The organism is Aestuariibius violaceus (assembly GCF_040779325.2).
GTDB classification, from domain to species: Bacteria; Pseudomonadota; Alphaproteobacteria; order Rhodobacterales; family Rhodobacteraceae; genus Aestuariibius; species Aestuariibius violaceus.
This window is the reverse complement of record NZ_JBFONT020000001.1, coordinates 435,597-884,828: the sequence shown is the minus strand read 5'-3', so window position 1 is coordinate 884,828 and position 449,232 is coordinate 435,597. Positions and strand designations below refer to the sequence as shown.

The following is a 449,232-nucleotide window of genomic DNA, read 5'->3' as shown; positions in this document are numbered from 1 at the left end:
TTCCGCGACGCCTTCCCCCAGCTCACCGCGCTGGTCGACAGCGCGGCCAAGGCCGTGATGGCCCTCGATGAACCAGACCACCTCAACCCCACCGCCGCCCGCGCCCGCGCAGAAGGCGCGCAACCCCGCATCTTCGGCGCCAAACCGGGCGCCTACGGCGCCGGCCTCCAGGCCCTCATCGACGAACGCCTCTGGACCGACCAGAAGGACCTCGCCGAGGCCTATCTCGACTGGGGCGGCTACGCCTACGAGGCCGGGCAGGAGGGCAAAAGAGACCGCGAAGGGTTTGAGGCCCGCCTCTCCCAGGCAGACGCCATCGTCCAGAACCAGGACAACCGCGAACACGACCTGCTCGATTCAGATGATTACTACCAGTTCGAAGGCGGCGCCGCCGCCGCCGTCACCCACCTGCAAGGCCAATCCCGGCCGATCTACCACAACGACCATTCCCGCCCCGAACGCCCCGTCATCCGCACCCTCGACGAGGAAATCGCCCGCGTCCTGCGCTCCCGCGTCGTGAACCCCAAATGGATCGACGGCGTCAAACGCCACGGCTACAAAGGCGCGTTCGAGATCGCAGCCACCGTCGACTACCTCTTCGCCTTCGCCGCCACGACCGGCGCTGTAAGAAACCACCACTTCGACCTCGTCGAAGCGGCCTTCCTAGAAGACGACGCCACCCGAGATTTCATCGAACAAGCCAACGCCCCGGCCCTGCGCGAAATCGCCGAACGCCTGCAGGAAGCCATCGACCGCAACCTCTGGACCCCCAGATCCAACTCCGCCCGCGCCCGCATCGACCGCTACGCGGCGGGAAAGAAATAGCGCCCTTCAACCTGCTCGCTTACACCTGCCCAAACGTACCGCCCGGCGGACACGCCGGGGGTGAGTGCCGACAAAGAAACCGTCCACCGGACGATGTCTAAGACACCGCTCACCCCAAAAGAAAAAACGCGCCGCCTCAGCCGCGCGCCTCTCACTCATCCGAATTCACAAACGATCCCGCCGCCGGGACCGGCATATCGCGGGGTCTCAGAAACCAGCCGCGAGCGCCGCAATACCAAAATACGAAAACAGCATCACCAAGCTGAACAGTCGCATCGTATCACCCTTCCTTATCCGGTCCCCGATCCGCAAACGCATCGAGATCCGCCTTTTGTTCCATCCGGCCGCAATATTGCCGGACAGGCCACCATTCGTCAGAAACCTCTCTCCCATCTCCCACCCCGAAACGCCGTCTCGATCAAGCCGCACCGCGCCGCGCCGGCCATAAGCACAAGCGCATAAGGCATTTCGGCAACAGCGCCGCGCAAAGATGCCACAGGCAGCGCGGCCCCAGTCGTCCATCGGCGCCGGACAAGCCAAGACCAGCCCGGGGCGCTCGCACGCCCAAACCAAGACCGCGATTTCAATAGGATCTTCCATGAAGCGACTTGTCATTTCCGCCCTTGCTCTCACGGCGCTTACCGCCTGCGAACAGGCCGATATCACCACGCCCCCCGTCCCCGTCACCGCCAAGAACACCAGCACGGCGCGCGGCCTCGACGTGTATGCGGGCCTGCGCCGCCCCGGCGCCGTCGTCCCGGATTTCCGCGGCCAGACCAGCGTCGAAATCCGCGCCTTCGACCGCACCGGCGGCGGCAATTCGGGCGAGCTCACGGGCATCCCCTGTACCATCGACAACACCCTCTACCAGGCCAGCATCACCACGCCTGCCACGATCGTCGTGCCGAATTACGGGCCGCAATCCCCCAGTTTCCGCGTCAGCTGCCGCTATGGCGACCGCGAGGAAACCGTGACAGCCGCGATCTTCAACCAGACCGCAGCCAACCGGCAGGCCGCCGGCGGTGCAATCGGCGGCTTCCTGGGATCCCTTGCCGCAAGCGGCATCCCCGACCAGGAGGGCGACGTCTACACCTACCCGGAGGTCACGGTTAACTACCGCTGACCGGCCCCGGCTGGGCCTCTATCCAGGGGCCGGCCGTTTCACGCGGCGCGACAATCCCCGCCCATAGCGGCAATCACGCCTCCCACCGGCGCCCCGGCACGGAAACGGCATGAGGCCGCCCAGCCCGGTCCTCACTCCCGCCCAATTCGTCTCAAAACTGATCTTACCCAACAGTTTCGGACGAGTGCCCATGATCCGCCTCCCCCAGACCCGCCGCCCGCACAGCGCCCGCTTCTGCCTCGCGAGGGTCCCCGGCCCGATCAAGCTTGCCGCACTCGCGGCCATCACGCTTGTCGCCGCGGCTCTCGGCGCGTTCGGGATCGTCTTGCAGATCACCGCGCTTTCCCTCGTCCTCGCCGCGCTCCTCGCCGTCGTCGCTCTCTTCGCAAGCGACGGGGCCTTCTGACCGTCCGAGACTCGCGAAAACAATGACCTCCTGAATGCGTGCTCTGTTTCCTTTTGAGCGTCAGAAAACGACCTAACCGTTGCACCTACCTCTGACCGTGCGGTCCGTTACCACGCGTCTCGCGGCCAAATGTCCGACAAGAGTCCGACGCGATGCTGACGGAAAGCCGCAGCCTGAAATCCCGATACAACCAGCATTAACAGCCGATTCGCGTTGCCCCGCCGAAATCCTTCGGCCCGGCCCCGTCACGATCCGGTAACGCTTTCACCCGGCGCAACACCGCCCTATCCTCCCCGGGGAACGGAGGACGCCGATGACCGATGACCCAGACCGCCACGCCGCCAAGATGGCCAAGAAGAAGGCCGCCCGCGACAAGATCATGGCCACCAAGACGGGCGAAAAGGGCCTGATCATCGTCCATACCGGCAAGGGCAAGGGGAAATCCTCCGCCGCCTTCGGCATGATCTTCCGCTGCATCGCCCACGGCATGCCCTGCGCCGTCGTCCAGTTCATCAAGGGCGGCATGTCCACGGGCGAGCGTGACCTGATTCTGGCCAAGTTTTCAGACGCTTGCCAGTTCCACACGATGGGCGAGGGCTTCACGTGGGAAACCCAGGACAAGACCCGCGACACCGAGATGGCGCAGGCCGCCTGGGCCAAGGCGAAGGAACTGATCGCGGACGAGACCAACCGCATGGTCCTCCTCGACGAGATCAACATCGCGCTGCGCTACGGATACCTCGACATTGCCGAGGTTCTGGCCTTCCTGCGCGATCACAAACCGCCCATGACCCATGTCGTCCTCACCGGTCGCAATGCCCATGAGGACCTGATCGAGGCCGCCGATCTCGTCACCGAGATGGAGCTTGTCAAACATCCCTTCCGCGCCGGCATCAAGGCCCAGCAGGGTGTTGAGTTCTAACGGTTTTCCGCGAACTGGGGCATCTCGTGCAGGCCAAGCGCCTGGATCAGCTCCACCGCGTCTTCCTCAGTTCCGTCACCCCAGACGGTCAGCAGATAGGTCTCGTTGAAGAAACCGATCAGCCGCACCGTCCGGCCTCGCACGGCCTGCTGCACGTTCCGCTTCGAAAAGTTGCGCTCGCGAAACTCGATCCCGTCGATCTCAACGGTCCGCTCCTGCGATTTATCGAGGGCGGACAGCATCTTGAACGTCGCCTCCATGTTCCGCTCCGCCTGCTCCACCTCATCGTTTAGCAGGATGCGAGCCAGCGGATGCACCGGCAGGTTCACCTCGCCGCCCTGTGCCTCCGGCTGCTCCTCGATGACCTTCTTCTCCAGCAGAACGTTGAACCGGCTGTCGTCGCGGGCATAATTGGCAGCCGCACGTAACTCGCCGTTATTCCTCAGCTTTTGATTGTCGCCATTCGCCCAGTTCATGTTGAGCTTCAGATTCAACTGGATCACGTCCCGCGATTCCGGCCGGGTCCCGGCCACGGCTTCCTGCAGGAACTCGTCGTCATTCGGGATCGACCCGTCCAGCCGGATCGTCCGCACCGTCCACGGGTTCTCGATCGGCGTCATGTCCCAGCCTGCAACCGCAGGCAGCGGTTCCATCAGCGCCTCTTCGGCCGAGGTCGTCCAAAGTCCCGACACCCGCGACCACAGCGATGGCCGCTCCTTCTCCGACCCATCATCTTCCCGCAGGCCGGCAGCGACCTGCACGCCCGTGATGACGTCGGTCTGTTGCTGCAGGTAGAAGTACCCACCGCCCGTTGCCGCAAGGATTAATATGAAAATGAGTGGTAGAGCCTTGTCCATGTCCGATGCTCCAAAGGAAACAACGATGCTGCTGTTAGGAGGATTGTCTGGCAAAACTGAGGCCGCAACGCGGAAAACCCGCGCCGATCAGGCCCCGCGCAACGCCTGCTCCCGCGCAGCGCTCAGGCTCTGACCTGTGGATAACGCCTCCGCGTCGACCTGCAGCTCGATCACCCGCAGACCCTCTGCCGCCTCGGCCTCTCGAAACGCATCGGCAAAGTCCGCGTCCCGCGTGACACTCCAGCCCGCCCCACCATAAGCCCTTGCCAGGGCGGCGAAATCCGGGTTCGCCAGATCCGTCCCGCTCACCCGTCCCGGATAGGTCTTCTCCTGATGCATCCGGATCGTTCCGTAGCGCCCATTGTTGACGACCAGCACGATGACCGAGGCGCCGTATTGCACCGCCGTCGACGCCTCGTTCAGCGTCATCTGGAAACACCCGTCCCCGGCAAGGCAAACCACTGTTTTCTCGGGGTATTCCAGCGACGCCGCAATCGCCGCCGGAAACCCGAATCCCATCGACCCGCTGGTCGGCGCCAGCTGCGTTCCGAACCGCTTGTAGACGAAATACCGATGCAGCCACGCCGCATAGTTCCCGGCCCCGTTCGTCAGGATCGCATCCTCCGGCAGGTGATCCGATAACCAGCTGATAACGTTTTCTAATTTCAGATCGCCCGGGGTCTCCTGCGGCGCAATCCACGCCTCGTAATCCGCCCGTGCCGCCGCCCTCCAAGCCTCCCAGGACCGACGCGGTGCCACCTGCACCAAAGCGCGAAGCGCGGGCTCCGCCCGAGCGACAAGCGCCATCTCCGCCGGATAGACCCGTCCGATCTCCTCGGCCCCGGCATGGATGTGGATGACTGCCGGCGCCTTTCCCGGCGCCGGCCGCAGATACCCGCCCGTCTCGATATCCCCCAGCCGGGACCCCAGAACCAGCAGCAGATCCGCTTCCTTCATTCGCGCCGCCAGCCGCGGATTGACCCCCACATTCAGGTCGCCCACGTAACAAGGATGCCGGTTGTCGATGTAATCCTGCCGCCGGAACCCCACCGCCACAGGCAGCTGCCAAGCCTCTGCAAAGGCTGCCAAATTCGCCGCCGCCTGCGCCGACCACAGCGGTCCGCCCGCCACGATCATTGGCCGCTCCGCCTTGGCCAGCCGCCCTGCGATCCGCTCCGCCGCAGCCTCCAGCCCAACCTCAGCATCCGGGGGCGGCACAGCCCGGTCCGGCACCTCCGCCATCCCGCTCAGCACATCCTCCGGCAATGCCAGCACCACCGGCCCCGGACGCCCCGCGACCGCCACCCGAAACGCCCGCGCCACGTATTCCGGCAGCCGTTCGGTCTCATCCACCTCCGCCACCCACTTGGCGAGCGGCCCGAACATCGCCCGGTAATCGACCTCCTGAAACGCCTCCCGGTCCCGGTCGCCGGTCGCAATCTGCCCCACGAACAGCACCATCGGCGTCGAATCCTGCCGCGCAACATGCACGCCCGCCGACGCATTGCACGCCCCGGGGCCCCTTGTCACAAAGGCCACACCCGGCGCTCCGGTCATCTTCCCCTGCGCCTCGGCCATCATCGCCGCCCCGCCCTCATGGCGGCAAACAACCGTCTCGATCCCGTTCTCGTAAAGCCCGTCGAGCGCCGCCAGAAAGCTTTCCCCCGGCACACAGAAGACACGGCTCACCCCGAATGCCGTCAGATGATCGACCAGGATCTGCCCACCATGCCGCATAACTGTCCTCCCTCGGCTCGCGCCGCACCATGACCCTGCCGCGCACCCTTGTCCAACCCCTTCCGGGCGCTAAAAAATTCCCGGTAAAGGAGCTTCCATGACCACACTCGTCACCATAGCCGGCGCGCTGCGCCAGGCCTCGACCAATCGCCTGCTCGCCGCCGAGGCCGCCCGCCTCTTCGCCCCCGATGAGCTGATCCAGGCTGACCTGCGCTTCCCCCTCTATGACGGCGATCTCGAAGAGGCCGAAGGCGTCCCCGACGCCGTCCAGACCCTCGCCGACCAGATCGCAGGGGCCGACGCGGTCGTGATCTCCACGCCCGAGTACAACAAGGCCCTGTCCGGCGTGCTGAAGAATGCGCTCGACTGGATCAGCCGCACCAAGGGCCGCCCCTTCGCCGGCAAGCCCACCGCCATCATGTCCGCCGCCGCAGGCCGCGCAGGCGGCGAACGCTCGCAATTCTCCCTCCGCCTCTGCCTCGTCCCCTTCGGCGCCGACGTCCTGACCGGACCCGAGGTCATGATCGCGAATTCCGGCAATGCCTTCGATGACACCGGCCGCCTCAAGGACGAAAACGCCGTCAAGTTCCTCGGCCAGCTGATGGAGAACCTGCGCGCCCGCATCTAGGGTCTAGACCCTAGTCGGCCGGCACCGACACCTCGATCAGGTTCCCATCCGGATCCCGCACATAGAGCGACAGGATCGGCCCTGCGGCTCCCGTCCGCCGTACAGGCCCCTCCTCGATCGCCACCCCGGCCGCATCGAAGGCCACACGCCACTCGTCCAGAGAAGTCTCTGTCAGAAAACACAAATCCGCGCTCCCCGCCGTCGCCTTCGCGGCCTTCGGCTCGAACTCCCGGCCCACCTCGTGCAGGTTGATCTTCTGCGCCCCGAAGGCCAACGCCACGCGGGTAGAGCCATCGGCCGGATAAAAGATCTCCGCCCGCATCCCCAGAAGATCCTCGTAGAACGCCACCGTCACGTCGATATCCGCGACCGTCAGCACCAGATGGTCAAGCCCCGTTACCTTCGGCATCATCCCCTCCTTCTATAGCGCACCGCCCGACGAAGGCCGGGCCGGGCGGGTGTCGTGACGCGCAGCGGCACGCAGTCGTCCGCCCGGCCTCACAGATTATCCTCGACCCGGAACCCTTCCGGGATCCGACTGGTCCCCTCCAGAACCAAATCCGCCATCACCTCCCCCACCAAAGGCGCCATCCCGAAGCCGATCTTGAACCCGCCATTGGCAATGAAAACCCCGTCCCTCTGCGGATGCCGCCCCAGCATCGGCGCCCGGCTCCGCGCCCGCGGCCGCACGCCCGCCCAGCGCGCGATCACCTCCGCCTCCCGCAAAACCGGAACCGCCGCCCGAACCCGCGCGATCACATCCTCGACGCTCGCATCGACCGACACATCCTCAAAGTCCCGTTCGCTCGTGGAGCCCACGGCAACCGTCCCATCCCCATGGGCCACCACATGCAACCCGTCTGCATAAAGCTGAGGCACCGCCCCCGCCTCATACCTCAGCAAGGCCGCCTGTCCCTTCACGCCGTTCCCGACCGGACGACCCAATTCCTCCGAAAGCTCAAGCAATCCTTGCCACCCGGTCGCCCAAACCTCGATACCGCCTCCCGGCGCCTCTTCCAGAATGTTCGCATCCAACGCCCGCAAAGCCCCGGCCAAAGCCTCCGTCGCTCGCCGGGGGTGGATCTGGGCCGAAAGCGTATCGCGCACCCAAAACCCGGTCGGCGACGGGGGGCCCCAATGGCCCGCTTCGGAAACCACCTCCCACGCCGCCTCGCCCCGCCACAGCTCCACCGCCCCCGCTTCCCGGCCCCGTGCCAGCTCAACCGCCCGGACATCCTCCAAGGGCTGAACCCGCCCCGTCCGCGCATACATCGGATCCTTGCCCGAGCGCTCCGCAACGCCCGCCCAGAACCCCTCCGCCATCAGCAGGCTCTCCAGCTGAAAGGCCTTCTTCGGGTTCCAGTTCTCCGGCACGTGCGGCGCCAATGCGCCCACGATCCCCCCGCTCGCCCCCGCAGCCACGCCACCCGGATCCACCACACGCACGAAGGCGCCTCGCAATGCACAGGCATAGGCAACCGACAGGCCAAAAATCCCCGCGCCCCGCACCGTCACATCCGCGATTGCCATCCCGGCCCTCCGCCGCCATTGTCCCGCCCAGCACCTAAGGTATCCCGCCATGACCGGCCAGATCGCTTGGAAGGACGGCATTCCCGTCTCGACCCGTTTCGACGACCCCTACTACTCGCTCGAAGACGGCCTGGCCGAGAGCATCCACGTCTTCCTGAGCGGCAACGACCTCCCGAACCGCCTGAACCAGCCGCTCCACATTGCAGAGCTCGGCTTCGGCACCGGTCTGAATCTGCTTGCCACGTGGCAGCTCTGGCGAACAGGCCCGCGCCACCCGCTCACCTTCACGACGTTCGAGGCCTATCCCCTCTCACGTGAGGCGACGGTGGAGGCCCTCGCCGCCTTTCCCTCCGTAAGCGATCTTGCCGACCAGCTTCTCGACGCTCTTCCCCTCGAAAGCCAGATCGAAATCGCCCGTGGCCTCACCCTCCACCTCATCGAAGGCGACGCCCGCCAGACTCTGCCAGACTGGCAGGGTAAGGCCGATGCCTGGTTCCTCGACGGCTTCTCCCCCGCCAAGAACCCGGAGCTCTGGGATCCCGCGCTCATGGCCGAGGTCGCCAGGCACACCGCCCCGAACGGAACCTTCGCCACCTATACCGCCGCAGGCCACGTCCGCCGCGCGCTCGCCCAGGCAGGCTTCGCCGTCGACCGCCGCCCCGGCTATGGCCGCAAGCGCCATATGAGCACCGGGCGGCTATGACCCGCACCAAGCTCGGCATCCTCCTGATGATCGCGACGACCTTCGTCTTCGCGGTGCAGGACGGGATTTCGCGCCATCTTGCCTCGGAATACAACGTCCTGATGGTGGTGATGATCCGCTACTGGTTCTTCGCGGCTTTCGTCATCGCCATCGCCGCCCGGCGCGAAGGCTCCATCCGCGCAGCCGCCCGGACGGACCAGCCGCTCCTGCAAACCTTCCGCGGCCTGCTGCTCGCCGCCGAGATCTGCGTGATGGTCCTCGCCTTCACCCGCCTCGGCCTTGTGGAAAGCCTCGTTATCTTCTCGTGCTACCCGCTCCTCATCGCAGCCCTCTCCGGCCCGATATTGGGGGAGCAGGTTGGCTGGCGCCGCTGGGCCGCCATCGCAGTCGGCTTCGTCGGCATCCTGATCATCCTGCAGCCGGGCCGGGGCGTTTTCTCTCCCAACGCGATCATCCCGCTCACGTCAGCGCTGATGTTCGCCCTCTACGGCCTGCTTACCCGCTATGCCGCGCGCCGGGACACGACCGCCACCAGCTTTTTCTGGACCGGCACGACCGGCGCTGTCGCAATGACCGCCATCGGTCTTTTCTACTGGGAGCCGATGACGGGGCCCGACTGGATCTGGATGGCCATCCTCTGCGTGACCGGGGCCTCCGGGCACTGGCTGCTCATCAAGACCTACGAACTGGCCGAAGCCAGCGCCGTCCAGCCCTTCGCCTATTTCCAATTGGTTTTCGGATCGGCGATCGGCGTGACCGTCTTCGGCGAGACGATCACTGCCAATATCGCGATCGGCGCCGCCATCGTCGTCGGCGCCGGGCTCTTCACGCTAATCAGGGCGCGGCAGGCCGCGCCTCGGGACGGACAGGCGCCGGACCGGTGAAGCCCTGGGTCGACACCGACCCGCGCCGTACGCGCACGGCCGCAGGGCTGTCTTCGGACGGCTCCCCCGCCATCAGGACCTCGGGCTCGTCGCTCGGGCGAGTCTGCGGCCGGATCAACGGCTTGATCCCCTTGATCAGCTGGTGGAAATCGGGCGGGTTCACCCGTCCCGTCAGCCGCGCCTTGTAGACCGGCATCGATTCCGTCACCCGCATCGCGTAATTCCGCGTCTCCCGGAACGGGATATGCTCGATATAGTCCACGGCATCGCCGTCAGTGCGGGGGTCACCCCAATCGTCGGTCCACATCAGCGGCCGTCCTGGCCCGGCATTGTAGCCTGCCGCGATCAGGGTCGGCGACGGGCCCATCCGGTCCTGCAGCCATTCCAGATACCGGATGCCCAGCTTCGAGTTGTATTCCGCATCCACTGTCAGGCTCGCCTTCGTATAGGGCAGCCCCAGCCAGCCCGAGACCTCGCGCGCCGTCGCCGGCATCAGCTGCATCAGGCCTTGTGCCCCCACGGGCGAGGACACGACAGGGTCGAACTCACTCTCCCGACGTGCGATGGCCAGCGCCAGTTCGGGCGGCACGTCCATCTCCATCTCGGCCAGCGGGTGCAGCGGGAAATACATCTCGGGGATCACGATGTTCCGTGCCGCCGCGGCCTTGCCCACGCGGACCGCGATATGCGACGCGCCGCGTTCGGTCAGCAGGTGCGACAGCTGCCCCAGCTCTTCCCGCGTTTCCATGTTCGAGGCGAGCTCAAGGAAGAAGATCTCGGCCATCGACCGACGCCCGGCCTCCTCCAGCCACATCGCGACCTTCGCCACATCCGTCTCGGCCCAATCCGCCGCGCGCCAGTCGCCAAATCTCTCGGTTCCCGACAGTGTCGGATCGGGCGGCAGGCCCGCCTTCTCGGCCGCGAGTAGCCCGTAGAACGACGTCTGGTAACGGCCACCCTGCGCATAAGCGGCGTTCGCCGCATTGACCGCGCCCATCTCTTCCAGCGCCCGGCCCTTCCAATACCCGGCCCGGCCGAGCGAAATCGGCGTCCGCGCAGCCTCGGCCATTGCAGCGAAGTGGCGGAACGCCTGCACCGGGTCATCAAGCTTGCGCAGCGCGATATAGCCCGACAGAAACTCCAGATCCGTGAAGCCGATCAGCGACCGCTCCGGCCCGTCGATGAAGTGGCCCGAGGCGATCCGGTAGGCCATCTCATCCTCACCGGCCCGCATTAGCTGGCGTGCGATGATCCGGCGGTGGTTCGCCCAGTAATAGGGCCGCCCGACCTCCTCGGCGCTGTCCGACTGCTCGGCCAGCAATTCAATCGCTTGATCCCGGCGCTGCTTCTCCAGCCGCCACTCGAAGCGATCGAAAGCAAGCCCCGGATCATCCTTCAGCCGCGCCGGAACAGTCTCAAGCCGGGCATCCACATCGCCCGCCTGCCGCTGCAGAGCGATGCGCGCATAGGCGAGTTTCTGCCACCCGTCATCCATCCGCGGCAGTAGCTTCTGCGCATCCGCGATCCGGTTCTCCCAAAGCAGCATGTCAACGCGCGCTTCATGATGCTCAGAGAGCAGCCCGGCATTCTCACGCAGCATCCGATCGTGAACCGCATCGGTCAGGCGCATGGTCCGCCAGGCCTCGACGATCATTGCATCTGCGGCATCGCCTTCGCCCGTCGCCCGCAAGGCATCGGACAGCCGCAGAACGCCAAGCCCGGTCTGCGGTTCATACCCGTTGAAGAAGGCCAGCACGCGTTGAGGTGCCATATCCCGCGGCATTTTCCCCTCGGCCGTGCGGCGCAGCCGTTCTTCCTGCGGCCAGTTCGGGTAAGCCTCTAGGAAATCTTCATAATTTGCGAACGTCCCGCCCCCGTCACGCAGGAACTGCCAGCTCACCAGCGTCGCGCCTTCCGGTCCTGCACCGGACGCAACCGCGCGTGCAGCCGTCCAATCGCCCGACGCGATTTCGCGGTAGGCCAGATCAATCAACTCGGCGGCGGTCGGTTCGACCACCTCTTCCTCGGTGGTCTCGGCATCCTGCGCATGTCCGAAAGAAGCGCTCAGAAGGCCTGCCGCGCAGACCGTCGCAAGTCGTCTCATTCGCGTCTGTCCTCTATATCGTGGCCACGCACTTTAGGCGGGGATCTTGCCTTAACAACTCACGATCTTGGCAATGGTTCGTATCCCGCCTAGGGTCCGCGCCGCACTGCTCATGCGAACACGCATACAGTTAAAAAAAGGCAAAGTCATGTTCTCAGGCTCCATCCCCGCTCTTGTCACGCCGTTCCGCGACGGCCAGCTGGACCTGGACGGCCTGAAGAAACTCGTCGACTGGCAAATCGCCGAAGGCAGCTCCGGCCTCGTCCCCGTGGGCACCACCGGGGAAAGCCCGACCCTCAGCCATGAGGAACATGACGAGGTCGTCGCCGCCACGGTCGAAGCCGCCGCAGGCCGCGTTCCGGTTATCGCAGGTGCGGGGTCGAACAACACGTCGGAAACCGTTCGCCTCGTCGAGGCCGCCAAGAACGCCGGTGCCGCCGCCGCCCTTGTCGTCACGCCCTATTACAACAAGCCCACCCAGCGCGGCCTGATCGCCCATTACGAGGCGGCAGCAGAGATCGGCCTGTCGATCATCATCTACAACATCCCGCCCCGCTCGGTGATCGACATGTCACCGCAAACGATGGGGACACTCGCCAAGATTCCCAACATCATCGGCGTCAAGGATGCGACGGGCGACGTCACCCGCGTCTCCAAACAGCGGGCGACCTGCGGCCCCGACTTTGTTCAACTGTCGGGAGAGGATCCATCAGCCCTCGGCTTCAACGCCCATGGCGGGATCGGCTGCATCTCTGTCACCGCCAATGTTGCGCCGGGCCTCTGTGCGGAGTTCCAGAAGGCGACGCTTGCCGGCGATTATAAAGCCGCGCTCGACCTGCAGGACCGCCTGATGCCTCTCCATACTGCGATCTTTATGGAGCCGGGCGTTTGCGGGGCGAAATACGGTCTCTCTCTTCTCGGACGGTGCAGCGAGGAGGTGCGCTCACCGCTCACCCGCCTCGACGACAGCACCCGCCTCGCGATCAAGGACGCGATGGCGGGGCTGGGGCTTATCCACTAGGGCGATCAAAGGAAGGGCGGCTGCCGCCCTTCGCTGTCCACCAGGCGCATCAGGCGACGGCGCTCTGCCCGCCGATCAAGGTGCGGCAGGGACGACCTCTTGTCGTTCAGATCCGGATACCGCTCCTGCCGAAGCGCCGTGCGAAATGTGTCTGCCATCAGTCTCAGCATGATAACTCTCCTTTTGTCTTGAGAACCAAACTATCTTGATCCCCTCGGCAAACCGAGTCAGGAATATCATCCCGATATAAGCTGAGCTTACGTCATGCCTGATTGGCGCCAGATCCCTTCCCTCTCCGCGCTTCGCGCGTTCGAGACCGCGATCCGCACCGGATCCCTGAAAGACGCAGCCGATGCGCTCAACGTCACCCATGCGGCGATCTCCCAGCATGTCCGCGCGCTTGAGGCCGACTTCGGCATCCCCCTCGTCGACCGGGGGCCCCGCGGCGTCACCCCGACGCCAGAGGGCCGCCTGCTGTCGGACGCACTCACCAGCGCCTTCACGCGCATCGAAATCGGCGTCACCCGCCTGCGGGAGGAAGTCGCAGGCCGCCCCCTGACCGTCGCCTGCACGCCGACCTTTGCGGAAAACTGGCTGATGCCCCGCCTCGGAGCCTTCTGGACCCTGCACCCGGACATCGAGATCACCCTGAAACCCTCAGCCGCGCTGGCCGATGTCGCGGGCGGCGAAGCCGACCTGGCAATCCGCTATGGCCAGGGCAACTGGCCCGGGCTCGACTCGGTCCAACTCACTAACGCCGACTTCGTGGTCGTCGCCGCGCCTTCGCTCGCTGAGACCAATCCCGACCTCTGCCGCACGCCCTGGTACTTCCAGGACTGGGACAACGAATTGCGCGGCTGGGCCAAGACCCACGGCCTGACAGACGATGAGACCCGCTTTCACTTCACCGAAACCAACGCGCTGACGCTCGCCGCCATCCGCGCAGGCCTCGGCCTTTCCGCGCAGACCCGCGTGAACGTCGAAGGCGATTTGGACCGCGGCACCCTCATCGCGCTGATGGAGATTGAGGAGCCTGAGGCGGGCTATCATATCGTCACCAAACCAGGTCATGATGCGCCCGGTCTGAAGCCCTTCGTCAAATGGCTCAGAGGGCTTTCCTGATCTTGCTGAAAGGTTAACAAACTCCGGCAGGAACGTTCGTTCCCCTCCGACCATATGCCGACCAATTGCCGCCCGGATGCAGCATGGCCAATTCGGCCGTCTGGACAGGCACTGACAGACCCCTTATCTCGCCCGGATGGCCAAGAAACCGGAGAACAAGAACTACAAGGTGATCGCCGAAAACCGGCGTGCCCGCTACGATTATGCGATCGAGGATGACATCGAATGCGGCATCGTACTGATGGGCTCCGAGGTGAAGGCGTTGCGCACCGGCCAGTCCAACATCGCCGACAGCTATGCCGCTGTGGACGAACATGAACTGTGGCTCGTCAACGCCTATATCGCCCCCTACGAACAGGCCGGAACCTGGGGTCACGACGAGGAACGCCGCAGGCGCAAGCTCCTGGTTTCAAAGAAGGAATTGTCGCGCCTCTGGAACGCGACCCAACGCCAGGGCATGACGCTTGTCCCGCTTGTGATGTATTTCAATGACCGCGGCCTCGTGAAGGTCAAGATCGGCGTCGCCAAGGGCAAGAAGACCCAGGACAAGCGCGAGACATCGGCCAAGCGCGACTGGCAGCGGCAGAAGCAGCGGCTCCTCAAGCAGGGCAGCTGAGGCGCGGCTGGACAGCCCCGCGCGCGGCCTTTACCACCGGGAAAGATTTCTGGGGGAGAAGCGCGATGTCCGCCGATGATCCAACGACACTCGTCTCAACCGGCTGGCTCGCCGACCACCTGAAGGACCCCGACCTTCGGATCCTCGACGCGAGCTGGCACATGCCTGACAGCGGACGCAACGCGAAAGAGGAGTACGACAGACAACACATCCCCGGCGCCCGCTTCTTCGACATTGATGAGATCAGCGATCACCGGTCCGAGCTGCCGCATATGGCCCCGCCGGTCGACAAATTCATGTCCCGGATGCGCGCCATGGGCGTGGGCGACGGGCACCAGGTCGTCGTCTATGACAGCACCGGCATCTTCTCCGCCCCCCGCGTGTGGTGGACATTCCGCCTGATGGGTAAACGCGACGTCGCCGTGCTCGACGGTGGGTTGCCGAAATGGCTGGCCGAGGATCGACCGATCGAGGATCTGCCGCCCATCATCCGCGACCGGCACATGACGGTCAGCCGCCAGAACCAGCTGGTTCGCTATGTGACGCAAGTCGCCCGCGCCTCGAAGCTAGGTGATCATGAGATCGTCGATGCCCGGTCACCCGATCGCTTCGCCGGCCGGGTCGAGGAAGCGCGCCCGGGCCTCAAGGCGGGTCACATCCCCGGCTCCAAGAACCTGTATTACAAGGATCTTTTACAGGATGATGGCACGATGAAGCCTGTTGCCGCGCTACGTGCGGAATTCGACCGGGCCGGCATCGACCTCGACAAACCTGCGATCACAACCTGCGGTTCGGGCATCACAGCCGCCATCCTCTCCCTCGCGATGGAGCGGATCGGGAAGGCGGACTATTCGCTTTACGATGGCTCATGGACCGAATGGGGGGCGTTCCCGGACCTCAAGGTGGAAACCTCCTGATGTTCGAGGCCCTGACGCCGGGCCGCGACGACCCGATCATCGCTCTGATGCTGGCCTTCCGCGAGGATGACCGGCCTGACAAAGTCGACCTCGGTGTGGGCATCTACCGCGATGCGGATGGCCACACACCCGTCATGGAGGCCATCCGCGAGGCCGAGCTTCGGCTGGCCGAGGACCAGAAAACAAAGGCCTACACGGCCCTCACCGGCGACCCCGCCTTCGCCACGGCAATCCGGGATCTGACCCTTGGCAACGCCGTTGCGCCCGAGCGGGTGGCCTTCGCCGGCACCCCAGGCGGCAGCGGTGCCCTGCGCCAGGCTTACGAGCTGATTGCAAGCCTCGCCCCCGATGCGACGATCTGGCTGCCGACCCCCTCCTGGCCCAACCACGCCGCCGTGCTGGCCTATCTGAAGCGGCCGGTGAGGCCCTATCGCTACTACGACGCCGCAACGGGCCTTCTCGACCGCGAGGGGATGCTCGCTGATCTGGCGAAGGTTCCGAAGGGCGATGTCGTCCTCCTCCACGGCTGCTGCCATAACCCGAGCGGCGCCGACCCGTCTCCTGATGACTGGATCGCCATTGCGGAAACGTTCAACGAAACCGGGGCCTTGCCACTGATCGACCTCGCCTATCAGGGTTTTGGCGACGGCATCGAGGCTGACGTTGCAGGGCTCCGAACCCTTGCAAGGAAGGTGCCGGAACTTCTTCTTTGCGTCAGCGGATCAAAGACCTTCGGCCTTTATCGCGACCGGGCTGGCGTCCTGCTGGCCGTGGCCCCGGATGCGAACCGCCAGAAGCTCTTGCAACAGGCGCTCACGACGCTGAACCGCAACAACTACTCTTTCCCACCGGACCATGCCGGTCGTCTCGTGACGAATGTGCTGACCGATGCGGGCCTGCGACAGGAATGGGCGAGCGAACTGGATCAGATGCGCAACCGGATCAACGGCTTACGCCGGTCGTTCGCCGAAGAACTCCGGCGGGCGACCAATTCCGACCGCTTCGACGGGATAGCCACACAGAAGGGGATGTTCTCCCTCCTTCCGCTCACGGCAGATCAGATCGACCGGCTGCGGCAGGACCATGGGATTTACATCCTCGGCGACGGACGCATCAACATCGCCGGACTGTCGGACGAAAGCATCCCGCGGGTCGCTTCGTCTATCACCCTCACATCGCGATGAAAAAAGGCCCGGGCGCGAACGCCCGGGCCAGAAATGCCTGACTGAGGGGGAGGATCCTCAGCCTTTGGCAAATTCCGGATAGGCTTCCATCCCCAGCTCGGCCGTGTCGAGACCGGTGACCTCGTGCTCCTCGCTGACGCGGATGCCCATCGTCACCTTCAGGATGAACCAGACGATCGCACTGACGACGACGACGAATGCCCCCACGATGATGATCGGCACGAGCTGACCCATGAAGGTCGCGTCGCTGTTGGTCAGCAGAACGGCCATGGTTCCCCAGATCCCCGCGAAGAGGTGAACCGGGATCGCACCGACCACATCGTCGATCTTCAGCTTGTCGAGCAGCGGAACCGTCAGCACGACGATCACACCACCGACCGCACCGATCAACGTGGCCGCGCCAAGCGTCGGCGTCAGGGGTTCTGCCGTGATCGAAACCAGACCAGCCAAGGCGCCATTCAGCACCATCGTCAGGTCGACCTTGCCGTACATCACCTGCGTCAGGATCAGCGCCGCGATGGCACCCCCTGCAGCAGCGGTGTTGGTATTGGCAAAGATCCGGCTGACATCAGCAACGTCACCGACAGTGCCCATCGCAAGCTGCGAGCCGCCGTTGAAGCCGAACCAGCCGAGCCACAGGATGAACGTGCCCAGCGTGGCCAGCGGCAAGTTGGCGCCAAGGATCGGGTTCACCTTGCCGTCCTTCGCATACTTGCCGATCCGCGGTCCCAATATGATTGCGCCCATAAGCGCCGCCCATCCGCCGACCGAGTGCACGACCGTCGAACCCGCGAAATCAAGGAAACCCCACTGGCTGTCCAGGAAGCCGCCGCCCCATTTCCAGGAGGCCTGGATCGGGTAGATGAATGCAGTCAGGACCACGACGAAAATCAGGAACGGCCAGAGCTTGATCCGCTCTGCCAGCGTGCCCGACACAATCGACGCCGTCGTCGCGCAGAACATCAGCTGGAAGAAGAAATCCGAGCCGGTCGAAGCATAGCCATAATCGTCGGCCGCATCAGCTGCGATGCCGACCGCCTCGAGCTTCGCCGTCGAGAACAGGATCCCGAGATAGCCGCCCGTCTCGTCCGACCCAACCGACCAATCTCCCAACGGATACATAAGATTATACCCGACAAGGTAGTAGGCGATCGCAGCGATGGAGAAGAGACCCATGTTCTTGGTCAGCTGCATCGTGGTGTTCTTGGTCCGAACGAGCCCGGCCTCGAGCATGGTAAAGCCCGCGGCCATCCAGAAGACGAGGAAGCCGCCGACCAGGAAGAGCAACGAGTTCAGGATAAAGACCGTGTCGGTCGAGGCGTTGACCCCGGCAACCGGCCCTTCGTCCTGCGCGAGGCCCAGCGTCGGCAGCGCAATCAGCGCTGCGGCGGGGGCCAGTGTTTTCAGCAATGTCATGTGTCTCATTTTCCTCACACCCCGAGCGCTCACAGCGCGTCCTCGTTGGTTTCGCCGGTCCGCACGCGCACCGCGCTTTCCACGTCGAGCACGAAGATCTTCCCGTCCCCGATCTTGTCCGTCTTGGCCGTCGCCGCGATGGTCGAGACGACCTGGTCGGCCATCGCCGCCGTCACCACGATCTCGAGCTTGACCTTGGGTACGAAGTTCACGGCGTATTCCGCACCGCGATAGATTTCGGTGTGGCCTGATTGGGCACCGAAGCCCTTTATCTCAGTCACCATCATGCCCTTCACCCCAATGCCCGTGAGCGCCTCGCGGACCTCCTCGAGCTTGAACGGCTTGATCGTCGCTATGATGAGTTTCACGATCTTCCCCTAGCAATTGCGCCTTGGGCGGACCTTTCAACGGGTCCGCTCGGCAGGCAGAAGGAAGATGTGACCCGGTTGCGGCAAGGGATCGCGCCCCGGCCGGAGCGCTCATTACGAACGCGAATGCACAATTTTTGCACAAACCGACCGGTCCGCCCTCAAAATAGGCAAAAGAGAAATTGGTCAAAGGGGCCGGATCGGCTCTCTACTTTTGAGGGCCAAGCGCCTATCTTGCGATCGAACAAGACCGCCCGAAGGCAGGCAGATCATGAGCAAGAGCGGAAAAAAATCTCTCGTCGCAGACAAGCGCTATTCGAAGGCGCCCTCGACGAAGACAGCACCGGTAAAGCGGAAGGCGGCGCCCAAACGCAAGCCGACCACCAGAAAAGCGCCCAGCGGCCCGATCGGGATGATCGCCGCTTTCTTGCGTTTCGTGGCACGTCTGATCTGGGGGCTGACCTGGCGCGGCGCGGCAGTTGTGGCGCTGATCATCGGCGGCGCCGTGATATATGTCGCGACGACGCTGCCGGAAGCGACCGATGTGACCGACGGGCGCGCGCGTGGCTCCGTGACCTTGCTCGACCGCAACGGAGACGTCTTCGCCTGGCGGGGGGATCAGTTCGGCGGGGTAATCACGTCCGACAGCGTCTCGCCGAACCTGCGCGACGCTGTAATCGCGACAGAGGACCGGCGCTTTCGCTGGCATCCGGGCATCGATCCGAAAGGGATCGCATCGGCCGTCCGGATCAACCTTCGCGAGGGGCGCGGGCCGTTGTCGGGCCATGGCGGGTCGACGATCACTCAGCAGACGGCAAAACTCCTCTGCCTTGGAGAGGAATATATCCCCTCCGAGTGGGAGAGCGAGGCGGCCTATGAGGCCGATTGCCGCCGCACGACCCTTTGGCGCAAGGCCAAGGAAGCCGTCTACGCTATGGCGATGGAGGTGCGCTACTCAAAGGAGGAAATCCTGACAATCTACCTCAACCGCGCTTATCTGGGCGCTGGGACACGCGGGTTTGAGGCTGCCGCTCAGCGGTATTTCGGCAAATCGGCGAGCGAGGTAAATGCATCAGAGGCCGCAATGCTCGCCGGGCTTCTCAAGGCGCCAACGACATTTGCACCGACGAACAATCTCCAGCGTTCGCAAGACCGGGCCAGCCTTATCCTAGGACTGATGGAGGAACAGGGATATCTGACCACTGCAGAGATGCGTGACGCCCGTGCGAACCCTGCCACTCTGTCGGAAGCGGCCGAGCGACGCGCAGGGGGCTACTTCGCCGACTGGGTGATGGAAAGCGGGCCGGAGTTCTTCACCCGTGACACGACCGAGGATGTCGTGATCCAGACGACACTCGATCAGCGGATGCAGCGCGCCGCCGAAGAAGCGATGCAGGAAATCTTTGCGACGAAGGTGAGCGAGGGGTCGGAAGCCCAGGCGGCCATCGTCGTGATGAGCGCCGATGGCGCCGTTCGTGCAATGGTCGGGGGCCGCGATACCAAGGTTTCGGGAGCATTCAACAGGGCGACCATGGCAAACCGTCAAACGGGATCAGCCTTCAAACCCTTTGTCTACGCCGCCGCCCTCGATCTTGGTTTACGCCCAAATGACATCGTCGATGACCGCCCCCTTCGCATCCCGATGCGGGGATCACCAGACTACGAGCCAAAGAACTACGACCGTCAGTTCAAAGGGCGTATGACTTTGACACAAGCTCTTGAGGAAAGCCGAAACATTCCGGCTGTAAAGATCTCAGAGCAGGTCGGTCGCGACATCGTCCGAACGGTCGCCAGCATGTTCGGTATCGAAAGCGATCTCGCGCTTGGTCCGGCCCTTGCGCTTGGTGCGTCCGAATCGACCCTCATCGAAATGACAGGCGCCTATGCAGGAATCTTGAACGGCGGATCTTCCGTGACGCCCTATGGCATCGTCACCTTACGCCTGAAGGGTGATAATGATCCGCTAATGGACAACACGTCCGGCGGTATCGGTGAGCGGGTGATCCAGCGTGATGCCGCGAGGCAACTCACTTGGATGATGCATCAGGTTGTCGAAAGCGGCACCGGCCAGCGGGCGAAGCTCCCGAACTGGCAGGTGGCTGGAAAGACTGGCACGACGCAGGCGGCGCGGGACGCTTGGTTTATCGGGTTCACCGGTGACTATGTCGCAGGGGTGTGGATGGGCTACGATGACAATACACCCCTACGCGGGGTGACCGGGGGCGGGCTCCCAGCCGATATCTGGCGTGAGACGATGATCCGCGTCCACGACGGTCTTGCTCCGACACAGCTTCCGATGGACGCGCCTGCCACCCCAGCGCCTCGCCCGTCTCAAAGTGCTCCGGCGCAGGCCACCAGTCGATCCGCTCAAAGCGACGGGCACTCCCGCCAGCCAAGTCGAACCGCCGAGGAAGAGGTCGAGAGGGTGCTGATTGACATATTCAGCAACATCTTACGCGGAAACTAACGCCAAACCAGAAGTCCGTAACAAACATCTCAGTTTTTAAGGGCTTTACCGCCTCAATTGCGAAGCCGTTAGAAACTCCGTCACGGGTAGGACATATCCCTACAAGGAAAAGGCAGTGATAAGGATCGCCGATGAGGTCTCATGCCAGAGTTTCGCAACGGCATTTCATCCGCGGCGTCATGATGCCTTTGCTGCAGCAGTCATCTACGCTCGATGAGTGATCGACACACCATAGACGCAGGCCTTACGGAACTTCGTACAGCACGCCGGGAAAGCAGGGCACTCTACTGGGCGGTCGGGCTTTTCAGCTTCTTTGCCAATCTCCTCATGTTGACCGGCCCTCTTTACATGCTGAACGTCTACGATCGTGTCCTCGGGTCGCGTTCTGTAGAAACGCTGATTGCCTTGTCGCTCTTGGTGGCATTCCTCTACGGGATCATGGGCATCCTCGACTATGTGCGTGGGCGAGTGATGGGCCGCGCCGGGGCGCGCTTTCAGTCACGCCTTGACCGCCGTGTTTTCGAAGCGACGATGCGGCAAGCCTCCCTCGGTGTGGAGGAGCAGCGGAATACTGGCCTTCGCGATCTGGAATCGGTGCAGCGCCTCATGACATCTCCTGTATTGATGGCCCTGTTTGATATTCCTTGGACTCCGATCTTCCTGGCCGGTATCGCGATCTTCCATCCTTGGCTCGGCATACTCGCCATTTCCGGCGGCGCTGCCCTGATCATCGTAACACTCCTCAATCAATGGCTGACCAGCCAGCCGGTCTCCAGCGCCAACGCTGCGCTTTATCACGCGGAAAACATGGGGGCGCAGTTTCGCGATGAAGCCGAGATGGTCAAAGCTATGGGCATGACGGAGGCAGCCTTCCGCCGCTGGCAGATCGCACGCGACAAAAGCCTGTCATCTACGATCGAAACGGCTGATCTGTCGGGGACGTTCACGGCCATGACGAAATCGTTCCGGCTGTTTCTGCAATCCGCAATGCTGGGACTTGGGGCCTATCTCGTCCTAAGGGGCGAGCTATCTGCTGGCGCGATGATTGCGGCATCAATCCTCCTCGGTCGGGCACTTGCGCCTGTGGAGCTTGCGATTGGGCAGTGGGCGGTTGTTCAACGTGCCGGCAAGGGCTGGAACTCGCTTGCCCAGCTTCTTGGGGCGAATGCGCCAGGCGCTGCCCGCACAGATCTCCCAAAGCCAAAGGCGCAGTTGGACGTCCAACAACTCACAGTTGTCCCTCCCGGCGAAAAGCAGGCCGCGCTGCGGATGCTCTCTTTCACCGTCGGTCCCGGCACGGCCGTTGGTGTTATCGGTATGTCGGGGGCCGGCAAGTCGACACTTGCTCGTGCGCTCACCGGGGTCTGGCGTCCTGCAGGCGGCAAGATCCGTCTCGATGGCGCATCGCTTGATCAGTACGATCCCGAAGTGCTGGGTCAGCACATCGGCTATCTGCCACAACGCATTCAGCTTTTCGACGGCACGATCACCGAAAACATCGCTCGGCTGTCCCTATCGCCCGATCCTAAGAAGGTGGTGGATGCGGCCAAACGAGCCGCGGCGCACGAGATGATTCTCCGTCTCCCCGATGGCTACGACACTCGGGTCAGCGCGACCGGTGGGCGTCTGTCTGGCGGGCAGATCCAGCGCATTGGCCTCGCCCGCGCAATGTATGGCGATCCGGTAATCCTTGTTTTGGACGAGCCGAACTCGAACCTCGACAACGAAGGCTCACTTGCACTCAACGCTGCGATTCGAAAAACCAAGGAAGAGGGACGTTCAGTTCTTATCATGGCGCATCGGCCAGCAGCGATCCAGGAATGCGAGCAACTTCTGGTGATCGAAAACGGCGCCCGGAAGGCCTTTGGACCGAAGGAGGAAGTCCTGCGGGAGATGGTGACCAACCATAAGGACATTTCCGCCGGTGGCATCCGCAAAGGAGGCGTGACATGAACGAGCAAACGGGTCGCGAAAAGTGGTCGGCCCGCAAGCCGCTTCTGGTCGGGTTCGTCGCTCTGGTTTTTCTGGTTGGCGGTTTCGGAAGCTGGTCGATCTTCTCCAACATCTCTGGAGCTGTGATCGCGACAGGCCAAGTCGAGGTCGATCAGAACCGGCAAGTCATTCAGCACCCAGATGGCGGGGTTGTACAAGCGGTCGCGATTGACGAAGGAGACCGTGTTGAAGAGGGCGATCTATTGATCCAGCTCGACCCCACCCTCCTACGATCTGAACTGGCCATTGTCGAAAACCAACTCTTTGAAATCGTCGCCCGCCGCGGCCGCCTTGAGGCAGAGAGAGACGATGCTGAGACGATCATATTCGATCCCCTTCTCGATGAAGCACCCGAGAAATCTAGACCACTGACCGACGGACAAATGCGCTTGTTCCAAGCCCGCCGCGATTCGATCGCACGGGAAGTGGAGCAGCTTGGAAAACGTCGCGATCAGATTGCCGACCAAATTCGCGGCATCGAAGCACAAGAAGAAGCGCTGCAGGCCCAACTTGCCCTGATCGAGGAAGAGCTTGTCGATCAGCAGAGCCTTCTTGACCGCGGCCTTGCGCAGGCAAGCCGCGTCCTCTCCTTACGACGGGAAAAGGCGAACCTCTCAGGACGCGCGGGCGAACTTGCCGCATCAAGGGCGCAGGCCGCAGGTCGCATCACCGAAACCGAGATTGAGATCCTCAAGCTGGGAACCTCCCGCCGGGAGGAAGCAATTACCCAACTGCGCGACCTGCAATATAACGAACTGGAACTGCTTGAACGGCGCCGGTCATTAGGAGAGCAGCTCTCGCGTCTCGACATCCGCGCACCCGTTTCTGGTATCGTCTATGGGCTCCAGGTCTTTGCACCACGGTCAGTCATCCGCCCTGCCGATCCACTTATGTATCTTGTGCCGCAGGACCGCCCCCTCGTCATTGCGGCCCAGGTAGAGCCGTTCCACGTCGATCAGGTCTTCGTCGGCCAGGAAGTCATTTTGCGGTTCTCAGCTTTCGATCAACGCAGGACACCGGAATTAAGAGGGCGAGTCGTACTGGTCTCGGCGGATGCGTTCGAGGATGATCGCTCACAGCTGACTTATTATCGCGCTGAAATTGTTCTGGAAGAAGAAGAGGCGCAAAAGCTACCAAGCGACGTCACGCTGATCCCAGGCATGCCGGTCGAAAGCTTCATCAGAACAGACGCGCGCAGCCCGTTGGCCTATCTCATCAAGCCGCTCAGCGACTATTTCGCCAAGGCCTTTCGCGAGAGCTGAAACCGGTCTAGCGTCCCCACAAGAATGGAGGATGTCATGACCGGAAAGATAGAATCCCGCCTCGCCGAACTCGGCGTGACGCTCACTGAAGCGCCAGCTCCTGCGGCGAACTACGTGCCCTACGTTCAAAGCGGCAATCTCGTTTTCATCTCAGGCCAGATCAGCCAGGGGCCTGACGGGCTTATCACAGGCAAGCTCGGGGCGGATGTCTCGTTAGATGATGGCGCAGCTGCTGCACGCAGTTGTGCGATAAGCCTTTTGGCGCAGCTCAAAGCCGCTTGTGGCGGTGACCTCGACCGTATGACCCGCGTGGTGAAGCTAACGGGCTTCGTCAACTCGACACCCGACTTCACCGATCAGCCCAAGGTAATCAACGGCGCCTCTGACTTCCTGGTCGAAGCACTTGGAGACGCAGGCCGCCACTCCCGCTCTGCCGTTTCTGCTGGCGCATTGCCATTCAACGTTGCCGTCGAGATCGAGGGTATCTTCGAAATCGCATGACGGCACTTTCACCGTTCTTCTCCCAAAGAGTATTCGCGCACAGAGGCCTGCACGATTGTGACGAGAAGAGACCCGAAAACTCGATAGCTGCAATCACAGCGGCTCGTGCGGCGGGGTATGGGGTTGAGATCGATGTTCAGCTCTCAGCTGACGGCGAGGCTATTGTCTTTCATGATTACGATCTCGCGCGCCTGACGGATGAAACAGGACCAATACGTCAGCGAAGCAGTGAAGAGCTCAAGCAAGTCCGATTGAAGGGCGATGATCCGGCATGGCCGCAATATGTACCGCGCTTGTCTGAGGTCATATCTGCCGGAAGCAGCCCTCTTCTTATCGAGCTGAAGGACCAGGACGGGGCTCTCGGCTCCAATGTTGGTAGGCTAGAAGAGGCAGTGGCACGCACCTTACATGACGATCGACTGGACTTGACCGAGGAAGAATGGAGCGATATCGCTGTGATGTCCTTCAATCCGCACTCGGTCGCAGCGATGAAGGAATTGGCACCTGAAGTCCCTCGCGGTATGACCACGTGCGCTTTCTCCGAAGAGGATTGGCCGCACATCCCAGCCGCAACGCGACTGCGCCTCGCTGAGATCCCCGACTACGACGACGTCGGTGCCTGCTTCATCAGCCACCAACACACCGATCTGGCAAGCCGGCGTGTCGGCAATCTAAAGGCAGAAGGCGCTGCCGTGCTCTGCTGGACAATCAGATCGGAAGCGGAGGAAATTGCTGCCCGAAAAGTCGCCGACACCATCACCTTCGAGGCATACAAGCCCCGCATCCCCGCCCTCAACCCATCCAAGGGTTGAACCAGAGGCATAGGACGCCAAGTCCCACTGCAATGACCGTTGCTCAGATCGAAATCGAGGTCTTAGAAGATCTCTCCAGCATTGCGCCGGCGCAGTGGGATGATTGCGCTTGCCCCGAAGCCTCAAACGGACGCCCGAATGATCCGTTTACCACTCATCGGTTCCTGAGAGCACTAGAAACATCAGGCTCTGTCGGAACCGGCAGCGGCTGGCAGCCGAGGCACCTGATTGCGCGTTCAGGAGACGAGATCCTCGCCGTTGCCCCGCTTTATGGCAAGACCCACAGCCAGGGCGAATATGTTTTCGATCACAACTGGGCCCATGCCTACGAGTCCGCAGGTGGCCGATACTATCCGAAGCTACAGATCGCCGTTCCCTTCACGCCCGCAACCGGCCGCCGTTTCCTGACGCACCCTGATCAACAGGACGCAGGCACTGCCGCGATCCTCGAAGGCGCGACACGGCTTGCGGATCAGAACGGTGTATCCTCACTTCACGTAACATTCTGCACCGAAAACGAGGCGCAGAGGGGGGAGCGGATGGGGCTCTTGCGGCGCACAACGCAGCAGTTTCACTGGCAGAACGACGACTATGAAGATTTCGATGCCTTCTTGGCGAGCCTGTCCTCACGCAAACGAAAGAACATCCGCAAAGAACGTCAGACCGCCAACTCATTTGGCGGAACCATCCATGTCTTGACCGGAGATCAGATCGAACCCCACCATTGGGATGCGTTTTGGGTCTTCTATCAGGATACCGGTGCTCGAAAATGGGGCTCTCCCTATCTGACCCGACGCTTCTTTGACGAGGCGCAAGCCTGTCTACGTGATGACATGCTGCTTATCCTCGCTGAGCGCGAAGGCCGCTACGTCGCCGGCGCATTGAACTTCATCGGACGCAAAAACCTCTATGGCCGCTATTGGGGATGCATCGAACACCATGCCTGTCTGCATTTCGAACTTTGCTATTATCGCGCCATCGACTACGCGATCGAACATGGGCTGGCGACGGTCGAGGCGGGTGCTCAAGGTTCTCACAAGCTGGCCCGCGGCTACCTCCCGGTTCAGACTCACTCGCTACACTGGTTTGCAGAGCCGCGCTTTAACGAGGCGGTGGCGCGCTATCTCGAGGCCGAGCGCGCGGCAACCGAAGAGGAGATCGAGGTGCTAACATCCTACGGCCCTTTTCGCCGCGCCCAACAGGAGGAACGCGAATGACAAAGAAACTGACCGACGACCAGCGGGCGGAAATGCTGCCGCCACTCAAGGAAACGGGCTGGTCTAAGGCCGATGGGCGGGATGCGATCAAGAAAACATATGAGTTCAGGAACTTCGTCGAGGCTTTTGGGTTCATGTCCAAAGCCGCGCTCTGGGCCGAAAAGATGAACCATCACCCCGAGTGGTCGAATGTCTACAAGACGGTTGAGGTCACCTTGACGACACATGACGCGGATGGTGTCAGCGAGTTGGATATAAAGCTCGCCAAGAAAATGGACGCGCTCGCGCAGTAATCGGTAACATGGAAAACCTACTGAACCTTGAAATCTGGCAGGGCCAGACCGTTGGCGATCTCCTGACCCTCGATTTCCTTGCCGAGATCTTTGGCAACGTCATCGCCGCCATCCTCATCCTGATCGTTGGCTTCTGGATCGCAGGGCTCATCTCCCGCCGCATCCGGCGCTTTGGCGAGACGAATACACGCGCCGACAAGACGCTTTTTGCTTTTCTCGGGAATATCGCCCGCTACGCGATCCTCGCACTAACATTCATCTTTGTCCTCAACACCTTTGGAGTGCAGACGACGTCGATCGTGGCGCTTGTGGGCGCCGCTGGTCTCGCAATCGGCCTCGCGCTTCAAGGCACTCTCTCCAATGTCGCTGCCGGGGTGATGCTTATCCTCTTTCGCCCAATCAGAATTGGCGATTTTATTGAGGTTAATAGCAAGATGGGTACGGTTCAGAGCCTATCGCTCAACTATCTGGAGCTTGCGAGTATCGCCAACGTGCAAGTCATGATCCCGAATTCGGAGGTCTGGGCAAATACGATCACCAACTATTCAACCTACGACAAGCGCCGGGCTGAATGGACCTTTGGCGTCGGCTATGATGCCGATCTGAAGATGGCTCAGAAAATCATCCTGGACACGATCATGGCTGATCCCCGGGCACATCTTGACCCGGAGCCGTGGATCCAGGTCAACGCGCTCAACTCAAGTTCGGTCGATTTCCTCGTCCGTGTGTGGTGCGACAACGCCGACTATTGGAACTTCCAAGCCGACGCGAAACGCAACGTGAAGGAAGCGCTCGACGCGAGCGGTATCACAATTCCCTTCCCGACGCGCACCATCTATCATGAAGGCGCGTCAGGTGAGGCTCAGGTGGCAGCCGCTGAGTAGCGCCGGCATGTCAGAGTTGGGAGAGTAGAGTCTCTCCGGCCGAGATCTCGCATTCACCTGGGTTTTCCTCAACATTGAGCAGGCGCACGACGCCATCATTGACAAGCATTGCGTACCGCTTCGACCGCCTTATCAGGCCAGCAGGTGGTGCATCGAAATCCATGCCGATCGCTTGTGTGAAAGCCGATTGCGCATCTGACAGCATATGGATTCCGGCCCGTGCTGCTCCAGTCGAGTCGCCCCAGGCAGCCATGACGAAGGGATCATTGACACTGACACAGATCACATCTTCAACACCCTTTTCCTTCAACTGATCAAAGACGCGCATGAAGCTGGGAACGTGCGCAGAATGACAGGTCGGCGTGAATGCCCCGGGCACGGCGAAGATCACAGTCTTTCGTCCATCCGTGAGAGACTTGACTGAGACAGCCTCCGGTCCGTCCGATCCAATACGGATCAGGTCAGCGTCGGGCAGGGTGTCGCCTACAGAGATGGTCATCGATCTTGTCCTCACAGGATTGTTGGTCAGGCCTTACCTCCGGTATAGGTTGCCGGTCGAAAGAGGCCAGCCCTCACCCCACGGAGATCGCCATGACCCACATCGTTATCATCGGCGCCGGACAGGCAGGAAGCGCGCTGGCAGCACGATTGCGATCCAAGGGGTTTGATGGCGACATCACCCTTGTCGGGCAGGAGACTGCACCGCCTTATCAACGCCCGCCGCTTTCGAAAGCCTACCTTTTGGGTGAGATGGACGAAGCACGGCTCTATCTCCGTCCGCCAGGCTGGTATTCTGACAACCGGATCGACCTGCGCACGGGCGTTACGGCGACAAAGATTGATCCCAACAGACAGAAGGTGACATTAGATACCGGCGAGACGCTTCGCTACGATGAATTGGCACTCACCACTGGCGCGCAGCCCATCCCGCTTCCCGAGTACATCGCAGGCGATCTGTGGGGGATCCTCACAATCCGGACCCTTGGTTGCGCCGACGGCATGGCACCGTATCTGAAGGAAGGTGATACGGCGCTCGTCGTTGGCGGCGGCTATATCGGCCTTGAGGCTGCGGCGGTGGCGGCAAAGAAGGGTCTAAACGTCACGCTGGTCGAACAGGCACCACGCATATTGCAGCGCGTAGCCGCGCGAGAGACGTCGGACTACTTTCGCGACCTTCACCGTTCCCACGGCGTGACAATTAAGGAGAACTGCGCGCTCACAGCACTCTCGGGAGATCGGTACGTCCGTCATGCCATTCTATCTGACGGTACCGAAATGGATATCGACTGCTGCATCGTAGGCATTGGCATTCAACCCGATACCGCTCTTGCCGAAGTGGGTGGCCTCCAGATCGATAAGGGCATCCTGACTGATGAGATGGGACGTACCTCCGCTCCTAACATCTGGGCGGCCGGGGATTGCGCTTCTCTGCCTTTCCGCGGGGAACGCATTCGCATCGAGAGCGTCCAAAACGCCATCGACCAGGCGGAAGCGGTCGCCGACAACATGCTGGGCGCAGACGAGCCCTACCGTCCGAAGCCATGGTTCTGGTCGGACCAATACGATGTGAAGCTGCAGATCGCGGGCCTCAACAACGGTTACGACGATGTCGTTGTTCGTAGAGGTGATAAGCCCGGTGCGGCCTCACACTGGTACTACGGCAAGGGCAAGCTCCTCGCTGTCGACGCGATGAACGACCCACGCGCTTATATGATCGGCAAGCGTCTGATCGAGGCGGGCCGCAGTCCAGCCCCAGAAGCGTTGGGTCAAGACGATCTTAGGAGCTTGCTGGCCGCGTGAGGATCATCGCCGGGCGACACAAGGGCTTGCGTCTGACGTCGGTTGGCAACGGCGATCCAGCGGCTCGTCTACGTCCCACACCAGACCGCGTACGAGAGAGCCTCTTCAGTATCCTTGCTGCGCGCAGCCTCCCGAACGAAAAGACGCGCGTTCTTGATCTCTTCGCCGGAACCGGAGCGCTTGGTTTGGAAGCCCTCTCCCGAGGTGCAGCTCATGTGACATTCGTCGAAGTTGGCCGTCCGGCACAAAAGCTGATTGCCGCCAACGTCGCTAAAGTGGGGCGGGAAGCGAACACGAACTTGCTGAAGCTCGATGCAACCCGGCTTCCCTCAGCCACTGCGGAACCTTTCGATCTTGTCTTCCTGGATCCACCTTACGGCAGTGACCTGGGTCAACGAGCGTTGCGAAGCGCAAGGGACTGGCTTGCCCCGGACGCGCTCGTAGTCTGGGAAGACGACTGCTCGCATGACCCGCCGGAAGGCTATGTTCCGGACAACGATCGTGGGTTCGGCACGACACACATCACCTTCCTGCGCCGTGCGTCACAGCGGCTACCTTAGCGGGACACAGACATTCTGTCAGAAGGTCCTCCGGTGCTATGTCCATTGGCGAATTCAGGTAGATCTCCAATGGTGGATGATCGCCCAGTTCTTCGCCCGACTGTGGCACCCAGTCACCGTAAAGATGCCGGTAAGCTGCCGCGAGCCCTGAATATGGGCCCTTGTAGCGCATGACAACGTAACGGCCCGGGGGTAACTGGCGCTCCTCCAGCGGCTCAGCCAGCACCGCATCACCGGTGACGATGGCACCAGCATCGCTGCGCAGTTCAGCGGCTGGCACGGCGTCGGGGTCGTCATAATAGACCCCGATCATGCCGCGGACGTAGGCCCACAAGCTCCGGCCCGTGAGGACAGCACCCAAGCTCTCGAACGCTTTGCCGACCTCGACGTAGGGCCCCTGATGAAGGATCGCTGCAAGGCGGCGAGCGGGATGGGTTTCAATCTCGATAGGATGCATAGGATAATCTCCTTTCCGAACGTGTAGATGCGGCGGGCAAAGCTCGCCCTTTCGGCGGAAGGCACCCGGAGTGATTCCATACCCAGCAAGAAACGCCCGCGTGAAGCTTTGCTGGCTCGGGTAGCCGATGGCGTTAGCGATCCCGGCAATAGGCCGATCAGTCTGCACCAGCCAAGCAGCCGCCCGGTGCAACCGCATTCGCCGCACGGCCTGAGCACAGGTCTCTCCCGTCATTGCGTGAAAGACCCGATGCCAGTGAAACCGTGACATCGCTGCGACATCCGACAATGCATCGAGCGACAGATCGCCTTCTGGATTATCGTAGATGTGCGCGAGTACGCGCAGCATGCGGTCTTCATATCGGGCAGTCATAGGTCTCTGTCTTCGTTTCCTTCCGAAGGCTGTTATGCCAGAACCGCCATTCACAAATCTTGCTGAGTTGCAAAACCGCTGTCACGCCGCGATATATGGCGCGCTTTGCCAATGAGAGAGAGCAATAGACGCATGACTCAGTATCTCGACTTCGAAAAATCCCTCGCTGAGATCGAAGGCAAGGCCGAAGAACTGCGTGCGCTGGCCGCAAGCGACCCTGAGATGGATGTCGAGAAAGAGGCCGCTGCCCTTGATGCCAAGGCCAAAAGCCAGCTCAAGGACCTTTACGGTAAGCTGACCCCTTGGCGAAAGTGCCAAGTTGCCCGGCATCCCGATCGACCCCACTGTAAAGACTACATTGCCGAGTTATTCACTGACTACACCCCACTCGCTGGCGATCGAGCTTTCGCAGACGATCATGCGGTAATGGGCGGCTTGGCAAGGCTGGACGACATGCCGGTCATCGTTATCGGCCACGAAAAGGGGAATGACACGCGCACCCGCCTCGAACGCAACTTCGGAATGGCGCGTCCCGAGGGATACAGAAAGGCAATCCGGCTGATGACCCTCGCCGACCGCTTCGGCCTTCCTGTAGTGACGCTTGTGGATACGCCGGGCGCTTATCCCGGCAAGGGAGCCGAAGAACGCGGCCAGTCTGAGGCGATTGCAAGATCGACCGAGGCGTGCCTTTCGCTTGGCGTACCCATGGTTTCGACGATCATCGGTGAGGGTGGTTCGGGAGGGGCCGTTGCCTTTGCGACCGCCAACCATGTCATCATGCTCGAACACGCGATCTACTCCGTCATTTCACCGGAAGGCTGCGCCTCGATCCTCTGGAAAGATGCGGAAAAGATGCGTGAAGCGGCCGAGGCGCTTAGGCTGACTGCGCAGGACCTCAAAGAACTCGGTGTTTGCGATCACATCGTTACAGAACCGCTTGGCGGCGCTCACCGGGATCCGAAAGCTGCGATCACTGCTATTGGCAATGCAGTTAAAGTCGCCCTTCATCGCATGTCAGGGCAGAGCGGTGACAAACTCCGCTCGGATCGCCGGAAGAAGTACCTTGAGATTGGCTCGAAAGGCCTTGCTGCGTAGAGCGCCCGGTACTTTTCTCTCCGAGAGTTTTGGTAGCTGAAGACCAGTTTCATTTAGTCCGAGCATGTTGGCTTAGATGATGATTTTCGGAAGATACCGAGCTTCATTAGAAAGGATCGCCGCTTAGCTGCTCAGTTTGACAGCGTGTCTACCTTGAAATTCGCCTCGGCCAGAAGTTTCTGGGAGGCCTCTTCGACCACCCGTTCCAGCTTTTCAAGAAATGCCACTCGACCTTGTCCAGGTGGAATCGCCGGCAGGAATTCAACCACGGCCAGACCAGGGCGACGCATGATACCTTTACGAGGCCAAAAGACACCCACATTCGTCGCGGCAGGAACACATGCCTGACCGGTTTCCTGGTACAGAACAGCCGTGCCAACTTTGTACGGCGCCGATACTCCAGGTGCGATGCGCGTTCCTTGCGGGTAGATAATCAACTGCCCCGCCTCCAATCGCCCTTTCTCGACATCCACCACCATCCTACGGATCGCTTCGGATCGCTTTCCACGATTCACCGGCACGCATCCAATTCTCAACGCATATTGGCCAATCACGGGCGCCCACATCAGCTCTCGCTTCATGATGAACTTGCCGGCAGGTACCGCGCCGAAGATCAGAATAATGTCGAGGAAGCTCTGGTGCTTCGCCGCGATCAGCACCTCTTCCGTAGGGATTGGCCCGCGCACCTCGGTCTCCAGTCCGACCATCCAGCGTGCCGTCCACCGCACCCAGCGACAATAAGTCTTACATGCAAACCGCGCCCCCTTGGGCGATGCAAGCGCGAGAGGAAGGAAGGCCAGACCCATCAACGCCATCATCAGATACATTTGCCCTACGAAGATGAGCGACCGTAGGTACTGGATCATGTCTGTTTCCTTAAACTCGTCATGGCCGCGGCACGGGTCGCAAAAAAGGACAACAGCGCGGCGAAAACTGGAACCAAAGGCGCAAGAAACCAACCGGCAGGCCCAAGCGAAAGCCGTGTTAGGACCCCGCCCGGCGCATCATCATTCGTTGGCAAGATCAGAAAGACTGCTATAGCTAAAGCCATTCCAACCGCGGCGCCACTCAGAGCACGCAAGGTGAACCGCCGCACGAAGGCGCGAGTAATGTAAGCATCCCGCGCGCCAACAAGCCGCAACACACCGATCACCTGCGCGTTTGCGCCAAGCGATGCTTGCGCCGCCAAGGTCACGACCGCACCCATTGTTACTGCAATCAGACCGAGCGCCGCCCAGCCGAGCCCACGCAAAGCCGATGCCGCACGTACTAACGGCGCGCGCCACGTACTGTGATCGTCAAGTCGCGCCTCGGGCAGATCACGCGCCAATTGGGCGGCCAGACCTGCAGCATCGAATCCCTGTCGCCGAGGCGTGACCGCGATCAAACGCGGCGTGGGCAAAATGTCGAGCGGTAACTCCTCGCCAAACCATGGTGCTAAGAGTGCCTTCTGCTCTTCGTCGCTCAACGCGCGAGCGGATGCGATGCCGGGTATCTCACCCAGGATCTCCAGCGCACGCTCGGTGAGTTCCGACAGATCCTCTTCAGGGGCGACGATGCGTAAGGTCGATCCCTGGGCCAGTTCCACCTGCCATAACGTTGCTAGCCTGCCAGCCGACAGCGCGAAGGCAAGGACAAAGACTGAAAGAAAGGACATCGCAGCCGCCGAGAGGATTGTGAGCCGTGCCGTCTGTCCGCTTTTCGGCACCACTCTGTCGGCGTCGGGGTCACCGCGCACCACCTCGATCAGCTGCTGTATGTATCCGGCAAAACTGCTCAAAGGTCCGCCCCTGCCATTTCCAGACGGCCTTTGGTCAGTCGCACGACGCGCGCAGCAACTTGCGCCTTCGTTCGCCTAATCAGACTCATGTCATGGGTCGCGATCAGCACCGCCCGTCCCATTCGGTTCAGTTCTACCAGCAGCGCAATCAGACGGTCCGACATTTCTGCATCGATGTTGCCCGTTGGTTCGTCTGCTAGGACCACCTCGGGAGACATGATGACGGCCCGCGCCAACGCAGCCCTTTGCCGTTCTCCTCCCGAGAGCTCGGGCGGACTCCGGTCGGCGGAGGTCGAAAGGCCCGTCCACGCTAGCAGATCGTCTATCTGCGCGGCAGCCTCGTCATCCATACGGTTGGAAACAGTAAGCGGAAGCGCCACGTTCTCCCGTACAGAAAGGTGGTCCAAAAACTGCCCATCCTGATGAACAATGCCGATGCGCCGCCGGGCCAATGCGACCTGATCTCGGTTCATCTCGGCAACATTCTTGCCGAAAAGGCGCACCGATCCAGTGTTTGCGGCTAGCGCGCCGTAGCACAACCGGATCAGCGTGGTCTTCCCGGACCCAGACGGGCCGGTCAGGAAATGAAAGGACCCCGGCGTCAGCGCAAGGGACACGCCCGAAAATAACGCCCGACCATCGTAAGCGTAGGCGATATCGTCCAGTTCGATCACAGGAGGAGAAGCCTTTCTTGCACTGCTGCCGTTGTGCCTCATGCCATCCGAGGTTTCAATCTGACCAACAGAGCGGCTTGGCGCTGGTTCATCCACTTGTTAACAAAGGACACCTACGGGAAGGAGACCGTGCGCGTTTCTGGCACGGCAAGCGGGGCAAGATGAGGCTGACCTGTCCGAATTGTGGCGCTGAGTATGAAGTCTCGGAAGATGCAATTCCGACGACAGGGCGGGACGTGCAGTGTTCCAATTGTGGGGATACCTGGTTTCAGGCGGGTCTTGACGCAGGTCCTCAAGCGCAGGCGGCTGCCGTTGCGGATGTACCCGAGGCGGCGCAGGATAGTACCCGAGATACCGGACCGGATCTGACGCCTCCACCGCTTGATCCAGCTGTCGCGGCTATTCTCAAAGAGGAACGAGAGTTCGAAGAGCGCGCGCGCGATAGCGATGCCCTCGAAAGCCAGCAGGAAATGGATCTGTCGGGACAACCAGCCAAAAGTCGCATCCGGCGGTCAATGGAGCGTGCGGAAGCGGCAGCGGCGGCCTCGGCAGGTGCGGCATCCCAGACAGGTAGTCGTCGTAAATCCCTTCCGGATATCGAAGAGATAAATTCGACCCTCGACACCGGAGAGGAAGTCGACACCACTATGCCCCCGCCGCCGGATCAGCTTCCTAAGAGTTCCGGCTTTTGGCTTGGCTTTGGGATCGCCGTTATCGTTGTTGGGTTACTTGCCGCGGTTTACTTCTACGACGATGAGGTTCTTGCAGCGATGCCCTCCATGGAAAACGCTGTAACAGTATATGTCGGGCTTGTGGATTCGGCTTTGCTCTGGATCGATGGGCAGATGCAGAACTTCATCGCCCAGGCTGATCCATCAGAGCCGAACCAGTAACCGGCAAGGCCCTGCCTCTACCTTAGAAGCGCTCGAGCAACCGACGCAGATATCGCCGTTCTTCTTCAGGACGCTCCTGTTCCGAGGACCGGCGCCGGATCTCGTCCATGATTTCACCGGCGCGTCTGCGAAGCTCTTCGCTGCCCAGCAGGCTTTCTGCCGTACCGAGCTGGCCGTTGCTGCCAGCCTCACGGCCCAGCGGATCGCGCCGGTCACCGCTTGGACGACCGGCCATGTCTGAGCCTTGTTCCTGACCTTGGCCTTCTTGTTGCTGCTGATTCTCCGCAAGTGCCCGGTTCAAGCTGCGGATCCCGTCGCGCAGGGCATCCATGGCCTCGGCCTGTCGATCGATCGCCTCAGCCAGATCGTCGCGCCGCAGTGCGTCTTCGGCATCATCCATTGCACGGCCTGCCCGGCCGAGCGATTCGCGCGCTGCATCCCCTTCGGGCGTTCCAGCGCCGGGAAGGTTGCCACGCTGACGCTCAAGTTCACGGCGCAAAGCGTCCTGACGGTCGGCAAGGCTGCCGTCGCCGTCCCCGGTACGGTCTTGACCGTCCGGGCCGGGCCGACCACCTGGCTGGTCTGCGCCGCCTTGGCCTTGGCCAGATTGCTGGCCTTGCCGCTGTCCCTGTTGGCCACCACCTTGCTGTGGTGCATTACCATCGCCTTGCTGTGGTGAGCCACCTTGATGCTCTTGTCCTTGCGGCGCTTCACCCAGACCGCCGCTCTGACCGCGATTTTCCTGGCTTTCGCCGCTATTGGCGTCAGGGTTGAACTGTTCCTGAAGATCGCGGAACGCCTGATCGGAAAGACCCTGCTGATCGCGCAGCGTCTCAGCCAGGTCCTCGATCGCCTGCTCCCCGGGCGTTTGCGGCCCGCCGGAGCCCTGTTGCCCCTGCGTGATCTGCAGGTTCTCCATTAGCCGGTTATACTGCTCCAAAAGCTCTTGGGCCTCGGCCATCCGGCCTTCTTCCATAAGCTCCTGGATCCGGTCCATGAGAGCCTGCAACTCATCTTGAGTGAACTGGAAGCTCTCGGCGTTCTGCGATGGCTGATCGGTACCATCCTGCGGTTCCATTTGATCGGCCAGCATCTGCATGTAGTCATCGGTCGCCTCGCGAAGCTCTTGCATCAGCTCCGCAATCTCCTCCTGGCTGGCGCCATTGCGGATCGCCTCGGACAGGCGTTCCTGTGCCCGGCGGAGGCGCTCGCGGGCATCCGCTAGAGTGCCCTCTTCAAGCTGAATGGCCAGTTCCCAAAGTGCATCCGCGATCTCTTGCTGTTCTTCGGCATTGAATTGATCAAAGCGAACCATGTTTTCCAAGCGCCGCAAAACGAACCGCAAACGCAGATAGGTCGTATCCGACCGGAAGAGATCCTCCGGTCGGTTCGAGACGGCTTTCAACACTTGCAAGACCCGCGTGGCGTTGTCTCGCGACCAAAGAAGATCACGGCGCTGCTCTACGACAGCTCTGGCGACCGGCTGAAAGAAACCGCGCCCAGGCAAAACCATCTCGACCGACTCGGATTGTCCGATCTGTCCCAGTGCGTCTTCTACTTCTAGGGTCAGTGTGACCGGCAATCTTGCGAACGGATGCTCGCTCAAGTTCTCGATCAGCGCTTCCTCAAATTCGGCACGGTCTCCCGTGAACGGCATCGGCAAGTCGAGGATGAGCGGCTCTCGCGGGTCGGGGTCGGTCGCCAAGCCATAGTTTCGATCCACCGCATCAAGGTTCAGAACGATCGTCGCCGTTCCCGCTACCACCTCGTAGTCGTCTGAGGCGGCGAAGGGCTGGCTCATCTCGCCCATGGCATCAGCTTCAACAGGTCCTGCCACCTCAACCGTTGGCGGCAGGTCGTCGATTAGCGCGACATTCCAGGCGGCACCGCCAGGACCGTCAATCGCAATCCGCCCCGCCTGAGTGACGTCGAAGCTTTGCGTCGGGTCGGCAACGCTGCCGACATCCTCCGTCCGCGCCGAGACAGTCTCCGTCACGGTCAGTGCGCCGACCTCGCCGTAGACACGCAAAGTGATCCGCGTATTGACGGGAACTTCGAGCGTCCCGGGCGGGATATCTGCCAGATAGAGTGTCGGCTTGCCGGTATAGGCCGGAGGTTCGACCCATCCTTCCCAGACCGGCCCTTCGGCCAGAGCGTCGGCGCCGCCGGGCACCCCAAGTGTGGAAACCGAGCCGACCCGCAGGAAAGACCCGAAAAGAAGGCCCACCACCAGAAACAGGAGTGCCAGATAACGCAATCCATAAGGATCGCGTCGTGACAGTCGCAAATCCGCAGGTGCCGGCTTTGCCATTCGCGCGCGCTCCGCCATGCGCCGCTGATGCGCATCCCAGACGGCGCGCGATGCGGGATCGGTCGCGCCGACGGCTTGGTTATCCCGCAGAGCAGCGATCGGACGCCCAGGCATTGTCGCATCTAGCCGTTCGATCGCTTCTTCCCGTGTCGGCCAATCAAACCGACGGATACCGATCATTCCGGTAAGAACCGCAGCAAGGACCAACAGGACCGCAGCGACCCAAACAACTTCTACCGGCAGCGTGTCCTGCCATCCCAAAAGCAAAGCGGCAAGGATAGAGGCAAGCACGATCCAAAGTGGCCAGAAAGCCCGAACAATCCGCTCGGCCGCAAATCCCAGCCGGGTCGCAAAGATCGGCCAGTGCAGGGCCTTGTCGGTCTTTGTGTCTGTTGCTGCCGGTGAGGTCAGTGCCTCTCTCCCTCGCGGGCTCCGTTGTTTGGCCAATATAGGCTATTTAGAGCCACTCGGGAACTGTATCGCGCGATATCATTTCCTCAAGGGTCGGTCGCGCGCGGATAACCGCGAAGTGATCGCCTTGCACAAGAACCTCGGGCACCAAAGGACGGCTGTTGTATTCGCTTGCCATAACCGCACCATAGGCGCCGGCCGAGCGGATTGCGACAAGGTCACCAGTTCCAACCGGTGGCATCTCCCGCGCCTTCGCAAAAGTGTCCCCGCTTTCGCAGACTGGGCCGACAATGTCATAGGGCCGCCGCTCGACGCCCGGCGTCGGCTCATTTACGGGCACGATATCGTGCCAAGCGCCATACATGGCAGGACGTGTAAGGTCGTTCATTGCACCGTCGAGGATCAGAAAGTCCCGCCCTTCGCCATGCTTTAGGTAGATCACCCGACTGACGAGGATGCCTGCATTCCCTGCGATAAGCCGCCCCGGCTCGATCTCAATCTCACACCCAAGGTGGCCAAGCTCCTCACGAACCAAAACGCCATAGTCCGACGGCAGAGGCGGCTGCTGGTTCGAGGTCTCATAGGGAATGCCGAGGCCACCGCCCAGATCCAGCCGTTCAATCCTATGGCCGTCGGCCCGCAGCGTCTCGGTCAGTGCTGCGACTTTGCGATAGGCCTGCCGATATGGCTCAAGATCCGTCACTTGAGAGCCGATATGGACATCGATCCCGACGACCTCTATCCCCGGCAAGCTCGCCGCCTCGACGTAGATCTCCCGCGCCCGCCCGATCGGAATGCCAAACTTGTCTTCTTTCCGTCCGGTCGAGATCTTCTCGTGCGTCATTGCATCTACGTCTGGATTCACCCGCAGGGTGATCGGCGCAGAAAGGTTCAGCGCCCTGGCCACTTCGCTAAGCGCCACCAGTTCAGGCTCGCTCTCAACGTTGAACTGCCGGATGCCTCCTTCCAGCGCCTGACGCATCTCTTCGCGAGTCTTCCCGACGCCGGAAAAAACGATTCTTTCTCCAGCAACGCCAGCCGCCTTTGCTCGCGCATACTCCCCGCCCGAAACCACATCCATCCCGGCACCGCGATCCGCGAGCAGCTTCAGGATCGCCACATTCGACGCCGCTTTCACTGCGTAGCAGACGAGATGTGGTCCCCAGTTCAACGCGTCTTCGAACAACCCGAAATGCCGCAGCAGCGTCGCCGACGAGTAGCAGTAAAATGGCGTACCAACGGTTGTGGCGATCTCTGCAATCGCCACATCCTCGGCGTGAAGACGCCCTTGACGGTAGAGAAAATGATCCATCCCACTTCTCCTTCGCGCCGCCCTTAGCCGAGCGCGATTGGGGAAGCGAGTCCCTACGAAAGGATCACACGGGGATCAGCCCGCCAAAGAGTCGTGCTGCGGGCAATCAACGACATGATCGTTCACCATCCCAACAGCTTGCATGAAGGCATAGACGGTGGTCGGGCCACAGAACTTGAACCCCTTCTTCTTCAGCGCCTTCGATAGGGTTTCCGAGACTTCAGCCTTGGCTGGGACGTCCGTGATGCTTTTCCGGGCGGGCTGCAGGGGCGTGCTATCAACGAAAGACCAGATGAAGTCCGCAAACGGCTCCTCCATCGCCAGATAGGCACGAGCATTGCCGATCGTTGCCTCGATCTTTCCACGGTGACGTACGATCCGCGCGTCTTCGACCAAGCGGGCCACCTCTGCCTCACCCCAGGAGGCGAGGACGGATGGATCAAAGCCTGCGAACGCATCGCGAAACCCCTCGCGCTTTCGCAGTATGGTTATCCAAGACAGGCCTGACTGAAATCCTTCTAGACACAAACACTCGAACAGTTTGACCGGATCCCGTTCGGGAATGCCCCACTCCTCATCATGGTAAGCGATGTATAGCGGATCCTCTCCGACCCAGGCACAGCGGGGCATTTAGAAACCTTTCTTAAAATACCGCATTTTACATCCTCTTAGGATCTTCGGAACGATAGTCTGACGCAAGCCGCCCCGCGGTAGAAAGGACTTGCCATGCGTCATACAGATTTCTCAGCCGTGGGGACCGATCCGCACGCCGATCCGCTCAGCTATGCCGTTGCCGCTCGCGACGCCGGCGTGCTCGACATGGTGTCAGAAGCGCTTGCTACGGGGCGCACGAAGCTCGCCTTCCAACCTATCGTCTACAACAAGGATCACAGTCGGGTTGCGTTTCATGAAGGGCTGATGAGGATTATTGACCGAACCGGCCGGATCATTCCCGCCCAGCAATTCATGCCTGCCGTGGAATCCACCCAGATCGGGCGAACGATCGATGTCCAGGCTCTCGACCTTGCACTCATCGCACTTTCCCGGGATCCCGAATTGCGCCTGTCCGTCAACATGTCTGCCCGCTCAATCGGATTCACCCGCTGGCGTCGCGTCCTAGACGCGGGCCTCACCCGGCATCCCCGGATCGGTGAGCGGCTGATTCTCGAGATCACCGAAAGCTCCGCCATGCTGATGCCGGAACTTGTGATCGCCTTCATGGAAGAGTTGCAGGATCTCGGTATCGCTTTCGCCCTGGACGATTTCGGCGCCGGCTACACCGCCTTTCGGTATCTTCGGGACTTCTATTTCGACATCCTCAAGATCGACGGCCAGTTCATCAAAGGCTTGGCCGGGCATTCGGACAATCAGGTACTAACCGAAGCTCTCGTCATGATCGGCAAGCATTTCGATATGTTCACTATTGCCGAGGGGGTGGAGGATGAGTTGGACGCGGACTTTCTGACCCAGATCGATCTAGACTGCGTTCAGGGCTACATCACCGGTGCGCCATCCCTGACGCCCCCGATAGAGCAGCGGCAGAAAAGCAGATTAGCCTGATCAACTTAAGTCTCACTCCAAATAGGCTCCCAAGGCGGATAGTGATTTGATCACAACCGTGGAGCGGCTTGCGCGTTGCGCCTCATGCCTGCAAGGCCTAAGTCTTGGGCGTGGGCCGCGCCGGTCCGTCCATGCCTGCAGCAAGGAGCCTTTCCATGACGCAAGTCGTTATCGCCTCAGCCGCCCGCACCCCTGTCGGGTCGTTCGGCGGATCCTTCGCGACCGTACCCGCCCATGATCTGGGCAAATTTGTTCTCGAAGAAGTCGTCTCTCGTGCGGGTGTCGACAAGGGCGAAGTAGATCAGACGATCCTAGGCCAAGTTCTGACGGCGGCGCAGGGCCAAAACCCGGCACGACAAGCACATGTGAATGCGGGGCTGCCGATCGAAAGTGCCGCCTGGGGGATCAATCAGGTCTGCGGCTCGGGCCTTAGAGCTGTCGCGCTTGGCGCGCAGCACGTCATGCTTGGCGATGCAAACGTCGTAATCGCGGGGGGTCAGGAATCGATGACGTTGTCCCCCCACGCCGCGCACCTGCGCGCGGGTCATAAGATGGGCGACATGAAGTATATCGACACGATGATCCGCGATGGTCTCTGGGACGCGTTCAACGGCTACCACATGGGGCAGACGGCCGAGAATGTCGCCGAAAAATACCAGATAACCCGGGAACAGCAGGATGAATTCGCCCTAGCCTCTCAGAACAAGGCCGAGGCTGCCCAGAAGGCCGGCAAATTCAAGGACGAGATCGTTCCGGTCACGGTCGCCCACCGCAAGGGCGAGACAGTCGTCGAAGATGACGAATACATCCGCCATGGCGCGACTATCGAGAGCATGCAAAAGCTGCGCCCTGCCTTCACCAAGGACGGCACTGTCACTGCCGCAAATGCCTCTGGCCTCAACGACGGTGCAGCGGCAGTCCTCCTCATGAGCGCTGAAGAGGCTGAAAAGCGGGGCGTCGAACCGCTCGCGCGAATTGTCAGCTTCGCCACAACCGGCGTTGATCCCTCGATTATGGGCACCGGGCCGATCCCGGCCAGCCGAATGGCGCTCGAAAAAGCGGGCTGGACCCATGAAGACCTCGATCTGGTCGAAGCGAACGAGGCCTTTGCAGCGCAAGCCTGCGCCGTGAACAAGGATATGGGCTGGGATCCTGACAAGGTGAACGTAAATGGCGGTGCGATCGCCATCGGCCACCCGATCGGCGCCTCAGGCGCCCGGGTCCTCAACACCCTCCTTTTTGAGATGAAGCGGCGTGACGCCAAAAAGGGCCTAACGACTCTCTGCATCGGTGGCGGGATGGGCGTCGCCATGTGTGTGGAACGCGACTGACCCATGCGAGCCCGGTGGGCTCTTTTCGTGGGCCTTCTTGGCGGTCAGGCGGCGGCTGAAACCGACCCGCTGACCGTTGAGGGCATCGCTTGGGATAACTGCCTCACACTGCTCGACGAGATGATCGTCGCCCACCAGACGGCCGGCGCCAGCCTTATGGACGCCATCGAGGACAGCGGAAGGCGCAGCGCTGCGCTGATCAGTGAGGACGAGATCATCGTGCTGAATTGCGCGCGCGACGGACGCCCGGCGACGTTTACATTGCGCGCCTCCCCCCTGTGAGATGAGCGAAGCAGCCCTGCCCTACGATCAGGTGGTCTTCTCGGGGGGGGGGATCCGCTGCTTCTGGCATGGTGGCTGGGTCACGACCGTCACGGAGCACCATCCGCTAAGGCCAGACCGCATAATCGGTGTCTCAGGCGGTGCCCTGTCTGCCGCGGCCTGGATCGCGGGGACCGAGCGCAGGCTCCTCGACGTGATGTGCGATGCGTTCGCCGATGAAGATGCTAATGTCAGCTGGCACGATTTGAACAAAGAAGACGGTCTTACTCCACATCAGCGCGTCTATTGCGAGGTTGTGGAGACCGTGATCGATGCTGAGGCGCAAGAGAGGATCTCAGGTGGTCCGGCCTTTCAGGTCTTTCTTGCTCGCCCACCAGACAATTTGTTGACCGACCTGCTGTCGTGGCTCGGCGGATCGGCCTACGAGCTTGAGAAGTCATTCGCGTCGCGCAGCCAGTCGCAGTGGTCGCCGAGATTCGGCCTCAAAGGAGAACACGTCGACGCCCGCGCTGCCGCGCGCGACGGCCGGTTGGCCGAACTGGTGACGATCGCCGCAACGATCCCGCCGGTCTTTCGTATCCAGGATTGGGACGGCGCCCCGGCGATCGACGGTGGCATGGTCGACCAAAGCCCGATGCCCGAACCGGATGAGGGGCCAACCCTAGTCCTGCTCACCCGAACCTACGACGATCTGCCCATTGCCGAAGCCCGTGATTTCGTAGAGCCGTCGGAACCGGTCGTGGATCACAAGATTGACTTCACGGAGCCCGCCAAACTGCATCAGGCTTGGCGGTTGGGAGAGAACGATGCCGCCGCGTGGCTAGAACAGCGGCGCGGACCAACTGGGGAGGAGACCTGACCATGGCACGCACAGCACTTGTTACCGGAGGATCGCGCGGGATCGGCGCGGCGATATCACAGGCGCTGAAGGACGCCGGCTGCCAGGTCGCCGCGACCTATGCAGGTAATGACGAGAAGGCCAAAGCCTTTACAGATGAGACTGGCATAAAGACCTACAAATGGAATGTCGGCGATTACGATGCCTGCAAGAACGGCGTCGCGCAAATCGAAAGCGACCTTGGCCCGGTCGATATTTTGGTCAACAACGCAGGGATCACTCGCGATGCGCCCTTCCACCGAATGACGCCCGAACAGTGGAACGAAGTGATCTCGACCAACCTGAGCGGCGTCTTCAATATGACCCATAACGTCTGGGGCGGCATGCGCGAGCGCAAGTTTGGCCGCGTGATCACGATCTCCTCGATCAACGGCCAAAAGGGCCAGTTCGCTCAAGCGAACTACGCGGCCTCCAAGGCCGGCGACCTCGGCTTCACCAAAGCGCTTGCACAAGAGGGCGCGCGGGCCGGGATAACTGTCAATGCCATCTGCCCCGGCTACATCAACACAGACATGATGGCGGGCATCAAACCCGAGGTGATGGAGAATAACATCCTTCCCCAGATCCCCGTTGGACGCCTCGGCGAGGCTGAGGAGATTGCCCGCTGCGTAGCCTTTCTCGCCTCAGACGACGCGGGCTTCATCACTGGATCGACGCTGTCGGCGAATGGTGGTCAGTACATGGCCTGATCCTAAGGGCGCCGTCGGTAGGCGGCGCCTTTCATCCGCTGGTGAGGCCACCCATCCGGCATATGTGCTTCCACTCTGCTTTAGTCACGGGCTGAACCGATAGGCGACTGTTTTTGACGAGCACCATGTCTGCCAGTGCCTCTTCCATCTTGATCTGATCGAGGTCGATTGGCTCCGGCAACGGCTCCAAGGCTTTGATATCCACACATTCCCAGCGCTCATCATCGGTCGTGCTATCTGGATGCGCCTCGGCAATCACCTCGACCGTTCCGACAATCTCCCGATCCTTCTGGGAGTGATAGAAGAAGCCCCGATCTCCCACCTGCATCTCGCGCATATGGTTGCGGGCCTGATAGTTTCGGACGCCATCCCATTCCTCGCCAGCGTCACCTTTCGCGACCTGCTGATCCCACGACCATGTCGATGGTTCCGATTTAAAAAGCCAGTAACGCATCTATTCCTCCTTCAGCGGACGGGCGAGCAGGCGGTCCGTGATCTCTGAAGCAGTCGCCCGCCCGGCGGCAAGATCGGCCGTCGCCTGCATCACAGGCAGATCGAGCGCATGGTCCGCAGCCAGACGGAGAGCCGCCTCTGCCGTATGTCGCCCCTCGACCGTGGTACTTTCATCGAATGTCTGGCCCCGGCCAAGCGCAATCCCGAACCGTGTATTGCGTGACTGCTCCGACATTGCGGTAAGTGTCAGATCCCCCAGCCCGCAAAGTCCAGTGAGCGTCTCCCGCTCTGCCCCCAAAGCCACCGCAAGGCGCGTCATCTCATCAAACCCGCGCGTCAGGATCGCTGCCCGGGCACTCTCCCCGTACTCGGCCCCAATCGCGGCGCCTGTTGCGATTGCAACGACGTTCTTCAGCGCGCCGCCCAGTTCGGCCCCGATTGTATCTGTGGTTCGGTAGAGCCGCAGCGTCCGCGTCGATAGCTGCTGCTGCAAAACTCGCGCTGCGCCGGCATCGCTGGAGGCGAGTGTCAGGGCAGTCGGAAGACCGCGAGCGATTTCGGTAGCAAAGCTTGGGCCGGTTAGAACAGCGGGTGTCGCGTTTGGACAAAGCCGCCTGATGATCTCGGTTGCTGTCTCGGCTGTCCGGGTGTCGATCCCCTTGCAGCAGGCGACAAGAGATTGACCATCAAGCGTCCTGCGATGCGTTTCCAGCAAACCTGCCAAGGCCTGCATGGGACAGGCCAAAAGAACCGGCCCGACTACCGCAGGGATTTCAGCTGCAACCGCCATACTTGGAGGAAATGAAACGTCCGGTAATCGCAACGCGTTCTTTCGCGTTGTCTGCAAACGATCCGCCTCGTCAGCTTTGTGCGACCACAGCGTCACGTCGTGGCCGCCCAGCGCATACATAACTGCCAGCGCGGTCCCAAAGGCGCCCGCGCCGAGAATGGTGATGGAAGTCATGTGCTTTCGGGCAAGCGATCCTTGGTGCCGATGCCGATGTAAGCCTCAAAACCCGCTGCAATTACGTCATCCGCAGGATAGACGTTGCGCAGATCGGCCATACGCGGCGTTGTCATTGACCCTGCCAGCCGCGACAAATCGAGCGCCCTGAACTCGTTCCACTCCGTCAACAGAACGATCATATCGGCCCCTTCCGCTGCCGAGTATGCATCCTCGTGCCACTCCACCGAGGGAAGTAACGCTTCCCCTTCGTGCCGCCCTTGCGGATCGACCACACGCACCTTCGCGCCTCGCCCGACAAGTGCTGGCACAATCGTCAACGATGGCGCTTCGCGCATATCATCGGTGTTCGGTTTGAACGTCACGCCAAGGACGGCAATCGTTTTGTCGGCCACGGATCCATCGGCAAGATCGAAGATCTTATCGGTCATTCTGGCTTTGATCCGTTCGTTCAGGTCGATCACCGTCTCAACGATCCGCATTGGCATCGAATGATCCTGCCCGATCCGCGCAAGTGCCGACGTATCTTTAGGGAAGCAGGACCCGCCATAGCCCGGGCCTGCATGGAGGAACTTGTTTCCGATCCGATTGTCGAGGCCGATACCCCGCGACACCTCTTTGACGTTCGCACCAGTCCGCTCGCACAGAGCCGCAACCTCGTTGATGAACGTGATTTTTGTCGCGAGGAAGGCGTTCGCCGCATATTTGATCATCTCGGCCGATTCCAGATCGGTCGTAACGATCGGAAAGTCGCGTAGGTAAAGCGGGCGATAAATCTCTGACATGATTTCTGTGGCCCGATCGCTCTCGACGCCCACGACTACCCGGTCGGGCCGCATGAAGTCATCGATCGCCGCACCTTCGCGCAGAAATTCCGGGTTCGACGCAACATCAAATTCAAGATCGGGATTGGCTTGCGCCACGATCTCTTTCACTTTGCGGTTGGTCCCGATCGGTACAGTCGACTTGGTAACGATGACGACGTAATCCTTGGCCGCTTTGGCGATCTCTTCGGCGGCAGCGAACACATAGGATAGGTCCGCATGACCATCCCCGCGCCGCGACGGCGTACCTACGGCGATGAAGATGGCCTGTGCCCCTTCCATCGCATCATGCAGATTCTCGGTAAATGATAGCCGTCCTGCATCTGTGTTTGTCGCCATCAGCCGCTCCAGCCCAGGCTCGTAGATGGGCACCTTACCCTTCTTCAGCTGCGCAATCTTGTCCGCATTTTTGTCTACGCAGACAACCTCATGGCCGAAGTCAGCCAGGCAAACGCCTGAAACCAAACCCACATATCCCGTTCCAATCATTGCGATCCGCATGGTCTGGTCCTCGTCTGTCCAATCCTCCTCCGGTATTTTACCAAGGGGCGTCCCGGTTCAACCCCCTCTTGCACCGGGTGGCGGAGCAGCGCAGATGAGGTGAGATGAAAGATGCCATAGACAGCGCCCGCCGGGTTCTCAGGATCGAAGCACGTGCTCTCGACCTTCTTGCCGAACACCTGCCGACGGATTTCGAGACAGCGGTCGAGGCGATCCTGAACGCCACAGGCCGTGTCATCGTTTCCGGCATAGGCAAGTCCGGTCATGTCGGTCGGAAGATTGCGGCGACACTTGCTTCGACCGGCACGCCCACCGCATTCGTCCACGCAGCAGAAGCATCGCACGGCGATCTCGGCATGATCTCTCAAGGCGATATCTGCCTCCTGATCTCCAATAGTGGCGAAACGCCAGAGCTTCGTGACATCGTCGCCCACGTCGCCCGCTTCTCGATCCCGATGATCGCGATCTCGTCCAAACCACATAGCGCCCTCATGCAGGCTGCCGACTATCGGCTGCTGCTCCCTGACGCGCGGGAGGCCTGCGCCATCGGCATGGCGCCGACAACATCCACGACGATGACCATGGCCCTAGGCGACGCGCTTGCCGTTGCGCTGATGGAGCGTAAAGGCTTCGCCGCCAACCAGTTCCGCGATCTCCATCCTGGTGGCAAGCTTGGCGCGCAGCTCGTGAAGGTCTCCCAGCTAATGCATGCCGATCCGCCACTCGTCGCCGGGGATGCATCCATGGAGGACGCGATCCTGGAGATGACGTCCAAAGGCTTCGGCATCACGGGCGTGACGGAAGGCGAGCACCTGACCGGCGTGATCACCGATGGCGACCTTCGCCGCAACATGGCGGGCCTGATGGACCGCCGGGCCGGGGAGGTCGCGACACGCGATCCTGCCGTCGTCGGCCCAGATATGCTCGCCGCCGAGGCGCTCGGCTTCATGAACGACCGCCCACGCCCGATCAGCGTCGTTCTGGTCGTTGACGGCGATGCGGTCGTCGGAGTCCTTCACATGCACGATTTGCTCAGAGCGGGGGTGGTCTGATGTTCGGCCAGATTATCGATGTCGCAGGGATCAAGGTTGGCGGAACCGAGCCCTTCTTCCTCATCACCGGCCCCTGCCAGCTCGAAAACCTTGACCACGCCCGGATGATGGCAGAACGGATCGCTGCCGCCTGCGCGCCTACCGGCACACGTTTCGTGTTCAAAGCGAGCTACGACAAGGCGAACCGCTCCTCCATCGACACGGAGCGCGGCCTCGGCATCGAGGAGGGGCTGACGATCCTTTCCAAGATCCGCGACGAATTCGGCTGCCCCGTCCTCACAGATGTCCACCTGCCCGATCAGTGCGCTCGGGCAGCCGAAGCGGTCGATGTTCTCCAGATCCCCGCTTTCCTCTCACGCCAGACCGACCTCCTGGTCGCGGCTGGAGAAACCGGGCGCGCGATCAACATCAAGAAAGGCCAGTTCCTTGCCCCCTGGGACATGGCGAATGTCGCCAAGAAGGTCGAAAGCACCGGAAACCGAACGATCCTTCTCTGCGAGCGAGGCACGTCGTTCGGCTACAATGCCCAAGTAAACGATTTCCGAGGCCTACCCGTCATGGCCCAGACGGGCTGGCCTGTCGTCTTCGATGCAACCCACTCCGTCCAGCAGCCGGGCGGCCAAGGCACCTCCTCCGGCGGCCAGCGCGAGTTCGCTCCCGTCCTTGCTCGTGCCGCTGTCGCGGTCGGTGTCTCGGGCTTGTTCATCGAGACCCACCAAGACCCCGACAACGCCCCCTCCGACGGACCCAACATGATTCCAGTCGATCAGATGGAGGCTTTGATCGGAGAACTCCGAGCGTTTGACGATCTACGTAAAGGACGCGAGACTTAACCGGCAAAGGAGCCCGCAATGGCAGCAACACCTCCTGTTTGCGATTTCGGCTGGCAAGCCCCCGACTTCACGCTTCCCGCCACCAATGGCCGAACCTACAGCCTGAGCGATATTGTGGGAGAGAACGGCACGCTCGTGATGTTCATCTGCAACCACTGCCCCTACGTCCTGGCTGTGATTGACCGGATCGTTCGTGACGCGTCTGATCTTCAGGCACTCGGCATTGGCGTCGCCGCCATCTGCTCGAACGACGCCAAGAACTACCCCGCTGACAGCCTCGACAATATGAAAGCGATGGCGGAGAAGATGGCGTTCCCCTTCCCTTACCTCCATGATGAAAACCAGTCGGTCGCGCGCGCTTACGACGCAGCCTGCACGCCTGACTTCTTCGGCTTTGATCGCGACTTGGGTCTGCAGTATCGCGGCCGCCTCGATGCCTCTCGCGCGCAGGCAGGTCCTGCAGACCTTCGTCGGGATCTCTATGAGGCGATGAAGCAGGTCGCCGAAACCGGTAAAGGCCCGAAAGATCAGATCCCGTCGATTGGGTGTTCGATCAAGTGGACGGCGGCTTAGGCAAAACCGCAGCACGGGATCTCTGGCGCCTTGTTTACTGAACTTTCATGTGGGAAGGTTTTCCTTAAACGAGCAGACAAGAAATAAACGAGCAGACAAGAAAACTGACAGGATCCCCGATGAGCGCTTCCACGCTTCTGCGCGAGGTATTCGGATTCGACGCCTTCCGCCCAGGGCAGGAAGAAATCGTGGCCGCCGTTGCCGCAGGCCGCAACACGCTGGCCATCATGCCGACCGGCGGCGGCAAGTCGCTCTGCTTCCAACTCCCCGCGCTGTGCCGGGATGGCGTCACTGTGGTCATCTCCCCACTCATTGCGCTGATGCGCGATCAGGTCCGCGCACTGAGGGCAACAGGTGTGTCTGCCGGCGCCCTGACTTCCGGCAACACCGAGGACGAGACTGACGCAGTCTGGCAAGCCCTCGAAGCCGGAGACCTCAAGCTTCTCTACATGGCGCCTGAACGCCTCGCCTCTGGTGGGGCAGAGCGGATGCTTCGCCGCATTGGCGTCTCGCTCATCGCGGTGGACGAGGCCCATTGCGTCAGCCAATGGGGGCATGACTTCCGCCCTGACTACCTTCGCATTGGGGCGCTTCGCCGGGCACTGGATGTGCCGCTCGCCGCGTTCACGGCCACTGCCGACGCGGAAACCCGGGCCGAGATCGTCGAAAAGCTGTTCGATGGTACGCCGCCCGAAACCTTTCTACGCGGCTTCGACCGACCCAATATCCACCTCGCCTTTCAGGCCAAGGACCGCCCCCGCCAGCAGATCCTGACCTTCGCCGAGGCGCGCCGAGGCCTGTCCGGCATTGTCTATTGCGGCACCCGCGCCAAGACCGAGACGCTTGCTCAGGCGCTGCGTGAGGAGGGGCACCCAGCTGTCGCCTATCATGGCGGGATGCAACCCGATGACCGCCGGCAGGTCGAGCATCGCTTCGCGACCGAAGACGGGCTGATCGTTGTCGCGACCGTGGCCTTCGGCATGGGCGTAGACAAGCCCGATATCCGTTGGGTCGCCCATGCGGATCTGCCGAAATCCATCGAAGCCTATTATCAGGAGATCGGGCGGGCGGGCCGGGACGGCGCGGCTGCCGAGACGTTGACGCTTTTTGGCGCCGAGGACATCAGGCTTCGCCGATCCCAGATCGACGAAGGGCTCGCCCCACCGGAACGCAGAATGGCCGATCACGGCCGCCTTAACGCCCTCCTTGGCCTGACAGAGGCGCTGTCCTGTCGTCGCCAGACGCTCCTTCAATACTTTGGGGAAGAGGCACAACCCTGCGGTCATTGCGATCTTTGCGATACGCCGCCTGAGACCTTCAACGGCACGACCCCCGTCAGGATGGCGCTCTCTGCGATCCTGCGCACCGGCAGTTCCTACGGTTCAGGACATCTGATCGACATCCTCCTCGGCATCCAGACCGACAAGGTCGCCGCCCGCGGCCACCACGACCTACCCACTTTCGGCGTCGGCAAAGACTACGACCGGAGACAATGGCAAGCGATCTTTCGGCAGATGATGGGCCACGATCTGATCCGCCCTGATCCAGAGAGACGCGGCGGCCTTTTCATGACCGACGCCGCGCGTCCGATCCTGAAGGGTGAAGCTCAGATCACCCTCCGCCGCGACACGATCCGCACCGCCAAGAGCGACCGCGCCCCAGCCCGTTCGCTCATCGCCGAGGAACACGCGCCGCTCCTCTCCGCCCTTAAGGCCAAGCGCCGCGCCTTGGCAGAGGCCCAGGGTGGCCCGGCCTATATTGTCTTCAACGATCGCACACTGATCGAGATGGCCGAGACCCGGCCTCAAACGCTTGATGAGATGGCTCGCATCGGCGGCGTTGGCGCCAAGAAACTTGCCCAGTATGGCACGGCTTTCATTGAAGTGATTACTGGCGCAACGCCTCCTGAACAGCACCCGGCTCGCCGCAAGCTCGCCGGCCGCCGGGAAGGCGCCGCCCTCGACCGCCTGACAGACGCGCAAACTCGGCTCGCTCGTGGCGAGGATGGGACCGGCAAATACCTCTCTTGCACAACTTCCACCTTACGCCACATTGCTGAGCGCAAGCCGTCGGATCTGTCCGAACTCGAACGCATCCCGGGAATGAGCCCCCTCAAGACGGAACGCTTCGGCGAAGCTTTCCTGGATGCCCTCTCCGAAACCTAGACGACCCGCGGCGTTGTCCTCTTTGACCACCCGCTTTACCCTCCGCTCATGCCCGGCGCCGACCGATTCTGGAGCGATTTCGCAGCCCTCGACTGGCAGGTCGAGCTTGGCGCTGATGAATCTATCGGCGACATCCCGGTCAACCGATACGACCTGCCCGCCGAAAAAACCCGAGAGATAAAGACCGCCAAGACTGCAGCGCCCGTTCCGGCGCCGTCACTCCTTGCCGATGTCGATCCGGTTGTCGTCGCTCGTGCCGCCGCTCAAGCTGCGTCTGATCTCGATGGACTTGCCGCCGCCATGGCCGCCTACGAGCATTGCGAACTCAAGAAAGGCGCGCGCAATTTCGTCTTCTGCGACGGCAATCCAAACGCCCGCGTGATGATCGTTGGCGAGGCTCCCGGCCGCGATGAGGACCTGCAGGGCCGGCCGTTTGTCGGTCGCGCAGGCCAATTGCTGGATCGGATGCTCGCCGCGATCGACATGGCCCGCGATCACCCCGACACCGAACATGCGGTCTACATCACCAACGTCCTGCCGTGGCGGCCACCCCAGAACCGAACGCCTGACAAGGCCGAGATCGCGATGCTTCTGCCGTTTCTTGAAAGGCACGTCGCGCTCGCTGATCCTTACGTTCTCGTCCTCATGGGCAACACACCGTGCCAGGCGGTGCTCGGCCGCACGGGCATCACCCGCCTGCGCGGCAACTGGACTGAGGCGATGAGCAAACCATTGCTGCCAATGTTCCACCCTGCCTACCTGCTGCGCCAACCGGCTGCAAAACGGGAAGCATGGGCCGATCTGCTGTCTCTCAAGGCAAAGCTGAGGGAGCTATGATCGACCCCAGCACCCTCGTCGCCTTCCTGCCTGCTGCACTGGCGCTGAACCTCTTGCCAGGGTCCGACATGATGTTCTGCCTCGCCCAAGGTCTACGCGGTGGGCCGCGCCCCACGATCGCCGCCTCTGCCGGCATTTCGGCCGGAGCCATGGTGCATGTCACCGCCGCGGGCCTCGGCCTTGGTGCGCTTGTCGCTGCATTTCCGGTGCTTTTTGGGCTTATTCGCTGGATCGGTGTCGCTTACCTGCTCTGGCTTGCGTGGCGGACACTGACCACTCCGATCACTGCCGCCGACAAGCCGCCCGTTGAGCCGCGGCGGGCCTTCCGAGACGGGCTAATCGTGAACCTGTCGAATCCGAAGGTCGTCCTGTTTATCTTGGCCTTCGTTCCGCAATTCGTGGACCCTTCGCTTTCGATCCTACCGCAATTCCTGGCCTTCGGCGCAATCCTCGCCATCGGGGGCTTCATCGTAAACGGCCTTGTTGGCATCTTCGCCGGCGGTCTCGGACGGCAACTTCTCACCAACGTCCGACTCGAACGCATTGTGCGCTTTGCAACGGCAACCGTCTTCGGTGCCCTAGCGCTGCGCCTCGCTCGGGAGAGCCGCACATGAAGATCCTCGCATTCTCTGATCTCCACCTCGATAAAGAGGCTGCCGAAGCGATTGTCGCCGCTGCCGAGGACGCCGATCTCGTCATTGGCGCCGGAGACTTCGCCCAGCGCCGCGACGGGCTGGCCGACTACATGGCAAAGCTCGAACCCTTCGGGAAAAAGGCGATCTATGTGGCCGGCAATAACGAGAGTTTCGACGAGCTGGTCGATGCGACCTCGGCCCTCTGCCTGCAAGGCGACGTCACCATGCGGGGCAACATTGCCATCGGCGGGATCGGCGGCGCAACACCGCCGCTTCCTCCAATCCCCTGGGAGTCCTGGGATCTGACCGAGGATGCCGCCGCAAACCTTCTTGACCGGATCGCCAAAGCCGACATCCTGATCTCCCATTCCCCACCCAAGGGAGCGGCAGACGAGCACTCCAGAACGGGACCAATAGGTTCCACGGCTGTCCGGGCCGCGGTCGAGCGTTTGCAGCCTCATTACCTTTTGTGCGGCCATGTTCACGATAGCTGGGGGCAAACGGCCCGCATCGGGAGGACCACGGTCATGAACCTTGGCCCCACACCTAATTGGATCGAGATATGAGCCGTATTGACGAAAGCCGCGACTTCATTCCCGTTCGCATCGCGGTGCTGACCGTCTCGGACACCCGCACCCCCGAGGACGATCGCTCAGGCAACACCCTCGTCGAGCGCCTTGAAGGCGCCGGCCACATCCTGACCGCCCGCGACATCGTCCGGGACGACCGCAAACAGATCGCCGACAAACTCCAGAGCTGGTGCGCGGATCCCAAGATTGATGTCGTCCTTTCGACCGGCGGCACAGGGCTGACCGGTCGAGACGTCACCGTCGAGGCCCACCGCGATGTCTACGAGAAGGAGATCGAAGCCTTCGGCACCGTCTTCACCCACATCTCGCTGGCCAAGATCGGCACGTCCGCTGTTCAGTCCCGCGCCACCGGAGGCGTCGCGAACGGCACCTACCTCTTCGCGCTCCCCGGCTCTCCCAGCGCGTGTCGGGACGCCTGGGACGAAATCCTCAAGCTCCAGCTCGACTATCGCCATCGTCCGTGTAACTTCGTCGAAATCTTTCCCCGCCTCACCGAACACCAGCGACGGAAATAACACCTTCGCGCGTATGATATTGCATGACTTGGTAATGATTCCTCACGCCTTACCTTAGAAGCAGTATAAAAACAGGGCGTATCATGCGGTTTCTTCGTCGCGGCCTCGTCGGCGTCTTCCTCCTCGGCCTGACCCTCGCGCTCTTCGCGCTTGCGGGGCGCACGGTCGTGGATGCGGTTCAGGAACGCATGGCCGATGACGGCCCTGGCAGACCTGCGCAAGAGCGTGTCTTCGCCGTCAATGTCACCACGGTCGAGCCGCAGACGATCACCCCAATCCTAACCGCGTTTGGCGAGGCGCAAAGCCGCCGCACGATCGACCTTCGCCTGCCTGTTGGCGGCACCATCGTGGAGATCGGTGAGAATACCGTCGATGGCGGCCGCGTCACCCAAGGCGAACTGATCTACCGCCTCGACGGGGCCGAAGCCGAAGCGGCACTCGCCCGGGTCCGTGCTGACGTGCAGGATGCCGAAGCGAACCTGCGCGATGCCGAAACCCGCCTTTTGCTGGCCGAGGACGAACGTGCTGCCGCCGAGCGCCAAGCCGATCTCCAGCGTCGCGCGCTCGACCGTCAGCAGGGCCTTGAAGAGCGTGGCGTGGGCACCGCCGCCGCAGTTGAAAGCGCCGAGCTGGCGGTTGCCAGCGCCGATCAGACCGTCCTTTCCCGCCGCCAATCCCTTGCCGAGGCCCAAGCCACACGCGACCAAGCGGTCACGCGGCTCGCGCGGGAGGAAGTGAACCTCTCCGAAGCCCAACGTACCGTCGGGGACACAACGCTCACTGCCGCTTTCGACGGCACTCTGTCGGATATCGACATCGTACCCGGCCTGCGCCTTACCGCGAACGAGCAGACCGGCCAGCTTATCGATCCAAGCCTGCTTGAGGTCGCCTTCCGCGTGTCGACCGCGCAATATACCCGCCTGCTTGACGATGAGGGCCGCCTCATCCGGCTTCCCGTCACTGTCCGCCTCGATGTCGGTGGCGTCGATCTGACCGCAAATGGAGAGATCACGCGGGAAAGTGCCGCCGTGGCAGAAGGCCAGACCGGCCGCCTGATCTTTGCCACCCTCGGCGCCGCGCCTGGCTTTCGTCCCGGCGACTTCGTGACCGTCCAGATCGAGGAGCCGCCACTTGATCGAGTGGCCCTTCTTCCCGCCTCTGCCCTTGGAGCTGACAGCACAGTGCTCGTCTTAGGCGAGGAGGAACGGCTAGAGGTTGCTCCTGTCACGCTGATGCGGCGGCAGGGCGATGACATTCTTGTCCGTGCCAGTGGCCTTGCTGGACGGGAGGTGGTCTCTGAACGCTCCCCCCTTCTCGGCGATGGCATCCGTGTTCGTCCGCTCCGCACCGGCACAGCCCCCGAGCAAGCTGCCATGATCACGCTTACCCCCGAGCGTCGCGCCCAGTTGATCGCTATTGTCGAGGCGAACACGAGAATGCCTGACGAGGCCAAGGCCCGCGTTCGCACCCAGCTCGAGGCGGATCAGGTTCCGGCCAGCATGGTGGCCCGCCTCGAATCCCGGATGGGGGGGTAAGGGGTGGTCCGCGACCTTCGCGCCGGTGGCATCTTGTCCTACTTTACCCGTCACAGGACGCTCGCCAACCTGCTGCTCGTCCTGATGGTCGCCTCCGGCCTCATCGCGTTTCCGCAGATGCGCGCCCAGTTCTTCCCCGATGTTGTGATTGACAACGTCACTGTCTCGGTCAGTTGGGACGGCGCCGGGGCCGAGGATGTGGATGCGGGCATCGTGCAGGTCCTTGAACCCGTCCTCCTCGCCGTCGAAGGCGTCGAAAGCTCCGAGGCGACTGCCCGAGAAGGCAGCGCGTCGATTACCCTGGACTTTGAGCCCAACTGGGACGTCGCCCGAGGCTTTGAAGACGTCTCGCAAGCCGTCGATGGCGTCACGACCCTCCCCGACGCGTCAGAGGAACCGACCGTCCGGCGCGGTGCCTGGCGGGACCGCGTTACAGATATCGTCATCACCGGCCCTGTCGGCACCGATCAGCTGGCCCGGTTCGCTGACGAGCTCACGACCCGGCTCTTTGCGGTCGGCGTCACCCGCACCTCGATCCGCGGCATTGCCGCGCCGGAAACCCTGGTGGAAGTCCCTTCCATCGCCCTCATTGAACACGACTTGACGCTGACGGAAATCGCCGAAGCGATCCGGGCCGAGGCCGACGCAGACCCAGCTGGCGATGTGCCTGGCGCCGAGCGCATCCGGACGGGCACCGCCAAACGTTCCGCCGACGAGATCGAGGCGATCACGTTGCGCACCAATGATGACGGCTCCTCCCTCTCCGTAGGCGACGTGGCCATTGTCACGATCCGCGGCATTGACCGCAACGCCGCCTATTTTGTGAGGGAAAACCCCGCAATCACGATGCGGGTTGACCGCTCCGCACAGGGCGACGCCATCGAAATCCAGCGCCTGGTTGAGGAGGTCGCGGCGGAGATGGTCACGACGCTTCCCGAGGGCGTCAGCATCGACCTGATCCGGGAGCGCGCCGAATACATCTCGGGCCGCCTCGATATCCTGATGGACAATGCCGTCGTCGGCCTCGCCCTTGTCCTATCGCTCCTCTTTTTCTTCCTCAATGCGCGCACAGCGTTCTGGGTCGCGGCAGGTATTCCCGTCGCGCTGTTCGCCGCGATCGGGCTGATGTGGCTCGCCGGGATCACGATCAACATGATCTCGCTTTTTGCGCTGATTATCACGCTTGGTATCGTGGTCGACGACGCCATTGTCGTGGGCGAACACGCTGATTTCCGGGTCCGCAATCTGGGCGAAGAACCCGTCATCGCCGCCGAAAACGCTGCCAAGCGCATGTTCACACCGGTCTTCTCGGCCACGCTGACTACTGTCATCGCCTTCTTTGGCCTCGTCGTCATCGGCGGGCGCTTCGGCGACCTGATCGCCGACATCCCCTTCACAGTGATCGTCGTGCTGATCGCGTCCCTGATCGAGTGCTTCCTGATCCTGCCGAACCACATGAGCCACGCGCTCAAGACACGTGATCAGAGGGGCAGCGCCTGGAACCTGCTGCTGGCGTTGATCCTCCTGCCCGTGATTGCTGGCGTGATCGCCGTGGCGCTCGTCTCTCTGACCGGTCTCGCTGGCCCCTTCTCAGGCTGGACCGCGCCAGAGACCCTTCGTACCGCTGCCATCGGTGGCGCCATCCCTCTCGCCGTATTCCTGCTCCTCCCGCGAGCCCGCAAAACCAAGATCGTCGCTGCGCTGCGCCGCGACTGGTACGATGCCCCATCCCGCAATGTCACGCGCGGCTTCAACTGGGTGCGCCAGAACCTTTTCAAGCCTCTGATCCGCACCGTCATTGTCCTACGCTACCCGGTCCTCGCCGCCACGGTCTTCATCCTCTCCACACAAGTCGCTCTCTTCGCCTCGGGTCAGGTCCAGTGGCGCTTCTTCAACTCGCCAGAAGAAAACTCCGTCACCGGCAACTTCATGATGACCAACGGGGCCACCCGCGAAGATACCCTTGTCATGATGCGCGAAATGCAGCGCGCCACCGAAGAGCTTGGGGCGGAGTACGAAGAGCGTTATGGCGCCAATCCCCTCGATTTCGTCATGGCCCAGATCGGTGGGAACGCGGGCCGGGGAATGGCGGGTGCCGAGAACAAGGATGACGACCTCCTCGGTGGCATCTCGATCGAGTTGATCGATGCCGACCTCCGCCCCTACTCCTCCTTCGCCTTTGTCGGAGAGCTGCAGGACCGCGTCACCCGCCTGCCGCTGGTCGAAGATGTCTCCTTCCGCTCCTGGCGCGGCGGACCGGGTGGCGATGCGATCGACGTCCAGCTTTATGGGGCGGACTCCGCCACTCTCAAAGCCGCCGCGGAAGAGTTGAAGACCCAGCTTGGTCAGTTCCCCGAAGTCTCAGCCCTCGAAGACAGTCTTGCCTATGACCGCGACGAGGTCATTCTCGACCTCACCCCGCAGGGTGAGGCGCTTGGCTTTACCATCGACGATCTAGGCCAGACCCTGCGCAACCGCCTCGAAGGGATCGAGGCGGCGACTTACCCTGACGGCCCCCGCTCGGCCGAGATCCGGGTCGAGATCCCCGACAGCGAACTGACCGCGGATTTCCTCGAACGGACCCAGCTTCGCACGCCGGATGGCGCCTATGTGCCGCTTGCCGATATCGTTTCGGTCGACCGCCGCACCGGCTTTTCCACGATTACCCGAGAAAACGGCCTTCAGGTCGTCTCGGTCAGCGGTGACATCAACGAAGACGACGCCAACCGTGCTGCCGTGATCTCCGAGCAGTTGGAGACAGAGATCCTGCCGGAGATCCGAACGCTCTTCAGCGTCGAAACCCAGCTTGCCGGTCTGGCAGAGCAGGAAGACGAGTTCCTCAATGACGCCCGCCTTGGCTTTATCCTGGTCCTTCTTGGCATCTACCTCGTTCTCTCGTGGATCTTCGCCTCGTGGAGCCGCCCCTTCGTCGTCATGGCGATCATCCCCTTCGGCCTTGTCGGGACAATCTTCGGGCACTGGCTGCATGACGTGCCGCTGTCGATGTTCACCGTCGTCGGCCTGATCGGCATGACCGGCATCGTCATCAACGATTCCATCGTGCTGGTCACGACCATCGACGAATATGCGAAGGAGCGCGGGCTGGTCCCCGCCATCATCGACGGCGCGGCGGACCGCTTGCGCCCGGTGCTGCTCACCACCCTGACGACGGTTCTGGGCCTCGCGCCGCTCCTCTTTGAGCGGTCATCGCAGGCACAGTTCCTGAAGCCCACCGTGATCACGCTGGTCTACGGGCTTGGCTTCGGGATGCTGATCGTGCTTCTTGTCGTGCCTGCGCTCATGGCGATGCAGCAGGATGTGGGGCGGGCTTTGACCGCGCTGCGCCGGGCCGGTCAGGCCGGAAGTCGGGCCGCGGGCCGCCCGGCTGCAACGGCCATCTTCGGCGCTCAGGTCGTCGCGCTCGTCCTCTTTGGGGTGATCCTGGCCCCGGTCATCTTCACAGGGGCGCCACTGGCCGCTTTCTTGCCGGCCACGGCAAGCGCTGCGGCGGGCGCATTTCTGGCCGCGCTGGCCCTGAGTCTGGTCGTCACCTACGTGCTGACGGCCAGTCTCGGTCGTCGCATGCGATAACGCCTCTTCTCAGATCTGCGGCAGGAGGCCCTTCTGGGCGGCGCGGACGGCGGCCGTCGTACGGCTGGAGGTTGCCATCTTGGCCATCAACCGGCGGCAGACCGTGTCGACCGTGTGGATCGAGATGCCGAGGATCTGGGCGATGACGGAGTTGCTCTTGCCGCGGGCGATGAGGGTCAGCACCTCCATCTCCCGGGGGGCGAGGCTTTTCGTGTCGGCATTGGCGGGCGGGACCTGGTCCATCTGGGTCTGACAGATCGTGACACGGCGGCGGGGCGCGGCGCGGAAATGGACGTTGCGGGCAGTTGGCGAGATCAAGGCTGTATGCATCGGGACGGCTCCTTTTGCGAGAATGGGTGCAGCTTGACCCAGCGGTAGCCATAATCGAAGTAACGTGCGTTACCTGAACGCCTGTAACGTGCTACGTCAGGTAGAGGCGTGTTGAAAATAAGGGGGTCGCGGCTGTTGGTTTTGTCCCCGGAGGATAAGCGTGCAGCGCTGGAGGACGTCCTGGCTGCCCCTGCAATCGCGCGGTCAGAGCGCAGCGCAGCGCTGTTACGCTACATCGGTGAGGCCGCGATCGACGGGCGGGAACTGACGCCCTACGCGATTGCCTTCGACATCTTCGACCGCGATGAAGACTTCGACCCGTCGACCGATCCCATCGTCCGGGTGGCCATGACGCGGCTGCGCAAGGCGCTGCAGGATCATGCAGAAGGCGATGGGGCCGGGAGCCCGGTGCAGGTCACGCTGCCGCAGCGCAGTTATGTGCCCGAGTTCTCGGGCGGCGCGGGCGAGGCTACCCCCCCTCCCCGGCGCTCGAGGCGGTTGCTGGCGGGCGGGATGGCCGGCCTCCTCCTGGTCGCCATTATCGGGGCGGGCGCCGTCCTGACCTTTACCGGACGGCAGGCCACGCTGGTCATCGACAACCGGCCTGTGGTTGGCGTGTTGCCGTTTTCAAACCTGACCGGGACGGAACGGCTCGATTTCCTGGGCGCCGGCATGCAGTACCAGATCGCCTCGGACCTGTGGCGGTTCGGGACGATGGACGTGCTGACGATCGACGATCCCGGGGCGCTGGGCGTTGCGCGGGGCGGGGTTGTCTATGGAACCGGGGGGATTGCCGTCGATTACCTGCTGGGCGGCTCGATCGTGAGCGACGAGGCGGCGATGACGGTGTCGACCTCCTTGCGCCATGCGGACAGCAATGTCGCGGTCTGGCGGGGCCGCACGGTCCGGGCGGTCGGCGCGGCGTCGTATGGAGAGCTTCTGGCCGATGTCTCTCACACGGTTTCTTCCGAGGTGGGGACGCCGCTTGGGGCGGTGGGGCGGGATGTTCTGGCGCATCTCGGCGATGGGATCAGCCTCAACACGGAACAGGGAATCGACAGCTATGTCTGCCTTCTGCGCTATGCGAGCTGGGTGCAGGAAGGTGCCAACCGGGGGCATGTGGCAGCGCGGGCCTGCCTGGAGCGGCTCGTCGCCGTGGACCCCGACAACAGCATGGCGCTGTCCGCTCTGGCCTGGATGATCGCCTTGTCAACCGACCCGTCCCGCGACCTTTACGAGCCGGGTGATCTGAATGACCGGCGACAGCGGGCCCTTGAGATGGCGCAGACCGCCGTGCGCCTGTCGCCGGGGAGCGACATCTCGCACGAGCATCTGGGACTTGTTCAGTGGGTCAACGGGCGGGAAGAGGCGGCGCTCGCCAGCTTTCGGCGCGCCTCGTCGCTGAACCCGAATGATCCGCGGCACAAGGCTGATATCGCCTTGTTTTCCTGCCTGCGTGCGAGTTGTGAGGACGAAGTCGCGCTGGCGGAAGAGGCGCTGAGGCTCGATCCGCTGCCGCCGGCCTGGTATTATGCCGCCCCGGCCGTCCGGGCGCTGATGGAGAGCGATTACGACGACGCGATGCGCTTTGCCGTGAACCTGGCGCGGGGGAGCGATTTCAACGATTGCGCCTATCTGGTGGCCGCGGCGGCCTTCGCGTCGCGGCTGGAGGAAGCGGAGTATTGCCGCGATGCGATCGAGCGGAACCGGGAGCTGTTCCGGGGCGATCCGCTGGGCGCGTCGCGGTTCTGGATCCGGCGGACGGATCTTCTGCGCAAGCTGGATGACGGGATCGCCCGGTCTGGGTTCTGAGGCTCAGGCGGTCTGCGGGCGCATGTCGGCGGGGTCGATTCCGGCCACCTCCACCGGGGCTTTCATGGCGTCGCGACGGAAGGGTTCGCCAAGCTCCTGATTGATAAGGGCTTCTATCAGCGTGGTTTTTCCGTGGTCCATCTGGTCGGTGATCGCCTGACGCAGCGCCTCGGTCAGCTCTTCCATGGTCCGGGCGACGGTCCCCTGCAGGCCACAGGCCTGGGCGATGGCGGCGTAGGAGACATCCTCGTCCAGCTCGGTTCCGATGAAGTTGTCGTCGAACCAGAGGGTGGAGTTCCGCTTTTCGGCCCCCCATTGGTAATTGCGGAAGACGACCATGGTGATGGCGGGCCATTCGGGGCGGCCGATCGCGGTGAGTTCGGGTACGGCGATGCCGAAGGCGCCGTCGCCCGCGAAGCCCACGACAGGGGTGTCGGGGCAACCGATCTTGGCACCGACGATCGAGGGCAGGCCATAGCCGCAGGGGCCGAAGAGGCCGGGGGCGAGGTATTTGCGGCCCTCGTCGAAACTGGGGTAAGCGTTTCCAATCGCACAATTATTTCCGATATCGGACGAGATGATCGCGTCCCGCGGCAGGGCGGCCTGGATCGCGCGCCAGGCCATGCGGGGGCTCATCCAGTCGGGCTTGGCGGCGCGGGCGCGTTCGTTCCAAGTGGTGCCGGGATCGTCCTCTTCATGGTCCATCGAGGAGAGTTCCTGCGCCCAGCGGGATTTCGTTTCTGAAATCAATACTTTACGGCCGGATCGGCCGCTGTCGCCAGCATAGTCGGGCAGGCGGTTGAGGATGCCCTCGGCCACCTTTTTCGCGTCACCGACGATCCCCACAGCGACGGGTTTCGTCAGGCCGATGCGGTCGGGGTTCAGGTCAACCTGAATCACCTGCGCCCATTTCGGCCAGTAATCGATTCCATATCCCGGTAAGGTTGAAAAAGGATTAAGCCGCGTGCCGAGGGCCAGAACCACGTCGGCTTTGGAGATCAGCTGCATCGCGGCCTTCGATCCGTTATAGCCGAGCGGCCCCGCGAAGAGGGGGTGGGTGCCTGGGAACGCATCGTTGTGCTGGTAGCCGACGCAGACCGGCGCATCGAGCCGTTCGGCGAGCTTGACCGTCGCCGGGATGGCGCCCGCGAGCACCACGCCCGCGCCGTTCAGGATGACGGGGAAGCGGGCCTGTCCGAGGAGCTTTGCCGCCTCTTCCAGCGCGTCCTCGCCGCCGGAGGGGCGTTCGAAGCCGCGCGGTTCGGGGATCTCGATATCCACCACCTGGGTCCAGTAATCGCGGGGCAGGTTGATCTGGGCGGGGGCGGAGGCGCGCTTGGCCTTGAGGATCACGCGGTTGAGGACTTCGGCGATGCGGGAGGGGTCGCGGACCTCTTCCTGATAGGCGACCATGTCCTTGAAAAGAGCCATTTGTTCGACTTCCTGGAAGCCGCCCTGGCCGAGCGTCTTGTTGGCCGCCTGGGGCGTGACGAGCAGCAGCGGCGTGTGGTTCCAGTAGGCGGTTTTGACGGCGGTGACGAAGTTCGTGATGCCCGGGCCGTTCTGGGCGATCATCATCGACATGCTTCCGGTGGCGCGGGTGTAGCCGTCGGCCATCATGCCGCCGGAGCCTTCGTGCGCGCAGTCCCAGAAGGTGATCCCGGCCTTTGGAAACAGGTCGGAAATCGGCATGAAGGCCGACCCGATGATGCCGAAGGCCTGATCGATTCCGTGCCGCTGGAGGGTTTTGACGAACGCCTCTTCCGTGGTCATCTGCATTACTCAATACCTCCCGCTGGTCCGGCGATCTGAGGGGGCAGGTAATCGCGTGTCAAGACTTGCCGCAGGCCTTAACGGGTTCTTGCCGGGTGCGGGCGGTGTTTTCGCCCGGCGCAACGCGAATCGGCCGATTTTACAGGGTTAACGGGCGTTTTCAGGGTGCGGCATCCGGTCGGCATCACGTCGGCATCCCGTCGGAGGGGGCGGCCGAAATTCGTGTCGTTAACGGTGCGCACGCAGGGTCGGCGCGCAACAGAATGTCTCTGCATGCGGAACAATACCGGGTGCCGGAGGTGGGATTGTTGATCCCGCCGAAAGCCCCGAAATCAGTGATCGGCGCGGATGAACGTGCCGTTTTGAAGGTCGCGCATGGCCTGCATCAGCTCTTCCTGCGTGTTCATCACGATGGGGCCGTGCCAGGCGACAGGCTCCTGGATCGGCTGGCCGCTGACCAGGAGGAAGCGGACGCCGTCGGGGCCGGAGCGCACGGCGATCTCGTTCCCCGTGTCGAAACGGACGAGCGTGCGGTTGCCGGTGAGATCGCGGATGTTGAGCTCCTGGCCTGCGACCTCTTTCTCGACCCGGATGCCGACCGGATCGGAGGCGTCGCGGAAGCTGCAGGCGCCCGCGAAGACATAGGCGAAGGTGTTGGCGTAGGTGTCGACCGGCAGCGTCTTGCGCGTGTCAGGCGGGATGGAGACGTCGAGGTAGAGCGGGTTTGCGGCGATGCCGTCAACGGGGCCTTTGGTGCCCCAGAACTGGCCGGTGATGATGCGGATGCGGGTGCCGTCATCGTCGGTGATCTCCGGGATATCCGTGCCCATGATGTCCTGATAGCGGGGCGTGGTCATCTTTTCCGACGACGGCAGGTTCGCCCAGAGCTGGAAGCCGTGCATCTGGCCCGCCGCGTTGCCGCGCGGCATCTCCTGATGGAGGATGCCGGACCCCGCAGTCATCCACTGAACCGACCCGGGGCCGAGGAGGCCCTGATTGCCGAGCGAATCGCCGTGTTCGACCTCACCTTCCAGCACGTAGGTGATGGTTTCGATCCCGCGGTGGGGGTGCCAGGGGAAGCCGCGTTCGTAGGCGCGGGGGTCGTCGTTGCGGAAATCGTCGAGGAGGAGGAAGGGGTCGCTTTCCGAGGGGTCGCCGAAGCCGAAGACCCGGTGCAGATGGACGCCTGCGCCTTCCATCGTGGGCTGGGCGGTGGCGGTGGATTTGACGGGTCGGAAGGTCATCGGGGCGCGCTCCTGTCGGGGTCCCGGTGGATATGGAGCGGGCGGAGGTGGCGGGGCAAGGGGTCCCTGCGCACAGGGATCGTGCGGAGAGGGTGGCTAGGGCGCGCCGGCCAGCGGCTTGTCGTTCGCGATGTGGCGGTCGATCAGCTTCCGGGCCTTCCGGCCTTTCGCGAAGAGATGCGCGGGTTGGGCGGCGGCGCTGGCTTCGGCGAGGACATGGTCGCCCAGCAGCAGGCGGATTTCGTCGAGCGCGTCTGGCGAGAGGGATTTCAGCGATTCCGGTCCGAGGAACAGGGTCTCGGCAGGGGCGCCTTCGGCGAAGAGAACCTCGTGCCGGGACATCAGGATGTGGAAATAGGTGATCGGCGGGCCGAGCGGGGAGAGCGCGACACCCGGAAGCGCCAGAAGATCCTTTGCGGGAACGAGCACCGCGCCGATGCCGAACATCCGGGTGACGATTTTCGAGGTCAGAAGCACGCGGTGCTGCCGGGAGAGCCGCAGGTCGCGCGACGGCAGGCCGTGCCCGAGGGCGCCCTTGCCGATGGTGATCGAGTTCAGCGCGGGATTGGCGGCGATGTCGGCGGGGGCATGTGTGCCCTTCCAGATCCAGACGATCTTTTGCGGGCCGTTGTCGCGGGTGAGCAGCTCGTCCCCCGGTTCGAGGTCGTCGATCAGCCGGGGACCGGTCGGGGTCTGCAGGCGCGTTCCATCGGTGAAGCAGAGATTGGCGGTGGCCGGGGTTGGCGTCTGGTCGTTGACGAAGGTATCTGACCCGTCCGGAAAGCGCTGGATCGAGAAGCCGTCGATGTCGTTGCCGAAATCCTCGCCATTGCCGATGCGGGTCGCGGTAGTGGAAAAGCCGTTATAGCCCGGGCTGTTCGTCGGATCGTCGAGGGCGTCGCCGTTATACCTCGCCGAGATATAGGTATCGGCAGCGGGGTCGTAGAGGACGATGTTCTCGCCACCGTTGTTGAGGATGGGACCGTTGCTGCCCGCGTCGAAGGCGAGGTCGTCTGGCCCGCCGGTGGGGAGCGATCCGCCGGCCTGGACGCCTACGACGACGACGGCCCGCGCCCCCGGCTGAAGGATTGTGCCCGCGGGAAAGGTGAACCAGTTGCCTTGCGCGGAATCCCAGAGCTCGATCCCCGAGATATCGATCGGCTGGTCTGACGCGTTGTAGAGCTCGACGAATTCGTCCGTGTTGTCGGCGGTTCCGTTGCCGTCGGTATCGAACTCGGGCCCGCCTCCCGGGCTGTTAGGATCGACCAGAACTTCATTGATGATCAGTCCACCGCGCAGGGCGTCCGCCATATCGCATCCTTCGAGCTGTTCTTCGGGTGTCGGATCTTCCTTCGCACTCACTTAAAACGGAGGGTGCGGCAGACCGAACAAGTGCCGCGGATCGTGACGGCCGGGGCCGTGCCTGATCGAATATGGGTGCAGGGTGCCCGAAGCCGGGGCGAAAGTCACCCTCTACTTGAGGGAGAATTCTGTCGCAGCTGATTTCCACCCAAGGTTCGGGCAGGGTGCCCAAGGAACGGGCGCCCACCATGCGGGCAGGCCGTTATCGGGCGGTCAGGCGGCGCGGGTCAGGGCGCCGTCGATGGCCGTCACGATCTCGTCGATGTCGTCCTTCGTCGCGATGAGCGCGGGCGAGAGGCAGAGCGTGTTGTTCTTGCCGGGGACAGAGCGGTTCGTGGCGCCGATGATCGCACCCTGAGCCATGCAGTCAGCGACGATGGCGCCGACCTGTTTTTCGGGCAGGGGTTCCCTGGTCTCGCGGTCGGTGACGAGTTCGGCGCCGCGGAAGAGGCCTTCGCCGCGGACGTCGCCGATCATCGAATGCTTGTCCATGAGGTCGGTCAGGCGCTCGTGCAGGTAGGCGCCCATGGTGGCGGAGTTGTCGAGGAGGTTTTCGTCCTCGATGATCGCCATGTTCTCCAGCGCGGCCGTCGGCCCCGCCGTGCAGCCACCGAAGGTCGAGATGTCGCGGAAATAGCCCAGGCGATCGGTGTCGTCCTTGAACTTTTCGAACACATCCTCAGTCGTCACGCAGCAGGAGATGGCCGCGTAGCCGGAGGCGACGCCCTTGGCCATCGTCACGATATCGGGCTGGACGCCGTATTTCTGGTAGCCGAACCACGTGCCGATCCGGCCGAGGCCGCAGACGACCTCGTCTATATGCAACAGGATGTCGTATTGGCGGCAGATCTCCTGCACGCGCTCCCAATACCCGTCCGGCGGCGTGATGAGGCCGCCGCCGGCTGTGACGGGTTCCAGGCAGAGGGCGCCGATCGTGTCGGGGCCTTCGCGGAGGATGACCTCTTCGATCTGGTTCGCGGCCGCCTCGCCGAAGCCGGGGCCGGGTTCCAGGCCAAGCTCGTGGGCGCGGTATTCGAGGCAATGGGGGACGCGGACGAAACCGGGGGTGAAGGGGCCGTATTCCGCGTTGCGTTCGTCCTGACCGCCGGCCGAGAGGCAGGCGATGGTGGTGCCGTGATAGTCGCGGTGACGGTAGAGGATCTTGCCCTTCTTGCCGCCATGGACCCGGTGGGAGATCTGGCGGACCATCTTGAACGCCTTCTCGTTCGCCTCGGACCCCGAATTGGCATAGTAGACGCGGGAGAGGCCCGGCATCTTTTCGATCAGGCGTTCGGCGAATTGGGCGCCGGGGATCGTGCCAAGGACGCCGCCGAAGAAGTTGAACTTCACCAGCTGGTCACGGACGGCATCGGCGATGCGTTCGCGCCCGTAGCCGACATTGACCGTCCAGACCCCGCCGGAGAGGGCATCGATATGCTCTTTCCCCGTGATGTCCCAGACGCGCATCCCCTTGCCTTCGACGAGGATCCGGGGATCGACCGTTTCGAACGGCTTGTGCTGGATCAGGTGGTGCCAGACATGGGCGCGGTCGGCCTCGACGATCTTGGAGGGGTCGTTGAAGGGCAGGTTCATGGCACGTCTCCCGGCGGTGGCCCGGCACGCGGCCGGGGCTGCCGGAAAGGATGCCCGAGGGAGCCTGCCCGCAGCAAGCCCGATCTGCTGGCGGCGGCGATGAATTCCGGCAGCGCAAAGATCCGCGGATCAAAACCGATGGTCGAGTTTTCTTGACGGGAGGGTGGTCGCGATGGCTCACTCCCCGGATCGGGTTCATGCGCCCGGAGTTGAGGAAGGCTCGCCAAGACGGGCCTCAAGAGTAAACGGGGAGTACTGACGCGATGAAGAGACTTATGGGAGCCGCCGCCGGTCTGGCGCTGGTTGCAGGCGGACAAGGCGCGATGGCCGCGGGCCATCTGGATGAGATCACGGTGGCCTATTTCCTCGAATGGCCGATGCCGTTCCAGTTCGCGAAGGTCAACGAGATCTACGAGCAGGAGATGGGCATCGACATCAACTGGGTCAGCTTCGACACCGGGACGGCGATGTCGGCGGCCATGGCCTCGGGCGATGTGCAGATCGCGGTGAGCCAGGGTGTGCCGCCTTTCGTGGTCGCGACGAGCGCCGGGCAGGACATCCAGATCGTGGACGTGGCAGTAAGCTATTCCGACAACGACAATTGCGTGGTGAGCACGGATCTTGAGATCGATCAGGACAGCGCGGGCGAGCTGGCCGGGAAGAAGGCCGCGGTGCCGCTGGGAACGGCCGCGCATTACGGATTCCTGAACCAGATGAACCATTTCGGCGTCGATGTGGGGTCGATGGAAGTGGTCGATATGGCCCCGGCCGAAGGCGCCGCGGCGCTGGCCCAGGGCTCGGTCGACATGGCCTGCGGCTGGGGCGGTGCGCTGCGCCGGATGACGGAAGAGGGCAACGTCCTTCTGACCGGCGCCGAGAAGGAAGAGCTGGGCATCCTCGTTTTCGACGTGACCTCGGCGCCGGCCGGGTTTGTCGCCGAGAACCCGGATGTGGTCTCGGCGTTCCTGAAGGTGACGGCGGACATGAACGACCGCTGGAATGCGGGCGGTCCCGAGGCCGAGGAGATGCTGCCGGTGATCGCGCGCGACGCGGGTATGGATCCGGACGCGACGCGCGAGACGATGGCGACCTTCGTCTTCCCGGGCGTCGATGAGCAGCTGTCCGAGAAGTGGCTGGGCGGCGGCGCGCAGGACTTCATGCTGGGCGTCGCGCAGGTCTTTGTCGAGGCGGGATCGATCGACAGCGCGCTCGACAGCTATGCCGATGCGGTGGACACCGGGCCGCTTGAGACGGTCGCAGCGAACTGACCGGGGTGCCGGCGGCGTCTTCGGGCGCCGCCCGTGCCAAAATTTTCTAGAAAATTTTGCTTCGGCAGAATTTTCTAGAAAATTCTGGGGATTGCGGAAATGTCGGGACTGATCATCGAGAACCTGTCGATGCGGTTCGAGCTGCCCGATGGCGGCGCGGTGCAGGCGCTGAAGGACGTGTCGCTCACCCTCAAGGAAGGAGAGCTGTTGAGCGTGCTGGGACCGTCTGGCTGCGGGAAAACGACGCTTCTGAACATCCTCGCTGGGTTTCTCGCCCCGACGGAGGGCACCGTGAAGCTGGGCGGACAGCCTGTCGAGGGGCCGGGGGCGGAACGCGGGATGGTGTTCCAGCAAGGCGCGCTCTTCGAGTGGATGAGCGTGCGGGAGAATGTCGGATTCGGGCCGTCGATGAAGGGGATGAAGCGCGCCGAGAAGCGAGAGATCGTGGATCATCTGCTCGATGTCGTGGGGCTGAGCGCCTTCAAGGAGAAGGCGGTTTATGAACTCTCGGGGGGTATGCAGCAGCGGGTGGCGCTGGCGCGGTGTCTGGCCAATGAGCCCGAGGTGATCCTGATGGACGAACCGCTCGGCGCGCTTGACGCGCTGACGCGGGAGAAGATGCAGGGGCTTGTCCTGAAGCTCTGGAAGGAGACGGGCAAGACGATCATCCTGATCACCCATTCGGTGGAGGAGGCGCTGTTGCTGGGCGAGCGGCTGCTGGTGATGGCGCCGCGGCCCGGTCGGATTCACAAGGAGTATCGCTTGCCCTTTGCGGAGCTGGGGGTGAACGCGGATCTGCGCGAGGTGAAGACGCATCCCGAGTTTGCGACGACGCGGGAAGAGATCCTTGGCATGATCTGGGACATGGAGGAAGAGATCATGGGCCGCGCTGAGGCGGCGCAATGATCATCTTGGCGATCTACGTCGCGATCTTTGTCGCGGCCTTCTTGATCGTTCGGGCGGTGACAGCGGGCGTCATCCGGTCGGATTACACGGCCCGCAAGACGGTGACCTTCGGGGACGAAAGCGCCGTGACGCCGAACCGGGCGGCCTCGGTCATCTCGATCCTGACGATCTTCGTGCTGTGGGGCGCGTTCACTGGATCAAACTGGGTGCCGGGCTTCCTGCATGCGCCGGGGCCGTTCACCGGGACGGGGACGTTCGAATACACAGCCCAGGGGCCCGACGGCGCGCGGGACGTGGCGACGGTGACGGTGCTGGTCCATGAGACGGGCGAAGACCCCGACGTGCCGGAGGTGCCGCTGGGCGAGGGGTTCGCCAAGGACGACGCGGCGGTCATTCCCGTCTACCGCTCGGACCTGATCCGCGTGGACCGCAACGACGAGCTGGGCCGCGAGGACGAGGTTCAGGTCACACAGGTCAACGGGCAAGACATCGCGCCGGGCGGCGAGGTGATGACCGACTTCGCCCGCGTCGCCATGACGCCGAAGGGCACGCTCAATGTCGAGCCGCGGACGGGCTGGCAGATGGAGGCGATCTGGCTGCCGCCGCCGGAGGCTGTCTGGGGCCGATTCATCGAGATCTCGACGGATGGCTACATGAACTCGAGCCTGGCGATGCATCTGGGTTATTCGCTGTTCCGGGTGGTGGTCGGATTCTTCCTTGGTTCACTGGTGGGCATCCCGCTGGGCTATGCGATGGGGTTGTCGGACTGGTTTCGGGGCTGGTTCGATCCGATCGTTGAGTTCATGCGCCCGGTGCCGCCGCTGGCGCTGATCCCACTGGTGATCATCTGGGCGGGGATCGGCGAGGCGGGGAAGATCATCCTGCTGTTCCTCGCCGCCCTGTGGATCATGGCGATCGCGGCGCGGTCGGGGGTGTCGGGGGTCGCGATCTCGAAGGTGCATGCGGCCTATTCGCTGGGCGCGTCGAAATGGCAGATCCTGCGGCACGTCATTATCCCCAATTCACTGCCCGAGATCTTTACCGGCGCGCGGGTGGCGATGGGCGTCTGCTGGGGGACTGTGGTTGCCGCGGAGCTTGTCGCCGCAGAGGTGGGTATCGGCATGATGATAATGGCAGCGTCGAAGTTTCAGCAGACCGATATCGTGATCATGGGGATCATCCTGATCGGCATCATCGGCTTCGGGATCGACATCCTGATGCGCCGGGCCGAGAAATGGCTGGTTCCTTGGAAGGGTCGGGTCTGAGGGGCAGAATTTTCTAGAAAATTCTGTCTTTTCAAAATCTTCTAGAAGATTTTGGCGCGGGACCCGTGCTAGATCGGGCTGTATGAGACCTCCCGCTGCAATACAAAACGGGTTCACCCCATGCTGAAGATCACCCCCGCGATCACGATTGAGGATTGGGAGATGACCGAGCAGTTCGTCCGCTCGGGCGGCCCGGGCGGGCAGAACGTGAACAAGGTCGCGACTGCCGTCGAGCTGCGGTTCGAGGCGGCGCGCTCACCCAATCTACCCGAGCCGGTGAAGAAGCGGCTGGAACGGCTCGCCGGGCGGCGCTGGACGCAGGACGGCGCGGTGGTGATCCAGGTCAGCGAGACGCGCAGCCAGGCCCGCAACCGCGACATCGCGCGGGAGAGGCTGGCCGATCTGATCCGGAAGGCCGCGGCGCGGCCGAAGAAACGGATTCCGACGCGGGTGTCCGCCAATCAGAAGCGCAAGCGAGTGGATGAGAAGAAGAAGCGGGGCGAGGTCAAATCGCTCCGCGGGCGGGTCGATCCGTGAGCGTTCAGGCCGACATGTCCGGGCGAGTCACCTGGTCTCCGGCGCTGCGCAGCGTGGTTTCCACCATCCGGCCGAGATAGCTTTGCGTTTCGGCAATCATCTCTTCCCGCTCTTTCGGGTTGGTGACGAGCCAGCTGGGGGCTAGGCGATACCAGCGCGACCGGGTGCGGGCCCAGCCTGCATCGGGCTCGAACGCGACGAGGGCCGATGTGGTGAGATAGGATTTCTTCTTGGCCTTGCCGCCGGAGACGCAGCCGTGCAGGCGCAGGTTGCGGCCATGGGCCTCGAGCCGCCAGTCGCTGAGTTCGGGCGCGTCGGCCAGATCCGTCGATGTGGGTCCGCGGCGCACTTCGGTTACCGCAATGAGGAGATCTTCGTCCTCGACCATCCTGCCTCTACCTCCTGGCTGTTGGCGCTGCTCCGGATCAACTTGAGCCGGACCGGAGCCTTCCTTTTAACCTGACCTCAAGCTTTGTGTCAGAAGTGTTAAGGAATTGATATGCGATTGGCGGAAAAGCGTTGCAGGAAATCGCAAGCCCGCCCGCCCCAGCAAGGGCCGAAGCGCGAAGTCTTTGAGAAATCTGAGAAATAAAAAGGGGTTAGAGGGCTCTCGTTATCGGCGCACCGTCGCTGGTGGCGCAATCTGCGGGAGACCTGGGCTGGACTTCGGCGCCGCTTCGTTTCCGATCGGGAAACAACTGTTTGAGTGGATGTTTTTTGTTTTGTTTTCGTTGGACTTCCTGCGGAGCGTCCCGGGCACGACCGAATCTTTCAAGGCGCCGGTTGGCGGCACGCCGACCTGTCGAGAGACCGGCTAGAACGGCGGGTCGGAGCGGACCTCGATCCAGGCACCGCCATCGGGGTGGCGCAGCCTCAACGCTTCGGCGTGGAGCATCAGGCGTTCGGCCGGGGGCCCGTCATAGAGCGGATCGCCGAGGATGGAGTGCCCGGCCTGGGCGAGGTGGACGCGCAGCTGGTGGGACCGGCCGGTGAGCGGTTTGAGGGCGACGCGGCTTTCCGTGTCAGTCGTTGAGAGCCGTTCCCAATCGGTGACGGCGGGCTTGCCGTCCGGCGCGACCATCTGCCTGGGCCGGTTGGGCCAGTCGGCGCGGAGGGGCCAGTCGAACCGGCCGCGTTCGCCGATCCGGCCTGCGACCCGGGCGATATAGCGCTTTTCGATGATCCGTTTTTCGAATTGCAGGCCGAGGTGGCGCTGGGCGGCGGGGTTCATCGCGAAGACCATGACACCGGAGGTGTCCCGGTCGAGCCGGTGGACGAGGAGCGTTCCGGGGTGCGTGGCCTTGAGCCGGGTGAGCAGGCAGTCTGCGAGGCTGGGCCCCTTGCCGGGGACGGAGAGGAGGCCGGGGGGCTTTTCGACAGCGAGAAGATCTTTGTCTTTCAGAAGGATAGGGATTGGCCCGGTCGGCGGGTCGTAGTCGTTCACTCGCCGAAGGTTGCCTTGAGGATGCGCTCCAGGCCGTTGGCGTCCGCCTGATCGAAGGCGTCGGGCCGGTTGCTGTCGATGTCGAAGACGGCGATCAGGCCGTCCGGGCCATGGACGGGAAGGACGATTTCCGACCGGGTGGAGGAGGCGCAGGCGATGTGGCCGGGGAAGGCGTCGACATCCGGGACGAGCTGGATCTCTCCGGTGCGGGCGGCGGCGCCGCAGACGCCTTTGGAGAAGGGGATCACGAGGCAGCCATGGCCGCCCTGATAGGGGCCGATCTTGAGGAGCTCGGGGGCGGTAACGCGGTAGAAGCCTGTCCAGTCGAAGCGGTCGTCGGACCAGTGCACCTCGCAGGCGACGGTCGCCATCTTGGCGATGGGGTCGTCTTCGCCGTCCACCAGTGCCGCGACGCGCTTGGCCAGTGCGTCGTAGTCGACGCGGGTTTCGGTGGGCTCGGCCAAGGTCATGGGCGTTCGATGGCGATGGCCGTGCCTTCGCCCCCGCCGATGCAGATCGCGGCGATGCCGCGCTTGAGGTCGCGTTTTTCAAGCGCGTTGAGGAGTGTAACCATGATCCGAGCGCCGGAGGCACCGATGGGGTGGCCGAGCGCGCAGGCGCCGCCATTGACGTTCACCTTGTCGCGGGGGAGGCCCATTTCGTGCATGAAGGCCATGGGGACGACGGCGAAGGCCTCGTTCACCTCCCAAAGATCGACGTCATCGGTGGACCAGCCGAGCCGGTCGAGGAGCTTTTGGGCCGCCGGAACGGGGGCCGTGGTGAACCAGCCGGGGGCCTGGGCGTGGGTCGCGTGACCCATAATGCGGGCGCGAACGGGCAGGCCGCTTTGTTCGGAGGCCAGCACGAGGGCGGCGGCGCCGTCGGAGATGGAGGAGGCGTTGGCGGCGGTGACGGTGCCGCCCTCGCGGAAGGCGGGTTTGAGCTGGGGGATCTTGTCGGGGCGGGCGTTTCCGGGCTGTTCATCCTCGGCGATGGTGGTGTCGCCCTTTCGGCCCTTTACGGTGACCGCGACGATTTCATCCGCGAAGGCGCCGCCTTTCTGGGCATCGAGGGCCCGTTCGAGGGAGCCGAGGGCATAGTCATCCTGCGCGTCGCGGGTGAACTGGTACTTCTCGGCGCAATCCTCGGCGAAGGTGCCCATGAGGCGGCCCTTGTCGTAGGCGTCCTCGAGCCCGTCGAGGAACATGGAATCGACGACCGCGCCGTGGCCCATCCGCGCGCCACCGCGCATCTTGGGCAGCAGGTAGGGGGCGTTCGTCATGCTCTCCATTCCGCCCGCGACCATGGTGTCGGCGTGGCCGAGCGCGATCCGGTCGAAGGCCATCATGGCGGCCTTCATGCCGGAGCCGCACATCTTGTTGAGGGTGGTGGCGGGGATATCGTCGCCCAACCCGGCCGCAAAGCCCGCCTGGCGCGCCGGGGCCTGGCCCTGGCCCGCGGGCAGGACGCAGCCCATCAGGACCTCGTCGACGCTATCCGCCCCGGCCTCATCGAGCGCGGCGCGGATCGCCGCGCCGCCGATTGCGGGGGCGTCGAGACCCGCCAAGGCCCCCTGAAACCCACCCATCGGCGTGCGTTTCGCGCCTGCGATGATGACCGATTCCATGGGATGCCCCTCCTCCGGCTGTGGATAAATGCCATGGTACTCATCCCGTCAGCAGTTTCCAGATGGCGCGGTGCCGGATCGCCAAGAAACGCTGGGGTTCGGACGACCGGCCCCCTTTGCGGGCAAAGACAGACTGTTTCCGATTAGAGGGAATAGCCGCAATGATGTCAGATTTAGTCCCAAGCCCCGCCTGAAAGCGACAGGATACAAAGAGGGTAGCTGCATGGCTTCCCTCGGCGTCGCGTTTCATAGCCCCCACCCAGTACGCGGCGCCGAGGTACTTCCAAAACATAGACGAGACAAGGGCGCCGTTTGGTGCCTTTTTCTTTTTGTCGGGCGTCGAGCGGCTGTGTCGCGCCGCTGGGGCCTGGATGGGTAAGGCTTTCGGGCGGCTCTTGCCAAGGCCGCGCCTGCACGCCACGGTCCCGCGACACAGCGGAGGACCCTATTCATGAGAGATTTTCACCTGCCCGGACGATCCCCGGTTCTGGCGAGCAATGGCATGTGTGCGACCTCTCATCCTTTGGCTGCCAAGGTGGCGATCGCGATCCTCGAGGATGGCGGCAATGCGGTCGATGCAGCGATTGCCGGGGCGGTTCTGCTGGGTCTGTGCGAGCCGCCGATGACCAGCATCGGGGGGGATGCCTTTGCCCTGCTGTCCTTGCCGGGCAGCGATGAGATCCTCGCGCTCAACGGGTCGGGGCGCGCGCCGGCGGGGTTCGATGCGGGCGCATTGCGCGCGCAGGGGCATCAGACCCTCCCGCTGAGAAGCGCCCATGCGGTGACCGTTCCCGGTGCGATCGATGCGTTCTGCGCGCTGTCGGCAACCCATGGCAGTGCGGGGCTTGCGGCCTCTCTCGCGCCCGCGATCCGTTATGCCGAAGAGGGGGTGCCGGTCGCGCCGCGGGTGGCGTTCGACTGGGCGGCGAGTGGCGGCGCACTGCAGGGCCATGCCCGGGGGTACTATCTTGCGGATGACGCGCCCTTGCGGACCGGCGATGTCTTTCGGGCGCCGGGACAGGCCGAGGTTTTGCGGCGGATCGCGGAGGACGGCAGGGCGGCGTTCTACGAAGGCGAGGTCGCGGAAGACATGGTCGCGACGCTGCGCGCCGCCGGTGGGGGCCATACGCTTGACGATTTCGCGGCGACCGCCTGTAGCTGGGGCGACCCGATCTCGGCCACGTATGGCGATACCGAGGTTGTCGAGCACCCGCCCAATGGCCAGGGTGCCACGGCGCTTTTGCTCCTCAACATCCTAAAGCATTTCGACCTGGCCGAAATGGATCCGTTCGGCGCCGAGCGCCTGCATATCGAAGCGGAGGCGACGAAGCTTGCCTATGACGCGCGCAACCGCTTCCTTGCCGATCCCGATCACATGAGCCGCCTGGCCCACATGCTTGCCCCCGAGACGGCGGAGCGTCTGGCCAAGCTGATCGATCCGGCGCGCGCCATGCCCGCGGCCGCCCCGCTGAGCGAGGCGGTGCACAAGGATACGATCTATATCACCGTGGTCGACAAGGACCGGATGGCGGTCAGCCTGATCTATTCGACCTTCCACAGCTTCGGGTCGGGCATCGCGTCGGAAAAGTTCGGCATCCTGTTCCAGAACCGCGGCGCCGGGTTCACGCTGGAGGAGGGGCATCCGAACGAGGCGGCCCCGGGCAAGCGGCCGATGCATACGATCATCCCGGGGATGCTGCGCCGGAGCGGCAAGGTGATGATGCCCTTCGGCGTGATGGGCGGCGCCTACCAGTCGACCGGCCACGCCCGCTTCGTCACCAACCTGACGGATTACGGCATGAACCCGCAGGCGGCGATCGAGGCGCCGCGGGCCTTTGTGGAGAACGGGATCCTGAAGGTCGAACGGGGCTATCCGGATGCGGTGCGCACGGCGCTTCTTGCGAAGGGCCACGCCGTCGTCATCCCCGAGACGGCGATCGGCGGGGCGCAAGCGATCAAGATCCACGACAGCGGGGTGCTGGAAGGCGGCTCGGATCCCAGGAAAGACGGCTGCGCGCTGGGCTACTAGTTCAGGTCGAAGTGCAGCGGGTAGTGCCCATCCTCGAACGGGCCGAAGAGGTCGTCGAGGTCCGGGTGATCCACCGGCTCTCCGCTATTGTCCTCGACCAGGTTCTGTTCCGAGACGTAGGCGACGTAATAGCTGTGCTCGTTCTCGGCGAGGAGATGATAGAACGGCTGGTTCTTGCGCGGACGGCTGTCTTCGGGAATCGCCTCGTACCATTCGTCGGTATTGGCGAAAATCGCATCGACATCGAAGACCACGCCCCGGAACGGATGCTTCCGATGCCGGACGACCTGGCCGAGATGGTACTTTGCACGCGTCTTCAACATAGCGAGCCCCTGCACTCTTCATACGCCCATATAGGCAAGAGTCCAAGGAAGGCCCACGATTCGCCGGGAAACAGAGTGTGAACCTCGGCCACACAGTGCCGGAATTCGCCTATGGAAACGGGTTCTTAACCGTCTTTGCCGTTCCCTGAGCGGCGAGAATCCGTTATCGTTTTTCCAAAACAAAAAACGAGAGGCAGAAAATGAGCAGATCCCTTCGCGCCCTGATGCTGTGCCTGATCGTGGCCGGCTGTGGCGGCGGTGGCAGCGACTACCGCAACTTTTCGGCGCCGCGCGACCTGGACAATGCGTGCAGCATCGTCGACCAGCGCCCCGATTACCTTCGTGCGTTCAAGCAGACCCAGCGCAAATGGGGCGTTCCGGTCGAGGTCCAGATGGCCACGATCTATCAGGAGAGCAAGTTCGTGGGCAACGCCCGCACCCCGTTCCGCTACACGCTGGGGGTGATCCCGGCGGGGCGCCAGAGCTCTGCCTTCGGGTATAGCCAGGCACTGGACGGCACGTGGGAAGAGTATCTGGCCGAGACGGGCAACCGCCGCGCCAAGCGGGACCGGATCGAGGATGCGACCGATTTCATGGGCTGGTACATGACGCTGACGCGCGAGCGGAACGGCATCCCGCTTTATGATACGCGCAATCAGTATCTGGCCTATCATGAGGGGCATTCGGGGTATCGCCGCGGCACCTACCGCCAGAAGGCCTGGCTGATGCGCGTCGCGGCAGAGCTTGATGACCGCGCGGTGCTTTACGGCACCCAGCTCAGGGCGTGTGGCAAGATCCGGTAGAACGCACTGGCCCGGTGCGCATGCCGGGCCGCTTCCGCTCCATCACTCCGGTAAGGTCCCGTCCAGGGCCGGTCGGTTGCTGCGCCTGATGCCGGGACATCTACGGCTGCGCATCGGCCAGATGCGTTTCGGCCCATCCGATGATGTAGTCATGATACTCTGCCCAATCTTCCCGGGTGGACGACGCCCAATTCCGGACCTGGTTCGGATGGTCGGACGTGCCTGCAAACCGAGCGATGTCGGAGACGGTCATCCTGAACCACGGCGGTGGCCGGAGCGGGATCAGCCCGGCCTTATGCCGTCCGAGGGAGAGCATGATGTCGTTGGCCTCTCTTGGGCTCCTGAGCTTGTTCAATTGCATGCCAAGGCGGGCAAGATGCAGACCGACGGACTGGATCGCCTGGCGGGAGACGCCGTCTCCCGGGTGCTGCAGGGCAAACGCATCGACCGTCAGGCGGTGGATCTCCATAAGTGTCAGGTCGCTGTATTCTGCGGCCAGAAGCCTGTTGTATTGTGCGAAGCAGGCCGGTGAGGACAGCATGTATCGATGGGTCGGACCATCGATATGCGGCAGGATTGCACCGCAGCCCACACATTTGTCGGAACGCTCTATGTTCGACATCGATACAGTCCGTTTCTGTCGCGCGAGGGTGAGGCCCTGCTTACGAGACAGGGCCTCAATCGACAGCGACGACCGCTGCCCTCATGCCTACCGGTTGATTTCGCGCTGGATGTTGAAGCGGCTGTCGGGGATCGATCCGCCTTTGGCGAGATCGCCCAAGATGACGGTCGTCTGTTCGCCCGTCTGATCGGTGACGATCCATTGGCGCAGTTCCGTCGGGCTGCCGGTGAATTTCATCTGGATGTTGCCAAGCTCCGGCCGCTCGGGGTCCTGGGCGCGAACCACGGTGGCCGTTCCGTCGAAGGAATGGCCGGTCACCATGCCGGACCGGGACAGATCCACGTTGCGTTCAAGGATGATCTTGAGCGGCGTCTGCGCCAGCGGATATTGCTCAGGCCCCGCGCGGGAGCGTCCGTCGAAGATTGCGACCTGTCCGCCGGACGCCATCACCAGCGACTGCTCGGGCGGGTTGTATTCGAACCGCACCCGGCCAGGCCGTTTGATGAAGACGGTGCCGGTCGAAATCGTGCCATCGGCGTTGATTTGGGTGAATTCGCCCGTCGCCGTCACGAGGCTGTTGAGATAGTTGGAGATCTCTCCCAGCGAGAGCTGCTGGGCGGCGGCCGGAAGCGACAGGGCAAGCCAGAGAAGCGGGGCGAGAAGATACTTGGTCATGGGGCGCGTCCCCTCCTGTTTCGGTCTGCATGACAGATAAGCGCTGATGCGGCCAACGCCCAATGATAAGCGATAACGTGCGCTTGCGGTTCGATATCGGGCGCCCGGGACGGTGGGCGGGCGATGCCGCGCCCGTGAGGGCGTCGGCGAGGGCGCCCGGCGGCCCGGTCAGGTCTCGGGGATCAGGATCTCGCGCTTGCCAACATGGTTGGCCGGGGTGACGACGCCCTGCTCTTCCATCTGTTCCACCAGCCGCGCGGCCTTGTTGTAGCCGATGGCGAGCTTGCGCTGGATATAAGAGGTCGAGCACTTCCGGTCCTTCGCGACAATCGCGACGGCCTGGTCGTAAAGCGCATCCTCGCCGCCCGTGTTGCCGCCGAGGCCGAGGACGAGGTCGATATCGCCCACATCGTCTCCATCCGGCCCCTCGACGACGCCGGACTGGTAATCGGGCGGGCCGAATTGCTTGAGGAAGGTCACGATCTCTTCCACCTCCTCGTCCGAACAGAAGGGCCCGTGGACACGGGTGATCTTGCCGCCACCGGCCATCCACAGCATGTCGCCCATGCCCAGGAGCTGTTCGGCCCCCTGTTCGCCCAGGATCGTGCGGGAATCGATCTTGCCGGTGACCTGGAAGGAGATCCGCGTCGGGAAGTTCGCCTTGATCGTGCCGGTAATGACGTCGACCGACGGGCGCTGGGTCGCCATGATGAGGTGAATGCCCGAGGCGCGCGCCATCTGCGCCAGCCGCTGGATGCAGGCCTCGATCTCCTTGCCCGCGACCATCATCAGGTCGGCCATCTCGTCGACGATGACGACGATATAGGGCAGGGTTTCCGGCTGGATCTCTTCGGTTTCCCAGATGGGTTCGCCCGTCTCGTCGTCGAAGCCTGTCTGGACGGTGCGCGAGAACATCTCGCCCTTGCCCAGCGCGTCCTTCACGCGGCCGTTATAGCCTTCGATGTTCCGCACGCCCATCTTGGACATCTTGCGGTAGCGTTCCTCCATCTCGCCCACGACCCATTTGAGCGCGACGACCGCCTTCTTGGGGTCGGTCACGACGGGCGAGAGCAGATGCGGGATGCCGTCATAGACGCTGAGTTCCAGCATCTTCGGGTCGATCATGATCAGGCGGCATTCCTCGGGGCTGAGGCGGTAGAGCAGCGACAGGATCATCGTGTTGATTGCCACCGACTTGCCCGATCCGGTCGTCCCCGCGATCAGCAGGTGGGGCATCTTGGCGAGGTTGGCGACGACGGGCGTACCGCCGATATCCTTGCCGAGCGCCAGGGGCAGCCCGGCATTGGTGTCGCCGAAGTCCCGGTCGCTCAGGATTTCGCGCAGCACGACCTTTTCGCGCTTTTCGTTGGGGAGTTCGATCCCGATCACGCTGCGCCCCGGCACGGTGGAGACGCGCGCCGAAAGGGCCGACATTGACCGGGCGATATCGTCGGACAGGCCGATCACGCGGCTCGCCTTGAGGCCGGGCGCGGGTTCCAGTTCGTACATGGTGACGACGGGGCCGGGGCGGACACTGACGATTTCGCCCTTCACGCCGTAATCGTCGAGCACGCTTTCGAGCATGCGGGCATTCTGCTCCAGCGCCTCCTCGCTGAGGTAGTGCCGTTCGACCGACGCCGGATCGGTGAGAAGCGAAAGCGGCGGGGACTCGTAGTCGACCTCCGCCTCATCGAAGCGCAAGCCGGGCTGTGCCTCGGCGACGGCGGCTTTCGAGGGCTGCGGGGCCTTCTTGACCTGCGGCTGGACCAGGCGGCGGGGCTCTTCTGGTTCCGTGACCCGCTGTGCGGTCAGGGTAGGCTCGACGCGGGGGCTTGGGGTTGGGCCAGCGGTGACGACCGGCTCCTGCCGGGGGGCGTCCTCCTGCTGGCGGCCGACGCGCGAGCGGATCACGTCGGAGATCTTGGCGCGGATGCGGGCATCGTCGCCTTCGGGGATATTCTGTCCGGTGAGCGGGGCGCGTTCGACCAGTTCCGGCTCGGGCAGTTCGTCGCGCGAGGCGCCGAGCAGCTTCGGCAGACGCAGCCTGCGGGGAGCCTCTTCTATCTCGCCGGGCTCTGCTTCTTCCGGATCCCGGGCCTGCCGCTCGCGCAATGTGCGCGCCGCGGATGCGGCGCCGGAGGCCCCACGGCCAAGGACGCGCAGGAGCGCATCGTAGAGCACGATCGTGCCGACCAGCAGGAACCGCCCGATCCGGCGCAGTTCGGCCATCGTGAAGCCGAGGACGAAGGCGCCGAAGGCGATCGTGGCAAGCGCTGCGAGGAGCGACAGCGCCTTGATGCCGAGCGCCGCCGTCACCGGTGCGACGGTCAGCAGGATGCTGAGCACGGTGTCTCCGAAGAGCCCGCCAAGGCCGAAGCTGTGCGTCCAGTCGGCCGATGGCGCAAGGGTCGAGGCATAGACGGCCAGAAGCGCGATCCAGATCGGTGCGAAGATCAGCCGCCCGATCGCCCGATCCTTGCCCATATGGGCCACGAACCGTAGCCCCCAGACCGCGAGGACGGCGGCGATGCCCCAAGTGCCCCAGCCGATGATCATGAAGAGCGGGGCCGCGACAGACGCGCCCATCCGGCCCAGCCAGTTCTGCACCGGCGCGTCGGTGGCGGACATCCAGCTGGGATCGTCGGGCGAGTAGGACCAGACCATCATGGCCACAAGGACGCCGAGGGCGATCAGCGCCAGGCCGATCAATTCCGTCCCACGCTTTTCGATCGCCGCCTGCATCTTGGTATCAAGAAGGGGGTCGCGTGCGCGTGTCTGATAGGAAGCCATCGAATATCCTCAATCGTATAGGCACTGGCGCAGGGCCGATAGGCCGCGCCGCGTGTCGTCTTCTGCCGCAACAAGCGCGACCCTGATATAGCCCCGTCCCGGATTGGCCGGCCCCGTTCCCTGGGCGAGGTAGCCGCCCGGCAGCACCTTTACGCCCGTCTCGCGCCATAGCCTGACGGTGGCGGCCTCGCCATCTTCGACCGGTAGCCAGAGGAAGAACCCCGCCTGCGGGCTGCGGTAGCCGGGGATGTCGCCGAGGATCTCGTCGGCCAGCGCGTATTTCACGGCATAGAGGGCGCGGTTCGCTTCCACATGCGCCTCGTCCCGCCAAGCCCGTTCGGCGACGGCCTGCAGGGGCAACGGCAAGGGGGCGCCCGCGTAGTTCCTGAGCTGGCCCATCCGTTTGATCGATTCCGGGCCACCTGCGACGAAGCCGGAGCGGAGACCGGGGAGGTTCGAGCGCTTGGAGAGGGAGTTGAAAAGCACGACCCGCTCGGGGTCCGCGCCGACCTCGTGCGCGACGGTCAGGACGCCGGTGGGGGCGTCGCCGCGGTAGATCTCGGAATAGCATTCGTCGGCGAAGATCTTGAAATCGTAGCGCTCGGCAAGGGCGAGAAGGGTTTTCCAGTAGTCCCGGTCGGCGACCGCGCCCTGGGGATTGGCAGGAGAGCAGATGTAGGCGACGGCGGCGCGGTTCAGGATGTCTTCGGGAAGCGATGCGTAGTCGGGCAGGTGGCCGGTCGCCTCGGTCGCGTCGACGAAGACCGGTTCGGCCCCGATCGAGAGGGCGGCGACCATGTAGACCTGATAGAACGGGTTCGGCGACAGGATGACCGGCTGCTGGCCGCCCTTGGTCTCGGGGCAGAGCGCCATGGCGGCGTTATAAAGCCCCTCGCGCGTACCGTTGAGCGCCATGGCGGCGGGTTCCGGCACGCTGTAGCGGCGGGCGATCCAACCGCGGATCGCGTCCAGAAGGCCGTCGGAGCCGGGATTGGGCGGGTAGCGGTTGAAGCCCGCGAGGTTGTCGGAAATCACCCCGCCCACCCATTGCGGGAATGGGTGCGTGGGCTCGCCGATGGTCATGGCGATTTCGTCCCCGCCCGGCGGGATGCCGTCGAGAAGGCTCCGCAGGCGCGGAAACGCGTAGTCCGGTAGGTTCGAAAACCGCTCGGGGAACATCCAAAACTGCCTCTGACGCGGGATCGTTGGCGTCCCGCTTTGGTGCCTAGCTTAGCGGGCTGGCGGTCTGTGTGTCCAGACGCGGGGTGAAGAAGGGCCGCTAGGCCTGTGTTATCTTGTGGTATTTAGGTCAGCGCAGCCTCGATCGCGGCCCCGAGCCTCAGAAGGCGGCCTTCGCCGCCCGGTGGGCCGTTCAAGAGGAGGCCTGCCGAGGGGATGCCGGTGGGGATGGTCAGGCCGCTGAGGCCCATGAGGTTGCCGATCCGGGTATTTCTCAGCGTCATGAGGTTTGCGCGTTTGAAATAGGCGTCTTCGGTGGTCAGCCGTTCGATATTGGGGGGCGCGATGGCGCAGGTGGGGCAGAGCACGGCGTCGTAGGGGGCGGTGAGCGTGGACCACTCCGCCCGGATCTCTCGGATGCGCGCCCAAGCTTGGAGGTAGGCAGCGGCAGTGACGCTTTTGCCGCCCATGATCCGCTCGACGATCTGGGCGAACATGAGATGGGCCTTGGTTTCGACGGCGTCCTGCCATTGGGCATAGGCCTCGGCAGTGTAGAGCGGACCGGCGAGGTCGAAGGCATCGTTCAGGGACGGCAGCGCGATGCGGTCGATCGTGGCCCCGGCGGCGCGGATCGCGTCGAGGGCTTGGTCGAAGCCCTTTTGGGGGGCGTCTTCCACATCGTCCATCGCGACCGTTTCGATGACCGCAAAGCGGGTGCCGGAGAGCGTCGCGTGGGCCAGATCGACCGTCGGGCCGCCGAGAGCGGCGAACATGAGGGCGGCATCCTCGACCGTCTGGGTCAGCGGGCCGACCGTGTCGAAGGATCGGCAGAGGGGGACGACGCCATCGTTCGAGAGGAGGCCGTGGGTCGTCTTGAGGCCGACGAGATCGTTCCAGGCGGCGGGGACACGGACCGAGCCGCCCGTATCCGAGCCGACCGCCGCGGCGGCGAGACCGAAGGCGACGGAGGCCGCGGCGCCGGAGGATGAGCCGCCGGGGGCGGCATGCGGGTCGTTCACGCAAGGCGGCGTGGCGGTCATCGGGTTCAGGCCGAGGCCCGAGAAGGCGAGTTCGGTCATGTGGGTCTTGCCGAGGCAGACGAGGCCTGCTGCCGTACCACGCCGCACGACCTCGGCATCGCTTTCGGGGATACGACCCGCGAGGACCCGGGACCCGGCCTCGGTCGCCGTTCCGGCGGTGTCGAACAGGTCTTTCCAGGAGACCGGCACGCCGTCGAGCGGGCCGAGGCGCCGACCGGTGTGCGCGCGGTCGCGGGCGGCTTCGGCTTCAGCGATGGCACGATCTGGGGTGAGACGGGCGTAGATGCGGTCGCCAGCCTCGTGCGCCTCGATCTTGGACAGGGTGGTCTCGGTCAGGTCGACCGGGTCGATCTGGCCCAGTTCGATCTCGCGGCCGATCTCGGCGGCGCTCATATCCTGCGATGCGTTCATTTGGCTGACGCTAGCGGCCTCTCGGCGCATGGACAATCCGGCGCGGAACCGCATATGCCCCTGACATGACTGACATCCTGATCATCGGTGGTGGACTGAACGGGACGGCGCTGGCGATCGCGCTGGCGCAGACGGGGCACAGCGTGAAGCTCCTGGATAATCGGCCGGACGAAGAGACGCCCGGGCCGTTCGACGGGCGGGCCTACGCGCTGGCACTGGCGTCAAAGCGGCTGCTGGAGGCGATCGGGCTTTGGCCGCATCTGGCAGCCGAAGCGCAGCCGATCAACGATATCAAGGTGACGGACGGGCGGCCCGGGCAGGGTGCAGCGCCATGGATGCTGCATTTCCCGTCGGACGATCTGGGCGACGAGCCGATGGGGTTCATGATCGAGGATCGGCATCTGCGCCATGCGGTGCGGAGTGTGATCGCGGAGCTTGACGGAATCGAGGTTTTGACGGGCGAGACCGTGGTGGATCAAAGCGTCGATCCGGGTGGGGTCACGGTCACGACCCAATCCGGCGAGACGCATACCGCGCGGCTGGTGATCGGCTGTGACGGGCGCGGGTCGGGCACGGGAAAGCGGGCCGGGCTCAAGCGGATGGAGTGGGGCTATGGCCAGACGGCGCTGGTGTGTGCCGTGTCGCACGAGGCGCCGCATCACGGCATCGCCCATCAAGTGTTCCTGCCGGGCGGGCCGCTGGCGATCCTGCCGCTGACCGGCAACCGCGCCTCGATCGTGTGGAGCGAAGCGGACGCGGTGGCGAAGCCGCTTGCCGCGGCGGATGACGAGACGTTCCTGCGAGCGTTCCGGCCGCGGTTCGGGGATTTTCTGGGCGAGATCGAGCTGGTTGGCGCGCGCCATGCCTTCCCTCTGGGCCTGTCGCTTGCGCTGTCGACCGTGGCCGAGCGGGTCGCGCTGGTCGGCGATGCGGCGCATGGGGTGCATCCGATTGCCGGGCAGGGTCTGAATGCCGGGTTCAAGGATATCGCGGCGCTGGTCGACGTGCTGGCCGAGGCGCGGCGGCGGGGGGAGGATATCGGATCGCTTGCGGTGCTGGAGCGCTATCAGCGGTGGCGCCGCTTTGACACAGCGTCGCTGGCGCTGGCGACGGATGCGTTCAACCATCTGTTTTCCAATGATAATCCAATCATCCGGGCGGCGCGCGATGCGGGGATGGCTGCCGTTGCGGCGCTGCCTGGTTTGCGGCGCGGGTTTGTTCGGGAGGCGGCGGGGCTGACCGGCGATCTGCCAACGCTGCTGTCGGGACGGCTGCCTTAGGCGTCTTCGACCGGGCGGGCCTCGTCAATCAGCATGACGGGGATGCCGTCGCGGATCGGGTAGGCGAGGTGGGCGGCCTTGGAGACCAGCTCGTTCCGGTCGACATCGTAGGTCAGAACGCCATGGGTCTGGGGACAGACCAGGAATTCCAGCATCCGGCGGTCGAACGGCTTTTCCGGGATCTCTTCGTCGGTCACTGCATCACCTCTTCTGCGGAACCGCCGCGGAGCGCGTATTCGATCAGCGTCACCAGCGTCTCGCGCCGGGTTTCCAAGGACGGTGCTTCGAGAAGCGCCTGCTTATCCTCCGGATCGAAGGGGCACAGCATCGAAAGGGAGTTGATGAGCAGCTCATCCTCGGCCTCTTTCAAGCTTTCCCAATCGGTTGAAAGCTGCTGATCCTCGAAGTACCGGCCCAGTAGATCCAGGAAGGCCTTCTTGTCGAAATCGCGATCATGCTCGACGGGGCCCATGTCGCGGTCGAACCCGTCCCAGGTGACATCGCAGCGGCGGTAGGGCGTGAAGCCTGCGACCTCTTGCTGGATGCGAAAGCGGGACATGCCGCTGAGCGTGACCATGTAGCGTCCGTCTTCAGTCTCCGAAAACGCGGTCAGGCGGCCGGCGCAGCCGATATGGTGAAGCTTGCTCTCTTTCGAGCCGGGGGCCTGATAGGGCTGCACCATGCCGATCAGGCGGTGCTGCGTCTTCAGCGTGTCGTCGAGCATGGCCAGATAGCGCGGCTCGAAGATGTGAAGGGGCAGCCGCGCACGCGGCAGCAGGAGCGCGCCCGGCAGGGGGAACACGGGAATCGTGTCCGGCAGATCGGTGACGGGCCTCATGAGACGGAGGTAGCCCGCCACCAGCCTCAGGCAAATATGAGTGACGACAGGCGGCGGCGGCCGTTGAGCGCGATCGGATCCTGCGGCGGCAGGGCGTCGAAGATCTTGAAGAGCTGGGTCTTCGCCGCGGCATCGTTCCACTCGCGGTCACGCCGGAAGAGTTCCAGCAATTCGTCGACGGCGCCTTGCACATCGCCGCTTGCGTGGAGCGCGGTTGCCAGATCGAAGCGGGCCTGGTGGTCAGCGGGCGATGCCTCGACGGCATTGCGGAGTTCAGCCACAGGGCCGGCGCTTTCGGCCTGACGGGCGAGTTCGAGCTGGGCGTGGACCGCTTCGATTTCAGGGGCCGACGAGATGGCAGCGGGCGCGCCATTCAGGATCGCCTCGGCCTGATCGGCGTCGTCGAGCGCGAGGTAGGACCGGGCGAGACCGGCATAGGCCGCCGCGTTCTCGGCATCTTCCTGAATGATCGCGGCGAAGGTCTGGGCGGCGTCGGCGGCGGCCCCTTCGGCCAGCATCTCTTCCGCGGCGGCGATGGCGTCGGCGAGGCCGCCTTCCTCTTCACCGCCCAGAGCGGCGACGCGTTCGACAAACGCGTCGACCTCGGACTGGGGCAAGGCGCCCTGGAAACCATCGACCGGCTGGCCCTGGAAGAAGGCATAGACGGTGGGGATCGACTGGATCCGCAGTTGAGCGGCGATCGCCTGGTTCTGGTCGACATCGACCTTCACCATCTTCACGCGCCCGCCCGCCTTTGTCACTGCCGCCTCGAGCGCGGGGCCAAGCGTCTTGCACGGCCCGCACCACGGCGCCCAGAAATCCACGATCACGGGGGTCGTCTGCGACACCTCGACCACGTCGGCCATGAAGGTGGCTTCGGTGCTATCCTTGATGAGGTCGCCCGCGGGCGCCTCTGGCGTCTGTCCTAGTTCCAGCATCGTCTCGCTCCTCGAGAGGTTGCCTGTCATATGTGCGGCCTTCCGCCGCTTGTCAAAGGAACTGGGTCAGAGATCGAAGGTCGAGATCACCGGCGCATGGTCGGAGGGCTTTTCCCATCCCCGGACGTGACGCAGGATGCGGGCCTCCTTGTGCGCACCGGCGATGTCTGGCGTGGCCCAGACGTGATCGAGCCTGCGGCCCTTGTCGGCGTTGTCCCAATCGGGGGAGCGGTAGGACCACCAGGAATAAAGGTTGCCCTCCGGAATGTGGTCGCGGACGACATCGACCCAGCCGCCGGCCTCTTGCGCTTCGCTCAGGTGGTCGACCTCGACCGGCGTGTGGCTGACGACCTTGAGGAGCTGCTTGTGGCTCCAGACGTCATCCTCGCGGGGGGCGATGTTCAGATCGCCGACGAGAATCGCGCGTTCGGGACGCGCGCTGCGGAATGCGCGGGTCATGTCGGTGAGATAGTCGAGCTTCTGGCCGAACTTCTCGTTCTTGTCACGGTCGGGGATGTCGCCACCGGCGGGAACGTAGTGATTGTGGAGGACCACGCCGTTGGGAAGGCGCGCCGCGATATGGCGGGCATGGCCGAGCCCGGCAAAATCCTCTGACCCCGCCTCTTCCAGGGGCAGTTTCGAGAGGATCGCGACGCCGTTATACCCCTTCTGCCCGCGCCCCACGAGGTGGGTGTAGCCGAGCGCCGCGAACCCCTCGCGCGGAATTTTTTCGAAGGGCGACTTGCATTCCTGCAGGCACAGAACGTCCGGTGTTTCGGCTTTCAGGAAATCAATCACGAGCTGCTCGCGCAGGCGGACGGAGTTGATGTTCCAGGTCGCGAGGGTGAGCGGCATCGCGGTTCCAGTTTTGTCTGTTGGTCCCCGGTCCTTAGCGCCACGGGGCGGCAATTGGAACGGGGATCAGCCGATCGATGCGGCCGCCCCGGCAATCCCACTGACAAAAAAACCCGGGCACATGGCCCGGGCAAGTCCAACAGGGAGGTGGTGCCGTATCCCCGACACCTGGGCTTCGATCCCCGAACGCGGCCTATAAGGCAACAGTTCCGCGTCCGGTTATCCTGCTCACGCAACCAATCTGTAGCCGCCAGATTCGGTCACAAGAAGGCGGGCATTGGACGGATCCGGTTCTATTTTCTGGCGAAGACGGTAAATGTGTGTCTCAAGCGTGTGAGTCGTGACCCCGGCATTGTAGCCCCAGACCTCGTGCAACAGAACGTCGCGGGGGACCACGCCCTCGCTCGACCGGTAGAGGAACTTGAGGATGTTCGTCTCTTTCTCGGTCAGGCGAACCTTCTTCTCGTCCTCGGTGAGCAGCAGCTTCTGGGCGGGCTTGAACGTGTAGGGCCCAAGCTGGAACACCGCATCTTCCGATTGTTCGTGCTGGCGCAGTTGAGCGCGGATCCGGGCCAGCAGCACCGGAAACTTGAACGGCTTGGTGATGTAGTCGTTCGCCCCGGCATCAAGGCCAAGGATCGTGTCGCTGTCGCTATCGTGGCCCGTCAGCATCACGATAGGGCATTTCACGTTCTGCTTGCGCATCAGCTTGCAGAGCTCGCGGCCATCCGTATCCGGCAGGCCCACATCGAGAATGACGAGATCATAGAGCTGCTCACGCGCCTTTTCCATCGCGCCCGAGCCCGATCCGGCCTCGAACACGTCGAAATCCTCGGTCATCACAAGCTGCTCGCTCAGCGCTTCGCGCAGATCATCGTCATCGTCGACGAGCAGGATTTTCTTCAATTGTGCCATCGCACCCTCCTCACAACGTCTTTACCGCCAGATGAGCGCGGGCCGCAGCGGCGACAAGCATTGCTGCAAAGTGCTCACGCCGACGTGTCGCTTTGGCGGGATATGTTTCAATTTATGGCATCGGGTCGTATGTCGATACGGTCATTTGCAGGGATCACCGCATGCTTTTCACCCCGACTCATGCCGAACAACGCAGTCGCGCGGCGCATGACCTGCGCCTCGGGCGGCCGGTGCGGGTCGACGGCCCGGAGGGGGGTGCAGCCGTCTTTGCCGCCGAGACGCTGACGGAGGAACGGCTGACGCAGGCCCGCGCGATCGGGCGGCCGGTTCTGGCCATTACCGCCTGGCGGGCGGAAACGCTGAAGGTTCAAGTCTATGATGGCGATCTGGCGCGGCTCGCCGTGCCGGAGACGGAGGGGCTGCGCTGGATCAGCGGCGTGATCGACCCGGCGCGCGATCTGTCGATGCCGATGAAGGGGCCGTTTAAGGCCGAGCGCGGCGGGTCGGCGGACGTCTCGCGCGCGGCGATTTCCTTGGCGAAGGGCGCGCATCTGCTGCCGGCGGCCTTGCTTGTGCCGCTTTCGGAACCGACGCCGGATCTGCTGTCTTTGACGGTCGAGGCGGCGCTTGACGATCAGTTGGTGGCCTTGTCCCCTGTCTCCTCGGCGCGTGTTCCGCTGGCCGCGGCCAAAGACGCGCGGCTGCACATCTTTCGCGAACCCGGCGGTGAGGAGCATTACGCGATCGAGATCGGGTCGCCCCGGCGGGATGCGCCTGTGCTGGCCCGCCTACACTCCGCCTGTTTCACCGGGGATCTGCTCGATTCGCTGAAATGCGATTGTGGCCCGCAATTGCGGGCGGCGCTGGCCCAGATGGGGGCGGAAGGCAGCGGTATCCTGCTCTATCTCAATCAGGAGGGACGCGGCATCGGGCTGGCCAACAAGATGCGGGCCTATGATCTGCAGGATCAGGGGTTCGATACGGTCGATGCGAACCACCGTCTGGGGTTCGAGGATGACGAACGTGATTTCCGGATCGGGGCGCAGCTGTTGCGGTCGCTGGGTGTCTCGCAGGTGCGGCTGATGACGAACAATCCGGCCAAGATTGCACGGATGGAAAGCTGTGACATCGCCGTTGCTGAGCGTGTGCCACTGCGTGTCGGGGAAACGCCGGAAAACAGCGGGTATCTGGCAACGAAAATCGCGAAGTCCGGCCATCTGACATGACGCCAGCCGACCTTGTGGTGTCTCCCTCGGGGCTGCGGTTTCGCGGGCGGCGCTTTCCCTGCACGATCGGGCGAGGCGGCGTGACGGATGCCAAGCGCGAAGGGGACGGGGCGACGCCGCGGGGGGTGCACCGTATCGTGGGCCTCCTTTACCGGCCCGACCGCCTGTCCCGGCCTGTGGATTGGGCCGTCCCGATCCGGCCCGGGGATCTTTGGTCGGACGATTCGGAGGATCCTGACTACAACCTGATGGTCCGCGCGCCGCATCCCTACTCTCACGAAAGGCTGCGCCGGTCTGATCCGCTCTATGATCTTGTCTTGATCACCGATTGGAACTGGCCGCAGGCGCGCAAGGGCGATGGGTCGGCAATCTTCGTGCATCGGTGGCGCAAGCCCGGCCACCCGACGGAGGGGTGTGTCGCATTGGCCCCCGACCACCTGCGCTGGATCGTGCCACGTATCGGGTACGAGACCCGGCTGATCGTGCTCTAGACGGGGCGCTCCCCGAACAGAGCGGATCCGATGCGGACGTGCGTCGCGCCCAGCACGATCGCGGTCTCGAAATCGGCGCTCATGCCCATGGAGAGCTGATCAAGCCCATTCCTTGCGGCGATCTTCGCGAGGAGCGCGAAGTGCAGTGCCGGTTCCTCCTCTGCCGGGGGGATGCACATGAGGCCCTTTACGGGAAGCCCCAGATCGCGGCAGAGCGTGAGCAGAGCGTCGGTTTCGTCGGGAGAGACACCGGCTTTCTGATCCTCCTCCCCGGTATTCACCTGCACGAAAAGGTCCGGGCACCGCCCCTCCTCTCCAGCGACCCGCGCGATCGCCCGGGCGAGCTTGGGGCGATCCACTGTCTGGATCACGTCGAAGAGGCCGATCGCCTGGCGGACCTTGTTGGTCTGAAGCGGCCCGATCATGTGCAGTTCGACATCCGGAAACCGCTCTCGAAAGGCTGGCCACTTGCCTTGCGCCTCCTGCACCCGATTCTCTCCGAATACGCGGTGGCCTGCTTTCAGGACGTCCTCGACCCGTTCATCGGGCTGCTTCTTGGAGACAGCAACGAGCATAACGGATCCTGTAGCACGTCCCGCTTTATCCTCCGCCGCCCTCACCCGCGCGGCAATCTCATCCAGCGCCATCATCCCTCCAAACGAAAAGAGCGGGCCGAAGCCCGCTCTTTAAGGTAACCGAATTTGGTATTCGATTAGAAGCTCATAGCCAAGCCGAGCGACCACTGCTCGATCTCGCCATCTTCGAAATCACCGTCCTGATCATCATCAATGATATCGTCAGCTTCGCTCACGCTGTAGCCGAACTGGGCTTCAAGTCCACCACCAAGATCGTAGTTGGCGATGAAGCCAAAGCCACGGGTATCAAGGAACACGTCGTTTTGGCCGAGGACCCATTCGTCATACTCACCGTAGTTCACAGCAAGCGTGAGGGCATCGATCGTGTAACCAATGGCAAGGCCGAAGTGGGTTGGATCGTAGTCCTCACCGAGCGCATCTTCAAACTCATCGCTCAGGTTAGCCTGAGAGTAGTTGAGAATGACGTCGATGTCGCCAAAGTTGAGGTCAGCGGAGATACCGATGATGTCTGCCGAAGCATCATCGCCAACACCAAGGTCGAGACCGCCAACGGTCTGGTAACCAAGACCAACCGTGTGCTCATCACCGAAGAGCGGGAAGGTGTAGTTAGCACCAATGCCGAACACCGGATCACCCTGATCGACGTCAATTACATCGTCGATATCACCGGTGTTGTCGTCGATCTCGAGAGACGCGGCAAAGTTGAAGTCACCGAAAGCGTAGTCATAACGGGCAACCTGACCATCATAGAACTCGCCATCGAAGCCGTTGTTACCGTTGTAGCCAAGATGCTCGTTGCTATCGATGATGTCAGCACCGATGATCGCTTCCTGGAGGACGCGGTCAAAAGCACCGTCGGTATCACCCATCGTCAGAGTGCCGAACGCGCCCGACACGAAGACCGAGAAGTCATCTTCCACGTCCGTCTCAACGCCGCCTTCAGCTTCTTCCAGGCCGATCTCGGCGCCGAAGGTGAGGCCAGCATCGCTCGTGCCGGAAAGCGTGAAGTCGACGTTGATGTCGGTGTGGAACTGGGTCTCGATGTCGTCCTCGACAAAGCGATCAACGACTTCATCAGCATCATCATCGACGCCAACAAATTGCGAACCACCGAAGATACCCATCTCGGCCGAGCCGGAGAGGCTAACTTCCGCAGCAGCGAAGCCGGCGGTCGCGAAGAGCGCGGTCGTCGCAAGCAGGATGTTTTTCATGGTTTCCCTCATTTCTTTTTACGGCCCACGCGCCAACACCGGCATTCGTTGGGTCGGCGCCTATTTCGCGCTATGGCCCGTGTGATTCAATGCTCTGAGGCCCAGAGGCTGGACATAGCTGATCGGATGATGCGCTGGTGCCACACTGCCTTTCGGGCCAGTGGATGCTGAAAACGCCTTGTCCGGCCCCAGTCGGGTCTGTAGGAGGTTGCGGCACGCCGGCGTAATCGGCAAAGCCAATGCAGGAAGGACCATGACGTTCGGCATTTTTCCGTTACGGTTTAGGGATCTGGCCGCGATCTTGGGCGTCTTGCTGCTGGCCGCTTGTGCGGCGGGCGACAATCCCGAACAGCGCGCCGAGCGGCGGGGTGCCGCAGACGCGCAATCGGTCAATATCGACCGACCGGATCCGAATCGGGAAACCATCTTCGATTTGTTCCGGCCAGGCGACGCCGACGACCAGTTCGCGGTAAACAAGTACATCTGGGCCGCGTCGCTCGAGGTGCTTTCCTTCTTGCCCGTGCAATCCGTCGATCCCTTCACGGGCGTGATCGTCACGGGCTTCGGAACTCCACCCGGCGGCGGCCGCGCCTATCGCGCGACGGTCTATATCACCGATCCGGCCCTTGACGCGCGTTCGCTCAACGTTGCGCTTCAGTCCCGCAACGGACCGGTCAGCGTCGAAACCCAGCGTGCTGTTGAGGATGCCATCCTATCGCGCGCGCGCCAACTGCGCATCGCCGACGAGAACCTCTGACCTGAGCGGACCCCTCCCCGGGGCGCCGCCGACCCCACGAGAGCCATGACCCGCTACGACCCCGCGACCACCGAGCCGAAATGGCAGAAAGCCTGGGACGAGGCGCAGACCTTCCGCGCCACGATGGAGGGTGATCGGCCCAAGTATTATGTGCTCGAGATGTTCCCCTATCCGTCGGGGCGCATCCATATCGGGCATGTCCGCAACTACACGATGGGCGACGTGATCGCGCGCTACAAGAAGGCGACCGGTCATAATGTCCTGCACCCGATGGGCTTCGATGCCTTCGGGATGCCTGCGGAGAATGCCGCCATGGCCTCGGGCGGGCATCCCAAGACCTGGACCTACGACAATATCGACACGATGGTCGCGCAGATGAAGCCGTTGGGTTTCGGGATCGACTGGTCGCGAATGTTTGCGACCTGCGACCCGGAATATTACGGCCAGCAACAGGCGCTGTTCCTCGACTTTCTCGAGGCGGGCCTCGTCACCCGGCGCGAGGCAGAGGTGAACTGGGATCCCGTCGATATGACGGTGCTCGCCAACGAGCAGGTGATCGATGGCAAGGGCTGGCGGTCCGGCGCGGAAGTGGAGCGCCGGGCACTGACCCAGTGGTTCTTCAAGATCTCGGCTTATTCGGAAGAGCTGCTGGACGCGCTCGACCAACTGGACGACTGGCCTGCACGGGTCAAGCTGATGCAGGCCAACTGGATCGGGAAGTCGCGCGGCCTGCAATTCTCTTTCCCCGTGATCGACGCGCCGGAGGGATTCGGAGAGATCGAGGTCTTCACGACCCGCCCCGATACCCTGATGGGCGCGTCTTTCGTCGCGATCTCGCCCGATCACCCGCTGGCCAAACACCTCGAAGCGGCCAAGCCCGCCGTCGCAGCCTTCAACGCCGAGTGCCGGAAGGGCGGGACCACGGCAGAAGCTATCGAAACGGCGGAAAAACTGGGCCTCGATACGGGGATTCGGGTGCGCCACCCGCTCGACCCGGATTGGGAGCTGCCGGTCTGGATCGCCAACTTCGTGCTGATGGAATACGGCACAGGCGCCCTCTTCGGGTGTCCGGCGCACGACCAGCGCGACTTGGACTTTGTGCGGAAATACGACCTGCCCGTCATCTCCACCTATGTCCCGATCGATGGCGAGATCACCCTGCCCGAGGATGGCGGTGATCCGTATGTCCCGCCGAAAACCGAACAAGTCCACTACACCAAGCTGGTCGCCGGAGATGCTTACCAGACTGGAGAGGAAGCCATCGACGCCGCCATCGCTCTCGCCGAGCAAAGGGGCATCGGCGAAGGTGTAACCAAGTTCCGCCTGCGCGACTGGGGCCTCTCGCGCCAGCGCTATTGGGGCTGCCCGATCCCGGTGGTCCATTGCGACGCCTGTGGCGTTGTCCCCGAGAAGAAAGAGAACTTGCCCGTCCGCCTGCCCGACGATGTCAGCTTTGACATCCCGGGCAATCCGCTTGACCGCCATCCAACCTGGCGCGACACCACCTGCCCTGCCTGTGGCAAACCGGCCAAGCGCGAGACGGATACGATGGACACCTTCGTCGATTCGTCCTGGTATTTCGCCCGTTTCACCGCGCCCCATGCCGAGACGCCCACGGATATGGAGGCCGCGCAGTACTGGATGAATGTCGACCAGTATATCGGCGGCATCGAGCATGCGATCCTGCACCTGCTCTACTCCCGGTTCTTCGCCCGCGGGATGATCAAGACCGGCCACCTGCCCGAGAAGGCGGCCGAACCCTTCGATGCGCTCTTCACGCAAGGGATGGTCACCCACGCGATCTATGTCACGCGCGACGAAAAGGACCGGCCCGTCTACCACTTCCCCGAAGACGTGGAGATCCACGAAAGTGGTGCCCGGCTGGGCGCGACGGGCGAAGAGGTGGAGATCATCCCGTCGGCCAAGATGTCGAAGTCGAAGAAGAACGTCATTGATCCGGTCAACATCATCGAACAGTTCGGCGCCGATACCGCCCGCTGGTTCGTCCTCTCCGACAGCCCCCCCGAGCGCGACGTCGAATGGACGGCCTCGGGCGCCGAAGCCGCCAACAAGTTCCTCGCCCGCATCCATCGCATGGCGACCGAAATCAGCGAGGAGCGCCCGCACGGGAGCGACGAGCGGCTGCTGAAAGAGCTGCACAAGACGATCGACGATGTGACCAAAGGCATCGAAAGCTTCGGCTTCAACGCCGCCATCGCCAAGATCTACGCTTTCGCCGGGACCCTCCAGAAAGCGCCCGCCAGCGGCACCAAGCACGACGGGCTCAAGACCCTGGCGCAGCTGATGGCACCGATGACCCCCCACCTTGCCGAAGAGGTCTGGCAGATGCTCGGCGGCGACGGTCTGATCGCCAACGCCCCTTGGCCAGAAGCCGACGAAAGCCTGCTGACCGAGGATACGGTGACCCTGCCGATCCAGGTCAACGGCAAGCGCCGGTCGGAAATCAGCGTGGCAAAGGACCTGCCGAAATCCGAGATCGAGGCGCTCGCTCTCGCAGACGATGCCGTGCAGCGCGCCCTCAACGGTGGCGCGCCGAAAAAGCTGATCGTCGTCCCCGGACGGATCGTCAATGTGGTCATTTGACATAAAGCCTCTTCTTGGCGCCATGCTGCTATCTTATTTGGGCGCCTGCGGTTTTCAGCCCGCCCTGGCCCCCGGCGCCCCTGCGACGACCCTTCAAAGCCGTATCCTCATTGAAGAACCGGACGATCGCGCGACATTCCTGATCGCCCAGCGCCTGGAAGAGCGTCTTGGCCAGCCGACGGCCCCCGACCTGTCCCTCGACGTCAGCCTCGCCATTGAGGAGCGCCCCGCCGCCTTCACCTCCGACCGAGAGATCACGCGCTACACGCTCGAAGGCGACCTGACCTACAGCGTTACGGACACAACCGGTCGGACCGTTGCAAACGGCACGGTCCGCAGCTTCACGGCTTACTCGGCCACCGGGACGACCGTCGCCACGCTCGCGGCAGAGGAAGACGCCGAAGATCGCCTGGCGATCGCTTTGGCCGACCTTCTCGTCGCCCGCCTGATCGCCGAAATACCGCCAGAGCCCACCATTGCGGTCTCTGGCAGCGCCTCGGCGGGCCTCACGCGCCGATGAAGCTCTCGGCCCGCGACGCCCGCGCCTATATCGCGAGGCCCGACCGATCCCGCGCCGGGATCCTGATCTACGGTCAGGATCCGATGCGCGTCGCCGATATGCGCAAGGCGATGACAGGCGCGCTGACGGGCCCCAACGCAGCCGAGGAAATGCGCCTGACCCGCATTCCCGCCGCCGATCTGCGCAAGGAACCGGCCCTCCTCCTCGATGCGGTCAAGGCGCAGGGCTTCTTTCCCGGCCCCCGGGTGGCTTTGGTCGAAGATGCGACCGAGACCGTAGCAAAGGCCATCGACGCCGCCCTCCAGGATTGGCGCGACGGCGATGCGCAGATCGTGGTGACAGCGGGCCAACTCCCCCCCAAGGGCGCACTCCGCAAGATGTTCGAAGGCCACCCAAACGCCTTCGCGATCCCGCTCTACGATGAGCCGCCCAGCGCCGACGACATCGCCGATGCGCTGACCGCGGCTGGTCTCGACCGACCCGGACCGGACGCAATGGCCGCGCTGACGGCCTTGTCCCGCAAGTTGGAGCCCGGAGATTTCCGCCAGACGGTCGAGAAGCTCGGCCTTTACAAGCGCGGCGATCCGGAACCGCTGAGTGCGGAGGATATCGCCGCCTGCGCGCCTCTTTCCGTCGAGGCGGCGTTGGACGATATCCTCAACATCGCGGCCGAGGGTGCGACGCACGAAATCGGGCCGCTCATGTCGCGCCTTGCCGCACAGGGTGTGACCCCCGTGACCTTGTGCATCGGCGCGACGCGCCATTTCCGCCAGCTTCACACCGCCGCCTCGGATCCCGGCGGCGTGGGGCAGGGCATGGGCCGCCTGCGCCCACCTGTCTTCGGGCCGCGACGCGACAGGATGGGCCGTCAGGCGAGCACATGGGGCCGTCCGCGCCTGGAAAAAGCGCTGCAAATCCTGATCGATACCGATCTCCAGCTGCGGTCGACCTCCCGCGCGCCGGCGGCGGCCTTGATGGAGCGGGCGCTGATCCGGATCGCAATGCTGAACCGGCCCTGACAGCAGCTTTAGCCGACGCGCCGCCCGCGAGACCACGTTCCAGTCGTCCGAACGACGCCTCCATCGGTCGAGACCCGCACCAGATCGGCCCGCAGACCGGGCTTTAGCGCTCCGCGATCGTCTAGCTCCAGCCGTTTTGCCGGGGTCGCCGTTACGGTGGCGATCGCGCGCGGCAGATCCTCCCAGATCTCGCCCAGGCGCATCGCGGATTGCAGGAGGGCCGCCGGCACGTAGTCGGACGAAACGATATCGATCAGCCCGTCTTCGGCCAGTTCCGCCGCCGAGACATTGCCGGAATGGGATCCGCCGCGGATCAGGTTTGGCGCGCCCATGATAACGGCAAGACCCGCCTTCTGCGATGCATGGGCGGCTTCCAGCGTGGTCGGAAACTCGGCCAGCGTCGCTCCGTGGCGGGCAGAGGCTGCGACATGCTCTTCCGTGGTATCGTCGTGGCTCGCCAGATGCGCGCCGACCCGCTGCACGAAAGCCACCGCCGCCGCCTCGTGACGGTCTCTGACCCGATCGCCAAGCTCCACCTGCTCCCTGATGTGGTCATGAAACTCGGCCTCGCTCAGTCCCTTGCCCATGACGTAGGCCTTCAACTTCTCCACGTCCCGGAACTGTCGCTGACCGGGCGTGTGGTCCATCAGGCTGACCAGCCCGACCCGATCCTCCGGGCCGAAATCATCCAGCTCTTCCGGCAGCGTCTCAGAACAGATCTCGGCCCGCAGGTGCAGGAAATGACTGATGCGCAGGGCGCCCTGGTCGCGCAGCGCAAATAGTTCGTTTGCGAGGTTACGGGCATAGGGCAGATACCGGCTCTTTCCTTCCACCACCGAGCCAAGCCGCATCGCGTCGAAAACGGTCGTGATCCCGGCCCCGGCCAGTTCCGCATCATGGGCGACGATCGCCGCCATGTGAGGCCAAGCGACACCCGGCCGCGGTTCGATATGCCGCTCGAGGTTGTCGGTGTGCACCTCGATGAGCCCCGGCATCACCAGATCGCCGCCGCAATCGATGGCCCCGGCGGGCACCCCGGACCCGCTGTCAACCGCCCGGATCTCGTCGCCCGAGATGACGAGGGAGCCGAGGACAACCTCGTCTTGCAGAACCAGCCGCGCGTTGGCTAGCACAGTCTCACCGGTGACGGTTTCAGGGGATTGCTGCAACATGACTTCTTTCCGAAGATTTGCCATCTACGTGGTGCCCGAGGGTGACCTTTACCGGTACGGCGCGGATTGGCTGGGATGGGATAGTGTAACAGGCGCTGAGGCCCTGCCGCCCGACATGCCGGGCCTGCCCGCTCCGGCAGCGGATCTGAAGGAGCGGCCCCGCAAGTACGGATTTCACGGGACGATCAAACCGCCGATGCGACTCGCCGACAGCAAGACACCTGCAGACCTGCAAACCGCCCTTGCCGCTTTCTGCGAGAGGCGAGCGCCGGTCAATTGCGGGCGGCTGACCGTCCGGCGCCTTGGCCGGTTCATCGCGATCGTTCCCGACGCGTCTGTCCCGGCGCTCAGCGATCTTGCGGCGCGAACGGTCGAAGCGCTCGATGACTTCCGCATGCCGCCCTCTGACACCGAACTCGCTCGCCGCCGGGGGAGCGGTCTGACCGCTCGGCAAGACGAGCTCCTCCTGACATGGGGCTACCCCTATGTGATGGAGGAGTTTCGCTTCCACCTGACCCTCACCGGCCCGCTCGTGCCCGATCAGGCCGAGAGCATCCGTGCGGTGCTTGCAGAGCACTTCGCGCCGGTTCTCTCTGATCCCTTTGTCATCAGATCGCTCGCGCTGATGGGGGAGGATGCGGAAGGGCGGTTTCATCTGATCTCCAGGGCCTCTCTCGACGGGTAGAGCGCCGCGCGGGCCGCAGCGACGGTCTGGTCCAGTGGCCCGCTATTGTCGAGATGTGTGACGGCCAAGCTGTTGGGCAAGCGGACCTCTGCCCGCGACAGCCGCTTGAGGATCTCCTCCGGCCGCTCCCGGCCGCGGTCAGCGAGGCGGGCCGCCAGGATCTCGGGCGCGGCGGAAACCGACAGGACCGCGAGGCGCCCGAAGACGCACTGCGCCTCTTCCAGCACGGTGCGCGAGAGATTGGCCAGTACCTCGGTGCCTGTCTGGACCCGGTCAAGATCGGTCGTCGCAATCCCATAGCGCAGCTCATGGGCGCCCCAGCTGAGCGCGAAGGCGCCGGCCGCCTCCTGATCCCGAAACTCCGCTTCGGTGGCCGAGAAGAAATCCTCGCTATCGGGGTCGAGCGGCCGGGTGATCGTCCGTTTGGCAACCCTCAGATGCGGCTCCGCCGCGGCAAGCGCCCGCATCAGGCTGTCCTTGCCGACGCCGGACGGCCCGACGATTGCGATAAGGCGCCCCTTGGTCACTGCATGACCGGCGTGAAGCGCGAGACGTCGATCTCGCGATCGGCCACGCGCGCCCGCGCCTCTGCGTCGTGGAAGATGCCGACGATTGCAGCGCGCCGCGCCTTCGCCTCTGCGATCATCTGCAGCACGGTTTCGCGGTTCACCGGGTCGAGGCTCGCGGTCGGCTCGTCCAACAGCAGGGCCGGATACTCCGCGGCAAAACCCCGCGCGATGTTCACGCGCTGCTGCTCTCCACCCGAAAACGTGGTCGGCGAGAGCGACCAGAGCGCGACCGGGATGCGTAGCCGCTCAAGCAGGCCCTCGGCCCGCGTCCGCGCGCTGTCTTCGTCGATGCCGCGCAGCAGAAGGGGCTCTGCCACCACCTCGACCGCGGGAACGCGGGGCACGACCCGCAGGAACTGGCTGACGAAACCCAGCGTCTCGCGGCGCAGGCGGATGATCTCCTGCGGGTCGGCCTGGGCGATATCGACGCAGCCGACGAGGATCCGCCCGCCGCTCGCGCGGTAATTGCCGTAGAGGATGCGCATCAGCGTCGACTTGCCGGCGCCTGACGCGCCCGTCAGGGCCACGCATTCGCCGGGCATAACCGTCATCTCCGCATCGGCGAGAACCGGGATCTCTACACCGCCCTGATTGTGCAGCGTGAAGGATTTGCGGACGTTTTCGATCTGGATCATCTGACGTGCCTCACACTTGCAGAACCGAACTGACCAGAAGCTGCGAATAGGGGTGCTGGGGATCGTCGAGCACCTGATCGGTCAGCCCTGCCTCGACGACACGGCCACCCTTCATCACCATCACACGATCGGCCAGCAGACGCACGACGGCCAGATCATGCGTGACGAGGATCACCGAAAGACCCATCCGCCGTACGAGCCCGCGCAACAGGTCGAGAAGCCGCGCCTGCACGCTGACGTCGAGCCCGCCCGTCGGTTCGTCCATGAAGACGAGCCGCGGCCCCGAGACGAGCGAGCGGGCGATCTGCAACCGCTGCTGCATCCCGCCGGAGAAGGCGGCGGGCCGATCGTCGATCCGGTGCGTGTCGATCTCCACCCGCTCTAGCCAGTCCGACGCCGCTTCGCGGATACCGCCGTAATGGCGTGCGCCGACGGCCATCAGACGTTCGCCCACATTGCCACCGGCGCTGACCCGAAGCCGCAGACCGTCGCGAGGGTTCTGGTGAACGAAGGCCCAGTCGGTGCGGGACAGCATCCGCCGCTCGGGCTCGGACATTGTCAGGGTGTCGCGCAGGCCCTCGGCGCGGGTGCTGTAGATGACCTCGCCCTCATCGGGGGCGAGATGCCCGAAGAGGCAATTGAGCAGCGTCGACTTGCCCGATCCGCTTTCACCGACGATCCCCATCACCTCGCCCTCGAACAGATCGAAAGAGACATCGGTGCAGCCGATATTGCCGCCGTAGCTTTTGCCGAGGTTTCGGACGGAGAGAAGGGGGGTCATGATTGTGCCTCTTGAAACTTGCGAATGCGGTCGCGCAAAGCATCTGGTTGCTCGATATGCAGGATATGCCCGCCCTTCATCAGCTCGAAAGGCGCATCCAATTCCTTCGCCATCAACCGGGCGCCGCGGTGGGTCTGCGGATTGCCGCGCCCCGCAATGACAAGCGCCGGGGCCGTGACGTCGGGCAGCCGTGGGCGCGCGTCATAGGAGAAGGCGGCGGTCAGGGCATCCTCCATACCGCCGCGATCCATCTGTGCGATCAGCGGCTTGATGTGACGCCCCACCGCCTTCGGTTGGCCAATACCTGACAGCGCGGCGACACCGCGCGGACCGATCAAACGGAACAGGCCCATCGCAATATGTGCGGCGAGTGTCGAAAATCGGGTCAGATGAACCGTTGGCACCGCCTCTACCGTGACGAGGGAGAGGACACGCCCTTTAAGCCGCGCCGCCAATTCAACGGCCACCATCCCGCCAAGAGAATGGCCAACGAGGTGCAGGCGGTCTGGTATTTTCGGCAAGAGAGCGTCTGCAAAGCTCTCAATCGTGGGGGTAACGGCGCGCGGCTCACTTCCGTGGCCGGGCAGGTCAGGCGTAAGACCGGCGACCCCCGCCCAGGACGCACCCGAAAGCCCGGCCCCGTGAAGCCAAACCGTCGTCATTTGGAAAGGCCCGGTATTTCTAGGAGATCAGAGAGAGAACAGGCGGTCATCCGGATACCTCGGCATAGCTCGCAAGCCGCTCGTCCAGCGTGCCGGTATGAAGCTCGAACAGGTGATTGTCGTGATCGTAGAAATAAAGCGACCGACCCTCCCCCGCAATCCGCGGACGCGGCGCGCGGATGTCGAGGCCGAGCGCCTTGGCCTTCTCGGTCGCGACATCGAGATCTTCCTCCGGGATCGCGAAGGCAATGTGATTGTAGGTCCGGTCGGGGAGGCTTTCGCCTTCCATCACCGCGACCCAAAGTCCGCCGGCGATGAAGAACTTCTCGCGGGATACAGAGAAGGTGTCGTGGCCAGAGGAATAGACCTCTTCCGCCCCCAGCAGCTCGGTCATCAGGCGGGTCATCCGGTCGAGGTCCCGGGTGATGAGCGTGATATGCGACAGGCCGGTGATCATATGCCCCCGTCTCCGATCGCGTCCGAGAAATCGGCTGGGGTCAGAACGATATCCTCGATCCCCAGAACGAAGTCGCCATGGCGCGCCGAGGTCTCGGCCTTGATCCGCGCCCATTCCTCGTCGGCCATGAAGCTCTGCCACGCGGTGCGCATCTCGTCCTCGTCCTGCCAGGCAAGCAGATAGACGAACCGCAGGCGGTGATCGTCATCGGCGACCCACATCGCCTGGATACGGAAGCCATGCTGTGCCATCAGCCGGGCGGCATGATCGCGGAACCGGTCGAGGAACGGGCCCTTATTGTCCCGCGGAATATCGTAGAGGCGAAGCTGGTTGATCATGCGGCATCCTCTCGCCGTTCGGCACAATAATCGGTGTCGGAGCAGACGAACATCCGGCTGCCGCTATCGTCGGTGATGACCTCGTCGAGGTAACTTTCGGTCGACCCGCAGAGCGCGCAGGGATGATCGGCCTTCGACGGATCGAACGGATAATCCTCGAAATCGAGGCTTACCACCTGTGTGTAAGGCGGGATCGCGTAGATCCGCTGCTCTCGCCCCGCGCCGAAAAGCTGGATCGCCGCGCTTTCAAGCTTGGGATTATCAAATTTCGGGATCGGGGAGGGATCCATCATGTACCGCTCTTCGACCCGCACCGGATACGCGTAAGCCGTCGAGATCTCGCCATTGTGCGAGATATCCTCGTAGAGCTTCACATGCATCAGTCCGTATTCCTCAAGCGCGTGCATCTTCCGCGTCTCGGTCTCCCGCGGCTCAAGAAACCGCAGCGGTTCGGGGATCGGGACCTGATAGACGAGGATCTGATCCTCGGTCAGCGGCGTCTCGGGGATCCGGTGCCGGGTCTGGATCACCGTCGCCTCGACCGTTCGCTCGGTCGTCTCGACGCCCGCGACCGCCTCGAAGAACTTGCGGATCGACACCGCGTTGGTCGTGTCGTCGCTGCCCTGGTCGATCACCTTGAACCGATCCTCCGGCGTCATCACGGCGGCGGAGACCTGCACGCCGCCCGTCCCCCAGCCATAGGGCATCGGCATCTCTCGGCTGGCGAACGGCACCTGATATCCCGGAATTGCGACGCCCTTGAGGATCGCCCGCCGGATCATCCGCTTGGTCTGCTCGTCGAGATAGGCGAAGTTGTAGTCGGTCATATGCGGCTCCAATCGCCGGGCGCGGGCCAGCCGCCTGTGCGTGTCTCAAACCAGGCGCCACCGCCCGGCGGCTGGTCTTCGGCCCGGGTGATCTCGCACCCCTTGAGATGGCAGCGCAGTAAAGCGCCGACCGCGCCATGGGCCAAGATCAGGATGTCGCCAGCGGCGTCGTCAAGCTCGGCCAACGTTGTCACCGCAGCGACGACCCGCGCCTGTGCCGCGCGCGCCCGCTCCCATCCGCGCACGGCGGTGTCGGGGTTTTCGAAGAAGGCGTCGGCTGTGCGCTCGAACTCGTCTGGCGGCAGGTAGCCCGTCGCGGACCGATCGTTTTCGCCCAGGGCGCTGATGGCCCGTATGGGCAGGGCAAGCCGGTCGGCCACGGGGGCCGCACCCTCGCGTGCCTTGGTCTCGGGGCTGCTGGCAAGCGTGGTGACGTGCGCCACTTCGGCACTGTCGGCAAAAGCCGCGTGGCGCGCGCGGCCAATATCGGACAATCCCCATTTGGGCACCGGGACCGCGGGGTCGATCACCACTTCAGCGTGGGTCAGGAAGATGAGCCGCCGCCCACTCATTCCGCAGCCTCCTGCCGCGCGCCCATTGCGTCGCGCCTCAGCTTACGGATCAGCTCCAGCTCCGATTGGAAATCGACGTAGTGCGGCAGTTTGATGTGCTCCAGAAAGCCCGTCGCCTGGATGTTGTCTGCATGGCTGAGCACGAATTCCTCGTCCTGCGCGGGGGCGTCGCCGCTGGCCTCGCCCAGCTCTTCCGCGCGCAAGGCCCGGTCGACCAACGCCATGGAGATCGCCTTGCGCTCGGAATGGCCGAAGACGAGGCCATAGCCACGGGTGAATTGGGCAGGCTCGGTCTTTGAGCCTGTGAACTGGTTCACCGTCTCGCATTCCGTCACCTCGATCTCGGCGATTTCGATGGCGAAACCAAGCTCGGGGATGTCCATCTCGACCGCGACCAGCCCCACCCGCAATTCGCCCACGAAGGGGTGGTTGCGGCCGTAGCCCCGCTGGGTCGAGTAGGCCATGCTGAGGATGAACCCCTCGTCCCCGCGCGCGAGCGACTGAAGGCGCAGCGGCCGGCCGGCCGGGAAGGCAAGCGGCGCGCGAGTCAGATCAGGCGGGACAGTTTCGCCGTCCGGTTCCGTTTGAAGAAGGTCCTCGCGTTCGAGGAAGCCCGAGACATGGGGGATGTCCTCTTCGGCCCCTTGAGGCTGAACGGCCGCGTCAGAAAGCTCGCCCCCCTCAGCCGCCAGCGCGAAGTCGATCAGGCGGTGGGTATAGTCGAAGGTCGGGCCAAGGATCTGTCCGCCCGGGAGATCCTTGAACGTCGCCGAGATCCGGCGGTCGCAGGTCATCCTTGCCGTATCGATCGGTGTGCTGGCGCCAAAGCGGGGAAGGGTCGTCCGGTAGGCGCGGATCAGGAAGATCGCCTCGATCAGGTCGCCGCGGGCCTGCTTGATCGCCAGCGCGGCAAGATCAGGATCGAAAAGCGATCCCTCCGCCATGACCCGGTTCACGGCCAGGCGAAGCTGCGACCGGATCTGAGCGATGGTCAGCTCGGCGATGCCAGGGTCCCCACGCCGTTCCTCGGCAAGCCAGGTATGGGCGTTCTCGATAGCCCGCTCACCGCCCTTGACCGCGACATACATCTAGGAATCCCCTCCGATCCGGGTGCTACGAGGCAAGGCGGCGAGCCGGTCGCCGCAGGTAAAGAAGCAGTCGAAACCCAGCGGAAAGCGGCGACGATTCCAGACGAACGCATCGTTCTCAGGCAAGGTCAGCCAGGCCTCATCCTTGATCCCGGGGCCTGTCAGACGGGCACCGTCCGCCTCGAGCCGATCCATCTCGACGATCAACGTTGCAGATTGGTCGGGGTATTCAGAGGTTCCGGCCTTGTAGGTCGTCACTGGCTGGAGATCGTTCCAGGTGCCCACGGCGAAATCCGCCTTTTCAGCCACACCGAATGGGGCGCTTGTGTGAAAGACCAACCAATCCCGAACGGCGGGGATATCGTGCGAGGGGGCAAGATGAACGACCGTCTCCAGATCCGCCAAGGTCAGCAGCATGGCGCCAGCGGCAGAGGAAAGCGGCGCGGGCGGCGCGATTCCCGACACCGTTTCGATCCGGCCAGGACGCGCCATCGCGTCCAGCGCGTGGCGGAAGATCCGCGCTGCCTCCGGCGCCGGGTTCTGAAAGCCGCCCGAGAAATCCGCATCGCGTGGGCGGTTCTGAAGGGTGGTCATGTGGCTTCCCCCCGCACCATGGTGAAGAAGTCGACCTTTGTGGCGGCTGCCTTTCTGGCCCGCGCCTTGCGCTTCGCGACCCGTTCTTCCTCCAGCGGTGCGACCAGCCCGGCCTCGATAAGGTCGTGCTGACCCGCCTCGGCGAGCGCATCGGCGAGTGCGACGATCCGGGCAGCGGCAGCGCTTCGCCCCTGCACGTAACCGTGTCCGACGGTCCCGTCCGCCAGCGCGACGGAACATCGGGTCACCGTGACTTCACCCAGATTGAAGGGCGCGCCGGTGCCACCGGCCCGCCCGCGTACCATGACCGACCCGAATTCGGGACCACGGATCAGGCGGTGCTCCGGCTCTTCCCCGATCTTCGACCACAGCGCCTGCAAACGGTCGGCAGGGGCCTTGGCAAGAGCGGACAGGCGGTTTCGGCGTTGTTCCTGGGCGGATGCGGCCATGGCGACTCGCTTCTATAAATATACAACTATACAAATCTTGTAGAAGAGGACAGGATGGTCATGCAACCCTTGCTTCGTGAATGTTTGGTGACATGGCCCGACCTGCCTTATGGACCGCGATCCGCGATCGCCTTGGGAAAGAAATCGCTGAAGGGCATTATGCCCCCGGCGAGCGGTTGCCGACCGAGGCAGAGCTGTCTGCACGCTTCAGCGTCAATCGCCACACGGTGCGCCGGGCGATTGCTGATCTGGCTTCCAGCGGGGTTCTTCGCAGCCGCCGCGGGGCGGGTGTCTTTGTGGCGAGCGCACCGCTTCTCTATCCGATCGGCGACCGCGTACGGTTTCGCAAGAACCTAGATGCGGCTGGGCGCATGCCGGGGCGGCGGATGGATTTCCTTGGCACACGCCGGCCAGACAGTGAGGAGCAGGCCGAGCTGCGCCTGCCGCCCGATGCCGAGGTGTATGTGTGCGAGGGAGTTTCCTTCGCCGACAACGTGCCGATCGCGCTTTTTCGCAGCATCTTTCCCGCGACGCTACCCGACCTTCTGGACCATCTCTCCGAGGAAAGCTCGGTGACCGAGGCGCTCCGCCGCAGCGGGGTGACCGACTACGTCAGGACCCGGACAGAGATCCACGCCCGGCGGGCCGATGCGGCGCAGGCGGTGAAACTCGGAATAGGGGAAGGCGACCCGTTGCTGGGAACGGTTTCACTCAACGCGACGCCCGAAGGCATTCCAGTGGAGTTTGGCAAGACCTGGTTTGCCGGTGACGCGGTGACGCTGTCAGTGGGGGGAGCGGGGTAGGGCCTGGGTTTCGAAAAATGGCCGACGGGAGTCCGACAAAAAGCCGACCACATGCCGATCCGAGAAATCGGGACTCAGAGCTGCTCCACGATGACGTGCCCGACCGAGAGACTAACGAACTGCCGGCTCTTCCGAACCACCCCGCCTTCGTCGATCCAGTAGACGTTGTCGAAGACCAGTTCGCCATCCGAACAGGTCTCGTCGATCCGCGCGGTGCCGTAGACGACTTCGAACACCGTGATCCGCTCCGGCTCGGGCGCGCTCAACAGACACGTCAGCCGCCGCCGGTCGATGCGGTCCTCTCCGGTCAGGTAATCATAGAACCGGATCGCGGTCCCCTCGGTGCCCAAAGCGGCGCGGATGGCGCGGCTGTCGCCCGCGACGATATCCCCGCCAAGCCCGCGTGACGCCTTGAGAAATCCCTGCTCGAAGGTCAGCGTGATCCCCTCTGGTGTCACATAAGTCGCGCCATTCGGCGTCTCGATAAGAAGCCCCATCAGGGCCTGCGCGTCGCGGTCGGGGATCTCGACGAAGATCACCTCGCCCGGCAATTGCTGGATCTGTGCCCGGGTCAGGCCGTCGCGCAGCGTCGGCCCGGGTTCGCCGGGCGTGAGCCTGTCGCGGACAATCTCTGTCGCCTGCTGGAACGGCGTTTCTTCACGATCGTCGTCGTTGGAGCAGGCGGCAAGCGCCAGAAAGCCGGCAAAGGCCAGCATGGCTGATCGAAGTCTCATCGCCAAAACCGTCCCCAACCTTCTTCCAGATCCGGGTTCTGTGCCCCGCTGACCGTCCCGTAAAGCCGTCCCGGCACGCTGACCCGCTGCCCGCCATCGCGCGTCAGAGAGTTCAACGACGTGCTGATCCGACGGCGCGATGGAGTTCCGAAGAACCAGTCGGTGGGAATGGAAACGCTAACACCCTTGTCGAAAGATCCTTCGCCGAAATCCTCTTCAGACGCATCGGTCAGGGTGAAGAAGCCGCCGACACGGAAGCCGTTATCGAACTCCCGGTCGAGCGCGAAGGTCGCGCCGCTGTCACCGGCGAGGTAGCGGCCTACATCGACCCGCCCGTAAAAGCCGTTGTCGAAATCGTAGTAGGCGCTCACATGGCCGGTGACGACGTCATAGTCCTGAAAGCCGAACCGCTGATCGAAGTCGCGCTGCTGCACGGCGTTAACCTCAGCCCCAAAGGCCCAGGGAGAATTGGCGGGAGACCACAGAAGCTCGGTCGATATGCCGCCGAACATCCGCTCGAGATAGCCGCCGGTGACACGCCCGTAGAGCTGGTCACCGGGTTTGAAGTAGTAGGCGAGGGTCAAATCCGGGATCGTGACACCGTCGGCTTCGTTGTAGAAACCGATATTGGTCCGCACGGGCTCGAGACCGGTGGGCTGGATCGGATCCCCTTCTTCCAGGTTTCCAGTTATGCGCTGCCGGAGCGCGCCCTGAAGGATCAGGTTTGGTCTGATATCGTAGCTTGCGGAAAGCTCCGCCCCGATCTCTCCCCGAACGGGTTCGGAGCTGTCGAAGGAACTGATCCGGAAGTAGGGTGCGAGGTTGTAGCGGAAGCGCTGGACGTCCGCGGGTTCGGGGGAAAGGCCGACCTCGGCGGGGGCGTCGGCGATGATGGCCCGATCGAAGGACAGTTCGGTACCGCCCGGCTGGTTTTCCAGCCGTTCCATATCGGTCCGGCGGATGGTGACGGCAGAGGCGGGCAGGCCAGTCCGCTGCGGGGTCAGGACGAAAGTCTCGACATTCGGCGGCATCGCATGGGTCAGAAGCCGCGCGATCCGGCCCATCGCCTGCGGTTCGGACCGGTAGCGGGGGTTCTCGTAGCGGACCCGTGCCACGGAGCCTCTGATGTCGAGATCGACAAGCACCAGCCCCTCGCCCTCTATCGCCTGCGCCAGCGAGCCTTCGATCGCCTCGAACCCCGCCGCTGTACTCGGATCATCCCAGGATTCGGCCGCGAGGACGTTCTGCGTCCGCACCAGAACCGGCAGCGGCGCTATGTCGAAGCCGCCGACCGTCGGCCGCTCCTTAGCGTTGATGACGATGGAGGCGCTCGCCGCGAGCTCTTCGCCGTAGAGGTAATGCAGCCCGAACTCGAAACCGGGCCTCGGGCGCCAGGAGAGGCCGACATTGACCGGTGAGGAGGCCTCGAACACCTCCGTTTCTTCCTCGAACGTGTAGGCGTCGCTGGAATACTCCGCCAGGAAGGTCAGCGTGTCCGTCACCTGATAGGACAAACCACCGAAAATCGCCGCGTCGCCGCGGAAAAGCTGGTCGGTATTCACCTCCCCGCCTTCCTCGATCTCAAGCTCAGGGCGCGTCTCGAAACCCTCGTCCAACACGCCGAGCGGATTTTCGAATCCGTCGCGGGACCCCAGCCGACCCCAGCCGAGGCCGCCGGTCACGGACAGGCGTTCGCCAATCCGCTTGGTCGCCACGAGGTATTCCGCGCTGAACCGGCCCGTGCCGAGGAAATCCCGCAAGCCCACGGCAACGGCGGGGCGGTAGACCCCCTCGTCGATAAAGCGGAAGCGCAGGTCGAAGCTTCTATCGAAGGTCTCGTCCTCGCCCGGACCGCCGAATTCATCGATGCGCGCATAACGGAAACTGCCGGACAGGCGCGGCGTGGCCTGAAAGGTGAAGGTGTTGCGGAACTGATTGACGGCGCTGCCGAAGGTCAGGGCGACCTCGCCCTCGGGCACGGTGTCGGCCGTGGGCATTTCGATCAGCCCGGGTTCACCATAGAGGTTGTAGGTATGGCCCTGCGCCGACGCCCCGGCCGCGATGAGCGAAATCGTAATGGCAAGCGCGGAGGTCGTGGCGCATGGCAGGGAGGTCTTCACGTCGCAAGCTCCGCAGGTCTATTCGCCCTACCTAGACCGATCCTGCTGCGCTTGGAAAGCCCCGTCCCGGCGGGCCTCCGCCCATTTAGCGCACGATACCTGCTTAAGGGGCGGCCCGGTCGAGCCATTGCAGCGCCCCCTGCCCTGCCCAACGGCCCGTTGCCAGACAGCCGGTGAGCAGATAACCCCCGGTCGGCGCCTCCCAATCAAGCATCTCGCCCGCGCAGAAAACCCCTGGCCGGATCCGGATCATAAGGTTCGCGTCGAGATCGGAAAAGCGAACGCCACCTGCTACCGATATGGCCTCGTCGATCGGGTGCGGGCCTTCATGGGGGACATGCAGTGCTTTGACGCTTTGCGCGGTCCAGCCCTCCGGCGGCCCGCCGAACTCCCGCAAGAGCGCGGCTTTCACCGGATCGAGGCGCAGCCGCTTGCGCAGCACCTGGCTCCAGCTGGCCTTTCCGCGCCGGACAAGGGCGGCAGAGACGCGGGTCGCGTCCCAGTCGGGCTTTAGGTCGACGTCCAGTCGCTCTCCGTCGCGCAGATGCGGAGAAAGCGGATAGATGCCGCCGCCCTCGATCCCGCGGGACGACACAATGCCTTCGCCGCGGGAAAGCTGCCCGCCTGCCGCCCACGTCACGGTCTTGATCGGCTGGCCGAAATGCCGCGCCATCTTAGCGGACCAAGTCAGCCGAAGCCCGACATTGGCGGGTTGAAACGGCGCGACGTCGAGACCGAGAGGGGCCACCCATGCGCCATCGGAGCCGAGGCGGGACCAGCTTGCCCCGCCCATGGCGAGAATAGTGACACTTGAAGCAACGGTGCGTCGGCCTTCCGGTGTCTCGAATATTTGCTCCTGGTCGGAGATGCCTGCCCAGCGCCAGCGGCGGCGGAGCGTCACGCCGCGCCCTTCGAGCCTCGCGAGCCAGGCCCTGAGCAGGGGGGAGGCCTTCATGGCGACGGGAAACACCCGACCTCCGGACCCGGTGAAGAGTGGCTGGCCCAGCCTTTCGGCCCAGCGGCAGACAGCCTGCGAGTCGAAGGCCCGCACCATCGGGGCAAGATCCGCACCACAGAGGCGGATCATCCTTTCTGCATCCGCGACATTGGTCAGGTTGAGCCCTGATTTCCCCGCCATCAGGAACTTCCGCGCAGGCGATGGCATGGCATCGCAGACCAGGACGTCCTTATACCGCTCCGACAAAACCTCGGCTGCGGCAAGGCCGGCCGGGCCCGCGCCGACGATCAAAGCGGTTCTTTCCTCTGGCGGGATGCGCGACATCTAGAGGCTATGTCCGATCATCCGATTTGCCCTCTTTGCCGGCGCCCGATCCCGCCTGACGCGCGATCCTCCCTCCATCACCTCGTTCCGAAACTCAAGGGCGGCAAGGGGGGACCGACGATCCTTGTCCATCACATCTGCCACGTCGAGATCCACAAGACCCTAAGCGAAGCTGAATTGGCGCGGGTCTACAACACGCCCGACGCGCTTCGGTCGCATCCCAAGTTGCGGCGCTTTTTCGACTGGGTGTCGAAACGGCCACCCACCTTCCACTCGAAATCGGTCGGCCCCAGACGCAAGCGATAAACCGGCCTGCCCGGACGCCATTTACATCACGCGCCCCGCTGATACTTTACGCGCCGACGTGTCGCGCTTCGCACACTCGATATACCACGAACCGGCATCGCGCTTTTTCTTCACGAGGCTTTCAAATGCGAAATCTACTTATCCTTAAGACGACGACTTGCGCGGCGGCGCTGCTTGTTCCCGCAGCGACGATGGCGGATGTGACCGCGGACGATGTGTGGGCCCGGATCTCTGAAGCGATGGCGGTCTACGGCAGCGAGAACATGACAATGGGCACGCCAGAGCGGTCCGGCTCGACCCTGACGATCCCCGATGTGGCCTTCGCGTTCGAGGATGAGACCACCGGCGGCGCCAGCGCCACCATCGGCACGATCGTTCTGGAGGAGCAGGGCGACGGCACGGTCAGCGTCATCTATCCCGAAACCATCCCAATGACGATCACGGGCGTCGATTCCTTCACCGATGTGGTGACCGAGGTCGAGATGGCTTTCCTGCTGGACGGGTCAGAAGTGATCGCCAGCGGTGATCCGGGCGCGATTACCTTCGATTTCACGGCTGACCTCTATGAAGTGGAGCTTCTCAGCATCGTCAGTGATGGCGAGGCGGTCGAGGGGGACTTTACGATGGCGGCGACCGGCGTGACGGGACGGTCGACCGTCACGGCAGATGGCGGCCAGCGCTTCGACTACGACGGCAACATCGATGCGGTCGCCTTCGAATTCCTGTTCCCCAACCCGGACAATCCCGGCCAGATCATCAGCGGATCCGGAACGATCGACGGGATGCAGGTGGTCTCGAACGGGGTCCTTCCGGACAATCTGGACGCCTCCGACCCCGAAGCCTTCCTTCAGGGGTTCTATGGCGCCGGAACCGATATGACGGGCCGCTATACGCTTGGCGCCGCGCGCTATGAGATGAGCGGGAACGGAAACATGGGCCCGTTCGATGCCGTTGTGACCTCGGCCAGTTCGGGGCTCGACATGGCGATCACGGGCGGCACGATCAGCTATTCCGGTGGCGCGGAGGATATCGCGATCAACGTCGAGGGGGATCAGATCCCGTTCCCGATCGATGTGTCGCTGGCTGAATACGATTACGGGATCGAGATGCCGGTCGCCGAGACAGAGGAGGCGACCGATCTGGGCCTGCGCCTGAACCTGTCGGAGCTGGTCCTGAGCGACCCGATCTGGAACATCTTCGATCCGGGCGAGGTTCTGCCGCGCGATCCCCTTTCGGTCCTGCTTGACCTCAGCGGTCAGGCACGGCTCGATGTGAGCTTCATGGATCCGGAGGCGATGGCCAATCTGGGCCCGGGCGAAGCCCCTGGCGAACTTGAAAGCCTCAGTCTCGACGCGTTGCGCATTGCTGGCGGCGGGGCAGAGATCACCGGTGAGGGCGCGTTCACGTTCGACAACGACAACCCGTCGCCCCAGTTCGGTGGCATGCCGCAGCCAGAAGGGCAGGTCAGCTTCGTTGCGACCGGTGTGAACACACTGATGGACAACCTCGTGCAGATGGGTCTGCTGCCGCCTGATCAGGTCATGGGTGCGCGGATGATGATGGGGATGTTTGCCACCGCGACCGGTGAAGACGAGCTGAGCTCGACCATCGAGATCAACGATCAGGGCCACGTGATCGCAAACGGACAGCGTATTCAGTGACCGCGAAATGGCCCGGGCCGCAGGATTTTACCCTTGCGGCCCGGCCAACGCAGCCCTAGCTGCGCCTACATGACAACCACACACCTTCCCGACCTGACCGACGCCCTGCTGAAAGCCGCACGGGCGGCCGGGGCCGATGATGCGGACGCGATGGCCGTCTCCAGCACCTCTGTCTCGGTCGATGTCCGGTCCGGCGCGCTTGAGCAGGCAGAGCGGAGCGAGGCGGTCGAGATTGGCCTGCGCGTGCTTCTGGGGCAGCGTCAGGCGATCGTGTCCGCTTCGGATGTGAAGCCCGAGACGATTACGGAAATGGCGGACCGCGCGGTCGCCATGGCCAGGGAAGCACCGGAGGATCCGCATCTGGGTCTTGCCGGACCGGACCTTTTGGCCGACGGAACGGGTATCGAAGCCCTGGAACTGGCTGACCCGTCGGAAGAGCCCGATCCCGAGGCGCTCAAGACAGCGGCCTTGACGGCAGAGGGGGCCGCCCTTGCCTATCCGGGGGTCGAGCAGACCCAGCAGGCCAGCGCGGGCTATTCCAATAGGCAGATCCATCTTGCGGCGACCAACGGGTTTTCAGCAGGATATGACCGGACCGACCACGGTCTGTCCTGCGTCGCGATCTCGGGCACCGGGCTGGGGATGGAGCGGGACTATGACGGCGATTACCGCATCTTCCGGTCGGATCTGCGCGACGCCGAAGAAATCGGGCGGAACGCGGCCGAGCGGGCCGTGTCCCGTGCCGGGGCCAGGAAGCCCAAGACCGGCACCTTTCCCGTCCTCTTCGACGAACGCATCGCGTCTTCGCTGATCGGCCACCTGCTGCAAGCCTCGAACGGCAGCCTGGTCGCGCGTGGCTCGTCCTGGCTGAAGGATCGCCTTGGCCAGCAGGTTTTGCCGAAAGGCGTTGATCTTATTGAAGATCCTCACCGTCCGCGTGTTCAGGGATCTCGCCCGTTCGATGCGGAGGGTCTGCCAACGCAGCGCCGGAAGATCGTCGACGATGGTGTTCTGAAGGGCTGGACACTGGACCTTGCCACGGCGCGCAAGCTGGGGATGGAAAGCACGGCAAATGCCGCCCGCGGCCCGTCGAGCGCGCCGTCGCCTGCAGCCTCAAATGTCAGCCTGACCCAGGGAACAGCGAGCCGGGACGACCTGATCCGCGACATGGGAACCGGGCTTCTGATTACCTCGATGATCGGGTCGACGATCAACCCCAACACGGGCGACTATTCCCGCGGCGCCTCTGGCTTCTGGATCCAGGATGGCGAGATTGCCTATCCGGTCAACGAATGCACCATCGCAGGCAACCTCATTGATATGCTGGCCAGGATCGTGCCCGCGAATGACGCCCGGCCGTGGCTCAGCCGTGTCGTGCCCTCGATCCTTATCGACGGATTGACCCTCGCCGGTGAGTGATCTTGACCTGATCGTCGGCGCGGCACGTGAGGCGGGCGGTATCGCGTTGCGCCATTTTCAGTCCGCAGATCTTGAGGTTACTCAGAAGCCGGGGGATGCAGGGCCGGTGACGGAGGCGGATCTCGCGGTCGACAGGTACCTGAGCGACCACCTGACGGGCGAGCGTCCGGATTACGGTTGGCTGAGCGAGGAAACCGAGGACGATCAAACGCGGCTGGAGACGGAGCGGCAGTTCATCGTCGATCCGATCGACGGAACGCGGGCCTTCATCGACGGGGCCAGGGACTGGGGCGTCTCGATCGGAATCGCGGACCGGGGCCGGATCACCGCGGCGGCGGTCTATCTTCCGGCGCGGGACCTTCTGTTCTCGGCTGCCCTGGGGTCGGGCGCCGCCAAGAACGGGGTATCGATCCAGTGTTCCCCAAGGGCCGAGATCGACGGGGCGACGATCCTTGCCGCAAAGCCGAACCTCGCGCCGGACAATTGGCGGGGCGGCACACCCCCGGTTGCGCGGCACTTTCGGTCGTCCCTGGCCTATCGCCTCTGCCTCGTCGCCGAGGGGCGGTTCGACGGGATGATGACGCTGCGCCCGTCCTGGGAATGGGACATCGCGGGGGGCAGCCTTATCGCGGCGGAGGCGGGGGCTGCCCTGACGGACCGCCGCGGGAAAACCCTTGTTTTCAACGGCGTACATCCAAAAACCGATGGGGTGCTTGCGGCCGGTCCGCCCTTGCATCAGCAGCTGGTCAGCCGGTTGCGGACGGAGTGATCCGTCGCGCCCAATCTTGACCCTCGGGCCGAGTTGAATAGGGTCGCGCCAAATGCCGATGCGGAGACTGCCATGACCCAACGCCTGCACCTCGTCTTCGGCGGGGAACTCGTCGATCCGACCAAGACGGCCTTCAAGGACACTGACGATATCCATATCGTCGGCATCTTTCCGAACTATGACACCGCCTACAATGCCTGGAAATCCGAGGCGCAGCGGACCGTGGACAACGCGCATATGCGGTACTTCATCGCCCATCTGCACCACCTGCGGGACGAGGAAACAGAGGCGTCGTCGACCGAGGAGCTGAACCCGTAGCGCCAAGACCGCGATCCCCATCGGGGCGCCCTGCCTCGGCACTGCGTCTTTACGAGGCGCTGCATCCCGGGCGCCGGCTTTTCGGGACGGAGCCCCCCCGGCCGTTCCGCCCGGATGGTCCGTTGATCTGGATCCATCCCGGCGTGTCGACCTGTTCGGCAGGCCTTCTGACCTTTGCCAAGCGGCTCCAGGAGGCGGAGCCCGATGTCGCCGTCCTGATGACAGGGGCGGTCGAGCCGCGGGCGGACGTGCCGGTTCTGTTCGAATACGCCCCCGAGGATACGGTGGTTTCCGCCGATCGCTTCCTGGATCACTGGCGGCCGGATGCCCTGATCTGGGGCGGTGGACGGGTCGCGCCGTCGATCGTGTCGCGGGCGGTGATACGTTCGATCCCGAAATTCCTGATCGAAGCCGATGCCGACCAGCTTGCGGTGGATGAACGGGGATGGATCCCCGGCCTTGCGAGGGCCACGTTGCGTGGCTTTGACAGGGTTTTCGCCCTGCAGGAGGATGATGCGCGGCGGCTGCGGCAGATCGGTGTGCCCGCGGAACGGGTGGAAACGGCGGGGCGGCTGGAACGGGGCGTGCCCGCCTTGCCGCATCAGCCATCGGAACATAGCGCGGTTAACATGATCCTGGCGGGCCGCCCGGTCTGGCTAGGGGCCGGGGTGCCGCAACGGGAGACGACGCTGTTTCTTGAGGCGCACAAGGCCGCCTTTGCCCATACGCATCGGCTGCTGCTGGTGATTGTGCCGGACCATCCGGAAAGCGGGGCGGCCTTCGAAGAGGAGGCGCGGCGGGCCGGTTTCACGACCGGATTGCGCAGCCGCGGCGACGATCCGGAGGCCGGGATGCAGGTCTATGTCGCTGATCTGGAAGGCGAATTGGGCCTGTGGATGCGTGTTGCGCCGATCACCGCGATGGGGGGATCGTTCTTGGGGCGGACCTCGATCAGCCCAATGGAGCCCGCCGCCTTGGGTTCGGCCGTGATCGCAGGACCGAAGGCGCGGGCGCAGCATCCGGAATATGACCGCATGGCCGTTCTGGGGGCGTTGCGGGCGCTCTTGGATCCGCAACAGCTGGGGCGGGCGGTTCAGACGTTGCTGGCGCCTGATGCGGCCGCGTCCCTGGCCGCGGCAGCGTGGAAGATGAGTTCGGAGGGAGCGGAGGCGACCGACCGGCTGATTTCCGATGTTCTTGAAGCGATTGGGCAATGAGAGCCCCGCGATACTGGTATGAACGCCCCGGTGTGATGTCGACGCTGATGGCGCCGGTGGGCGCGATGTATGCGGCGGCGACGGCGCGGCGGGTGGCGCGGCCGCCGGAGGTGGAGCCAGGGGTTCCAGTGATCTGCATCGGCAACCTGAATGCCGGGGGGACGGGGAAGACGCCGACGGCGATCTTTCTGGCGCAGAGGTTGGTGGACCGTGGGCTGGCGCCGCATGTGGTGACGCGGGGCTATGGCGGGGCGGAGGTTGGCCCCCACCGCGTTGATATCAAAACGGATTCAGCGGATCGGGTCGGCGACGAGGCACTGCTTCTGGCCGCCTTCGCGCCGACCTGGGTGGCCAAGGATCGGGCTGCCGGAGCGCGGGCGGCGGAGGGGGCGGGGGCGGAGGTTGTTCTGCTGGATGACGGATTTCAGAACCCGGCGGTCGCCAAGGCGCTGTCGGTTGTCGTCGTCGATGCGCAGAAGGGGTTCGGGAACGGGCTTTGCATTCCCGCAGGGCCCCTGCGGGAGCCGGTCGCTGCGGGGCTGAAGCGGGCGGATCTGCTGTTGTCGATCGGGAGCGACGGTGCGCAGGAGGCGTTCGCCACAAGGTGGGGCGAGGCGGTTTCGATCCCGCATCTGCGGGGCCGGCTGGAACCGCTGCCAACGGGGATGCCCTGGCGGGATCTGCCGGTTCTGGCCTTTGCGGGGATCGGGCATCCCGAGAAGTTTTTCGCCACTTTACAAGAGCTTGGCGCCAACGTGCTCCATGCCGAGCCATTGACCGACCATCAGCCGCTGACCAACGCCCTGATGACGCGACTGGCGGGGGATGCGAAGCGGCTGGGGGCGCAATTGGTGACGACGGAGAAGGATGCGGTGCGGCTGCCTGCGGCGTTCAAGCACGTGGTTCTGCCGGTGCCGGTGCGGCTGGTGGTGGACGATCCGGGGCCGCTGGAGGCCGCGTTGGATCGGATCTTGCCACAGGCGTAAACTGGATCTTGCGGGTCGCGAACGATGGTTTTGGCCGGATGCAACGCGAATCGGGGGTTAAGGCCAGTAAATCAGGGGAAATGCCGTGTCGGCCTTTGGTCGGCATCCTGTCGGACTTTCGTCGGACATTTGAGCGGAAAGAGCGGGATTAACGGAGCGTGCGGTTGGGGATCGCGCAACGGTATTGGATCGGAATTCGGAACAATGGACCTTTCTGATACCGCTTTGTTGATCTTGAAGTTCCGCGAAACGAGGGCCGGGCGGCAGCTTTCAGGTGTAAGCGATCCAGAGAAGGATCACGCCGAGGATCACGCGGTAGATGACGTAGGGGGTGAAGCTGACGGATTTCAGCAGGCGCATCATGAAGGCGAGCGCAGCGAGGGCGGCGAGGCAGGCCATCCCGGCGGCCAGCAGGATCTCGCGGAGCGCGCCCGCGTCAAGCTGGGGCGCAGCGGCAGCGCCGGCCACGACGCCGGAGGCGAGGATCGTCGGGATCGACATCAGCATGGCAAGGCGGGCTGCGCCTTCACGATCATAGCCCAGTTGGCGGGCGCCGGTGATCGTGATCCCTGAGCGGGACGTGCCGGGGATCAGCGCCAGCACCTGCCAGAGGCCCATGATGACGGCGTGTTTCAAGGTCCAGCTTTCGGCCACCCGCGTCTCTGGTCGGCGGTCGGCCCAGTAGAGGACGGCGCCGAAGATCAGCATCGTCCAGCCGATCACGGCCATGGAGCGCATCGCCTCGGCCAGGCCCGTCGCGGCGAGAATGAAGCCGACGATCACGATGGGCACTGTCGCGACGATCAGGCAAAGCGCGAGGAAGGCCGGCCAGCCGTCGATCCGGCCCCGGAGCAGGGGCGGAACGCCAGAGAGAGCGATAGCGACATCCCGGCGGAAGTAGAGGATGACGGCCACCAGGGTGCCGACATGGACGGCGACGTCGATGACAAGGCCCTGATCGTCATAGGAGGTAAGCTCGGGCAGCAGGATCAGGTGACCTGAGGAGGAGACCGGCAGAAACTCGGTAATCCCTTGGATGAGGGCGACCAGGATGAGCTGGAGAAGGGGCATGAGCGGGCAGTCCGAATCAGTTAAACTCTGTTTAGTCGGGAGGGATTCCGGGCGAAAACCGAAAAGAGGCTCCAAGCGGGAATTCGGGTATTAGGTCCGATTCGGACTGAAATATCCTCAGGAGCCCTTGGCTTGCCGTTCAGTGGGTATGCAAAACCCGCTTATAGGTCAGCATGACTGACTTTTCTTTCCGATTTGCTTTGTGTATGGGCAGGGCTCGCCCCCAGGGAGGTCTACAGTGGCTCAACAGAAAATGCTGAGATTTGTCGAGGTCGGTCGGGATATGCCCGAGAAGCGATCGGCCGAGGATCGGCGGGACGATTTCCAGGAGATCTATGCGGATTACGCGCTGGCCAAGGCCGAAGAACAGGCGGCGCGCTGTTCCCAATGCGGGGTGCCTTACTGCCAGTCGCATTGCCCGCTGCACAACAACATCCCCGACTGGCTGCGCCTGACCGCCGAGGGGCGGCTGCAGGAAGCCTATGAGCTGAGCCAGGCGACGAACACCTTCCCCGAGATCTGCGGGCGGATCTGTCCGCAGGACCGGCTGTGTGAAGGCAATTGCGTGATCGAGCAGTCCGGCCACGGGACGGTGACGATCGGCGCGGTGGAGCGGTTCATCACCGACACGGCCTGGGAGGAAGGCTGGGTGAAGCCGATCGCGCCGGCTGTAGAGCGCAGCGAGAGCGTGGGCATCATCGGCGCCGGGCCCGCCGGGCTGGCGGCGGCGGATATGCTGCGGCGCGCGGGCGTGCAGGTCACCGTCTATGACCGCTACGATCGGGGCGGCGGGCTGATGACCTACGGCATCCCCGGCTTCAAGCTGGAAAAAGACGTGGTGATGAAGCGGATGGCGCAGCTGGACGAGGGCGGCGTGACCTTCCGGCTGAACTGTGATGTGGGCGAGGATATCTCGTTCGCTGAAATCCGCGAGAGCCATGATGCGGTGCTGATCGGGACCGGCGTCTACAAGAGCCGGGAGTTGAATGCGCCGGGGGCGGGCGCCGACGGGATCGTGCGGGCGATCGATTACCTGACGGCGAGCAACCGGAAGTCGTTCGGCGACGATGTGCCGGAATTCGACAGCGGAGAGCTGAATGCCGAGGGCAAGCGCGTCGTCGTGATCGGCGGCGGCGACACGGCGATGGATTGCGTGCGGACCGCCGTGCGGCAGGGCGCGGAGAGCGTGAAGTGCCTGTACCGCCGAGACCGGGCGAACATGCCGGGATCCCAGCGCGAAGTCGCGAATGCCGAGGAAGAGGGGGTGGAGTTCGTGTGGCTCTCGGCCCCCAAGGGCTTTACCGGCGATGCGCGGGTGACGCAGCTGGACGATCCGTCGGCGATTGCGGGGCCGGTATCCGGCGTCGTGGTCGACAAGATGCGGCTGGGCGCCCCGGATGCGACGGGCCGGCAGGTGCCGGAGATCATCGACGGCGCGAGCTATGTGGAAGAGGCCGATCTGGTGGTCATGGCGTTGGGTTTCGAGCCGGAGCCGCTGCCCGCGCTCTGGGGGGTCGAGGAGCTGGGCGTGACCCGCTGGGGCACGATCAAGGCGGATTTCCGGACCCATGAGACCAACCTGCCCGGCGTCTATGCGGCGGGCGACATCGTGCGGGGCGCGAGCCTTGTCGTCTGGGCGATCCGGGACGGGCGCGAGGCGGCCGAGGCGATCCTGGAGCAATTTGCCGGATCGGTGGCGGTGGCTGCGGAATGAGGGCGTTGGTCTGTGTTCTGGCCGTGGCGGCGACGCCTGTGGCGGCCTTCGACCCGCCGGCGGGGTGCGAGCCGAAGCTGACAATCCAGTCGCGCAACTGCCTGATGACGAATATCTGGACCTGCGAGGGCGACGCGCCCGGCGAGCAGTGGATGGCTTTGTTCGATGAGAACGGGCCGCGGCGGGTGCGCAAGGTGGACGCGGATTTCCAGTGGCTGGAGACGTTTCGCTTCGATCCGATCCGGACGCAGACGATGGATATTCCCGCCGACGATCCGGGCAACCTGACCGAACTGTTCACGACGATGAACGACACCTACGATTTCATCGTCCGGGACGAGCAGGGGGTCGGGCTGCGCTATGTCGGCTACGACAAGCTGACGGGTGAGGAGACGGTGGTCGACGGCGAGGTGCTGAAGAACACCGAATATGCGTTCGACGTGCTGGACGAGAGCGGCCGGGTGCTGGACCAGCGCGAGGGGCGGCAATTCGTCAGCGAACAGCACCGGATCTTTACCTTCGGGCTAAGCTGGGATCGGGACGCGCCGGAGGCGGTGCGGGATTCCTCTCCGGTCGAGTTCGTCTATCCGGGAGAGCCGGGCTTCTTTCCGAACCGGCCGATTTACGACTGTGGGGCACTGATGTCCTCTTACGAGGTGGCAGAATGAAAAGACTGACGGCTGAGATTGCGGCATACTCCGAAGTGTATCGGAATGGCGTTTCGGTGGACTTGTGGCGCGCGCTGAGACATAGTTTTTGCCATGATATTCGATCAACTCGTAGAAATACTGATATTCGATCAGTTCATAATACCGCTCCTGACGCCGCTTCTCCTGATGTATGTGGCGACGGCTATGAAAACGCCGTTGGTGCGCCTCACTCTGATCGGTATCGGTATACTCTATCTGAGCGCATTTTCGGTAAGGTTGGCCTTGGAATTGGACTGCTCGCCGACGACACTTCAGAATCCGCAAGACTGCACTGTCATGCCGGTTGCCTTCTGGGAGGCACTCAACGGGCCAACCATACTCGCTTTGATGACATGGCCGTTTGTCGGAGTGTCGGCAGTTGCCATCGGAGTGTTTTCCGATCGTTTCCTTCGGCAGAGGCGCAAGGGCGCAGCCTGAACGCAGCACAACGCGGGAAGCTTCTGGCATCGGCCTTCGGGACCGCTGCATTGTTTGCTCTGATGGCAAGCCCGGCGGCGGCGAATTTTGACCCGCCGGCGGGCTGCGAGGCGCTGGTGACGATCCAGCAGAAGGATTGCACCGTGTCGAACCATTTCGTCTGCGAGGCCGATCCCGAGGGCTCGCGGCGGCGAGCGGATTTCAACGAGGACGGTCTGACCTATGCGGGGATGATCGATGACGAGACGCAATGGGTCGAAAGCTTCGATCCGTTCAGCGGCGCGGTCGACCGGCTGGTCGAGGCGGACGATCCGGCCTCGTTCAGCGACCTGCTGGAAGAGGGCGAGGATGCGTTCGATTTCGTGACGATGTCGAGCTATGGCGAGCGGGTCCGCTATGTCGGCAGCGACCGCCTGCTGGGCGAGGAGGTCGAGATCGACGGCGTGACGCTAGACCGGACGGCCTATGAGATCGAGGCGTTCGACGAGGATGGCGAACTTTTGTGGGAATCCGCGGGCGAGGAGTACATCCACCGCAACTGGCGCGCCTTCATCGCCGGGATGAGCACGTCGAGCGGGGGATCGGGCGATCCGATCACCGAAGACAGCTCTCCGGTCGAGTTCATCTTTCCGGGAGAGGTCGGGTTCTTTTCGTCTTCGCCGAAATACGGCTGCGGGGCGGAGTTGATCCGGTTCGAGCCATGAGCGGGGTGACCGAGGGCGGCTGCCTCTGCGGCGCGGTGCGGTACCGGCTGGCGGAGCCGCCGAAGACCTACGGGGCCTGCCATTGCGGGATGTGCCGGAAGTTCTCGGGCGGGATCGAGCTGGGCGTCGAGGTGCCGCCCGGCGGGATCGTCTGGGAGAAGGACGAGACGCTGAAGGTCTATCAATCCTCCGAATGGGCCGAGCGCGGGTTCTGCAGCAAGTGCGGGTCGAGCCTGTTCTGGCGGCTGACGGCCGAGGGGCCGATGCAGGGCCTTCTGTCACTGTCGGCCGGGTCGCTCGACAGCCTCGACGGGATGGAGTTCACGACCGAGGTCTATATCGACCACAAGCCGGACAGCCACGCCTTTGCGGGCGAGCGTAAGCGGATGACCGAGGCCGATGTGATGGCGATGGTCGGCGCCGCGAACTGAGGAGATGGTGATGAAGGGTGCTTTTTCGACGGCGTTTTTCCTGTGCGCGGCGTCCGTGCTGCAGGCTGACACGGCGCCCTATGCGGGCCTCGAGACGCGCGATATCGCGGCGCTGTCGGAGAGCGATATCGACGACCTTCTGGCCGGGCGGGGCTGGGGCTTTGCCTTGCCAGCCGAACTGAACGGCTATCCGGGGCCGGCGCATGTTCTGGAGATGTCCGACGCGCTGGACCTGTCGGAAGAGCAGCGGCAGACGATCGAAGTGGTCCGGGCCGTGATGGAAGCGGACGCGCAGGCGCTGGGCGCGCGGTATGTCGCGGCGGAGGCGAAGCTCGACAATGCGTTCGCGGCGGGCGATCTGACGCCCGAGGCACTGTCTGCGCTGACGCGGGATGCCGCGGCGATCGAGGCGGATCTGCGGGCGGTGCATCTTGCGGCGCATCTGGAGATCAAGCCGCTTTTGAGCGCGCATCAGGTCGCGACCTACAACCGCTTGCGCGGCTACGAAGGCGACGCGGGGTCGGGGCATTCCGGCCACGGCAACCATTGAGGGGGCTGGCGATGACGACGCTCAAGGATGTTCGGGCTGCCGGTCACGGAATGGCGTGTATGGCCGGCGCCGCGCCTGTCGCAGCGGCGCGGGGATGAGCGGGACCGACCGTGAAGCGCGGCTTGCGCCCTATCGCCGGACCGGGCAGCTGGACGGGCGGTGCCTGTGCGGCGCCGTGGAGCTGCGCGTTGACGGAGATTACCTCGCGGCGGTGGGCATCTGCCATTGCGGGATCTGCCAGCGGTGGAGCGGTCTGGTCTGGGGGGCGTTCGAGGCGAAGGCCGATGCCGTCACCGTCAGCGGCGATGTGGCGACCTATGCCTCGACCCCGTTTGCGGAGCGGGCATTCTGCCCGGCCTGCGGGACGCATCTCTGGCTGCGGAACACAGATCGCGACGACGCTGAATATGAACTTATGCCCGCGCTGTTCGCGCAGGCAGCGGAGTTTCCGCTGATTTCAGAGATCTACACCGATTGCGCCCCCGCCTATGCGCCCCTGACGGGCAGCCACCGGCGGGCGACACGCGCAGAGTACGAGGCGAAAAACGCCCATGTTGAGGGAGACGTACCATGATCCATGATGCGGGTTGGACCGTCCGGTCGTGGATGAATGAGCGCCACATGATCGCAGTGATCAGCCAGACGTTGGCGGAGGTCTGATGGACCCGGATGCGGATCTCAAGGCGCTGGACCGGGACGCTTTGGAGCGCGTGGCGCGTGATTTGCGGGCTGCCATCCGGCAGCATCGCGATTCCAGCGGGCATGGCCTTTGCTGGTATCACCCCGAGATGTGGGCGCTTTTACCGGATGGGTCGGCAGGCGCGCCGGACGTCCCCTCTTGGGACCAGTTTATGAAGGGATGTGTGGCCTATCGCGCCTCGCTGGATGCCCAAGGAGCGCATCTGCGGCGGGTGGACACACCGTTTGTCGAGGAGACCAATGATGACCAAGCTTGACGTAGACTGGGCCGAGGCCGAGACGCAAAAGCGGGCGTGGATGGCCGAGAACGGGCTTTATTCCGAGAGCGACGAGCATTCCTCCTGCGGGGTTGGGCTTGTGGTCGCCATCGACGGGTCGAAGTCGCGGCAGGTGGTCGAGAACGGGATCGGCGCGCTCAAGGCCGTGTGGCACCGCGGCGCTGTCGATGCGGACGGCAAGACGGGCGACGGGGCGGGGATCCACGTGCAGATCCCGGTGCCGTTCTTCTACGATCAGGTCGAGCGGACGGGCCACAAGCCGCGCAAGGGCGAGCTGATCGCGGTCGGGCAGATCTTCCTGCCGCGGACGGATTTCGGCGCGCAGGAGACCTGCCGGACCATCGTGGAAGCCGAGATCCTGCGGATGGGGTATTACATCTATGGCTGGCGGCATGTGCCGGTGAATATCGATGTGCTGGGCGAGAAGGCGAATGCGACCCGGCCAGAGATCGAGCAGATCCTGATCTCGAACGCCAAGGGCGTGGACGAAGAGACGTTCGAACGTGAGCTGTATGTCATCCGGCGCCGGATCGAGAAGCAGGCGCTGGCGGCACAGGTGCCGCAGCTTTACGTCTGTTCGCTGTCCTGCCGGTCGATCATCTACAAGGGGATGATGCTGGCCCAGGATGTGGCGGAGTTTTATCCCGACCTGCTGGACGAGCGGTTCGAGAGCGCGTTCGCGATCTATCACCAGCGCTATTCCACGAACACCTTCCCCCAGTGGTGGCTGGCCCAGCCGTTCCGGATGCTGGCCCATAACGGTGAGATCAACACGCTGAAGGGCAACCTGAACTGGATGAAGAGCCACGAGATCCGCATGGCCTCGGGCGCGTTCGGGGAGATGGCGGAGGATATCAAGCCGATCGTGGCCAACGGGTCTTCGGACTCGGCGGCGCTCGATGCGGTGTTCGAGGTGCTGGTGCGGGCGGGGCGGAATGCGCCGATGGCCAAGACGATGCTGGTGCCGGAAAGTTGGTCGAAGCAGGCGACCGAGCTGCCGAAGGCTTGGCGGGACATGTATTCCTACTGCAACGCCGTGATGGAGCCGTGGGACGGCCCGGCCGCTTTGGCGATGACCGATGGGCGCTGGGTCTGCGCGGGGCTCGACCGGAACGGTCTGCGGCCGATGCGCTACGTCGTCACCGGCGACGGGCTGCTGATCGCGGGGTCGGAGGCCGGGATGGTGCCGATCGACGAAGGCGTGGTGCGCGAGAAGGGCGCGCTGGGACCCGGGCAGATGATCGCCGTCGACATGGTCGAGGGCGCGCTGTTCCACGACACCGAGATCAAGGATGCGCTGGCCGGGACGCTGCCGTTCGGCGAGTGGGTCGGCAAGATCACCGAGATGGACGAGCGGCTGGCGGGTGTGACCGAAGCGGCGTTGTTCGAAGGCGGCGAGCTGCGCAAGCGGCAGATCGCGGCGGGCTATTCCATCGAGGAGCTGGAACAGATCCTCGCGCCGATGGCCGAGGACGGGAAAGAGACGCTGGCCTCGATGGGGGACGACACGCCCTCTGCCGTGCTGTCCGAGAAGTATCGGCCGCTGAGCCATTACTTCCGGCAGAACTTCAGCCAGGTGACGAACCCGCCGATCGACAGCCTGCGCGAATATCGGGTGATGAGCCTGAAGACGCGGTTCGGGAACCTGAAGAACGTGCTGGACCAGTCGTCGAGCCAGACCGAGATCATCGTGCTGGATTCGCCCTTTGTGGGGAATGCGCAGTTCGAGGAGCTGAAGAAGAGCTTCAATTCGGACGTGACCGAGATCGACTGTACGTTCGCGAAGGGGCCGAAGGCGCTGCTGGAGGGGCTTCAGCGGATCCGGGAAGAGGCCGAGGATGCGGTGCGGTCAGGCTCTGGTCATCTGGTGCTGACCGATCAGCATCAGGGGCCCGACAAGGTGGCGATGCCGATGATCCTGGCGACGAGCGCGGTGCATTCGTGGCTGACACGCAAGGGGCTGCGCACCTTCTGTTCGCTGAACGTGCGGTCGGCCGAGTGTATCGATCCGCATTACTTCGCCGTTCTGATCGGCTGCGGGGCGACGGTGGTGAACGCCTATCTGGCCGAGGATTCCATCGCCGACCGGATCCGGCGCGGTCTGATCGAGGGCACGCTGACCGAGGCGATGCTGCGGTATCGGAACGCCATCGATCAGGGGCTGCTCAAGATCATGTCGAAGATGGGGATCAGCGTGATCTCGTCTTACCGCGGAGGTCTGAACTTCGAGGCGGTCGGGCTGAGCCGGGCCATGGTGGCCGAGTATTTCCCCGGGATGCACAGCCGGATTTCCGGCATCGGCGTGTCGGGTCTGCAAAAGCAGGTCGAGGCGGTGCATGGGCGCGGCTGGCTGGGCGGGACGGACGTGCTGCCCATCGGCGGGTTCTACAAGGCGCGCCGGTCGGGCGAGACCCATGCCTGGGAAGCCCAGTCGATGCATATGCTGCAGGCGGCGTGCAACAAGGCGTCTTACGCGATGTGGCAGCAATATTCGGCCAAGATGCGGGCCAATCCGCCGATCCATCTGCGCGATCTGCTGGATGTGAAACCGCTGGGCAAGCCGGTGCCGATCGAGGAGGTGGAAAGCATCACCTCGATCCGCAAGCGGTTCGTGACGCCGGGCATGTCGCTGGGCGCGCTGAGCCCCGAGGCGCACAAGACGCTGAACGTGGCGATGAACCGGATCGGCGCGAAGTCGGATTCCGGCGAGGGCGGCGAGGATCCGGCGCATTTTGTGCCCGAGCCGAACGGCGACAATCCGTCGGCCAAGATCAAGCAGGTCGCCTCTGGCCGGTTCGGCGTGACGGCGGAATATCTGAATCAGTGCGAAGAGCTGGAGATCAAGGTGGCCCAAGGCGCCAAGCCCGGCGAAGGCGGGCAGCTGCCCGGCATGAAGGTGACCGAGCTGATCGCGCGGCTGCGGCATTCGACGCCAGGGGTGACGCTGATCAGCCCACCGCCGCATCACGACATCTACTCGATCGAGGATCTGGCGCAGCTGATCTACGACCTCAAGCAGATCAACCCGCGGGCCAAGGTCTGCGTGAAGCTGGTGGCGTCTTCGGGTGTCGGCACCATCGCGGCGGGCGTCGCGAAGGCGAAAGCGGATGTGATCCTGATCTCGGGCCATAATGGCGGAACGGGGGCGTCGCCCGCAACCTCGATCAAATATGCCGGCCTGCCGTGGGAGATGGGCCTGACCGAGGCGCATCAGGTTCTGTCGATGAACAACCTGCGCTCGCGCGTGACTTTGCGGACCGACGGCGGTCTGCGCACAGGCCGCGACATCGTCATGGCCGCGATGATGGGGGCCGAGGAATACGGCATCGGCACCGCCGCCCTGATCGCGATGGGCTGCATCATGGTGCGCCAGTGCCAGTCGAACACCTGCCCGGTGGGCGTCTGCACGCAGGATCCGGCCCTGCGGGAGAAGTTCACGGGGAATGCCGACAAGGTCGTGAACCTCATCACCTTTTACGCGCAGGAAGTGCGGGAGCTGCTGGCGAGCCTCGGTGCGCGGTCGATGGATGACATCATCGGCCGGGCCGATCTTCTGACGCAGGTCAGCCGCGGGTCGGCGCATCTGGACGATCTGGACCTGAACCCGCTGCTGATCACCGTCGATGGGGCGAAGGACATCGTCTATGACCGGCTGCGCCCGCGGAACGAGGTGGACGATACGCTCGACGCCGAGATCGTGGCGGATGCCCAGCGGTTCCTCGCCGAGGGTGAGAAGATGCAGCTGCATTACGCGGTGCAGAACACGCACCGCACCGTGGGGACGCGCACATCGAGCCATATCGTGCGGGCCTTCGGGATGCGGAACGCTTTGCAGCCCGACCACCTGACGGTGAAGCTGACGGGATCGGCCGGACAGTCCCTGGGTGCCTTCGCGGCGCCGGGTCTGAAGCTGGAAGTGTCGGGCGACGCCAACGACTATGTCGGCAAGGGCCTGTCGGGCGGGATGATCGTGGTGCGGCCGCCGATGGCGTCGCCGCTGGTTGCCGAAGACAACACGATCATCGGCAATACGGTTCTGTACGGTGCGACCGACGGCTATCTCTTCGCCGCGGGTCGGGCCGGAGAGCGCTTTGCGGTCCGAAACTCCGGCGCAAAGGTCGTGATCGAAGGCTGCGGGTCGAACGGGTGCGAATACATGACCGGCGGGGTCGCTGTGATCCTGGGCGGGATCGGCGCCAATTTCGGGGCCGGGATGACCGGCGGGATGGCGTATCTCTACGATCCAGATGGCGTGTCGGAGCCGCTGATGAACATGGAAACGCTCGTCACCTGCCCGGTGACGGTCGCCCATTGGGAGGATCAGCTGAAGGACCTGATCGAGCGCCACCTGGCCGAGACGGGCAGCCGCAAGGCAGGCGCGATCCTGCAGCATTGGGACGACGAGCTGGCCAATTTCGTGCAGGTCTGCCCGAAAGAGATGCTGGTGCACCTGCCCGCGCCCTTGAGCGAGGAAGACGTGGCGGTCCCGGCGGAGTAATCCGCCGGGGACGTGATGGAGAAAGCCCGCCGATATCGCGGCGGGCTTTTCTGTATCAGGCCGACCTGGTCTGCGGGATGCGGAGGTTCTGGCCGGGATAGATCTCGTCGGGGTTCTTCAGCATGGGTTTGTTGGCCTCGAAGATCTCGTGATAGCGATTGGGATCGTCAAAATGCTCTTTGGCGATGGCCGACAGCGTTTCACCCGACTTGACGGTGTGGAAGACCGGCTGAGCGTCCGAATCGTCTTCCACCTCGGCGACGCCTTCCACGTTGCCGACGGCAAGGATCACCTTTTCGCGCTGTTCTTCGGTGAGATTGCCGCCCTTGACCTTCACCTTGTCGCCTTCGACCTGAATATCGAGGCCGTCATCGTCGAGGCCGAGATCCTTGATCTCTTTCTTGAGGATCGCGGGGGTCGGTTCGTCATCCCGCCCGAGCAGGTCCTTTCCTGCGGATTTCACGAAGCTCCAGAGGCCCATTGTCTTTCCTTTCAGGTGATAGCGCCCGCGGCGGCATGTCGCGGATATCTGAGCGGTAACGTTCGGGTGGGAATATGTTTCCATTATCTTGACCGGGCAGCGTCCGGATGCTGATTGGGCGCGTGGCGAAAACATCGAGCACATCAAAGGCGAAGGCCAGCCCGCGCAAAGGCGGCAAGACCGCCCCACGCAAGACCCCGCGCCGGTCGTGGCGGGCGCGGCTGCGGCGGCGGATCCTGCAGCTGTGCCTGCTTGTCCTCTTGATCCCGGTGATCCTGATCGCGCTTTTCGCGGTCATACCGCCGCCGACGACGCCCTACATCGTCTCGGAAGGGGTGCGGTTGGGCAGCGTGGAGCGGCGCTGGGTACCGATGGAGGAGATCGCGCCGGTGATGGCGCGATCGGCCGTGGCGGCGGAGGATGCCAATTTCTGTCTGCATTGGGGGCTGGATCTGACGGCCATTCAGGAGGCGCTGGATGAGGGCGGCGCGCGGGGCGCGTCGACGATCAGCCAGCAGACGGTGAAGAACGTCTATCTCTGGCACGGGCGGTCCTGGGCGCGGAAGGCGCTGGAGGCTTTGCTGACGCCCGCGGTCGAGGCGGTGTGGTCGAAGCGGCGGATCCTCGAGGTGTATCTGAACATGGCGGAGTTCGATGAGGGGGTGTTCGGGGTCGAGGCGGCGGCGCAGCACTATTTCGGGGTGTCTGCGGCGCAGTTGAGCGCGGTTCAGGCGGCACGGCTGGCGGCGATCCTGCCGAACCCCAAGGGCCGGTCGGCCGCGCGCCCCTCGGAATTCGTGCGGCGGCGGGCGGCGGGGATCGTCGACGGGGCGGCAACGATACGCGCGGACGGGCGGGCTGCGTGCTTCGAGGATTGAAAGGCGCGCGGGCTTTGGGCATTCAAGGGGCAGAATGAACAGGTTGTACCATTTCCCGCTGTCGCCCTTCTGCCGCAAGGTGCGGCTGACGCTGGCCGAGAAGAAGATCGAGGTCGAGCTGGTCGAGGAGCGCTATTGGGAGGAGTCGCAGGACTTCATGCGGCGCAATCCGGCGGGCAAGGTGCCGGTTCTGCGGATGGGCAGCCGGTTCATGGCCGACAGCGCGGCGATTTGCGAATATCTGGAAGAGACGCAGCCGAGCCCGCCTTTGCTGCCCGGCTCGGCGGAGAAGCGTCACGAGGCACGGCGGCTGGTCGCCTGGTTCGACGACAAGTTCTACCGCGAGGTGACGGTGAAGCTGCTGGGCGAGCGGGTGTTCCGCAAGCTGATGGGCACCGGCTATCCCGACAGCACGCTGGTGAAGGAAGGCGCCAAGGCGATCAAGTTCCACCTCGACTACATGGCGTGGCTTCTGGAGCAGCGGCGGTGGCTGGCCGGGGATTCGATGACCTTGGCGGACTTTGCGGCGGCAGGGCATCTGAGCTGCCTCGATTACATCTCGGACGTGGACTGGGACCGGTCGGAGGCGGTGAAGGACTGGTATGCGAAGGTCAAGTCGCGGCCTGCTTTCCGGTCGATCCTGGCCGATCAGGTGCCGGGGTTTCCGCCGTCGCGGCAATATGCGGATCTGGATTTCTGAGGACAGGACCGGGGGGCCAGCCCCCCGGACCCCCCGGGAGTATTTCGGGCCAGATGAAGGGCGCGCGTTAACCTTAACATCGGGTAGGGTTAAGCGTGGATGATCTGACGGCACGGCTGAAAGTTTTCGCGCGGGAGGCGGGGTTTTCGGCCGTGGGCGTGTGCCGCCCGGAGGCGATCCCGGAAGCGGCCGGGCAGTTGAGTGCGTTTCTCGAGGCGGGACGGCACGGGCAGATGACCTGGATGGAAGAGCGGGCCGCGTGGCGGAGCGATCCGTCGGCGCTTTGGTCTGAGGCGCGGTCGGTCGTGATGCTGGCCGAGAGCTATGGTCCAGAACACGATCCGTTGGCGGTTCTGGAACAGCGGGACCGGGGGGCGATCAGCGTCTATGCGGGCGGGCGGGATTACCATGACGTCGTCAAGAAGCGGCTCAAGCGGGTCGGGCGGTGGTTGCTGGATCAGCGCCCGGGAGAGGCGATCAAGGTCTTCGTCGATACCGCCCCGGTGATGGAGAAGCCGTTGGCGGCGGCGGCGGGGCTTGGGTGGCAGGGCAAGCACACGAACCTCTTGAGCCGGGATCTCGGGAACTGGTTTTTCCTCGGGGCGATCTTCACCACCGTCGCGCTGGAGGTGGACGCGCCAGAGGCCGAGCATTGCGGGTCGTGCCGGGCGTGCCTCGACATCTGCCCGACGGAGGCGTTTCCGGCGCCCTTCCAGCTCGATGCGCGGCTGTGCATCTCCTACCTGACGATCGAGCATAAGGGGCCGGTCGACGAGGTGTTGCGGCCGAAGCTCGGCAACCGGATCTATGGCTGCGACGATTGTCTGGCGGTCTGTCCGTGGAACAAGTTTGCCGAGCGGGCGCGGGACCAGCGGCTGGCGATGCGGGACGATCTGCGGGCGCCGCGGCTGGCAGAGCTTGCCGCGCTGGATGACGGGGGGTTCCGCGCGCTCTTTTCGGGATCGCCGATCAAACGGATCGGGCGGTGCAGGTTCGTGCGGAACGTGTGTTATGCGATCGGCAATTCGGGGCAGGCGGAGCTGCGCCCGGCAGCAGCCGCGCTGGTGGACGACCCGGATCCGGCAGTGGCGGACGCGGCGCGCTGGGCGGTCAGCAGACTGGCGCGATTGGCGGAAACCGGGTAAGCCGCCAAAAAGGCCTTTCCCTCAACAAGATGCGGAGTGTCCCATGACGGATCCACTGACGCGGCTGGCGATCCAGTACGGAACGGACAAGTTCGGATACCACGACTACACGCCGGTTTACTTCCGGTTGCTGAACGAGCGGCGGGAGGCGCCGCTGAAGTTTCTCGAGATCGGTGTCGGGGGATACGGGGATGCGGATCGCGGCGGAGAATCGCTGATGTCCTGGCGGGATTTCTTTCCCAAGGGAGAGATCGTCGGCATCGACATCCAGAAAAAGACGCTTGATCTGGGAGAGCGCGTGACCGTGCTGCAGGGCAGTCAGGTCGATGCGGATTTCCTGTCGGAGACGGTGCGGGAACACGGGCCGTTCGATATCATTCTCGACGATGGCAGCCACCGGAACGAGCATGTCATCGAGAGCTTCAAGATCCTCTGGCCCGATCTGAAGCCTGACGGGATCTATATTGTCGAGGACTTGCAGACGGCGTTCTTTCCGCGCTTTGGCGGATCGCTGGAACTGGATGAGCCAAACAGCGTGGGATACTTTGCCGAGCTGTTCCAGACCTTCGACCTGCCGGATCTCGCAGGCATGGCCCGGTTTCATAACATCGTGGTGCTGTACAAGACCTCTGCCCCGCCGCTGATCCCGGGCCACGGGGAGGTTCAGACGGTTCACGCACCGGCCGCCGAACTGGGAGAGGCTGTTCGGGGTGCAGTCGGCACGGCGCCTGCCGATGGCATCGTTTGCGCGACATCAGCCGATGAAAGCCCCGCGCCCGAGATCTTCAGGACCTGGTTCGTTGATGTCGATCATCGCGAGAAGGCAGTCTTCTTCCCCGAGGCCGAGAGCGCTGCCGAGGCCGAGGGGATCCTCGGCCTGTTTCGTACATCGGAAGGATGGCGAGTGGAGAAGGGGGATAATACCTATCCGTCGAATTTCCGGTTCGAGTCGGATCACCCGCGGGTGATCGAGACGTTCGACGCGATGCGGGAGGTTCTTGCGGATAGCCAGATCGAGGGTGGATTGACGAATTTCGCCGACATGCTGGTGCGCGCAGACCGGCTAGATGAAGCGCGGCCCTACGTGGAGCGTCTGTTGAACGGAGAGGGAACGTCTCGAAAATTCTTCGCCCTGGGTGGACGGGTCTTGAAAGAGGACGAGAAGTGGGCTGAAGCCGCGAGCCTTTTGGAAAGGGCGGTTGAACGGTTTCCAGACGATCTTGGGTTCTGGATCAATTACGCATCTTCTCTTTCAAGAAGTGGCGATGAGTTCAAAGCAGTCGAAGCATTGGAGACTGCGGCAACTCATAATCCCAGAGCCGCCGCCGTGAGGCGATCTCTGGCAAGCGCAATGCTTCGTGTCCAGCGCGTTGACGAGGCCGTCGAACAAGCCGAGTTGGCCGTGAAACTTAATCCCAAGAATGCTGGTTTCAGGTTGTTTCTTGCAAATCTGAAGATGCGAGCGGGAGAAGACGAAGAGGCACTGGGTATAATTCAGGCCGCGATAAGCCTCGATCCGAATGATCCAAAACCACATGTGGCTCTGGTAGGCTGTTTGAGCAAACTTGGCCGCGATGCCGAGGCGGGAGAAGCGCGGCAGAAAGCAGAGGCGCTGTCGCAGATGTGAGGCTTGGCGGCGGAACCTGGGGCAGAGGTGGGGGTTCGCTTTTCAACCCCTCTGGTCCGAAGGAAGCTGCCATGCTGCGCCTTACCTCCATCCTTGCCGTCATTCTGATCCCCTCCTGCGCGCTGACGCAGACCTCTGGTGATCCCGTCACCCAGGGCGATCCGAACGTGCCGGAATTCGAGCCGGCGTTCGAGAACCAGACGCGGGCGCCGGCGATGAGCTCCGGGGAAGAGTTCGAGCAGAGCGTGCTGGCCGGGCCGCTGGAGCATCCCTGGGGGATCGCGGAACTGCCGGATGGCAGCTTTCTGGTGACGGAGCGGCCGGGGCGGATGCGGATGATCGCCGCGGATGGCAGCCTGTCGGAGCCGATTGCAGGGGTGCCGGAGGTGCTGAACCGCGGGCAGGGCGGGTTGCTTGATGTGAATATCAGTCCGGATTTCGCAAGCGACCGGATGGTCTACTGGACCTACGCCAAGCCGCTGGGCGGAGGCATGAGCGTGACGGCGGCGGCCCGCGGGGTGCTGAGCGAGGATGGGACGAGCCTGAGCGGGGTTGAGGATATCTTCGTGCAGGAGCCGCCCTCGCCTACGCCGATGCATTACGGCAGCCGGATCGTCTTCGACGGCGATGGCTTCGCCTTCATCACGACAGGCGAGCATTCGGCGCGGGAGGAGCGGACGCAGGCGCAGGATCTCAATACGACGTATGGAAAGGTGATCCGGGTGCGGCCGGACGGGTCGGTGCCTGACGACAACCCGTTCGTGGGCCAGGATGGCGCGATCGATACGATCTGGGCCTATGGCCTGCGCAATCCGCAGGGGGCTGATATCCATCCCCGGACCGGCGCGCTTTGGACGCTGGAGCACGGGCCGCGCGGCGGGGACGAGTTGAACCAGCCGGAGCCGGGGCGGAACTACGGCTGGCCCGTCATCACCTATGGCGAGGAGTATTCCGGCGCGGCCATCGGCGCATCGCAGACCCAGGCCGAGGGGATGGAGCAGCCGGTCTACTACTGGGATCCGGTGATCGCGCCGGGCGGGTTCATCTTCTACGACGGCGATGCCTTCCCGGAATGGCAGGGCGATGTTCTGGCCGGATCGCTTTATCCCGGCGGGCTGGTGCGGCTTGAGATGGACGGCGACCGCGTCGTGGGCGAGGAGCGGCTGGTGCGCGATATCGGCCGGGTGCGCGATGTGGAGCAGACCTCGGACGGGCGCGTGCTTCTGCTGACGGACGAGCCGAATGGCGAAGTGATCGTGCTGGCGCCGGCCGGGCCGTCCTGAAATGGCAGCCCTGAAGACACGGCTCGCGCCTGCCGCGGCGCGGGTCGAGCGGCTGTTTGACAGGCTGGGTCGGCGGCGGCCCCGCAAAGCCGGGACGATCGACGCCTATATCGGGTACAGCGAACCCGAGGCGCTGGTGGCGCGGGGGCGGGTGCTGGCCTCCGACCGGGACCGCGATCCGCAGGAGGGGCAGCGCTGGTACCGGAACCTTGCGCAGATGATCTCTCTCTTCCTGACCGACGAGGTGGCGGATGTGGAGGTCCGCGCCGAGGGCATGTCGACGCGGACGGATGAGGAAGGGTATTTTACGCTGCGCCTGCCCCGGCCCGAGGGCGCGCAGGGATGGGTCACGGTGACGGTCGACGCCCCTGTCGCGGCGGAGCTGCCCGTTCTGGTCAGCAACCCGGCGGCGGATTACGGCGTGATCTCGGATATCGACGATACGATGATGAAGACGGGCGCCTATTCGATCTGGCGGAATCTCTGGACGTCGATGACGGGCAATGCGCTGACGCGGCACGTCTTTCCCGATGCGGTAGACCTGATGGAGCGCCTGCAGGACGGGGTGAACCCGGTTTTCTATGTCAGCTCCTCGCCCTGGAACCTGCATGGGTTTCTGGAAGAGGTCTTCGCTCGGAACGAGCTGCTACGCGGGCCGAAGTTTCTGCGCGATCTGGGGATCAGCGAAACGCAGTTCGTGACCGGCACGCATGGGGATCACAAGGGTGCGGCGATCGACCGGATCATGGGGGCCAATCCGGGACTGGGTTTCGTGCTGGTCGGCGATACCGGGCAGCACGACGCGGAGGTCTATCTTGCGGCGGCGGAGCGGCATGAGGGCCGGGTGCGGCGCGTGATCCTGCGGGCGCCGGGCAGGGGCGCGGATGCCAAGGACATGGATTTCGTGCGCAAGATCGAGGCGCTGGGCATTCCCGTTCATGTGGATGCCGATTATCGCAAGGTCATCGCGGTGCTGGAGGACCAGCGCGCCGTCGCGTAGCGAAAGGGCATGACCGGTCCCGGACCTTGTTTCAGCACAGGGCTTGAGGGGTCACGTGGCTCACGACGGATCCGGTCCGTTCCGTCGTTCTCTTCCAGCCTGTCGGCGGCAATCTTCGCAGGCGGCATGGTGCAATCGGCCGGAGGAAGCGCAAGCGCCGAAGATGGATGATCGACCGGTTGTGCCGGGGCGCAGACGGTCCCAGCTCTGCCGGACGATCAAAAAGGAGATACGTCCATGTCCCGAACATCGGTTCGTCTGCTGCGCCCCCGTCCGACCGGCGGCAGCGTCGTTTTTTTCAAACCCGGTCTGGATCAGGCCACGCGCGAACGGGTTCTGGCCAATCTGGCCGGTTCCGAAATCCGATCCTTCGCCGCGACCGGCGCCCTGCCTTCGGAAACCCGCGACCTTGCCGGGATGCTGCTGGAGAAGACCCGCATCGGCTTTCTGAGCGAGCGCTTTGAAACGGACGAGGCCGAAACCCTGCGCGCCCGCCTGAGAGAGGACGACCACGTTCTGTCGGTCCGGCCGGAATACTACTATCGTGCGCTGGAGAGCTTCGACGACGATGACGACAGGACGTGGGGCATCGATGCCGTGGGCGCCTGGACCAGCCCGCTGACGGGCGCGGGCATCAAGGTGGCCATCCTCGATACCGGGCTCGATCTGAACCATCCCGACTTTGCCGGGCGCACCATCGTGGCGGAGAGCTTCGTGTCGGGCGAGGACGTACAGGACGGGCAGGGACATGGGACCCATTGTGCCGGCACGGCGGCGGGCAGCGTCGTGTCTGAGGACGGGATGCGGTACGGCGTGGCGACGGGTGCCGACATCTATGTCGGAAAGGTGCTGAACAATCGCGGGTCCGGCCGCGAACGCGACATCCTGACCGGCATGGCCTGGGCCATCGACCAGGGCTGCGAGGTCATCTCGATGTCGCTGGGCGCTGCCGTGCAGGAAGGCGAGACCTACGCCCCGGAATACGAGGATCTGGCCCGGCAGGCGCTGGAAGAGGGATCGCTGATCGTGGCCGCCGCCGGCAATGAAAGCACACGGACCACCGGCTATGTCGCGCCGGTCGGTAGCCCGGCGAACTGCCCGTCGATCATGGCGGTTGCCGCTGTCGACCAGACGCTGAATGTGGCGGAGTTTTCCAGCGGCGGGATAAATCCTGACGGGGGCGAGGTGAATATCGCGGGCCCCGGTGTCGGCGTCCTTTCTGCCGCCCCCGAACCGGAGCTTTACGCCACCTATTCGGGCACCAGCATGGCCTGCCCGCATGTGGCAGGGATCGCGGCCCTCATGGCGGGGGATGATACCAGGCTGCGCGGTCAGGCCCTGTGGGACAGATTGGTGAGCACCGCCCGGAGCCTTGACGGATCCCCGCAGGATGTAGGCGCCGGTCTGGTGCAGGCCCCGGGGCAGGCGGGATCTGGTATGGTCTAGGCCGCGTACCTACGTTGCTGTTGGAAGGAAGGATGCGATGCCCCGTATCGATGTGAAAGTGTTCGCGGATATCAAGGGCGGTGCCGATCTTGAGGACGTCACCGCCCGCGCGGCCGCAGAGGGGCTGAAGGTGGAGCAGGTGATTTCCCGGATCGGCGCCATCTTCGGGTCGTGCGATGAGGCCCGGATAGAACGCCTGCGCGCCCTGGACGGGGTCAGCCGAGTGGCCCCCGAAGGTCAGGTTCAGTTGCCGCCCCGCTCCCCCGACATTCCGCAATAGGGCTTTCGACAGGACGATTACCCTTTGGTCATCCAGGCACTGGAACAGCGCCGCGGGGTCGCGTAGCGAAGGAACATGACCAGCACCGTCCAGCCCGCCACCCCATCGCTTTACCGCGGCGTTTTTCTGATGATCGCGGCGGTGACGGTGTTCACCGTGATGTCGGCCTTCATCAAGGCGGCGGAACGGATTCCGCCCGGCGAGGCGGTGTTCTTCCGGTCGGTCTTTGCGATGCCGGTGATCTTCGTCTGGCTCTGGATGCAGGGGGACCTGAAGGACGGGATCAGGACGGCCGATTGGCGGCCCCATGCGGTGCGCGGAATCGCCGGGACTTGCGCGATGGGGCTGGGCTTTGCCGGGTTGAAATACCTGCCCTTGCCGGAGGTCACGGCGTTGCGCTTCGTGACACCTGTTCTGCTGTTGATCTTCGCCGCGATCTTTCTGGGAGAGCGGTTCCGGAAGGTGCGCCTGTTCGCGGTGCTGCTGGGGCTGGCGGGCGTCGTCATCATGACGGCGCCGCGGTTCAGCGCAGGCGGCACGGGGGCGGAGTTGTTCGGGGTGTGCGTCACGCTCGCCTCTGCCGGGATGGCCGCGCTGGCGCAGACCTTCGTCAAGGCGATGGCGGGGAAGGAGAAGACGGCGGCGATCGTCTTCTATTTCTCGCTGACGGCGGCGGGGCTGTCGTTGCTGACATTGCCTTTCGGCTGGGTGCTGCCGATGGGGTGGGAGTGGCTGTTCCTGATCGGTGCAGGCCTGATCGGTGGCTGCGGGCAGATCCTGCTGACGTCGAGCTACCGGTTCGCCGATGCGGGCGTTCTGGCGCCGTTTACTTACGTTTCCATGCTGTGGGCGCTGCTGATCGGGTACTTCGTGTTCCTGGAAGTGCCGACTTTGCCGATGATCCTGGGCTCGCTTCTGATCATCGTGGCCGGCGTGGTGATCGTCTGGCGGGAGCGCGCGTTGGGTCTGCGCGGGACAGCCGAAGGAAAGGTGCAGGCAAAAGGCCACATGTGACGGCCGAATCGGCTATAGTGCCCGGGCGACACGGGAGGAACGTCAGATGTCGAAGCACGTCATTGACCAGACCCCTGCGCCGAAATCCGAGGCCCAGGCGGTACATTTCCTGAAACAGGAGCGGCGGGCGCGGCCCCATCCGGTATGGAAAGAGCTGCGCCGAAAGGTCAGCGGTCGCGGGATGCGGCGGGTGCGGGAATTCCTGCGGATCGACCGTCGGGACGGCTAGCGCCGGGCGCACTCATCGCTCGGCCCGAAGGCCGCGCTCTTCGTTTTCATCCGGCGGTTTACGGTCGTGAGGTTCGGGCGTGCCAAAGCCATGCGCCGCTCTCCGACAGTTCACGCGTGACACGGCCCGTGGCGAGGAGGTGGTTCAGATGGGCAACAGCCTCGGCCAGGGCGAGGCCGTATTCCGCCGGTTTGATGTCGCGCTTGAAGAGAGTCGGAAAGCACTCCGCCGCCGTGTGGGGCGTTTCCAGAAGGAGCGCCAGCCGGTCGAGCGCGTGTTCGTGGTTGTCGATCAGCTGCCGCAGGCGCGCGGGCAGGCCGGTGAAGGGCAGCTTGTGGCCCGGCAGAACCAGATGATCCTCCCGCGCGAGCCCGGCGAAACGGTGGCAGGAAGCCAGCCATTCCGCCAGCGGATCGGCCTCGGGTTCGGTCGGGTGGACGCCGATATTGGGCGAGATCGACGGCAGCAGCTGATCGCCTCCAAGGATCAGATGATCGCTTTCGGAGACCAGGACGGCATGGTCCGGCGCGTGGCCATGGCCGATCTCAACCCGCCAGGTGCGGCCTGCCGCCTGTAACGCGTCGCCCTGCTGCAGACGCCGGAACCCCGGCGGCATCGGGGCCACCGCATCGGCGAAGTTGAAGGGGCGTGCTTCCGCCCGCTCTGCGATCAGCGCCTCGGGCATCCCAGCGCGGCGATAGAAGGTGATCGCCTCTTCCGTCGGGCGCTCCTGCACGTCGAGCGTCAGCATCCGGGCATAGATCCAGGCCGTTCGCGTCGTCCACAGCTCGGCCCCCGCCTCCTGAAACCAGCCGGCAAGGCCGATATGATCGGGGTGGTGATGGGTGACGATCAGCCGGGTAACGGGCCGTCCGCCCAGCGGGCCGGACAGAAGGCCCGCCCAGATCTCCCGCATCTTGGCAGAGGCGAACCCGGTATCGATCAGCGTCCAGCCGTCGCCATCGTCCAGCGCGAAGATGTTGACGTGATCGAGCGCCATCGGCAGCGGCAGGCGCATCCAGAGGATGCCGTCTGCCACCTCGATGGCCTCGCCCGGCCCCGGCGGGGCCTCCCACGGATAGACGATCTTTCCCGGTGTCGGGGCGGGGTCGGCGACCGCGCTCACCCCTGGCAGCGGGCGGTCGCGTCGTCCACGGCGGCGGTGAAGCCCAGAAGCGAGAAATCGTCGACCGTCGTGTTGCCGCGGCCCGATCGGCCGGTCAGAACAGCGGATGCCCCGCGCTTGAGCTCTGCCACGATGCGGGCATCCTCCTCAGGGGTCGGCGGCCAGGCCCATTCACCATCGGTGAAGAGCTCAAAGCTGTTCCCGCCAATCTCGAGCGAAACGGTCGAGCCGCCCGCGAAGGGGTAACCGCCGGTGAAGGCGACCTGCTGCGACACGCTTTCCCCCGGCCGGTTGAAGACCATCAGGAGGATGTCACCCCGGCGGCCCTGCGTCAGCTGGCCCTGAGGGTTCATGATCTTGCTTTCTTTCGGCGCCGATACGGCCCAGCATTCCCGTGGGTCGGTTTCTTCGTAAACGCTCCAGTCGGTATTCGCCGCGACCCGGTTTTCCGAAACATTCGCGTCGTCCTGTGCGGCAAGTGGCCCTGCTGCAAGTGCCAGAGCCAGTCCGAGGGGTGCTAATCGCATGGTCTTCAATCTCCCGCTGCCCAAATCCATCAGGCTCCGCCCACCTTTCCGGGTGTCTCATGCACTGGCGGAGCGCCGTTCTTCCGGATAGGCACGTCCTAGCAGGATTTGACGGCTGGCGAAAAGACCCGTCACACTGAAATGATGCGCAAAATGCTGCGCAAGGGAGGTCCGGATGGCGGAACCGGTGCGGATGGTCGAGGTTACGCGGGGCGGCCGGGTGGAAAGCGTGCATCTGGGCCACGCGGTGATCTGCCGGGCGGATGGGCGTATCGTCGAGGGCTGGGGCGATCCGGCGACGGTGATCTATCCCCGATCGAGCTGCAAGATGGTGCAGGCGCTGCCGATGGTCGAGGCGGGCGTGGCCAGTCTGACCGATCAGCGGCTGGCGCTCGCCTGTGCGTCCCATCAGGGGGCGGCGATCCATACCGGGCCGGTGGCGGACTGGCTGGCAGAGATCGGCGCGGACGAGGCGGCGCTGCGCTGCGGCGCGCATCGCCCGAAGGATCGCAAAACGCGCGACGCGCTGATCCGCGCCGGACGCGAGCCCGATCAGACGCATAACAATTGCTCGGGCAAGCATGCGGGCTTCGTCGCCTTTGCCCGGCACCTCGGGGCGGGGCCGGACTATATCGATATCGACCACCCGGTGCAGCGGCAGGTTCGCGAGGCGTTCGAGGATGTGACGGGCGAAGAAAGCCCCGGCTACGGGATCGACGGCTGTTCCGCGCCCAACTTCGCGACGACGATGCGGGGGCTGGCCCGCGGCATGGCGCAATTCGCCGACGCGGGGAACCGAAGCGGTGCGCGGGCCGAGGCCCAGACCCGCCTCGTCGAGGCGATGATGGCCTATCCGGAGCTTGTGGCCGGTAAGGGCCGCGCCTGCACCCGCCTGATGCGGGCGGCCAAGGGCAAGGCGGCCGTCAAGACGGGGGCCGAGGGGGTCTTTGTCGGGATCATCCCGGATCAGGGTCTGGGGATCGCCGTCAAGGCGGCCGACGGCGCCACCCGCGCGGCCGAGGCGGTGATCGCGGCATTGTTGGTGCGGCTCGGCGTGCTCGATGCGCAGGATCCGGCAGCGCTGGCCTACTTGGATGCACCGGTGACGAACTGGCGCGGGATCGAGGTGGGGCGGATCAAGTCGGTGGGCGAGCTGACTGGGTGACGTCCTGCATATAGCGCCGGCGACCACTGGTCTTTTGAGCGACCTCGCTCAAAATGCTCCGCCCGGCGGCGACGCCGGGCAGCGCCCGACCCGACGAGGCGGGCGCTACCCTCTTCGCTAGGTTCAAATCGTGGAGCGCCTACACCACCACAAACTCATCCCGCGCATATCCCTGCAGGAACAGAAGCGCCGTCAGATCACCGTGATCCACCCGTAGACCTGCCTGAGCGGCGACCGACGGCTTTGCGTGCAGCGCCACGCCCATTCCCGCCTTGCCCAGCATGCCGAGGTCATTCGCCCCGTCGCCCACGGCCAGCGTTTCCGCGTGGGACAGGCCCAGACGCGCCACCAGCTCGTCCAGCGCGGCCACCTTGGCCTCGCGCCCCAGAATCGGCTCTGCGACCTGTCCCGTCAGCTTGCCGTTCTCGCTCAGCAGAACATTGGCGCGGGCCTCGTGAAAGCCGATGCGCTGAGCCAGTGGCTCTGCAAACGCCGTGAAGCCGCCCGAGACCAGCATCGCATGGGCCCCGGCCGCGCGCATCGTCGCCAGAAGCACCCGGCCGCCCGGCATCTCTTCGATCCGTTGCGCCAGGACCCGGTCGATCACGCCCGTTTCGAGACCCTCCAGAAGACCTACCCGCTCGCGCAAGGCGCCCTCAAAATCGAGCTCTCCGTTCATCGCCCGCGCCGTGATCTCGCGCACACGGTCGCCGACGCCTGCGACCTCTGCCAGTTCGTCGATGCATTCCTGCCGGATCATCGTCGAATCCATATCCGCGAGGAGGAGCTTCTTGCGCCGTCCCCCCGCCGGGAGGACATTCAGATCGACGCCCAGCGCCGACAGCTCTGCCCGGATGTCGTCCTGGTGGCCCGGCACGGTCTCGACGGGAAACTCCGCCGCTTCGCCTTCCGACAGCCAGACGGCGTCACCGCCGCCCCACGCATTGCGCAGGCTCTCCGCCGTCTCGCGGGACAAGGCGCCAGGCGCGGCAATGAGGTTGACGATGGGCATGTGCGTCTCCCGGATCCATTCTTGCGCCTTGAAACAAGCGGAGCGCTTCAGCGCAAGATCCGTCCCGGAAGCGTGCCGAGGTTTCCTATCGTAGTCGCCGCGCCGCCGGAATCGGCCTTCACACCCGCAGTGGTACGAAAAACCGTCTTGTCCGGCGGCGCCGAACCCTCTAGCTCCGGCGGTGGGACACCCTTCCCCAACGAAGGGCGCATATCTGGAAGGATACCAGTCATGGTGATGCAACCGACCGCGCGGCCGGATAATCCGCGTTTTTCGTCTGGCCCCTGCGCCAAACCCCCAACATTCACGCTAGAGAGCCTGTCCGACGCCGCCCTCGGCCGGTCGCACCGGGCCGCCATCGGCAAGGCCAAGCTGAAAGAGGCGATCGAGACCACACGCGAGATCCTGGGCGTGCCCGCCGCGTACCGGATCGGGATCGTTCCGGCCTCGGACACCGGCGCCTATGAGATGGCGATGTGGACGATGCTGGGCGCGCGTCCGGTCGAGATGCTGGCCTGGGAGAGCTTTGGCGCGGGCTGGGTCACCGATGCCGTCAAGCAGCTCAAGCTCGATGGCGAGACCCGGACCGCCGAGTATGGCGAGATCGTTGATCTGACGGCGGTCGACTGGAACAAGGACGTCTGTTTCACCTGGAACGGCACGACCTCGGGCGTTCGCGTGCCCTCGGGCGACGTGATCCCGGCGGATCGCGAAGGGCTGACGCTCTGCGACGCGACCTCGGCTGCCTTCGCGCAGGACCTGCCGTGGGACAAGCTCGATGTGACGACCTTCTCCTGGCAGAAGGTGATGGGCGGTGAGGCCGCGCATGGAATGCTGATCCTCAGCCCCCGCGCAGTGGAGCGGCTGGAAAGCTATACACCGCCCTGGCCGCTGCCCAAGATCTTCCGCCTGACCAAGGGCGGCAAGCTGATCGAGGGCATCTTCGAAGGTGCGACGATCAACACGCCCTCGATGCTCTGCGTCGAGGACTACCTGCAGGCGTTGGGTTGGGCCAAGTCCATCGGCGGACTGCCAGAGCTGACCGCGCGGGCCGACCGCAATGCGCAGGCGATCTGGGAGTTTTGCGACAGCCGGGACTGGATTGCGAATCTCGCCGCCGATCCCGCGACGCGGTCGAATACGAGCGTGTGCCTCAAATTCACCGACCCGCGGATCACTGATGGCGCCACCTTCGCCAAGGCCATTGCCAAACGGCTCGAGGCGGAGGGTGTAGCCTATGATATCGGCGCCTATCGCGATGCCCCGCCGGGCCTTCGGATCTGGTGCGGCGCGACGGTCGAAACCGCCGATATCGAAGCGCTTCTGCCCTGGATTGACTGGGCCTTCGAGACCGAAATCACCGCCCAGGCGCAAGCCGCCTGACACCCGTTTCAACCAGATCCAAAGGGGCAAAATCTTCTAGAAGATTTTGCAAAGTCAGAATTTTCTAGAAAATTCTGCCCCCACGGATCCGTCCCGAACAAAGGATACCGCTTATGGCCCCCAAGGTTCTCGTCTCCGACAAGCTGTCGGAAACCGCCGTCCAGATCTTCCGCGACCGCGGGATCGATGTCGATTTCAGGCCCGATCTGGGTAAGGACAAGGAAAAGCTCGCCGAAATCATTGGCGACTATGACGGCCTCGCCATCCGCTCGGCCACCAAGGTGACGGCCAACCTGATCGAGAAGGCGAAGAACCTCAAGGTGATCGGCCGCGCCGGGATCGGGGTCGACAATGTCGACCGCGAGGCGGCCTCGAAGGCGGGCGTCATCGTCATGAACACCCCCTTCGGCAACATGATCACAACCGCCGAACACGCAATCTCGATGATGATGGCTGTGGCCCGCCAGATCCCCGAGGCCAACGCCTCAACCCATGCGGGCAAGTGGGAGAAGTCGCGCTTCATGGGCGTGGAACTGACCAGCAAGACGCTGGGCGTCGTCGGCGCGGGCAATATCGGCTCGATCGTCTGCGACCGGGCGAAGGGCCTGAAGATGAAGGTCATCGCCTATGACCCGTTCCTGAGCCAGGAGAAGGCCGACAAGATGGGCGTCGAGAAGGTAGATCTCGACGATCTGCTGGTGCGGGCCGATTTCATCACGCTCCACGTACCGCTGACCGACCAGACGAGGAACATCCTCAGCCGCGAGAATATCGCCAAGCTCAAAAAGGGCGTGCGGATCGTCAACTGCGCCCGCGGCGGGCTGGTCGACGAAGAGGCGCTGGCAGAGGCTCTCAAATCCGGCCATGTCGCCGGCGCCGCCTTCGACGTCTTCGCTGTCGAACCGGCGACCGCTTCCCCACTCTTCAATCTGCCCAACGTCGTCGTGACCCCGCATCTGGGTGCAGCGACCACCGAAGCGCAGGAGAACGTGGCGCTTCAGGTGGCCGAGCAGATGTCGGATTACCTGCTGACCGGAGCGGTGACCAATGCGCTCAACATGCCGTCCGTCACGGCGGAAGAGGCCAAGGTGATGGGTCCGTGGCTGAAGCTCGCGCAGCACCTCGGCAACTTCACCGGCCAGATGACCGACGAGCCGATCGAGGCGATCAACATCCTCTATGACGGCGAGGCGTCGACGATGAACCTCGAGGCGCTGACCTGCGCGGTGATCGCGGGCATCATGAAGCGGGTGAACCCGGACGTGAACATGGTTTCGGCGCCTGTGATCGCCAAGGAGCGGGGGATCGCGATTTCGACGACAACGCAGGACCAGTCCGGCGCGTTCGAGGGCTACATCAAGATCACCGTCGTGACAGCGGAGCGGGAGCGGAGCGTCGGCGGAACGGTCTTCTCGGACGGCAAACCGCGCTTCATCCAGATCAAGGGGATCAACATCGACGCCGAGATCGGGGAGCACATGGTCTACACCACGAACAACGACGAACCCGGCATCATCGGCGCACTGGGCAACACGATGGGGGAGAACGGCGTGAACATCGCGAACTTCACCCTGGGCCGGTCGGAACGGGGTGGTGAGGCGATCGCGCTCCTCTATGTCGACGATCCCGTACCCGCCGCGGTGATGGACAAGCTGGCCGAGACCAAGCTCTTCCGCCAGATCAAGCCGCTCTCCTTCGATGTGGCGTAACCGGCCCCTCATCCGCTCTCACGAGCGTCTTCGGTTCCATCAGCGAAGAGGTCCGTCAGGTCCGATGAGCGCATGATCTACGCGGTCGGCGACATCCATGGCTATGCCGATCAACTCGACCGCGCGCTTGCGCTGATCGAGGCGGATGGCGGCCCGGACGCAGAGATCGTCTTCCTCGGCGACTTTGTCGACCGCGGCCCCGACAGCAAGGGCGTGCTTGACCGCCTCGTGCGCGGGCAGGCCGAGAGCCGGAACTGGAGGTTCGTCCTCGGCAACCACGACCGCATGTTCCTGCGCTTCGTCACCGAGGGGCAGCAGCACGACGATCGCATTAAATCCGGCCTCAGCTGGATGAACCCGCGTCTTGGCGGGACGACCACGCTGCGCTCCTACGGTGTCGGCGGCCCTGACAGCCCGGCTTTCCAGCCGCCGCGCGGCAAGGTGGTGGAAACCCTCGTGTCTTGGTGGACCAATCAGGGCAATCTGTCGGATCAGGAGGTCATCATCGCCGCGCGGGAGGCTGTGCCCGATGCCCATCTCAACTTCCTCGCCACTCTGCCCCTCTGGCACGAAACCGACGACCTCCTCTTCGTCCATGCCGGCATCCGTCCGGGTATCCCGCTGGAGGAACAGGAGGAAGACGACCTGATCTGGATCCGCGACGGCTGGCTGGAGGACGACCGCGACCACGGCAAGCTCGTCGTCCACGGCCACACAGCGCTCGACACGCCCGAGCATCATGGTAACCGCGTGAACCTCGACGGCGGTGCGGGTTACGGCAATCGGCTGGTGCCAGCGGCGTTCGACGCCGGCGAGGTCTTCACCCTGTGGCCCGAGGGTCGGCGTCCGCTTGTACCGGCGTGATCCGCAATAAAGATCGTCATCCTCGGACCCTACCCGAAGATCCACCGATTAAAGAGATCCCCGGTTTCAACGGGATGACGTTTTTTGACCCTCTCGCGACACACCGCCCAAACCGACGGCCCGGCGTTCACGCCGGGCAGCGCCTAGCACAAGCCTCCGCTCCTACTCCCGCCGGATCACCCCCGTCACCGCCGCCGCGGCCAGCGCCGTCAGGATCCACCCAGCCCCCTTTGCGAACCACCTGAGCCACCAGCCGATCCGCCCCAGAGGCGAGCGGGAGGTCGAGGGCGCCCAGGCATCTTCCTGCCCAAACGCGACCAGCGGGATTACAAGATCGGCGGCATAGGCGAAGGGGCTGAAGCTCTCGTAATCCTGCCCGGCCTCCCCCGGCCGGGACCAGACCAGGGCCGGCCCCTCCGGATGCAGTTCCGTCGCCGCGATCCACGCCGACGAGGTCAGGATCGGCGCCGCATTCGGCGTCATGTCCCCCGCATACCAGGTGGCCCGGAAGAACAGGCCCAGTCCGAGGATCAGCAGAACCGCAAACAGGATCGACCGCCCCGGCCGGTAGCCATAGGCGACCGTCCAGTAGAGCACAGCATCCGACACAGCCGCCGCCATGTACCGCGGGCTCACCCCCTGCTCTTCGCGCAACTGCTCGCGGTCCTCGGCGCGCAAGAGCCGCTCCTTCCGCAACAGCACCGTACGCGCATCGTCCCGGTGGCCGAGCCGGGTCAGCACTTCGGCCAATTGTTCGTAGGGCTGGGCCACGAAGGGCAGATCGTCCGGCCGGCGTTCAAGCCAGTCCAGACGCGCCTTCAGCGAGACATCCGCACGGCGCGAGAAATCCTTGTACCGGAACCCGTCCAGCCGGATCGGATAGTTCGCCCCCGGGCCCGCCGGTTCGTCCTTCAGCCGGGCGACCTCGGCACCGGCCAGGTTCACCACCCCGCCGGATCCGATCTGATTGTCCTGAAAGAACAGGATCCCGCCGATCTGCGCCCGCGCGAGGCTGAGGGCGATGTTGCTCCCATGCTCCTCCGTCGGCGCAAAGACGCCCGTGTCCATCACGTCCGATTGCAGCGAGATCGACGTATTCGACACGAAGCAATCATGCGCGATCCGCGCCGAGGAAAAGAACAGCGTCCCCTCGGCGACCAACGTCGAAAGGCCCTCGGAATAGGGATAATTACCAAGGTAAACCGACCCCTCGACCTTCAGCGACGGGGCAAAGACGGCATCCTGCCCGCCCGGCCTCAGCACCGCGTCGCAGATCTGCAGATCCCCAGCGATCCGCGCCCCGGCCAGGCTCACCTCGCCGCCGATCTCGGTCCCCGACCGCAGGTAGAGCGACCCGCTGAACGTCGCGTTGTCCGCCGTCAGCCCGCCCAGCGACGAGCCCGAGAGGTGAAACCCCCGCAGATCCGCGTTGATCAGCGTCACGCCCTCGGTCAAGTGGCAGCAGGTCAGCGTCACATCGCGGCGGATATCGCAGCCCTGCAGGTCCAGCATCCCCTGGATCCAGCCACCGCGCAGCCGCAGCCCCTTGTCGTGCAGGTTGGCCCCGCCCAGCAGGATGAACCGCAGGAACTCCGCCCGCACGGTGGTCTCGGGCGTCGCTTTCGCCGGCGGCTCGCCATCGCCCAGCACCGTCCGGGCGGGCAGGGCGCAATCGGACAGAACCTTTTCCTCGGCCAGGCTGAGCGGCGCGAACTCGTCAAGCGTCATCATGGGGCGGACGGTGGCATGGGCATCGCCCGCCGGGCAAGCGCCACTAGGCGTTTCGCCTGAGAATGGAACGGGTTAGAGGGAAGGATGCCGCAGCGCTTCGCGACCCTCTCCCAACTCTACGATCACGGCTTCGACGCGGTGATCGACGTGCGTTCGCCGTCCGAGTTTGCCGAGGATCACATCCCCGGCGCGATCAACCTGCCCGCGCTGGACGACGACGAGCGGGCAAAGGTCGGCACGATCTACGTCCAGCAAAGCGCCTTCCTTGCCCGCAAGATCGGCGCGGCGCTCGTCGCCCGCAACGCCGCCCGACATATCGAAGAGCACCTAATGAACCATGACGGCGGCTGGCGCCCGCTTGTCTATTGCTGGCGCGGCGGGCAACGGTCGGGATCGTTCGCGTCGATCCTCGCCCAGATCGGCTGGCGGGTCGAAACGGTCGAGGGCGGATATCAGAGCTACCGTCGCCTTGTCAGTGCCGCGCTTTACGACCACCCGCTGGGCCGGCAAGTGATCCTGATCGACGGCAATACAGGGACGGCGAAGACCGACATCCTCCACCGCATGCGCAGCCGGGGCATTCAGGTCCTCGACCTCGAAGGGATGGCGCGGCACCGCGGCTCGGTCCTGGGCAGCCTTCCGGGTGGGCAGCCCGCGCAGAAGGCGTTCGAGAGTGCGCTGGCAAAGGCCCTCGCCGCAACGACCCCAGACGCGCCCCTTATCCTCGAGGCGGAATCGAGCAAGATCGGCAAGCTCACGCTCCCCCCGGCCCTCTGGTCCGCGATGAAGGACGCCCCGCGCATCGTGATCGACGCCCCGCTAGAGGCGCGGGCTGCTTACCTGACCGAGGCCTATGCCGACATGATGGCCGATCCTGACCGGCTGAAAGCCCGCCTGGCGGCGCTGAAGCCGTTCCGGGGGGCCGAGGCTGTCGCCCATTGGTCGGAACTCGCCGAGGCGGGCGATTTCCGACGCCTCGCCAGCGAGCTGATGGAGCAGCACTACGACCCCGCCTACCGCAAATCCCGCCGCCGGGCGGAGGGGGACGTTCTGGCGACGGTCACGGCGGAAACGCTTGACGCCGCCGGGCGCGACACCGCCGCGGATCAGATCGCAGCGATCCTGTCTCAGACGACGGTGATGTGAGGCGGACCTTCGCCGAACCGCCCGATCACCGCCGCATCGTATCCCGCCTCCCGCAGCTGGGCGACGATCCCCTCCGCCGCGTCCGGTGAGACTGCAGCCAAAAGCCCCCCCGCCGTCTGCGGATCGAAGAGGAGCGCCGTCTTCGCTGACTCATCGAATGTTATGTTCTTAGCCACCACTCGGTTCGCAGGCGCGAGCGTCGACGCGATCCCTTCGGCCGCCAACGCCTCGGCCCCCGACAGCAACGGCACATCGTCTATCGTAATCTCGGCCGACACGCCCGACGCCTGGCAAATTCCCCACAGATGCCCGGCCAGCCCGAACCCGGTCACGTCGGTCATCGCATGTGCCGCTGACAAGAGCCGCGCGGCTGGTCCTTGCGACTGCATCATATGGTCCAGCGCCGCCACCACATCGGCCCCGCGCGCCCGCAACCGCATCTCGGCGGCCAGCACCGTGCCGGTCCCGATGGCCTTGGTCAGCACGATCGCGTCCCCTGGCTTGGCACCGGCGAGCGTGATCGCCTCCCGCTCCAGCAGGCCGGTCACGGTGAAGCCGATCGTCAGTTCGGACCCCATCGAGCTATGGCCGCCCGCGATCTCCGCCCCCTCGGCGGAGAACACCTCCTGCGCCGCGGCCATCACCTCCGCGAGCGTCACGCGCTGCATGGGCTCCGCCATCCGGGGCAGGATCACCGTCGCCAAGGCCGCCTGCGGCGCCGCCCCCATGGCCCAGACGTCCCCCAGCGCGTGAACCGCCGCGATCCGCGCCATCGTGTAGGGGTCGTCCGTGACCGCCCGCAGGTGATCCGTCGTCACGACCTGCCGGGCTTTTCCCATCCGCAGAACGGCCGCATCATCACCCGGCAAGCGCTCGATATCCGCCCGCCCGATCGCGGGCAGACCGGCCAAAACGACGTCGAGCGCCCCCTTGCCCACCTTCGCGCCGCACCCACCGCAGAGCGGATCCGCCTTCGCGGCACCCATCGCCGCCCGCCGTGGCACCGCGACCGTCATCGGCTCCAGATCCTGAAACTTCCGCATGAAGGCGCGGTCGATCTGGTCCTTCCAGCGCCACAGCGCCTCTCCCTGAACGGCAAACCCGGCCTTCTCAGCCAAGGCCGCCTTCCCGCCCAGCGAGATCAGCTTGAGGTAGCTCTTCTGCGGCCGGTACTGGCGCAACGCGCCGCCCGACAGCCGCGCCTTGAGGTTATGGAAGAGGATCGGCGCCTCGCGCACCGCAAAGACCCCCGCCTTGGGTCGCGGCGCATGACGCAGATGGGCGCAATCGCCTGCCGCAAAGATCCCCCGCGCGCTGGTCTCGAGCGTTGGCCCGACGGACAGAAATCCGCCCTCATGTTCCAGCCCGGTCTGCGCCAGCCAGGGATAGGGCCGGGCCCCCGCCGCGCCGGTCGTGAAGGTGCTGGGGATCTCCCGCCCGTCCGCAAGCTCGACCGCTTTCGGCGTGATCTGCGCGACCTCGGCCCCTTCGATCAGGGTGATCCCGTGTCCCTTCAGCGCCGTCAGCAACCGATCCCGCGCCGGAACGCCGAGGCCGTTCAACGCCCGCTCAGCCTCGATCACGTGGCACGTCGGCGCCCGGCCTGCCGCCCGCGCCGCGTGGACCATGGCCATCGCCAGCTCGACCCCGGCGACACCACCGCCGATCACCGCGATATCCGCCGGCCCGTCGCTGGCAAGGAACCGCGCCCAGGCCCCCGCCAGTCGCCCCAGCGGCTTGGCCGGGATGGCGTGATCCGCGAACCCGGGGATCTCGGGCATCTCCGATGTGATGCCGATATCGACGGACGCCACATCGAACGGAAGCACCCTTTCGCCCACCGTCACCGTCCGCGCCTCGGGGTCGATCACACTCGCCGCACCCAGGATCAGCCGCGCCCCGGCGAATCGCGCGAGACGCACCAGATCGATATCCAGATCATCGCGCCCGTAATGCCCGGCCACGAACCCCGGCAGCATCCCCGTATAAGGCGCCGTCGGCCCGGGGTTGATCACTGTCACCCGCGCGCCGGGCAGCGGCCTCATCCCCCAGGATCGCAGGACCAGCGCATGGGCATGGCCGCCACCGATCAGGACAAGCTCGCGGGTCAGGGGGATCGTCTGCATCGCCACCTTCTACCGCGCAGGCGGCGCAGGGAAAATCACGAAGCGGTCAGGGCGCGAGCCATTCGCCAGCCCACCCGTCCTCTCGCCGGTAGAGCGCCCGCCGATGCACCTCTCCCAGATGCACCGCGTCGATCGACACCGCCCGGCACTGCAGAACGGCGAAGGCCGCTTGGTCCGAGGTCTTCTCGTAAGCCAAAGCCTCTCCGATCGGCGTCCCCGTGGGTGGCACGCAGCCATAGCTCGTCCGCCCCTCGGGCGTCAGGTGATCCCACCGCTCGGCCACCGCATCGCCTGACAGGATCTCGACCTCGGCCTGCACGCGGATCTGCAACCGAGGCGACGGCTCCCACACATGCAGCGCGGCCAAGGGCGCCGCCCTGAGGCTCGCGATCTTCCCCGACCCCAGATCGGTGAACACCTTCAGCACTGCTTCCGCCCGCTCCGCCCGCCGCAAGACAACCGTCCGCGCCTCGGGCCAACCGTGGGGAGAGATCGTCGCAAAGGTCGGCTGCCGGGCGGGCGCCCGCCGGTCGGCCACCCCGCGCGACAGGCGCGACCAGACCTGATCCAGCACGCCGTCGAGTGTTTCGAACCACTCACTCATACCCGGTCATCTCCAGATACCCGCGGCCCCCATGGCTGCCGCTGATCCGCACCGGCCCCTCCCAATAGGGAACGCTGACCCCCATCCAGGCCGCCCCATTCATCGCCTCCACGGTCACATCGACGCCGCGATCCGGCAGCGTCACCTGCCAGCGCGTCGGCACCTCGCGCCCCGCGACCTCGGTTAGGCCCAATGGCTCCGCATCGAAGGCGCCGTCGGGATAGGCCTCCGTCGTGCCATCTGGGCCGATCCAGGTGGCCGCCGTGAACTCCGTCCCATCGGTCTGGCGCAACTGAAACCCCATCAGCTTGTCGCCACTATCGAAGGACAGCGAGAACCAGTCCCACCCCGTCTGATCCTCGCTCAACGGCTGCGACGACCATTCCCGGTCGAGCCAGGCCGACCCGGTCACCGCGACCTCACCCTCCGGCAGGGTCAGCACGCCCTCGACCGCGTAGAACGGCTGTGAATAGTAGTAGCTCGCCTGCCCCGAGGCCGACTTGACCGAAAACCCGTCTGCCCCGTGAAAGACCAGCGGCCCCTGGGCGTCGAGCTGCATCTCATAGGCGAACTCGGCCCCCGTCGCCCGCATCTGCAGATCGCCGAAATCCGGCCCCCAGAGGCGCCAATCGTCGATCCACGCCTCGAACGGGTCGGCGGCCACGCCCGCCTGCCCGATCCCACCGCGCCCGAACCGCTCGGCCACGTAGTGATCGGTTGGCGTCGTCACCGCCGCATGGCCCATCCAGACCTGCGGCACGCTCCAGCCCTCCCCGGTTTCCGGCGCCAGAGCGAAGCGGAACAACGTCCATTGCAGCCCGTATTCCTGCCCGTCCGCCCCGTCGAGATTGGCCGTCAGATACCACCACTCGATCCGGTAGTCCGGATGCGCCCCGTGATCGGCGGGAAAGTCGAAGACCGGATCGGGGGCAGGCATCGCGAACCCCTCCGCCCCGGTTCCCATCCCGGCAAAGCCCTGCGCCAGCGCGGGAAGGGGCCAGATCACCAGAAGGGCGGCATACTTAGCGTTCATTGGAAAACACCTTCAGCAGATGGCTCGCCGGTGTCCGCGCCAGCTTGCGCGCGGGCCAAAGCGCGGCGAGCGCGGCGGCGAGACAGGCAAGCAGGGTCAAGCGCAGGTAATCCAGCGGGAAAAGGTACATCGGCAGCTTCCATCCGAACGCCTCGACATTCACGACCGCCAGCAGTGCCCAGGCGAGCGCCAGCCCCAGCGGCAGTGCGACAATGGCGGTCAACGCCGCCAGAAGCAGCGCCCGCACCAGCTCGAACCACCCCAGCCGCGCCCGCGTCAGCCCCAGTGCCCAGACCGGCGCCAGCTGCGGCAGGCGCATCCCGGCCAGCGTCAGAAGGCTCATCAGGATGGCGAAGGCGGCGACGATCAGGGTCAGGATGTTCAGCGCGGTCGTTACCGTGAACGTCCGCTCGAACACGTCCAGCGAGATCTGCTTGATCCCCGCCTGGTCGATGATGTTGGCGGGGGGCAGGCCGAACTCGTCGGTCAAGGCGGCGATCAGCGCGTCCGGATCCTCGGTCCGCAACCCGAAGCGCGTCGGCGCGATCTGGGGGTAAAGCGTGCGAAAGACGTCCTCCCCGATGATCGCCTGGGCGACGGGGTTGCCGTAATCGCTGTAGATGCCGACGACGGGAAAGACCTCCCCCGCGATGGTCAGCGGATCGCCCACCGCAACCTCCTGCCGCCGGGCGGTCTGCTCGTTCAGCAGCGCCCCTTCGCCGGCCGCGATCTGATCCCACGGCGCGTCCGTCGCACCGAGGAAAGTCCAGTTGTCGCGATAGGTCCCGTGATCCCGCGCGCCCAGCACCTGCCCAGGCAGGCCCGCCAGCTGCGCGTCGGCCACCAGCAGCGGCAGTACCGCGTCGGCGCGCTCCGCCCCGAACGCTTCCAGCCGGTCGCCCTCCGCCGCGTTGTCGACGGTCACGTAAACCTCAGAGGCGAGGCGTTGGTCGATGAACCCGATAAAGGTTAGCCTGAAGCTCGACACCATCGTCGACACGCCGATATTCGCGGCCATCGCCAGAAGCAGCGCCATCAGCGCCAGCGACAGGCCGGGAAGCTGCTGGCGCGTATCGGCCCAGAACCATTCCCCGATCGCTGACCGCGCCAGGCGCGCGCCGATGGCGAGGATCACCGATAGCACCACCGGCAGCCCCAAAGCGGCGCCCACCAGAAGCGTGCCGAGCAGGGAGAATCCGCCGACCAGCCCCTCGCCATAAAGCCCGAACGCCACCGCAGCGCCCAGCAGCACCACCGCGCCCACTGCCTGCAACCGCGCCGTGCTGACAGAGGCCAGTGCCCAGGCCCGCCGCTGCCCCGCGGCCAGGATCGGCAGCCGCCACAGCTTGTAGAGCGCGCCCGCCGCCGCCATCCCCGTGCCGATGAAGGCGATGGCGAGCCCCGACAGCATCCAGACCGGCCGCAAGGTCAGCGTCCCGGCGACCTCGGCCCCGTAAAGCCCGCGCAGAGTTGCGGCGACGTCGGGCAACAAGGCAGCGGCGATCAGATAGCCCAGCGCGACGCCGGTCAGGCCCGCGACCGTGGCAAACAGAAACAGCTCCACCCCCAGCAGCACCATCAGCCGCCTGAGCGGCATGCCGACCGCGCGCAAGGTGCGAAAGACCTGCCGCCGCTGCTCGAACGCCAGCCCGATGGCGCCATTCACGATAAAGATCCCGACGGCGAAGGACAAAAGGCCAAAGGCCGTCAGGTTCAGGTGAAAGCTGTCCGTCAGCTGCGCCACATCCGCCGTCTCTCCCGGTTGGCTCAGCACAAGATCCGGCGCGATCTCAGATAGCTCCGCCCGGCCCAGCGGCTGCTCCGGCAGGACGATCAGGCGGGTGACGGTGTCGCCCGCCTCCAGCAGCCGCCCGGCGACCGAGATATCCGTGACTGCGGTATCGGGTGCGATATCCGGTGCGGGCACGAAGTCGATATCGAAGGCTTCGCCGAAACTCTCGATCGTCTCGGGCGTCGCAAAAACCTGCCCCTCCCCGGTGACGAAGGGCGCCAGATCCCCCTCCTGCAACCCGACCGGGCCGATGCCGGGCGGCGCCGTCAGCGGATCGATCCCAACGATCCTGAGCGGTCTGTCCTCGACAAATACCCTGCCGTCGATCACCGGGCTGACGAGCCATCCGGCCCGCCTAAGCGCCACATATGCCTCCAGCGGGATCGCCTCACCATCGCGCCGCGCGATCTGGCCATAGCTGCCTTCGCCCAGCGTCCGTGCAGCGGCGTCATAGCTCGCCCGCGCCTCGGCATTGATCGCCTGCACGCCCGACCAGAGCGCCGTCGCTAGCGCCAACCCGGCGAACAGCGTCAGCGCCTGCAGCGGGTTGCGCCGCCAATAGGACAGAAGCGCCTGCAGGCCTGCCCCCATCATGCGGCGATCCGCCCATGGCTCAGATGCAGCCGCGCGCCCATCCGCGCCGCCAGATGCTGGGAATGGGTGACCATGAGCAGCGCCGCCCCGGCCTCGTCCACCAGCCGCAGCATCGCGTCCAGCACCGCCTCGGCCGTATCCTCATCCAGGTTCCCGGTCGGCTCGTCGGCCAGCACGATCTGCGGCCGCGCGGCGAGCGTTCGGGCGATAGCGACCCGCTGCTGCTGCCCGCCCGACAGCTGTTCGGGATACTTGCCCAGCTGCGCCTCCAGCCCCAGCTTCGCGGCCAGTTCCCGGTTCCAGCCATCGTCCGGCCGCCCGCCCAGCCGCGCCTGAAACGCGATGTTGTCGCCCACATTCAGGCTCGGGATCAGGTTGAACTGCTGGAACACCACGCCGACGACATCCCGCCTGAGCGCCGCCCGCGCCCCATCGTCGAATCCGGTGATGTCCCGCCCGTCGATCAGGATCTCCCCGCCATCAGGCTGGTCCAGCCCGCCTACGAGGTGCAAGAGCGTCGACTTGCCGCTGCCCGATTCACCGGTCAGCGCCAAAGTCTCGCCCGCACCCAGCGTGAAAGAGACACCGGCCAGAACGTCGATGGGGCCGTCCGCCCCGGGATAAGTCTTGGTGACGTTCCTGACGTCCAACAGCATCCGATACCCCTTATGCCCAAGCCGCCCCCGCTATCTAGGGCGCCGCCCCGTAAAAGCTCCCCGGAACCGAACCCGCAAGGACCGCGTTCTTGCCTCATGAAACGTCTCGCCTTTGCCCTCAGCCTTTTCGCCCTGCCCGCAACCGCCGAACAGGTCGGCGAGGTCGGCGTCGACTGGGTCGGCAACGATATCATCATCGAGGCGATCCAGGATCCTGACGTGCCCGGCGTCACCTGCCACATCGCCTATTTCGACCGCAGCGTGATCGACAGGCTGAGCCAGGGCAACTGGTTCGAGGATCCCTCCAACGCCTCGATCGCCTGCCGTCAGACCGGACCCATCGACATGGCTGATCTGGAAGAGATCAGCCACCGCGACAGCGGGGAAGAGGTCTTCCGCGAGCGCCGGTCGATCATCCTCAAATCGCTCCGCATCAAGCGGATCTACGACGAGGGCAACCAGACGCTGATCTACCTCGTCCATGCCCGCGAGCTGACCGAAGGGTCGGCGAAGATGGCCATTTCGACCGTACCCCTCTGGACGCCGGGCAGCTGAGCCACCCGCGCCGGATTTGATCCCCGTCAAGGCGGGCCCCACTTATATCGTTAAGCTTCAAGCGGATATGGGCCAGGGAGGTCGCCATGAGCTTGAAGACCATACTCGTCTATCTGCCCCGCGCCGATGACGCGCCGCAGACCATCGCCGCAGCGGCCCTTCTGGCCCGGCGCACCGGGGCCCACGTGATCGGGCTGCACGTGCTCGAAGCGATCATGGTCCACATGACCACCGACATCTACCTGCCCGGCGACGTGCTGACCCGGTTCAGCACCCAGCAGACCGAACAGGCCGAAAAGGTCGAGAGCGTGTTCCGCGAAACCTGCCGGATGGAGGATTTCGCAAGCGAATGGCGGCGGGTGGAATGCCAGGCCGCGGCGGCCTCCGACGTGGCCGTGCAGCACGCCCGCAGCGCCGATCTGATCATCCTGCCCCAAGGCCCCGCCGACGACACCCGCTTCAACGCGGCCCTGATACGGGAAAGCGGCCGCCCTTGCCTGGTGATCCCGCGCGACGGCACGGTCGAGGCGCTGGGCCGCAACGTTCTGGTCGGGTGGAGCGCGACGCGCGAAGCCGCCCGGGCCGCCCACGACGCGCTACCTCTGCTCGAGGAGGAGGCAGAGGTGCGCGTCGTGAAGGTGGGCGACACGCCCAGCGGCGAGCAGGAATTCGCGTCGAACGACATGGCCGTGATGTTCGACCGCCACGGGGCGAAGACGACAGTGGTCAACAGGGCCCCGGGCAGCGATGCGATCGGCGATGTGCTTATGCGCGAAGCATTCGAATCGGGCGCGGACCTGATCGTCACTGGCGCCTTCGGCCATTCCCGCGCCTACGATTTTGTCCTTGGGGCCGTGACGAGCCATCTGCTGGAAAAAGCGGAACTACCCGTCCTGTTCTCGAAGTAGGGACGGAGACGGCGCTCCCGCTGGCGCGGATCGCCCCGCCCACCGTCCCCGGCCGCTTTAGCCCCGGTCTCGCGCGGCATGGGTCAACCCCCATTGCCCCAGCGCATCGAGCGCCGGGATCAGGGTGCGCCCGTAGTCGGAATAGGCGTAGCTCACATGGACCACACCCGCCTCGCTGCGCTCGCGGCGCAGGATGACGCCTTCGGCTTCCAACGCCTTCAGGTGATCGGTCAGCACCTTGGCGGAGACGCCGCCAAGCGCCCGGCGGAGGGCACCGAAATCGCAGGACCCCTCGCGCAGGACCCACAGGATCCGCGTCGTCCATTTGCCCGAGATGACCGACAGCGCCGCAAGGGCGGGGCAATCGACGAGCTTGTCTGTCGGGGCCGTTACCATGCGGTAACCTCTTGCGGGTTCGATCCGTCAGACCAAGATCCTGCCCGAAGAGGAGACAGGACATGGTTCCAACACTCTACGACTGGATCGGCGGCGCTTCCACACTGAACACCCTGACCGAGCGGTTCTACGACCGGGTCCGGGCCGACGCCCTGATCGGGCCGGTCTTCGCAAAGATGGGGCCCGATCACCCGGCCCATGTCGCGGCCTTCCTGGGCGAGGTCCTCGGCGGCCCGCCCGTCTATTCCGACCAGCACGGCGGGCATCCCGAGATGATCCGGCACCATCTCGGCAAACACCTGACCGAGGCGCAGCGGCGGCGCTGGATCGCCCTGCTGCTTGACACCTATGAGGAGATGGAGGCGCCGCACGACCCCGAGTTCTCCTCCGCGCTCGTCGCCTATCTCGAATGGGGCTCCCGTCTGGCGGTGATGAATTCGCAACCCGGGGCCGTCGTCGACGAGACCGCGCCGATGCCCCATTGGGGCTGGGGCGAGACCGGCGGACCCTACCAGGAGGCAGGCGATGATCGTTGAATACCTCCGCTACCGGATCGATGCCGCCCGGCAAGACGCCTTTATCGCGGCCTACAAGGCAGCCACCGAGCCGCTTCTGGCGTCGCCCTACGCGACCGCCTTCGACATGGCCCGCTGCGTCGAGGATCCGTCGCAGTTCATTCTGCGGATCGAATGGACCTCGGCCGAGGACCACCTGCAGCGCTTCCGCGGCAGCGCCGAGTTTCGGGCGTTCTTTGCCCATGTGAAGCCGTATGTGGGCGACATCCTCGAGATGCGGCACTACGAGCGGCTCTAGCGGGACGGTGGGCGGGGCGATCCGCGCCAGCGGGAGCGCCGTCCCCGTCCGCTGTAGGATGGCGGGTCTCTGACCGTTCGCGAGCGAAACCGTCCACTGGACGGTTTCCGGGAAGCTCGCTCACACCATTCGGATCACGTCCTTGTCGATCGCCAGCATATATCCCTTCCGCGCGATGTTCCGCACCAGCAGCTCCGACACCATCTGGTTCCCGAGCGTATCGCGCAGCCGCTTGATCCGCGTCGCCCCCGCGGCCTCTTCGCAATCGGCGGCGGGCTTGCCCGAGATCATCCCTTCGATCTCGGCCCCCGAGAGGACCTCGTCATCCATCCGCGCCTCGGCCAGCACCGACAGCGTCTCGATCGCCGCCTCGGTCAGCTTGAACTCGAAATTGTTCAGATAGACCGCCTTCTGATCCCGGCTGATCAGCAGCGAGTTTACCTGGATCCCCGTCCGTTCGATCTGCGCCATCCGGCGGTTCAGCGCGATCAGCATCACCAAAAACACCAGCGCCGCGATCAGAAGCGCCGTCGCAAAGACGAGCAGCACGAAGATGATCTGCCGGTAACTCGTCAGGATGTCCGAAAACGACGTGCCCGACTGGGCCAGGATCTCCAACAGCTTGATCTCGGCGCTCGAGGTCAGGTCGTCGTTCTCGACGAACAGCCGCTCGACCCGCGCATTGAACGCATTCGCATCCGGCAGGTTCAGAAACAGCAGCACCGCCGTGATCAGCAGCGTCGCCACGATCCCGGCCATCCCAAGCGCGATGATCCGCGTTCCTGTCGCCCGCGCCTCAGAAGCGGAGGAAGAAGTCGCCCGCACTGTCCCGTCTCTCCCCCAAGCCACCATCGTCGAACACCGACACCACATTGAGCAACTGCCAGCCCGCGGCGTCAAGACGGCCGCGCAACTGCCGTTCGGCGCTGCCCCTGTCGCAGGGTTCGTTGATCTGCGCCACACCGTAATGCAGCCGCAGCGGATCGTCCCGCTTTGCCTTGTAATCGGCATAACAGGCCGCCTGTGCCGCGGCGGGCAACAGCAAGGCCAGGGAAAGGATCAGCGTTTTCATGGACCTGACTAAGGGGGCGTTCGATCAGGATATTCAATAACCGCTGGCGTTATTGCAGGACAATCCCGTCCGTCTGTGATGATATTGCCTGTCAGGTCCGGCCCGTCCCAGCCTTTGTTCTGCGGCACACCCGCGCCCCGGGACGCCGCGAACAATGGTGACGGAGGTTCGGACGATGACACGAGTTTTATCCATCTTTCTCTGCGCTGCACTGGCGCTGACCAGCCTGCCAGCGAACGCGCAGATCTATCGCGACCCGCGCAACCAGACGGGCGACGACCCGCTGGCCGAAGGGATCGTATCGCTCCTGCTGCTCGGCACGCTGCTCGCCAACGCGCGGGATGATGACGACGATGATGATGATGACGATCGCAGGCCCCGCGGGCGCTACGCCGACCCCTATGCAGGTGATCGCCACTATACGTACCGTCCGCGGCCAGGTCGTAACTACCACCTCCGGCCGGGCCGCGTGCTGCCGTCGGAATGCCTTCGGGTCTTCGACAACCGCAACTATCGCTACGTCTACATGGCGGGCTGCCTGCGGCGGAACGGCTACGACCTCGACCGTTTCCCGCGCCGCTGCCGGGTCGACGTGCGCACCCACCGGGGCGAACGCCGTGCCTATCGCGGCCGCTGCCTGCGCGAGGCGGGCTATCGCGGCGCCTTCCGCTAGAGGCCATTGCATCCGGGCCGTCCTTGGCGCCACATGCGCGCCATGGATGGCCCGGATCACAGTTTCGAAACACGCGCCGCCGCTGGCGGCGCGCAGTGCATCGCAGGCGTCGACGAAGTCGGGCGCGGCCCGCTCGCCGGGCCGGTGGTCGCGGCAGCCGTCGTGCTCGACCCCACCTGCATCCCCGAGGGCCTGAACGACAGCAAGGCGCTGACCGCCCGCCGGCGCGAGGCGCTCTGCGACGCGGTCCAGGCCGCCCATGCCGTCGGCATCGGACAGGCGAGCGTGGAGGAGATCGACGCGCTCAACATCCTCCAGGCCTCCCACCTCGCCATGGTCCGGGCCATCGCCGCCTTGCCCAGCGCGCCCGACCACCTACTGATCGACGGCAACCGCCTGCCCGCCGATCTGCCCTGTGCCGCCGAGACCATCGTCAAAGGCGATGCCCGCTCACTTTCGATCGCCGCCGCCTCCATCGTCGCGAAGGTGTGGCGCGATCGCCTCATGGTGGACCTCGCGCAACAGTGCCCCGGATACGGCTGGGAGCGGAATGCCGGATACGGGTCGAAAGAACACAGGGACGCGATTCAAAATCTCGGGATCACCCCATTCCATAGACGATCCTTCGCACCCGTCCGCAACATGTTGTGACAAGAATATTTCGTAACGCATTGATTCAATAAAGTTTTTGACAGCGAATCGCCTCTGACTCATGGTCTGGTCAACGAGCGGGACAACCCGCCGATTGCGAGGCAGACGATGATCAAGACCTGTTCCGGGAAGGCAGGGGCCCTTCCCATCAACACGATTTTGCCCGGTGATTGCATTGCCGAGATGGCAAAGCTGCCTGACGCGTCGGTCGATCTGATCTTTGCCGATCCGCCCTATAACCTGCAACTCAAGGGCGAACTGCACCGCCCCGACAATTCCCGCGTCGATGCCGTCGACGATGCCTGGGACCAGTTTGCCAGCTTCGAGGCCTACGACCGCTTCACCCGCCTCTGGCTGACCGAGGCGCGCCGCATCCTCAAGCCCGACGGCGCACTCTGGGTCATCGGCTCCTACCACAACGTCTTCCGCCTGGGCGCCGCGCTGCAGGATCTCGGCTTCTGGATCCTCAACGACGTGGTCTGGCGCAAGTCGAACCCGATGCCCAACTTCCGCGGCAAGCGCTTCACCAACGCGCATGAAACGCTGATCTGGGCCTCCCGCTCGGAAGAGGCGAAATACACCTTCAATTACGAGGCGCTGAAGGCGCTGAACGAAGGCATCCAGATGCGCTCCGACTGGGTTCTTCCGATCTGCACCGGGCATGAACGGCTGAAGGACGGAAACGGCGACAAGGCGCATCCGACCCAAAAGCCCGAAGCTTTGTTGCATCGCGTGATCTTGGCCACGACGTCGGTGGGGGATGTGGTGCTAGACCCGTTTTTCGGGACGGGCACGACCGGCGCCGTGGCCAAGATGCTGGGGCGCGACTGGATCGGCATCGAACGCGAAGCCGCCTATCGCGACGTGGCCGAGGCGCGGCTCGCGAAGGTGCGCAAGTTCGACCGCCAGGCGCTCGAGGTCAGCGCGTCCAAGCGCGCCGAACCGCGGGTGCCCTTCGGCCAGCTGATCGAACGCGGGATGCTGCGCCCGGGAGAAGAACTTTGGAGCCTGAACGGCCGCCACAAGGCGAAGGTTCGGGCCGATGGAACGCTGGTGGGTGACGACGTGCGGGGCTCCATCCATCAGGTCGGCGCCGCCCTCGAGGGGGCGCCGTCCTGCAATGGATGGACCTATTGGGCGTTCAAGCGGGACGGGAAGATGGTGCCGATAGACCTTCTGCGCCAACAGATCCGGGCCGAGATGAGCGCCCACTGAGTTACCGCCAGTGCGGTCGACCGTCCGAACGGCCGCACTACCTGACCCCGTCGTCCTCCTCGTGAGGCGACGGGGATTTTTTTGCCGGACAATCAGAACCCTTTCTTGACGCTACTCACACCGACAGAGCCAGACCAGCGCCAGACCGCCGGGCCGGTCGGGCGCTCGCTTGGGCAGTCGCGGTGCCGCTTGGTCCGGTCGGCGTGGCGCGTTTGGTGAAAGGGAGCCTGGGCCGCCAACCACCCTCACTCCACCACTTCAATCCCCTCGATCACCGGCCAGGCCCAACCAAACTTCGGCCGTCTCTCCTCTGTCTGAAGGCTCGCAACGATCTCAACCGACATCGCTTCCAGCGGCTTCACCGCAGTCAGATCCCAGACCACCCCGCCCGAGCCCGACCCCGTATCAACCACCTGATAAACCACATCACCCCGCCTCTCGACATCGCCTGTCAATACAGCCCCCGCCTCAACCGGCCGCACCCGAATACCACGCGGCGCCCGCAGATCGCCCGCCTCTGTCAGTTGCAATTCGTCGCCGACCACAACCGCCTCGAACCCGTCCGGACGCGGCACCGAATAGCCCGCCGCCTCCACAGCGATCTCCTCGACAAGGCGCACGTCCTCTTCAAAACACCCCGCCAGCGCCCCCACGCAGAAAAGCGCGACCAGCGCCCGACCCCGCCCCAATTCGCGGCAGAAGACCGCTCCGCCCAGTCGGGTATAAAGGACAATCCCACTCTCGCCGAAGATCGTCACCCATCGCTCCACACAGGCAAAGACATTTCCCAATGGACCGCAGGGTAGGCGTGGCGCCGATCTTGCTCAATCACGCAAACGCACCACCACCTCACGAACGGTTGAGGGGGATTTATGGCCCGATCGGCGGTCCCCGCCTCCAAATCGCCCGGCGAAGCGTTATGTTGGCACAAGCAAGCGAATTCGGTCCCACTGAACTGATCGAGCAACCCCCGGCCCGATAGGAGATGGTCTCATGACATCCGCAAAGCTCACTCGCCGAAGCCTTATCGCCACCACCGGCGCTGCCCTAACCACCGTAGGCTCCGGTCTGCTCGTCCCCGCCCGCGCGCAGGGCCTCGCCCCGACCTCCACGATGCGCGGCGGCGCCAACAACTACCGCCCCGGAGCGCCCATCGTCGACCGCATCGGTGGCGGCGGTTTCTGGATGACCGGCACCGTCCGCCGCGCCGGCGACGGCGCGCCGCTCGAGGGCCAGCGCATCCAGATCTGGGCGCACACGACCGAGGGCCACGAGCGTGACCCCCAAAGCCACGGCGCCACCCTCACCGACGCGAACGGCGAGTTCCGGCTCGAAATGCCGCAAATCGTCCCCGCCTTCGGCCAGCCACACGGCCACCTCGCCTATGACGATCCTGAGTTCGAAACGGTCTTCCTCCGCCCCATCATGCCCAGCGCGAGCGATACCAGCCTCAGCGCCCATTTCGTCCTGCAGCCCGCCTGACCGGACCGGCTTGACCAGAATGCCCCGACCCGGATCAGTTCTGATCTGGACGCTTCTCGCCGCCGCAATCGCCATCCCGGTCGCCGCCGCGGTGGCAAGCCCGCTGCTCGCCTGGCGCGAACCCATCTACATCGCGGCCGGCTTCGCCGGCGTCGTGGCGATGCCGCTTCTGCTCCTCCAGCCCCTGCTGGCGGGCCGCTACCTGCCCGGCCTTTCCGCCCTTCGCGCCCGGCGCGTTCACCGCGCCATCGGCATCCTTCTGGTCCTCGCGGTGGTGATCCATGTCGGCGCGCTCTGGATCACCAGCCCGCCCGACGTGGTCGACGTCCTGCTCTTCCGGTCACCCACCCCGTTCTCCGTCTGGGGCGTTGTCGCAATGTGGGCGATCTTTGCCGCCGCGCTCCTCGCGGCCTTCCGCAAGCGCCTGCGCCTGCGTCCCCGATCGTGGCGCCGCGCTCACATGACCCTCGCCATCGTGACGGTCACCGGAAGCGTGGTCCACGCGATGCTGATCGAAGGCACGATGGAGACCGTCTCCAAAGCCGCCCTCTGCGCCCTCGTCCTCGCCGCGACCGTCAAGCTTGCAGCCGACCTGCGGGCGCGCTCCGCCAATCCCCAATCCGATCCAGGATCGTGAGCAGCGCAGGGCGCGCTAGGTGGCGCGGTTTGCAGATCGGCCGCGGGAACCAGCGCACCTGTGCGCTGTCGTTCCGCAGGCGGGCGCCGACAGTCACCGCCCCCTGGCAGGCCGCGCGACCGCATCACGACGACAAGCCGGAGACCTCATGGAACTGGCTCTTCTCAATTACCGCAAGTCCGCCCTGGCAATGGCGCTCTCTTGGATCTGCGACGAGGCGTAGCTCAAGAAATCCGTCAGGCACATCGGTCGTCCGAAGAGGTATCCCTGCGCCTCGTCGCAGCCATGGGCCTGCAGATGGGCAAGATGGTCCTCGGTTTCCACGCCTTCGCACAGCAGCTTGATGCCCAGACCTCTGCACAGATCGCTCATCGCCGAAAGAATGGGGAGAGAGGCCCGGTCCACGCCCAGGGACATCGTGAAGGCCTTGTCGAGCTTTATCTTCTCAAGCGGCAGTTGCGAGAGATAGCCCATCGACGAATAACCGGTCCCGAAATCGTCAAGCGCCCAGCTCACCCCCAGGAACTGAACATCCTGCATCGTTTCAATGAGGCCGCCGGACCCGTCGAGCAGCACGGACTCCGTCAGTTCAAGGCACAGCCGGGAGGCCGGCAGCCCCGTGGTCTCGAGAACCCGCTTCACATCCCCAAGCACGTCTCCGGCGATCAATTGCACGCCCGAGACGTTCACGGCGATGCCAAGATCCGGCGGCATGGCCAACGCATCCTCCACCGATTGCTCGAGGACGAAGCGGCCCAGTTCCAGGATGAAACCCGTCGATTCCGCGATCGCGATGAACTCGTTCGGGGCGACCCGGCCAAGCGAGGCGTTGCTCCAGCGGACCAGCGCTTCCGATCCGATGAGCTTGCCGTCGGCGACCCGGTGCTGGGGCTGGTACCAGATCTGGAACTCGCCCCGATCCAGGGCGCGGCCCAGCGCACGCTCGATCTCGCGGGAGCGGAACTGTTGCTTGGAAAGCACCGGATCGTAGGGCTGAGGCGCAGTGCTGCCCGCGCTATGTGCCGCGTCAAGCGCCTCTTCCGCCTGCGACAGGGCTTCGGCGGCTGTCACTCCTGTCTCCGGTACGGCGATCGCAAATCCGATCTGTACGCCGACCTGGGCACTCGCATCCTTGAGGTCATAGGTCGCGGAAACCGTCTCGGCCAACCGGCGGGCCAGCCCCGCGGCCCCGTCATCCCCCACCGGCGCGGCCGAACAGCAGGCGAACGTGTCACCGCCGAGACGGGCGATCGCAGCGGCGCCAAGATCCGCCCGGGTGATCCGTTTCACGACATGGCGCAGAACATCGTCGCCGACATCGCGCCCGAGCACCACGTTGATGGTTTTGAACCGGATGAGGTCAAAGACAAAGATCGCGAACGGCTTCCCGGCCTGCATGCGCCGTTCGACCGATGTCAGAAAGCTGTTCCTCGTCAGGGCGCCGGTCAGGTCGTCGAAACTCGACAGATAGGCGATCCGCCGCTCCTGCTCTTTCAGCGTCGTCACGTCGCGCACAGACAGCGTGGCAATCCGCGTCGTGCGATCGTGCCCTCCGTCAAGCTCGAACGCCTGCGACGGCGTGACGGTATATTCCAGATGCCGCCGGGTGCCGGCGCAGGTCGCGTCGCAAGACCGCACTGACCGTTCCAGCTGGCCATCGATGGCGGCGCGGGCGTCGCGGCGCAACCTGCCGGGAAGGTCTATCGTGCCATCGGGGCCAAGACCGAAAAGGGATGCGGCGGACCGGCTGCACATCCGCGTCGCGCCAGACGCCTCCAGGACGACGATCGCGTCAGAGCTGTCCTCGAAGACCTGCCGTAGCAGCTTCGTCGTGTTCTCGACCTCGGTCCGCTGGCGCCTGATGATCCAGTGGTCGAGCGTCAGTTGCCGAATGAAGTATCCGCCGCAATAGGCGGCAAGCCCGGGATAGAGAACGGCGGTCGGAACGATGATCGATCCGTGCAGGAACGCTGCAAACGCGCCAGCCTCGCTTGTGATCAAAATGGCGCCGGCCCCGCCGATCGTCCGCCATGGCCGTTGCAGCGCGCGTGTCTGAAGCGCGAGCAGCACGGCGAAAAGCGCCGCGAGGATCCACGTTTGGCGAATTTCGACCGGCACGATCCCGGTTGAGATCGTTTCGGCGGCCAAGACATGGACAAGCGCACCGGGAAGGATACCGTGGACCGGAACGGCAAAGAGATCGCCCAGCTCGATCGCCGAGGCACCCACGATGACAGAGCGCCCGTCGAAAGCCTGTGCCGGAACCCGTCCAGCGGCCACATCGCCCGCCGAATAGGTCGGCACGGTGCCGGGACGGATCGAAAAGCTGATGCGAAAGCTCTCGGTGGTCCGGGCGAACGCGCCGGACAGCAGGGCAGCCGCAGAGGGCAGGACCTGCCCGTCGATCAGCTTCCCGTAAGGATAAAAGCGCACGACGCCCCGCCGGTCGCTGAAGACGTTGGCCAATGCCGGCCAGCTTTTCCCGGCAAACAGCTCCAGCGGGGTGTTGGTCTGCAGTACTGTCCCGGCCGCGCTCTCGGCCTGCTGGAACACGGCAAGATAGGCGTTGCCCGCGCGGTCCAAGGCCGCGGCAAAGGCGCGATCTCCGGACGCGTCCGACGGGAAGGCGAAATCGATGTCGAAGAAGACGTCGGCGGCCCCGGCTTGCACCAGCGCATCAAGGATGTCTGCGTGCACCTGCCGCGACCAGGGCCATTCCCCGACGCTCTGAAGGCTCTTCGCATCGATCGCGACGAAGACGAACTGGCCGCTTGCATCGCGCCCCGCATGGGCCGAACGCAGGTCTTCGAAACCTGCGTTCAAGCCGGACAGAAGACCGGAGCGCTCTGCCGCAAACGTCGCCGCCACGATCACGATCGCGGTCAGGACGCGTCGCAGGGCAGACATTGTCGACCTCAGTTTCCTTTGCCGCCGCCGTTCCCACCGCCAGTCCCGCTGCCGCCATCGTTCCCGCCGCCACCGTTACTGCTGCCGCCGTTACTGCTGCCGCCGTCATTCCGGCTATCACCGCCGCCGCCGTTCCCACCGCCAGTCCCGCTGCCGTTGCCGCTCCCGCCGGCACGATCGTTCCCATTACCGCCACCGGTCCCGTTGGACTGCCCCTGTCCAGAGGCATCAGCGGACCGGTTCGAGGGTCCCTGCCTACCGGCCTCGATGGGACGAGTGTCGAGGCCAAAGGCATTCGGATTGCCAGGGATCTGGCTGGTGACCCGGGCGTCAGAGACGGTCAGGGATCTGCCGGACGAGACGGCCTGACGACCTTCCGGAACGTCGGCCCGGCCGCTTTCATCGCGAACCTCAACCCGCCCTCTGTCGACACGCACTGTCGAGGCGGCCCGGTCGGTCGAAACCTCGAAGACCGTGCCTTTCACCACCGCAGCCAGATGGGGCGTCACGACGCTCGTGTGCTTGCGCCGACGCGTCTCTACCGACAGGAAGATGGATCCCCGCTGCTGGGTGACACGGGTCCTTTGGCCGGTCGGCTCCGACGTGGAAATCGCCGCCAATGTATCGGCGCGGTAGACGATCCGCTCGTCGCCGCGGGCGAGGATGACCCGGCTTCGCGGTCCGGTCCTGATCCAGCTTCCGTTCTCAAGGACGGCACCTGTGCTGATCTGGCTCCAGCTCCGCCCATCGGTCGAAATCCGCACGTCGCCCGCGGCCCGCTCAAGCGTCCAGTCCTGCGCCGCCGCAGCCAGCGTGCTGGCAATCAAAAACAGCGTCGCGACGAATGTTCGGAGAATCATGGCATACCTCTTGCTCCTGGCGCTCCGCAAACCTGCGGGACAGTTGCTAAGATTTCCCAAACAAGGCTCCCAAAGCCGTCATCTGCCACGCTCGGGCAGATCTTGCGGTGACGGCGCCGGGCCGCACGCCTATGGCGAGCAGCCGCGCAGAGCCCGACCGATCACCTCACCGATCTAGCGCTGATACTGCTCGATATGTTCGGATGCCCGCAACGCGGCGGCCTTCAGAGCCGGGACGAGGTGATCGTTCATGATCGATGCCGTCACGACGTCGTCGAAATGGACAAGGCTCAGCGCGCCGATCGCGTGCGGAACCGCGACCGAGAGGACCCGCATATTCGCCGCCAGTTCCGGAAACTGCCTGACGGCATAGCCCTGGGCGGCAACGGCCTCGATCTCGTCTTGCAGGGCCTTGGCGTCCGCTGCCGACAGCCCGGAGCGCATCAGCTTCGCATCCCGGTTCTCCGGGGACAGGTCCGCCAGATGGGCCAGACCGCTGGCGCTTTTCAGAAGCGGGAAGCGCCGCCGCTCGAACAGGCGCAGGCGGATCGGCGCACGGTCCCGGTTGCTCAGCCGGATCACCATGCTGTCGCCTTCCGGCACCATGAACTCGACAGGCCATTTCAGGGTGTCGGCCAGACCGTCCAGCTCGGCCTTGATCGCCTCGTCCACCTGATTGCGCCCGATCAGCGCGCGAGACAGCGACGACACCTTGGCGGTGACGCTGTAGGTCTGCGTCTCGGGCTCGTGAAAGGCGTATCCCTCCGCGACCAGGGTCTTGAGCAACCGGATCGTCGTCGGCTTGGCAAGGCCGGTCTCGGTCACCAGCGCGCTGATGGTCGCGGTTTCCAGATCGTTGAGGGCTGTCAGAAGGCGCAGTCCACGGCCAAGCGCCCCGCCGGTATCCCGATTGGGAACGTCAGCACGTGTGATATCTTCAGGCAGCGAAACTTTCATCAAACGACGTCACTCGAACCTTGGCTTTCAGATCAGCCTTACAGAAAGCATGAAGAAAACAGGTTTGCTCTGCCATATCAAGGGCTGTCTGGGCGAACGTATCGGCCTCGTCAGAGAACAGGTAGCAGTGGGTTTCCAGCGGATCGGCCCGGCCCGGCTGGCCCGTGCCGTCGCTGGCCCCGGCGAGCGAGAAGTGCGCGTCCTGCACGATCCGGTAATCGTGCAGCGGCGCCTTCGCGATCTTCGCGTAACGGCCGAACTGGGTCATGAAGCAAAAGCCGATTCCGGCGCAGATATAGGTCTCGGCATCGGGCGCGCGGCCCGCCTCATCCGACAGGAAGCGGAAGATCCGCCCATGGGGATTGTAGAGGTACTGCACGATCTCTTTCACGCCGTCGGGCCGCCGCGTGGCAAAGACCCGCAGATGCAGGATCCGGTCCTGAACGTCCTGAAGCGATCCGCCCGCAAAGGTCGCCGTGTTCTCGTTCTTCGGGGTCAATTCGCCGGTCCGCTGGATGATCCCGCTCCAGTCGCCCGGCGCGATCTCAGCCCCCTCGAAGCGGTCGCCCGGATCGGGCAGGGCCGGTCCGCCGACGGGCAGCGCCCGGGCATTGTCGATGGTCCGGCCGTTATGGGTCAGCGTGAAAAGGCTCTCCTTCGCCCCCCGCATCAGACCGTTCAGGGGCGAGGCCGCGACCGCATCGTAGACCAGCGCCTGCAGGGTGGCCTCATCCGCATCCGCCTCGATCTGGGCTTCCAGCCCGATATCCTTGGCGCCGCCGGTCATCGTGCCCTGCAGGGCCGAGCCCTTCATCGTATAGTAATTGTCCTGGATCAGCCGCAGGTTATGGATCGTGATCCCCCGCTGGGCCGCCAGCGCCTCGATCTCGTTCATGTAGCTCGACACCATGCCGGTCGACAGGAACGACAGCGGGCAGGGCGCGTAATCATGTCCGTCCAGATACACGCCCTCATCGGACGACAGACGCCACACCTGCCCGGTCCGGGACGAGGCGATCAGCGCCTCTTTCTGCATGACCGTCAGAGAGCGGACAGCGGCCCGGATGCTTGTCCCAAGCCGCGGATCGGGTGCGGACAGTCCAACGTCGCCGGGGTTCCCGACTTTGAAGAAGAGGGGTTTACCGCTTTCCTTCAACAGGTTGGCTCCAACGGGCATCACACACTCCACTATTTTTCGGACCAGTGGTCCATTTCATTGACAGGCGACATTCCGCCTGTCAAGGTTCACCTGTGGGATGAAAGCGGTGTTGATGGAACTATCGGAAGGAGCCGTCAGGCGACGCGCAGCCATGTCTGCGGGATCGCCGGACGCAAGACAGCAGTTTCCTGACCCCGAACCGGACGAAGCGTATGGGTCTTCGGTCCGGCAGCCCCAGCCATTCACCAGTGTTCGGATGCGGTCCCGGCGGCGTGGTGCCCGCATCATCATGCTCGCCTCATTTCACCGAACAACAAGAAGGAAGCCATCGACATGAAGTCCGCTGCCATCGCATTTCTGGGGATTTTCTTGGCGTCCACGGCCTTTGCGCAAAGCGATGAAATCCGCCTTGGGCATTTCATGTCGCCGCAGCATCCGATGGATCGCTTCGTCATGCGGCCATTGAGCGAAGAGTACAACGCGGCGATGGAAGGGCGCTCGGTCATCCAGATCTATCCGGCGGGCGAACTTGGAAAGGGGCCGAACCAGCAGTTCAAGCGGGCGGTGACAGGGGAAACCGACATCTCGTTCGGCCTGCCCGGATATACCCAGAACCTCTTCCCGATGACGACGATGTTCGAGCTTCCGGGCCTCTACCTCGATCCGGTGACGGCGACCGAGGCGATGTGGGACAGCATCGATCTGGTCCAGCAGGATTACGAGCGGGTCAAACTGCTCGCCACCTGGTCGAACAACCCCACGGTCATCATCAGCCGCGACCGGCCGGTGCGGAACTTTGACGATCTGCGCGGGATGAAGGTGCGCGTCGGCAACCCGACGACCGCCAAGATCATCGAGGATTGGGGCGGCGTCCCCGTCACGCTCCCCGCCAACCAAGTCTACCAGTCCATGAGCACCGGCGTCATCGACGCGGCCTATATCGGCGGCTCGGCGATCCTCGGCTTCAAGCTTTACGAGGTCGGCAACTTCGTGACGGTCAACATCCCCGGCGCGATCACGACCTTCTACCTCGTGATGAACAAGGAACGCTGGGAAGGGCTGACCGACGAAGAGAAACAGATGCTCGACAGCATGACCGGCCGCGAGCTCAGCATCGAGGCCGCTCAAGCCTATCAGCGGGTCGGGCAGCGCGCGATATCGACCGCGGCCGAGAACGGCGTGCAGGTCGTGACGCTGAACGAATACCAGCTGAGCGCCTTTCTCGAGCGATTTCCCTACAGCACTCAGGGACAGGCGGGGAATTGAGGGTATGAAACCGGCCCCGGACACTCTGTCATGATCCGCTACCTGACCATCGGTGTCGCCTCGCTCGCGTCGCTCATCGGTGGCCTGGCCCTCATCGCGATGATGGGGATCTCGATGGCGGATGCGACCATGCGCCAGTTCAACCAGTCGATCTTCGGCGCGAGCGAGATTTCCGAGGCGCTCATGGTCATCTGCGTGGCCTGCGCCGTGCCGATCTCGATCCTCAGCGGCAAGGCGGTGTCGATCGATCTGCTGACGCGGCAACTGGCGCCACGCCCGCGGGGCATTCTGGCTTTTGTCGCAGGAACCGTGTCGGTCGCCATGCTCGTCTACTATGCCTACCGGAACTACCTGTCGGCCCCCGAAGCGGCCGCCTTCGGCGAGGCTTCCCTGCTGCTCTCAATCCCCTACGGCCCGCTCTACTTCTGCCTGGCCATCGGCGGCGCGCTGGCGGCGCTCGCGCTGATCTACGAACAGGCCAGGGGCCCGATCAGCCTGTCGTCGGAGAATATCAACCCGCATCAGGCCGACGAAGAACAGCACGCCAAGGCTGACGTCGACCCGGAGCCTGCCGGAGCCCGCCATGACGTCTGAACTGATCGGTATCCTGGGCTTCGCCGGCCTCCTGCTACTGATCGGCCTGCGCTTCCCGGTCGGCATCGCGATGCTGCTTGTGGGCTTCATCGGCACCGGCGCGCTCAACTCGTTCTCAAGCGCCTCCTATTCGATGACCGGGCAAAGCTTCGAGATCATATCGAATTACGACCTGACCGTCCTGCCGCTCTTCATCCTGATGGGCACGCTCGCCGCCGCGGGCGGCCTCAGCCGCAACCTCTACGACGCCGCGCAGGCCTTCATCGGGCATTGGCGCGGCGGGCTTGCGGGGGCGACCGTCGTCGGTTGCGCCGGGTTCGCGGCGCTCAGCGGCTCCTCCATCGCGTCGGCCGTCACGATGGGCCGGGTCGCCTATCCGCAGATGCAGCGCTACGGCTACGGCCAGCGCTTGTCGACCGGCGCCATCGCGGCGGGCGGCACCCTGGGCATCCTGATCCCGCCCTCGACCGGCTTCGTCCTCTACGCTATCCTGACCGAGGAAAGCATCGGGCGGCTCTTCCTCGCCGGGATCATCCCCGGCCTCCTGCTGACCTGCCTCTTCCTTGTCGCGATCCGTGTGTTCGCCGCCTTCCGCCCCTCCGAAAGCCCCAAGGGCGAGCGCGTCAACTGGGCGGAAAGCTTCAAGGCCCTGCTCAAGGGCATGCCCATCGTGCTGATCATCCTGATCACGATCGGCGGCATCTATGCGGGCCTCTTCACCCCGGTCGAGGCCGCGGGGATCGGCGCCTTCCTTGCCCTCGTCATGGTCATCCTGCGCGGCCAGCTGACCCCCACCGTCACCAAGAACGTCATCGTCGACACGCTCCAAACGACCGGCCTGTGCTTCCTGATCCTGATCGGGGCCAGCGTGTTTGCCCCCTTCGTCGCCCTCTCCGGCCTGCCCGCCGCGATTTCCGAATGGGTCGCGGGCCTCGCGATCGGACCCTACGGGATCCTCGCCGTGATCCTCGTCATGTACCTACTGCTGGGCATGGTGATCGAGGGGCTGTCGCTCATGGTGATCACCCTTCCCGTCGTGTTCCCGCTGGTCCTGCAGCTGGGCTTCGATCCGATCTGGTTCGGCGTCATCATGGTGCTGGTGCTCGAAATGGGCCTGATCAGCCCGCCCGTCGGCGTCAATTGCTTCGTGGTCAAGACCGTCGCCACCGATGTCGAGCTCGAGACGATCTTCGCCGGCGTCTTCCCCTTCCTTATCGCGATGATCTGCTGCGTCGCACTGCTTGTCGCATTTCCCCAGATTGCCTTGTTCATCCCGGAGGCTGCGTTCTGATGAGCCGCCCTCCCGCATACCGAGTCCTCCTTTTCCAGGCCTCCCAGAAGGCCCAGCGACCCATTCCATCCAGGCAAGGGGCAGCCTGGAACCACCCGAGAAAAGACAGGAGAAACAAATGGTTTATTCACTGAAGTGCTCTCTGAAGGCGGCCGTCTGTTTATCTGCCTTGGCGACGGCAGCCACCGCCGATGTCGTGACGCTGAGATCCTTTGACGAGTCCATCACCATCAGCGGCGAGCTGCTCGATTTCGACGGCAGCAAATACGTCGTGCGCAGTCCGATCGGCGTGGTGCAGGTCGACGCGCTGTCGATGCGCTGCCTCGGCGATGCCTGCCCCGGACAGGACGCCACAGGCGGCGATGCCGAAATGGTGCGCGTCGCCGGATCGCAATCGGTCCCCGATGACCTCGTTCCCGCCCTGGTGCGCGGCTACGCGCAAACCGTCGATGCCGAGGTCGAAGGCGACGGCGTGACCGACGGCACGGGCGCGCTGTCCCTGCGCACGCCCGCGGGCGAGGCGGTGGTCGACGTGGCGCTCAACCTGACCAACAGTGCCGAGGGCCTGGGCGCCCTGGGCGCGGAAGAGGCCGATATCGCCATCTCGACCCGGGCCGCCAACGAAAGCGAAAGCTTCCGCATCGCGGGCGGCGGCGCGATCGAAGACCGCCAGAACGTGCTCGCGCTCGACGGCGTCGTGATCGTCAACCACCCGGCGAACCCGGTCCGTGCCATCTCGGCCCAGGATCTGCCGGCCGTCTTCTCGGGCCGGATCAGCAAGTGGTCCGACCTCGGCGGGTTCGGCGCGGATATCAAGATCTACGCCCGCGAATCCACCGTGGGCACGATGAATGTCTTCCAGCAGCAGGTGATGGGTCCCGCCGGTGCACGGCTGGCCCCCAACGTCACCATTCTGGACAGCGATGAAGAGATCTCGGCCGCCGTCGCGCGCGATCCGTTCGCGATCGGGGTCAGCAGCTTCTCGTCGCTGGGCGATGCCCGCGCGATGGCCATCCGCGGCACATGCGGCGTTCAGACCCCGGTCAACGCCTTCACCATCAAGACCGAGGAATACCCGCTCACACGGCGCATCTACGCCTATTCCAACTCCGACATCGCCGGCGGTCACGGCGAACGCATGCTGGACTTCGCCTTGTCGGATGACGGCCAGATCGTCGTCTCGCAATCCGGTCTCGTCGACCAGCGCATCACCGCCCGTCCGATCGACGCACAGGGGGTGCGCCTCGCCTCGGCCGTGATGGATAACGGCACGCAGGTCTCGTTCGCGGATCTCAGAGAGATGATGGGCGACCTCGTCACGGGCGACCGTCTGTCACTCACCTACCGCTTCGAATTCGGGTCAAGCCGTCTGGACAGCCGGGCGCTTGGCGATGTGGAACGCCTGGCAAGCCTTCTCTCGACCGGCGATTATGCGAACAAGGAGATCCTGTTGGTCGGCTTTACCGATGCGATCGGCGATCCGGAAAAGAACCGTCTCCTCAGCCAGTCCCGTGCCGCCGTCGTCCGCGATGCGCTCCTGCGCGCCGCCCCGCAGGGCAGCCTCGAAGACATCCGGATCCGCGCCGCCGGCTTCGGCGAGGCATCGCCGCTGGCCTGCAACGACACCGATACCGGCCGCCAGATCAACCGCCGGGTCGAAGTTTGGGTCACCGACCTGGAGCGGCAGGCGTCGAACTAGGGAAAGACGCTCCCGTTACAAACCGTGGCAGCCAATCTGGCCAGGCCGCCACGGGCCACAGGGACGTCAGGGCGTCCAATAAACCCGGTCGGGGGGTGCGATGCTGTTGCGCTCCCCTTCTCATATCCTTCCGCCGGTCATGAACGCGCACCGCCGCACGATGCGTATAGGGTGGCGCACAGCGACCCCGCGACCCAACCTCACCGCGGCATCGGATTGCTTGCCGTCTTGTACGGCCCCCAATCCTCGATCTCCGGATAATACCGCTGCCGCCAGTCCCGCACCCGCGGGTTCATGTAGCGCCGCCAAAGCGGCGGGATCATCGCCAGCATCGTCATCACCGGATAGCCATAGGGCAGCTGCGGCGCCTCATCCTGCTCATAGGTCTGCAGCAGGGGAAACCGGCGGTCGGGCTTGTAATGGTGATCGGAGTGGCGCTGCAGGTTGATCAGCAGCCAGTTCGACGCCTTGTGCGCCGAATTCCACGAGTGGCGCGGCTGGACATGCTCGTATTTGCCGTCGCCCAGATGCTTCCGGGTCAGTCCGTAATGCTCGACATAATTCACCAGCTCCAGCTGCCAGATCGCGACAAAGGCCTGGACGATAAAGAACAGAACGCCCAGCCAGCCCGCGATCAGGAAGGCAATCACCAGAAGGCCCAGCTGCAGCGCGCCATAGCGCCAGAACGGGTTCTTCAGGTCCCACCACGGCTTGTCCTTGCGCGCCAGCAGCCCCGTCTCGGCCTTCCACGCCGACAGAAGGCATCCCTTCAGAACCCGCGGAAAGAAGCGGTGGAACCCTTCGTTGTACCGCGCCGTGACCGGATCGCGCGGGGTGCCCACATAGCGGTGATGGACCAGCAGATGCTCCGACCGAAAATGGCCGTACATGGCCATCGCCATCAGGATGTCGCCCATCCAGCGTTCCAGCCGGTTCTTCTGGTGCATCAACTCGTGCGCATAGGTGATCCCGATCGTCCCCGACATGACGCCAAGGTTCGCCATCAGGAAAAACACCTCCCAGCCCGCCAGATGATCGGCGCGCGTCGCATAGGCCATGATCCCGAACAGCGTCAGGAACTGCACCGGCGCCCAGATCAGCGTGATCGCCTTGTACCAGCTGAGATCGGCGTCCGAGTTCGGGTCCGGATTTCCCTCTTCCAGCCCCAGCGCCGCATCGACCAGTGAAAACAGGTACCATGTCGAGATCGGCAGCAGGAACACCGTCCAGCTGCCGTAGAACGCCCCGATCCACGCGATCGGCACCAGGGCCAGCGACAGCCAGAACGGCAGGGCGTGCGACACGCGGTTCATCTCGGCCGTCGGGACACTGGTGATCATGGGCGCTTCCTCCTCGCGCAACCAGCTTACGCAGGGTTCACGGCTCAATCAAAGGTGTCGTAACGTCCCGTCGGCCAGCCGCCAGACCTTGCGCATGACGGTGGGCAGGGCGCCGGGATCGAAGACCTCCGCCGGAACGAACCGCCCGCGATCCGGTGAAAGGCCCTCTGGCACTTCGGCCACCTCGATCGCCAACCGCAGATGGAAATGCGTGAACGTATGCCGCGCCTCCCCCTCCAAGCGCCGCCACGCCGCGTCGACGGGCGGCGCCGCTTCCGGATCCACCCCCCACTCCGTCCCCGGCCAGCCCAGCATTCCGCCCAGCAGCCCCGTCTCGGGCCGGGTCTCGAGTAACAGCGCCCCATCCGTGCGCCGAACCACATAAGCGACGCCCGTCCGCACCGGCTTCTTGACCTTCGGCGCCTTCTTGGGGAGCTCCGCCGCCGTCCCGGCCAGACGCGCCGCACAGGGCTCCCGCCACGGGCAGATCCCGCAGGCGGGCGACCGGGGCGTGCAGATCGTCGCCCCCAGATCCATCACCGCCTGCGCATAATCCCCGGGCCGCTCCACCGGCGTCAGCCGCTCCGCATGGGCGTAAAGCACCGGCTTCACGCCCGGCAGCGCCGCACGCTCGTCATGCAGCCGGGCCATCACCCGCTCCACATTCCCGTCCATCACCGTTGCGGGCCGCCCAAAAGCGATCGCCGCGATCGCCGCCGCCGTGTAGGGCCCGATCCCGGGTAGCTCCAGCAGCCCCTCATAGGTGTCCGGAAACGCCCCGCGCGCCGCCACCGCCCGCGCGCATTTCAACAGATTCCGCGCCCGCGCGTAGTAGCCAAGCCCCGCCCAGGCCGCCATCACGTCGGCATCCTCGGCCGCCGCCAAGGCGCCCACATCGGGCCAGAAAGAAGTAAACCGCTCGTAATACCCCTTCACCGCCGCCACCGTCGTCTGCTGCAGCATCACCTCCGACAGCCAGACCCGATAGGGATCGGGCCGCGCCCCGCTCCCCGGCGGCACCCGCCAAGGCAGCGAACGCGCATGGCGGTCGTACCAGTCCAGCAGGACGGCAGAGAGGCCAGAGTAGGCTGTGTCACGCATTCTTTATGGCGCTCCGTCCGGTTTCGCTGGTGCGACGCACCAGGCCATCTAAAATGGCACCGATGGCAGGCAAACGGCAATCCATGACGCGGGGCTTCACCCGCGCGGCAGGGCTGGTGAGCGGACAGATCCGCTCCGCCGCCGAATCCCGTGGCTTCGCCGTCTCCCGCCTGCTGACCCACTGGCCCGAAATCGTCGGCCCCCGCATCGCCGGGATGGCCGAACCCGTCAAGATGACCTACGGCCGGGCCGAGGTCGGCGGCACGCTGACAATCCTCGTCAAGGGCAGCCTCGCCCCCATGGTCGAGATGGAGAAGGAAAAGATCCGCGACCGGGTCAATGCCTGCTACGGCTACGGGGCGATCCGCAAGATCAACATCACCCAGACCGCGCCGCACGGCTTCGCCGAGGCTGCCGCGCCGTTTCAGCGCGCACCCTTGACGCCCCCGGCGCCGGACCCGAAATCACAGGAAATCGCCGCGCCCGTCACCGATCCGGGACTGCGCGCGGCACTGGAAAAGCTCGGGGCGAACGTCCTCGCGAAAGGGAGTAAACGACGATGACCATGCAGCGCAGAGCGTTCCTCAGCCTCGCCGGGATCGGCGCCATCGGCGGCGGCGCCTACCTTCTGACCCGCCCTGCCGGGCCGGGCGAAACACTGATCCCCGCGGCACAGGCGCAATCAAGCAATGTCGACACCTCCGCGGTGCAGGAGATGGTGCAGGGCAACCCGGACGCCCCGGTCGAACTGATCGAATATGCCAGCTTCACCTGCCCCCACTGCGCGACGTTCCACGCCAACCAGTATCCGCAGCTGAAGGCGGAATTCATCGATCCGGGCCGCATCAAGTTCGTCTATCGCGAGGTCTATTTCGACCGCCCCGGCCTCTGGGCCTCGATGGTCGCCCGTTGCGATCCGATCCGCTTCTTCGGCATCTCCGAGATGCTCTATGCCCGCCAGCGCGAGTGGACAGAAGGCGACGGCGCCCAGATCGCCGCCAATCTCCGCCGCATCGGCATCGCCGCCGGTCTGGACGAGGCCGCCGTGGACGCCTGCATGAGCGACGCCGACATGGCCCAGACCCTCGTCGCCTGGTACGAAGAGAACGTCGAAGAGCACAACGTGCGCGCCACGCCGACCCTCGTCATCAATGGCGAGACCAAGTCGAACATGTCCTACCCGGAACTCAAGGCGCTCCTAGACGAGGCCCTCGCCAGCTGACCTCAAGCGCCTGACCCGACCACGGAGCGTAGGGTGGGTGATTCCACCCACCATGCGCGTCGGCCCAAACTGACACCGTAGGGCGGGGTTCACCCCGCCATGCCATCCCCAACGCCGTGCTTGCGCCACACCCAGCCGAACACCTGTGATGACGCGGCGCGTTGTGTCATTATCGAAGCGGTGGCATGATCAAAAAAGTGTACGGGCCGCGCGATCGACGTCCCTTCTTTGTCATTGAATTACGTTTTTCCTGAAGAGATTGAAGAGGCGCTGGCGTGAGGCCAGTCAAAAGATAGAGCATGCGCACAACGATAGCTTTTCTCGTCGGCTTCCTGCTTTTCTTGCCGGAACACTTACCGGCAGATGGCATCGAAATCGAGAACCCAGAGATGTTGGATGAGATTTCTGAATGGTCGGAGCTTTGTGAAATCACCGACTGCGATCAGTTTCCTGTCGGATACGAGACCTATGCGTTCGGACCCGAAGTCTACTACTTTCCGCACCACGACAAGCTGGCCGCTCTCAAACCACGCGGCGTAGCTGCTCGGGGGGTCCGAGCAGGGCGATTTGTGGATGGACCTGATGATGGAACGCACGCGCGATCGTTCAGCCAATCGCAAGGCCTTAGCATTTCCTGGTGCTGTGATGACCTACTGAACTACTATGGGTTGTCAGATGAAATGCCTTGGTTCAGGGATGAGCCGCCTGGTCTTTATTCAGAGATAGTCATAAATCTACGTATCTCGCCTTTCGATGATCGAGACCATAACAGCGTCCGCCGCCCGCGACCATTACAAGATCTCCCAGAGGACGCAACTCCTGAGCAAATTGAAGCAGCCGGCGCGCGCTCGTACAATGATGATTTTTGGGCACTCAGTGTCGAAGAGCCAAACTCGGTTGGTTTCCGGGCATTCCGGCTTTTGTCAAAAGATCCAATGCTGAATGGCCATCATATCCGCGTTTACTGCGACGGCTTGTGTCGCTTCCGCACACATGCATTTGAAGAGGATCCTGAAGAAACGCGCCCACATCTAATACTTATGTGGGTGAAGATTACGGGAGATAATCTGTTCCTTTGTTCTTGGGAAGAGGTCGAAAACGGTTGCGATCCGTCTCCGGACGTATTCGACAAGGTGCCTCAAATGCTTTCAGCCATCGAAGACATGTTTGAAGCCGCGCAAGTTTTTCCGGACGAGCAGGAATAGCGTCGTAAGGTGCGTGCTTGCACGCACCGCCCCCACGAAAAACACAGTCGTAGGGTGGGTGATTTCACCCACCAAGCCAACGTCGCGCACCTCCGAAAATCGCACTCTAAGGCGAGGAGAAGACGCCGCTTCGACCACCACCCATCCCGGAACCACTGGGTTCCGCCAAAAGGCAAGATCAACAAAGCGAAATAGAAGTCCAATATTGTCCCCAATATCGATCCAATACCGTTGCGCCAAACCCGACCGCACGCTCCGTTAACCCCGCGATTTCCGCGCGAGAGTCCGACCGAATGCCGACGTGATGCCGACCAAGTGCCGACACGGCATTTTCCATGATTTACTGGCGTTAACCCCCGATTCGCGTCGCGAGGCGCGATTTGCACCGCATGCACCGGGTCATATCCCGTTAAGACCTGTGTCTAGCGCAGGTTCCGGGCGCTTTCCTTGATCTCGTCGTACTGCCCCGACGGCCGGAACCGCCAGAGGTACTCCGGCAGCACCGCCTCCATCGCCGTGGGCTCGATCCCAAGCTCCGCAAAGCCCATGGCCCCTTCGGAAACCACGTTGTCCTGCGCCAGATTCCGCACCTGATCCCGGGTGATCGGCGCCTTCACGATCCCGAACGAAAGCTTCTCGGCCAGGCCAAACCCCCAGCCCATCAAGTGCCCGATTCCGAAGGGAATATTGGCCACGAGCCGCCGCCGGCGGATGATCTCCAGCATCTCGCCCATCAGCTCCCGGAAGGTCTGCACATCCGGTCCGCCCAGCTCGTAGATGCCCGGCTTGACCTCGCCTTCGATGGCCTTCGCCGCGGCCTTCGCCACGTCCTCCACATAGACCGGTTGAAACCGCGTCTCGGCGCCCACGACCGGCAGAACCGGCCCCAGCCGCGCCATTCCGGCGAAGCGGTTGAAGAACTGATCTTCCGGCCCGAAGACGATCGATGGCCGCAGGATCACCGCCTGCGGCATATGTTCCAGCACCGCCTTTTCTCCGGCGGCCTTGGTGCGGGCATATTCGCTGTCCGCCCCCTCGTCGGCGCCAATGGCCGACAGCTGAACGAACCGCTCAACCCCATGTTTCTGCGCGATTTTCGCGATCCGTTCGGCCCCGTCGGACTGCACCGCCTCGAAGGATTGGCGCCCCGTCTCGGCCAGGATGCCCACGCAGTTCACAACCGCGTCAGCCCCCCGCATGACGGCCTCGACGCTGGCATCGTCGCGGATATTGCAGAAAACAGGCTCCACCTGTCCGACGGCCCCGTAAGTCCTTACGAATCCAGCTTCATTCGGCCGCCGCACCGCGACCCGGATCCGCCACCCAAGCCGCGCCAGCTCCTCGGTGATATAGCGGCCGACAAACCCCGACCCGCCGAAAACCGTAACCAGCCCATCCATGCGGCACACTCCTTCAAGCAGTATCAGCGGTTTAGCCATGGGGTTTCGGGGCGGCAAGGCGCAAAGCGGCGGATCGCCCGTTGACAGCGCCCGCACCTCGGCCTAGAGGGCTGTCGCGCGACCTGCCCAGGTGGCGGAATTGGTAGACGCGCCAGCTTCAGGTGCTGGTGTCCGTATGGACGTGGAGGTTCGAGTCCTCTCCTGGGCACCATTTCACGGAAATCCCCTGTATTTCAGTGCAGTAGTCGGGCTTTGCTCCTATATCCGCCTGAGGTCGCCGCTGATAGCATGCTGCCGCATATCGGTGAGCTTAAGCGAACAGGGCGGGAACCTGGAACCACAAGTGGCGAACCAGAGGCCGAGGATCATGGACAAATTCCGCCCCGCCTTTACGCTGGTGGAAGAAACCCGATCAGGATGGACCACACCATGAAAACCGCGCCGCTTACCGCGTTTCTCCTCTGCGCCACCGCGACGGCCGCCTTGGCTGACGCCCACGGCCAATGCGCCGAAGGCAAGACCCTGGAGGACGGGGTCCTAACGATCGCGACGGGCAATCCCGCCTTTTATCCGTGGGTTCTGAACGATGCGCCGGAAAGCGGCGAAGGGTTCGAAGCTGCCGTCGCCTATGCGATCGCCGCCGAGATGGGGTTCGAGTCCGATGCCGTGCGTTGGGTCAGAACCTCGTTCGACGCCGCGATCCAGCCGGGAGCGAAGGACTTCGACTTCAATCTTCAGCAATACTCGATCACGCCAGAACGGGAAGAGATGGTCGACTTCTCAGAGCCCTACTATTCCGCCGCGATGGCGGTCCTGACGACGGAAGCGGTGGTCGAGGCGGGGGCGTCGCCCTCACTTGACAGCCTGCGCGGACTGCGCTGGGGCGCCGTGGCGACGACAACGGCACTGCCCATGTTGACCGAAACGGTGTCGCCCGATCGCGACCCGCTTCTTTATGGCGACAATACCGACGTGACCGCGGCAATGCAGGCCGGCCAGATCGATGCGGCCTTCTTCGATCTGCCGACCGCACTCTATCTCGCTGCCGTCGTGGTAGACGGCGGTGTGGTGCTGGGCCAGTTCCCTGTCGACCGGACGATAACGCCTGATCGCTTCGGCCTGCTGATGGAAGACGGCAGCGCGCTGCGCGAATGCGTCGACGCCGCCATCGGCGCGCTGACCGAAAACGGCCGCCTGGCCGAAATCGAGGCGGAGTGGCTACAAGAGGCCACCGGCGTTCCCGTGATCGAGTAAGATGGCTGACGCACCGATGGTGGGGGCGGGGCCACAGCGGCCTGCCCCGACACGCCGCCAGAGCTACGAGGCAAAGCTGAGGCGGCGCGGAATCCTGATCGCCGCGGGCTCTACCATCGCGGTCGTGCTGGCCATCGTGATCCTCGTGCCGCGCGCCCCGGGATGGGAGGCCGTCAGGCGCAGCTTCTTTAACGGCGAAGTGTTTGCGGAAACCTTCCCCGGCCTTCTTCGCGCCTTCATGCTGGATGTCGCGATCTTCCTCTGGTGCGCCCCTGCGATTGCCATTGTCGGCCTGATGATCGCGCTTTGCCGGGACGCCAGCGCGCCAGCGCTCTTCCCGCTGCGCGCCTTCGGGGCGCTCTACACTGATATCTTCCGCGGACTTCCAGTGATCCTCGTTGTCTATCTGATTGGATTCGGTGTGCCGGGGCTGGGCCTGCCACGGCCTTGGAACTCACCCTATATCTGGGGATCGCTGGCGCTGATCCTCGTCTACGCGGCTTATGTGGCCGAGGTCATCCGATCGGGCATCGAGTCAATCCACAAGAGCCAACGGGCCGCCGCCGCCTCTCTCGGTCTCTCGGAGGCCGATACGATGCGCTACGTGATCTTGCCGCAGGCGATCCGGAACGTGGCCCCCGCGAATATGAACCTCTTCATTGCGTTGCAGAAGGACGTCGCGCTCCTGAGCTTCATAGGTCCTGTAGAGATCTTCCGGCAGGCTGGCGTCTACAAGTCACTGATGGCGAATTTCACGCCCTATGTGGGCGCGGCGGTGATCTTCCTTGCCATCACGATCCCGGCCACGCGCTACGCCGATTATCTTCTCGCACGGCAAAGGCGGCGGCAGGGGTGATGGCGAAACTGGAACTAAGGGGCGTCGCAAAGGCCTTCGGGGACAATGCCGTCTGCCGGGGAATCGATCTGAGCGTTGAGGAGGGGCAGATGGTCTGCCTCATCGGTCCGTCCGGGTCGGGGAAGTCCACCCTCCTACGCTGCATCAACCTGCTAGAACCGATCGATGACGGCGAGATCATGCTCGACGGGGAAGATATCAGCGTGCCGGGACTCGATCCCCAGCCAGTGCGGGCGCGGATCGGGATCGTCTTTCAGTCCTTCAACCTCTTCCCCCACATGACAGCCGCCGAGAACGTGATGCTGGCCCCGCGCCGGGTGCATGGCAAAAGCCGAGAGGCCTTGGCTGCGCCTGTCCGCGCGCTGTTTCAGCGCTTCGGGCTGGGCGACAAGATGGGCCATTACCCTGATCAGCTGTCCGGCGGTCAGCAACAACGCGTCGCGATCATCCGCGCGCTGGCAATGTCGCCCGAGATCATGCTCTTCGACGAGATTACCTCGGCGCTTGATCCCGAGCTGGTGGGGGAGGTCCTCGACGTCCTCCGGCAGTTACGGGGCGAAGGGATGACGATGGTCTTGGCCACCCACGAGATGGCCTTCGCGCGAGAGGTCGCTGACAAGGTCTGTTTTCTGGACGGCGGCATGATCGTCGAGGAAGGCCCGCCTGCAACGATCTTTTCGACCCCGCAGGAGCCGCGCACAAAGGCGTTTCTGAAGCGCGTGGTTTGAGGATGCGCGGGTCTGACGCCACAGGTTCCCGTTCTGAGATTTGATCTCCAAAGCCTGCCTCGGGGATCTTTAGTCTTCGGTTCCGCCCCGCATTTCGCACCCGACGACCTGATGGTGTTGGTGAAACTCCGAAACGTTGGCAGAGCTGATGACGTCACCGCAGGTGAACATACCAGGACTCAAGTCGCGGGCGCGGCGCGTCTCGAAGCGTATCATCTGAACGCTCCCTCCGGCCTCTGCGGCAATCTGGCATGAGGGATCCACCATTGCCCGTTTCGATGGGCACCTTCCTCGGCTATCACTCGCCCATGCGATGCGCGGTTTTACGACCCCTCCTGGTTCTTTCCCTGGTCCTCGGCCTTCTGGTGCCGAAGATGGGGGTCGTGCTGGTCGAGCTCATTCCAGGCTGGCAGACGATGGTGATCTGCACAGGGGGTGAGATGGTTGTGATGACGATCTCACCCGAGGGAGAGCCTGTGGAAGTCGAACAGGACGGGGCAGAGCCATGTCCGCCGGCGAATGTCATCGCCGATGCAGAACAGGATATTCCGCGCTGGGTCTATCTTGCCCGGGACTATGGGGATCAAGCGATCCATCGCCCCAGCCTCCGGCGAGATCTGTCCGTCATCCTGATACGCGGGCCAACCCGCGCACCGCCGCTGCCGATCTGACCAAAGTCCTCAGATCGAAGCTAAATTCAGGATACTGCTACATGACCGATGTCACTGCATCGGCGCAGTCCGGCGCAACAGCGACCGGCGGCGCCTTCTACCGCCTCGTGTGGAAATGGCATTTCCTTGCCGCTCTCTACGTTCTGCCGTTCATGGCCTTGCTGGCCATCACGGGCGGCATCTACCTTTACAAACCTCAGATCGAAGCCTGGCTCTACGCGGATCGTCTGACCGTTCCCATCGGGGCCGAAGCGATGCCGCATGAAGCACAGGTCGATGCTGTCGCAGAGATAGCCGGGATAACCCGCCTGCGTGGTGTGACCGATCACGATGCCATCGACAGATCGACCGTGATCGAGTTTGACGATGCCGACGGTGTCCGCTCAATCGCTTGGGTCGATCCCTACACGGCTGAGGTTCTGGCCGTAACACCCCGAGACGAGATGGTCATGCAGATCGTCCGCAAACTCCATGGCGAGCTTCTTTTGGGCGATCTTGGTACCAAATTCGTTGAACTCGCAGCCCATTGGGCCATCGTGATGTTCATCACCGGGGCCTATCTCTGGTGGCCGCGTGGCTCCAGAAGCTGGGGGAAGGCGTTCCGTCTGCCGCGCGGCAAAAGCCGGAGCTGGTGGCGCGAAACCCATCTCTTCACCGGATTTCTAGCCACGATCCTTGTCGTTCCGATCATCATAACCGGTTTGCCCTGGACCGATGTCTGGGGCGGCGGCCTGTCCTACGTGCAGGAACGTACCGGGCAGGACAGTCGCAGCTTGCGCTTCGGCGGTGACGTTCCGGACTCGACCGAATCCGAGGGCGATCCGATCCCCTTTGCCGACGTCTTCGGCATCGCCAAAGCCGAGGGTCTGGTTGCACCTTATGAGATGCGTCCACCCACGGATACTGAGGGCGCCTTCTGGATCCGCTCGGCCAGTATCGACCGCTACAACCAGACCGAACTGATCATCGACCAGTATTCTGGCGCGGTTCTGATGCGGCATGACTTCTCTGATAACCCCGTGGTCGCCCAAGGCATCTCGCTGGGGATCTCATTCCACCAGGGTGAACTCTACGGATGGGTCAACCTTCTGCAAAACACAATTGCCGCGACCGCAGCGCTTGTTCTGGCGGTCTCCGGCTTCGCTGCCTGGTGGTTGCGCAGACCCAAGGGAAGCCTTGGCGTACCTGCCGCACCGGATGCAGCGCTTGGCACCGGAATGATCTTTCTCATCATCGGGCTCGCTCTGCTGTTCCCGCTGATGGGTGCCTCACTCATGCTCGCCCTGATCCTCGACTGGGTGCTCTTCCGCCGCCTCGGCTGGTTTCGGGCTCACACGGCGTGACGATCCCAGGCGGGCCAACAATCTGGCCCGTCCCCCTCAGATTTAGGAGACAAACCAATGATCGACAGACGAACCTTCGCTTTGATGGCGGCACTTGGCCTCATTAGCACCCCGGCACGATACGCAACGGGACAGCAAGCCATTCCGCCGGCGTCGCCTCGCGCCGACCTTGATGTGCCCTTGCATGATATGTCGGGCTGGCCCGAGGACTGGACCGGCGACGAACAAGTGCTGATGCTGGCTTATCCAGGCATGACCGCGCTTGATCTGGTCGGGCCGCAATACATGTTCGGCAGCCTTTGGGGCGCAACGGTCCAGGTCGTTGCCAAGACCCGTGAACCCGTGGTCAGTGACACAGGCCTCACCATCCTGCCCGACATCACGTTTGACGAGGCGACCGACGCACCCGATGTGATCTTTGCACCAGGCGCGATCAGCGGCTTGCTGAACGCCATGGAAGACGACGAAACCTTGGACTTTCTTGCCTCCCGCGGCGAACAGGCGCGATATGTCACGGCGGTCTGCACCGGGACCCTGCTCTTGGGACAGGCCGGTCTGCTGGAGGGCTATCGGGCGACCACGCACTGGCTGGCGATGGATGTGCTTGATGCCTTCGGCGCGATCGCCGTCGATGACCGCGTCGTGCGCGACGGCAACCGTATCACCGGCGGCGGCGTTACTGCTGGCATCGATTTTGGCCTGGCGATCATCGAGGAGTTGCGCGGCACCGAATATGCACAATCGGTGCAACTGCTTGCGGAATACGCTCCGGAGCCGCCCTTGAACGCTGGTTCACTCGAGACCGCCCCTCCCGCGGTGCGCGATCGCATGACGAACATGTTCGCAGGGTTCGAGGTCCATGCCAGGTCTGTCGCGTCGCTGCGACGGAAGGGAGGCTAGGGATCCGCGATCGGCGGTGCCCGTCTGATGCGATGTGCAACCTCTGATCGCTGTATTGACATTGCACGTCGGGGCGCGAAAGCTCGCCCCGATGGTTCCCAGACGCCAGCGGCCGACGGGATGAAAAAGGGAACATGGTGCGGTGTAGCCATCAGGCGCCAAATCCATGACTGCCCCCGCAACTGTAGGCGGTGAGCCAACCTGCAAACACCACTGGGCCAGACGGTCTGGGAAGGTGCAGGCAAGCGAAGACCCGCAAGTCAGGAGACCTGCCATCTGATTGCAACTCGAACCCAGGCGGGGTGTCCTGGATGGAGGCCGAAGATGGTTATCACGGGCTTGCCCGGCAACAGGATTGGTCCCCGCTTCCCCGCCAGCGCGCGGAGGGCGCCATGGATCACGAAAAGACATATCATCGCATCACGATCTGCACCTCATGCCGCCATAAGGGCGAGATCTGCCGCCCGGGCCATGCCCTGATCGAGAAGCTCCGAACCGCGATCGCAGCGGGCGGTGACAGCATTTCTGACCAGTTCGAGATCTCGGGCGTCGCCTGTATGGCGGGCTGCGACCGCCCTTGCACGGTGGCCTATCACGGTAGCCGGAAGGCAACTTATCTGTTCGGGGATATCGAGGCGGATGCGGATATCGGCGACTTGGTCGCCTTCGCTCGGCTATATGCCGACCTCCCGGATGGCTGGTATTCGTCGTTCGACCGTCCGGGTAAACTGCGCCATACGACACTTGCCCGCATCCCGGCGGCCGTCATCGCAATTGAAGCGGTTGGCGAACCGGTCTCATGAGCGCCGCTTCCCTCGCCGTCGAAGATGTCAGCTGGGCGCCGCGCCGGGATCGCACGCCGATCCTGCATCCCACAAGCTTTGCTCTGAATGCAGGCGATGTCCTCGGCATCGTTGGCGCGAACGGGGCGGGCAAATCAACGCTTCTGCGCCTGCTTTACCGCTACCACAAGCCGCTGACGGGCCGGATCCGCGTGGGCGTGGATGATATCTGGGCCCTGGCGCCGCGTGCCGTTGCACGCAGGATTGCGGCAGTCCTCCAGGAGCAGCCTACGGACTTCGCGCTGACAGTCCGCGATATCGTCTCGCTTGGACGGACACCCCATCGCGGCGGTTGGGCGGTCTCAGGCAAGCGCGATCAGACCATAGTCGAGGAGGCATTGACCCGCCTTGACTTAGGCGGCTTTGCCCATCGCCAACTGGGCACGCTTTCGGGCGGCGAACGCCAGCGTGTCATGGTGGCCCGCGCGCTTGCGCAGGAGCCGCAGGTGCTGGTTCTGGACGAACCGACCAATCACCTCGATATCCGCCACCAGCTTGAAATGGTGGCCCTGATCCGCAGTCTGGATCTGACCATCGTCACGGCGCTCCACGATCTGAACATGGCGGCCGGGGTCTGCGACAAAATCCTGCTGCTCAGGCACGGCCAGATGACAGGCTTCGGGCCGCCAGCGACCGTTCTAAGCGAGACCACCGTTTCAACGGCGTTCAATGTCGCCGCGCGGCGGGAAAGGCTGTCGCTGTCGCAAGATGATCATCTGACCTTTCATCTTCCCCATTGAAGGATATTCCATATGCGCAAGACGCTTCTTCTCTCATTTGTCATTCTCAGTATCGCGAGTGCCGCGACCGCACATGTCACGGTTCAGAGCTGCAATCGCGAGGTGACTTTCGACGCACCGCCCACAGCAGCCATTTCGAACGACGTGAATTTGACCGAGATGATGCTTGTCCTGGAGCTAACGGATCACATGATCGGTTACACCGGCATCTCGGGATGGAGGACGCTGGATGAGGAGATGCGCACAGGGGTCGAGGCGCTTCCGGAACTGTCCAAAAAGTATCCAAGCAAAGAGATCCTGATCGGAGCCGGGGCGGATTTCTTCTTTGCCGGATGGAATTACGGGTTGCGGGCCGGTGGCGAAGTCACGCCCGAGACGCTCGCCCCCTTCGGCATTCAGGTCTACGAGTTGACCGAAAGCTGCACCCATATCATGAACAAAGAGAAGGCCAGCATGGAGGACATGTATAACGACCTCCTGAACCTGGGCCGGATTTTTGGGGTGGAGGATCGCGCAGAGGCGCTGGTCGCAGGCTACCGGGCTGAGCTTGCAGCGTTCACGGACACGCTTGAAGCCGGCGAAATGCCTGTCCGCGTCTTCGTCTATGACAGCGGTGAGGATGCGCCATTCACGGCCGGGCGCTATGCGATGCCAACGGCAATGATCGAAGCAGCAGGCGGCATCAACGTGATGGAAGACTTCGAGAAGAGCTGGGCGACTGTTGCTTGGGAAGAGGTTATCGCGCGCGATCCCGAGGTCATCGTGATTGTGAATTACGGCGACGTCACCGCAGAGCAGAAGAGGGACTTCATGGTGTCGAACTCCGCCTTCGCCGGGATCGATGCTGTGCAGAACGACCGCTTCGTCACGCTCGACTACGTCAAGGCAACGCCCGGCCCGCGCAATATCGAAGCAATCAAGACGCTCGCCGCCGCGTTCTGGCGGGAGTGATAGGATGACCGACGCCGCCACGACGGCCTCGCGCCCGCCGAAACGGTTGACCGGTATCGGGGCGGTGGCGGCAATCGTCCTTGCGCTGTTGGCCTCGCTTTCCGCGGCAATCAGCATCGGCGCGGTCCCCGTGCCGACGGCGACCGTCTGGAGTGTGATCATCAACAGAGGTGTGCCCGGCGCGGTCGAGCCTGTTTGGTCGATCGGGCAGGAGGCCATCGTCTGGGAGCTGCGGCTGCCGCGCGCCCTTCTGGCAATGATGGTCGGGGCAGGGCTGGCCATGGTCGGCGCGAGCCTTCAAGCGGTCACCCGCAATCCGCTGGCCGATCCACACTTGTTGGGTATTTCGTCCGGCGGTGCCTTCGGCGCGATCCTCGCACTTCTGCACACGGGGCTGTTTCTCGGCCTGCTGACGGTTCCGGTGCTGGCTTTCCTTGGTGCGCTTGGCGCGACGATACTCGTTCTAGGCGTGGCGCGGCTGGCGGATGCCGCCAGTGCAGATCGGCTCGTTCTAACCGGTGTCGCGGTTTCGTTCATCATCATGGCAGGCGCGAACATCCTGATATTTCTGGGCGATCCGCGTGCGAGCCATACGGTGGTGTTCTGGATGCTTGGCGGCCTAGGTCTCGCCCAATGGGCACAGTTGGCGTATCCGCTCGCGATCCTCCTTGCCTGCGGCTTCTGGCTTTGGTGGCGGGCAGGCGATCTGAACGCCATGACAGTTGGCGACGAAACCGCAGCAAGTCTCGGTATCCCAGTTGGCCGCTTCCGGCTGGCTGTCTTTGCGACCGGGGCGCTGATCACTGGCGTGATGGTGGCGTTTTCCGGCATCATCGGCTTCGTCGGCCTGATGGTGCCGCATATCGCCCGCATGATCGTGGGAGGCGACAACCGGCGCGTCCTGCCAGCCTCTGCCTTTGGCGGTGCGATCTTCCTGCTCTGGGCGGATATCGCGGCAAGAACGATCCTGCGCCCCGAAGACATTCCCATCGGTATTGTCACCGGGCTGGTCGGCGGCGTGTTCTTTGTCTGGCTCCTGTGGCGCAGGCGAGGTTAGCAGCCTCCTCTGCGCATCCGACCCTGCAAACCGATGAGGAATCGCTTCCCGGTGAGGTTCAAGAACAACGTCACGCAACAAGATACCGCGATTATACCATGTCGGCGGCAAACGCCGTGATGGGCCGTGATCCAGCGCGGCCGCGCAAAGGCAGGGGTCAGCCCGAATACTCCATGACACTGATGCATGACACCGCTGCCACACAAGCAAAGTATGGTTTGCTATAACTCCGAAGTCATTGATTGCGCCGCGAAATTGCCATTTTGTTGGTCTTCGCTCGCCCCAGTTTGTCTCCAAGCAGGAAACGCACTTTTCTGGAGAGGTGGGAATGAACACCCTTGCATCCATGGCCGGTTTCGGTCCGTCGGAAGACGCGATCGGGCGACATCTCATCGTGGAGTTCCACGGTGCAACCAACCTCGAAGACGCCGATTCGATCGCTGAAGAGCTGGCCGCGGCGGCGCGGTCCAGTGGTGGTGCTCTGCTTGGCGTAAAGCTCCACAAACTCAACGATAATGGGGGCATCGTGGGGGTCGCGCTGTTGCCGGAAGCGCATATCAACATCCACACGTGGCCGGATCGTCGCTACGCAGCGATCGACGTTTTCATGTGTAGCGGCACCGAGCCACAGGTCTGCATCGACCACCTCCGCAGCTTCTTCGAGCCAGAGCAGGAAAGCATCTTTGAGGTTGAGCGCGGCGAGCGAATCGCCATGCCCGTCGTCCCGTCCTGAGACCGCTCCCAGCGATTGTTTTCCGCATCCCCGGACGTTAAGTGCAGCGGACGATGCGGAGGGCAGCATGACCAACCACCTCTACCAGCACGATCTGCCGGACGACCTCGACCTCGGTCCTATTGTCGCAATCGATTGCGAAACAATGGGTCTCATCCCCCACCGCGACCGCCTTTGCGTTATCCAGCTGTCATCGGGGGATGGGAACGCGCATCTGGTGCAGATCAAAAAGGATCAAACCGAGGCGCCCAACCTCGCCGAGCTATTGCAAGACCCAGCGATCCTTAAGCTTTTCCACTATGGCCGCTTCGACATCGCCGTACTGCTCCACACATTCGGGGTGCTAACCGCTCCGGTCTACTGTACCAAGATTGTTTCCAAGCTTATCCGCACCTACACCGATCGGCACGGGTTGAAGGTGCTTCTGCAGGAGATCCTCGGCGTCGACATCTCGAAACAGCAGCAAAGCTCCGATTGGGGGGCAGCCGATCTGTCCGAGGCGCAGGTCGCTTATGCCGCCTCCGACGTCCTCTATCTCCACCGTCTGAAGGATGAGTTGGACGAACGCCTCGCGCGGGAGGGGCGTGTTGAACTCGCCCAGGCCTGCTTCGAATTCCTTCCGACCCGGGCTCGCCTCGACCTCGACGGCTGGCCTGAGGTCGACATCTTTTCGCACTGACGTGGCCCGGCAGAAGGACAATCCCTATTCGCGCTTCGTAAACTGGGCAAAGGTCCTTCTCCCACTCGTGGCCCTTGGGCTGATGTCTACCATGTTCCTGATCGCGCGCTCTCCCAACACAACAAGCGAAATCCCCTTCGCGGATGTCGAACAGCTGGCTCGCGAGCAGCGGATATCGGAACCCTACTATTCCGGCCTGACCGAAACCGGCGCGCGCATCGCAATCTCGGCGACCTCTGCCAAACCGGTGGAGGACCGGCTTGATGCCGTCGATCTTCTGGCCCGGGTAGAGCGAACCGATGGGTTCATTTTCGCCCTCAGTGCAGAAACGGGCCTGATCGATCGGGGGGGAGACATTGCGCGGCTGGAAGGGAGCACCCGCATCGCGACATCCGACGGCTACAGAATGGAAACAGAGGCCCTGCGCGCCGATCTTGCCTCGGGCGCGGTGTTTTCTGACACGGAAGTTTTTGCGACCGGCCCCTTCGGCGAACTGCGCGCCGGAGCGATGGAGATAGAGCCTGAACGCCCGACAGGTGGCGGCCGGATCCTCTTCAAAGACGGCGTGAACCTGATATACCGCCCCTCGTCGTCTCAGGAGAACCGCCCATGACCCGCCACATCGCCTGGTTTCTGGCCGGTCTTGTCATGGCATCCTCCGTCACCGCGCAGTCAACCAATATCGAACTCGGCGGCCTTGAGGCCGACCCCGATGCGCCGGTCGAGATTAGCGCCGAAAACCTCGCCGTAGATCAGGAAAACGGCAATGCCGTCTTCACTGGCAATGTCGTGATCGGGCAGGGCAATCTGCGCATCGCCGCTGCCCGTGTCGAGGTTGAATACGGCGCCGATGGCGGCGATATCGAAACCCTCCGTGCCACCGGCGGCGTCACCTTCACCACCGACGAAACCGCAGCGGAAGCGCAAGAGGCGGATTACAACCTCGCCCGCGACTCGATCATCATGACCGGGGACGTCCTTGTCACCCAAGGACAAAGCGCGATCTCGGCAGCCCGCATGACCGTCGATCTGACGACAGGCAATGCGGTGATGGAAGGCAACGTCCGGACGATCCTGCAGCAGGGTGACCAATGACCCAGCCCGATCTGACAGTGACCGAAGGCGCCTTGGGGTTGCGGATCCGCAACCTGCGCAAGAGCTACCGCAAGCGACCCGTGATCCGCGATGTCAGCCTGGAACTCAACCGGGGGGAGGTCGTGGCGCTTCTCGGCCCGAACGGGTCCGGCAAGACCACCTGCTTCTACGCCATTGCCGGTCTGCTGACCCCAGAAGGCGGCTCGGTCACCATCGACGGGCGTGATGCGACGAACCTGCCGATGTATCGCCGCGCGAAGCTCGGTATCGGCTACCTGCCGCAGGAGATGTCGATCTTCCGCGGCATGACGGTCGAGGAAAACATCCTCGCCATTCTGGAAATCGCCGTCTCCGACAGAAGAGCGCAAAGAGAACGGCTGGAAGAGCTGCTGTCGGAGTTCTCCATCGAACATCTACGCCGCGCCCCGGCGCTGGCGCTTTCTGGCGGGGAGCGGCGGCGGGTCGAGATCGCGCGATGCCTTGCCGCGGATCCGAAATACCTTCTCCTCGACGAACCTTTCGCAGGCGTCGATCCGATCGCCGTCGGCGAGATTCGCACCCTGGTCGCCGACCTCAAGATGCGCGGCATCGGCGTTCTCATCACCGATCACAATGTCCGCGAGACGCTCGAAATCGTTGACCGCGCTTACATCCTACACGACGGACAGGTCCTGATGAGCGGCACCACGGACGAGGTTGTGCGCGACGAAAACGTGCGCCGCGTCTATCTGGGGCAGAGCTTCCGGATCGGCTGAGGGGTGGTCACGCTGCAACCAGCCGCGTGTTGACAGCGCCTTGTAACTCTGCGCCAAATAGTGGGGATGAGACCGTTTCAGACCCAGCTGCCGCCCTTGTTTCTTTGTCGGTTCGGCGCGCGCCAGGTCGGAAGTCTTGTCTTCCCCTGACCGACGCGCGGCGTGATCTGGGCACACGCCGGCGGGGACCGCATGCCCTGAGAGCACGGAGGAGCGATGCGCTATCAGATCAGCGGAAAACAGATCGATATCGGCGATGCACTGCAGGTCCATGTCAAAGACGAACTAAAAGGTATTATCGAAAAGTACGCAGGGCGTCCGACCGATTCGACAGTGACCTTTTCGAAGAGTGGCTTCGAACATGTCTGCGAAATTACCGTCCATCTTTCGACGGGCCTAACCTGCCAGGCCAAGGATTCGGCGCCTGAGATTTATGCCGCTTTCGATGGCTGCGCCGAGAAAATGGACAAACAGCTGCGTCGTTATAAGCGCCGCCTGAAGGACCACCATCGCGCACGATCACAGCCGGTTGAACTTTCGTCAGCCGACACCTATATCCTCGCCGCGCCGGAAGAATCGAACGGTTCGGAGCCTGAGAGCCTCAACTCCATGATTGTCGCCGAGATGGAGACGAAGATCCCGTCTTTGTCGGTTGGCGAAGCTGTTATGCAGATGGAATTGGCTGACAAGCCCCTGCTGGTCTTCCGTAATGAGGGACATAGCGGAGTGAACGTCGTGTACCGTCGAGATGACGGGAATATCGGCTGGATCGATCCGCGTAATTCGAGCAGCTAGGCCGCGTTCCCCGGCCGACACGGATCGGGAGCCGAGATGCGACTGTCTGAGATACTTGCGCCGGAAGGCGTAAAATACGTCTCTCACGTGACAAGCAAGAAGCGCTTGTTTCACGACTTGGGCGACCTTGCGGAGGATGCGCTGGGCATCCGTTGTCAGCTTGCCGTCGATGCGCTGATGGAACGCGAGGCGCTCGGTCCGACCGGCGTTGGGCATGGCGTCGCCCTGCCCCATGCCAGGCTCGATTGTATCGAAAGGGTCAGTGGTATCTTCGTCCGCGTCGAAAGGCCCATCGACTTCGATGCGGTCGACCGTCAGCCGGTCGATCTTGTCTTCACCCTTTTCGCACCTGCCGATGCAGGTGTCGAACACCTCAAGGCGCTGGCTCTCGTCTCGCGTACCATGCGGGATGCGGATGTCTGCACAAAGCTGCGGGCCAATATCGACACCGCCTCACTGCACGCGATCCTGACAGAGGGTCCGGCCAGCAAAGCGGCCTGACCTAGCGCCAGTCGCCAAAGCCAAACTCCAGGTAATCCCTAGCATAGGCCTTGCGCGCTGCCTGCTCGATCTCGTCGTCATAGATCTGATCGAGCGCGTCTTCGTATGGCGGAGCAACGTTCCTCGGTGCGGGCGCGTCCGTGATCCCAACATCCCGGGCAAGCCTCTGTAGCTGCTCCTCCAGTTCGTCCTCGCGGATCAGAACATCGGGGAAAAGGATATCGGCCATACCTCGCAGCGTCGCACCCTGCGACGCCCAGAAACCATCGACGCGGATGGCCGTCTGACCGGCGAGGTTGACCTCCAGAAACTCGAGAAACCGAAGGAAGAGCGGTTTATAGGCCTCAGGATCCTCGACCATCGCCTCCCCATCTTCCGGCAGCGCGAAGTCATAGCGCTTGATAAGGCTTTGCCGTATCCCGCGATAACACCCCGGCCCGGTCTGAAGGATCTTGTCCCGAAATGCGAGATGGGCCCGCACGACGGGGTGACGCAGAACAGCGAAGGATCGGCGGCCGGGAGACTCTGCTAGCCACGCATTCAGGGCCTCGCTTGTCATCCTCCGCCCCAAATCTTTGATCCTGACCCCATCGAGCGATGCCAACCAGTTTTCAACCGGGCCCCTCGGCCCCCCGATAATCGGTATGAACGCAAGAGGCGCCTTGGCAGCTGTTACCAGCGTATGGACAGTGGCGGCGCGGCGCGGTTCGTGAAACGGCACACGATGAGCACCAAAAGCATCCATTTCTGCCAATGTCGCGACCATCTCGTCGAAGTTCTCGACCGTCTCCGAAAGCGGTTTGGCGTTTTGCTTCTTGATCGCCTCGTCCACCTGCTCGACCCGCCCGTCGACACCCAGCCAGGAAAAGAGGCCGTTCAAGACCTCAACATCTTTGAGCTGCCCATAATCGACATAGAATGCGGTCTGACCTGTCTTTTGCAGCGCAGATCTTATCCGGCTCTGAAAAGTGGCAAGGTCAGTCAGATACCCTTCGAATTCCTCGCGATCGAAGACCGGAGAGGCGGTCTTCTTCTTGCTCGCGTCCCGCATCATCCATTGGCCCGTCGCAACGGCGATCTTGCGCGAGACGTAGCTTTCCAGCGGATCCCGATTCAGGCAGATCTTGGCGCAGGCCGGATCGGCAAGAACCGCATCGAGGATGCTTTCGTCATGTCCGTCGAAAAGGCGGAAGCCATTCATTCCCGGCTGAGACTTCATCGCTTCGAGCACGAAAAAAGGATCCGCATCCCGGGCCTCACGCGTGAAATCGAGATGGCTCTCGGCGTGAGGATAGGCGATGAAATTCGGGTTGAAGAGCTCGCCATGACAGGTCACGTCGGCAAGCCGGTTGAGGTTGTTTTCAAGCAGGTTCGACCCGGTCCGCATCCCGGCAAGCATCACAAAGTGGGAAAAGCGGTTCATCATTGACGCACCAGATAAGGCTTGCGGCGCAGGACAGTCCGGCCTTCCGGGTCCCGCACTTGCGGAAACTCACCCATAAGATACGGGTTCATCCCGTCGTTTCTGAGTTGTTGAAGAAAATCCGGAATCCGGGACAGATCCGCCATGTCGGGCATAGTCCGCACCTGCCGCGCTTCATGGCCGCCAATCTCGTCCAAGATCTCCTGCAAGGGGGTCATCGGGTTCTCCAGAAACTCGGCAAGGGTCCAGATCCGGACCCGAGCCTTCGTCGTAACTGATAGCAAAAGGTCCAGCCACTCACGCTCGATCTGCTGCAGCTTGGCTGCAGTCGCCCGGTGCGCCCCAAACTCTTCATCGGACTGAGACAGCGGGATAGCCCAGGCCCCCGAAATGACAGAGATCTGCGCGTTTGGATCCGGCGCGATGGTCCACATGATCTTTTGGCGATCGCGCGGGCTGAATTGAAAGCACTGTCGCGTGCCACGGGCATTCCAGATCAGGTTCAGTAGAAACTGCGTCGGGTCATAGTCGCGAACCGCAGGCGCCGCAGGCAGCAAGCCGTCGAACGCATCACCACCGGAGGCGAACTCGACACGATCGCGAGCAAAAAGGTGCCCGTGGACCTCGCAGTCGGTCATCTTCTTGAGCCAGGCGTCGAATCCGGGAAAAAGATCGGAAAACCCGTGAAAGAGAGAGTACTCCTCTGCAGTAATCCCGTTCTCCCAGCCGGAATTCGGGTACCGGCTTTGCATCACCAGTCCCGACCTCCCACCGGTCCGGCGCTTGATCGCTGCGGCAAACACTCTGTCGATCTTTGCCGGATTGGGCTCGGCCCCCAGAAGTTCAGCGTCGGGTGAAGACAGAAAGGTGCGATAGAGAAGATCCGCCTTGGGCCAGATCTTGCGGGCGACGAAGCAGTCGGACCGGCGCAGAAGGGGAAGGTGATCATCGTAAAAGATGTATGGCTTTCCCTGAAAATCGAACTTTGACAGCGTAAGCGACCTGCTCTCGATATCGCGAGAATGCAGCCGGGCAAGCGTCTGGAAATAGCTCTCATCCGGGATCCAGACCCCTTTGAAATAGCGGTCGTAGGTCGGTCGCTTCGGGTCGTTCAGGATGGCAGCGAGGGTCTGCCGAGTCAGGCACCACCACTGAGATCCAAGATGCGGCTCGACGCCCTTGGGACGCCGTCGCGTCAAGCCGAGGCGCCGTTGCAGGCGAACATACGCGTCAAACAGGCGACGTTGCCGCTTCCACGAGAACGGGAAATGGAGGGTGAACCGCTCCTCATCCAATCCACCGGTTGGCCAGGGCACGTCAGCCGCCGTGACGCTTTCGATGAAATCTGTCGATGGCCGCTTGCTCAGATGGGTTTGCAGTTCTTCGATCGGACGCAGCGGCAGGCAGGAGCCGGAGCTTAAGTAGACGTGACTGACATGAGGAAATCGGTCGAGCAGAAGCGATGCAGCGCTCTGCGTGCCTTGGATCAACCCCCAGCGCCCCCACTCACAGGTGAAGCGATCAGAGAATGCGACACCATCAAGAGCCGCCAGATCCTGCACGAGTGCGCTGTACTCGGCGTCAGGGACCCGCTTGTCGACGTGAATGGCAATGGGGCAGCCAGCCCGGTGCCAATGACGCGCAACCTCTTCAACCCGATCAAACGCCGTGTGGACCAGCATGACCAGCCCAACCGTCACACCCAGTTGCCTCGCGACATAAGCCCAAGGATCTCCAACTGACGCCAGTTCACATACCGCTCCGACATCGGCGACCAAAGGTCAGGATTGTGTTTCAGCCCCTCCTCGTAGGCAAGATACTCGCTGCTTCGAGCGTAGTGCTGGCCGCGCTGCAGCTCTTCCTCCGCCTTCGCCTCGAACGTATCGAGAAACTTGGTATGTAACAGCATCCCAGACGCCTTCTCTCCACCCCACTCGTCGTAGACAAGGTTCAATCCGCGCGGCAACAGCATATGGGTCGAGCTGACATAGGCGAAACGGCTGTTCCACCGAACAAGCGGGATTTTGTTCAGGGCAGGCGCACGCTCTGGCTTGTCGGCAAAAAACGCGCGCATCCGCGGGCCGCCTTGGATCCACAAGTTGCCGAAGCGCCGGTTACGCTTGGCGGTGTAGTTCCCGGCATCGAACCACTCCAGAAGGTCGAGGGGATTCTCGCCCTCGCGATAGGTGGTCTGAGTGATCGAGCCCTTCGGATAAAGATCCAGAAGCATCGCTCCGAAGGATCGGATCGAGGACGCATCGAGCCAATCGGTCAGCGCGCGAAGGGGCCGCGTTTCGCAGAAGGGGTAGATAAACAGCTCATCCGGGTCGACCGTCAGACACCAATGCCCGGACCCATATCGGCGAAGCAGCCAGTTCAGCCAGTCCATCCCGAACCGGGCCCGCTTGTAGCTCCCATCGGTCCGCCAGAGTGAGGCATCAGGCTGCCCGGCAACATATGTGTCGCTGCCGTCGTCACTGCCGTTGTCCACGATCAGAAAGTGATTGATGCCCTGCTTTCGGTAATAGTCGAACACGAAAGGCAGACGGATGCGTTCGTTGCGCAGCGTCATGAACAGAAGGATGTCATCTGGCCCGATCGTCGCGGTACGGTCCTGAACGGCAGAAAGCTCGCGGCTCTTTCGAAGCGCCCGAAGGCGCCACCGCTTTCGCTGCAACCTCAGCTTGTAGGATTGCCAGACACCCAAGCTGTCTTCCTCGCCATCACGGCGCCCCCGCCGCGCCAGCTACTAGGTATTGGTTAACGCTATCTTGAAATGGGCACTCCAGTCAGGCGTCTCGACCGGCCTCGGTCGATCGTCGCCGGTACGAGAGGCTAATTCCACGATTGCGGTCTGCCATCGCGACTTATCTGCGATGTCCGCGTAAATGGGAAGGCTGCCCAGATGCTCCTTCACCGCTGGCAGGGGACTGCACAGAACTGGCACCCCGCGCGCCGCTGCCTCGAAAGCCGGCAAGCCGAACCCTTCCGCCAGGCTGGGAAAGAGAAGCCCGCGAGACTTTTCCAAAAGAGCCGCAACTGCGCCGTCACTCAAACCCGGGCACTCGAAGACAGTGCGCCCCATGAAGGCGGCGTGATCAAGACGGGCAAACACATCTTCATTCAGCCAGCCGCGGTGCCCGCAGATGACAAGCGCCGGTGCATCGGCGCCCAGGTCCTCCCAAATGTCGAGCAACAGCGCATGGTTCTTCCGCGGCTCGATTGTGCCCAGAACAACGAAGAACGGGCGCCCCGTATCAAGCTCCGTCGGGATCTCATCCTCGTCCGGTTCAGCCAGATCCACACCGTTCGGAGCGACCAAGAGCCCATTCGCGATATCCACCTGCGCAGCATGGCGAATGACCGCCTGCCGCGTATCGTGAGAAATGCACAGGATATTGCCGGCCTTGTCCGTCACCGCATCAAACTTCCGACGAAAGCGTTCGGGAATGCCCGGGCGCTGCAGATCGGGCAGATCAAGCGGGATGGTATCGTGGATCAGCACCGTCACGCGATCCTTCGGAAAGGCGCCGAGCACCTGACGGGTCAGGTTACTATGCCCGACATTGAAATACCGGGTGCCCGCCGGCAGCCATCGCCGCACCATCCAGCCAAGACCCATCCTTGGCGCACGACGGAAGGCGACCTGGCGAAGAAACGGCAGGGCAGAGCTCCATGTCGACCAATCCGGTCCTTCAAGCGCATCGGCGAACGCACGCATGCCGCCCCTGTCGAGCAGAAGAAACCCCAGCGGCGTTCGCACGATTCCGAAGATGTCGTAATCGGTTTCGAGAAAGTGCCGCAGGTAAGCCCGTTCAACCCGGTCGACGCCTGTCAGGACACGCCCTGCCCGCGATGCCAGCCGGGTCAAATCAAGGCAAAGCGCACCGCTAACGGGTGTATCCGCCATTCTGATGCCAGCGCCATGCGTCGCTGATGATTGTCCGCAGATCGGATTTTTCCGGCCGCCAGCCCAGAAGCTGTTCTGCCTTTTCACTGCCGGAAACCAACTTGACGCAATCCCCGGGCCGGCGAGGTCCTTCCGTCATGGGAACGGCTTGGTTCGTCACGGCAGCCGAATGATCGACAACCTCCCGCACCGAAAACCCCGTGCCTGTCCCCAGATTGAACACCTCGCTGCTTTTCCCCGCCTCAAGCCATTTCAGCCCAAGAACATGGGCATCAACCAAGTCCATCACGTGAACATAGTCGCGGATACAGGTGCCATCCGGCGTGTCGTAATCTGTGCCGTGCAGGGTCAGCGCCGCCCGCCGCCCGCTGATTGCGTCCAGCATCAGGGGGACGAGGTGCGTCTCAGGCTGATGAAACTCCCCCACCTCACCGTCGGGGTCTGCACCGGCCACATTGAAATAGCGAAAGATGACGTGGCGCAGCCCATAAGCCACGCCGAAATCCTGCAGCATATCCTCGATCGCCCGCTTCGATCCGCCATAGGCGTTGATCGGCCGCTGATCGCTGCTCTCGTCAAGCACGACACCATCCTGATCGCCATAGGTCGCGCAGGTCGAGGAGAAGACGAAATCAAGGCAACCGGCGGCGACGGCGGCTTCAAGCAGGGTCAGCGAACTCAGGACATTGTGCTGCCAATACAGACCCGGATCGGCCATGCTTTCCCCGACCTGGCTCAACGCCGCAAAGTGGAAGATCGCGCTGGGTTGATGCTTTGCAAAGACCTCATCCAGCCGCGCCCGATCGCTCAGCTCACCTTCTTCGAGCGGTCCGAACTTGACCGCATCCCGCCAGCCGGTCGAAAGGTTGTCGAACGTGACCGGGGTATAGCCTTCACGCGCCAATGCCTTGCAGGCGTGGGAGCCGATATACCCCGCGCCCCCGGTAACGAGAACAGTCGTCACAGCGTTACTCCGCTGCATCCCGGAAAGAAATCGTCTCTTCAAGGAACTGCGCAAACTCGTCCCGCAGCTCGTCGCGGGCCAGTCCGAACGCGACTGTTGCCTGCAGGAAGCCCGCCTTGTTCCCGCAATCGAACCGCTGCCCCTGAAAACGGAACCCATAGACGCCATCGGTACCGCCGATCTCGGCTGCGATCGCGTCGGTCAGTTGTATCTCTCCACCCGCACCAGGGTCGATCGTCTCGAGATTGCGCATCACCGACGGCGTCAGAATATAGCGCCCGATCACCGCCAGGTTCGACGGGGCTTCCTCCGGCTTGGGTTTCTCGACCATTTCGCTCACCTCGAAGAGCGCACCACTTTCGGACTTCACGCCGAGGACGCCATAGGAAGAGGTCCTCTCAGGCCGAACCTCCATCGCGGCGACGACGCTGCCGCCGGTTTCCTCATAGGCTTCGGTCATCTGCTGAAGGCACGGCTTTTCCGCCGCGATTACGTCGTCGGTCAGGATCACCGCGAAAGGCTCGTCTCCTATCAGGCGGCGTGCGCACCAGACCGCATGCCCCAGACCCAGCGCCTTACGTTGACGGATATAGGCGATGGCGCCATCTTCCATGTTGGTGCTGTTGAGGATCTCAAGCAGCTCGGTCTTCCCCGACCGCTCAAGCGACGCCTGCAATTGCGGCGCAAGGTCGAAGTAATCCTCAAGCGCCCCTTTGCCGCGCGAGGTCACGAAGATGAACTCTTCGATACCCGCCGCGCGCGCCTCGTCGATCGCGTACTGGATCAATGGCCGATCGACCAACGTCATGATCTCTTTCGGGATCGACTTCGTTGCGGGAAGAAAACGGGTCCCGAGCCCAGCTACCGGAAAAACTGCCTTGGTCACGCGCCGCGCCATGATCTTTCCTTCCGAACTGCCCACTGTTTCTCCTCAGATAGCAGATTCTGCAGTTGCGAAAAGCATCCTTGATCAGCGCGTCCGCGTTTCACCGCCGATTGGGCCGTCCTTCGCCAACGCCCTCACATCCGCGACGCGGGCAATCTCTTCCCTGACCCGTCCTTCAAAGCTTTCCTTTCGGACAAGAGGATCCGACCGGTCCGAGCGGCCAAAGACGCCGCCTGTCTGCAGCCAATAGCCGCCCCCCGTAAAGCGGACACGGTGATAGAGGGTCGTTGGTGAAAGCGCAAAGACGGAAACAATGTCACCCCGCTTCACAGCCGCGGCAGCCTGCGCATGCAATTGCCGAGCGGACCGTCCCGCAAGAGCAACCGATCGCCCAGTTGCACCGGACCGCTCAAACGGAAGGAACGGAGCCTCGGGCGGGCCGAGCGCCGCCAAAGGGCATGATTCGCGTCGAAGACCCTCCGCCCATCCCGCGCCGAGCGTGCGCCAGATGCGGCGAAAACCCTCAGGTCCGATCGCGCCCGAAATGAGATGCCGCGAGAGGCGAACGTGCTGTTCTTCGAAAAACGAATCCATCCGCTCGCTCATGGCCGACGGATTATGCAGGCGAAGAAAGATCGCCTGGCTCGCCCCAATCTCAGACAGATCTGTGGGGACGCGATCTGCCCTACGCCGATCACTCGCCGCAAAGCCATGGTGCACCTGTGCCAAGGGAACGATGGCTGTCTTTGCCCCTCTCACAGCAAGCCGCAGGTTCAGATCGGCATCGTCAAGGAAGAAGCGATAAGCCTCATCGAACCCGCCCACCGCGGCGAGCTGCCCCCGAAGAAACGCCATGTTGCAGCCTTGCGTCTTGAGGGCGCGGCCAGTGTCCCCCTCTCGGATCAAGACATCATCCCCCGGCACCGCGAACGGATGGCTCACTCCGTCAGATGCAATCTCTTCAGCCCGCCACTGAAAGCTGATCCCGTTCCGGCCGCGCACGAAGCCGCCGGACACCTCCGCCTCGCCACGTGCCAAGGGCCCCGTCAGTGCGGCGAGCCAAGTTGGCTCTGGCACAGCGTCATCATCGATGAATGCAACGATCTCGCCCGCCGCTACCCGCAGCCCAGCATTCCGCGCGGCAGAGATGTTGGGAGTGTCGAACGGCACAACCTTGACGCGCCCGCTCAAGCCCAACCCGTCAACCGACTGTCGCCCGGCATCGTCCGCAACCACCACGATCTCGAACGGGCGGTAGAAGAGCTGGCAAATCCCCGTCAGCGCCAGCGCAAGCTCGGCCGGCCGATCTCGACTGACAACGATGACACTGACCGGCGGTCGCGTCACGCCATGTCCATCTCGCGCATCATCGCTTCGATCCGCGGGACGTCTTCGGGATTGTTCAGTTCCCAGAACCGCCGCCCCCGCGCCTCCACTTCGACGCACAGGATGCGGTGGCCATTCTCCAGAAACCGAAGCTGTTCAAGACCCTCTCGCGTCTCGAGTGGTCCCTGCGCCCAATCTGGATATTGCGCCAGAGCCTCCGCTCGATATGCGTACACGCCCACATGATGAAAGACCGGCGTCGGCTCGTCTGCGGCAAAAGCCTGTTCCGTGAAGGGGATGACCTCCTTGGAGAAGTAAAGCGCCTGCCGCTCCGCCCCGAACACAGCTGTCGTGCCGCCGACCCGACCTGCCCGCCGGTCCTCCTTCAGCGCGCTCAAGGTTGCCCCATCACATCTTAGGACCGGTGTCGCCAACCCCGCCGTCGGATCTCTCAGCAATCCTTCAACCAACGCCTCGACAAACCACGGCGGGGTAAGGGGGGCATCCCCTTGCAGGTTCACCACGACATCGAACCCGCCGCCCAGCGCAGCATGCGCCTCTGCACATCGCTCGGTTCCGTTCGCGCAATCCGGCGACGTCATCACGACCTCTGCCCCGAATTCCTGCGCCGCCACCTCGATCCGCGCATCATCCGTGGCCACGACAATCCGGTCGATCTTGTCCACTGAACGGGCTGCCTGCCAAGATCGCTCAAGCAAGGTTCGGCTTTCACCACCCGCACCTGTCAGCAAGGCCAGCGGCTTGCCCGGATACCGCTTGGATGCATAGCGCGCCGGAATGACAAGAAGTACCGACATCCTATCCGTCCTTCAGAACAATCCCGGGCGCATGGGCAATGAAGAACGGGTTCTCGAATCCCTGCTTCCCATAGCGCAAGGGCGTATGATCGTCGAACCGGACGACCGCGCCGCCTGCCCCCGACAAAACGGCGTGACCCGCCGCCGTGTCCCATTCCATTGTGCGGCCAAGCCGCGGGTAAAGATCTGCCTCTCCTGTCGCCACAAGGCAGAACTTCAGGGACGACCCAGCGCTCTTCATATCGGCGCTTCGATACTTCGACAGGTAGTCGTCTGTCGTCGCATCCCGATGAGATTTGGACGCCACGATGTTGAGCGCATCATTGTCCGGCACGCCTACACGGATTGGCTTGGTTTCTCCCGGCCGATCAGGATCGAACGGGCCTGTCTCCTCGACCGATCGGCCATCAGCGTCAGTATAGAACAGGCGGTCTCGGGCGGGCGCAAACACCACCCCGCGGACAGGCACGCCATCGGCAACATAGGCGATATTGACCGTGAAATCGCCACGCCGCTTGACGAACTCTTTTGTCCCATCGAGCGGATCGACAATCAGGAACGTCGATCCTCCGTCCCGATGAGTGTCGGCCTGTTCCTCTGTAACCAGAACAAGGTCCGGGAAGACCTCTGAAAGACCTGCAAAAATGATCCGGTCTGCGGCATGATCCGCAGCCGTGACCGGAGACTCATCGTCCTTGACCGAGACACCCAGGTCGCCGCTCTCGTAGATCGTCATGATCTCGCGCCCCGCAAGAAGCGCCAGGCGCCGGAACGTCTCTGTCAGAAGAACAAAGTCCAAAGCGGAAGCCCTCGCCGTCGATTGCCACGGAAAACACAGATCCTTATGATCGCGCAGCAACGCTTCGGCAACCAGTGCCAGCCTATCCTGCGACCCATACCGCCCAAACCGGACATCCGCGATGTTTGAACGCCTGCCCAGCTCCAACAGGATGACGGTCTTCACGCTGCTCGAGCTGATCTATCACTCGACCGTGCGAGAGATCCGGAAAACCCACAGCAATGCGTTGGTCGGGCTTCTGCTGAACATCTTGCAGACGGTGCTGCTAGTCATCGCCTTCTACTTTATGTTCGTCCTGATTGGGATCCGCACTAGCCCCGTGCGCGGTGACTTCCTGCTCTACATCATGAGCGGAATCTTCATCTTTGTCGTTCATATAAAGGCGATGGGCGCTGTCCTGAGCGCCGACGGACCCTCTTCGGCAATGATGAAACACGCGCCGATGAACACATTCGTCGCCATCGTCGCAGCCGCTCTGGGCTCGCTCTACATTCAGGTGCTGTCAGTCTTCATCGTTCTTCTGATCTATCATATCGTTTTCACACCGATCACAATCTATGATCCCGCTGGCGCGATGGGCATGCTTCTCTTGGCATGGTTCACCGGTTGCAGCATCGGGGTGCTTCTTCTGGCGCTCAAACCGTGGGCCCCGGATCTCGTTGGTATCGTCGCGGCAGTTTACATGCGCGTTAACATGATCGCGTCCGGGAAGATGTTCCTCGTCAACACGCTTCCTGCCAACATCATCGCGATGTTTGATTGGAACCCGCTCTTCCATACGATCGACCAGACGCGCGGATATGTCTTCATCAACTACAATCCGCATTTCACGAACATCGAGTATCCGATCTATTTCGGCATTGCGTTTCTGGTGTTGGGTCTGATGGGGGAATTCTATACTCGCAAAGCGGCCTCGCTCTCGTGGGAAGCCAAGCGATGAGGTTGATGATGATCATGCTGCTCCTCCTTCCGGGAGCGGTCTTTGCAACTCAGGACGCGTGGCCCGCGCTCTACGATGTTGTCGACGTCGCCAACGACGATGTCTTGAACATCCGTGCCGAACCCTCTGCGCGCAGCGAAATCATTGGCAGCTTCCCGCCGGACAGGACGGGGATCGAAGTGTTGCGCCCGTCGGACGATTACCGCTGGGGCCTCGTAAATGCCGGTGAACGGACAGGTTGGGTGTCCCTGACCTTCCTCGTCGCGCAGCCCGGGCAATGGTATGGCGCCTACCCGCGGATCAGCCAGTGCAGCGGAACCGAACCGTTCTGGTCGCTGACGATGGACGATCCGTCAAAGCTCGGCAATTTGCTCGGACCGGGGGGCGAGGGGACCGGCGTCTCCTTGTCAGACCCGTCTTCGCCGACGATCACCGCAACCATTACGCGGGAAGCTGTCGCAGCGAACCGCCGCGACCGGTATGCATTTCAGGCGGAAGGCCCTGAGACGGATATGAGCGTCGTCTTCTTCCTGCAAAGCTGCAACGACGGGATGTCCGACCGGGAATACGGCATCATGACCGATATCCTGCTCCGGAGAGACGGCGAGTTCTCCCATCTCAGTGGCTGCTGCAGCCTCTCCCGTTAGTCGACGACGCGCAGCGTCAGGTTCAAACGCCCGCCCTTCGGCAAAAGCTGCGAACTGCCGGCCCGTACCCGGTCGATCCCGTGATGGAGCAGCCTCGCCGTCCCACCGAGCACAGCAACGTCACCGGACCGCAACCAGACGCTTTCGGTCCTGCCACCCCGCTCGAGGTTGCCGATCCGGAACAGCGCGTCATCCCCCAGCGAGATCGACACGACCGGCCAGCCGAAGGCCGCCTCATCCCGATCCTGATGCATCCCCATGCGCGCCTCCCCGTCATAGAAATTCACCAGGCAGCAATCCGGCACCCGCTCCTTGCCGACGATCTCCTCCCAGACCGATAGCGCAACCGGCGGGATCTCTGGCCACGGCACGCCGCTTGGATGCAGATCCAAATACCGATACCCGGACCGGTCCGAAAACCAGCCATACCGTCCGGCCGACGTCATCCGAACCCGCATCGGCTTCCCGTAAGGCGTCATCGGCGAGAAAAGCGGCGCGGCCGCGACTACCGCCCGCACCTCCCCGACCAGCGCCTCCTGCGCCGCCTGGTCAAGATATCCCGGCCGTATCTCGACCCCGCGCACCCGCACAACCTCGTCCATTCTTCCTCCAAAAAGCCGCTACGGCAGACAACCGTCCTGTTGCAGGCCATTTTCGCGGCCCCTATATACCCGCCAGACCGCACGGTGCGAAAACCACTCAACCCGTGCGAGACCGAAGGTGCGGATGCCGGATTGGGTCCGCTCCGCTCACATCGCCTGACGTTAAGAGGGATATGAACATGGCCAAAGTAATCGGTATCGACCTGGGTACCACGAACTCCTGCGTGGCGATCATGGACGGCTCCCAGCCTCGCGTGATCGAGAACGCAGAAGGTGCCCGCACCACACCATCCATCGTTGCCTTCACCGATGAGGAACGCCTCGTCGGTCAGCCGGCCAAGCGGCAGGCGGTAACGAACCCCGACAATACGATCTTCGGCGTCAAGCGCCTGATCGGCCGCCGCTTCGACGACGAGGATGTGGCGAAGGACAAGAAGAACCTCCCCTTCAACGTGATCGATGGCGGCAACGGTGACGCCTGGGTCGAAGCCAAGGATGAGAAGTATTCCCCCTCCCAGATTTCCGCCTTCATCCTCGGCAAGATGAAGGAAACCGCCGAAAGCTATCTCGGCGAGGAGGTGACGCAAGCTGTCATCACCGTCCCGGCCTACTTCAACGACGCCCAGCGCCAGGCGACCAAGGACGCCGGCAAGATCGCGGGCCTCGAAGTGCTGCGCATCATCAACGAACCGACAGCCGCCGCGCTGGCCTACGGCCTCGACAAGAAAGAGACGCAGACGATCGCCGTCTACGACCTTGGCGGCGGGACGTTCGACGTCACGATCCTCGAAATCGACGATGGCCTCTTCGAGGTGAAGTCCACCAACGGCGACACGTTCCTCGGCGGTGAAGACTTCGACATGCGCATCGTCAACTACCTGGCCGACGAGTTCAAAAAGGAGAACGGCGTCGACCTGACGAAAGACAAGATGGCCCTCCAGCGCCTGAAAGAGGCGGCCGAGAAAGCCAAGATCGAACTGTCCAGCTCCTCCCAGACCGAGATCAACCAGCCGTTCATCTCGATGGATCCCAATGGCGGCCAGCCGCTCCACCTCGTGGTCAAGCTGACGCGCGCCAAGCTGGAAAGCCTCGTCGGGGACCTCATCAAGAAGTCGATCGCGCCGTGCAAGGCCGCGCTCAAGGATGCGGGCCTTTCGGTCGGTGACATCGACGAGGTCGTCCTCGTCGGCGGCATGACCCGGATGCCCAAGGTCATCGAGGAAGTGACGAAGTTCTTCGGCAAAGAGCCGAACAAGGGCGTGAACCCGGACGAAGTCGTCGCCATGGGCGCCGCGATCCAGGCCGGTGTCCTGCAAGGCGACGTCAAGGACGTGGTCCTGCTCGACGTCACGCCGCTCTCGCTCGGCATCGAAACCCTCGGCGGCGTCTTCACCCGCCTGATCGACCGCAACACCACAATCCCGACGAAGAAGTCGCAGATCTTCTCCACGGCCGAAGACAACCAGAATGCCGTGACGATCCGCGTCTTCCAGGGCGAACGGGAAATGGCGTCGGACAACAAGATGCTCGGCCAGTTCAATCTGGAAGACATCCCGCCCGCGCCGCGCGGTATGCCGCAGATCGAGGTGACGTTCGACATCGACGCCAACGGCATCGTGTCGGTCAGCGCCAAGGACAAAGGCACCGGCAAGGAACAGAAGATCACCATTCAGGCCTCGGGCGGATTGTCGGACGAGGACATCGAACAGATGGTCAAGGACGCCGAAGAGAACGCGGAAGCCGACAAGGAACGCCGCGACCTCGTCGAAGCGAAGAACCAGGCCGAAAGCCTCATCCACTCGACCGAAAAGTCGATGGAGGAACATGGCGACAAGGTCGATCCGACCACGATCGAGGCGATCGAACTGGCCATCGCCGCGCTCAAGGACGAGCTGGAGACCGAAGATGCGGGCAAGATCCGCTCGGGCATCCAGAACGTGACCGAGGCTGCGATGAAGCTGGGCGAGGCAATCTACAAGGCCAGCCAGGAAGAGGCCGGCGAAGAGGCAGAACCCGCCGATGGCCCGTCCGGTGTCGATGACGATATCGTCGATGCCGATTTCGAAGACCTTGGTGATAATGAGGACAAGCGCGCCTCCTGAAGCGCGCCACGACCATCGCTCAGACCGGCCCGCCGACCGGGCCGGTCTTTGCGTTCCGAGGTAAGGTGAACGACCGATGGCAAAACGTGACTATTACGAAACGCTTGGCGTCTCGAAGGGTGCTACAGCCGACGAGATCAAGAAGGCTTATCGCAAGAAGGCGAAAGAGCTTCACCCCGACCGTAACGCCGACAATCCCGACGCCGAGTCGCAGTTCAAAGAGGCGAACGAAGCCTACGAGGTCCTAAAGGACGCCGACAAGAAGGCCGCCTACGACCGTTTCGGCCACGCCGCCTTCGAAGGTGGCATGGGCGGCGGCCCGCGCGCCGGTGGTGGCTTTCAGTCCCAGGGTGATTTCGCCTCGGCCTTCTCAGACGTGTTCGACGACCTCTTCGGCGACATGATGGGTGGCCGCCGCGCCGGTGGCGGGCGCCGCGCCGCGCGCGGCTCCGACCTGCGCTACAACCTGCGCATTTCCCTGGAAGAGGCCTATTCCGGCCTGCAGAAGACGATCAACGTCCCCTCCGCCGTCTCCTGCGAGGCGTGCAACGGCAACGGGGCCGAAGGCGACAGCGAACCGACAACCTGTCCCACCTGTTCCGGCATGGGCAAGGTCCGTGCCCAGCAGGGCTTCTTCACGGTCGAACGCACCTGTCCGACCTGCAACGGCATGGGTCAGACAATCAAGGACCCCTGCCATGTCTGCGGCGGCTCCGGCCGGGTCGAGAAGGAACGCGCACTCAACGTCAATATCCCTGCCGGCGTCGAAACCGGCACCCGTATCCGCCTCGCCGGTGAGGGCGAGGCCGGGATGCGAGGCGGTCCCGGCGGCGACCTCTATATCTTCATCGAAGTGAAAGACCACACGCTCTTCCAGCGCGAGGGTCCGAACCTGTACTGTCGCGTCCCGGTCTCGATGGCGAGCGCGGCCCTCGGCGGTGATATCGAGGTCCCGACGATCGACGGCGGGCGCTCTCGCGTGAAGATCCCCGCCGGCAGTCAATCCGGCCGCCAGATGCGCCTGCGCAGCAAGGGGATGCCCGCCCTGCGCGGCGGCCAGACCGGCGACATGTTTATTGAGTTGGCCGTCGAAACCCCGGTCAACCTCACCTCCCGCCAGAAAGAACTCCTGCGGGAATTCGACAAGCTCTCGGAGGATAACAGTCCGGAAAGCTCCAGCTTCTTCCGGTCCGTGAAAGGGTTTTGGGACTCGATGAAGGGGTAAGCCCCGGCTCGAAAACGCTCCCTTGGAGCGTTTCAGGCGCGAACGGGCGGAGCTCCGACATTCAGACCCGACGGGTCCGGATCGTCCAGCGGACCATTCCGGCAATCACGGGCGAAGCCCTGGCCACCGAAGCCCATTTTCATCTGGCAACAAATACTCAAATCCTGCACTTGCCGCCCCTCCCAACACCCGCCACCTGAAAATCGCCGGGGACGGTGGGCGGGGCGATCCGCGCAAGCGGGAGCGCCGTTCCCGTCCCCACGTTAACCTTCTCCTAACCAACATCGGGCCATCCTCCCTCCGATGGCCAAAACACCCCACTTCGCCGAACCGCAGCTTCCGCTGGTCAACGCAGCACCCGCGCGCGCGCCCTCCTACCTCAAGGATCACCGCAAGCGCCTTCGCGAACGCTTCCTACAAGGTGGCGCCGACGCCATGCCGGACTACGAACTTCTCGAACTCACCCTCTTCCGTGCCATCCCCCGCCAGGACGTCAAACCGCTTGCCCGCGCCCTCATCGACACGTTCGGCAGCTACGATGCCGTCCTCACCGCCAGCCCCGCCCGCCTCCGCGAGGTTCCGGGCACCGGCGACGCCGTCATCACCGAACTCAAGATCGTCGAAGCCGCCGCCGCACGCCTCGCGCGCACAAAGATTCTCCGCAGGCAGGTCGTCTCCAGCTGGGATGCGCTCATCGACTACTGCCACACCGTCATGGCCCACCGCGAGACCGAGCAGTTCCGCATCCTCTATCTCGACCGAAAGAACGTCCTGATTGCCGACGAACTCCAGGCGAAGGGCACCGTCGACCACGTCCCCGTCTACCCACGCGAAGTCGTCCGCCGCGCCCTCGAACTCAACGCCTCCGCGCTGATCCTTGTCCACAACCACCCCTCCGGCGACCCCACCCCGTCAGAGGCCGATCTGACCGTCACACGCCAGATCGAGGATGGCGCACAGACCCTCGGCATCACGCTCCACGATCACCTCATCATCGGCAAGTCGCGCGAACTCAGCTTCCGGGCCGAGGGCCTACTCTAAGGGTGCCAGCCACACCTCGACCCGCCGATTCAGCCGCCGTCCCCAAGCGGCTTCAGGACAGGCCACCGACAAAGCATCCCCACCCGATGCGATCTCCAGTGCCACGTTTTCCGGCACCGCACCGTCCATCGCGCGGGCAACCCGGATCAGCGCTGCCTCGGCCCGCGCCGCTGCCAGGCGGTCCCGGTCCTCTGCCGCCTCCCGCCCATCGTGAAACCCGACAAACAACACCCGCGCCTGCGTGATCTCTCCCCCATCGATGGCGCGGGCAAGGCGCGATGCAATCTCCCGCCCCGCAGACCCAATATCCGCACTGCCGGTTTCGAAACGGAAGGTCGGCGTCATCCGCGCCGCGCCGTCAAGCTGGGTCAGCAACTCCTGCAGCAACCGGATCTCATCGGGCCCGGAGATCTCGCGCATGGCAAGGGCCAAACGCTCTCCCTGCTGTGCCATCGGAACGACATCGCGTCCCGCATCCGCAAAACCGGCGCGCCGCACCACCCGCTCGGCCGCCCGGCTATCGAGCCAGTCCACAAAGGCTGCCGCATCCGGTGCCAGGCGGCGCTGAGGCAAATAAAGCCGGTAGGGCACCGCCAGCGGATAATCCCCGCTTCGCAGCGCTGCAGGTGCAGCTGGAACCGAAAGCCCGCATTCGCCGCCAATCTCAAGCGCCTGCGCCGCACCTGCCTCGGACCAGCTCACAAGGCCCAGCGCCCCGGGGGCCGCGACAACTGCGCTTACCGCATCCCCGGCGGCCTGATGGCGCTCCACCGATACCGAATTGGCCTCTCCCGTAACTGACCTCAGCAGCAGATCGGCAAATTGCATCGGCCCCGTCGCGCTTCCCGCGACATGGACATCAATCCCACCACCAACCCCAGAAACCTCTTCCCACGATGTCACCTCGCCCGCCCGGATCGCCCCCAATTGACGAAAATCCAGCGTTGTCACACCCAAGGCAGGCGAAACGATCGGAACGACGCCACCCCAGGCGAGGGTCCGAAACCGTCCGACCTCGCTCAGATCGCCATGCCCGGCCTCCTCGATCGCAGCGACCTCAGCGGATAGCGGCGGCCGGGACGCCAGCACAAGGTCAGCCTCTTCGGTGAGCAGGGCCTCGAAGCCCTCTTGCGTCGTCATCGGCCGCAACGCGATGCGCAGGTGCCGTAGCCCGGCCCGTTCAAAGACATAGGTCAAGGCATCGCCACGCTCATCGCGAGACACCGACGATCCGTTCTCCCGCGCGTAGGATTCGATTAACGGGGGAAGCAGAACGGTCGCCATGTCGGCCGATCCCGCCAAGACGATTTCAGGAACAAAACCTGATCGATCCGGACAGGCCGCGCCGGTACAGGCCATCCCCTCCATTTTGACCGTCAGCACACCGTCTGCCGTCCGAAGCCTGAGGTAGGTGCCGTCAAAGCCCAAAGGCTCACCCGAAAGGGTCAGACCGCCATCGTCCGAATGCAGGGTGATCTTCTCAGCCAGACCCGAACCAGCGGAAAGAACGACAGCCGCAGCGCCCAAAAGCGTGCGGAAGAGCTTCATCCCCTGATCCGAAAGTCAGTTCGCGGCAAGCGCCAGGTCGGTCTCGAAAGATTTGAGGTGCAGCACCTGCCCCACGGCATCGCATCCGGGCGCTCCGGCGCGAACGGGCTGCATCTTGCTGTCGCCGGTCCGCCAGACCTGAAGGTCGATCGGACGGTCGCAATTAGCGGCAGAAACCTCGACCGCGACCGCGAGATCGGCAATGCCACCGGTTCCAGCCGGATAGCTCATGACCTGTGCAGCATGGGGGCCATAGGTGCCCAATGTCATCAGCGCACCTTCGGTTGCATCAGTTTCCGTCATCTGAAGACCGGAGCCATCGCCTTGCCATTGCAGAACCATCCGCTCCCAACCGTCAGCATCTGGAACATCGACTGCCACCATCTGACCTTCGCCGGTGTCGAACGCGATGATGAACAACGCATCCTGGGCTAGGGCTGGTACCGTCGTCTGCACAATGCCGTCGGCATCGGCAAGCACGGAATAGGTCAGGCCGCGATGGTAGATCTTGCCGGGAAGGTTGGCGCGGCAAGGTGCGTCAACGGTCAGGGCGACCAAAGCCCCTGGCAGGGTCTCGGCTGTCATGGAGATCTCGCAGCTCTCAGCGGACAGCCCCGCAACACCCTGTTGCACGGGCGCTACATGTCCAGCGCCAAGTCCATCGGCAGATGCACCGGTGAAAGATGTCAGAACCGGGGTCCCAGAAATCTGTGCGATCGGGTCATAGCTGCTGTCGCCACCGATTCGATGGGCAAGTGCATCTTCGTTCTGCATGATGAACCCAATACCGGCAGCGACGGCGAAGGTTCCTCCTACAGTCAGTATCTGCTGAAGACGCACCATGTTTTTGCCCCTTCCCCCCCTTGGGAACTGCGATGCTCTGGTTTGACCGGCAGCGGCCTGTACCATTAACAAAATGTTTCTGGCGCCAATGTGGCGGATTTACGCCAATCGGCCGTGACAATGTTTGAATTTTTTGCCGGAACCGCAAGGACAAGGATCATTTCGACCCGGATTCCCCCACGTCGCGGGGTCCGCTTCGTCGAATCCGTCGGCCGCAAGTTCGGGATTCGGCTGGGGTGATTCGCCCTCAGCCCCCGCCATCGCAGCCCGGGCGGCCTGCTCACGCTGCGCGGTAAGCTGGGCGATCAGCTTCTCCTGCTCCTCTTTTGACAGGGGCCGGATCTGCGACAGCTTCTGGGTCACCTCTTCCCGCAAACCGTCAAGCAGCCCCTCGAACAACTGGAAGCTCTCGGTCTTGTATTCGTTCAGCGGATCCCGCTGCGCATAGCCGCGGAAGTTTACCACCGACCGCAGATGTTCCAACGTCAGCAGATGCTCGCGCCACTTTGCGTCGATCGTCTGCAGAAGGATCTGCTTTTCGACCGACCGCATATTCTCGGGTCCGAACGCCTCTTCCTTCTCGGCCATGAACTCGTCGGTGGCCTTCTCCAGCCGCTCGCGGATGTCGTCATCGTCGACGCCCTCCTCGTCGGCCCAGGCGATCACCGGCACGTCGATACCGAGCTTTTCCATCACTTCGGCATAGAGCCCCTCGGTATCCCACTGATCCGCGTAGCTCTTGGGAGGCATATGGTGCAGCACCATATCCTCGATCACCTGATGGCGCATGTCGCGAACGATCTCGTTCAGGTCCTCCGCCTCCATGATCTGGCGGCGCTGCCCGAAGATGACCTTCCGCTGGTCGTTCATCACGTCGTCGAATTTCAGCAGCTGCTTGCGGATGTCGAAATTGCGCCCCTCGACCTTCGCCTGCGCCCGCTCAAGGCTCTTGTTCACCCACGGATGGACGATCGCCTCGCCGTCCTTCATGCCCAGCGTGCCCAGCATCTTGTCCAGCCGATCCGACCCGAAGATGCGCATCAGATCGTCCTCAAGGCTCAGAAAGAAGGCCGAGCGCCCCGGGTCACCCTGGCGGCCCGACCGGCCGCGCAGCTGATTGTCGATCCGCCGGCTCTCGTGCCGCTCCGTGGCAAGGACGAACAGGCCGCCCGCCTCAAGAACCTTCTGCTTCTCGTCGGCATGCTCCGCCTCGATCCGCTCGCGGATCGCCTCCGGATCCGCTTCCGGATCGTCCGCCAAGGCCTCCAGCACCCGCATCTCGACATTGCCACCCAGCTGAATGTCGGTGCCACGGCCCGCCATATTGGTGGCGATGGTGATCGCGCCCAGCTTGCCCGCCTCGGCGACGATCTGCGCCTCTTTCTCGTGCTGACGCGCGTTCAGCACGTTGTGCGTCAGCCCCTCGGCGGTCAGCAGCCCGGCCAGAACCTCCGACTTCTCGATCGACGTCGTCCCGACAAGGATCGGCTGGCCCTTCTCATGGGCCTCCTTGATCGCCTCGACGATGCCGTCGTACTTCTCGCGGCCCGTCCGATAGACCGCATCGTCCTCGTCCACACGGGCAATCGGTTTGTTCGTCGGCACTTCAACCACGCCCAGCCCGTAGATCTGCAGGAATTCTTCCTGCTCGGTCAGCGCCGTGCCCGTCATCCCGGCGAGCTTGTCGTAGAGGCGGAAGTAATTCTGGAACGTCACACTGGCGAGCGTCACGTTCTCGGGTTTGATCGACACGCCTTCCTTGGCCTCGATCGCCTGGTGCAGCCCTTCCGACAGGCGCCGCCCCGGCATCATCCGGCCGGTGAACTCATCGATCAGCACAACCTCGTCGTCGCGGACGATGTAATCCTTGTCCTTGGTAAACAGCGTATGCGCCCGCAGCCCCTGGTTCACGTGGTGAACTACCGTGGTGCTTTCGGGATCATACAGCGTCTGATCCTCCGGCAGGATCCCCCGCGCCTTCAGCTGCTCTTCGAGGAACTCGTTGCCCTCGTCGGTATAAGTCACCTGCCGCGTCTTCTCGTCGATCTCGTAATGCTCCTCGCTCAGGAGCGGGATAACCGTATCGATCTCCTGGTAGAGCGAAGAGCGGTCCTCGGCGGGCCCCGAGATGATCAGCGGCGTCCGCGCCTCGTCGATCAGGATCGAATCCACCTCGTCGACGATCGCGAAGTTGTGCCCGCGCTGATACATCTGCGTCAGGTCCGGCTTCATGTTGTCGCGCAGATAATCGAAGCCCAGCTCGTTATTCGTCGCATAGGTGATGTCGGCGGCATAAGCCGCCTGCTTTTCGACATCGTCCTGATTGGGCACGACGATCCCGGTGGTCAGCCCCAAGGCTGAATAGACCTTTCCCATCCACTCCGCATCGCGGCGGGCGAGGTAGTCGTTCACGGTGACGATATGCACGCCCTTCCCGGACAGCGCGTTCAGGTAGGCGGGGAAGGTCGCGACCAGTGTCTTGCCCTCGCCCGTCTTCATCTCGGCGATATTCCCCTGATGCAGGAAGATCCCGCCCATCAGCTGCACGTCGAACGCCCGCAGCCCCAGGGCCCGCTTCGCCGCCTCGCGGCAATTCGCGAATGCCTCGGGCAAAAGATCGTCCAGGCTCTCCCCGGCCATCGCCCGCTCGGCCAGGGCCTGCGTCCGCTCCTTCAGCTGCTCGTCGCTCAGCGCCTCGAATTCAGGCTCCAGGGCGTTGATCTTTTCGACGTAAGGCCGGGCTGCCTTGATCTTGCGGTCGTTCGCAGTGCCGAACACCTTTTTCGTGATCGTTCCAATACCCAGCATTTTTGTTCAGCTTTCCGCGCAGATTTTCACACAAGGGGGAGGTTGCTTGCCCGTCTTGGCTGGCTCGCCTAGATCAGGGACCAAGACCGGCCCTCCAAGGGACCATGGGGCGATGTAAGGGCCACCATCTTTACTGTCAACGCCGCGCTCCGAGCGCTGCCATCATAACGCTGCGACCCTGGTTCGCGACCTACGGAAGGACCTTCCCATATGACCAAACACGCTTCGCTTCTTGCAAGCGCCGCACTTGCGCTCGTCCTCACTCAACCGGTCTTCGCGCAGGACCAGACAGAGGCGACCGAAGCACCAGCTGAAGAAGAGGCAACCGCCCCGGCCGAGGCGCCGACCGCCGACACCGTCATCGCGACCGTCAACGGCACCGACATCACACTCGGTCATCTGGTCATCGCCCGCGCGCAGCTTCCGGCCCAGTATCAGCAGCTTCCGGCCGAGATCCTGTTCGACGGCGTCCTCGACCAGCTGATCCAGCAGACGCTCCTCGCCGACCAGCTGGAGGAAGAGACCGGGCGCCTGCAGCTCGCCCTCGATAACGAACGCCGCTCGCTCCGCGCAGGCGAAGTCATCACCGAGATCACCGAAAGCGCCGTCACCGAAGAGGCCCTGCAAGAAGCCTATGACACCCGCTTCGCCGATGTGGAGCCGACGCAGGAATACAACGCCTCCCACATCCTCGTGGAGACCGAGGAAGAGGCGCAGGAAGTCATCACCGAACTCGAAGGCGGTGCCGATTTTGCCGAGCTTGCCCAGGACCGTTCGACCGGCCCGTCCGGCCCCAATGGCGGCGAACTCGGCTGGTTCGGCCCCGGCATGATGGTCGCCCCGTTCGAGGAAGCGGTCGTGGCGCTTGAGGTCGGTGAGGTGTCCGGCCCGGTCGAAACCCAGTTCGGGTGGCACGTCATCATCCTCAACGACAGCCGCCAGCAGGAGGCTCCGCCGATCGAACAGCTCCGTCCAGAGCTTGAGGCAGAGCTTCAGCAGGCCGCCATCGAGGCCCGCGTCAACGAGCTGACCGAAGGCGCCGACATCACCCGCCCCGAGGCAGGTGACTTCGATCCGGCGATCCTGAACGATCTCTCCATCCTCGACCCGCAGTAAGGATGGCGAAGGACCTCCCGGTTTCCCCGCTCGCGCCAGAGCGGTTTCCGGACCTGCCCCCGGTCCGCGGCGTGCGCTTTGCGACCGCCGCGACCGGATCGCGTTATCAGGGGCGCGATGACGTGATGCTGGCGGTTCTCGCCGAAGGGACGACCGTCGCAGGCACATTCACCCGCTCCTCCACCCGCGCCGCGGCGGTCCTGGATTGCGAGGCCAAGATCAACGGCCCCTCCGTGGGAGAGGCCGCCATCCTCGTCAACGCCGGCAATTCCAACGCCTTCACCGGCCGCAACGGGGAAGAGGCCGTCGCCAGTATCGTCGACGCCTGCGCCGAGGCGACAGGCATCCGGCGCGACCGTGTCTTTACGGCGTCGACAGGCGTCATCGGCGAGCCGCTGGACCATAAAAAGATCACGTCCCACCTCGCTGATCTCAACGCCTCCCTTTCGGAGGACGGCATCGAAGCCGCAGCCAATGCCATCCGCACGACCGACACCTTCGCAAAAGGCGCCGTCCGCACGGTCGAAATCGAGGGCAAGACCGTCACGCTGACGGGCATCGCCAAAGGCTCGGGCATGATCGCCCCGGATATGGCGACGATGCTCGTCTACATCTTCACCGACGCGCGGATCGCCCGGCCGGATCTGCAAAGCCTCGTCTCGAGCCTCACCAACCGCACGTTCAATTGCATCACCGTCGACAGCGACACCTCGACCTCCGACACCCTGCTGGTCGCGGCGACCGGTGCGTCGGGCGTCAATGTCGGTGATAGCCTCGGCTTCGCTTCCGCGCTCCAGGACGTCATGCTCGACCTCGCCCACCAGGTCGTCCGCGACGGCGAAGGGGCGACGAAATTCGTCGAAATCCACGTCACGTCTGCCCATTCAGATGCCGAGGCGCGCCAGATCGGCCTTGCCATCGCCAATTCTCCGCTCGTCAAGACCGCCATCGCCGGTGAAGATCCCAATTGGGGCCGCATCGTCATGGCGATCGGCAAATCCGGCGCCCACGCCAACCGCGACCGCCTGACGATCCGCTTCGGGAACATCGTCGTCGCCGAAAACGGCTGGGTCGCCCCAACCTATAGGGAGGAAGACGGCGCTGCCTACATGAAGGCGCAGGACCTCCACATCGCCGTCGATCTCGGCCTCGGCGGCGGCCATGCCACTGTCTGGACCTGCGACCTGACCCACGGCTACATCACGATCAACGCCGACTACCGCTCGTGAAAACCATCCTGGTCTCTGCCGTTGCGCTGATCGATATCGACGGTCGCATCCTCCTGGCCCAACGCCCCGACGGCAAATCCATGGCCGGCCTCTGGGAGTTCCCCGGCGGCAAGGTCGAACCCGGCGAAACGCCCGAAGCCGCGCTGATCCGCGAACTGCACGAGGAGCTCGGTATCGACACCTGGCAAAGCTGCCTCGCCCCGCTCACCTTCGCCAGCCACGACTACGACGATTTTCACCTCCTCATGCCACTTTTCGCCTGCCGCAAATGGCAAGGCACCCCGGCTGCGAAGGAAGGTCAGACCCTCAAATGGGTTCGCCCGGCCGAGCTGCGCGACTACCCCATGCCCCCCGCCGATATCCCTCTGATACCGATCCTCCGCGACTGGCTGTAAAACAGGCATTGCTCAAATATCGCGCAATAATAGTGCGTGAGCGGACTTTTTCTTAGCAGAGTCGAAAAACGGTGCTATATTACGCCTACTTGGAAACGTGTTGTTCAAGGGGAAGAGAACGATGTTGCGCACCATAACGCTCGGCAGCTGCATCTCTGTCCAGGGGCTACTGGTCAAGACGCTTGCCAACGGAAACATGGTTGTCCGCGTGGGGAAAAAGACCTTCACGGGCAGACCGATCGCGAAAGCGGCATAAGAAAAGGGCCGGCGACACCGCCGACCCTTCCAATCATCCCAGCATTCCGGATCAGTCGAGCGTCCGCTCGACCTCTTCGCGTTCGAAGATCTCGATCACGTCGCCCTGACGGATATCGTCGTAGTTCTCGAACGCCATCCCGCATTCCTGACCCGACTGAACCTCGGCAACCTCGTCCTTGAAGCGCTTCAGCGTCTTCAGCGTGCCCTCATGGATCACGACGTTGTCACGCAGCAGGCGCACCCCGGCCGACCGGCGCGCGACGCCTTCGGTGACAAGACACCCGGCCACCTTACCGACACCCGACACCTTGAAGACTTCGCGGATCTCGGCATATCCGATGAAGTTCTCACGGATCTCGGCCGATAGCAGACCACTCGCCGCCGCCTTCACGTCGTCGACCAGATCGTAGATCACCGAATAGTACCGGATCTCCACGCCCTTCTGGTTCGCCACGCTCCGCGCCGTCGCATTGGCCCGAACGTTGAACCCAAAGACCGGCGCGCCCGACGCCTCGGCAAGGCCGACATCCGATTCGGTGATGGCACCGACGCCCGAATGCAGCACGCGCACGCGCACCTCTTCGTTGCCGATCTTCTCCATCGCCTGAACGATCGCTTCGGCAGACCCCTGAACGTCCGCCTTCACGAGGATCGGCATCTCGCTGACATTCTCGTCCGCCTTGGCATTCGCCATCAGCTGTTCCAGCGTCGTTGCCGCCCCTGCCGCCGCGCGCTTCTCCTTCGCGGCACTCTCGCGGTATGCTGCGATCTCCCGCGCCTGCGCTTCGGTATCGACGACGTTCAGAACGTCCCCCGCTTCCGGCGTGCCGTTCAGGCCCAGCACCTCGACGGGAACGGACGGACCCGCGTCTTTCACGCGCTTGCCCTGATCGTTCTCCATCGCGCGCACCTTGCCCCACTGTTCGCCCACGACGAAGATATCGCCCTGCTTGAGCGTGCCGTTCTGGACAAGCACCGTCGCGACGGGGCCGCGGCCCACATCCAGCTGCGCTTCGATGACGGCGCCAGAGGCCGCCCGGTCCGGGTTCGCCTTCAATTCAAGAAGTTCCGCCTGCAGCGCGATCGCCTCAAGAAGCTGATCAAGGCCCTGACCCGTCTGGGCAGAGACCTCGACATCCTGAACCTCGCCCGACATCTTCTCCACGATCACTTCGTGCTGAAGCAGATCAGTGCGAACCTTATCGGGGTTCGCAGCGGGCAGATCGATCTTGTTGATCGCCACGATCATCGGCACTTCGGCCGCCTTGGCGTGATTGATCGCCTCAACCGTCTGCGGCATCACCGCGTCATCGGCAGCGACGACCAGCACGACGATATCCGTGACCTGCGCGCCACGCGCCCGCATGGATGTAAACGCGGCATGGCCCGGCGTATCGAGGAAGGTCAGCTTCTTGCCGTTCTGCTCCACCTGATAGGCGCCGATATGCTGGGTGATGCCGCCAGCCTCGCCCTGCACGACCCGCGCATTGCGGATCGCATCGAGGAGAGAGGTCTTCCCGTGGTCGACATGCCCCATGATCGTAATGACCGGCGCGCGCGGCTTCAGGTCCTCGACCTTGTCCTCTTCCTGCTGGATGACGTCCTCGACATCCGCGTCAGAGACACGCACGACATTGTGCCCGAACTCTTCGATGATCAGCTCGGCGGTATCGGCATCGATCGTCTGCGTCTGCGTGGCCATGATGCCGTTCTGCATCAGTGACTTCACGACATCCGCAACCCGTTCCGACATCCGGTTGGCCAGTTCGCTGACCATGATCGCTTCGGGCAGCTGCACGTTGCGCACGACCTTCTCGCGCTCGACCGGGCCGCCCATCGCCTTCTGGCGGGCACGCTCCTGCTTGCGCTTCATCGCAGCCAGCGACTTCTGCCGCCCGCCTTCGCCCCCGCGCAGGGCCTGATTGACGGTCAGCTTGCCGGACCGGCGGCTGTCGTCACGGCCTTTGCCCTTCTGCTCCCGGCGCGGTTCTTCGCGCTGGGGCTGCTTGCGGGCCGGGGTCGCGCTCTTCGGACGCGCCGCTTCTTCGGCCACGGGGGCCGGGGCGGCGGCCTGACGCGCCGCTTCTTCGGCGGCCTTCTTCTGGCGGGCCTCTTCCTCGGCCTTGGCTTTCAGCGCCTCCTCGCGTTCGCGATCTTCGCGCTCTTTCGCCTCGGCCTCTTCGCGGCGCTTGGCACGCTCCTCGGCGCGGGCCTTTTCTTCGGCCTCGCGCTTGGCAGTTTCCTCGGCCTCGCGGGCCTTGGCGGCCTGCAGCGCCTTCAGGCGGCGATCCATCTCCGCATCGGTGATGCCATCGGGGCGCTTCTTCGGGTCGCCGCCCACCGGGCCAGCACCCTTGTTCGCGCCAGCGGCGCCCGCCTTCGGCACGACGACGCGCTTGCGTTTCGTTTCGACCACGACGTTCTTGGTCCGCCCATGGCTAAAGCTCTGCTTCACGTTTCCCGAACGGGGGCCGCGCAGACCAAGTGTTTTTTTGCCGTCACTGTCACTCATAGAGATCGTCTATCCTTTCGCGGCGGCCCCATTGCCACCAGCTTTTTGCCGCAAGCCGCGCAGTTTCGCGGCTTCCTCTACAACACGGTTCCCGAGTCCACCAGAGGAGAGCGCGGCATGTACCACAGTTTCACGCCCAAAGGCCAAGCCCAATTCAGCTTGGCTCAAACAGTCAAAATACCGTGCCCCTTCCGGCGTCCAGAGCTTTGCCTTGCCACGCTCGGACGCATCGCTTGCCTGTAGCAGAACACGCACCGAAGCGCCACCCGAGAGCCACCCTTTCACCTTCTCGAACCCGCAGACCGCCGCGCCCGACTTCCGCCCGAGCGAGATCAATTCCACGACCCGCCGGGCCAGTTGCCGCTCGACATCGTCGATCAGCCCGTCCGGCACCGCGACCTGCATCTTCGCCGCCCGCGAGAACAGCTTCTTTGTCACCGCGGCCTCAAGCGCATCCCGCTCGGCCGCAACCCAGATCCCGCGCCCGGGCAGTTTGCCCAGCAAGTCCGGCACGACCGTCCCATCCGGCCCGACCACGAAGCGGAGGAGCCGGGCCACAGGCTGGCTCTCCCCCGTCACGATGCAACGCCGCTGCGGTTCGCTTCGATCCTTCACGCGCCCGCCCCGGGTCATCGCTCCGCTCAGGCTTGCGCCTCCTCTTCGGTTGCAGCGGCTTCAGCCTCAGCCTCGGCCTGCTGCGCCACCAGATCCTCGGGATCGACCCAGCCCAGCATCACCCGTGCCGTCATCACCATGTCTTGCGCCTCTTCCAAAGACACGTCGAACGGCTCGAGAACCCCGTCATCCTTGACGCGTTCGCCGTCGACCGTCGTCCAGCCACCGGCCAGCTCCCAGTCGGCACAAGTCGCGAAATCTTCAAGGGTTTTCACGCCGTCCTCGGCAAGCGCCAGAACCATCTGGGGTGTCAGCCCCTCGAAATCAACCAGGCTGTCCTCGACACCCAGCGCCCGCGCCTTCTCCAGCGCCTCGCGGTTCAGGGCGTCCAGGTGATCGCGCGCCCGCGCCTGCAGCTCGGCCGCCGTATCTTCGTCGACGCCGTCGATGACCAGCAGCTCGTCGACCTCGACATAAGCCACTTCCTCGAGGTTCGTGAACCCTTCCGACACCAGCAGCTGGGCAAAGAACTCGTCCAGATCCAGCGTGTCCATGAACAGCTTCGTCCGCTCCTCGAACTCCGCCTGGCGCCGCTGGCTCTCCTGCTCTTCGGTCATGATGTCGATGTCGAGGCCCGTCAGCTGGCTCGCCAGCCGCACGTTCTGCCCCCGCCGCCCGATCGCTAGCGACAGCTGCTCTTCCGGCACGACGACCTCGATCCGCTCCGCATCCTCGTCCAGAACGACCTTGCTGACCTCGGCAGGCTGAAGCGCATTCACCAGGAACGTCGGCATATCCTCGTTCCACGGGATGATGTCGATCTTCTCGCCCTGCAGCTCGTTCACAACCGCTTGAACCCGGCTGCCGCGCATACCCACGCAGGCCCCCACCGGATCGATCGACGAATCGTACGAGATCACGGCGATCTTCGCCCGGCTCCCAGGATCGCGTGCCACCGCCTTGATCTCGATGACACCATCATAGATCTCCGGCACTTCCATCTCGAACAGCTTGGACATGAATTCCGGCGCCGTCCGCGACAGGAAGATCTGCGGCCCCCGCACCTCCCGCCGCACATCCTTGATGTAGCAGCGGATCCGATCGTTCGGCCGATAGCTCTCGCGCCCGATCTTCTCGGTCCGGCGCAGCACGGCCTCGCCCGCGCCCACATCAACGATGATGTTGCCGTATTCCTCGCGCTTGACCAGCGCGTTGATGATCGTCCCGGCGCGATCCTTGAACTCTTCGTACTGACGCTCGCGCTCGGCCTCGCGGACCTTCTGCAGGATCACCTGCTTGGCCGATTGCGCCGCGATCCGCCCCATCTCGACCGGCGGAACCTCCTCGACAAGCGTATCGCCCACCTTCGGGTCGTCCATGTACTGCTTGGCCTGCTCGACGGTGAACTCGGCCTGGTAATTCTCCAGCTCCTCGTCCTCGACGACCGTGCGCACCCGCGTGAAGGTCGCCTTCCCGGTCTTCCGGTCGATCGACACGCGAATGTCCATCTCGGCGCCGTAGCGGCTCTTGGCCGCCCGGGCGAGGCTCTCTTCCATCGCTTCCACGACAAGGCCCGGGTCGATCATCTTCTCCCGCGCCACCGCCTCGGCGGTCTGCAAAAGCTCCAGCTGGTTGGCCGACGTAATCGCCATTACTGCTTCTCCTTCTCGTGCCGGTCATCCTCCGGCGCGTCCTCATCATCCCCGACGATGGTCTGAACCTCGTCGAACTGCTTTTCATCCACCTGGCCCGCATCCTTGCGGGTCTTCAGAACATCCCGGATCAGCTCATCGGTCAGGACGAGCTTGGCGTCACTCAGCCACTCGAACTTCAGCCCGATCGTGACCGGCGCCCCATCCGCCTCGATGCTGACCAGAACCTCGTCATCCTCGACGCCTTCCAGCACCCCCTTGAAGCGCCGCCGCCCGTCGATCAGCTCCTCGGTCTCCAGCTTGGCGACATAGCCTTCCCATTGCTCGAAATCCTTCAGCCGCGTCAGCGGCCGGTCGATCCCGGGGGACGAGACCTCAAGCGTGTAGGCATCCAGGATAGGATCCTCGACATCCAGCAAGGCCGACACCGCCGTCGACACCTCGCCGCATTCATCGACCTCGATCTGCCCGTCCGGGCGCTGCACCATCAGCTGCAGGGTCGACGACTTGCCGGTCATCAGACGCACGCGCACCAGCTCGAACCCCATGCCGTAGATCATGGGCGTCACGATCTCGGCAATGCGCCGGTCCATGGCCGATTTGGCGATGAGGTCTGACATCAAAGGATCTCGCAAACAAAAAAGCGGGCCCGCGGCCCGCCCTGTTTCCGGTGGAGCTTCGGGAGTGGACCCCGACGCGCCGCTGTTGAGGGCGATATAGGCAAGCCGCCCCGGGGATGCAAGCGCTTCCTTCCCGTTCCGCCGATCTCAATCCGCGATCCTCCCGAACCGCTCGGGCTCACATCGCAGCCGATCCCGTAAAAAGCGTGACGCGCGGATGCGCGTCTCCGCCGGATCACTCCCCCTCGCGCCACTCCTCATTATAGTGGGTGCCATCGCAATAGGGCTTCATGCCCGACAGGCCGCATCGGCACAGGACGTATTTGTCCTTCGTCATCCCTTCGGCGGGCAAGGGCGCGTCGATCCAGGCGCCGGTAATCCAGTAGGGGCCGTCCTCCTGAACCATCACCGTCACCCGCTCGGGGATCAGCTGCCCGCCGCCCTCGATCTGCAAGGCCCCTGACGGGCAGGCCCGGATCACCGCAGGCAGCTTGTGGTCCTCTGCATCGTCCGGCGTGATCCAGGGCTGGGTGCCCGGGTGAAAGCTCTCGGGCGCCAGGGTCACACATTGCGCCGCGTGCGAACAGACCCTTGGATTATACAGCACCGTCTGCGTCTCGCCCTCGTAGCGGTGCCAGCGATCCTTGCCGGAGGGTTCGTTCTCCGTCCGGCTCTTGAACCCCGCCTTCTCATGGGTTCCGTCGCAGAACGGCTTGTCCGACGACCGCCCGCACCGGCAAAGCGCCATCACCGGCTTGACCTCGATCGGCTGCCCGTCCGGACCGATCATGCCCGTCGCATTCTTGACGACGAGCGGGCCGTCCTCCCGCTCCTCGATGATCGGGCTTTCGCGGTCCTGTCCGTCGGGCATCGGGTCTCTCCTCGTTGCGTGCGTCGCATCAGATAGTGCGCAGGGGTAACGAGGCACGTCGGGGATCGTTCAACGGCTGAACTACTCCGACCATATGCCGACCGAATTCCGACAGGATGCCGCATGGCCGGTTTCGGGAGGAATTTAGACAGTTAACGCCGAGGCCGGATCAGGCGGAAAAATTCAAAGCCCGACGGTCGTCACCTTCTTGGCCAGCGCATCCATGGCCGAAACCAGCTCCGCGCTGATGCCAGGCTCCGACAGCGCGTGCCCGGCCCGCGTCACCATCCGAAGCCGCGCCGCAGGCCAGGCTTGGGCGAGCTTGTAGGCTGATGTCGGCGGGCAGATCATGTCATACCGCCCCTGCACGATGACGCCGGGAATGTGCTCGATCAGCGGCATATCCCGCAGGATCTGCCCGTCATCGTCCAGGAAACCGCCATGGCGGAAGTAGTGATTTTCAAGTCGCGCGAACGCCCTGGCATAATCCGCCGGGCTTTCCGACGCGTTGCCCATGCTGTCGATCGAAGCCAGCGCATTCTCCCACGCCGCCCAGGCCCGCGCATAGCGCGTCTCCTGCATCAGATCGCCCGAGAACAGCCGGCGCGCATATGCATTGATCAGATCCCCCCGCTCGTCATCCGGGATAAGCGAGGTGAACCGCGCCCAAAGCTCCGGCCAGAACCGGCCCGCCCCGCCCCCGTAGAACCAGTCGAGCTCGGCCCGGGTCATCAGGAAAACGCCCCGCAAAATAAGGGCTTGCACGCGATCCGGATGCGTTTGTGTGTAGATCAACCCCAAGGTCGCGCCCCAACTTCCGCCAAAGACCATCCAATCGGTGATCCCCAGGGTCGTGCGGATCCGCTCGATATCGGCGACCAGATGCCAGGTCGTATTCTTCTCGACACTCGCATGGGGCCGCGACCGTCCGCAGCCCCGCTGATCGAACAGGATGACCCTGTAAACCGACGGGTCGAAGTAGCGCCGCATCGCCGGGCTGCACCCGCCGCCGGGGCCGCCATGCAGGACGATCACCGGCAGGCCGTCGCGCCGGCCGCATTGCTCAACGTAGACGCGGTGGCCGTCGCCCATATCCAGCATCCGCTGATCAAACGGATCGATCGGCGGATAAAGATACTGCCCGGTGCCTTTGTGCCCTGCGCTCTTGTCCATACGAATCCTATATAAGACAAGCGAAGCGCTCGCCACGGAGAAACCGATGTCATTGCAAACAACAATTGACCCTCAGGAGGTCGAAAAGTTCGCGGCCATGGCAGCGGAATGGTGGGACCCGGGCGGAAAATTCAAACCGCTGCACCTGATGAACCCCTGCCGGCTGGACTACATCACGTCCCAGATCGCCACCGAATTCGGCCGCGATCTAACCGATTCGGCCCCCTTCACCGACCTCCGCCTCCTAGACATAGGCTGCGGCGGCGGCCTCCTCTGCGAACCGATGGTGCGGCTGGGTGCGACGGTTGTAGGCGCCGACGCAGCCGAGAAAAACATCTCTGTGGCGCGGGTTCATGCAGAGCAGAGCGGGCTTGAGATCGACTATCGCCACTGCACCGCGGAAGACCTCGCGGCGGCTGGAGAGCTTTTCGACGTCCTGCTCAACATGGAGGTTATCGAACATGTCGCAGATTCCGCTGCCTTCCTTTCCGCTTGCAGTGCCCTTCTGAAACCAAGTGGTCTCCACATCTGCTCGACCCTGAACCGCAGCGCAAAAAGCTATGCGGCAGCGATCGTCGGTGCGGAGCAGATCATGCGATGGCTGCCCAAGGGGACCCACGATTGGTCGAAGTTCATCACGCCCGGAGAGCTTGAGACTCTTTTGACGGGGGCCGGGCTCGATCCCGTTGACAAGAAGGGTTTCGTCTTCAACCCGATCTCGTGGAGCTGGCGTATCTCCGACCGGGATCTGAGCGTCAATTACGTGACGAGCAGCCTCAAACCCTAATCATCGGCGAGCCGGATCCGCAGATCCCGCAGGATCGGTACCGCGACCCGCATCTTGTCCGCGCCCATGTCGGCTAGCGCCTCCTGAACAAGCGGAATGATCGCAGAAACCGCCTGATCGCGGGCGACACGTCCCGCCGGGCTGATTGCGACCAGTTTTCGCCGCGCATCGTCCCAGTCCGGGCGGACATGCACGTAGCCCTGCCGCTCCATCCGGGAAAGCGTGTTGCTCAACGCACCGCGGGTCAGATGAAAGGTCTTGGCCAACTGTGCGGGAGTACGTTCGTCACCAATATGGACGAGATGGTTGAGGAGCGTGAAATGAGACAGCTCCATCCCTTTCGGCAAAGCCTTCGAGATCCGGTTTCTCACAAGCTGATCGATCGTCAGAATCTCGCTGAACAGGGATATAGCGAGGCTGATGTCCGGCGCGTTGGTCATGGCGCACTGAAATAGCGGTCATGCTGCCAGGCTGGAACCCGCCTTCGCGCGTCGGCGACTTGCGATAGATCGAGGTCAACCACCGTCACGCCAGTCTCGATGCCGGCATTGGCTAAGACCTCGCCCCAAGGCGACACCACAAGGCTATGGCCATAGGTTTTGCGCGCACGTCCTTCGGTGGCTGGATGCGTTCCCGTCTGGGCCGCGGCAACGACAAACGCCCCGGTTTCGATGGCCCGGGCACGAAGAAGCGGTTCCCAATGGGCTGCGCCGGTGGTCGGCGAAAAAGCGGAGGGGACGAGGATGATGTCTGCGCCGGCCTGCGCCAGTGCCCGATACAGATAAGGAAAGCGCAGGTCATAGCAGATGGTCAAGCCAACCTTAGCTTCTTCGGCCTTTGCGATGACAGCGGCGTTGCCTGGCCGATAGCCGCTCGACTCGGCGTATTTTTCGTTCTTCGAAATGACGACATCGAACATGTGTATCTTGTCATAGCGCGCGACGATCTCTCCCCTCGGATCGATCAGAAAGGACCGGTTTGTAAAACGGCCCGCGGCGTCGTCCGTCTTGAGGGCAAGCGAGCCAAGGTTCAGGAACACGCCATTCGCAACGGCGAATTCCCGTCCGTAGGCCAAATGGCTATCAGCGTCTTCAGGCCGAAGGACTTCGTTTTGCCGGGTTCGGCTTTGCGACAGACAATTCGTCACCTCGGGCGTTGTGATCAACACCGCGCCGCGCTCCATCGCCTCCGACAGAAGAGGTTTCAGCTGCACGAGGTTGGCTTCGGGATCGTCGCCCGAGGTCAGTTGGACAAGCCCGACCTTCACGCGGCGAGCAGCGGGTCGAGCTTGCCAGCCCGCTCCAAGGCATAAAGATCATCGCACCCGCCCACATGGGTTTCGCCGATAAAGATTTGCGGCACCGTGCGGCGGCCACCTGCCCGGTCGATCATCTCCGGCTTGCGGTCAGGGTTAGCCAGAATGTCGATCTCTGAGAATGAAATCCCCTTTTCGGTCAGGAGCCTTTTCGCAGCATGGCAGAATCCGCAGAGCGGGGAGGTATAGATCTCGACGGGTTTCATCGCCGCACGTCTCCTTCATCGGCAAAGACACCCAGTATCTAAGGCGCCTTTGCCACGCGGGCCAGTGTCAGAACGGAAACCTCTGCCGCCCCCGCCTGGAAGAGTGCAACCGTGGCGGCAGCCAGCGTTGCCCCAGACGTCATAACGTCGTCGATCAAAACGGCCTTGCGACCCGCCACCTCTTTGCCGCGTGTCGGATGGGGTTCTATTGCGCCGAGAAGCGTCGCGAACCTGTTTTCGCGCGAATGACCGTCAAGCAGTGGCGTTTTGGACGGTCGGATCAACGTGCGAGGCAGGAAAGTGAAACCACCGCCGCGAGCAACCGCCTTCGCCAGAATAGCTGACTGGTTGTACCGACGGGCGATCCGGCGGCTCCAATGGTTTGGTACCGGGACAACACAGATATCTGGCGACAAAAGCGGTGCGCCGGCCGAAAGCATCCAAGTTGCCATTGGCTGAGCAAGGTCGGTGCGATCGCCGTGTTTTAGGCCAAGGACGAGCCGACGCGCATTGCCGCCGTAGAGAAGGGCAGAACGTCCCTGGCTCCAGGGCCGGGCGACGGTCATGCAATCATCGCAAAGCGAAGTCGGGTGCCCTTCCCCTACCAGAGGCAGCCCGCATGCATCGCAGACGAGCCCCGTGATGAATGGCGTCTCGCGCCAGCAATGCCCGCATAAAGCGAAATCGGCATCTGTCATGGCGTCGCAGGTCAGGCATTGCGGTGGATAAACAAGTCTGACGACGCTTTGCATTGCCTTTCGATCCTCCTAAGTGAGCAGTCATGCGTGAAACGCCAGAGCTGTTCGACCAATCCGCGCTTAAGCGGCAGCGCCGTCAGGCGCATGAGATGTTCCTCCAAAATCGCGCAGCGACTGAGGTCGAAGAAAGACTAAGTGAGATTAACAGGGCGTTTACGGCGCTGGCGGTGATCACGCCTTTCCCGTCCTTGTGGCAGGGTCGCCTGCCTGATGCGCGCATTTTGGCACCTGCGGCGACGCTTGCGTTGGGAGAATCGAGCGCGGATCTGGTGATCCATGGCCTCGCCCTCCATACCGCAGACGATCCGGTTGGCCAGCTGATCCAGGTCCGCCGGGCCCTGAGGCCGGACGGGTTGTTCGTCGGCACGCTTTTTGGAGGACAGACACTTTTCGAGCTTCGCGCATCTCTTGCGGAGGCCGAGGTCGCGCTGACAGGCGGCTTGTCCCAGCGCGTGTCGCCCATGGCCGATATCCGCGATCTGGGAGCGCTTTTGCAGCGCGCGGGCTTTGCTTTGCCTGTCGCCGACACCGATCGAGTGACCGTCGCCTATCGCGATCTGCGGCATCTTAGGAATGACCTGCGGGCGATGGGCGAAGGCAACGCACTGGCCGGACGCCGCAGGACGCCGCCGCCGCGTGATCTGTTCCCGCTGGCCGAGCGTATCTACCGAGAGAAGTTCTCTACCGAGGATGGCAAGCTTGCCGCGACATTCGAAATCGTGACATTGACCGGCTGGGCGCCGGCCCCCGAGCAGCCCCGGCCGCTGCGTCCGGGATCCGCGCAAGCCCGGCTTGCGGATGCGCTAAACACGATCGAAACGGCATTGCCCCGCGGCGAGGACACATGAAAGACGACAAAACGCCAGACGGCGCCCAAGCCGACAAGGGACAAGAGATGTTCGACGCGACACCACAGCAGGCCCAGGTTCCCATTCACGCAGAAGCGGACCATCCGAAGATCAAACCTGCACGGGTCGGGATCCTTCTGGCCAATCTTGGAACGCCGGATGCCACCGATTACTGGTCGATGCGGCGCTATCTGAACGAGTTTCTCTCGGACAAGCGGGTGATCGACTATTCACCGTGGATCTGGCAGCCGCTTCTTCAGCTGATCATCCTCTCGAAGCGGCCCTTCAGTTCAGGCGCCGCCTACAAGTCGATCTGGAATGAGGAGGCCAACGAAAGCCCCCTCATGACGATCACCAAGCAGCAGACCGAAGGTCTGCGTCAAAGGATGCACGAGCAGTACGGCGATCAGGTGCTGGTCGATTTCTGCATGCGCTACGGCAACCCTTCGACGAAGTCGAAGGTGCGCGAGATGGTCGAGGCGGGATGCCGGAAGATTTTGTTTTTTCCGCTTTATCCGCATTACGCTGGCGCGACCTCGGCCACGGCGAACGATCAGTTCTTTCGGGCCCTGATGGAAGAGAAGTGGCAGCCGGTCTCGCGCGTTGTGCAGCCCTATTTCGACCGGCCTTCCTACATTGAGGCGCTCGCGCAATCAATCGAGACAGCCTACGGCGCGCTGGAGAACCGGCCCGACATCCTTGTCTGCTCCTACCATGGGGTGCCCAAGCGCTATCTTCTGGAGGGCGATCCCTATCACTGCCAGTGCCAGAAGACGACGCGCCTGCTGCGCGAGCGGCTGGGCTGGGACGAGACGGAGATCACGACGACGTTCCAGTCCCGCTTCGGGCCGGAGGAGTGGTTGAAGCCCTATACTGTGGAAGAGGTGGCGCGGCTTGCCGAGGATGGAAAGAAGCGGATCGCGGTTTGCGCCCCGGCTTTCTCTGCCGATTGCATCGAAACGCTCGAGGAGATCAACGAAGAGATCCGGGAGAGCTTCGAGGAAGCGGGCGGCGAGGAGTTCACCTACATCCCCTGCCTGAACGACGACGCTGCGCATCTTGATGCGCTGGCCGAGACGATCTCGGACAATCTCAGGGGCTGGCTGGGGTGAGACGGGCAAATGGCGGCCGACGCGGCCGCCATCTCTAATCTAAAGAAAATCAGTCGCTTGCCGCGGCTGCGATGAGCAGGACGGCGAGGATGGGAATGATGATCCCGGGGCGCGAGGAACTGGGCGCGCTGTCGTCGACGATGACGACCGGCTCAGGCTCGATAACCGGCTGGGTCGGGCCACCGGCCGACGCCACGGATGCAGCGCCAGCAAGTACAGCTGCAAGGGCAAATTTCTTCATAGTCTTCTCCAACAAGTGCCTGCCCTCATTGTGAAAACCGAGGCAGAGGCAGGCATGATTCTTGATGCCTCGCCTCGCCGTATATCGCCAGATCGAACAGATTTACAACGTCACGCGCCCTGCTCAATCCCCCATTGAATCGTCAGATCAGCAGAACCTGGGTTCCGTTGTTCGATAGTGCGAAAAGTTCGGAGATATGCTCGTTATAAAGCCCGATGCAGCCGTTCGAGGACCGACGCCCGATCTTGCGCGTGTCGTGCGTGCCGTGGATCCGGTAGTAGGTCCAGCTGAGATAAAGCGCGTGTGTCCCAAGCGGGTTGTCGGGGCCGGGGCCGATGAAGTCGGGCCATTCCGGGTTCCGCCGCTTCATCGCGGGTGTCGGCGCCCAGGAGGGCCCTTCCACCTTGCGGATGACGGAAGTACGGCCGCGGCGCGTCAGATCCTCGGTCAGCGGGACCGAGGTCGGGTAGAGCTTGTAGATCGCCTGATCCTCGGACCAGTAGTGCAGCGCGCGCGACTGAATATCGACGAGAATCGCGCCGTTATTCAGGCTTCCGAAGTAAGGTCGCCAGTCCAGCGTCCGAAAGCTCGAGATGTTGCGGCGCTGCGTATTTGTGACAGCGCTTTCGAATTCCGTTGTCCCGGCAGTCTGCGCGGCAGCGCTGGTTCCGAGTGTGGCAGCTGTTGCGGCGAGAAAGCCGCGGCGGCTCAAAAGCCCGTTCTTGCGAGTATCCATAGGGTCGACCTCTGTCGAATCGGTAAATTCACCGTGCGAAGGTAGGGTCTTCATGCAACGGTCACAAATCAAAGACCTGTAATAGCCCTACGGTTCCGTGAAGCTGGGTTTGATGTGCAACGGGTAAGCGGATATGTGGGGCCTTGGCTGAAGCATCCTTGGGGTCCAGATGGTCCGTTTTCCTTTTCTTATCGCGGTCTTGGTGACATTTCTCGCGGCGTGCGCACCTCCATCGGGCGGTGTGGGCACGTCGGACGACGGGACCCGCGTTTACCGGATCAATACGCGGGACACCGCCGAAATCCAGTTTCGGATGCTTGATAGCGTCAATTCCCTGCGCGAGGCGCGCGGTCTGACCCAGCTTGAGTTGAGTTCCGAGCTGAACGCGGCTGCAGCGACCCATTCGCGGGACATGGCGGTGCAGAACAGGCCCTGGCATTTCGGATCCGATGGCTCTTCGCCCATCGACAGGGTCCGCCGGGTCGGGTTCAACGGCCTGCTGGTCGGCGAAAACATCTCGGAAACCTACGAAACGGAGCTTGAGACGCTGGCGGCCTGGATGGAACTGCGCGACACGCGCGACATCATCCTGGCGCGTGAGGCCCGCACGATGGGTTTTGCCTGGTTCCAGGAGCCCGCGGGCAAGATCTGGTGGACGTTGATCGTCGGCGGCGATCCGGGGCGGTCCTCCTAGGGGAAGATGTTCACCTGCGTGCCGTCCTGCACCATGGCGTAGATCTCTTCCATCTCGCGGTTCGTCACGGCGATGCAGCCCCAGGTCCAGTCATCCTGCTTGCGGAAGCGGCGCGGGGTGCCGTGGATGAAGATGTCTCCTCCGGGGTCGACGCCTAAAGCCTCTGCCTCGGCAAGATCTTCTTCGTTGGGATAGTTTATTCCGATCGAGAGGTGGAAATCGCTGTTCGGATTGCGCCTGTCGACGAAATAGGTGCCCTCGGGCGTCCGGCCGTCGCCTTCCTGATCCTTGTTGCCGATCGGGGCGAAGCCAAGCTCGAATTCGTAGCTGCGCAGGATCTGGTCGTGATGAAGGAGGTGCATCATCCGTTCTTCCTTGAAAACCAGAACGTTAGTGACGTCCGGCCCGTTGTAGGACTGGAACTTCGATCCGGCGCAACCGCTGAGAGCGGCCAGGGCGAGAAGGACAAAGACATAGCGGAACATGGGTAACGACTCGATTGCCTGTTTTTTCTGGTTGAGTGGGCGCTTGGGCGCCGGGGGTGCCTGCGACGCCACTATGCCGATCCGCTGGCCATCACGCTAGGGGGTGCGACGTCTTGAACGCCTTTTTTGCAAGGATTTGCGAGGGGCGCGTGGTCAGGCGCGGGTGAACCGGGCGGCGAGTTCCAGATGGGCGGACCAGCGGAACTGGTCGATCGGCTGCACCCAGTCGAGCTGGTAGCCTCCTTCGGTGAGGCGGCGCGCGTCGCGAGCGAAGGTCACTGGGTTGCAGGAGAGGCCGGCGATAACTGGAGGGCCGGCCTTGGCAATTTCCTCGGTCTGAGCGGCGGCGCCGGCGCGAGGCGGATCGATGACGATAGCGTCGAAGGGGCGGATTTCCATAGCGTCGAGGGGGCGGCGGAAGAGGTCTCGGGGTTCGGTCGTGACCCGTTTGAGACCGGGGGTGTTGCGCCAGCCGGCATCTAGGGCTTTGAGCATGGCGGCTTCGGCCTCGACCGCGTGGATCTCGGCGGTTTCCGCGAGGGGGAGGGTGAAGGTGCCGCAGCCGGAAAAGAGGTCGGCGATGCGGGTGGCGCCTGCGGTGATCTCTTGGGTCGCGGAGAGAAGGGCGGCTTCGCCTTCGCGGGTCGCCTGAAGGAAGGCCCCGGGGGGCGGGACGACACGGGCTTTCCCGAATTGCTGGTGGGCAGTGCCGGTATCGGCGATGGGTTCGTCATTCCAGACGAGGCGGGCCAGCGCGTGGTCTGCGACCAGTCTGGCGGCGGCTTCGCGGAGATCTCGGGTGAGGGATTTGGCCTTGGAAACAAGGATGTCCGGGCCGCCGAGGCTGTCGGTGACGGTCAGGTCGACCTCGGTCTTGCGGGAGGCGGCGAGGCGGGTCAGCGCCTCCAGCGCGGGGAGGGTCGCCTTGAGCGCTGGGCTGAGGATCTGGCAATCGGGAATCGCGACAATCTGGTCGGAGGCCTGACGGTGGAAGCCGACGAGGGCGCCGGACTTGGTGCGGATGCCCGAGAGCTTGGCGCGGCGGCGGCTTTGCGGTGGGGAGGTCTGGATCGGGCGCATGTCGGTCTCAAGACCTTGAGCTTGCAGGGCTTTGGTGACGATGCTGGTTTTCCATTCGGCGACGAAGTCGTCCGAGGCGTGCTGCATCGTGCAGCCGCCGCAGGTTTTGAAATGACGGCAGGACGGTTTAACCCGGTGGGGCGAGGGAGTGAGGATCCGGCCCTCCTCAACCACCTCGCCGGGAAGAGTGCGGGGGATAAGCGTGCCGTCTTCGGTTCGGCCGAGGCCGTGGTGGGTCAGGCTTTTGATTTCAGGCATTTATTCCGCGGCTTCGGTCGTCAGGAAACCACCAGACTGGCGCTGCCAGTAGCGGGCGTAAAGGCCGTTTCGCGCCAGCAGGTCGTCATGGCTACCCTGTTCGGCAATGCGCCCGTCGTCGAGGACGACGATCCGGTCCATCCGCGCGATGGTCGACAGGCGGTGGGCGATGGCGATGACGGTCTTGTCTTCCATCACCGTGTCGAGGGCGGTTTGGATCACCGCCTCGACCTCGCTATCGAGAGCGGAGGTCGCCTCATCCAGGACAAGGATAGGAGCATCCTTGAGAATCGCGCGGGCCAAGGCGATACGCTGGCGCTGGCCGCCGGAGAGCTTCACGCCCCGCTCGCCGAGGAAGGCGTCGTAGCCGGCGTTGTCGCGATGGTCGCGCAATCCGGTAATGAAATCATGGGCTTCAGCGCGCTCTGCAGCGGTGATGACCTCTGCATCAGTCGCATCGCGGCGGCCATAGCGGATGTTGTCGCGGGCGGTCCGGTTGAACATGGCCGTTTCCTGCGTGACCATCCCGATCGCTGCGCGCAGGCTGTCTTGGGTGACGTGCCGGATGTCCTGGCCGTCGATCTCGACCCTGCCTTCTTCGGGATCATAGAGGCGCAGGAGCAGGGAAACGAGCGTGGATTTCCCGGCCCCGGAGGCGCCGACGAGCCCGATTTTTTCGCCCGGTTCGATGGTCAGATCGATGTGTTCGATCCCGCCTTCTTCGCGCCCGTAGGTGAAGCGGAGGTTGCGGAAGGCAATGCGGGAGGCGTTTATTTCCAAGGGTTTGGCATCGTCCGCATCGGTAATCGACGGACGCGGGGTGAGGGTTTTCATCCCGTCTTCGGCCTCGCCCACATTGGCGTAGATCCCCATCAGCGCGAAGCTGACCCAGCCGGTCATCTGGCTGATCCGGAGCGAAACCGTACCAACCGCGGCGATGTCGCCCGGAGTGGCCATACCGGCCTGCCAAAGCAGCAGGACAGAACCCGTCAAGAGCACCGGAAGGAGGGAGGCGATGACGGTCAGGAGGACGCGGAAGAGGGTGGCCATCGTGCCGAATTCGATGATCCGGTCGCGGTAGGTGCGCATGGAGTTGATGGCCGCGGCATCCTCATGCTCGGCATTGGCGAAGAGCTTGACGGTGCGCATATTGGTAATCGTATCAACGACTTGACCCGAGACAGCCGCACGAGCCCCGGCGCGGGCGGCGGAGCGAACGCGGATGCGGGGCAGGAACCACGTGATGAACCACAGATAGCCCGCGAGCCAGATCGCGAGGATCAGGGCGACGCGCCAGTCGATGGTAATGAGGAGCAGCGTGGCCGACGTGAAGGCGGCAAGCGCGAAGATCACCGTGTTGATGCCTTCGACGGCGATTTCCGTCACCGCACGGGAGGTCTGCATCTGCTTTTGCGCGATGCGGCCGGCGAAGTCGTTGTCGAAGAACGTCACCGACTGGCCCAGCGTCCAGCGGTGCAGGCGGGAGAGGACGAGAGGGGTGAGATTGGCCTGCAGGACAATCGATTGGAGGATCGAGAATGTCCCGAAAACGAGCGGGCGGAGGATCAACAGGAAGGCCGCTATGCCTAAGAAAAGAAGAGCGTTTTCGGAGAAGACGGCCTCTGGCCCGCTGGCGAGCGAGGCGTCGATGACACGGCCCAGAAGGATCGCGGCGAGGATGTCGAACGTGCCCGAGATGACGGCGATGACGGTCGCGACGGCAAGGATCGGCCATGCCCCGGCGAGGCACCAGGCGAGGAAGGCGGTCAGGGTGCGCGGAGGTGGCCGTTCAGCCTGGGCGAACGGAGGGATGAGCGCGGCGGCACGGTCTATGATGGCGGGGCGTGTCATGGGCGATCCGGGGATACGCCCCAACCTATGGTCCTGTAGCGGGGTGTCAAAGGCCGTTTGTTAACGGAGGGTGACAGCGGCGGACGGGCGCTTTTTGCGCGGCAACGCGAATCAGGGCGGCTTTCGCAGTTAACACTGGGTTTTCCGGGAAATCGGCGGGTCGGCGATCCGTCGGCATTGCGTCGGACTTCTGTCGGACATGACGCCGTCAGAGGCGGGTGTAACGGACCGCGCGGTGGTTGAGACGCGCAACGCTTTGTAGCCCAGAAAGAAACAGAAGGTCAGATCTAAGTGTGATCGTTGATCCAGACGAAGCGCTGTTCAAGGACCTCTTCACCCCAGTTTGCCGCCCTCTTTTCTTCGGCGAGGCAAAACCCCGCGCGTTCGTAAAGGGCGCGGGCGGTGGTGAGGCCGTCGAAGGTCCAGAGATGCGCCTCTTTGAAGCCGCGGTCACGGAGGAAGGCCATGGCGGTGTCGATGAGGCTTTGCCCGAGACCAGCACCATGAAGGCTGGGGTCAAGGATGAACCAGCGCAGGTGCGCCGTGCCGGGGCCAAGGTCCTGGCCGTCGATACTGACGCCACCCATCACTCGGCGGTTCAGGTCGACATGCCAGGTGGCGTTGTCGGGATGGTTAAGCCGAGGGAGGAAGTCGGCCATATCTGCGGCGACGATGCTTTCGAACCGAGCGCCGAACCCCACGCTGGCGCTGTAATAGCAGGCGTGAAGTTCGGTGATGCGGGCAAGAAGGCCGGGTGTGTAGCCTTCGCGGACGGTCGCCTTCAACGGCATGCTGCCGGTGCGGGCCATATGGAGCGCGCTGGCATAGGCGGTGAGGCCGGTTTCGATGTCTTGAGCCAGCGCCGCGTCGCCGGTTGCGAGGGCGGTGTGGACCTGCCGGTCGCCGAAGGTTTCGATCTGGCTGAGGACTTTGGTGCCTTCGGCCGTGAGGCAAAGCTGTTTTTGCCGCTTGTCCGCGTCGCCGGCCGCCTCGGTGACAAGGGATTTATCGATCAGTGAGCGGACGAGGCGGCTGATCGTCGATTTTTCGAGCAGGAGCAGATCGGAGAGCTGCCTGGCGGTCAGGCCGGGGCTATGGCCGACCTCGATCAGCGCGTGAACGGCGGAGGGGGGCAGGTCGGTCCCGGCAAGCGCGCGGTCCATGAAGCCGAGTTCGCGGACGAGTTGGCGGGAGGCGGCGCGGATCGCTGGGACGAGATCATGCGGCATCGAAACTCCATCAGTTGTATGATACAACTAATGGGGGTGCGAATGTCAGTCAATCCGACCGACTATTCCTCGTCGTCGTCCTCGCCCGGGTCGTCGGTCACATCGCGGACGGTGTAGACGGCGGGGATATCCCAGACCTCGGCCACCTTGCCGTCAACGATCCGCCAGGTGGTGGCGGCGTCGTATTCGAAGAGGCGCCCGCCCCGTTCGAAGGTGACGACGGTTTGCGTGAAGAGAAGCTCGTCACCGATCGTCAGGCCGCCGATCGGATGCGTTTCCAGCGTGCCCTGGGACATCGTCTGCAGCTTTTCGTGCATTTCGCGCAGGCCGTCGAGCCCTTCGTAATCGCCGTGCATATCCGGGGAGGCCGGATTGAACACGTGCCACACGATACTGTCTGCGAAGAAGTGGGCGCAGCTGTCGAGGTCGCTAAGGTCGATCTCTCCCAAAATTTCGAGATTTTCGTCGGCGGAAGTCATCTGGGTACTCGTCCTTATCGTCGTGCAAATGCCGTTCGTGCGGCGTGAACGGATTCTTTGTAGCAAAAACGGGCGGTTCTATGTCGATGGCGTGGAGCGATTGGCCTTACATAGGCACCTTTCCGCGGTATTTCTGCGGCATATCCAACGGGAGGGCATCCGGATGCGGCGGATCATCGGGATCGGTGTGACTTTGTTGGTTCTGGTGGCAGCGGTGGTTGTCGGAATGCGGCATCTGGTACCGGAGCCGGATCTGGGCGCGCTGATCGGCGCCTATCGGACCAGGGACGGCGGGGTCGTGGTGCTGACAGATCTGGGGGACGGGTGCCTGGGCTACGACCTGCCTGATGGGGCGTATGGGTCGGCCTGCGGGAGCGACGGGGTATTTGCCGACGGGGAGGCGCGGGTCACGGCGGATGGGTCGGACGTGTCGATCAAGGCCGGTGGAGCGACCGTTTCGGCGACGCGGGTGGTGGCGGAAGCGGTTCCGGCGCGGTTCGCGTCGGGCGAGCTGGACCTGGCCGGGGAGTTGCTGGTGCCACCGGGAGAGGATGTGGTGCCGTTGGCGATCATGGTGCAGGGGTCATCGGCCAGCAGCGCGCTGCGGGTGAACTGGGAGCGGCATGTGCTGTCGGCGCAGGGGATCGCGACATTCGCCTATGACAAGCGCGGGACGGGGCTGTCCGACGGGCAGTATACGCAGGATTTCGATCTGCTGGCCGCGGATGCGGCAGCGGCGATGGCAGAGGCGCGGCGGTTGCTGGGGGACCGCACCGGAGCGGCGGGCTTCGTCGGGTTCAGCCAGGGGGGCTGGGTCGGGCCCTACGCGGCAACGATGGTCCCGGCGGATTTCGTCGTCGTGGCTTACGGGATGGCGGTGCCGCCCGCGGAGGAAGAGCGGGTGACGATCATGGAGCAGATGGCCGCGGCCGGTCACGGAGAGCCGGTGGTGGAGACTGCAGGCGAGTTAGCGTCGGAGGCGGTTGCGCTGGCTTCGCGTGGGTTCGGGGAGCCTTGGGATGGGTTCAGCGCGATCACCGAGGCCGCGGAGAAGGAGGGCTGGCTCGGCGACCTGCCGGAAGGGAGCCTGACGCAGGCGGTCAGCCGGTTTCCGATGTGGATCACAGCGATGATCTGGCCGTTCTTCGACGACCAGACGTCTTGGTATTACCCAGCGGAGGAGGTTCTGCGGTCGCTGGACCTCCCGCAGCTCTGGCTTCTGGGGGAACTGGACGAGTCGACGCCGATTGGCGGGACGGTCGAGATCCTGGAGGCGATGCAGGTGGAGGGGTTTCCGGTGACGCTGCAGATATTCCCGGGAGCCGGACACGGGATGGTCATGAAGGATGCCGAGGGCACCCGGCTGAACCGGGTGGCCGAGGGGTACATGGCGCGGATCGTGGACTTTGTGACGCTGCAGTAGGGGCGGCTATTCCGCCGCCTCGCCCAGCTTGAGGAAGCCGCCGGATTGGCGTTTCCAGAAGCTGGCATAGAGGCCGTCCTGCGCGAGGAGCGCCTCGTGCGTTCCGTCTTCGACGATGCGGCCGTCATCGATGACGAGGATGCGGTCCATGTGGGCGATGGTCGAGAGGCGGTGGGCGATGGCCAGCACCGTCTTGCCTTCCATCATCGTGGCCAGCGTGCGCTGGATGGACGCCTCGACCTCGCTGTCGAGGGCGGAGGTCGCCTCGTCCAGGATCAGGATCGGGGCGTCCTTGAGGATCACGCGGGCGAGCGCGATCCGCTGGCGCTGGCCGCCCGAGAGCTTGACGCCGCGCTCGCCGACCTTGGCGTCATAGGCGGGGCGGCCCTCGTTATCGGACAGCGTCAGGATGAAGTCGTGCGCCTCGGCCCGGCGGGCGGCGTCGATCATCGCGTCGTCGGAGGCGGACGGATCGCCGTAGAGGATGTTGTCGCGGATCGACCGGTGCAGCAGCGATGTGTCCTGCTGGACCATGCCGATGGCCTTGCGCAGGCTCTCTTGCGTGACGTCGGAGACGTTCTGGCCGTCGATCAGGATACGCCCGCCTTCGGCGTCGTAGAACCGCAGGAGCAGCTTGACGAGGGTCGACTTGCCTGCGCCGGAACGGCCGACAAGGCCGACCTTCTCACCCGGCGCGATGGTGAGCGTGATCCCGTCGAGACCGCCGGAGCCCTGGCCATAATGGTGGGTCAGGTTCTCGATCTCGATCTTGCCATTTGGGACCTCAAGCGGCTTGGCGCCCTTGCTGTCGGTCAGGGCGATGGGCTGGGCGATCGTTTCCATCCCCTCCTGCACGATGCCCATGTTCTGGAAGAAGGACGAGACGGCCCACATGATCCAGCCGGACATGCCGTTGAGCCGCAGGGTCAGCGCGGTTGCGGCGGCGACGACGCCGACGCTGGCGGTGCCGCCGATCCAGAGCGCGACGGCCCAGCCGACGACGCCGAGGATGAGGAAGCCGTTCAGGACCGTCAGAGTGACGTCCATGATCGTGTAGATCCGCATTTCCTTCTGGAAGGTCTCACGAGTCTTGGCGATGGCTTCCTTGGCGTAGTCCAGTTCGCGGTCGTGATGCGCGAAGAGCTTGACCGAATGGATGTTGGTGTAGCTGTCGACGACGCGGCCGGTGGTTTCGGACCGGGCGTCTGACGCCGCCTTGGAGGCCGGGGTGACGCGCTTGATCGTCCAGAGGACGAGGCAGACGTAGAGGCCCAGCCAGCCAATGAGCGGCAGCATCAGGCGCGGATCGGAATCGGCCAGCAGGACGGCGGCGCCGATGACATAGGCCAGCGCGAAGGTGAGCGCGTCGAAGATCTGGAACACGGCCTCGCCCGCCGCCGGCGGGGTTTGCATGATCCGGTTGGAGATGCGGCCGGCGAAATCGTTTTCGAACCAGCCAACGGATTGGCGCAGCACGTGGCGGTGAGCGCGCCAGCGGATCAGCGTGCCGAAGTTCGGCAGGATCGTGTTGTTCAGGATCAGGACGTCGATCGCCTGGATCGCAGGACGCAGGAGGAGGATGAAGAGCGCGATGAAGGCGAGCTCCCACCCGTGGTCGTCGAGCAACGTTTCGGGCGAGGCGCCGGTCAGGATGTCGACGATGCGGCCCATGTAGAAGATCAGCCCGACCTCGATCGCGGCGACCACGATGGACAGAAGCCCGGCAACCCACATGACACGCGTGAAGGGCTGCGCGTAATTGCGCATGAAGGGCCAGAGGCGGGTCGGGGGCCTGTCCGTTTCAGAATAGCTCTGGAACGGGTCGACCAGGTTTTCGAAGAACCGGAACATCAGAATCGCCGGGCTAACGCCCGTCCTTTCTTCGGTCCGGTTTTTCATTTTGCTGACCCAAGGGCAACCCCCGGGATCAGGGGTCTGAGAGGAGTTCCGCCTTTGTCAGCGTGAAACCGGAGGCGATCCAGTCGGCCTCGAGCTGTTTGAGCCTTTGGCCGAGCGCGGGGCCTTGCAGATTGGGGAGGTCGGCGGCCTTGACCGGGAAGATCTGGGCGGCGGCCTCGGGGAGCTTTGCCAGCGTTTGCGGGTCGGGCGGGGCGCCGGTGAGCGCGGCGTGAACGAGGTGGGCGTCGCGCGCGATGTCGGCACCGTGGCGGTAGGCGGTTTCGTTCGGGTCGTCGTTGAGGGCGGTGCGGGTCTGGGCGAGTTGCGCGGCCTCTTTTCGGGAGAGTCGCAGGCGGGCGGTGTCCCCGCCGATGAGCGCGAGGCGGCGGAGGGGCGCGGGCGGGAGGCCGTGGGTTTCTTCCGCCGCGATCAGGACGGGCATCGCGGTGGTGTCGGCGCCGGGCAGGAGGCGGGTCAGGAGGCCTGCCTGGGCCATCGCGGCGAGGGACGGCGCCGGGTCCGGGGCTGCGAGGAGTTTGAGGAGTTCCGCCGTGATCCGCTCCTGCGAGAGGGTATCGGTCAGGGGGGCCAGTTCGGCGCAGGCGGCGTAGCCGTCCGGGTCGAGACCCGCGGCGGGGTCGCCGTACCACGCGTGGAAGCGGAAGAAGCGGAGGATGCGGAGGGCGTCTTCTTTGATACGGGTCGCGGGGTCTTCGATGAAGCGGAGGATGCGGGCCTTGAGGTCGGGCAGGCCGCCCAACGGGTCGACGATATTGCCTTCGGGATCGGCGTAGAGCGCGTTCATGGTGAAGTCGCGGCGGCGGGCGTCTTCGGTGAGGGAGGTGCCGAAGGCGACGGTGGCGCGGCGGCCATCGGTGGCGACGTCCTGGCGGAAGGTCGTGATCTCGACCGGCAGGCCGTCGGTGATGATGGTGACGGTGCCGTGGTCGATGCCGGTGGGGACGGCTTTGAGGCCGTCGGCCTCGGCCGCTTCGGTGACCTCGTCGGGGTGCGCATTGGTGGCGATGTCGAGGTCAGCGACGGGCGCGCCGATCAGCGTGTTGCGGACACAGCCGCCGACGAAATAGGCCTGATGGCCGCGGCTGGTCAGCGCGGCACAGACGCGCTGGGCGCGGGGGTCGGTCAGCCAGTCGGCGGTGATGTTCTGTGACATGGCCTACGGTGTCCTATGGGTGCGGCGGGGTGTCCAGAGGGGGATGTGGGGATTGCCGGGATAGGCCTTGCCTTCATATCAAGGGGAGACAGCGGGGAGAGACGCATGAGGATCACACGACGGGCGTTCATGGGCAGTGCGGCGGCGGGGCTGGTGGCGCGGCCGGGCTGGGCGGACGGATTTGCGGAATTGCGGGCGGCGCCGGCAGCGGTTCAGATCGCACCACAGGAGTACGCGCCGACGCCGGTCTGGGCCTATGGCGGGCAGGTGCCGGGCGCGGCGATCCGGGTGCGGCAGGGGGACCGGGTGCAGCGGCGGCTGGTCAACGGGCTGGATCAGCCGACGACGGTCCATTGGCATGGGCTGCGGATCGCCAATGCGATGGACGGCGTGCCCGGGATGACCCAGGATGCGGTCCCGCCAGGGGGGACCTTCGATTACGACTTCGTCGCGCCGGATGCCGGGACCTACTGGTACCACCCCCATAACCGGACTTGGGAACAACTGGCCCGCGGTCTGGCCGGGCCGCTGATCGTGGAAGAGGCGGAAGCGCCGGAGGTGGACGGCGAGCATGTGCTGGTCTTCGATGATTGGCGGCTGGAGCCGGACGCCACGCTGAGCGAAAGCTTCGGGAACATGCATGATCTTTCCCATGGCGGGCGGATCGGGAACTGGGTGACGGTCAATGGCGTGGGTGAATGGGCCGGGACGGCGCAGCGGGGGGACCGGCTGCGGCTGCGGCTGATCAATGCGGCGACGGCGCGGATCTTTTCGCTGGGGCTGGAGGGGTTCGATGCCTGGGTGGTGGCTTTGGACGGGCAACCCTTGGAGGTGCCGCAGCGGGTGGAGCAGGTGGGGCTCGGGCCCGCCCAGCGCGTCGATCTGATCGCGGATGTGACCGGCACGGACGAGGCGATGATCATCAGCTACGAGGCGGATGGCGGCTATGCGGTGGCAGCCTTTGCGGTCTCGGGCGACGGGGCGGCACGGGACGCGGCGCCGGTAGCGTTACCGCCGAACCCGGTGCCGGCGCTGGGATCACTGGACAATGCGCCGGTGGCCGAGCTGCGCATGGAAGGCGGCGCGATGGGCCGGATGCGGGGCGCGATGCTGGGGGGCGAGCAGGTGCCGATGCGGGAGTTGGTCGGCGCAGGCAAGGCCTGGGCGCTGAACGGGATGGCGGATATGCCGGAGGAACCCTTGATCGAGGCGGCCTTGGGCGAGACGGTGCGGGTGCGGATGATCAACGACACCGCCTGGCCGCATGCGATGCATCTGCACGGGCACCACTTCCGGCAGCTGCGGGCCGATGGGCCGGGGCCGCTGCGCGACACGATCCTGATGCAGCGGGGGGAGACGGTTGAGGTCGCCTTCGTCGCCGACAATCCCGGGGACTGGCTGTTCCATTGCCATATGGTGGAGCACTCGGCCGCCGGGATGATGACGTGGATGCGGGTGGTTTGAGGGATGGCTGCTTCTGTGATGCGGGGCCTTCTGCTCGCAGGTACTCTCAGTTGGTTTGGCGGGGATGTGGCCGCGAACACCTGTGACCCTTGGCAATATACCGATGAAGGCGGGACCGCTGGCGGAAGCCACGAAGCTTACTTGAGATGTCACGGCGAGGTTCGGTTGATGCTCATCTGCCATCTAGGCGATACCGGCGTCATCTATGCCTCGGAAGGGGCAATGGACGAGACGGTGCCGTATGATGAGAAGAACAGACTCCGTTTCGATTTTTCGAGTGGCAGTTTTGAGGCTGACGCAAGCCTTGACGGATGGCTGGGCTGGTATTTCCCCTTGGGACATATTCGGGACGGTCTGCGGCCGTCACACCCGTTTGTCGCGGCTGTTCGGCAGAATGCCGAGGTGACGGTTTCCGGGTCACGGGGAGCCCCGCGGGAGACCTATCCGCTAAGGGGCTCGAGCGGGGCTATAGACCAGATGTTCGACCAGTGCAGACAGCATATGGAAGAGCTCAACTGAGCCGCTCCGCGAGCGCACGAAGGATGCGGGCGGTGGCGCCCCAGATGTAATAGGGGCCGTAAGGCACGGTGTAGAAGTGGCGGGGTTTGCCCTGCCATTGGCGCGCTTCGATGCGGAAATTGGCCGGGTCGGTGGCGTGGGTGAGGGGCACGCGGAAGATCTCGTCGACTTCGCCCGGTTCGGGGATCGGGTCGAAGGGCGCGGTGACGTGGCCGATGATGGGGGTCACGGTGAAGCCGGTGACGGTCTCGTGGGGCGGCATCTCTCCGATCAGGTCGACATGGGTCTCGGGCAGGCCGGTTTCCTCGCGCGCTTCGCGGAGGGCGGTGGCGGTGAGCGTCGGGTCGGTCGGGTCCTGCTTGCCGCCGGGGAAGGCGATCTGGCCCGGGTGCATCTTGAGCGCGTGGCTGCGTTTGGTCAGCAGGATCTGGAACCCTGACCCGGTTTCGATCAGGGGAACCAGGACCGCGGCGTGGCGCAGCTTGCGCGTGGGCGGAAGCTGGATATCGGCGTTGAGGTCGTAATCAGAGGAGGGGGGACCGGGCCGCCGGAGGGCGGCCGCGATCCGGGCGAGGTCATCCTTTGCCGTCACGGCGCCTCTCTTCCGCCTCGAAGCCCAGTGTCTCGGGCTGGAACTCGTAATGGGCGCCGCAGAACTGGCAATCGGCGGTGACGATGCCGTCATCCGTCGTCATGTGGCCGATATCGCGGTCGGAATAGATCGACAGGCTTTCGCGCACACGCTCGGCCGAGCAGGTGCAGCCGAAGCGCACCGGCTGGGGGTCGAAGACGCGCGGCGTTTCCTCGTGGAACAGCCGGACGAGCAGGTCGGTCGGCTGGACGGTCGGGCCGATCAGTTCAAGCTCGTCGACCGTATCGAGGAGAAGGTTGGCGCGCGACCAGTTCTCTTCATCCTCACCGTCCAGCATGTCGGAGGCGGTCAACAGCCCGCCATCGGCACTGCCGCCGTCGCCTTTGGCGAAAGGGCTGGCCTTGGGCATGTGCTGGAGCATGACACCACCGGCGCGCCACGTCTCGGGCCCACCGGGCTGCTGCGAGCGGCCGAAGGAGAGTTCGAACCGGGTGGGCAGCTGTTCGGACTGGGCAAAGTAGGTCTCGGCACATGACGCAAGAGAGCTGCCCGCGATCGGGGTGATGCCCTGATAGGGGGTCATGCCCTCGCCCTGGTCGATCAGGATCGCAAAGTATCCTTTGCCGATCAGCTCGAACGGGGGGACGGCGGCGTTCAGACGCTCTTCATCATAGCTGGCCCAGGCGCGGATCCGCGCGGGCCCGTCTTCGGTTTCGGGCGCGTAGTAATCCGTCGCGATCAGGCGCGCGGGGCCGTCGCCGCGGACCTGGAGCGACAGCTTCCAGCGGAGCTTGACGGTCTGGCCGATCAGCGCGGTAAGGAGCGCCATTTCGGCCACCAGCGCCTCGATCTGGGGCGGGTAATTGTGCTGGGCGAGGATCGCGTCCAGCGTGCCGTCGAGCCGCGCGGTGCGGCCACGGATATCGGATATGTCTAGCTGAAACGGCAACACGGTGTCGTCCCAGGCTATTTGGGAGCCAAGGGTCATTGGGCTTTCCTCACTGGCCGGGGATTGGCATACCGGCCCAATATAGGAGCGGCAAGCGGGCAACCAAGTGATCCGGCGATATGGAGAGATACCGCGGCGCGGGCAGCGCTATCGCACGCGGCCGGGGGTCTATGCGGTTCTGCCGATGCCGTCCGGGGTGCTTTTGACCGTGCAGGCGGGAGACGAGCCGGAGCTGCAATTGCCGGGCGGCGGGGTCGATCCGGGGGAGCAGCCGGTGCGGGCGCTGCACCGGGAGGTCTACGAGGAAACGGGCTGGCTGATTGCGCGGCCCCGGCGGCTGGGGGCGTTCCGGCGGTTCACCTGGATGCCGGAATATGAGCTGTGGGCCGAGAAGATCTGTGCCGTATATGTGGCCGACCCGGTTCGGGCGCTGGGCCCGCCGCTGGAGGCGGATCATGTGGCGGTGGTGTTGCCGGTGGAGGAAGCGGCTGTGCTGCTGGATGACGTTTGTGGCGGGGCTGCGGTGCGGGAGCTGGTGCGGACGCGGTTGGCTGTGTGAATGGTGGGGAAATCACCCATCCTACGCCGGCTTCACTTGTCGGACTGAGCGATGAGGGCAGCGGCCGACCCGACGGGGCGGGTCGGATGAGCGGCGTGTTCGCTTAAAGTCCTAGATCAGGAACTCGGCCAGCGTCGGGTCGTCGGTGATGTCGCGGTAGACGAAGCCCTGCGCGTCGAGGCGGCCGAAGAGGGTGGCGAAGTTCGCGGGATCCGTGGTTTCGATCCCGATCAGGACCGAGCCGTAATTGCGGGCGGATTTCTTGAGATATTCGAAGCGCGCGATGTCGTCGTGCGGGCCGAGGACTTCGAGGAAATCTCGGAGGGCGCCGGGGCGCTGGGGCAGGCGGAGGATGAAGTATTTCTTGAGGCCGAGGCTGCGCTGGGCGCGTTCGCGGACCTCTGGCAGACGCTCGAAATCGAAGTTGCCTCCGGTGGTGACGCAGACGACGCGGCGGCCCTTGATCCGGTCCGCCATGTCGCGAAGGGCATCGATCGAGAGCGCGCCTGCAGGTTCGAGGACGATGCCTTCGATATTCAGCATCTCTATGATGGTGGCGCAAAGCCGGTCTTCCGGGATTGCATGGAGCGCGCTCGGATCGACATCGGCGAGGCGGGCGAAGGGATGCGCCCCGATCCGGGCGACGGCGGCGCCGTCGACGAAGGTGTCGAGGGTGGGCAGCGTGACCGGCTGCCCGGCCTCAAGCGCAGCGCGCAGGCTTTGGCCGCCCTTCGGTTCGACATAGGCGAGCTCGGGCAGGGTGCCCTTGGCCTGCCAATAGGTGCGCATGCCGGAGGACAGGCCACCTCCGCCCACCGGAAGGACCACGAGATCGGGCCGGTCGGGAAGCTGGTCGTCGATCTCGATCGCGACGGAGGCCTGCCCCTCGATCACGTCATCATCGTCGAAGGGCGACAGGAAATGCGCGCCGGTCTGGTTGCAATGGGCCTTGGCAGCGGCGAGGCTATCGTCGAAATAGTCCCCCGTCAGTTCGATCGAGACATTGCCGCCGCCGAAGATGCGGGTCTTTTCGATCTTCTGGGCGGGGGTCGTGACGGGCATGAAGATCGTGCCCTCGGCCCCGAAGTGATTGCACATGTAGGCGACGCCCTGGGCATGGTTGCCCGCAGAGGCGCAGACGAAGCGGGTCTTGCCGTGGGCGATCTGCTTGCGCATCGCGTTGAAGGCGCCGCGGATCTTGTAGGAGCGGACGGGCGACAGATCCTCGCGCTTGAGCCAGATCTCGGCGCCGTATTTGGCCGAGAGGTGGGCGTTGGGCTGAAGCGGCGTTTCGGGGAAGACCGTGCGCATCGCCTTGGCGGCGGCCTGCCCCCCCGTCACGGGGTCGTCAGGCAAAATCGCGACCTTCGATGTAGTGGCCGTAGATCGTGGTCAGGATCGAGGCGTAGACCAGCGTGAAGAGGACGTTGGGGATCGCGAAGAGGACCGGTTGGATCACGGTCGGGAAGATCGAGAAGATGGCACCGAGGATCAGCGCGATCACGAAGGCCGCGACGGTCGAGATCAGGGCGAGGACGATCATGATGAGCGTCGTGCCTTCGGTCGCCTTCCAGACCGCGCCGAGCCCTTCGGCCTTGCCGATGGCAGCGGCGGGCAGGACGGCGGAGAGGCGGTAGGAGGCGGCGACGGCGGCAACGATCGCGACCATCACGAGCGGGATGCCGAGGGCCGGGACCACCGCGGCGAAGATGATCGGGATGAAGAGGACAAGGGCGAGGATCAGGCCGATCAGGACGCCCCAGCCGAGATAGGCCAGGACCCGGCCCGGCGGCGCGTCGGCTGCTTTCGCGTCACCGCCGGAGAGAACGTAGCGGTGCCATGCGACGGCGACCCAGAGTGTCGCGAGGAGTTGGGCAATGCCAACCAGCGCGTTGGGGCCGGAAAGCGCCGTCATGATCTCTCTCTGCTCGTCGCTCATCGCGTCGGGATCGAGCGATGGCATCATGGCGGGCTGGTTCAGCACCGTTTCGAGGGGCACGCCAGACATCGCGGAGATGATATAGGGCCCGGCAACGACCAGAATGATGAGCGGTGCGGCGATGCGCGGCAGCACGTTGAGGCTGCGGAAGACCATCCGCACCGCGTGGGAAAAGATCGCCCAGGCCTTGTCCATCACCGTTCCTCCGCTCGCGAGATGCTGGGCCGACCTGACATCGGCGCGACCGGAAGGTCAACCGGGCGTCAGGGCAGCGGCCGCCCCTCGATCAGGTGGCCGTAGAGCGTGGTGACGATGGAGACGCCGATGAAGATCATCAGCCAGTCGATCATCAGCCCCGCGAAGGCGCCGACGATCGTGGGGCCGAGCGTGCGGCCGACGAGGATCCAGCCGGCCACCTTGATGAGGATCAGAAGGCCGGAGAGGACAAGGATGGTCCGACATGCGGGGCGGGTCTCGGCCCAGGACTGGCGCAGGGAAACGGGCCGACCGACGGCAGCAGCCGGCAGGATCAGGGCCAGCCGCAGCCCGATCGCCAGCACGAGGGCGAAGCAAACCAGGCAGATGCCCCAGCCGATCACCATACCCATCGCGGTGTCGATCATCGCAAGCCGGATCAGCAGCAGTGCGGCCCACATCGCAGGGATCGTCAGAAGCATCGTCAGCCCGCCGAGGAGCAGCGTTCGCCAGAGATAGCCCCAGAGCGATGCGGCGGGGACCCGGGGCAGGAGCGCCGGATACTCCTCAAGCAGGATGAACCGGTGCCAGAGGACGGCGATCCAGGAGAAGACGAAGAGCAGAATCGCGAGCGTCGCCACGGTGGCTGCCACAACGGGCATCATCAGGTCGGGATCACTGGCCCAGCCACCATAGGCCGCGCCGATGCGACTTTCGGTCAATGGAATCGCGAGGATGAAATCGATGACGCCGTAAAGGGCCAGACCGAGGACGATGGGAGCGAGGGAGAGTTTGATGACTTCGATGAAATTACGGAACACCATCGCAATGGCGTGCCGGAAGATAGCCAATGCCATGCCAAAAATAGCCTTTACCAGTGCCCCCGAGGGCTTTTGACATTCGCGCGACGTGAACGTCAACGGCCTTTGGCACAAACAGAATGTTCACGTCAGGGGACGGTCTTCGACGATGTGGCCGTAGAGCGTTGTGAGAACGGAGACGTCAAAGAGGAGGGAGAGCCAGGACAGGGGCGTCGCGGCGACAATCAAGGCCGGATGGAGGCTTTCCAACAGGATCCCGACCCAGCCGACCAGGAGATAGACGCCGATGATCAAGGCAAGCACGCCGGCGATGACAGCGCGGTGCGGTCCGGTGAGGCTCCAGACCTCCGCAAGGCGGAGAGGACGGCCTACGGCGATCGAGGGAAGAACGAGCGAGAGTCTGAACCCGACATAGAGCCCGAATAGAACGAGGCCGAACGCGAGGATGCCGACAACAAACGGGAAACCCCCGCCGAGCCATCCGAACGGAGCGAGGGCGATAACCGGCAGAAATGCCCCAGCGATCAGGAGCACCGCCCAGAGCGCGTAGGACAGCGTGGCCCGGCCCGGTATCGATGCCCGCCATCCCTGGCGTTCGGACAGGAGAACGTAGCGATGCCATGGGACAGCGAGCCATGCGATGAACACCATTTCGATGCACACGGTGAGACCGACGTAGAAAACGGCCCGCGACCCGTCGAAGAGCGGAGAGGACCAGAGCGCAACTTCGAGGGCGACGACAGCGACGATGTAGATCAGGACGCGAACGGCCGAGATCCGCAGCATTTCGACCCAATTGCGTGAAATCAATGAAAGGGAATGGGTGGCAAAGTCAAAGACGGTCGGTCGCAAGCCGTTGAAATCCTTCCATTGATGTAACTCCCAGAAGGGGATCACGCGGCGGAATTGCAAGAGCTTCGTATTGTCTTGGCACCGGCAAGCCGCTAGGGACCGCGCGATTTACCTGCAGGAGGTCGCCCCATGTCCGCACCCAAGAAAGTTGTTCTGGCCTATTCGGGCGGGCTCGATACGTCGATCATCCTGAAATGGCTGAAGACGGAATATGATTGCGAGGTCGTGACCTTCACCGCCGATCTGGGTCAGGGGGAGGAGCTGGAGCCGGCGCGCAAGAAGGCCGAGATGATGGGCGCCTCGGCCATCTATATCGAGGATCTGCGGGAAGAGTTCGTGCGCGACTTCGTGTTTCCGATGTTCAGGGCAAATGCGGTCTATGAAGGGCTTTACCTGCTGGGGACGTCGATTGCGCGGCCGCTGATCTCGAAGCGGCTGGTGGAGATCGCCGAGAAAGAGGGCGCTGATGCGGTGGCGCATGGGGCGACGGGCAAGGGCAACGATCAGGTGCGGTTCGAACTGGCGGCCTATGCGCTGAACCCCGACATCAAGGTGATTGCGCCCTGGCGGGAATGGGATCTGACCAGCCGGACGAAGCTGATCGACTTTGCCGAAAAGCACCAGATCCCGATCGCGAAGGACAAGCGGGGGGAGGCACCGTTTTCGGTAGATGCGAACCTTCTGCATACGTCGAGCGAGGGGAAAGTGCTGGAGGATCCGGCTGTTGCCGCGCCCGACTACGTCTACCAGCGGACGGTCGACCCGCGGCAGGCGCCGGACGCGCCGGAGGTGATCGAGATCGGGTTCGAGCGGGGCGATGCGGTGTCGGTGAACGGGGAGGCGTTGTCTCCGGCGGCGTTGCTCACGCGGCTGAACGAGCTGGGTGGCAAGCATGGGGTCGGGCGGCTGGATCTGGTCGAGGGGCGGTTTGTCGGCATGAAATCCCGCGGGATCTACGAGACGCCGGGCGGGACGGTTCTGCTGGAGGCGCATCGCGGGATCGAGCAGATCACGCTGGACCGGGGGGCGGCGCATCTGAAAGACGAACTGATGCCGCGCTATGCGGAGCTGATCTATAACGGTTTCTGGTTCTCGCCCGAGCGGGAGATGCTGCAGGCGGCGATCGATGCGTCGCAGGGCCATGTGACGGGGACGGTGCGGATCGAGCTTTACAAGGGCTCGGCCCGGTGTGTTGGGCGCTGGTCGGAGCATTCGCTTTATTCCGAGGCGCATGTGACCTTCGAAGAGGATGCGGGGGCCTATGACCAGACAGATGCGAAAGGGTTCATCCAGCTGAACGCCCTGCGGCTGAAGCTGCTGGCGGCGCGAAACCGGCGGGTTGGGTAGGACCGGCGGCGCAGGGGATGGCGGGATACGACAGCTATATCCTCTGCACATCTCCGCGGAGCGGAAGCACCCTTCTTTGCAGGATGCTGGCGGATACCGGCGCTGCGGGCAATCCTGCCTCCTACTTTCATAGACCCTCTGTCGAGGCCTGGTTGCGGGCTGTCGATCTGGCGCCGGATCCAACGTGTTCTGAGCGGGAGAGCCTGGCCACCGTCTTTGCCGAGGTTATCCGGAGGGGAACTGGCGAGACCGGAATGTTCGGTCTTCGCCTGCAACGGCACAGCTTCGCGTTCTTCATGGAGAAGCTGGCGGTTCTTTACCCTGATAGGGTCAGCGATACAGACCAGTTGACGCAGGCCTTCGGGCAGGTGCGTTTCATTCACCTGACGCGGCAGGACAAGGTGGCGCAGGCTGCTTCATACGTCCGGGCGCAGCAGACCGGACTTTGGCACAAGGCGCCGGATGGGACGGAGCTGGAGCGCCTCTCGCCACATGAGGATCCGGTCTACGACGCTGTCGCGCTTCGCGAGAGTTTTGACACGATGACCGGCTATGACCGCGATTGGCAGGCGTGGTTCGAGCAGGAGCGGATCGAGCCGTTTCGCGTCACCTACGACGCGCTTTCTGCTGATCCTGTTGCGGTTCTGCGGGGCGTTCTGACTACCATCGGACGGGATCCGGATGCGGCCCGGGATATCAAACCACAGGTCGCGAAGCTTGCCGATGAGACCAGCGCTGACTGGGCGCGATGGCTTCGCGAAGAGCTGTAAATACTGACAAATCCTCTGTTCGACCTGTCCTTTTGGCTAGGGCCAGAGCGCAACAGCCCAGGCAAATGCGGGTCGGGTTATCCTGCCTTTTGTTGATGGGCGTGCATCCGCATGATGGAAGCGGCTTGGGGGTGTAACGGATATTTTCAAGGAGTTTTTGAAATGTCTTCTTTTTCAACGCGTGCCGGATCCGTGGAGGAGCCGGTGGAATTCAATGGCCGGGCCGGGGAATGGTTCGGGATCTGGATCATCAATCTGCTGCTGACGATCGTGACAATCGGGATCTACTCGGCCTGGGCGAAGGTCCGGCGCGAGCAATACTTCAAGCGCAACACCGTGATCGGCGGGCGCAGTTTCGACTACCACGCGACGGGGTGGCAGATCCTGAAGGGGCGGCTGATCCTGATCGGGGCCTATATTCTGCTTAATCTCGTTCTCGTCGCCTTCCCGCCGCTGGGGATCATCCTGCTGATCGGGCTGCTCGTTGCGATCCCGTGGCTGATCGTCAACGCGCTTAAGTTCAATGCACGGGTGACGAGCTGGGCGAATGTCCGGTTCGACTTCAACGGCAGCAAGATGGATGCGTTCATCACCTTCATGCTGCTGCCGATCGGGGTGATGCTGACGCTTTACACCACGCTGCCGTTCCTGAGCCGCCGGGCGAACCGGTTTGCCATCGGCGGCCATTCAATCGGGAACCACCGCTTTGATTTCTCGGCCTCCATCGGCTCGTACTACAAAGCGTTCGGGATCTCGGTTGCCTGGATTGTGATCGTGGGCGGCCTGATGATCGCCTCTGTCCTGCCTGCGCTGACGGTGATCTTCTCCGACCCGGCAGCGCTGGAGGATCCGGCGAATATCGGCATGATGGGTGCTTTCATCGGCGTGATCTACGGTGTGCTCTTCGTGGCCATCCTGCCGGCCGCTTTGATCTACCGCGCATTCCTGCGCAACACGATCATCAACGGCGTGTCGCTTGAGGGCGGGCACCGGATGTTCTCGGACATCTCGCCGATGAAGTTCATCTGGATTGCCCTGTCGAATGCGGTCGTCATCGTCCTGACCCTTGGCCTCATGCTGCCCTGGGCGCAGATCCGGATGACGACGTATCTGGCCTCCAAGACCTCGGTCCTGCCGAACGGGTCGCTTGACCAGTTGCATGGTCAGGTCCAGGCGGAAGGGACTGCAGCCGGCGATGCGTTCGGAGATTTCGAAGGCATCGACATGGGCCTGCCGGTCTGAACCGATGCGTCAGGAGCATCCCGGTGTTCGCGGTCGGGCACATCCGCCCGGCCGGTCCGTCTCCCTCCCCATGCGGCTGGAACGCCGCGGAGACCGGATTGTCCTGATCGAGGATGGACGGACCGTCTGGCGGGATGTCCTGGCCGACGATGTGAAACTGGACCCGCCGCTCGGACGGACCGCGCGGCGGGTTACTTTTGCCGATGGAACGCTGTTCGAAACCGAAGAAAGCGCGCGGGTCGAGGAGATCATCGGCGGGCGGCGCAGCTTCTGGAACCGGCTGCATGGGGCGGAGACGTTCTCTCCCCGGCTGGTCGGGGTGGTTCTGGCGGCATTCGTCGGGATCTACCTCGTCTACCGCTATGGGCTGGAGCTGGTCGTGGCGGTTGCGGTGTGGCTGACGCCGCCGATTCTGCTCCAGACCATCGACAGCGGCACGATGCAGACAATGGATGTCGTGCTGTTCGAGCCATCTGAGTTGTCGGCGGACGACCAGGCGCGGCTGACCGAAATGCATGGAGAACTGGTTGCACTGCTGCCCGAGGATGATGTGACGCCGTTCGAGCATCGGCTGCTGTTTCGCGATGCGCCCGGAATGGGGCCGAATGCGATGGCACTGCCCGGCGGGACGGTCGTCGTGACCGATGCGTTGGTCAAGGAGTTCGACGATCCGGACCTGCATGCGGGCGTGATCGGTCACGAGATCGCCCACGTGACCGAAAAGCACGGGCTGACCGCGCTTTATCGGTCGATTGGTATCTACGTCGCAGTTGCCCTGATCGCAGGCGATACGGGGCCAATCCTTGAGGATGTGCTGCTGGAGGGGAACGTCCTGCTGTCGCTGTCGCATTCCCGTGCGGCGGAACGGGAGGCGGATCAGGTCGGGGTCGAGCTGGCAATGGAGGCCGGATACGACCCGGAGGGGCTGATCCGGTTCTTTGAGTGGGTTGATGAATATGGCGGCGACGGCGGGTTCTATTCGACCCATCCGGGCGGGTTGGAACGGGCCGACGCGATCCGGGAGTTGCGCGACCAGCGTTGACACAAAGGTCAAAGCCCCGTGTTTCACGGGGCAGTGAGTTGAGCGCGAGCCCCGGATCGGAGACGATTTCTTCTGCAGAGCGGAGGAACCGTGCGATGAAAGCGATCGAAAACCTGAAAACGGGGCTTCTGGCCGTGGCGATCATCTTTGGGGTGGTCGTTCATGGGGCCAAGGGACATGCGCAGGAGAGCCGCGATCTTTACATCGCGGGCGGCTGTTTCTGGTGCGTCGAGGCGGATTTCGAGAAGGTGCGCGGTGTGAGCGAAGCCGTGTCGGGTTTTTCCGGCGGGACGGTCGCCAATCCGACCTACCGGCAGGTTGTCCGCGGCGGGACGGGGCATTACGAGGCGGTGCAGATCTCGTATGATCCGGGTGCGGTCAGCTATCGGCAGCTGCTGGATATGTTCTTCCGGTCGATCGATCCGACGGATGCGGGCGGACAGTTCTGCGACCGGGGGGAGACCTACCGCACGGCGATTTTCGTGCAGACGCCGGGCGAGCGGGCCGCCGCCGAGGCGGCAAAGGCAGAGGCCGAAGCGGCTTTGGGGCGGCAGATCGTGACGCCGATCCTCGATTTCGACACGTTCTATGCGGCGGAGGGGTATCATCAGGATTACTACAAGCAGACAGAGGTGATCCTGACGCGGCGGGGGCCGAAGAGCAAAGCGGCGGCATACGAGTTCTACCGCTCGGCCTGCGGGCGCGACGCTCGGGTGCGGGCGCTTTGGGGCGACGCGGCGCCGTTTGCGGGGAGCTGATCGGACGATCGGTCTGGCGGTACGCCTGGGTCTCCGACCCTTCGGGCCTGAAACGCTCCATTGGAGCGTTTACAGGACGGCCCTCAGCCTCCGGCGGGAGTATTTCTGGCAAGATGAGGATGAGGGTGCTCTGCTCAGAGCGCCATGTCCTGCACTTCCTTTAGATCGGGAATGACGTCGGCGGTGCCTTCGCGCTGGACCATGAGCGCGGCGGCGCGGGTGGCCTGGCCGATGGCCTGGGCAATGGGCAAGCCACGGTCGATGCCGGCGATGAGGTAGCCGGTAAAGGTGTCGCCCGCGCCGGTCGTGTCGACGGGCGTGACCTTGAGCGCGGGGTGGTTGGTTTCGGTTCCGGCGGTGAGGTGGGCGCAGCCGTCAGCACCCTTGGTGACCACGATGTCAGCGATGTTGAGGTCGGCGAGGGATCGGCCGAGCGCGTCGGTGAGTTGGGCCGCCTCGACTTCGTTCAGGATGAGCAGGTCGATGCGGTCGAGGGTGGCTTTCACCGCTTCAGCCTCGAACGGGGCGGCGGCATAGGCGAGGCGCAGACCCAGCGCCTCGGCCATGCGGGCGGCGGTGAGCTGGCCGTTCGTTTCGTTCTGCATCAGGAGGATATCGGCAGGAGACGCCTCGGCCAGGGCGCGGCCGATCAGGTCGTCGGGGATCGCCGCGTTGGCGCCGGGGTGGAGGACGATGGAATTCTCGCCATCGTCGGCGACGAGGATGATCGCATGGCCCGTCGCGGCATCGACGGTGTCGATGAAGCGAGTGTCGACACCGTATTCCATCAGGCGGTCGCGGGCCCAGATGCCGTCCTGACCGACGGCGCCGATATGGTGGATGCGCCCTGCCGCGCGAGCGGCGGCGACGGACATATTGGTGCCTTTGCCGCCGAGGCCGGTGGAAAAGCTTTTGGAGGCCAGCGTTTCGCCCGGTTCTGGCAGGCGATCCAAGCGATAGAAATGGTCGGCGTTGATCGAGCCGAGGTTCCAGATGCTCATGGCCCTGCAGGCTAGTTGCAGCCGCTGCTGCGGGCAACTAGGCAGGGGTCAGGAGGGACGCGTCTTGGCCAAGGATGACAGCGGCGTCACGCCGATGATGGCGCAATATCTGGAGATCAAGGCGGACCATCCAGACGCCCTGCTGTTCTACCGGATGGGCGATTTCTACGAGATGTTCTTTGACGATGCGGTCGCCGCGGCGGAGGCGCTGGATATCGCGCTGACCAAGCGGGGCAAGCATCAGGGCACCGATATCCCGATGTGCGGAGTGCCGGTGCATTCGGCGGAGAGTTACCTTCTGACCCTGATCCGCAAGGGGTTTCGCGTGGCCGTCTGCGAGCAGATGGAGGATCCGGCGGAGGCGAAGAAGCGCGGGTCGAAGGCGGTCGTGCGGCGGGAGGTCGTGCGGCTGGTCACGCCGGGAACGCTGACCGAAGAGAGCCTGCTGGAGGCGCGGCGACACAACTATCTGGCTGCTTTTGTTGAGATTCGTGGGGAAGGCGGGCTCGCCTGGTGTGATATCTCGACGGGGGCCTTGCGGGTGATGGCGTGCCCGTTTGTCCGGCTGGGGCCGGAACTGGCGCGGTTGTCGCCGCGGGAGGTGCTGGTGCCGGAGGGGGCGGAACTGGCGTTGCCCGAGGAGGTCGTGACGGAGCATAACCGGCTGGCTTTCGACAGCGAGGCGGCGCGGGGGCGGGTGGAACGGTTCTTCGATGTCGCCTCTCTGGACGCGTTTGGGCAGTTCTCGCGGGCAGAGGTGGCGGCGATGGGGGCGCTGATCGATTACCTCGACCTGACGCAGAAGGGGCGGCTACCGCTGCTGCGTCCGCCGGTGCAGGAGAGCGAGGCGCAGACGGTTCGGATCGATGCGGCGACGCGGCGGAATCTGGAGTTGAGTCAAGCACTTGCCGGGGGGCGAGCCGGGTCGCTTTTGGCGGTGATCGACCGGACGGTGACGGCCGGGGGCGGGCGGCTTTTGGAGCGGCGTTTGGGGGCGCCGTCGCGGCGGATCGAGGTGGTTACCGGGCGATTGGACGCGGTGAGTGACCTTGTTGCGGATGAGCTGTTACGCGTGGACCTGCGGGAGGCGTTGCGCCGGGCGCCGGATCTGGATCGGGCGCTGTCCCGGCTGGCTTTGGATCGCGGGGGGCCGCGGGATCTGGCGGCGGTCCGGACCGGGTTGGAGGTGGCCGCGCGGATCGAGGCGCGGATGGGATCTGAGCTGTCGGCGGGGCTGTTGGAGGCCCGGAGAAATCTGTGCGGGCTCAGCGGGTTGCGGGAAATGCTCGACGCGGCGCTGGTGGCGGAACCGCCTTTGCTGGCGCGCGACGGCGGGTTCGTGGCCGCGGGGCATCTGGCGGAGTTGGATGAGGCGCAAGCGCTGCGGGATGAGGGCCGGTCGGTCGTCGCCGGGATGCAGGTGGAGTTTGCGGAGGCGACGGGGATCGGGTCGCTGAAGGTGAAGCACAACAATGTGCTGGGCTACTTCATCGAAGTGACGGCGACCCATGCGGAAAAGATGCTGTCGCCGCCGCTGAGCGAGACGTTCATCCACCGGCAGACAACGGCGAATGCCGTGCGGTTCACCACGGTGGAATTGTCGTCGCTGGAGACGAAGATCCTGAATGCCGGAGCGCGGGCCATCGAGCTGGAGAAGGAGGTTTTTGCCGAGCTTCGTCAGCAGGTTATCGCAAAGGCAGCGGAGGTCGGGCAGGTCGCGCGGGCGCTGGCCGAGGTTGATCTGGCGGCGGCTTTGGCGGACCTTGCCGTGGGTGAAAACTGGGTCCGGCCGGTATTGGATGAAGGCCGTGCATTTACCGTAAAGGGCGGGCGGCACCCGGTGGTCGAGGCGGCGCTGAAGGGCGCGGGAGAACCCTTTGTCGCCAATGATTGCGATCTGACGGCGCATCGGCTGCAATTGCTGACCGGACCGAACATGGCGGGCAAGTCGACCTTTCTGCGGCAGAATGCTCTGATCGCGATCCTGGCGCAGATGGGGTCTTACGTCCCGGCACGGAAAGCCGAAATTGGGCTTGTTTCCCAGATCTTTAGCCGGGTCGGCGCCTCGGACGATCTGGCGCGGGGGCGGTCGACCTTCATGGTCGAGATGGTCGAGACGGCGGCGATCCTCAATCAGGCGGATGACCGGGCCCTGGTCATTCTGGACGAGATCGGGCGGGGGACGGCGACCTATGATGGCCTGTCCATCGCCTGGGCGACGCTGGAGCATCTGCATGATGTGAACCGCTGCCGGGCGATATTTGCCACGCATTATCATGAGCTTACGGCCTTGGCGGCGGAACTGGCGGAGGCCGAGAACCTGACCGTGGCGGTGAAGGAGTGGCAGGGGGACGTGGTGTTCCTGCACGAGGTGCGGAAGGGGGCAGCAGACCGGAGCTATGGCGTGCAGGTCGCGAAGCTCGCCGGGTTGCCGGAGGCGGTCGTGGCCCGGGCGCGGGCGGTTCTGGAGCGGCTGGAAGAAGGCGAACGGGGCAAGGACCGGCGGGTGCTGATCGACGATCTGCCCCTGTTTTCCGTACCTTCGGCGCCTGCGCCTACGGCACATTCAGAGGTCGAAGCCTTTTTGCAGGACGTGAACCCCGACGAGATGACGGCGCGGGAGGCGCTGGATCTGATTTATGAGTTGAAGGGGAGGCTGGGCGAGTAAGCCCGTCGCGCCACAAGTCTGACCGGGTTCGTTAACGCTGCGGTCGGCGGGTCTGACCCTATTTTCGACGCCAAGCCCGCGAATCAGATGTTAATGCAGGCTTTCCTCGGCAATCGGCGTGTCGGCATCCCGTCGGCACTCCGTCGGACATCTGTCGGACATTCTTGTGCAACACCGGCTGTTTAATGCACCGAGCGGTCCCGCTTCACGCAACGACCGAACCCACCCATAGGTGAGCATCTATGGGTTCGGGCGGGGCAAAATTTTCTAGAAAATTTTGCTGAGGAAGGAATTTCTAGAAATTCCTTCCCCCGCTTCAGGCGGGTGTGGAGCTGACACCGACCTGGGCGGGACGCAGCAGGCGGTCGTGCAGCATAAACCCTTCGGCGGCGACCTGGATGATGTCGCCCGCCTTGGTGTTGGGCACCGGTGCTTCGAACATCGCCTGATGCAGCTTGGGATCGAACCTGTCACCGGCCTCGGGGCTGATCAGTTCGATGCCGTGCTTCTTGAAGACATTCAGAAGCTCGCGCATCGTCAGTTCGATCCCTTCGAGAAACGCCGCCTCGACCCCGTCGGGGGCGGCCTCTAGCGCGCGCTTGAGGTTGTCGTAGACCGGCAGCATGTCGCGGGCGAGTTTCGAGCCGCCGTAATTCTCGGCCTCGCGCCGGTCGCGATCGGACCGCTTGCGGGCGTTTTCGGCGTCAGCCAGCGCCCGCATGAAGCGGTCGCGCAGATCGTCCCGTTCGGCCTTGAGCGCGGCCATCTCGGCCTCGGGATCGGCTTCGGTGTCGTGCGCCCCGAGATCGTACTCGATAGCGTCTTCGGCAAATTCCTCGGCCTCGGCGGCCTCGATATCGTCCAGGAAAGCGTCTTCTTTCTTGGCCTCGGTCATGGCGTCCCCTCAGGTGCGGTCCGACAGCAGCTTGCCCACAAGCTGCGCGGTGTAATCCACGATCGGGACGATCCGGCCGTAGTTGAGCCGGGTCGGGCCGATGACCCCGACAGCCCCGATGATCTTTCGATCCGCGTTCATATAGGGAGACACCACCAGAGAGGAACCCGAAAGTGAGAAAAGCTTGTTTTCGGATCCGATAAAAATGCGAACCCCTTCACCTTCCTGGGTTAATTCCAGGAACTCGGCGATGTCGCGCTTGCGTTCGAGGTCGTCGAAGAGGGAACGGACGAGGTCGATGTCGCCTGCATTCTCGGCCAGCAGATTCGCGCGGCCCCGGACGAGGAGGCGTTCGGTCTGTTCGCCCTCATTCTCCCACACGGCGATGCCCTGTTCGACGAGGGTCTGGGCGAGCGTGTCGAGTTCCTGGCGGCGCTTTGCGATCTCATCCGCGATGGTCCTGCCGAGGTCGGTGAGCGTGCGGCCTTCGGCGACGGCGTTGATGAAATTCGCGGCCTCGCGCATCGACGACGGCGTCTGGCCCGGCGGCGGGGTGAAGACCCGGTTTTCGACGCGGCCATCGGCGAAGACGAGCACGACGAGCGACCGGTCGGGGGCGAGCGAGACGAATTCGATATGGCGGACCGGTGCCTCGCTTTTCGGGGTCAGGACGAGGCTGGCCCCTTGGGTGATGCCGGAGAGAGCGGAGCCGACGCGGTCGAGCAGGGTCGCGGCGTCGGTGTGGTTGGTGCCGAGCGTCTGGTCGATCATCTCGCGGTCGTCGCCGGCGAGGTCGGACACCTCGAGCAGGCTATCGACGAACAGGCGCAGGCCCTGCTGGGTGGGGATGCGCCCGGCAGAGACGTGCGGGCTTTGCAGGAGGCCGAGATATTCGAGGTCCTGCATCACGTTGCGGATCGTCGCGGCCGAGACCTGTTCGGTCAGCTGACGGGTCAGCGTGCGGGAGCCGACGGGGTCGCCCGATTCGAGGTAGCTTTCGACGAGTTTGCGAAACACCTCGCGCGAGCGGGCGTCGAGTTCGGCGATCAGGGTGGCCGGTTGTTCGGTCATAGATCAGAGTCTGGTGCGGATTTCGGCAGATTTCCAGTGGGTCGGGTTGGAATGCCGCGGCGGCGCGCGTAAGGCAGGGGCGTTTATGGAGGAGATGTGTGATGCGGCCATCAGGGCGGGCTTTGGACCAGATGCGGGAGGTTTCGATCGAAACCGGGGTGACGAAGCACGCCGAGGGGTCATGTCTGATCCGGGTGGGCGACACGCATGTGCTGTGCACCGCATCGGTCGATGAACGCGTGCCGCCGTTTCTGCGGAATACCGGGCTGGGCTGGGTGACGGCGGAATACGGGATGCTGCCGCGAGCCACGACGACGCGGATGCGGCGCGAGGCAAAGGACGGGCAATCGGGCCGGACGCAGGAGATCCAGCGGCTGATCGGGAGGTCGCTGCGCGCGGGGATTGACCGGGTGGCGCTGGGCGAGCGGCAGATCGTGGTGGATTGCGATGTCATCCAGGCCGATGGCGGGACGCGCTGCGCGTCGATCTGCGGCGGATGGGTCGCCTTGCGGCTGGCGGTGAACGCGTTGATGAAGGCGGGCGACGTGATCTCTGACCCGCTGGGTGCCCCGGTGTCGGCGGTGAGCTGCGGGCTGTATGCCGGGCAGGCCGTTCTGGACCTGGATTATCCGGAGGACAGCGAGGCCGGGATGGACGGGAACTTCGTGATGACCGGGGACCGGCTGATCGAGGTTCAGTGCTCCGCCGAGGGGTCGACGTTTTCGCAGGATCAGTTCGGATCGCTCATGGGCTTGGCGATCAAAGGATGTGGGGAATTGATGAAAATGCAGAAAGGCGCGGTGTCTTGACGCGGAAATTTGAGGGCGGCCGGTTAGTGATCGCTACCCACAATCGCGGGAAGTTCGAGGAGATGGAGCATCTGCTGGAGCCCTACGGGGTGGAGTTGAGTTCGAACGCGGATCATGGTTTGCCGGAGCCGGAAGAGACGGAGAGCACCTTTATCGGCAATGCCAAGATCAAGGCCCATGCGGCGGCGCAGGCGACGGGGTTGCCTGCTTTGGCCGACGACAGCGGGATCGAGATCGACGGGCTGGGCGGGGCGCCCGGCGTGCATACGGCGGATTGGGCCGAGACGAGCGACGGGCGCGATTTCGTCATGGCGATGACGCGGGCGTGGGAGGAATTGCAGGCGGTGGACGCTCCCGAGCCGCGGACAGCGCGGTTCTGCTGCACGCTGGTGCTGGCGTGGCCGGACGGGCATGACGAGGTGTTTCCGGGACAGATGCCGGGGCGGATCGTCTGGCCGATGCGGGGGGATCAGGGGCATGGCTATGACCCGATCTTTCAGCCGGACGGCTACGACGTGACCTTCGGCGAGATGGACCGGTGGGAGAAGAACCGCATCAGCCACCGCGCGGATGCCTTCCGGAAACTGGTGGCGGGCTGCTTTGAGCGCTGATTGGCAGCAGGGCGGTTTCGGCATCTACGTGCATTGGCCGTTCTGCGCGGCGAAATGCCCCTATTGCGACTTCAACTCTCATGTCTGGGCTGAGGTGGATCAGGCCCGGTGGCGGGACGCTCTGGTCGGCGAGGTGGCGCGGGTCGCCGGGGAGGTGCCGGGGCGGGTCGTCTCGACGGTGTTCTTCGGGGGCGGCACGCCGAGCCTGATGCCGCCCGAGACGGTCGGCGCGGTGCTGGAGGCCGTGCGGACGGGCTGGCCGGTGGCGAACGATCTGGAGGTGACGCTGGAGGCGAACCCGACCTCGGTCGAGGCGGGACGGTTCCGGGGGTTCGCCGATGCGGGCGTGAACCGGGTGTCGGTCGGGTTGCAGGCGCTGAACGATGCGGATCTGGGGCGGCTGGGCCGGCTTCATTCGGCGGCGGAAGGACGCGCGGCCTATGAGTTGGCGCGGGAGGTGTTCCCGCGGGTGAGTTTCGATCTGATCTATGCGCGGCAGTTCCAGTCTCTGGCCGATTGGCGGGCGGAACTGCGGGAGGCGCTGGCGATGGAGCCGGAGCATCTATCGCTTTACCAATTAACCATTGAGGAGGGGACGGCGTTCGGGCGGCTGTTCGAGGCCGGACGGCTGAAGGGGCTGCCGGATGAGGATCTGGCGGCGGATCATTACGAGCTGACGCAGGAGATGTGCGAGGCGGCCGGGTTGCCCGCCTACGAGGTCTCGAATCATGCGGGCGACGGGGCGGAGGCGCGGCACAACCTGATTTACTGGCGCTCGGGCGATTGGGCCGGGATCGGGCCGGGGGCGCATGGGCGGCTGACGGTCAACGGGACGCGCTATGCGACGGAAGCGGCCCGGGCGCCCGGGGACTGGCTGAGGCGGGCCGAGGCGGGATCGGAGGAGACGGTGCGGACGGCGCTGAGTGATCGGGAGCGGTTCGTAGAGCTGCTGCTGATGGGTCTTCGGGTGTCGGATGGGGTTGATCTGGGACGCCTGCAAGGTTTTTCCGGCGACGTATTTCAAATCAACATCAAAGGGTTAGAGAGTATCGGCCTGATCAAGCGCCGTGATGGTCGCCTGCGGCTGACCCGGCAAGGGCGACCGGTGCTGAACGGCGTATTGCGGGAGCTGATCCCGGACGAGGCCGTTCAGGTCTGAGAGAGCAGGCGCAGCAGGTCGTCGAGCTGATCGAGGTTTTTATAGTTGAGCGTGACCTTGCCCTGCTCGGGGTTTTTCCCGGGCTGGATCTGGACGGGCATCTTCAGCTGGGCCGAAAGCTCTTTCTCGATCTGGCGGGTGTCGGCGTCTTTCGTCTGAACCTTCTGGACCGGCTTGCGGTCGGGCTTGCTGGCATTGGCCAGCGTTTCGGTCGCGCGGACGGAGAGGCCGTCGCGGATCACCCGGCGGGCGAGGGCTGAGGGATCATCCGCCGTGATCAGCGCACGGGCGTGGCCGGCGCTGAGGTCGCCGCGGGCGACAAGGGCCTGGATATCGTCCGGTAGGGTTAACAACCGCATGAGGTTGGCGATGTGGCTGCGGCTTTTGCCGAGAATCTTCGACAGTTCTTCCTGGGTATGGCCGAAGCGGTCGACCAGTTGCTTGTAGCCGGCGCCTTCGTCGATCGCGTTGAGGTCGGAGCGCTGGATGTTCTCGATGATCGCGAGTTCCAGCGTTTCGGTGTCGCCGAGTTCGCGGATGACGACCGGCACTTCGTGCAGCTGGGCGATCTGGGCGGCGCGCCAGCGGCGTTCACCCGCGACGATCTGGTAGCCGTCGCCGTAGGGACGGACGATGATGGGCTGGATGATGCCGCGTTCGCTGATCGAGGCGGCGAGGTCGTCCAGCGCCTCTTGGTCGAAGCGGCGGCGGGGCTGGTCGGGGTTCGGCGCGATCTGGTCGATCGGGAGCGTCGTGTCGGAGCGCGTGGGGGTTTGCGCGTCATCTTCGGGCAGTTCGGCCATCAAGGCGGACAGGCCGCGGCCGAGGCCGCGGGCTTTGCCGGGTTTCTTGCTCATGCGGGGGTCTTTTCAGCGTTGAGGTGTTCAGTGTGGCGCTTGACCAGTTCGGCGGCGAGCGCGCGGTAGGATTCGCTGCCCTTCGATTGGGGGTCGTATTGCAGGACCGGGAGCGAGAAGGACGGCGCCTCGGACAGGCGGACGTTGCGGGGGATTACGGTGTCGAAGACGAGATCGCCAAGGGTGTCGCGGGCGTCGGATTCGACCTGCTGGGCGAGGCGGTTGCGGCCGTCGAACATGGTCAGGACGACGCCTTCGATCCGGAGAGTGGGGTTTGCCGAGGCGCGGATTTCGCGGACGGTCAGCATGAGTTGGGAGAGGCCTTCGAGGGCGAAGAACTCGCTTTGGAGCGGCACGAGGACGCTGTGGGCGGCGACCATCGCGTTGAGCGTCAGCATGTTGAGCGAGGGCGGGCAGTCGATCAGGATGACGTCGTGCTTGTCGCGCCACTTGGGGTCTCGGTCGATGGCTTGTTTGAGGAGGACGAGCCTGTCTTTGCGGGTGCCGAAGTCGATGTCAGCAGAGCTGAGATCGGTCGTGGAGGGCAGGATCGAGAGGCCCTCGACGCTGCTTTGGACTACGGCCTCTGACAGGGGCGTGTCGCCGTTGAGGACGTCGTAGGTGGTGTGCTTGCGATCCGACGGCGCGATGCCAAGGCCGGTGGACGCGTTGCCCTGGGGGTCGATGTCGAGGATCAGGGTGGCGCGGTTCCGTTCGGCCAGCGCGGCGGCGAGGTTGACGGCAGTCGTGGTCTTGCCGACGCCGCCCTTCTGGTTGGCGATGGCGACGATGCGCGACTGGAGGCGGTCAACCGGTTTCGACACGTTTGAGGTCTCGGATCTTGAGGAGGGTGCCTTGGGGGTCCGTGGTACTTGGGTGCTGGTCCAGATGGAAGGTCCAAAATGCGCGCGCTTCGGCGAGTTCGTGCTGGGCGGTGCGGCCTTTGGGGAAGAGGAAGGTGGTGTCAGGGGTGGCGTGGGGGGCTGCGAGGGTGAGGAGGTTGGTTAATGGGGCAAGGGCGCGGGCGGTTATGAGGTCGGCTTTCAGGGGCGCGACATCCTCGATGCGTTTGGCGTGGATGGTGATGGGGAGGCTGAGGGTTTGGGCGGCGTGGCGTAGGAAGGCGGCCTTGCGCTGGTCGGATTCGATGAGATGGGTGGGGGCCTTGGTGAGGATGGCGAGGACGATGCCAGGGAGGCCAGCGCCGGAGCCCAAGTCGGCGTAGATGTTGGGTTTTATATCTAGATGTTGGGCTAGCTGGGCCGAATCCTCGATATGTCGTGTGTAGAGGTCGGCCTCGGTGGTGCGACCGATGAGGTTGATGCGCTTGTTCCATTTGAGAAGGAGGGCGGCGTAGGTCCTCAGCGCCTCCTCTGTTTCACGTGAAACATTCATCAGGAGGCGCGTTTCAGTCCTTGCTGGCGGACCTTTGCAAGGATCAGCGTGAGCGCGGCGGGAGTCATCCCGTCGATGCGGCTGGCTTGGGAGATGTCGGCGGGGCGCGCCAAGTTCAGCTTTTCGCGAAGCTCATTGGAGAGACCGTCGATGCCGGTGTAGGTGAAATCCGTGGGAATCTTGATCGCCTGGTCACGCTCGAGCGCGGCGAGATCCTTGGCCTGCCGATCGAGGTATGGCGCGTAAAGGGCGTCGCGTTCCAGCTGCTCGGCGGTGGCCGCGTCAATGGATGTTAGGTCCGGATCCAACGCGGTGAGCATGCCGAATGTGACCTTAGGGAGGCCAAGCGCCTCGAACGCAGAGCGCACTGGGCCATCTGGATTAAGGTCAGCGCCGGCTTTGGCCAAGGCGCGGGAGGTCAACGGTGTGTCTTCCAGTTGTGTGCGGCCTTTCGTGAGCCGCTGCATCTTGGTGTCGAAATGCTGGATGCGCTCGACCGACACCACGCCAATGGATTGGCCGAGGGGCGTTAGGCGTTGGTCGGCGTTGTCGGCGCGAAGATGGAGACGGTATTCTGCGCGAGAGGTGAACATGCGGTAGGGTTCGAGGACGCCCTGCAAGGTCAGGTCGTCGATCATGACGCCGATATAGGAAGTCTGACGTTCAAAGATGATCGGCTCGGCCCCTTGTAGACGGCGGGCGGCGTTGATCCCGGCGACGAGGCCTTGGGCGGCAGCCTCTTCGTATCCCGTGGTTCCGTTGATCTGGCCGGCGAAATAGAGGCCGGTGATTGCGTGCAGTTCGAGAGTGGCGTGCAGACCGCGAGGATCGAAGTAGTCGTATTCGATCGCGTAGCCGGGCTGTTCGATCACCGCGTTCTCGAGGCCGCGAATCGAGTGGATATAGGCGTGCTGCACATCTTCCGGCAGGGAGGTCGAGATGCCGTTGGGATAGATCGTATCCGTGTCGAGCCCCTCGGGTTCCAAGAAGATCTGGTGGGAGTCCTTGCCCGCGAACCGCACGATCTTGTCCTCGATGGACGGGCAATAGCGCGGGCCCTTGCCGTCGATATGGCCGCCATACATCGCGGAGCGGTGCAGATTGTCGCGGATGATCTGATGCGTCTGCGCGTTGGTTTCGGTGATGCCGCACTGGATCTGACGGCAAGCGAGCGCATCGGTGAGCGTCGAGAAGAAGACCGGATCTGCGTCGCCGTCTTGCATCGCAAGGCTGGACCAGTCGATGGTACGGCCGTCTAGGCGGGGTGGGGTGCCGGTTTTCAGGCGGCCCCTGCTGAGGTCGAGATCGGCGAGGCGTGCGGCGAGGCGGTTCGACGGATCGGCGTGCATCCGTCCGCCGCCGAAGGACCGGTCACCGATATGGATCTTGCCAGCAAGAAACGTGCCAGCGGTCAGGATCACGGCGTCGGCGGACAGGTCAGAGCCGTCGGCGAGGCTGATTCCCCGGATTAGGTCATTCTCGACGATAAGGTCCGTAACCTCGCCTTCGACGACATCGAGATTCTCCTGTCCATCGACCAGGGTCTGGATGGCCGCCGCATAACGGCTGCGGTCGGATTGGGCGCGGGGGCCCTGGACGGCGGGACCTTTCGATCGGTTCAGGAGGCGGAACTGGATGCCTGCGTAGTCCGCCGCGCGGCCCATCACCCCATCGAGCGCATCGATTTCCCGCACGAGATGGCCCTTGCCGATACCACCGATGGCCGGATTGCAGGACATTTTCCCCAGATCGGATCGGCGCAAGGTCACGAGCGTTGTCGCCACACCCATGCGGGCCGCGGCGCAGGCGGCCTCGACCCCGGCATGGCCGGCGCCGATGACGATGAGGGTCGGGCGATGTTTCACGTGAAACCTCTATTTGCCGATGCAGAAGCTCGAGAAGATATCGTCAAGAACGTCGTCCGGGACAACCCGCCCGATCAGCCGATCGAGTCTGAAGATCGCGGAGCGGATGCTTTCGGCGATAATCTCTTCACCGTCAAGGCCGTCACGTCCTGTGATGGCGTCGTCCAGATCCGCGGCGGCGGCGGCGATCGCATCCCTGTAGCGATCCCGCAGGAGCCAGGTCTGGCCGAGGTCGACGGGACGGAGGCGTTCGGCGACCACTGCGATCAGCTGCTCCACGCCTTCGCCGGTCAGCCCCGAGACGTTGAGGTCGCGCGACCCGCCGAGGTCGGCCTTTGGTCCGACGATCAGATCCTGGGGGCGGGGGGGAATTTGCGGGTCGGCGCCTTCGGGGAGGAGGTAGATCCTGAGGTCTGCCGTATCCGCCGCATTGCGGGCCCGGGCGACGCCGATGGATTCCACCTCGTCGTCCGTGTCGCGCAGGCCCGCCGTATCGCGCAGGATGATCGGCAGACCTTTCCAGTCGAGGAAGGTTTCGACGACGTCGCGGGTCGTCCCGGGGATGGCCGAGGTGATCGCCGTTTCCCGACCGGTCAGCGCGTTCAGAAGCGTCGACTTGCCGGCATTGGGTGGCCCGAGGATGACCACGGAATATCCGTGGCGCAGGCGGTCGGACGATTGGGCGGATTGCGCGATGGATTTGAGATCGTCGTGCGTCTTCGACAACAGCGCCTTGGCCTCAGACCAGGTATCCTCCGGCACGTCTTCTTCGGAGAAATCGATCACCGCTTCGATCAGCGAGAGCGCCTTGATCAGATCGGCCCGCCAGGTGGCGATCTTGTCGGAGAGCTGGCCGGACAGGACGCTCATCGCTTGACGGCGCTGGAGGTCGGTTTCGGCGTCGATCAGGTCTGACAGCGCCTCGACCTGAACCAGATCGAGGCGGTCGTTTTCGAGGGCCCGGCGGGTGAATTCCCCCGGCTCGGCGGCACGCAGATCCGGCATCCGATCCAGGGTGGCCAGCATTGCTTTGACCACTGCGATGCTGCCATGACATTGAAATTCAACGATATTTTCGCCTGTGAAGCTGCCCGGCGCCGGAAAGGACAACAGGAGCCCCTGATCGATGACTGATCCGTCCGGCACGCGGAACGTCCTGAGTGCCATGGACCGGTCCGACGGCCGATGCCCCGTGATGTGTTCCGCCGCAGCAAACGCAACGGGCCCCGACACGCGGATGACGGCGAGCCCTGCCTTGCCCGGCGCGGTCGAGAGGGCATAGATCGTGGACATGCGCCCGCCCCCTATCGCGTGGACGTCAGGTGTTCATCGAATCGAAGAACTCCGCATTCGTCTTGGTCTGCTTGAGCTTCGATATCAGGAATTCGATGGCATCGGTCGTGCCCATCGGGTTCAGGATGCGGCGGAGAACGTAGGTCTTCTGAAGGTCGATCTTGTCGACCAGCAGGTCCTCTTTCCGTGTGCCGGATTTGAGGATGTCCATCGCCGGGAAGACGCGCTTGTCGGCGACCTTGCGGTCGAGCACGATCTCGGAGTTGCCGGTGCCCTTGAACTCTTCGAAGATCACCTCGTCCATGCGACTGCCGGTATCGATCAGGGCGGTGGCGATGATGGTGAGCGAACCGCCTTCCTCGATATTCCGGGCGGCCCCGAAGAAGCGCTTGGGGCGCTGCAGGGCGTTGGCGTCGACACCGCCGGTCAGGACCTTGCCCGAGGACGGGACGGTCGTGTTGAACGCACGGCCGAGGCGGGTGATCGAGTCGAGCAGGATCACGACGTCGCGCTTGTGTTCGACCAGGCGCTTGGCCTTTTCGATCACCATCTCGGAGACGGCAACGTGGCGCGTTGCGGGTTCGTCGAAGGTGGAGCTGACGACCTCACCCTTGACCGAGCGCTGCATGTCGGTGACTTCTTCCGGCCGCTCGTCGATGAGTAGGACGATGAGGTAGCATTCCGGGTGGTTCGCCTCGATCGAGGAGGCGATGTTCTGGAGCAGCACCGTCTTACCTGTCCGCGGCGGGGCAACGATCAGAGAGCGCTGGCCTTTGCCGATGGGTGCGACGAGGTCGATGATGCGGGCGGAGCGGTCCTTGATCGTGGGATCGTCGATTTCCATCGTCAGCCGTTCATCGGGGTAGAGCGGGGTCAGGTTGTCGAAGGCGACTTTGTGCTTGGCTTTCTCCGGGTCTTCGAAATTGATCTTTTCGACGCCGACCAGGCAGAAATAGCGTTCGCTGTCGTTCGGTTCCCGGATGACGCCTTCGACCGTGTCGCCGGTGCGGAGGGAGAACTGGCGGATCATGTCGGGCGAGACATAGATGTCGTCGGGGCCCGGCAGGTAGTTCGCCTCGGGCGAGCGGAGGAAGCCGAAGCCGTCCTGCAGAACCTCGAGCACGCCGTCGCCGCCGATGATCCATTCCTCATCCGCGCGTTCGCGCAGGATCGAGAACATCATCTCGCCCTTGCGCATGGTCGAGGCATTCTCGATCTCGAGCTCTTCGGCCATGGCGAGGAGGTCTTTGGGGCTTTTCGCCTTGAGATCGGCGAGGTTCAGGCGGTTCTGGCTCATGGAAAATGGTCCTTGGGCGCCGGGTGGCGCAACGGGCAGGGAAAAATCTAAACGCGGTGAAGCGAGCGCCAGGACTGGCGTCGATCACGGCAGATAGGGGCTTACGGGATTTATGTCAATCGGTCGCAGGTCAGACCGGTTTGACGATGACCGAGATGACGATGACGATCATCAGAAGCGTCGGCACCTCGTTCGCGATCCGGTAGCTGCGGCCGGGCAGAGCCCCGTCGCCGCTTGCGATCTTCTTGCGGTGGGCCGCCAGCCAGCCGTGCATCCCCGACATCGCAATCACGGCCGCGGCCTTGACCCAGGGCCAGACAGAGCCCCAGTCGATCATGCCAGGCGTGGCGACCATCAGAAGGCCGAAGATCCAGCTGGCGATCATGGCCGGGTTCATGATGATCTTCAGGAGCTTGCGCTCCATGCGCTGGAACATCTCATCCGTTGGCGTGCCGCGTTCGACCTCTTCCATGTGATAGACGTAGAGCCTTGGCAGATAGAACATCGCGGCCATCCAGGCGATGATCGAGATAACGTGGAGCGCTTTGATCCAGGGATAGAGCGAGACGAGCATTCAGGTCCTCCTGGCCGCCTTAATCAATTATAAAGAAAGAGATGAAAAGATGGAGTGATAGTAGGTCGCCACTTTCCTGTGGAACCACGGATCGCCCACAAAGCTGTCCACGCCGGAGGATGTGTGCGTGAATTGCTCCAGATGGAATTCGGTATCCGCTAATACCTTGTTAACGAATATGAATTTACCTTCATCCCGGCGCTGGTTCTGTTGATAAGCTGTTGGTTTTCTCGCAACAGGCAGGGGTATTCAGGATTGCGCTTTATGCTTGTCCCTCTGTGGGGTTTCCCGCCGTGATTTGTGTAACAGGTGTGTGACAGCGGGTCGGCCGGTCAGTCAGGGCGATCGCCGACAGGCTATCGGTTGATCTCCCCCCGACTTTCCCACAGAGCTATGCCCATGACGCCGCCTCTTGTCCTTGCCTCCGGGTCCGCGATCCGCGCGCAGCTTTTGCGCAATGCGGGGCTTGAGTTCGAGGTGCTGCCGGTGCGGATCGACGAGGAGGCCGTGCGTGCGGCGATGGTCGCCGAAGGCGCGCCGGGGCGCGACATCGCGGATGCGCTGGCCGGGATGAAGGCGCGGAAGGCGGCGGAGAAGGCGCCGGGCGCGCTGGTTCTGGGATGCGATCAGGTTCTGGAAAGCGGCGGGCAGGTCTTCGGCAAGGCGGAGACGCGGGACGAGGGGCGCGATCAGCTGCGGCTTTTGCGGGGGCAGCGGCATTCTCTTCTGTCGGCGGCGGTTCTGGTCGAGGACGGGCGCGAGGTCTGGCGCCATGTGGGGGTGGCCCGGATGGCGATGCGGGATTTCTCGGATGCGTATCTGGATGCGTATCTGGACCGGACCTGGGAGGAGGTTCGGCACAGCGTCGGCTGTTATCAGATCGAAGGGGAAGGGGTGCGTCTAATGGGCCGGGTTGATGGCGATTACTTTTCCATTCTCGGGCTGCCCCTGGTGGAGTTGCTGAATTACCTGTCGGTGCGCGGGGTGATCGCGACATGAGTGCGCGGGTGCCTTTGGCGGGTGTTGTCGGTGCGCCAGTCGGGCATTCGCTGTCGCCACGGCTGCACGGGGCCTGGCTGTCGCGATACGGGATCGCCGGGCATTACGTGCCGTTCCATGTGGCGCCGTCGGATTTCGAAGAGGCGCTGCGTGCGATGCCCAAGATGGGAGTCGTGGGCGTCAACGTGACCATCCCCCACAAGGTTGCGGCGCTGGAGCTGGCGGATAAGGCCAGTGACGCCGCGCGGGCGATCGGGGCGGCGAATATGCTGACCTTCGGCGCCGATGGTTCGGTCGAGGCTGAAAACACCGATCATTACGGGTTCATGGCGAACCTGCGGGCCGGAGCACCCGATTGGCGGGCTGCGGGAACCCGGGCGTTGGTTCTGGGCGCGGGCGGTGCGGCGCGGGCGGTTCTTTATGCCCTGTGCGAGGCGGGGGTTGCGGAGATCTATCTGGTCAATCGGACGCGTGAGACCGCGGAACGATTGGCGGAGGTATTCGTCGATCCGGTGCGGGTCGCGCCGTGGGAGGATGCGAGCGATCTGTTGGGCGCGGTCGATCTGGTTGTCAATACGACGTCACTTGGGATGACGGGACAGCCGCCACTGACATTTCCGCTGGATGGATTGCGAGCGGGACAGGTCGTGACCGATCTGGTCTACGCGCCGTTGGAGACAGAGCTTTTGCGGGCCGCGCGGGCGGCCGGGGCGATGGCGGTCGACGGGTTGGGGATGCTATTGCATCAGGCTGTCCCGGCCTTCGAGCGGTGGTTCGGACAGAGACCGGACGTGGACGAGGATCTGCGCCGGACGGTTCTGGGATGACGGTCAAGCTGGGTCTGACCGGATCCATCGGGATGGGAAAGTCGACGACCGCGGCGATGTTCGCCGAGGCGGGCGTTCCTGTCTGGGATGCGGATGCGGCGGTGCATCGGCTTTATGCAGCAGGCGGGGCGGCGATTGGGCCGGTTGGCGAGGTCTTTCCCTCTGCGATCGAGGATGGGGCGGTCAGCCGGGAGCGGCTGAAGGAGATCATCGCGGGTGATCCGGGTGCGCTGGGCCGGATCGAGGCGATCGTGCATCCGCTGGTGGCGCAGGACCGGGCGCGGTTTCTGGCCGGGGCGGAGGCGCCGGTGGTGCTGTTCGATATCCCGCTTTTGTTTGAGACGGGGGCGGATGCGTGGCTGGACAAGGTGATCGTCGTCACCGCGTCGGCAGAGGAACAACGCCGCCGGGTTCTGGAGCGGGGCACCTTGAGCGCGGCGGAGTTCGATGCCATCCTCGCCAGGCAAATGCCCGACGCAGAGAAGCGGGCGCGCGCCGATTTCGTGATCGAGACGAAGAGCATGGATCACGCGCGGCGCCGGGTGGCGGAGATCCTTGAGGAGCTGGGCTGGAATGCGTGAGATCGTTCTGGATACGGAAACCACGGGGTTCGAGCCCGATGACGGCGACCGGATTGTCGAGATCGGCGCGGTCGAGTTGATTAACCACGTGCCGACGGGCGGGACGTTTCACAAATATATCAACCCCGAACGCGCGATGCCGCAGGAGGCGTTCGAGGTGCATGGGCTGGGGGACGAGTTCCTGGCCGACAAACCGAAATTCGCCGACGTGGCGGATGATTTTTTGGGGTTCATCGGTGACGCAAAACTCGTCATCCACAATGCTGCCTTCGACATGAAATTCCTGAATGCGGAGCTGGGCTGGGCGAAGCGGCGGCTTTTGCCGATGGATCAGGCCGTGGATACTCTGGCGATTGCGCGGAAGCGGTTTCCGGGGGCGCCGGCCTCGCTCGATGCGCTGTGCCGGCGGTTCGGGATCGACAATTCTGCGCGGACGCTGCACGGCGCGCTTCTCGACAGTGAGATCCTCGCGGATGTCTATCTGGAGCTGATCGGGGGGCGGCAGCCGGATTTCGGGTTGGCCGAAGCGGCGTCGAGCGGACCGGTTGCAGAGGGGTCGGCGTGGCGTCCCCCTCCGCGGGCAACGCCCTTGCCGTCGCGTCTGACGGAGGACGAGGCTGCCGCCCATACTGCTTTTGTCGAGCAGCTGGGCGACGAGGCCTTGTGGCGTAAGCTGGGTTAGGCGTCTGCCGTTTTCTGCTTTTTCTGATCGGCGACCCGGCGGGCGATTTCCTGGCGGTAGAGCGCGAGGAAGTCGATCGTTTCGAGGTTGAAGGGCGGGAAGCCGCCATCGCGGGTGATGTCGCTGATGATCCGGCGCAGGAACGGGAAGAGCAGGCGCGGGCATTCGATCAGCAGGTAGGGGTGCAGCTGTTCTTCCGGCAGGCCCTCGATCATGAAGACGCCGGCATATTCGATCTCGAGCAGGAAGAGCGTCTCCTCCGTGCCCTTCGACTTGGACGTGACGCTGAGCTTCATCACGACTTCGTACTGGTTGTCACCGCCCCGGCGGTGGGCGTCGAGCTTGACCTGGACGGTGACCTCGGGCTGGATTTCGCCCTGCAGGCTTTTCTGCGCCATTACGTTTTCAAACGAGAGGTCGCGGATATACTGCGCCAGGATCCGCTGGCGGACCTGCGGTTTGTCGCCGGTTTGGGCGGCGGCTTCGGTGTTAGGCGCGTCGGTGCCGTTTTCGGCCATGGGAAAGCTCCGGTTTCTGCGGTTCGCGCCCTGTTAGCAGAGCGGAGCGGGCTGCTTCAATGGCGTGTCCAGCCTGAAGGGCGGTGTGTCGGCTGTTGTTCCGGGGGAACTTCCGTGAAGTCACCGTCGATCACCTCGTCCCGGGGCTGGCGGGGCTGCGGGCTGCCAGCGACATAAACCCGCATCTTCTGGCGGAGGAGATCGAACGCTTTGCGCTGCACTGGCGGGGCCAGCAGAAGGAAGCCGACCGTATCCGTGAAGAACCCCGGGGTGAGGAGGAGCGCACCGGCGACAAGAACCATCGCCCCCCGGACAAGTGGTTGAGACGGATCGGAATAATCCGAGAAAGACCGGCGCAGATCGTTCAGCACCGCACGTCCCTGACTGCGGACGAGGTAGGTGCCCGCGATGGCGGTGAGAACGACGATCAGGAGCGTCGGCCAGGTGCCGATCCATCCGCCAACCTCAATGAACAGAAAGATTTCGACGATGGGGATGATGATGAAGAGAAGCAGCAGTGGCATGTCGTCGCTAACCGGTGATGATCGCGGCTGTGGACCTTGTACCGCGCAGGCCCTACATAAGTGTGTGGAGGCAGTGATGCCATATGTTGCCGTGAAAGAGCGCTGATGAACTCTCCGATCCTTCAACTTCTGGTTCTTGCCGGAATTGCCGTGTTCCTGATCCTGCGCCTGCGCAGCGTCCTTGGCACGCGTGAAGGATATGAAAAGCCGCCGGTTCCTGTGCAGCGGGAAAAGGCGCAGCGCCGCCGGGATTTCGAAGTGATCGAAGGCGGTCCGGACGAGGATATCACGGATCACGTCCCGGATGGGTCGGACAGTGCAAAGGCGCTGATGGCGATGAAGATGGCCGAGCCCGGGTTTTCGCTGACCGAGTTCCTTGGCGGGTCGCGGCAGGCCTACGAGATGATCCTGATGGCGTTCGAGCGCGGCGACCTCGCCGAAATCGAGGACCTGCTGTCGGAGGACGTTTATGCGTCGTTCGCCGAAGTCGTCGAACAGCGCGAGCGCGAAGGTCTGACGATCGAAGCGACATTTGTCGGCGTCGGTGATGTGACGGTGAAGGAAGCGACCTTCGACCGGGAGGCTGGCGTGGGCGAGATCACCGTGCGGTTCCTGGGCGAGCTGACGAGCGTCGTGCGGGATCGCGGTGGCGATATTATCGAGGGTGATCCCAACTCGATCAAGCGCCAGAAAGACGTTTGGACCTTCTCGCGCCGGATGGGCGCCGATGACCCCAACTGGACCCTCGTCGCCACCGGCGAATGAGGCTGGCGGCAGCGCTCGCGATCGGTCTGGGATCGTCGGTGATGGCGGATCCTGCCGTTACGGTGCTGCGATTTTCCGACCTGGAGGGATGGGCTGCCGACGATCACGAGGCGGCGCTTTCGGCGTTTCTTGAAACGTGCGGGGATCTGAACGATCCGGATTGGCTGCCGCTGTGTTCCCTGGCGCGGAGCGGGCCGGGGGCGCGGGCGTTTTTCGAACAGCTCTTTACGCCGGTGCTGGTCGAGGACGGGGTGCCGATGCTTTTCACCGGCTACTTCGAGCCGGAACTCGAGGGGTCGCTGACGCCGGACGAGACGTTCGCCTATCCGATCTATCGCAAACCGCCGGAGATACTCGACGGCGTGCCGTGGCTGACCCGGCAGGAGATCGAGGAGAGCGACGTTCTGGACGAGCGGGGGCTGGAGCTGTTCTGGCTGTCGGACCCGGTCGATCTGTTTTTCCTTCAGGTGCAGGGGTCGGGGCGCATCCGGCTGCCTGATGGGTCTTTGCGCCGAGTCGGGTATGGGGGGAAGAACGGGCGGGAGTACAGCTCGGTCGGGTTGGAGCTGGTGCGGCGTGGTCTGTTCGAGGCGCATGAGGTGTCGGCGGCCACGATCCGGAACTGGGTGCGGGATAACCCCGAGGAGGGGCGTGCCTTGCTGCAGGTAAACGAAAGCTACGTGTTCTTCCGGCCGGTCGATGACGTGCCGCCGGAGAAGGGGCCGCTGGGGGCGATGAACCGTTCGGTGACCGAGATGCGGTCGGTTGCCGTGGATCCGGAATACGTTCCGCTGGGCGCCCCGGTCTGGATCGAGAAGGAGGGGGCCGATCCGATGCGGCGTCTGATGATCGCCCAGGATACCGGATCGGCGATCAAGGGGGCGCAGCGCGCGGATATCTTCTTTGGCACAGGCGAAGAGGGGGGCCGCGCGGCTGGCCGGATCCGGGATGGCGGGCGGATGGTCGTTCTGCTGCCGATCCAGCGCGCCTATGCCATGGCGGATGCCGTCCGGCGATGAGGAAGCCGCGCAACCTCAGCCCCGAGGAGCGCGCGTTGTGGGAGAGTGTCGCGCGACGGGCGACTCCGCTGGAGAAGGCGCGGTCGGCGCTGCCTGAACCGAAGGCGGTTGCGGCGTCGGCCCGAACGCGGTCGGCGGAAGCTGCCACGGCGATTCCGCCGTTCGAGATCGGGTCGAAGACGAACGGAGCGACGGTGCGGACCGATCTGGCGCCAAGCGTTTCGGATCGGTTGGCGACGGCGCCGGTTCAGATGGATCGCAAGGCGTTCCGGAAGATGAGCCGGGGCAAGCTGGACCCGGATGCGCGGATCGATCTGCACGGGATGACGCTGGATGAGGCGCATCCCGCGCTGATCTCGTTCATCCTGTCAGAACAGGCGCGGGGGTCGCGGTTGGTGCTGGTGATTACCGGCAAGGGTCGCGCGCGCGCGCCCGAGCAACGTGGGGTTCTGCGGCGTCAGGTGCCGCACTGGCTGCGGATGGCGCCGGTCGGGCAGGCCGTGCTTGAGATCCGCGAGGCGCATTTGAAGCACGGCGGGAGCGGCGCGTTCTACGTGTATCTGCGCCGCTCCCGTTGATCAGAAGTCGAGGTTTTCGACGGACAGCGCGTTCTGCTGAATGAACTCTCGCCGGGGTTCGACCACGTCGCCCATGAGCTTGGTAAAGAGGTCGTCGGCCTCGGCCACGTCATCAACCTTCACCTGCAGGAGCGTACGCGCGTCGGGATCCAGCGTGGTCTCCCAGAGCTGATCCGGATTCATCTCTCCCAAACCTTTGTAGCGCTGCAGCGAGAGGCCCTTTTCGCCCTCTTCGAGGATCGCGTCGAGCAGGTCGAGCGGGCCGTGGATCAGCTGGCGCCGATCCTTGCGGTGGAGCGTGGCGGGCTTGCCGTAGATTTCCTGCAGCGATTCCGTGAAGGACCCGGTACGGCGCGCCTCGCCCGAACGGAGGACGGGGCCGTCGAGGGTGCGGATCTCTTCCACCCCGCGCAGGATACGGGCGAGGCGGATGCCGCGATCCTGGGTGATGCGGCCTTGCCAGCCGCGTTCGTATTCCAGCGCGATGAGGTCGAGGCGGCGCGCGACGCGGTCAGCGACGCCTTGCAGATCCCGATCAATGGCGCCGGGGACGAAGGCGCCCGCGATGGCGGCCTGTTCGAGGATATGGCGCGGGTAGTGCGTCGGGAAGGCGTCGAGGACGCGGCGAAGCTGGCGGGCCTCGTTCACAACGCGACGCAGGTCGGCGCCGGTGATCTCTTGCCCGTCGCCGAGTTGAAGCATCGCGCCGTCGACGCCCTGGTCGATGAGGTAATCCTGCATCTCGGCCTCGTCCTTGAGGTAGACCTCGGACTTGCCGCGCGAGACTTTGTAGAGCGGCGGCTGCGCGATGTAGAGGTAGCCGCCTTCGATCAGCTCGGGCATCTGACGGAAGAAGAACGTCAGAAGCAGCGTTCGGATATGGGCGCCGTCGACGTCCGCATCGGTCATGATGACGATCTTGTGGTAACGCAGCTTGGAAATGTCGAATTCGTCCCGGCCAATGCCCGTGCCGAGCGCCATGACCATGTTACCGATTTCCTGAGAGCCAAGCATCCGGTCAAACCGGGCGCGTTCGACGTTCAGGATCTTGCCCTTCAGCGGGAGGATCGCCTGTGTGCGCCGATCCCGGCCCGTCTGGGCGGAGCCGCCGGCGCTGTCGCCCTCGACCAGGAAGATTTCGGTATTCGCAGGATCCTTGTCGGAACAATCCTTCAGCTTCGAGCTGAGGAAGTTCATGTCCATCGGGTTCTTGCGGCGGGTCAACTCGCGCGCCTTGCGGGCGGCTTCCCGCGCGAGGGCGGCTTCGACGATCTTGCCGACGATCTGCCTGGCTTCGGTCGGGTTTTCTTCCAGCCATTCGGCGAGCTTTTCGTTCACCAGGTTTTCGACCGCCGGGCGCACCTCGGACGAGACGAGCTTGTCTTTCGTCTGGGAGCTGAACTTGGGGTCGGGCACCTTGACGGAGAGGACGCAGGTCAGACCTTCGCGTGCGTCGTCGCCGGTGAAGTTGACCTTTTCCTTCTTCGCGATGCCGCTGTCGGAGGCATAGCGGGTCAGCGTGCGGGTCAGCGCGCCGCGGAAGCCCGCCATATGGGTGCCGCCATCGCGCTGGGGGATGTTGTTGGTGAAAGGAAGGACGGTTTCGTGGTAGCTGTCGTTCCACCACATCGCGACCTCGACACCGATATCGTCGCGGGTGCCTTCGATGAAGATCGGTTCCGGGATCATCGGGTGCTTGTGCCGGTCGAGGTATTTGACGAATTCCCTGACACCGCCTTCGTAGAACAGTTCGCTCTCGAGCGGTTCCGCCGGGCGTTCGTCGCGCAGGAGGATGCGGACGCCGGAATTGAGAAAGGCCAGTTCGCGCAGGCGCTTTTCCAGCGTCTCGAACGAGTAGTTCAGGTCACTGAACGTGTCGGTCGAGGCGAGGAATCGGACCTCGGTTCCGGTGCGGTCGGTTTCGCCCAGCACTTCGAGGTGCTTGGTCGTGAAGCCGCCTTCGAACCGGGCGACGTGTTCCTTGCCCTCGCGCCAGATGCGCAGTTCCAACCAGTCGGAGAGCGCGTTGACGACCGAGACGCCGACGCCGTGGAGGCCGCCGGAGACCTTGTAGGAATTGCTGTCGAATTTCCCGCCCGCGTGGAGCTGGGTCATGATGACCTCGGCCGCGGAAACGCCCTCCTCCTCGTGGATGCCCACGGGGATGCCGCGACCGTTATCGGACACGGAAACCGAGCTGTCGGCGTGGATCGTGACGCTGACATGGGTGGCGTGGCCGGCGAGCGCTTCGTCGATACCGTTATCGACGACCTCGTAGACCATGTGGTGCAGGCCGGAGCCATCGTCGGTGTCGCCGATATACATACCGGGACGCTTTCGGACCGCTTCTAACCCTTTGAGAACTTTGATAGAATCTGCGCCGTACTCTTCTGGCGACGGGGTGGCTTCAGCCATACTCGACAATCCGTCCTGATTTTTTGAGTTTATACGATTTCTGGGGGAGGTTGTCACGCGAACGCCCCAGATTTTGTGGTGTCGGGTGCTGTCTGTGACCCTTTGGATATGGTTGTCCGGGGGGCGTGTCGCAAGGGGTGTCAGGCGGGGCGGATTTCGGAGGTTCCGGCGGTTTCGGTGACTTCCAGATGCTGGGCGCGGGGGCCCAGATCGGTGAAGAGTTCCGGGCCGGTGCCGGTCATCCAGGCCTGGGTGCCGAGGGCCGTGATTTCGTCATAGAGCGCGGCGCGGCGGCTGGCGTCGAGATGGGCGGCCACCTCATCGAGGAGGAGGATCGGCGGGGTGCCGAGGCGGGCGGTCAGCGCGCGGGCATTGGCGAGGATGAGCGAGAGGAGGAGGGCCTTTTGTTCGCCGGTGGAACAGTCGCGGGCGGGGATGCCTTTGGCGGCGAAGGTGGCGTCGAGATCGGCGCGGTGGGGGCCGACGAGGGTGCGGCCTGCAGCGAGGTCGCGGGGGCGGCTTTCGGCGAGGGCATGGCGCAACGCCTCTTCCCTCGCTTGCGCGCGCTCATCGTTGAGGGCGAGGTCGGCTGTCGGGAAGGCGGTTTCTGCATTCTGCTGGGCAGAGGCGAGTTCGGCGAGGGCGGCCTGGCGGTTTTCGGTGAGGGCGTGGCCAGCTTTGGCCATGCGCGCCTCGAGCGCGGCATACCAGGCGGGGTCATGGACCTGATCCTTGAGGAGGCGATTGCGTTCGCGCATCGCCTTTTCGTAGTCGAGGACGGCCTGCGCGTGGTCCGGTTCGAAGGACAGCGCGATGCGGTCGAGGAACCGGCGGCGGCCTTCGGCGCCTTCGATCCAGAGCCGGTCCATGGCCGGGATCAGCCAGAGGATGCGAGCGATGCGCCCGAGTGCCGTTTGCGGGGCGGTCTTGCCGTCGATCCTGGTCTGGCGGGCCGTGCTGTTTTCGGACCAGGTTTCGATTTCGTGTGGGTGGCCGCCGTCGATTGTCGCCGTGATTTTCCAGCCGAGCGCTTCGGGGCGGCGCGTCATCTCTTCCGCGGAGGCGCGGCGGAGGCCGCGGCCGGGGGAGAGGAGCGAGATCGCTTCGATGAGATTGGTCTTGCCCGCGCCGTTCGGACCGAAGATCGCGACGGGGCGATTGTCGACCTCGACCACGGCGCGCTTGTGCGAGCGGAAATGGCTGAGGGTGAGATGCTTGACAGTGGTCATGGGCGGCAAATTCCCTTGGCGGAATTTGCTGGAGAGGTCAGACCCGCATGGGCATGACGACGTAGATCGCGCTTTCGTCGCTGCCTTCGCGCATCAGGGCCGGGTCGCCCGAGCCGTTGAACAGGAAGATCGCGTTTTCGCGGTCGACCTGATCGGCGATGTCCTTGAGGTATTTGGCGTTGAAGCCGATCTCGATCTTCTCGTCGGCATAGGCCACCGCGAGTTCTTCTTCCGCGTTGCCGCTGTCGGGGGCGTTGACCGAGAGGATCAGCCGGTCTTCGTCGAGCTGCATCTTGACGGCGCGGGAGCGTTCGGAGCTGACGGTCGCGACGCGGTCGACGGCGCGGGCGAAATCGGCGGCGTCGACTTCGAGCTTGCGGGTGTTGCCCGTCGGGATGACCCGGCTGTAATCGGGGAAGGTGCCGTCGATCACCTTGGACGTCAGGGTGATATCCTGGGTCGCGAAGCGGATCTTGGTTTCCGAGACGGAGACGGCGATCTGGGTTTCGTCGTCGTCCAGAAGCTTGCGAAGCTCGGCGACCGTCTTGCGGGGGACGATGACGCCGGCCATGCCGTCGGCACCGTCGGGCAGAGCCGCGTCGATCCGGGCGAGGCGGTGGCCGTCGGTGGCGACGCAGCGCAGGACCTTGCTGCCGTCGCCGTCGGCCACGTGCATGTAGACGCCGTTGAGGTAATAGCGGGTTTCTTCCGTCGAGATCGCGAATTTGGACTTGTCGAAGAGGCGGCGGAGGACCGGTGCTTCGGCCGAGAAGTTCGTCTCGTAGTCGGACGACGCCATGACCGGGAAGTCTTCCTTGGGCAGGGTGGCCAGTTGGAAGTGGGAGCGGCCTGCCTCGATCGAGAGGCGGCCGGAGGCGCCGTCATCGGCGAGGGTGACGAGCGCCCCGTCGGGCAGTTTGCGCACGATCTCGTTCAGGGTGACGGCGTTGACAGTGGTCGCGCCGGGGCGTTCGACCTGGGCGGGGGCGCGATCCACCACTTCGATATCGAGGTCGGTGGCGCGGAAGGTGACGGTATCGCTGTCCGCTTCGATCAGAACGTTGGCGAGGATCGGGATCGTGTTTCGGCGTTCGACCACGGATTGCGCCTGAGCCACGGCCTTGAGCAAGGCGGCTCTTTCGATACTGATCTTCATGTCCCTGTTCCTATTCTTATGCGCGCCGTCGGCACCGAAGCGGCCGGGACCGCGACGGTAGCCGTTTCCGGCGAAGCCTCAAGGGATTTTTCTTGGGTCGGCGCGACGGCAGGTGGACCTGTTGCGTTCGGATTCTATTCCTCGAGCACGCGGCGCAGATTTTCCAGATCGTCGGCCAGCTGGCTGTCCTTGCTGCGCAGTTCGTCGATGCGCCGGACGCCGTGGATGACCGTGGTGTGGTCGCGTCCGCCGAAGCGCCGCCCGATCTCGGGCAGGGAGCGGGACGTCATCTGCTTGCAGAACCACATGGCGACCTGGCGCGGGCGGGCGTAGTCGCGCTTGCGCTTGGGGCCGATCATGTCGGAGAGGCGGATCGAGTAGTATTCGCTGACCTTGCGCTGGATCTCTTCCACCGTGACCTTGCGTTCGGAGACGCGCAGGATGTCGGCGAGGCAGTCCTGGGCGAGTTCCAGTGTGATCTCGCGGCCGACGAGAGAGGAGAAGGCGAAGAGACGGGTGAGCGCGCCTTCGAGGACGCGGACATTGGTCGAGATGCGGTGCGCCAAGAATTCGAGGACGCCTTCGGCGACGATGACGTCTGGATCGGTCTCGCGATGGACGGCCAGCTTGGACTGCAGGATGCCGAGGCGCAATTCGTAGTCGGTCGGATGGAGGTCGACGACGAGGCCGCATTGCAGGCGCGACTTGATGCGGTCTTCGAGATCCTTGATTTCGCCCGGGGCGCGGTCGCCGGAAATGATGATCTGCTTTCGCTCGTCGATGAGCGCGTTGAAGGTGTGGAAGAACTCCTCCTGGGTGGAGGATTTTCCGGCGATGAACTGCACGTCGTCGACCATCAGCACATCGACCGAGCGGAAGAGGTGCTTGAAGTCCATCATCGTGTTGTCGCGGATGGCGCGGACGAATTCGTACATGAACTTTTCGGCGGAAACGTAATGGACCGTCAGCTCGGGCTTTCGCTGGCGCAGCTCGTGGGCGATGGCGTGCATCAGGTGCGTTTTGCCGAGGCCGACGCCGCCGTAGAGGAAAAGCGGGTTGAAGCTGACCGGGCCGCCTTCGGCGACGCGCTTGGCGGCGGCGTAAGCCAGCTCGTTCGGTTTGCCGACGACGAAACGATCGAAGGTGAAGCGGCCTTCGAGCCCGATACCGTTGGGCGCCGGGTCGGCGGCGGGGGCCGCGGCGCGCTGTTGCGATGTCGCGGTGTTGGCGTTGGCGACGTCGAAGGCGAGGCGGGTGACGCGTTCGCCCGAGCGATTGAGCTGGTAGATGATCTGGTCGGCGAAGTTCTGTGAGACGTAGTTGCCGATGAAGGTGGTCGGCACCCCGAAGGTGCAGACGCCGTCGGTCAGGCCGCGGAATTCCAGAGGTTCGATCCAGTTGGCGAAATGTCCCTGCCCCAAAGTTTGCATAAGCTCATTCCGGACAACTCCCCACTGTTCTTGCGTCATTCCAAAGCCTGTTCCAACTCGTGTTCATTTCAGACAGCACGCTGCCTGTCGCAGCCTTTTGAGGGCCGCTTGCTCCCAACGATCCGGAAGTCCGACGGAAAAGAACAAAACATGCCGGCAGCCCATATGGCCTGCCGAGCGCATCCGAACTCTTAAAGAAGACCTTGCCCGCTTGCGTCCGATCATCTGGACCGCAACAGACATTGATCTTCCCGGACATGACTGCATTGTCGGGCTGCCGCAGCAGCAACCCGTCGCAGATGCGAAGCTGTGACAGTGAACAGGCCCCTAGACCCGCCCTGACCTTGCCTCACCGTGCCGAGAACGTCCTGACCACATTTGCCGGTCCTTTTGTCCCAACCAGCGGGACCAGCTTCAGTCCGCTCTCACCACCATGTCCCCCCAGGACGATGTGAATCGCAGGTGTGAAGCTAGCAATCGGGACAGACGCCTCGCAAGATGAACAACGCGCTTGACGCAAAGATTGGTGCGACGAATCTTAAACTTCGTTACCGATCAACAACTTGCTGCAGTGCCCACAAGAAGGCGCCCTATTACAAAAGAAAAACGCGCCCGCCGGGGCGCGTTCTTTGTGCAACGGTCATGTGACGGATCGTTTAGCCGATCGCCTTCACACGAGCGGAAAGCCGCGACATTTTCCGGGCGGCGGTATTCTTGTGGTAGACGCCTTTCGTGACGCCGCGCATCAGTTCGGGCTGGGCCTCGCGCAGGGCGGCGGTGGCGGCATCCTTGTCGCCGGAGGCGATCGCCTCTTCGACCTTGCGAAGGAATGTGCGGATCCGCGACCGGCGGGCCTTGTTGATCTGGAAACGCGTCTCGTTCTGACGGGCGCGTTTCTTGGACTGGGGTGTGTTTGCCATGTGAGTTCTGTCCCTATGCCGGGGTTGATCTAAAACGCACGTCTCCCCGCCATCCGGAATGCCGGTCGCCGGGACGAATCAAGCCTGGAAAGCGGGCTGCACGCGCATGTCTGGCGGCGGTATCTGGGGCAAAGCGATGTGGGCGTCAAGCCCCTGCGCTATTTATCCCGGAACTGCGCCTCGCGCTTTTCAAGGAAGGCGGCCATGCCTTCCTTCTGGTCCTCGGTCGCGAAGAGCGCGTGGAAGAGGCGGCGTTCGAACAGGATGCCCTCGGACAACGTCGTCTCGTAGCTGCGGTTGACCGCCTCTTTGACGGCCATCGTAGCGATCTGGCTTTTCTCGGCGATCTTGGCGGCGCAGGCGAGCGCCTCTTCCTTGAGCTTCTTGGCCGGGACGACGCGGCTGACGAGGCCGGAGCGTTCGGCCTCTTCGGCATCCATGAAACGGCCGGTCAGGTGCATGTCCATGCTCTTTGACTTGCCGACGAAGCGGGTCAGGCGCTGGCTGCCACCGATCCCCGCGACGACGCCAAGGTTGATTTCGGGCTGGCCGAACTTGGCAGTGTCGGCGGCGATGATGAAGTCGCACATCATCGCAAGCTCGCAACCGCCGCCCAGCGCATAGCCCGCGACCGCGGCGATGATCGGTTTGCGGCAGGCGAGCAGATTGCGGACCTGTTCGCCCATATAGTCATTGGAGAACATGTCGACGAAGGAGCGTTCGGACATCTCGCCGATGTCGGCGCCCGCGGCGAAGGCCTTGTCGGACCCGGTGATGACGATGCAGCGCACCTTGTCGTTCCGGCTGGCATCGCGGACCGCCTCGCCCAGTTCGCCGAGGAGCTTTGAATTGAGCGCATTGAGCGCGTCTGGCCTGTTCAGGGTGATGAGTGCGACGGAATCTTCGATGTCGACGATGATCGTTTCGAACGCCATATGCGCCTCGTTCCGGTTGTCACAAGGTTCGTGCTTAACAGGCGGGGGGGCCGTTTCAAGCTATCTTTGGCAAGTCGGGCAGTAGAAGCTGGACCGGCCGGACTGGACGATCCGCTTGATGGTGCCGGTACAGCCGTCCTTGCGGCAGGGGTCGCCTTCGCGGCCGTAGGCGCGGAAGGCATGCTGGAAATAGCCAAGCTCTCCGTTCGTTTGGCGATGGTCGCGGAGGGAGGATCCGCCGGCCTCGATCGCCTCGGTCAGGACATCGCGAATGATGGGGACAAGCGCCTCGGCCCGTGCGCGAGAGATGTTGCGCGCCAGGCGGCGGGGGCTGAGGCCGGCGCGATGGAGCACCTCGCAGACGTAGATATTGCCAAGGCCTGCGACGATTTTCTGGTCGAGCAGGGCGGATTTGAGTGGCGTGGCCCGGCGGGCGAGCGCGGCTGCGAGCGTTGGACCGTCGAAGGTGTTGCCGAGCGGTTCTGGACCGAGATTGGCGAGAAGGGGATGCGTGTCGATCTGTCTGGTCGGGGCGAGATCCATCATGCCGAAACGGCGGGCATCGTTGAAAGTGACGCGGGTGCCGCGGTCTGTCTCGAGGATGATGTGGTCGTGCTTTTCGGGCGTTGGCTGGTCGTGGACGAACTGGCCTGGCTGCCGTTCGTCGATGAGCATCCGGCCCGACATGCCGAGATGGATCAGAAGCGTTTCGCCGGTATCGAGATCGGCGAGGATGTATTTCGATCGGCGGCGCAGGGTGCGGACGGTGGCACCGGTGAGCCGGTCTGCCATCCTTTCGGGCAGCGGCCAGCGGAGATCGGGGCGCCGGACCTCCGCGCGGGCAATCCGGGCGCCTTCAAGGACGGGCGCGAGACCCCGCCTGACCGTTTCGACCTCGGGAAGTTCCGGCATTTCTGTCCCCGTTTTGCGCGGCCCGTGTCTCCAACGCTGCCCGCAGCTGGCTGGCGCCTGTGACGAATTGGAAGATCTCTGCCCGCCTGTGGGAGGCGAAGAAGAGGCGCAGGATATAGGCGCGGTCGCTTTCGACCGCAACGAGATCGTCCAAGGGCAAGATACGACTGCCGAAGAGGATGGTCGGGACCGAGACATCGTCACGCCCCAGCTTGATCTCGTAGGTCCAGACGAAGAGCAGATACCAGAGGACCACGAGGCCGAGCAGGGAGAGTTCGGTGGTCGACCAGCCGTCGAAGGAGATCTTGGGCGATCGTGCGTCGCCCATGGCGTTCATCTGTCCTGAGGAGCCCATGCTGAAGAGCGTCCAGAGGAGCAGCGTGACAAGAGCGGTCGCCGTCAGCTTGAGGCCGATCGTCGCGCGGTGGCGGTCGCCAAAGCCGGTTTGGACGACGTGGCCGTCACTGCCTGCCCGGGTGGCGAGGCGTGCAAGCTGGAGATCGGTGTTCAGGGTGTTCCTACGGTCGAGCCCGCGGCGCAGGCGGCCCATCTTCGGCAGGTTCACGATGGCCGCGACGATTGCGGCGGCACCAAACGTTATGAGGAAGGCGGTAAGGTCCGACATGGCTGCGCCATCAAGTCCTGCTTTGTGATTTCCCGCGCAAGCCTATATCGGCAGTGGGCGGGAGTAGGGCAGGACCATGGCAAGCGACGAGAAAACCACGCATTTCGGTAACGAGACCGTCCGGGAAAGCGAAAAGGCCGATCGGGTCAGGGGCGTCTTTACCTCGGTAGCATCGCGATACGATGTGATGAACGACGTCATGTCAGCGGGCATCCACCGACTTTGGAAAGACGCGATGATGGATTGGCTCGCGCCGCGGCCGGGGCAGCGTCTGCTGGATGTGGCGGGGGGCACGGGTGATATCGCGTTTCGGTTCCTGAAGCGGGCGAAGGGGGCGAGCGCTGTCGTCCTCGACCTGACCGAGGACATGCTGGCTGCCGGTCGCACGAGGGCGGAGGCGGAAGGCGCGCCGATCGAGTGGATCACCGGCGACGCGATGGCGCTGCCGTTCGAGGATGCGACCTTCGACGTCTACACGATCTCGTTCGGGATCCGGAACGTGACACGGCCCGAGATGGCCCTGTCGGAAGCTTACCGGGTGCTGAGGCCCGGCGGGCGGCTGATGGTTCTGGAGTTCTCGCAGCTACCCAATCCCGGTCTGCAGCGGCTTTATGATCTGTATTCCTTCAATGTCATTCCGCGGATGGGACAGGTCATCGCCAGGGACCGGGACAGCTATCAGTACCTGGTCGAGTCGATCCGTAAGTTCCCCGATCAGGAGCGCTTTCTAGCGATGATCCGCGAGGCCGGATTCGAGAACGCGCGCTACCGGAATCTGTCGATGGGGATCGCGGCCCTTCATTCCGGTTGGAAGCTCTGAATGCGGGGACCGCATAACATCTGGCGCCTGGTGCGGACGGGCGCGACGCTGGAGCGGACGGGTGCGATGAATGTGGTGCTTGATGCATTTCAGGCGCCTGCCTCACTTAGGATCGTGGCGAAGACGCTTGGCTGGCCGTTCAAGTGGGCCGGGCTGAAAGGTGATCCATCGATGCCGCCCGCAACACGGGCGCTGACGGCGCTGGGTCCGGCCTATATCAAGTTCGGTCAGATCCTGTCGACACGCCCCGATGTCGTGGGCGACGAACTGGCACTGCAATTGCGCGTGCTGCAGGACAAGCTGCCGCCGTTCACCCTGGAAGAAGCCCGGAAGACAATCGAAGCTGAGCTTGAGATCCCTGTGGATGAGCTGTTTTCTGAGCTTGGTCCGCCCGTTGCCGCGGCCTCAATCGCGCAGGTTCACAAGGGGCGCGTTGCGGGTGGCGATGGGGCGGTCGCCGTGAAGGTGCTGCGGCCGGGGATCGAGAAGGCGTTTCGCAAGGATATTGACGCGTTCTATCTGGCGGCGTGGATTGTCGAGATTTTCGCGCCCGGGTCGCGCCGGTTGCGCCCCCTTGACGTGATCGAGCATTTCGAGGGCGTCGTGCGGGGGGAACTGGACCTGAGGCTTGAAAGCGCCGCTGCGGCGGAGTTTGCCGCGAATACCGGCAAGGACGATGGGCTGCAGGTGCCGGATGTACGATGGCTTTTGTCGTCACGGCGCGTGATGACGCTGGACTGGGCGGACGGCATCCCTGCCGGCGATGTCGCGGCGATTGATGCCGCGGGACACGATCGGCGGCTTCTGGGCGAGCGGGTGCTGCGGCTGTTTCTGCAACACGCTTTGCGGGATGGCTACTTTCACGCCGATATGCATCAGGGGAACCTGAAGATTGCACCGAATGGCGATATCATATTGCTGGATTTCGGGATCATGGGGCGGATCGACCAGTATACCCGTCGGGTTTATGCCGAGATCCTCTTTGGGTTCATCCGGAAGGATTTTCGCCGTGTCGCAGAGGTGCATTTCGAGGCTGGGTATGTACCTGCGGACCGGGATGTGGACGAATTCGCGCGCGCTCTGCGTGCCGTTGGTGAGCCGATATTCGGAATGGACGCGTCCCGTATCTCGATGGGTCGGTTGTTGAACTACCTCTTCGAGGTGACCGAGCGCTTCGGGATGGAGACGCGGACCGAGCTGATCCTGCTGCAAAGGACAATGGTTGTGGTTGAAGGCGTGGCCCGATCGCTCAACCCGCACATTAACATTTGGGAGGTCGCGCGTCCGGTCGTCGAGGATTACATCAAGGAAAGCATCGGCCCGAAAGCTTTTCTGCGGGACATCGCCGATACGGCGCGTGTCGCCGCCCGTTTCGGCCCTCGCCTGCCGCAACTGGCCGAAGAACTGCTGATCCAGCAAAGCGACAGAGGCCCCGAGCGGCGGAGACTGGCCGGCGTGACGCCCCTGATCTGGATGGGGATCGGCGGCGGCCTCGTCGCTGTTGGCGTTGTCCTTGGCGCGCTGCTCTAGGTCATGATGGAACTCTGAGGGCTGTGATCTCTGTCGCGGGAACCGAGACCCCCCCCGCGAGGATCGCGACGTTCACGCCGCCTTCGACCCTGACTTCATTGACCCGGGTATAATGCGCGACGGCCTCGCGTTCGATGATCTCACCATTCGCCGTGCTTTCGATCCGGAACGTGTATTCGCCCGGAGGGAGCGGCCGACCGTCTTCGTCATAGCCGACCCAGTCGATTTCTCCGCCCCCAGATGGCAGCGGTTCGACGGCAACTTCCTGCCCGGCGCTGTTCGTCACGATCAGGACGGTGCTCTGCGCAAGCGGCGAGGGGTCGGGCACGAGCCGGACCGGAGCGCCGTTGAAGTGGGCTGCGCCAGTTGCCCGGGCCTCCATCCCGACCCATCCTGCCATGTCGCTAAGACCCGTGACTTGGCTTTGCTGTATCAGCGTTTCGAGGAGGTCGTTGGTCAAAACCTGCTGTTCGACGGCCGAGAACTGCGCAAGCTGCGCAGCATAATCGGCAGAATCGACCGGGTTGAGCGGGTCCTGATTTTCCAGCTGTGTGGTCAGCATGTTCAGAAACGTCTCGAAGTCGGAACTGATGACTGCACTGGTATCGGTGGCAACGTCCGCGCCCGTGGGTGTTGCGCTGTTGAAGGATTGAATTTCCATCTGATGAGTCCTCTAAAGTCTCAAATCGAGCCTATCCGCCATCGTCAAGACGGCCAGATCGTTTGGCAGGTCTTCGCCGGTTTCGAAATCCTCCGCTTCGAACGCGGTCATCGTTCCGGAGTCGCGGTCATTCCAGTCCTGCGGGCTATCGCGGAAATCGAAAGACAGGTTGGCATATCCTGCATCACTGAACTCCGCGGTCAGCTCATCCAGGTTTCGCCGCATCAGATCTATCGTTTCCGGCCGCTGCGCCTCGACGATCAGAACGGTACGCCCGTCAGTCTGGGTCAGGGTGAGGCGAACCTTCCCCAACTCCTCCGGATCGAGGACAATCTCCGCCATCCCGGTTTCTGAAACAGACAACGTCGCGGCAATCTGTCCAGGGATCGACGGGGCGGTTGGGGGTGTCGGCGGGCCTGCCGCGCCAAGCGGTCGGGAAGGCGCTGCCCCATCGATAGCAGTAGACGCCCGCACGATCGGTGGATCGAAGGCTTGCGGGTCGGGAAGGTCGCTCACCAACTTGGGCGAAACATCCATCTGACTGATGGGCGATGCTGTTCTTGGCTGCGGTCCGGTCGCCTCAATCGATGTGGCTTTCTTTGCGGGTTTGCTCGGAGTGGCGGTTTCGACACGCTCTTGTGACGGTGGGACTTCTGCGGTCCCTTTCCGAGCTTCTGGCGAGGGTTTCGGGATTATCGCTACATCTGCCCCTCTTTGGCGAGGATCGGCCGCAACCGCGCGCGCGCGCGAGATCACCTGATCTTTCTCTTGGTGAACCGCTGGTTTGGGATTGTCCCTTATGACGGGCACCAAACCCTCAGTCGATGCTTGTTCCAGTGCCACAGCACGCTTGTGCGTAGATTTCTCCTTTATGTCCTGTTGAACGAATGGTCCGTCGACCCCGCCTGCTCTGCGTTCGACCGCCGGCGCTTCACGGCCTTTGACTTGTACAACATCGGGTTCCGTTTGCGGCACAGTGCGAGCGTCGATCTCTACCTCCGGGACCGTCTTTTCCGAAGTCTTCTCGATATTTTGTACCGGTAGCCTCGGCTCGGTGACTTCGTGCATCCACCCGGAGGCAGGCGTTTGCAGGCCTGGCTCCTGGGCTGTTTCTTGTGTTCCGGAAGGCGTAGGAATGGGCGTGACAAGATCGACCATGACAGAAAAGTCATCGACCTCAATCGAGCCCTCTAACCGGATGGTTTTCACGGCAGAAAGGGGCGTATTGCCGTCCGAAGATCGATTCATGAGATAAAGGAGATCCAACTTCATTCCCGTTTTTGAAACTCTCACCAAGCTAAACTCGGAAAGATTTACGATTTCTTTATGATCCGCAGCCAAATTTGATCGCGAAAGGGGTATTTATGGAAATTCAGGTATATCAGTCGAAAACCGTCACCCCAGATTCTCGGGAAGATCTGCTAAAAGCGTCGCAAGCGCTTGAGGCTCAGTTCCTTGCAGAAATGCTGAAGACGGCGGACGTGGGATCCGTTCCGGATCTGTTCGGCGGCGGTTCCGGAGAGGAGCAGTTTTCGTCACTTCTTGTAGACGAGCAGGCTAAACGATTGGTCGACGCCGGTGGCATCGGCTTGGCTGAGCACCTCTTCAATTCGCTGATCCGGCGCGAGGCGAACGATGGCTAACTCCTTGATAAAGCGAGCGATATCGTGCTTTGAGGCAGAGAAAGACGCGCTACTAAACTCGGACTTCAAGCAACTCACACCAATTCGAACAGAGCTTGATTCGCTCCTGGAACTGCTGAGGAGAGCAACCTTGGAGGAGCGGCAGGCGGCTCACCTACGAGACCTGGCTGAGAGGAACCGGCGTTTGTTGGAGGCCGCAATGGACGGTATCCAGGACGCCCAGTCGAGGCTTTGGACGCTCAGACAAGTTCAGCGGTCGCTTCGCACGTATAGTGCGGATGGCAAACACTCTGATTTCTCTATGGAGAATCGTCGTTTAGAGAAAAAGGCATGAAAATTTGAATTAGATTCCTTCTACTATCCCTTCTTCGATTAATTCATTGTTAGTTACCCTGTACTCTATTGTTTGTGCGTCTCGAAATCGCGGGACGGCGTATCCTGAAAAGCCAGGACACACAGGTCAGAATGACACAGTAGCGCCTTCGCGGCGCGGCATGAAACGCGGTGTAAAGCACCGGCTAAAGGAGCTTGGAAATGTCCAGCATTCTGACGAACAACAGCGCAATGGTCGCATTGCAAACACTAAAAACCATCAACAACGATCTCGCAAAGACCCAGTCAATGATCTCGACCGGCAAGGAAGTCGCGAATGCACGCGACAATGCATCGGTCTGGGCGATCTCTAAGGTAATGGAAGCTGACGTGAAAGGCTTTCAGAGCATTTCGGACAGTCTTTCACTCGGTCAATCCACTGTCGCTGTTGCGCGAAATGCCTCTGAAACGGTTACGGATCTCCTGACCGACATCAAAGGCAAGATCGTCGCTGCACAGGAAGACAACGTCGATCGCGACAAGATCCAGACCGACATCGACGCGCTGACCAATCAGATCAAGTCTGTGACCAGCGCCGCGCAGTTCAACGGTCTCAATTTGGTTTCGGGAACCGACGACATGAAGATCCTGTCGTCTCTTGATCGCGGGTCCGATGGCTCCGTCGTCGCCAGCGACATCACGGTCAGTCGTCAGGACCTGACAACCGATGGCGGCGCCTATGGTGGCGGTGGCGTCAGCAAATCTGCCAATGGCACCGTCAGCGCCGCCACGGTTGGCGCGACCGGCAATACGGCAAGCTATGCGATCGTTTACAATGCCGACACCGACGTCTTCAGCTTCACGATCGAAGGCAACACCGTCAACGTGAACGGAAATACCGACACGACAACAACGATCGACAACATAGCGTCTGCGGTCAACGCGCTTGGTCTTGAGGGCATTAGCGCCTCAAATGATGGTTCAGGGAATCTGGACATTACGTCGACGCGCGCATTCGAGGACGTTGACGTTACGGCGTCTGTGACCGGCTCTGCCACAATTGACGGCGGTGCAAGTGATTCCGATACGATCGGTCAGCGAGCTGAGACAATCACGTTCGTAGGGACCAATGTGAACCAGGGTGACAGTTACCGGATCACGTATAACGGAGCTAACTACGACTACGTTGCCGGTAAGGGCGAGACATTTGAGGATGTCGCACGCGGCCTTCAAACTGCGCTGGACTCCGCGGGTCTCGGCGACGTTTCGACCCGCGTGAGCCAGAATGACAGCGGTCAATGGGTCCTGAACGTCGATAACGCCGGTACCGATGTTACCGATTTCGCTTTGACAGGCGAAAGCGGCGGGACCGCATCGGGCGGTCTCTTTGGTCTCGACTCCATCAATGTGTCGACATCCGACGGTGCTGATCGGGCGCTCGCAACGATTGAGACGCTTATTGGCAACTCGATTGATGCGGCGGCGAATTTCGGTTCTTCCCAGGGCCGGATCGACACTCAGCAGGAATTCATCGATAATCTCACCGATGCGCTGAAGTCTGGAATCGGTGCGATGGTGGATGCGGATATGGAGGCGGCCTCTGCTCGCCTTCAGGCCCTTCAGGTCCAACAGCAGCTTGGCGTTCAGTCGCTGTCGATCGCGAACCAGGCGCCTCAGTCGATCCTCTCGCTCTTCCGTTAAGCAAGTCAGCGAGGCCCTTCGGGGCCTCGCGCCACAAACTGGTCCCTGAAAGCGGGGAGTTCAGCAGCAGAAGGCGCACATCATGAATACGTTCCAACGGGCGCAACAAGCCTATGGTGCCGCAGAAAACGCGGTCCGGTCCGATCGAAGCCTTGAACACGCTGCGCTGGCAAAGGCGAGCCGCGACTTGAAGGCCGCGCATGATGCGGAACCCTTCACGTTTTCGGCCCTGGCCGAGGCCCTTCATGCCAATTCGCGGCTCTGGACCCTTCTCGCTGTCAACGTCGCCGATCCGGAAAACCAGCTAAGTCCGGACATCCGAGCCCGTATCTTCTACCTCGCCGAGTTCACGCTTCATCACACTCGGGCTGTCCTTGAGGGAACTGGGTCAATTGATCCGCTTCTCGACGTGAACACAACGGTTATGCGTGGTCTGCGCTCAACGCAGGAAGCGGCCTGATGCCTGGCCTTGTCCTCAAGCTCGCTCCGAAGGAGAGAGTTCTCGTGAATGGTGTCGTTCTGGAAAATGGCGACCGGCGTAGCAAGATTACCGTCATGACCCCCGCGGCCAGAATTCTTCGTCTGCGCGATGCAATCCATCCCGATGAGGCAACCACTCCGGTCCGGCGGGTCTGTTACATCCTTCAGCTCGCCTTGTCCGGAGATGTCGATGAACGGGCGGCACATGAGCAGGTCCTGGAAGGCATAGCGCAACTCGAAAGCGTCTTTTCCGATAGAGACAGCAAAGCCCACCTGTCTGCTGCTGCCCAAGCCATCGTTGATGGCATGAGTTATCGCGCCTTGAAGACTTTGCGGCTGCTGATCCCGCGCGAGGCCCGGCTTCTCGGGGGCCACTGATGTTCCAGCCTGTTCTGCCCTTGTCTGGATATGCCGGGTGGCGTTTCCTCGAACAAACGCTGGATGCGCAGAAGACGGCGCATGCGGAAAGCCCACTAATCGAGCGTCAGACGGATCGGTTTAGGGAGCGTATCGGCTCCATCGCTCGGCCAGCGGACCTTGTCGCCGACCGGCAGCTCCTGGAGGTGGCCCTCGGTGCGTTCGGTCTTGGTGACGACATCGACAACAAGTTTTTCATCCGCCGAATTCTTGAGGATGATCTGTCCGACCCCAAGGCCCTCGCCAACCGACTGAGCGATGCGCGATATGGGCAGTTCGCGGCGACTTTCGACTTCACGACAGATCAGACAGCATTCAGTGACCCAGCCTTCGCGGAAGACATCATCGCCCGCTTTGAGACTGCGAAGTTCGCGGAGGCCGTCGGTGATCAGAACGAGGATTTTCGGCTCGCCCTGAATGTTTCTGAAGGGATCGACGACGTACTGGCAGGAAGCAGCAATGACGAAGCGCGCTGGTTTTCCATCCTCGGCTCGCCGCCGCTGCGCTCGGTCTTCGAGACCGCGCTTGGCTTGCCGGCATCATTTTCGCAGATCAACCTCGATCAGCAGCTTGAAACGCTGCGCGATAAGAGCGAGCGTATCTTCGGCGCAGATAGCGTAGAGATCTTTGTGGATCCTGAGGCGCAGGATAAGTTGGTGCGCCTCTTTCTCGTTCGGAGTGAGGCGAGCGCATCGGCAGTGTCGGCAGGCCAGATTGCACTGTCACTCCTTTCTGGCGTTGCAAGCTAGATAGCTGGTGTCGTCGTGAGAGACGCATCTTGGATGAAATGAGGAGAAATGCAGCCCATGGCGCTGTCTTGACCCTCGCAGGTTTTGAGGTAGGGCGCTTGCGCGGGAAATCTCCCCTAGAAGATCCTTAACCTCCTCTTGGTCGGCTTAATTGGGCAGGCAGCAGCTCTACAAAGTCATTCCCTAGACTGGCGCATCATGTGATCGTTTTCGAAAGGCCGCCGGCGTGGTCCCGTGACGACCGCGAAACAGGCGATAGAAGTGTCCGATATTCTGGATGCCGCAAGCTTCCGACACCTCCCCGACAGAAAGCCGGTCATTTCCAAGAAGACGCGCTGCGTGATCCATGCGGACCTGATTGACCCAAACGGACGGAGACACCCCAAGAAATCTCTTCATTGCGCGACAGACATGTTCATGAGATCGCCCTGAAACCTGAACGAGACCGGCTGCACCTTGGACGAATACCGCTGGCTCCTTGGCGGCACGGCAGGCCGAAGCGAGCCATAGAGGAAGGTTGGCGCCCTCTGCATCGCCGGCGTCCAGGAGATCGGACAAGAGGTGCAGAAGAATGTTTTCCGCCCGGAGACGGGTGCGGCGGCCATCGCCGATCCGGTTGATGCGCTCCAAGACGTATTCTCGGCTTTGGTAGGGAAGGTACCGGATCTCCGGCAGGACCGCATCGGTCCAGAAGAAGCGTTTTCCTATGTCGCCCCCGAACAGATCGGAGAGATGATCGATCGATTCCAGGCGGAACATCAGATTTGCAATTGTCGCTTCAGTTCCCTTGTAAGCGTGAACGAGGTGAAGATCGTGAGGACGAAGAAACACAGCGCTTCCCCGCGTGAGTGTACCACTGACATCGTTGACCTCGTGGCGAATGTGACCATCAAGCACGATCATGAGTTCGTAGTAGTCGTGCTGGTGACGGTACTTTGGCCGACGCGTGTCGATCACTTTTCGGACTGCGTGGATGTGTTCGTCCTGCGAGAGGTAGTCCTTAATGCGAAAAATACGGTCATTCATGACAGCAGATTAGCGCAAAGATCACGGCGATATTCCAGTAGGCATGCTAAAATAGCATAAGACTAGCTCAATCCTGTCGCTCACCGATGCCTAAAAATGAGGCTAGAGTGAAACGGTTAGGGGAGGCAGACATGGTAACGGAAGCGCTTGATCTCCGGTTCAGGTCGGTGACCAATCCGGCACCGAACGCGCTGTCGGTCGCGCAGATCGACCACTACAATCGGCAGGGCTTTGTCCAGCCCTTCGATGTATTCACGGCCGAGGAAATGCTGACAGTTCGCGCCTACATCGATGATTTGATCACCGCGATGGGCGAAGCCGGTTCTTATGGGATCAATTGTTATCAAGCTCGCCTGGCAGGGCTTTATGATCTGTGCCGGGAACCGCGGATCCTTGACCTGGTAGAGGATCTGATCGGGCCTAACATCATTTGTTGGGCTACGGCGATCCTGTCAAAAGCGCCGGGCGAGGCGCGGTCGGTTCCTTGGCATCAGGATGCGTCGTTCTGGGCTCTATCGCCCGCCCGGACGGTGACGATTTGGCTGGCGATCGATGACGTCGATGAGGCGAACGCAGCGATGCAGTTCATTCCGGGCACCCATGATCGGGGAGCGATTGCGGTCCAACAGACAGGGGGCGAGGCGGTGTTCCATCAAGAGACGGTCGGCGCAGAGGAGATGGGCACACCCTTCACGAACACGCTTCGGGCAGGTCAGGTGTCGCTCCATGCCGATATGTTGGTGCATGGATCGGGGCCGAATACGTCGGCAAGGCGTCGCTGCGGGCTGACATTACGCTACTGCCCGCCGGAGGTCGAGATCACCAATCCGGATTGGGCGGTAGGAGTCGAAGCGATCCAGTGCCGTGGCAGTGATCCGACAGGGCGTTGGCATCTGCATCAGCGGCCCGAGAATGACGATATCCGCGCGACGTCGAGCCCGCGGGCGCTGGGGAACAACTGAGGCGGGGCATGGAGATCACTTGGTACGGACATGCGGCGTTTCGCATCGTGGCTTCTGACGGGAGGTCGGTGATCACGGATCCCTACACACCCGAGGGGGTGGGCTATCCCCCAATCCTCGATACGGCCGATCTTGTCATCATCTCTTCCCACGATGACAGCGCCCATTGCCGTGCGGATCTGATCCCGGGCCAGCCTGAGGTGGTGAACGCCTTGACCGTGGCCCAGGCGGCGGGAGAGGTTACGGCGCAGGGACTGACCGTTCGCGCGATCGAGGCGGCGGAATGGGATCATCATCCCGAACACGAGGTGCCGGGCCAGAACGGGATGTACCGGTTCGAGATCGACGGCTTGAAGATCGCGCATATGGGGGATGTGGGGAACCCGCTGACCGACGCCCAGATCGCGTTCTTCGAGGATGTCGATGTCTTGCTGGCGCTTGCAGGGGGTTATCTGACGATCGAGCTGCCGGACCTGATGCAGATGATCCATCGGGTGTCGCCAAAGCTGGTGATACCGATGCATTTCCGGACGCTGACCTACAGGCCGCGGAACACCATGTGGATCGAGAGCTTTCTGGCCCATTTCAAGGACGAGGCTGTCGATTTCGCTTGCGATCACACAGTCAAGCTTGGCCGCGGCGATATACCGGATCGGACGCGTGTTATGGTGATGGACTATAAACGTTAGGGATTTCGGATAGGCCGGAACAACCGGCAGGGGCTTCAAAGGGAGGATGCCTATGACGACTTGGAAGACACTGGCGGTTTCGACGGCTGTGGCGGCGGTTGCGCTGACCGGGCCTGGGCTGGCGCAGGACGTTGCGCGGGAAGACACAGTCATTTTCGACCTCGACCGGACGATCCGGGATCCGCAGAATTTCAATTGGTTCACGTCTGGCACGAAGCGGCAGCATGGTGCGCATCAGACGATGTGGGAGCCGCTGTTCATCCTGAACTACGAAAGTGGTGAGCTTGATCCGTGGCTTGCGACGGAGATCGAGGCGAATGACGATTTTACCGAATGGACCATGATGCTGCGCGAGGGCGTGACCTGGTCGGATGGTGAGGCATTCGACGCCGACGATGTGGTCTTCACGGTCGACATGGTGTTGGGCGATGAAGAGTTGTCTGAGCGTGAGGCGGCGACGATCCGGGCGCAGGTCGCAAGCGTCGAGAAGGTCGACGATCTAACTGTGCGGTTCACACTGAGCGAACCGAACCCACGGTTTCACGTAGAGAATTTCGGGGTACGGATCTTTGGGTCTTTCCTGATCATGCCCGAGCATGTCTGGGCGGGAGAGGACCCTGCGACCTTCGCGTTCTATCCGCCGATCGGGACCGGACCTTACACGTACACATCGGCGGACACGAACCGGGCGATCTGGGACCGCAACGACGATTGGTGGGGCGCGCAGACCGGGTTTCAGGATCTGCCTGCGCCGCAGCGGGTCGTCTTCCTTGAAACCGGCGGGGAGGAGAGCCGGGCACAACTGATGGCGGCGAACCAGCTCGACGCGGCCCATTCGGTGTCGATCGGGACCTTTGAGGCGATACAGGCGCAGAACCCGAACGTCATCGCCTGGTATTCGGACTACCCCTATGCGTGGCCCGATCCGTGCGCCCGGCAGCTTGAGATCAACACCACAATCGCCCCGTGGGACAATCCTGACATGCGGCGGGCCGTTGGGCTGATCATCGACCGAAATCAGATCGTCAATATCGCCTATGAGGGCACCACCGTGCCGTCGCAGACGATGTTCGTTCAGTATGGCTCGATGCAGCCGTTCATCGACGCGGTGGTCGAGGCTGGGCACGGGCTGACGCCGTCGGCGGATGTCGAGGCGGCGCAGGCGCTGATCGAAGGCGCGGGCTACACCATGGGCTCTGACGGGATCTACGAGAAGGACGGCGAGGACCTGTCGGTTGCGATCCATGTGAACTCCGCCTCGACGGAGTATACGCGGACCATCGACATGGTCGCGGAACAGTTGAACCGCGCGGGGATCGCGGCACGGACTGTACCGGTCGAGAACGGCGTGTTCTGGGGTGAGGTGCTGCCGTTCGGCGCCTACGAGATGTCATATAGTTGGTTGTCCTGTGGGTCGGTGAATGAGCCGTGGACGTCGATGACCCGCTACACGACGGACAGTGTCGTTCCGGTGGGTGAACGGAGCCCCGGCTTCAACAACACCTCGCGCTGGGACAGCGACGGGGCGGCGGCCTATACCGAGATTGTGGACGGAATGGCCAATATGGCGCTCGACGATCCCGCGATCCCAGGAATGGTGGCCGAAGCCTATGGCTACCTCGCCGAGGAGGTGCCGTTCATCCCGCTCGTCCAGGCGGCGAAGCTGTTGCCTTACAACACGACCTACTGGACGGGCTGGCCGACGGCCGAGAACAACTACAACCACCCGGCCTTCTGGTGGAACCACACGCACCAGATCATCCACAATCTGGAAAAGGTCGAGTGATCTTGACTGGCCGCTGCGCCTAGGGGCGCGGCGGCCTTTTGGAAAGGCGCCATGGGACGGATACCGCGCGCATATCTTATCAACCGGCTGATCACGCTGTTCCTGACGGTGTGGATCGCGGCGACGCTGATCTGGATCATCCCGCGCCTGTCGCCGGTCGACCCGGCAGAGATCATGCTGGGCCGGATGATGGCGGGGGCTGGTACAGTCGCTGGGTCGGACGAGATACTTGCCACACTTCAGGAGCGGTTCGGGCTGAACGATCCGCTGATTGTGCAATACGCCAAGTATCTGCGGAATGTGCTTCTGCTTGATTTTGGTCTCTCGACAGCGTCGTTTCCGGCCCCCGTTTCGGCACTGATCGCGCAGGCGCTGCCCTGGACGATCGGGCTGATGCTGATCTCGATCCTCATCACCTTCGTGATCGGAAACCTGCTGGGTGCGCTGATGGTCTGGGACCATTCACCCAGGCTGGTCCGCGTCGCGATCCCGGCGGCGATGGTGTTCACCTCGATCCCGCCGATCCTGTCTGGCTTGCTGCTGATGTGGATCTTCTCGGCGCAACTCAGATGGTTTCCGTTCACGGGGTCCTACGGGCTGACGGTGGAGCCGGGCTGGACCTGGGACTTCGCACAGTCGGTCCTTTACCACGGCTTCCTACCGGCGCTGTCGATTGTGGTCGTCACCTTCGGCTTTTGGGCGCTGGGAATGCGCGGGCTGATGATCACGGTGCAGGGGGAGGATTACACGACCCTTGCCAAGGCGAAGGGGCTGCGACCGCGATACATCCTTTACCGCTACATGATCCGCAACGCGATCCTGCCGCAGATCACGGCCTTCGCGCTGAAGATCGGCCTGCTTATCGCGGGGCAGGTCCTGGTGGAGCGCATCTTTGCCTATAACGGGATGGGCAAGCTTCTTTACGACGCGATCCTCGATCAGGACTTCCCGGTGATCCAGGGCGTCAGTTACGTCATCATCCTGATGACGGCGCTCGCGGTTTTCATTGTCGATCTGATCTATCCGTTCATCGATCCGCGGATCCGGCACGAGGCCAGGGCATGACGGCGGATCCGGCACAGCAGGTCATGGAGCCGGAGGACGATCGCGCGGCGCGGCGCCGTGCGCGCCGGATGAAGCGGTTCGACAATCCCTGGATCAATCCCAAGCTGATCTGGGGGTTGGCGATCCTTCTGGGGATCGTCGTCGTTGGCTTGGTCGGGCGGCTTTTCTGGAACCTGGATCTGGCGTTTACCGGAGCCTCGCTGCTGAGACTCCCGCCGGTCGGGTTCGAAAACCTGCGCGGACAGGCGGGGCAGTGGATGACGCCGCTTGGCACTGACGGCGCGGGGCGGGATATGCTTGCGCTGATCATCATCGGGGCGCCGAACACGCTCTATGTCGGCGCGGTCGCGTCGGTGATCGGGATGGGGCTTGGGATCTTCCTCGGTTTTACGGCGGGTTTCGTCGGGGGACGGACGGACGACGTGATCCGCGTTCTGAGCGACGTGATGATCACGATTCCGCCGCTTCTGATCCTTGTCGTCGTGCAGTCGGTCTTCGGGGATATCAGCCTGACAATGATGGCGCTGCTGATCGCCGGCTTCGTCTGGCAATCACCGACACGATTGATCCGGGCGCAGGTGCTGTCGATGCGAGAGGCGGGTTATGTTCAGATGGCCAAGCTGTCGGGCGCATCGACCTTCGACATTATGTTCAAGGAGATGATGCCGAACCTCGTCCCCTACCTTTTCGGGTCGTTCATTGCGTCGGTCACGACCTCGATCGTGACGGCAGTGGGGCTGGAGGTTCTGGGGCTTGGTCCACAGCGGGTGCCGACGCTGGGGCGCGTGATCTACGAGGCGATCAATGCGGGCGCGCTGATCCAGAACCTGTGGTGGTGGTGGGGCATTCCGACGATCCTGTTGGCGCTGATGTTCATCGGGCTTTTGCTGGTCAATCTCGGCCTCGATGAGGTTTCGAACCCGAGGCTGCGGAAGGCATGAGTGATCCCGTCCTCAAGGTCCGGAACCTGAGCGTGTTCTACGCCACCCCCACCGGCGACGTCCGGGCGACGGAGGAGGCGAGTTTCGATCTGCATCCCGGCGAAACACTGGGTCTGGTGGGCGAAAGCGGGTCGGGGAAGACGACGGCGACGTCCGGCATCCTGCGCATGGTGTCCTCTCCGGGGCGGATCGTGTCGGGGAGCGTGGAGCTTGACGGAGTCGATCTGCTGAAGCTGTCGGACGAAGAGATGCGGCGGATGCGGTGGACAAAGCTGGCCCTGATCCCGCAGGGGGCGATGAACTCTCTTAATCCGACGATGAAGATCAGCGCGCAGATCTCGGACGTCATCGAGACGCATACAGGCCAGCCTGCGACGCGGGAGCGGGTGCTGGAGCTATTCCAGATGGTCGGCCTGCCCGAGCGGATCTACGGGATGTATCCGCATGAACTGTCGGGCGGGATGAAGCAGCGGGTCTGCATCGCGATGGCGATTGCGCTGAACCCATCGGTCATCATCGCGGACGAAGCGACGAGCGCTTTGGACGTGGTCGTGCAGCGGGTGGTTGCGCAGACGATGGCCAAGGTGCGCGATGCGCTGGGTGTGTCGATGATCATGATCGGCCACGACATGGGACTGATGGCGCAGATGGTTGACCGGGTGGCGGTCATGTATGCGGGCCGGATCGTGGAGATCGCGACGGTTGCGGACATGTTTGCGCGGCCGGCGCATCCCTATTCGCAGATCCTGATCGATTCAGTGCCATCGCTGACCGAGCGCCAGCCCTTGAGGATCACCGGGGGGATTACCCATGATCCGCGCAACCCACCTGAGGGCTGCATCTTCCAGCTGCGCTGCCCCTATGCGCAGGAGGTCTGTCGTCAGCCGCAGGAGATGCGCGAGATCCGGCCCGGTCAGGAGGTCGCGTGTATCCGCGCCGAGGAACTGGAGCGCGAAGATGCTTGACGTGGCTCAGAGCGACGCGCTGCTCGACATTCGAAACGTCTCGAAGATCTATGGCGATCCGGAGGCGGGTCTGGTCGCGCTGAACGATTTCTCGCTACAGATCCCTCGCGATCGGGCCGAGATCGTGACGATCGCGGGTGAGAGCGGATCGGGGAAGTCGACGCTGGCCAATCTGGTGCTGGGCTTTACCAGGCCGACGAAAGGGACCATTACGTTCGACGGGCTTGATGTCGGGAGCGCAGGCGCGGCGCAGATGCGCAGCTATCATCGGCAGGTGCAGGCGGTCTTTCAGGATCCGTTCGGCAGCTACAACCCGTTCTACCGTGTGCAGCATGTCTTTGACATGGTGACGAAGAACTTCGGGTTGGCAGAGAACAAGGTGCAGGCCCGCGAGATGATGGAGGACGCGCTGAACGCTGTCGGGCTGACCGGTGATGATGTTCTGCGCAAGTATCCACACCAACTGTCCGGAGGACAGCGGCAAAGGATCATGATGGCGCGCGCCTATATGGTGAAGCCGAAGCTGATCGTCGCGGATGAACCCGTCAGTATGGTAGATGCGTCGCTGCGCGCCTCGATCCTCGACGTGATGATGAAGCTGCGGGACGAGGCCGGGATCAGCTTCCTCTACATCACCCATGACCTTTCGACGGCCTACCAGATCGGGGACAAGATCCTGCTGTTTTATCAGGGGACGTTGGCGGAGGAAGGCAACGCGACGGACGTGATCGCGAACCCCAAACACCCCTACGTTCAGCTCTTGATCGACAGTGTGCCAAAGCCAGATCCGGCGGACCGCTGGAAGGGAGAGATCGAGCTGCCGGCGGAAGAAGAGTTGCGGACCGCGCGCGCAAAGGGCTGCCGATTTGTACCGCGCTGCCCTCATGCAAGGCCCGCCTGTTCCGACGCGCTACCGCCACTCTACCCTGTTGGACCGAACGGCCACCGGGCCTCCTGTATCCTTTACGCCCCCGAATGAGCCACGCGCGCCGCTTCACTGCCCGGAAAATCGCCAAACGGATCGACCTGATCCGGCGAATGCAGGTCCGGCAAAGAAAGCCGATCCAGCCTTTCCGGTGGATTGCGCTGGAGGATGCCGACGAGGAACCGCCCATTGGCGCGGATCCCTCCGGCTGGCAAACCATCCCCTGGAATTCGTATTGGGGCGGCCAGGATACGAACTTCTTCTTGTCATCCGAGATGACGATCCCGGCGGGTTGGGCGGACGGGCCTATCGCGCTTCATCTGCCGATGGGGGAAGCCGGGGATATCTTCACCCACCCCGAGGCGCTTCTCTATATCGACGGCGCCCCCTACGCATCGGCCGACCGCTATCACCACACCATTTATCTTCCCGACGGCCTCGCCGACGGACGCCGCCACCGGATCGAGCTGCATGGCTGGACCGGCCTCACCGGGTGGCCGCCCAACCCGGCCGACCAGACACGGCTTTTCATGGGCGAATGCTCGACCGTTGAAATCGATCTGCCGACCCGCGATTTCGTCTCACTCGCAGAGGTCGTGCTCGAGCTCGCCGAAACGATGGATCACGACCGTCCGGAGCGCCACGACATCCTCACGGCCCTCGACATCGCCTTCCTCGCCCTCGACACCCGCGATCCGTTGGGCGACGCGTTCTGGCGCAGTGTCGTTCCTGCGACGGCTGCCCTCGAAGGCTGTCTCGAAAAGGCGGGCAAGCCGCTTGACGTCGTCCTCCACGCGATCGGCCATGCCCATATGGACATCGCCTATCTTTGGCCGATCTCCCAGATCCGGCGAAAGAACGCGCGGAGCTATTCCAACGTCCTGCGCATGATGGACAAATATCCCGAATACCTCTTTAGCCATTCGCAGCCCCAGCTCTATGCCTATACCGAGGAAGACTACCCCGAGATCTTCGATGCGATCCGCGCCCGTGTGGCCGAAGGCCGGTGGGAGATCATGGGTGGTATGTGGGTCGAGCCGGATACGAACATTCCGGGAGGTGAGGCGCTTGTCCGCCAGTTCCTGCTTGGCCGCCGCTACTTTCGGGAGCGGTTTGGTGATGTGGAGACGCCGGTTCTGTGGCTGCCTGACACGTTCGGGCTGAGTTGGTGCCTGCCGCAACTCATCAAGCAGGCCGGGCTCAAATGGATGGTCACCAGCAAGACCAGCTGGAACCAGTACAACCAGATCCCGGCCTCGACCACATGGTGGCAGGGCATCGACGGGACTCGAGTTCTGACGCATTTCCTGACGACGCCTCGCGAGGTCCAGCACCTTCCGTTTCCGACCAACTACAAATCGGATCTGACCGCGGACGAGGTCGTGGGGACCTGGCAGGCCTCGACTATGAAGGAAAGCGTCCGGCATCTGCCGATCTGCTACGGGTATGGTGATGGCGGTGGCGGCCCGACGGGAGAGCTGATCCGGCGGGCACGCGCATGGGCGGGTTTGCCCGGGGCACCTGAAGTACGTTTCTCGAGCATCCGCGCCTGTCTACAGGCGATTGAGGAGGCTAAGCCAAAACTGCCCGTTTGGTGGGACGAGCTTTATCTTGAAGGACATCGCGGGGTTCTGACCTCGCAAGGTTGGATCAAGCGGGCAAACCGCAAAGCTGAAGTGGCGCTGCATGAAGTAGAGTTTCTTCTCGCCGTTTCGGGCGCCGAGACGCCGGATGGAGCGCTCAGGCAGGCATGGGAGAAGCTGTGCCTCAACCAGTTCCATGACATCTTGCCGGGGACGTCGGTTGGCGAGGTTTTCGATGACGCGCGTCGCGATTACCACGAGATATCCCGGGTATCCGACGACTTGAGGCAGGCAGCTCTCGACAGGATGGAGCAAGGGGGAGTGTCGATCGTGAATCCGTCGCCATTCGAGGGCGGTCGCGTTGTTTCCCTTGATGACAAACCCGCCGGGGTCCCTGCGCAGGGTGCGGATGGTTCTTGGTTGATCTGGATGCCGGACGTCGCGCCTTATTCTGTCACGCCACTTGATCGTGCGGAGGAACCGCCAGCGGGGCTTTGTATCTTTCGGGATGACAAAGACCTCATCCTAGAAAATGCGTTAATCCGGATCGTCATAGATGGTGATGGAGATCTGATCTCCATCTTCGACAAGGAAGTCGGGCGAGAAGTCATCCCTGTCGGCGAGCGTGGCAACAGGTTGCAGGTCTTCGAGGACCGGCCATTGAGTTGGGACGCGTGGGACATCGATTCCTTTTTCGAGGATCGAGGCGAGATCATCCGTGGCCTGACTCGCCTCGAGATCATCACGGAAGGTCCAATTCAGGTCAGCGCACTGATCGAACGGAGCTACCGCAGCTCCACGATCCGACAGAAGATCTGTCTTCATGCCCATTCGAAGCGATTGGATTTTGAGACCGAGGTTGACTGGCACGAAACCCATCACCTGTTGAAAGCGGCCTTTCCCGTCGCAGTGTTCGCTCGTCAGGCGACCTATGAGATCCAGTGGGGATCCATCCAGCGGCCGACGCATCGGAATACGTCTTGGGACTATGCGAAATTCGAAGTTCCGGCCCAGAAGTGGGCGGATCTAAGCGAGGGGCATTATGGTGTCGCGCTGCTCAACGATTGCAAGTACGGCTATGATGTCACCGATAATGTTCTGCGGCTGACGTTGATCAAGTCTGCAACCATGCCCGATCCCAAGGCGGATCAGGGGCGGCATGTCTTCACCTACGCGCTGCTTCCGCACAAAGGTGACTGGCGCGGGGAAGTCCTTCGAGAAGCCTATGACCTCAACCTCCCCGCGCGGGTTGTTCCCGTTCAGGGCGACGGTCTGGCACTGGCGAGAACGAATGCAGAGAACATCATCGTCGAAACGGTCAAACCTTCGGAGGATGGTGACGGCGTCATCCTTCGATTGTTCGAGGCACATGGTGCCCGCGGCGCCACGCGCGTCACCTTCGGAAAGCCGGTCGCATCTGCAGCGATTTCCGACCTTCTTGAGCTTAAGGAGCTGGGGGCGCTTGACCTTATCGACAACTCGGTTGCCCTCTATTTCACGCCCTTTCAGATCTTGACGCTTCGGGTCCGGTTTCACTGACCCGTGGACGGGCATTTCGTTGGGTAAGCCTGGCTCTCGGTTAAGTAAGCCTTGGCGTTCGCGACCGTTCCCGCAACAGTGATGCGCAACGAGACGACAGGGAAAACCAGTTGAATGCTTCTCGATCTCTTTTTGCCACTCTCGCTTGCTTTCATCATGTTTTCCTTGGGGCTCGGTCTGACCGTTAATGACTTTGCCCGGGTCCTCTCGCGCCCCCGCGCTTTTGTTGCTGGATTTCTCGCACAGGTCGTCGCGCTGCCCCTGGTGGCTTATGCACTCTGTCTGCTCTTCGGACTTACAGGTGAGATCGCACTTGGTGTAATGATCCTCTCGGTCTGTCCCGGCGGTGTGACGTCGAACATGATGACGCGTCTCGCCAGTGGGTCCGTCGCCCTTTCCGTTTCCCTGACCGGAGTTGTCAGCCTGCTCACCGTCGTGACGGCGCCGCCGCTTGTTGCGCTCTGGGCCAAGGTGTTTCTGGGAGAGGCCGCACCACCGATCGATGTGAGCGCGCTGGCGCTTGCCATGGCGGCGATCACCGCTGTGCCCGTGCTGATCGGGATGGTTCTGCGCCACGTCCTTTCGAGATCCGCCAACGCGCTTGAGACGATCTGCTATCGGATTGCGGCATTCCTCTTCATCGCGATTGTCGTCATCGCCCTTGCCGTGAACTGGGGGACCTTTCTTGAGAACTTGCCAAGGCTTGGTCCGCTACTTGCCGGGATGGTGGCTCTGCTCTTTGCGATCGGATGGTTGTCCGGTTCCCTCTTGGCGGTCGACCGTCGGGAGAGGGCCGCCATCTCTGTTGAGGCGGCCATCCAAAACGGCACGCTTGGGATCACGATCGCCGCGCTTATCACGGCGACAGGCGAGGCGTTGCCGCCGCTCGCCATACCGTCGGCGGTCTACGGTATCCTGATGTACGCGGTGGGACTGCCCATCGTCTACGGCTTGCGGCGCTATGTGAGGGGGGAGACATGAAGGATGCGGACGTTATCGTCATCGGGGCAGGCCTTGCCGGGATCGTCGCGAGTTGCGAGTTGGCGGGCCGGGGAAAGAAGGTGCTCCTTCTGGACCAGGAAGGTCCGCAGAATCTAGGCGGTCAGGCGTTCTGGTCGCTTGGCGGTCTCTTCATGGTGAACACGCCGGAGCAGCGGCGGCTTGGGATCAAGGACAGCAAGGCTTTGGCGCGATCTGATTGGCTGGGATCCGCCCAGTTTGATCGGGATGAGGATCATTGGCCGCGCGTCTGGGCGGATGCCTATCTCGACTTCGCGACAGGTGAGATGCGGCGCTGGCTTTATGCCCTTGGAATGCGGTGGTTTCCCGTGGTCGGATGGGCCGAGCGTGGCGGCAGCTTTGCGACGGGCCACGGTAACTCGGTGCCACGGTTTCATATCACGTGGGGGACCGGGCCGGGTGTTCTGGAGCCATTCGTCGCCCGGCTGACGGACCACGAGGCGTCTGGTGCGGTGTCCATCGCGTATCGCCATCGCGTATCAACCCTTGATATCTCGAACGGCCAGGTTGCGGGCGTGTCGGGCGAGGTCCTTCGGGAGGATAGCTTGCCGCGAGGGGGCGCGACAAACCGGGATGTGGTTGGCGACTTCTCGTTCAAAGCGGATTGCGTTGTCGTTACATCGGGTGGCATCGGCGGAAACTTCGAGATGGTGCGGCGCAATTGGCCTGTCGAACGGCTTGGCCAACCGCCGAAAACGCTGATCTCTGGCGTGCCGGAACATGTCGACGGACGGATGATAGACATCGCCGAGAGGGCAGGCGCGCAGCTGATCAATACCGACCGGATGTGGCACTATACAGAAGGGGTGCGAAACTGGGATCCCATTTGGCCGCATCACGGAATTCGGATTCTTCCGGGACCCTCTTCCCTATGGCTGGACGCAGACGGCGAGCGTTTGCCTGCCCCCTGCTTGCCCGGGTTCGATACGCTGTCGACGCTTCGGGAAATCTGCAAACGGGGCCACGACCATTCCTGGTTCATTCTGACCCAAGCGATCATTGAGAAGGAGTTTGCGCTTTCGGGATCAGAGCAGAATCCCGACCTCACATCGAAGAGCGTCCTGTCGGTGCTGAAGTCGCGTCTTGGAAAGGGTGCGACCCCGCCGGTTGAGGCCTTCAAGGAGCATGGGCAGGACTTCGTCGTCGAAACCGATCTCAATGCCCTGGTCGCCGGAATGAACAAGATCGGCAGAGGCAAGCTTGATGCGGTGAAGATCCGTGAAGAGGTCGAGGCCCGAGATGCCCAGATCACCAACACCTTCTCAAAAGACGCCCAGGTCGTCGCTATCAGAGGCGCGCGGAATTACCTCGGCGATCGGTTGATCCGGACTGCGAAGCCCCATCGCCTGCTCGACAAATCCAAGGGACCGCTGATTGCCGTGAAGCTCCATGTGCTGACGCGCAAATCCCTGGGTGGCATCCACACTGATTTGAGCGGCCAGGTGATCGGCCAGGATGGAAGCGCCATCGGCGGGCTTTTTGCAGCAGGAGAGGCCGCCGGGTTCGGCGGAGGCGGCTACCATGGCTATAATGCCCTTGAGGGGACTTTCTTGGGTGGCTGCATCTTCTCGGGGCGAACCGTCGGTCGATCAGCCGGATGATCGTTGTTGCTGGACCGGGGTCTGTCGGCGGCTTTGTTGGTGCCATGCTGGCGGCAAATGGCGAGCGGGTCGCGTTTGTTGGCCGTGGGGAGGATCCGCCATTTCCGGATGGACTGAGCGCTGTCGCTATGGGACGCCCCCCAGTTCGGGTTGAGGTGTTCGAGGATCCGGAACACCTTGTCGAGGCCGATCTGGTGATCGTCGCGGTCAAGTCGAAGGATACGGCGGCAGCGGCGCGGCGGATTGCCGAGACGGCGCCAGCCGACGCGCGGGTTGTCAATCTGCAGAACGGTGTGACGAACGGCGACGTTCTTCGGGCGCATCTTGGAGACCGCGTTTGCGAGGGGATGTTCGGTTTCAATCTCGTTCGGACGCGCGCAGGAGAGATCGTCCAGATGACTGACGGGGAAATTGTTCTGGACCAGCGTGCGGCTGACACCGCGCAACAGCTGAGAGGAGCAGGCCTACAGGTCAGAACACATAGCAATATGAAGGGTATCCTTTGGGCAAAGCTGCTTATGAACCTCAACAACCCGCTTAACGCTCTCTCTGGAAAGGCGCTGAAGCAGGAGCTTTCGGACAGGCGCTGGCGCCGGGTCTTCGCGACATGCATGAGGGAGGGCATTGCCGTGTCGCATGCCGAAGGCATCGTACTGGAAAGGGTGGCAAAGCTGCCATCGCGCTTGATACCGCCTATTTTGTCCTTGCCGAATAGCCTGTTTCTCAGAATCGCGTCGAGCCTCGTGAATATCGATCCTGAGGCGAGAAGCTCAATGGCGGACGATTACACGCTTGGTCGTCCGTCCGAGGTCAATTGGCTGAATGGTCATGTGGTCAAGCGCGCGAAGGCGCTGGGATTGATTGCTCCGATGAACGAGAAGGTCACGGCTGCGGTGATGGATGCGTTCGCGATGTCCCCGCGCCCACCACTGTCATTTGATCCCGAACACTTTCTGTCCGGCGGCTAAGCTCAGAAGCCCTGATCGGCGATCAAGCGGGCCAGATCGCGAAGCACGACGGCACGCGCGTTGGCGATGGACGGGATGCCGAGATCGGATTGGTAAGGCGCTGTCAGTGAGAAGACGCCTGACCGCTCCGCCACGCGTTCTGTCGGGCTGCCGATGAAGTACTGGCCCGAAAACCGGAAGAGCCCGTCTGCACCGGCGACCATCTCGTCCACCCGAACCTCGATCCGCGCGTCGGGAATGCTTTCGAAAGGCCAAGGTTCAGGTGCCGTACGCGCACCGGTGATTTCGCCCATCAGCCGGGAGAGAGAGAGCGTCATTGCGCGGCTTGGCTGGTCGGCCCAGAGAAGCGAAGGATCCGACGAGATGAAGCCACCAGGGCTTTCGACGAAGATCTCCTCGCTGTCGGCGTAAGTCGGCAGGGTGACCTCGCGGATCTCGACCGTTCGCGCGGCGATCCGAATGGGGTCCCCCGCTGCGGGCTGAGGCACGGCGAACCGAAGGGAGGGGTCGCCAGCGCATCCGGCAAGCGCAATGGTCAACAGAAGGGCCACTCGCATGTCTTATCGTCCTGTGAGGAGGGAATTCGGTCGCCGTTCGATGGCTCGGGCGAGCGACGCGACCGCGTCGGCAGCTTGCTGGATATCACGCAGGGCGGCCCGAAGCTCTGAATTGGCGGGAGAGTTGTCGCCATAGGCCGCGAGGGTCGATCCCGTCTGGTTCAGGACGACGTCCAACCTACGCAATAGAGCTGGCAGGTCGTCGGCAGCGGCTTCGATTGATCTTGCCGCGCTGGATGCGGAGGCGACGGCAGCGTTGACGTTGGCCACGACATCGCCCTGCCGCAACTCCTGCAAAACCAACTCGATCTCTCCCAGAACGTCATTGATCGCACCCGGCATTGCGACCGCGTCTTCCGTGCCGAGGACATCTGCCGCGCTGTCCAGAAAGGCTGTTGCTTCCTCGATCGCCTGGTCCAAGGGCAGATCGCGCAGCCTTTCGGATAGCTGGGTCAGGTTGTCGACCAGCACGGGCAGCTGCTCTGTCGAAGTTTCGACGGATTGCGCCGCGGCGCCCGCGCTTTCGATTGCCGCGATCAGTGTCTGCACGCCTTGCTCTTCACGGAAACCGGACAGGATCGCGTCAACTTCTTCAAGGGCCGCATTCAGGTTGGCGGGGAGTTCGACGGTTTCGGGGTTGCCGAGGAGCGTTTCCGTCGTGGATACCAACTCTGTCGCTTCGGCGAGCAAAGTCTCGAAATCGAGGCCTTCGACGGTATCTGCTAGCGCCGTGATCTCTTCGATCAGTGCTGGTACTCCGCTGGTCGCGCTGGTGACGGCATTGGCCGCATCGGTCGCCGCTTGCAGCGCCTGGTTCGTATTGTCGATCGTCCCGCTTTCCGAGATCTCACCGATCAGCGCATCGGCTTGCTCAGCCGCGCTGGCGGCGCTGTTGATTGCAGCCGTAAGACGACCCGCAAGTTCTTCGGTTTGCAGTTCCTGAAGCGTCGTTTCGATCTGGTCGAGGATGTCGTTTACGTTGCCGGGGATTGCGGAAACTTCTTCAGACGAGACAAGCGTGTTGGCTGAGGTCAACACGTCGTTCGTGCGGTTGATGAGCCCGGCGAGGTCGAGCGAGTCGATATCGGCCGCCAAGTCCGCGACCGCATCGATCAGATCGGGGATCCCTTCCGTCCGGGCGGTAATGGCATCAGCGGTGGCCGCGGCGCTGTCGACTGCTGCGAGCAGTCTCTCGACACCTTGCTGTTCTTCGAACTGGGCGATGATGCGCCGCAGGTCTTCGCTGGCTTCTGTGATCGCAGCAGCCGTCGCACCGATCTGGTCTGGAAGTCCTTGAACAGCCTCAGAGCCGACCAGTGCCCGTGTGTCCCGTAGCAGTTCGTTGACCTCGACGGGGATCGACCGGATCTCTTCGCTCGCGATCAGAACGCTTGCGTTGTCCATGAGGTTGATGGCCGAGGCGAGCACCTCTTCCACGGGCAAGTTGTTGATACGCTGCAGCACGCCTTCCGCCGTGGCCGTCGCATCGCGGATTTCTGCCTCGACAGTAGGGACGAGCGGGAACGGAATGGCGGCGCGATCAAGCTCTGCTGGGGGTGAATCAGGGCGGATGACAAACTCAACTTTCAGGCCACCGGTCAGGATGCTGGCGGAGGCAAGACGGGCCCGCAAGCCTTGAGCGATCTGGGCTTCCAGAAGGGCAAGGACCGCCTCGTCATCGACCGTATCGTCAAAGCCCAGCCGGGTGGGGCGAAGGGCCATCGTCGCCAGAAGCCGCACGTCGAGGTCGCCGAAGGAGCGTTCGTCGATGATGCCGGTCAAACCGATGACTTCGCCCACGTTGATGCCGCTCAACTGAACGGGGGCGCCGACGGTCAGGCCACTCGCGTTCTGATCGAAGATCGCCATGATCTGAACCTGGGCGTCGCTGTCGGGGTCTGCGAAGACACTGCTGCGAGCCGTGCTTTCGTCGGGATAAAGGCGATAAACTGCGCCTTCCTCCACCGGCTCTCCGCCCGAGACGACGGTGTCAAAGCTGACGCCGCCGCCCAGAAGGGCCGCTATTGACTGAAAGTCGATTTCTGCACCGTCGGGCCCGAGCGAGAAGGTAAAACCGGACGTGTCCCAGAAGCGGGTCGATGTGTTGACCAAGCGATCATGCGGTGCGTCGATGAAGGCGTCTGCGATCGTGGTAAGCCCGTCGTCGGAGATGACAGGCGTTCCGATCCGGCCAACCTCGATGCCGCGGTAAAGGATCGGCGTCCCCTCTGGCAGCCCTTCGCCGGCAGTCGTGCTGAGCCGGAACCTCAGCCCCTGTGACCCCGGGCGCACGAGCGGTGCCCGCGCGTCGCCGGTAAACTCGGTCAGCAGGCCTTCCGGTTCATCATCCCACAGCGCTTCGATATAGACGCCTGACAGAACGGTTTCGAGGCCGGTCACCCCGCGTGCGCTGACTTCTGGCGTTACGATCCAGAACCGGGCGTCGTCGTCCACGAACTCCGCGATTTCCGGGTCGAGCCGGATGCCCACACGCACCCGCGTGATGTCTTCTGAGAACCCAACATCCTCGACGAGGCCGACAGTCACGTCACGATAGTGTAGCTGCGTTTCCCCTGCTGTGATCCCGGTGGCTTCGGGGAAGAAAACCTCGATGTAGGGCCCTTGTTCGGCGTAATTCTGATAGGCGAGGCCTAGGGCCACGACGACAGCAAAAAGCGGGATCAGCCAAACGAGCGAGACGCGCTGAAAAAGGCTCTGGCGAACCGGTTCGATCTCGACCTCTGGGGGCGTCTCGGTCACCGTCTCTCGTCCTCTTCGATTTGATCCCAGATCATGCGGCTGTCGAAGCTCTGGGCCGACAACATCGTAAAGATCACCGAGAGCGCAAAGGCAATGGCCGCGGGGCCGGGCGTCACGGATGCCACGACATTGAGTTGCACGAGCGCCGACGTGATCGCAACCACGAACACGTCGATCATGGACCACCGCCCGATAAACTCGACGACTTCATAAAGCAGATGACGCTGGTGGCCGGGCACGGCCGTGCCTCGCCGTGTGCTGATGGCCAGGAAGGCGATCGCGATGAACTTGGCGACTGGGATGACCACGCTGGCGAAGAGGATGATGGCCGCCACGGGGATGTCACCGCTCAAGGCGACGTCGATCGCCCCGCCGACGATCGTGCTCTGGTATTCGTTTGTCAGGGTCTGCGTGACGAGCATCGGATAAGTATTTGCGGGGATGTAGCAGATCACCCCGGCCCACCACCACGCCCAGACCCGGCTGAGGCTTTTGGTGTCGCGCGATGTAAGGGGGGCATTGCACCGTCCGCAGCGCTTTGTTCCCATCGGCCAGACGCGGGTGCAGCGCTGGCAGCCGACCAGCCCGGCATCTCGCGCCGTGAGCGCGATCATTTCCGTTCGAGAGACTGCCATATCGACCAACGGTTTAGCACGCCGTCCTGAAAGACGGTGACGATGACGAGGATAACGAAAAGCCAGAAGGCCGGACCGAACACCACCTGCGCAAGTTCGGTTACCTTCACCAGAGCGACGGCGCATCCAAGGATGAAGATCTCGGCCATCGACCAGGGCTTCAGGTCTTCCGCCCAGCGGAATGCGGTTCCCGCGCTGCGGAACGGTTTGCGGCCGGCGGCTATGGGGGCCACGACGTAGAGAAGAAGAAGGACACGACAGAGCGGCAGGAAGACGACCATCGCCGCCGTGGCGACAACGAGGGGCGTCGTGAGGCCGGCCGAGAAGGCGAGGGCTGCGTCAAGGATTGAGCTGTCGTTCGACAGGCCGCGGACGGAGATCCGCAGGAAGGGCAGAAATGTCGTTCCGATCAGCAAGACCGCGACCGTCAGGGACAGTGCGGCAACAACACTGAGATTGCTGCTCTTTGGCGCGAGAAGAACCGTATGACACCGTCCGCAGACGGCACGCTCCCCCTCTTGCGGCATCGTCTTGCGCCACAGGGCATCGCAGGTCGGGCAGGCAATGAGGTCTGGCGTCGCTTCCATTCGGCAGGTCCGCTTTGTCGCAAGCCGCACTGTGTCACCGATTTCCCACCGGCACCAGCCGAGAGCAGTTAACGAAAGGTTAACGTCACGCTTCGGCTAAAAAGCAGGCGACACGGCTTTCCCCCTTCCACTCAAGCTTGGGGCGTTCCTTCGAGCACCGGTCGATCGCGATTGGGCAACGCGGGTGGTAGGCGCATCCCGAAGGCGGCGAGATCGGGTCGGGGATTTCGCCTTCGGGCGGGGTGATCTCGCGGCCGAAGCCGTCCATGCGAGGGGCGGCTTCGATGAGCATCTTCGTGTAGGGGTGTTTCGGATCGGTGAAGAGTGCGTCCGGGGCGGCCTCTTCGACCAATCGTCCGAGGTAGAGAACGCCGATCCGGTCGGCCATGTGGCGCACGACGGTGAGGTCGTGGGAGATCAAGATGTAGGTCAGCCCGAATTCGTCCTTGAGGTCGCTCATCAGGTTGAGGACCTGCGCCTGGACCGAGACGTCGAGGGCCGAGGTCGGCTCGTCCGCGACGATCAGCTTGGGATCGGAGGCGAGCGCGCGGGCAACGCAGATGCGCTGTCGCTGGCCACCGGAAAACTCGTGCGGGTACTTGATGGCGTCTTCGGCGGAGAGGCCCACCTGCTCCAAGAGCTTCTCGGCCAAGCCGTTGGTATCGCCGCCTTTTATGCGCACCGGTTCGGTTATGATATCGCGCACCCGCCAGCGCGGATTGAGCGAGGCATAGGGGTCCTGAAAAATCATCTGGATGTCGGAGCGGACCTGTTCGATCTTGTCGGGATCGGTTTCGGTGTCGAGGTTGATGCCTTCGATCTCGACCTCTCCGTCAGACGGCGGGAGGAGGCCGACGACCATCTTGCCGATGGTGGACTTGCCTGATCCGCTTTCCCCGACAAGGGCATATGTTGTGCGTTCCGGCACCTCGAACGACACGTCGGAAACGGCAGTCAGCTTGCGTTTGGGCAGGCGCTCGACGACCCGGTTGAGCCAGGGTTTGGAGACATCGAAGATCCGCGTCAGGTGGCGGATCGAGACGAGGGAGGGTGCATTTTCGGCGTGCGGCATCCGGTCGGTATCCAGTCGGCATTTGGTCGGAGGGGAACGAACGTTCCCGTCACTCGACGTTAACTCTTTAGGCGGGCACGGCTTCCTCTGTCAGAGGGAACCAGCAGGCCGCGCGGCCGCCGGTGGCATCACGGGTGGGTGGCGGATCTTGGCGGCATTTGTCCTGCACCTTCGGGCAGCGCGGATGGAAGGCGCAGCCGGTCGGCAGGCGGCCGAGGCGGGGCATGGCGCCGGGGATCTGGCGCAGGCGGGTCGCGCCTTCGGAGGCATCGGGCGTGGCCCGCATCAGACCTTCGGTGTAGGGGTGCATCGGCCGGGTGATGACCTCGCGAACAGGGCCGAGTTCGGCCAAGCGGCCGGCATACATGACCGCGACGCGATCGGCGGTTTCGGCGATGACGCCCATGTCGTGGGTGACAAGCATGACGGCCATCCCACGCTCCCGGCAGAGGCGTTTTAAGAGCGCCGTGATCTGGGCCTGGACGGAGACGTCTAGGGCCGTGGTCGGCTCGTCCGCAATCACCAGAGAGGGTTCGGCGCAGAGGGCGAGCGCGATGACAACGCGCTGGCGCATCCCGCCTGAGAATTGATGGGGGTAGGCGTCGATCCGGTCCTTCGCGGCGGGAATGCCGACCTCGTCCAGCGCACGGATAGCGCGGAGCTTGGCCTCGCCGTCCGAAACTTTGAGGTGTTCCTGGATCGTCTCGGTCAGCTGGTCGCCGATGGTGAGCAGGGGGTTGAGCGAGGTCAGGGGATCCTGGAAGATCATGCCGATCTCTTTGCCGCGGATCTTGCGCAGGTCCTTGCGGGAGAGGCCGTCGATCCGCCTGCCGTTCACGTGGATCTCGCCCGAGGCGATCCGCGCGGGCCGGTCGAGGAGGCCGATCACCGCGTTACCCGTCATCGACTTGCCCGCGCCGGATTCGCCGACGACGCCCAGGATCTCTCCCGCCGCGATGTCGTAGGAAACGCCGTCGACGGGTTTGAGGAGGCCCGCGCGGGTCGGGATCTCGACAGTGAGGTTGCGGACGGAGAGGACGGGGGTGGTCATGCGGTGGTCCTTGCAGGCGCCGGAGCGCTGGCTGGGGTCATTCGAAACTGTAGGTGACGATCTGGCCGTTTTCGCGGGTGACCGTCATGGTGTCAGAAGTGAGGAAGAGGGACTGGCATTCGCGGCCCGCGAGCAGGTCGGGTTCGATCACGTTGCGGCACCAGGCGCCGTTCTCGATGGTCCAGGTGGCGAAGACCGCCAGCCCGTCGGAGGTGCCGCTGAGGATCCCGTCCTCTCCGATCTCGTAGCGAGTGTTTTCCGAGACGATGGTGCGGCCTGCGAGGGTCTGGGTGAGCTCGATGTCGTTGGCGCGGGCGGCGAGGTCGAGGGTGTCTTCGGCAGAGGGGGTGGGGGCGCAGGCGGTGAGCAAAGCAAGAGATGCCCCGCCAAGGACATTCGAGACAGGACGCGAGGCCATCATCGCAGCCTCGGGTTCAGGGCGTCGCGGAGCCAGTCTCCGAGCAGGTTCACGGCGAGCGCGAGCGTAAGAAGGGTCATGGCGGGGAAGAAGAGGATCCACCATTCGCCAGAGAACAGGAAGCCCTGGCCGATGCGGATGAGGGTGCCGAGGGAGGGTTGCGTGGGGGGCGCGCCGACGCCGAGGAAGCTGAGGGTGGCTTCGGCGATGATGGCGAGCGCGAGCGAGATCGTGGCGATTACGAGGACCGGGGACAGGACGTTGGGTAGGATATGGCGGAGCATGATGCCGCCGCCCGAGCGGCCGATGAGGCGGGCGGCCTGGACGTATTCCTTGTTCTTCTCGACCAGGGTGGCCCCCCGGACCACGCGGGCGAATTGCACCCAGTCGGACAGGCCGATGGCAAGGATTAGGACGAGGATCGCGACTTCGTCCCGGTATTCGGGTGGGGTCACGCCGCGCGAGACGCCGGTGATCAGCATCGCGACGAGGATTGACGGGAAGGTCAGCTGGACGTCGGCGATGCGCATGATGATCGTCTCGGTCCAGCCGCCGACATAGCCCGCCAGAAGGCCGAGCGTCACGCCGAGGATCATGGCGAAGAGGACCGCCGAGACCCCCACGAAGAGCGAGATGCGCATCCCGTAGAGGATCGTCGAGAAGACGTCGCGGCCCTGGTCATCGGTGCCCATCAGGAAGCTTTCACCGGTGAAGGCATTGGCCGCTCCCGGTGGGGTGAAGCCGTTCATGAGGTTGAGCGAGGCGGGGTCGTAGGGGTTCGTCGTGGCGATCAGCGGAGCGAAGACCGCCGCGAGGATCAGGATCAGCGTGATGATGAGTGAAAGGATGGCCACCGGGGAGTGGCGCAGGCTGTAGGCGAGATCGCTCTCCCACGCGTTTTTCAGGCGTGAGGGGCGCCTGGCCGCTTCGGGCTGGGGAAGGTCGGCTGTCTTGTGGGTGGCATCGGTCATCAGTGGCGCCCCTCGATCCGCAGGCGGGGATCGACCGCGAAGTAGAGGAGGTCGACGATCAGGTTGATGCCGACGAACATCACCGAGATCAGCATCAGGTAGGCGGCCATGACGGGAATATCGACGAACTGGATTGCGTTGATGAAGAGCAGGCCGACGCCGGGCCATTGGAAGACCGTTTCGGTGATGATGGCGAAGGCGATGATCGCACCGAGCTGGAGGCCGGTGACGGTAATGACGGGCACGAGCGTGTTCTTCAGCGCATGGCGGAAGTTGACGGCCCGCTCGCGCAGGCCGCGAGCGCGGGCGAAGCGGATGTAGTCCTGGCGCAGAACCTCAAGCATCTCGGATCGGACGAGGCGCATGATGAGCGTCATCTGGTAGAGGCCGAGGGTGATCGCTGGCAGGATGATGGCCTGTCGTCCCGATGGCGTCAGGAGCCCGGTTGTCCACCATCCGAGATCGACCACCTGGCCGCGACCGAAGGACGGAAGCCAGCCGAGCTCGACCGAGAAGACGTAGATCAGGAGGATGCCGATCAGGAAGGTGGGGAGCGAGACGCCGATCAGCGAGGTCGACATGATGATGTTGGCGGCGACGCCGCTTTTGCGGATTGCCGTATAGACGCCGAGCGCAATGCCGAAGCCGATGGCGAAGAGGGCCGAGAGGGCAGCAAGCTCCAGCGTGGCGGGGGCGCGTTCGGCGATGATGTCCGCCACCGGGCGGCCCTGACGGTAGGAAATCCCGAAATTGCCCTGCGCTGCATCCCAAAGGAAATTGACGTATTGGACAAGAAACGGATCGTTCAGGCCAAGCTGGTCGCGCAGCCGTTCGATATCGGCCAGCGTCGCCTCCTGCCCCAGCAGGTTGGTGATCGGATCGCCGACAAACCGGAACAGCGAGAAGGCCACGAGCCCCACGACGAGGAGGACGAGGACCGACTGAAACACGCGACGGATGATGTAGGCGAGCATTTGCCGGTTGTGCGGCGGGAACGGTTCCGGGTCAAGCGTCCGGGGTTCGGTGCCGGACCCGCGCGTGGCGGATCCGGCTGGATTTCAGGCGCTTAGCGCGCCCGTGGTCAGGCCCCAGGCAAAGGCGAAAAGGCTCGCCAGCCCCGCCGCCCAGACCAGCGTACGGACCGGGACGAGGTCGAAGGCATAGCTTGGGACGTAGGCCGCGCGGGAGCCAGCGTAGGTCAGCGCCGCAGTCTCGGTCCAGCCGTTGCTGATCCCGGAGGTCGCCGAGATCAGGACGAGCGGCAGGAACAGCGCCAGCCCCTCGACCTGATTGCGGACGTTCCGGTCAAGCCGGGCGCCGAGGGGGCCGTGGTTCGGTGGCGGCTCGGCCCGGCTGGAAAGGACATAGGGGATCCCGGCACGCAGATCGAGGTAAGTCCCTTGCGCCAGAACCGAAAAGAGCATGACGCCGAAGACGGCGAAGAGCGACCAGAGCTCGATGCTCATCCGACGACCTGGCCGCCCATGGCGTAGCCGCCCTCAGCCGTTTCTTCGATATGGACGTTGACGTATTGGGTGATGTCGCCCTTGCCGGATGTCTTGGCCACGTCGGCGAGGGAGGTGGTGAGGTTTGAGACGATCTTGGCCTTCTCTTCGATGGACCAGGCGGATTTCGGGACGGTGACGCGGATCGTGGGCATGGGAGCCTCCTTGGTTTTCGATCATTTCGAGTTATATTGCATCGCGCGATGCAATATCCGTAGCCGCCAGGAAATTGTTTTGCAACATATGATGCAAAAAGGAGTTCACGATGCCGCGACCGCGCGGGTTTGACGAAACTGAGGTTTTGCGCGCCGCGATGATGGTGTTTTGGCGCGACGGATACGACGCAACGACCTATCGCGCGCTGGAGGCGGAGACGGGCGTGGGCGTCCGGTCGATGCACAACACGTTCGGCGAAAAGGACCGGTTGTTCGTGCGTGTGCTGCAGCTTTATCGCGGACAGGCTGAAGAAGTCGTAAACGGTGCGTTTGCAACGCCCGGGCTGGCGGCGATCGCCGGGTTCTTCGACGCGATGGCGACGGCGCAATCCGACGCGGGCGACGTGAGCGCGGCGGGCTGTCTGATGGTCAACACGGTGTTCGAACTGGGGGAGATGCCCGAGGAGATCGCGGCGGAGGTGGCCGCTTATCGCGCGATGTGGCGGGATGCCTTCGCGCGGTCACTGGAGGCGGATGGTGTGGACAGGCAGGAAGAGCGGGCGGAGTTCCTGCTGGGGTCGCTCTGGGGGATGCTGAGCCAGATCAGGCTGGCCCGAGACGTCGCGGCCGCCGCGCCGATGGCCCGGATCGTCAGCGACACGGTGCGGGGCTGGCAGGCGGGATAGGATCAGGTATCAGGCGGCCGCTCTGGAAGGGAGGGACGAGCGGCCGCCCGGGCAGCCCCTGTGGTCAGGCTGCCTCGTGTTGCTCGTGGGCCTTGCGTGCACGCTCTTTCGCTTCCTTGGCCTTCGACCGCATCTCGGCGGGGAGGAGATCGAAGATCATGTGGATGCGATCCTCGTCGCCATCGTTGAAGGCTTCGTGCATCTGGTCGTTGTCGAACCACCAGAGTTCGCCTTCCTGCATCCGGATTTCCTCGTCCCCGGCCTTGAGCCAGGATCCGGCGGAGGATTTCAGGACGAAGTGGTAGCGGCCCCGGAAGCGGTAGTATTCGCCGCGGTCGATATGGGGATAGACGCGCTTGCCGGCGGGCAGGCAGACGATCTTGCCCCGGCTGAGATCGGCGTCGAGTTCGGCGGCAACCTCTTCGAGGAAGGCGCGGGCCTTCGGGAACTTGGCCGATCCGGTCGTCCAGCGGCTTTCGTGGACATCGCGCCGCTCGCGCCCCAGGATCATCGACTTGCGCAGACCGCGCAGCGGGATGGCCAGCGCCTCTCGCTGGACCGGGATCTTGTCCTGCCGGCCCGTGGCGATGGCCCAGGCATCGCCGACGCTTGCGATTTCATCGAGAAAGGGCTTGGTGGGCACGTCTGAGCGGATGCGCTTGAAGTATTTCATGTCGTCTCTCCTTTGTCTGCTGGGGTCGTTCCCTTCGAGAGACATATGGAGCTTCAACCTGATCGGGGCGTATCATCCAGATTAACAGCGGATGAATGCGGGCGCTGCGGCTGCCGGGAGAGACAGAGATGAGACGACTGACCTTGATCGTGTGTTTCCTGGCGGGGACGGCAAGCGGACAGACGGCGATCGATACGGTGCGCCCCGATGCGCCGGAGATGGCCGCCCAGGGGCCCTTCGCCACGGGCGTGCGGACGGTCGAGTTCGTGCATGAGGACCGGATCGACGTCACGGCGATCGAGCGGGACGCGCCTGTGCCCGATCCATTGCCGCGGGCGGATCGGCGGCTGGTCGTCGAGATCTGGTATCCGGCGGAGGAGAGCGACGGGGACCGGATGTTGGACGCGTATCTGCGGGACGGGGAGACGGTTGTCGAGTTGACCGGGCGGGCCGTGCGGGACGCGCCGCCGCTGGCTGAGGCGGGGCCGTTTCCGTTGGTCATCGTCAGCCACGGCTATCCGGGGAACCGGTTCCTGATGTCCCATCTGGCCGACAATCTGGCGACGAAGGGGTATGTCGTCGCCTCGATCGATCATCAGGACAGTACGTATGGCGATCAGGCGGCGTTCGGATCGACATTGGTGCACCGGCCGGTCGATCAGCTTTTCGTGCTGGAAGAGATCGCCCGGATGGGATCGGGCCCGGGCTTTTTGGACGGGTTGGTCGAGGCAGAGCAGGTCGCCATCGTCGGATATTCGATGGGGGGTTACGGCGCGGTGATCGCGGCGGGCGGCGGTGTCGCGCAGGCCGGGGTCGATCTGTCTTTCGGGGCGCCGCACGGGTTGCTTGGTGTGCATCTGGCGGGAAGCGAGAGCCACGCCGCGCTGCTCGATCCACGGGTGAAGACGGTGATCGCCATCGGCCCCTGGGGTCGTGCGCGGGGGATGTGGGATGCGGAGGGGATGGCGGGGCTGTCAGTGCCGGCGCTGTTCATCGCCGGGTCGGTGGATGACGTGTCCGGCTACGAGGAGGGCGTGCGGCTGATGTGGGACGAGGCGACAGGCGTGGACCGGGCGCTGCTGACCTTCGAACATGCGAACCACAACGCGGCCGCGCCTTATCCCGCGCCGCCCGAGAGCTATGCGTTCAACGAGGATCTGGGGTTCGCGCCATTCGAGCATTATGCAGACCCGGTTTGGGACACGGTGCGGATGAATAACGTCACGCAGCATTTCGTGACGGTGTGGCTGGATACCTATCTGAAGGGCCGTGCGGAGGCGGTTGGGTATCTCGACTTGGTGCCGGTGGCGGCGGATGGGCTGTGGTCGGTGGATGAGGACGGGTCGCCGACCGAAGAGCATACCTATTGGCGGGGATTTGCGAACCGGACGGCAGCGGGCCTGCGGTTCGAATGGCTCCGGGCGGAATGAACCACCCGGAGCCGTCCGGTCAGTTCAGGCGCGCGAGAAGCGGGGTGATCCGCCGCACGGTGGCGCGGCGGTTCTCGCGGTTGGCGTCTTCCGTGACGACCTTGAGATTGGCCTCTCCGTAGCCCTGCACGATGAGGTTTTCCGGCGGCACGTCGAAATATTCGGCGAGCGCCAGTGCCACGGATTCCGCCCGGCGATCCGACAGGGCAAGGTTGAGGCTGGCGGAACCGACGGCGTCGGTGTGGCCTTCGACGAGGAAGACCTCGTTCGGGCTTTCCTCGATCACGTCGCGCATCGCCTGCCCGATCGCGATCAGCGCGTCGGCCTGGCTGGCGCGGATTGCGGACGACCCTGTATCGAAGGTGACGGCATCGAGTTCGATCACCGGCACAAGCTCCCGCACGGCGCGGATCTGGCGGATCTGCTGCAGCGTGAAGCTGCGGTCGAACGTATCGAGTTCGCGCTGGCGGAGGGCGGCGCGCAGCTCGTCCTCGGTTGCGGTGTCGAGTGAGATCGATCGCTGCTGCGGCTCGGGCAGTTCGGTGACCTCGACCGGTGCGGCCTCGACCGTGTCGTCGAAGAGGAGCACTTCGGTGCCGTCGGGCAGGATACGCGAACGGCGCAGGACCTGGCCATTGGCGGCGCGGATCGTGATGACCTCTGACCCGTCCTCGCGGAGGACGCGCTGGAGCGTCGAGCCGTCGTCGAAGGTGCGTGTGGAGATCTGTGCACCGGGCTGGCGAAGCAGTGCGTTGTCATCCTTGAGGACGTAGTAGTCGCCGTCGTCGCGCTGGACCACGACGCGGTCGCCGGAATTGGTGACGACCTGTTCGTTCCGACCGATGATCTGGTCGAGGACGATAAGACCGGCGGCGCCAAGCGCGAAGGTTTCGAGGGCGGAGAGGCCGTCGTCGTCATCGTTCTCGTCCGCGCTGCGGCTGGCGGAGGTGGTGAATTCCTCGTCGGAAGAGCGCGACGTTTCCTCGGTCACCGTTTCCGTCACGACTTCTGCCTCGGCGTCCGCTTCGCCTTCGACGGCTGCGGTCGCGGCGGCCTCGGGCGTTTCGTTGGCGGCGGCGGTGCTGGTTTCGGTATCGTCCTGGGTGACCTCCGGCTCGGTTCCGGCGACGTCGGCTTCGGACTGTTCGCCCTCTGCCGGAGGGGCGATCACGGCGATACCGTCCTCTTCCGTGGTCTCAGAGGGGGCCGCCTCGGTTTCGACGGCTACGTCGGCCTCGCCTTCCGCTTCAACCTCTGCCGGTGCGGTCTCTGCCGTGTCGGTTTCGGCAGGGTCCACCACGGTTTCCTCGGCGGTCTCAGCTGGCGGTTCCTCGGTCGGCGAAACCTCGGGTTCGGCGGTTTCGACAGGCGTGCCTTCGGTAGGCTCGGCCTCTTCGCCTTCGGCGGTGTCGGGGGCCGGGATGACCTCGGGATCGGCCACAGGCGGAGTTTCGGCCGTCTCGGCGGGTGCGCTTTCTTCGACGGCGGGAAGCTCGCTCTCAGCTGTCGATTCAGGGTCGATAGTGGTGCCGCCGGGGGCCGGGTCTGCGTTCATGTCCGCCGATTCAGGATCCGCGGGCGTGCCGCCTGGGGCCGGTTCTGCACCGTCGGCCGTGGTCTCCACTTCGCCGGAGCCCTCGGTTTCCGGCACGGCGTCCGTGATCTGGGGCAGGCCGTCATCCACTTCTTCGGTGGCGTCCTCGCCGGTATCGGGGGTCGTCTCGGTGACTTGGGGAAGCGCATCCCCGCCCTCTTCGGTGGTGGTGTCCCCGGCTTCCGGAGCCGTGTCGGTGATCTGCGGCAAACCCTCTTGGGTGACGGTGCCTTCGGCCTCGGCGGCGGGCGGGCAGGTCTCGGAGACGGCACCTTCTGGGCAGGTTTCGACCACGGCGTCTTGCGCGGCGAGCGGCAGGGGCGCGGCGAGTGTGAGGGACAGGATCAGGGCGGTCGTCGACCGCAGGGTGCGGCGGGTCATAGCGTTTCCTTTGTTTTTCAGGCGTTTGCGCCATATGGGAAGGAAACAAGAACGGGCGGCACAGGGTTCCGTGCCGCCCGTCTGCATTGTCAGCGGGCCGCCGCCCGCCGGATCACATTCTGTAACCTAGCCGCCGACCGTCACCCAGCGCAGGATGAAAAAATCGTCGGGGCGCTGGGTCATCTCGATCCCGTCGCGGACGCCCCAGAGCAGTGGCTGGACGTAGAGCGGGACATAAGCCGTCTGTTCCTGCAGGATGCCGGTCACCTCGTCGAGCATGGCCTGGCGGGTGGCCTCGTCGAGTTCGGACTGGATCTGCGGAAGGAGTTCATCAACGCGATCATTTGAAAAGTCACCGAAATTCCAGCTGCCGAGGCGCGCCTCTTCGTTGGGGGTCGCGGCGAGGAAGCGGATCGGGTGTTCGGCGTCGAAGGTGCCGGGCGACCAGCCGAGGAGGTACATGTCGAAATTGTCCTCGCGCAGCTCGGGCCAGTAGTTGCGGACCGGCATCGTCTCGAGCTGGGCGTTGAGGCCCACCTGGGCGAGCATCCCGGTGACCGCCTGGCAGACGGCTTCGTCATTCAGGTAGCGGTCGTTCGGGCATTTGAGCGCGAAGGAAAACCCATCGGGATATCCGGCATTTGCAAGGAGTTCGCGGGCGGCTGCCTGGTCGTATTCGGGCCGCGCGGCGAGGGCCTCGCTATAGCCGCGCATGGCGGGCGAAACGAGCTGGGAGGCCGGTTCTGCGTTGCCGCGCATGATCGTCTGCAGGATCGCCGGGACGTTGATCGCATGGGCGACGGCCTGGCGGACCCGTTCGTTGGTGAAGGGGTTGGCGTCGCCTTCGTTGTCGCCGCCGGTCAGGACGGGGGCTTCGTGCGGGAAGCCCAGCATGATGACACGCGCCTCTATCCCCTTGATAACGTTGACGCCGTCGGCTTGTTCGAGGCGGGCGGCATCCTGGATGGGGACGGGGTTGATGAAGTCGACATCGCCCGCGAGCAGGGCGGCCACGGCGGTGGCCGGGTTCTGGATCGGGGTGAAGGTGGCGCTGGTGATGTTGTGTTCGGGCTCGCCCCACCAATCCGCGAAGGGCTCTAGCGTCGTTTGCAGGCCCGGCTGGCGGTCGGTCACCTGAAAGGCGCCGGTGCCGTTGGCGTTGAGCGTGGCGAAGGTTTCACCTTCCTTGTTGGGGCGGGTCGTCTCGTTCGCTTCGGCCCAGCCGCTGTCCATGATCATCCAGTTGGCGATGCTGTCGGGGAAGATCGGGTTGGGGGCGGTGGTGTAGATCTCGACGGTGTAGTCGTCCGGCGCCTCGACGCGGGAGACGGGGGCGAACCAGCTGGAGGTATCGGCCTCGTCCGAGCTGGCACGCTCGAATGAGAAGACGACGTCTTCGGAGGTAAAGTCTTCTCCGCCATGGAATTTTACGCCTTCGCGGAGGGTGAAGCGCCAGCCTTCGCCGTCGCCGATCGGCTCCCACGCCGTCGCCAGAGCGGGCTCGATCGTCATGTCCTTGCCGCGGCGGACGAGGCCTTCGTAGACGTTGTTGAGAAAGCCCAGGACGGGGGCGGCGTTGACGGCGTGGGGGTCCATCGTCTGGGGGTCGGTGGTGCCGGCCCAGCGGAACTCCTCGGCGGAGGCGGTGGTGGCCAGGAGAATGGCGGTGAGGGTGAGGATTGGGCGCATTTGGGCCTCCGGTACTTGTCTTTCTTCGATGGAGGATGTGATGCGCGGCAAGGTCAAATCAAATCGTGCGGAAAGGCAGAGATTAACCGGATATTGCCGGGCTGGACGGTGCGATTTCCGCGCGGCAACGCGAATCGGGGTTAATCTCAGGAAAAACAGGGAGATCGGCGTGTCGGCATATGGTCGGCATCCTGTCGGCTTTCTGTCGGACATTTGGGGCGCGATTGGCGGGGTAATGGAGCGTCCTGCTGCAGTGCAGCGCAACAGTTGCGACAAACCGGGAGATTGCCGAGTTCTGTTGATGTGGCGACGGGAGGCGCGGCCCGGCCCCCCGAGGCCGCGCGACGGTTTAGACGGCGCAGAGGTCCTTCCAGAAGGTGACCTTGTCGTCTCCTTCTGCCCAGAAGTGGGGGAGGCGCGCGGCCTCCCGATAGGACTGGCGGGCGTAGAAGGCGCGGGCGATGGCGAAATCGTCGGTGCTGGACGTGTCGACGATCAGGATCCGCTGGCCCCGGTCGCGCAGGGCGCTTTCCAGCGCGGCGGTCAGGGTTGCGCCGACGCCTTTGCGCTGGTCGCCGGGGCGGATGCCGAGGGCGCGCATGTTCCAGGTGCCCTCGGTCATCGTTTCATGGGCCGCGTAGCAGAGGCCTGCGGGCCGTCCACCCGCCTCGGCCACCAGCCAGAGGGTGTCTCTGGCTGGGTCGTCGAGGAAGGGCGCGATCATGTCGGCCAGCAATTCGGACGGGAAGAGGCCGATCTCTTCGACGATCCGCCTCAAGGCGGGGACGTCGGAGGCCCGCGCCGGGCGGGTCGTGGTGTGCGTCGTCATGGGTCTTGTCCTTCAGCGGTTGTCGAGTTGGGCGCGGACGGCGCCGAGGCCGCGCTGGGTCACGCGGTAGGGCTGACCACCCGTGGAGCGGATGAAGCGGCGCTTCTTGAGCCGGTCGAAGACTGCGAATGTGCAGTCGGTCAGGATGTGACCGTCGCGGCTGATGCAGGTGATGTCAGATACCTTGCCATTGGCGCCGCGCTCGTAATGGATGGCGCCGCCTTGGGCGAGCACGTGCAGGACACGCTGCTCGTGTTTCGAGATATTCATGGAAGTGGGTCCGGAGATAGATCAGACAAAACAGCCCGCCCGGCGTCACGCGCGGGGGGTCGTTAGGTTGGTCGTTCCAGCGGGTGGAACTTAGCGGTTGCCCGCAAGCTCTGACATAAACTCTCCATTGCCCGCTCTGGCGGGTGAGGCTGAGATAAGGCGGGGAGCGTTTTGGGTCAAGCGCAGAGGCCAGGCGGAGAGAAGTGGTTGGTCAGACGCCGTCGGTCAAGTCGCGGAGGACCTGGGCCACTGTCATGACGTCGTCGCGGGTGCAGTCGAACTGGCCGACCTGGACGCGGATGACGAAGCGGCCCTCGTGCCGGGTCTGGGTGAGGTAGATGCGGCCGTCGTCATTGATGCGGGTGAGGAGCGCTTCGGTTGCCGCGTCGTCGCGGTAGCGGAAGGTGAAGAGGGAGAGGGCGGGGGGCGTGGTGATCTGGATGCCGGGGATCGTGGCGATGTCTTCGGCCAGCTCGGCGGCCCAGGCGACATGGTTGCGGATGCGGGTGCGCAGGCCCTCGAGCCCGTAGGCACGGAGGGTGAACCAGAGCTTGAGCGCGCGGAAGCGGCGGCCGAGCGGGACGGTCCATTCGTTGAAATTGACGATCTCGTCCTGACCGAGGGTCTGCAGGTAATCGGGGCGCAGGCCGAGGGAGCGGATCTGCGGGGCCGGGTCGGCGAGGAACTGGACGGCGCAGTCGAATTGCGCGCCGAGCCATTTGTGCGGGTTGAAGACGATGCTGTCAGCCTGGTCGACGCCCTGCCAGAGCTCGCGGAATTCGGGGCAGATCATGGCGGAGCCTGCCCAGGCGGCGTCGACATGGGTGTAGAGGTCGTGGGTTTTGGCCACGGTGAGGCAGGCGGCGATGGGATCGCAGGCGCCGATGGAGGTGCCGCCGGTGCAGAGGATGACACCCGCCGGTTTGTGGCCTGCGGCGAGGTCGGCGCGGATGGCGGCGTCGAGTGCTTGGGGGTCCATGGCGTGCTGCGCGTCGGTCGGGATCTTGACGAGGTTGGCTTGCCCGATGCCGGAGAGGCGGGCGGCCTTGTCGACCGAGGAATGGGTCTGGGCGGAGGCGTAGAGGCGGAGGCGGGGGCCTCCTGAGAGGCCCTCGGTCACGCTGTCCCAGCCGGTGGCGCGGTCGCGCATGGTCAGGACGGCGGAGAGGGTCGCCGTTGTCGCGCTGTCGTGGATGGTGCCGGTGAAGTGGGGGGCAAGGCCGAGGGCCTGGCGGAGCCAGCCGATCATCACCTGCTCGATCTCTGTCGCCGCGGGAGAGGTTTGCCAGAGCATCCCCTGGGCGGCGATGGCATTGGCGAGCTGTTCGGCCAGCATCGACGCAGGCGAGGCGTTGGCGGGGAAGTAGGCGAAGAAGCGGGGGTGCTGCCAGTGGGTGGTGGCGCCGGGGACGATGGTTTTGAAATCGGCGAAGATGTCCTTGATGGGTTCCGGCGCCTCGGGGGGCGTATCGGGGAGCTGGGCGGCGGTGGCGCCGTAGCTTGCCCGCGGGCGGACGGGGCGGTCGCGAAGCGTGCTGTGATAGGCATGGGCCCAGTCGGCGGCGCGCTTGGACCAGTGGCGGAGGTCGTCGTGGTTCATGTCCCCGAGAGGGGCATGCCGCTGTCGCGGAGGCAAGCCCCGTTCAGTGGGGGCGGGCGCCCTGTTCCGGCTGGGGGAGCTGGATCGGCGGCGTATCCGGTGGCGCCGGTGGCTGCCGGTCGCCAGTGATCAGGCGGGCGCCCTTGGAATAGGTGATGTAGGACCAGAGCCAGCTGAGGCCCACGAAGATCGGCTGGCGGACACCGATCAGGAAGTAGATGTGGGCGATGCCCCAGAGCCACCAGGCGAGGAAGCCCGAGAGGCGGAAGCGGCCGAAGTCGATCACTGCGGCGTGGCGGCCGATCGTGGCGAGGTTGCCGGCGTGGCGGTAGCGGAAGGGTTTGGTCGTCTCCCCGGCGAGGCGGTTTGCAATCACTTGCGCGGCGTGGCGGCCCTGCTGCTTGGCGGCCGGCGCGATGCCGGGGACGTCCTGGCCGTCTTTCCACGGGACCTTGGCGGCGTCGCCGGTGACGAAGACCTCAGGATGGTCCGGCAGGGTCAGATCGGGGGCGACGGCGATGCGGCCGCTGCGGTCGGTTTCGATGTCGAGCCAGCTGGCGGTGTTCTTCACCTTGACGCCTGCGCCCCAGATCGTGGTGGCGGCGGGGATGGCGCCGGCCGATGTGGCGACGCCGTCGGGCGAGATGTCCTCGACCCGCGTATCGCACCAGACCTCGACCCCGAGCTTTTCGAGGGAGGTCCTGGCCTTGTCCGACAGCTCTTCCGGGAAAGCGGGGAGGAGGCGGGGGCCGGCCTCGACCAGGATCACGCGGGCATCGGCAGGGCGGATGCGGCGGAAATCGCGGGCCAGCGTGAAGCGCGCCAGTTCGGCGATGGCGCCGGCCATCTCGACCCCCGTCGGGCCACCGCCGACCACGACGAAGTTGAGCTGGCGGCGCTGTTCCTCGGGGGTCGCCGCGACCTCGGCCCGTTCGAAGGCGAGGAGGATGCGGCGGCGGATGCTGGTCGCGTCGCGCAGGTTCTTGAGGCCCGGCGCCCGATCGGCCCAGTCGTTGCCGAAATAGAAGTTATGGGCGCCGCTGGCGACGATGAGGAAATCGTAGGGGATGGTGCCGGTGTCGGTGACGATCCGGCGCGCTGCGAGGTCGATATCCTGCACCTCGGAGAGGGTGACGGTGACGTTCTTCTGCCGCGAGAAGATGCTGCGGATCGGCCAGGCGATATCAGCGGGCGAGAGGTCGGCGGTGGCGACCTGATAGAGCAGCGGCTGGAAGAGGTGGTAGTTCCGGCGGTCCACGATCTCGATATCCACATCGGCCTTGCGCAGCGCCTTGGCGGCGGAGAGACCGGCGAAGCCGGCGCCGATGATGACGACGCGGGGGCGGGGGGTGTTCTGTGGCTGCTCCATCGTCCGGATTCCTGACTTTGTCAGATCCGATGTGGGGATCGGGTCGGCCGGTTTTCAGAGGCGGATTGCCGCTTTCCGCGAAGTGACGCCGGGGTGCCACAGCGCAGGGCGCGCTAGGCCCCGGCCTGCAAGTAGTGATGGGCAAAGTCGAGGACGTTGGCCCGGACGTTTTCGTGGAAAGTGGCGTCGAATTCGGCTTCGACCTTCCGGAATTCTGCAGCGAGAGCGGGCAGGTCTTCGGAGATCTGTGCGCAGTCGTAGAGCGTTGCCGTGAGGATCAAGCGCTCTGCCCGGTGGCGGGTGGGGCTGCCGTTCATGAGGGCGATCATATCTGCGGTGAAGAGCGCAGCCGCGACAGGCCAGACGCGGAGCGGGTCTTGCAGCGCATCCGCCGCCGAAACGTCCCCCTCCTGCGCGACGGTGAGGTCTGGGGAGAGGTCAAGCAGGCGCGTGAGCGCATCGTGGCAACCGGGCGCGGCCTGTGCGTTGCGCGTTTCGGGGAAAAGTGGCGGGCACGCGGACTGAGCGCCGATGCAGGCGCCGAAGAAGCGTTCCCGCAGGTCATCATCTGTCGGATCCCTGCGGACGGCCTTGACGAGATACGCGGCTGCCTTGGGGTAGTTCTCGGCATCGAAATAAGCGTTTCCCAGGCGGGCGGAGGCCCAGGTCGCTTCCGGGTCTTCGGCGAGGAGGCTGGCCTCGAAGTCCTCCGCCTCGGCAAAGCGATCGGCCTGGATCATCAGGCTGACGATCCGCTTCTGTGTCCAGCTGTCGGCCGGGCGGAGGTCGTGAGCTTGCAGGAGGAATTCGAGCGCATCGTCCCCGCGTCCGTCGGTGTCGAGGAGGTAGCCCTTCCAGCGGAGGATCCAGGCGCTGTCCGGATCAAGCGCGAGGGCGCGGGCGTTGTCGGCGAGGGCGGTTTCGAGATCCCCAAGCTCGTAATTGGCGATGGCACGTTCGTTCAGCAGGAGCGCGTCGTCGGGGGCGAGGTTGAGGCCGGCTTGCGCGTCTGCGAGGGCGGCATCGAAGTCATCTGTGCTGCGATGGGCTGCGGCGCGGTGGGAATAGGTCTGGGCACGGGCGTCATCGACGAGCCGGGACCAGGAAAGCATCGTCGTGCAGGCATCGATCGCGGCCTCTGCATCCGCGCTGTAGGCCCGGCAGGTGTCTGCGACAGCCTGCCGCGTATCACCTCGGCGATCCGCAATCAGGACGACAGCCAGCGTGGCGAGGGCGATCAGGGCGACGTAGCGGGTGCGGCGTGAGAGTTCCATGGGGCGGTGATAGCTTGGGGGTGGGTTGGGGGGCCACCCCTTTTCGTTTGGCGGTCGCGGCCTGGCCGGGGAGGTGGGTGGCTCAGACCCGTCGTGTGGAAAGCTGTTTGGAGGACAGGGTATGGGCGCGGCGGACACCATGTTCGGAGTGGTTCTGACAGGGCATGGCGGGCCCGAGATGCTGGAATGGCGCGAGGATCTGCCGGTGCCTGTGGAGCGATCTCAGCAGAGCTCTTGGACGAATGACGGGCACCTTGCCATAGGTAGGGTCTCGTTGCCTCTCCCTTTCCAAAAGAGCGAAACGGGAGCCGGGCCAGCGTCGGCCCGTGGGATGGCGCTGCAACGGTTGAGCGGCGCGCTTTTATGGTGCCGTGTTCATCTTCCCTCTGAGTTCAGCGCGCGGGTGGCAAAGCGCCAGCCCGCGGGACGGGCCGGCGCTGGCCCGGCGCCTTCGGCTTGATTCCGGGCCTTTTGGAGCGTCGGAACCGAGGTCAATCTGTTGGGCGTGGAAGTCAGATCATTCAGCGCATCTTGGGCAGCTGAAGGATGCGGCCCCTCCCCGTCGAAGAGGGGCCGCTTGTCAGGCTCTTACGAGCTTTGCATCGTGAAGTGCTTGAACTTCGGGTCATCTTCCGGCGACACCTCGGTGCCGACGCGGTTGGTCATGCCCCAGTTCAGCACCTGGTGGTGGATCGGCAGGTAGAGCACCTCGCTCTGCACCGTGTCCCAGATCTCGGCGATGGTCGCGTTGCGCGCGTCGAGATCGGTCTCGGACGCAAGCGAGACGATCTTTGCGTCGATCTCAGGATCCGAGAAGCCGGTCGGGTTCCAGCTGCCGCGCTCTTCGCCCCGCGTGTGGACGAGGAAGTTGAAGATGTATTCCGAATCGTAGGTCGGCACCCCCCAGCCGAGCATGTAGAAGTCCGTCTCGGCGTTCTGGATCAGCGGGAAGTGCTGCGCCTTGGGCTTGGCGTCGAGGTTCACGGTGATGCCGATCTGGCCCAACATCCCGACCGCCGCCTGGCAGATGCCTTCATCGTTGATGTAGCGGTCGTTCGGGCAATCGAGCGTGACCGAGAAGCCGTCGCCGTAGCCGGCCTCTTCCATCAGGGCGCGGGCCGCATCCATGTCGCCCTCGGGCACCTCGTCGAGCGCTTCGGTCCAGCCGTTGACGAAGGGCGGCATGATGACGCCTGCGGGCGCGGACTGGTCACGCATTACCACCTGGCGGATCGCGTCACGGTTCAGCGCCATGTTCATCGCCTGCCGCACGCGGACGTCGCCGAAGGGGTTGGCGCCGTCCACATCGTCGGCCGCGATATCCTCGGCGCCCATGTTCATGCCGAAGAAGATCGTCCGGTTCTGCGGCGCGGTCTTGACGACGAGGCCATCCGCGTCGTTCACGCGGCTGATGTCCTGAACCGGCACATCCTGGATGAAGTCGACCTCACCCGACAGAAGGGCTGCGACCCGGGTCGCGGCGTTCTGGATCGGGGTGTAGTCGATCCGCGTGATCTCCATCGGGAAGTCGTCTATGCCCCAGTAATTCTCGTTCTGGTCGAGGATGGTGCGGACATCGGGTTCGCGGCTTGTCAGGACAAAGGGGCCGGTGCCGTTGGCGTTGGTCGCGGCATAGGTCGTCTCGCCATTGGCGATGTCCTGCACGGCGGTGACGCCGTTTGCCTCGGCCCAGCCCTGGTCCATCATGAACAGGTTGGTGAAGTTGTTGGGCAGGATCGGGTTCGGGCCGGCGGTTTCGATCTCGATCGTGTAGTCATCCACCGCGCGGACCTCGACGATGGAGGTCAGCAGTTCCTTCATCGCCGACGTCTCGGTCTTCGCCCGCTCGAACGAGAAGACGACGTCTTCCGCGGTGAAGTCGGCGCCGTCATGGAAGGTGACACCCTGGCGCAGGTTGAAGACCCAGACATTCGGGTCGTCTTCGCTCACCGCCCAATCGGTCGCGAGCGCCGGTTCGAAGGCGCCGGTCTGGTCGCGGATGATGAGCGGTTCGTAGATCTGGTGGGCCAGTGTATGCGTCGGCCCTTCGTTCTGGGCGTGCGGATCGAGCGTCAGGCTGTCGCCGGCGCGCGCCCAGCGCAGGGTTTCGGCCGAGGCGCCCAGGGCCGTCGTTGCGGCGAGGGCGGTGGCCAAGGTCATCGTACGGTACATCATGTGAATCTCCCCTTGGATTTGTGGCCGCTAGCATGACCCTTCCGCGCGCCGATGCAAGGGAGGGCAGATGATGAGGATTTTAGCTGTTAAGAGACGGTTCACGTCCGCCTGATATTGCATCGCCTGAGGTGTCAGGAGCGGCAACGTGACAGCGACGGCGGACAACAATCAGCGGCCGATCATCATCAAGCGGAAGAAGGTGGTTGCCGCTGACGGCCACCATGGCGGCGCCTGGAAGGTGGCCTATGCGGACTTCGTGACCGCGATGATGGCGTTCTTCATGCTGATGTGGCTGCTCAACGCAACGACGGAAAAGCAGCGCAAAGGCATTGCCGATTACTTCGCTCCGACAATCCCGATCAACCGGGTTTCCGGCGGGGGGGCGGATGCGCTTTCGGGCGACAGCGTGATGACCGAGACCAAGCTGGCCGCCAATGGCGATGCCCAGAAGGCGACGGATGGCGCGGTGGATGAAGGCGCGGCCGAGGCGGCAGCATTCGCCATGATCGAGGAGATCCTGAACGGCAGTGGCGGCGAAAGCCGGGTGGCGGACGAATTGCTGGCCCATATCGTCACGAAAGTGACCGATGAGGGCCTGATCGTAGAGCTGTTCGCCCTTCCCGGAGCCCCCCTGTTCCAGCCCGGCACGGCCGAGCCCACCCAGCTGCTGATCGATCTGTCAGAGATGATCGCCGAGGTCTTCAACTTCGTGCGCAATGACGTCTCGATCACCGGGCATGTGGCATCCGAACCGATCGTGATCGCCCGGCCCCAGATCTGGCCGCTCTCCCTCGACCGGGCGACGACGATGCGGCTGCTGGTCGAAGGCGACGGGATCGCCTCTGCGCGCATCCGGCGGGTTGCCGGAAAAGCGGACCGGGAGCCGGTCACGCACAACCGCTTCGGGCTTCGCAACAACCGGCTGGAGCTTGTTCTGATGCGATCGGCGAAATGAAGTTGGCCGCCGTTAGGGCGCCGTTAAGGCGCGGGCGGTTAGCTGAACAGGATCCGCGTGGCGGACCATGGTTGATGAAAGGTAACGGCTTATGACGATTTCTTCCTCTCTCAATGCGGGCGTGTCGGGCCTTGCCTCGAATGCGAGCCGGCTCGCCACGATCTCGGACAACATCGCGAATTCGTCCACCTATGGGTACAAGCGCGCGACGGCGGATTTCCACTCGATGGTCATCGAAAGCGGCCAGGGCACCTATTCGGCGGGCGGCGTTCGGACGACGACGACCCGGCTGATCGACGAACGCGGATCGCTGGTGACGACGTCGAACGCAACCGATCTGGCCGTGCGCGGCCGCGGCATGCTGCCGGTCACCACGGAGGTGGCCGTGGGCGTTCAGAACGGCGATGTGCCGCTTCTGCTGACGACCACCGGGTCGTTCCGGACGGATTCCGATGGCTACCTGAAAACGACTGACGGGTTGGTCCTGCTGGGCTGGCCGGCGGAGCCGGATGGGACGGTGCCCAACTTCTCGCGCGACACCAAGGTCGGGCTGGAGCCGATCCAGATCGCCGTGAACCAGTTTGCGGGGGAACCGACGACGCGGATGACGCTGGGCATCAACCTGCCCGCGACCGAGACGGAGGCGGGCGCACCCGGCGACAGTGAAGTGCTGGCGATCGAATACTACGACAACCTCGGCACGTCCGAGAGCCTCGAGGTCGAATTCGTCCCGAGTGTTCCGGCGACCGGATCCTCGAACCAATGGACGATGATCCTGCGCGATTCCGCCTCCGGCGGGGGTGTCGTAGGGGAATACACCCTGACCTTCGATGACAGCCGCGCGCAGGGCGGGACCCTTGATGGCGTCGCCGCGGTGACGGGCGGTGCTTACGATGCCGCGACGGGAGAAATCACGGTGACCGTCAATGGCGGGCCGATCGCCATCGATATCGGGCGGATCGGCGATGCGGACGGGCTGACCCAGCTATCCGATGCCTTCGCCCCGGTGTCGATCATCAAGGACGGGTCGCCGGTCGGGAACATGACCTCGATCGAGGTCGATCCGAATGGGTTCGTCTACGCCAATTTCGACAATGGGATCACCCGGACGATCTATCAGATCCCGCTGGTCGACGTGCCCAACACCAACGGGCTGATGGCGCTGGACCAGCAGACCTATACGACGACCGAAGACAGCGGTTCGATCTTTCTCTGGGATGCCGGCGACGGCCCAACCGGGGATATCGTGAGCTACGCGCGTGAGGAATCGACGACGGATGTCGCGGGGGAACTGACCAACCTGATCCAGACCCAGCGGGCCTATTCCTCGAACGCCAAGGTGATCCAGACGGTCGACGAGATGCTGCAGGAAACCACCAACATCAAACGCTGACCCCTAGGCGGAGGACCCGGCGATGAGTATCACCCAATCCATGGCGAACGCGCTAAGCGGCCTCAATGCCGCCTCGCGCGCGGCCGAGATCGTCTCGGCCAATGTCGCCAATGCGACGACCGAAGGCTATGGCCGCCGGTCGCTGGAACTGGCGGCCGACGATATCGGTGGCGTTGGTGCCGGCGTGCGCGTCGTGGGCGTCCGCCGCGAGGTTGATACGGCAATCCTCGCCGACCGGCGCCTCGCCGATGCGGATCTGGCGGGCGCCGAAACCCGCTCGGGCGCCCTTTCGCGCATCGAGGGGCTGGCAGGGCAACCGGGTTCCGGCGGCAGTCTGAGCGACCGGATCGCGGCACTTGAGACCGCGCTGACCGATGCGGCGGGCGATCCGTCCTCGACCCTGCGCCTGTCATCCGTCGTCAGTGCTTTGGACGGCGTCGTCTCGGAGTTTCACCGCCTGGATGACGGCCTGCAGCAGATCCGCCTGGACGCCGAGAAATCCGTCGCGGGGGAGGTTGATCAGCTCAACACCACGCTTTCCAAGCTGGAAGGACTCAATGCCGATATTGTGCGTGTCCGCACATCGGGCGGAGATTCCAGCGCGCTCGAGGATCAGCGGCAGATACTGATCGATCAGGTCAATCAGATCGTCCCGGTGCGCGAGTTGCCGCGCGAAAACGGACGAGTCGCGCTGATGTCGACCTCCGGCGCACTGCTGTTGGACGGCCCGCCTGCCGAGTTCAGCTTTTCGCCGGTCGCAACGATGACGGCGGACCTTTCCGTCACCACCGGAACGCTGGGCCAGGTTCAGATGAACGGGCGGGCACAGGATTTTGCAGGCGGGTCGAGCCTGTTGCGCGGCGGATCGCTCGAAGCGGCATTCGACTTGCGCGACGCCACGATCCCCGCCTTGCAGCAGAGCCTCGATAGGACTGCCGCCGACCTCGCTGACCGCCTGTCCGGGGCAGCTGCAACCCCGCCGGATCCCGCCGGCACACATGATATCCTTCTTGACGGTGGCGACGCGGTCGATCCCGTGGACATCACCGGTCTTTCGGGGCGCTTGACGCTCAACAGCGCCCTGGCGACCGATCCGACCTTGCTGCGGGATGGGCTTGGCGCGGCCGGACCTGTCGCCGAAGGCGATGGCCGCGCGCTGAACGATCTGATCGATGCATTGTCTGAGCCGCGAACCCGCGCGGATGGCGGTGTCGGAACGGCCTATGATGCGGCCACGGCCTTCCAGTCAGCTGTCGCCACGCAGCGCCTCGATGCAGAGACCGATATGACCATTGCCGGGTCGAGCGCGGCTCTCTTCAAGGAGGCGGAACTGGCCGGCGGCGTCGATACGGACGCGGAGATGCAAAGACTTCTGCTGATTGAACAGGCCTACGCGGCCAATGCCCGCGTCATCCAGACCATCGATCAACTGATCCAGACGCTCATCGAACTCTAGGACGTGACCATGCAAACAATCGGCGACCTCTCACGGCATTTCACGATGCAGCGGCAGACCGCGCAACTCAAGACGGACATGACACGCCTGACCAACGAGTTGTCCAGCGGTCGCGTTGCCGATCCCGCTGCGCGAGTAGGAGGTGACCTACAGCAGATCGGCCATCTCGAAGCGACGCTGACCCGCAATGCCGCCTACGACCGAAGCGGCCGTGAAACGGCGACCCGGCTTGCCCACGCCTCAGAGACGTTCTCGCTGATCGGTGACCTGACCGGCGATCTCGGACGAGAGCTGCTCCAGACGTCGACCACTGATCTCAGCGGGCGATACGACGCGTTTCCGCAGGACGCAAAGCGCGATTTCGCGGGCGTCGTCTCGGCCATCAATGCCAGCCATGCCGGGCGGTCCGCCTTTTCTGGAACGGCAACGACCGGCACAGCCCTGCTCGATGCAGAGGCGATGCTTGCTGCGCTTGCCACTGATGTCGCGGGGGCGACGTCAGCCGCCGACCTGCAGCAGGCCGTGGAGGACTGGTTCGCGCCTGGCGGTGGCTTCGACACCGTGGGGTATCTGGGCGCCGCACAGGATCTGGCGCCGGTCAAACTGGGAGATCACGGTGAGATCGCTCAAGGATGGCGTGGCGATGACCTGGCCGTCCGCTCTGCACTTTCGGCCCTCGCCTTGGCCGCCGTCACGGACGACCATCCAGCAACCACCGATCCGGCCGCACGTCAGGCGGTTCTCGTCGCGGCGGGCGAGGCCCTTCTGGATGCGGAACATGCGAGCGTTGCCGCCGAGGCTGAGGTTGGGCGGGAACAGGCCCGCCTTGATACCGTGATGACCCGTATCAGCGCCGAGACCGCGTCGCTGGAGATGGCCAAAACCGACCTTCTTGCCGCTGATCCCTACCGGACGGCCACTGCGCTGGAACAGGTGCAGCAGCAACTCGAGATGAGCTATATCCTGACGTCGCGCATGTCCGATCTGACCTTGACGCGTTACCTGAGATGATTGTGCTGCGGGGCGCGCTCTTTGCCATCATGGCCATCCTGCTTGCTGGATTGGCCGTGGCCAATCCAGTCCGGCTCAAGGATCTGGTGGAATTCGACGGGGTTCGTGGCAACGATCTGGTTGGCTACGGTCTGATTGTCGGACTGAACGGAACCGGCGACGGCCTGCGGAACGCACCATTTACCGAAGAGATCATGACGAACATGCTCGAGCGGCTGGGCGTGAATGTTACCGGAGAGCAGTTTCGCCCGAAGAATGTGGCTGCCGTCCTTGTGACGGCGACACTTCCGCCATTTGCGCGGGCTGGCAGCCAGATCGATGTGACGGTCTCGGCCATCGGTGACGCAAAGAGTCTTCTTGGCGGGACGTTGGTCATGACACCGCTGAACGCGGCGGATGGTGAGATTTACGCGGTTGCCCAGGGCTCTGTGATTGCCGGAGGCGCTTCGGCTGAGGGCGACGGCGCGCGGGTGGTGCGAGGCGTGCCGACCGCGGGCGTCATTCCCGGTGGCGCGCGGATCGAGAGGGAGATCGACTTTGCGCTCTCTTCGCTGGATGAGATCCGTCTGGCGCTTAGGACTGCCGATTTCACGACGGCGGCGCGGATCGAGCGGGCGATCAACGGAGAGTTCGGACGGGAGGTGGCGATAATGCTGGATCCTGGCACGGTGGCGTTCGATATCAGCCGCACGGGAATGCGCTCTCCCGCGCACGCGATCGGGCGTGTCGAGAACCTGTTGATCGAACCAGAGCGCCGGGCCCGCGTCGTGATTGACCAGAAGTCGGGCACGATCGTGATCGGGTCCGACGTGCGCATCTCTCGCGTTGCCGTCAGCCAAAGCGGCCTGACGCTGAGGATTGAGGAGGCGCCCGAGGTGGTGCAGCCCAACCCCTTCTCACCCGGCGAGACCGTCGTCGTACCGCGGAGCCGCGCGGCAATCGAAGAGGATGCAGGCACCGGGCTTGCCGAGATCCCCGAAGGGACATCGCTGTCGGAGGTGATCGCCGGTTTGAATGCGCTGGGTGTGGCGCCGCGGGATATGATCGACATCTTGAAGGCGATGAAGGCCGCCGGGGCGCTCCATGCTGATTTCGTGCTGAACTAGGATCGCCGGTCGGGTCTCAGGGTGGAAGTGCTCGAGGAGCGAAGCGACGCCTTGGGGTCAATGAGGGACCGGCCGTCGATGGCTTCTGATCGTGGTGTTGCCGAACAGCTGTGTCGTCGTCAATCGGCGGAGTGAAAGCCCCAGATCGCACAAGCGTCGGACATTTCTGAATCCTGGCGCAAGCAATACCTTATGTTTAGGCGATCTTGTCAGAGGACCCCCTCTTGGCGCTTGCCGATCGCCAGCGGGTTACTCTGGCATCCAACCTGCCAACAGGAGGAGACGGTCGTCGTCTAACCGGTTTGCGATGGCATTGGGGAAAAGCCGTCACACGTCAAGTCCGGGAGGCGGTGAATTGGGTCAGGGCGCCTCGTCGTGAGACGCTCTGGGACGACGTTCTGAACATGGAGTCTCAGAAATAGCTCCGGACGAGGCTTTGGGCGAGAAGGCTCCAGCCGTCGGCGACGACGAAGAAGGCGAGTTTGAAGGGCAGCGAAACGATGGCGGGCGGGACCATCATCATCCCCATCGACATCAGGATCGCGGCTACGACCAGATCGATGATCAGAAACGGCAGGAAGATGAGGAAGCCGACCTCGAACGCGCGCGCGATTTCGCTGAGGAGGAAGGAGGGGATGAGGATCGAGAGGCTCGCCTCTTCGGCCGGGGCGCTTGCGGTGATGTCGGGCCGCAGGTCGCTCATCGCGGCGAAGGTGTCCGGGTCGAGGCGGGCGGCCATGAAGGTCCGAAATGGGGCGATGCTGTCCGAGAACGCGGCTTCGAGATCCGTCTGACCGTCGATGAGGGGCTGTATGCCGATCGCCCAGGCCTCGACAAAGACGGGTTCCATCACGAAGTAGGTAAGGAAGAGGGCGAGGCTGACGAGCAGCATGTTGGGCGGTGATTGCTGCAGGCCGAGGCCCTGGCGGAGGATCGCGAAGACCGTCACCAGGAACGGGAAGCAGGTGATCATGATCGCGAGGCCCGGCACGAGGCTGAGCACGGTGATCAGAACGAGAAGCTGGATCGATCGGGTGGCGAGCGAGCCGTCTTCCCCGAGGGAGATCGTGACCTCCTGCGCCATGGCCGGGCCTGCGGCGACAAGGAGGAGGAGGGCGAGGAGCGGCGCGGCGTGGCGCCGAATGTCACGTGAGTGGGCCATCGAGATCTGCAACGTCGGTGAGGCGGACGGCGAGCTGACCGGCATTTTCGCCGTCGAGTTCCTGCAGCTCGCCGCGGGCGATCAGGCGGTCGCCGACATAGAGCTCGACCGGGTCGTCGATCTTGCGGTCGAGGGGCAGAACGGCGTTTTCGCCGAGCGACAGAAGCTCGGAGATGCGCGGGCGCGCGCGGCCGACCGAGATCGTGACCTCGACGGGAATATTGGAGAAGGGCGAGCTGTCAGCCATTGGCGGCTTTCCTTTGCTGTTCATGAAGAAGGCCAGTCACGGTGTCCCTCAGGCGGCCGCAGAGCGCGTCGAGATCGACGAGTGTCTCCGTTGCGCCGCGGCTGAGGATGGCCTGGCCCGTGGTCAGATCGGGGTCGGCGATGAGGTCAACCGGGCAGCGCACCGGGTCGGTGAGGAGCTGCCTGACGCCTGCCAGCTGCGCCTCGGACACGCGGAGGGTCAGCGGAGAGGCGGCTGCGCGCTGCGCCTCCTCCCCCAGCAGGGCCGCGATCTGGGGATGGAGGGCTGTGGCGGCGAAGTCGGGCAGGAGGTGGCTGACCAGCGTCACGAGAAATGGCGAGAGCTCGGCCAGCACGTGGTCGACAGCTTCGTGGTATCCGAACGCCATTTCCTGCAGGTGCTGGAGCAGCGCAGCGGCGTCGCCTGCGCGATCCTCTTCCATCGCGGCGCGGGCGGCGGCTGCACCTTCCTCGAACCCTTCGGCGTAGGCGGCGGCGTGGATGTCGGCCTCGCGCGTGCTGGTGGATCCGGGTGTCCCGTGATCGTCTGCGAAATCTTCGTAGATGGACAGATGCGCGGTCATGCGGTTTCATCCGATTTGGCCGTGTCGATCCAGTTGCGCAGGACCTCGACCGTGTCGTCCTGCCGTTCGCCGATCATTGTCTTCAGGCGTTCGACCGGATCGGCGGGGGGCAAGGCGGGGGGTGCAGGCGTCTTGGTGCCTGAGACAATGCGGAGATCGTCATTCTCACCCGATGCGGTATCGATCTCGCCGGTCAGTGCGGTGCCGGGATTGGTGCGTGGCAGTCGGGCTGGAGGCGGCAGTTCCGGTGGCGCCTTCCCGCCGGCAAGGATCGGGCGCAACACGAAGAGGCCGAGAACCAGAGCCACGAGAGCGAGGACGCCGAGCTGGATCAACTGCATGATGTTGAGCTGCGCAAAAAGCCCCGGCCCGCCGGAGCCAGGTTCAGAACCAAGCGGAACGACGGGCTGGAAGGCCATCGATTTGATTGTGATGACGTCGCCGCGCGCCTCGTCGTAGCCGACAGCGGAGGCTACAAGCTCCCGCAACGCGTCAAGCTCGGCATCTGGGCGGGGCGTGCCGTCTGCCCCGCTTGCATCCGGCAAACCGTTGACGAGGACGGCGACGGTCAACCGCTTGACCGCGCCGGGCACGCGCAGGACCTCACGCTGGGTTTCGGAGATCTCGAAATTCACCCGCTCGCGGGTTTCGGTGTCGTTGTTGCTTGAGCTGCGTTCGGATCCTCCGGCCTCTCCGTCGGGCAGGTTGGAGGCGACCGTCACGCTGCCGGCCCCCGAGTTCTGGGCGGTTGCGGCCCGTTCCTCGGTATCGGTGCTGATCGCGACGCGGCTTGCCGGGTCGACGATGCGTTCGGTGATCGATTCGGTTTCGGTCACCGTGTCGAGGCTGACTTCGACGACCGCATTGCCGTAGCCGACCCGCGCTTCGAGAAGGCGGGTGACCTGATCACGCAACCGGGCTGCGCGGTCGCCGCTGCCCGCCCCGCCCGGTTCGTCGGCCCGCGCGATCAGGCCGCCTTCGCTGTCGATGACCGCGACATCTTCGGGCGAGAGGCCGGAGACGGCCGAGGCCACGAGGTAGCGCAGCGCGTTCGCCTGCCCTGCGGCAATGGTTCCCGCAGCGGTCGTGACCGTGACGGCTGCGGTCGGCCGCGAAGACCGGTCGAAGGGGCGCTGGGACGGATTGGAGATATGGACACGGGCGGTCTGGACTATCGAGCTGGCCACGATCGTGCGCGCAAGCTCCCCCTCTTTCGCGCGCCAGTAGGCGGCGTCGAACATCTGTGACGTGGTGCCGAAACCGGAGAGGGAATCGAGAAGTTCGTAGCCTTGCGCTGAATTCGCGGGCAGCCCTTCGCCCGCGAGTGTCATGCGGAGCGAATCGCGCTGCGTCTGGTCGACGAAGATACTGTCGCCCCGCACTTCGTAGGTGACCCCGCGCTGGTCGAGCGCGGTGATGATCTGACCTGCGGAACTGCCGTCCAGACCTGCATAAAGCAAAGCGAAATCCGGTCGGGACGCCCCGCGGCCCAGCATGACGACGATCGCGAAGACGGCAAGCGTCGCGACGATGACGACGATCCGGCGGCGTGGGTCGAGGGCCTGCCATGTGGCGGCGATGTTCTGCACCAGATCAGTCTCCTGGGGCTGCATTTTTTTCGTCAATGACGCATCAGGCTTAACAATCGGTTAGTTCTCACCGGGCTATCACTGCTGCGACCGAACAAAATGGACGTGCAGGATGTCAGACGAAGCCGCCGAGCCGGAGCCGCAGAAGAAATCCAAGATGCCGCTGGTGCTGGGCGTCGTCGCCGGGCTCGCCGGGGCCGGTGGGGGATTCTATGCGGCGTGGTCCGGCCTCCTGATGGGGCCGGAGATGGAGGAGAAGGTCGAGGATCACGGGGCGCCGATGCCCGATATGCCGGCCTTTGTCGCGCTTGATCCGCTGATCATCTCGCTGCCGCCGCAGAGCCCGCACAAGCATCTGCGGTTCCGCGCCCATCTGGAGGTTGCGCCCGATTATCAGGCAGAGGTGGCGGCCCTGTCGCCGCGCGTGATCGACGTTCTGCACGATTATCTGTCGGCGCTCGAACCCGCGGAGCTGCAGGAGCCGGCCGCCTTGACCACCCTGCGCGGCCAGATGCTGCGGCGTCTGCGGGTCGTCGCCGGGGAAGGGCGGATCCGCGATGTTCTGATCGCGGAATTCGTGCTGGATTAAGGAGGGCCCGCCATGACCGTTATTGCCGATATCCTTCTCGTCGCCGGATCGCTTGGCGCGGCGTTCTACTGCCTTGTGCTGTCGCGCCGATTGACGAAGTTCAACGATCTGCGCGGCGGGGTCGGTGGCGCCGTGTCCGCCCTGTCGGCGCAGGTCGACGACATGACCCGCACCCTGGGCGAGGCGCGCAGGACGGCGGAGGACTCCTCTGCCACCCTGTCCGAACTCACCGAACGGGCGGATGGCGTGGCCCAGCGGCTTGAGCTGATGCTGGCCGCCTTGCACGATCTGCCCGACATCACACGCGACAAACCCGATCGCGGGCGGCGGTCCCTGTGAGCCGCCGGAACGGAACCCTGGGCACGCTTGCCTTGTTGCTTGCCCTGTCGGCGGTCGTTCGCCTGGGCGGAGATACGGGGGCAGCGATCGCGAAAGGCCTCGACGCGCCCGCCCCGGGGGAGGCGATGGTCTGCGATCCGGACGGAGAGCTGACGGTGATCTTGGCGGAGCTGCGTGCACGAGAGGATGCCGTGGCGGCCCGCGAAGCCGAGGTCGAACGGCGCGCGGTGGAGCTGCAGACGGCGCGCGACGAGATTGCGGCAGAGCTCGTGCGCCTGGAAGAGGCCGAAACCTCGCTGGCCGCGATGATCGCGCTGGCCGAAGACGCGGCGCAGGACGATCTGACGGTGCTGACAAGCGTCTACGAGAACATGAAACCAAAGGATGCGGCGGCGCTTTTCGAGGAGATGGCCCCCGATTTCTCGGCTGGATTTCTCGGACGGATGCGCCCCGAGGCTGCGGCCGAGATCATGGCGCGCCTGACGCCGCAAAGCGCCTATTCGATCAGCGTCATCATGGCGGGGCGAAACGCAAATGTTCCAACGGAATAGCCGTTGGAGAGGGTTTGTTAACGCCCGTCTGCGAAGCTCGCTTCGAGTCAGCCTTTGGGGGTTCTTGTGCCATGATCGGCATGATCGGCATCGTGATCGTCTTTGTGATGGTGTTCGGCGGCTATCTGCTGGCCGGCGGTAAGCTGGGGATCATCCTGAAATCCCTGCCCTTCGAGATGATCATGATCGGCGGGGCCGCGACCGGGGCCTTTGTCCTCAGCAACGATGCGGCCGGGATCAAGCACACGGCCAAGGACATCCTGAAGGTCTTCAAGGGCCCGCGTTGGAAGCCTGAGGATTACCGGGATCTGCTTTGCCTTCTCTTCGAACTGATCCGACTGGCCCGGTCCAATGCGATCGCGCTGGAAGAACATATCGAGACACCCGACACGTCCGACGTTTTCGGGCGCTATCCCCGTATTCTGGCCGACGACGAGGCCGTAGCGATGATCTGCGACACCTTGCGGTCGGCCTCGATGAACTACGACGATCCTCACCAGGTAGAGGAAATCCTCGAGAACCGGTTGGAAGCGGGTCTGCATCACCGGCTGCATTCCAGCCATGCGCTTCAGACGATTGCTGACGGGCTGCCCGCGTTGGGGATCGTCGCCGCCGTGCTTGGCGTGATCAAGACTATGGGGTCCATCGACCAGCCGCCGGAAATCCTCGGCAAGATGATCGGCGGCGCCTTGGTCGGTACCTTTCTGGGGGTGTTCCTCGCCTACGGGTTCTTCGGGCCTTTCGCGACAAAGGTGAAGATGATCGTCGAGGAAGACGCGCATTTCTATCAGCTGATCCGCGAGGTGCTGATCGCCAACCTGCACGAGCATCCGACGAATATCTGCATCGAAGTCGGGCGCCAAAACACGCCAAGCCATAAGCGCCCGAGCTATGGCGAACTTGAGGATGCGCTGAAATCCGTGCGGAAGGAGGCCGCGTGATACGAGTTTTCCTCGTGCTTTGCCTGTCGCTTTGGGGTGTGACGCTTTCCGCGCAGACGATTGATGCGCGCGCGGGTGAACATATCGGGTTCACCCGGCTGGTCTTCGATCTTCCCGACGGGACCGATTGGCTTTTTGAACCCACGGAGAGGGGCTATGCGCTCGACTATGGCTCGGGTGCGGTGTTCGACCTCGACGGCTTGTTCGAGCGTATCCCGCGGGAACGGCTGACTGACGTGGTCGATGCGGGCAACGGCCGGATCGAGCTTGTCCTGGCCTGTGACTGTCCTGCAGAGGCAGAGACGTTTCAGGGGCGCTCGCTCGTCGTCGACATTCGCGACCGGGAAACCGGGCGGCGGCGCCCGGCCGGGACCCCGGCCGCTAGGACTGCCGAGGGATCGGTGGCGCTGCCTCTTCTCAGTGACGATCGGCTAACGCCGTTGCCCCAGCGCCCTTCCATTTCTTCTCCGGAGGGTGATGTTGCCGAGGGTGATGTGGCGGAGGTGATGGCTCCTCCGCCGGACCGGGTGACGGCGGCGCGGGAGGCGTTGCTCGACAGCTTGTCCCGGGCCGCGTCCGAAGGCCTCTTGGATCTCGCCAATCCGGAGGACATGCAGCCTCCGCAGGACGACGATCCCGCGCTCGTCGCAGAGCTTCCGCCCGATCCCCTGGATCCGCTATCCGGGCTTGGGTCGGACCATATCCTTCTTCGATCGCAGACGGCTATCGAGAAGGCGCGGCCGCATCGCGGCCCCAACGCGGCGGCCGAGTCGGGCTGCTTTGATGCCGCTCTGTTTGATCTTGCCGCCTGGACAACAGATGCCCCGCTTCACGAACGCCTCGCCAACGAGCGCGCGAAGTTGTTTGGAGAGTTCGACAGGCTGGATACAGGGGCCGCTCTGGATCTGGCGCGCGCCTACCTCTCCTTCGGTTTCGGCCACGAGGCGCGAGCGGTTGCGCGCGATTATGGCGATGGCGCGGATGGCTGGCGCGCGGTTGAAGCGATCGCGGCAATCCTGGATGAAGAGCGCCTTACGGTGCCGCGGGATGGCTTTGCCGGATGCGATGGTCCGCTGGCGGTTTGGGCGGTGCTCGCCGGAGCGACGGCCCCGGGGCGGCCGGGGTTCGATGTCGAGGCGGTCCAGGCCAGCCTTTTGGCGATCCCAGAGGGTCTGCGGCCGCGGATCGGCGCATTGCTTGCCCAACGCATACTCGATGGCGGGGACCCGGAACTCGCCGATATCATTCTGCGCTTTTCCCAATCCGTGCTGCATGACGAGACGATCCTTCAGGCGCGGATCGATAGCGCCTCGGGTCAGGAAGCTGCCGGCCGCGCTGCATTGGAAGACCTGGCGGATACGAGCGTACGGGTGACGCCGGAGGCGCTGACATCGCTTATCGCCCTTGAGATCTCGGGCGGAAGCGAGGTGGCGGAAGACCTCGTGACCCTGGCCGAAGCGCTCTACCGTGAACACCGGGGCGGGCCGGACGGCCTTGCGCTGGCCGAGGCACTTGTCGACGCACGGATCTCTCGCCGGGAATACCGCGCCGCAGTCGATACCGCGGAAGATCGCGTGACCGGCATCAACCGGCGACGGGACCTGACCTCTCGCGCGGTCTTGGCGGCAACAGAAGTTGCGTCTGACGGCACCTTCCTGCGTCTGGTCTCCGAGATCGATGCGCGGGCCCTGTCCGTTCCGGCCAAGACGGCGGCTGCCGACCGGCTGGATAACATGCGCCTGCCCGACATGGCTCAAAGCCTGCGAGGATCCGAGCCGTTTGCGGCCGCATCGAAAGAGCTTCCGCAGGCTCGGGTCATCGAAGAGACGCCGGTTGTCATACTGTCCAACGCGCCGATGCCACCATCGTCCGCCGGCCCGCTGGCGGAACGGCGAGAGATGATCGATCGGTCAACCGAGCTGCGCGGCGCGATCGGCGCCCTTCTTGCCGACGAGGCCGAGCTGGACGGCGAAGGATCGCTGTCGCGCTAACCATTTGCAAACCACCACCCGCTAGACCGGGAGGCGCATGTCGCAGAAAACGGGTGTCAGAATGGCCAAACGCCCTGCAAGGGGAAGCCTTAGTTGCCTGCTTTGGTTGGCGGTGTTTCAGGCCATCTGTTTCTTCACCGGTACTTCAGCAAGTGCGGCCCCGTTCGAGCCAAGCGGCGTCTGCGAGGTGGCCGCAGCAACCGCCTCCCGGACAGAGAATGTGCCTTTGCCTGTTTTGCTCGCCGTCGCTCTGACAGAGACGGGACGAACCCAGGACGGGCGGTTCGCGCCGTGGCCCTGGACCGTGAATACGGGGGATCGCGGCCACTGGTTCTCGACGCGTGCAGAGGCGGCCAGCTTTGCCAACCGCACCCTCGCCGAAGGGCAACAGAGCTTCGATACCGGCTGTTTCCAGATCAACTACCGCTGGCACGGCCGCCATTTCACCTCAATCGACGAGATGTTCGATCCTGCCAGGAATGCGGCCTATGCCGCCCGATTTCTGCGCGACCTCTATGTGGAGACCGGCAGCTGGTCGAAAGCGGCCGGCGCCTATCATTCGAGAACCGACCGCATCGCGAATGCCTATCGCGCCAGATTTGATAGTCACTACGCCCGCCTTGCGCAGAGGGTGGATGAGCCGCCGCCGAGTCCGGTCCGGCCCCAGCGCACAAACACCTTTCCGCTGCTCAGGGGCGGCGGGCGCCCTGCCTCGCCCGGGTCGCTATTCCATATCGGGCGCGATCGCGGATGACCCCGACATGGTCTGCAACCTTGTTCCGCCCGACGACGCTTCTGGCGCTCGCGCTTATGGCGGTGATCGCCATGATGATCCTGCCGATGCCGGCATGGATTCTCGATATCGGGCTCGCGGCCAGCTTTGCCCTCGCGATCCTGATCTTCACGGTCACGCTTTTTATCGAACGGCCCCTCGATTTCTCGGCCTTTCCGACAATTCTGCTTGCCTCGCTGATGCTTCGGCTGTCGCTGAACGTCTCGTCAACGAAGCTCATCATCGGCGAGGGACATACGGGCACCCAGGCGGCGGGCAATGTGATCGAAGGGTTCGCGATGTTCGTGATCAGCGGTTCGGTCTTCATGGGGCTCGTGATCTTCGGCGTCCTGCTGATCGTGAACTTCGTCGTGATCAACAAGGGTGCAACGCGGATGGCCGAGGTCGGCGCCCGCTTTGCCCTAGATGGCATGCCCGGGCGCCAGCTTGCCATCGACAGCGACATGTCGGCCGGTGCCATCACCCACGAGGAAGCCCGCGAGCGTCGGGAGCGCGAACTGGCCGAGACGACCTTCTTCGGTTCGCTCGATGGTGCATCGAAATTCGTGAAGGGCGACGCGATTGCGGGGCTCCTCATCACGCTTCTCAACCTTGTTGTCGGGCTTCTGATCGGCACGCTGGTCCACCAGATGCCGATCGGCCGGGCGTTCGAAACCTACACGATCCTTACCATCGGCGATGGCCTGGTGTCACAGATCCCCGCCGTGATCATCTCGATCGCGTCGGCTCTGCTACTTGCGCGCGGCGGGGCCAGCGGTGCGACGGATCTTGCCATCGTCTCTCAGCTTGGCCGTCATCCCGCCGCCCTTGCGACGGTGGCGGTCTTGATGGCGTTGTTCGGTTTTGTGCCCGGCCTGCCCGTCGGGCCGTTTCTGCTGGGCGCTGTCGTCCTCGGCGTTTGCGCATTCCTTGCTGCGCGGCGGGACACGGCCGAAGCCGAACCTAAGGCGCAGGACGAGGCGGAACTGACGGCGGCCAAACCCCGGATGGCCGATGTGCTCGACATCGACGATATCCATGTGGAGTTCGCGCCTGACCTTGTCAGCATGGTACTTGACCCCGGGACCGGGCTTGACGCGCGGATCGCCAATATGCGCACCCATGTGGCGACGCGATACGGCATGCTTCTGCCTGAGATCCGGCTGACGGATGAGCCGTCGCTGCCACCACGCCATTACATCATTCGCATTCAGGGGGTGGAGCAGGCCCGAGCGGAGCTGCGACCCGACCGCGTTCTGGCACTGGCATCGGCAGCGGAAGAGGTGCCCGCCCCGGGCGAGGACACGAAGGAGCCGGTCTATGGGGCGCCTGCCCGATGGATCGCGGCGGATGACCAGGAGATCGTGGAGATTGCCGGGCTCACCACGGTTCTGCCACCGGAAATCCTTGCGACGCACCTTCTTGAGGTGATCAAGCAGAACTTCGCCCGGCTTCTGACGCTAAAATCCTTGCGCCGCCTGCTTGATGAGATGACGCGCCTCACCGACGGTGAGCGAGCAGAGGCCAACCAGCGGATGCTTGACGAGGTGATCCCTGACCGGCTGAGCGTCGATATTCTGCTGTCGGTCCTGCGTCTTCTGCTGGAAGAGAAGGTGTCGATCCGCAACCTCCCTCTCATCATAGAGGCGGCGGCGGAGGGGCGGCTTCTGCACAGCTCGGCCGAGGGCGTTGCCGAACATGTGCGGCAACGGATGGGGTTTCAGCTTGTCGCCGAGATGCGCCGGGCCGATGGGACAATCCCGCTGGTTCAGCTGGCGCCCGAATGGGAAGACACGTTCGCCACCTATCAGGTCACGAGCGATCGCGGCGCCACCGATATCGCCCTGCCACCCGATGACTTCAACCGTCTGGCCAGTGCGATTGCGGAGCGGATCGCCGAGGCGTCGGAGGCAGGGATTTTCCCTGCCATCGTGACCTCCAGCCGCCGCCGACGGTTCCTGCGTGCCGTCATGACGGCAAAGGGCATCCCCAATCCCGTTCTCTCGTTCGAGGAAATCGGGGTCGATGCCCGTCCGTCGCTCGTCGGTCTGGTACCTGCGTGATCGCAGATCTGACGCCGCTGATCGAGGATATCCGCGCCATGATCGTGGCGGGCTTCGCCGTCTTTCTGCGGATTGGGGCGATGATGGCGATGCTCCCGGTCTTCGGCGAACGGTCTGTGCCTGTTCGGGTCCGCCTGGTGCTAACACTCGCTTTCACTTTGGTCGTAGCGCCGGCGGTCGTGTCCCAACCCCCCCCGCTTGTAGCGGGGGCGGCCGCGGCTTTGGGCGCAGAGGTCGTCATCGGCCTCTTCTGGGGTATCCTGATCCGCCTGTTCGTTCATGCGCTTGCCATGGCTGGAGCGATCGCGGCCCAGTCGACATCGCTGTCGCAGATCTTCGGCGGATCCGCGGGGATGGAGCCCCAGCCCGCGATCTCCAGCGTGATGGTCGTCGCGGGCCTGGCTCTGGCGGCCATTATGGATCTGCATGTCGCGTTGGCGACGACTATGATCAGCACCTATGACCTGATGCCCGCCGGGCAGCTTCCCGACCCGCGAACTGTCTCGTTAGTGGGCGTCGCCCATGTGGCGGAAAGCTTCGCGCTCGCCTTCTCGCTCGCCGCGCCGTTCCTTATTGTGTCGACGCTCTACAACGTGGCGCTTGGCGTCATCAATCGCGCGATGCCACAGCTGATGGTGACGTTTGTGGGCGCCCCGGCAATCACCGCTGGCGGGCTCTTTCTCCTCTTCTTGACGCTGCCGTTCGGACTGGCCTTGTGGAGTGACGCGCTGATGCGGTTTCTTTCGGAGCCTGGGGCGATGCCGCGATGAGTGGTCAGGACGAGGGCGAAAAGGAACACGAACCGTCCCAGAAGAAGCTCGACGATGCGCGCAGGAAGGGGGAAGTGCCGCGATCGAATGATCTGATCACGGCTGCCGCCTATGGCGGGCTTTTGCTCGCGGCCCTTGCGATGGGCGGCGGTGCGACAATACAGCTGGGCACCGCGCTCGCCATTCCGCTCGATCAGGCGGATGCGTTGCCGCGGCTGTTCTTCGATGGCGCAGGCACAGCGATCGCGGGCGGGCTGATCTGGGCTGCCTTTATCGGCACGGCGCCATGGGTTTTGATCCCGGCGATTTGCGCGCTGCTTTGTGTGATCGGGCAGCGCGCGCTGATCTTTGCACCGACGAAGCTCACGCCCAAGCTGTCGCGGATCTCTCCGATCCAGAATGCGAAGAACAAGTTCGGGCGGTCCGGTCTTTTCGAGTTTTTGAAGAGCTTTCTGAAACTTGTTCTCATATCAGGTGTCCTGGCTGCCGTGTTCATTCGGTACAGGGCCGAGCTTCTGTCGGTTGCGACACTCGATCCGCCGCTCGCCGCCGCGTTTCTCGGGACGATGCTGATCCGGTTTCTGGTCGTGGTTCTTGTGATTGCGGCCGTTTTTGGCGCTCTTGATCTGCTGTTTCAGCGGGCGGAGCATCTGCGCAAGCACCGGATGACGCGGAAGGAGTTGATGGACGAGTTCAAGACGACCGAGGGTGATCCCGCGATGAAGCAGAAACGCCGCCAGAAGGCGCAGGAGATCGCGGCACGGAACATTCGGGCGGAGGTGCCGAAAGCCGATGTCATCGTTGTGAACCCGACGCATTTTGCCGTCGCCCTGGGATGGGACCGCAACCCTGGCAGCGCGCCGGTTTGCCTGGCCAAAGGTGTTGATGAGATCGCGCTGCAGATCCGCCAGATCGCTGCAGAGGCCGGAGTGCCGATCCATAGTGATCCGCCGACCGCCCGTGCACTTCACGCAAGCGTCGAGGTGGGAGATCAGATCCACCCGGATCACTACAGGGCTGTGGCGGCGGCGATCCGGTTTGCCGACCGGCTAAGCAAGAAGAAGCTGAAATGAAACGGCCCGCGCCCGCCCGCCTCGCCGGGCTCTCAGAGGTCAGCGAGGCGATGTGGCAGGCTGAACAGGCCCGCTTTCGGGAGGTACTGGAGCGTCAGCGCGCCATCGAAGCTGCGATCAGCCGTCTCGATACCCTTCTGAAGCGACGTTTCGATCCCGAGGCGGCCGAAGGCGATCCCGCGATTCTCGCCAGCGCGGAGATCGCGTGGCGCCGATGGGGCAATGCGGAGAGGGACAAGCTGCTTCGCGATCTGGCACGGATTCGGGCGGAGAGCGCTGATCAGCGCGATCGCATGAAGCGGACATTCGGCCGATATGATGTGCTGCGTCAGCTTACCGGGAAGCGGTGAGAATTGTTGAGATCGGGGTCAGACTTCCTGCCGAACGACTTCGATTATCAGGACGTCGATGACAGTGTCGCCGACGACTGCGATAGCGGCGACCCGAAGATGTTCCCGCAAAACATCCAGAAGCTGCGTTTCGGTGAAATCACCGCCAAACCCGCCCGCATTGGCGTGTTCGAAGAGAACCCTCAGAAACGCATCGCGGAGCTTGGGCTCTCGCGTATAGACGAGATCTTCGGAGCCCTCCGTAACTTCGACGCTTAGGGTGATGACGACCAGATCGCTGACTTCGCCGTTGTCCAGGACGGGCACAACGAACTGATTGCCGAGCCGGGCGAAGGCCGATGGGCCTTTCTCCTCCTCAACCTCTTTCATTTCCCCCTCCTTCTCCGCTTCGGGGTCGGGTGCCGGCCGCAAGGCAAGGCCCGCACCGACGCCCGCGCCAGTCAGAAGAAGGAAAAGAACAAGGGGGGCAATCAGGCGCATGGTGGATCAGAACGGCAGGAGGATATCGGTGATCTGCTGGCCGTAGCGGGGCTGCTGTACGTCAGTAATCTGGCCGCGTCCGCCGTAGGACACACGGGCCGACGCGATCTTGTCATAGGTGATCTCGTTCTGGCGGGTAATGTCCTCCGGTCGGACGAATCCGCTGACGAGAAGCTCGCGCACCTCGAAGTTCACGCGCACCTCCTGACTGCCCGATATAGCGAGGACGCCGTTCGGCATCACGTCGGTGATCGTCGCGGCGATCCGCAGCGTGAGTTTTTCGTTGCGACGCACCGAACCGTCCCCACTGGAGTTGCTGGAGGAGTCGAGCTGCACGGCATCTGCGAGCGACGCACCTTCCGGAAGCCGCGGGTCGACCCGTTGTGGAATCCCGAGGAGCGAGGGAACGGACAGATCCTCAGATGCACCGCGCGACCGTTCGGTCGAGTTTGAGATCTCGGCCTTGTCGTCGATTTCCACAACGACGGTCAGGATGTCGCCACGGGTCATGGCGCGGCGGTCGCCGAGAAGCGACCGGGGGCCACTTTCCCAGAGCGAGGCGTTGTCGGTCGGCGTGTCCGGGACGAGGTCGAAAGGCAGGCTGGGCGTCAGCATTGCCGCATGTTCCGGCGTTGCGGTGGCCGGGGTCAGGTCAGGCGCCTGACCGATATCCTTCACGCGGGCGCATCCCGCCAATGCGGCAAGGCATAGCCCGGCAAGGATGATGACGGTTCTAGTTTGAGACATAGGCGGTTCCATCCTGTCCGATCAGTGCCGTGACGGTGTTTCGGGAGGCGAGGTTCATCACGCGGATCTTCTCTCCCGCAGCACCTCGGCCCAATGCCCGGCCCTCCGTCGAAATCGTCAGCGCGCCCTCCTGGAAAACGAGCGTCAGGATCTGATTGCGCTCGACGATGGCGGGCGGGCCGATTTGCGCGAAGAGGATGGGACGGCCCGGGTAGAGAGCTGACCGTGCCTCCATTCCGACGACGAGATCAACGTTGTCGATTGCGCCGGAGACGACGCCATCGCGGCGTTCGATATCGCCTGAGGTGATGATGCTTTGCGGACGGATCGTGCGGGTCGCGACGATCGTGTCGGCAACAGCCGGACCGCCGAGTAGGAATAGAACGAAGGCGGTGCGGATCATCTGATCTGGACCGTGGCGCCAAGCATCTGATCGGCGGCGCTGATGACCTTGGAGTTCATCTCGTACCCGCGCTGGGCTTCGATCAGATCCGTGATTTCTTTCACCGAATCAACCGAGCTGTCTTCGAGATATCCTTGGCGCACGACACCAAGTCCGTCCCGGCCTGGTTCGGCAATCGCTGCGGGGCCCGATGCACTGGTTTCGAGAAAAAGGTTGCTACCGATCGCTTCAAGGCCACGTGGGTTGGTGAAGCCGGCCAGTGTGAACTGACCGAGAAGCTCTGGTTCGACCCGGTCGTTGAAATAGGCGTAGACCTCTCCTTCGGCGTTGATCGAGATCGAGCGTGCATCCCGCGGGATGGTGATTTCCGGCGCGACCGGAAAGCCGTCGGACGTCACGATCAGGCCATCGCCCGTGCGCTTGAGGCCCCCGTCGCGGGTATAGGCCTGGCGCCCGTCAGGCAGAGTGACCTCGAGATAGCCTTCGCCTTCGATTGCGAGGTCGAGATCGCCGTTGGTCGCGGACAGTGATCCTTGGGAGAGGATCATCGAAACCGACGCGGTTCGCACGCCCAGACCCGCCTGGACACCCGTGGGCAGGACCGTCCCGTCGGTGGCGTTGATCGTTCCGGGGCGGGAGATCTGCTGGTAATGGAGGTCGGCGAATTCCGCGCGACGGGCGTTGTAGCCCGTCGTGCTCATATTCGCGAGATTGTTCGATATGACTTCGACCCGCATCTGCTGTGCGGTCATGCCGGTGGCTGCGATCTTGAGTGCGCGCATCGCGATCTTCTCCTTAACGGCCGAGCAGACGGAAGACGGAGCGCATCCGCTCGTCTTCGTTTTCGAGGAAGGACTGGCCAAGTTCGTAGGCCCGTTGAACCTCGATCATCCGAGAGATTTGCAGGACGGGGGACACATTTGATTCCTCCAGAAATCCTTGAAGGATGCGGCCATTTTCGACGGGGAGGACCTCGCCTTCGGGCACGAAGAGGGTTCCTTGCTCGCGCATCAGGGCAGTGGGATCAGAGGGCTGGACCACTCCGATCTGGGCTAGAGGCGTGCCGCCGGCGCTGACGGTACCGTCCGCCGCGATGCCCACCGTGCCGAGATCCGTCGGAACGAAGACGGGCGCCCCGCCAGCGTCAAGAACGCGATGACCGTCGGGGGTCACTAGATCGCCCTCTGCATTCGGGGTGAAGTGCCCAGCGCGGGTCAGGCGAAGTCCCTCAGTGGTTTCGATCTGAAAGTAGCCGTCCCCTTCGATCGCCAGATCGAAGGGGTTTCCTGTCTGGGTCAGGGCGCCCTGGCTTTGCGACGTCATCTTGACGCGGCCCGTTGCCATGGAAAGCGATGGCGCCTCACCGATATCGGCGACGTATTCGGAGAAGATGATCCCCTCTTGACGGTAGCCGGTCGTCGAGGTGTTGGCGATGTTGTTTGCGATCAGCCGCATCTCGTTCATCAGCCCGCTCTGGCGGGTCAGGGCGGCATATCCGGCGTTATCCATCTTTCATCCTCCCGCGATGAGGGGCACGAGCCGATCGGTGAAGAAGGCCACCAGCGTTTCGGTCATGAAGTTCATCGTGACCCAGAAGACGGCGACGATCGCGCCGAGCTTCGGCACGAAGGTCAGCGTCATCTCCTGGACCGAGGTCAGCGCCTGAAAGAGTCCCACAGTGACGCCCGCGATAAGCGCGACGCTCAGGATCGGCAGAGAGATGATGGCCGAGATCCAAAGGCCTTGCCTCAGCACGTCGTAAAAAAGCGGCTCTGTCATCTGGATCAGACCGGCATCCGCAGAATTTCCTGATAGGCTTCGACGACCCGATCGCGGATCGTGACTGCCGTTTCGATCGCCAGCTCCGTCTGGGCGAGGGCCTGGACGAGCGAATGCGGGTCAGCGCCGGATGTCAGGGCCGCTGTGGCTGTTGCCTCGCTCTCCTGAAGGGTGGCGGCGAAGCTTTGTGCGGCGGAGGCCAGCCCGCCCGGTTCGGGCGCCGTGGCGGGACGTGTGTCGAGGTAGGAGCGGGCGGCAAGCGCGCTGGTCAGTTCCATGGGGCAGGTTCCTTACCGTCTGAGGAGGTCCATTAGGGCCGAGGACATCTGGCGGGTCTGATCGAAGATCTTGAGATTGGCCTCGTAGCTGCGTTGCGCCTCACGGGCGTCGGCGATTTCGATCAAGAGATTGACGTTTGATCCATCGTAGTATCCCGCCTCGTCGGCCATCGGATGGGCGGGGTCGTGAATTCGGGCAAGGGCGGACGGATCGAGCCGCATCGGTCCGGAGGACACCGTCCCGTCCGGACGCCCTTTTTCAACATGAGCCTCGAAGCTCGTAATCTTTCGGCGGTAGCCCGGGGTGTCAGTATTGGCGATGTTTTCGGACGTGTAGCGCAGCCGCGTCGCCTGCGCGCGCAAGCCGCTGGCCGATATCCCGAGAGCGTCACTGAATTCGTTCATCGATCTGACCTCTATCTGCCGAGGCTCGTCCGCAGGACGGTCATCGCGTGCCTGTAGACCGCCAATGCCCGGTTGTGCTGGCGGTCGGCGTCGATTGCCCGCAGCATTTCCGTTTCGAGGGAAACGTCATTTCCATTCGGCGACATTGACCCCGGTTCGGCCACGTTTGAGACGGACCAGAGGCGCGCGGGTTCGGTCGCGCTGAGATGACCCTGACGGGTCGATTTCGGCGCGAAGCTGTCTTTCGTGGCCGAGAGCGAGAACGGTTCGATGTCCTGGCTGCGGTATCCGGGTGTGTCCGCGTTGGCCACGTTGCGGGCCACGACGGCCTGACGCTGGCCGGCGTGTCGGGCGGCATCGAATGCGATGCGAAACACGGAAAGATCTTCGTACATCGGGGTTACCCCTCGGCTTTCAACCAAGGCTTAACCCCGATTCCCTAAGAAACCGTTGTTAACGAAGAGCGGAGAAATTGATGGCCAAGGCGGTATTCAAAGAGATGCAGGATCGACTGGGTCCGGGAGCCCGCCCGCAGCCGGTCGGGCGCATCGTGGCGATCGACCCGGCGACGATCACTCTTGAGGGTATTGGGAGCGTCGGGCGTATCGGCGATCGGCTGCGGCTGCTTTCACCACTTTCGGACGGCTTCTTTGCACAGATTGTCCGCATCTCCGGTGATCGTACCATCGCTTTGCCCGACGGGCCGTCCACAGGGCTGCGGACGGGTCAGAGGATGTTGCTTGAGGGGCGGGCGGGCATCGCGCCGAGCGCCGCTTGGCTGGGCCGGGTTGTCGATCCGTTTGGTGCGCCGCTAGATGGGAAGCCGCTGGCCCCGGGGGCGGTGCCCCTTGCGATCGAGGGACCGCCTCCTCCGCCTGTTGCCCGGCGGGCCTTTGGCGACCGCCTGTCGACGGGGTTGCGGGCGTTCAATACCTTCCTTCCCCTTGTGCGAGGTCAGCGCGTTGGGCTTTTTGCCGGGTCTGGCGTGGGCAAGTCGACGCTTCTTGGACAGTTCTGCCGCGGTGTTTCGGCTGACGTAGTCGTCGTCGGGCTGATCGGCGAGCGCGGGCGCGAGGTGCGGCATTTTGCTGAGGAGGTTCTCGGTGCAGAGGGACTTGCGCGAACTGTCATTGTTGCGGCGACGTCCGACCGCCCCGCGCAGGAGCGTCGGCGGTGTGCGTTCTCGGCGATGGCGGTTGCAGAGTACTTTCGGGATCAGGGGAACAATGTCCTTCTGATCGTCGACTCGATCACTCGGCTCGCGGAGGCGCATCGGGAGATCGCGACCGCCGCGGGTGAGAGCGCCGCACTTCGCGGGTTTCCCCCGTCGACGGCGCATACGCTTACGTCCCTTTGCGAACGTGCTGGAACCGGAGCCGGCGCGTCGGGGGATATCACGGCGGTCTTCAGCGTGCTTGTCGCTGGATCGGATATGGAGGAGCCGGTCGCCGATATGCTGCGCGGGGTGCTCGACGGGCACGTCGTTCTGGATCGGTCGATTGCGGAGCGCGGGCGATTTCCGGCGGTCGATCTGTCGCGCTCTGTCTCTCGCGCGCTTCCGGGGGCCGCGAGCGATGACGAGAACGCGCGCTTGATGGAGGCGCGGCGCAGGCTGGCGCTGTATGAAAAGTCCGAGATGATGGTTCAGGCTGGGCTTTATACGACCGGGACGGATGCCGTGATCGATGAGGCGATCGCGAGCTTCCCCCTTATCGACGCGTTTCTGGCCGAAGACGAACCGGACGGGATCGAGGAGAGTTTTACTCGCCTGGGATCTGTTCTGAGCCTCGGCGCCAGAAAAGCGTGGGCGTCTTTGGGGAAATCTGCCGGCTGATCCATTTGCCCAACGGAGCTATCCCGTCTTCGAACCGATCGGCTCTCTGGATTGGCGACCCTGATGCTTGAGATAGCTCAGTCTCTCAAAGTATCGCCGGGGGCTAGTCTTGGCTGAAGCTCGATCAGGATCTCGCCTTCGGACACTTCACCGCTGTACTGGGCAAGTACGATCTCGGCTGCTTTCTCTCCGATCTCTCGGCGGCAAGCGTCCATCGTCGCCAGCCTGATCGGAAGACCATCGAGCAGTTCCACTCCATTGAAACCAGCGAGGCCGATATCGTCTGGTATCCGGCGCCCGCTCTCTAGAAGGTAGAGCAGGCCCCCTGCCCCGATCATGTCGTTGGAGTAGTAGAGAAAATCCAGCTTGGGTGAGCGCGAGAGGATCGTCGCCGTCATCTCCCTGCCCTTTGCCAATGCGGATCCTCCGGAATAGAATTCCTGATCCGCGACCTCGACACCGCCTTTGGCAAGCCGCTCGGTGAAGCCCTCGAACCGTTTCCGCGCCCGATGGTCGAGCGGCATCTTGGTGCCGAGGAAACCGATTTTCCGGTATCCTGCATCGAGGATCCGTTCGGCCATCAGGCGACCGGCGCGGCGATGCGAGATGCCAACGCAGGCATCGATGGCTTCCCCGTCGACATCCATAATCTCAACAACGGGCACACCCGAGGCGCGCAGCATGGCTCGAGAACCTTCCGAGTGTTCGAGGCCTGCGATGATGATCCCGGCGGGGCGCCAGGAGAGCATCTCGTAAAGAACCTTCTCCTCTTTCTCGGGGAGATAGTCGGTAACGCCGATGACGGGTTGATAAGAGGTCTCTTCAAGCGCTTTGGAGATCCCGCGCAGGACTTCGGGGAATACCATGTTGGCGAGAGACGGGATGATGACCGCGATGAGGTTGACGCGTTGCGACGCGAGTGCGCCTGCGATCTGATTGGGCACGTAGCCGAGCCGTTTCGCTGCCTCGCGAACCTTGAGCCGGGTTGCCTCGGATACATCGCCCTTGCCGCGGAGGACGCGGCTCACCGTCATCTCTGAGACGCCGGAGGCTTCGGACACGTCACGGAGCGTCAGGCTTCGTTTGCGCATTGTCTATTTTCACACATCGTCATGGAGACAAGTCCTTAGCGGCGCCTCAAGCGAAGGCCAAGACTTGCCTCGTGCAATCAGGAGAGACAAAAGGAGAGAACGGCCCCGTAGCTCAGCAGGATAGAGCGACCGCCTCCTAAGCGGTAGGTCACAGGTTCGAATCCTGTCGGGGTCGCCATTCGAATTGACACCTCACACTCTTGCGGATGCTTGAGGTCGGTACTGGAACTGGCGGAAATGGAACTCGGAGATGTTTAAGTCGAGCTTTCTGGCCCGTTGGTCATCCGCCTGTGTCAGCTCGGAAGGAGCCACGACACCGGTCGGAAGCGAAATCGTGTAGAGCCCTGCGGCTTTTGCAGCCCTCAAACCATCACGCGTGGTTTCAAGAGCGATGGCATTCTTCGCCCCAACGTGTAGCTCGTCCAGCGCAAACCGATAGATATGGGGCGAAGGCTTCTGCCCTGCGTCATCTTCAGCCGCTGTGATGATGTCAAAGACGCGCGATGCGCATGACGGGAAAAGGCTTGCAAGGACCCGCAGCGTCGTTTGACGCGAGGCCCCTGTAACAAGGGCGAGTTTAACCGCCTTACGCTGCAACATCGCGGCAGCTTCGACAAACCATGGGTCGGGCGTGATCTCGGTCTCGTCGATTAGATCTCGGAAATGCATCTCGACATCGGAATAGACCGTCGCTGGATCGCATTGGCCGAGCCGGGGGATAAGACTGTCGAGCCCGGAGAAACGACCGTACCGCCTGATCGCTGCATGGTATTGGTCACGAGACCAACGCAGGGCCAATCCGTGATCCGCGAATGCTCGATTGAAGGCCTGACGCTCCAGATCCGTCAGGTCAGTCATGGAGCCGAGCGATCCGAACAACACAGCTTTGATCATCACCTGCGCCTCCTATTCCGCGGCAACCTTGAGTTGGTCCGGGGATTCTGCTGAAGTCTCCCGCTCATGATGATGCTGAGTTGCGGCTTCCGTCTTGGCTTTCATTTCGGCCCGCCGTTCTTTTCGGAGATAGGTGTGATAGATGGCCGGTACGCCGATGAGTGTCAGGATGGAGGCGAAGCCGAGCCCGGCCATGATCGTCACCGCCATGGATGCGAAGAATGCGTCCGACAGAAGCGGCACCATGCCCAGGATGGTCGTTCCAGCAGCCAGGATCACCGGGCGCAGACGGCTGACCGAGGCGGTCACGATCGCGTCGGTTTGCGAGAGCCCTTCTTCCTGCTTCTGGGCGTCGATTTCCTCGACAAGAACGATGGCGTTCTTGATAAGCATACCGGACAGGCTCAGCAGGCCGAGAAGAGCCGTAAAGCTGAAAGGCAGCCCGGTGTAGAGAAGGCCAAGACCCACGCCGGTCACGGCCATGGGGACGACAGTCCAGATCACGAGCGTTTGGCGCAGCTTGCCAAAGAGGAGCAGTGTGATCAGGAACATCGATCCAAAGGCAAGCGGCATCTGCCGCCCCAAGCTTGCCTGAGCGGTCGAGGCGCTTTCAAACTCGCCGCCCCACTCCATCCGATAGCCTGGCGGAAGCTCCATCGCTTCGATGGCGCTGCGCACCTCGACAAAGGCCTGTGGCGGCAACACGTCGGGCACGGTAAAGGCCTGGACGCTGATGGTTGGAACGCGGTCACGGCGTTGGATGAGCGTGTCGCGGGCAATGACGTTGAACCCGTCGACGACTTGGCTGAGGCTGTAGAACCGCTCGGTCGAGGGGGCATAGATCGGCTGATCGTACAGTTCTGCCCCGGCGATCTGTTCCTCACGCGGCGTGCGGATGACGATCGGAATGAGCCTGTCCGTCTCTCTCAGGATACCCGCTTGGACACCATCGCTGGCCAGCGCAATGGCTTGCGCCACGTCGGCCCGTGTGATGCCGAGTGCCTGAGCGCGGTCAGAGGCGAAGATCGGTCGGGTGACCAGTTCGGGCTCGCGCCAATCAGTCCGCTCGACCATGAGAAGATCGGTTTCGGTCTCGAAAATCGTCTGAGCCTGGGCTGCGAGCTGGCGCAGCACGTCGCTATCTGGCCCGCTTAGCCGGACTTCCACATCTGCTCCCACAGGCGGACCGTAGATGATCTGTTGAACGCGTGTCTCTGCCCAGGGAACTGTTTCGACGGCATATGTCGCAAGCTCATCTCGAAGCACCGGGATCTGAGTGTGATCGGCGACACGAACAATGATCTGCCCATAGGCGGGGTTGGGATCCTCTGGCGTATAGGTCAGCAGGAATCGGGTCATAGCTCCGCCGACGGTTGTCGTGACAGCCTCGACATCCTCTCGGTCAAGCAACCACGTCTCCAGCAGGGCTAGATCATCCGCCGCTGCGTTGATGGTGGTTCCCTGGGCGGCCATGTAATTGAGGTAGACCAGCGGCGTTGTAGCTGGCGGAAAGAACTGCTGCTTCACCAGCCCCATCGCACTGCCGCCAGCCATGAAGGCGCCGACCAGCCCGATGACGACCAGCACCCGCAAGCGAAGCGCCCCGCGAACAAGCTTGCCGTAGGCGCGGAAAAACAGAGTGTCATAGGGGTCTTTGACACCGGTTTGAGGTTGGGTTCGGAAGAAGTAGCTCGCCAGCAGCGGTGTCACTGTGACGGCCAAGAGCCATGACAACAGAAGCGAGATGCCGATCACGGCAAAGAGTGTGAACAGAAACTCGCCGGAGCTGTCGGGGCTCAGGCCGATCCCTGCAAAGGCCAGAATCCCTATCACCGTAGCGCCAAGTAGCGGCACTTGCGTGCGCCGGGCAACCTCGGCGGCTGCGTCTTTGGCGCTGCGCCCGCGGCGCATCTGAACCTGCATGCCCTCGGCCACCACGATGGCGTTGTCCACGAGCATCCCCATGGCAATGATGAGCGCGCCGAGGCTGATCCGCTCGACCTTGATATCGAAGATGTTCATGAAGAAGAACGTGAAGCTGACCGTCAAAAGCAGCGATCCGCCAACAACGATCGCCGCGCGCCAGCCCATGAAAAGAGCAAGGACGCCAATCACCACGCTGACTGACATGGCAAGGCTTACGAGAAAGGCATCGTTTGCCTCTGCCACGACCCGGTGCTGTTCATAGACCGGCTCGACGGTAACACCGGCGGGCAAAAGCGGCGCGACTTCGGCCAAGCGGGCTTCGATAGCAGCTCCGACCGTTACGATGTTTTCAGAGGTCAAACCGGCGACGCCGAGTGTAAACGCTTCGGTCCCATTGTGCCTTATGATCTGACTGGGATGGTCGACGCGGCCACGGCTCACTTCGGCCACATCGAGGAGATTTAGCACCTCGCCCGCAAATCCGAAGGTTAGTGCGCCGATCTCTGTCACGCTATCATCGGTGGCGGGTGCTTCCGTGCGTAAATCTATGCGGCCGACATCCAACGCTCCGGTTGGACTGACATCGTCGGCAGATGAAACGGCACCCAGAAGCGCGCTGGGCGGTATGCCCAACTCGGTCAGGGTGGCACTAGAAGGTTCAACGAAGATTGCTTCCTCGGGCAGGCCGAGCGCCTCTGCATTAGCTACCCCAGGCACTGTGAGCAGCTCTCGCCGAAGGAACGTCGCGATGTCCCAGATATCCGCATCCGAGTAACCCGTGGCGCTCACCGCGTAGAGCAGACCATACACATCCCCGAAGCTGTCGTTCACCGTCGGCGGCAAAGCGCCTGGCGGCAGGTCCGGTAGGGCGTCGGCGACCCGATCACGCATGTCGTCCCAGATCTGTGGCAGTTCGGTGCCGTCGAATGTATCGCGTACCTCAATCTCGATGACCGAGATCCCGGGCCGATTGGACGACGTGATGGTGTCGACCTCGTCCATTTGCTGCAATTCAGCTTCCAGAACTTCGGAGACCTCAATCGCGACCTCATCGGCGGTTGCGCCGGGATAGGGGGTAATGACCAAAGCAGATTTGAGTGTGAAAACTGGGTCTTCCAGTTTGCCCACGCTCAGGTATCCGGCAGCACCGCCGAAGATGCAAAACAGGATCAGAAGCCATGTATAGAGCGGCTTTTCGATAGAGAGACGGGCGATCTGCATGGCTTACTCCGTCCCTTGAACAAGCCCGGGGTAGCGCACCAAGCGCGCTCCATCTGGAACTGCATGAGCGCCGACCGCGACGATCTCGGTGTCGGGCTCAAGCCCGGCGACAAGCAACACGCTGCCGCGCGGCGCTTCGACGTCGACTTCGATATGGCGGGCAACCAGACCGTTGCCGTCTGCCTCGACCGCCACGACGATCTGGCGTCCATCGGGTGACGTTGCAATTGCACTCGCAGGTAGAGCGGGACGCGGATCTGGATTGGGCACAGCGGCGCGAACGATCATCGTCTGGCCCGGAAGGAGCCTGGGGAGGTTGTCGCCCGTAATGGCCAGTGACAACGTATAGCTTTGCCCGATCGGGCCTGTCTCGACCCGGAACTCTCGAAATTCCAGGGAAAGCTCGGCATCATCGCCTGGGCGCAGGCCGACAAAGCTGACGCGCTCAGGGTCACCGACCTGTCGCAGCAACCGTTCGGGAAGATCGAACTCGACGCGGATCTCGGACATGTCGTGCAGGCGTAGGATCGGCTGGCCCGGCTCGACGATTGTGTAGGCACTTGCAATACGGTCTGCGATCAAACCGTCGAAAGGCGCGACGATACGTGCATCTGCCAAGGCGGCCCGCGCATCGCGCAAGGCGACCTCTGCCAAGTCTCGGGCCGTTTCTGCGTTCTCGGCGCCAACTTCTGAGGCCACATTTCGCTCAGCGAGTATGAGGGTCCGCTCCACGTCGCGAGTTGCCTGTGCAAGTTGAAGTTCGGCTCGCTCCACTGCCCGCTCGAATGGGTCGACGTCTAGTTCGGCCAGGATCGTTCCTGCTGAGACCGACGTTCCCTCAAGCGCGTTGAGCTTGGTGAGCTCTCCACCGACCTCGAACGCAAGCGACACAGTGTCCTGCGCTGCGACCCGACCGAAGAACTGGCGTTCAACGCTTTCGCCTGGAGCGCTCACCAATTCGGTTCGAACATAGATTGGCGCGGCAACCTCCTGCTCATTTGCCGATACGGCCAGTCCGGAAGCCAAAGCAGCTAGAAGACCTCCGACGGAGACGACCCATTGTTGCATGTTCATCCTCAAACCTTATCTGACCCGAGAGCAGTCAACCGACCATTCGGTTGGGCAGATAGATGTAGGGACGGATAGGTCAATGCCGGGAACGAAAGAAAGTACGAGTACGGCGCGGCGGATCGAGATCGTCGAGATCGCCACGTCCCTGTTTCTAGAGAACGGCTTCGCAGGTACCTCGATGAGCGCGGTCGCGAATGCCTGCGGAGTCACAAAGGCGAGCCTTTACCATCACTTTCCGGGAAAGGACGATCTCTTCGCCGCTTGCATCACGCGCGGCTATGCGTCGGCTCTCGATGATCTCGAGGCCCTCGTCGAGACCAGTGAACTCAAACCGATTGAGAAACTGGAGCGTGCGATTTCTACGCTTTACGACAGCATCGTCGCTTCGCCGGTTGGTCGTATGTCGCCATTGATCGCTGAAGTTTCCCGCACATTTCCCAGCGTGGCGCAGGCTTTCCACCAAGACTATCTCATCCCCCAGCAGGCTCTATTGGGCCGCATTCTCGATGAGGGTACAGACACTGGGCAGCTGCGTCATCTGGATCGTGAGGTCTTTTTCCATATCGTTTTCGGCCCGATCGTCACCCTGTCATTATCCCGCGAGATGTTCGCGACTTTTGACGATCTCGATGAACACTTTCCAGTCGAGCGACTGAAAGAGGGGCATTCGGAACTGATTGCGACGTGGCTAAGAGGGGTCGAATGAGTGTACGGAGTTGCTCCGTCAGCTTGTACAGCGGTGCAGATAAGAGAGCGGACCGGGACCGTCCTCCGAAGTCTCCTTCGATCCGGAGCGCCATCTTGCCGAGCCACGAGAGGCTCCGCTCAAGCGTCTCGACTGTGAGAGCGTAGAGTTTGAAGCAGTCGAAGAGGTCCACTTAGATACTGCTTCGCTTTTCCTGACATGAGGCACGAAGGAGCAGCGCGAGAAGTCGGAGGTCTTGCCGCGCCGGATCGGTCGGCGCGACAAGTCTTTTCCGTTATCGACCGGATTGCCGGATCATGGCCGAGGCCGTCGAGGCCATGATCTTGAGATCATTCAGGAAACTGCGATTTTGCAGGTATTCCATGTCAAGCGCGACCCGAGTCTCGTACGAGATATCGTTTCTGCCAGACACCTGCCACAGGCCCGTCACGCCCGGCACTGCTGCAAGATAGGCGTCCCTTTGGTTGCCGTATTTCTCGAGCTCTGCTTCGACAATGGGCCGTGGGCCGACAAAGCTCATCTCGCCGGTGATAACGTTCCAGATCTGGGGCAGCTCATCCAAGCTGCTTTTGCGCAGGAAATTCCCAAGCGGCGTGATCCGCGGATCGTTAAGCAGTTTGAAATCCCTAGCCCACTCTTCCGCGGCTTCCGGGTTTTCGCGAAGATGCTCTTCAAGACGCCTGTCCGCGTCGACGACCATCGATCTGATCTTCCAGCAGCGAAACTTGCGACCCGACTGCCCGACACGAACGTGGCCGAAGAGGGCTGGACCACCATCTCTGCTTACAATCCAGCATGCGATCGCGATCGGCAGCAAGAAGACGGGCAGCAAGATCACGGCCAGAAGAATATCGAGCAGCCGCTTTCCATAAGCCGCGTAGAAACCAACACCTGGTTCGATCCGCTCGGCAAGAATTTCGGGTTGAGCGTCACGATTCGCGTAAATGTTCACATCACTCATCGGTCGGTCCCACCATATATGGGTTAAGATGACGGGATCGCCCGGATGACGTCCCATTTCTTGGATGTGTCTTGCGCCATCGCTAGCCGCTTTGATCCGACCTAGCAAATGCACCTGTCCCGATGGCGGCACGATTCCGCCATTTTGGCTAGAAGCTCAATTTGTCGTCGCTCGGGAAACCGGCATGCCGATTAATGTGCCGTTGCCGTTAACTAAGACTGAGTGGCGCTGATACGCTGTCGAGAGTTCGACCGAGCCGGAGTTTGGTTGCGCGATGGCAGGCTGCCCAGTCGAGTGGGCGCCTGTATCTATCGGGATTCTTTGTTGAGATATAATTGGTTGATTGATGACTGTGTGGCCGTGAGTGATCCATACTTTGCCCATGCGCGGGCGTCTCTTTGACGTCCTTGAAGTAGGCGCTCACGGGGGTCTTTATTCTCTTTGCGGGGGCCAGTCTTGGCGATGCCCTGCTCGAGGGCGCTGACGGCTCTCCGCTCCTAACCGGAGATGTGTCCGAAATTTGTGGCGTGCGAGAGGTTGAGGATCCGCGCGGACTGGGGGGGACGTCTCGAGGAGGCAGGATGTTCGAAACACAGCCAAACTGAAACTGGCTGCAGGTTTCGAATTGCGCCCGTATGACGTGACCGTCTTGACCACCTCAGGTGGCCAAGACCGAGCCCTCAGCTTCTGACGAGCTTTTCGTAGCCTTCCGAGATATCCTTCGTAAGCTGACCGACTTCAAAGGCGTAATCACCGATCTGGCCCACCGGTGTCACCTCTGCGGCCGTTCCCGTCAGCCAGCACTGCTGGAAGCCTTCCAGTTCTTCGGGCAGAATATGGCGCTCGTGCACCTTGACCTGCCGCTCCTCCAGCATGCCGATGACCGTTTGCCGGGTGATCCCGTTTAGGAAGCAGTCGGGCTTTGGGGTGTGCACCTCGCCGTCGCGGACGAAGAAGATGTTCGCACCTGTCGCCTCGGCCACATAGCCGCGGTAGTCGAACATCATCGCGTCCGAACATCCCTTTGCTTCTGCTGTGTGCTTGGACATCGTGCAGATCATATAAAGCCCGGCCGCCTTCGCGTGACTGGGGATCGTCTCGGGCGACGGGCGCTTCCATTTCGAGATGTCGAGCTTAGCGCCCTTGAGCTTGGCGTCGCCATAATAGGCGCCCCATTCCCAAGCCGCGATGGCAAGGCGAACCGGGTTCCGCGCCGAAGCAACGCCCATATCCTCTCCGGCGCCGCGCCAGGCGATTGCCCTGACATAGGCATCAGTCAGATTGTTAGCCGCGAGCACTGCCTGCTTTGCAGCTTCTATTTCATCGACCGTCCAAGGGATCTCGAAATCGATCATCCGGGCCGAGGCGTGAAGACGTTCGCTATGCTTGCGGCTTTCGAAGATCTTGCCGCCATAGGCGCGCTCGCCTTCAAACACCGACGAGGCATAATGCATTGCGTGGGTCAGAATATGGACGTTTGCCTGTCTCCAATCGACCAGATCACCGTCGAGCCATATCTTCCCGTCGCGATCATTGTAGGCTGTCATCGAAGCTCTCCATTGTCTGACATTGCGCTGGAAGGTCCGTATCGGACACAAAATTGCGCAAAATGTGCTTTCGGCTATCAGCGCGCTCTTGGAATGTCAATAAGGCTGACGTATTCTCTGGCAAACGGTGAACAGGAAATGAGTGATGAGGGACCACGGCAGTTCTCCTAACAGTCCGAACCTTCTGTTTCTGACGGACGAGCAGTTGCGGCAGGGTATTGAAGCGATGTTCTTTGCCTATCGCGGGTTCACCGCAGACCCGGACCGGATCCTCGCGGAGAAGTCTTATGGGCGGGCCCATCATCGTGCGCTTCACTTCATCCACCGCTCGCCCGGGACGACGGTCAATAACCTCCTTGGCATTCTCGGCGTAACGAAGCAGTCGCTTAACCGGGTCTTGAGAACGCTTGTCGCCGATGGTCTCGTCGACAGCCGGATCGGGCGACGCGATAAGCGCGAGCGGCACCTTTACCTTACGGAGGCCGGCCAACTCCTTGAGCAGGAGTTAAGTGACGCGCAAAGAAACCGCATGAGAAGTGCATACCGCGCGGCGGGACCTGAGGCGGTTGCTGGCTTTCGTCGCGTTCTTGAGGCGATGATGGATCAGGATCTCAAGCATCGTTATGATGCCTTGAGTGAGGAGGAGTGAGTTATGGAAGAGGCGCATCTGCTAATCGTCGACGACGACGAGCGTATCAGGGGGCTTCTTCAGAAATTCCTCATGCGCAATAGCTTTTTGGTCACGTCAGCACGAGATGCCGCGCATGCGCGCCGCGTGCTTTCGGGTTTGGAATTCGATCTGATCGTTCTTGATGTCATGATGCCCGGTGAAGATGGCCTGACGCTCTGCCGGTCACTACGTGAGACGATGCAGACGCCCATCCTTCTTCTGACCGCGAAGGGAGAGACGGAGGAGCGGATCAGCGGGTTGGAGGCAGGTGCAGACGATTATCTGGCAAAGCCTTTCGAGCCGAAGGAGCTGTTGCTTCGGATCAACGCGATCCTGCGCCGTGTCCCGGCGACAGAGCCTGAGCAAAGCGTGCCGAAGGTGATCCACCTGGGCCAGATCCGCTATGACATCGAGCGCGGGGAGATGTGGCAAGGCAGCGATCCAGTCCGGCTGACGGCTACGGAAAGCCAGCTTATGCGCATCTTTTCCGGAAGTCCCGGCGAGCCGCTTAGCCGAACGCGCCTGGTCGAGGAGCTGGGGCGTGATGATGGTCAGGCACAAGAGCGGGCTGTTGATGTGCAGATCACCCGTTTGCGACGCAAGATCGAGGCGGACCCGAAGCAACCGCGCTATCTTCAGACTGTGCGTGGGGCGGGCTATATGCTCGCACCCGACTGAGACGGGTCAATATCATAACATAATGAGCGAGGACGGTTTGTGGCCACAGCGCTGATTTCGCACAAGGCCTGCCTTGGCCATGTGACCCCGCCAGGACATCCCGAACGGGTTGCTCGTCTGGAAACTGTTCTGGCTGCGCTGGAGCTGATGGATCTTGTGCGAGTTGACGCCCCATTTGCGGCGGAAGACGACGTATTGCGGGCTCACCCAAAGAGCTACCTCGACCATCTGGCCGGGTCGGTTCCAGAGAACGGTTTGGTTGCACTCGACCCAGACACGTTCCTCTCTCCTCAGTCTTTGGAGGCTGGGTGGCGTGCCGCGGGTGCGGTTGTGAAGGGCGTCGATATGGTCATGGGCGGGGAGGTCGCCAATGCGTTTTGTGCCGTCCGCCCGCCCGGACACCATGCGGAGCAGGCAACGGCGATGGGCTTTTGCCTTTTGGGATCGGTCGCCATCGCGTCCAAGCACGCCCTTGATCATCATGGTGCGAACCGTGTCGCGGTGATCGACTTTGATGTTCATCATGGTAACGGAACCCAAGCGTTGCTGGAAGACGATCCGCGCATCCTGTTCTGTTCCACGCACCAGGTGCCGCTCTTCCCGGGAACCGGCGAAGCTGCGGATGACGGGCCGCATGGCACGGTCTTGAACCTTCCGCTTCGCCGGGGATGCTCTAGCGGCGACTTTCGCGCGATCGTATCAAATCATGTCGTCCCGCGGGTCGAGGCATTTTCACCGGACCTTATTCTTGTCTCCGCTGGGTTTGACGCGCATCAAAATGATCCGCTTGCCGAAACGGATCTAGATACCGAAGATTTCCGGTGGATCACCGGCGTCATCTGCGATCTTGCCGAGAAGCTTTGTGGCGGCCGCGTAGTTTCCTCCTTGGAAGGCGGATATGATCTGGATGCTCTCGCCGCATCGGTGAGAGCGCATGTCGAAGTCTTGGAGGAGCGTGGGAGATGAGCGACCAAAACGTTGAAGAGATGACCTTCGAAGAAGCCATGCGGGCTCTGGAGGAGGTTGTCGGTAAGCTCGAGCGGGGCGACGTTCCGCTGAACGACTCCATAGCGCTCTATGAGCGGGGGGCTGCGCTGAAGGCACGCTGCGAGGCTAAGCTGAAGGAAGCAGAAGAGAAGGTCGCCAAGATAACACTGAATGATGCAGGGCAGCCCAGCGGAACCGCGCCGCTCGACGGCCAGTAGGGGATTGATGCGAAGGGATCTGAGTAGTGCCATGGCGGATGCTGGCGCCATGGCACGGCGGGCTATCGGAATAGCGCTTGCCGATATCGACGGAGAGGTTGCGGAGGCCATGCGCTATTCCACGGCCGGAGGTAAGGGGTTTCGCGCCTTCCTTGTATCTGAAGGCGCAAGACTGCACGGGATCTCAAACGATGCCATCGCGCCGGTTGCAGGGGCCATCGAGGCGATCCATGCCTATAGCTTGGTGCACGATGATCTGCCGTGCATGGACGATGACGACATGAGGCGAGGGCAGCTCACGGTTCACCGCAAATGGGACGAGGCTATCGCCGTTCTTGCGGGAGACGGATTGCAGACGATTGCCTACCAACTCATCGCAGATGCAGATGACCTGATTGCGGATCAGAAAACCGACCTCATCGGCAGCCTTGCAAGGGCGTCCGGGATCCACGGCATGGTCGGAGGTCAGGAGATGGACATTGTCGCGGAGAAGCGTGCCGAGCCAATGTCGATCGATGAGATCACAAAGCTGCAGGCGGGAAAGACCGGCGCGCTGATAACGTGGTCGGCCACTGCTGGCCCCGTCTTGATGTCGTCAGACATAGCTCCTCTGAAGACCTACGGAGATGCACTGGGTCTCGCTTTTCAGATCGCTGATGATGTGCTCGATATCGAAGGCGATCCATCCGCGACAGGCAAGGCGGTCGGAAAGGACGAAGGGCGGGGGAAAGCGACATTCGTTTCGCTTCTTGGTCTGGATGGGGCAAAGCGCCGCGCGACCGAGCTAGTCGACACCGCCATTGATGCGCTACACTCTTACGACGAAAATGCAGATCTTCTGCGTGAGCTCGCCCGGTTCGCGGTCGAGCGTGACAGATAGGATAGCCGCCATGTCAGAGCGCCCCGCCACTCCGCTTCTTGATCGCGTCCATGTTCCTGCGGACATGAAGGGGCTCAATGACAGCGAGTTGAAGCAGCTCGCGCAGGAACTTCGAGTCGAGACGATCAGCGCCGTAAGTGTGACGGGTGGCCATCTCGGCGCGGGGCTTGGCGTTGTTGAATTGACCGTCGCGCTTCATGCGGTCTTCGATGCTCCGCGGGACAAGATCATCTGGGACGTGTCGCATCAGTGCTACCCCCACAAGATCCTGACGGGGCGTCGGGACCGGATCAGGACGCTTCGCCAGAAAGACGGGCTAAGCGGTTTCACGAAGCGGACGGAAAGCCCGTACGATCCGTTCGGCGCAGCGCATAGTTCGACATCGATCAGTGCCGCGCTTGGCTTTGCGGTAGCGCGGGATCTCGGAGGGCGGATCGAGCATGGTATCGGCGATTGCGTCGCGGTGATCGGCGACGGCGCGATGAGCGCTGGCATGGCCTACGAGGCGATGAACAACGCCGGACACCTTGGCAAGCGTCTGATTGTCATCCTGAACGACAACGAGATGAGCATCGCCCCTCCGGTCGGAGCGATGTCATCCTATCTCTCACGCCTCTATGCCGGGGCGCCCTTCCAGGAACTGAAGGCGGCGGCAAAGGGAGCGATCTCATTTCTGCCCCAACCTTTTCAAGAAGGCGCGAAGCGCGCCAAGGAGATGGTCAAGGGCTTCGCCTTCGGTGGGACTCTCTTCGAGGAACTCGGCTTTTCCTATCTTGGCCCCATCGACGGGCATGACATGGATCAGCTCTTAGCCGTTTTGCGCACCGTCAAGGTCCGCGCCGACGGCCCGATTCTGATCCATGCCATCACGCAGAAAGGCAAGGGCTTCAAGCCGGCCGAGGACGCTCGGGATCGCGGTCATGGAGTCAGCAAGTTCGACGTCGTGACGGGCGAGCAAAAGAAGGCGAAGTCGAACGCCCCGTCCTATACCTCCGTTTTTGCGAACACGCTGATCGACCTCGCCGCGGAAGACGCTAAGATCTGCGCTGTCACCGCAGCGATGCCGGACGGGACTGGGCTCAACAAGTTCATGGACCGTTTTGGATCGCGCTGTTTCGACGTGGGTATTGCGGAGCAGCACGCCGTAACCTTCTCGGCCGGTCTTGCTGCTGGCGGGATGAAGCCATTCTGCGCGATTTATTCAACGTTCCTTCAACGTGGATATGATCAGGTCGTTCACGATGTCGCCCTGCAACGTCTTCCCGTGCGCTTTCCGATCGACCGTGCCGGTCTTGTCGGAGCCGACGGCGCGACCCATGCTGGCGCTTTCGACACGGCTTATCTGTCGTGCTTGCCAGGTTTTGTCGTCATGGCCGCTGCGGACGAGGCGGAGCTTGCCAGGATGGTGGCGACCGCGTCGAACTACGAGGACGGCCCCATAGCATTCCGGTTCCCTCGCGGCGAAGGTATCGGTGTAGAGATACCGGAGAAGCCTGAGCCTTTGGAGATCGGGAAAGGGCGGATCATTCGCGAAGGTTCGCGCGTTGCCTTGCTCAACTTCGGTGCCCGCCTGAAGGAGATCAACGAAGCTTGCGAGGCGCTTTTGCAGAAGGGCATCACGCCGACCATCGCAGATGCGCGTTTCGCCAAACCTCTCGATAAGGAACTGATCGTTGGTTTGGCGGAAAACCATGAGGCCCTCATCACAATCGAAGAAGGATCGGTTGGTGGGTTCGGCAGTCACGTCGCGCATCTTCTTGCCGAAGAAGGCGTTTTCGATCGCGGCCTGATGTTCCGGTCGATGGTCTTGCCTGATGACTTCATCGATCAAGCCGGTCCGCGTGAGATGTACGAGAAAGCCGGACTGAATTCTGAAGATATCGAACGAAAGGTGCTTGATGTCTTGGGCGTGATCGCGCTGGAGAAGCGGGCTTGACCGGCCACTAGACCTCGTTCTGTCTTCCGTCTGCGAGGCGCCGTTCGATTGCTTCGAGTCTGGCAAGCACCTCATCACGATAGGCATCGGTCTTAACCGTATCCTCGGCGTGATGGGCATCCTGCATCGAGTTCACGATGAGACCCACGATCAGGTTCACGACGGCGAAGGTCGTGACCATGATAAAGGGTACGAAGAAAGCCCAAGCGCCGGGATGAACCTCCATCACCGGGCGTACGATCCCCATCGACCAGCTTTCGAGCGTCATGATCTGGAAGAGCGAATAGGCGGAAAGGCCGAGCGTTCCAAACCAGTCCGGGAAGGTATCGCCGTACAGCTTTGTCGACATCACGGCAGCGATATAGAAGATCATTCCCATCAGCAGAAAGACTGACGCCATGCCGGGAAGCGCCGAGAGAAACCCTTCGATGACCCGGCGCAGGCGCGGTGCGGCCGAAATAATGCGCAGGATCCGCAGTACGCGAAGGGCTCGCAGGATCGAAACATTCTCCGCGAAGGGCAGCAGCGCGATGCCGACGATGAAAAAGTCGAACACGTTCCATGCGGATCGGAAAAAGGTGATAATCCCTCGGGCATACATCTTTGCCAAAATCTCGAGCGTGAAGATCGCGAGGCAGATCCGATCGAGCATCATGATAAGCGGCCCGGCCGCGCCCATCACCGTATCCGAGGTCTCGAGACCCAAGAGGACCGAGTTGAAAAGGATGATGCCGATGATCGTATTTCGCACATCGGCACGATCAAGAAAGGCTGCGAGGCGGTCGCGGTGAGACATCGGCTGCGGTCCTTAGGTTTCAACGCGATATGGGGGAGATCTGGTGGTGCGGCAAGCCGAGACGCAAGGTTCGGCTGGACGGATCCCTTTCTACAAGTGAAGGGTTTGGGCCATGGGCGCTGCGCTTCTGACCTATCGCTGGATCGTGTTTCTTCTGGCTGCCGGATATGTAGTCCGTCTGATCCTGTTTTCCGACTACAACAGCGGTGTCGGCCCGTTCCGCTATCTGACCTTCTGGGCGCTCATCCTGTCATTCTTCTGTGCGAGCAGAATGATTGCCATCATGGAGAACCGAAGTGAGCGGCGGTGGGGTGGTGCAGTTGCCGCAACCTCTGTGATCAACGCGATGGTCGTGATCCTTTACTGGCGCCTTTACTTCGATGATCCCACATCGGTTACTGCGAATGGGATACGCGCGGCTTGGCATCTCGACCTTTATCTTCACGGGCTCGGACCCGCGCTTCAAGTCATAGATGCCCTCTTCCTGCATCGAAGCTTCCGGACAATCAGATACGGCCTGATATGGCTCCTTGGCATCGTTGGCGGATATGTTCTATGGGCCGAACTGATTGTGCAAAGGCTGCACGATCGTCCGAGTGGGGAGGTTACAAGCGGCCTGCCCTATCCGTTTCTGAACGACCTCGATCTCGGCGATCGGATAGTCTTCTACGCCAGTAATCTCGGGGCCGCGCTCTTGCTCTTCTTTGTCTTCACCGGCCTTGCGTTGGTGATCAGGCGTCTTCTTGGTCGTGGGCAAGCAGCGCGGGTAACCCATCACGATAGCTCGGGTAGAGAAGCTTGATGCCAAGATCGGTCTTGATCCGGTCGTTCCGGACTTTCTTAGATTCTGCATAAAAGCTTCTTGCCATGGGGCTGAGAGCAGCGTCCTCGAACGGGATGGCAGGTGGAACGGGTTGCCCCAGAAGCTCGGCCGCATGGGCGATCACGTCCTGCGGTGGTGCAGGATCATCATCGCAGACGTTATAGATCGCCCCGGGATCTGGGTCGGCGATCGAGGCAGCAAGGATCTGGGCGATGTCATCTACATGAATGCGCGAAAACACCTGGCCCTTCTTGATGATCCGGCGTGCTGTTCCGCTGCGCACTTTCGCGAAGGGTCCGCGGCCCGGGCCGTAGATCCCGGCCAAGCGGAAGATGTGAAGCGGCAGTTTGGGGATCGACGCCCAAGCTGCTTCTGCCGCTACGCGCCTTTTACCCCGCTCTGTGGCGGGAGAGAGAGGGGTCATTTCGTCGATCCAGTCACCTTCATGGTCGCCATAGACCCCTGTCGTCGACAAGTAGCCGACCCATTGAAAGTGGGACGCCCTACCTGCGATTTCGGCCCGCAACTCCTGCAGGATCGGATCGCCTTTTTCATCAGGGCCAGCTGAGATCAGGAGATGGGTTGCGCGTTCCAGCGCAGAGACTGGGCTGTTTCCCGGCCAGATCAGTGGCTCGACACCACGGTCTGTTAGGTTCTGTGCCTTGTCAGGAGACCGTGTGGTTCCAATGACGGTCCAGCCCTGCGGGATCAGTAGGCGATCGAGTGCCCGCGCTGAGTAGCCATGGCCGAAAGATAACAAAGTAGAGTTCATTTGCGAGACTATGGCGCAGCCAGGCCATAGAACAAGGGCCGCTCCGCCCGTGGTGGTTCGGGCGGGGCGGCCGCTGTGCCTGCGGTTCCGTGAGGGAGAACCGCAGGCAGGATCCTCTGGATGGCGCGGGTGTGGAGACCCGACTTGGGAAGGTATGCCCTTCAATTCTTAACAAAGTCTTTCCAGACGCATCACTGCGGCACTTTTTGTCAGCGAGTGAGCGAAGTCCGCCTGCGGCAGAGCGTGATTGAGAACGGGCAGATGATACGTTGCAAACCCGTTGGCCTGAGAGGATGCTGCTGCAATGACACACAAGATGAAGAGCTGGCAGGACTCGGCCGCCCAGTTGATCGCTGTTGCTGCCGGACGGGCAGCAGCCGATCTGGTCTTCCGCGGTGGACGCGTCGTGATTGTTCAGACCCGCGAGATCCTCGATTGGGAAATCGCGATCGTTGACGGGCGCTTTGCCTATGTCGGACCCGATGCTTCGCATTGCACTGGGGAAGGAACCGAGATCGTCGATGCCCAAGGGAGATATCTGATCCCGGGCCTTTGCGACGGCCATATGCACATCGAGTCAGGCATGCTGACACCAGCGGAGTTCGCGCGTGCTGTGATCCCGCATGGGACCACGACGATGTTTGCCGACCCCCATGAGATTGCGAATGTCTTGGGGCTAAACGGTGTCCGGTTGATGCATGACGAGGCTTTGATGCAGGCCGTTTCGATTTACATGCAGATGCCGTCCTGCGCACCTTCGGCGCCCGGCCTTGAGACGACGGGGCGAGAGATTGGGCCGGATGATGTCGCTGAAGCGATGGCCTGGCCCGGCATCATTGGCTTGGGCGAAATGATGAATTTTCCGGGCGTGATCGCTGGCAACGACAAGATGCTGGCAGAGATCGCAGCGACTCAGCAGGCGGGAAAGACGGTCGGCGGGCATTATGCGTCGCCTGATCTAGGTCCGTCATTTCATGCTTACGCGGCTGGGGGACCGGCTGATGATCATGAGGGAACGCGCGAAGAGGATGCCATAGCCCGGATGCGGGCCGGAATGCGGGCAATGCTGCGCCTCGGTTCGGCTTGGTATGATGTTGAAAGCCAAATCACCGCAGTGACTGAGCGCGGACTTGATCCGCGAAACATGGTACTTTGCACCGATGATTGCTTTGCCAAGACGCTTGTCGACGATGGTCACATGGATCGGGTCGTGCGGCATGCGATAGCCTGCGGGTGCGATCCGCTGATCGCGCTCCAGATGGCGACGGTGAATACGGCGAGCCATTTCGGGCTTGAGCGTGAGCTTGGGAGTATCGCGCCTGGGCGACGGGCGGATGTGATCCTGACCGGCGATTTGAGCGAGTTGCCGATTGAAAAAGTCTGGGCGCGGGGTGTGTTGGTGGCTGAGGGTGGGGAATGTTTGGTTGATTGTCCGCATCTGGATTGGCCCGACCATGCCCGAACGACGGTGCATCTGGGGCGAAGTCTGGTTGCTGAGGATTTCGGCATACCGGCTCCTGAGGGGGCCAATCGTGTGACTGCGAAAGTGATCGGAGTCGTTGAAAATCAAGCGCCTACAAAGGCTCTGACAGCTGATTTGCCGGTTGCCGATGGCGTTGTTCTGCCTGAGGGAGATGTCTGCCGGATCGCCTTGGTGGAGCGGCACCGCGGGACAGGCGGTGTGGTCAATGGATTCGTGTCCGGCTTCGGCTATGAGGGACGGATGGCGATCGCCTCTACCGTCGCTCATGACAGCCATCATATGATCGTGGTGGGGACGGATCCTGCCTTGATGGCCGCCGCATCAAACCGTCTGGGTGAGGTCGGAGGTGGCGTAAGTGTCTGGAAAGACGGTGAAGAATTGGCCTTGGTTGAGCTGCCTGTGGCGGGGCTGATGTCGGATCGGCCCGCCAAAGAAGTTGCGGCAGCAGTGGATCGGATGGTGAGCGTGATGCAGGCCTGTGGGTGCACACTCAACAACGCATTCATGCAGCATTCCTTGCTGGCGCTGGTGGTTATTCCTGAACTCAGGATCAGCGATCTGGGTCTTGTCGACGTGACGCGGTTCGAGTTGACGGATGTGCTGGAATAGGGGTGCTGCACACTGTCGGACTTTTGTCGGACTCCTGTCAGCGCCGCAGTGCAGAAAATCTCTTGAGAGGGCCGGGCCGCCCAGCACAGCGATCCGGGATTGGACGTGATGGGCGGCAGTGATATGCGCTGGCCCAACGGGGCCATGATGGACAATGCGATGAAGGATGTGGGGCCGAACCTGCCGATCGAAACTCCGGACCAGGGGGATCACCTGCCCTTTACCGATGCGGCAGAGGCGGTCGACCACCTGCTTCGGCTTTATGAAGATGCCACCGCCTTTGTCCGCGACCGGTTCGTTGCCACCATTACCCATGGGGAGCCGGACCGCCGGTATCGCGCCTTTTATCCGGAGATACGGCTGACGACGACGACATTCGCCAAGACGGATAGCCGGTTGAGTTTCGGCCATGTCGCGGAGCCCGGCACCTATGCGACGACCGTGACGCGTCCCGACCTTTTCCGGAATTACCTGACCCAGCAGATCAGATTGCTGATCGAAAACCACAGTGTCCCGGTTGAGATCGGCCCCTCACTGACGCCAATCCCGGTTCATTTCGCAGTGACAAATGATGCGGGTGTCACGATCCCGCAGGAAGGGGCGCTGGACTTTCCGTTGCGAGACGTCTTCGACGTGCCGGACCTGACGACGACGAACGACGATATCGTCAACGGGATGGGCTACCTGAACGAGGATGGATCCGGACCGCTGGCCCCGTTCACGGCGCAGCGGATCGATTACTCTCTCGCGCGACTTGCCCATTACACCGCGACTGCGCCTGAGCACTTTCAGAACCATGTCCTCTTCACGAACTATCAGTTCTATGTCGATGAGTTCGAAAGCTATGCGCGCCGGATGCTGGCCGATCCTGAGAGCGGCTATACGAGCTTCGTCTCGACCGGGAATACGGAGATCACAGATTCCGAGGCGTCGATTGCGCCGCTTGCAAAGATGCCCCAGATGCCGGCCTATCACCTCAAGCGTGAAGGTCAGGGAGGCATCACGCTTGTTAATATCGGGGTCGGGCCGTCCAATGCGAAGACGGCGACGGACCATATCGCGGTACTGCGACCCCATGCCTGGATCATGGTGGGGCATTGCGCGGGGCTGCGAAATTCCCAAAGCCTTGGCGACTTCGTTTTGGCGCACGCATATCTGCGCGAGGATAAGGTGCTGGACGACGATTTGCCTGTCTGGGTGCCGATCCCGCCGCTGGCTGAGATTCAGGTGGCGCTGGAGCGCGCCGTTGCCGAAGCGACCGAGCTGCAGGGTTATGAACTCAAGCGGATCATGCGGACGGGCACGGTCGCCTCTGTCGACAACCGGAACTGGGAGCTTCGGGATCAGCGCGGGCCGGTCCAGCGGCTGTCGCAGAGCCGGGCGGTTGCGCTGGATATGGAAAGCGCGACCATTGCCGCGAACGGGTTCCGGTTCCGGGTTCCCTACGGCACGCTTCTTTGCGTGTCTGACAAGCCCCTTCATGGAGAGCTTAAGCTGCCCGGCATGGCCTCGGACTTCTATAAGACGCAGGTCGCGCGGCATCTTCTGATCGGGATCCGGGCGATGGAACTCTTGCGCGAGATGCCTCTGGAGCGCATCCACAGCCGGAAACTACGCTCTTTCGAGGAGACGGCCTTCCTCTGAGTGGCCGAAAAGCCTCAGAAGCCCCTTAATATATAGGGTCTTCTCCCCTGTTCGCCCTTACTACTTGTTGTGTGGCGCCTCTAGATACCCTTAGAAAAGGCCATCCGAGGCCCAGCAGGGCAGTACCAAAGGGAGACCATGTAAATGGCAGCCAAACCGATGACCAAGACCCAACTCGTCGCCGCTCTGGCAGAAGAGATGGAAACGGACAAGAAATCCGCGGGCGCTGCGCTCGACGCGATCACCGACATCATCACCAAGGAAGTGTCCGGCGGCGGTGCCGTCACCCTGCCCGGCGTTGGCAAGATCTATTGCCGTGAGCGCCCCGAGCGCATGGTCCGCAACCCCGCGACGGGCGAGCAGATCAAAAAGGACGCCGACAAGGTCGTGAAGATGACGATCGCGAAGGCGCTGAAGGACAGCGTCAACAGCTGATTTCCGGTTTTAGTGCGTTAGGAGGGTCGCCAAGGGCGGCCCTTTTTCTTTGGCCAAAGGGATTGTGGCGCCGGCGGGAGCCTCCGGCGGGGATATTTGTGGAGGCAAAGATCGGTTGAGCCTCTCTATCGCACGGGCGTTAAGGTTAACCGCAGCCTTGGTTAAGGGGCGATCTTGCCGCGCTCGCCACCCGTCTGGCCACGGTCGAGAAGAAGATGGTCAAGCAGGACGCAAGCCGCCATCGCCTCGGCCACTGGAACGGCACGGATGCCGACGCAGGGGTCATGACGGCCTTTGGTTATGATCTCGGTCTCTTTGCCTGTCTCGGTGATCGTCTTGCGGGGCGTGAGGATGGACGAGGTGGGTTTGACTGCGAAACGCAGGACAATGGGTTGGCCGGTAGAGATGCCTCCGAGGATGCCGCCTGCGTGGTTGGAGTTGTAGATCGGGCCGCCTTGGCTCATCCGGATCTCGTCGGCGTTTTCAGACCCCTTGAGGCGGGCGGCGGCCATGCCTTCACCGATCTCGACGCCTTTGACGGCGTTGATCGACATCATCGCGGCGGCGAGGTCGGTGTCGAGTTTGGCATAGACCGGGGCGCCGAGGCCGGGTGGCGTGCCGGTGGCGGTCAGTTCGATCTCGGCGCCGACGGAATCCTTTGATTTGCGGATTTCGTCCAGGTAGCGCTCCCATTCCTGTGCTGCCTTTGCGTCGGGGCAGAAGAGGGGATTCTGGTCGATCTCGCCGAAATTGATGGTGTTGATGGTCTTCTGTCCGATCCGGGTGAGGTAGGCGCGGATCGTGAGATCGGGCACGAGCGAGGCAAGGACAGCGCGGGCGACGCCGCCGGCAGCGACACGGGCAGCGGTTTCCCGGGCGGAGGAGCGGCCGCCGCCGCGGTAATCGCGCAGGCCATATTTCAGGTGGTACGTGATGTCAGCATGGCCGGGCCGGAAGGTCGTCGCGATCTCTCCGTAATCCTTGGAGCGCTGGTCGGTGTTCTCGATCATCAGCTGGATCGGGGTGCCGGTTGTGCGCCCCTCGAAGGTGCCGGAGAGGATGCGCACCTGATCGGCCTCGCGCCGCTGGGTGGTATGGCGGGACTGACCGGGTTTGCGGCGGTCGAGCCAGGGCTGGATGTCGTCTTCGGTCAGGGGGATGCCAGGCGGGCAGCCATCGACGGTGGCGCCGAGGGCGGGACCGTGGCTTTCGCCCCAGGTGGTGACGCGGAAGAGGTGACCGAAGGTGTTGTAGGACATGGATCTTCTCGTAAGCGCCGGGGTTGCGGGCGGCAAGGGGGCGGATTAGGTATCGGCTTACCTCGGGGTGCCCGGACGGGCTGAGATGCGACACGTGAACCCGTTGAACCTGAACCGGCTAGGACCGGCGGAGGGAAGGTGAGAGGCATATCCCACATGCCCCCTTTCGTCCGGGCGTTATGGAGGAAGATATGCGTCTGGCTTTACCTTTTGTCTTTTGTGCGAGTGCTGCGGCGGCGGAGCCGCTGACGGTGTATGTGCCGGAGTATTTCGGTACAGAATGGGGCCCGACCCCGGCGATCAAGGCGGCGTTCGAAGAAACCTGCGGCTGCGGCGAGGTCGAGTTCGTCGCCGCCGAGGTGCTGACCCGGCTGCGTCTGGAAGGCGGACGGACCGCGGCAGACGTGGTGATGGGGCTGAATACCGATGTGGCCGCGCAAGCGCGGGAGCTTGGGATCTTTGCACCGCATGGTCTGGATACCAGCGATATGAGCCTGCCCATCGAGTGGACCGATGAGGTCTTTTTTCCATTCAACTGGGGGTACACGGCGTTCGTTTACGATACCGATGTCGTCAGCGATCCGCCGGAGAGTTTTGCAGAGCTGCTGGAGGTGGAGGATCTGCGGATCGTGATCCAGGATCCACGCTCTTCGATTTCGGGTCTTGCCCTGGCCTATTGGGTCAACGCGGTGTTCGGCGACGAGGCGGCCGACGCTTGGGCGGCGTTGGAACCGAACATCCTGACCGTGACGAAGGGCTGGTCGGAGAGCTATGGGCTGTTCACCAGTGGCGAGGCCGACATGGTGATGAGCTACACCACCTCGCCCGCCTACCACATCTCGGAGGAGGGGGACGATACCAAGGTCGCCGCGATCTTCGACGAGGGGCACTACTTCATGGCCGAACTTGTGGCCAAGGTGGCTGGTACCGACCAGCCGGAATTGGCTGATGCCTTCCTGGAATTCGTTCTGAGCCCGGCCTTTCAGGAGATCATTCCGGAAGGCAACTGGTCCTACCCCGCGAAGCTGCCGAAGGACGACTGGCCGGAAGTGTTCCGCAACTTGCCAGAGCCGGAGACCGCGCTGTTCTACACCGAAGAAGAAGCCGCAGCCCTGCGGGATGAGGTGATCGAAACCTGGCGGTCGGCGCTGACGCGGTGACGCGCCTTTTCGGCTGGGGCGCGGCGGCGCTTGTCATCGCGCTTGTTTTCGGGCCGCTCGCCGCTGTCGTCTGGCGGGCGGACTGGGACGGCGGCCTTGTCCGTGCCGACTGGCTCGCCGTGCGGTTCACGGTCTGGCAGGCTGTGGTTTCCGCCGCGGTTTCGGTTGGGCTGGCGGTGCCGGTCGCGCGGGCGTTGTCACGGCAGACCTTCCCCGGCCGCGGGCTGTACATCGCGCTTCTGGGCGCGCCGTTCATTTTGCCGACGATCGTCGCGATTCTGGGGCTTCTTGCTGTCTTTGGACGACAGGGATGGCTCAATGACGGTTTGGGCCTCTTCGGTGTGGAGATCGGCATCTACGGATGGCACGGCGTGATCCTGGCGCATGTCTTTTTCAACCTGCCGCTTGCCGTCCGGTTTCTGTTGCAGGGGTGGCAGGCGATCCCGGCGGAGCGCTTTCGGCTGGTGGAAAGCCTGGGGGGATCGGTCTGGCAGCTTCTCGAACGGCCCATGCTTGTCAGGGTCGTGCCCGGCGCGGCCGTTGTGATCTTTCTGATTTGCCTCACGACCTTTGCCGTTGCGCTGACGTTGGGGGGCGGACCGAGAGCCACGACTGTCGAGCTCGCGATTTATCAGGCGTTCCGGTTCGAATTCGATCTCGGGCGGGTTTCGCTTTTGGCGCTGGTGCAGATCGCGCTGTGCATTGCGGCCCTGATCGTTGCGGGCCGGGTTCCTTTGGGGGATGGCGTGGGGATCGGGCGCGGCCGGGACGTTTTGCGACGGGATGCACGCTGGTGGGACTATGCCTGGATCGTGTTCGCTGCGATCTTTCTTGGTGCGCCACTTCTTGCCATCGTTGCGACGGGTGTGCCGGGCCTGGCCGAGCTGCCCGGCCGCGTGTGGGAGGCCGCCCTGCGCTCTGTCATTGTCGCGCTGGCGGCGACGGCCTTGGCGCTGGGCGTTGCCGTCGCGTTGATTGTCTGGGCGCGGGGGGCGCGCTGGGTCGAGGCGTTGGGTGCCTTGCCGCTTGCCGTGTCGGGCCTGGTCGTCGGGGCCGGGCTTTTCCTTTGGCTGGCGCCGCTTGCGACGCCGAGCGCCCTAGCGCTGCCACTGACGACTATCGTCAACGCGATGATGGTTCTGCCCTTTGCGGTCCGGCTTCTTGCACCGGCTTATCGTGACATCGAAAAAGGCTATGGGCCGCTGGCCGATGCCCTGGGGATGACGGGTTGGGCGCGGCTAAGGTGGCTGACCTTTCCGCGGCTGCGGCGCCCGCTGGGCTTTTGCGCAGGATTGGCGGCGGCGTTGTCGATGGGGGATCTGGGAGTGATCGCGCTTTTCGCAGGGACGGAGAATGCAACACTGCCGCTCACGGTTTACCAGCTCATGGGCAGCTACCGGACAGAGGCTGCGGGGGGCGCGGCCCTGCTCCTTCTTACACTGAGCGTCGCGCTTTTCTGGTTGTTCGATCGGGGTGGACGCCTTGATGCTGACGTTTGACGCGGTTGAGATCGCATTCCCGTCGTTCCGCCTGACGGCATCGCTAGACATTCAGGCGGGCCGTCGCGTGGCGGTGATCGGGCCATCCGGTGCGGGAAAGTCAACACTGCTTGGCGCCATCGCCGGTTTCGTCCAGCACGAGGGCGCCATACTTTGGCAGGGAGAGCGGATTGATGGTTTGCCACCTGCCAAGCGGCCTGTGGCGATGCTGTTTCAGGACAACAATCTTTTTACACACCTCACCTTGGGGCAGAATGTCGGGCTTGGGCTGCGCCCGGATTTGCGTTTGGCGCCTGATGACAAGGCGGCTGCCGATGCGGCGCTTGATCGTGTGGGGCTGGGTCGCTTTGGATCACGCAAGCCGGGGTCGCTTTCTGGCGGGCAGCAAAGCCGGGCCGCCCTGGCGCGGGTGCTTGTCATGCGGCGGCCGCTTCTTTTGCTGGACGAGCCCTTTGCGGCGCTCGGCCCAGCGCTGAAGGATGAGATGTTGGATCTGGTTGCGGAGCTCGCCGAAGAAACAGGCGCGACAGTGCTCATGGTGACGCACGACCCTCGCGATGCCGTGAGGCTGTCAGAGGAGGCGGTTTTCGTCGCCGATGGCGTTGCGGCGCCGCCGGTGCCAACGCCGCAGTTGCTGGAGGATCCGCCGCCTAAGCTGGCGGCGTATCTGGGGAGGCGATGAGGAGGTCGGGTTAGCTTCGGATGCGTACCCTTGGACGCAAAAGGCGCGCCGTTCGGCGCGCCTTGTCACGTTATGAATGGCCGGATCACTCTCCGTTCTTGGTGCGCGCCTTGACGGGCGCCCAGAGACGCTTGTTGGTCAGGTAGAGCAGGACCGAGAGGATCGACAGGAAGATGACGCCTGTCAGGCCAGCCTGCTTGCGCTGATTGAGCTTGGGCTCTGCCGTCCACATCAGGAAGGCAGCCACGTCTTTCGAAACCGATTCGAGGTCCGCGGGCGAGCCATCCTCATAGACGACATCATCGCCATAAAGCGGGGGCGCCATCGAGATCCAGCCGCCCGGAAAGGCGGTGTTCTCGTAGAGGATCACGCCAGCTTCTTCCTTGTCTTCGCCGGTATAGCCGGTGAGGAGCGAGGCGATGTATTCCGGGCCCCCCATCCCCTTGAAGAACTGGTTTATCCCGGTGCCGTAGGGGCCGTGGAAACCGGCGCGGGCCTTGGCCATCAGGCTGAGGTCGGGCGCGTTGGAAAGGGCCGATTCCGGGAACCGGTCGTTCGGCGTTGCGGGGCGGAAATCCCCTTCGCCGTCGAAGAGCGCCGGGTCCCAGACCTCGTAGAAATCGGCGTAGGCCGCGACCTGGTCTTCGGGAAGTCCCGGCCCGCCTTCGTCGTGAAGGTTCCGGAAGGCCACGTATCTCAGGCCGTGGCAAGCAGCGCAGACCTCTGTGTAGACCTGCAGGCCGCGTTGGAGCTGCATCTGGTCGTAGCTGCCAAAGGGCCCTTCGAAGGGGAACTCGTAATTGATGACTTCCCCGTCACTACCGGCCGCCTGAACGGCGCCGGTCAGGCCAAGGGCGAGCAGCGCCGCGGTAAGTGTCGTGCGGATCATGATCGTCCTCTCTTATTCGGCGGGGGTTGGCTGAGCGGCGGCTTTGTCGCCCGGCCCGTAATGTGCCCGGAAGTCATCCTCGATGGTGCGCGGCTGAGCGATCGGTTTCTCGATAACGCCAAGCAGCGGAAGGATGATCAGGAAGTAGGCGAACCAGTAAGCGGCGCCGACAAGGGCAATGATCGGGTAGATGCCTTCGGCCGGCATGGCGCCCGCCCACATCAGGACGAAGAAGTCGACGACCAGCAAGGCGAACCACCACTTGAACATCGGTCGGTAGCGGCCCGAGCGGACCGACGAGGTGTCGAGCCACGGTGCGAGCGCGAGCACGACCAGCGAGCCGAACATCGCGAGCACGCCGAAGAAGGCCGCGTCGACGACGCCGAACGTGATCCAGTCGACGAACATCACCAGCCAGACGTCCGGCGTGAAGGCCCGCAGGATCGCGTAGAAGGGCAGGAAGTACCATTCGGGTACGATATGTGACGGCGTGACCAGCGGGTTGGCCTCCACATAGTTGTCGGGGTGGCCAAGGTAGTTCGGCATGAACCCGACGATCGCCATGAACACGGCCATGATAACCGCAAGTGCGAAGAGGTCCTTGATGACGAAATAGGGCCAAAACGGCAGCGTATCGCGCTCTGCCTCTTCTTTCGACGTGCGGCGCACTTCGACACCGGTCGGGTTGTTGTTGCCGGTCGAGTGGAAGGCCCAGATGTGGACGATCGTCAGACCGAGCAGCAACATCGGCAGCAGGTAGTGCAACGAGAAGAAGCGGTTGAGCGCAGGCTGGCCGACCGACGATGCGCCGAGGAGCCAGGTCTGAACGGCCTCGCCCACAAAGGGGATCGCGCCGAAGAGGCCGGTGATCACCGCGGTGCCGTGGAACGACATCTGACCCCATGGCAGAACGTAGCCCATGAAGGCGGAGGCCATCATGAGAAGGAACATCAGGTTGCCGATGATCCACGTCACCTCACGCGGGGCCTTGTAGGAGCCGTAGTAGAGCGACCGGAAGATATGGGCGTAGACCGCTACGAAGAACAGCGATGCGCCGTTCATGTGGAAGTAGCGGATCATGTGACCGCCCTGCACGTCGCGCATGATATGCTCGACCGAGGCGAACGCCATGTCGACATGCGGCACGTAGTGCATCACCAGCACAATCCCGGTGACGATCTGCAGAACCAGCGCAAACGTCAGGACGATGCCCCAGATCCACATCCAGTTGAGGTTCTTGGGGGTCGGGATCATCAGGGTGTTGTAGATCAGCCCGATGATGGGCAGGCGGGACTCAACCCACTTTTCGCCGCGTGTCTTGGGTTCGTAGTGATCGTGTGGAATTCCGGCCATTGGATCGTCTCCTTTAACCGAGTTGAATCGTTGACTCGTCGAGTATCGTCGCGACGGGAACAGGGAGGTTTTCGGGTGCGGGCCCGCGGCGAATCCGGCCTGCCAAGTCGTAGTGCGATCCGTGGCATGGGCAGAACCAGCCGCCGAAATCGCCGGCATTGTCGAGCGGGACACAGCCGAGGTGGGTGCAGACACCCATCATCACGAGCCACTCACCGTTTTCGCCGATGACCCGGTTTTCGGTCGTCGCAGGGGTGCCCGCCTCAAGATTGTCGTTACGCGCATCGGGGTCGGGCAGGCTTGAGACGTCGACGTCATCAGCGGCCGCGATCTCTTCCTCTGAGCGGAGGCGGATGAAGACGGGCTTACCCTGCCAGAGGACCGTGATCTGCGTGCCAGGCGCGACGCCCGACACATCGACGGGAATCGATGCCTGCGCGAGCACATCGGCCGATGGGTTCATCTGGTTGATCAGCGGCCAGACGGCAGCGCCCGTAACAACTGCCCCAGCGCCAGCCGTGGCGTAATAGATAAAGTCGCGGCGCGTGGCCTGCGTGTCGTCGGTATGTGACATGGGCGGTATTTGCTCCTACACTCGTCGGGCAGGCGTCATGGGCAAAGAGTCGCGCACGACGCGATTTGAGCGGCTATTTAGAACGGTGGCCTTGTAAGGTCCAGACGACAATGGCGCGCAGCCGCCGAAGCTGAGCGCTGATTGCAAAACGAGTGTGGTGCAGGTTGCCGGTGGAGATCCTTCTGCCTACATCAAAAAGATATGCTCAGATTCGGAGAAACGCCATGCGCGCGCCCCTCATCGCCCTCTCATGTCTCGTGGCCCTGCCGGCCTCTGCCGAGTTCGAGTTGAGCGTCTATCTCGGGACGCAAAGCGCGCCACATAGCCGGATCGAGGGCGAGAACGCGAATGGCGAGTTCGACCAGCTGATCGAATGGGAAGGAAAGCCGTTCGAGGCGCCGCCCTATTACGGCATCCGCGCAATGTGGTGGACGAGCGACACGTTGGGTTTCGGTGTCGAGCTTAACCATACGAAGGTCTATGGCGACGAAGACGACCTTCGCGACGCCGGGTTCGAGACGCTGGAGCTGACGGACGGCCTGAACATCATCACGGCAAACGTCTTTCGCCGTTTTCCCGATGCGTGGGGACCGTTCACGCCTTACATCGGTGGCGGTCTGGGTGTGGCAGTGCCGCATGTGGACGCCGAGGACGGCGAGAACGATACATTCGAGTATCAGCTGACAGGCCCCGCGGCGATGGTTCTGGCGGGCGTCTCCTACGACATCAACGAAACCTGGGGCGTCTTCGGCGAGTACAAAGCGACCTATTCGTCAAACGAGGCGGATCTGGACGGTGGCGGAACGCTTGAGACCGATATCGTGACCAACGCGCTGAATTTCGGGATCAGCTACAGCTTCTGACTTTGCCCTCGCTTGTCGGGGCGGGCTCGGTGCGACTCACGATGGCTGGGTCGCGTCCATCGCTTCGCGCTCCGCAAAGCTTGCGGCCCAGGCGGCAAGGGTCGGGTTCGACCCCCGCCAGTCTTCATCGGGGAAGCGCAGGTCGAGATAACCGAGCGCGCATCCGACCGCGATCTGGCCCATATGCAAGGGACCTTCCATCAAGGACATCCAGCGCGCCTCGATGACCGATAGTGCACGGTCGGCTTTGCCCTTTTGCGCCTCAAGCCAATCCTCAGACCGCATCCCTTCAGGGCGGACACGGCCTTCATAGACGCGCAGGACGCTTGCCTCCATCATCGCATCCGCCGTCGCTTCGAGCGTCAGGACATCCCAGAGGCGATTCGCCGGATAGAAACCCGTGGCCGCATGGTCGTTGAGAAAACGGGTAATGACCCGGCTGTCATAGATTGCGGGCCCGTCCGACCGCAGGAGCGTCGGGATCTTTCCCAGAGGGTTGGCCGCGACGACCGTCGGGTCTGGCGCGGTTGGCCCGGTCATGACCGGCACCTCCTCGACCGCATCGAGGAGGTTGGCCTCCCGGATCAGAACGCGGACTTTGCGGGCAAACGGTGACGCGTCGGCGGTCAAGAGCTGCATCGAATCCTCCCTCAGCTGCCGCGACGCTAGGGAAAGCCGCTGGGGCTGTCTATGCGGGCGGGTCCCTCATGAGTCCGGCCAGGGCATCGAGCTCCGATCCGATGCTGCTGTCGGTCAGGTGGCCTGCCGCGGCGCCCCGAACCTCGTCCGGTTTGTTCTGGCCCAGCTTCCAGGTGCCGTCGATCTTCTCGATCGCCATCCGGCAGGGTACGATCTGGCGCATCATCCGGTTCAGGACGTCCGGCGTCATCTTGCCGGTGGTCCAGGGATGCTTGGGTAGCCGGTCTTCGTAGGCGGCGGACTGACGGTCGAGCATGTCGCGCATGTCGCCGGCATCGAGTGTCGAAAGCTGACCGCGAAGATGGACTGCAATGTAGTTCCAGGTCGGTACCTGGTCGTCCACGCCGTACCAGTCGGGAGAGATGTATCCATCCGGTCCTGTCACAGCGATGACGGCAGGTTGGGGCGCGGCAAGCTGGCGGAGGATCGGGTTGGAGCGGACGAGGTGCAGGTCCGCCGACCGGCCGTCCGGAGCGATCAGGAACGGAACGTGGGAGATCAGCGGTCCGCCCTCGGCGTTGATCGCAAGGGTGCCGAAGGCGCGGCTGCGGGCGAAGGCCAAGTTCTGGCCGGTCTCGGCTTTGCGGAAGGCGGGATTGGGGTGCATGGGTCGGGTCTTTGTGCTGGCGGAGGCGGTGGACGCCTCCGGCGGAGGTATCTGCGGGCAAGATGAGGACCGGCTTTGGGGAAGGTCAAGCGGTGAGGCGATTGCGGTCGTGGCCTGCGATCCGGGCGGTGATGATTTGGCCCGCCGGTTGGTCGGAGGCAAACGCGACCTCGGTGAATTGCTCGGTTCGGCCCATGCGCGCGTTCTCGGTGAGGATGCGATGGATTTGGCCTGCCTGCGCGATGAGGTGCCGCTGGACGGCCGCGTCGCCAGCCGCCCGAAGGCGCGCGGCCCGGTCCTTGATCCGGCGCCCATCCACCTGCGGCATCCGCGCGGCGGGTGTGCCGCGGCGCGGCGAATAGGGAAAGACGTGGAGCCAGGTGAGGTCACACTCCTCGACCAGCCTAAGCGAGTTCTCGAACGCCGCGTCCGTCTCGGTCGGGAAACCGGCGATGATATCCGCGCCGAAGGTCATATCCGGGCGAAACCGCCGTGCCTCTTCGCAAAAGCGGATCGCGTCGTCGCGCAAATGGCGGCGCTTCATGCGTTTGAGGATCAGGTCGTCCCCGTGCTGAAGCGAGAGGTGCAGATGCGGCATCAGGCGGGGTTCGGTTGCGACGGCCTCCATCAGCGCCGGGTCTGCCTCGATCGAATCGATGGAGGAGATGCGCAGGCGCGGTAGGTCTGGGACCAGCTTCAAGATGCGTCGCACGAGATCGCCGAGAGGTGGCTGGCCCGGCAAGTCGGCACCCCATGAGGTGAGGTCGACGCCTGTCAGCACGACCTCGTTGTAGCCCCGGTCCACGAGGCGCTTGATCTGGTCGACCACGACGCCCGCCGGAACAGAGCGGGAATTGCCGCGGCCATAGGGAATAATACAGAACGTGCACCGGTGGTCACAGCCGTTCTGGACCTGGACATAGGCGCGGGAACGGGTGCCGAAACCGTCGATCAGATGACCGGCCGTTTCCGTCACCGACATGATGTCGTTAACTTGAACACGCTCGGTCTGATCGAGATCGGCCCAGGTCTTGGCCTGCATCTTTTCGGTGTTGCCGACGATGTGGTCGACTTCCTCCATCGCCGCAAAGGTTTCCGGTTCCGTCTGGGCGGCGCAGCCCGTGACGACGATGCGGGCGCCTGGAGCCTCCCGCCGGATGCGGCGGATTTCCTGGCGGGCCTTCCGAACGGCCTCTGCCGTGACGGCGCAGGTGTTGACGATGTGGACGTCTTCCAGGCCGGCCTGCACGGCGAGATCGGCCATCGCCTCTGTCTCGTAGGCGTTGAGGCGGCAGCCGAAAGTGGTGAACCGAGGTGCGGTCATGGCAGCCTCCACTGACCGTCCTCGAGCACTGCGCCGTGCCACGTGCCTGTGAAGACATGCGCCGTTGGGCCGGTCATCCAGACCCCATCCTCGCGCCAATCAACGTGGAGCGTGCCGCCATCAAGATCGACCTGTACCGCTCTGTCGGTCAGCCCGCGGCGATGCGCGGCAACCGTTACAGCACAGGAGGACGAGCCGGAGGCCAGTGTGAGACCGGTGCCCCGTTCCCAGACACGCACCCGCAGCCGGTCAGGGCCGGTAAGGCTGACCATCTGAACATTGGTCCGTTCCGGGAAAAGAGGATCGCGTTCGATCTCGGGGCCTGTCACACCGATTGGGGCCGCCTCTGCGTCATCGACGAAGAACGTACAATGAGGATTGCCCATCGATGTGGCGACCGGATCGCCCGGGAGCGGTAGATGAAGAGTGTCGGCCTCTTTCGCGATCGGGATGTCGCGCCAAGCGGTCATGGGCTGGCCCATGTTGATCCAGACGGTGCCCTCCCGGCGTTGCGCCGCAAGCGCACCACGCCCTGTTCGGATGGCAAGTGTGTCTTGCTCGGTCGCATCCATGACATGCCGTGCGATGCAGCGGGTCGCATTGCCGCAGGCCGCGGAGGCGGAACCATCGGCGTTGAGGAAGGCCAGCTTGAGCTCGGCATTCACGGAAGGCTCGATGATCGCGAGCTGATCGAATCCCACGCCAAAATGGCGGTCGGCCATCGCGCGGCACAGATCGGAAGAGACGCCTTCACCGCCAAGGCGGGCGTCGATCACGACAAAGTCGTTGCCCGCCCCGTGCATCTTCATGAAAGGCAGGCCGGTTTCGGAATCTGCGACCATGGCATGTCCCTTAAACGCTGGGTCATAGCGGGTCCAGTAGGGGCGAATTATGGGTTGACCACGGAACGCCAGGTTTCTAGGTAGCGCCGCAGTGAGCCGATAGCTCAGTTGGTAGAGCAACTGACTTTTAATCAGTAGGTCCAGGGTTCGAGCCCCTGTCGGCTCACCACCTCACTCCTTCAGGTCCTCTTGGGTCCGATCGCACGGCGCGTTTCAGATCACATGGATCGTGATCGAGATGCGTAGTGCCTGAATTCTTCTGGAACATTTTTTGCTTACGGCATCGGTTGAGGAATGCCAGTGAGGTCAGGACGATACCTGACTTGGCTGAAGATGCTCGATCCTGAAACCATTCTCAACGCTGCGCCTGTCGCCGACAGCTTTTTCGGCGGGTTCGAGGAGCACATTGTCCGGGTCCCGGACGGTCATGTCTTTTGTCGGATCGGTGGGAATGGTCCAGCATTGTTGCTGCTCCATGGCTACCCGCAGACGTCGGCGATGTGGCATAAGGTGGCGCCGGAGCTTGCCCGATCTCATACCGTTATCTGTGCCGATCTGCGGGGGTATGGCCGGTCGGCCAAACCGTCGTCGGATGATCGGCACCTGCCCTATTCAAAGCGCTCTATGGCGGGCGATCTGATCGCATTGATGGATAGCCTTGGGCACGAGCGGTTCCTGATCGGTGCGCATGATCGCGGTGCGCGGGTGGCGCATCGGCTCTGTGCCGATCATCCGGAGCGGGCGATTGCGCTGGCGACCCTCGATATCGCGCCCACGCGTGAAATGTATCGGGAAGCCGACAGTGCCTTTGCGGCCACCTACTGGCATTGGTACTGGTTGATCCAGAAGGCGCCGTTTCCGGAGCGGATGATCGGTCACGATCCGCGTGCGTTTCTGGTCAGGAAGTGCTGTTCCGGATCTGCAGGAGCGTCGCCCTTTGTCCGGCAGGCTCTCGAGGAATATCTGGACGCATTCGAGCGACCGGAGACGATCCATGCCTCTTGCGAGGATTATCGGGCAGCCTACGGTGTGGACATCGCCCATGACGATGCCGACACGGGGAAGCTGCAGATGCCGGTTCTCGCACTTTGGGGCGCGCATGGGGCGATCGAGGCGCATTTCGATTGCCTCGCCTTGTGGCGGGAGCGAGCGGAGCAGGTCGAGGGCTTTGCCGTGACGGGCGGGCACTATCTGGCTGAGGAGTGTCCGGATGCGGTGTTGGAGGCCTGGAGGGGTTTCTTTGCTCAATCCCTAGCGGCAATCTGAGGCGATTGTCCCGTGAATCGATCTGAACTTGGGTTTATCCGACAGCACCAAGAGGCGTTCCGGCAAAGGCCGTCCGGCCTGCAACGATCGTCTGGCGAACCGCAGGTGTCGCGCCATCGGGCCAGTCGAGGAGGGTCAGATCCGCACGCTTGTCCGGCGAGATTGATCCGCGATCGTTGAGGCGCATCGCCCGGGCCGGCCCCGAGGAGACGAGGGACCAGAGGGCCGGGCGTTCCGCGCGACGCTCTGCATCCAGACGTGCGATGGCGCCAAGGAGCGACGGATAGAAGTAATCCGAAGCGAGCGCGTCGCACATGCCGGCCTCGACCATATCGGCGGCGGCCAAGGATCCGATATGGGATCCGCCGCGCATTGCGTTCGGCGCGCCGAAGATGATGGGCTCGTCTGCATCCTTGGCGGCAGTCGCCGCCTCCGTCACCATTGGAAACTCAGCGACGTCAACACCGAGCGCGCGGTAGTATTCCCGCGTCTCGGTACGGGTATCGTCGTGGCTGAGCATTGGCGCCCCCGCCTTGCGGCCCATCCCGGCAACTTTGCTGATGGTGGCATCGACTTCGCCGCGGCGGCCCCAAATCTGGCCGAGCAAGGCGCGATACTCGTCATCCGACATATTGGCGCGCTCTGCCTTCTTCGTCGTGCGCTGGACCATCCGCGCATCGTCCAGAGCAGCGATCGTGAAATCCGGGGACAACTCAAATTCGCGGTCCTGGATGGCGACGTCAAAGGCGCGCATCGTCATCGATGTGTGGTCGTTGAAGGCGATGGAGGGCAGGAGGGGGCCTGCCAGCGCTTCCTCGATCAGATCGAGCGCTTCGAAGGCGAATGTCTCCCACCTGAGCTGAATGCGATTTTCGACCATGAAACGGGGGGCGAGCGCCGTGAGGCCGCGGATGACTTCGGCTGCCCTGTCAACAGAGCGCAACCCCGGCTCCCAGCTGAGCGTGAGTGCGTGATAGGCGGTGGCAATACCGTTCGCGGCAAGCTGACGATCGGTGTCGAGAAGCGCGATGTCGAGCGGAGCAAACACGCCAGCCCGCGGCATGATCTGACGCTCGAACGCATCGCCATGCACGTCGATGATTGCAGGGGCGAGGATCAGGCCACGCGCATCGAGTGTATTGTCGGCAGCTTCCTCCCGCCCGATGCTCTGGATAACACCATCTGCGATCACCACGTCGGTTTCGACGATCTCTTCGGGCAGGATGACACTCGCTCCGGTGATCGCGAGGCTGGGGGCGCTTGTATCCTTCATTGCAATCTCCTGCGCAGGCGGTCGGTGATCCACTCCATCGCCAGCACGATGATGAAGATCGCGATCATGATCGTGGCGGCCTTCTGGTACTGGAACAGATCAAAGGCCGACTTCAACTCCTGACCGACTCCACCCGCCCCCACGAGGCCGAGGACGACCGACGATCGGATTGCTTTCTCCAAGGCGAACAAAGCGGTGCCGGTCATCGACGGCAGGGCGTCCGGGATGACCGCAGCGAGGAGGACGCCTGCGCGCGGTGCGCCGAGGGCTTGCAGGGCCTCCTGCGGGTCTTCTTCTGCGTCTTCCATCGCCTCGGCGAAGAAGCGGCCACAAAATCCGATCGTATCGACGAGGATGGTCATGGTCCCGGCAACCGCGCCGAGGCCCACGGTGACAACGAAGATGAGCGCCCAGACAAGATCGGGCACTGTCCGGAAGAGCGAGATCAGCGCCTTGAAGAGGAAAGCCGCCGCAGGAACGGGGGTTAGCCGCCGCGAGGCGAGCCAGGCGATGGGAAGCGACAAGACGACGCCGATGAGCGTTCCCGCCAAAGCGATTTGCAGCGTTTCAAGAAGCCGCCATCCCATCCTCACAAGGAAATCGGGCTCCATGTCGGGCGGCCACATCCGGCCTAGAAGGCCAAAGAGCCGTGGCGTACCTTCGGCCAGCCGCTCGGGAGAGGGGGTGACCGGAGCGATAAACGCGATGACGGCCGCCGCCCCGCCAACGATGAGAGCGAAGTGGACAGCCGACAACCTGTCGAACCGGCCGGGGGCGATGGTCATGCCGCGCGGTCCGGGAAGAGGCCGCGCAGATCAGACAGGTCGAGTTGCGAGGCGGGCCGGTCGAACACGACGCGGCCCGCAACCAGGGCCACGATCCGCGTGGCGTAGGTGCGGGCGTGGTCAAGGTCGTGAGACGTGAAAAGGAGAGTGCGATTGCCGCTCGTATCCGCCAGCCGTGCCATCACGTCATGGCCCGCCGCCGGATCGAGACTTGCCGCAGGCTCGTCGGCGATCAGGAGGCGTGGGCCCCGGACGAGAGCGCGAGCGATGGCGACACGCTGGGCCTGGCCGCCGGACAGGTTGTCGACGCGGACCGGCGCTTTCTCGGTTAGATCGACGAGCGCGAGGGCCTCCATCGCGGCTTCCCGGAATGCAGCCGGCGCGACCGCCTGATGCCAGGCGCGCCAGCCACCCGGGCGGTGCATCAGGCCATGGACGACATTTGACAACGCTGTGAGACGGCGGACCAGGGCATGATGCTGGAAGACGAAACCGACCTCCTGCCGGAGCGTCCGAATCTCGCAGGGCCGACCGAATGCGTCGATCCGGCCGGTCGATGGAACAAGGCCCACCAGGGCCCGCAGAAGCGTGGACTTGCCCGCGCCGTTCGGGCCGATGAGGGCGACCCGCTCGCCATTGTTTAGGTCCAATGAGATGTCGCGCAAAATCTTTGCCGCACCGAAGGAAACGCATAGGCCCCGCGCGGTCAGCACGGGGTCTGCCGCAGCTCTTACTGCGTCGAGCGCCATGTCAGTCGCCGACGAAGGCGCCGAAGCTGTCCACCCCGATCGTGCGGTACATGGCGCGCACGTAATCGTAATCGGAATCGTCGATCGAGCCGAGGAAGAAGCCGCCTTCGTATTTGTCGTTGTCTTCACCTTCCAGAACGGCGCGCATGATGGCCTCACCATCGTCGAGGAAGGCCGCTCGAACGGCCTCGAAAACCTCCACGTCAACGTCTGATGCCGCCACCAGGATATCATTCGGCAGGTCGGGGCCACGGGCGACGACCTTGAAGGCGACATCGGGATAGGCCTCGCGGACGCCTTCCAAGTGGCCGCGGTTCATGCCGACTGCGTCAATATCACCGCGGATCAGCGCCTCGACCGCGACGTTGCGGCGGATGATCTGAGCGTCGTAATCGCTTCCGTAGGACAGGCCGAGATCAGAGAGCGCCTGGGCCGGTCCAAGGTGCTGCGATGTCGAGCCGACGGAACCGAAGGAAACAGTTCCACCTTCCAGATCGGCGGCGCTGCCAACCTCGCTATCCGCGAGCGTTACGATCTGTGCGTAGTAGTCGGGCCGCTGCCAGGCGACGACGATCTGAGGATCCAGGATCTCTTTCATCACGACGTATTCGGCAGGCCCGGTCAGGACAAAGTTGACCTGCCCGGCACGCATCGCTTCGACCGCGGCAGTGCGGGAGGAGACGGGGAACAGGTCCACCTCAAGCCCGGTCGATGCTTCTAGCGCGGTTTCCACGGCGCCGAATTCCTGCTGCAGTTGCTCAAGGCCTTCGACGTCAGTGACGGCGAGGACGACATCTTGGGCGAGCGCAGGCAGGGGAAGGATACAGGCGGCAAGGATCAGGTGGCGGATCGACATGAAAAGCTCCTCGGTCTTCAGATCGCATCGTTCTCGACCCTTCGTCGCAATGGGCGGATGACGCTTTTGCGAAGGTTTTGAGACATCCCGGCCCGGTAGCAGAGAAGCCAGATCGCCCGATGCAACCGGGAATTGGCGGCGCTTGGCGTGTGGCGCGAAAGCAAGATTCAGGCTTGCCTCTACCGCCGGATGGGATAACTGATAAAAACCGTAAGAATTAATCCAACAGGGAGACCCTCCATGTCAGCTATCTCGAAGCCGCTCACTTTGACGGTGGGCGCCGTGCTTTTTGCGAGTGCCGCGCTGCCCGTCACTGCAGAGGGGGAGCTGAACCTTTATTCCTCACGCCATTACGACACCGATGAGCGTCTCTATTCCGATTTCGAGGATATGACGGGCATCACGATCAACCGGATCGAAGGGAATGCCGATGAACTGATCGCGCGAATGGGGGCCGAGGGCGCGAACTCTCCGGCCGATATCCTGCTGACGGTCGACACGTCGCGGCTGGAGCGGGCGAAGGATGCGGGACTTCTTCAATCGGTCGAGTCCGAGGTGCTGGAGGCGCGGATCCCCGACTACCTTCAGGACGCCGACAACCAGTGGTTCGGCTTCTCGCAACGTGCGCGGATCCTGTTCTATGACCGGGAAGACGTGACGAACCCGCCGCAGACCTATCAGGAGCTTGCGAATGACGAATACGAGGGGATGGTCTGCATCCGCTCGGGCACGAACGTCTATTCGCAAACGATCCTCGCCGCGCTGATCGAGCATCTGGGCGAGGACGAGGCGCAGGATTGGGCCGCGGCGGTGCGCGAAAACTTCGCCCGCGATCCGCAGGGCGGCGATACCGACCAGCTGCGCGGCATCGTGTCGGGCGAGTGCGATATCGCCATGTCGAACACCTATTACTTCGGCCGCGCGATCCGCACCGATGTTGAAGGCGTCTCGGACAGCCTGGAGCAGATCGGCTGGGTCTTCCCGAACCAGAACGATATCGGCGCCCATATGAATCTCTCGGGTGGCGGCGTTGCAGCCAATGCGCCGAATCTCGAGAATGCGGTGCGGTTCCTGGAATATCTCGCCTCGGATCAGGCGCAGGAATACTTCTCAGCCGGGAATGACGAATATCCTGCGGTACCGGGCGTTGCGCTCAGCCCGTCGGTCGCGCAGCTCGGGTTCTTCAAGCCCGACGATGTGGATCTGAGTGCCGTGGCGAAGAACGTGCCGGCCGCGCAGCGGATCTTCAACGAGGTTGGTTGGGAGTAATCGTCCCTTCCGAAAGCAAAACGGCGCCCCGATGGGGCGCCGTACTTCGTCTGGTGGCAGAGATTATTCCGCCGCGTCGATCATCGGGGGGTGCTTCGGCGCCTCGTCTTCCTTGCCAGGTTCGTCGACATTGGCGATCGCGCTTGCCGCAACTCCGGCCAGCCCGTCCTCCATCGACACGCCCAGCTCTTCGCCCAGCTTCTTCATCGCGGGCAGTTGGATGGCCATGCCGAGGATCGAGTCGAGCGCCTGATTGACCGGCGCCTTGTCACTTGCGCCGACCCCACCCGAAGCCCCGCCAGCACCATTCATGCCGGTGACCTGGTGGATCTTGATCGAGTCGATCTTCTCCGCCGGCTTGACCATCTCGGCGATCACCCGCGGCAGAGCTTCCAGCCGGGCCATGTCGACCTTCATGCCGATGATTGCCGCATCGGTCGCGTTCTCGGCATCGACGATGGCGCGGCGGCCTTCGGCTTCGGCCAGAAGATCGCTCTTCTTGGCTTCCGCCCGGATGGAGATCGCATCGGCATCGGCCTGCGCCTCTTCCCGGCGGGCCATCGCGCGGTCTTCGGCGGCGTCCTTTTCGGCCTGCGCGGCGAGGCGGATCTTGGTCGCCTCACGCTCGGCCTCCTGGGCGGCCGCGATCAGCGCGATCTGCTTCTCCCGCTCGGCGGCGGCGACAGAGCGGGCGGTTTCGATCGCTTCAGATGCCTTGATCGCTTCGGCGCGGGCCGTGTCGGCAGAGGCGCGGGCGCGGCTTTCTTCCTCCGACTTTTCGGCGATGGCGATCTGGCGGTCCTGATCGGCGACCTCAAGCTCGCGATCGCGGGTGATCTCTGCCTCGCGGATAGTCCGCTCGCGCGCGATATCGGCGGCGCGGATCGTCTGCTCCCGGGCGATGCGGGCGCTTTCCTTCTCTTTCTCGGCCTCTTCCTGCTGGCGCGCGATCTCGGCCTCTTGCGCCGCGCGCAAGGTCGCGACCTGCTGGGCCTGTGCGATCGCTGCCTCTTGCTCGTCCCGCTCGATCTCGAGCCGCTGACGTTCGGCTTCCATCGCCGCGCGGCGCACAGCAACGCTCGCCTCCGCATCAATCTGCGCGCGCTCTTTCTTCGAGGTTGCAATGACCTCGGCCAGCTTGCGCATCCCGACGGCGTTGAAGGCGTTGTTCTCGTCCAGGGCTTCGAACGGCGTCTGGTCGAGCGCGGTCAGCGAGACCGATTCCAGCTCGAGCCCGTTCTTCAGAAGGTCGGCGGAAACGGCGTTCTGCACTTCTTGGACAAAGTCCGACCGGTTCTCGTGTAGTTCGTCCATCGTCATCTGGGCCGCCACGGCGCGCAGGCCGTCAACGAGCTTGCCTTCGATCATCTCGCGCAACTGGTCGACATAGAAGGTCCGGTCGCCCAGCGTCTGGGCCGCGCGGCTGATCCCCTCTTCAGTCGCGTTCACGGATACGTAGAACTCGACGCCCACATCGACGCGCATCCGGTCCTTGGTGATGAGTGCGCCGTCGCCGTTGCGTTGCACTTCCAGCCGCAGGGTCTTCATGTTGACCGGGCTGATCTCGTGCAGGAGCGGGATCACAACCGTCCCGCCATCCATAATGACTTTTTTGCCGCCCGAGCCTGTCTTGACGAGGCTGATCTCGCGGGTGGCCCGCCGGTAGAGCCGCGCCATGACGAGGCCTCCGAGCAGCAGGAACCCGAGGACCGCACCGACGGTAACCAAGAGCATAGTCAAATCCATATTCATCTCCTTCCAGTGACTTTGTTGAAATCAGGGGGAGTCGAGCCGGACCAGCCGATACCCCTCTCCCCCGCGGTTGCGCAGCACGAGGACCCGCGCGCCCTGTGGAATGGTCTCTGCATCGTCGAGCGGTTCGGCGCGCAGGTGATGCAGATTGCCGTGCCGGTCGGTGACGCGCACCTCGGCGCCCGACCCGCGCCGCGCGGTGCCTTGCGTCACCACGCCCATCCGCCGCCCGAGGCTACGCTCGGACATGGCGGACGTTTCGGTCTTGGGAACGAGCCGGGCGAGCGTGCCGCTGAAGCCGCGGGCGAACCAGAGGCCTGCCGCCCCGGCGGGCAGTGCCGCGATCCAGGCATTCAGCGGGGTGCCGAGAATGCCCGAGAGTACGGATTGCCCAGCCAGCCCGGTGATGCCGAAGCCCAGAAGCAGGGCGGCGAACCAGATCACGATCGGCACCTTGCCGAGGCCCAGCCAGGCCATGGGGCTTGTCGATGCCTCGGCTGCAGCTTCGGGCGCCTCGATCCCGTCGAGCTCTGCCAGGTCGAGTTCGCCGACCTCCACGTCCAGCTCGATATCGAGGTCCAGATCGGCATCGAAATCGGCCATATCGGCGTCGGCTCCAAGGATCGACCCGCCGACCAGGCCAAACACGAGTTCCATCGCGAGAAGCCCCATCAACAGGGCGAGCGCAAGTGTGAACGGCACGAACGGCGCCGTCAAAAGAAGGTCGAACATCGGCCTCCATCCTCAACAGTATTCTTTGGTATACTTTCTATATGGGAAGCTCACGCTTCCGTTACAAGTCTGCTTTCCCAGACTTATCAGTCAGATGGGACAGCTTCACCAAGCTCAGGCGCGCTGGGCCGCGACCCGCCGGCAGAGCAGGATCACCGGCACCAGCCCGATCGCCGCGATAACGAGGCTGGGCACGGCCGCGCCTTCAAGCCGCTCGTCCGAGGCCAGCCGGTAGGCCTGAACGGCCAGCGTGTCGTAGTTGAAGGGGCGCATGATGAGCGTTGCCGGAAGCTCTTTCATCACGTCGACAAAAACGATGAGCGCACCGGTCAGCAGGCTGGGCCTGAGAATGGGAACGTGGACCCGGCGCATCGTGCCCCAGACGCCCGACCCAAGGACGCGCGCGGCGGCGTCCACGTTCGGGCTGACATTGGCGATGCCGCCCTCGTAGGCGCCGATGGCGGCGGCGAGGAAGCGGATCATGTAGGCCATCAGGAGCGCGGCGATGGAGCCTGTTAGAACGAGGCCGGTCGAGACATCGAAGGTCTGGCGCATCCAGGCATCGAGGCCATTGTCCAGCATGGCGAAGGGGACGAGCAGGCCGACGGCAATGACGCCCCCCGGAACGGCATAGCCCAGCCTTGCGACGTGGAGCGCGCCGAGCGACAGCCTGCCGGGCCGGAAGCGGTGCAGCGTGCCGAGGATGATCGCAGCGCCGATCGTCAGGACTGCGGCTATCAGAGCCAGCGTGATCGAGTTGCGGATGAAGCCGAGATAGCGGTCGCTCAGCAGGTCCTGACCGGATCCGATGGCCATGACGGTCAGGGCAATGGCTGGGATCAAGGCTCCGAATAGCACTGGGAACGTGCAGATCGCGGTGGCGGTATAGCGGGCTGTCCCTTTCAACTCTCTCCGAGCTGCGGGTTGGGCGCGATTGGCGTGGGTGCGGCCGTCGCCGCGGCTGACCCGCTCGATCAGGACGAGGAGGAGCGCGAAGGCCAGAAGGCCCAAGGAAAGTTGGGCCGCGGCGGCGCGGTCGGCCATGGTAAACCAGCTTGTGTAGATGCCGGTCGAGAAGGTCTGGACACCGAAATAGGCGACGGTGCCGAAATCGGCGATCGTCTCCATCGCCACCAGCATCGCGCCCGACGCGATGGCGGGCCGGGCAAGGGGAAGAGAGACGGTGAGGAAGGCCAAAAGCGGGGTTCGGCCCAGGGCGCGGGCGGCGGTGTAGGTGGTGGCGCTTTGGGTGAGAAACGCAGCCCGGGCGAGGAGATAGACATACGGATAGAGGACGAGCGTCAGAACGAAGGCCGCGCCGCCGAGCGACCGGATCTCGGGGAACCAATAGTCTCGCGGGCCCCAGCCGGTCAGATCCCTGAGCAGGGTCTGAACGATGCCGGGATGGTCGAGGACGTGGGTGTAGGCATAGGCCAGCACATAAGCCGGGAAGGCGAAGGGCAGGACGAGCGCGATTTCGAGGATCTTGCGGCCCGGAAACTCGGACGAGACAACCAGCCAGGCAGTTGAGACGCCGATGACGATCGCACCCGTTCCGACCAGGAAAACAAGGGCGAGCGTGGATCGGATGTAGCGGGGTAAGACCGTGTCGGCGAGGTGAGACAGGGTCTCGGCAGAGCCCGATAGTGCCGCGATCAGAACGGCGATCCCGGGCAGAAGGCACAGCAAAGCGATGGCGGTCGCCGCGGCCGTCAGCGCGCGGAACGGGATGCGGCGGCGTCGGCCTGGCTGGGGCACGGTGCTGCGGGGGGAAAGGTCTGCTGTCATCACGCTCTGATCGGGGCTCGGTCGGGTGTATCGTCTTTGCCGCACGAAAGAAAAGGGTGCCGCAGGTGACACTAAGGTCGCCTTTGCCTATCTCTTAGTAATATGATCGGATTTAGAGGAAGGCGACTCGCCGCAAGCGGGCGGGAAGGAGAGCAGGATATGGGCGCCGTCAGTTATCTTACCGCGTTTCCGTCCGAGGAGGCCCGGGGGCCATCCCTGGTTCCCCCTGTTTTTCTTGATGAAATCCGGCAGGTTGCGCTGGATTGCCGGTCGGCGGCGCGGACCGATCTGTTTCGCGCCTGTGCCGTGCTGTCAACGCAGCCCGAGGTTGCCCGGACGGCCTATGTCGAGACGTTGATGCGCGGGCTGGCGCAGGCCTTGGGCAAGGCGCCGGTCACCTACAGGCCCGGTGTCGCGCAGATGTCGTTTGATGAGGCCTGGATTTCCCGGATGGTCCTTGCGGCGCGGGATGGCGACGACGACAGCCTGAGTTTTCTGCTGCGCTCCCGCCTGCCGAAAACCGCGTGGCGGAACGTGGCTTCGCTGGTTCGGGCGATCGCCGGGACCGCAGATTAGAATAATTCTAAAAAAGGCTTTGGCTTCTGCGGCGAATGACTTATCTCTGTCTCGCAAGCCAGCTTTAGCCAGCCAGCAGGACCTATAGAAGGAGAGGGCATATCATGACACAGACCGCCGTTGCGCTGGAAAAAGATGCGAAAGAGGCAATTTGCGAGGCGCTGAACCAATGCGTCGCCGAAACCAAGGTGACGACGATGCTGGCGCAGAATTTTCACTGGAACGTCAAGGGCATGGCCTTTGGCCCGTTGCATGAGCTGTTCCAGACGATTTATGAGGATCACTTCGTTGCCGAGGATGATCTGGCCGAGCGGGTGCGCGCGTTGCAGGGCCACGCCGAAGGCACGCTGGCAGGAATGCTCGACCGGTCGAAAGTGACCGAGCATGACGGGCATGCCACCGACAAGGAAATGATCGCGAAGCTGATGGAGGCCGAGGAAACGCTCGCCCTGACGCTGGCCGGATCAGGCGAACTGGCCGCCAAGCATGGCGACACGCTGACCGAAGACCTGTGCATCGAGCGGGGGCGCCTGCACGAGAAGTTCGCCTGGATGCTGCGGGCGCATCTCGGCTAGGGTCGCGACCCTAGGCGGCGAGGTCGTTCTGTAAGGGCCGGATTTTCTTGCCCTTTTTCGCACATTTCCGCAGATAGGCGGGCGCCCAGGCTTTGTATTTGCCCATGGCGGCCTGCTGCAGGACGAGCATCTCGAGGAAAGCCTCGCGGTGCTTGTCCTTTTTCAGCGCCTTGAACATCGATTTCTGGTCCTTCGTCATCGAACAGCCGATGCAGTGACCGGCGCGCTTGAACTTGCAGACGTCGATGCAGGGGCTTGGGATCTTGCTCATTTCGCTTTCTCGCCAGGACGCAACACCTTAATAGTTGAGTGAAATACTCTGGTAGGTCAACGCGGCATTCTGGCCGTCGGCGCCGCTCAGGCCGATTCGTTCGGGAATCGCTTTGTTAACATGAGGTCCGGGGCGAAAATCGGCATGTCGGCACTACGTCGGAGGTTTGTCGGCATCTCGTCGGAGGGCAAGCGCCTGAAATGCCCGGATTAACCGAGCGTGCGGCGAGATTTCCGGCGCAACGTATGGAGACAATCCGGGGCCTCAGCCGGTGATTGTCGATACTGCGGAGAGCCCGATTTTCGCTCTCCAAGCTGCCGCCGCGTCAACGCCTGTCAACCCTCAGTGGTGAGGGACGCTCACCCTGGGTAGTGCGCCTGTGCGACTATCGGGGCGCGATCCCGTTTGAGACCATCCTGTCATGAATGTGCGGCGGCGCCGGTCCTCCGCCACAGCAAGCAGGAGAGCTGCGATGAAAGATGGTTTCGACTACGACGACTTCGAGGAGGACGAGTTCGCCGCTGAAGGGTTCGACTACGATCCCGAGGATGAGTTCGGAGAGTCCGACGACCTCCTGATGGAGGATTACGAGGACGATTGGGACGGCGACGGGGAAGATTTCGAACTGAGCGATGCGATAGACGGCATCGACGAGTTCGGCTTTCTCAAGAAGGCGTGGCGCAAGATCAAGCGCGTGGCCAAGAAGGTCGCCCCGATCGCCAAGAAGCTGGCCCCCTGGGCGGGCCGCGCCATCGGGATGGCGCTGGGCGGTCCGGCGGGGGCGGCCGTTGGCGGCAAGCTGGGCAGCTTTGTCGGCAACCTGGAGGACGAGGAAGACTTCTACGGCTACGAGGAGGCCGAGGACGAGATCGACAGCGAAGACGAGATGGATGCCATCGCCGATTTCCCGCCCGATGCCGAGGACGAGGAAGCGGCCGAGAACATGGCCCATGTCGCGTCGAAGACGAAGAAGCCGGCCGAGGCCGGGGCGCTGGCCGCCGCCTCTGCCGCAACGCTTGCGTCGAAGGCGCCGCCGAAGGTCAAGAAGGTGATGCCGGTCGTCAGTGCGGCCTCGTCTAACGTGGCGCAGGTGATGACGAAGGCACCGAATGCCAACGTGCTGAAGAAGACGCTGCCGACGATCCAGAAGCGGACCATCGCGACGCTGACCAAGAAGGCCGCGAAGGGCAAGACCGTGACGCCGGCGACGGCCAAGCGGGTGATGGCGAAGCAGGCGATGAAGGTTCTGAAATCGCCCAAGCAAATCGCCAAGGCGCTGGCCAAGAACGAGACCAAGCGCCGGTCGCTGAACAAGAAGGCCGTGATGCGCGCCGAGCGCTTCTATTGAGCCGTTGCCGGGGCGGCGCCTGGCCGCCCCGCCCCTTTCCCCCGCGATCGAGGAGCTGTGAGCGATGCTGGACCTGCTGGATGACGACGAGATGAGCTACGAGGGGCTCGACGGTGAGATCCTCGATTTCGAAGACGACGATCCGTTTAGCGATGATGAGGATTGGGAGGACGACGAGGATTGGGAAGATGACGAGGACGAGTGGTTTGGGGCGATCGTCTCAGGTCTGAGCGGAGCCGCGGACGCTGGCTATCGTAAGCTGGTCAAGTCCAATCGCTTCAAGAAATGGGCGAAGGAACGCAAATATCAGGACGATTCAGGCAAGTTTACTGGAGGAGCACGCCTTGTAGACGCCGCTATTCGCGGTGGATTGGGCGGCCTTCGGATTGCCGCGAATACGCTCATCAGCGAAGACGCTGATCCTTTCGAGCCCGAATACGAGGCCGACCAGATCGACCTTATGGAGGCGCTGGTCGAGGACGCGCTTGACGAAGAAGGCGATGCCACGGATGCGGCTTTGGCCGCCGATGAGATGGTTGCGCGGAGCTTTGGCGTCATGCGGGGCTCGCGCGCGCTGCGGCCGATCATGGCGCGGCTGGCCCGTGAGATGCGGATGCTGATGTTGCGCGCCCGGCGGGATCCGCGGCTTCGGCCGGTGGCCCGTCTGGCGCCGCTGGCGATGCGCCGGACGGCGGTGATCCTGATGCGGATGGCCGCTGCGCGGAAGCGGGTGACGCTACCTCTCGCGATCCGGATCTTCCGGGCGATCCTGGGCCGGCTTGCGCGGTCGAGCCGCTATCGCCAGGCCGGGCTGCAGCGGGCGCGGATGCGGGCCAACCGCCATCGCGCGCGCCGCGGATATGCCCGCCCGCAGATGCGCCGGGCGCCGCGGCGCCGGCCCTCCTCCCGCCGGGCCTATTACTGATGGCGCGCCGGCGCAGCATACGCCGCCGGGTCCGCCGTGCGCCTGCGCCCAAGCGCGTGGTGCGGCGGGTCCGGCCCGCTGCGCCCCGGCAACGGCGGCGCGGGTTCCTCCCACCGCGCCGCCACCGGGCGGTTCGGGTGCGGCGACCCCTGGCCGCGCGGCGGGTGCGGATCGTCCGGCCTGTGGTGACCGTCGCCCCGGCGCCGCGCCCGGCGGTCCGGCCCGCGCCGCTGACGGCCTCGCCCGAGGTCTCGCGCCGCTGGGTCCGCTCGCAGGTCGTCAATGCGCGGCGGCATCTGGAGCGGCTGCGCCCCTTCAAGCGGGAATGGTTCGGCGATGGGCTGGCGCGCCCGCGCGAGGCGAATATCCGGGCCGCGAATGCCCTGGTTGCGCGCGAACGGGCCAAGCAACAGCGCCGGATCGAGCGGCTGGAGGCGGCGGCGAAGACGGCGCTTGCCGATCCGCGGCCCGCGCGGTTGATGCCATTTGTCACCCTGAAGGACCGCGTTGCGTCCGGCACGCGGCAGACCGAGGGGATCTGGTATTTCTACGACGCGATCTTCGCCCAGCGCAAAGGCGTCTTCGCCAACGAGTTGGCGGCGATGGATCGCATCGCGCTCGATTGCTATCAGAGCTGCTATATGGGCCTGGGCCGTCCGCGGTCGCTGCCCACGCCGCCGCCGATGGCGTTCACCGAACCGGCAAGCGGGCCAGCCACCTACCGACGCGGCGTGCGGGTGCCGAAGCTGGCGCGGCGGGCCAATCCGTTTCCGCTGGTCCGGCTGCCGTTTCACCGGATGATGAACCCCTGGTCGCTGGGGGCTGTGCCGCACGAGATCGGGCACAACATCCACGCCGATCTGGGGCTGTGGAGTGTCACACCGCGTCTGTTGCGTGACCGGCTGGCGCGGCTAGGGATGCCTGGGCGGGTGCAGGCGACCTGGGCGCGCTGGCACAAGGAAATCTATGCCGATCTGATCGGGATCCTGCTGATCGGGCCGGCCTATGTGGAAAGCCTGATGGATGTGGTGGGCAAGTCGCCGTCGCGGGCCGTCGCGTTCCGCGACGGGGCAGTGCATCCGACGTCGTATCTGCGGCCCTTCATCTCGACCGAGCTTTTGCGGCGCACGGGGTTCGCGGCGCAGGCCGATGCGCTGGATGACGGATGGCGGCGGATCTACGGGCCGGGGATCGTGCGGCGGCTGCCGGCTGACATCCACCGGACGTTTGCGGCGGCAAACCGGGCGGTGGTGGCGGAACTGACGCAGAAGCCGATGCGCGCCTATGGCGGCAAGAGCCTGGTGCAGGTCGTCCGCTTCCGGCCGGAGGATCTGGCGATCCAGCGCGAGGCGGCGGAGCGACTGGCGCAGGGGACGAACCCCGGGATCGCGCCGGCGCGGTTCTTCATCGGGGCGGCGCGAGAGGCGCTCGACCGGAAGCTGGCGCCGCCCGAGACGATCGTTCGGAACTTCTACACGGCGCTGACGGGGAAATAGCCATGGTGCGCGAGATCGACATTACCGACCTGACGGCGGCCGCGAAGGCGGCGCGCGACGCGATCCGGGACTTCGCGGATCTGACGCGGGCGCTGTTCGAACAGTCCGGCGACCCGGAGGACGGGCCCTATCTGGCCAAGGTCCTGCGCCGGGAAGAGGACGACGTGCGGACGCTCGTCAAGGAGCTGGATTACCTGGCCGATATGCCTGCCGAGAAGGCGCGGGCCCTGCCGCTCGACCTGGCGCGGAAGCGGGCGTTGGCGCGGCGCAGTTCGGTGCCGAGCGAGGAGGCGCGGATCTTCGATCCCGACGAGATGCACGCCGCCGAGGTGCTGTCGGGCCTCGAGGAGGCGGTGGCGAGTGGTGATCTGACCGCCGCCGAGGCCGACCGGTTCCGCGCCGCGCAGAGGCGGATCATGGCGGCACATCCGGCGCTGAAGCGCGAGATCGAAGCCACCATCCTACGGCTCGACGAGCCGCCAGACAGCGGGCCTGCGCCCCCTGAACCCCACACGGTCTCTGCCACGGCGGAGATGTCCAACCCCAAGGAGCCCCCAATGCCCCAAGACAGCAATGACAACGGCACCCTGCAGGACCTGGTCGACAGCGTCTCGCGCCTGCAGGGCAGCATCGGCGGGACCGGGACCGGGACCGGTTTCGAAAGCAGCGCGACCGGTGCCTTTTCGGCCTTTGATAGGGCGCTTGGACAACGGCTCTCTGTCGTTCTGGGCGTACCGGATCTGGCGAGCGACAGCGCCCGGTCGCTGGAACCCGACGACTTACTGACCAAGCTGGAAACCGGACTGAACCGCAGTGTCATTTCCGAGATCGAGGGCGGAGAGACACGGTTCCGGTTCAACCCGGTGAGGGCGCAGGGGAGTTTCCTGGGCGGAAGCAGCGTGGCGTTGGGCAGCCAGCGGATTATCCAGCAGACGCTGCGCGACCTGCGCGGGCCGTTCCTGAGTGCCGTGCGCAGCATGGAGAACGAGACGGCCCTGCCCGAACAGGACGAGGCCGACGATCTGCGCCTTGCGGTGGAACGCGCCTATGACGAACTGATCGGCGAGGCGGGAGCGGCGACGGGGGTGTATCTGCCCCGGGTCGATATGCTGATCCGCCAGATGGTCTTTGACGTGATCCGACTGGCGATCCTTTATGACGTGAAGGACGAGTTCAGGCATCTCTACTATCTGATCGACAGGATCGATGCCGTTTTCGTCAGCAGCGGCGAGAACCAGCTGGCCATCTGGTACGAGCAGTCTTTCCTGGCAAAGCCGGCGGACGAGGCGGTCGATGATCTTCGAGATATGCGGGAGCCGCCGAAGCGGCTGAGGAGCCAGGACATCTCTATCCTCGTGCCGGAGGCGAACGATGCCGCGCTCGTCATCGCGATCGGGTTTCTGCAGCAGGTGCAGGAGCTGATGTCCGGCGATAGCGGGCTGAGCGGGATGATCGGTCAGATCCGGGCGCTCAACGATGCGCTCGCCTCGAACCTCGTGCGGATCCGCCCGGCGCTGGATGCGGCCGGGCTGTCCGGTCCGGACAGCGCGACCGTCTTCCTCAATCCGGGAGAGGATTATCCCAACGGGATCGACCTTGGGCGGCTTCTGTCCTGGATCGAGGCGTCCTGCATCTCGGACCGGACGACGCTGACGCGGCCCGATCTCAACCGGTCGGATATCGGCCGGATGTATGCGGCACGCCGCAGCCAGCTGGATGCGATCAGTGCGATCCGCGACGAGGCGTTCGCCACGATCCCGTCAAACGAGTTTTCGCTCGGGCGTCGCGAGATCCGCGAGATCAGACGGCAGCTGGACCAGATCGTGACCCAGCTCGAAGCCATCCTCGACCTGTCCGGACGGACGGGACGTACAGTTCAAGGAGACTGACACATGTCCGACGACTATCGCACAGTGGCGGAGATCGAGGCGCTTCTCGGGAAGCTCGCCGCGACCAAGGAGAGTTTCGTGGCCGATGCGCGGGCGGCTCTTCTCAAGGATCCGAAGCTGGCCGAGGCGCTGAACCAGCGGTTCCGCGACCTGGCTTCGCTGATCGACGAGGCCGAGCGTGACAAGGAGGCGCCGGTGGATCAGGGGCTGACCAAGCTCGTCGGGCTTGGGGAGGATGCGCCGGATCATTTCGAGGACACCCGCTATATCCCGTCGGTGCCGGTCTATGACGACCAGGTCAGCCGCGAGCGGCTGCTGGCGACGGCGGACCTCTACTACCTCTTCCAGATGGAGCAGAGTTCGGTCTTCCGGGCGGTGCTGAAGCTGCAGGAGCTGTTCCGGGCGGGCTCCGTCCGCCTGAGCGATGGGGAGGGCGCGGTGCGGCTGTTCCGGTTCGACCGGCATTCGACGCTGCGCTACACCCTGCGCGAGCGGCGGGCGGCCTACCGGAAGGTGTTCAACTACACCGATGCGACGCCGCCGAAGGGATCACGGCCGAACACGCCGTTCCACAAGCTCTTCACCAGCTTCAACCTGAGGGTCAGCCAGTTCTTCCAGGACAAGCGGGTCAGCGACGTCATCCGGCCCGATGGCAGCCGCGAGAGCTTTGGCTCGATGGCGGTTGTCCGCCGAGCGGGGCTCGACCTGCGGTCGAACCTGCGGCACGTCTCTTACGGCCATGTCGCGGTGATGCGGACCGAGGTGATGGGGCTTCTGGAGGCGGCGTTCGCCATCCTCGACAGCGACGATGTGAAGAATCTCTTTGGATCGCCAACGGCTTGGGACACGCTGGAGGAAATCCAGTCGCGGTATCTCGACGAGGCGCCGGTGGCGTCGCAGCGGTCGCGGATGGCGGTGGCGGGCCGCGATGTCTTGAGATGGCTGGCGGAGCCCTACCTTCTGTCGAACATACGCGTGGATTTCGAGACCTATTTGGAGGATATTGTAGATCAGTGTGACGACTGGCTGACGAGCGCGGAATCACTCGGCCTGCAGAAGTCCTCGGGCCTCCGTTCCTCTGCCAAGGTCGTTCCGCTGCGGGTCGGGGCGCGGCGCTGATGCGCCCCCGCCCGGATGCCGTTGGGCACAGAGTTTGGTGCGAGTGTATTGATGGAGTACTGGCATGATTTTGCCGCGTTCAGGGGGCTGCCCTCCGGGCCCCGGAAGCTGTTCGGAGGGTGACTTACGCGACAGGCTGACCCCGAGGGAGCTCGAGATCGCCCGGCTTGTGGCGAACGGGCTGACCAACAAGGAGATCGCGCGAGCGTTGGATATCAGCCACTGGACGGTGGCGACGCATCTGCGGCGCATCTACTCGAAGCTGGAAGTCAAACGCCGGACAGAGCTTGGCGTGTCGGTGCTGATGCTGGCCGGGCCCTGGTCAGGCGACCCGGTTCCACCGGCCCGGCAGGCCGCGCCCCAGAAGGCCCGGAAAGCGGGCTGAGACTGGGCACCGCTGACGCTGCGCCAGAAATCCGTTGCTCTTTTTGGTCCTTGGGGCAATCCTAAGGATCGGGAGGAGTTCGATGTGATAGCGGTAACAGCCTGCGGGACAAGCTGGCGTTGCTGCACGGTTCCGCCATGGCGGCCTCCCCGGATATGCGGATGAAAGGTCAAATCCGCACATCTGTTCGAGAGGAACAGGGAGGACCCGTATGACCTTGCACATGATCAAGCAGACTGGCGGATTGATGGCGGCGACAGCGATGGCGCTGGTCTTCGGCGCGACGGCGGCGATGGCCGATATCAGGTTCTGGACGACGGAAGAGCAGCCCGAGCGGCTGGCGCGCCAGCAGGAGATGGCGGGCGCGTTCGAGGCCGAGACGGGGATCGCCGTCGAGGTCATCCCGGTGACGGAAAGCGAGCTGGGCACGCGGGCGACGGCGGCCTTCGCCGCGGGCGATCTGCCCGACGTGATCTACCACCCGCTGCAATATGCGCTGCCCTGGGTCGAGGCCGGCATCCTCGACGCGGAGTTGGCGACGGAGGTGATCGAGGATCTGGGTGCGGACACCTTTGCCCCGGGGGCGCTGGCCATGGCGGCGACCGAGGATGGCTATGCCAGCGTGCCGGTCGACGGCTGGACGCAGATGATCGTCTATCGCAAGGACCTCTTCGAGGAGAACGGGCTGGAGCCGCCCACGACCTTCGAGAACGTCCTGGCCGCGGTCGAGGCACTGCACAACCCGCCCGAGATGTTCGGCTTCGTCGCCGCGACCAAGGTGGACGAGAACTTCATGAGCCAGGTGCTGGAACATGTCTTCCTTGCCAACGGCGCGACGCCGGTGGGCGCGGACGGCTTCACCGGGTTCGAGACGGGCCCGACCGTCGAGGTGCTGGAATTCTACAAGGCGATCGCCGAGGCCAGCCCGCCGGGCGAGCTGTACTGGGACCAGTCGCGGACGCTTTATTTCGCGGGCGACGCGGCGATGATCATCTGGTCGCCCTTCATCCTGGATGAACTTGCCGGTCTGCGCGACAGCGCGCCACCGACGATCAATGACGATCCGACCTCACCCGAGCTGGCCTCGCGCACCGGGATCGTCACGAACTTTGCCGGGCCGTCGAACCCGGACGGCGCGGCTTGGGCCGACATCCGGTATTTCGGGATCACGGCGGATGCGGATATCGAGGCGGCGCAGGATTTCGTGCGCTTCTCGATGGACGAGGGCTATACCTCGACGTTGGCCATCGCGCCTGAGGGCAAGTTCCCGGTCCGGCGCGGCAATGCGGACGATCCGGAAGCCTTCGTGAATGCCTGGGCGGAGTTGCCCGTGGGTGTCGACCGCAAGGCGCCGCTGGGCGACCTCTATGAGGCTGCGATGATCGACGAGATCGTCGGCGGGCTGAACGTGGCCCAGCGCTGGGGTGTCGAGGACGGGCAACTCGCGCTCGCCTCGAAGATCGTCAACAGCCAGGTCATCAACCGCGTCGTGCGGGAGTTCATCGACGGCCAGATCAGCGCCGAGGATGCGGTGACCGAGATGAACGAGGAGCTTGCCGCGATCGAGTAGGCCCTTGTTTCCCGGGCGGCGGACGGGAGGCCGCCGCCCGATGACCTAGCCGGGGAGGCTGGCGATGACATCGGTGGATCCACCTAAAGGCACAGGGCCCTTGGCGCGGCGTGAGGCGCGGCTCGCCTGGGGCATGCTGTTTCCGACGATCGCGATCGTGTCGCTGGTCGTGATCCTGCCGCTTCTGTCGATCTTCTGGATCAGCTTCAAACCGGTGGGCCTGGCCGATCTGCGGGCGCCCGCGCCGGTCGTGCGGGAGGCGCTGCGGGGGCGGCCAGAGGCGCCCGGCGATGCGGGCGAGATCCAGTACCGGCTGCGCAATTCCAGCCAGGACAGCCCGATCCTGGGCGTGACGCTGACCGATGTGATCCCCGAGGGGCTGGAGATCGGGGAGGTTCCCGCGCCGTGCCAGTTGGACGGGCGGCGGCTGACCTGCGACTTCGGCGATCTGGAAGGCGGCCAGCGGGACGAGGTCGAGATCCCGGTGACGGTCACGCAGGCCTTCCTGGATGCCGGGATCGACCCCGACGACACGCCGCCCGAAATGACCGGGCGGAGCGAGAACGTGCTGACGAGCAGCGAGTTCACGCTGGAGAATTTCGCCCGCGTCTTCGACAGCGACGAGTTCGTCGAGGTGATGTGGGTCACGATCTTCTACACCGTCTTCGGCACGATCGGTGCGCTGGTCATGGGGCTGTTCGCCGCGATGCTTCTGAACAAGTCGTTCAAGGGGCAGGGGATTTTGCGGGGGCTTTACCTCTTCCCCTATGTGGCGCCCGTGATCGCGGTGGCCTTCACCTGGGTGACGCTGTTCGATCCGTTTTCGGGCTCGGCCAATGCGCTGCTGATCCAGATGGGCGTAACGGACGGCGCGATCAATTTCTTTGGCGAGCGGCCGCTGGCGCTGATCATGGTCACGGTGTTTGAGATCTGGCGCTATTTCCCGCTGTCGTTCCTGTTCATCCTCGCGCGGATGCAGTCGATCGACACCGATATGTACGAGGCGGCGGATATGGACGGGGCCAGCCCGTTCCAGAAGTTCTGGTATCTGTCGCTGCCGCAGCTTCTGGGGATCCTGAGCGTCCTGTTCCTGCTGCGCTTCATCTGGACCTTTAACAAGTTCGACGACATCTTCCTGCTGACCGGTGGCAATGCGGGCACGCGGACGCTGACCGTGAACGTCTATGAGCAGGCCTTTGCGGTGTCGAATATCGGGGCGGGGGCGGCCGTGGCGGTGGTCATCTTCTGCTGCCTGCTGGCGTTCTCGTTCGCCTTCTTCAAATACGTCAGCCGGGAGGAAGGGCTATGAGCGCGCCGGAGGCGGTCGGGCCGGTTTCGGCGGCCGAACGGCACGGGGGCTGGGCGACGTTTCTGCAGTTCGGCTATGTCGCGGGGCCGCTGATCGGGGCGCTTTGGGCGCTGACGATGGCGGTGGTCACCTGCACGGTCGTGTCCTTTGCCACGGGCGAAGGCGTGGCGCCGAAGGTGCTGCCGTCTTTGGCCTTCGGCGCGTGGCTGGGCTTTGTCTGGTTGCCCGACGGGGGGCGGAGCGCTGTGGCGCGGATCGTGCCGGGGGTTGTGCTGGCGGTGCTGCTGATCGGGGTGTTCTGGCTGCTGCAGCCCGCGATCGTGGGCGCCGAGGGGACGGGGCTCACGACCGTTATCGCGGCCTGGGTGATCTTTGGCGTGGCGACCGCCTGGCCGCTGGAGCGGATCCTGCGCGACATGCCCTTCGGCGCGGCGACGCGGCACGAATTCGAAGAGGCGGTGATCCGGTTTTTGACCGGGTTCGGCTACATCTTCTTCACCGCCATCGTCGCGATCCCCTTCTACGTGATGGTGATGACGAGCCTGAAGAACCAGCAACAGCTGCTTCAGAACCCGCTCGACTTCACGATCGACCTGAGCCAGGGCTGGGCGCTGTTCCGCAGCTATTCCGAGCTCTTCACCGATTTCAACTTCGGAAGCTACCTGATGACGAGCTTCGTCGTCTCGGTGGCGACGGTGGTGCTGACGCTGCTCTTCAGCGTGCCGGGGGCCTATGCGGTGGCGCGTCTGCGGTTCAGGGGGCGGACGGCGTTTTCCCGCTCGATCCTGCTGATCTATATGGTGCCGATGATCGTGCTGGCCCTGCCCATCTACATCGCGTTTTCGATGACGGGGCTGCGGAATTCGATCATCGGGATCGTGATGATCTATCCCGTCACGACGATCCCGGTCGCTTTGTACATGCTGCAGGGCTACTTCCGCGGACTGCCAGCGGAGATCGAAGAGGCGGGCCTTATGGACGGCCTGTCCCGGCTGGCGGTGATCTGGAAGATCACCTTGCCGCTGTCGCTGCCCGCGATGGCGTCGGTGTCGCTTTACGTGTTCATGATCGCGTGGAACGAGTTCCTGCTGGCCTTCATGCTGCTCGACGATCCGTCGAAATTCACGCTGACCCGCGGGGTGGCGATGCTGAATTCGTCCGAGGTGCCGCGCCAGCACCTGATGGCGGGCGCGGTGATCGCGACGGTGCCGGTGATGGTGCTGTTTTTGGGGCTGGAGCGGTTCATGACCAAGGGGCTGACGGCGGGGTCGGTGAAGGGATGACGTTCCTTAGTGGCACAATGCAGCTGCCCCGCCCGGCGGCACCGCCGGGCAGCGCCCGCCCCGTGGGGCGCGGGTCGGGCGCTGCCCTTTCCGCAAAGTACCAAAGCTGGATGACCAACCATGTCTGAACCGCTCGATTCCGCCGCGAAGGCGATCCTCCATGGCAATGACAAGGGCGGCTACACGGTGCCGACCGCAGGGCTTTATCCCTACCAGTGGAACTGGGACAGCATGTTCGCCGCCTGGGGCTTTTCGACCTTCGACATCCCGCGTGCGTGGGAGGAGGTCGAGACGCTGTTCACCGGCCAGTGGCCGTCGGGGATGGTGCCGCACATCCTGTTTCACCGGCCCGATCCGGGATACTTTCCCGGCCCCGATGTCTGGGGCTGCGACGGGCCGGTGCCGTCCTCCGGCATCAGCCAGCCACCCGTCGCCGCGACCTTCATCCGCAAGATCTGGGAACAGGACCCCGAGGCCGGGCGCGCCCATATCGAGCGGCTGGTCCCCCAACTTGCCGACTGGCATCGCTGGTTCATGGCGTGGCGCACCGATCGGGGCGCCGTCTTCATCACCCATCCGTGGGAGGCGGGACGGGACAACGCGCCTGATTGGGACAACGCGATGGCGCGGATCGATCCCGTCGGCGTGGGCGAATACCAGCGGCGGGACACGGCGCATGTGGATGCCTCCATGCGGCCCACCAAGGAAGATTACGACCGCTATATCTGGCTGGTCCAGCGGGGGCGGAGGCTGGGTTGGGACGATGCGAAGATGGCCGAGGATCCGCCGTTCCGCGTCGCCGATCCGGGGATGACCTTCATCCTGCTGCGCGCCAATCGCGATCTGGAAGCGCTGGCGGCGGAGGTCGGGCATCCGACCGACGAGATCGCGGACTGGACCAGGGTTCTGGAAGATGGGGCAGAGACGCTCTGGAACGAGGAGCTTGGCTGCTACGATTCGCGCGACGCGGTGCATGGCGGCTGGGGCGAGAGCCTGTCGAACGCGTCGTTCCTGTGCTGGTATGGCGGTGTCGACCGGCCCGAGATGCTGCGCCAGCTTGACCGGGTGATGAGCAAGGCGCGCTACGGCGTGGCAAGCTACGATCCGGACGGAGCGAAGTTCGATTCCAAGCGGTATTGGCGCGGGCCCATCTGGGGAATCATGAACACGCTGATCGGCCTGGGCCTGTCGCAATGCGGGCACGAGGAGCAGGCGCGGCGGGTCAAGGCGACCACCCGCGCCCTGATCGAGGACCACGGCTTTGCCGAATATTTCGACCCGCTTAACGGGGCGCCGGCGGGCGGCGGGCGGTTCACGTGGACGGCGGCGATCTGGCTGGCCTGGGCAGGGAGGGAGTGATGGGCGCGATCACGCTCGACAGTGTCGAGAAATGGTTTGGCGATGTGCAGGTGATCAAGGGGGTCGACCTGGAGATTGCAGATGGGGAATTCGTCGTGTTCGTCGGGCCGTCGGGCTGCGGGAAGTCGACACTTCTGCGCATGATCGGCGGGCTGGAAGAGACCTCGCGCGGGCGGATGCTGATCGACGGGCGCGACGTGACGCCCGACCCGCCGTCCAAGCGCGGGCTGACGATGGTGTTTCAGAGCTACGCGCTCTACCCCCATATGTCGGTGCGCGACAATATGGGGTTCTCGCTGAAGACCGCCGGTGCGCCGAAGGCCGAGATCGACGCCAAGGTGGACGAGGCCGCGCGGATCCTGAAGCTGGATGCGCTGCTCGACCGGCGGCCCAAGGCCCTGTCGGGCGGTCAGCGGCAGCGGGTGGCGATCGGGCGGTCGATCGTGCGCGATCCGACGGCGTTCCTGTTCGATGAGCCGTTGTCGAACCTCGACGCGGCGCTGCGGGTCGAGATGCGCTACGAGATCGCCAAGCTGCACCAGACGCTGCAGGCCACGATGATCTATGTGACGCATGACCAGGTGGAGGCGATGACGCTGGCCGACCGGATCGTCGTGCTTGAGGCGGGGCGGATTGCGCAGGTGGGCACGCCGCGGGACCTGTATGAGAACCCGGCGAACCTGTTCGTCGCGCAGTTCATCGGCAGCCCGAAAATGAACGTGATGCCGTGCCGGACCTCGGGCGGGGAGTTCTCGCTCGACGGCGGGCGCACGGGGCCGTTTCCCGGCGACCACGAGGCGGTGCGGGTCGGCATCCGGCCCGAGCATATCGAGGTGCTGCCCGAGGGGCAGGGGCAATGCGACGCGACGATTGACGTGCTGGAATATCTGGGCGCCGATACCTTCGTGATTGCCGATGCGGGGCCTCTGGGGCAGGTGACGGTGCGGCTGCTGGGGGATACGGACCTGTCGCCCGGGCAGCGGATCGGGATGGGGTTCGCGCCCGCCGACACGCATTTCTTCGACGCGGCGGAACAGGCCGTCGTCTGAGCGCGGAGCTACCCGCCATCGCAGATCCCGCTATGTGCTGAGGCGTGATGTCAGGCCCTGCGGGGCGCCCTACATCCAGACAATCGCACTTGACGGAGATGGACATGCGCGCCGCCGGGCTGAAACTCACGCTGCTGTTCGGCGCCTCTCTGACGGTGATGTCGGCGGCAACGATTTCTCCGTCTCTGCCCGCCATTCGGGATCAGTTCGCGGATGTCGAGAATATCGAGGTTCTGGCGCGCCTGCTCCTGACTTTGCCTGCGCTTTTCATCGCGATCACCGCGCCGCTTTCGGGCTGGGTGATCGACCGGTTCGGACGGCTCAGGGTTCTGCTGACGGGGGCGGTCCTATTCGCGCTGTCGGGCATGTCGGGGCTGATCCTCGACAGCATCCCGGCGCTTTTGGTCGGGCGGGCCTTCCTCGGCATCTCGGTCGGGCTGATGATGCCGACGGTGACGACGCTGGCCGGAGACTACTTCGCGGGGGCAGAGCGGGCGCGGTATCTCGGGCAGCAGGCGGCGTTCATGGGCCTGGGCGGGCTGGTCTTCGTGTCGAGCGGCGGATTTCTGGCCGATCTCGACTGGCGGGCACCGTTTGCGATCTATGGCGCCTCGCTGATCATGATCCCCATGGTGCTGGCCTTCCTGACGGAGCCGGTGCGGGAACGACTTTCGGCCCCTACCGACGGGTCCGGGCGCATTCCGCTGATCGTGCCGGTGATCTACGGCGCGGCCTTCTTCGCCATGGTCGCCTTCTACATGGTGCCGACGCAGCTGCCGTTCCTGCTGCAGACGGCGCTGGGCATCCCGGAGGCAAGCCGGGCTGGGCTGGCGATCGGGATGGCGATGCTCTTCAGTTCAGTCGCATCGCTCGCCTATGGCCGCTTCGCCGGGCGGTTGCCGTTTGCGGGGTTCATGGGGGTGAGCTTTGGGCTGATGGCTGTGTCCTACGCCGTGATCTGGGTCAGTACGTCCTACGGGATGGTCATGGCGGCGATGATCGGCATCGGCATCGGGATGGGCCTGATCTTTCCGACGCTGACGACGACGCTTCTGGGCGCGGCGCCGGAGCATATCCGCGGGCGGCTGTCGGGCGGGCTGACGGCGTCGGTCTTTTCGGGGCAGTTTGTCTCGCCCATCCTCAGCCAGTCGCTGGTGCCGGTGGCGGGCGGGCTGCCGGCGGTCTTTGGCCTGTTCGCGGTGATGCTGGCCGTCGTGGCCCTGTTGGCGGCCCTTCTGGCGATCCGACCCGCGGGCGGGGTGTGGAACAGGGCCCGCGCGAGGCGTATGTAGAGCGGGACTCAGCCAGAAGGAGCAAGGGCTATGGCGCTGCGCATCAACGATACCGTTCCCGATTTCACCGCGATGACCGATCAGGGCGAGATCCGGTTCCACGATTGGATCGGCGACAGCTGGGCGATCCTGTTTTCGCATCCCAAGGACTTTACCCCCGTCTGCACGACCGAGTTCGGTGCGGTCGCGCAGCTGAAGGACGAGTGGGAGAAGCGCGGGACAAAGGTCATCGGCATCAGCGTGGACAGCGCCGAGGATCACACGCGCTGGAAGGAAGACATCAAGACCTATGGCGGGGCCGAGCCGGGCTTTCCGATCATTGCCGACGACAAGCTGGAAGTGTCCAAGATGTTTGACATGCTGCCCGCCGAATACGTGCTGCCCGATGGCCGGACGCCTGCGGACAGCGCGACGGTGCGGGCGGTCTACATCATCGGGCCGGACAAGCAGCTGAAGCTGACGATGACCTATCCGATGACCGTGGGGCGCAACTTTGCCGAGGTGCTGCGCGCGCTCGACGGGCTGCAGACCAGCAGCCGCGAAGGTGTGGCGACGCCCGCCAACTGGGAGGTCGGGCAGGATGTGATCATCCCGGCGACGGTCAGCGACGAAGACGCCAAGGCCAAGTTCGGCGCGTTCGAGACGAAGCTGCCCTATCTGCGCACGACCAAGCTTTGAGGAAGGCGGGCCCTGCGGGGCCCGTTTTCACTGCAGGTGATCCTCGAAGAAGGCGAGCGTGCGGTCCCAGGCCAGCATCGCCGCCGCTTCGTCGTAGCGCGGCGTCGTGTCGTTGTGGAAACCGTGGTTCACGTCCGGATAGAAGTGGACGCTGAATTCCTTGTGATTGGCGCGCAGGGCGTCGGAATAGGCCTGCCACCCTTCGTTGATGCGGTCGTCGAGGCCTGCATAGTGGATCATCAGCGGGGCCTCGATCTGCGGCACATCCTCTGCCGCGGGCTGGCGGCCGTAGAAGGGAACCGACGCGCCCAGTTCGGGATAGGCGACGGCCAGCGCGTTGCAGACGCCGCCGCCATAGCAGAACCCGACGCAGCCGACCCGGCCGGTGCTGTCGTCGTGATCGCGCAGGAATTCGTAAGCGGCGAAGAAATCCTCCATCAGCATTGCGCTGTCGAGCTGGCGCTGCATCTCGCGCCCCTCCTCATCCGTGCCGGGATAACCGCCGAGCGGGGTGAGCCCGTCCGGCCCGAAGGCGAGGTAGCCCGCCTTGGCGGTGCGGCGGACGACATCCTCGATATACGGGTTCAGGCCGCGGTTCTCGTGGATGACGAGGACGGCGGGCAAGGGGCCGGAGGCGCCGGCGGGGCGGGCCATGAGGCCGCGGATCGTGCCGTGTCCCTCGGGGCTTTCATATTCGGCACTCTCTGTGTCGATTGCCGGATCGTCGGGCGCGACCTGCTGGGCGAGCGCGTAGTTGGGCGAGAGCTGTTCCAGCAGCATCGCACCGGTCACGCCAGCAGCGGCGTATCTTCCTGCGGATGACATGAATTCGCGTTTCGAGATCCTGCCATGGACGTAGCCGTCGAAGATTTCGAGGATTCGCTGATCGAAGTCGGAGGCTTTCTTGCGCTGCATGTGCCCTGTCTCCCCTTTTGCGTAGGAAACAGGTAGCCCGGTCCTCAGCTCCGGGAAGTGAAGACCCGCGTGCCGATGGGTGCCCGCTTGTAGAGGTCGGCGGCGTGACTGTTGACCATGCGGATGCACCCGGAGGAAACGGCGTGACCGATGCTCCAGGGTTCGGGGGTTCCGTGGATGCGGTAGAGCGTGTCGCGACCGTTCCGGTAGAGGTAGAGCGCGCGGGCGCCCAGCGGGTTGGCCGGGCCGCCGGGCATTCCGGCGGCAAACTGTGCGTATTTTTCGGGTTCGCGGGCGATCATGTTGGCGGTCGGCGTCCAGCTGGGCCATTCTACCTTACGGCCGACATAGGCGCTGCCGCGGAACTGGCGACCGTCCTCACCCACCGCGATGCCGTAGCGGACGGCGCGGTCGCCCGGCAGGATGTAGTAGAGGAAGAAGTCGCTCTGGACGATGTGGATTTCGCCCGGGCGCAGCCCGAAATTGGAGCGGACGGGCACGATCTGGGCCCGGTAGAGCTCGGGCAGTTGCCACGCCGCCTCGGCCGCGCGCGGGATGACAAAGGTGGAGGCCGCCGCAGCGGCCCCGGTCAGGAAGGTACGGCGAGACAGCATCGGTTCGTCCTTTAGCCTGGCAGCGATTCCATTCTATCGCTGCCAGAACGCCGAACCAGTCGTTTAAGTTGCCTTCAGACCTGGATGCTGATCCGCGTGCCCACCGGGACACGCCGGTAAAGATCGTCCATGTCGTCATTGCGAAGTTTGACGCAGCCCGACGACCAGCCTTGGCCGATCATTTGCGGGAAGGGCGTGCCGTGGACGCGGTAGAAGGTATCCCGCCCGTTCACGTACATATAGAGCGCGGCCGAGCCCATCGGGTTCATCGGATGGCCACCGGGCAGGCCGTCCCTGTAAGGGCCGTAAAGGTTGGGTTCGAGCCGGATCATGTTCTGGGTCGGCCTCCAGCTGGGCCATTCCGCCTTGCGCGCGATCACGGCATCGCCGAAGAAATTGCGCCCCTCGGCCCCCAGCGCGATGCCGTAGCGCAAGGCGCGGCCGTCGCCGAGCGTCCAGTAGAGGTGAAACTCTGATTGTTTGACGATCAGGACGCCCGCCGGAAGGGCCGGGTTCACGTCGACTTCGCGCATGCGAAAGCGGCGGGGCAGACGGTTGGCGGGGGCCGGATTGGCGGTGACGATGGAGGGGGCGCAAAGCAGTGCAGACGCGCCTGCAAGGACGCTGCGACGGTCGATCATGGTTGCCTCAATAACGTACTTATCCTGGCTCATTGATGGCCGGGTTTTTCTGACGTTCAGGTTAACACACGGAAGATTTCAGCGAAATCCTGCCCGTTTCCGCGGTGCGCGGTCTGTTGCGCCCTTACGTCAATCGGCGTCGAGGATCTCAAGGAGGGACGACAGCGCATAAAGCCCCGGCGCCCGGCCCGAGGGTTTGACCAGCGTCGTGAGAAGCCCGTCCTCCACCAGGCGCGGCGTGAAATTCCTGAGCGTCGAGGCCGGGCCGTCTGCGCTTTCCACGAAGTGGTTGTTCCAGAAGACCGGGTTCGCGAACATGTAGTCGAGCGCGGCGCTGTAGTATTGCGACCGCAGAGCGTCGCGAAACCTCTGCTTCATTTCTTCGTAGTGGGCCTGCACCTGCAGGACCACGTCGATATTCGTCTGCGCCTGCGCCTCGAGCGCCGTCAGGAAGAAGACGCACCAGCCTGCCCAGTCGCCGGAGGCAGAGACCTCGCGCAACCGGTCGATGTAGCTGTCCTTCTCGCGTTCGAAGTAGTCGCTGACGAAGAAATGCGGTGCACTGAGGACGCCGCCTTCCCACAGCATCAGCGGGATCAGCATCCGCCCGATCCGCCCGTTGCCGTCCTCGAATGGGTGCAGCGCCTCGAACTCAGCATGGGCGATGGCGGTTTTCAGAAGAGGATGGCGGGTATCGTCGCGGATGAAGGAGGTCAACGCGGCCATCCCCGTGCCGAGATGTGCGGGCGAAATCGGTATGAAATCGACCCGCTTCTGGCGCCGGTCGCCGATGTAGTTCTGCTGGGTCTTGTAGTCGCCAGGATGCTTTTCGGCACCGCGGCCGTAGCTGAGCATGGTTCGGTGGGCAGAACGGATCAGGTGTTCAGACAGGTGGTACCCCTCCGAAATGGCGCCTTCGGCCTGGCGCAGCGCGCGCGCATAAAGTGCGACCTCCAACGTGTCGTCACGGGCGGTGCCTTCGGTCCGCCGGGCGCTTTCGCTGGCTTCGAGGCGCAGAACCTCTTCCAGCGTAGAGATCGTGCCTTCCATCCGGGACGAGACGACCGCGTCGCGCTGGCGGAGGGGCGCGAGCAGCAGTTCGGAGTTAGGAATGTATTGGAGCTTTTCGTCGTATCGCGTGAGCTGTTGCAGCGCGGCTGTGAGGGGCGGAAGAATGGTATCGAGAGGAATATCTGACGGCGGAAATGCCCCGTAGTGGTAGGTGGCTGCATTGCTGCAGTCATATGTTGTGTTGTTGATAGTAATTATCTGCTCGTGTGACATAAACAACCTTGTATCAAGCGGGTTCACAACAAACAAGTTTGTTGCGAGTGAAGTGCAGATCTGTAGCGACAAACCGCTTTGATGCGGGCCGGCTCGCATCAAGATGGCTTGTCTCCAGTGAGATGATCGTCTGCTGGAGACAAAAAAGGCCCCGCCGAATGACGGGGCCTTCCGAAACGAATAGTGAAAAGCGTCCTTACTCGGCCGTCTCTTCCTCTTTCTTCGCTTCCTCGCCGGTCTCCTGATCGACGACCTTCATCGACAGGCGAACCTTGCCACGGTCGTCGAAGCCGAGGAGCTTGACGTAGACCTCCTGGCCTTCCTTCAGAACATCCGACGGATGGTTCAGGCGGCGGTTCTCGATCTGGCTGACATGGACCAGGCCGTCGCGCTTTCCGAAGAAGTTCACGAAGGCGCCGAAATCGACGATCTTGACGACCGTGCCCTTGTAGACCTGACCCTCTTCCGGCTCGGCCACGATCGAATAGATCATGTCGTGTGCCTTCTTGATGGCCTCGGCATCGGACGAGGCGATCTTGATGATGCCGTCGTCGTTAATGTCGACCTTGGCACCCGACGTCTCCACGATTTCGCGGATGACCTTGCCGCCCGATCCGATGACTTCGCGGATCTTGTCGGTCGGGACCTGCATCGTCTCGATCCGGGGGGCGTGTTCGGAGAAGCCCTTGGTCTCGCTCAGCGCCTTGTTCATCTCGCCGAGGATGTGCATCCGGCCTTCCTTGGCCTGGGCCAGCGCCTTTTCCATGATCTCGGGCGTGATCCCGGCGACCTTGATGTCCATCTGGAGCGAGGTGATGCCGTTTTCGGTGCCCGCGACCTTGAAGTCCATGTCGCCGAGGTGATCCTCGTCGCCGAGGATGTCGGTCAGGACCGCGTAGGAGCCGTCATCTTCGAGGATCAGGCCCATCGCGACACCGGCGACGGCCGATTTCAGCGGGACGCCCGCATCCATCATCGACAGCGACCCGCCACAGACGGAGGCCATTGAGGAGGAGCCGTTCGATTCCGTGATCTCGGAGACGATTCGGATGGTGTAGGGGAAGTCGGTCTGGGCGGGCAGGACAGCCTGCAGCGCGCGCCAGGCGAGCTTGCCGTGGCCGATCTCGCGCCGTCCCGGAGGGCCGAAGCGGCCGACTTCGCCGACCGAGTAAGGCGGGAAGTTGTAGTGCAGCAGGAAGTTCGACCGGTAGGTCCCTTCCAGCGCGTCGATCATCTGCTCGTCGTCGCCGGTGCCGAGCGTCGTGACGACAAGGCCCTGCGTCTCGCCGCGGGTAAAAAGCGCCGAGCCGTGGGTCCGCGGCAGCAGGCCGGTTTCGGCGACGATGGGCCGGACCTGATCCAGTGCACGTCCATCCAGGCGCTTGCCGGTCTTGACGACATCACCGCGCAGGACCGACGCCTCGAGCTTTTTGATCGCGGAGACGAGGTTGGGGTCTTCGCGCTGCTCTTCAGTCAGGCTTTCGATGATGTGGTCGCGGGCGGCGTTTTGGGCGGCCACACGTTCCTGCTTGTCCTGGATCGTGTAGGCGGCGCGGACCTTGTCTTCGCCCGCCGCCTTGATCGCGGCGTAGAGGTCGGAATAGTCGGGCGCCTGGAAGTCGAACGGTTCGTTCGCGGCGTCTTCGGCCAGGTCGATGATCAGGTCGATCACCGGCTGGATCTGTTCGTGCGCGAAGGTGACGGCGCCGAGCATCTCTTCCTCGGTCAGCTCATAGGCCTCGGATTCGACCATCATGACCGCGTCCTTGGTCCCCGCCACGACGAGGTCGAGCCGTTGGTCCGGTTTGGTGCGGAGCTGGGACATATCGTCAAGCTCTGGGTTCAGGATGTAGTCGCCATCCTCGTAGCCCACGCGGCACCCGGCGATCGGGCCCATGAAGGGCGCGCCAGAGATCGTCAGCGCGGCAGAGGCCGCGATCATCGCCACGATATCGGGATCGTTGACGAGGTCGTGGGACAGAACGGTGCAGATCACCAGCACCTCGTTCTTGAACCCGTCGACGAAGAGCGGACGGATCGGCCGGTCGATCAGGCGGGAGGTCAGCGTTTCCTTTTCGGTCGGCCGCGCCTCGCGCTTGAAGAAGCCGCCCGGGATCTTACCGGCGGCATAGTATTTCTCGTTGTAGTGCACGGTCAGCGGGAAAAAGTCCTGCCCCGGCTTCATCTCCTTGGCGAAGGTCACGTTGGCCATGACGGAGGTTTCGCCATAGGTGGCGATGACCGATCCGTCAGCCTGACGGGCAACCTTGCCGGTTTCCAGTGTCAGCGTTTCCTCGCCCCACTGGATGGATTTCTTAACTTCGTTGAACATGTATCGTTTCCTATCTCGGAAGCACTCCCGGGCGGTCCCGGGTCTTCCGTTTTGCATGGCGGCCCCATTGCCGCCGGCCCCTATCCTTTGCGTTCACGCCGGGGCCATGGCGTCACGTCTCAGATTCTGCGCGCATACATGACTTTGCCTGCCATGGGAACCGGCAAAGGGTCGCGGGGTCAGGCGGGTTTCAGGCGCCGCGGCCAGCCCCACCCCGCCACATAGGCAAGGAAGAGCGCGGCGGCGGCGTTGATGGCGGCGGCCAGCGCGAAGGCGGCGATCAGCCAGCCGGTGTCGGAGAGGATGCCGGCCAGGATGATGACCGGCGGCATCCCGATCTTGAAGATCGCCCCGGTGATGCCCGCGACCCGGCCCATATGCGCGGCCTCGACCGTTTCCTGCCGGTAGGACCAGATGCCCACGTTGAAGAAAAGCGCGAGCGCTCCTTCGACAAAGCTGAGCAGGCAGAGGAGCAGGTAGGCATCGGTTCCCGCGACCGCAAGATAGGTCAACGCCAGCATCCAGATCGGCCAGAAGAATGCGGTGCGATAGCCCAGCTTTCTGCGGATCTTTGCCGCGTAGAGGGACGCGACGACCGACCCGGCCCCGGCGCAGGCAAGGACGATGCCGATGCGGAACGGGTCGATCAGAAGGTCCGCCTTCAGCTTGAGGAGGAGCGCGACGGCAAACGCCCCGTCGGCGGCGTTGGTCATGACGACGACGATGGTCATCATCACAAGCTCCCGGTTCGCGCGGAAGACCTGCCAGCCTTCGGCGAGCGACGGCCAGAACCGGGCAGGCTGCGGCAGAGTTTCCTCGGGCGCGACGGCGGCGGCGCCGAAGCAGGCGAGCGCCATCAGAAGGCAAAGCCCGCCGATCACCCCCTCGTGCCCCAGCCAGAGCAGGGCCAGGCCGCCGATCGCCGGGCCGACGGTCGTGATCGTGGCATGCACGCCGCTGACCAGCGCGGTCGCATCCGACAGCCGGTCATGGCTCACGGTCAGGCGGATCAGCGTCATGTGCGCGTTGCCCAGCGCATAGCCGACGCCGTTGAACACGATCATGAAGACCATCAGCGCAGGGACAGAGATGTGGTCTGTCCGCACGCCCACCCAAAGGGCCAGCAGCGAGAGGAGCAGAAGCGCCGTGTAGGCCCTGAAGCTGACGCGCTTGCGGATCCGGTCGTTGATGACGCCGATGAAGACGGCGAAGAGGATGTTCGGGATGAACGCCGCGCCACGGATCAGCGACAGATCGGTGCCCGCCTCGTTCAGGTCGAACGCCAAGAGCGGCAGGGTGAAGGACAGGATCGTCTGCGCCATGACCAAGATGCCAACCACGACGAGGGAGAGGACGAAGGGGCGGCTATAGGCGCTCATGGCTGCCTAGATGCCCAAGACCCCGGCGAAAGGAAACCGGCTCCGCGCTGATCGGCGACAGCGGGCTTGTGGCCGACCGGGCTTTGAAGGACGGTGGCGCGACGACAATCCGGTGAGGCTGAAAGGAAGACCATGGATCTGATCGCCGAATTCCTGTTGCGTGTCCTTGGTCAGTTCCAGTCGCCTTCCCTCGCGTTTCTCATCGGCGGGATGCTGATCGCGGCGATGGGATCACGGCTGACGATCCCCGACGCTGTCTATCAGTTTGCGGTCTTCATGCTGCTGATGCGGATCGGGCTGAACGGCGGGATGACGATCCGCGAAAGCGACCCGGCGGATATGATCCTGCCCGCGCTTGCCGCGATGGGGATCGGTGTGGGGATCGTGCTGCTGGGGCTGATAACCCTCGCCCGGTTGCCCAAGATCGCGCGGGCCGATGCGATCGCCACGGCGGGTCTGTTCGGCGCGGTCAGCGCTTCGACCCTCGGTGCGGCGATGGTCGCGCTTGAGGCGGACGGGATCGCGTATGAGGCGTGGGTGCCCGCGCTTTATCCCTTCATGGACATCCCCGCGCTGATCCTCGCCATCGTGCTGGCCGGGATGGGCAAGGCGAAGTCCGACGGCAACACCGTCACGCCGTGGTTCATCGTCAAGGACAGCCTGCGCGGGTCGGCCCTGTCGGCGCTGCTTCTGGGGCTGCTCCTGGGCCTGCTGACCCGGCCCGAACGGGTGTTCGAGACGTTCTACGATCCGCTCTTCCGGGGCTTACTGTCCGTCCTGATGCTGGTGATGGGAATCGAGGCGTGGCAGCGCCTGTCAGAGCTGCGGCGCGTCGCCCATTGGTACGCCGTCTACGCGTTCATCGCGCCGATCACCCACGGCCTGATCGCGTTCGGGGTCGGTTATCTGTTGCATCAGGCGACCGGGTTCAGCCCCGGCGGCGTGGTGTTGCTGGCGCTGCTCGCCGCATCGTCGTCCGACATCTCGGGCCCGCCAACGCTGCGTGCGGGCATCCCTGAGGCCAATCCCTCGGCCTATATCGGGGCGTCGACCAGCGTCGGCACACCGATCGCCATTGGGGTGTGTATCCCGCTGTTCATCGCGCTGGCGGAGGTCGTCTTTACTCTACCCTGAACTTGGCGGGTCGGAGGATCTCGACAGCCTCCACATAGACGATACCGGAATAATGCTCGAAGAACCGCGCGGCGAGCGCTTCGGCGATCTTTTCGGCCACATCATGACCCGAGACGACGACCTCGATCTTCACGTTGGCCTGCAATCCCGACACATGGGCCCGCGACTGGGTCCGCTTGCCGCGGCTGCCCTTTCCGCCGACGGCGGAATAGGTATAGCCGGTCGCCCCCATCTCCTCGACCAGCGCGGTGATCTTGTCGAGCAGGATACGCTCGGTGATGATGATGAGCTTTGTGGCAGCGAACATCTGGGGCCCTCCTTCGCGTCGACCATCGCCGGGGCGGCTGGGGGGTGCAAGGGCGGAAAGCTGAGAGCCTGCTTGCCTCAGCTTGATATACTCCCTAGTGCACGATTAGGAGTCGCAGGACGGATAGATCGTCAGGTTGGCGGCGGCAGGAAGGGTCGGTTCGAACTCGGTGAGGGCTGTGCGAAACGCTTGTTCTTCGGTCATATCAATAAGATAAAACACAACGCTTCCAATCGCGACCGATACTCTTGAAGTCTCAAGAATTGCTAATCGACACCAACTCTCTGGAAGTGATCCAGAAAACCATTCCTCATAGACCATGGCATAAGCGATGCCATTCTTAATAGTGATCTGACCAATTTCCTCACTAGTCATATCTCCATCAGCGCGCATTTGACGAGCTTGCTCAGAGCCCAGACCCCAAAGGTCTAGAAGATAGACGTCATTCTGATAAGATAGGTATCCGATATCGTTCGCGGCGACTGGGCGATCATAGAATTCGGTCGAAAATCGATGCATCTGATACTGCTGATTAAAAATGTTATGCGATGCTGCTGGTGTTTGGAAAAGATATATTATATTGCTAAACCCAACTGTTAGAATTATCAAACAGGTTGCGGTGGTTTTCAATATAGGAAATCTCGTATTTTGCTTAAAGAAGTCCCTGTAGAGAATGAAAAGTATTGAGATCAAGCTGGCAAAAATGTAGATCTCATACCGCCCGCGCCAGCCATAATCACCGAATAGAAAGTGAGCCGCCGCAGCTATAGAAATCGCAAAAGTGGTGCCGCGTTCAGTTTTTGAGTGTTTTTTTGTTCTGGTGATTGCAAGGACGAGTAGACAAATAGCAATCAATAGATGGGTGGGTTGAGGTTCCTGCAGATCAACGAACAACTGAAGAAAAAGCGGTAGCAATGGACTTACTGATCCGTCACCGAGTATAGCAGCAGCAGTCTCATGCTTAGTCAGCACGCTGCTTGGCAACGGTGGTAGGCCGAGTGCCCACATCGACACCACATAGCTCGCGATGCATACGATAACCACTACAGCAGCTGTCGCGGCCGCGGAAAATCGCCGCTGCCAGGTGAGAACGGCGATCGCGGCAAAGGCCAGGGCCGCGCCTTCGAAGCGTAGAAGGGGCGCCGCGATGATCGCAACGACAAGGGCCAGTGGCACGCCGTCCCGCCGGTCCAGCGCCAGAAGACCCGCGACGATGGCCAGGCTCACCCAGACGTGCAAAGTGTGCTCCATCCCGTTGAGCGGCAGGCCGAAGGCGTGGATCGCGAGAAACGAGAACGGAAGAAGGACGATCGGGTCCGGCCGTGTCAGTTGCCCCCCCTCGTCCGCGAAGGCGTCGAAGAGGAGGCCCGCGAAGACCCAGGCCAGACCCGCTGCGCCGATAAGGTTCAGGATCAGCGGCCCCCAGCTGCCCGCGCCGAGGAACATCAGGCCGGCCAAGAGGAACGGATAGAGGATCGAAGAGGAGGGCGAGGCGACCTCACCCACATTGATCCCGTAATGGCCCGCGCGGATGTTTTCGGCGAGCGACAGGTGAATGTAGGGATCGTCGAGCGTGTAGAAGAAGGTACCGCCGGTGGCGGCGAGCGCCTTCTGAAAGAAATAGGCGACCCCCGCGAGAACGAGGATCACCCCATAGATCTGGAAGTATCGCCTTCCTGTCACCGGAGACCGGGTTCGGCGGACGTCAGCGACGCAGGCCGAGACGTTTGATCAGGTCCTGGTAGCGGGCTTCGTCCTTGTCCTTGACGTAGTCCAGCAGCTTGCGGCGCTGAGCAACCATCTTGAGCAGGCCGCGGCGGCCGTGGTTGTCTTTCTTGTGGATCTTGAAGTGCTCGGTCAGCGTCGCGATGCGCGACGACAGGATGGCGACCTGGACTTCGGGCGACCCGGTGTCACCGTCCTTGGTCGCGTATTCCTTCATGACGCGTTCTTTTTCTTCAGCAGTAATCGACATCGGGGGCTCCTTTGGGTTCAGGGTTATGGCGCAAGCCGGGATGTCGTCCAGCAGGGCCCATGGAGAACGCCCCGGAGGGCCGGGGCGGTGTGCGAAGCGCGCATATAGGAGGATTCCCAACCGATGGGAAGGGGGATCAGGCGGCGGGCAGGGTTTCCGACGTGACGAACTCGATCTCGTCGGGATCCATGGCGATGGCATCGACGATGCGGGCCGCGAGTTGGCCGTCAAGATGCAGGTCGGTTCCCGTCTCGGAGGGGTGCAGTTCCACCACCGGCGGTACGCTGCCGGGATCGAGCATGATCACGATCCGGTCGATCTCCCCATCGTAGTCGGAGATCGTCGTGGGTGCCGGGGTGTCGGGCAAATCCGCCTCGTCGCCTGCCAGAACGAAGGTATCCGCACCGGCGCCGCCATGGAGCATGTCGCCAGCGTCGCCGATCAAGGTGTCGTCGCCATCGCCGCCATTGAGGAAGTCATCCTCCCCATCGCGGCCATCCAGGATGTCCGCGCCGGTCCCGCCGAAGAGGGTATCCAGGCCAGCGCCGCCGGTCAGCCGGTCATTCCCGCCCTTGCCTTCCAACCGGTCGTGGCCCGTACCGCCGTCCAGCGTGTCGTTGCCGCCGCCGCCGGTCAGCCGGTCATTGCCTGCTTCGCCGCTGATCGTGTCGTCGTCGTTATGGCCGAAGAGGGCGTCGTCGCCGTCGCCGCCCACCAGCACGTCGTCGCCGTCTTTGCCGTGGAGCGCGTCGTCACCCATCCCGCCAAGGATCCGGTCGTCGCCACCTTCGCCTTCGATATGATCGTCGCCGCCGAGGCCATGGATGATCTCGCCGTGATCCTCGCCGAAATGGATGTCGCGCTCCTCTGTCAGCTCCGTGATGGCGGGGTCGTCGTCCGGCACCTCCTCGTCGGCGACGTCAATGATCTGGACCGGCGCGTGCTCATCGTCCGTCTGCGCCTTGTCCTCAGGCTGCGTATCCGCTGCCTCCTCTTCGCTGTCGGAAGAGAAGTTGTCGGATATGAACACACCGGCGACCAGCGCGCCGGTGACGCCTAGCAGCATGGCAAGCATGACACCGCTCCATCATTGTCTGGAGCACGAACATAACACGAACATGTCCGCTATCGGTCTGAATTCGTTCAGGAAGGTTAACGGGCGCGGAAGAAAGGGAGGAAGGTGCGGGTCACGGCCTCCGGGTTCTCCTCCATCGCGAAATGGCCCGAGCGGCAGGAGGCGGTCTGCAGGTCTGCGCACCAGCGGGACCAGAGCGCCGCGGGGTCACCGGAGCGGGCGGGGAAGCCCGCCTCGGCATAGAGGAACATGGTGGGGGCGGCGATCTGGGCCGTCTCGGCCTCGTCGATGCGGCGGTCGGTCGTGGCGCCGGCGCGGTAATCGGCGCACATGGCGTGGAGCCGGGCCGGATCGGCCGCCTGGGCGCGGTAGCTGGCCAGCGCCTCGGGCCGGAACGCGGAGAGGTCCTTGGCAAGCGTCCAGCTTTTCAGCGTGTGGTCGATATAGCCTTCCGGGTCGGCGGCGATCAGCGTTTCAGGGAGCGGATGCGGCTGGGCGAGGAAGGTCCAGTGATAGGCGGCCATGGCGAGGTCCGCATTCCAGGCGGCCCAGAAGTCGCCGGTGGGCACGATCTCGATGATGCCCATGTGGGCGATCCGGCGGGGGTGGTCGAGGGCGAGGCGGTAGGTGACGCGCGCGCCACGGTCGTGGCCGAGGATATGGGCGCGGTCGAGGTTCAGCGTGTCCATCAGGCCGATGATGTCCTCGGCCATTCGTCTTTTGAAATAGACGGTGTGATCGGGATCGTCCGGTGGGGCATCGGAGGCGCCATAGCCGCGGAGATCGGGGATGATGGTATCGAAATGCTCGGCGAAGGCGGGCGCGACCCTGGCCCAGCAATGGTGGTTTTGCGGGTAGCCGTGGAGGAGGATGAGGGGATGGCCCTGCCCCGCACGGTGAACCGAAAGCGTGACGTCGCCGGTGTCGATGCGGGTTTCGGTGAAGCCGTCGATCATGGGAGCCAAGGCTCGGGCTGCTGGGCGTAGGAGATGTAAAGCGGGTGCTTGGGATGGCCTGCCTTGCTGAGGCCGAGATGGGTGAGGGTGTGGCCCGCGGCGCGGAGGAGCGTTTCGACCTGCGGGCCGCGGTTCAGGTGGGCACCATGGGTGCCCCAGGCGGCGACGATGCTGTCGGCCCAGGCGGCGCCGTCGAGGATGGCAGTGTCGTTGAGGGGACCGACGGGATCCTCCGTCCGGTAGAGCGCCTTGGGATCGGTGCTGCGCCAGGCGAAGATGTTGCAGACCCGGAAGGCGCCGAAGCCGAGGGCTCTGGCCCGACGCTCGCAGCGCTCGACCGTGGGGTCATTCTGGACTTCGGTCGCGGTCGAGGGGTTCAACATGACGAAGAGCACCTTGGTGCCGCCCGGGTCCCAGATGCGGGTGAGCGCGTAGCGGTAGCGTTCGCAGGGGGAATAGGTGGCCTCCGACGGGGCGTCGTCCTTGACGTGGGTGCGGGTGATCATGGGGGTGTTGTCAAACGGCGCCGCTGGCGCGGCAAGTCCTTTTTGGGACGGGTGGAGCGGTGAGCCCCTTTGGTCTGGGGTCTGGGACGGCGGCGCCGTCGGATTTGAGTATTTAGGGCCAGATGAAGCGGGCAGGTCAGAGATTGAGGACGCGGGCGGGGTGGAGGCTGCCGGCGCGATAGGTGCCGATGGCGATGGGCGTGCCCTTGTGGGAGGCCCAGGCGGTGTCGCCGAACTCTGCGGTGGAGGAGAGGACCTCGGCCGGGTTGCCGTTGCGCAGGCGGGCAGCGGCGAGCTCGGAACAGGGGAGTTCGGGCAGGTCGGCGAGCGCGGTCGCGACCGGGAGGAGGCGGGAATCGAGGGCCTCTGTGCGGGCCTCGTCCTCGATGGTGGTGAAAGGGACTGCGTCCTCAAGGTCGAAGGGGCCGGACCAGAGGCGGCGGAGCTCTGTGACGTGGCCGAGGCAGCCGAGGGTTTCTCCCAGATCGCGGGCGATGGAGCGGACATAGCCGCCCTTGCCGCAGGTCATCTCGAGCACGGCGTGGTCGGGATCGGGGCGGTCGATCAGCTGGAGAGCGGCGACGTGGAGCGGGCGGGCAGCGATCTCGAACTTTTCGTCGTCGCGGGCCAGCGCATAGGCGCGCTCGCCGTCGATCTTCACGGCGGAGAATTTCGGCGGCACCTGCAGGATGTCGCCGGTGAAGGATGGAAGGGCCGCGCGGATCTGATCGTCGGTCGGGCGTGTGTCGGCGGTGGCGATGACCTCTCCCTCGGCATCGTCGGTATTGGTGGCGGCGCCCCAGCGGATCGTGAATCGGTAGGCCTTGTCGGCATCGGTGACATAGGGGATCGTCTTGGTCGCCTCCCCCAGCGCCACGGCCAGCAGCCCCGTCGCCGCCGGGTCGAGCGTGCCCGCATGGCCTGCCTTCTTCGCGTCAAACGCCCAGCGCACCTTGTTGACGACGGCCGTCGAGGTCGGCCCCGCGGGCTTGTCCACGATCAGCCAGCCGGAAATGTCGCGTCCCTTGCGGCGCTTGGCCATCCTTGCCTCCTTCGGTGAGGGGCGCGGCTTAGCCTCTGACGGGGCGCGCCGTCAATCGGTGACGGCGATGATCGGTCCCATCGGGCGGCCGAAATCCGACCGCTCCAGCTGCGGCGCGTGGAGCCGCGAGATGTTGCCATCGAAATAGAGCGCCTGGGGCAGCTCTAGCACGTCACGGAAGAAGCGGCCGAAGGTGTGGAAGTTGACCGGATCGTTGGAGATCACGAAGACGGCCCGATCGCCGTTTTCGGTCGTGCCGACACCGTTGCGGATATAGAGGCTGTCGGAGGCCGGCAGGAAACGCGGATGCAGGGCGCCGTCGATCACCAGCATAGGCCCCGACTGGGTGGCGCTGTGGCAGGCGGGCGCCTCTGTCACGTAGCGCGCGGTCTCGTAGACGCGGGCCGCGCCGCCCGACAGGCAGAGGATGCCGTTCGGCAGAAGGCCGAAATTGCCGGGGCCGTCCGTGGTGATGACCCGCATCACCTCTTCGCCATCTTCGACATAGTGGCCCACGGGGGCGCGGTCGGCGTGATACATGCCGGCATTCATCGCAAACGGGATCTCTTGCGCCAGCGCTTCGGCCAGGGTGCCGAAATGGCCAAACGGCTGGCCCTCGCCGTCATAGAGGAAAAGCTGCAGGCGGTCCGCCGCCGGATCAACCTCGCAGAGCGTCATCGAGACGCCTTCGAACGTCGTATCGCGGCAGTCGACCGCCGCCGCCGGCAGGGCCAGGCAGCAGAGCACCACGGCCAGGCGGATCATTCGTCCGGCGCCTCCACGTCGCGGCGCACTTTTTCTTCCGAGAACAGGCGGCGCGTGTCGTCGAGGCGGTCGAAGGTTTCGTCGATGCGGAACCGCAGTTCGGGCGAGTATTTCAGCGTCACCGCTTTCGACACGGCGCGCCGCAGCTCGTGCTTGTTCCGCCGCAGCGCCTCCAGCGCTTCCTCCCGGCCCTGACCGCCGAGGGGCAGGACATAGGCCACCGCCACCTTCAGGTCGGGCGACGTCTGGACCTCGCCCACGGTGATCGACATTGCGTTCAGCTCGGGGTCGTGGATATCGCCGCGGTTCAGGACGTCGGACAGGGTCCGCCGGATCAGTTCGCCCACGCGAAGCTGCCGTTGGGAAGGGCCTGCGCCCTCGTGATGCCGGTGTCGTGCCACGGCCCCGGTCTAGACCCATTCGGGCCGGATTGCCAAGCCGGGGCTTGGCCTTCGCCCGCCCGCCGGTCTAAAGCCGCCGGAAAGGAGGGCCCGGTGATGGTCAATATCGTGGTGGCTGGCGGCGCGGGCCGGATGGGCCGGATGCTGATCCGGGAGGTTGCGGCAGCCGAGGGAGTGGCCCTGTCTGCGGTGCTGGTCCGGCCGGGGCACGACTGGGTCGGCCGTGACGCGGGCGCGGCGATGGGCGGCGCGGATCTGGGCGTGACTGTCACCGACGATGCGGTCGAGGCCTTCGCTACGGCGCAGGCGGTGATCGACTTCACCACGCCCGAGGCGACGGTGGATTATGCGGGGCTCGCCGCCCAGGCGCGTGCCGTCCATGTAATCGGGACGACGGGGTTCGCACCGGAGGACCTGCAAAAGCTCTCTGCCGCCGCGCGGCACGCGCCGATCGTGCGGGCGGGGAACATGTCGCTCGGGGTTAATCTGCTCACGCAACTGGTCCGTCAGGTCGCCGCGGCGCTGGACGAGGACTACGATATCGAGGTGGTCGAGGCGCATCACAACCGCAAGGTCGACGCGCCCTCCGGCACCGCGCTGATGCTGGGCGAGGCCGCGGCGGCGGGGCGCGGCGTGGCGCTGCATGACGTATCCGACCGGGGGCGCGACGGGATGACCGGGGCGCGGCGGCGTGGAGCCATCGGGTTTTCCGCCATCCGCGGCGGCGACATCATCGGCGAACACGACGTCGTCTTCGCAGGTCCCGGAGAGCGCGTCATCCTGCGCCACAAGGCCGATGACCGGGGTATTTTCGCCCGTGGTGCCGTCAAGGCCGCGCTTTGGGGGCAAACCCAGCCGCCGGGCGAGTATGATATGATCGATGTGCTGGGTCTGCGCTGATGCGATAGGCAAGCGTGCATTTTTGTTGATTAATTTCTGCAGAGGCTCTATCGGAAACCTCATTGAAGCAAACTATATTACCTTTTGCGAATGATTGGAGATGACCATGATACGGTCTGTCCTTGCTGGACTCCTCACGATGGCCATGGCGGCACCCGCGATGGCCGAACAGATCATATCCGACCGCGCAGCGTTTGTGAGCGCCGTGGGCGACCGTACGCTGTCGCGTCAGCTGCAGCGCTTTACCGTCCGGTCCGATGGCAGCGTCAGCGGCACCGCCTCCGGGCGCGAGCTGACCGGCAACTGGGACTGGCAGGACGGCATGCTCTGCTGGAACCTGCGCTGGGGTGGCCGCCTGCTGCAGCAGGACTGCCAGTCTGTCGCGGTCGAGGGCGGGACAGTCCTGCTGACCGCGCGCAGCGGCGCTGGCCAGACAGCGGCCTACCGGATCGAGTAACGCGGCGCGCCGGTCAGAAGTCGACGGCGATCCCCTTGCGCTCCCAATCTCCGTAACGAACGGGTTCCGGTCCGTCGCGCCCGCCAAGTTCTGGCGGCAGCTCAAGCGCGGCCTGCTTGCGCCGGCGTTCCTCGGCTTCGGCCAAGGCGCGTTGTGCGGCGGGGGGCAGGTCCTTGCGGTCGGTTTCGGTCATCGGTCACTCCTGTCGTTATCCATATAGGCCAAGTGGCGGCGGGCAGCAAAGCGGCGGTTTGACCGCCCTTTCCCTTGCTCGCCTGGGTCCCTAGAAGGCGCCGATGACCGGCAAACCGCAAAAACCGGGGCTCGCTGCCCGTTCCGCTGCGATGCGGCTTCTGAACGGCGTGACCGCGGATGGGCGCCTTCTTTCCGAACTGATCGGTGCCGGGGCACTTGCCGCGCTCCCGCCGGAGGACCGGGCGCGGGCTCAGCGGCTGGCCACCGCCACGCTTCGCCATCTGGAAAAGGCCGACCGGGCGCTGAAACCGTTCCTGCGCAAGGCCCCGCCGCCCGAGATTCGCAACATCCTGCGCCTCGGCCTTGTCGAAATCTGCGAAGAGGGTGCCGCCTCCCACGCTGTCGTCGATGCCTGCGTCGAGATCGCGAACCGGGGCCGCCGCACCCGGCCCGCCAAGGGGCTGGTCAATGCCGTGCTGCGCAAGGCCGATCCGGAGGCATGGCGAACGCGGCCCCCCGCCCGCCTGCCCCGCTGGCTGCGCGACCCGCTGGTCGCCGCCTATGGCAAGCGCGGCGTCGCAGCGATGGAGGCGGCCCACGCCGCTGGCGCGCCGCTCGACCTGACCGCCAAGGGTGATCCGGCACTGCTGGCCCAGAAACTCGGCGGAACGCTCCTGCCCACCGGCTCCGTCCGCCTGACCGACCCCGGGCAGGTCAGCACGCTTCCCGGCTTTGTCGAGGGCGAGTGGTGGGTGCAAGATGCCGCCGCTGCGCTGCCGGCTCGCATCCTCGCCCCCGCGACGGGCGAGAAGGTCATCGACCTGTGCGCCGCGCCGGGGGGCAAGACGCTGCAACTCGCCGCCGCGGGGGCCGATGTGCTGGCCGTCGACAAATCCGCCGACCGCCTGACCCGGCTGACCGAAAACCTGGCCCGTACCGGCCTCTCCGCCCGCATCCTGACCGCCGACGCGCTGGAGGTCACGGAAACCGCCCCGGCGATCCTCCTCGACGCGCCCTGTTCGGCGACCGGCACGATCCGGCGCCATCCCGACCTGCCCTATGCCAAGGACGGTTCCGATTTCGCGGGCCTCATCGCGCTGCAAGCGCAGCTTATCGACCACGCCGTCACCCTGCTGGATCCCGGCGGGCGGCTGGTCTTCTGCACCTGCTCTCTCCTGCCCGACGAGGGCGAGGTCCAGATCGAAGAGGCGCTGGCCCGCCACCCGGCCCTGAGGGCCGACCGCGACGCCCTGACGCTTCCCGGCATCTACCCCAACTGGATCACCGAGGAAGGCGGCCTGCGCCTGCGCCCTGACCGCGCTCCGATGGAAGGCGGCTGGGACGGGTTCTACATCGCCTGCCTGCGCCGCACCGATTAGGCATCTTCCGGTGACAGCAGCGCGCCCCACGGCTATCATCCATCGCAACAACACCAAGGACGAGGCGGCGACCACGCCGCCCGGGCGAGGCGCGACAGTGGCAGCTCCCCATCGCAACGGCTGGCGGGCGCGGCAGGACAAGTGGCTCAACCGGGCCAATGCCCGGCTGTCCGGCCTGTCGCACACAGCCCGGCGCTTCGTCTCCCAGCCCGAGCCGCGGGCCATCGGCGACGTCGCACGAGGGCGGCAGTTCGTGGCGGGCAATGTCCTCTATGCGGGCCACCTGGTGGAACTCGGAGCCCAATCGCCCTGGAACATCACGCCCCCCACCGACGCCTTCGAGGATGCGTTGCACAGCTTCTTCTGGCTCGACGATCTCGCGGCCCTGGGCGATGCGCCCGCGCGCAAGACGGCGCAGGCCTGGACCGCCGACTGGGCCGAGCGCTTCGGCAACGGCACCGGCCCCGGCTGGACGCCTGCTTTGGCGGGGCGGCGGCTGATCCGGCTGACCCAGCACGCGCCGCTCCTCTTGCGGAAGCAGACCAAGGAGGGATCCGACGCGCTTTTCGCCACCCTGTCCCGCCAGACGGCCTTCGTCGCCCGCCGCTGGCGTGCCGCCCCGCCGGGCCTGCCCCGGTTCGAAGCGCTGACGGGCCTGCTCTACGCCTCACTCTCCCTCGACGGGATGGACCGGCACCGCGCCGCCGCCTCCGCCGGTCTCGACCGGGAATGCGCCGCCCGGATCGACAGCGAAGGCGGCCTGCCCTCCCGCAATCCCGAAGAGTTGCTCGACGTCTTCAGCCTGCTCAGCTGGGCCGCCGCCGCGCTGGCCGATTGCGAGGCCAAGCCGGGCCCGGAACACCAGGCGGCCCTCGAACGTATCGCGCCGACGCTCCGCGCGCTGCGCCATCCTGACGGCAGCCTCGCCCGGTTCCACGGCGGCGATGCGGGCCCCGAAGGACGGCTGGACGAGGTGCTGGCCGCGTCCGGCATCCGCACCCGGCCGGGCGAGGGGCTTCATATGGGCTATGGTCACCTGAGCGCGGGCCGCACCCATGTCATCGTCGATGCCGCCCCACCGCCGATGGGCGCGGTTTCCCCCGACGCCCACGCCTCCAGCTGCGCGATCGAGGTCATGTCGGGTCGTCGTCCGCTGATCGTCAATTGCGGCCCCGGGCGCACCTTCGGCGCCACCTGGCATCGGGCCGGGCGCGCCACGCCGTCGCATTCGACGCTCTGTCTCGAAGGTCTCTCCTCCGGCCGTCTTGCCCGCCGCGGCGGGGCCGAGCTGATGGTCGACGGCCCGCGCGACGTGCCGACCGACCGCGCCCGCATCCGCGACGGTCACCGGTTCGAGGTCGCCCATGACGGCTATCGCGCAAGCCACGGACTGATCCACGCCCGCACGTTGGAGCTGACCATCGACGGCCGCGGCCTGGCGGGCGAAGACCTGCTGACCACCCTCGATCCGGCCGACGAGAAACGCTTTGAACGGGTGATCGCCGGCCAAGACCTCAACGGCATCGCCTTCACCATCCGCTTCCACCTCCACCCCGATGCCCGCGTCGCCGCCGACCCCGGCGGGGCCAGCGCCTCGATCGCGCTGAAAAGCGGTGAGGTCTGGATCCTCCGCGCCGATGGCTTCACCGATCTGACCATCGAACCCTCCGCCTATCTGCAAAAAACCCGCCTGAAGCCGCGTTCTGCGCAACAGGTGGTTTTGTCCGGCCGCGCGATGTCCTATGCGACCCGCGTCCGGTGGTCGCTTGCCAAGGCGCAGCAGACGCCGGATGCGATCCGGGATCTGGCCATCGAGGCGGAGGACGACGAAGATCATGAGTGACACGACCCCAATCCGCCGCGCGCTGCTGTCGGTGTCCGACAAGACGGGCCTCAAAGGTCTTGGCCGGGCGTTGGCCGAGCATGGGGTCGAGCTGGTCTCGACCGGCGGGACGGCCGCCGCGTTGCGGGACGCAGGGCTGGACGTGCGGGACGTGTCCGATCTGACGGGCTTCCCCGAGATGATGGATGGCCGGGTCAAGACGCTGCATCCCGGGGTGCATGGCGGGCTTCTGGCCTTGCGCGACAACGCCGACCACCAGAAGGCGATGGAGGATCACGGCATCGCGCCGATCGATCTGCTTGTCGTAAACCTCTACCCGTTTGAGCAGACGGTGGCCTCGGGCGCCGATTGGGACGAGTGCATCGAGAATATCGATATCGGCGGCCCCGCGATGATCCGCGCGGCGTCCAAGAACCACGATCACGTCGCCGTCGTCACCGATGTCGAGGATTACGAGGCGCTGCTGACCGAACTGCGCGAAAATGGCGGCACCACGCAGGCCTTCCGCCGCCGCCTCGCCGCCAATGCCTATGCCCGCACGGCGGCCTATGACGCCGCGATTTCTGCCTGGATGGCCGACGCGCTGGGCGATGAGGCGCCGCGCCGCCGCGCCTTCGCCGGAACGCTGTCGGCCGAAATGCGCTATGGCGAGAACCCGCACCAGAAGGCCGCCTTCTACACCGACGGCGCTGCCCGCCCCGGCGTCGCCACGGCCCGCCAGCACCAGGGCAAGGCGCTGAGCTACAACAACGTGGCCGATACCGATGCCGCGTTCGAGCTGGTCTCGGAATTCGACACCCCGGCCTGCGCCATCATCAAGCACGCGAACCCCTGCGGCGTCGCGACGGGCGAGACGATCTTTGAGGCCTACCGCGCGGCCTTCGACTGCGACCGCACCAGCGCCTTCGGCGGCATCATCGCCGTCAACCGCCCGCTCGACCCCGAGACGGCGCAGGCAATGACCGAGATCTTTACCGAGGTCGTCGTGGCCCCCGATCTGACCCCCGGCACGGCCGAGATCTTTGCCGCCAAGAAGAACCTCCGCCTGCTGACGACCGGCGCCATGGCCGACCCCGCCGCGCCCGGGCGGCTCGTCAAACCGGTCGCGGGCGGCTTCCTCGTCCAGGACCGCGATACCGGGCGGATCACCCAGGCCGACCTCAAGACGGTCACCAAACGCGCACCGACTGAAGCCGAGCTCGCCGATCTGCTCTTCGCGTGGCGCGTCGCCAAGCACGTCAAGTCGAACGCCATCGTCTACGCCAAGGGCGGCGCGACCGTCGGCATCGGCGCGGGCCAGATGAGCCGCGTCGACAGCTCCCGCATCGCCGCCCGCAAGGCCGCCGACATGGCCGAGGCGCTGGGCCTCGCGGACAGTCCTGCCAAAGGCGCCGTCCTCGCCTCAGACGCGTTCTTTCCCTTCGCCGACGGCCTTCTGACCGCGGCCGAGGCCGGGGCGACCGCGATCATCCAGCCCGGCGGCTCCATGCGCGACGACGAGGTCATCGCCGCCGCTGACGAGGCCGGGCTTGCCATGGTTTTCACCGGCATGCGCCACTTCCGGCACTGAGAGATGATGCGCCCCTTCCTCCTCAGCGCCGTGCTTGCTTTCATCGCCGACCAGGCGAGCAAGTATTACGTCATCCACCTGATGAACCTGCCGCTGGTCAACACGATCCCGGTCCTGCCGCCGCTGCTGACCTTCCGGTACGGCGAAAACAGGGGAATCAATTTCGGCCTGGGCGACGGCCTGGGCCCATGGTTCCTGATCGCGGTCGCGGTGATCATCTGCGTCGCCGTCACGATCTGGCTGATCCGCCGGCCGCAACCGCTGCTCATCCGGATCAGCGCCGGGCTGCTCGTCGGCGGTGCGCTCGGCAACGTGCTCGACCGGGTGCTCTACGGTTACGTGCTCGACTTCCTGAATATGTCCTGCTGCGGCATCAACAACCCGTTCGTCTTCAATGTCGCCGATATCGCGATCTTCGCGGGCGCCATCGGGATCGCCTTCCTGGCGGGCGACGATACGAAAAAGAAGCCCGCCAAGGGCGAGAACGATGCGTGACGCCGGGCGCGCGCGTTGCTAGAAGGTGGCCGATGATGACGATGCGCCCATTCCGCTTCACGGTCCTCGCGGGCCTGATCGCCACCCTCGCCGCCTGCGGCGGGGGCAATCGCGGCCTGCACGAGGCCTATACCCGCACCGAAGGCCCCGATGAATTCGCGGTTCTGCCGTCGAAGCCGCTCGTCATCCCGGACCAGCTTGCCGCCCTGCCGCCACCGCGCCCCGGCGCGCCCAACCGCACCGACCCGACGCCGCGCGCCGATGCCGTCGCTGCGCTTGGCGGCGTGCCGAATGCAGGCCGTGGCGCCCCGATCCCGTCTGCCGACGCCGCGCTGATCTCAGGCACCGGCCGTTTCGGCGTCAACCCCAACATCCGCGCCGAGCTTGCCCAGGCCGATGCCGACTTCCGCACCCGCCGTCCCGGCCTCCGCCTCCTGTCGCGCAACCGCTACTACACGCTCTACGAAACCTTCACGCTCGACGCCTATGCCGAGCTCGAACGCTTCCGCCGCGCCGGCATCCTCGTCCCCTCCGCCCCGCCCTCGCCGGAAGGCGGCCAGGACGGCACCGTGCGGGGCCTGTTCGGGCGCTAGTCAATCCCACTCGGAACAATAGGGCGGGTGCAGTTCGCAGGCCCGTTCACGGAAGGGCAGAGCCTTATCGATATCGGTTTCTCCGATCAGGTTGGCCGCGTTCCGGCACCCAAGCGCAAGGCCGTTTGTGCAGGCCAGCGTAAAAAGCCGGGTGGCCCGCCCGGTGTTTGCCTCTACCCCCAGACCGCGCCTGTAGGAGTCGCCCAGGTTGTTACAGGCGGCCCAATTCTCCAGGTCGCAGGCCATCTGATAGTATCCGATTGCCTGTTCGTGGTGCCCTGGATCGGTCCGATCCAGCTTCCAGATATTTCCGGCCGCAAGGCAGCCGTGCTGATCGCCAAGCGCGCAGGCCGCCGCCGCGTATCGCTCGGCCTCCTCCAGCCGTCCCAGGCCTCGGAAGAGCGATCCCGCAACGGAACAGGCCCGCAGCGACCCCATCTCGCAGATCTCGGTCATCTCTGACGAATACCGCGTCATCCGCTCTCTGTCGGCATCGCTCATATCCGTGATGCTGATTGGTGCGTGTCGTTTTTCTGATGCCAGATGGCAGGCGCTGAAATCCCCGCGACCGCAGGCGCTCTCCAAGGTACGCAATGGATCGGACGCCCTCCAGAAGCTTTCATAGTTGATCTCTTCGCATCCGGGATCGTAGCCGCCCTGGCAGGCCAGAACGTAGTGATGCTGCGCCCGCTCCCAGTCTGTGCGGGCCCCGTTGCCGTCGTCGTAGGCCAAACCGGCATTCCAGCATCCGACGGGATTGCCAAGATCGCAGGCCTTCCGCGCGTAGCTCAGCGCCCGCCGCGCGTTGCTCCGACTTGAGGCTTCAAGGCCGGGGTCAAGCTGCTTGTATTCCCACAATCCGTCCTCGCTCAGCATGTAGGACAGGATCACGCATGCCCGTCCGAGATCGGCATCGCAGGCGGTTTCAAGCTGTCCGCGCCAGATCTCTTCATCAGGCAAAACGTCGGGCAGCAGGGCATTCAGCCGCGCCTGTGTTGTGCAGGCCGATGGATTGCCCGTCGCGCAAACCTCTGCCTGCTCTTCGTAGAACGAGATGTAGTTGGGCCCGACAGAGTAGGGCAATAGTTGCGTCAGGTATGCCAATCGCGCGCAAGCCAGCGCCTCCCCGCCATCGCAGGCCCTCGCCAACAGCGCATATCCCTCGGGATTGTCCATTGGGTTCTGAAGCAGAACCAGATCGCCCAGGATACCACATGCCTTCATGTTGCCAGCGTCGCAGTCCGGACGCAGGGCCGTAAGATGATCCGCGACCGATTGCGGCTCGTGGGGCGCAGTGAAATAGCCGCCAAAGGTCTGTCCTGATAGCAGCAACGCATCGCAGGCGTCCTCGTCACCGTTCTGGCAGTCGAGGTTCAGTAACATCATCTGGGTCGGTGTCGCTTGGGCGGCGAAAGGCGAAAGAACGGCTAGGACCGTGAGAAGAAGGGCAATCCAGTACATGATGTCCGCCAACAGTGCCGAAAAAGACCGGAAAACGTATGAAACGACGCTGCCGTCGCGTCCAGAGTTCTTTCGGCACAGCCTCACCTCACGTCCCCGTTGGGCCCGCTTGACCCCGGGCGCGGATATCACACCTATTGCAGCATCACCGAGATATCAGGAGATGCCATGCTGCGCCTGTTCGCTGCCCTGCTGACGACACTGCCCGCTTTGGCCCAGGCCGAAGACCTCGTCACCGCCTTCACCCTCGACAACGGGATGGAGGCCGTCGTCATCGAAGACCACCGGGCGCCCGCCGTCGTCCACATGGTCTGGTACCGCTCCGGTTCCGCCGACGAACCGCCCGGCTCCTCCGGCGTCGCCCACTTCCTCGAACACCTGCTCTTCAAGCAGACCGAGAACCTCGGCCCCGGTGAACTCTCCGCGACCGTCGCCGCCAATGGCGGCTCCGACAACGCCTTCACCAGCTACGATTACACAGCCTATTTCCAGCGCATCGCCGCCGACCGGCTTGAGCTCGTGATGTCGATGGAAGCCGACCGGATGGAGAACCTGCTCCTGGTCGAGGACGACATCGCGACCGAACGCGACGTCATCCTCGAGGAACGCAATCAACGCACCGAAACCTCTCCCGGCGCCCTCTTTCAGGAGCAGCTGCGCGCGGCGCAATACCTCAACCATCGCTACGGCCTGCCGGTGATCGGCTGGCGGCACGAGATGGAAGCGCTCGACATGGACGATGCGCAGACCTTCTACGACACGTTCTATGCGCCCAACAATGCCGTCCTGATCGTCGCGGGCGACGTCGACCCGGCCGAGGTTCAGCGCCTGGCCGAAACCTACTACGGCGTGATCCCCGCCAATCCCGACATCCCCGAACGCTTCCGCCCCGAAGAGCCGCCCCAGCGCGCCGAACGCCGCGTGATCTTCGAGGATCCGCGCGTCGCCCAACCCTATCTCGCCCGCACCTACCTCGCCCCCGAACGCGACCCCGGCGATCAGGAGGCGGCCGCGGCGCTCACTGTCCTCGCCGAACTGCTCGGTGGGTCCAACTTCACCTCCGTCCTGAACGACAAGCTGCAGTTCGAGGAGCAGATCGCGGTCTACACGACGGCCTATTACAGCGGCGTCTCGCTCGACGACAGCACCTTCGGCATGGTCGTCGTCCCTTCCGAAGGGGTGGCCCTGGACGAGGCCGAGGCGAAGCTTGACGAAGCGCTCGCCGAATTCCTCGAGGACGGGGTCAATTCCGAACAGCTCGAGCGGATCAAGATGCAGCTGCGCGCGGGCCAGATCTATGAACGCGACAGTGTCCAGTCCGCCGCCCGCCGTTATGGTGCGGCCCTGACCTCGGGCCTGACGGTCGAGGATGTGCAGGCCTGGCCCGATATCCTGCAGGCCGTCACCGAAGACGATGTCATCGCAGCGGCCAGCGCCCTCTTCCGTCCCGAAGCCTCCGTCACCGGCTGGCTTCGTGCGCCCGAAACCGATCAGGAGGTGATCCAGTGATCCGCATCCTCTCCGTCCTTCTCGTCCTCGCGGCCGGTCCCCTCCGGGCCGAGGTCGATATTCAGGAAATTACCTCCCCCGGCGGCATCACCGCCTGGCTGGTCGAAGAAGACTCGATCCCCTTCACCGCGCTCGAACTGCGCTTCCGCGGCGGTACCTCGCTGGATGAAGAGGGCAAGCGCGGCGCGATCAACCTGATGACCGGCCTGATCGAGGAAGGCGCGGGCGACCTCACCGCGCAGGAATTCCAGGCGACCCGCGAATCCCTCGCCGCCAGCTTCGAGTTCGACGCCTATGACGACGCCGTCTCGATCGGGGCGCGCTTCCTGACAGAGAACCGGGACGACGCGATCGCGCTCCTCAAGCTCGCCCTGACCGAGCCGCGCTTCGATGAGGACGCAATCGAACGGGTGCGGGCTCAGGTGATCGCGGGTCTGCGCGCCGAGGATAAGGATCCCGACGACATCGCGCAGGAAACCTTCGCGTTCGAAGCCTTCGGCGATCATCCCTACGGCACCAACGAAAGTGGCACGCTGGAAAGCGTGGCGACGCTCACCCGCGACGATCTTATCGCCGCACACAGTAACGTGCTGGCCCGCGACCGGGTCTATGTCTCCGCCGTCGGCGACATCACGCCCGAAGAGCTGGGTGCGCTGATCGACGACCTCCTGGGCGACCTGCCGGAGGCCGGTGCGCCGATGCCCGAGCCTGTGCCGGTCGGCATCGAAGGCGGGGTGACGGTCGTGCCCTTCGACACGCCGCAATCCAGCATCATCTTCGGCCACGAAGGGATGGAGCGTGACGACGACGATTTCTTCGCCGCCTTCATCCTCAACACCATCCTCGGCGGCACCAATTTCGAAACCCGCCTGATGCAGGAGGTTCGCGTGAACCGCGGCCTGACCTACGGCATCTACAGCTATCTCGTCCCCAAGGACCACGCCGCGCTCTATCTCGGCTCGGTGGCCACCTCGAACGACCGTGTGGCAGAAACGATCGAAGTGATCCGCGACGAATGGCGCCGCATGGCCGAAGAAGGCGTGACGCCCGACGAACTGCAGACCGCCAAGACCTACCTGACCGGCGCCTATCCCCTGCGCTTCGACGGCAACGGTCCGATCGCGAGCATCCTCGTGGGCATGCAGATGCAGGGCCTGCCAATCGACTACGTCAACACCCGCAACGATCAGGTGATGGCGGTCACGCTGCAGGACATCAACCGGGTCGCGGGCGAACTCCTCGATCCCGACGCGCTCCACTTCACCGTGGTCGGCCAGCCGGAAGAGGTCGAGACGACGAACTGAGGCGGCCCGTCGCGGATCGCGCCCCGGCCACCCCGCGCCGGGGCCTCTTCCTGTCCGATTGCACCTCTCCAAGGTCCTTTCG

The 449,232-nt window shown here is 63.7% G+C and carries 444 protein-coding genes, 3 tRNA genes and 2 riboswitches (1 of these 449 cut by a window edge); of the genes, 232 read left to right on the top strand and 215 right to left on the bottom strand.

Features of this window, described 5'->3' with window-relative positions; all coding sequences use genetic code 11:
• On the top strand, window positions 1–825 hold the end of the coding sequence (gene cobN, locus AADZ90_RS04395) for a cobaltochelatase subunit CobN (RefSeq protein WP_367308969.1). 2,862 nt of this gene lie to the left of the window's left edge; the window shows 825 of its 3,687 coding nt (coding positions 2,863–3,687); its start codon lies off the left edge, out of view; the stop codon is at window positions 823–825.
• A gap of 207 nt (window positions 826–1,032) precedes the next feature.
• On the opposite strand, the gene AADZ90_RS04390 is transcribed toward cobN, so the two are convergent.
• Window positions 1,033–1,425 carry a hypothetical protein gene (locus tag AADZ90_RS04390; protein ID WP_367308970.1) on the bottom strand — a complete coding sequence of 131 codons (393 nt, stop codon included), beginning with the start codon at window positions 1,423–1,425 and terminating at the stop codon, window positions 1,033–1,035.
• On the opposite strand from AADZ90_RS04390, the gene AADZ90_RS04385 reads away from it, so the two are divergent.
• From AADZ90_RS04385 to cobO, 3 genes are all read left to right on the top strand, one after another.
• Entirely contained in the window at window positions 1,424–1,948 is a 525-nt protein-coding gene (locus tag AADZ90_RS04385; RefSeq protein ID WP_367308971.1) for a hypothetical protein, read from the top strand. The genes AADZ90_RS04390 and AADZ90_RS04385 overlap by 2 nt on opposite strands.
• A 190-nt stretch (window positions 1,949–2,138) precedes the next feature.
• Window positions 2,139–2,354, top strand: a complete 216-nt coding sequence (locus AADZ90_RS04380) for a hypothetical protein (RefSeq protein ID WP_367308972.1) — start codon at window positions 2,139–2,141, stop codon at window positions 2,352–2,354.
• A 313-nt stretch (window positions 2,355–2,667) separates the two neighbouring features.
• Window positions 2,668–3,276 carry a cob(I)yrinic acid a,c-diamide adenosyltransferase gene (gene cobO / locus AADZ90_RS04375; RefSeq protein WP_367308973.1) on the top strand — a complete coding sequence of 203 codons (609 nt, stop codon included), beginning with the start codon at window positions 2,668–2,670 and terminating at the stop codon, window positions 3,274–3,276.
• Here the strand turns inward: cobO and AADZ90_RS04370 are convergent.
• Window positions 3,273–4,133, bottom strand: a complete 861-nt coding sequence (locus tag AADZ90_RS04370; RefSeq protein WP_367308974.1) for a hypothetical protein — start codon at window positions 4,131–4,133, stop codon at window positions 3,273–3,275. The two genes, cobO and AADZ90_RS04370, sit on opposite strands and share 4 nt — an antisense overlap.
• 87 nt (window positions 4,134–4,220) lie before the next feature.
• Window positions 4,221–5,870, bottom strand: a complete 1,650-nt coding sequence (locus tag AADZ90_RS04365) for a thiamine pyrophosphate-binding protein (protein WP_367308975.1) — start codon at window positions 5,868–5,870, stop codon at window positions 4,221–4,223.
• A gap of 97 nt (window positions 5,871–5,967) precedes the next feature.
• On the opposite strand from AADZ90_RS04365, the gene AADZ90_RS04360 reads away from it, so the two are divergent.
• Complete coding sequence (locus AADZ90_RS04360; protein WP_367308976.1) at window positions 5,968–6,498, top strand: NADPH-dependent FMN reductase; 531 nt, start codon at window positions 5,968–5,970, stop codon at window positions 6,496–6,498.
• Window positions 6,499–6,508: 10 nt separating this feature from the next.
• Here AADZ90_RS04360 and AADZ90_RS04355 read toward each other — a convergent pair whose 3' ends face one another.
• Entirely contained in the window at window positions 6,509–6,907 is a 399-nt protein-coding gene (locus AADZ90_RS04355) for a VOC family protein (RefSeq protein WP_367308977.1), read from the bottom strand.
• Between the two features lie 89 nt (window positions 6,908–6,996).
• On the bottom strand, window positions 6,997–8,028 hold the full coding sequence (locus tag AADZ90_RS04350) for an NAD(P)/FAD-dependent oxidoreductase (RefSeq protein ID WP_367308978.1): 1,032 nt from the start codon (window positions 8,026–8,028) through the stop codon (window positions 6,997–6,999).
• Between the two features lie 49 nt (window positions 8,029–8,077).
• On the opposite strand from AADZ90_RS04350, the gene mnmC2 reads away from it, so the two are divergent.
• Together mnmC2 and AADZ90_RS04340 are read left to right on the top strand one after the other, a co-directional pair.
• Window positions 8,078–8,731 (top strand): tRNA (5-methylaminomethyl-2-thiouridine)(34)-methyltransferase MnmC2, encoded by a 654-nt coding sequence (gene mnmC2 / locus AADZ90_RS04345; protein ID WP_367308979.1) that lies wholly within the window; start codon window positions 8,078–8,080, stop codon window positions 8,729–8,731.
• Complete coding sequence (locus tag AADZ90_RS04340; RefSeq protein ID WP_367308980.1) at window positions 8,728–9,615, top strand: DMT family transporter; 888 nt, start codon at window positions 8,728–8,730, stop codon at window positions 9,613–9,615. Before mnmC2 ends, AADZ90_RS04340 begins: the two co-directional genes overlap by 4 nt.
• Here AADZ90_RS04340 and AADZ90_RS04335 read toward each other — a convergent pair.
• Window positions 9,566–11,719: a lytic transglycosylase domain-containing protein gene (locus tag AADZ90_RS04335; protein WP_367308981.1), complete on the bottom strand. Its 2,154-nt coding sequence runs from the start codon at window positions 11,717–11,719 to the stop codon at window positions 9,566–9,568. The genes AADZ90_RS04340 and AADZ90_RS04335 overlap by 50 nt on opposite strands.
• 148 nt (window positions 11,720–11,867) lie before the next feature.
• Here AADZ90_RS04335 and dapA point away from each other — a divergent pair, with 148 nt between their 5' ends.
• Window positions 11,868–12,740 (top strand): 4-hydroxy-tetrahydrodipicolinate synthase, encoded by an 873-nt coding sequence (dapA, locus tag AADZ90_RS04330; protein ID WP_367308982.1) that lies wholly within the window; start codon window positions 11,868–11,870, stop codon window positions 12,738–12,740.
• Window positions 12,741–12,745: 5 nt separating this feature from the next.
• Here the strand turns inward: dapA and AADZ90_RS04325 are convergent, their stop codons facing one another.
• Entirely contained in the window at window positions 12,746–12,910 is a 165-nt protein-coding gene (locus tag AADZ90_RS04325) for a hypothetical protein (RefSeq protein WP_367308983.1), read from the bottom strand.
• Window positions 12,911–13,004: 94 nt separating this feature from the next.
• Here AADZ90_RS04325 and AADZ90_RS04320 point away from each other — a divergent pair, with 94 nt between their 5' ends.
• The 4 genes from AADZ90_RS04320 (at window position 13,005) to AADZ90_RS04305 (ending at window position 16,579) form a co-directional block, all read left to right on the top strand.
• The gene (locus AADZ90_RS04320) at window positions 13,005–13,862 is read left to right on the top strand and encodes a LysR family transcriptional regulator (RefSeq protein ID WP_367308984.1); all 858 of its coding nucleotides are present in this window, start codon (window positions 13,005–13,007) and stop codon (window positions 13,860–13,862) included.
• Window positions 13,863–13,998: 136 nt separating this feature from the next.
• Window positions 13,999–14,478: an SsrA-binding protein SmpB gene (gene smpB, locus AADZ90_RS04315; RefSeq protein WP_367308985.1), complete on the top strand. Its 480-nt coding sequence runs from the start codon at window positions 13,999–14,001 to the stop codon at window positions 14,476–14,478.
• Between the two features lie 65 nt (window positions 14,479–14,543).
• Window positions 14,544–15,395, top strand: coding sequence for a 3-mercaptopyruvate sulfurtransferase (gene sseA / locus AADZ90_RS04310; RefSeq protein ID WP_367308986.1), 852 nt, complete (start codon window positions 14,544–14,546; stop codon window positions 15,393–15,395).
• On the top strand, window positions 15,395–16,579 hold the full coding sequence (locus tag AADZ90_RS04305) for an amino acid aminotransferase (RefSeq protein WP_367308988.1): 1,185 nt from the start codon (window positions 15,395–15,397) through the stop codon (window positions 16,577–16,579). Before sseA ends, AADZ90_RS04305 begins: the two co-directional genes overlap by 1 nt.
• A 57-nt stretch (window positions 16,580–16,636) precedes the next feature.
• On the opposite strand, the gene AADZ90_RS04300 is transcribed toward AADZ90_RS04305, so the two are convergent.
• Window positions 16,637–17,995 carry an ammonium transporter gene (locus AADZ90_RS04300; RefSeq protein ID WP_367308990.1) on the bottom strand — a complete coding sequence of 453 codons (1,359 nt, stop codon included), beginning with the start codon at window positions 17,993–17,995 and terminating at the stop codon, window positions 16,637–16,639.
• A 29-nt stretch (window positions 17,996–18,024) separates the two neighbouring features.
• The gene (locus tag AADZ90_RS04295) at window positions 18,025–18,363 is read right to left on the bottom strand and encodes a P-II family nitrogen regulator (RefSeq protein WP_367308992.1); all 339 of its coding nucleotides are present in this window, start codon (window positions 18,361–18,363) and stop codon (window positions 18,025–18,027) included.
• 271 nt (window positions 18,364–18,634) lie between these two features.
• Here AADZ90_RS04295 and AADZ90_RS04290 point away from each other — a divergent pair, with 271 nt between their 5' ends.
• The 8 genes from AADZ90_RS04290 to AADZ90_RS04255 all read left to right on the top strand — a co-directional run bounded on the left by AADZ90_RS04290 (window position 18,635) and on the right by AADZ90_RS04255 (window position 27,791).
• Window positions 18,635–20,830: a transglycosylase domain-containing protein gene (locus tag AADZ90_RS04290; RefSeq protein ID WP_367308993.1), complete on the top strand. Its 2,196-nt coding sequence runs from the start codon at window positions 18,635–18,637 to the stop codon at window positions 20,828–20,830.
• Between the two features lie 213 nt (window positions 20,831–21,043).
• A complete protein-coding gene (locus tag AADZ90_RS04285) occupies window positions 21,044–22,783 on the top strand; it encodes a type I secretion system permease/ATPase (protein ID WP_367308994.1) in 1,740 nt (579 codons plus the stop codon).
• Complete coding sequence (locus tag AADZ90_RS04280) at window positions 22,780–24,084, top strand: HlyD family type I secretion periplasmic adaptor subunit (protein ID WP_367308995.1); 1,305 nt, start codon at window positions 22,780–22,782, stop codon at window positions 24,082–24,084. The genes AADZ90_RS04285 and AADZ90_RS04280 overlap by 4 nt, the downstream gene beginning before the upstream one ends.
• A gap of 36 nt (window positions 24,085–24,120) precedes the next feature.
• A complete protein-coding gene (locus tag AADZ90_RS04275; RefSeq protein ID WP_367308996.1) occupies window positions 24,121–24,585 on the top strand; it encodes a RidA family protein in 465 nt (154 codons plus the stop codon).
• Window positions 24,582–25,397, top strand: coding sequence for a glycerophosphodiester phosphodiesterase family protein (locus tag AADZ90_RS04270; protein ID WP_367308997.1), 816 nt, complete (start codon window positions 24,582–24,584; stop codon window positions 25,395–25,397). Before AADZ90_RS04275 ends, AADZ90_RS04270 begins: the two co-directional genes overlap by 4 nt.
• Before the next feature lie 32 nt (window positions 25,398–25,429).
• On the top strand, window positions 25,430–26,614 hold the full coding sequence (locus tag AADZ90_RS04265) for a GNAT family N-acetyltransferase (protein WP_367308998.1): 1,185 nt from the start codon (window positions 25,430–25,432) through the stop codon (window positions 26,612–26,614).
• The gene (locus tag AADZ90_RS04260; RefSeq protein WP_367308999.1) at window positions 26,611–26,907 is read left to right on the top strand and encodes a 4a-hydroxytetrahydrobiopterin dehydratase; all 297 of its coding nucleotides are present in this window, start codon (window positions 26,611–26,613) and stop codon (window positions 26,905–26,907) included. Before AADZ90_RS04265 ends, AADZ90_RS04260 begins: the two co-directional genes overlap by 4 nt.
• An 8-nt stretch (window positions 26,908–26,915) precedes the next feature.
• Window positions 26,916–27,791 carry a mechanosensitive ion channel family protein gene (locus AADZ90_RS04255; protein WP_367309000.1) on the top strand — a complete coding sequence of 292 codons (876 nt, stop codon included), beginning with the start codon at window positions 26,916–26,918 and terminating at the stop codon, window positions 27,789–27,791.
• Window positions 27,792–27,801: 10 nt separating this feature from the next.
• On the opposite strand, the gene AADZ90_RS04250 is transcribed toward AADZ90_RS04255, so the two are convergent.
• Window positions 27,802–28,290, bottom strand: a complete 489-nt coding sequence (locus AADZ90_RS04250; protein ID WP_367309001.1) for a peroxiredoxin — start codon at window positions 28,288–28,290, stop codon at window positions 27,802–27,804.
• 92 nt (window positions 28,291–28,382) lie between these two features.
• On the opposite strand from AADZ90_RS04250, the gene AADZ90_RS04245 reads away from it, so the two are divergent.
• The gene (locus AADZ90_RS04245; RefSeq protein ID WP_367309002.1) at window positions 28,383–29,591 is read left to right on the top strand and encodes an NAD(P)/FAD-dependent oxidoreductase; all 1,209 of its coding nucleotides are present in this window, start codon (window positions 28,383–28,385) and stop codon (window positions 29,589–29,591) included.
• The gene (rsmD, locus tag AADZ90_RS04240) at window positions 29,588–30,151 is read left to right on the top strand and encodes a 16S rRNA (guanine(966)-N(2))-methyltransferase RsmD (protein WP_367309003.1); all 564 of its coding nucleotides are present in this window, start codon (window positions 29,588–29,590) and stop codon (window positions 30,149–30,151) included. Before AADZ90_RS04245 ends, rsmD begins: the two co-directional genes overlap by 4 nt.
• Here rsmD and AADZ90_RS04235 read toward each other — a convergent pair.
• Entirely contained in the window at window positions 30,114–30,980 is an 867-nt protein-coding gene (locus AADZ90_RS04235) for an AraC family transcriptional regulator (RefSeq protein WP_367309004.1), read from the bottom strand. The genes rsmD and AADZ90_RS04235 overlap by 38 nt on opposite strands.
• A 132-nt stretch (window positions 30,981–31,112) precedes the next feature.
• Here AADZ90_RS04235 and AADZ90_RS04230 point away from each other — a divergent pair, with 132 nt between their 5' ends.
• Window positions 31,113–32,075 (top strand): acetyl-CoA carboxylase carboxyltransferase subunit alpha, encoded by a 963-nt coding sequence (locus AADZ90_RS04230; protein WP_367309005.1) that lies wholly within the window; start codon window positions 31,113–31,115, stop codon window positions 32,073–32,075.
• A gap of 131 nt (window positions 32,076–32,206) precedes the next feature.
• Here the strand turns inward: AADZ90_RS04230 and AADZ90_RS04225 are convergent, their stop codons facing one another.
• From AADZ90_RS04225 to AADZ90_RS04215, 3 genes are read right to left on the bottom strand one after another with little or no spacing between them, the layout of a single operon-like run.
• The gene (locus tag AADZ90_RS04225) at window positions 32,207–32,941 is read right to left on the bottom strand and encodes a lysophospholipid acyltransferase family protein (RefSeq protein WP_367309006.1); all 735 of its coding nucleotides are present in this window, start codon (window positions 32,939–32,941) and stop codon (window positions 32,207–32,209) included.
• Window positions 32,938–33,855 (bottom strand): cell division protein FtsX, encoded by a 918-nt coding sequence (locus AADZ90_RS04220; RefSeq protein ID WP_367309007.1) that lies wholly within the window; start codon window positions 33,853–33,855, stop codon window positions 32,938–32,940. Before AADZ90_RS04220 ends, AADZ90_RS04225 begins: the two co-directional genes overlap by 4 nt.
• Window positions 33,852–34,529: a cell division ATP-binding protein FtsE gene (locus tag AADZ90_RS04215; protein WP_367309008.1), complete on the bottom strand. Its 678-nt coding sequence runs from the start codon at window positions 34,527–34,529 to the stop codon at window positions 33,852–33,854. Before AADZ90_RS04215 ends, AADZ90_RS04220 begins: the two co-directional genes overlap by 4 nt.
• 161 nt (window positions 34,530–34,690) lie before the next feature.
• Between AADZ90_RS04215 and AADZ90_RS04210 the strand changes: the two genes are divergently transcribed.
• Entirely contained in the window at window positions 34,691–35,422 is a 732-nt protein-coding gene (locus tag AADZ90_RS04210) for a zinc-ribbon domain-containing protein (RefSeq protein ID WP_411996937.1), read from the top strand.
• A 22-nt stretch (window positions 35,423–35,444) separates the two neighbouring features.
• Here the strand turns inward: AADZ90_RS04210 and AADZ90_RS04205 are convergent, their stop codons facing one another.
• From AADZ90_RS04205 to AADZ90_RS04195, 3 genes are all read right to left on the bottom strand, one after another.
• The gene (locus tag AADZ90_RS04205) at window positions 35,445–38,102 is read right to left on the bottom strand and encodes a DUF4175 domain-containing protein (RefSeq protein WP_411996967.1); all 2,658 of its coding nucleotides are present in this window, start codon (window positions 38,100–38,102) and stop codon (window positions 35,445–35,447) included.
• 88 nt (window positions 38,103–38,190) lie between these two features.
• Window positions 38,191–39,456 carry a diaminopimelate decarboxylase gene (gene lysA, locus AADZ90_RS04200; protein ID WP_367309010.1) on the bottom strand — a complete coding sequence of 422 codons (1,266 nt, stop codon included), beginning with the start codon at window positions 39,454–39,456 and terminating at the stop codon, window positions 38,191–38,193.
• Window positions 39,457–39,531: 75 nt separating this feature from the next.
• Complete coding sequence (locus tag AADZ90_RS04195) at window positions 39,532–40,086, bottom strand: DNA-3-methyladenine glycosylase I (RefSeq protein ID WP_367309011.1); 555 nt, start codon at window positions 40,084–40,086, stop codon at window positions 39,532–39,534.
• Between the two features lie 96 nt (window positions 40,087–40,182).
• Here AADZ90_RS04195 and AADZ90_RS04190 point away from each other — a divergent pair, with 96 nt between their 5' ends.
• From AADZ90_RS04190 to phbB, 5 genes are all read left to right on the top strand, one after another.
• Window positions 40,183–41,016: an EAL domain-containing protein gene (locus tag AADZ90_RS04190; protein ID WP_367309012.1), complete on the top strand. Its 834-nt coding sequence runs from the start codon at window positions 40,183–40,185 to the stop codon at window positions 41,014–41,016.
• A 155-nt stretch (window positions 41,017–41,171) separates the two neighbouring features.
• Window positions 41,172–42,347, top strand: coding sequence for an acetyl-CoA C-acetyltransferase (locus AADZ90_RS04185; RefSeq protein WP_367309013.1), 1,176 nt, complete (start codon window positions 41,172–41,174; stop codon window positions 42,345–42,347).
• 3 nt (window positions 42,348–42,350) lie between these two features.
• On the top strand, window positions 42,351–42,629 hold the full coding sequence (locus AADZ90_RS04180) for a hypothetical protein (protein ID WP_367309014.1): 279 nt from the start codon (window positions 42,351–42,353) through the stop codon (window positions 42,627–42,629).
• Window position 42,630: 1 nt separating this feature from the next.
• Window positions 42,631–43,488, top strand: coding sequence for a patatin-like phospholipase family protein (locus AADZ90_RS04175; RefSeq protein WP_367309015.1), 858 nt, complete (start codon window positions 42,631–42,633; stop codon window positions 43,486–43,488).
• Between the two features lie 2 nt (window positions 43,489–43,490).
• Window positions 43,491–44,216 (top strand): acetoacetyl-CoA reductase, encoded by a 726-nt coding sequence (gene phbB, locus AADZ90_RS04170; RefSeq protein ID WP_367309016.1) that lies wholly within the window; start codon window positions 43,491–43,493, stop codon window positions 44,214–44,216.
• Window positions 44,217–44,247: 31 nt separating this feature from the next.
• Here phbB and AADZ90_RS04165 read toward each other — a convergent pair whose 3' ends face one another.
• Genes AADZ90_RS04165 through AADZ90_RS04155 form a run of 3 tightly spaced genes read right to left on the bottom strand, consistent with a single transcriptional unit; the run spans window position 44,248 to window position 46,958 of the window.
• Window positions 44,248–44,670, bottom strand: a complete 423-nt coding sequence (locus AADZ90_RS04165; RefSeq protein WP_367309017.1) for an EVE domain-containing protein — start codon at window positions 44,668–44,670, stop codon at window positions 44,248–44,250.
• Window positions 44,671–45,633: an NAD(P)H-dependent glycerol-3-phosphate dehydrogenase gene (locus AADZ90_RS04160; RefSeq protein WP_367309018.1), complete on the bottom strand. Its 963-nt coding sequence runs from the start codon at window positions 45,631–45,633 to the stop codon at window positions 44,671–44,673.
• Window positions 45,630–46,958, bottom strand: a complete 1,329-nt coding sequence (locus tag AADZ90_RS04155) for a UDP-glucose dehydrogenase family protein (protein WP_367309019.1) — start codon at window positions 46,956–46,958, stop codon at window positions 45,630–45,632. Before AADZ90_RS04155 ends, AADZ90_RS04160 begins: the two co-directional genes overlap by 4 nt.
• A 104-nt stretch (window positions 46,959–47,062) precedes the next feature.
• Here AADZ90_RS04155 and AADZ90_RS04150 point away from each other — a divergent pair, with 104 nt between their 5' ends.
• The 10 genes from AADZ90_RS04150 to AADZ90_RS04105 all read left to right on the top strand — a co-directional run bounded on the left by AADZ90_RS04150 (window position 47,063) and on the right by AADZ90_RS04105 (window position 59,284).
• Window positions 47,063–48,010 (top strand): KpsF/GutQ family sugar-phosphate isomerase, encoded by a 948-nt coding sequence (locus tag AADZ90_RS04150; protein WP_367309020.1) that lies wholly within the window; start codon window positions 47,063–47,065, stop codon window positions 48,008–48,010.
• The gene (gene kdsA, locus AADZ90_RS04145; protein WP_367309021.1) at window positions 48,010–48,843 is read left to right on the top strand and encodes a 3-deoxy-8-phosphooctulonate synthase; all 834 of its coding nucleotides are present in this window, start codon (window positions 48,010–48,012) and stop codon (window positions 48,841–48,843) included. Before AADZ90_RS04150 ends, kdsA begins: the two co-directional genes overlap by 1 nt.
• Window positions 48,844–48,861: 18 nt before the next feature.
• The gene (locus AADZ90_RS04140; protein ID WP_367309023.1) at window positions 48,862–49,416 is read left to right on the top strand and encodes a thioredoxin family protein; all 555 of its coding nucleotides are present in this window, start codon (window positions 48,862–48,864) and stop codon (window positions 49,414–49,416) included.
• 119 nt (window positions 49,417–49,535) lie between these two features.
• Window positions 49,536–51,581, top strand: coding sequence for a DNA helicase RecQ (recQ, locus tag AADZ90_RS04135; RefSeq protein WP_367309024.1), 2,046 nt, complete (start codon window positions 49,536–49,538; stop codon window positions 51,579–51,581).
• Window positions 51,582–51,629: 48 nt separating this feature from the next.
• The gene (locus AADZ90_RS04130; protein ID WP_367309025.1) at window positions 51,630–52,418 is read left to right on the top strand and encodes a uracil-DNA glycosylase; all 789 of its coding nucleotides are present in this window, start codon (window positions 51,630–51,632) and stop codon (window positions 52,416–52,418) included.
• Window positions 52,415–53,032, top strand: a complete 618-nt coding sequence (locus AADZ90_RS04125; RefSeq protein ID WP_367309026.1) for a LysE family translocator — start codon at window positions 52,415–52,417, stop codon at window positions 53,030–53,032. Before AADZ90_RS04130 ends, AADZ90_RS04125 begins: the two co-directional genes overlap by 4 nt.
• Window positions 53,029–53,619 carry a metallophosphoesterase family protein gene (locus AADZ90_RS04120; protein ID WP_367309027.1) on the top strand — a complete coding sequence of 197 codons (591 nt, stop codon included), beginning with the start codon at window positions 53,029–53,031 and terminating at the stop codon, window positions 53,617–53,619. The genes AADZ90_RS04125 and AADZ90_RS04120 overlap by 4 nt, the downstream gene beginning before the upstream one ends.
• Entirely contained in the window at window positions 53,616–54,158 is a 543-nt protein-coding gene (gene moaB, locus AADZ90_RS04115) for a molybdenum cofactor biosynthesis protein B (RefSeq protein ID WP_367309028.1), read from the top strand. The genes AADZ90_RS04120 and moaB overlap by 4 nt, the downstream gene beginning before the upstream one ends.
• 83 nt (window positions 54,159–54,241) lie before the next feature.
• On the top strand, window positions 54,242–55,693 hold the full coding sequence (locus AADZ90_RS04110; protein ID WP_367309029.1) for an efflux RND transporter periplasmic adaptor subunit: 1,452 nt from the start codon (window positions 54,242–54,244) through the stop codon (window positions 55,691–55,693).
• Between the two features lie 3 nt (window positions 55,694–55,696).
• On the top strand, window positions 55,697–59,284 hold the full coding sequence (locus AADZ90_RS04105) for an efflux RND transporter permease subunit (protein ID WP_367309030.1): 3,588 nt from the start codon (window positions 55,697–55,699) through the stop codon (window positions 59,282–59,284).
• A 9-nt stretch (window positions 59,285–59,293) separates the two neighbouring features.
• On the opposite strand, the gene AADZ90_RS04100 is transcribed toward AADZ90_RS04105, so the two are convergent.
• Window positions 59,294–59,614 carry a response regulator transcription factor gene (locus tag AADZ90_RS04100; RefSeq protein WP_367309031.1) on the bottom strand — a complete coding sequence of 107 codons (321 nt, stop codon included), beginning with the start codon at window positions 59,612–59,614 and terminating at the stop codon, window positions 59,294–59,296.
• Window positions 59,615–59,749: 135 nt separating this feature from the next.
• On the opposite strand from AADZ90_RS04100, the gene AADZ90_RS04095 reads away from it, so the two are divergent.
• Entirely contained in the window at window positions 59,750–61,426 is a 1,677-nt protein-coding gene (locus AADZ90_RS04095) for a hypothetical protein (RefSeq protein ID WP_367309032.1), read from the top strand.
• 3 nt (window positions 61,427–61,429) lie between these two features.
• On the opposite strand, the gene xsc is transcribed toward AADZ90_RS04095, so the two are convergent.
• The 4 genes from xsc to AADZ90_RS04075 all read right to left on the bottom strand — a co-directional run bounded on the left by xsc (window position 61,430) and on the right by AADZ90_RS04075 (window position 67,398).
• Complete coding sequence (xsc, locus tag AADZ90_RS04090; protein WP_367309033.1) at window positions 61,430–63,205, bottom strand: sulfoacetaldehyde acetyltransferase; 1,776 nt, start codon at window positions 63,203–63,205, stop codon at window positions 61,430–61,432.
• Between the two features lie 326 nt (window positions 63,206–63,531).
• Window positions 63,532–64,443: a pirin family protein gene (locus AADZ90_RS04085; RefSeq protein ID WP_367309034.1), complete on the bottom strand. Its 912-nt coding sequence runs from the start codon at window positions 64,441–64,443 to the stop codon at window positions 63,532–63,534.
• 96 nt (window positions 64,444–64,539) lie between these two features.
• Window positions 64,540–65,754, bottom strand: a complete 1,215-nt coding sequence (locus AADZ90_RS04080) for a Hint domain-containing protein (protein ID WP_411996936.1) — start codon at window positions 65,752–65,754, stop codon at window positions 64,540–64,542.
• Between the two features lie 264 nt (window positions 65,755–66,018).
• Window positions 66,019–67,398, bottom strand: a complete 1,380-nt coding sequence (locus AADZ90_RS04075; protein ID WP_367309036.1) for an aminotransferase family protein — start codon at window positions 67,396–67,398, stop codon at window positions 66,019–66,021.
• 263 nt (window positions 67,399–67,661) lie between these two features.
• Between AADZ90_RS04075 and AADZ90_RS04070 the strand changes: the two genes are divergently transcribed.
• The 4 genes from AADZ90_RS04070 (at window position 67,662) to arfB (ending at window position 71,374) form a co-directional block, all read left to right on the top strand.
• Window positions 67,662–68,666 carry a taurine ABC transporter substrate-binding protein gene (locus tag AADZ90_RS04070; protein WP_367309037.1) on the top strand — a complete coding sequence of 335 codons (1,005 nt, stop codon included), beginning with the start codon at window positions 67,662–67,664 and terminating at the stop codon, window positions 68,664–68,666.
• 99 nt (window positions 68,667–68,765) lie between these two features.
• On the top strand, window positions 68,766–69,572 hold the full coding sequence (locus tag AADZ90_RS04065; protein ID WP_367309038.1) for an ABC transporter ATP-binding protein: 807 nt from the start codon (window positions 68,766–68,768) through the stop codon (window positions 69,570–69,572).
• Complete coding sequence (locus AADZ90_RS04060; protein WP_367309039.1) at window positions 69,569–70,837, top strand: ABC transporter permease; 1,269 nt, start codon at window positions 69,569–69,571, stop codon at window positions 70,835–70,837. The genes AADZ90_RS04065 and AADZ90_RS04060 overlap by 4 nt, the downstream gene beginning before the upstream one ends.
• A gap of 120 nt (window positions 70,838–70,957) precedes the next feature.
• Window positions 70,958–71,374: an alternative ribosome rescue aminoacyl-tRNA hydrolase ArfB gene (gene arfB / locus AADZ90_RS04055; RefSeq protein WP_367309040.1), complete on the top strand. Its 417-nt coding sequence runs from the start codon at window positions 70,958–70,960 to the stop codon at window positions 71,372–71,374.
• Window positions 71,375–71,378: 4 nt separating this feature from the next.
• On the opposite strand, the gene AADZ90_RS04050 is transcribed toward arfB, so the two are convergent.
• The 4 genes from AADZ90_RS04050 to AADZ90_RS04035 all read right to left on the bottom strand — a co-directional run bounded on the left by AADZ90_RS04050 (window position 71,379) and on the right by AADZ90_RS04035 (window position 74,445).
• Complete coding sequence (locus AADZ90_RS04050) at window positions 71,379–71,762, bottom strand: DUF6634 family protein (protein WP_367309041.1); 384 nt, start codon at window positions 71,760–71,762, stop codon at window positions 71,379–71,381.
• A 426-nt stretch (window positions 71,763–72,188) separates the two neighbouring features.
• Window positions 72,189–72,818, bottom strand: coding sequence for an RluA family pseudouridine synthase (locus AADZ90_RS04045; RefSeq protein WP_367309042.1), 630 nt, complete (start codon window positions 72,816–72,818; stop codon window positions 72,189–72,191).
• On the bottom strand, window positions 72,815–73,288 hold the full coding sequence (locus AADZ90_RS04040) for a GAF domain-containing protein (protein ID WP_367309043.1): 474 nt from the start codon (window positions 73,286–73,288) through the stop codon (window positions 72,815–72,817). The genes AADZ90_RS04045 and AADZ90_RS04040 overlap by 4 nt, the downstream gene beginning before the upstream one ends.
• Complete coding sequence (locus tag AADZ90_RS04035; RefSeq protein ID WP_367309044.1) at window positions 73,285–74,445, bottom strand: acetyl-CoA C-acyltransferase; 1,161 nt, start codon at window positions 74,443–74,445, stop codon at window positions 73,285–73,287. Before AADZ90_RS04035 ends, AADZ90_RS04040 begins: the two co-directional genes overlap by 4 nt.
• Before the next feature lie 451 nt (window positions 74,446–74,896).
• Between AADZ90_RS04035 and AADZ90_RS04030 the strand changes: the two genes are divergently transcribed.
• Window positions 74,897–76,474 carry a gamma-glutamyltransferase family protein gene (locus tag AADZ90_RS04030; RefSeq protein WP_367309045.1) on the top strand — a complete coding sequence of 526 codons (1,578 nt, stop codon included), beginning with the start codon at window positions 74,897–74,899 and terminating at the stop codon, window positions 76,472–76,474.
• Here AADZ90_RS04030 and hspQ read toward each other — a convergent pair.
• Window positions 76,471–76,797 (bottom strand): heat shock protein HspQ, encoded by a 327-nt coding sequence (hspQ, locus tag AADZ90_RS04025; RefSeq protein ID WP_367309046.1) that lies wholly within the window; start codon window positions 76,795–76,797, stop codon window positions 76,471–76,473. The genes AADZ90_RS04030 and hspQ overlap by 4 nt on opposite strands.
• Window positions 76,798–76,997: 200 nt before the next feature.
• Between hspQ and AADZ90_RS04020 the strand changes: the two genes are divergently transcribed.
• Window positions 76,998–77,600: a transglycosylase SLT domain-containing protein gene (locus tag AADZ90_RS04020; protein ID WP_367309047.1), complete on the top strand. Its 603-nt coding sequence runs from the start codon at window positions 76,998–77,000 to the stop codon at window positions 77,598–77,600.
• A gap of 100 nt (window positions 77,601–77,700) precedes the next feature.
• Here the strand turns inward: AADZ90_RS04020 and AADZ90_RS04015 are convergent, their stop codons facing one another.
• The 5 genes from AADZ90_RS04015 to AADZ90_RS03995 all read right to left on the bottom strand — a co-directional run bounded on the left by AADZ90_RS04015 (window position 77,701) and on the right by AADZ90_RS03995 (window position 84,317).
• Window positions 77,701–78,222: a DUF5946 family protein gene (locus AADZ90_RS04015; protein ID WP_367309048.1), complete on the bottom strand. Its 522-nt coding sequence runs from the start codon at window positions 78,220–78,222 to the stop codon at window positions 77,701–77,703.
• A gap of 87 nt (window positions 78,223–78,309) precedes the next feature.
• Window positions 78,310–78,897 carry a LolA family protein gene (locus tag AADZ90_RS04010; RefSeq protein WP_367309049.1) on the bottom strand — a complete coding sequence of 196 codons (588 nt, stop codon included), beginning with the start codon at window positions 78,895–78,897 and terminating at the stop codon, window positions 78,310–78,312.
• A gap of 168 nt (window positions 78,898–79,065) precedes the next feature.
• Window positions 79,066–81,687, bottom strand: a complete 2,622-nt coding sequence (locus AADZ90_RS04005) for a DNA translocase FtsK 4TM domain-containing protein (protein ID WP_367309050.1) — start codon at window positions 81,685–81,687, stop codon at window positions 79,066–79,068.
• A 9-nt stretch (window positions 81,688–81,696) separates the two neighbouring features.
• Window positions 81,697–82,866, bottom strand: coding sequence for an aminotransferase class I/II-fold pyridoxal phosphate-dependent enzyme (locus AADZ90_RS04000; protein WP_367309051.1), 1,170 nt, complete (start codon window positions 82,864–82,866; stop codon window positions 81,697–81,699).
• Between the two features lie 125 nt (window positions 82,867–82,991).
• Entirely contained in the window at window positions 82,992–84,317 is a 1,326-nt protein-coding gene (locus tag AADZ90_RS03995) for an amidase (protein WP_367309052.1), read from the bottom strand.
• Window positions 84,318–84,382: 65 nt separating this feature from the next.
• Here AADZ90_RS03995 and AADZ90_RS03990 point away from each other — a divergent pair, with 65 nt between their 5' ends.
• Window positions 84,383–85,597 (top strand): FAD-dependent monooxygenase, encoded by a 1,215-nt coding sequence (locus tag AADZ90_RS03990; protein WP_367309053.1) that lies wholly within the window; start codon window positions 84,383–84,385, stop codon window positions 85,595–85,597.
• Here AADZ90_RS03990 and AADZ90_RS03985 read toward each other — a convergent pair.
• The 5 genes from AADZ90_RS03985 to AADZ90_RS03965 form a co-directional block, all read right to left on the bottom strand.
• Entirely contained in the window at window positions 85,594–85,752 is a 159-nt protein-coding gene (locus tag AADZ90_RS03985; protein WP_367309560.1) for a Trm112 family protein, read from the bottom strand. The genes AADZ90_RS03990 and AADZ90_RS03985 overlap by 4 nt on opposite strands.
• Window positions 85,753–85,790: 38 nt before the next feature.
• A complete protein-coding gene (locus tag AADZ90_RS03980) occupies window positions 85,791–86,435 on the bottom strand; it encodes an LON peptidase substrate-binding domain-containing protein (RefSeq protein WP_367309054.1) in 645 nt (214 codons plus the stop codon).
• A 26-nt stretch (window positions 86,436–86,461) separates the two neighbouring features.
• Window positions 86,462–87,373: a thioredoxin gene (gene trxA / locus AADZ90_RS03975; protein ID WP_367309055.1), complete on the bottom strand. Its 912-nt coding sequence runs from the start codon at window positions 87,371–87,373 to the stop codon at window positions 86,462–86,464.
• Between the two features lie 66 nt (window positions 87,374–87,439).
• Complete coding sequence (locus AADZ90_RS03970) at window positions 87,440–88,228, bottom strand: exodeoxyribonuclease III (RefSeq protein WP_367309056.1); 789 nt, start codon at window positions 88,226–88,228, stop codon at window positions 87,440–87,442.
• Window positions 88,229–88,456: 228 nt separating this feature from the next.
• Window positions 88,457–89,143 carry a response regulator transcription factor gene (locus AADZ90_RS03965; RefSeq protein ID WP_367309057.1) on the bottom strand — a complete coding sequence of 229 codons (687 nt, stop codon included), beginning with the start codon at window positions 89,141–89,143 and terminating at the stop codon, window positions 88,457–88,459.
• A 161-nt stretch (window positions 89,144–89,304) separates the two neighbouring features.
• Between AADZ90_RS03965 and ribA the strand changes: the two genes are divergently transcribed.
• Together ribA and AADZ90_RS03955 are read left to right on the top strand one after the other, a co-directional pair.
• Entirely contained in the window at window positions 89,305–90,369 is a 1,065-nt protein-coding gene (gene ribA / locus AADZ90_RS03960) for a GTP cyclohydrolase II (protein ID WP_367309058.1), read from the top strand.
• Complete coding sequence (locus AADZ90_RS03955) at window positions 90,366–90,860, top strand: L,D-transpeptidase family protein (RefSeq protein WP_367309059.1); 495 nt, start codon at window positions 90,366–90,368, stop codon at window positions 90,858–90,860. The genes ribA and AADZ90_RS03955 overlap by 4 nt, the downstream gene beginning before the upstream one ends.
• On the opposite strand, the gene AADZ90_RS03950 is transcribed toward AADZ90_RS03955, so the two are convergent.
• Window positions 90,857–91,507, bottom strand: coding sequence for a YggS family pyridoxal phosphate-dependent enzyme (locus AADZ90_RS03950; protein WP_367309060.1), 651 nt, complete (start codon window positions 91,505–91,507; stop codon window positions 90,857–90,859). The genes AADZ90_RS03955 and AADZ90_RS03950 overlap by 4 nt on opposite strands.
• A 65-nt stretch (window positions 91,508–91,572) precedes the next feature.
• A complete protein-coding gene (locus tag AADZ90_RS03945; protein ID WP_367309061.1) occupies window positions 91,573–92,667 on the bottom strand; it encodes a porin in 1,095 nt (364 codons plus the stop codon).
• A 208-nt stretch (window positions 92,668–92,875) separates the two neighbouring features.
• On the opposite strand from AADZ90_RS03945, the gene AADZ90_RS03940 reads away from it, so the two are divergent.
• From AADZ90_RS03940 to holA, 4 genes are read left to right on the top strand one after another with little or no spacing between them, the layout of a single operon-like run.
• The gene (locus AADZ90_RS03940; protein ID WP_367309062.1) at window positions 92,876–93,424 is read left to right on the top strand and encodes a DUF3576 domain-containing protein; all 549 of its coding nucleotides are present in this window, start codon (window positions 92,876–92,878) and stop codon (window positions 93,422–93,424) included.
• Between the two features lie 45 nt (window positions 93,425–93,469).
• Window positions 93,470–96,028: a leucine--tRNA ligase gene (gene leuS, locus AADZ90_RS03935; protein ID WP_367309063.1), complete on the top strand. Its 2,559-nt coding sequence runs from the start codon at window positions 93,470–93,472 to the stop codon at window positions 96,026–96,028.
• A gap of 22 nt (window positions 96,029–96,050) precedes the next feature.
• The gene (lptE, locus tag AADZ90_RS03930) at window positions 96,051–96,548 is read left to right on the top strand and encodes an LPS assembly lipoprotein LptE (RefSeq protein ID WP_367309064.1); all 498 of its coding nucleotides are present in this window, start codon (window positions 96,051–96,053) and stop codon (window positions 96,546–96,548) included.
• Window positions 96,545–97,567 carry a DNA polymerase III subunit delta gene (holA, locus tag AADZ90_RS03925; RefSeq protein WP_367309065.1) on the top strand — a complete coding sequence of 341 codons (1,023 nt, stop codon included), beginning with the start codon at window positions 96,545–96,547 and terminating at the stop codon, window positions 97,565–97,567. Before lptE ends, holA begins: the two co-directional genes overlap by 4 nt.
• Window positions 97,568–97,575: 8 nt before the next feature.
• Here holA and AADZ90_RS03920 read toward each other — a convergent pair whose 3' ends face one another.
• Complete coding sequence (locus tag AADZ90_RS03920; RefSeq protein WP_367309066.1) at window positions 97,576–98,739, bottom strand: alpha-D-ribose 1-methylphosphonate 5-triphosphate diphosphatase; 1,164 nt, start codon at window positions 98,737–98,739, stop codon at window positions 97,576–97,578.
• Here AADZ90_RS03920 and AADZ90_RS03915 point away from each other — a divergent pair.
• Window positions 98,738–99,424, top strand: a complete 687-nt coding sequence (locus AADZ90_RS03915) for a DUF1045 domain-containing protein (protein ID WP_367309067.1) — start codon at window positions 98,738–98,740, stop codon at window positions 99,422–99,424. The two genes, AADZ90_RS03920 and AADZ90_RS03915, sit on opposite strands and share 2 nt — an antisense overlap.
• On the opposite strand, the gene phnN is transcribed toward AADZ90_RS03915, so the two are convergent.
• The 11 genes from phnN to phnG are packed head-to-tail and all read right to left on the bottom strand — an operon-like array spanning window position 99,391 to window position 106,396.
• On the bottom strand, window positions 99,391–99,951 hold the full coding sequence (gene phnN / locus AADZ90_RS03910) for a phosphonate metabolism protein/1,5-bisphosphokinase (PRPP-forming) PhnN (protein ID WP_367309068.1): 561 nt from the start codon (window positions 99,949–99,951) through the stop codon (window positions 99,391–99,393). The genes AADZ90_RS03915 and phnN overlap by 34 nt on opposite strands.
• On the bottom strand, window positions 99,948–100,628 hold the full coding sequence (gene phnL, locus AADZ90_RS03905; protein WP_367309069.1) for a phosphonate C-P lyase system protein PhnL: 681 nt from the start codon (window positions 100,626–100,628) through the stop codon (window positions 99,948–99,950). Before phnL ends, phnN begins: the two co-directional genes overlap by 4 nt.
• Before the next feature lie 10 nt (window positions 100,629–100,638).
• Window positions 100,639–101,409: a phosphonate C-P lyase system protein PhnK gene (gene phnK / locus AADZ90_RS03900; protein ID WP_367309070.1), complete on the bottom strand. Its 771-nt coding sequence runs from the start codon at window positions 101,407–101,409 to the stop codon at window positions 100,639–100,641.
• A complete protein-coding gene (locus AADZ90_RS03895) occupies window positions 101,406–102,071 on the bottom strand; it encodes an alpha/beta fold hydrolase (RefSeq protein ID WP_367309071.1) in 666 nt (221 codons plus the stop codon). The genes phnK and AADZ90_RS03895 overlap by 4 nt, the downstream gene beginning before the upstream one ends.
• A 46-nt stretch (window positions 102,072–102,117) precedes the next feature.
• Window positions 102,118–102,528: a FosX/FosE/FosI family fosfomycin resistance hydrolase gene (gene fosX / locus AADZ90_RS03890; protein WP_367309072.1), complete on the bottom strand. Its 411-nt coding sequence runs from the start codon at window positions 102,526–102,528 to the stop codon at window positions 102,118–102,120.
• A complete protein-coding gene (locus AADZ90_RS03885; protein ID WP_367309073.1) occupies window positions 102,525–102,866 on the bottom strand; it encodes an NIPSNAP family protein in 342 nt (113 codons plus the stop codon). Before AADZ90_RS03885 ends, fosX begins: the two co-directional genes overlap by 4 nt.
• Entirely contained in the window at window positions 102,863–103,693 is an 831-nt protein-coding gene (locus tag AADZ90_RS03880; RefSeq protein WP_367309074.1) for an alpha-D-ribose 1-methylphosphonate 5-phosphate C-P-lyase PhnJ, read from the bottom strand. Before AADZ90_RS03880 ends, AADZ90_RS03885 begins: the two co-directional genes overlap by 4 nt.
• Window positions 103,690–104,265 (bottom strand): histidine phosphatase family protein, encoded by a 576-nt coding sequence (locus AADZ90_RS03875; RefSeq protein WP_367309075.1) that lies wholly within the window; start codon window positions 104,263–104,265, stop codon window positions 103,690–103,692. The genes AADZ90_RS03880 and AADZ90_RS03875 overlap by 4 nt, the downstream gene beginning before the upstream one ends.
• Window positions 104,262–105,353 (bottom strand): carbon-phosphorus lyase complex subunit, encoded by a 1,092-nt coding sequence (locus tag AADZ90_RS03870; RefSeq protein ID WP_367309076.1) that lies wholly within the window; start codon window positions 105,351–105,353, stop codon window positions 104,262–104,264. The genes AADZ90_RS03875 and AADZ90_RS03870 overlap by 4 nt, the downstream gene beginning before the upstream one ends.
• On the bottom strand, window positions 105,354–105,947 hold the full coding sequence (gene phnH / locus AADZ90_RS03865) for a phosphonate C-P lyase system protein PhnH (protein WP_367309077.1): 594 nt from the start codon (window positions 105,945–105,947) through the stop codon (window positions 105,354–105,356).
• Entirely contained in the window at window positions 105,944–106,396 is a 453-nt protein-coding gene (phnG, locus tag AADZ90_RS03860; RefSeq protein WP_367309078.1) for a phosphonate C-P lyase system protein PhnG, read from the bottom strand. Before phnG ends, phnH begins: the two co-directional genes overlap by 4 nt.
• 92 nt (window positions 106,397–106,488) lie before the next feature.
• Between phnG and phnF the strand changes: the two genes are divergently transcribed.
• Window positions 106,489–107,199, top strand: coding sequence for a phosphonate metabolism transcriptional regulator PhnF (gene phnF / locus AADZ90_RS03855; protein ID WP_367309079.1), 711 nt, complete (start codon window positions 106,489–106,491; stop codon window positions 107,197–107,199).
• A gap of 74 nt (window positions 107,200–107,273) precedes the next feature.
• On the opposite strand, the gene AADZ90_RS03850 is transcribed toward phnF, so the two are convergent.
• The 3 genes from AADZ90_RS03850 to AADZ90_RS03840 form a co-directional block, all read right to left on the bottom strand.
• Window positions 107,274–107,933: a YjbF family lipoprotein gene (locus AADZ90_RS03850; protein WP_367309080.1), complete on the bottom strand. Its 660-nt coding sequence runs from the start codon at window positions 107,931–107,933 to the stop codon at window positions 107,274–107,276.
• Complete coding sequence (locus tag AADZ90_RS03845; protein WP_367309081.1) at window positions 107,930–110,053, bottom strand: YjbH domain-containing protein; 2,124 nt, start codon at window positions 110,051–110,053, stop codon at window positions 107,930–107,932. Before AADZ90_RS03845 ends, AADZ90_RS03850 begins: the two co-directional genes overlap by 4 nt.
• A gap of 103 nt (window positions 110,054–110,156) precedes the next feature.
• Window positions 110,157–111,335, bottom strand: coding sequence for a TIGR03862 family flavoprotein (locus tag AADZ90_RS03840; protein WP_367309082.1), 1,179 nt, complete (start codon window positions 111,333–111,335; stop codon window positions 110,157–110,159).
• A gap of 9 nt (window positions 111,336–111,344) precedes the next feature.
• Between AADZ90_RS03840 and AADZ90_RS03835 the strand changes: the two genes are divergently transcribed.
• The 7 genes from AADZ90_RS03835 to lpxK all read left to right on the top strand — a co-directional run bounded on the left by AADZ90_RS03835 (window position 111,345) and on the right by lpxK (window position 118,011).
• A complete protein-coding gene (locus AADZ90_RS03835; protein ID WP_367309083.1) occupies window positions 111,345–111,641 on the top strand; it encodes an HNH endonuclease in 297 nt (98 codons plus the stop codon).
• A gap of 125 nt (window positions 111,642–111,766) precedes the next feature.
• Window positions 111,767–113,302: a DUF2125 domain-containing protein gene (locus AADZ90_RS03830; protein WP_367309084.1), complete on the top strand. Its 1,536-nt coding sequence runs from the start codon at window positions 111,767–111,769 to the stop codon at window positions 113,300–113,302.
• Between the two features lie 69 nt (window positions 113,303–113,371).
• Window positions 113,372–114,721 carry a TldD/PmbA family protein gene (locus AADZ90_RS03825; protein ID WP_367309085.1) on the top strand — a complete coding sequence of 450 codons (1,350 nt, stop codon included), beginning with the start codon at window positions 113,372–113,374 and terminating at the stop codon, window positions 114,719–114,721.
• A complete protein-coding gene (locus AADZ90_RS03820) occupies window positions 114,714–115,490 on the top strand; it encodes an inositol monophosphatase family protein (RefSeq protein ID WP_367309086.1) in 777 nt (258 codons plus the stop codon). Before AADZ90_RS03825 ends, AADZ90_RS03820 begins: the two co-directional genes overlap by 8 nt.
• 72 nt (window positions 115,491–115,562) lie before the next feature.
• The gene (locus AADZ90_RS03815) at window positions 115,563–115,808 is read left to right on the top strand and encodes a DUF4170 domain-containing protein (protein ID WP_367309087.1); all 246 of its coding nucleotides are present in this window, start codon (window positions 115,563–115,565) and stop codon (window positions 115,806–115,808) included.
• A complete protein-coding gene (locus AADZ90_RS03810) occupies window positions 115,694–117,025 on the top strand; it encodes a 3-deoxy-D-manno-octulosonic acid transferase (RefSeq protein WP_411996966.1) in 1,332 nt (443 codons plus the stop codon). The genes AADZ90_RS03815 and AADZ90_RS03810 overlap by 115 nt, the downstream gene beginning before the upstream one ends.
• Window positions 117,022–118,011 (top strand): tetraacyldisaccharide 4'-kinase, encoded by a 990-nt coding sequence (gene lpxK, locus AADZ90_RS03805; RefSeq protein ID WP_367309088.1) that lies wholly within the window; start codon window positions 117,022–117,024, stop codon window positions 118,009–118,011. Before AADZ90_RS03810 ends, lpxK begins: the two co-directional genes overlap by 4 nt.
• A gap of 270 nt (window positions 118,012–118,281) precedes the next feature.
• Here lpxK and AADZ90_RS03800 read toward each other — a convergent pair whose 3' ends face one another.
• Window positions 118,282–119,082: an undecaprenyl-diphosphate phosphatase gene (locus tag AADZ90_RS03800; protein WP_367309089.1), complete on the bottom strand. Its 801-nt coding sequence runs from the start codon at window positions 119,080–119,082 to the stop codon at window positions 118,282–118,284.
• A 238-nt stretch (window positions 119,083–119,320) separates the two neighbouring features.
• On the opposite strand from AADZ90_RS03800, the gene AADZ90_RS03795 reads away from it, so the two are divergent.
• From AADZ90_RS03795 to gltB, 9 genes are all read left to right on the top strand, one after another.
• Entirely contained in the window at window positions 119,321–120,796 is a 1,476-nt protein-coding gene (locus AADZ90_RS03795; protein WP_367309090.1) for an NAD(P)-dependent oxidoreductase, read from the top strand.
• A complete protein-coding gene (locus AADZ90_RS03790; protein WP_367309091.1) occupies window positions 120,793–121,464 on the top strand; it encodes a hypothetical protein in 672 nt (223 codons plus the stop codon). Before AADZ90_RS03795 ends, AADZ90_RS03790 begins: the two co-directional genes overlap by 4 nt.
• A 93-nt stretch (window positions 121,465–121,557) precedes the next feature.
• On the top strand, window positions 121,558–121,923 hold the full coding sequence (locus AADZ90_RS03785; protein ID WP_367309092.1) for a hypothetical protein: 366 nt from the start codon (window positions 121,558–121,560) through the stop codon (window positions 121,921–121,923).
• A 50-nt stretch (window positions 121,924–121,973) separates the two neighbouring features.
• Window positions 121,974–122,627 carry a hypothetical protein gene (locus tag AADZ90_RS03780; protein WP_367309093.1) on the top strand — a complete coding sequence of 218 codons (654 nt, stop codon included), beginning with the start codon at window positions 121,974–121,976 and terminating at the stop codon, window positions 122,625–122,627.
• Window positions 122,624–123,058 carry a GFA family protein gene (locus AADZ90_RS03775; RefSeq protein WP_367309094.1) on the top strand — a complete coding sequence of 145 codons (435 nt, stop codon included), beginning with the start codon at window positions 122,624–122,626 and terminating at the stop codon, window positions 123,056–123,058. Before AADZ90_RS03780 ends, AADZ90_RS03775 begins: the two co-directional genes overlap by 4 nt.
• Before the next feature lie 10 nt (window positions 123,059–123,068).
• Window positions 123,069–123,608 carry a Spy/CpxP family protein refolding chaperone gene (locus AADZ90_RS03770; protein ID WP_367309095.1) on the top strand — a complete coding sequence of 180 codons (540 nt, stop codon included), beginning with the start codon at window positions 123,069–123,071 and terminating at the stop codon, window positions 123,606–123,608.
• A gap of 94 nt (window positions 123,609–123,702) precedes the next feature.
• On the top strand, window positions 123,703–124,182 hold the full coding sequence (locus AADZ90_RS03765; protein WP_367309096.1) for a GFA family protein: 480 nt from the start codon (window positions 123,703–123,705) through the stop codon (window positions 124,180–124,182).
• An 85-nt stretch (window positions 124,183–124,267) separates the two neighbouring features.
• Window positions 124,268–124,564 carry a hypothetical protein gene (locus AADZ90_RS03760; RefSeq protein ID WP_367309097.1) on the top strand — a complete coding sequence of 99 codons (297 nt, stop codon included), beginning with the start codon at window positions 124,268–124,270 and terminating at the stop codon, window positions 124,562–124,564.
• Entirely contained in the window at window positions 124,551–129,083 is a 4,533-nt protein-coding gene (gene gltB / locus AADZ90_RS03755; protein ID WP_367309098.1) for a glutamate synthase large subunit, read from the top strand. Before AADZ90_RS03760 ends, gltB begins: the two co-directional genes overlap by 14 nt.
• 55 nt (window positions 129,084–129,138) lie before the next feature.
• On the opposite strand, the gene lysM is transcribed toward gltB, so the two are convergent.
• Window positions 129,139–129,564, bottom strand: a complete 426-nt coding sequence (lysM, locus tag AADZ90_RS03750) for a peptidoglycan-binding protein LysM (RefSeq protein ID WP_367309099.1) — start codon at window positions 129,562–129,564, stop codon at window positions 129,139–129,141.
• Window positions 129,565–129,671: 107 nt separating this feature from the next.
• Between lysM and mtgA the strand changes: the two genes are divergently transcribed.
• The 10 genes from mtgA (at window position 129,672) to AADZ90_RS03700 (ending at window position 139,166) form a co-directional block, all read left to right on the top strand.
• A complete protein-coding gene (gene mtgA, locus AADZ90_RS03745) occupies window positions 129,672–130,442 on the top strand; it encodes a monofunctional biosynthetic peptidoglycan transglycosylase (RefSeq protein ID WP_367309100.1) in 771 nt (256 codons plus the stop codon).
• Window positions 130,443–130,476: 34 nt separating this feature from the next.
• Entirely contained in the window at window positions 130,477–131,142 is a 666-nt protein-coding gene (gene fzlA / locus AADZ90_RS03740; RefSeq protein WP_367309101.1) for an FtsZ-binding protein FzlA, read from the top strand.
• A gap of 95 nt (window positions 131,143–131,237) precedes the next feature.
• The gene (gene queG, locus AADZ90_RS03735; RefSeq protein ID WP_411996935.1) at window positions 131,238–132,287 is read left to right on the top strand and encodes a tRNA epoxyqueuosine(34) reductase QueG; all 1,050 of its coding nucleotides are present in this window, start codon (window positions 131,238–131,240) and stop codon (window positions 132,285–132,287) included.
• A gap of 43 nt (window positions 132,288–132,330) precedes the next feature.
• The gene (locus tag AADZ90_RS03730) at window positions 132,331–133,914 is read left to right on the top strand and encodes a tetratricopeptide repeat protein (RefSeq protein ID WP_367309102.1); all 1,584 of its coding nucleotides are present in this window, start codon (window positions 132,331–132,333) and stop codon (window positions 133,912–133,914) included.
• A 71-nt stretch (window positions 133,915–133,985) separates the two neighbouring features.
• Window positions 133,986–135,197 carry a PQQ-dependent sugar dehydrogenase gene (locus AADZ90_RS03725; RefSeq protein ID WP_367309103.1) on the top strand — a complete coding sequence of 404 codons (1,212 nt, stop codon included), beginning with the start codon at window positions 133,986–133,988 and terminating at the stop codon, window positions 135,195–135,197.
• A 1-nt stretch (window position 135,198) separates the two neighbouring features.
• Window positions 135,199–136,197 carry a phosphatase domain-containing protein gene (locus tag AADZ90_RS03720; protein WP_367309104.1) on the top strand — a complete coding sequence of 333 codons (999 nt, stop codon included), beginning with the start codon at window positions 135,199–135,201 and terminating at the stop codon, window positions 136,195–136,197.
• A 237-nt stretch (window positions 136,198–136,434) separates the two neighbouring features.
• On the top strand, window positions 136,435–137,643 hold the full coding sequence (locus AADZ90_RS03715) for a S8 family peptidase (RefSeq protein ID WP_367309105.1): 1,209 nt from the start codon (window positions 136,435–136,437) through the stop codon (window positions 137,641–137,643).
• A gap of 37 nt (window positions 137,644–137,680) precedes the next feature.
• Window positions 137,681–137,923, top strand: coding sequence for a hypothetical protein (locus AADZ90_RS03710; RefSeq protein WP_367309106.1), 243 nt, complete (start codon window positions 137,681–137,683; stop codon window positions 137,921–137,923).
• Between the two features lie 75 nt (window positions 137,924–137,998).
• The gene (locus AADZ90_RS03705; protein ID WP_367309107.1) at window positions 137,999–138,937 is read left to right on the top strand and encodes a DMT family transporter; all 939 of its coding nucleotides are present in this window, start codon (window positions 137,999–138,001) and stop codon (window positions 138,935–138,937) included.
• Between the two features lie 46 nt (window positions 138,938–138,983).
• Complete coding sequence (locus AADZ90_RS03700) at window positions 138,984–139,166, top strand: hypothetical protein (RefSeq protein ID WP_367309108.1); 183 nt, start codon at window positions 138,984–138,986, stop codon at window positions 139,164–139,166.
• A 58-nt stretch (window positions 139,167–139,224) separates the two neighbouring features.
• On the opposite strand, the gene AADZ90_RS03695 is transcribed toward AADZ90_RS03700, so the two are convergent.
• Window positions 139,225–140,292 (bottom strand): MBL fold metallo-hydrolase, encoded by a 1,068-nt coding sequence (locus tag AADZ90_RS03695; RefSeq protein ID WP_367309109.1) that lies wholly within the window; start codon window positions 140,290–140,292, stop codon window positions 139,225–139,227.
• A complete protein-coding gene (locus tag AADZ90_RS03690) occupies window positions 140,289–140,819 on the bottom strand; it encodes an invasion associated locus B family protein (protein ID WP_367309110.1) in 531 nt (176 codons plus the stop codon). The genes AADZ90_RS03695 and AADZ90_RS03690 overlap by 4 nt, the downstream gene beginning before the upstream one ends.
• Before the next feature lie 175 nt (window positions 140,820–140,994).
• On the opposite strand from AADZ90_RS03690, the gene AADZ90_RS03685 reads away from it, so the two are divergent.
• The gene (locus tag AADZ90_RS03685) at window positions 140,995–141,984 is read left to right on the top strand and encodes an asparaginase (protein WP_367309111.1); all 990 of its coding nucleotides are present in this window, start codon (window positions 140,995–140,997) and stop codon (window positions 141,982–141,984) included.
• Window positions 141,985–142,123: 139 nt separating this feature from the next.
• On the opposite strand, the gene serB is transcribed toward AADZ90_RS03685, so the two are convergent.
• Entirely contained in the window at window positions 142,124–142,996 is an 873-nt protein-coding gene (serB, locus tag AADZ90_RS03680) for a phosphoserine phosphatase SerB (RefSeq protein ID WP_367309112.1), read from the bottom strand.
• A gap of 231 nt (window positions 142,997–143,227) precedes the next feature.
• On the opposite strand from serB, the gene AADZ90_RS03675 reads away from it, so the two are divergent.
• The 3 genes from AADZ90_RS03675 to AADZ90_RS03665 all read left to right on the top strand — a co-directional run bounded on the left by AADZ90_RS03675 (window position 143,228) and on the right by AADZ90_RS03665 (window position 146,952).
• Complete coding sequence (locus AADZ90_RS03675; RefSeq protein WP_367309113.1) at window positions 143,228–144,379, top strand: phosphoserine transaminase; 1,152 nt, start codon at window positions 143,228–143,230, stop codon at window positions 144,377–144,379.
• Between the two features lie 113 nt (window positions 144,380–144,492).
• Window positions 144,493–146,088 carry a phosphoglycerate dehydrogenase gene (gene serA / locus AADZ90_RS03670; protein ID WP_367309114.1) on the top strand — a complete coding sequence of 532 codons (1,596 nt, stop codon included), beginning with the start codon at window positions 144,493–144,495 and terminating at the stop codon, window positions 146,086–146,088.
• Window positions 146,089–146,160: 72 nt separating this feature from the next.
• The gene (locus AADZ90_RS03665; protein ID WP_367309115.1) at window positions 146,161–146,952 is read left to right on the top strand and encodes a metallophosphoesterase family protein; all 792 of its coding nucleotides are present in this window, start codon (window positions 146,161–146,163) and stop codon (window positions 146,950–146,952) included.
• A 162-nt stretch (window positions 146,953–147,114) separates the two neighbouring features.
• Here the strand turns inward: AADZ90_RS03665 and AADZ90_RS03660 are convergent, their stop codons facing one another.
• Entirely contained in the window at window positions 147,115–148,683 is a 1,569-nt protein-coding gene (locus tag AADZ90_RS03660) for a pentapeptide repeat-containing protein (RefSeq protein ID WP_367309116.1), read from the bottom strand.
• 84 nt (window positions 148,684–148,767) lie between these two features.
• Between AADZ90_RS03660 and mnmH the strand changes: the two genes are divergently transcribed.
• Window positions 148,768–149,829: a tRNA 2-selenouridine(34) synthase MnmH gene (gene mnmH, locus AADZ90_RS03655; RefSeq protein WP_367309117.1), complete on the top strand. Its 1,062-nt coding sequence runs from the start codon at window positions 148,768–148,770 to the stop codon at window positions 149,827–149,829.
• Here mnmH and selD read toward each other — a convergent pair.
• From selD to AADZ90_RS03630, 5 genes are read right to left on the bottom strand one after another with little or no spacing between them, the layout of a single operon-like run.
• A complete protein-coding gene (selD, locus tag AADZ90_RS03650; RefSeq protein ID WP_367309118.1) occupies window positions 149,811–151,955 on the bottom strand; it encodes a selenide, water dikinase SelD in 2,145 nt (714 codons plus the stop codon). The two genes, mnmH and selD, sit on opposite strands and share 19 nt — an antisense overlap.
• A gap of 46 nt (window positions 151,956–152,001) precedes the next feature.
• Complete coding sequence (locus AADZ90_RS03645; RefSeq protein WP_367309119.1) at window positions 152,002–152,559, bottom strand: pyridoxamine 5'-phosphate oxidase family protein; 558 nt, start codon at window positions 152,557–152,559, stop codon at window positions 152,002–152,004.
• Window positions 152,552–153,592, bottom strand: coding sequence for a lipocalin-like domain-containing protein (locus AADZ90_RS03640; RefSeq protein WP_367309120.1), 1,041 nt, complete (start codon window positions 153,590–153,592; stop codon window positions 152,552–152,554). Before AADZ90_RS03640 ends, AADZ90_RS03645 begins: the two co-directional genes overlap by 8 nt.
• Entirely contained in the window at window positions 153,582–155,978 is a 2,397-nt protein-coding gene (locus AADZ90_RS03635; protein WP_367309121.1) for an FtsX-like permease family protein, read from the bottom strand. The genes AADZ90_RS03640 and AADZ90_RS03635 overlap by 11 nt, the downstream gene beginning before the upstream one ends.
• Window positions 155,975–156,634 (bottom strand): ABC transporter ATP-binding protein, encoded by a 660-nt coding sequence (locus tag AADZ90_RS03630; protein WP_367309122.1) that lies wholly within the window; start codon window positions 156,632–156,634, stop codon window positions 155,975–155,977. Before AADZ90_RS03630 ends, AADZ90_RS03635 begins: the two co-directional genes overlap by 4 nt.
• A 96-nt stretch (window positions 156,635–156,730) precedes the next feature.
• On the opposite strand from AADZ90_RS03630, the gene AADZ90_RS03625 reads away from it, so the two are divergent.
• Window positions 156,731–157,189, top strand: coding sequence for a CreA family protein (locus AADZ90_RS03625; RefSeq protein WP_367309123.1), 459 nt, complete (start codon window positions 156,731–156,733; stop codon window positions 157,187–157,189).
• Window positions 157,190–157,275: 86 nt separating this feature from the next.
• Complete coding sequence (locus AADZ90_RS03620) at window positions 157,276–158,097, top strand: universal stress protein (protein WP_367309124.1); 822 nt, start codon at window positions 157,276–157,278, stop codon at window positions 158,095–158,097.
• A 57-nt stretch (window positions 158,098–158,154) separates the two neighbouring features.
• Here AADZ90_RS03620 and AADZ90_RS03615 read toward each other — a convergent pair whose 3' ends face one another.
• Window positions 158,155–158,493 carry a winged helix-turn-helix transcriptional regulator gene (locus AADZ90_RS03615; protein WP_367309125.1) on the bottom strand — a complete coding sequence of 113 codons (339 nt, stop codon included), beginning with the start codon at window positions 158,491–158,493 and terminating at the stop codon, window positions 158,155–158,157.
• A gap of 62 nt (window positions 158,494–158,555) precedes the next feature.
• Here AADZ90_RS03615 and AADZ90_RS03610 point away from each other — a divergent pair, with 62 nt between their 5' ends.
• Window positions 158,556–159,029 (top strand): group II truncated hemoglobin, encoded by a 474-nt coding sequence (locus AADZ90_RS03610; RefSeq protein ID WP_367309126.1) that lies wholly within the window; start codon window positions 158,556–158,558, stop codon window positions 159,027–159,029.
• A complete protein-coding gene (locus tag AADZ90_RS03605; protein WP_367309127.1) occupies window positions 159,019–159,306 on the top strand; it encodes a putative quinol monooxygenase in 288 nt (95 codons plus the stop codon). The genes AADZ90_RS03610 and AADZ90_RS03605 overlap by 11 nt, the downstream gene beginning before the upstream one ends.
• A 120-nt stretch (window positions 159,307–159,426) precedes the next feature.
• Here AADZ90_RS03605 and AADZ90_RS03600 read toward each other — a convergent pair whose 3' ends face one another.
• Complete coding sequence (locus tag AADZ90_RS03600; protein ID WP_411996965.1) at window positions 159,427–160,065, bottom strand: winged helix-turn-helix domain-containing protein; 639 nt, start codon at window positions 160,063–160,065, stop codon at window positions 159,427–159,429.
• 37 nt (window positions 160,066–160,102) lie between these two features.
• On the bottom strand, window positions 160,103–160,378 hold the full coding sequence (locus tag AADZ90_RS03595; protein WP_367309129.1) for a hypothetical protein: 276 nt from the start codon (window positions 160,376–160,378) through the stop codon (window positions 160,103–160,105).
• A 175-nt stretch (window positions 160,379–160,553) separates the two neighbouring features.
• On the opposite strand from AADZ90_RS03595, the gene AADZ90_RS03590 reads away from it, so the two are divergent.
• From AADZ90_RS03590 to AADZ90_RS03580, 3 genes are all read left to right on the top strand, one after another.
• On the top strand, window positions 160,554–161,051 hold the full coding sequence (locus AADZ90_RS03590; RefSeq protein WP_367309130.1) for a hypothetical protein: 498 nt from the start codon (window positions 160,554–160,556) through the stop codon (window positions 161,049–161,051).
• Between the two features lie 42 nt (window positions 161,052–161,093).
• Window positions 161,094–161,702, top strand: a complete 609-nt coding sequence (gene rnhB / locus AADZ90_RS03585) for a ribonuclease HII (RefSeq protein ID WP_367309563.1) — start codon at window positions 161,094–161,096, stop codon at window positions 161,700–161,702.
• A 108-nt stretch (window positions 161,703–161,810) separates the two neighbouring features.
• A complete protein-coding gene (locus tag AADZ90_RS03580) occupies window positions 161,811–162,917 on the top strand; it encodes a site-specific DNA-methyltransferase (protein ID WP_367309131.1) in 1,107 nt (368 codons plus the stop codon).
• 245 nt (window positions 162,918–163,162) lie between these two features.
• On the opposite strand, the gene AADZ90_RS03575 is transcribed toward AADZ90_RS03580, so the two are convergent.
• Window positions 163,163–163,675 carry a Tsi3 family protein gene (locus AADZ90_RS03575; RefSeq protein ID WP_367309132.1) on the bottom strand — a complete coding sequence of 171 codons (513 nt, stop codon included), beginning with the start codon at window positions 163,673–163,675 and terminating at the stop codon, window positions 163,163–163,165.
• Between the two features lie 235 nt (window positions 163,676–163,910).
• Here AADZ90_RS03575 and AADZ90_RS03570 point away from each other — a divergent pair, with 235 nt between their 5' ends.
• On the top strand, window positions 163,911–164,399 hold the full coding sequence (locus AADZ90_RS03570) for a peptidase associated/transthyretin-like domain-containing protein (protein ID WP_367309133.1): 489 nt from the start codon (window positions 163,911–163,913) through the stop codon (window positions 164,397–164,399).
• A gap of 19 nt (window positions 164,400–164,418) precedes the next feature.
• Window positions 164,419–165,036, top strand: a complete 618-nt coding sequence (locus AADZ90_RS03565) for a ferric reductase-like transmembrane domain-containing protein (RefSeq protein ID WP_367309134.1) — start codon at window positions 164,419–164,421, stop codon at window positions 165,034–165,036.
• A gap of 168 nt (window positions 165,037–165,204) precedes the next feature.
• Here AADZ90_RS03565 and AADZ90_RS03560 read toward each other — a convergent pair whose 3' ends face one another.
• The 4 genes from AADZ90_RS03560 to AADZ90_RS03545 all read right to left on the bottom strand — a co-directional run bounded on the left by AADZ90_RS03560 (window position 165,205) and on the right by AADZ90_RS03545 (window position 170,937).
• Window positions 165,205–167,943 (bottom strand): EAL domain-containing protein, encoded by a 2,739-nt coding sequence (locus AADZ90_RS03560; protein WP_367309135.1) that lies wholly within the window; start codon window positions 167,941–167,943, stop codon window positions 165,205–165,207.
• Between the two features lie 8 nt (window positions 167,944–167,951).
• On the bottom strand, window positions 167,952–168,803 hold the full coding sequence (locus tag AADZ90_RS03555) for a FecR domain-containing protein (protein ID WP_367309136.1): 852 nt from the start codon (window positions 168,801–168,803) through the stop codon (window positions 167,952–167,954).
• Between the two features lie 174 nt (window positions 168,804–168,977).
• Window positions 168,978–169,760: an IclR family transcriptional regulator gene (locus AADZ90_RS03550; protein ID WP_367309137.1), complete on the bottom strand. Its 783-nt coding sequence runs from the start codon at window positions 169,758–169,760 to the stop codon at window positions 168,978–168,980.
• Window positions 169,741–170,937 (bottom strand): OsmC family protein, encoded by a 1,197-nt coding sequence (locus AADZ90_RS03545; RefSeq protein WP_367309138.1) that lies wholly within the window; start codon window positions 170,935–170,937, stop codon window positions 169,741–169,743. The genes AADZ90_RS03550 and AADZ90_RS03545 overlap by 20 nt, the downstream gene beginning before the upstream one ends.
• 315 nt (window positions 170,938–171,252) lie before the next feature.
• Here AADZ90_RS03545 and AADZ90_RS03540 point away from each other — a divergent pair, with 315 nt between their 5' ends.
• From AADZ90_RS03540 to AADZ90_RS03525, 4 genes are all read left to right on the top strand, one after another.
• Window positions 171,253–172,185, top strand: a complete 933-nt coding sequence (locus tag AADZ90_RS03540) for a TRAP transporter substrate-binding protein (protein ID WP_367309139.1) — start codon at window positions 171,253–171,255, stop codon at window positions 172,183–172,185.
• Window positions 172,186–172,215: 30 nt separating this feature from the next.
• On the top strand, window positions 172,216–172,779 hold the full coding sequence (locus AADZ90_RS03535; protein ID WP_367309140.1) for a TRAP transporter small permease: 564 nt from the start codon (window positions 172,216–172,218) through the stop codon (window positions 172,777–172,779).
• Window positions 172,769–174,070: a TRAP transporter large permease gene (locus tag AADZ90_RS03530; protein WP_367309141.1), complete on the top strand. Its 1,302-nt coding sequence runs from the start codon at window positions 172,769–172,771 to the stop codon at window positions 174,068–174,070. Before AADZ90_RS03535 ends, AADZ90_RS03530 begins: the two co-directional genes overlap by 11 nt.
• Before the next feature lie 118 nt (window positions 174,071–174,188).
• Window positions 174,189–175,769, top strand: coding sequence for a substrate-binding domain-containing protein (locus AADZ90_RS03525; protein ID WP_367309142.1), 1,581 nt, complete (start codon window positions 174,189–174,191; stop codon window positions 175,767–175,769).
• 200 nt (window positions 175,770–175,969) lie between these two features.
• Here the strand turns inward: AADZ90_RS03525 and AADZ90_RS03520 are convergent, their stop codons facing one another.
• Both AADZ90_RS03520 and AADZ90_RS03515 read right to left on the bottom strand, forming a co-directional pair.
• The gene (locus AADZ90_RS03520) at window positions 175,970–177,109 is read right to left on the bottom strand and encodes an alkane 1-monooxygenase (RefSeq protein WP_367309143.1); all 1,140 of its coding nucleotides are present in this window, start codon (window positions 177,107–177,109) and stop codon (window positions 175,970–175,972) included.
• A 48-nt stretch (window positions 177,110–177,157) separates the two neighbouring features.
• On the bottom strand, window positions 177,158–178,210 hold the full coding sequence (locus AADZ90_RS03515) for an A/G-specific adenine glycosylase (protein ID WP_367309144.1): 1,053 nt from the start codon (window positions 178,208–178,210) through the stop codon (window positions 177,158–177,160).
• Window positions 178,211–178,263: 53 nt separating this feature from the next.
• Here AADZ90_RS03515 and AADZ90_RS03510 point away from each other — a divergent pair, with 53 nt between their 5' ends.
• From AADZ90_RS03510 to AADZ90_RS03500, 3 genes are all read left to right on the top strand, one after another.
• A complete protein-coding gene (locus tag AADZ90_RS03510; RefSeq protein ID WP_411996934.1) occupies window positions 178,264–178,773 on the top strand; it encodes a DUF721 domain-containing protein in 510 nt (169 codons plus the stop codon).
• Window positions 178,770–179,432: a DsbA family protein gene (locus AADZ90_RS03505; protein WP_367309145.1), complete on the top strand. Its 663-nt coding sequence runs from the start codon at window positions 178,770–178,772 to the stop codon at window positions 179,430–179,432. The genes AADZ90_RS03510 and AADZ90_RS03505 overlap by 4 nt, the downstream gene beginning before the upstream one ends.
• 299 nt (window positions 179,433–179,731) lie before the next feature.
• The gene (locus AADZ90_RS03500) at window positions 179,732–180,637 is read left to right on the top strand and encodes a hypothetical protein (RefSeq protein ID WP_367309146.1); all 906 of its coding nucleotides are present in this window, start codon (window positions 179,732–179,734) and stop codon (window positions 180,635–180,637) included.
• 422 nt (window positions 180,638–181,059) lie between these two features.
• Here AADZ90_RS03500 and AADZ90_RS03495 read toward each other — a convergent pair whose 3' ends face one another.
• The gene (locus AADZ90_RS03495; protein ID WP_367309147.1) at window positions 181,060–182,037 is read right to left on the bottom strand and encodes a complex I NDUFA9 subunit family protein; all 978 of its coding nucleotides are present in this window, start codon (window positions 182,035–182,037) and stop codon (window positions 181,060–181,062) included.
• Window positions 182,038–182,161: 124 nt separating this feature from the next.
• Here AADZ90_RS03495 and AADZ90_RS03490 point away from each other — a divergent pair.
• The 4 genes from AADZ90_RS03490 (at window position 182,162) to AADZ90_RS03475 (ending at window position 184,875) form a co-directional block, all read left to right on the top strand.
• A tRNA-Leu gene (locus AADZ90_RS03490) sits at window positions 182,162–182,248 on the top strand.
• A gap of 218 nt (window positions 182,249–182,466) precedes the next feature.
• A complete protein-coding gene (locus AADZ90_RS03485) occupies window positions 182,467–183,291 on the top strand; it encodes an ABC transporter substrate-binding protein (RefSeq protein WP_367309148.1) in 825 nt (274 codons plus the stop codon).
• A gap of 1 nt (window position 183,292) precedes the next feature.
• Window positions 183,293–184,147, top strand: coding sequence for an amino acid ABC transporter permease (locus AADZ90_RS03480; RefSeq protein WP_367309149.1), 855 nt, complete (start codon window positions 183,293–183,295; stop codon window positions 184,145–184,147).
• Window positions 184,147–184,875 carry an amino acid ABC transporter ATP-binding protein gene (locus AADZ90_RS03475; protein WP_367309150.1) on the top strand — a complete coding sequence of 243 codons (729 nt, stop codon included), beginning with the start codon at window positions 184,147–184,149 and terminating at the stop codon, window positions 184,873–184,875. Before AADZ90_RS03480 ends, AADZ90_RS03475 begins: the two co-directional genes overlap by 1 nt.
• A 69-nt stretch (window positions 184,876–184,944) precedes the next feature.
• Here AADZ90_RS03475 and AADZ90_RS03470 read toward each other — a convergent pair whose 3' ends face one another.
• A complete protein-coding gene (locus AADZ90_RS03470; protein WP_367309151.1) occupies window positions 184,945–185,091 on the bottom strand; it encodes a hypothetical protein in 147 nt (48 codons plus the stop codon).
• Between the two features lie 50 nt (window positions 185,092–185,141).
• Between AADZ90_RS03470 and AADZ90_RS03465 the strand changes: the two genes are divergently transcribed.
• The 14 genes from AADZ90_RS03465 to AADZ90_RS03400 all read left to right on the top strand — a co-directional run bounded on the left by AADZ90_RS03465 (window position 185,142) and on the right by AADZ90_RS03400 (window position 195,937).
• On the top strand, window positions 185,142–185,546 hold the full coding sequence (locus AADZ90_RS03465) for a hypothetical protein (protein ID WP_411996933.1): 405 nt from the start codon (window positions 185,142–185,144) through the stop codon (window positions 185,544–185,546).
• A 41-nt stretch (window positions 185,547–185,587) separates the two neighbouring features.
• Window positions 185,588–186,889 (top strand): PepSY-associated TM helix domain-containing protein, encoded by a 1,302-nt coding sequence (locus AADZ90_RS03460; protein WP_367309153.1) that lies wholly within the window; start codon window positions 185,588–185,590, stop codon window positions 186,887–186,889.
• 84 nt (window positions 186,890–186,973) lie between these two features.
• Window positions 186,974–187,789, top strand: coding sequence for a DJ-1/PfpI family protein (locus AADZ90_RS03455; RefSeq protein WP_367309154.1), 816 nt, complete (start codon window positions 186,974–186,976; stop codon window positions 187,787–187,789).
• Between the two features lie 75 nt (window positions 187,790–187,864).
• A riboswitch (cobalamin riboswitch) is annotated at window positions 187,865–188,080 on the top strand.
• A gap of 101 nt (window positions 188,081–188,181) precedes the next feature.
• Complete coding sequence (locus AADZ90_RS03450; protein WP_367309155.1) at window positions 188,182–188,592, top strand: DUF1636 family protein; 411 nt, start codon at window positions 188,182–188,184, stop codon at window positions 188,590–188,592.
• Window positions 188,589–189,371, top strand: a complete 783-nt coding sequence (locus AADZ90_RS03445; protein WP_367309156.1) for an ABC transporter ATP-binding protein — start codon at window positions 188,589–188,591, stop codon at window positions 189,369–189,371. The genes AADZ90_RS03450 and AADZ90_RS03445 overlap by 4 nt, the downstream gene beginning before the upstream one ends.
• A gap of 12 nt (window positions 189,372–189,383) precedes the next feature.
• The gene (locus AADZ90_RS03440; protein WP_367309157.1) at window positions 189,384–190,322 is read left to right on the top strand and encodes an ABC transporter substrate-binding protein; all 939 of its coding nucleotides are present in this window, start codon (window positions 189,384–189,386) and stop codon (window positions 190,320–190,322) included.
• Window positions 190,323–190,326: 4 nt separating this feature from the next.
• Window positions 190,327–191,379 carry a FecCD family ABC transporter permease gene (locus AADZ90_RS03435; RefSeq protein WP_367309158.1) on the top strand — a complete coding sequence of 351 codons (1,053 nt, stop codon included), beginning with the start codon at window positions 190,327–190,329 and terminating at the stop codon, window positions 191,377–191,379.
• Window positions 191,380–191,707: 328 nt separating this feature from the next.
• Entirely contained in the window at window positions 191,708–192,112 is a 405-nt protein-coding gene (speD, locus tag AADZ90_RS03430; RefSeq protein ID WP_367309159.1) for an adenosylmethionine decarboxylase, read from the top strand.
• 67 nt (window positions 192,113–192,179) lie between these two features.
• Complete coding sequence (locus tag AADZ90_RS03425) at window positions 192,180–192,791, top strand: ribonuclease D (protein WP_367309160.1); 612 nt, start codon at window positions 192,180–192,182, stop codon at window positions 192,789–192,791.
• 91 nt (window positions 192,792–192,882) lie between these two features.
• Window positions 192,883–193,404 (top strand): LPS export ABC transporter periplasmic protein LptC, encoded by a 522-nt coding sequence (gene lptC, locus AADZ90_RS03420; protein WP_411996932.1) that lies wholly within the window; start codon window positions 192,883–192,885, stop codon window positions 193,402–193,404.
• The gene (gene lptA, locus AADZ90_RS03415) at window positions 193,401–193,886 is read left to right on the top strand and encodes a lipopolysaccharide transport periplasmic protein LptA (RefSeq protein ID WP_367309162.1); all 486 of its coding nucleotides are present in this window, start codon (window positions 193,401–193,403) and stop codon (window positions 193,884–193,886) included. The genes lptC and lptA overlap by 4 nt, the downstream gene beginning before the upstream one ends.
• Entirely contained in the window at window positions 193,883–194,641 is a 759-nt protein-coding gene (lptB, locus tag AADZ90_RS03410; RefSeq protein ID WP_367309163.1) for an LPS export ABC transporter ATP-binding protein, read from the top strand. Before lptA ends, lptB begins: the two co-directional genes overlap by 4 nt.
• 216 nt (window positions 194,642–194,857) lie before the next feature.
• Window positions 194,858–195,436 carry a ribosome hibernation-promoting factor, HPF/YfiA family gene (gene hpf / locus AADZ90_RS03405; protein WP_367309164.1) on the top strand — a complete coding sequence of 193 codons (579 nt, stop codon included), beginning with the start codon at window positions 194,858–194,860 and terminating at the stop codon, window positions 195,434–195,436.
• Between the two features lie 36 nt (window positions 195,437–195,472).
• Entirely contained in the window at window positions 195,473–195,937 is a 465-nt protein-coding gene (locus tag AADZ90_RS03400) for a PTS sugar transporter subunit IIA (protein ID WP_367309165.1), read from the top strand.
• A gap of 1 nt (window position 195,938) precedes the next feature.
• Here the strand turns inward: AADZ90_RS03400 and AADZ90_RS03395 are convergent, their stop codons facing one another.
• From AADZ90_RS03395 to cysQ, 9 genes are all read right to left on the bottom strand, one after another.
• On the bottom strand, window positions 195,939–197,360 hold the full coding sequence (locus AADZ90_RS03395) for a sulfotransferase family 2 domain-containing protein (RefSeq protein WP_367309166.1): 1,422 nt from the start codon (window positions 197,358–197,360) through the stop codon (window positions 195,939–195,941).
• The gene (locus tag AADZ90_RS03390) at window positions 197,360–199,060 is read right to left on the bottom strand and encodes a DUF5927 domain-containing protein (RefSeq protein ID WP_367309167.1); all 1,701 of its coding nucleotides are present in this window, start codon (window positions 199,058–199,060) and stop codon (window positions 197,360–197,362) included. Before AADZ90_RS03390 ends, AADZ90_RS03395 begins: the two co-directional genes overlap by 1 nt.
• A complete protein-coding gene (locus tag AADZ90_RS03385; RefSeq protein WP_367309168.1) occupies window positions 199,057–200,067 on the bottom strand; it encodes a glycosyltransferase family 2 protein in 1,011 nt (336 codons plus the stop codon). Before AADZ90_RS03385 ends, AADZ90_RS03390 begins: the two co-directional genes overlap by 4 nt.
• 42 nt (window positions 200,068–200,109) lie before the next feature.
• Window positions 200,110–201,081, bottom strand: a complete 972-nt coding sequence (locus AADZ90_RS03380; RefSeq protein ID WP_367309169.1) for a glycosyltransferase — start codon at window positions 201,079–201,081, stop codon at window positions 200,110–200,112.
• A gap of 169 nt (window positions 201,082–201,250) precedes the next feature.
• Entirely contained in the window at window positions 201,251–202,234 is a 984-nt protein-coding gene (galE, locus tag AADZ90_RS03375) for a UDP-glucose 4-epimerase GalE (protein ID WP_367309170.1), read from the bottom strand.
• Between the two features lie 4 nt (window positions 202,235–202,238).
• Entirely contained in the window at window positions 202,239–203,132 is an 894-nt protein-coding gene (gene galU / locus AADZ90_RS03370; RefSeq protein ID WP_367309171.1) for a UTP--glucose-1-phosphate uridylyltransferase GalU, read from the bottom strand.
• Window positions 203,133–203,204: 72 nt separating this feature from the next.
• Window positions 203,205–204,467: a glycosyltransferase family 2 protein gene (locus AADZ90_RS03365; RefSeq protein WP_367309172.1), complete on the bottom strand. Its 1,263-nt coding sequence runs from the start codon at window positions 204,465–204,467 to the stop codon at window positions 203,205–203,207.
• Entirely contained in the window at window positions 204,464–205,264 is an 801-nt protein-coding gene (locus AADZ90_RS03360) for a 3-deoxy-manno-octulosonate cytidylyltransferase (RefSeq protein ID WP_367309173.1), read from the bottom strand. Before AADZ90_RS03360 ends, AADZ90_RS03365 begins: the two co-directional genes overlap by 4 nt.
• Window position 205,265: 1 nt before the next feature.
• Complete coding sequence (gene cysQ / locus AADZ90_RS03355) at window positions 205,266–206,063, bottom strand: 3'(2'),5'-bisphosphate nucleotidase CysQ (protein ID WP_367309174.1); 798 nt, start codon at window positions 206,061–206,063, stop codon at window positions 205,266–205,268.
• A gap of 121 nt (window positions 206,064–206,184) precedes the next feature.
• Here cysQ and AADZ90_RS03350 point away from each other — a divergent pair, with 121 nt between their 5' ends.
• Together AADZ90_RS03350 and AADZ90_RS03345 are read left to right on the top strand one after the other, a co-directional pair.
• Entirely contained in the window at window positions 206,185–207,003 is an 819-nt protein-coding gene (locus AADZ90_RS03350) for an ABC transporter permease (RefSeq protein ID WP_367309175.1), read from the top strand.
• Complete coding sequence (locus AADZ90_RS03345; RefSeq protein WP_367309176.1) at window positions 207,000–207,650, top strand: SH3 domain-containing protein; 651 nt, start codon at window positions 207,000–207,002, stop codon at window positions 207,648–207,650. The genes AADZ90_RS03350 and AADZ90_RS03345 overlap by 4 nt, the downstream gene beginning before the upstream one ends.
• On the opposite strand, the gene AADZ90_RS03340 is transcribed toward AADZ90_RS03345, so the two are convergent.
• Window positions 207,647–208,252: an alpha-ketoglutarate-dependent dioxygenase AlkB family protein gene (locus tag AADZ90_RS03340; RefSeq protein WP_367309177.1), complete on the bottom strand. Its 606-nt coding sequence runs from the start codon at window positions 208,250–208,252 to the stop codon at window positions 207,647–207,649. The genes AADZ90_RS03345 and AADZ90_RS03340 overlap by 4 nt on opposite strands.
• Window positions 208,253–208,431: 179 nt before the next feature.
• On the opposite strand from AADZ90_RS03340, the gene dnaK reads away from it, so the two are divergent.
• The 3 genes from dnaK to radC all read left to right on the top strand — a co-directional run bounded on the left by dnaK (window position 208,432) and on the right by radC (window position 212,620).
• On the top strand, window positions 208,432–210,354 hold the full coding sequence (gene dnaK, locus AADZ90_RS03335) for a molecular chaperone DnaK (RefSeq protein WP_367309178.1): 1,923 nt from the start codon (window positions 208,432–208,434) through the stop codon (window positions 210,352–210,354).
• A gap of 76 nt (window positions 210,355–210,430) precedes the next feature.
• Window positions 210,431–211,579, top strand: coding sequence for a molecular chaperone DnaJ (dnaJ, locus tag AADZ90_RS03330; RefSeq protein WP_367309179.1), 1,149 nt, complete (start codon window positions 210,431–210,433; stop codon window positions 211,577–211,579).
• Between the two features lie 303 nt (window positions 211,580–211,882).
• A complete protein-coding gene (gene radC / locus AADZ90_RS03325) occupies window positions 211,883–212,620 on the top strand; it encodes a RadC family protein (protein WP_367309180.1) in 738 nt (245 codons plus the stop codon).
• Here the strand turns inward: radC and AADZ90_RS03320 are convergent.
• The 3 genes from AADZ90_RS03320 to secA all read right to left on the bottom strand — a co-directional run bounded on the left by AADZ90_RS03320 (window position 212,612) and on the right by secA (window position 217,819).
• On the bottom strand, window positions 212,612–214,168 hold the full coding sequence (locus AADZ90_RS03320; protein ID WP_367309181.1) for a substrate-binding domain-containing protein: 1,557 nt from the start codon (window positions 214,166–214,168) through the stop codon (window positions 212,612–212,614). The two genes, radC and AADZ90_RS03320, sit on opposite strands and share 9 nt — an antisense overlap.
• 15 nt (window positions 214,169–214,183) lie before the next feature.
• Entirely contained in the window at window positions 214,184–215,011 is an 828-nt protein-coding gene (locus tag AADZ90_RS03315) for a hypothetical protein (protein ID WP_367309182.1), read from the bottom strand.
• Window positions 215,012–215,110: 99 nt separating this feature from the next.
• Window positions 215,111–217,819 carry a preprotein translocase subunit SecA gene (gene secA / locus AADZ90_RS03310; protein WP_367309183.1) on the bottom strand — a complete coding sequence of 903 codons (2,709 nt, stop codon included), beginning with the start codon at window positions 217,817–217,819 and terminating at the stop codon, window positions 215,111–215,113.
• A 210-nt stretch (window positions 217,820–218,029) separates the two neighbouring features.
• Between secA and AADZ90_RS03305 the strand changes: the two genes are divergently transcribed.
• From AADZ90_RS03305 to mutT, 3 genes are read left to right on the top strand one after another with little or no spacing between them, the layout of a single operon-like run.
• Window positions 218,030–218,935, top strand: coding sequence for a peptidylprolyl isomerase (locus AADZ90_RS03305; protein ID WP_367309184.1), 906 nt, complete (start codon window positions 218,030–218,032; stop codon window positions 218,933–218,935).
• Window positions 218,936–218,937: 2 nt separating this feature from the next.
• On the top strand, window positions 218,938–220,164 hold the full coding sequence (gene argJ / locus AADZ90_RS03300; RefSeq protein WP_367309185.1) for a bifunctional glutamate N-acetyltransferase/amino-acid acetyltransferase ArgJ: 1,227 nt from the start codon (window positions 218,938–218,940) through the stop codon (window positions 220,162–220,164).
• Window positions 220,161–220,559 carry an 8-oxo-dGTP diphosphatase MutT gene (mutT, locus tag AADZ90_RS03295; RefSeq protein WP_367309186.1) on the top strand — a complete coding sequence of 133 codons (399 nt, stop codon included), beginning with the start codon at window positions 220,161–220,163 and terminating at the stop codon, window positions 220,557–220,559. Before argJ ends, mutT begins: the two co-directional genes overlap by 4 nt.
• 307 nt (window positions 220,560–220,866) lie before the next feature.
• Here the strand turns inward: mutT and infB are convergent, their stop codons facing one another.
• From infB to pip, 6 genes are all read right to left on the bottom strand, one after another.
• Window positions 220,867–223,329: a translation initiation factor IF-2 gene (gene infB, locus AADZ90_RS03290; protein ID WP_367309187.1), complete on the bottom strand. Its 2,463-nt coding sequence runs from the start codon at window positions 223,327–223,329 to the stop codon at window positions 220,867–220,869.
• Between the two features lie 9 nt (window positions 223,330–223,338).
• The gene (locus tag AADZ90_RS03285) at window positions 223,339–223,962 is read right to left on the bottom strand and encodes an RNA-binding protein (protein ID WP_367309188.1); all 624 of its coding nucleotides are present in this window, start codon (window positions 223,960–223,962) and stop codon (window positions 223,339–223,341) included.
• A gap of 8 nt (window positions 223,963–223,970) precedes the next feature.
• On the bottom strand, window positions 223,971–225,596 hold the full coding sequence (gene nusA / locus AADZ90_RS03280; protein WP_367309189.1) for a transcription termination factor NusA: 1,626 nt from the start codon (window positions 225,594–225,596) through the stop codon (window positions 223,971–223,973).
• Window positions 225,596–226,216: a ribosome maturation factor RimP gene (gene rimP, locus AADZ90_RS03275; RefSeq protein WP_367309190.1), complete on the bottom strand. Its 621-nt coding sequence runs from the start codon at window positions 226,214–226,216 to the stop codon at window positions 225,596–225,598. The genes nusA and rimP overlap by 1 nt, the downstream gene beginning before the upstream one ends.
• 235 nt (window positions 226,217–226,451) lie before the next feature.
• A complete protein-coding gene (locus AADZ90_RS03270) occupies window positions 226,452–227,087 on the bottom strand; it encodes a CDGSH iron-sulfur domain-containing protein (RefSeq protein WP_367309191.1) in 636 nt (211 codons plus the stop codon).
• A gap of 183 nt (window positions 227,088–227,270) precedes the next feature.
• Window positions 227,271–228,260: a prolyl aminopeptidase gene (gene pip, locus AADZ90_RS03265; protein WP_367309192.1), complete on the bottom strand. Its 990-nt coding sequence runs from the start codon at window positions 228,258–228,260 to the stop codon at window positions 227,271–227,273.
• Window positions 228,261–228,306: 46 nt separating this feature from the next.
• Here pip and ubiG point away from each other — a divergent pair, with 46 nt between their 5' ends.
• Window positions 228,307–229,047: a bifunctional 2-polyprenyl-6-hydroxyphenol methylase/3-demethylubiquinol 3-O-methyltransferase UbiG gene (gene ubiG / locus AADZ90_RS03260; RefSeq protein ID WP_367309193.1), complete on the top strand. Its 741-nt coding sequence runs from the start codon at window positions 228,307–228,309 to the stop codon at window positions 229,045–229,047.
• Here ubiG and AADZ90_RS03255 read toward each other — a convergent pair.
• From AADZ90_RS03255 to AADZ90_RS03240, 4 genes are read right to left on the bottom strand one after another with little or no spacing between them, the layout of a single operon-like run.
• Entirely contained in the window at window positions 229,044–229,487 is a 444-nt protein-coding gene (locus AADZ90_RS03255; RefSeq protein WP_367309194.1) for a MarR family winged helix-turn-helix transcriptional regulator, read from the bottom strand. The two genes, ubiG and AADZ90_RS03255, sit on opposite strands and share 4 nt — an antisense overlap.
• Entirely contained in the window at window positions 229,484–230,314 is an 831-nt protein-coding gene (locus AADZ90_RS03250; protein WP_367309195.1) for a carbon-nitrogen hydrolase family protein, read from the bottom strand. The genes AADZ90_RS03255 and AADZ90_RS03250 overlap by 4 nt, the downstream gene beginning before the upstream one ends.
• A complete protein-coding gene (gene grxC, locus AADZ90_RS03245; protein ID WP_367309196.1) occupies window positions 230,311–230,568 on the bottom strand; it encodes a glutaredoxin 3 in 258 nt (85 codons plus the stop codon). Before grxC ends, AADZ90_RS03250 begins: the two co-directional genes overlap by 4 nt.
• Before the next feature lie 38 nt (window positions 230,569–230,606).
• Window positions 230,607–231,320: a double zinc ribbon domain-containing protein gene (locus tag AADZ90_RS03240; RefSeq protein ID WP_367309197.1), complete on the bottom strand. Its 714-nt coding sequence runs from the start codon at window positions 231,318–231,320 to the stop codon at window positions 230,607–230,609.
• A 29-nt stretch (window positions 231,321–231,349) separates the two neighbouring features.
• Here AADZ90_RS03240 and AADZ90_RS03235 point away from each other — a divergent pair, with 29 nt between their 5' ends.
• Complete coding sequence (locus AADZ90_RS03235; protein ID WP_367309198.1) at window positions 231,350–232,174, top strand: class I SAM-dependent methyltransferase; 825 nt, start codon at window positions 231,350–231,352, stop codon at window positions 232,172–232,174.
• Between the two features lie 47 nt (window positions 232,175–232,221).
• On the top strand, window positions 232,222–233,286 hold the full coding sequence (hemH, locus tag AADZ90_RS03230; protein ID WP_367309565.1) for a ferrochelatase: 1,065 nt from the start codon (window positions 232,222–232,224) through the stop codon (window positions 233,284–233,286).
• A gap of 49 nt (window positions 233,287–233,335) precedes the next feature.
• Here the strand turns inward: hemH and AADZ90_RS03225 are convergent, their stop codons facing one another.
• Window positions 233,336–233,527 (bottom strand): ferrochelatase, encoded by a 192-nt coding sequence (locus AADZ90_RS03225; protein ID WP_367309199.1) that lies wholly within the window; start codon window positions 233,525–233,527, stop codon window positions 233,336–233,338.
• A gap of 142 nt (window positions 233,528–233,669) precedes the next feature.
• The gene (locus AADZ90_RS03220; RefSeq protein WP_367309200.1) at window positions 233,670–234,263 is read right to left on the bottom strand and encodes a L,D-transpeptidase; all 594 of its coding nucleotides are present in this window, start codon (window positions 234,261–234,263) and stop codon (window positions 233,670–233,672) included.
• Window positions 234,264–234,432: 169 nt separating this feature from the next.
• Between AADZ90_RS03220 and dalA the strand changes: the two genes are divergently transcribed.
• A complete protein-coding gene (gene dalA, locus AADZ90_RS03215) occupies window positions 234,433–234,957 on the top strand; it encodes a divisome-associated lipoprotein DalA (protein ID WP_367309201.1) in 525 nt (174 codons plus the stop codon).
• Here dalA and AADZ90_RS03210 read toward each other — a convergent pair.
• From AADZ90_RS03210 to AADZ90_RS03190, 5 genes are all read right to left on the bottom strand, one after another.
• Entirely contained in the window at window positions 234,954–235,442 is a 489-nt protein-coding gene (locus tag AADZ90_RS03210; RefSeq protein WP_367309202.1) for a L,D-transpeptidase family protein, read from the bottom strand. The genes dalA and AADZ90_RS03210 overlap by 4 nt on opposite strands.
• Window positions 235,443–235,595: 153 nt before the next feature.
• On the bottom strand, window positions 235,596–236,780 hold the full coding sequence (locus tag AADZ90_RS03205; protein ID WP_367309203.1) for a class I SAM-dependent RNA methyltransferase: 1,185 nt from the start codon (window positions 236,778–236,780) through the stop codon (window positions 235,596–235,598).
• Entirely contained in the window at window positions 236,781–238,631 is a 1,851-nt protein-coding gene (locus AADZ90_RS03200; RefSeq protein WP_367309204.1) for an ABC transporter ATP-binding protein, read from the bottom strand.
• A gap of 287 nt (window positions 238,632–238,918) precedes the next feature.
• A complete protein-coding gene (locus AADZ90_RS03195) occupies window positions 238,919–239,860 on the bottom strand; it encodes a helix-turn-helix domain-containing GNAT family N-acetyltransferase (protein WP_367309205.1) in 942 nt (313 codons plus the stop codon).
• Window positions 239,861–239,922: 62 nt separating this feature from the next.
• Window positions 239,923–240,339, bottom strand: a complete 417-nt coding sequence (locus AADZ90_RS03190) for a nuclear transport factor 2 family protein (protein WP_367309206.1) — start codon at window positions 240,337–240,339, stop codon at window positions 239,923–239,925.
• Window positions 240,340–240,502: 163 nt separating this feature from the next.
• Between AADZ90_RS03190 and AADZ90_RS03185 the strand changes: the two genes are divergently transcribed.
• Window positions 240,503–241,762, top strand: coding sequence for an alpha/beta hydrolase family protein (locus AADZ90_RS03185; protein ID WP_367309207.1), 1,260 nt, complete (start codon window positions 240,503–240,505; stop codon window positions 241,760–241,762).
• 6 nt (window positions 241,763–241,768) lie between these two features.
• Here AADZ90_RS03185 and AADZ90_RS03180 read toward each other — a convergent pair whose 3' ends face one another.
• Entirely contained in the window at window positions 241,769–243,613 is a 1,845-nt protein-coding gene (locus AADZ90_RS03180) for an ABC transporter ATP-binding protein (protein WP_367309208.1), read from the bottom strand.
• A gap of 76 nt (window positions 243,614–243,689) precedes the next feature.
• Complete coding sequence (locus tag AADZ90_RS03175; RefSeq protein ID WP_367309209.1) at window positions 243,690–244,835, bottom strand: CCA tRNA nucleotidyltransferase; 1,146 nt, start codon at window positions 244,833–244,835, stop codon at window positions 243,690–243,692.
• A gap of 105 nt (window positions 244,836–244,940) precedes the next feature.
• On the opposite strand from AADZ90_RS03175, the gene AADZ90_RS03170 reads away from it, so the two are divergent.
• The gene (locus AADZ90_RS03170; protein ID WP_367309210.1) at window positions 244,941–246,299 is read left to right on the top strand and encodes a multicopper oxidase family protein; all 1,359 of its coding nucleotides are present in this window, start codon (window positions 244,941–244,943) and stop codon (window positions 246,297–246,299) included.
• 3 nt (window positions 246,300–246,302) lie between these two features.
• Complete coding sequence (locus AADZ90_RS03165; RefSeq protein WP_411996931.1) at window positions 246,303–246,818, top strand: hypothetical protein; 516 nt, start codon at window positions 246,303–246,305, stop codon at window positions 246,816–246,818.
• Here the strand turns inward: AADZ90_RS03165 and AADZ90_RS03160 are convergent.
• Window positions 246,811–247,410, bottom strand: coding sequence for a CoA pyrophosphatase (locus AADZ90_RS03160; RefSeq protein WP_367309212.1), 600 nt, complete (start codon window positions 247,408–247,410; stop codon window positions 246,811–246,813). The two genes, AADZ90_RS03165 and AADZ90_RS03160, sit on opposite strands and share 8 nt — an antisense overlap.
• Window positions 247,394–248,398, bottom strand: coding sequence for an Hsp33 family molecular chaperone HslO (gene hslO / locus AADZ90_RS03155; protein ID WP_367309213.1), 1,005 nt, complete (start codon window positions 248,396–248,398; stop codon window positions 247,394–247,396). Before hslO ends, AADZ90_RS03160 begins: the two co-directional genes overlap by 17 nt.
• Window positions 248,399–248,465: 67 nt before the next feature.
• On the opposite strand from hslO, the gene AADZ90_RS03150 reads away from it, so the two are divergent.
• Window positions 248,466–248,918: an NUDIX domain-containing protein gene (locus tag AADZ90_RS03150; RefSeq protein WP_367309214.1), complete on the top strand. Its 453-nt coding sequence runs from the start codon at window positions 248,466–248,468 to the stop codon at window positions 248,916–248,918.
• 111 nt (window positions 248,919–249,029) lie between these two features.
• Here the strand turns inward: AADZ90_RS03150 and ilvA are convergent, their stop codons facing one another.
• From ilvA to AADZ90_RS03130, 4 genes are all read right to left on the bottom strand, one after another.
• On the bottom strand, window positions 249,030–250,274 hold the full coding sequence (ilvA, locus tag AADZ90_RS03145) for a threonine ammonia-lyase IlvA (RefSeq protein WP_367309215.1): 1,245 nt from the start codon (window positions 250,272–250,274) through the stop codon (window positions 249,030–249,032).
• Window positions 250,267–251,052, bottom strand: coding sequence for a hypothetical protein (locus tag AADZ90_RS03140; RefSeq protein WP_367309216.1), 786 nt, complete (start codon window positions 251,050–251,052; stop codon window positions 250,267–250,269). The genes ilvA and AADZ90_RS03140 overlap by 8 nt, the downstream gene beginning before the upstream one ends.
• Window positions 251,053–251,120: 68 nt before the next feature.
• A complete protein-coding gene (locus tag AADZ90_RS03135) occupies window positions 251,121–251,909 on the bottom strand; it encodes a hypothetical protein (protein ID WP_367309217.1) in 789 nt (262 codons plus the stop codon).
• Between the two features lie 87 nt (window positions 251,910–251,996).
• Window positions 251,997–252,725, bottom strand: coding sequence for a hypothetical protein (locus AADZ90_RS03130; RefSeq protein WP_411996930.1), 729 nt, complete (start codon window positions 252,723–252,725; stop codon window positions 251,997–251,999).
• 129 nt (window positions 252,726–252,854) lie between these two features.
• On the opposite strand from AADZ90_RS03130, the gene AADZ90_RS03125 reads away from it, so the two are divergent.
• The 5 genes from AADZ90_RS03125 (at window position 252,855) to msrA (ending at window position 257,884) form a co-directional block, all read left to right on the top strand.
• On the top strand, window positions 252,855–254,072 hold the full coding sequence (locus tag AADZ90_RS03125) for an argininosuccinate synthase (protein ID WP_367309219.1): 1,218 nt from the start codon (window positions 252,855–252,857) through the stop codon (window positions 254,070–254,072).
• 17 nt (window positions 254,073–254,089) lie between these two features.
• A complete protein-coding gene (locus tag AADZ90_RS03120; RefSeq protein WP_367309220.1) occupies window positions 254,090–254,842 on the top strand; it encodes a Stf0 family sulfotransferase in 753 nt (250 codons plus the stop codon).
• Between the two features lie 162 nt (window positions 254,843–255,004).
• Entirely contained in the window at window positions 255,005–256,084 is a 1,080-nt protein-coding gene (locus AADZ90_RS03115; protein WP_367309221.1) for a YjgN family protein, read from the top strand.
• On the top strand, window positions 256,038–257,126 hold the full coding sequence (locus AADZ90_RS03110; protein ID WP_411996929.1) for a M48 family metallopeptidase: 1,089 nt from the start codon (window positions 256,038–256,040) through the stop codon (window positions 257,124–257,126). The genes AADZ90_RS03115 and AADZ90_RS03110 overlap by 47 nt, the downstream gene beginning before the upstream one ends.
• Before the next feature lie 95 nt (window positions 257,127–257,221).
• On the top strand, window positions 257,222–257,884 hold the full coding sequence (gene msrA, locus AADZ90_RS03105; RefSeq protein WP_367309223.1) for a peptide-methionine (S)-S-oxide reductase MsrA: 663 nt from the start codon (window positions 257,222–257,224) through the stop codon (window positions 257,882–257,884).
• 134 nt (window positions 257,885–258,018) lie between these two features.
• Here the strand turns inward: msrA and AADZ90_RS03100 are convergent, their stop codons facing one another.
• Window positions 258,019–258,885, bottom strand: coding sequence for a ribokinase (locus AADZ90_RS03100; RefSeq protein ID WP_367309224.1), 867 nt, complete (start codon window positions 258,883–258,885; stop codon window positions 258,019–258,021).
• A gap of 94 nt (window positions 258,886–258,979) precedes the next feature.
• Between AADZ90_RS03100 and mutS the strand changes: the two genes are divergently transcribed.
• On the top strand, window positions 258,980–261,553 hold the full coding sequence (gene mutS, locus AADZ90_RS03095; RefSeq protein WP_367309566.1) for a DNA mismatch repair protein MutS: 2,574 nt from the start codon (window positions 258,980–258,982) through the stop codon (window positions 261,551–261,553).
• A gap of 316 nt (window positions 261,554–261,869) precedes the next feature.
• Here mutS and AADZ90_RS03090 read toward each other — a convergent pair whose 3' ends face one another.
• On the bottom strand, window positions 261,870–262,448 hold the full coding sequence (locus AADZ90_RS03090) for a nucleotide exchange factor GrpE (protein WP_367309225.1): 579 nt from the start codon (window positions 262,446–262,448) through the stop codon (window positions 261,870–261,872).
• 9 nt (window positions 262,449–262,457) lie between these two features.
• Window positions 262,458–263,519: a heat-inducible transcriptional repressor HrcA gene (gene hrcA / locus AADZ90_RS03085; protein ID WP_367309226.1), complete on the bottom strand. Its 1,062-nt coding sequence runs from the start codon at window positions 263,517–263,519 to the stop codon at window positions 262,458–262,460.
• 101 nt (window positions 263,520–263,620) lie between these two features.
• On the opposite strand from hrcA, the gene rph reads away from it, so the two are divergent.
• From rph to hemW, 3 genes are read left to right on the top strand one after another with little or no spacing between them, the layout of a single operon-like run.
• Window positions 263,621–264,328, top strand: coding sequence for a ribonuclease PH (gene rph / locus AADZ90_RS03080; RefSeq protein ID WP_367309227.1), 708 nt, complete (start codon window positions 263,621–263,623; stop codon window positions 264,326–264,328).
• Complete coding sequence (gene rdgB / locus AADZ90_RS03075; protein WP_367309228.1) at window positions 264,286–264,939, top strand: RdgB/HAM1 family non-canonical purine NTP pyrophosphatase; 654 nt, start codon at window positions 264,286–264,288, stop codon at window positions 264,937–264,939. Before rph ends, rdgB begins: the two co-directional genes overlap by 43 nt.
• Window positions 264,899–266,098: a radical SAM family heme chaperone HemW gene (hemW, locus tag AADZ90_RS03070; RefSeq protein WP_367309229.1), complete on the top strand. Its 1,200-nt coding sequence runs from the start codon at window positions 264,899–264,901 to the stop codon at window positions 266,096–266,098. The genes rdgB and hemW overlap by 41 nt, the downstream gene beginning before the upstream one ends.
• Here hemW and AADZ90_RS03065 read toward each other — a convergent pair.
• The 7 genes from AADZ90_RS03065 to hemJ all read right to left on the bottom strand — a co-directional run bounded on the left by AADZ90_RS03065 (window position 266,089) and on the right by hemJ (window position 273,379).
• A complete protein-coding gene (locus AADZ90_RS03065) occupies window positions 266,089–266,955 on the bottom strand; it encodes a ParB/RepB/Spo0J family partition protein (RefSeq protein ID WP_367309230.1) in 867 nt (288 codons plus the stop codon). The two genes, hemW and AADZ90_RS03065, sit on opposite strands and share 10 nt — an antisense overlap.
• Window positions 266,952–267,779, bottom strand: coding sequence for a ParA family protein (locus AADZ90_RS03060; RefSeq protein WP_367309231.1), 828 nt, complete (start codon window positions 267,777–267,779; stop codon window positions 266,952–266,954). Before AADZ90_RS03060 ends, AADZ90_RS03065 begins: the two co-directional genes overlap by 4 nt.
• Window positions 267,763–268,350, bottom strand: a complete 588-nt coding sequence (rsmG, locus tag AADZ90_RS03055; RefSeq protein WP_367309232.1) for a 16S rRNA (guanine(527)-N(7))-methyltransferase RsmG — start codon at window positions 268,348–268,350, stop codon at window positions 267,763–267,765. The genes AADZ90_RS03060 and rsmG overlap by 17 nt, the downstream gene beginning before the upstream one ends.
• A complete protein-coding gene (gene mnmG, locus AADZ90_RS03050; protein ID WP_367309233.1) occupies window positions 268,350–270,215 on the bottom strand; it encodes a tRNA uridine-5-carboxymethylaminomethyl(34) synthesis enzyme MnmG in 1,866 nt (621 codons plus the stop codon). The genes rsmG and mnmG overlap by 1 nt, the downstream gene beginning before the upstream one ends.
• A gap of 9 nt (window positions 270,216–270,224) precedes the next feature.
• The gene (gene mnmE / locus AADZ90_RS03045; RefSeq protein WP_367309234.1) at window positions 270,225–271,508 is read right to left on the bottom strand and encodes a tRNA uridine-5-carboxymethylaminomethyl(34) synthesis GTPase MnmE; all 1,284 of its coding nucleotides are present in this window, start codon (window positions 271,506–271,508) and stop codon (window positions 270,225–270,227) included.
• A gap of 25 nt (window positions 271,509–271,533) precedes the next feature.
• On the bottom strand, window positions 271,534–272,805 hold the full coding sequence (rho, locus tag AADZ90_RS03040; RefSeq protein WP_367309235.1) for a transcription termination factor Rho: 1,272 nt from the start codon (window positions 272,803–272,805) through the stop codon (window positions 271,534–271,536).
• 130 nt (window positions 272,806–272,935) lie between these two features.
• Complete coding sequence (gene hemJ, locus AADZ90_RS03035; RefSeq protein WP_367309236.1) at window positions 272,936–273,379, bottom strand: protoporphyrinogen oxidase HemJ; 444 nt, start codon at window positions 273,377–273,379, stop codon at window positions 272,936–272,938.
• A gap of 399 nt (window positions 273,380–273,778) precedes the next feature.
• On the opposite strand from hemJ, the gene AADZ90_RS03030 reads away from it, so the two are divergent.
• From AADZ90_RS03030 to dnaQ, 4 genes are read left to right on the top strand one after another with little or no spacing between them, the layout of a single operon-like run.
• The gene (locus tag AADZ90_RS03030; protein WP_367309237.1) at window positions 273,779–274,378 is read left to right on the top strand and encodes a Maf family protein; all 600 of its coding nucleotides are present in this window, start codon (window positions 273,779–273,781) and stop codon (window positions 274,376–274,378) included.
• The gene (locus AADZ90_RS03025) at window positions 274,375–275,205 is read left to right on the top strand and encodes a shikimate dehydrogenase (protein ID WP_367309238.1); all 831 of its coding nucleotides are present in this window, start codon (window positions 274,375–274,377) and stop codon (window positions 275,203–275,205) included. The genes AADZ90_RS03030 and AADZ90_RS03025 overlap by 4 nt, the downstream gene beginning before the upstream one ends.
• A complete protein-coding gene (coaE, locus tag AADZ90_RS03020; RefSeq protein WP_367309239.1) occupies window positions 275,202–275,786 on the top strand; it encodes a dephospho-CoA kinase in 585 nt (194 codons plus the stop codon). The genes AADZ90_RS03025 and coaE overlap by 4 nt, the downstream gene beginning before the upstream one ends.
• On the top strand, window positions 275,779–276,468 hold the full coding sequence (gene dnaQ, locus AADZ90_RS03015) for a DNA polymerase III subunit epsilon (protein WP_367309240.1): 690 nt from the start codon (window positions 275,779–275,781) through the stop codon (window positions 276,466–276,468). The genes coaE and dnaQ overlap by 8 nt, the downstream gene beginning before the upstream one ends.
• On the opposite strand, the gene secB is transcribed toward dnaQ, so the two are convergent.
• Window positions 276,465–276,986, bottom strand: coding sequence for a protein-export chaperone SecB (gene secB / locus AADZ90_RS03010; protein WP_367309241.1), 522 nt, complete (start codon window positions 276,984–276,986; stop codon window positions 276,465–276,467). The genes dnaQ and secB overlap by 4 nt on opposite strands.
• Before the next feature lie 56 nt (window positions 276,987–277,042).
• Window positions 277,043–277,510, bottom strand: coding sequence for an FxsA family protein (locus AADZ90_RS03005; protein WP_367309242.1), 468 nt, complete (start codon window positions 277,508–277,510; stop codon window positions 277,043–277,045).
• A 105-nt stretch (window positions 277,511–277,615) separates the two neighbouring features.
• On the opposite strand from AADZ90_RS03005, the gene AADZ90_RS03000 reads away from it, so the two are divergent.
• The 3 genes from AADZ90_RS03000 to AADZ90_RS02990 are packed head-to-tail and all read left to right on the top strand — an operon-like array spanning window position 277,616 to window position 279,872.
• Complete coding sequence (locus tag AADZ90_RS03000; protein ID WP_367309244.1) at window positions 277,616–278,275, top strand: Tim44/TimA family putative adaptor protein; 660 nt, start codon at window positions 277,616–277,618, stop codon at window positions 278,273–278,275.
• Window positions 278,276–278,316: 41 nt separating this feature from the next.
• Complete coding sequence (gene mltA / locus AADZ90_RS02995) at window positions 278,317–279,294, top strand: murein transglycosylase A (protein WP_367309567.1); 978 nt, start codon at window positions 278,317–278,319, stop codon at window positions 279,292–279,294.
• Window positions 279,291–279,872 carry a Smr/MutS family protein gene (locus AADZ90_RS02990; protein ID WP_367309245.1) on the top strand — a complete coding sequence of 194 codons (582 nt, stop codon included), beginning with the start codon at window positions 279,291–279,293 and terminating at the stop codon, window positions 279,870–279,872. Before mltA ends, AADZ90_RS02990 begins: the two co-directional genes overlap by 4 nt.
• Here the strand turns inward: AADZ90_RS02990 and gyrB are convergent, their stop codons facing one another.
• From gyrB to AADZ90_RS02950, 8 genes are all read right to left on the bottom strand, one after another.
• The gene (gene gyrB / locus AADZ90_RS02985; RefSeq protein ID WP_367309246.1) at window positions 279,873–282,287 is read right to left on the bottom strand and encodes a DNA topoisomerase (ATP-hydrolyzing) subunit B; all 2,415 of its coding nucleotides are present in this window, start codon (window positions 282,285–282,287) and stop codon (window positions 279,873–279,875) included.
• 140 nt (window positions 282,288–282,427) lie between these two features.
• Window positions 282,428–283,516, bottom strand: a complete 1,089-nt coding sequence (recF, locus tag AADZ90_RS02980; RefSeq protein WP_367309248.1) for a DNA replication/repair protein RecF — start codon at window positions 283,514–283,516, stop codon at window positions 282,428–282,430.
• 37 nt (window positions 283,517–283,553) lie between these two features.
• Window positions 283,554–284,672 (bottom strand): DNA polymerase III subunit beta, encoded by a 1,119-nt coding sequence (gene dnaN, locus AADZ90_RS02975; protein ID WP_367309249.1) that lies wholly within the window; start codon window positions 284,670–284,672, stop codon window positions 283,554–283,556.
• A 134-nt stretch (window positions 284,673–284,806) separates the two neighbouring features.
• Window positions 284,807–286,141 (bottom strand): chromosomal replication initiator protein DnaA, encoded by a 1,335-nt coding sequence (dnaA, locus tag AADZ90_RS02970; RefSeq protein WP_367309250.1) that lies wholly within the window; start codon window positions 286,139–286,141, stop codon window positions 284,807–284,809.
• Window positions 286,142–286,758: 617 nt separating this feature from the next.
• Window positions 286,759–287,022, bottom strand: coding sequence for a 30S ribosomal protein S20 (gene rpsT, locus AADZ90_RS02965; protein ID WP_367309251.1), 264 nt, complete (start codon window positions 287,020–287,022; stop codon window positions 286,759–286,761).
• Between the two features lie 158 nt (window positions 287,023–287,180).
• On the bottom strand, window positions 287,181–287,957 hold the full coding sequence (locus AADZ90_RS02960) for an enoyl-CoA hydratase (RefSeq protein WP_367309252.1): 777 nt from the start codon (window positions 287,955–287,957) through the stop codon (window positions 287,181–287,183).
• Window positions 287,958–288,017: 60 nt separating this feature from the next.
• Window positions 288,018–288,869: a bifunctional DNA-formamidopyrimidine glycosylase/DNA-(apurinic or apyrimidinic site) lyase gene (gene mutM / locus AADZ90_RS02955; protein ID WP_367309253.1), complete on the bottom strand. Its 852-nt coding sequence runs from the start codon at window positions 288,867–288,869 to the stop codon at window positions 288,018–288,020.
• The gene (locus tag AADZ90_RS02950) at window positions 288,814–289,494 is read right to left on the bottom strand and encodes a hypothetical protein (RefSeq protein WP_367309254.1); all 681 of its coding nucleotides are present in this window, start codon (window positions 289,492–289,494) and stop codon (window positions 288,814–288,816) included. The genes mutM and AADZ90_RS02950 overlap by 56 nt, the downstream gene beginning before the upstream one ends.
• A 76-nt stretch (window positions 289,495–289,570) precedes the next feature.
• Here AADZ90_RS02950 and ubiE point away from each other — a divergent pair, with 76 nt between their 5' ends.
• The gene (gene ubiE, locus AADZ90_RS02945) at window positions 289,571–290,314 is read left to right on the top strand and encodes a bifunctional demethylmenaquinone methyltransferase/2-methoxy-6-polyprenyl-1,4-benzoquinol methylase UbiE (RefSeq protein WP_367309255.1); all 744 of its coding nucleotides are present in this window, start codon (window positions 289,571–289,573) and stop codon (window positions 290,312–290,314) included.
• Window positions 290,315–291,844, top strand: a complete 1,530-nt coding sequence (gene ubiB / locus AADZ90_RS02940) for a 2-polyprenylphenol 6-hydroxylase (protein ID WP_367309256.1) — start codon at window positions 290,315–290,317, stop codon at window positions 291,842–291,844.
• Between the two features lies 1 nt (window position 291,845).
• Here ubiB and AADZ90_RS02935 read toward each other — a convergent pair whose 3' ends face one another.
• A complete protein-coding gene (locus AADZ90_RS02935; protein WP_367309257.1) occupies window positions 291,846–292,505 on the bottom strand; it encodes a flagellar hook capping FlgD N-terminal domain-containing protein in 660 nt (219 codons plus the stop codon).
• A 12-nt stretch (window positions 292,506–292,517) separates the two neighbouring features.
• Window positions 292,518–293,777 (bottom strand): flagellar hook-length control protein FliK, encoded by a 1,260-nt coding sequence (locus AADZ90_RS02930; protein WP_367309258.1) that lies wholly within the window; start codon window positions 293,775–293,777, stop codon window positions 292,518–292,520.
• Between the two features lie 92 nt (window positions 293,778–293,869).
• Between AADZ90_RS02930 and AADZ90_RS02925 the strand changes: the two genes are divergently transcribed.
• The 5 genes from AADZ90_RS02925 (at window position 293,870) to AADZ90_RS02905 (ending at window position 297,807) form a co-directional block, all read left to right on the top strand.
• A complete protein-coding gene (locus AADZ90_RS02925; protein ID WP_367309259.1) occupies window positions 293,870–294,148 on the top strand; it encodes a rod-binding protein in 279 nt (92 codons plus the stop codon).
• Between the two features lie 534 nt (window positions 294,149–294,682).
• Window positions 294,683–296,161, top strand: a complete 1,479-nt coding sequence (locus AADZ90_RS02920; protein WP_367309260.1) for a flagellin N-terminal helical domain-containing protein — start codon at window positions 294,683–294,685, stop codon at window positions 296,159–296,161.
• 82 nt (window positions 296,162–296,243) lie between these two features.
• Window positions 296,244–296,621 carry a flagellar biosynthesis regulator FlaF gene (gene flaF / locus AADZ90_RS02915; protein ID WP_367309261.1) on the top strand — a complete coding sequence of 126 codons (378 nt, stop codon included), beginning with the start codon at window positions 296,244–296,246 and terminating at the stop codon, window positions 296,619–296,621.
• Entirely contained in the window at window positions 296,621–297,019 is a 399-nt protein-coding gene (flbT, locus tag AADZ90_RS02910; protein ID WP_367309262.1) for a flagellar biosynthesis repressor FlbT, read from the top strand. Before flaF ends, flbT begins: the two co-directional genes overlap by 1 nt.
• A complete protein-coding gene (locus tag AADZ90_RS02905) occupies window positions 297,019–297,807 on the top strand; it encodes a DUF1217 domain-containing protein (RefSeq protein ID WP_367309263.1) in 789 nt (262 codons plus the stop codon). Before flbT ends, AADZ90_RS02905 begins: the two co-directional genes overlap by 1 nt.
• Before the next feature lie 183 nt (window positions 297,808–297,990).
• Here the strand turns inward: AADZ90_RS02905 and AADZ90_RS02900 are convergent, their stop codons facing one another.
• Window positions 297,991–298,833: a helix-turn-helix transcriptional regulator gene (locus tag AADZ90_RS02900; protein ID WP_367309264.1), complete on the bottom strand. Its 843-nt coding sequence runs from the start codon at window positions 298,831–298,833 to the stop codon at window positions 297,991–297,993.
• 107 nt (window positions 298,834–298,940) lie between these two features.
• Here AADZ90_RS02900 and AADZ90_RS02895 point away from each other — a divergent pair, with 107 nt between their 5' ends.
• The 11 genes from AADZ90_RS02895 to AADZ90_RS02845 all read left to right on the top strand — a co-directional run bounded on the left by AADZ90_RS02895 (window position 298,941) and on the right by AADZ90_RS02845 (window position 312,877).
• Window positions 298,941–299,795: a phytanoyl-CoA dioxygenase family protein gene (locus AADZ90_RS02895; RefSeq protein WP_411996928.1), complete on the top strand. Its 855-nt coding sequence runs from the start codon at window positions 298,941–298,943 to the stop codon at window positions 299,793–299,795.
• A gap of 8 nt (window positions 299,796–299,803) precedes the next feature.
• A complete protein-coding gene (locus AADZ90_RS02890; RefSeq protein WP_367309266.1) occupies window positions 299,804–300,484 on the top strand; it encodes an MBL fold metallo-hydrolase in 681 nt (226 codons plus the stop codon).
• A 52-nt stretch (window positions 300,485–300,536) separates the two neighbouring features.
• Entirely contained in the window at window positions 300,537–302,270 is a 1,734-nt protein-coding gene (locus tag AADZ90_RS02885; protein WP_367309267.1) for an ABC transporter substrate-binding protein, read from the top strand.
• 51 nt (window positions 302,271–302,321) lie between these two features.
• Window positions 302,322–303,335 carry an ABC transporter permease gene (locus tag AADZ90_RS02880; RefSeq protein WP_367309268.1) on the top strand — a complete coding sequence of 338 codons (1,014 nt, stop codon included), beginning with the start codon at window positions 302,322–302,324 and terminating at the stop codon, window positions 303,333–303,335.
• Window positions 303,332–304,276 (top strand): ABC transporter permease, encoded by a 945-nt coding sequence (locus AADZ90_RS02875; protein WP_367309269.1) that lies wholly within the window; start codon window positions 303,332–303,334, stop codon window positions 304,274–304,276. Before AADZ90_RS02880 ends, AADZ90_RS02875 begins: the two co-directional genes overlap by 4 nt.
• A complete protein-coding gene (locus tag AADZ90_RS02870; RefSeq protein WP_367309270.1) occupies window positions 304,273–305,241 on the top strand; it encodes an ABC transporter ATP-binding protein in 969 nt (322 codons plus the stop codon). The genes AADZ90_RS02875 and AADZ90_RS02870 overlap by 4 nt, the downstream gene beginning before the upstream one ends.
• A complete protein-coding gene (locus AADZ90_RS02865) occupies window positions 305,234–306,220 on the top strand; it encodes an ABC transporter ATP-binding protein (RefSeq protein WP_367309272.1) in 987 nt (328 codons plus the stop codon). Before AADZ90_RS02870 ends, AADZ90_RS02865 begins: the two co-directional genes overlap by 8 nt.
• Window positions 306,217–309,288 (top strand): alpha-mannosidase, encoded by a 3,072-nt coding sequence (locus AADZ90_RS02860; protein WP_367309273.1) that lies wholly within the window; start codon window positions 306,217–306,219, stop codon window positions 309,286–309,288. Before AADZ90_RS02865 ends, AADZ90_RS02860 begins: the two co-directional genes overlap by 4 nt.
• A gap of 114 nt (window positions 309,289–309,402) precedes the next feature.
• A complete protein-coding gene (locus tag AADZ90_RS02855) occupies window positions 309,403–310,269 on the top strand; it encodes a bile acid:sodium symporter family protein (RefSeq protein ID WP_367309274.1) in 867 nt (288 codons plus the stop codon).
• Window positions 310,266–311,909 carry an FAD-binding dehydrogenase gene (locus AADZ90_RS02850; RefSeq protein ID WP_367309275.1) on the top strand — a complete coding sequence of 548 codons (1,644 nt, stop codon included), beginning with the start codon at window positions 310,266–310,268 and terminating at the stop codon, window positions 311,907–311,909. The genes AADZ90_RS02855 and AADZ90_RS02850 overlap by 4 nt, the downstream gene beginning before the upstream one ends.
• Window positions 311,906–312,877, top strand: coding sequence for a 2-dehydropantoate 2-reductase (locus tag AADZ90_RS02845; protein ID WP_367309276.1), 972 nt, complete (start codon window positions 311,906–311,908; stop codon window positions 312,875–312,877). Before AADZ90_RS02850 ends, AADZ90_RS02845 begins: the two co-directional genes overlap by 4 nt.
• Window positions 312,878–312,879: 2 nt before the next feature.
• Here AADZ90_RS02845 and AADZ90_RS02840 read toward each other — a convergent pair whose 3' ends face one another.
• The 11 genes from AADZ90_RS02840 to AADZ90_RS02790 all read right to left on the bottom strand — a co-directional run bounded on the left by AADZ90_RS02840 (window position 312,880) and on the right by AADZ90_RS02790 (window position 322,588).
• On the bottom strand, window positions 312,880–313,434 hold the full coding sequence (locus tag AADZ90_RS02840) for a PqiC family protein (protein ID WP_367309277.1): 555 nt from the start codon (window positions 313,432–313,434) through the stop codon (window positions 312,880–312,882).
• A gap of 3 nt (window positions 313,435–313,437) precedes the next feature.
• A complete protein-coding gene (locus AADZ90_RS02835) occupies window positions 313,438–316,194 on the bottom strand; it encodes a PqiB family protein (RefSeq protein WP_367309278.1) in 2,757 nt (918 codons plus the stop codon).
• Entirely contained in the window at window positions 316,191–316,808 is a 618-nt protein-coding gene (locus AADZ90_RS02830) for a paraquat-inducible protein A (protein ID WP_367309279.1), read from the bottom strand. Before AADZ90_RS02830 ends, AADZ90_RS02835 begins: the two co-directional genes overlap by 4 nt.
• Window positions 316,805–317,416 (bottom strand): paraquat-inducible protein A, encoded by a 612-nt coding sequence (locus AADZ90_RS02825; RefSeq protein WP_367309280.1) that lies wholly within the window; start codon window positions 317,414–317,416, stop codon window positions 316,805–316,807. The genes AADZ90_RS02830 and AADZ90_RS02825 overlap by 4 nt, the downstream gene beginning before the upstream one ends.
• Before the next feature lie 85 nt (window positions 317,417–317,501).
• Complete coding sequence (locus AADZ90_RS02820; protein WP_367309281.1) at window positions 317,502–318,488, bottom strand: ABC transporter ATP-binding protein; 987 nt, start codon at window positions 318,486–318,488, stop codon at window positions 317,502–317,504.
• 67 nt (window positions 318,489–318,555) lie between these two features.
• Complete coding sequence (locus tag AADZ90_RS02815) at window positions 318,556–319,539, bottom strand: ABC transporter ATP-binding protein (protein ID WP_367309282.1); 984 nt, start codon at window positions 319,537–319,539, stop codon at window positions 318,556–318,558.
• A gap of 37 nt (window positions 319,540–319,576) precedes the next feature.
• Complete coding sequence (locus tag AADZ90_RS02810; RefSeq protein WP_367309283.1) at window positions 319,577–319,957, bottom strand: hypothetical protein; 381 nt, start codon at window positions 319,955–319,957, stop codon at window positions 319,577–319,579.
• A complete protein-coding gene (locus tag AADZ90_RS02805; RefSeq protein WP_367309284.1) occupies window positions 319,957–320,928 on the bottom strand; it encodes an ABC transporter permease in 972 nt (323 codons plus the stop codon). The genes AADZ90_RS02810 and AADZ90_RS02805 overlap by 1 nt, the downstream gene beginning before the upstream one ends.
• Window positions 320,928–321,902, bottom strand: a complete 975-nt coding sequence (locus tag AADZ90_RS02800) for an ABC transporter permease (RefSeq protein ID WP_367309285.1) — start codon at window positions 321,900–321,902, stop codon at window positions 320,928–320,930. Before AADZ90_RS02800 ends, AADZ90_RS02805 begins: the two co-directional genes overlap by 1 nt.
• Before the next feature lie 84 nt (window positions 321,903–321,986).
• Entirely contained in the window at window positions 321,987–322,394 is a 408-nt protein-coding gene (locus tag AADZ90_RS02795) for an MAPEG family protein (RefSeq protein WP_367309286.1), read from the bottom strand.
• Complete coding sequence (locus AADZ90_RS02790; protein WP_367309287.1) at window positions 322,391–322,588, bottom strand: tautomerase family protein; 198 nt, start codon at window positions 322,586–322,588, stop codon at window positions 322,391–322,393. The genes AADZ90_RS02795 and AADZ90_RS02790 overlap by 4 nt, the downstream gene beginning before the upstream one ends.
• A 110-nt stretch (window positions 322,589–322,698) precedes the next feature.
• Between AADZ90_RS02790 and AADZ90_RS02785 the strand changes: the two genes are divergently transcribed.
• A complete protein-coding gene (locus tag AADZ90_RS02785; protein ID WP_367309288.1) occupies window positions 322,699–323,274 on the top strand; it encodes a TetR/AcrR family transcriptional regulator in 576 nt (191 codons plus the stop codon).
• A gap of 64 nt (window positions 323,275–323,338) precedes the next feature.
• Here the strand turns inward: AADZ90_RS02785 and AADZ90_RS02780 are convergent, their stop codons facing one another.
• Window positions 323,339–323,947, bottom strand: coding sequence for an aspartyl/asparaginyl beta-hydroxylase domain-containing protein (locus AADZ90_RS02780; protein ID WP_367309289.1), 609 nt, complete (start codon window positions 323,945–323,947; stop codon window positions 323,339–323,341).
• 128 nt (window positions 323,948–324,075) lie between these two features.
• Between AADZ90_RS02780 and AADZ90_RS02775 the strand changes: the two genes are divergently transcribed.
• A complete protein-coding gene (locus AADZ90_RS02775) occupies window positions 324,076–325,377 on the top strand; it encodes an alpha/beta hydrolase family protein (protein ID WP_367309290.1) in 1,302 nt (433 codons plus the stop codon).
• A gap of 19 nt (window positions 325,378–325,396) precedes the next feature.
• Here the strand turns inward: AADZ90_RS02775 and AADZ90_RS02770 are convergent, their stop codons facing one another.
• From AADZ90_RS02770 to AADZ90_RS02735, 8 genes are all read right to left on the bottom strand, one after another.
• The gene (locus tag AADZ90_RS02770; protein WP_367309291.1) at window positions 325,397–327,352 is read right to left on the bottom strand and encodes an OmpA family protein; all 1,956 of its coding nucleotides are present in this window, start codon (window positions 327,350–327,352) and stop codon (window positions 325,397–325,399) included.
• A 126-nt stretch (window positions 327,353–327,478) separates the two neighbouring features.
• Window positions 327,479–329,041, bottom strand: a complete 1,563-nt coding sequence (locus AADZ90_RS02765) for an ABC transporter substrate-binding protein (protein ID WP_367309292.1) — start codon at window positions 329,039–329,041, stop codon at window positions 327,479–327,481.
• A 349-nt stretch (window positions 329,042–329,390) separates the two neighbouring features.
• On the bottom strand, window positions 329,391–329,870 hold the full coding sequence (locus tag AADZ90_RS02760; protein WP_367309293.1) for a GNAT family N-acetyltransferase: 480 nt from the start codon (window positions 329,868–329,870) through the stop codon (window positions 329,391–329,393).
• 12 nt (window positions 329,871–329,882) lie between these two features.
• Window positions 329,883–330,140, bottom strand: coding sequence for a YjhX family toxin (locus tag AADZ90_RS02755; RefSeq protein ID WP_367309294.1), 258 nt, complete (start codon window positions 330,138–330,140; stop codon window positions 329,883–329,885).
• A gap of 211 nt (window positions 330,141–330,351) precedes the next feature.
• Window positions 330,352–331,740: a pyridoxal phosphate-dependent decarboxylase family protein gene (locus AADZ90_RS02750; RefSeq protein WP_367309295.1), complete on the bottom strand. Its 1,389-nt coding sequence runs from the start codon at window positions 331,738–331,740 to the stop codon at window positions 330,352–330,354.
• A gap of 43 nt (window positions 331,741–331,783) precedes the next feature.
• Complete coding sequence (locus AADZ90_RS02745) at window positions 331,784–333,109, bottom strand: NAD(P)/FAD-dependent oxidoreductase (RefSeq protein WP_367309296.1); 1,326 nt, start codon at window positions 333,107–333,109, stop codon at window positions 331,784–331,786.
• Window positions 333,110–333,222: 113 nt separating this feature from the next.
• Window positions 333,223–334,383 carry a tetratricopeptide repeat protein gene (locus tag AADZ90_RS02740; protein ID WP_367309297.1) on the bottom strand — a complete coding sequence of 387 codons (1,161 nt, stop codon included), beginning with the start codon at window positions 334,381–334,383 and terminating at the stop codon, window positions 333,223–333,225.
• A 588-nt stretch (window positions 334,384–334,971) separates the two neighbouring features.
• Entirely contained in the window at window positions 334,972–336,558 is a 1,587-nt protein-coding gene (locus AADZ90_RS02735; protein ID WP_411996927.1) for an ABC transporter substrate-binding protein, read from the bottom strand.
• Window positions 336,559–336,703: 145 nt separating this feature from the next.
• Between AADZ90_RS02735 and AADZ90_RS02730 the strand changes: the two genes are divergently transcribed.
• From AADZ90_RS02730 to AADZ90_RS02710, 5 genes are all read left to right on the top strand, one after another.
• Complete coding sequence (locus AADZ90_RS02730) at window positions 336,704–337,513, top strand: flagellar motor protein MotB (protein WP_367309298.1); 810 nt, start codon at window positions 336,704–336,706, stop codon at window positions 337,511–337,513.
• A gap of 91 nt (window positions 337,514–337,604) precedes the next feature.
• A complete protein-coding gene (locus AADZ90_RS02725; RefSeq protein ID WP_367309299.1) occupies window positions 337,605–338,906 on the top strand; it encodes a flagellar hook protein FlgE in 1,302 nt (433 codons plus the stop codon).
• A 22-nt stretch (window positions 338,907–338,928) separates the two neighbouring features.
• Window positions 338,929–340,362, top strand: coding sequence for a flagellar hook-associated protein FlgK (flgK, locus tag AADZ90_RS02720; protein ID WP_367309300.1), 1,434 nt, complete (start codon window positions 338,929–338,931; stop codon window positions 340,360–340,362).
• Between the two features lie 9 nt (window positions 340,363–340,371).
• Window positions 340,372–341,373, top strand: coding sequence for a flagellin (locus AADZ90_RS02715; protein WP_367309301.1), 1,002 nt, complete (start codon window positions 340,372–340,374; stop codon window positions 341,371–341,373).
• Window positions 341,370–342,479 carry a flagellar basal body P-ring protein FlgI gene (locus tag AADZ90_RS02710; protein WP_411996926.1) on the top strand — a complete coding sequence of 370 codons (1,110 nt, stop codon included), beginning with the start codon at window positions 341,370–341,372 and terminating at the stop codon, window positions 342,477–342,479. The genes AADZ90_RS02715 and AADZ90_RS02710 overlap by 4 nt, the downstream gene beginning before the upstream one ends.
• A 412-nt stretch (window positions 342,480–342,891) precedes the next feature.
• On the opposite strand, the gene fliP is transcribed toward AADZ90_RS02710, so the two are convergent.
• Genes fliP through fliF form a run of 4 tightly spaced genes read right to left on the bottom strand, consistent with a single transcriptional unit; the run spans window position 342,892 to window position 346,084 of the window.
• Window positions 342,892–343,641 (bottom strand): flagellar type III secretion system pore protein FliP, encoded by a 750-nt coding sequence (gene fliP / locus AADZ90_RS02705; protein ID WP_367309302.1) that lies wholly within the window; start codon window positions 343,639–343,641, stop codon window positions 342,892–342,894.
• Window positions 343,625–343,888 carry a FliM/FliN family flagellar motor switch protein gene (locus AADZ90_RS02700; RefSeq protein ID WP_367309303.1) on the bottom strand — a complete coding sequence of 88 codons (264 nt, stop codon included), beginning with the start codon at window positions 343,886–343,888 and terminating at the stop codon, window positions 343,625–343,627. Before AADZ90_RS02700 ends, fliP begins: the two co-directional genes overlap by 17 nt.
• Complete coding sequence (locus AADZ90_RS02695; RefSeq protein WP_367309304.1) at window positions 343,881–344,471, bottom strand: FliH/SctL family protein; 591 nt, start codon at window positions 344,469–344,471, stop codon at window positions 343,881–343,883. Before AADZ90_RS02695 ends, AADZ90_RS02700 begins: the two co-directional genes overlap by 8 nt.
• Window positions 344,468–346,084 carry a flagellar basal-body MS-ring/collar protein FliF gene (fliF, locus tag AADZ90_RS02690; protein WP_367309305.1) on the bottom strand — a complete coding sequence of 539 codons (1,617 nt, stop codon included), beginning with the start codon at window positions 346,082–346,084 and terminating at the stop codon, window positions 344,468–344,470. The genes AADZ90_RS02695 and fliF overlap by 4 nt, the downstream gene beginning before the upstream one ends.
• A gap of 88 nt (window positions 346,085–346,172) precedes the next feature.
• On the opposite strand from fliF, the gene AADZ90_RS02685 reads away from it, so the two are divergent.
• The 10 genes from AADZ90_RS02685 (at window position 346,173) to AADZ90_RS02640 (ending at window position 355,499) form a co-directional block, all read left to right on the top strand.
• Window positions 346,173–346,649: a flagellar basal body-associated FliL family protein gene (locus AADZ90_RS02685; RefSeq protein ID WP_367309306.1), complete on the top strand. Its 477-nt coding sequence runs from the start codon at window positions 346,173–346,175 to the stop codon at window positions 346,647–346,649.
• 12 nt (window positions 346,650–346,661) lie between these two features.
• Window positions 346,662–346,988, top strand: coding sequence for a DUF6468 domain-containing protein (locus AADZ90_RS02680; protein ID WP_367309307.1), 327 nt, complete (start codon window positions 346,662–346,664; stop codon window positions 346,986–346,988).
• A complete protein-coding gene (locus tag AADZ90_RS02675) occupies window positions 346,985–347,539 on the top strand; it encodes a MotE family protein (RefSeq protein ID WP_367309308.1) in 555 nt (184 codons plus the stop codon). Before AADZ90_RS02680 ends, AADZ90_RS02675 begins: the two co-directional genes overlap by 4 nt.
• Window positions 347,540–347,610: 71 nt before the next feature.
• The gene (gene motA / locus AADZ90_RS02670; RefSeq protein ID WP_367309309.1) at window positions 347,611–348,480 is read left to right on the top strand and encodes a flagellar motor stator protein MotA; all 870 of its coding nucleotides are present in this window, start codon (window positions 347,611–347,613) and stop codon (window positions 348,478–348,480) included.
• Window positions 348,477–350,471 carry a hypothetical protein gene (locus AADZ90_RS02665; protein WP_367309310.1) on the top strand — a complete coding sequence of 665 codons (1,995 nt, stop codon included), beginning with the start codon at window positions 348,477–348,479 and terminating at the stop codon, window positions 350,469–350,471. The genes motA and AADZ90_RS02665 overlap by 4 nt, the downstream gene beginning before the upstream one ends.
• 220 nt (window positions 350,472–350,691) lie before the next feature.
• The gene (locus AADZ90_RS02660; protein ID WP_411996925.1) at window positions 350,692–351,225 is read left to right on the top strand and encodes a transglycosylase SLT domain-containing protein; all 534 of its coding nucleotides are present in this window, start codon (window positions 350,692–350,694) and stop codon (window positions 351,223–351,225) included.
• The gene (gene flhA, locus AADZ90_RS02655) at window positions 351,222–353,306 is read left to right on the top strand and encodes a flagellar biosynthesis protein FlhA (RefSeq protein WP_367309312.1); all 2,085 of its coding nucleotides are present in this window, start codon (window positions 351,222–351,224) and stop codon (window positions 353,304–353,306) included. The genes AADZ90_RS02660 and flhA overlap by 4 nt, the downstream gene beginning before the upstream one ends.
• Entirely contained in the window at window positions 353,303–354,076 is a 774-nt protein-coding gene (locus AADZ90_RS02650) for a flagellar biosynthetic protein FliR (RefSeq protein WP_367309313.1), read from the top strand. The genes flhA and AADZ90_RS02650 overlap by 4 nt, the downstream gene beginning before the upstream one ends.
• The gene (flhB, locus tag AADZ90_RS02645) at window positions 354,073–355,149 is read left to right on the top strand and encodes a flagellar type III secretion system protein FlhB (protein ID WP_367309314.1); all 1,077 of its coding nucleotides are present in this window, start codon (window positions 354,073–354,075) and stop codon (window positions 355,147–355,149) included. The genes AADZ90_RS02650 and flhB overlap by 4 nt, the downstream gene beginning before the upstream one ends.
• The gene (locus tag AADZ90_RS02640; protein WP_367309315.1) at window positions 355,146–355,499 is read left to right on the top strand and encodes a hypothetical protein; all 354 of its coding nucleotides are present in this window, start codon (window positions 355,146–355,148) and stop codon (window positions 355,497–355,499) included. Before flhB ends, AADZ90_RS02640 begins: the two co-directional genes overlap by 4 nt.
• An 18-nt stretch (window positions 355,500–355,517) precedes the next feature.
• Here AADZ90_RS02640 and AADZ90_RS02635 read toward each other — a convergent pair whose 3' ends face one another.
• From AADZ90_RS02635 to AADZ90_RS02595, 9 genes are read right to left on the bottom strand one after another with little or no spacing between them, the layout of a single operon-like run.
• Window positions 355,518–355,979, bottom strand: coding sequence for a flagellar basal body-associated FliL family protein (locus AADZ90_RS02635; RefSeq protein ID WP_367309316.1), 462 nt, complete (start codon window positions 355,977–355,979; stop codon window positions 355,518–355,520).
• 6 nt (window positions 355,980–355,985) lie between these two features.
• On the bottom strand, window positions 355,986–356,726 hold the full coding sequence (gene flgH, locus AADZ90_RS02630; RefSeq protein WP_367309317.1) for a flagellar basal body L-ring protein FlgH: 741 nt from the start codon (window positions 356,724–356,726) through the stop codon (window positions 355,986–355,988).
• Window positions 356,713–357,129: a flagellar basal body P-ring formation chaperone FlgA gene (gene flgA, locus AADZ90_RS02625; RefSeq protein WP_367309318.1), complete on the bottom strand. Its 417-nt coding sequence runs from the start codon at window positions 357,127–357,129 to the stop codon at window positions 356,713–356,715. Before flgA ends, flgH begins: the two co-directional genes overlap by 14 nt.
• On the bottom strand, window positions 357,126–357,911 hold the full coding sequence (flgG, locus tag AADZ90_RS02620; protein WP_367309319.1) for a flagellar basal-body rod protein FlgG: 786 nt from the start codon (window positions 357,909–357,911) through the stop codon (window positions 357,126–357,128). Before flgG ends, flgA begins: the two co-directional genes overlap by 4 nt.
• A 13-nt stretch (window positions 357,912–357,924) precedes the next feature.
• Window positions 357,925–358,638: a flagellar hook-basal body complex protein gene (locus AADZ90_RS02615; protein ID WP_367309320.1), complete on the bottom strand. Its 714-nt coding sequence runs from the start codon at window positions 358,636–358,638 to the stop codon at window positions 357,925–357,927.
• A 3-nt stretch (window positions 358,639–358,641) separates the two neighbouring features.
• Window positions 358,642–358,908, bottom strand: coding sequence for a flagellar biosynthetic protein FliQ (locus AADZ90_RS02610; RefSeq protein ID WP_367309321.1), 267 nt, complete (start codon window positions 358,906–358,908; stop codon window positions 358,642–358,644).
• A gap of 5 nt (window positions 358,909–358,913) precedes the next feature.
• Complete coding sequence (fliE, locus tag AADZ90_RS02605) at window positions 358,914–359,186, bottom strand: flagellar hook-basal body complex protein FliE (RefSeq protein WP_367309322.1); 273 nt, start codon at window positions 359,184–359,186, stop codon at window positions 358,914–358,916.
• A 12-nt stretch (window positions 359,187–359,198) separates the two neighbouring features.
• A complete protein-coding gene (flgC, locus tag AADZ90_RS02600) occupies window positions 359,199–359,591 on the bottom strand; it encodes a flagellar basal body rod protein FlgC (RefSeq protein WP_367309323.1) in 393 nt (130 codons plus the stop codon).
• A gap of 11 nt (window positions 359,592–359,602) precedes the next feature.
• On the bottom strand, window positions 359,603–359,968 hold the full coding sequence (locus tag AADZ90_RS02595) for a FlgB family protein (protein WP_411996924.1): 366 nt from the start codon (window positions 359,966–359,968) through the stop codon (window positions 359,603–359,605).
• A gap of 98 nt (window positions 359,969–360,066) precedes the next feature.
• Between AADZ90_RS02595 and AADZ90_RS02590 the strand changes: the two genes are divergently transcribed.
• Window positions 360,067–361,425, top strand: coding sequence for a FliI/YscN family ATPase (locus AADZ90_RS02590; protein ID WP_367309325.1), 1,359 nt, complete (start codon window positions 360,067–360,069; stop codon window positions 361,423–361,425).
• Between the two features lie 77 nt (window positions 361,426–361,502).
• Here the strand turns inward: AADZ90_RS02590 and AADZ90_RS02585 are convergent, their stop codons facing one another.
• Entirely contained in the window at window positions 361,503–362,516 is a 1,014-nt protein-coding gene (locus AADZ90_RS02585) for a LacI family DNA-binding transcriptional regulator (RefSeq protein WP_367309326.1), read from the bottom strand.
• Window positions 362,517–362,617: 101 nt separating this feature from the next.
• On the opposite strand from AADZ90_RS02585, the gene AADZ90_RS02580 reads away from it, so the two are divergent.
• Window positions 362,618–362,694, top strand: a tRNA-Arg gene (locus AADZ90_RS02580).
• A 14-nt stretch (window positions 362,695–362,708) separates the two neighbouring features.
• Here the strand turns inward: AADZ90_RS02580 and AADZ90_RS02575 are convergent.
• The 3 genes from AADZ90_RS02575 to AADZ90_RS02565 are packed head-to-tail and all read right to left on the bottom strand — an operon-like array spanning window position 362,709 to window position 367,511.
• Window positions 362,709–363,410, bottom strand: coding sequence for an HAD family hydrolase (locus AADZ90_RS02575; RefSeq protein WP_367309327.1), 702 nt, complete (start codon window positions 363,408–363,410; stop codon window positions 362,709–362,711).
• A 12-nt stretch (window positions 363,411–363,422) separates the two neighbouring features.
• On the bottom strand, window positions 363,423–366,557 hold the full coding sequence (locus AADZ90_RS02570; protein WP_367309328.1) for an efflux RND transporter permease subunit: 3,135 nt from the start codon (window positions 366,555–366,557) through the stop codon (window positions 363,423–363,425).
• A gap of 3 nt (window positions 366,558–366,560) precedes the next feature.
• Complete coding sequence (locus AADZ90_RS02565; RefSeq protein ID WP_367309329.1) at window positions 366,561–367,511, bottom strand: efflux RND transporter periplasmic adaptor subunit; 951 nt, start codon at window positions 367,509–367,511, stop codon at window positions 366,561–366,563.
• A 196-nt stretch (window positions 367,512–367,707) separates the two neighbouring features.
• Between AADZ90_RS02565 and AADZ90_RS02560 the strand changes: the two genes are divergently transcribed.
• Window positions 367,708–368,334: a TetR/AcrR family transcriptional regulator gene (locus AADZ90_RS02560; protein ID WP_411996923.1), complete on the top strand. Its 627-nt coding sequence runs from the start codon at window positions 367,708–367,710 to the stop codon at window positions 368,332–368,334.
• Between the two features lie 274 nt (window positions 368,335–368,608).
• Here AADZ90_RS02560 and AADZ90_RS02555 read toward each other — a convergent pair whose 3' ends face one another.
• Together AADZ90_RS02555 and AADZ90_RS02550 are read right to left on the bottom strand one after the other, a co-directional pair.
• The gene (locus AADZ90_RS02555; protein ID WP_367309331.1) at window positions 368,609–369,295 is read right to left on the bottom strand and encodes a sugar transferase; all 687 of its coding nucleotides are present in this window, start codon (window positions 369,293–369,295) and stop codon (window positions 368,609–368,611) included.
• 680 nt (window positions 369,296–369,975) lie between these two features.
• Entirely contained in the window at window positions 369,976–370,842 is an 867-nt protein-coding gene (locus tag AADZ90_RS02550) for a branched-chain amino acid aminotransferase (RefSeq protein ID WP_367309332.1), read from the bottom strand.
• A 145-nt stretch (window positions 370,843–370,987) separates the two neighbouring features.
• Here AADZ90_RS02550 and AADZ90_RS02545 point away from each other — a divergent pair, with 145 nt between their 5' ends.
• The 6 genes from AADZ90_RS02545 to dxs are packed head-to-tail and all read left to right on the top strand — an operon-like array spanning window position 370,988 to window position 376,211.
• On the top strand, window positions 370,988–371,491 hold the full coding sequence (locus AADZ90_RS02545; protein ID WP_367309333.1) for a MarR family winged helix-turn-helix transcriptional regulator: 504 nt from the start codon (window positions 370,988–370,990) through the stop codon (window positions 371,489–371,491).
• 3 nt (window positions 371,492–371,494) lie between these two features.
• A complete protein-coding gene (locus tag AADZ90_RS02540) occupies window positions 371,495–372,190 on the top strand; it encodes a response regulator (RefSeq protein WP_367309334.1) in 696 nt (231 codons plus the stop codon).
• Between the two features lie 39 nt (window positions 372,191–372,229).
• A complete protein-coding gene (locus tag AADZ90_RS02535; RefSeq protein WP_367309335.1) occupies window positions 372,230–373,156 on the top strand; it encodes a histone deacetylase family protein in 927 nt (308 codons plus the stop codon).
• Window positions 373,153–373,395, top strand: a complete 243-nt coding sequence (locus tag AADZ90_RS02530) for an exodeoxyribonuclease VII small subunit (protein ID WP_367309336.1) — start codon at window positions 373,153–373,155, stop codon at window positions 373,393–373,395. Before AADZ90_RS02535 ends, AADZ90_RS02530 begins: the two co-directional genes overlap by 4 nt.
• A gap of 31 nt (window positions 373,396–373,426) precedes the next feature.
• Window positions 373,427–374,275, top strand: a complete 849-nt coding sequence (locus AADZ90_RS02525) for a polyprenyl synthetase family protein (RefSeq protein WP_367309337.1) — start codon at window positions 373,427–373,429, stop codon at window positions 374,273–374,275.
• Window positions 374,276–374,285: 10 nt separating this feature from the next.
• On the top strand, window positions 374,286–376,211 hold the full coding sequence (gene dxs, locus AADZ90_RS02520) for a 1-deoxy-D-xylulose-5-phosphate synthase (RefSeq protein WP_367309338.1): 1,926 nt from the start codon (window positions 374,286–374,288) through the stop codon (window positions 376,209–376,211).
• A gap of 7 nt (window positions 376,212–376,218) precedes the next feature.
• On the opposite strand, the gene AADZ90_RS02515 is transcribed toward dxs, so the two are convergent.
• Window positions 376,219–377,007: an ion transporter gene (locus tag AADZ90_RS02515; RefSeq protein ID WP_367309339.1), complete on the bottom strand. Its 789-nt coding sequence runs from the start codon at window positions 377,005–377,007 to the stop codon at window positions 376,219–376,221.
• A gap of 112 nt (window positions 377,008–377,119) precedes the next feature.
• Between AADZ90_RS02515 and AADZ90_RS02510 the strand changes: the two genes are divergently transcribed.
• On the top strand, window positions 377,120–377,809 hold the full coding sequence (locus AADZ90_RS02510) for an androgen-induced gene 1 family protein (RefSeq protein WP_367309340.1): 690 nt from the start codon (window positions 377,120–377,122) through the stop codon (window positions 377,807–377,809).
• Here AADZ90_RS02510 and AADZ90_RS02505 read toward each other — a convergent pair.
• Window positions 377,739–378,602, bottom strand: a complete 864-nt coding sequence (locus AADZ90_RS02505; protein WP_367309341.1) for an SDR family oxidoreductase — start codon at window positions 378,600–378,602, stop codon at window positions 377,739–377,741. The two genes, AADZ90_RS02510 and AADZ90_RS02505, sit on opposite strands and share 71 nt — an antisense overlap.
• Before the next feature lie 304 nt (window positions 378,603–378,906).
• Here AADZ90_RS02505 and AADZ90_RS02500 point away from each other — a divergent pair, with 304 nt between their 5' ends.
• The 3 genes from AADZ90_RS02500 (at window position 378,907) to AADZ90_RS02490 (ending at window position 382,773) form a co-directional block, all read left to right on the top strand.
• On the top strand, window positions 378,907–380,694 hold the full coding sequence (locus tag AADZ90_RS02500) for an adenine deaminase (RefSeq protein WP_367309342.1): 1,788 nt from the start codon (window positions 378,907–378,909) through the stop codon (window positions 380,692–380,694).
• A 159-nt stretch (window positions 380,695–380,853) separates the two neighbouring features.
• A complete protein-coding gene (locus AADZ90_RS02495; RefSeq protein WP_367309570.1) occupies window positions 380,854–382,338 on the top strand; it encodes an AMP nucleosidase in 1,485 nt (494 codons plus the stop codon).
• A gap of 144 nt (window positions 382,339–382,482) precedes the next feature.
• Window positions 382,483–382,773 (top strand): HU family DNA-binding protein, encoded by a 291-nt coding sequence (locus AADZ90_RS02490; protein ID WP_367309343.1) that lies wholly within the window; start codon window positions 382,483–382,485, stop codon window positions 382,771–382,773.
• Window positions 382,774–382,934: 161 nt separating this feature from the next.
• Here AADZ90_RS02490 and aroC read toward each other — a convergent pair whose 3' ends face one another.
• Window positions 382,935–384,032: a chorismate synthase gene (aroC, locus tag AADZ90_RS02485; protein WP_367309344.1), complete on the bottom strand. Its 1,098-nt coding sequence runs from the start codon at window positions 384,030–384,032 to the stop codon at window positions 382,935–382,937.
• A gap of 53 nt (window positions 384,033–384,085) precedes the next feature.
• A riboswitch (TPP riboswitch) is annotated at window positions 384,086–384,185 on the top strand.
• Between the two features lie 38 nt (window positions 384,186–384,223).
• Here aroC and AADZ90_RS02480 point away from each other — a divergent pair.
• The 3 genes from AADZ90_RS02480 to AADZ90_RS02470 are packed head-to-tail and all read left to right on the top strand — an operon-like array spanning window position 384,224 to window position 387,373.
• Window positions 384,224–385,192, top strand: coding sequence for a thiamine ABC transporter substrate-binding protein (locus tag AADZ90_RS02480; RefSeq protein WP_367309345.1), 969 nt, complete (start codon window positions 384,224–384,226; stop codon window positions 385,190–385,192).
• Complete coding sequence (locus AADZ90_RS02475) at window positions 385,168–386,691, top strand: thiamine/thiamine pyrophosphate ABC transporter permease ThiP (RefSeq protein ID WP_411996964.1); 1,524 nt, start codon at window positions 385,168–385,170, stop codon at window positions 386,689–386,691. The genes AADZ90_RS02480 and AADZ90_RS02475 overlap by 25 nt, the downstream gene beginning before the upstream one ends.
• A complete protein-coding gene (locus tag AADZ90_RS02470; protein WP_367309347.1) occupies window positions 386,678–387,373 on the top strand; it encodes a thiamine ABC transporter ATP-binding protein in 696 nt (231 codons plus the stop codon). Before AADZ90_RS02475 ends, AADZ90_RS02470 begins: the two co-directional genes overlap by 14 nt.
• A gap of 85 nt (window positions 387,374–387,458) precedes the next feature.
• Here AADZ90_RS02470 and AADZ90_RS02465 read toward each other — a convergent pair whose 3' ends face one another.
• The 3 genes from AADZ90_RS02465 to petA are packed head-to-tail and all read right to left on the bottom strand — an operon-like array spanning window position 387,459 to window position 390,189.
• Window positions 387,459–388,262 carry a cytochrome c1 gene (locus tag AADZ90_RS02465; protein WP_367309348.1) on the bottom strand — a complete coding sequence of 268 codons (804 nt, stop codon included), beginning with the start codon at window positions 388,260–388,262 and terminating at the stop codon, window positions 387,459–387,461.
• Window positions 388,263–388,274: 12 nt separating this feature from the next.
• Window positions 388,275–389,615, bottom strand: coding sequence for a cytochrome b (locus AADZ90_RS02460; RefSeq protein ID WP_367309349.1), 1,341 nt, complete (start codon window positions 389,613–389,615; stop codon window positions 388,275–388,277).
• Window positions 389,616–389,628: 13 nt separating this feature from the next.
• Window positions 389,629–390,189, bottom strand: coding sequence for a ubiquinol-cytochrome c reductase iron-sulfur subunit (petA, locus tag AADZ90_RS02455; protein ID WP_367309350.1), 561 nt, complete (start codon window positions 390,187–390,189; stop codon window positions 389,629–389,631).
• 224 nt (window positions 390,190–390,413) lie between these two features.
• Between petA and AADZ90_RS02450 the strand changes: the two genes are divergently transcribed.
• Window positions 390,414–391,052 carry an outer membrane protein gene (locus tag AADZ90_RS02450; RefSeq protein WP_367309351.1) on the top strand — a complete coding sequence of 213 codons (639 nt, stop codon included), beginning with the start codon at window positions 390,414–390,416 and terminating at the stop codon, window positions 391,050–391,052.
• Between the two features lie 36 nt (window positions 391,053–391,088).
• On the opposite strand, the gene AADZ90_RS02445 is transcribed toward AADZ90_RS02450, so the two are convergent.
• The 4 genes from AADZ90_RS02445 to dapF all read right to left on the bottom strand — a co-directional run bounded on the left by AADZ90_RS02445 (window position 391,089) and on the right by dapF (window position 394,524).
• Window positions 391,089–391,691, bottom strand: a complete 603-nt coding sequence (locus tag AADZ90_RS02445) for a glutathione S-transferase (protein WP_367309352.1) — start codon at window positions 391,689–391,691, stop codon at window positions 391,089–391,091.
• 49 nt (window positions 391,692–391,740) lie between these two features.
• Window positions 391,741–392,358 (bottom strand): FMN-binding negative transcriptional regulator, encoded by a 618-nt coding sequence (locus AADZ90_RS02440; RefSeq protein ID WP_367309353.1) that lies wholly within the window; start codon window positions 392,356–392,358, stop codon window positions 391,741–391,743.
• 85 nt (window positions 392,359–392,443) lie between these two features.
• The gene (mtaB, locus tag AADZ90_RS02435) at window positions 392,444–393,682 is read right to left on the bottom strand and encodes a tRNA (N(6)-L-threonylcarbamoyladenosine(37)-C(2))-methylthiotransferase MtaB (protein ID WP_367309354.1); all 1,239 of its coding nucleotides are present in this window, start codon (window positions 393,680–393,682) and stop codon (window positions 392,444–392,446) included.
• Window positions 393,679–394,524 (bottom strand): diaminopimelate epimerase, encoded by an 846-nt coding sequence (gene dapF / locus AADZ90_RS02430; RefSeq protein WP_367309355.1) that lies wholly within the window; start codon window positions 394,522–394,524, stop codon window positions 393,679–393,681. The genes mtaB and dapF overlap by 4 nt, the downstream gene beginning before the upstream one ends.
• A 93-nt stretch (window positions 394,525–394,617) precedes the next feature.
• Here dapF and AADZ90_RS02425 point away from each other — a divergent pair.
• Together AADZ90_RS02425 and AADZ90_RS02420 are read left to right on the top strand one after the other, a co-directional pair.
• A tRNA-Lys gene (locus AADZ90_RS02425) sits at window positions 394,618–394,693 on the top strand.
• A 164-nt stretch (window positions 394,694–394,857) separates the two neighbouring features.
• A complete protein-coding gene (locus AADZ90_RS02420; RefSeq protein WP_367309356.1) occupies window positions 394,858–395,790 on the top strand; it encodes an alpha/beta fold hydrolase in 933 nt (310 codons plus the stop codon).
• A 34-nt stretch (window positions 395,791–395,824) separates the two neighbouring features.
• Here AADZ90_RS02420 and AADZ90_RS02415 read toward each other — a convergent pair whose 3' ends face one another.
• Genes AADZ90_RS02415 through AADZ90_RS02400 form a run of 4 tightly spaced genes read right to left on the bottom strand, consistent with a single transcriptional unit; the run spans window position 395,825 to window position 399,453 of the window.
• Window positions 395,825–397,063, bottom strand: coding sequence for an alpha-D-ribose 1-methylphosphonate 5-triphosphate diphosphatase (locus AADZ90_RS02415; RefSeq protein ID WP_367309357.1), 1,239 nt, complete (start codon window positions 397,061–397,063; stop codon window positions 395,825–395,827).
• Entirely contained in the window at window positions 397,060–397,848 is a 789-nt protein-coding gene (gene phnE, locus AADZ90_RS02410) for a phosphonate ABC transporter, permease protein PhnE (RefSeq protein ID WP_367309358.1), read from the bottom strand. The genes AADZ90_RS02415 and phnE overlap by 4 nt, the downstream gene beginning before the upstream one ends.
• On the bottom strand, window positions 397,845–398,597 hold the full coding sequence (locus AADZ90_RS02405; protein ID WP_367309359.1) for a phosphonate ABC transporter ATP-binding protein: 753 nt from the start codon (window positions 398,595–398,597) through the stop codon (window positions 397,845–397,847). Before AADZ90_RS02405 ends, phnE begins: the two co-directional genes overlap by 4 nt.
• A 1-nt stretch (window position 398,598) precedes the next feature.
• A complete protein-coding gene (locus AADZ90_RS02400; RefSeq protein WP_367309360.1) occupies window positions 398,599–399,453 on the bottom strand; it encodes a PhnD/SsuA/transferrin family substrate-binding protein in 855 nt (284 codons plus the stop codon).
• Between the two features lie 240 nt (window positions 399,454–399,693).
• Between AADZ90_RS02400 and AADZ90_RS02395 the strand changes: the two genes are divergently transcribed.
• The gene (locus AADZ90_RS02395) at window positions 399,694–400,722 is read left to right on the top strand and encodes an extracellular solute-binding protein (protein ID WP_367309361.1); all 1,029 of its coding nucleotides are present in this window, start codon (window positions 399,694–399,696) and stop codon (window positions 400,720–400,722) included.
• Window positions 400,723–400,785: 63 nt separating this feature from the next.
• Here the strand turns inward: AADZ90_RS02395 and AADZ90_RS02390 are convergent, their stop codons facing one another.
• The 3 genes from AADZ90_RS02390 to AADZ90_RS02380 form a co-directional block, all read right to left on the bottom strand.
• A complete protein-coding gene (locus tag AADZ90_RS02390; RefSeq protein WP_367309362.1) occupies window positions 400,786–402,468 on the bottom strand; it encodes a flotillin family protein in 1,683 nt (560 codons plus the stop codon).
• Window positions 402,469–402,498: 30 nt separating this feature from the next.
• Window positions 402,499–403,206 carry an OB-fold-containig protein gene (locus AADZ90_RS02385; RefSeq protein ID WP_367309363.1) on the bottom strand — a complete coding sequence of 236 codons (708 nt, stop codon included), beginning with the start codon at window positions 403,204–403,206 and terminating at the stop codon, window positions 402,499–402,501.
• Window positions 403,207–403,320: 114 nt separating this feature from the next.
• The gene (locus tag AADZ90_RS02380; protein WP_367309364.1) at window positions 403,321–404,994 is read right to left on the bottom strand and encodes an ABC transporter permease; all 1,674 of its coding nucleotides are present in this window, start codon (window positions 404,992–404,994) and stop codon (window positions 403,321–403,323) included.
• Between the two features lie 159 nt (window positions 404,995–405,153).
• Between AADZ90_RS02380 and AADZ90_RS02375 the strand changes: the two genes are divergently transcribed.
• Both AADZ90_RS02375 and AADZ90_RS02370 read left to right on the top strand, forming a co-directional pair.
• Complete coding sequence (locus tag AADZ90_RS02375; RefSeq protein WP_367309365.1) at window positions 405,154–405,570, top strand: hypothetical protein; 417 nt, start codon at window positions 405,154–405,156, stop codon at window positions 405,568–405,570.
• Between the two features lie 104 nt (window positions 405,571–405,674).
• On the top strand, window positions 405,675–406,145 hold the full coding sequence (locus tag AADZ90_RS02370) for a Dps family protein (RefSeq protein ID WP_367309366.1): 471 nt from the start codon (window positions 405,675–405,677) through the stop codon (window positions 406,143–406,145).
• A gap of 10 nt (window positions 406,146–406,155) precedes the next feature.
• On the opposite strand, the gene AADZ90_RS02365 is transcribed toward AADZ90_RS02370, so the two are convergent.
• A complete protein-coding gene (locus AADZ90_RS02365) occupies window positions 406,156–406,416 on the bottom strand; it encodes a DUF1289 domain-containing protein (RefSeq protein WP_367309367.1) in 261 nt (86 codons plus the stop codon).
• Between the two features lie 472 nt (window positions 406,417–406,888).
• On the opposite strand from AADZ90_RS02365, the gene AADZ90_RS02360 reads away from it, so the two are divergent.
• The 13 genes from AADZ90_RS02360 (at window position 406,889) to AADZ90_RS02300 (ending at window position 422,118) form a co-directional block, all read left to right on the top strand.
• Entirely contained in the window at window positions 406,889–407,764 is an 876-nt protein-coding gene (locus AADZ90_RS02360; protein ID WP_367309368.1) for a hypothetical protein, read from the top strand.
• A 64-nt stretch (window positions 407,765–407,828) separates the two neighbouring features.
• Window positions 407,829–408,689, top strand: coding sequence for a hypothetical protein (locus tag AADZ90_RS02355; RefSeq protein WP_367309369.1), 861 nt, complete (start codon window positions 407,829–407,831; stop codon window positions 408,687–408,689).
• 137 nt (window positions 408,690–408,826) lie between these two features.
• Complete coding sequence (locus AADZ90_RS02350) at window positions 408,827–410,185, top strand: hypothetical protein (RefSeq protein WP_367309370.1); 1,359 nt, start codon at window positions 408,827–408,829, stop codon at window positions 410,183–410,185.
• 2 nt (window positions 410,186–410,187) lie between these two features.
• Entirely contained in the window at window positions 410,188–412,074 is a 1,887-nt protein-coding gene (locus tag AADZ90_RS02345) for a hypothetical protein (protein WP_367309371.1), read from the top strand.
• 3 nt (window positions 412,075–412,077) lie between these two features.
• Window positions 412,078–413,193: a hypothetical protein gene (locus AADZ90_RS02340; protein ID WP_367309372.1), complete on the top strand. Its 1,116-nt coding sequence runs from the start codon at window positions 412,078–412,080 to the stop codon at window positions 413,191–413,193.
• Between the two features lie 64 nt (window positions 413,194–413,257).
• The gene (locus AADZ90_RS02335; protein ID WP_367309373.1) at window positions 413,258–413,578 is read left to right on the top strand and encodes a response regulator transcription factor; all 321 of its coding nucleotides are present in this window, start codon (window positions 413,258–413,260) and stop codon (window positions 413,576–413,578) included.
• Window positions 413,579–413,789: 211 nt separating this feature from the next.
• Window positions 413,790–415,148, top strand: a complete 1,359-nt coding sequence (locus tag AADZ90_RS02330) for an ABC transporter substrate-binding protein (RefSeq protein ID WP_411996922.1) — start codon at window positions 413,790–413,792, stop codon at window positions 415,146–415,148.
• A gap of 64 nt (window positions 415,149–415,212) precedes the next feature.
• Window positions 415,213–416,457: a carbohydrate ABC transporter permease gene (locus AADZ90_RS02325; RefSeq protein ID WP_367309374.1), complete on the top strand. Its 1,245-nt coding sequence runs from the start codon at window positions 415,213–415,215 to the stop codon at window positions 416,455–416,457.
• Window positions 416,454–417,740, top strand: a complete 1,287-nt coding sequence (locus AADZ90_RS02320; protein WP_411996921.1) for a carbohydrate ABC transporter permease — start codon at window positions 416,454–416,456, stop codon at window positions 417,738–417,740. Before AADZ90_RS02325 ends, AADZ90_RS02320 begins: the two co-directional genes overlap by 4 nt.
• A 120-nt stretch (window positions 417,741–417,860) precedes the next feature.
• Entirely contained in the window at window positions 417,861–419,099 is a 1,239-nt protein-coding gene (locus AADZ90_RS02315; RefSeq protein WP_367309376.1) for an MGH1-like glycoside hydrolase domain-containing protein, read from the top strand.
• Complete coding sequence (locus tag AADZ90_RS02310) at window positions 419,099–420,148, top strand: ABC transporter ATP-binding protein (protein ID WP_367309377.1); 1,050 nt, start codon at window positions 419,099–419,101, stop codon at window positions 420,146–420,148. The genes AADZ90_RS02315 and AADZ90_RS02310 overlap by 1 nt, the downstream gene beginning before the upstream one ends.
• Before the next feature lie 104 nt (window positions 420,149–420,252).
• Entirely contained in the window at window positions 420,253–421,440 is a 1,188-nt protein-coding gene (locus tag AADZ90_RS02305; protein WP_367309378.1) for an MFS transporter, read from the top strand.
• Window positions 421,441–421,470: 30 nt separating this feature from the next.
• Window positions 421,471–422,118 carry a peroxiredoxin gene (locus AADZ90_RS02300; protein ID WP_367309379.1) on the top strand — a complete coding sequence of 216 codons (648 nt, stop codon included), beginning with the start codon at window positions 421,471–421,473 and terminating at the stop codon, window positions 422,116–422,118.
• A gap of 27 nt (window positions 422,119–422,145) precedes the next feature.
• Here the strand turns inward: AADZ90_RS02300 and yghX are convergent, their stop codons facing one another.
• The 6 genes from yghX to AADZ90_RS02270 all read right to left on the bottom strand — a co-directional run bounded on the left by yghX (window position 422,146) and on the right by AADZ90_RS02270 (window position 429,283).
• Window positions 422,146–423,033 (bottom strand): YghX family hydrolase, encoded by an 888-nt coding sequence (gene yghX / locus AADZ90_RS02295; RefSeq protein ID WP_367309380.1) that lies wholly within the window; start codon window positions 423,031–423,033, stop codon window positions 422,146–422,148.
• 44 nt (window positions 423,034–423,077) lie between these two features.
• Window positions 423,078–423,647, bottom strand: a complete 570-nt coding sequence (locus AADZ90_RS02290; protein WP_367309381.1) for a L,D-transpeptidase — start codon at window positions 423,645–423,647, stop codon at window positions 423,078–423,080.
• 74 nt (window positions 423,648–423,721) lie between these two features.
• Complete coding sequence (locus tag AADZ90_RS02285; protein WP_411996920.1) at window positions 423,722–424,288, bottom strand: L,D-transpeptidase; 567 nt, start codon at window positions 424,286–424,288, stop codon at window positions 423,722–423,724.
• Between the two features lie 129 nt (window positions 424,289–424,417).
• Window positions 424,418–425,572 (bottom strand): Fic family protein, encoded by a 1,155-nt coding sequence (locus AADZ90_RS02280; protein ID WP_367309383.1) that lies wholly within the window; start codon window positions 425,570–425,572, stop codon window positions 424,418–424,420.
• Between the two features lie 196 nt (window positions 425,573–425,768).
• Complete coding sequence (gene pnp, locus AADZ90_RS02275; protein ID WP_367309384.1) at window positions 425,769–427,904, bottom strand: polyribonucleotide nucleotidyltransferase; 2,136 nt, start codon at window positions 427,902–427,904, stop codon at window positions 425,769–425,771.
• Between the two features lie 179 nt (window positions 427,905–428,083).
• Window positions 428,084–429,283 (bottom strand): MFS transporter, encoded by a 1,200-nt coding sequence (locus tag AADZ90_RS02270; RefSeq protein WP_367309385.1) that lies wholly within the window; start codon window positions 429,281–429,283, stop codon window positions 428,084–428,086.
• Window positions 429,284–429,415: 132 nt separating this feature from the next.
• On the opposite strand from AADZ90_RS02270, the gene AADZ90_RS02265 reads away from it, so the two are divergent.
• Window positions 429,416–430,417 (top strand): sodium-dependent bicarbonate transport family permease, encoded by a 1,002-nt coding sequence (locus tag AADZ90_RS02265; RefSeq protein ID WP_367309386.1) that lies wholly within the window; start codon window positions 429,416–429,418, stop codon window positions 430,415–430,417.
• Here the strand turns inward: AADZ90_RS02265 and AADZ90_RS02260 are convergent.
• From AADZ90_RS02260 to rbfA, 9 genes are all read right to left on the bottom strand, one after another.
• Window positions 430,404–430,724, bottom strand: coding sequence for a DUF3240 family protein (locus tag AADZ90_RS02260; protein WP_367309387.1), 321 nt, complete (start codon window positions 430,722–430,724; stop codon window positions 430,404–430,406). The two genes, AADZ90_RS02265 and AADZ90_RS02260, sit on opposite strands and share 14 nt — an antisense overlap.
• Window positions 430,725–430,829: 105 nt before the next feature.
• Window positions 430,830–432,374, bottom strand: coding sequence for a DUF8728 domain-containing protein (locus AADZ90_RS02255; RefSeq protein ID WP_367309388.1), 1,545 nt, complete (start codon window positions 432,372–432,374; stop codon window positions 430,830–430,832).
• A 55-nt stretch (window positions 432,375–432,429) separates the two neighbouring features.
• Window positions 432,430–432,699: a 30S ribosomal protein S15 gene (rpsO, locus tag AADZ90_RS02250; RefSeq protein WP_367309389.1), complete on the bottom strand. Its 270-nt coding sequence runs from the start codon at window positions 432,697–432,699 to the stop codon at window positions 432,430–432,432.
• A 136-nt stretch (window positions 432,700–432,835) separates the two neighbouring features.
• Window positions 432,836–433,774, bottom strand: a complete 939-nt coding sequence (locus AADZ90_RS02245; protein WP_367309390.1) for a calcium-binding protein — start codon at window positions 433,772–433,774, stop codon at window positions 432,836–432,838.
• A 77-nt stretch (window positions 433,775–433,851) separates the two neighbouring features.
• Window positions 433,852–434,730, bottom strand: coding sequence for an alpha/beta fold hydrolase (locus AADZ90_RS02240; protein ID WP_367309391.1), 879 nt, complete (start codon window positions 434,728–434,730; stop codon window positions 433,852–433,854).
• On the bottom strand, window positions 434,727–435,236 hold the full coding sequence (locus AADZ90_RS02235) for a DUF1643 domain-containing protein (RefSeq protein ID WP_367309392.1): 510 nt from the start codon (window positions 435,234–435,236) through the stop codon (window positions 434,727–434,729). The genes AADZ90_RS02240 and AADZ90_RS02235 overlap by 4 nt, the downstream gene beginning before the upstream one ends.
• Before the next feature lie 136 nt (window positions 435,237–435,372).
• Complete coding sequence (gene truB, locus AADZ90_RS02230; protein WP_367309393.1) at window positions 435,373–436,278, bottom strand: tRNA pseudouridine(55) synthase TruB; 906 nt, start codon at window positions 436,276–436,278, stop codon at window positions 435,373–435,375.
• Between the two features lie 51 nt (window positions 436,279–436,329).
• Window positions 436,330–437,043: a phosphodiester glycosidase family protein gene (locus tag AADZ90_RS02225; RefSeq protein ID WP_367309394.1), complete on the bottom strand. Its 714-nt coding sequence runs from the start codon at window positions 437,041–437,043 to the stop codon at window positions 436,330–436,332.
• Window positions 437,040–437,444, bottom strand: coding sequence for a 30S ribosome-binding factor RbfA (rbfA, locus tag AADZ90_RS02220; protein WP_367309395.1), 405 nt, complete (start codon window positions 437,442–437,444; stop codon window positions 437,040–437,042). The genes AADZ90_RS02225 and rbfA overlap by 4 nt, the downstream gene beginning before the upstream one ends.
• A gap of 96 nt (window positions 437,445–437,540) precedes the next feature.
• Here rbfA and dapB point away from each other — a divergent pair, with 96 nt between their 5' ends.
• A complete protein-coding gene (gene dapB / locus AADZ90_RS02215; RefSeq protein ID WP_367309573.1) occupies window positions 437,541–438,344 on the top strand; it encodes a 4-hydroxy-tetrahydrodipicolinate reductase in 804 nt (267 codons plus the stop codon).
• A 106-nt stretch (window positions 438,345–438,450) separates the two neighbouring features.
• A complete protein-coding gene (locus AADZ90_RS02210) occupies window positions 438,451–438,801 on the top strand; it encodes a dihydrodipicolinate reductase (RefSeq protein WP_367309396.1) in 351 nt (116 codons plus the stop codon).
• A 13-nt stretch (window positions 438,802–438,814) separates the two neighbouring features.
• Here AADZ90_RS02210 and AADZ90_RS02205 read toward each other — a convergent pair whose 3' ends face one another.
• A complete protein-coding gene (locus tag AADZ90_RS02205; protein ID WP_367309397.1) occupies window positions 438,815–438,994 on the bottom strand; it encodes a DUF1674 domain-containing protein in 180 nt (59 codons plus the stop codon).
• A 103-nt stretch (window positions 438,995–439,097) separates the two neighbouring features.
• Between AADZ90_RS02205 and AADZ90_RS02200 the strand changes: the two genes are divergently transcribed.
• The 5 genes from AADZ90_RS02200 (at window position 439,098) to AADZ90_RS02180 (ending at window position 444,876) form a co-directional block, all read left to right on the top strand.
• On the top strand, window positions 439,098–440,375 hold the full coding sequence (locus tag AADZ90_RS02200) for an RsmB/NOP family class I SAM-dependent RNA methyltransferase (RefSeq protein WP_367309398.1): 1,278 nt from the start codon (window positions 439,098–439,100) through the stop codon (window positions 440,373–440,375).
• Between the two features lie 97 nt (window positions 440,376–440,472).
• Window positions 440,473–442,218 carry a heparinase II/III family protein gene (locus tag AADZ90_RS02195; protein WP_411996963.1) on the top strand — a complete coding sequence of 582 codons (1,746 nt, stop codon included), beginning with the start codon at window positions 440,473–440,475 and terminating at the stop codon, window positions 442,216–442,218.
• Window positions 442,211–443,788, top strand: coding sequence for a bifunctional phosphoribosylaminoimidazolecarboxamide formyltransferase/IMP cyclohydrolase (gene purH / locus AADZ90_RS02190; protein ID WP_367309400.1), 1,578 nt, complete (start codon window positions 442,211–442,213; stop codon window positions 443,786–443,788). The genes AADZ90_RS02195 and purH overlap by 8 nt, the downstream gene beginning before the upstream one ends.
• Window positions 443,789–443,794: 6 nt before the next feature.
• Window positions 443,795–444,283, top strand: coding sequence for a signal peptidase II (lspA, locus tag AADZ90_RS02185; protein ID WP_367309401.1), 489 nt, complete (start codon window positions 443,795–443,797; stop codon window positions 444,281–444,283).
• Between the two features lie 35 nt (window positions 444,284–444,318).
• Entirely contained in the window at window positions 444,319–444,876 is a 558-nt protein-coding gene (locus tag AADZ90_RS02180; protein ID WP_367309402.1) for a DUF3035 domain-containing protein, read from the top strand.
• Here the strand turns inward: AADZ90_RS02180 and AADZ90_RS02175 are convergent, their stop codons facing one another.
• Complete coding sequence (locus tag AADZ90_RS02175; RefSeq protein ID WP_367309403.1) at window positions 444,877–446,337, bottom strand: tetratricopeptide repeat protein; 1,461 nt, start codon at window positions 446,335–446,337, stop codon at window positions 444,877–444,879. It abuts the gene before it with no gap.
• A gap of 168 nt (window positions 446,338–446,505) precedes the next feature.
• Here AADZ90_RS02175 and AADZ90_RS02170 point away from each other — a divergent pair, with 168 nt between their 5' ends.
• Window positions 446,506–447,846 (top strand): M16 family metallopeptidase, encoded by a 1,341-nt coding sequence (locus AADZ90_RS02170; protein WP_367309404.1) that lies wholly within the window; start codon window positions 446,506–446,508, stop codon window positions 447,844–447,846.
• Complete coding sequence (locus tag AADZ90_RS02165; protein ID WP_367309405.1) at window positions 447,843–449,150, top strand: M16 family metallopeptidase; 1,308 nt, start codon at window positions 447,843–447,845, stop codon at window positions 449,148–449,150. The genes AADZ90_RS02170 and AADZ90_RS02165 overlap by 4 nt, the downstream gene beginning before the upstream one ends.
• Window positions 449,151–449,232: the final 82 nt, after the last annotated feature.

Coding starts and splice junctions, on each gene's coding strand:
- AADZ90_RS04385 (WP_367308971.1), top strand. CDS start 1,424: ATGAAGCGACTTGTCATTTCCGCCCTTGCTCTCACGGCGCTTACCGCC.
- AADZ90_RS04390 (WP_367308970.1), bottom strand. CDS start 1,425: ATGGAAGATCCTATTGAAATCGCGGTCTTGGTTTGGGCGTGCGAGCGC.
- AADZ90_RS04380 (WP_367308972.1), top strand. CDS start 2,139: ATGATCCGCCTCCCCCAGACCCGCCGCCCGCACAGCGCCCGCTTCTGC.
- cobO (WP_367308973.1), top strand. CDS start 2,668: ATGACCGATGACCCAGACCGCCACGCCGCCAAGATGGCCAAGAAGAAG.
- AADZ90_RS04370 (WP_367308974.1), bottom strand. CDS start 4,133: ATGGACAAGGCTCTACCACTCATTTTCATATTAATCCTTGCGGCAACG.
- AADZ90_RS04365 (WP_367308975.1), bottom strand. CDS start 5,870: ATGCGGCATGGTGGGCAGATCCTGGTCGATCATCTGACGGCATTCGGG.
- AADZ90_RS04360 (WP_367308976.1), top strand. CDS start 5,968: ATGACCACACTCGTCACCATAGCCGGCGCGCTGCGCCAGGCCTCGACC.
- AADZ90_RS04355 (WP_367308977.1), bottom strand. CDS start 6,907: ATGCCGAAGGTAACGGGGCTTGACCATCTGGTGCTGACGGTCGCGGAT.
- AADZ90_RS04350 (WP_367308978.1), bottom strand. CDS start 8,028: ATGGCAATCGCGGATGTGACGGTGCGGGGCGCGGGGATTTTTGGCCTG.
- mnmC2 (WP_367308979.1), top strand. CDS start 8,078: ATGACCGGCCAGATCGCTTGGAAGGACGGCATTCCCGTCTCGACCCGT.
- AADZ90_RS04340 (WP_367308980.1), top strand. CDS start 8,728: ATGACCCGCACCAAGCTCGGCATCCTCCTGATGATCGCGACGACCTTC.
- AADZ90_RS04335 (WP_367308981.1), bottom strand. CDS start 11,719: ATGAGACGACTTGCGACGGTCTGCGCGGCAGGCCTTCTGAGCGCTTCT.
- dapA (WP_367308982.1), top strand. CDS start 11,868: ATGTTCTCAGGCTCCATCCCCGCTCTTGTCACGCCGTTCCGCGACGGC.
- AADZ90_RS04325 (WP_367308983.1), bottom strand. CDS start 12,910: ATGCTGAGACTGATGGCAGACACATTTCGCACGGCGCTTCGGCAGGAG.
- AADZ90_RS04320 (WP_367308984.1), top strand. CDS start 13,005: ATGCCTGATTGGCGCCAGATCCCTTCCCTCTCCGCGCTTCGCGCGTTC.
- smpB (WP_367308985.1), top strand. CDS start 13,999: ATGGCCAAGAAACCGGAGAACAAGAACTACAAGGTGATCGCCGAAAAC.
- sseA (WP_367308986.1), top strand. CDS start 14,544: ATGTCCGCCGATGATCCAACGACACTCGTCTCAACCGGCTGGCTCGCC.
- AADZ90_RS04305 (WP_367308988.1), top strand. CDS start 15,395: ATGTTCGAGGCCCTGACGCCGGGCCGCGACGACCCGATCATCGCTCTG.
- AADZ90_RS04300 (WP_367308990.1), bottom strand. CDS start 17,995: ATGACATTGCTGAAAACACTGGCCCCCGCCGCAGCGCTGATTGCGCTG.
- AADZ90_RS04290 (WP_367308993.1), top strand. CDS start 18,635: ATGAGCAAGAGCGGAAAAAAATCTCTCGTCGCAGACAAGCGCTATTCG.
- AADZ90_RS04285 (WP_367308994.1), top strand. CDS start 21,044: ATGAGTGATCGACACACCATAGACGCAGGCCTTACGGAACTTCGTACA.
- AADZ90_RS04280 (WP_367308995.1), top strand. CDS start 22,780: ATGAACGAGCAAACGGGTCGCGAAAAGTGGTCGGCCCGCAAGCCGCTT.
- AADZ90_RS04275 (WP_367308996.1), top strand. CDS start 24,121: ATGACCGGAAAGATAGAATCCCGCCTCGCCGAACTCGGCGTGACGCTC.
- AADZ90_RS04270 (WP_367308997.1), top strand. CDS start 24,582: ATGACGGCACTTTCACCGTTCTTCTCCCAAAGAGTATTCGCGCACAGA.
- AADZ90_RS04265 (WP_367308998.1), top strand. CDS start 25,430: ATGACCGTTGCTCAGATCGAAATCGAGGTCTTAGAAGATCTCTCCAGC.
- AADZ90_RS04260 (WP_367308999.1), top strand. CDS start 26,611: ATGACAAAGAAACTGACCGACGACCAGCGGGCGGAAATGCTGCCGCCA.
- AADZ90_RS04255 (WP_367309000.1), top strand. CDS start 26,916: ATGGAAAACCTACTGAACCTTGAAATCTGGCAGGGCCAGACCGTTGGC.
- AADZ90_RS04250 (WP_367309001.1), bottom strand. CDS start 28,290: ATGACCATCTCTGTAGGCGACACCCTGCCCGACGCTGACCTGATCCGT.
- AADZ90_RS04245 (WP_367309002.1), top strand. CDS start 28,383: ATGACCCACATCGTTATCATCGGCGCCGGACAGGCAGGAAGCGCGCTG.
- AADZ90_RS04235 (WP_367309004.1), bottom strand. CDS start 30,980: ATGACTGCCCGATATGAAGACCGCATGCTGCGCGTACTCGCGCACATC.
- AADZ90_RS04230 (WP_367309005.1), top strand. CDS start 31,113: ATGACTCAGTATCTCGACTTCGAAAAATCCCTCGCTGAGATCGAAGGC.
- AADZ90_RS04225 (WP_367309006.1), bottom strand. CDS start 32,941: ATGATCCAGTACCTACGGTCGCTCATCTTCGTAGGGCAAATGTATCTG.
- AADZ90_RS04210 (WP_411996937.1), top strand. CDS start 34,691: ATGAGGCTGACCTGTCCGAATTGTGGCGCTGAGTATGAAGTCTCGGAA.
- lysA (WP_367309010.1), bottom strand. CDS start 39,456: ATGGATCATTTTCTCTACCGTCAAGGGCGTCTTCACGCCGAGGATGTG.
- AADZ90_RS04195 (WP_367309011.1), bottom strand. CDS start 40,086: ATGCCCCGCTGTGCCTGGGTCGGAGAGGATCCGCTATACATCGCTTAC.
- AADZ90_RS04190 (WP_367309012.1), top strand. CDS start 40,183: ATGCGTCATACAGATTTCTCAGCCGTGGGGACCGATCCGCACGCCGAT.
- AADZ90_RS04185 (WP_367309013.1), top strand. CDS start 41,172: ATGACGCAAGTCGTTATCGCCTCAGCCGCCCGCACCCCTGTCGGGTCG.
- AADZ90_RS04180 (WP_367309014.1), top strand. CDS start 42,351: ATGCGAGCCCGGTGGGCTCTTTTCGTGGGCCTTCTTGGCGGTCAGGCG.
- AADZ90_RS04175 (WP_367309015.1), top strand. CDS start 42,631: ATGAGCGAAGCAGCCCTGCCCTACGATCAGGTGGTCTTCTCGGGGGGG.
- phbB (WP_367309016.1), top strand. CDS start 43,491: ATGGCACGCACAGCACTTGTTACCGGAGGATCGCGCGGGATCGGCGCG.
- AADZ90_RS04165 (WP_367309017.1), bottom strand. CDS start 44,670: ATGCGTTACTGGCTTTTTAAATCGGAACCATCGACATGGTCGTGGGAT.
- AADZ90_RS04160 (WP_367309018.1), bottom strand. CDS start 45,633: ATGACTTCCATCACCATTCTCGGCGCGGGCGCCTTTGGGACCGCGCTG.
- AADZ90_RS04155 (WP_367309019.1), bottom strand. CDS start 46,958: ATGCGGATCGCAATGATTGGAACGGGATATGTGGGTTTGGTTTCAGGC.
- AADZ90_RS04150 (WP_367309020.1), top strand. CDS start 47,063: ATGAAAGATGCCATAGACAGCGCCCGCCGGGTTCTCAGGATCGAAGCA.
- kdsA (WP_367309021.1), top strand. CDS start 48,010: ATGTTCGGCCAGATTATCGATGTCGCAGGGATCAAGGTTGGCGGAACC.
- AADZ90_RS04140 (WP_367309023.1), top strand. CDS start 48,862: ATGGCAGCAACACCTCCTGTTTGCGATTTCGGCTGGCAAGCCCCCGAC.
- recQ (WP_367309024.1), top strand. CDS start 49,536: ATGAGCGCTTCCACGCTTCTGCGCGAGGTATTCGGATTCGACGCCTTC.
- AADZ90_RS04130 (WP_367309025.1), top strand. CDS start 51,630: ATGCCCGGCGCCGACCGATTCTGGAGCGATTTCGCAGCCCTCGACTGG.
- AADZ90_RS04125 (WP_367309026.1), top strand. CDS start 52,415: ATGATCGACCCCAGCACCCTCGTCGCCTTCCTGCCTGCTGCACTGGCG.
- AADZ90_RS04120 (WP_367309027.1), top strand. CDS start 53,029: ATGAAGATCCTCGCATTCTCTGATCTCCACCTCGATAAAGAGGCTGCC.
- moaB (WP_367309028.1), top strand. CDS start 53,616: ATGAGCCGTATTGACGAAAGCCGCGACTTCATTCCCGTTCGCATCGCG.
- AADZ90_RS04110 (WP_367309029.1), top strand. CDS start 54,242: ATGCGGTTTCTTCGTCGCGGCCTCGTCGGCGTCTTCCTCCTCGGCCTG.
- AADZ90_RS04100 (WP_367309031.1), bottom strand. CDS start 59,614: ATGCATACAGCCTTGATCTCGCCAACTGCCCGCAACGTCCATTTCCGC.
- xsc (WP_367309033.1), bottom strand. CDS start 63,205: ATGCAGATGACCACGGAAGAGGCGTTCGTCAAAACCCTCCAGCGGCAC.
- AADZ90_RS04085 (WP_367309034.1), bottom strand. CDS start 64,443: ATGACCTTCCGACCCGTCAAATCCACCGCCACCGCCCAGCCCACGATG.
- AADZ90_RS04080 (WP_411996936.1), bottom strand. CDS start 65,754: ATGGCGGACGCCCTGCGCGGTGGACTGATCATCAATGAAGTTCTGGTC.
- AADZ90_RS04075 (WP_367309036.1), bottom strand. CDS start 67,398: ATGAACCTGCCCTTCAACGACCCCTCCAAGATCGTCGAGGCCGACCGC.
- AADZ90_RS04070 (WP_367309037.1), top strand. CDS start 67,662: ATGAAGAGACTTATGGGAGCCGCCGCCGGTCTGGCGCTGGTTGCAGGC.
- AADZ90_RS04065 (WP_367309038.1), top strand. CDS start 68,766: ATGTCGGGACTGATCATCGAGAACCTGTCGATGCGGTTCGAGCTGCCC.
- AADZ90_RS04060 (WP_367309039.1), top strand. CDS start 69,569: ATGATCATCTTGGCGATCTACGTCGCGATCTTTGTCGCGGCCTTCTTG.
- arfB (WP_367309040.1), top strand. CDS start 70,958: ATGCTGAAGATCACCCCCGCGATCACGATTGAGGATTGGGAGATGACC.
- AADZ90_RS04050 (WP_367309041.1), bottom strand. CDS start 71,762: ATGGTCGAGGACGAAGATCTCCTCATTGCGGTAACCGAAGTGCGCCGC.
- AADZ90_RS04040 (WP_367309043.1), bottom strand. CDS start 73,288: ATGACCTTGGCCGAGCCCACCGAAACCCGCGTCGACTACGACGCACTG.
- AADZ90_RS04035 (WP_367309044.1), bottom strand. CDS start 74,445: ATGGAATCGGTCATCATCGCAGGCGCGAAACGCACGCCGATGGGTGGG.
- AADZ90_RS04030 (WP_367309045.1), top strand. CDS start 74,897: ATGAGAGATTTTCACCTGCCCGGACGATCCCCGGTTCTGGCGAGCAAT.
- hspQ (WP_367309046.1), bottom strand. CDS start 76,797: ATGTTGAAGACGCGTGCAAAGTACCATCTCGGCCAGGTCGTCCGGCAT.
- AADZ90_RS04020 (WP_367309047.1), top strand. CDS start 76,998: ATGAGCAGATCCCTTCGCGCCCTGATGCTGTGCCTGATCGTGGCCGGC.
- AADZ90_RS04015 (WP_367309048.1), bottom strand. CDS start 78,222: ATGTCGAACATAGAGCGTTCCGACAAATGTGTGGGCTGCGGTGCAATC.
- AADZ90_RS04010 (WP_367309049.1), bottom strand. CDS start 78,897: ATGACCAAGTATCTTCTCGCCCCGCTTCTCTGGCTTGCCCTGTCGCTT.
- AADZ90_RS04005 (WP_367309050.1), bottom strand. CDS start 81,687: ATGGCTTCCTATCAGACACGCGCACGCGACCCCCTTCTTGATACCAAG.
- AADZ90_RS04000 (WP_367309051.1), bottom strand. CDS start 82,866: ATGTTCCCCGAGCGGTTTTCGAACCTACCGGACTACGCGTTTCCGCGC.
- AADZ90_RS03995 (WP_367309052.1), bottom strand. CDS start 84,317: ATGAACGCATCGCAGGATATGAGCGCCGCCGAGATCGGCCGCGAGATC.
- AADZ90_RS03990 (WP_367309053.1), top strand. CDS start 84,383: ATGACTGACATCCTGATCATCGGTGGTGGACTGAACGGGACGGCGCTG.
- AADZ90_RS03985 (WP_367309560.1), bottom strand. CDS start 85,752: ATGCTGGAATTCCTGGTCTGTCCCCAGACCCATGGCGTTCTGACCTAC.
- AADZ90_RS03980 (WP_367309054.1), bottom strand. CDS start 86,435: ATGAGGCCCGTCACCGATCTGCCGGACACGATTCCCGTGTTCCCCCTG.
- trxA (WP_367309055.1), bottom strand. CDS start 87,373: ATGCTGGAACTAGGACAGACGCCAGAGGCGCCCGCGGGCGACCTCATC.
- AADZ90_RS03970 (WP_367309056.1), bottom strand. CDS start 88,228: ATGCCGCTCACCCTCGCGACCTGGAACATCAACTCCGTCCGCCTGCGC.
- AADZ90_RS03965 (WP_367309057.1), bottom strand. CDS start 89,143: ATGGCACAATTGAAGAAAATCCTGCTCGTCGACGATGACGATGATCTG.
- ribA (WP_367309058.1), top strand. CDS start 89,305: ATGCTTTTCACCCCGACTCATGCCGAACAACGCAGTCGCGCGGCGCAT.
- AADZ90_RS03955 (WP_367309059.1), top strand. CDS start 90,366: ATGACGCCAGCCGACCTTGTGGTGTCTCCCTCGGGGCTGCGGTTTCGC.
- AADZ90_RS03950 (WP_367309060.1), bottom strand. CDS start 91,507: ATGGCGCTGGATGAGATTGCCGCGCGGGTGAGGGCGGCGGAGGATAAA.
- AADZ90_RS03945 (WP_367309061.1), bottom strand. CDS start 92,667: ATGAAAAACATCCTGCTTGCGACGACCGCGCTCTTCGCGACCGCCGGC.
- leuS (WP_367309063.1), top strand. CDS start 93,470: ATGACCCGCTACGACCCCGCGACCACCGAGCCGAAATGGCAGAAAGCC.
- lptE (WP_367309064.1), top strand. CDS start 96,051: ATGCTGCTATCTTATTTGGGCGCCTGCGGTTTTCAGCCCGCCCTGGCC.
- holA (WP_367309065.1), top strand. CDS start 96,545: ATGAAGCTCTCGGCCCGCGACGCCCGCGCCTATATCGCGAGGCCCGAC.
- AADZ90_RS03915 (WP_367309067.1), top strand. CDS start 98,738: ATGACTTCTTTCCGAAGATTTGCCATCTACGTGGTGCCCGAGGGTGAC.
- AADZ90_RS03920 (WP_367309066.1), bottom strand. CDS start 98,739: ATGTTGCAGCAATCCCCTGAAACCGTCACCGGTGAGACTGTGCTAGCC.
- phnL (WP_367309069.1), bottom strand. CDS start 100,628: ATGATCCAGATCGAAAACGTCCGCAAATCCTTCACGCTGCACAATCAG.
- phnK (WP_367309070.1), bottom strand. CDS start 101,409: ATGACCCCCCTTCTCTCCGTCCGAAACCTCGGCAAAAGCTACGGCGGC.
- AADZ90_RS03895 (WP_367309071.1), bottom strand. CDS start 102,071: ATGACGACGGTTTGGCTTCACGGGGCCGGGCTTTCGGGTGCGTCCTGG.
- fosX (WP_367309072.1), bottom strand. CDS start 102,528: ATGATCACCGGCCTGTCGCATATCACGCTCATCACCCGGGACCTCGAC.
- AADZ90_RS03885 (WP_367309073.1), bottom strand. CDS start 102,866: ATGATCAACCAGCTTCGCCTCTACGATATTCCGCGGGACAATAAGGGC.
- AADZ90_RS03880 (WP_367309074.1), bottom strand. CDS start 103,693: ATGACCGACTACAACTTCGCCTATCTCGACGAGCAGACCAAGCGGATG.
- AADZ90_RS03875 (WP_367309075.1), bottom strand. CDS start 104,265: ATGAGTGGGCGGCGGCTCATCTTCCTGACCCACGCTGAAGTGGTGATC.
- AADZ90_RS03870 (WP_367309076.1), bottom strand. CDS start 105,353: ATGTATGTCGCGGTCAAGGGCGGTGAGCGGGCTATCGAGAACGCCCAT.
- phnH (WP_367309077.1), bottom strand. CDS start 105,947: ATGACCACCCTTCAGAACCGCCCACGCGATGCGGATTTCTCGGGCGGC.
- phnG (WP_367309078.1), bottom strand. CDS start 106,396: ATGGCCGCATCCGCCCAGGAACAACGCCGAAACCGCCTGTCCGCTCTT.
- phnF (WP_367309079.1), top strand. CDS start 106,489: ATGGCCCGACCTGCCTTATGGACCGCGATCCGCGATCGCCTTGGGAAA.
- AADZ90_RS03850 (WP_367309080.1), bottom strand. CDS start 107,933: ATGAGACTTCGATCAGCCATGCTGGCCTTTGCCGGCTTTCTGGCGCTT.
- AADZ90_RS03840 (WP_367309082.1), bottom strand. CDS start 111,335: ATGTCGCGCATCCCGCCAGAGGAAAGAACCGCTTTGATCGTCGGCGCG.
- AADZ90_RS03835 (WP_367309083.1), top strand. CDS start 111,345: ATGTCCGATCATCCGATTTGCCCTCTTTGCCGGCGCCCGATCCCGCCT.
- AADZ90_RS03830 (WP_367309084.1), top strand. CDS start 111,767: ATGCGAAATCTACTTATCCTTAAGACGACGACTTGCGCGGCGGCGCTG.
- AADZ90_RS03825 (WP_367309085.1), top strand. CDS start 113,372: ATGACAACCACACACCTTCCCGACCTGACCGACGCCCTGCTGAAAGCC.
- AADZ90_RS03815 (WP_367309087.1), top strand. CDS start 115,563: ATGACCCAACGCCTGCACCTCGTCTTCGGCGGGGAACTCGTCGATCCG.
- lpxK (WP_367309088.1), top strand. CDS start 117,022: ATGAGAGCCCCGCGATACTGGTATGAACGCCCCGGTGTGATGTCGACG.
- AADZ90_RS03800 (WP_367309089.1), bottom strand. CDS start 119,082: ATGCCCCTTCTCCAGCTCATCCTGGTCGCCCTCATCCAAGGGATTACC.
- AADZ90_RS03790 (WP_367309091.1), top strand. CDS start 120,793: ATGAGGGCGTTGGTCTGTGTTCTGGCCGTGGCGGCGACGCCTGTGGCG.
- AADZ90_RS03785 (WP_367309092.1), top strand. CDS start 121,558: ATGATATTCGATCAACTCGTAGAAATACTGATATTCGATCAGTTCATA.
- AADZ90_RS03775 (WP_367309094.1), top strand. CDS start 122,624: ATGAGCGGGGTGACCGAGGGCGGCTGCCTCTGCGGCGCGGTGCGGTAC.
- AADZ90_RS03770 (WP_367309095.1), top strand. CDS start 123,069: ATGAAGGGTGCTTTTTCGACGGCGTTTTTCCTGTGCGCGGCGTCCGTG.
- AADZ90_RS03765 (WP_367309096.1), top strand. CDS start 123,703: ATGAGCGGGACCGACCGTGAAGCGCGGCTTGCGCCCTATCGCCGGACC.
- AADZ90_RS03760 (WP_367309097.1), top strand. CDS start 124,268: ATGGACCCGGATGCGGATCTCAAGGCGCTGGACCGGGACGCTTTGGAG.
- gltB (WP_367309098.1), top strand. CDS start 124,551: ATGACCAAGCTTGACGTAGACTGGGCCGAGGCCGAGACGCAAAAGCGG.
- lysM (WP_367309099.1), bottom strand. CDS start 129,564: ATGGGCCTCTGGAGCTTCGTGAAATCCGCAGGAAAGGACCTGCTCGGG.
- mtgA (WP_367309100.1), top strand. CDS start 129,672: ATGCTGATTGGGCGCGTGGCGAAAACATCGAGCACATCAAAGGCGAAG.
- fzlA (WP_367309101.1), top strand. CDS start 130,477: ATGAACAGGTTGTACCATTTCCCGCTGTCGCCCTTCTGCCGCAAGGTG.
- AADZ90_RS03730 (WP_367309102.1), top strand. CDS start 132,331: ATGACGGATCCACTGACGCGGCTGGCGATCCAGTACGGAACGGACAAG.
- AADZ90_RS03725 (WP_367309103.1), top strand. CDS start 133,986: ATGCTGCGCCTTACCTCCATCCTTGCCGTCATTCTGATCCCCTCCTGC.
- AADZ90_RS03720 (WP_367309104.1), top strand. CDS start 135,199: ATGGCAGCCCTGAAGACACGGCTCGCGCCTGCCGCGGCGCGGGTCGAG.
- AADZ90_RS03715 (WP_367309105.1), top strand. CDS start 136,435: ATGTCCCGAACATCGGTTCGTCTGCTGCGCCCCCGTCCGACCGGCGGC.
- AADZ90_RS03710 (WP_367309106.1), top strand. CDS start 137,681: ATGCCCCGTATCGATGTGAAAGTGTTCGCGGATATCAAGGGCGGTGCC.
- AADZ90_RS03705 (WP_367309107.1), top strand. CDS start 137,999: ATGACCAGCACCGTCCAGCCCGCCACCCCATCGCTTTACCGCGGCGTT.
- AADZ90_RS03700 (WP_367309108.1), top strand. CDS start 138,984: ATGTCGAAGCACGTCATTGACCAGACCCCTGCGCCGAAATCCGAGGCC.
- AADZ90_RS03690 (WP_367309110.1), bottom strand. CDS start 140,819: ATGCGATTAGCACCCCTCGGACTGGCTCTGGCACTTGCAGCAGGGCCA.
- AADZ90_RS03685 (WP_367309111.1), top strand. CDS start 140,995: ATGGCGGAACCGGTGCGGATGGTCGAGGTTACGCGGGGCGGCCGGGTG.
- serB (WP_367309112.1), bottom strand. CDS start 142,996: ATGCCCATCGTCAACCTCATTGCCGCGCCTGGCGCCTTGTCCCGCGAG.
- AADZ90_RS03675 (WP_367309113.1), top strand. CDS start 143,228: ATGGTGATGCAACCGACCGCGCGGCCGGATAATCCGCGTTTTTCGTCT.
- serA (WP_367309114.1), top strand. CDS start 144,493: ATGGCCCCCAAGGTTCTCGTCTCCGACAAGCTGTCGGAAACCGCCGTC.
- AADZ90_RS03665 (WP_367309115.1), top strand. CDS start 146,161: ATGATCTACGCGGTCGGCGACATCCATGGCTATGCCGATCAACTCGAC.
- AADZ90_RS03660 (WP_367309116.1), bottom strand. CDS start 148,683: ATGATGACGCTTGACGAGTTCGCGCCGCTCAGCCTGGCCGAGGAAAAG.
- mnmH (WP_367309117.1), top strand. CDS start 148,768: ATGCCGCAGCGCTTCGCGACCCTCTCCCAACTCTACGATCACGGCTTC.
- selD (WP_367309118.1), bottom strand. CDS start 151,955: ATGCAGACGATCCCCCTGACCCGCGAGCTTGTCCTGATCGGTGGCGGC.
- AADZ90_RS03645 (WP_367309119.1), bottom strand. CDS start 152,559: ATGAGTGAGTGGTTCGAAACACTCGACGGCGTGCTGGATCAGGTCTGG.
- AADZ90_RS03640 (WP_367309120.1), bottom strand. CDS start 153,592: ATGAACGCTAAGTATGCCGCCCTTCTGGTGATCTGGCCCCTTCCCGCG.
- AADZ90_RS03635 (WP_367309121.1), bottom strand. CDS start 155,978: ATGATGGGGGCAGGCCTGCAGGCGCTTCTGTCCTATTGGCGGCGCAAC.
- AADZ90_RS03630 (WP_367309122.1), bottom strand. CDS start 156,634: ATGCTGTTGGACGTCAGGAACGTCACCAAGACTTATCCCGGGGCGGAC.
- AADZ90_RS03625 (WP_367309123.1), top strand. CDS start 156,731: ATGAAACGTCTCGCCTTTGCCCTCAGCCTTTTCGCCCTGCCCGCAACC.
- AADZ90_RS03620 (WP_367309124.1), top strand. CDS start 157,276: ATGAGCTTGAAGACCATACTCGTCTATCTGCCCCGCGCCGATGACGCG.
- AADZ90_RS03615 (WP_367309125.1), bottom strand. CDS start 158,493: ATGGTAACGGCCCCGACAGACAAGCTCGTCGATTGCCCCGCCCTTGCG.
- AADZ90_RS03610 (WP_367309126.1), top strand. CDS start 158,556: ATGGTTCCAACACTCTACGACTGGATCGGCGGCGCTTCCACACTGAAC.
- AADZ90_RS03605 (WP_367309127.1), top strand. CDS start 159,019: ATGATCGTTGAATACCTCCGCTACCGGATCGATGCCGCCCGGCAAGAC.
- AADZ90_RS03600 (WP_411996965.1), bottom strand. CDS start 160,065: ATGGCCGGGATCGTGGCGACGCTGCTGATCACGGCGGTGCTGCTGTTT.
- AADZ90_RS03595 (WP_367309129.1), bottom strand. CDS start 160,378: ATGAAAACGCTGATCCTTTCCCTGGCCTTGCTGTTGCCCGCCGCGGCA.
- AADZ90_RS03590 (WP_367309130.1), top strand. CDS start 160,554: ATGACACGAGTTTTATCCATCTTTCTCTGCGCTGCACTGGCGCTGACC.
- rnhB (WP_367309563.1), top strand. CDS start 161,094: ATGGATGGCCCGGATCACAGTTTCGAAACACGCGCCGCCGCTGGCGGC.
- AADZ90_RS03580 (WP_367309131.1), top strand. CDS start 161,811: ATGATCAAGACCTGTTCCGGGAAGGCAGGGGCCCTTCCCATCAACACG.
- AADZ90_RS03570 (WP_367309133.1), top strand. CDS start 163,911: ATGACATCCGCAAAGCTCACTCGCCGAAGCCTTATCGCCACCACCGGC.
- AADZ90_RS03565 (WP_367309134.1), top strand. CDS start 164,419: ATGCCCCGACCCGGATCAGTTCTGATCTGGACGCTTCTCGCCGCCGCA.
- AADZ90_RS03560 (WP_367309135.1), bottom strand. CDS start 167,943: ATGTCTGCCCTGCGACGCGTCCTGACCGCGATCGTGATCGTGGCGGCG.
- AADZ90_RS03555 (WP_367309136.1), bottom strand. CDS start 168,803: ATGATTCTCCGAACATTCGTCGCGACGCTGTTTTTGATTGCCAGCACG.
- AADZ90_RS03550 (WP_367309137.1), bottom strand. CDS start 169,760: ATGAAAGTTTCGCTGCCTGAAGATATCACACGTGCTGACGTTCCCAAT.
- AADZ90_RS03545 (WP_367309138.1), bottom strand. CDS start 170,937: ATGCCCGTTGGAGCCAACCTGTTGAAGGAAAGCGGTAAACCCCTCTTC.
- AADZ90_RS03540 (WP_367309139.1), top strand. CDS start 171,253: ATGAAGTCCGCTGCCATCGCATTTCTGGGGATTTTCTTGGCGTCCACG.
- AADZ90_RS03535 (WP_367309140.1), top strand. CDS start 172,216: ATGATCCGCTACCTGACCATCGGTGTCGCCTCGCTCGCGTCGCTCATC.
- AADZ90_RS03530 (WP_367309141.1), top strand. CDS start 172,769: ATGACGTCTGAACTGATCGGTATCCTGGGCTTCGCCGGCCTCCTGCTA.
- AADZ90_RS03525 (WP_367309142.1), top strand. CDS start 174,189: ATGGTTTATTCACTGAAGTGCTCTCTGAAGGCGGCCGTCTGTTTATCT.
- AADZ90_RS03520 (WP_367309143.1), bottom strand. CDS start 177,109: ATGATCACCAGTGTCCCGACGGCCGAGATGAACCGCGTGTCGCACGCC.
- AADZ90_RS03515 (WP_367309144.1), bottom strand. CDS start 178,210: ATGCGTGACACAGCCTACTCTGGCCTCTCTGCCGTCCTGCTGGACTGG.
- AADZ90_RS03510 (WP_411996934.1), top strand. CDS start 178,264: ATGGCACCGATGGCAGGCAAACGGCAATCCATGACGCGGGGCTTCACC.
- AADZ90_RS03505 (WP_367309145.1), top strand. CDS start 178,770: ATGACCATGCAGCGCAGAGCGTTCCTCAGCCTCGCCGGGATCGGCGCC.
- AADZ90_RS03500 (WP_367309146.1), top strand. CDS start 179,732: ATGCGCACAACGATAGCTTTTCTCGTCGGCTTCCTGCTTTTCTTGCCG.
- AADZ90_RS03495 (WP_367309147.1), bottom strand. CDS start 182,037: ATGGATGGGCTGGTTACGGTTTTCGGCGGGTCGGGGTTTGTCGGCCGC.
- AADZ90_RS03485 (WP_367309148.1), top strand. CDS start 182,467: ATGAAAACCGCGCCGCTTACCGCGTTTCTCCTCTGCGCCACCGCGACG.
- AADZ90_RS03480 (WP_367309149.1), top strand. CDS start 183,293: ATGGCTGACGCACCGATGGTGGGGGCGGGGCCACAGCGGCCTGCCCCG.
- AADZ90_RS03475 (WP_367309150.1), top strand. CDS start 184,147: ATGGCGAAACTGGAACTAAGGGGCGTCGCAAAGGCCTTCGGGGACAAT.
- AADZ90_RS03470 (WP_367309151.1), bottom strand. CDS start 185,091: ATGATACGCTTCGAGACGCGCCGCGCCCGCGACTTGAGTCCTGGTATG.
- AADZ90_RS03460 (WP_367309153.1), top strand. CDS start 185,588: ATGACCGATGTCACTGCATCGGCGCAGTCCGGCGCAACAGCGACCGGC.
- AADZ90_RS03455 (WP_367309154.1), top strand. CDS start 186,974: ATGGCGGCACTTGGCCTCATTAGCACCCCGGCACGATACGCAACGGGA.
- AADZ90_RS03450 (WP_367309155.1), top strand. CDS start 188,182: ATGGATCACGAAAAGACATATCATCGCATCACGATCTGCACCTCATGC.
- AADZ90_RS03445 (WP_367309156.1), top strand. CDS start 188,589: ATGAGCGCCGCTTCCCTCGCCGTCGAAGATGTCAGCTGGGCGCCGCGC.
- AADZ90_RS03440 (WP_367309157.1), top strand. CDS start 189,384: ATGCGCAAGACGCTTCTTCTCTCATTTGTCATTCTCAGTATCGCGAGT.
- AADZ90_RS03435 (WP_367309158.1), top strand. CDS start 190,327: ATGACCGACGCCGCCACGACGGCCTCGCGCCCGCCGAAACGGTTGACC.
- speD (WP_367309159.1), top strand. CDS start 191,708: ATGAACACCCTTGCATCCATGGCCGGTTTCGGTCCGTCGGAAGACGCG.
- AADZ90_RS03425 (WP_367309160.1), top strand. CDS start 192,180: ATGACCAACCACCTCTACCAGCACGATCTGCCGGACGACCTCGACCTC.
- lptC (WP_411996932.1), top strand. CDS start 192,883: ATGTTCCTGATCGCGCGCTCTCCCAACACAACAAGCGAAATCCCCTTC.
- lptA (WP_367309162.1), top strand. CDS start 193,401: ATGACCCGCCACATCGCCTGGTTTCTGGCCGGTCTTGTCATGGCATCC.
- lptB (WP_367309163.1), top strand. CDS start 193,883: ATGACCCAGCCCGATCTGACAGTGACCGAAGGCGCCTTGGGGTTGCGG.
- hpf (WP_367309164.1), top strand. CDS start 194,858: ATGCGCTATCAGATCAGCGGAAAACAGATCGATATCGGCGATGCACTG.
- AADZ90_RS03400 (WP_367309165.1), top strand. CDS start 195,473: ATGCGACTGTCTGAGATACTTGCGCCGGAAGGCGTAAAATACGTCTCT.
- AADZ90_RS03395 (WP_367309166.1), bottom strand. CDS start 197,360: ATGAACCGCTTTTCCCACTTTGTGATGCTTGCCGGGATGCGGACCGGG.
- AADZ90_RS03380 (WP_367309169.1), bottom strand. CDS start 201,081: ATGCGTGCGTTCGCCGATGCGCTTGAAGGACCGGATTGGTCGACATGG.
- galU (WP_367309171.1), bottom strand. CDS start 203,132: ATGGCGCGGCGCGTGACCAAGGCAGTTTTTCCGGTAGCTGGGCTCGGG.
- AADZ90_RS03360 (WP_367309173.1), bottom strand. CDS start 205,264: ATGTCGGTACTTCTTGTCATTCCGGCGCGCTATGCATCCAAGCGGTAT.
- AADZ90_RS03350 (WP_367309175.1), top strand. CDS start 206,185: ATGTTTGAACGCCTGCCCAGCTCCAACAGGATGACGGTCTTCACGCTG.
- AADZ90_RS03345 (WP_367309176.1), top strand. CDS start 207,000: ATGAGGTTGATGATGATCATGCTGCTCCTCCTTCCGGGAGCGGTCTTT.
- AADZ90_RS03340 (WP_367309177.1), bottom strand. CDS start 208,252: ATGGACGAGGTTGTGCGGGTGCGCGGGGTCGAGATACGGCCGGGATAT.
- dnaK (WP_367309178.1), top strand. CDS start 208,432: ATGGCCAAAGTAATCGGTATCGACCTGGGTACCACGAACTCCTGCGTG.
- dnaJ (WP_367309179.1), top strand. CDS start 210,431: ATGGCAAAACGTGACTATTACGAAACGCTTGGCGTCTCGAAGGGTGCT.
- radC (WP_367309180.1), top strand. CDS start 211,883: ATGGCCAAAACACCCCACTTCGCCGAACCGCAGCTTCCGCTGGTCAAC.
- AADZ90_RS03320 (WP_367309181.1), bottom strand. CDS start 214,168: ATGAAGCTCTTCCGCACGCTTTTGGGCGCTGCGGCTGTCGTTCTTTCC.
- AADZ90_RS03315 (WP_367309182.1), bottom strand. CDS start 215,011: ATGGTGCGTCTTCAGCAGATACTGACTGTAGGAGGAACCTTCGCCGTC.
- secA (WP_367309183.1), bottom strand. CDS start 217,819: ATGCTGGGTATTGGAACGATCACGAAAAAGGTGTTCGGCACTGCGAAC.
- AADZ90_RS03305 (WP_367309184.1), top strand. CDS start 218,030: ATGACCAAACACGCTTCGCTTCTTGCAAGCGCCGCACTTGCGCTCGTC.
- argJ (WP_367309185.1), top strand. CDS start 218,938: ATGGCGAAGGACCTCCCGGTTTCCCCGCTCGCGCCAGAGCGGTTTCCG.
- infB (WP_367309187.1), bottom strand. CDS start 223,329: ATGAGTGACAGTGACGGCAAAAAAACACTTGGTCTGCGCGGCCCCCGT.
- AADZ90_RS03285 (WP_367309188.1), bottom strand. CDS start 223,962: ATGACCCGGGGCGGGCGCGTGAAGGATCGAAGCGAACCGCAGCGGCGT.
- nusA (WP_367309189.1), bottom strand. CDS start 225,596: ATGGCGATTACGTCGGCCAACCAGCTGGAGCTTTTGCAGACCGCCGAG.
- rimP (WP_367309190.1), bottom strand. CDS start 226,216: ATGTCAGACCTCATCGCCAAATCGGCCATGGACCGGCGCATTGCCGAG.
- AADZ90_RS03270 (WP_367309191.1), bottom strand. CDS start 227,087: ATGCCCGACGGACAGGACCGCGAAAGCCCGATCATCGAGGAGCGGGAG.
- pip (WP_367309192.1), bottom strand. CDS start 228,260: ATGGACAAGAGCGCAGGGCACAAAGGCACCGGGCAGTATCTTTATCCG.
- ubiG (WP_367309193.1), top strand. CDS start 228,307: ATGTCATTGCAAACAACAATTGACCCTCAGGAGGTCGAAAAGTTCGCG.
- AADZ90_RS03255 (WP_367309194.1), bottom strand. CDS start 229,487: ATGACCAACGCGCCGGACATCAGCCTCGCTATATCCCTGTTCAGCGAG.
- grxC (WP_367309196.1), bottom strand. CDS start 230,568: ATGAAACCCGTCGAGATCTATACCTCCCCGCTCTGCGGATTCTGCCAT.
- AADZ90_RS03240 (WP_367309197.1), bottom strand. CDS start 231,320: ATGCAAAGCGTCGTCAGACTTGTTTATCCACCGCAATGCCTGACCTGC.
- AADZ90_RS03235 (WP_367309198.1), top strand. CDS start 231,350: ATGCGTGAAACGCCAGAGCTGTTCGACCAATCCGCGCTTAAGCGGCAG.
- hemH (WP_367309565.1), top strand. CDS start 232,222: ATGTTCGACGCGACACCACAGCAGGCCCAGGTTCCCATTCACGCAGAA.
- AADZ90_RS03225 (WP_367309199.1), bottom strand. CDS start 233,527: ATGAAGAAATTTGCCCTTGCAGCTGTACTTGCTGGCGCTGCATCCGTG.
- AADZ90_RS03220 (WP_367309200.1), bottom strand. CDS start 234,263: ATGGATACTCGCAAGAACGGGCTTTTGAGCCGCCGCGGCTTTCTCGCC.
- dalA (WP_367309201.1), top strand. CDS start 234,433: ATGGTCCGTTTTCCTTTTCTTATCGCGGTCTTGGTGACATTTCTCGCG.
- AADZ90_RS03210 (WP_367309202.1), bottom strand. CDS start 235,442: ATGTTCCGCTATGTCTTTGTCCTTCTCGCCCTGGCCGCTCTCAGCGGT.
- AADZ90_RS03205 (WP_367309203.1), bottom strand. CDS start 236,780: ATGCCTGAAATCAAAAGCCTGACCCACCACGGCCTCGGCCGAACCGAA.
- AADZ90_RS03200 (WP_367309204.1), bottom strand. CDS start 238,631: ATGACACGCCCCGCCATCATAGACCGTGCCGCCGCGCTCATCCCTCCG.
- AADZ90_RS03195 (WP_367309205.1), bottom strand. CDS start 239,860: ATGCCGCATGATCTCGTCCCAGCGATCCGCGCCGCCTCCCGCCAACTC.
- AADZ90_RS03190 (WP_367309206.1), bottom strand. CDS start 240,339: ATGACTTCCGCCGACGAAAATCTCGAAATTTTGGGAGAGATCGACCTT.
- AADZ90_RS03185 (WP_367309207.1), top strand. CDS start 240,503: ATGCGGCGGATCATCGGGATCGGTGTGACTTTGTTGGTTCTGGTGGCA.
- AADZ90_RS03180 (WP_367309208.1), bottom strand. CDS start 243,613: ATGTTCCGGTTCTTCGAAAACCTGGTCGACCCGTTCCAGAGCTATTCT.
- AADZ90_RS03175 (WP_367309209.1), bottom strand. CDS start 244,835: ATGTCACAGAACATCACCGCCGACTGGCTGACCGACCCCCGCGCCCAG.
- AADZ90_RS03170 (WP_367309210.1), top strand. CDS start 244,941: ATGAGGATCACACGACGGGCGTTCATGGGCAGTGCGGCGGCGGGGCTG.
- AADZ90_RS03165 (WP_411996931.1), top strand. CDS start 246,303: ATGGCTGCTTCTGTGATGCGGGGCCTTCTGCTCGCAGGTACTCTCAGT.
- hslO (WP_367309213.1), bottom strand. CDS start 248,398: ATGACCCTTGGCTCCCAAATAGCCTGGGACGACACCGTGTTGCCGTTT.
- AADZ90_RS03140 (WP_367309216.1), bottom strand. CDS start 251,052: ATGGACAAGGCCTGGGCGATCTTTTCCCACGCGGTGCGGATGGTCTTC.
- AADZ90_RS03135 (WP_367309217.1), bottom strand. CDS start 251,909: ATGGCATTGGCTATCTTCCGGCACGCCATTGCGATGGTGTTCCGTAAT.
- AADZ90_RS03125 (WP_367309219.1), top strand. CDS start 252,855: ATGTCCGCACCCAAGAAAGTTGTTCTGGCCTATTCGGGCGGGCTCGAT.
- AADZ90_RS03120 (WP_367309220.1), top strand. CDS start 254,090: ATGGCGGGATACGACAGCTATATCCTCTGCACATCTCCGCGGAGCGGA.
- AADZ90_RS03115 (WP_367309221.1), top strand. CDS start 255,005: ATGTCTTCTTTTTCAACGCGTGCCGGATCCGTGGAGGAGCCGGTGGAA.
- AADZ90_RS03110 (WP_411996929.1), top strand. CDS start 256,038: ATGCGTTCGGAGATTTCGAAGGCATCGACATGGGCCTGCCGGTCTGAA.
- msrA (WP_367309223.1), top strand. CDS start 257,222: ATGAAAGCGATCGAAAACCTGAAAACGGGGCTTCTGGCCGTGGCGATC.
- AADZ90_RS03100 (WP_367309224.1), bottom strand. CDS start 258,885: ATGAGCATCTGGAACCTCGGCTCGATCAACGCCGACCATTTCTATCGC.
- mutS (WP_367309566.1), top strand. CDS start 258,980: ATGATGGCGCAATATCTGGAGATCAAGGCGGACCATCCAGACGCCCTG.
- AADZ90_RS03090 (WP_367309225.1), bottom strand. CDS start 262,448: ATGACCGAGGCCAAGAAAGAAGACGCTTTCCTGGACGATATCGAGGCC.
- hrcA (WP_367309226.1), bottom strand. CDS start 263,519: ATGACCGAACAACCGGCCACCCTGATCGCCGAACTCGACGCCCGCTCG.
- rph (WP_367309227.1), top strand. CDS start 263,621: ATGCGGCCATCAGGGCGGGCTTTGGACCAGATGCGGGAGGTTTCGATC.
- rdgB (WP_367309228.1), top strand. CDS start 264,286: ATGTGGGGAATTGATGAAAATGCAGAAAGGCGCGGTGTCTTGACGCGG.
- hemW (WP_367309229.1), top strand. CDS start 264,899: ATGCCTTCCGGAAACTGGTGGCGGGCTGCTTTGAGCGCTGATTGGCAG.
- AADZ90_RS03065 (WP_367309230.1), bottom strand. CDS start 266,955: ATGAGCAAGAAACCCGGCAAAGCCCGCGGCCTCGGCCGCGGCCTGTCC.
- rsmG (WP_367309232.1), bottom strand. CDS start 268,350: ATGAATGTTTCACGTGAAACAGAGGAGGCGCTGAGGACCTACGCCGCC.
- mnmE (WP_367309234.1), bottom strand. CDS start 271,508: ATGTCCACGATCTATGCCCTCTCGACCGCGCCGGGCAAGGCAGGGCTC.
- rho (WP_367309235.1), bottom strand. CDS start 272,805: ATGAGCCAGAACCGCCTGAACCTCGCCGATCTCAAGGCGAAAAGCCCC.
- hemJ (WP_367309236.1), bottom strand. CDS start 273,379: ATGCTCGTCTCGCTCTATCCCTGGATCAAAGCGCTCCACGTTATCTCG.
- AADZ90_RS03030 (WP_367309237.1), top strand. CDS start 273,779: ATGACGCCGCCTCTTGTCCTTGCCTCCGGGTCCGCGATCCGCGCGCAG.
- AADZ90_RS03025 (WP_367309238.1), top strand. CDS start 274,375: ATGAGTGCGCGGGTGCCTTTGGCGGGTGTTGTCGGTGCGCCAGTCGGG.
- coaE (WP_367309239.1), top strand. CDS start 275,202: ATGACGGTCAAGCTGGGTCTGACCGGATCCATCGGGATGGGAAAGTCG.
- dnaQ (WP_367309240.1), top strand. CDS start 275,779: ATGCGTGAGATCGTTCTGGATACGGAAACCACGGGGTTCGAGCCCGAT.
- secB (WP_367309241.1), bottom strand. CDS start 276,986: ATGGCCGAAAACGGCACCGACGCGCCTAACACCGAAGCCGCCGCCCAA.
- AADZ90_RS03005 (WP_367309242.1), bottom strand. CDS start 277,510: ATGCCACTGCTGCTTCTCTTCATCATCATCCCCATCGTCGAAATCTTT.
- AADZ90_RS03000 (WP_367309244.1), top strand. CDS start 277,616: ATGAACTCTCCGATCCTTCAACTTCTGGTTCTTGCCGGAATTGCCGTG.
- mltA (WP_367309567.1), top strand. CDS start 278,317: ATGGCGGATCCTGCCGTTACGGTGCTGCGATTTTCCGACCTGGAGGGA.
- AADZ90_RS02990 (WP_367309245.1), top strand. CDS start 279,291: ATGAGGAAGCCGCGCAACCTCAGCCCCGAGGAGCGCGCGTTGTGGGAG.
- gyrB (WP_367309246.1), bottom strand. CDS start 282,287: ATGGCTGAAGCCACCCCGTCGCCAGAAGAGTACGGCGCAGATTCTATC.
- recF (WP_367309248.1), bottom strand. CDS start 283,516: ATGACCACTGTCAAGCATCTCACCCTCAGCCATTTCCGCTCGCACAAG.
- dnaN (WP_367309249.1), bottom strand. CDS start 284,672: ATGAAGATCAGTATCGAAAGAGCCGCCTTGCTCAAGGCCGTGGCTCAG.
- dnaA (WP_367309250.1), bottom strand. CDS start 286,141: ATGACGCAAGAACAGTGGGGAGTTGTCCGGAATGAGCTTATGCAAACT.
- rpsT (WP_367309251.1), bottom strand. CDS start 287,022: ATGGCAAACACACCCCAGTCCAAGAAACGCGCCCGTCAGAACGAGACG.
- AADZ90_RS02960 (WP_367309252.1), bottom strand. CDS start 287,957: ATGGCGTTCGAAACGATCATCGTCGACATCGAAGATTCCGTCGCACTC.
- mutM (WP_367309253.1), bottom strand. CDS start 288,869: ATGCCGGAACTTCCCGAGGTCGAAACGGTCAGGCGGGGTCTCGCGCCC.
- AADZ90_RS02950 (WP_367309254.1), bottom strand. CDS start 289,494: ATGTCGGACCTTACCGCCTTCCTCATAACGTTTGGTGCCGCCGCAATC.
- ubiE (WP_367309255.1), top strand. CDS start 289,571: ATGGCAAGCGACGAGAAAACCACGCATTTCGGTAACGAGACCGTCCGG.
- ubiB (WP_367309256.1), top strand. CDS start 290,315: ATGCGGGGACCGCATAACATCTGGCGCCTGGTGCGGACGGGCGCGACG.
- AADZ90_RS02935 (WP_367309257.1), bottom strand. CDS start 292,505: ATGGAAATTCAATCCTTCAACAGCGCAACACCCACGGGCGCGGACGTT.
- AADZ90_RS02930 (WP_367309258.1), bottom strand. CDS start 293,777: ATGAAGTTGGATCTCCTTTATCTCATGAATCGATCTTCGGACGGCAAT.
- AADZ90_RS02925 (WP_367309259.1), top strand. CDS start 293,870: ATGGAAATTCAGGTATATCAGTCGAAAACCGTCACCCCAGATTCTCGG.
- AADZ90_RS02920 (WP_367309260.1), top strand. CDS start 294,683: ATGTCCAGCATTCTGACGAACAACAGCGCAATGGTCGCATTGCAAACA.
- flaF (WP_367309261.1), top strand. CDS start 296,244: ATGAATACGTTCCAACGGGCGCAACAAGCCTATGGTGCCGCAGAAAAC.
- flbT (WP_367309262.1), top strand. CDS start 296,621: ATGCCTGGCCTTGTCCTCAAGCTCGCTCCGAAGGAGAGAGTTCTCGTG.
- AADZ90_RS02905 (WP_367309263.1), top strand. CDS start 297,019: ATGTTCCAGCCTGTTCTGCCCTTGTCTGGATATGCCGGGTGGCGTTTC.
- AADZ90_RS02900 (WP_367309264.1), bottom strand. CDS start 298,833: ATGAATGACCGTATTTTTCGCATTAAGGACTACCTCTCGCAGGACGAA.
- AADZ90_RS02890 (WP_367309266.1), top strand. CDS start 299,804: ATGGAGATCACTTGGTACGGACATGCGGCGTTTCGCATCGTGGCTTCT.
- AADZ90_RS02885 (WP_367309267.1), top strand. CDS start 300,537: ATGACGACTTGGAAGACACTGGCGGTTTCGACGGCTGTGGCGGCGGTT.
- AADZ90_RS02880 (WP_367309268.1), top strand. CDS start 302,322: ATGGGACGGATACCGCGCGCATATCTTATCAACCGGCTGATCACGCTG.
- AADZ90_RS02875 (WP_367309269.1), top strand. CDS start 303,332: ATGACGGCGGATCCGGCACAGCAGGTCATGGAGCCGGAGGACGATCGC.
- AADZ90_RS02870 (WP_367309270.1), top strand. CDS start 304,273: ATGAGTGATCCCGTCCTCAAGGTCCGGAACCTGAGCGTGTTCTACGCC.
- AADZ90_RS02865 (WP_367309272.1), top strand. CDS start 305,234: ATGCTTGACGTGGCTCAGAGCGACGCGCTGCTCGACATTCGAAACGTC.
- AADZ90_RS02860 (WP_367309273.1), top strand. CDS start 306,217: ATGAGCCACGCGCGCCGCTTCACTGCCCGGAAAATCGCCAAACGGATC.
- AADZ90_RS02855 (WP_367309274.1), top strand. CDS start 309,403: ATGCTTCTCGATCTCTTTTTGCCACTCTCGCTTGCTTTCATCATGTTT.
- AADZ90_RS02850 (WP_367309275.1), top strand. CDS start 310,266: ATGAAGGATGCGGACGTTATCGTCATCGGGGCAGGCCTTGCCGGGATC.
- AADZ90_RS02845 (WP_367309276.1), top strand. CDS start 311,906: ATGATCGTTGTTGCTGGACCGGGGTCTGTCGGCGGCTTTGTTGGTGCC.
- AADZ90_RS02840 (WP_367309277.1), bottom strand. CDS start 313,434: ATGCGAGTGGCCCTTCTGTTGACCATTGCGCTTGCCGGATGCGCTGGC.
- AADZ90_RS02830 (WP_367309279.1), bottom strand. CDS start 316,808: ATGATCGCGCTCACGGCGCGAGATGCCGGGCTGGTCGGCTGCCAGCGC.
- AADZ90_RS02825 (WP_367309280.1), bottom strand. CDS start 317,416: ATGGAAGCGACGCCAGACCTCATTGCCTGCCCGACCTGCGATGCCCTG.
- AADZ90_RS02820 (WP_367309281.1), bottom strand. CDS start 318,488: ATGCCGCACGCCGAAAATGCACCCTCCCTCGTCTCGATCCGCCACCTG.
- AADZ90_RS02815 (WP_367309282.1), bottom strand. CDS start 319,539: ATGACCACCCCCGTCCTCTCCGTCCGCAACCTCACTGTCGAGATCCCG.
- AADZ90_RS02810 (WP_367309283.1), bottom strand. CDS start 319,957: ATGGCCTCGCGTCCTGTCTCGAATGTCCTTGGCGGGGCATCTCTTGCT.
- AADZ90_RS02805 (WP_367309284.1), bottom strand. CDS start 320,928: ATGACCGATGCCACCCACAAGACAGCCGACCTTCCCCAGCCCGAAGCG.
- AADZ90_RS02800 (WP_367309285.1), bottom strand. CDS start 321,902: ATGCTCGCCTACATCATCCGTCGCGTGTTTCAGTCGGTCCTCGTCCTC.
- AADZ90_RS02795 (WP_367309286.1), bottom strand. CDS start 322,394: ATGAGCATCGAGCTCTGGTCGCTCTTCGCCGTCTTCGGCGTCATGCTC.
- AADZ90_RS02790 (WP_367309287.1), bottom strand. CDS start 322,588: ATGCCCACGATCCGCGTCACCGTCCCGAAATCCGCCTGGTCCATCGAA.
- AADZ90_RS02785 (WP_367309288.1), top strand. CDS start 322,699: ATGCCGCGACCGCGCGGGTTTGACGAAACTGAGGTTTTGCGCGCCGCG.
- AADZ90_RS02780 (WP_367309289.1), bottom strand. CDS start 323,947: ATGAAATACTTCAAGCGCATCCGCTCAGACGTGCCCACCAAGCCCTTT.
- AADZ90_RS02775 (WP_367309290.1), top strand. CDS start 324,076: ATGAGACGACTGACCTTGATCGTGTGTTTCCTGGCGGGGACGGCAAGC.
- AADZ90_RS02770 (WP_367309291.1), bottom strand. CDS start 327,352: ATGACCCGCCGCACCCTGCGGTCGACGACCGCCCTGATCCTGTCCCTC.
- AADZ90_RS02765 (WP_367309292.1), bottom strand. CDS start 329,041: ATGCGCCCAATCCTCACCCTCACCGCCATTCTCCTGGCCACCACCGCC.
- AADZ90_RS02760 (WP_367309293.1), bottom strand. CDS start 329,870: ATGACGACGCACACCACGACCCGCCCGGCGCGGGCCTCCGACGTCCCC.
- AADZ90_RS02755 (WP_367309294.1), bottom strand. CDS start 330,140: ATGAATATCTCGAAACACGAGCAGCGTGTCCTGCACGTGCTCGCCCAA.
- AADZ90_RS02750 (WP_367309295.1), bottom strand. CDS start 331,740: ATGAACCACGACGACCTCCGCCACTGGTCCAAGCGCGCCGCCGACTGG.
- AADZ90_RS02745 (WP_367309296.1), bottom strand. CDS start 333,109: ATGGAGCAGCCACAGAACACCCCCCGCCCCCGCGTCGTCATCATCGGC.
- AADZ90_RS02740 (WP_367309297.1), bottom strand. CDS start 334,383: ATGGAACTCTCACGCCGCACCCGCTACGTCGCCCTGATCGCCCTCGCC.
- AADZ90_RS02735 (WP_411996927.1), bottom strand. CDS start 336,558: ATGATGTACCGTACGATGACCTTGGCCACCGCCCTCGCCGCAACGACG.
- AADZ90_RS02725 (WP_367309299.1), top strand. CDS start 337,605: ATGACGATTTCTTCCTCTCTCAATGCGGGCGTGTCGGGCCTTGCCTCG.
- flgK (WP_367309300.1), top strand. CDS start 338,929: ATGAGTATCACCCAATCCATGGCGAACGCGCTAAGCGGCCTCAATGCC.
- AADZ90_RS02715 (WP_367309301.1), top strand. CDS start 340,372: ATGCAAACAATCGGCGACCTCTCACGGCATTTCACGATGCAGCGGCAG.
- AADZ90_RS02710 (WP_411996926.1), top strand. CDS start 341,370: ATGATTGTGCTGCGGGGCGCGCTCTTTGCCATCATGGCCATCCTGCTT.
- fliP (WP_367309302.1), bottom strand. CDS start 343,641: ATGGCCCACTCACGTGACATTCGGCGCCACGCCGCGCCGCTCCTCGCC.
- AADZ90_RS02700 (WP_367309303.1), bottom strand. CDS start 343,888: ATGGCTGACAGCTCGCCCTTCTCCAATATTCCCGTCGAGGTCACGATC.
- AADZ90_RS02695 (WP_367309304.1), bottom strand. CDS start 344,471: ATGACCGCGCATCTGTCCATCTACGAAGATTTCGCAGACGATCACGGG.
- fliF (WP_367309305.1), bottom strand. CDS start 346,084: ATGCAGCCCCAGGAGACTGATCTGGTGCAGAACATCGCCGCCACATGG.
- AADZ90_RS02685 (WP_367309306.1), top strand. CDS start 346,173: ATGTCAGACGAAGCCGCCGAGCCGGAGCCGCAGAAGAAATCCAAGATG.
- AADZ90_RS02680 (WP_367309307.1), top strand. CDS start 346,662: ATGACCGTTATTGCCGATATCCTTCTCGTCGCCGGATCGCTTGGCGCG.
- motA (WP_367309309.1), top strand. CDS start 347,611: ATGATCGGCATGATCGGCATCGTGATCGTCTTTGTGATGGTGTTCGGC.
- flhA (WP_367309312.1), top strand. CDS start 351,222: ATGACCCCGACATGGTCTGCAACCTTGTTCCGCCCGACGACGCTTCTG.
- flhB (WP_367309314.1), top strand. CDS start 354,073: ATGAGTGGTCAGGACGAGGGCGAAAAGGAACACGAACCGTCCCAGAAG.
- AADZ90_RS02640 (WP_367309315.1), top strand. CDS start 355,146: ATGAAACGGCCCGCGCCCGCCCGCCTCGCCGGGCTCTCAGAGGTCAGC.
- AADZ90_RS02635 (WP_367309316.1), bottom strand. CDS start 355,979: ATGCGCCTGATTGCCCCCCTTGTTCTTTTCCTTCTTCTGACTGGCGCG.
- flgH (WP_367309317.1), bottom strand. CDS start 356,726: ATGTCTCAAACTAGAACCGTCATCATCCTTGCCGGGCTATGCCTTGCC.
- flgA (WP_367309318.1), bottom strand. CDS start 357,129: ATGATCCGCACCGCCTTCGTTCTATTCCTACTCGGCGGTCCGGCTGTT.
- flgG (WP_367309319.1), bottom strand. CDS start 357,911: ATGCGCGCACTCAAGATCGCAGCCACCGGCATGACCGCACAGCAGATG.
- AADZ90_RS02615 (WP_367309320.1), bottom strand. CDS start 358,638: ATGGATAACGCCGGATATGCCGCCCTGACCCGCCAGAGCGGGCTGATG.
- AADZ90_RS02610 (WP_367309321.1), bottom strand. CDS start 358,908: ATGACAGAGCCGCTTTTTTACGACGTGCTGAGGCAAGGCCTTTGGATC.
- fliE (WP_367309322.1), bottom strand. CDS start 359,186: ATGGAACTGACCAGCGCGCTTGCCGCCCGCTCCTACCTCGACACACGT.
- flgC (WP_367309323.1), bottom strand. CDS start 359,591: ATGAACGAATTCAGTGACGCTCTCGGGATATCGGCCAGCGGCTTGCGC.
- AADZ90_RS02590 (WP_367309325.1), top strand. CDS start 360,067: ATGGCCAAGGCGGTATTCAAAGAGATGCAGGATCGACTGGGTCCGGGA.
- AADZ90_RS02585 (WP_367309326.1), bottom strand. CDS start 362,516: ATGCGCAAACGAAGCCTGACGCTCCGTGACGTGTCCGAAGCCTCCGGC.
- AADZ90_RS02575 (WP_367309327.1), bottom strand. CDS start 363,410: ATGATCAAAGCTGTGTTGTTCGGATCGCTCGGCTCCATGACTGACCTG.
- AADZ90_RS02570 (WP_367309328.1), bottom strand. CDS start 366,557: ATGCAGATCGCCCGTCTCTCTATCGAAAAGCCGCTCTATACATGGCTT.
- AADZ90_RS02560 (WP_411996923.1), top strand. CDS start 367,708: ATGCCGGGAACGAAAGAAAGTACGAGTACGGCGCGGCGGATCGAGATC.
- AADZ90_RS02555 (WP_367309331.1), bottom strand. CDS start 369,295: ATGAGTGATGTGAACATTTACGCGAATCGTGACGCTCAACCCGAAATT.
- AADZ90_RS02550 (WP_367309332.1), bottom strand. CDS start 370,842: ATGACAGCCTACAATGATCGCGACGGGAAGATATGGCTCGACGGTGAT.
- AADZ90_RS02545 (WP_367309333.1), top strand. CDS start 370,988: ATGAGGGACCACGGCAGTTCTCCTAACAGTCCGAACCTTCTGTTTCTG.
- AADZ90_RS02540 (WP_367309334.1), top strand. CDS start 371,495: ATGGAAGAGGCGCATCTGCTAATCGTCGACGACGACGAGCGTATCAGG.
- AADZ90_RS02530 (WP_367309336.1), top strand. CDS start 373,153: ATGAGCGACCAAAACGTTGAAGAGATGACCTTCGAAGAAGCCATGCGG.
- AADZ90_RS02525 (WP_367309337.1), top strand. CDS start 373,427: ATGGCGGATGCTGGCGCCATGGCACGGCGGGCTATCGGAATAGCGCTT.
- dxs (WP_367309338.1), top strand. CDS start 374,286: ATGTCAGAGCGCCCCGCCACTCCGCTTCTTGATCGCGTCCATGTTCCT.
- AADZ90_RS02515 (WP_367309339.1), bottom strand. CDS start 377,007: ATGTCTCACCGCGACCGCCTCGCAGCCTTTCTTGATCGTGCCGATGTG.
- AADZ90_RS02510 (WP_367309340.1), top strand. CDS start 377,120: ATGGGCGCTGCGCTTCTGACCTATCGCTGGATCGTGTTTCTTCTGGCT.
- AADZ90_RS02505 (WP_367309341.1), bottom strand. CDS start 378,602: ATGAACTCTACTTTGTTATCTTTCGGCCATGGCTACTCAGCGCGGGCA.
- AADZ90_RS02500 (WP_367309342.1), top strand. CDS start 378,907: ATGACACACAAGATGAAGAGCTGGCAGGACTCGGCCGCCCAGTTGATC.
- AADZ90_RS02495 (WP_367309570.1), top strand. CDS start 380,854: ATGAAGGATGTGGGGCCGAACCTGCCGATCGAAACTCCGGACCAGGGG.
- AADZ90_RS02490 (WP_367309343.1), top strand. CDS start 382,483: ATGGCAGCCAAACCGATGACCAAGACCCAACTCGTCGCCGCTCTGGCA.
- aroC (WP_367309344.1), bottom strand. CDS start 384,032: ATGTCCTACAACACCTTCGGTCACCTCTTCCGCGTCACCACCTGGGGC.
- AADZ90_RS02480 (WP_367309345.1), top strand. CDS start 384,224: ATGCGTCTGGCTTTACCTTTTGTCTTTTGTGCGAGTGCTGCGGCGGCG.
- AADZ90_RS02470 (WP_367309347.1), top strand. CDS start 386,678: ATGCTGACGTTTGACGCGGTTGAGATCGCATTCCCGTCGTTCCGCCTG.
- AADZ90_RS02465 (WP_367309348.1), bottom strand. CDS start 388,262: ATGATCCGCACGACACTTACCGCGGCGCTGCTCGCCCTTGGCCTGACC.
- AADZ90_RS02460 (WP_367309349.1), bottom strand. CDS start 389,615: ATGGCCGGAATTCCACACGATCACTACGAACCCAAGACACGCGGCGAA.
- petA (WP_367309350.1), bottom strand. CDS start 390,189: ATGTCACATACCGACGACACGCAGGCCACGCGCCGCGACTTTATCTAT.
- AADZ90_RS02450 (WP_367309351.1), top strand. CDS start 390,414: ATGCGCGCGCCCCTCATCGCCCTCTCATGTCTCGTGGCCCTGCCGGCC.
- AADZ90_RS02445 (WP_367309352.1), bottom strand. CDS start 391,691: ATGCAGCTCTTGACCGCCGACGCGTCACCGTTTGCCCGCAAAGTCCGC.
- AADZ90_RS02440 (WP_367309353.1), bottom strand. CDS start 392,358: ATGCACCCCAATCCCGCCTTCCGCAAAGCCGAGACCGGCCAGAACTTG.
- mtaB (WP_367309354.1), bottom strand. CDS start 393,682: ATGACCGCACCTCGGTTCACCACTTTCGGCTGCCGCCTCAACGCCTAC.
- dapF (WP_367309355.1), bottom strand. CDS start 394,524: ATGGTCGCAGATTCCGAAACCGGCCTGCCTTTCATGAAGATGCACGGG.
- AADZ90_RS02420 (WP_367309356.1), top strand. CDS start 394,858: ATGCTCGATCCTGAAACCATTCTCAACGCTGCGCCTGTCGCCGACAGC.
- AADZ90_RS02415 (WP_367309357.1), bottom strand. CDS start 397,063: ATGAAGGATACAAGCGCCCCCAGCCTCGCGATCACCGGAGCGAGTGTC.
- phnE (WP_367309358.1), bottom strand. CDS start 397,848: ATGACCATCGCCCCCGGCCGGTTCGACAGGTTGTCGGCTGTCCACTTC.
- AADZ90_RS02405 (WP_367309359.1), bottom strand. CDS start 398,597: ATGGCGCTCGACGCAGTAAGAGCTGCGGCAGACCCCGTGCTGACCGCG.
- AADZ90_RS02400 (WP_367309360.1), bottom strand. CDS start 399,453: ATGTCGATCCGCCACCTGATCCTTGCCGCCTGTATCCTTCCCCTGCCT.
- AADZ90_RS02395 (WP_367309361.1), top strand. CDS start 399,694: ATGTCAGCTATCTCGAAGCCGCTCACTTTGACGGTGGGCGCCGTGCTT.
- AADZ90_RS02390 (WP_367309362.1), bottom strand. CDS start 402,468: ATGGATTTGACTATGCTCTTGGTTACCGTCGGTGCGGTCCTCGGGTTC.
- AADZ90_RS02385 (WP_367309363.1), bottom strand. CDS start 403,206: ATGTTCGACCTTCTTTTGACGGCGCCGTTCGTGCCGTTCACACTTGCG.
- AADZ90_RS02380 (WP_367309364.1), bottom strand. CDS start 404,994: ATGACAGCAGACCTTTCCCCCCGCAGCACCGTGCCCCAGCCAGGCCGA.
- AADZ90_RS02375 (WP_367309365.1), top strand. CDS start 405,154: ATGGGCGCCGTCAGTTATCTTACCGCGTTTCCGTCCGAGGAGGCCCGG.
- AADZ90_RS02370 (WP_367309366.1), top strand. CDS start 405,675: ATGACACAGACCGCCGTTGCGCTGGAAAAAGATGCGAAAGAGGCAATT.
- AADZ90_RS02365 (WP_367309367.1), bottom strand. CDS start 406,416: ATGAGCAAGATCCCAAGCCCCTGCATCGACGTCTGCAAGTTCAAGCGC.
- AADZ90_RS02360 (WP_367309368.1), top strand. CDS start 406,889: ATGAAAGATGGTTTCGACTACGACGACTTCGAGGAGGACGAGTTCGCC.
- AADZ90_RS02355 (WP_367309369.1), top strand. CDS start 407,829: ATGCTGGACCTGCTGGATGACGACGAGATGAGCTACGAGGGGCTCGAC.
- AADZ90_RS02345 (WP_367309371.1), top strand. CDS start 410,188: ATGGTGCGCGAGATCGACATTACCGACCTGACGGCGGCCGCGAAGGCG.
- AADZ90_RS02340 (WP_367309372.1), top strand. CDS start 412,078: ATGTCCGACGACTATCGCACAGTGGCGGAGATCGAGGCGCTTCTCGGG.
- AADZ90_RS02335 (WP_367309373.1), top strand. CDS start 413,258: ATGATTTTGCCGCGTTCAGGGGGCTGCCCTCCGGGCCCCGGAAGCTGT.
- AADZ90_RS02330 (WP_411996922.1), top strand. CDS start 413,790: ATGACCTTGCACATGATCAAGCAGACTGGCGGATTGATGGCGGCGACA.
- AADZ90_RS02325 (WP_367309374.1), top strand. CDS start 415,213: ATGACATCGGTGGATCCACCTAAAGGCACAGGGCCCTTGGCGCGGCGT.
- AADZ90_RS02320 (WP_411996921.1), top strand. CDS start 416,454: ATGAGCGCGCCGGAGGCGGTCGGGCCGGTTTCGGCGGCCGAACGGCAC.
- AADZ90_RS02315 (WP_367309376.1), top strand. CDS start 417,861: ATGTCTGAACCGCTCGATTCCGCCGCGAAGGCGATCCTCCATGGCAAT.
- AADZ90_RS02310 (WP_367309377.1), top strand. CDS start 419,099: ATGGGCGCGATCACGCTCGACAGTGTCGAGAAATGGTTTGGCGATGTG.
- AADZ90_RS02305 (WP_367309378.1), top strand. CDS start 420,253: ATGCGCGCCGCCGGGCTGAAACTCACGCTGCTGTTCGGCGCCTCTCTG.
- AADZ90_RS02300 (WP_367309379.1), top strand. CDS start 421,471: ATGGCGCTGCGCATCAACGATACCGTTCCCGATTTCACCGCGATGACC.
- yghX (WP_367309380.1), bottom strand. CDS start 423,033: ATGCAGCGCAAGAAAGCCTCCGACTTCGATCAGCGAATCCTCGAAATC.
- AADZ90_RS02290 (WP_367309381.1), bottom strand. CDS start 423,647: ATGCTGTCTCGCCGTACCTTCCTGACCGGGGCCGCTGCGGCGGCCTCC.
- AADZ90_RS02285 (WP_411996920.1), bottom strand. CDS start 424,288: ATGATCGACCGTCGCAGCGTCCTTGCAGGCGCGTCTGCACTGCTTTGC.
- AADZ90_RS02280 (WP_367309383.1), bottom strand. CDS start 425,572: ATGTCACACGAGCAGATAATTACTATCAACAACACAACATATGACTGC.
- pnp (WP_367309384.1), bottom strand. CDS start 427,904: ATGTTCAACGAAGTTAAGAAATCCATCCAGTGGGGCGAGGAAACGCTG.
- AADZ90_RS02270 (WP_367309385.1), bottom strand. CDS start 429,283: ATGAGCGCCTATAGCCGCCCCTTCGTCCTCTCCCTCGTCGTGGTTGGC.
- AADZ90_RS02265 (WP_367309386.1), top strand. CDS start 429,416: ATGGATCTGATCGCCGAATTCCTGTTGCGTGTCCTTGGTCAGTTCCAG.
- AADZ90_RS02260 (WP_367309387.1), bottom strand. CDS start 430,724: ATGTTCGCTGCCACAAAGCTCATCATCATCACCGAGCGTATCCTGCTC.
- rpsO (WP_367309389.1), bottom strand. CDS start 432,699: ATGTCGATTACTGCTGAAGAAAAAGAACGCGTCATGAAGGAATACGCG.
- AADZ90_RS02245 (WP_367309390.1), bottom strand. CDS start 433,774: ATGCTTGCCATGCTGCTAGGCGTCACCGGCGCGCTGGTCGCCGGTGTG.
- AADZ90_RS02240 (WP_367309391.1), bottom strand. CDS start 434,730: ATGATCGACGGCTTCACCGAAACCCGCATCGACACCGGCGACGTCACG.
- AADZ90_RS02235 (WP_367309392.1), bottom strand. CDS start 435,236: ATGATCACCCGCACCCACGTCAAGGACGACGCCCCGTCGGAGGCCACC.
- truB (WP_367309393.1), bottom strand. CDS start 436,278: ATGGCCAAGCGCCGCAAGGGACGCGACATTTCCGGCTGGCTGATCGTG.
- AADZ90_RS02225 (WP_367309394.1), bottom strand. CDS start 437,043: ATGATCCGCCTGGCCGTGGTGCTCTGCTGCCTGGCCCTGCCGGCGGCG.
- dapB (WP_367309573.1), top strand. CDS start 437,541: ATGGTCAATATCGTGGTGGCTGGCGGCGCGGGCCGGATGGGCCGGATG.
- AADZ90_RS02210 (WP_367309396.1), top strand. CDS start 438,451: ATGATACGGTCTGTCCTTGCTGGACTCCTCACGATGGCCATGGCGGCA.
- AADZ90_RS02205 (WP_367309397.1), bottom strand. CDS start 438,994: ATGACCGAAACCGACCGCAAGGACCTGCCCCCCGCCGCACAACGCGCC.
- AADZ90_RS02200 (WP_367309398.1), top strand. CDS start 439,098: ATGACCGGCAAACCGCAAAAACCGGGGCTCGCTGCCCGTTCCGCTGCG.
- purH (WP_367309400.1), top strand. CDS start 442,211: ATGAGTGACACGACCCCAATCCGCCGCGCGCTGCTGTCGGTGTCCGAC.
- lspA (WP_367309401.1), top strand. CDS start 443,795: ATGCGCCCCTTCCTCCTCAGCGCCGTGCTTGCTTTCATCGCCGACCAG.
- AADZ90_RS02180 (WP_367309402.1), top strand. CDS start 444,319: ATGACGATGCGCCCATTCCGCTTCACGGTCCTCGCGGGCCTGATCGCC.
- AADZ90_RS02175 (WP_367309403.1), bottom strand. CDS start 446,337: ATGTACTGGATTGCCCTTCTTCTCACGGTCCTAGCCGTTCTTTCGCCT.
- AADZ90_RS02170 (WP_367309404.1), top strand. CDS start 446,506: ATGCTGCGCCTGTTCGCTGCCCTGCTGACGACACTGCCCGCTTTGGCC.